This is a genomic window from Halomonas sp. DP8Y7-3, from assembly GCF_019801675.1.
GTDB classification, from domain to species: domain Bacteria; phylum Pseudomonadota; class Gammaproteobacteria; order Pseudomonadales; family Halomonadaceae; genus Halomonas; species Halomonas litopenaei_A.
This window is the reverse complement of record NZ_JAHVIO010000009.1, coordinates 57,672-519,044: the sequence shown is the minus strand read 5'-3', so window position 1 is coordinate 519,044 and position 461,373 is coordinate 57,672. Positions and strand designations below refer to the sequence as shown.

Here is a 461,373-nt window from a genome sequence, read left to right as displayed (position 1 = left end):
ACCTTGAGCATGAAAGGCCTCACCCCTGTTCTTGTACTGGTCCGGTCAAGGGGCGACCGAACAATGATTGGGGACCATCTTGCCAGGTCAGCGGGCTCGCCGGACAAGATCGCCACACGCGCCGGATCATCCTTTCTCCAGCACCAGGCTCTGGGCACGGGGTAACAGTTCCCGTAACGCCCTGCGGTAGACCTCCCTCTTGAAAGGCACTACCTGTCCTAGCGGATACCAGTAGCTGACCCAACGCCAGCCGTCGAACTCCGGCTTGGCGGTGCCATCTACACAGATGCGGTTTTCCTGACAGCGGATACGCAACAGGAACCACTTCTGCTTCTGTCCAATGCACACTGGGCGCGAGTGTGTGCGAACCATGCGTCGCGGCAGGCGGTAGCGCAGCCACCCCCTGGTGCAGGCCAGAATCTCCACGTCCTCGGCGGTCAGGCCGATCTCTTCATGAAGCTCTCTGAACAAGGCCTGCTGTGGCGTCTCATCAGACTTGATGCCTCCCTGGGGAAATTGCCACGCGTTCTGCCCTACCCGACGCGCCCAAAGCAGCTGCCCCAGGTCGTTGACGATGATGATGCCAACGTTGGGGCGAAAGCCGTCTGCGTCGATCACGGGCTTCACCTTTTTAATCGGTATTGACTGCATTCTTCCACAATGGCTTGAAGCGCATCAATACGACATCTCGAACCCCTGGCGACCTTCTGACATAATCGCCCCTTTTGCGGCCTCCCCGAACCACACGGCCATGGGTCCCTTGAGCGCTATCGTCGCGGGCGGATCCACCCACAATGCCGGGGCAGGAGGCCATGTCACGCATGCGCTGGGAGACACCGAGTGAGTCTGGCGATCTTCGATTTGGATAATACCCTGCTGTCGATCGACAGCGATCATGCCTGGGGCGAGTTTCTGCTCGAACAGGGCGCCGTGGACCCGGTGGCTTACCGCGAGGCAAATGATCGCTTCAAGGCGGACTACGATGCCGGACGCCTGGACATGATGGCGTTTCTCGAGGTGGCCCTGAAGCCACTGGCGGACAATTCCATGGAGCAGCTGGCCGCCTGGCATCAGCAGTTCATGGTCAGCAAGATCGAGCCCAACATCCTGCCCCTGGCGGAAGAGCTGATCGCCCGTCATCGCACCCGCGGTGACACTCTGTTGATCATCACCGCCACCAATCGCTTCATTACGGCTCCCATCGCCGAGCGCCTTGGCATCGACGAGCTGATCGCCGTCGAACCGGAAATCCAGGATGGCCGCTACACCGGTCGGGTCAGCGGCACGCCCAGCTTTCAGCAAGGCAAGGTCACCCGGTTGCAGCAGTGGCTCGATACCCGCGACGACACCCTGGACGGTGCCTGGTTCTACAGCGACTCCCACAATGACCTGCCGCTGCTGGAAATGATCGACCATCCTGTGGCGGTGGACCCGGACCCGGCCCTGCGCGAAGTCGCCGAGGCCCGCGGCTGGAAGATCATCAGCCTGAGAGACTGAGCCGACCGGGCCTTTATCTCAGGGGGTCTGTCTCAGGGGGTCTGTCTCAGGGGGTCTGTCTCAGGGGGTCTGTCTCAGGGGGTCTGTCTCAGGGGGGCTGTCTCAGGGGGGCTGTCTCAGGGGCCCTGTCTCCGCCCCCTGCCGCTCTGGTTTCTGGTTTCCGCCGACAGGCACGCCCTACAGGCAAAAAAAGCCCCATCGCGATGCGATGGGGCTTTTGCGTATCAGACAGTGCATCCAAGACAGTGCATGGCTGACGGGCACCGCCTGGGGCTGATCAGCCCAGCAGGTGCTCGACGGCAGCACGCTCTTCGCGCAGCTCGTCTTCGGTAGCCTTCATCTTGCCACGGCTGAACTCGTCGACTTCCAGACCCTGGACGATCTCGTACTTGCCGTCCTTGCACACCACCGGGTAGGAATACATGATGCCCGGCTCGACGCCGTAGCTGCCGTCAGCGGGGATACCCATGCTGACGATGCCGTCGCTGCCCAGCGCCCAGTCGCGCATGTGGTCGATGGCGGCAGAAGCTGCAGAGGCAGCAGAAGACGCGCCACGGGCCTTGATGATGGCCGCACCGCGCTGCTGTACGGTGGGAATGAAGTCGTTCTCGTACCAGTCACGCTCGACCAGATCGAACGCCGGCTTGCCGTCCACCTTGCAGTGGGACAGGTCGGGATACTGAGTGGCGCTGTGGTTGCCCCACACGATCATGCTGTCGACGTCGGTGACGTGCTTGCCCGCTTTCTGGGCCAGCTGGGTCTTGGCACGGTTGTGGTCAAGACGCATCATCGCGGTGAACTGACCCGGATCGAGGTCCGGTGCGTTGCAGGATGCGATCAGTGCGTTGGTGTTGGCCGGGTTGCCCACCACCAGCACGCGGATGTCACGGCTGGCGCTGTCATTGATGGCCTTGCCCTGGGCCGAGAAGATGGCCGCGTTAGCTTCGAGCAGATCCTTGCGCTCCATGCCCGGTCCGCGCGGACGAGCGCCGACCAGCAGAGCAAAATCAGCGTCCTTGAAGGCCACGTTGGCATCGTCGGTGGCAACGATGTCCTGAACCAGCGGGAAGGCACAGTCATTGAGCTCCATCACGACGCCATTCAGCGCTTCCATGGCCGGAGTGATCTCGAGCAGCTGCAGGATGACCGGCTGATCCGGGCCGAGCATGTCGCCGGCGGCAATACGGAAAGCGAGAGAGTAGCTGATCTGACCGGCGGCGCCGGTGATGGCAATACGGACGGGGTCTTTCATTTTGGCTCCTTGGGATTGTCGCCGTGGAAGGCCCGGGATCGGCAGGGACATCCTCGGCAGTCACCGGCGGCAAAGGCTGCTGACGGTCACTGCGATAGATGCCCTGACTGCCCAGGCGGCGTTCAGGACGCGGAAAATCTTATGCCTGCAGTGCACAAAACTCAATCGACCCGGTACGAATGGACCACAAACACCCCGACTTGACCGGCAGCATGACGCCGCCAATGGCAGCGGGGCGTGACCGGCGGCCACGCCATGGCCACGCTTCATGGGGTCAGGAAACACCCTCGGCAGGCGCGTGAGCGTCGTGCAGGCGCGATATCAACTGATCTTCCAGGCCAAAGCGCTCGGACAGGCCCTTCTTCAGGCGCTCGAGCCAGGCCGGCAGGCGCGGCAGGAACCGCTGACAGCGCACCGGGGTAGAGTAATCCTCGTCAAACGACAGCACCAGTTCGGTGGACATTTCGAGCCGTTCCAGCAGACGATCCGCGAGATTGAGGGCAGCGGTGTCATCGAAGGCACGGGCCTCTTCCCGCAGCTGCGGATAGACCTCGAAATGCCCCGCGCTGATGTAGTCCATCAACGTCTCGCTGAAACTGTCGATACGCTCCTTGGTGATGGTCTCGAGATCTGCATCACAGGACTGTTCGAGCTCGCTCAGCACCTCCAGCAGATGCTCGCGCTGCTCAAGCCAGCGATCGATCAGCTGATGGACTCCTCCCCAGCGTTCGCTGGCAGACTTGCAATCTTCCAACATGGCGGCCTCCCTAGCGCTGCCTCACCACGAAAATGCGCGGATCAACAGACTCACTCCAGAAGACCGCCCTGTCAACGCATGCATGCCAAGTACCTGATTGGCCGTTGCCGATTCCCCCTGCTCGGCACAGCAGCGCCGCTCAACTTGTCCGCAAGGGGACCGGGCGACGAGCGCTGTCAACCGTTCCAGCGATAGCCGGTAGAGCTTCTGCGAAGGGTCGTCAGCATGGCAATCGGCACCACCAGCAATACGACAAAGCCGATCAGCGTCCACCCGGGCAGCGACAAGCCCAGCAGCCGCCCACCCACTTCAGCGCACTCACCAGAACCGGTCAGGACCATGGACACCACCTGGGAAAGCGGCAGGATATCCACCATGTAATCGAGGCCAGGCCCACAGCTGGGCACCTGGTCAGCAGGCAACGATTGCAGCCACAGATGGCGCATGGCCAGCCCCGCCCCCGCAAGTACCGCGATGGCCGCCACGATGCTGTAGACAGCCCCAGCAAGACGCCCCTCGGGCCCATGCAGCGCAGCAATGGCAAACACGACCCCCGCCGCGATGACCGCCACTCGCTGGAACACACACAGCGGACACGGCTCGAGTCCCACCACGTGCTCCAGCACCAGCGCCACCGCCATCATCATCACGCAGAACCCCAGCCCCACAAGGCTCCACTGCCGCAGACTCCATTCGCTCATTTAAGACGTTCTCCAGTCGGTGGCGTCATGTCCATCGGGGTCAGGGCACGGGTTTCTCGAGCCCGTGCAAAGTAATCTTCCAGAAAATCGGCAAAGGCCGTGCTGTCGTCCGCCTCGATGTCACGCTGCTGTTGATGCGAGGTCTCGACCAGCTCGTCCAGCATTCCCTGGCGCGAGCGATTGAGCGGTGTGCTCGCCAGCGTCTCGGCCTGCTCTCGAGCGATCGCCAGCATGGCATCGACGAACTCCTCGCCGGTCTCTTCCAGACGGGCCAGCAGACGCGCTGACGGCGTCAGCGAAGGGTCGTCTATGCGCGGCGCGAACGCATCGACGGCATCCAGGTGAGGACTGCCCTCCTCCAGCTGGTCGAGCAGCCTGGCGACCTCACGCATGTCGGCGATGATCCCATGGCTCCACTCGGCCATTTCTCGGACCTGCCCTCGGTCATTGAGTTCAAGTCCCGGCTTGCGCCCCTGTTCCACCACCAGACGACGATTGTCATCCAGGTGATCGCACTCCTCATCCGAAATCCACGGGCTGTCCGACAGCAGGCACCAGACCAGGAAGGTATCGAGGAAGCGCGTCTGTTGCGCATCAATTCCCAGGGTCGCGAAGGGATCGATATCCAGGCAGCGCACCTCGATGTACTCGACGCCCCTGGCCTCGAGCGCCTGACTCGGGGTTTCGTCGTGGCGCGTCACCCGCTTGGGTCGAATATCGCTGTAATACTCGTTTTCGATCTGCAGGATATTGGCGTTCAGCTGGTTCCAGCGTTCCCCGTCACGAACACCAAGGGCGGCGTAGTCTGGCCAGGCGGTGGAGATCGCGTGGCGCAGCGTGTTGACGTAGTTCGACAGCGAGTTGAAGCAGATCTTCAGCTGATCCTGGACCTTGTTCTGATAGCCCAGATCCGACATCCGCAGGCTGGTGGCATAGCGCGATACCAGGGTATTCTCACCCAGTCGCTCTAGACCTTTCGGCACGCTGCCATCGGGCAGGAAACTGGTATCGAGCGCCGGCGAGGCCCCAAACAGGTACAGCAGCAACCAGCTATGGCGGCGGAAATTACGAATCAGACCGAAATAGCGCGCCGAACGGTACTCGCCCATCGACATGGCTTCCTGCTCGTCCAGCGTCTTGAGCAGAGTCCACAGGTCATCCGGCAGGGACACATTGTAATGAATCCCGGCGATCGACTGCATGATGCGTCCATAGCGGGCGTCCAGGCCACGCCGGTAGACGTGCTTCATGGTGCCGACATTGGACGTGCCGTAGTCAGCGATCGGCACGCTTTCATTGCCCTCCAGCCGGGACGGCATGCTGGCAGGCCAGATCCACTCCCCATAGAGCTGGCGATAGGTATAGCGATGGAGGTCGGCCAGAAATTCCAGGGCCTCATCCGGACGGCTATAGACCGGCGTGATGTACTCCAGCAGCGATTCGGAGTAATCCGTGGTGATATGCGGATGGGTCAGTTTCGAACCCAGCGCCCGTGGGTGGAAGGTCGCCGCGATACGACCGCGGTCATCGACCCTTAGCCCCTCTTTTTCGATGCCTCGGCGCAGACGGCCGAAGCGTCGCGCAGCCGCGGGGCCGCGCAGTCGTTCGAGGAGCGAGGAAAGCTGAGTGGACAAGGTGAACACCCCGTGTCATGGAAGGGCCCGGGGGCCTGCTTCGTGTGGCGGCGACGGCAGCGGGCGCTACTGCGCCCGCCCTTGTGGTCGCCAGATTATGGCGATCCGTCGACAGGATTCAAGAACGCCCCTGCTTGGCCTTGAGCAAGGCGGCCCCCAGTGCGCCCATCGGCGCAGCGGAAGCGTCCTCCTTGCCGCCACCGTTGCCCCGCTGGCGGCGCCCCTGTCCAGGCTGGCTCTTGCCACCGCCTTCGCGACGACGAGGTGCCTGCCTGGAGTCGCCTGCCTCGGCGTCCGGGGTGTCATCCAGGCGCATCGACAGTCCAATGCGAGCGCGCGGCAGGTCGACGTTCATCACCTTGACCTTGACGATATCCCCGGCCTTGACCACGCTGCGGGGATCTTCGACGAAGCGGTCGGACAGTGCCGAAATGTGCACAAGGCCGTCCTGGTGGACGCCGATGTCGACAAAGGCCCCGAAGTGGGTGACGTTGGTCACGGTGCCTTCCAGCACCATGCCTGGCTCCAGATCCTTCAGCGTTTCGACGCCTTCACGGAACTGCGCCGCACGAAACTCCGGACGCGGGTCGCGACCCGGCTTGTCGAGTTCCGAGATGATGTCGCTGACGGTGGGAACACCGAAGCGCTCATCGGCGTAGTCGGCGGGTTTCAACGACTTCAGCGTCGCACTGTCACCGATCAGTCCAGCCACCTCTCGACCACTGCCAGCGGCAATGCGTTCAACCAGCGGATAGGCTTCCGGGTGAACCGCGCTGGCATCCAGCGGATTGCTGCCGTTCATGATGCGCAGAAAGCCGGCACACTGCTCGAAGGTCTTGGGCCCCAGCCGGGACACCTCCAGCAGGTCGCGACGATCGCGGAAGACACCCTTGGCATTTCGCTGCAGCACGATGTTCTCGGCCAGCCCCGGATTGAGGCCCGCCACCCGTGACAGCAGCGCCGACGACGCGGTATTGAGGTCCACCCCGACCGCGTTGACACAGTCTTCGATAACCGCTTCCAGACTGCGGGACAGCTGCACCTGGGACACGTCATGCTGGTACTGGCCGACACCGATGGACTTCGGCTCAATCTTGACCAGCTCCGCCAGCGGATCCTGCAGACGACGGGCAATCGACACCGCACCACGAATGGTCACATCGAGATCCGGGAGCTCTCGGGCGGCGTATTCCGACGCGGAATAGACCGAAGCCCCGGCCTCGGACACCATCACCTTGGACAGGCCAGGATCCTTCATCGCCTTCAGCAGATCGCCGGCCAGGCGGTCGGTCTCCCGGCTGGCGGTGCCATTACCTACTGCGATCAACGCCACATCGTGCTTCTTGACCAGCTTCGCCAGTTCAGCCAGAGAGGCGTCCCACTGATTGCGCGGTGCATGGGGGAAGATGGTGGCCTGCTCGAGGAACTGCCCCGTCGCATCGACCACCGCCACCTTGCAGCCGGTACGCAGGCCCGGATCGATGGCCAGGGTCGCCTTGGGCCCCGCCGGCGCGGCCAGCAGCAGGTCCTTCAGGTTGGCGGCAAAGACATCGATGGCCTCGCCTTCGGCACGTTCGCGCAGGCGCCCCATCAGCTCTGTCTCGAGGTGGGTATACAGCTTTACTCGCCACGTCCAGCGCACGACTTCGGCAAGCCAGCGATCCGCCTTGCGGCCCTCGTCAGTGATGCTGACATGCTTGGCGATGGCCACCTGCGCCGGATGCACCGGTGCCTCGTCCTCTCCTGGCAGGCGCAAGGACAGCGCCAGCACGCCCTCGTTGCGGCCCCGGAACATGGCCAGGGCCCGGTGAGAAGGCACCTTGGCCAGGGCTTCATCATGCTCGAAGTAATCGGAGAACTTCGCGCCTTCCTGCTCCTTGCCGGCAATCACCCTGCTGGACAGCTCGCCTTCGCTCCACAGGCGCTCACGCAGGCGACCCACCAGTTCCGGGTCCTCGGCAAAGCGCTCCATCAGGATCTGCTTGGCGCCATCCAGGGCTGCCTTGGCATCCTCGATGGCGGGCGTCTCGCCTTCCGCCGGACGCAGATAGGCCTGAGCCTCGTGCTCAGGGTCCAGGGTAGGATCCGCCAGCAGGGCGTCAGCCAGTGGCTCAAGGCCAGCCTCACGGGCAATCTGGGCCTTGGTCCGACGCTTCTTGCGATAGGGAAGGTACAAATCTTCCAGGCGCTGCTTGGTGTCGGCCGAGCGAATGCTGGCGGCCAGCGCGTCGGTCAGCTTGCCCTGCTCGTCGATGGCGGCGAGCACCGCTTCCCGGCGCTCCTCGAGCTCACGCAGGTAACCTAGCCGCTCTTCCAGCGTGCGCAGCTGAGTGTCGTCCAGTCCGCCGGTGACTTCCTTGCGGTAACGTGCGATGAAAGGCACCGTCGCGCCGCCATCCAGCAGCTCGACGGTAGCAGAGATCTGAGATGCCTTGACCGCGAGCTCTTCGGCCAGGCGGGCAATGATCTTGGCGTTAGCGTCCATGAAATCCTTGGCAATACGACGTCAATGATCCCGCCAAGGTATCACAAAGCGACTGTCGACGCCGCCGCTACCCACTGCCGAGGATCAAGGACAGAAACCCTGATGAAACGGGCGCCGGGGCATGCCGCCAATGGCTATCCGGTACACCCCGGCAGCCTCCCTGGCATGCGCCCAGTCGCCTCGATGGGAGGTCAGGCGGGCACGAACTTCAGCGCGACGCCATTGTTGCACCAGCGCAGACCGGTGGGATCCGGGCCGTCCTCAAAGACGTGGCCATGGTGGCTACCACAGCGGGCACAGTGATATTCGGTGCGCGGCCAGAGAATCTTGTAGTCCACGCTGGTCAGCAAATGCCCCTGCACATGGTCAAAGAAGCTTGGCCAGCCGGTACCGGAGTCATATTTCATCGCGCTGGTGAACAGCAGCAGGTCGCAGCCAGCACAGCGGAACTCTCCCTCACGCTTCTCGTTGTCCAGAGGGCTTGAGCCTGCAGGTTCAGTGCCCTCCTCGCGCATCACGTCATATTGTGCAGGCGTCAGGCGCTCGCGCCATTCGTCCTCGCTCAGCTCCAGCGGCTCGATATCCGGGCTACGCGTCAAATCCAGCTCAGGGCGAGCGTTAGCCACGGCTGGCACCATACTGGCCAGGCCACCAAGCCCGATAAGCGCCAAGAAGTTGCGTCGTTTCATTGTGCTGTCTCCTGCGTCAGGGTCGCTGCTCAGTCGCACCGATATCACTCGACCTTACAGCCGCACGGTCATGCCGTTGTCATTATCGACTCACAAAAAAAGGAGAAGGCCTTCGCCTTCTCCTCTCTCGACCGCGCCGCTTACCCAAGGTTCCTCTCTGGCAAGGTTCCCGCTGGCTGCGCCGGTGCAGCGTCTAGACCAAGCTCGGCCCGGCCTTGACGATGGCGTCGCTGACGCCGTCGAACTTCTTGAAGTTCTCGACAAACTTGGCCGCCAGCTCATCGCGCTTGCGGTCGTAGGCCGCGAGGTCTTCCCAGGTCTGACGGGGATCCAGCAGACGCGACTCGACGCCGGGCACCGCCGTGGGTACAGACAGGTTGAGGCCGTCGATCTGGCGAGTTTCGACGTCGCGCAGTACGCCGGATTGAATGGCGTGGATGATGGCGCGTGTCGTGGGAATGGAGAAGCGCGAACCGCCTTCACCATAGGCACCACCGGTCCAGCCGGTGTTGACCAGGTAGACCTGGGCATCCTTCTCTTCGACGCGCTTGATCAGCAGGTCGGCATACTCGCGCGCAGGGCGCGGGAAGAACGGCGCACCGAAGCAGGTGGAGAACGTTGCTTCAAGGCCGCTGGAAGAACCCATTTCGGTCGACCCTACCTTGGCGGTATAGCCGGACAGGAAGTGATAGGCAGCAGCTTCCTTGGACAGCACGGACACCGGCGGCAGGACGCCGCTCATGTCGCAGGTCAGGAAGACGATGGCGCTTGGCTCGCCGGCACGGTTTTCCGCCACACGCTTTTCCACGTGCTCCAGCGGATACGCCGCCCGGGAATTCTGGGTCAGGCTGTCGTCGGCGTAGTTGGGCTCACGACGGTCGTTGAGCACCACGTTTTCCAGCACGGTGCCGAACTTGATGGCATTCCAGATGACCGGCTCATTCTTCTCGGACAGGTCGATGCACTTGGCGTAGCACCCGCCTTCAAAGTTGAACACGGTACCTACGCCCCAACCATGCTCGTCGTCACCAATCAGGAAACGACCTGGATCCGCCGACAGGGTGGTCTTGCCGGTGCCGGACAGACCGAAGAACAACGTGGTTTCACCGTCCTCGCCAACGTTGGCGCTGCAGTGCATCGGCAGCACGTCGAGCTCGGGCAGCAGGAAGTTCTGCACCGAGAACATGGCCTTCTTCATTTCACCGGCGTAACGCATGCCGGCGATCAACACCCGGCGCTTGGCGAAGTTGATGATCACGCAGCCGTCGGAGTTGGTGCCGTCACGGCTTGGGTCACACACAAAGTGCGGTGCGTTGAGAATGGCCCACTCGTCCTTGCGCGAAGGGTTATAGGCCTCGGGACGCACGAACATGGTACGGCCGAACAGGTTGTGCCATGCCGTCTCCGTGGTCACCCGCACCGGCAGGTAGTGAGTCGGGTCGCTGCCCACGTGCAGCTCGCTGACGTAGCTGTCCTGTTCACCCAGATAGCCTTCCACTCGCGTCCACAGGGCATCGAAGCGCTCGGCGTCGAAGGGACGGTTGACGTTGCCCCAGTCGATCTTGGCGCTGGTGGACGGCTCATCGACGATAAAGCGGTCCTTGGGCGAGCGACCAGTGCGTTCGCCGGTCTTGACCACGAGGGCTCCGTGGGAGGCCAGACGGCCCTCGCCATTGGCCACCGCGCGCTCGATGAGCTCGGCAGTACTGAGGTTGACGTGAACGACGGGAGACTGCTGGGTGGTGGTCATAGGATTCCTGGGCCTTCGGCTTCTCTCTCGTGGACTGGCACCGCCTGGTCAAAGGAGCGATGCGTTGGATCCGGCGCGTCGGCTACGCGGTTAAACCGTCTTCTGCGATGACGTGGCATCGTCCGAGCAACGACACGGGCAGGATCGGCGGCGATTATGACAAAAAACTTCAGCGCAGGAAATGCCCATTTTTCAAGACGTTATTGTAGTTTAACTACAACATGATGAAGGTTTTCGGGCATTTCCTGTCATTTGACTACACGCCCTGTTCCGCTACGAGCAGCCGTGCCCGGTGCCGCCCCCCAAGGCCACAGCCTCAGTGCACCGTGGCGGTATCCGCGTCGGGGTTCTCCAGCAGCGACTCCACATCGGCGGCAGTGAACACGTAGCGGGTGTGACAGAAGTGACATTGGGTCTCGATGTCGCCCTGCTCCGCGACGACGTGTCGCAACTCGTCTTCCCCCAGGGACAGCAGCCCCCCGGCAATACGTGCCCTTGAGCAGGTACAGCCGAAGCGCAACGCCTTGGCGTCGAAGACGCGCAGAGATTCCTCATGGAACAGCCGTGTCAGCAGCGTCGATGCCTCCAGGGACAGCAGTTCCTCGTCCTTGAGCGTTTCGCCCAGATGGCAGGCGCGATCCCAGGCGTCATCATCCTGATTCAATGATTCATCGGGCAACCGCTGCAGCAGCATACCGCCGGCGTTGACCCCGTCCGCTGCCAGCCACAGACGGGTAGGCAGCTGCTCCGACTGGGTGAAGTAGGCTTCCAGGCATCCCGCCAGGCTGGCGTGCTCAATGCCGACGATGCCCTGATAGCGGCGTCCCTCACGGGGGTCCAGGGTGATCACGATCTGGCCGTCGCCTACCAGCGAACGAAAGCCCTCCTGGTCTCCAGGCAGGGCCGCCCCCTCTGCCAGGCGAGCGATGGCCCGAAGCTCACCACCGGGGTTGGACTCGGCCATGAGCAGGGAAACGTCACCGCTGCCACGCACTTCGATGGTCATGGTGCCGTCGAGCTTGACGGTGTCGGTCAGCAGCGCGACGGCAGCCAGCAGCTCGCCGAGCTGACGATTGATGGCAGCGGGATACTCGTGCCGTGTCAGTACATCGGCGTAAGCCTGTTCCAGGCGAGTCACCTCGCCGCGCACATTGGTGTTATCGATGATGAATCGCTGAATCTGATCAATCATGTAAAGCGTCTCGGTAGGCGCGCCTCACAGGACGCGCTTAGAAAAAGAAGGATGGACCGTGCGTTCGGACATTTCGAGCTGACGCTCGACGGGGCAGGCTCAGGACCCGCCTTCGCGCTGAAAGCGCTTGATGTCTCTGCGGGCGCGTTTGTCCGGCCGCTTGTGGGGATGTTGAAAGACCTCGTTGGCCTGGCGGCGCTGCTCGGCCTCGCGCTCTCTGCGCTCACGGCTCTGCTCGGTCTCCTGATACAACAGCCTGGCCTCGGGGGCACCACGACGCTGCTCACTGACCTGAACCACCTCGACCTCCCAGACATCCCAGCCCTGGGGCGCACGAATGCGCATCCCGGGGCTCACCAGCTTGCTAGTCTTGGCCTTGGCCCCATCGACTTCCACCTTGCCGCCCTCGATGGCCTTCTTGGCCAGCGCGCGGGTCTTGAAGAAGCGTGCCGCCCACAGCCATTTGTCGAGTCGAACGCTATCCACGAGCAACGCCTCCCGGGACCTCAGGCATGATTTCGGCAAAACGACCAAGCGCCACGAAATCCTTGAGCGTCTTCTCGGGCCGGCGGCTGTCCGGCTGACGAATCCCCAGCAGATGACGGATGCCGTACTCACGTGCACTTTCCAACACGTGAGCGTTGTCGTCGATGAACAGCGTGCGTTGACGGTCGAAGGGTTCGATCTCGTTCAGCGCATGCCAGAAGGCTTGCTCTTCCTTGGGTTCGCCAATATCGGCCGACGACACGATGGCATCAAGATACTCGTCGAGGCCAGTCAGCGGCAGCTTGAGCGCCAGACTCTCGCGGTCTGCATTGGTGGCCAGCACCACCCGCGGGTGAGCACTCTTGAGCCAGCCAAGAAAATCCAGCGCATCGCCACGCAGGCCAATGAGATGCTGTACCTCTCGCTTGAGCGCGACGATATCCACGTCAAGCTCGCGACTCCAGTAAGACAGGCTGTACCAGTTGAGCGTGCCCTGCTCGCGGATAATGCGCTCGCGCACGACGTCCTGAGTCGCTTCGTCCAGCTTGTGCAGTTCCACATAACGACGCGGCAGGTGCTCGAGCCAGAAATGGCTGTCGAAATGCAGGTCCAGCAGGGTGCCGTCCATATCCAGCAATACGGTATCGATGGTGTCCCAATCGATCATTACGTCTCTCCAGCTCATGTGCCGCCCGGTTGCCGTGACCCGGCCGCTACCGCCAGGCAAACGGCTTCCCGGAAGACCGTCAGCGTAACGTGTTAGTGTACCTCAAAGGCATTCGGGCTCGCATGCGGTCCGGCGCAGGCCGGACCCTGTGGCCAAGGCCAGGACGATCGACTCGGCCAGCACGAGAGCCCCCGCCTTCCCATTGACACCAGGAGAAGCCATGGAAGACCGTACCCGGGAGAAACCCCACATTCTGTCGCGCAAGACCGTCGCCGAAAGCCGCCTGTTTCGCGTGGAGGAGCTCGACCTGCGCTTTTCCAATGGCGCCGAACGACGCTTCGAACGACTGCTGGGTAATGGACAGGGGATTGGCGCGGTGATGATCGTGGCCATGCCCGACCCTGAACATGTCCTGCTGATTCGCGAGTACGCCGCAGGGTTCGAGGACTACGTGCTGACCCTGCCCAAGGGCGTCGTCGATCCAGGTGAGGACATCGTCACCGCGGCCAATCGGGAGCTGATGGAGGAGTGCGGCGTCGGCGCGAGACGCATCGAACCGCTGATCGAACTGTCACTGTCACCCAACTACATGCGACAGCGCATCCAGGTCATGCTGGCCAGCGACCTCTACCCCCAGCGCCTCGAGGGAGACGAACCGGAGCCGCTGGTTGTCGAAACCCATGCCCTGGACAGTCTTCCCGCCCTGCTGGCCCGGGAAGACTTTCATGAGGCGCGTGCCATCGCCGCACTCTACATTGCCCGAGACCGGCTGCGCGGCGACCAGCCTGACAACCGGCTCTGGTGAACGCTACTGGAGGCAACCTCAGCGCCTGGCGTGCAGACGCCTCAAGTTGCTGTTGCCCTCTTTCAGACGTACCCAGCGTCCTTGACGATAGCTGTCGAGCCCCGCCTCAAGCAGCGTCATGACATCCACCGCCTGCTCTCCGGTGACGGGGGGCGGGTCGCCATGCAGCAGGGTCTGAGCAATGCCAGCGTAGAAAGCAGGATAGTTGCCGGGCACCGACGGACAGGATTCGCTGATCAACTCAGGCTCCTCGGCGCTGCCGCGGTTCAGCGTCAGCTGACCCGGAGAGTCATCGACACCCCAGTTGTCGCTTGGCGCCATCCCCTGCTTCAGCCAGCCCTCCTGGGGATCCAGCCCGTAGACCGAATAGCTGCCCTCGGTGCCGTGCACCACGAAGCGCGGGCTCGCCTCGGCCACCAGGGAGCTGGCCTGCAGCGTCACCCTCAAGCGGTCGTACTCGAGCAGCGCAAGAAAGTCATCATCGACCTCTGCTCCCTCTCGCGCCGTCGCCAGCTCCAGCAGGATCGCACGAGGCATTCCGAACAGCTCCCTGGCCTGGTCCAGCAGGTGGGGGCCAAGGTCGTACCAGATGCCGCCTCCCGGCTTGTGATGATCGCGCCAGCGGTTGGACACCGCCGGGCGATAGCGATCAAAGCGGGACGTAAACGACGTCACCCGCCCAAGCCGTCCTTCCTCCAGCAACTGACGCACCGTCAGAAAGTCACAGTCCCAGCGACGATTGTGAAAGACACTGAGCAGAAGTTCCGACCGGTCGGCCTGGGCCCGCAGCTGACGCGCTTCAGAAGCTGAAACGGTTACAGGCTTGTCCACTACCACGTGCTTGCCAGCCGCCAGCGCCGCCTTGGCCATGGCGTAATGCTGTTCATTGGGCGTCGCAATGACCACCAGGTCCACGTGGCGCACATCGAGCAACTCGCTGAGCTTGCCATGCACCGTGACATCCGGCAGGTCGTTCAACACCTTGGACGCATCGGAGCTCACCACCGCCGTCAACTCAAGTCCAGGCGCAGCCTGGATCAAGGGCGCATGGAACGTCCGTGACGCCATCCCGTACCCCACCAGCCCCACGTTAAGCGTCTGTGTCTTCATGTTCGGCCCCTGTGCCCGCGTTGCGCCCGTCTTGTCGAGGGCTTTATTGATCCGTCGATATCTATTGCTCCCAGCATGACCAAATCCTCGGAATTAATCGAGTTCCGGCACTCACGCTAGCCCCGGGCGAACGCAAGACGTCGGTCGCCACCCTCCAAGGCAGCCCACTGGGGTAGAAGGCTCAGTAACGTTGAAGGCCGGCATCAGCCGGCCTTCGATCACCTCGAATACTTGCCAGCGGCCTGGATCAGGCGTCCAGCTTCTCGAGGTCGCGAACCGCGCCCTTGTCGGCCGACGTCGCCAGCAGCGCGTAGGCCTTGAGTGCCGGTGTCACCTTGCGCAGTCGCGTGATACGAGGCGTCCAGGCCTCCTTGCCACGCTCATCCTGACGCTGGCGGCGGGCTGCAAGCTCCGCATCATCCAGCAGCACGTTGATGGTACGGCTGGGAATGTCGATGCGGATCAAATCGCCATTTTCGACCAGACCGATCGCGCCACCTGCCGCCGCTTCTGGCGATACGTGGCCGATCGACAGTCCCGAAGTGCCCCCTGAGAAGCGGCCGTCCGTCAGCAAGGCACAGGCCTTGCCCAGCCCCTTGGACTTCAGGTACGAGGTCGGATACAGCATTTCCTGCATGCCGGGACCGCCCTTGGGTCCTTCGTAGCGGATGACCACGACGTCGCCTTCCTTCACTTCACCGCCAAGGATGTGCTCGACCGCCTGATCCTGGGACTCCACGACGTGGGCCGGCCCTTCAAAGACCAGAATGCTGTCGTCGACACCGGCAGTCTTCACCACACAGCCGCTTTCGGCGATGTTTCCGTGCAGCACGGCCAGACCGCCTTCCTTGGAGAAGGCATGGGCGTAGTCACGAATACAACCGGTAGCGCGGTCACCATCGAGACTCGGCCAGCGCGCGCTCTGGGAGAATGCCGTCTGGGTCGGGATGCCGCCGGGCCCGGCCTTGAAGAAGTTGACCACTTCCGCCGAGGGATTGCGCATGATGTCCCACTCGTCCAGTGCCTCGAGCAGGCTGTCGCCATACACGGTGGGCACGGACGTATCGAGCACGCCAGCCCGGTCAAGCTCGCCGAGAATCGCCATGATACCGCCGGCACGATGGACGTCTTCGATGTGGTACTTCTGGGTGTTGGGCGCCACCTTGCACAACTGGGGCACTTCACGGCTCAGACGATCGATATCCGGCATGTTGAAGTCGACGCCTGCTTCCTGGGCCGCGGCCAGCAGGTGCAGAATGGTGTTGGTCGAGCCGCCCATGGCGATGTCCAGGGTCATGGCATTCCTGAACGCCGCCTTGGAGCCGATGGCACGGGGCAGCAGGTGCGCCTCGTCACCTTCGTAATAGCGCTTGGCCAATTCCACGATGCGCTCGCCGGCGGTCTCGAACAGACGACGGCGATCCGCGTGGGTTGCCAGCACCGTACCGTTGCCGGGCAGCGCAAGACCCAGCGCTTCTGTCAGGCAGTTCATGGAGTTGGCGGTGAACATGCCGGAGCAGCTGCCACAGGTGGGGCAGGCGCTGCGCTCGACCTCGTTCAGGGTTTCCTCGTCCACCGAGTCGTCGGCGGCCATGACCATGGCATCGACCAGGTCGAGACCGTGATCCAGCAGCTTGGTCTTGCCGGCTTCCATCGGACCGCCGGAAACAAAGATCACCGGGATGTTGAGGCGCATGGCGGCCATCAGCATTCCCGGGGTGATCTTGTCGCAGTTGGAGATGCACACCAGCGCATCGGCGCAGTGGGCATTGACCATATACTCGACACTGTCTGCGATCAGGTCACGGCTGGGCAGTGAATACAGCATGCCGTCGTGGCCCATGGCGATGCCATCATCCACGGCGATGGTGTTGAATTCCTTGGCCACGCCGCCGGCTTTCTCGATCTCGCGGGCGACCAGCTGCCCCATGTCCTTGAGGTGCACGTGGCCCGGGACGAACTGGGTGAACGAATTGGCCACAGCGATGATCGGCTTGTGAAAGTCGTCATCCTTCATGCCGGTGGCGCGCCACAGGGCGCGGGCGCCGGCCATGTTGCGACCGGCGGTAGTGGTTCGGGAGCGATACTCTGGCATGGAATCCTCGTCATTTTTTGTCCACCTGTGGGGCCCTTGGCCGCCAGGCGGTGTCTCGTGTCCAGACCATCGATTCTGTCACGCCGGGGCAGCACTGGAAAGCCTTGCGCGGATACAACGCGTCGCCCCCGGCAAGACACCGGGGGCGAGTAGACATGCTGGAAGCAGCAAAGTGATTGACGTGCCGTTGATCGTCCTCGGCACCGGACAAGCGCTGGCGACGCAAACGCTGGGGCCTGTCAGACAGGACCCAGCGTCCTCGCTCAGTCCATCAACCGAACACGACCTTGGCCACGTCCTGATAGCGGCCGGCAAAGTGTACGGTCATGCCCTCCTTCAGATAGTCGGGCAGCTCGTCATAATCACGCCGATTGGCCTCGGGCAGAATGACTTCGAAGATCTCGCTGCGTCGAGCGGCGATGACCTTCTCCCGAATACCCCCCACCGGTAGCACCTGCCCCGTCAGGGTCAGTTCACCGGTCATCGCCAGATTGCGGTCAATCGGCTGCTGGCGGGCCAGCGACAGCAGCGCAGTGGTCATGGTCACCCCAGCCGAGGGACCATCCTTCGGGGTCGCCCCCTCGGGCACGTGCATGTGCACGAAGCTGGCGTCAAAGAATCCGGCATCGGCACCATATTCGCTCAGGTGCCCCTGCACGTAGCTGTAGGCAATGTTGGCGGACTCCTTCATTACGTCCCCCAGCTGACCGGTCAGCTTGAAGCCACGATCCAGCCCATGCACCTTGCCCGCTTCGATGGATAGAGTAGCGCCGCCCATGGACGTCCAGGCCAGTCCCGTCACGACGCCCTGCCCCTTCATCACCTTTTCCTTGCGGAACAGCGGCGCACCGAGAAATTCCTCCAGGTTCTTGAGCGATACCTTGACGGTTTCCTGGTCATTCTCGAGCAGCTTTACCGCAGCCTTGCGCACAATGCGGTGAAGCTGCTTCTCCAGCTGGCGTACTCCCGCTTCACGGGCATAGCCCTCGACCACCTGGCGCAGCGCCGCCGCCGTCAGGTTGATGCGCTTCTTCGGGATATTGTCCCGCTTCAGCAGCTTGGGCCACAGATGATGGCGGGCAATCGCCTGCTTTTCCTCAGCGATATAGCCAGACAGCCGAATCTGCTCCATCCGGTCCAGCAGCGCCGGCGGAATCGAATCCAGCGTATTCGCGGTGCACACGAACAGCACTTTGGACAGATCGAGGCGCACGTCCAGATAGTGATCGAGGAAGTCGACGTTCTGCTCGGGGTCCAGCACCTCCAGCAGTGCCGAGGCAGGGTCACCCTGGAACGACTGACCCATCTTGTCGATCTCGTCGAGCATGATCACCGGGTTCTCGACCTCGACCTCCTTGAGTGCCTGTACCAGCTTGCCCGGCATGGCCCCCACGTAGGTCCGGCGATGGCCCTTGATCTCGGCCTCGTCACGCATCCCACCGACCGAGAAGCGGTAGAACTCGCGACCGAGTGCCTCGGCGATGGAGCGCCCGATAGAGGTCTTGCCGACCCCGGGTGGGCCGACCAGCAGCACGATAGAGCCCCCGACATCGCCCTTGAACGTACCTTCGGCAAGAAACTCCACGATCCGCTCTTTCACGTCGGTCAGTCCGTCATGATCGCGGTCGAGGACCTTGCGGGCATGGGCCAGATCAAGCTGATCCTGGCTCTGCTGGCCCCAGGGCATGGCGGTCAGCCAGTCCAGATAGTTGCGCGTGGTGCCGTACTCGGGGGAGCCGGTTTCCAGCACCGACAGCTTGCCCAGTTCGTCATCGATACGCTCTTGAACCCGCTCCGGCACCTCGCGCCCTTCCAGGCGAGCCCGGAAGGTATCCACATCGTTCTCGCGATCGTCCTTGGAGATGCCCAGCTCGCGCTGGATCACCTTCAACTGCTCACGCAGGAAGAACTCACGCTGACGCTCCTGCATCTGGGCGTTGACCTGCTCACTGATCTCGCTTTGCAGTTGCGCGACTTCAATCTCCTTGCGCAACAGCGGCAGCACTTTTTGCATGCGCGGAACCACTGGCAGCGTCGCCAGCACGTCCTGCAGCTCCCCCCCCTGCGCCGAGGTAATGGCCGCCGCAAAGTCCGTCAGCGGTCCAGGCTCGTGGGGGCTGAAGCGATTGAGATAGTGCTTGAGCTCTTCGCCGTAGAGGGGATTGATCGGCAGCAGCTCCTTGATGCCATTGATCAATGCCATGGCATAGGCACGGGTCTCGTCGTCCTCGGTATCCACCGGCTCGCGGGGATACGACACCTCGACCAGAAATGGCGGCTTGCGTGACAGCCAGCGCTCGATCTTGAAGCGCCGGACGCCCTGGGCGATGAACTGGATCTGCTGATCCTCACCCTGCAGCTTGTGCGCTTTCACCGCCGTGCCGATGGTAGGGAAGTCTTCGTGGGACAGCTCTTCCACGCCCGCTTCCCCGACAAACGCAAGGCCTACGGTGTCGTGGGGGGTGTTGGCCACCCTCTCGATGGTCTCGGACCAGCGCTCGCGGTTGATCACCAACGGCTGAACCTGGGCCGGAAAGAAGGGACGATTGTGGATCGGCAGCAGGTACAACCGCTCCGGCAGACTCGCACTGGCAGGAATCACCGCATGGCTTTCAAGCTGGGACTGACTGTCATCGTCATCGTTCTGACCGTCGTCAGCAGCACCGCCAAGGGGAATCCAGTCCAGCTCATCAGACCGGGAATCACGATCATCGCTCATGGTCACCTCATCCTGAAGTTGGGGCCTTGCCCATATGCTACTCAGGAATGTGGGCGATCGACGCCAAGTTCAAGGCGTGGAGTGACAACCAGGCGCGTTAGTGCGTGCCGGTGCGACAACGCGGGGAGCCATCATCTGGCGTCAGCGGCCCAGCAGCGGCGGCAGCGGGCGTCCATTGATGCGCAGCTGGCCCTTGACCACATCGATGCCCAGCATCGACGTATCCAGCGGCAATCTCAGCCACAGCGCCACTACGGCAGGAGGTTCACGCCACTCGAAATCGCCGTCCAGGCGTTCCCGAAACTTGGCGCGCATCGAGGGGTCATCCAGCGCCAGGGGACTCAACTGATCCAGCTCACGCGGATCAAACACGACAACGCCATCCCCATGCAGGCTCAGCCCGAGCATGGGGCTATCCAGATTGACGTCGACCAGGTCCAGTCGCGGGGAGTCCTTGAGCAGCTGAGCCAGCGCCCGATCCATGGCCGAATCCGCCGCGGCGTCGTCCAACGACACCGTGCCCAATGCCGTCTTGTGGCGCGCCAGCTCAACGACAGAGCGCAGCGCGTCGGCATTGATCCGGGACAGCTCGATGCTCAGCTCGCCATCTACCAGCATGTCGTTGCCGGAGCGAATTTCGCCAAGCGTCAGATTGCTCTTCAGCCTGAGTTCACTGTCATCCAACTGGGTGTCGGTCTGCAGCACGATCGAGGTGCCGTCCAGATTGACCTGCGGATGACGCAGGCTCAGCGCCTCGATGGTCAGACTGTCCTGCTGATTGAAGTGAAGCGCCCCTGGGGTGTAGGCATAGCGGCTCTGATACTGAAGCGGACCGACCTCGAGTCGGGCCTCACCATCACGCAACTGTACGGAATCGACGGTCATGCGGGTTCGCCAGTCACCGTAGATGCCATCGAAGGCGATCCGCGCACCCGAGAAATGCAGCGAGCGGGGGCCGCTGCGAGGGGGCGACTGGCTGACAATGAAGGGCGCCAGCGCCAGCTCACCCTGGAGGGTACCGCCCAGGGTGCGATAGTGGGCTTCCCAGCGCGGCGGGGCAGCGGGAATGGCATCGCCAAACAGCCGCTCGTCGGCCTCGCCGACATGCAGCTCCACAGTACCGATGACACTGGTATCGAGGACGCCGTGGCGCGCATCGTAGGGCAGCGACAGGTGCCAGGCGTGGCCGATGAGGGGGGCGATATGCAGTACGCCGGATGAGCTCAGCCAGCCTTGCCGGACATCGCTGCGCGAGATGCGCAGGTCGCCCCTGGCTTCCAGGTCGGCCAGCGCACGCGCAAGCTCACGCTCGAACAGCAGGCTGGCGAGGTACTGAGCCACGGCCCAGGCCACCGCCAGCACCACCACTACGGGTACGATCCATCGTTCCTTGCGCATGTTCCTTCCTCTCAGCCAGCGAACGTCTTCCTCTGACGCACCGCTCGCTCAGTGCAACCAGAACCACAGGTGCATGGTGCACCAGGAGTAGACCCCCGCCAAGACGTCATCGACCATGATGCCAAAGCCGCCGGCAACACGCCGATCCGCCCAGCGAATCGGCCAGGGCTTGATGACGTCGAAGACCCGGAAGACAACAAAGCCCCACAGTGCCGCCTCCCATGAGAAGGGCACCGCCGCCATGGTCAACCAGTAGCCGACGAACTCATCCCAGACGATGCCGGAGTGGTCGTGGACACCCAGATCGCGGGAGGTCTTGTCGCATAACCAGACGCCCCACACGAAGGTGATGGCGATCATCACCAGGTACCAACCGAGGGTCAGTTCTGACAATAGCCAGTAGAACGGAATGGCCGCCAGGGTGCCGAAGGTACCTGGAGCAAAGGGCGCCGCCCCACTGCCAAGCCCGAAGGCAAGAAAGTGGGTCGGCCGGTGCCAGACGCTAGCCGGTGCTTTGTTCACGATGTCCCTCCGTGGAAATGTTGCCAGCCAGCCCTGGATGGGATCTTCACGCCCTGTATGCCTGGCGTCTCGGTCAAATGACCGATCGGCGTCAGCTCGATGCCCAGAGCCAGCAGTGCAGCCTTCGCCTGGGCGACCCGTGACGGGGGCAAGGAGACCAGCAACTCATAGTCATCCCCGCCGCATAGCGCCGCCTCAATGGCGGCATCCTGGCCCAGCCTCGCGGCCAGACCGTCGGCCAGAGGCAGCGACGCGCTGTCCAGGATAGCACCGACGCCTGAGGCGCTGAGCACGTGATCCAGGTCAGCCAGCAAGCCATCGGACACGTCGATGGCCGCATTCGCCAACCCGCGCAGGGCTTCACCGGCCTGCCAGCGCGCTTCGGGCAGCAGGTAACGCTTCAGCAGGGGCTGCTCCATATCTCGCGCTCCGCCCTGCCATGCGGCAAGACCGCCGGCGCCTCCGCCGAGGGCTCCGGTCACCGCCAGCACGTCACCGGCCTTGGCCCCATCACGGCGCAGTGCCTGTCCGGTCGGCACCTCGCCCATGACGGTGACACTGATGGCGCGCTGACCGCGGGTCACATCTCCGCCGACCAGCACCATACCGGCGCTATCGCACACAGCATGGAAGCCACGAGCGAATTCTGCCACCCAGTCGTCGTTGGCGTCAGGCAGGGTCAATGCCATCAGACACCAGCGTGGTCTGGCACCCATGGCCGCCAGATCACTGAGACTGACAGCCACGGCTCGATGCCCCAGCGCAGCGGCTGGCGCACCTGGCGGAAAGTGCTGCCCCTCGACCGACGTGTCGACGCTGACCACCAGCTCATGGCCCGGGGTGGGCTGCATCAGGCTGGCATCATCACCGACGCCCAGGCTTACGCCGGACGCGTCAGCAGACCCACGTCTCGCCGGTGCCAGCCAGCGCTGGATGAGTTCGAATTCTCCGTACATCAGCAGCGACCTTCAGCGGCGACGGGCACTGACCTCGGCACTTCTCAGCTTGATCGCCAGCTTGTCGAGAATGCTGTTGATATACTTGTGCCCATCCGTCGCACCGAACGACTTGGCCAGCTCGACCCCTTCGTTGATGACCGCGCGGTACGGCACTTCTAGGCGCCGCGACAGCTCGTAGGCACCGAGACGCAAGATGGCCAGCTCGATCGGATCGATGTCCTCGAGACGACGGTCGAGCAAGGGAGCGATGTCCGCGTCGAGCTCCTTGCGATAGCGAGCGACGTTGTGCAGCAGCTCATGGAACAGCGCCAGGTCGGCGATTTCCATCACCTTGAGCCAGTTCTCATGGGTTTCCAGGTCATCATCCGGCACCTGGCTGCGGAACTCGGCTTCCACCGCGCTGATCGATTTCTCGGTCATCTGCCACTGGTAGAGTCCCTGCACCGCCAGCTCGCGGGCGGCACGACGGGATTGCTGAGCCTTGGTCGGCGCACGCTGTTCACGGCTCATGCGGAGGTCTCCTCGCCATCGTCACCAAAGTGGCGCAACAGGGAGACCATTTCCATGGCGGCCATGGCCGCTTCGGTTCCCTTGTTGCCTGCCTTGGTACCGGCACGCTCGATCGCCTGCTCGATGGAGTTCACGGTCAGCACGCCATTCGCCACCGGCGTGTCAAAGTCGAGCTGAAGACGCGACAGGGCCGAGTTGCACTCGCCGGCCACGTGCTCGAAGTGAGGCGTGCCACCGCGGATGACGGCGCCCAGGGCGATCACCGCGTCGGGCTTGGCCACCTGCAACACCCGCTTGACGGCCAGAGGCAGTTCCCAGGCGCCAGGAACATGAACGATATCGATCATCTCCATGTCCACGCCATGGCGCACCAGGCTGTCCACAGCGCCTTCCACCAGAGAGTCCACCACATGGTGGTTGAAGCGGCCCACGACGATCACGTAGCGGCCCTGAACCTCGACAAAGCTGCCTTCGACTTGGGAGATAGGTTGCATCTTGAAATTTCCTGAATTCGCCGGCACCTGGCCGGCAGTCGGGGATAATCCCCTAATGGATAGCCGAATCCCCAGGTGATGCCTTGGGGCATCGCCTGGGAATCATCATGCGTCTAGATCAGTGGGCGACACGATGTCCACCACTTCCAGGTCAAAGCCTGACAGCGCCGAAAACTTCCAGGGGGAGCTAAGCAGGCGCATCTTGCCTACTCCAAGCTCGCGCAGGACCTGGGAGCCGGTGCCGATGGTCAGGTAGTTGCCCGACCCGTCCGCCGCACTGCCGCGGGCAGTGCGGCGGCGCTCGAGAAAGACCTGTAGCAGGTCGTTGAGGTCCTGGCGGGAGCGCATGTCATCGAGTAGCACAAACACGCCGTGCTCGGCTCGCGCCACCTCTTCCAGGGCCTGATGCGCACGCCAGGATGCTTCTTCACCCTTGACCAGGCACATCAGGTCACGCATCTCGTTGGCCAGATGGACACGCACCGTGGTCACGCCATCCGGTGTCGGGTGTCCCTTGACCAGCGCCAGATGGTGCACCTTGTGGATGCGGTCGGCAAAGACGTGGGCCGTCAGCTCGCCATAGGCAGTGCTGACCGGCAACCGCTCTACCTCTTCCACCGTCTGCTCGTTATGGATGCGGTAGTGGATCAGGTCGGCGATGGTGCCCATCTTGATGCCATGGGTCTCGGCGAAGCGCTCGAGCTCCGGCCGGCGGGCCATGGTGCCATCTTCGTTCATGATTTCACAGATCACACCGCTGGGGTCACACCCGGCAAGCGCCGCCAGATCACAGGCCGCCTCGGTGTGGCCGGCACGCCGCAGCACCCCACCCGGCTCCGCCATCAGCGGAAAGATGTGGCCCGGCTGAACGATGTCCTCGGGGCGCGCATTGCGAGCGCTGGCCGCCTGCACGGTGCGTGCGCGATCCGCTGCAGAGATGCCGGTGCTGACGCCCTCGGCGGCCTCGATGGACAGGGTGAACTTGGTGCCGTAACCAGAACCGTTATCCTGCACCATCAGCGGAAGCTTGAGCTGCTCGCAACGCTCGCGGGTCATCGGCATGCAAATCAGGCCGCGGGCGTGAACCGCCATGAAATTGATATGGCTGGCCTCTACCTTCTCGGCCGCCATGATGATGTCACCTTCGTTTTCCCGGTCCTCATCATCCATCAAGATGACCATGCGGCCTTGACGGATATCCTCGACGAGTTCGGCAATAGGGGCCAGGCCCCCGCTGGAAGACTGCGACATGTGTGCTCCCTGGATCTGAAGTGGCCACACGGCGACGGCGGCCAGAAACGGCCGTCAGGGTACCGTGGGACGCGCCTGGGCGCCAGTGGCGGCGAATGAGAGGGTATGCGGAGAACCACGTATCCACGCGGGCACCTGCACCCGGCCCCGTATCAGGGCGCTAGAATAATCAGGGCTCTAGGTCATCAGGGCTCTAGGTTATCAGGGCTCTGTCATTTTCAGGGCGTTAGCTCAGCGCCCTGTGCAGGCAGGCAGTGCGGGGCGAGCCAAAATTCGCCAGTCCTGGCCCAAGGCGCGAATATCGATGATCTCGAGCGGTCGCTGATGAGCCATCTGGTCAATCCCGCTCAATGACATCAGTCCACGGGCCTCGGGTCCAAGCAGCGTCGGCGCCATGTAGAGGCGCAGCTCATCCACCAGACAGGCATCCATCATGGCACCGGCAAGGGTCGCACCGGTTTCGACCAGCAGCTCGTTGCATCCTTCTTCACGCCCCAGCCAGTCGAGCAGCGTCGGCAGATCTACGCGACCGTCCTCGCCGGCCGGCATTTCCAGTACTCGGGCCCCGCTGCGCTCCAGCGCTTCCCGGCGAGGAGACTCGACGCCTTCGACGCAGACCACCAGGGTCTGACCGGGCTCGCTCAGACAGGCAGCCGCCAACGGCATGCGCAGACGCGAATCGACCACCACGCGCAGCGGCTGGCGACGGGCAATGGTGTCAGCCTGATCGAGCCCCAGTTGCTCGGCTCGCACCGTCAGTCGCGAGTTATCGAAGATGATGGAGTCGACGCCAGTCAGAATCGCGCAGCTCTGGGCACGCAGGCGCTGCACATCGCGGCGTGCCGCAGGGCCGGTGATCCACTGGGACTCGCCGGAGGCCATGGCGGTACGCCCATCGAGGCTCATGGCCAGCTTCAGGCGCACCCGCGGGCGCCCCTTGGTCATGCGCGATACGAAGCCCGCATTCAAGGTCAGCGCATCGTCCTCAAGACAACCGACCAGCACCTCGATACCTGCCTCACGCAGCCTCTGGATGCCACGCCCAGCGACCTGTGGGTTGGGGTCCTGCATGGCCACCACGACCCGGGCGACGCCCGCCTTGATCAAGGCATCGCAGCAGGGGCCGGTGCGACCATGATGCGAGCATGGCTCCAGCGTCACATAGGCGGTTGCACCACGGGAGCGCTCACCGGCGCCGTTCAGCGCATGGATTTCCGCATGGGGCTCACCGGCACGCTCATGAAAGCCCTCGGCCAGCCACTCGCCGTCCTTGACCAGCACGCAACCGACACGCGGATTCGGCATGCTGGTGTAGCGGCCATGCTCAGCCAGGCGAAGCGCCCTCGCCATCCAGTGGGCATCATGGCCAGGGGCTGACGCCGGAGGTGCATCGTCGCGGCTCATGACGGCTCCTCATTGTCGGGGGTGAAGCTCGGCTCCTGAGCCAACCGGTCAATCTCGGCACGAAACTCGTCGATGTCCTGAAATCTGCGATACACCGAGGCGAAGCGAATGTAAGCCACCTGGTCCAGGCGCTTGAGCGCATTCATCACTTCCTCACCCACGACCCGCGCCTGGACCTCACGCTCCCCTCGGGCCCTCAGGTTCTGGCGTATGCGCTCCACCGCCGCTTCGATGGATTCCGCACTGACCGGGCGTTTTTCCAGAGCCCTCAGCATGCCCGCTCGCAGCTTGCTCTCGTCAAACACCTCACGGGAGCCATCGGCCTTGACGATCCGCGGCATCACCAGTTCGGCGGTCTCATAGGTAGTGAAGCGCTCCCCGCATCCCGCGCACTGCCGACGTCGACGCACCTGGTCGCCTTCGGCAACCAGCCGGGAATCGGTCACACGAGTCTCTTGAGCGCCACAGAAAGGGCAATGCATAGCGGGCAGTCCGGCAGGAGAAAATGTCGCCATAGTGTAACGGTTGCGGCCTTTTTCGCCCAGCGCAACCGTCCGCCAAGCCCTTTGCGCGATGCCAGTTGGCACGCCCTGTGCTTGATGTTGTGCATTATCCTGCCAATAAGACGTCGGGCACAGGCGCAACCTCCCGCCTCGCCCGCCCAAGGAGGACGCCATGGCCCCACCACTCACAGCGATGGACGCAGACCGCTTCCAGCAGCATGCCAAAGCCTTGCTGACACCTCTTTATGGAGAACGTAGCGAGGAAGTGCTGCGCCGCCTGCTGCGCCTGATCGAAGCGCAGGGCGCCCGTCTTTCGCACCGTCATGGTGCAAGAACCGAACTGTGGAGTGAAAAGGATCAATGGCTGATTCTGTACGGTGATTCGCTGATCGATGAGCACGAATCACGCTCGGACAGCGGTCAGGAGACGTCGCCCAAACCTCCCCTGGCCGTGCTCGATGACTTTCTTCACAGCCGACTGGCTGGCGTGTTCAGCGGGGTGCACGTGCTGCCCTTCTTTCCCTGGAGCAGCGACGATGGCTTCTCGGTCATTCACTACCGCGAGGTCGACCCGGCCCTGGGCGAGTGGCGAGACATCAGGCGGCTGGCCAGCCGCCACGACCTGATGGTGGATCTGGTCTTGAATCATGTCTCAAGGGAGTCGCTGTGGTTTGCCGACTACCTGGGCGGCAACCTGCCCGGTCGTGACTACTTCATCGAGATGGACCCGGAAACGGATCTCAGCGACGTCGTCCGGCCACGTAGTTCTCCACTGCTGGTGCCGGTCAGTACCCGTCGGGGGGTACGCCATCTGTGGGCCACCTTCTCGGAGGACCAGATCGACCTGAACTTTGCCAACCCCGACGTGCTGATCGAATTCATCGGCATACTGCTGTTCTATCTTCAGCAGGGCGCGCGGATCGTGCGCCTGGACGCCGTCGCCTTCCTGTGGAAACGGCCCGGCACCCGTTGCATTCACCTTCCCGAAACCCACGCCGTGGTGCGTCTGCTGCGCGCCATCGTCGATCATGTGGCTCCCGGCACCTTGATCATCACCGAGACCAACGTGCCTCACGCCGAGAACATCAGCTACTTTGGCCTGGAGCGTGAGCACACGCCACCGGATGAAGCCCATCTGGTCTATCAGTTCCCGCTGCCCCCACTGCTGCTGCATACCCTGACCAGCGGTGAGGCCGGCACCATCGCCCGCTGGCTGAACACGCTGCCCGAGCTTCCAGAGGGCTGCAGCTATCTCAACTTCACGGCCAGCCACGACGGCATCGGGGTACGACCGCTGGAAGGCTGGCTCGAGCAACACGAAATCGATGCTCTGGTTGGCTTGATGCAGCGCTTCGGTGGCTTTGTCAGCATGCGCCGCCAGAGCGACGGCAGTGACAGTCCCTACGAACTGAACATCACCTGGTTCGATGCCATGAGCGGCACCCGCCGAGGCCCCGACCCCTGGCAGGTCGAGCGCTTCTTGTTGAGTCAGCACCTGATGCTGGTCCTGAAGGGCATACCCGGGGTCTACATTCACTGTCTGACGGCTACCCAGAATGACCATGATGGCGTCGAGCGCAGCGGGCGCCTGCGCTCCATCAACCGCAAGCGCTGGCAGCGCCAGGAACTGGGGATGCTGCTGGACAGCCGGCACACGCCGACCCGTGAGGTATTCGTCGCCCTCACGCGTCGCCTTGAACTGCGCCGTCGAGAGCCTTGCTTCCACCCCGACGCCGCTCAGACGGTGGTGCCAACCGCGCCACAATTGCTGGCCATTCAGCGTGGGCCGATTGCCAGCGGCCGTCGCCTGCTGGCGATCCATAATGTTACCGACCGCCCGCAACCTCTGGTCATGGCGGAACTCGAACGTCCTGGCTGGGAGGACCTGCTGGAGGGCGGCGAATGGCGCCATTGCGATACCCTGGCGCCCTATCGCTCACTATGGCTGGTGCGTCATGATTGAGCGTTCAGGAAACACTGCATCACTGCCTGCACCAACGATTCGCTGCGTTGCGCGCCCCTCGAACGCCTCACCTGTAGCGCAAAGGCGCCTGCGCTGCGGGCGCCTGGCGCCGCTCGGCTGATGACTTCAGCGTTTCCTTTATCCGTAACCCCACCAACCGGGCCGGCCACCGAACTGACCTCTCATCCTGTTGTCCCAGCTGTTGTCACAGCACTGGCCGCCCTACCACCGGGATGATCAGGTCACCTCTGCGCGCCCCTCCGACAACGACATGCGAGCCCGAACACCGATGAGTCAGGACACCCCCCGCCGCCCCGATGCCCCATCGCGCCCGCGTTACCCGCGATCCTTCATGACCCTTGCTGCGGTGGCCTTCGGCCTGCTGCCGCTATCCAGCGTCGAAGCCAAGGATTACCCCGCGCCTATCGAGGCCCTCGAGAAAGAAGGCCTGGAAGTGCATGGAGAATTTGATGCCCCTGGAGGCCTGGAGGGCTACGCTGCCAGCCACCGAGGCCAGCCCATGACAATCTTCGTGACTGCCGATGGCGAGCACGCCATTGTCGGCAACCTGATTGACGGTGAGGCCAACAACCTGTCGGAAGAGCCGCTGGAGCGACTGGTGCAAGGACCTCAGGATGAAGCGGTGTGGCAGGAGCTGGCTGACAGCGCCTGGATCGCTGATGGCGACCCGGACGCGTCGCGCACGGTGTACGTCTTCACCGATCCCAACTGCCCATACTGCACCCGCCTGTGGCAGATGACCCGCCCCTTCGTGGAGAGCGGAGAGGTCCAGCTACGCCACGTCATGGTGGGCATACTGGATCCAGCGAGCCCACGCCAGGCGGTCACCATGCTGGCCGCGGACGACCCCTCTGCCGCCCTGGCCGCTCACGAAGGGGGTGATCCGATTACGCCGATGCGCCAGCTACCCCGCGACCTGGAACAGCGTCTACAGAGCAATCATGAGCTGTTCCGAGGCTTCGGCATGGTGGCCACCCCAGGCATGGTCTATCGCCATGATGGCAAGGTCGAAATGACTCAGGGACTGCCGGGACAGGCCCTGTTCGAGACCATCATGGGAAGCGCCAGCCCCTGAGGGGCTGGCACCACAGCGGATCAGCTCTGTCATCACCGGGGCCTTGCCATGGCGAGGCCCCGTGACAGTCACTCTCCCTCCTAGACATCTCCGGCGTTGTCGGCTTCCACCGCCTGATAAAGGCGCTGTGGAAGATCCGGCAACGCCGCTCTTACCCTGTTCCAACTGGGAATGAAGGGCTTCTCCCGGGGGTTGTCGAGGAAAGCATTTCCCGCCTCGATCAGATTCGCCGCAAACAGCTCTACGGCCTGCTCTTCGGCGTGGCGGTCGAGGCTCAGGCCATTCATGGTGGCATCGTGGTCGTAGGACTCGATCAAATCCAGAGCGAGTCGATAGTAGGTCGCCTTCAGCGTGCGAAAACCCTCGGAGGAGAACCCCACCCCCTGCGTTGCCAGCTTGCGATACAGCGCCTTGGCAATATCCAGGCTCATGCGGTTGAGCCCCGCACTGGCATCATCGGCAGAGACCGGCTGATGCTTGTGATCGTAGACATCGGCAATGTCGACCTGACACAGACGGTTGGTCGAATGGTCACGGTGCACCTCGGACAGCACCCCGATCTCCAGTCCCCAGTCGGCGGGTATGCGCAGGTTGTCGAGCACCTCCGTGCGCATGGAAAACTCGCCTGACAGCGGGTAGCGATAGCTATCGAGATAGTCCAGATAAGGCAGCGGCCCGTGCATGATCTTCAGCGCCCGCAGCAGCGGCGTGACCAGTAGCCGAGACACCCGTCCGTTCAGCTTGCCTTCGGCGATGCGCGAGTAGTAGCCCTTGCAGAACGCGTAGTTGAAGCGTGGATGCGCCACGGGGTACATCAGTCTGGCCAGCAGCGAGCGGTCGTAGGTCAGAATATCGCAATCGTGCAGTCCCACCGCTGCTGTGCGCCCCGATGCCTGGACATAGCCCGCACAGAACCAGACGTTGCGCCCCTTGCCCGGCTGCTGTGGGGCAAGCCCCTCGGCAGACAGGTCGGCGTCGAGCTCGCGCAAGCGAGGTCCATCATTCCACAGGATGCGGTGGTGCTGGGGCAGGCGGGAGAAGAATTCTCGAGCACGCAGAAACTGATCGCGGTCGGCACGATCCAGGCCGATGACAATCTCGGACAAGTAGTCGGCACTCGACAAGGTCTCGACGATCGCATCCAGTGCCGGCCCTTCCAGTTCAGAATAGAGCGACGGCAGGATCAGCCCCAGCGGCCGCTGTCTGGCGAACTGCTCAAGGTCCGCCTCAAGCTCTTCGGCAGAACGACGCGTCAGGTTGTGAAAATCGGTAATGATGCCGTTCTGATGGAAATCGCTCATGCGTCGTCCTCTTTTCCGCCAAGATGGTGATGCTGATCGTCTGTCTGCACGCCCTGGTCTCCCCTGGCCGCTGCCTCGAGGGCCTGAGGGTTCGCTCCCCAGCAATGGGCTACCCCTTCGGCCCAGCCCCGTGGCCCCATCGCTTCACTGCGGTAGAGGTTTGGCTGATCCGGCCGGACATCCAGACCATGCTGGCCGCGAATGACCACCGCGGCGTCGGTTGCCTCCAGCATGGCCACGTCATTGGGGCCGTCGCCCAGGGACAGGGTGGTCGGTCGCTTGCCCTTCAACGCTTCGTAGCGCGCACACAGCCAACGCACCGCCTGGCCCTTGTCTGTGTCCCCCAGCACATGCCAGAAGCGTCCGCCACGGGTCATGCGCAGGCCATCGCCTGCCAGACCTTCGCGAAAGCGTTGCAACAGCGCATCGTCGTCCTCCCACAGCAGCGGCTCGCTGCCTTCGCGCAGGCGCGCCAGGCGTGCCTCCTGTTCATCCAGGCCGGTGAACGCCACGACGTCCTCCAGTGCCATTTCACTCATGGTCAGAAAGCGCGCCGACAGACGCTCCCGCCAGATCGCCACGCGCCGACGAATCAGTCCGATATCGACACCCAGGGTGCGAATGACCAGGCCATCGGGGCCCACTGGACCCTCGCGCCTGGCATGGCACCAGCTGTCGGGCAGGGCGATGACCGCTCCGTTCTCGGCAATAAAGGGCTGATCAGCAAGTCCCAGCGCCTGGCGCAAGCCAAGCAGCTCACTGCGCGTCTTGCTGGTCACCGGAATCACCCCGACACCGGCCTTGCGCAGCGTCTCGAGCCACGGCTGGGCAGGCGCCCAGTCGTAGTCATGGTGGTCAAGTAGAGAGCCATCCAGGTCGGTAAACAGAAGGCGGGGTTCAGCGCTGTCGCCCAGGCAGGGCGTGGCAGTGGCGTGCATGGCAGGGCCTTCGCATCAAAAGAGTTCACCTTGACTCATAGCAAGGGGCACGCCACCGCGTTAAGGAAGATAAATAAAACAGTCACATGCAAAAACATGTGCACAACGAAGCATCCACCGAGGTCAGGACAGGTGCACACCCAGGCACCAACATGGTGCAGCAGCAGCCGGCAGGCTTGGCCGGCCGCCAGGATGAGCCTGCCGCCAGCATGAAAATGCCCCCACGAGCAGGGCTCATGGGGGCATTCCGTCGTGCAGGCTACGTCATCAGGCTACGGTTCCTGATGGTGCTTACCCTGCCGCTTTCAGGCGTAGACCGGAAGACGAGCGCAGACTGCCTCGACCTTGGCTTTCACGTCCGCTTCAACGGCCTCGCTGGACTCACCGCTGGCCATGACGTCGAGAATGTCGCAGATCCAGCCGGCCAGGTCGCCGCACTCGGCCTCGCCAAAGCCGCGAGTGGTCACCGCCGGGGTGCCGATACGCAGGCCAGAGGTCACGAACGGGCTCTGGGGATCGCCAGGCACGGCGTTCTTGTTGACCGTGATATGAGCGCGGCCCAGAGCGGCATCCGCATCCTTGCCGGTCAAACCTTGCTTGATCAGGGAGAGCAGGAACAGGTGATCTTCGGTGCCACCGGACACCACATCGTAGCCGCGCTCGATAAACACCTTGGCCATCACCTGGGCGTTCTTGACCACCTGCTGCTGGTAGGTCTTGAACTCGGGCGCCATGGCTTCCTTGAAGCAGATCGCCTTGGCCGCGATCACGTGCTCGAGCGGCCCACCCTGTCCACCAGGGAAGACGGCGGACTGCAGCTTCTTCTCGATGTCGGCATCGTTCTCGGCGGACAGGATCAGGCCACCGCGGGGTCCGCGCAGCGTCTTGTGGGTGGTCGTGGTGACCACATGGGCGTGGGGCAGCGGAGTCGGGTAGACACCCGCCGCCACCAGACCCGCCACGTGGGCCATGTCGACCAGCAGGTAGGCGCCCACTTCGTCAGCGATCTTGCGGAACTGAGCCCAGTCGATGATCTGGGAGTAGGCAGAGAAACCTGCAATGATCATCTTCGGCTGGTGCTCGCGGGCCAGACGTGCCACTTCTTCGTAGTCGATACGTCCGGACTCGTCGATGCCGTACTGGACGGCATTGTAATGCTTGCCGGAGAAGTTGGGACGTGCGCCGTGGGTCAGGTGGCCCCCAGCGTCCAGGCTCATGCCGAGGACGGTATCACCCGGCTTGACCAGCGCCTGGAAGACCGCGCCGTTGGCCTGGGAGCCAGAGTGCGGCTGAACGTTGGCGTAGCTGGCACCAAACAGCTCCTTGGCGTAGTCGATGGCCAGCTGCTCGACAATGTCGACGTACTCGCAGCCACCGTAGTAGCGCTTGCCGGGATAGCCTTCCGCGTACTTGTTGGTCAGCTGGCTACCCTGAGCCTCCATCACGCGGGGGCTGGCATAGTTCTCGGAGGCGATCAGTTCGATGTGGGCTTCCTGACGAGCCACTTCCTTTTGCATGGCATCGAACAGGGCATCATCGAAACCGGCAATCTGCATATCACGGCTGAACATCGGCGGCATAACCTCGCGGCAGGGGAAAGACGACAGAGAATCGTATAAATCGGGCCGCCATAATAGCGCAGCCCATGACCGCTTTCACATGAAAGACCGTCATGAGCTGTTCCATGATTTCTCATCTTGGGGTTAGTTTTACTGAACCACGCCTGAACAGGCCGGTTATTTGGACGCCGACGACGTGGCCGCCGTCGGCGCAGCGACTCATCCTTCCCTTGCGATGCGCCGCTTTACCGCGATTACTCCACCGTGACCTGCATCGACAGCGCGTCCGGCAGACCCATCGGGTCTTCCTTGGCCAGTTTCTGAATATGCTGGCTGGGCGGAAGCTCGGTGGTGATCTGCATGCTGCTGGCTTCCCCCGCCATCATCTTGACGATACCGCTGAGCACCGCCCCGATCTGGGGCCCCATCATGATGCCGAAGCCTTCCGCCTGGGTCCGGAACTGCTCAAGCAGCGCGTCCTCCGAGACTCCCTGGGTCGCCGCGATCACCGGGGCAATCCGTCCGAAGACGCCGAGATCGCCGATATCGAGCGACACATCGCCGCCCTGCAGATCCAGCTCGGTCCAGTCGTTCAGGCCCGCGAAATAGGTCGCGGGGTCCTGGCCCTTGGGAAGATTGACGGGCAGGTCGCTATCGAAACCGATACGCAGGGCGTCACGGGCCGTCATGGTAAAGCGACTGGCCACCTGGCCATTGGATCCCTGTGCTTCCCAGGTGCCGTCCATGTCGGCATCCAGGGTCAACTGCCCGGTGCCTCCGGTCAGCACATTGGCGACCATGCGCAGCTGGGTGCGCTCATCCGCCGGCGCCAGCTCGATCATCTTCGCCAGGTCTAGGGCCAGTCCTTCCATGCGACCGCTGTAGGCCCCATCCGTCATGTCGCCATCCGCCACCAGGCTGGCCAAGGAGGCCACCACACGATCGGAATCCAGCGAGAAGTCGGACAGCTCAAGCGCGTCGACGGTCGGCGAATCGCCTTCCATTCCCTTCAAGCCGGTCAGGCTCAGCGACGGCAGGGCAAAGGTCCCGGTGCCCAGGTCCTCGTCCCCCTGGAACGCCCCCGTCAGGCCCGACAGCACCAGACTACCGATGGCATCCTGGCTGAGCTCAGTCGCTTCCAGACTGTCGATATTGATCTGTCCGGGAAACTCGCCCCAGGGCAGGTCCGCGCCCACCGATCCTTCGCTCTGGTCCATGACCAGGCCTTCCAGACGTAGCCCCGCCAGGGGATTGTCCTGGCCCCAGGGCAGTTCACGCAGGTCCAGAACCGCCTGACCGGGCTCCTCGAAGCTTAACCGGGTGAGGGTCATGCTCGCGCCACGGTCAATCAGTTCCACCTCTTCCAGCACGACTTCGTCGGGCGACTCGTAGTCACCTTCGACCAGATAGCGAGCAACACTGAGCCGCTCTCCATCAGGGCCCGTCAACACCAGATCCTCGGCGCTGGTGGTGCTGCCGAAGAGTTCATCGGACACGTCACCGATCTCCAGCGTGCCCTCGCCTCCCAGCATCGTCTTGAGGTCCGCTTCAAGACGCTCGGCATCGGCCTGCGCCATACCGGACCCCAGCGCCAGCAGCAGCGCAAGTGGCGCCCCATGGCGCGGTTGAATCAGATACTTCATCGAGGTTCACCTCCCCTGTGAATTCGGTTATCAGCCTTTCAGCCATCTCAACGATTGGCTGTCGCAACGTCTGAGTCGTCCGACCGGTCCATCCGTCCGGTCGCCAGCGAGATGGGCCTGAGTGAATCACTGTAGCCTGTCGTCATGACCGCCGACAGCCTTGTTATGACGCCAGCCCTGACGCCACACTGCTATCACACCACTCTTACACCTCTCGACGACACCTCTCGACCGACTCAGGCACCGTCGCTGTGGTACCCGGCAGACCCGAAGGGATAATCATGCCAAGGGCAGCCTGGCGGCAAGCCGCCGACTGACTTCCTGGATCACCTCCAGCCGCGCCCTGCGCTTGTCATTGGCGTCGATCAGCGTCCACTCGGCACCGGGCACATGAGTCTGGCTGAACATCTCGTCAATCGCCTGCTGGTAATCGTCCCACCGCTCGCGGTTACGCCAGTCCTCATCGGTCAACTTGTGGCGCTTGTGGGGCGTGGCGGCGCGAGCCTCGAAGCGGGCCAGTTGCTCATCCTTGTCGATGGCAAGGAACAGCTTGACCACTACCGCCCCATGCTCCAGCAGACGCGCCTCGAACTGGCGTATTTCTTCGTAGCCTCTACGCCAGTCATCTTCCACGGCCAGGCCCTCCACCCGCTCGACCAGCACGCGGCCGTACCAGGAGCGGTCGAACACCGCGACCCTGCCATCCCTGGGGAGTCGCTGCCAGAAGCGCCATTGCCAGGGATGCAGCAACTCTTCCTCGGTCGGTGCCGCGACCTGGTGCACCTGATAGAGCCGGGCATCCAGGGCAGACGTCAGGCGGTGAATGCCACCGCCCTTGCCCGCCGCATCGTGGCCTTCAAACATGACCACCAGCGGGACTCGCTGGCGCGCGGCGCTGCGGGCCAGTTCCGCCAGGCGGGCCTGAGACTCGGACAGGCGTTCAACATAGTCGCGCTTCTTTAGCCGCGCAGGTGCTTCTCGCTGCACCAGCGCCGCCAGGGAGGGAGGCTGAACCGCCTCCAGCGCCGGTGATGGCTCCACTTCCAGGGCGGGAGGAGGCGTTGTCATGACGTTCTCGAGAAGCTTGGCCACCTGGGGCAGCAGCGAGCCGCCAGAACTGGCGTCCAGCTCAATCCAGGGGCTGTGGCGACGGTGGGTGCGCTTGCGCAGGTCCCGCGCCAATTCATCCAGCAGCCCGTGCTGAGCATGTCGCCGCCACTTGTCTTCGGTGACCTGCCAGCGAGTGGCCGGGTCTGCCGCCAGCATCTCGAGCCGTCGGCGTTGACTCTCGGCGTCGATCTGCAGCCACAGCTTGACCAGCTGCACCCCATCGGCCGCGAGCTCGGCTTCGAACTGGCGCATCTGCTCGATACGGTCACTGTAAGCGCCTTCGCCCAGCGCCCTTGAGGCCCGCGCGAGGACCGCGTCGCCAACCCAGCCGTGCACGAACACCCCCAGCCGTCCGCGCGTCGGCAGGCGATGCCAGAAGCGCCACCAGTAGGGACGACAGCGTTCCTCGTCTCCTGGCGCCAGGGCGTGCACCTCCGTCAGCCGGTTCTCCAGCCAGTGGTTGAGCTGATTGATCAGCTCGCCCTTGCCGGTCGCCGCATGTCCCGCGACCAGTACCAACACCGCCCGATCCACCTGCTGAGCCAGGGTCAATTGCGCAGACAGCAGGCCGAAGCGCAGCCGCTCTTCGGCCGACATCTTGTTGCTGGCCTGTCGTTTGTCCGGCTTGGCGCGCTTGCACTTTACGCTCGCCCCTGAAGCGCTCTGCGTACCATCGCCACTGGCTCCCTTCTCGGTCGTTCCCTGCGCAGACTTGCCCATGTTCACTCCTTCGCGGCGGTCGCGACCGCTGCGCTGATGTCGCTTGCCCAGGAACCACTGTGCGCCCTGCCCTGCTCGACAGCTACTCAGCGCTTCCCAACAGCCCAAGGCTTGCCGCAGGCGCTTGGCGCCGCAGGCCTCGAGACAACAGGTGCCCTACCGCCCCCAGGATCAACGCGCCAGACAACGGCACCACCAACCAGATCCATAGATGAAAGCGGGGAGGAAGGTCCAACCACAGCAGGTATAACGCCGCAGTGGCGACCTCGGCCAGCAGTGCGGCCATCAGTCCACTGGCCAAGCCCAGAACGGCAAACTCGGACCACTGCACGCGGTCCAGCAGCCGTCGTCCCGCGCCAAACACGCGCAGTAGTCCACTTTCGTGGGCCCTTACCGGCTGACTGGCAATCAGAGCGGCATAGAGCACGCTAACCCCCGCCAGCAGCACGAACGCCAATACCACCTCGACGGCGCGAGTCACCTGTCCCAGCACGTCGCGCACCTGGCCCAGCAGCGCATCCACATCCAGCAAGGTCACGCCGGGAAAGGACGCCACCAGCTGCCCCAGATCAGCCTTGCGATCAGCATCCAGATAGAACGCGGTGATGAAGCTGTGTCCGAAACGCTCCAGCACTCCCGGCGGGAAGATCACATAGAAGTTGGGCTTGAAGCTGTCCCAATCGAGATCACGAAGGCTGGTGATTTCTCCGACCAGGGTGTCGGCCCCGATGCTGAAGCTGAGTCGATCCCCAAGCGATAGCCCCAGGCGCTCTGCCAGCTCACGTTCCATAGAAATGGGGGCTGTCACTGTCTCGGGAGACGACGCGGCTGGCTCAGCGTCCACCTGCGACAGCCAGTCATCTGCGTTGGCTGACGCGGCGAACCACTCACCAGCCACCAGCCGATTGCCGCTCGGCAGCGACGCTCGCCAGGTCAGGTTAAGCTCCCGGCGCAGCGCATTCTCTCCCTGAGCGTCGGCGGGGACGGCCTGCCGCGGGGGCTCGCCATTGATCGCCGTGATTCTTCCTCTGACCATGGGATAAAGGTCACTGGTGGTCTGGGCAATATCACCAAGCTGTCGTTCGAAGGCATCTCGCTCGGTCGGCTGGATATTGATCGCAAAGTGGTTGGGCGTGTCGTCGGGCAGTTGGGCCTGCCAGGTGGTCAGCAGATCCCCTCGCACCAGAGCAATCATGGTCATGGCAAAGAAGGTGACCGCGAAGGCGAGCATCTGTCCAAGGCTCGCGGTACGGCGACGGGCCAGCTGGCGGGCGCCAAGACGCAGGGCATTGGCGACGCTGTCAGGTCGGCCATGTTGCCACCGGGAGACGAGCTTCAGCACTCCGTCAAGTATCAGCCCGGCCAGCCCCCACAGCAGCGCCAGTGCCAGCATTCCTCCCACCAGCAGTCCTGCCGCCAGTCCCAGGCTGCCAGAATACAGCCACAGCAATCCGCCAAAGGCCAGCGCTGCCGCCCCCAGCAGGGTCCAGCCGGAGGCCGGCAAGGGGTCAAGCTCACGCCGCAGGACCTTGAGTGCACTGACACGCTTCAATCGCAGCAGCGTCGGCCCGGCGAAGCCCGCCAGCACCGCGACGGCGGTCAAGATGCCAAGCCATAGCGGCAAGATGCCAGGAGGCGGCAGCTCCAGCGGCAGAAAGCGTTGCATCAAGGCGAGCAGCGCCGCCTGGCCTGCCAACCCTAATGCTGCTCCCAACGTACTGGCGACAACAGCCAAGCCCGCCAGCTGCAGCGCAAAGACACGGGTCAGGTCCTGCTGCGACGCGCCGAAGCAGCGCAGCAACGCGGCGGTATCCAGGTGTCGGTCCACATAGCGACGGGTGGCCATGGCAACCGCGACGCCAGCCAGCAGGACAGCAGCAAGGCCGGCCAGGCTAAGGTAGGTCTCCGCCCGCTCCAGGGCCGAGCCAAGACGCGGTCGATCCACCCGCACATCGCGCACCTCGACACCTTCGGCGCGAAGCTGCGCCAGCCAACCGGACAGGGAGGCCACTGCATCAGGCGAACCGGCCGCCAGAATTTCGTACTCGATACGTGAGCCTGGCTGAATCAGGCCGGTGGACTCGACGTCATCGACGTGCATCATCACCCGGGGATTGAAACTGCCGAACCCGGCGGACTGGTCGGCCTCGCGTTCGATCCAGCCAGATACGCGAAAGCTCCCCTGCCCCAGGTCCAGCTGGTCGCCAAGTTCGATATCGAGAAGGGTTTCAAGCCTGGGGGCCAGCCACACCTCACCCGGAGCCGGGCCTGTGGTCAGTTCCTCGGTACCCTGCCCCTGGTCGACCCGTGACGCCCCGTAGAGGGGGTAATCCTGATCAACGGCCTTGATACTGACGGGCTGAAAGGCACCGTCACGACTGGCCATGGAGACCAGGTCGACCTGGTCACTCAGCGTCATTCCTGCCGTTTCGAGGCGCTGACGCACCTCAGCGGTAAAGGGATCGGACTGCTCAAGCACCACGTCCCCGCCCATCATCTGGCTGGCCTGGCGGGTCAGGCCTCGCTCGAGACGATCGAGAAAGAAGCCCATCATGGTGGAGGCCGCCACCGCCAGGGTGAGTGCCGCCAGCAGCGCGCGCACGTCCCCGGCCCGCAGATCACGCCGCAGCGAGCGCAGTGCCATCAGACACTGCCGCATGAACACCCGGGCATGACGGCTTCCCATCCCCTCGGCGGCTGACGCCGATGCTGTGCTGCTTGGCTGGTGGGAGCCTGCGCTCATGACGACACCTCCGCGGCGGGACCCAGCTGCGACAGGGGCATGTCGACCAGCTTGCCGGAGGCCAGCTGTAGGCAGCGATCGCAGCGCCGTGCCAGGGCATGGTCATGGGTGACCAGCACCAGCGTGGTTCGCTCGGAACGGTTGAGCTCAAACAGGGTCTGAATGATGCGCTCCCCGGTCTCGGGGTCCAGATTTCCCGTGGGCTCGTCCGCAAAGACCAGCTCGGGCCCAGTCACAAAGGCGCGCGCCAGGGCGACACGCTGCTGCTCGCCACCGGACAGCTGCTTGGGCAGGTGAGCAAGCCGCTCACCCAGACCAACCCGCTCGAGCCACTGGCGGGCACGCTGCTCGGGGCGATCCAGCGGGGTAAGCTCGGTAGGCAGCAACACGTTTTCCAGCGCGGTCAGGGTTGGCAACAGCTGAAAGTTCTGGAACACGAAACCGACCCGGCCGTTGCGCAGCGCCGCTCGGCCGTCTTCATCGAGAGCGGTCAGTGACGTACCGAACATGTCGAGCTCGCCAGCACTGGGCGTATCGAGACCGGCGAGCAGCGCCAGCAGCGTCGACTTGCCGGCACCGCTTTGCCCGAGAATGGCCAGGCTTTCCCCGGGCTGTACCTCAAGCTCCAGGTCGCGCAGGATAGTCAGTTCGCGACTGCCGCTGGCGACATGCTTGGACAGGCCACGCGCCAGAAGGACCGGAGCAGCAGCAGAGTTGACGGATTCACACGTGGGAGACAGCGACATGGTGATAGCAATTCCTCGGACGATGGCAAGAATAGGAGCGTCGTTCGCCGGCTCTTGCGTGAGGGCCACCAGGCTCAGGTGGCTGCCGGTCTTGTCGGGACTTGTGCTGGCGCTGCCCCTGTCGGGGGCACTATGGGCCCAGTCTGACACAGCACCACCGACTCTGCTGGTGGTCGGCGACAGCCTTAGCGCCGCCTACGGCATAGAGCGCGAACAAGGCTGGGTGGCCTTGCTGGCACAACGCCTCGATCAGCGCGCCGATGTCATCAATGCCAGTATCAGCGGCGAGACCACCAGCGGTGGCGCCACGCGTCTGCCCGAACTTCTGCGACAGCATGACCCGGATTTGGTTCTGCTGGAGCTGGGCGGCAACGACGGCCTCCGAGGCCTGCCTCCGGCCCAGATGTCCGCCAATCTCGAGAGCATGATTGAACGTAGCCAGCAGTCTGGGGCCGAGGTCCTGCTGCTGGGTATCGACATTCCCCCCAACTACGGTGATGCCTATCGTGAGGCCTTTACCGGTGTGTTCAGGGAGCTGTCGCAGCGTCATCAGGTGCCTCTGGTCCCATTCCTGCTCGAGGGGGTAGCGCTGACACCGGAACTGATGCAGGACGACGGCATTCACCCCACCGCAGAGGCGCAGCCCATCATGCTCGACAACGTTTGGCCGGCCCTGTCACCGTTGCTGGATGGCGCCGCCACGACCAGCGAAGCGGGCGACCCGGCGTCAGCGGAGACCTCATAGGCCAGTCCGGCATCAACGCCAGCGCAGGCGAATCGCTGCCTTGCCTCACTCATTGGCAGTGGCGACCGCTGGCGCCTTCTGCCACTGCTGCAGGCCGAGCCCTCCCAGAATCAGCACCAGCCCCAACAGGGTCGACGCCTGGATAGGCTCTCCGACCACCAGGTACAGCAGCATCAGCGATACCGGCGGCGACAGAAAGATCAAGTTGGACACCTTGGCCGTGCGCGAGACCCGCTGTATGGCCGCCTGCCACAGGACGAAGGCAATCCCCATCTCGAACAGGCCCACGTAGATGCCGGCGGCGAAGGACACCGTGCCATGCCATTGCATCCCTGGCCCCAGCACCAGCAGCACGGTCAGCACCGGCACCCCAACACTGAAGTTCTGCCATTGCGCCACCAGCGGAGGACGCTGATCGCGAGCATTGAGCAGCCAGTAAAGGGCCCAGATCAGGGTTGAGGCCAGCGCCAGCGCGACCCCCAGGGGGTCGGCAAAATCCACATTGAAGACCTGGCCGCGGGTGGCAATCACCCACACGCCGGCGTAGGCCACGAGTCCGGCTACCATGTCCATGCGGGTCAGGCGCTGCTTGAGGATCGGCACCGCCAGCAGCGCCATGGCCAGCGCCCAGGTGTAGTTGAGTGCCATGGCTTCCTGGCCGGGCAGTCGGTCATAGGCGGCGAACAGCACCAAGTAATAGGCCACCGGGTTCATCAGTCCTGCCCAAAGCGCCGTCTTCCAGCCCCTCTTCAGCGCGTGGCGAAGCTGACCGCGATAGATCACCAGCCCCCCCATCAGCGCCCAGGACACCAGCGCCGCCAGCCACATCAATTCCAGCGGGCTCATGTGCGTCAGGGCCAGCTTGAAGGCAGTGGCCACGGTGGACCACAGCGCTACGGCGCCCAGCCCAAAGGCCATCGCCTGTCGATCAGAAGTCATTGCAGTTCCTTGCATCATGGCGCAGCAGTGGCAGCAACAGCGGGGCTACGCAAGACCACACGCGAGACCATGCGCGAGACCACGCTGATCGCACTGCGTCCAGAGTAGCAGGCCGGTTTCCCATGGCCTTCGGTGATTAGGCGGGGGCGCACCCGCGCCCACCTGCTAGCGGTCGATATGTCCCAGGTCGCGCCCTGGGGCGATGGCATCCCGAACACGCTGTTTCAGCGACTTGATATCCGGGAAGCCGCCGTCTTGCTTGCGCTCCCAGATTACCTCGTCATCAACATGGATCTCGAACTGCCCCCCATGAGACGGCACCAGGGTGACTTCTGCCAACTCCTCGCCAAAGGTGGACAGCAACTCCTGAGCGTACCAGCCGCTACGCAAAAGCCACTGACATTGCGTACAGTAGATAATTCGGATTCGTGCCAAGTTCAGTCTCCCTGTTCAAGCACGTGGATACCTTTAGCATCTTATCAGCCAGGAACCCTCACATGGCCATAGGCGAGACCCAGACCCGACTCTACGAATGGCTGACCGGCGACGAGGACAGCCGGCTGTGCAAGGACATCCCCGACAGCGCCTGCAACGAACAGCCCCGCAACTTCTTCCTGCACCTGTTCGCCGCTCTCGGCAACAAGCTGGCCGACGAGCTGTCCAGCGCACGTCTGGTACTGCCCTGGCTGCTGGGCGCGATTGGCGCGCCGACCTGGATGGTCGGCCTGCTGGTGCCCATCCGCGAAGCGGGCGCCCTGCTGCCCCAACTGTTTGTGGCTGGCTTCATTCGCCTCAAGCCTCAGCGCAAGTGGGTGTGGGTGGTCGGGGGCTTGCTGCAGGCGATCGCCGCCGCCGTCCTCGCGGGACTGGCACTGTGGGGGTCCGGCAGCCTGGGCGGCAGTCTGGTGCTGCTGACCCTGATCGTGCTGTCGCTGGCCAGGGGGCTCTCCTCCATCGCTACCAAGGATGTGCTGGGCAAGACCATTTCCAAGCAGCGGCGCGGCACGTTGATGGGCTGGAGCGGAAGCGTAGCGGGCGCAGTGACACTGGCAGCGGGTGGGGTGCTGGTCCTGTTCGATGACCGGCCAGGTCAGCTGGCCCTGGCCATTCTGCTCAGCGTCGCTGCACTTGGCTGGACGCTCAACGCCTTGTGCGCGGCGGCCATCGAGGAAGCCGAAGGGGCCACCGACGGCGGCGACAGCGTCTGGCACTCGATCAAGACCGGGGTAGCGCTGATGCGTGACGACGTCGCCTTCCGGCACTTCAACCTGACTCGGGCACTGTTGCTGTCCAGCGCCCTGGCACTGCCCTATGTCGCGCTCATGGCCCAGAACAATGGCAGCGCCGAGCTGGGTGGCCTGGGCCTGCTGATCCTGGTATCCGGTGTCGCCGGCATGGTCGCGAGCCCCATCTGGGGCAAGCGATCCGACGCTTCCAGCAGAACCGTGATGCGCGATGGCGCCATCGGCACCACACTCTGCTGTCTGCTGGGCGCGGGGCTGGCCTGGGCGCCGGCGGCCGTTGCCGCCAGTACCTGGCCCTATGCCCTGGTCTACGGACTGCTGGTCATCGTCCACTCCGGTATTCGGCTCGGCCGCAAGACCTACGTGGTAGACATGGCTGGCGTCGATGACCGGGCACTGTACGTGGCACTCTCCAACACCATCACCGGTGTTCTGATGCTGGCCGTCGGTGCGTTCATCGGCGGCCTGGCCCAGTGGCTCGGCACGGGGCCATTGATGCTGGTACTGGCAGCCACGGCAGGCCTTGCGGCGTTAAGTGCACGCAGGCTCCCTGAAGTCGAGGAGTGACGAGGGGTTGCTTTGCTCTTGGTGACCCGCAAGATGTCTTCGACAGACATTGATTTAAATGACATGCATCCCCATGCTAGGGACCCAACTATGCTGAAAGTGACACCACTTCCCTCGGCCTTCCGGGTGAAGCCCCCGTGCAGCCTTTAACAGGACGTCCCATGAAACGACCCAGCATGATCGACCCGGAACTGCTTGAACGCATCATCAATGCCTCTGAGGACGGGATCGTGGTGGCCGAAAAGGAAGGCGACGAACACATCCTGATCTACGTCAATCAGGGCTTTGAGCGTCTTACCGGCTACAGCGCAGACGAGATTCTCTACCGCGACTGCCGCTTCCTGCAGAATGACGATACCGACCAGCCTGGCCTCGATGCGGTCCGCGAGGCGCTGCGCGAGCTGCGCCCCTGCCGGGAAGTCCTGCGCAACTACAAGAAGGATGGCACCCTCTTCTATAACGAACTCTCATTGACCCCCGTCTTCGATGAAAGCGACGAACTGGTCTACTTCATCGGGGTCCAGAAGGACGTCTCGGAGCGCGTTGCAGATCACGAGGAGCTGGGACGCCTACGTTCAGCCGCCAGCAGCGCCTGACAGCCCATTGCTCTTCCCCTCTTGCACTTTTCTCGATTCGCGCTTATATAGCCAACAGAATCCAAGGATTCTGTTGGCGCTTTCCGGGTACCGGAAGCATGGAGTGATATGACGCGCCCCGGCGCTCTGGCCATGGGAGACTCCACATGAGCCGCGATTCCCTTCTCGATGATGCCTATCTCGACCTGTCCGATCAGGACGCGGTCAACGACGAAGACTACTCACGCAGTCGATCCTCAAGCCGCAGTGACACGCTGCGCGCCAGGCGACGAGTCGAAGCCCTGCTGGAAGAACGCCGATTGCGCCAGGCCATCGACGATGACTGGGACTACGACGAGGAAGAATAGGGCAAGTCTCTGACGCGCAAGTTGCCAAACGAGCCACCGAGGCCATAGGGATGCCGATCGGGCTTGCGCGTACTGCTCTTGCGTCTCTCTCGGTGGGGCTTGCATAAGCCCTTCCGCTGCCGGCAGGCGGTGAATCTTGGTTGGTGGCTGGCGTTCGCTGTGCTCCGGCTCTATCATCTGTGGCCAGCATTTTTTCCGCGAACCCAACTGAGGAAGCCGGACAACATGAGCGCTGACGACGTCCAGGTACGCCGACAGCCCTGCATGGCACCGCTTCCCAACTTTAGCGAGTTCCCATGGCGCAATACGTCTACACCATGAACCGGGTGGGCAAGGTCGTGCCCCCCAAGAAGCAGATCCTCAAGGACATCTCTCTGTCCTTCTTCCCGGGGGCAAAGATCGGCGTGCTCGGCCTGAACGGTGCCGGTAAATCCACCCTGCTGCGCATCATGGCCGGCGTGGATACCGAGATCGAAGGCGAGGCTCGTCCGATGCCCGGCCTCAACGTTGGCTATCTGCCGCAGGAACCCGAGCTCGACGACAGCAAGAACGTGCGCGAGACCGTCGAAGAGGCACTGGGCGAGATCAAGGACGCCCAGACTAAACTGGACGCCGTCTACGCTGCCTATGCTGAACCGGATGCCGACTTCGACGCTCTGGCCGCCGAACAGGCCAAGCTGGAAAACCTGATCGAAGCCGCCGACGCCCACAACCTCGAGCGCAAGCTGGAAGTGGCCGCCGACGCTCTCAGGCTTCCGCCCTGGGAGGCCAACGTCGGGCACCTGTCTGGAGGTGAACGCCGCCGCGTAGCGCTGTGTCGCCTGCTGCTGTCAAGCCCAGACATGCTGCTGCTGGATGAGCCGACCAACCACCTGGATGCCGAGTCCGTGGCCTGGCTGGAGCGCTTTCTCCACGACTATTCCGGCACCGTGGTGGCCATCACCCACGACCGTTACTTCCTCGACAACGTGGCCGGCTGGATCCTGGAGCTGGATCGTGGCCAGGGCATCCCCTTCGAAGGCAACTACTCCCAGTGGCTGGAAGCCAAGGAAAAGCGCCTCGAACAGGAAGCCAAGGCCGAGGCCTCTCGCCAGAAGGCGATCAAGCACGAGCTCGAGTGGGTGCGCTCCAATGCCAAAGGCCGCCAGGCCAAGAGCAAGGCGCGTCTTAACCGTTTCGAGGAAATGCAGTCTGGCGATTTCCAGAAGCGCAACGAGACCAACGAGATCTATATTCCGCCTGGCCCGCGCCTCGGCGACAAGGTCATCGAATTCCACAATGTAACCAAGCGCTTCGACGACAAGCTGCTCTACGAAGACCTGAGTTTCACCATCCCCCAGGGTGCCATCGTCGGTATCGTCGGCGGCAACGGTGCCGGCAAGTCCACCCTGTTCAAGCTGATTCAGGGCAGCGAGTCACCGGACGCTGGCGAAGTGGTCAAGGGCGACACCGTCGATATCGCCTACGTCGAGCAGATGCGTGATGCCCTCGACGACAAGCAGACCGTGTGGGAGGCAGTGTCCGACGGACAGGACATCCTCAACATCAACGGTTACGAGGTGTCTTCTCGCGCCTACGTCGGTCGCTTCAACTTCAAGGGCAACGATCAGCAGAAGTTCCTGCGTGACCTGTCCGGCGGTGAGCGTGGCCGTCTGCAGCTGGCGCAGACACTCAAGCAGGGTGCCAACGTGCTGCTGCTTGACGAACCGTCCAACGACCTGGATATCGAGACCCTTCGCGCCCTGGAAGAAGCCCTGCTGGCCTTCCCTGGCTGCGCCATGGTGATCTCGCACGATCGCTGGTTCCTGGACCGCATCGCGACGCATATCCTGGCCTTCGAGGGCGACTCGCACGTTGAATTCTTCGATGGCAACTACACCGAGTACGAGGCGGACCACAAGAAGCGTGTCGGCGACGACACCCCGCACCGCATGAAGTACAAGCGCATCGACGCTTGATCTGACAGGTTGTTGACCTGACACCTCGACGCCACCGGTAGCTCCGGTGGCGTCGCTGTTTGTGACCGGCTCACGGCCTCTGCAACGCCCCCTGCCTTTAGCGCTCACTCCCCCTGAAACAGATAGCGCTTGCCAGCTCCCCCCTTCCGGCGCCATAAACGTCAGGGTAAATGCATCATTGCCTCGTCCTGACGCCGAGGTGATACCAAGGATCCGCCGGGACGCTTCCATGTCATCTGTCAGTCTGAATCCGGTGCGCCTGTTGCGTGCCTTCTACACCAGCATCGCCTATCTGCCGACACTATCTGCCTTGATCTATGGCGCACTCGGCCTGCTGGCATTGATGCCGCCCATCAGCGATACCTCCTTGCCCGACGTCATTCAGCGCTTGAGCCTGACCGCGCCAGGAAGTGCTCAATCGCTGCTGGCTGCGCTGCTGGGGGGCATGATCTCGCTGATGGTATTCAGTTTTTCGATGGTCATGTCCGTGCTCTCCCAGGCCGGCGGAAATTTCTCCCACAAGCTGGTCTTCGGCCTGGTGACCGAGCGCGCCAATCAGTGGGTGCTTGGCCACTATCTTGGCACCATCCTGTTCATCCTGATTCTGCTGATCGTCCCGGAGGTCGATGAAGGCGAGGCCGCCTGGCGCTCACTGGCTCTGTACCTGGCCTGCGCCATGGTCCTGCATTGCCTGGCACTGTTCGTCTACTTCATCCATAACGCCTCGCAGTCGATCCAGGTCGACGCTGTGATCTCCGGCCTGCATGCCGCCACCCAGCGCAGCATGGAGCGCAAGCGTCAGACCGAAGCCTCAGACCCCTGGCGGTATCTGCCCGCCAGCGCCCCCGCTCAGGGGTCGTGGCATCCCCTCAGGGCCCAGATGACCGGCTACGTGCAGAACGCCAATCTCGAGCGCCTGGCAGCGCTGGCGGAGAGCATCGGTGGCACCCTGCACCTCGATTTTCGCTTTGGCGACTATGTGGTGGAAGGCACGCCGATCATGATTCTGGAATGCGACGATGCGCCCAACGAGGAGTGGTGCAGCGAGGTGCTTGCCACGCTGACCTACCTCGACGGCGAATCCATTGATGAGCACTTCGTGCACGGCATGACCCAGATGATGGAGGTCGCCATCAAGGCGCTGTCACCGGGTATCAATGACCCTGGGACCGCCAGGCTCTGCCTGCATAGGATGACGGATCTGCTATGCCGCTACATGTCCTGGCAACCCGCCAACACCTTGGTCGATGCCCAGGGCAGGCGCAGGGTCTGCTGGCCGGTGGAACGCTTCGATAGCCTGCTGCATCGCCTCTTCGTGCCCCTGCTGCACTACGGAGCAAACGACCAGAGCATTCTCCTGGGGCTGCTCAAGTCATTGAAGTCGCTATCGCTGTTTGCAGAACCTCATCATCTCGAGACCCTGCAACTGATGACACAAAGAGTTGGCCAGGCGCTGGCTCATGACAGCGCCCACCGCATGGACCTGACGTTCGTTCTCGAGCGGCTGGATCAAGGGGCCCACCGCCTCGACATGGCCCCGGTTCGGGACCAGTTGACGGCGCGACTGCATGAGATTGCGTGAGGCGTGGGCTGCCGGCCAGGGGCTCTGCCAGGACTAGCCTGCCTATCGAATCAGTAGATCTTGGCCTCGCCCCTGGGCCTGGTCTTGAAACGTCGATGCATCCACAGATATTGCTCCGGGTGACGGCGAATCGCCTGTTCGATCACCTGATTGATCCGGGCCGCATCGGCAACTTCATCTCCGCTGGGAAAGTTATCCAGCGGTGGCAGGTATTCCAGACTGTAGGTCCGGTCGTCGGGATTGCGATGGAAGATCAGCGGCATCACCGGCGCCCCGGTCATCTTGGCGATCTTGGCGGTCAACTTGATCGACGCCGCCTCGACGCCAAAGAAGGGAGCAAACACGCTGGCATCGCGGCCGAAATCCTGATCAGGGCTGTACCAGACGTGGTGCCCCGTCTTGATCCGACGCACCACGCCACGCAAGTCATGGCGGTCGATGGCGGTGCCAAAGATGCCGTTGCGCGCCCGGGTCATGAAGCGTTCGAATACCGGGTTGTCATGGGGACGGTAGACCACATCGGCGGGGAAAAACAGCGAGTGCAGGGCACCGCCAAGATCCAGCGTGGAAAAGTGAATGCCGATGATCAGCGCGCCCTTCCCCGCCTCCTCGACCCGAGCCATATGCTGCTGGCCCTTGAATGTCACGCGGTGTCGCAGGTGCTCGGGATCGCGACACCAGCCCGTCGCGGTCTCGAAGATGCCGATACCGTTGGCCATGAAGCTGTCCTTGACCAGGCGGGCCTGGGCCGCCTCGTCCAGCTCGGGAAAGCACAGACGAATATTGGTCTCGGTGATCTGTCGACGGCGCTTGGCAAAGCGCCAGGCGGCAAGCCCCGTCAGGCGCCCAAGCCCGAGCTTGACCCGCCAAGGCAGCCAGGCACTGACACGCATGCCGGCAATCGCCAGGTAAGTCGGCCAGTAGCGGGGCTGGGTCCAGTAGCGTGGCTTGGTCGATGTGTCCTCTGACATGCGATCCCTCGTCGGTCGGTCCAGGCGACCAACGGAGGCAGGCCGTCAGTCGATATGGCCGCCATTGTAACGCCTGGGCACCCTGGGCAGCACCCCGGTCAGCAAGGTATAGCTGATGGTATCGCAGTAGGTCGCGACCTCATCCACGGAGAGCACAGTACCCGCCTGGCTGCGCCCCCACAGCACCACCTCGCTGCCGATATCGGCCTGAGGCATGTCGGTGAGGTCCACGGTCATCATGTCCATGGATACCTTGCCCGCCAGACGACAGCGTTGACCATCGACCAGCACAGGGGTGCCATCTACCGCGTGTCGGTCGTAGCCATCACCGTAGCCGCAGGCCACCACACCGATGCGAGTCGGCGCAGAAGTGACAAAGCGGCCGCCGTAGCCAACCGGTTCACCTGCGGCAAGTTCGCGCACCGCGATGATCTCGCTGCGCAGCGTCATGACCGGAGACAGCTGCTGGCTGGCGTCATTGGCCTGTTCGAGGGGATCGGAACCATACAGCATCACCCCCGGCCGGTTGATCGCCCCGTGGGCCTCGACGTGGGCCAGAATGCTGGGAGAGTTGGCCACGCACAGCGGAGCATCAAGCTGTTCCGCGAGCGCCATGATGATCTCTCGCTGCTGCGCGAAGTAGCGGTCGTCGCGACTGTCGGCGGTGGCAAAGTGGCTCATCAGATGCAGGTCCCTCACCACTTCAGGTGCCGCCTTGAGCGCCTTCCACACGGCGGCGGCGCGGTCGGGAGAAAAGCCGAGCCGATGCATGCCGGAGTCCACCTTCAGCCAGGTCATGACCGGCCTGGCCGGCCGCCAGGCCAGCACCGCTTCGAGCTGCCAGTCACTGTGAATGGCCATACCCAGCTCCAGCGACTCCACCAGCGCCAGCTCATCGGCGCTGAAGATTCCCTCGAGCAGCACGATAGGCTCGCGAATACCGGCCTCACGCAGTGCCATGGCCTCCTCGATCGCCGCCACAGCGAACATCGGCGCCAGGCCCGCCAGCGCCTTGGCACAGGTCACCGCCCCGTGACCATAGGCATCCGCCTTGAGCACCGCCACACTCAGGCTGTCGGGAGCAAGCCCGGCCGCCAAACGGTAGTTATGACGCAAGGCGTCCAGGTCGATATGGGCGATGAGCGGGCGGGACATGGGGGCTCCGATGACAGGATTCAGGGATGGTTCGCCACCACATTATGCTCGATACTCGGAGCCATTTCATGGCATTAAACGCCATTAAATCCTGTGTACCTAGCTGTTCTTTCTCAACAAATAGAGCTCTTTAGAAAAATCCCATAAAAAACGCCGGGAGTGCATCCGGAGTGATCCAGAGCAGCGCCCGGCGCTTGAGCAAGTCGGTTGATGTTTCCACGCCGCACTGGCGTTCACTGAGCGATCTCTTCGCTCAACCGCCGTCCATCCGGCGGCGTCAAGCGACTCGGCTTACTCGAAGATGGCGTCCAGGGACAGGCCCTGCTTGTCGAGCATGCGACGCAGCTTCTTGAGTGCCTCGACCTGAATCTGGCGCACTCGCTCCCGGGTCAGGCCAATCTCTTCACCGACCTGCTCCAGGGTTGCCGCCTCGTGCCCGCGCAGGCCAAAGCGACGTACCACGACCTCGCACTGTTTCTCGGTCAGCTCGGCCAGCCAATGATCGACGTGGGCCTTGACGTCGCCATCCACCAGTGTCGACTCGGGCCCCTGATCGTTGTCATCGGTCAGGGTCTCGATCAAGGGCTTGTCGCTCTCGCCGCCCATCGGGTAGTCGACCGAGGATACGCGCTCGTTAAGCCCCATCATCTTCTTGACCGTATCCACCGGCTTGTCCAGATGCTCGGCGATCTCTTCGGCGGTCGCCTCGTGATCCAGCTTCTGGGTCAGCTCACGGGCCGCGCGCAGGTAGATATTGAGTTCCTTGACCACGTGGATGGGCAAGCGAATCGTGCGGGTCTGGTTCATCAGTGCCCGCTCGATGGTCTGGCGAATCCACCAGGTGGCATAGGTCGAGAAACGAAAGCCACGCTCGGGGTCAAACTTCTCGACAGCGCGAATCAGACCGAGGTTGCCCTCTTCGATCAGGTCGAGCAGCGTCAGCCCACGGTTGAGGTAGCGGCGCGCGATCTTGACGACCAGGCGCAGGTTGGACTCGATCATGCGAGCCCGTCCCTGGGGGTCTCCCTTGCGCGCCAATCGCCCGAAATAGACCTCTTCCTCGGGCGTCAGCAGCGGGGAGAACCCGATCTCGTTCAGATAGATCTGGGTGGCATCCAGACTCTGGCGCGCGTAGCGATCCTCACGGCCCAGAGCCTTCTCGAAGGCCTCGGAATCGTCATCGGCGTCCTCGATGTCATCGGCCTCGTCTGTCACATCCTCGACAGCGTCATCATCGGCCTCGTCTACGGTATCGAGGTTCACATCCTGAAGGTCCCGTTCAAGCATGCTCATCGTATAACTACCCCGTGGTTGCGACCCGGCGTTGTCGTGAACCTCCACGATCAACGCCAAAGATTATTATTGTGTGACGCTCATCCGGGAGAAACGTGGAGTTTCTCAACGGGAAGGAAGATATTTCGTCGGATCCTGTGGCTGGCCATCCTTGCGCACTTCAAAGTGCAGGCGAACATCCTCGGCGTCGCTGTCTCCCATGGTGGCGATCACCTGACCGGCCTCGACGACGTCATTCTCGCTGACCTTCAGGCTGTCGTTATGGGCGTAAGCACTGAGATATTCGTCGTTGTGCTTGAGCAGAATGAGCTTTCCATAGCCCCTTACACCGCTGCCCGCGTAGACCACCTTGCCTGGACCCGCCGCTCTGACAGGTTGCCCCTTTTGACCGCCGATATCAATGCCAGCGGTGATGCTGGAACTTTCGCCAAATTGGCTGACCACCTGGCCATCGGCAGGCCACTGCCAGGGCACCTCGTCCACTGGCGTGTAGGTACGCGTGGTGCTGGCTGAAGCGCTACCGGAGCCGCTGCTGGACGCTTCCTCGGAGGCGGCTTGAGCAGTGCTGGAATCCGCTTCATTGGCCGAGCCAGATTGTGCAGATTCGCTATTTTCAGACATCTCACGCGCCTCTTCATCGGCGGCGGCCACCACCGACTCCTCGGCCTCGCGTCTGGCCCGCTCGGCCTGGTCACTGTCGCTCAGGCCTTCGGCGCCGGGGCTGTCATAGTCATACACAGGACCCGGGCTGCCAGCGCTGGCACCCGCCACACCGGCAGCGCCCTGAACGGCCGCTGACGATACCTGCTCAGCGTCATTGCTGACCGTTTCCGTGCTGCCGTCCGGCAACAGCCATTCGAGATCTTCACCGGAGGGCTGGCTGGTCGGAGTGGATTGGCCCAATGGTGTGGCCACGGCGCCCTCGTTAGCGCTGGCGACAGCACCGGTGGCCGCCATGCCTCCTGCCTGGGAGCCATCGGCGGACAGGCGCAGCGTCTGGCCGACGTCGATCCGATAGGGCGGTGTGATGTTATTGAGACGTGCCAGCTCACGGAAATCCATGTCATGCCGCCAGGCGATACCGTAGAGCGTGTCGCCGGACTGCACGGTGTACTGGGCCGGCACCTGGGCCGCTCTGGCCGAGGACAGGTCCTGGACCTGAACCGGTTGACTGGCACCCTGCTGATTGGCACAGCCTGCCAGGGCCAAAGCCAGGCTGGAGATGACGAAAATCTTGTGCATCGTGTGATGTCTCCTTGTCGGCAGTCCGCTAGTGGCGGCCGGCGATAGTGTCTTTGCGAGTGGCTGAGGTGTCTCCGACCCTGGCGACGATGATCACCAGCAGCATGCCGAAGATCGCCAGCGCGGTCACCCCCACCAACTGCGCGGAGTCTCCGGTAACCGCAGAATAATCCCAGGGCGCCAGATAGCGGTAGTCCAGCGGTATGACCTGGCCATCGGATCCCAGCTGATAGCGGGTCAGCTCGCGCCACGGCCACAGAATCGGCAGTGAACCCACGATAAATCCTACCAGCAGTTGCAGCGTGGCCGTGTGATGACGTTGCAGCAGCCAGGACAGGACACGGGAAAAGGTGAACAGGCCAATCAGACAGCCCAATGCGAACAGACCCAGCAGCGGAATGTCGAATCCGCGTATCCCCTGCATCACGACATCGTAGAGGCCCATGCTCAGCAGCAGGAAGCTACCGGAAACCCCGGGTAACAGCATGGCGCTGATGGCGATGGCACCGCCCACGATCAGCACCAGCGCCGGCGTGCCCAAGGCATTGACCAGCGGCATCAGCGACGGCAGAGCCTGGGCCAACACCAGCCCGAGCGCCAGCGGCAAGATGTGCCACCAGCGCCAGTCGGCAGGGTGCTTGCCCACCACCAGCGCGGAGGCCGCGACCAAGCCAAAGAAGAAGCCATTAAGCAACAGCGGGTGCGCGTCCAGCAGCCATACCACCAGGTGGGCCACGGTGATCAGGCTGGCCAGGATGCCCGCCATCAGCGGAAGCAGGAAGCTCAGGTTGAGATGAACCACCAGCCCCTTGAGGCCACCGCTACGCAGCGCACCGAAAGCGCTCGGGCCGAAACGCTTGATGGTGTGGATCAGTTCTTCATAGATACCGGTGACGAAGGCAATCGTGCCCCCCGAGACTCCCGGTACGGCATCTGCCGCCCCCATTCCCGCCCCTCGCAGGAACAGGCCAAGCGAATGTTTCAACGAATCACTCCTTCCAATAAGGGCACGAAGCGCACCGGCTCCAACCGTTCGTATTCATAGCGTTCTCCATGGCGGCGCACCCGCGTCAGCCACTGCTGTCCGTCCTGCCCCTCCAACGGAGCGATCAGTACCCCCTGATCGACCAGCTGTGACAGCAAGGGCTCCGGCAATTCGCTGGCACAGGCGGTCAACAGGATGACATCAAAAGGGGCCGCTTCCGGCCAGCCATGCCCACCGTCGGCCAACCGCAGCCTGGCGTTGTGGGCTTTCAGCAGGCGCAGCCGGGATGCCGCCACGCGATGCAGAGCATTGATCCTCTCCACCGACCAGAGTTCCTCGACCAGGCGCGCCAGGATCAAGGTCTGGTATCCCGATCCGGTACCTACCTCGAGCACCCGCCGGGGAGACTCCTGCAGCACCAGCTCGCTCATGCGCCCGACAATCCATGGTTGGGACAGAGTCTGACCGTGACCGATGGGTAGCGCCGTGTCCTCGTAGGCGCGGTGCGACAGCGCTTCATCAAGGAAAAGATGACGCGGCTCGCTGGCCATCACTTCCAGCACCTGGGATGCACACACCCCTTGATCGCGAAGCCGCTGGACCATCCGGTCCCGCGTTCGCTGGGAGGTCATGCCGACGCCTTTGAGATCAGGTGAGCGCATCAAGCCAATCCTGCACATCGTTGCGCGCGGCGTGGCGCGTCAGGTCGGTCTGCAGCGGGGTAATGGACACGTAGCCCTGCGCCACGGCAGCAAAGTCGGTGTCATCGGCATCGTCTGCGTTGTCCCCGACAGGAGCAATCCAGTAGCGCACGCGGCCGCGGGGGTCTCGCGCCTCGATGGGACGCTCGGCGGGTCCACGATAGCCCATGCGGGTTACCCGGAAACCCTTGATCTCCTCCCATGGGAGATCAGGCACATTGACATTCAGCAAGCTGCGAGGCGGCAGAGACAGCTGCTCGAGCCCTCCCACCAGACTCGCCGCGACCCTTCCCGCAGTGGCAAAGTGGTGCTCGCCGACCAGCGACATGGCGATCGCCGTCATGCCGAGGTTTCTGCCTTCCATGGCGGCGGCCACCGTGCCCGAGTAGAGCACGTCATCGCCAAGGTTTCCGCCATGATTGATGCCGGAAATGACCAGATCCGGCGTCTCGTCCCACACCCCATTGGCGCCAAGATAGACGCAATCGGCGGGGGTCCCGTCGACGCTGTAGAACCCATCATGGGTCGGGGTCAGCGACAGCGGCCGCGACAGCGTCAGCGAGTTGCTGGCTCCACTGCGATCACGGTCAGGGGCCACGACCCTGAGCCTGGCGTAGGGCACCAGCGCGTCATGCAGCGCCTTCAGGCCCGGCGCGTGGACGCCGTCATCGTTCGATAGCAGCAGTCGCCTCATGGGGTATCTCCTTGTTCGTCAGCGATGTTCCGCCCACCTGTGGTGGCCTCTGACGCAGTGCGAAACTGCAGGCTCGGATGGGTCATCAACTCGCGCAACACGGCGGTGGCAAAGGCACCGGCGGGTAGCCGAAAGCTCAACCACACGGCCTCCCCTTCCCGAACCAGGCTGGCCTCACCAAGCATCACCCGCAAGGCCCTGCGCGATGCCTGCACACCCGCCTTCTCCAGGCCCTGACACAGTGCGGGGGCGGCGCCAAGCACGTCCTTCTCCCACGCGCCGGCATCGGCCCGGGCGCGGCTTCCGCCGCGGCCCCACAGCACTGCAGTAGGGTGAATGTCACCCTGGGCGAGCCGCAGGGACAGGTCATCATCCGACGGCCCCTCGCCTGTACCTGAGTCGGCGCTCGCGGCGTGGCTGCCTGCTGGCGCGCTGTCTGCTGACGTGGCTGAGAGCGCTTCGCTGGCGCCGACCTCGAACAGACTGCGGCTGCCTTCCAGCATCATCACGTCACCCGAGAGAACCTGACGCCACTCTCCCCGGCGCAGTCGTTCGGCGAGCTGGGCGTTGAACAGGTAGCTGCGCGCGGCGGACAGCAGCATGCCATCGCGATCATCACGCTTGCGCCAGCCTCGCGCCAGCACCGCCACGGCGCGGCTGAGGTTACGTCCCTCTGGACCAAAGCGCTGCGGGCCAAAGTAGTTGGGCACGCCATCCTTGATGACCGCGTCAAAGCGCGCCGCCAGCTGTGTATCGTGCACCACCGGCCCCGTCACCTTCAGTCGAAACCGGTTGCCGCGATGCACGCCACGCTTGAGCTTGCGCGGGTGACGGGCGCGCGCTTCCACCTGGTAGCCCTCGGCGGCCAGGCGCGCTTCCAGGTCGGCAGGAGCCTCCTTGCCGGGCAGGTGCACCGAGAACCACTGGCGTGTCACCGCCACCCGGTCCTTCATGCCGGCATACCCCACGTCACGGCGAGTGACGCCGCATAGATGGGCCAGGGACGAGGCGACCCGGGAGGTGGTGGCATCACGCTTGGCGATCCACAGCCAGAGATGTTCCCCCTGCCCTTCCGGCGCAAAGCCCAGGTCTTCCTCGACCAGGAAGTCGTCCGGCGTCTGCCGGTACTCACCCGGCTGGGGTGCACCCAGGCGATCATCCAGATAACGAGGCCACTGCGGCGGCCAGACAATGGCGTCGGTCATGGACGCTCCTGTCCCTGAGCCCGCTCCCGCTCTCCCTGCTGGTCGATACCGACCGCCTCGATCGCGGACAGCAGCACCACCGCGTCGGCGGCGATGCCCTCGCCCCGGCCGGTAAAGCCAAGGCGCTCTGTCGTGGTGGCCTTGACGTTGACGGCGGCGAGATCGACTTTCAGGTCTTCCGCCAAGTGCCCCCGCATGGCCAGGAGATGAGGCGCCATCTTGGGCGCCTGAGCCATCAAGGTGGCATCCAGGTTGGCCACCTGATATCCCGCTGCGGTCACTTCCTGCATCACGCGCCGGAGCAGGTCGCGACTGTCGGCACCCTTCCAGGCCGGATCGGTATCGGGAAACAGGTGGCCAATATCTCCCAGCGCACAGGCTCCGAGCAGCGCATCACTGACGGCATGGAGCAGCACGTCCCCATCGGAGTGAGCGACAAAGCCGTGGGCAAACGGCAGGCGCACGCCTCCGATCATCAGATGGTCGCCGTCGCCAAAGCGATGTACGTCAAATCCGTGGCCTATCCGCAAAGGCAGTAGCATAGTCGATGAGTCTCTTACGTTTCCCGCGGCGCGCCCGCGCTGGAGAGCAACAGCTCTGCCAGACGCAGGTCCTCGGGATGGGTGATCTTGATGTTGTCGCGGCGTCCTGACACCAGCCGGGGCGAGAGGCCCAGCGCTTCCACCGCCGAAGCCTCATCGGTGATGCGCGCAACGCCGATGCCATCGGCGGACAGCGCCTGCCCCAGCGCGCGTTGCAACAGCGCAAAACGAAAGGCCTGCGGCGTCTGGGCTTGCCACAGGCCGCGACGATCCTCGGTGCCGGCGATGTGTCCCTGACCATTGTCACGCTTGATGGTATCCGCCACCGGCGAGGCCAGCAGGGCACCCTCCGTAGCCTCCAGTGCCGCCTGATACAGATGCTTCAGGTCCTCGCTGCTGACACAGGGACGGGCCACGTCATGCACCATCACCAGGTCATCCGGCTGGCACTGGGTCTGGATCGCTGTCAGCGCATTGACCACGCTGTGCACCCGCTCGGCACCACCTGGGACACGCTGCCAGTGTGGAAACGGCACCAGCGCTGGGTCGAACCAGGCATCCTCCGGCGACAGGCAAAGACACAGGTGGGCATCGGGAAAGGCCTGATACAGGCGTTCAAGGGTATGCGCCATGACCGGACGCCCGGCCACCTCCCGGTATTGCTTGGGCATATCGCCCCCGACTCGGCGCCCGACGCCGGCGGCTGGCACGATCAACCACAGTCGTGGACCGGCAGCACTCATTGGCTACTCGCTCCCTGCCCGCTGCCTGGCTCAGGCTGGGGAGACGGCGCGACGTCCGTCTCGACCCCGGGCACCCAGAAGAACTGCTCGTCGGTGCGCACCATCCCGACATCGCTGCGCGCACGCTCCTCGATGGCATCCAGACCGGTCTTGAGGTCCACCACCTCGGCGCTCAGCCGCGAGTTACGGTCACGCAGCGGCTGATTCTGGGCTTCCAGTGCTTCCACACGCCCGCTGACTTCATTCATTTCCATGACACCACCCTGGCCCAGCCACAGTCGATACTGAAGCAGGGCGAGCAGTGCCAGCAGCACTATCGCCAAGGTCTTGAGCATGAGGGTACCGTCGACATTCGATTCGGCGCCTAGTATGCCATCGCCCGCCCATCCGGGGCGAGCCGCAGGGCCATCCAGAGCGTGCGGCGGCTATCCTAGGTTCGATGTCGCCACAACACACCGCGGCCACAACCGCTCGCTACCGCAGCAGACGGATATGACAGGGAGTCGATATGCCAGGGTGCCGATATGCCAGGGTGCCGATACGACAGCGGCCGCCATATCATGGCGGCCGCTGGGTCACGGGTCCGACGACTGCTGCATCCGACTACCGTTACAGCTGAAACGGCATGCGGAAGGTCAAGCTGATGTCCGAGGCATCATCGGTCATGCCGATGCCCAGGTTGGTGACCACCGAGGTGGAGTCGGTCATGGCGTAGGTACCACCAATATTGAACACACCGATGTTGGCATCACTGCCGATGACGTCGGTCTTGCGACCGCCTTCCGGGGTAATCTCGGTCTTGCGGATGTACTCATGTGAATACGACAGCGCTAGGCTCAAGCGCTCATTCAAGGCGAACGCCGTACCAAAGCCCGCGCTAATGCTGTCTCCCAGGTCCACATCGGCCTTCTGGTCTCCCTGCCCCGCCGATATGTCGTCGAACTCTTCCTCGATATTGTAGGTGTACCCCAGGTTGGCAAAGACGATGGCGGGATCCAAGGTCTTCAATACCGAGACCCCAGCCGTTACGCCCCAGACCCCGTTACCGGTAGGCAACTCCTTGGGCACCGAGAGGTTATCCGCGGCATCCACCTGCCTGATCTCGATCCCGTAGGGGTCCTTGCCGGTCGGTGCGCGCACGCCGAGACTCACTACCACGTCGGGACGCTCCGTGGTCTCGGGCAGCAGGCGATAGGACAGACTCGCCGAAATGTCACCCAATCCGGCCTCGTCGACATCGGCCTCGACATTCTGTTCGGTGGAAAACTCACCACCGATGGACTGGATGGTGGTCGTCCGATAGACGAAGGGCACGTTGATGCTGGCCTCCAGCCTGTCGGTCAAACCATAGCGGGTATTGATATCCAGCGTGGTGATATGGGTCTCGACATTATCCAGATTGAGCTCGCCGAGGAAGATCGCATCGAGGGCCAGAAAGCCGCGCAGGGCCAGGCTGTCGCGATCGGAGTAGGTATAGGTGATGCCCGGCTCGATGGTCAGTCGGTCCGAGAACAGCGCGTGTTCCTCACGGAAGATATCCTGCACGCTGCGCGAGGCTTCCTGAGACTCCAGCGCCTGCTGCTGCTCGGCACCCACGGTCTGCTGGGCGAAAACCGGTGTCGCGGCACCGGCAAGCAAAAGGCCCGCCAGGGGCGGGCAGAGCGTCCTGTTGATGACGATATTCACGTCGTTCTCCTTGTCCCCGAAATGGTCGCTTGTCGTTCTTCACTCTTTCTCGAGGGGCTACCTGCAACCGGTCGTCTGGCGCGCCCGTCAGGGGGAGGCCTGGCCCACCTGCATGCCAGTACCAGCGTGCCTCCCGTGCTCCTCTCCCGGCAGGAGTTCCCTGTCACCCCTGCTCAAGCGTAGTTAATGCGTACGTTAAAAGAGTCTGAAATACCGTGATTCGGGCATTTATTGTCAACGCAAGGCGGCAGCCGCCTTGATTCCACTCAGCATGCCGGGCACCGCACGGTCCCCCACGCCGGACTGATTGCCCATATACAGCTGCAGTCGAGTGAGGTTGCGCACCTGCTGCAGACTGCTGGACAGCTGAATTGCCTGACTGAGCCCATTGCCCGGCACGATGGCCTGGCGAATGGTGCCCATGCCCGGCATGTCGATGGACACGCTCATGTCGTTGCCCACCGCGGACACCGCGATGGTGCTGCCAGCGACCTGACGGGTTCGGGTACCTCCTGCATCTGCGCTACTGGTGCTGAAGCTGGAGGCATCCAGCACATCGATCACCAGGTCATTGGCCGCCACGTTGAAGTCACCGCCGGCCTGGATCGACTGCACGACCCCGGAGGCATTGGCGGTCCCCTGGTCGACCACCCGGGCGCCATTGCCAAGTCGCGCCAGACCCGCTCGGCTTTCCACGACGGTGATCGTGGGTTCAAAGCTGACGCGGGGCTGCTGCCGGCTAAGATCACCCAACATGCGAGCGCCCGCGGCCAGCTGGTCACCGGCGGCGGTGCGCCACTCACTGACCATCTGCACGCCAAAGAACATCAGCCTCCCCTTGTCGGCAAAGCGGCCTCGCTGCACGCCGAGCTCGTTATCCGAAAGCTGGCGTGCACTGGCGAAGCCTTCAAAGGTGGTGAAATCGGTGGTAGCGGCCTGGGCCGCCGGTATCGACAGGGACAACGCCAGCGCCAACAGCATGGCGCCCCTGCCTGCCCCTGTTCCCTTGTCCTGTCCCATCATGTTCGTGCCCCCTGATCGACGGCGCCTCACCACGCCGCAGAGCCTTGCCGCTTTGTGATCGTTGTTGTCAGAACAGCTCGGCGTGACGGAAACCGAAGTCGATCATCTGTTCGCGTGATACGGGAGAAAACACGTCCTTCATACGATGCGCCGTCAACGGCTGGCGCGGATCCAGCAAGGCGGTATAGCGGTCGAAACCGTCTCCCACCACCGCGAAAATGATGTTGTTCCAGGCGGCCAGGAAGTCGTCACGGGTCATTACCCGATTGCCCAACGCCGGATCGCCGATATAGACGCGATCCCCGCTGGCCTTCTTCATGACCACGAAGTGTCTGTATCCGTTGAGGTCCAAAAGGACGATCACCGGTATCGATACCTGGTCCAGGGTGTCGCCATCGACTTCATAGCCGCGGCCCCTGAGACCCAGCGTCTCGACATAGTTCTTGAGATCCAGCAGAGAGAAGCCCTGCTGCTGCACCAGCTCCAGATCGGCCACCTCAAGCATGCCCGCCAGGACATCGTGCTCGGTGGTATCGGACATCTGGTAGGCGTACTTGAGAAGCGTGGCCAGTGACGCGGCACCGCAGGAAAAGTCGGTGCGCTGCTCCACCAGGTTCTCGTAGCGACGTTCACGGATGGACTGGACGTCCTTGTTGATCACCGTCCCCGGCACAATGCCGCCCAGGCGGATGGTGGCGGCGTGCCCGTCGAGGGCGGGCAGTGCCAGGCCAAGGGCGATTGCCGTGGCCAGCGACCAGCGTGGCAGCGTCATGGTCGGTCTCCCTTCGTGCTGAACGTCGTGGTGAAAGAACCCCGGCCCGCAAGGGCCGGGGAGTATCATGCAAGTGGTACTGACTTACTCGGGAGTACCACCCATGCTGGAGGCAATGGACAGCGAGTTGCGCTGCATATTGCCGCCGCCTGCGGCGATGTTGACGCCGATGTTGCCGGTGGCCCCGGCCAGGGCGTTAGTGCCGAGAGAGGCGTTGTTTTCCTGGTAGACCAGGCGCTGGCGTGTATCGATGCTGAAGCCAGCGGAGACGCCACCCAGGCTGATCCGGCCGCGCTCGCGGAAGCTCAGGGAGCCGCTTTCCTCACCCTCGAACTTGCCTTCGTTCTTCAGGCCGCCAACGGTCGGACCATTGTCGTCGAAGTCGATGTGGCCCCACAGCACCTCACCACCAGAGTGTCCAGCGCCGCCCTGCCAGATTTCCGGATAGACGTCGTTGGTCTGGGCCCAGTCGCCTTCATAGGAACCGCGACCGCCACCCACATAGCCACCGCGCAGCGCGGTCTTCTCGAGATAGGCAGAGGTGTTGGTCAGGGTCACGACCTGGCCGCCTGTCATAGAAGTGTTGCCAAAGCTGGCCTGGACGCCACCGGATGTGGCATCGGCGCTGCCGCTGGCAGTGTTGACCGACGCGGCCAGACTGTTGTGCTGGGCGTTGCCGATACCGGCGGCCACGTTGACACCCACATTACCGCTGGCATTACGCAGCGCGTTGGTGCCCATGCGTGCATTGTTCGGGCTGCCGCTGATGTCGGTGGCGTTGTTGGAGGCGGACTGGAAGGAGAACGACGCAGACTGGCCGAACACGGTGGCGGCGTCAGAAGATGACAGCGCTGCATCGTTGGCCTGCTGGTTGTTGTCACCGGCCGCCACGTTGACGCCGACGTTACCCGAGGCGCCCTGGAGAGCACCGCTGCCCAGGGTGGCATTGTTCTTGGTCAGGCTCTGAGACGCTTCGTTGTCGTCGCTGAACTGCTTGCTATCCACGGTCGCGCCAGAGTAGTTGGGATCATAGAAGATCGACCCGCCCAGGGCGCCCAGGCGCTTGTAGGTGTGGGAGTCGTTCTTGATATGAACGTCGTAGCGGTTGTTGACGTCGGAATCCATGTAGGAATCGGTGTCGAAACGGTTTTCCGCCATTGCCGCGGGCGCGGCCAGAAGTGCAGAGATGGCCAGAGCGAGCGGAGCTTTTTGGAAAGTTTTCATGGTCGTTCTCCTGAATGAACCGTACTGCCTATTCACTGCTGTTATTGACGTCACCCTTTGCTTCGTATCTTGACGCTATCTGTCAAAGCGAAAGCTGAAGCTATTGCGAGTGGCGTTCCCCGTGCCGGCTGACTGGTTGACTTGAATCACCCCTCTGGCCCCCGCAAAACTGCTCTCGTCAATGTCGAGATTGCGGATCACGCCGTTGGAGTCACTGCCGTTCCCCCCGTTCAGCCCCTGCCTTGGTGCCAGCACCTGTTGCAGACTGTCGTCGCTCAGGCCGCTGACCGTGCTCCCCAGAGCCATGCCGAAGCTGTTGCTCTGAAGGTTGCCTACTCCCGCCGTCTGGTTGACGGACATCCATCCGGAAGATTGCCCAAAGGCGCCTTCTCTGATGGCCGTCCCTACCTCCATGTCGGCGAGTCGCTCGTCGATGCGCACCTGCTGCACCAGACGATTGTTGATCGTGGCAGCGTCACCGATCGCCAGTGCACCGCTGCTGGATTGAAGATTCTGACTACCGGCGGCCAGATTGGCCGACGCCACACCGCTGACACCGCTGAGCGCCTGTCCACTGATGACGCTGCTGTTTCTCAGCACCCCCAGGTCTTGTCCCCTGGCCGAATCCGGGCTGACCATCACCAGCCCCAGGGCCGTGGCGAACATCACCACCCGTGTCAGCCGCAGCGGTATGGAGGACAACGCTGACATCTCGGCTGAGGCGTCCATCGCAGGCTTTAGTTGTTGAGTCAGCATGCTCAGCGCCTCCCGCCGGTCAGGGGCGCCAGCGCCCCGGTCACGGTGTTGGCGATACCTGAGGTGGCTCCGATCACGCTGCCACCGGTGGATCCGCCGCCCACGGATGTCGCCACTCGATTGCTCGAGCCGACGCCGCCACTGCCAAGATGGGTGCCGGTGCCGAGGGCGCGGTGCATCTGGTTCATGCCTTGCCCGACGCCGGCACTGATGCTCGCGGCCCGGGTATCGTCGAGAACGATGGCGGTGACGCCTCCCATACGGCTGTGGACGCTACCGGTCGCGCTGCGCGCCATATTGCTGCTGCGCATCAGGTCAGCCCGCGCTCGGATAGGGCCGCTCTCGCGATTGACGTATCCGAAGGGTGCTGTCTCGACTTCTCGCAGCACGATGATTTCACCCGGCTGGACCCCAGGGCGTAGCTCGGCAGCCTGACTCTGACCGGTCCCCACACCGGTCAGAGCCGCCACTGCTGCAGCTGCCAGCATCAGACGCCACTGGCAGGCCACGGCCACGCCGCCCCCTTGCCCTGCTTCCATCCCCTGCCCTTCGTTGACTTTCAGGTGTCCCATGGTGATCACCAGTCCCGTTGCGTAGTGACGGTGGCGCTCTGCCGGTTGTTCAGGCCGTTGGCGACACGATGGCTGCTATCGCCGCCACCGCCCCCTGCGCCGCGCCCTGGACGCTCGTCCCAAAGAATGACGCCGTCAGCGTCTATTGCTGTGTCGGGAACAAAGCGTCCGCGAATCTGGTCCAGCGCTCCGTCATTGACGATGTGCTGTTCTATCGGAGTGGCGAATACCTGGGTCGCATCCGTCAGCGAGTTGTCGGACTGGGCCTGACCTGCCGCGGCTAGGGCAGCGGTCGCAATGATCGCGCTGGCTACGCAGCGAAACTGAATTCGGCCTTTCGCGATCATCTGGTTCATGTCGGCATCTCCTGCGGATGTTGATCCCTGCGCCCCTTTGCTCCTCGCCAAGTACAGAGCAAACGGCGTGCCAACTTTTAAGCCGTTGATATTTAATAACTTTTATTTTCCACGCTGTCGGAAACTGTTAACTGGCTGATACAACGAGCCGAGACACCACCTGAAGGACCTGCACAAAATGAGATTTAATCCATTGTTTTTAAATGGATTTAAAGGATAAGTAACAGGACTGGTACAGCCTTGGGCGCGACCGAGCTCGCCGAAGCCAAACGCCAGGAGCTGAACAGGAAGGAAGTGCACGCGAACCCGCACAAATCGTAGGTTTCAGCGCACAGGAAAAAAAATCGACACACCGGTGAACAGGCTGTTGGCATGCGTTACGCCGACGTCGCCCCCGCGTCAGCAAGGGTGTACTCATGGGCAGGCGATATGCTGGCCAATGCCTTCCGAGAACCAAAAGCCATCGACAGGTGACTGTTTTTATTGAATGAAAAAAGAATCGAAGGACATGAGGCGGGATGCAATTATGCTGTTTCACTCACGATACAGTTTCTGTTTCGAGCCCCTTCAGGCTCACTTCAGCTCACTGCATGGCTTTCACTACTTGGCTTTCACTGTCTGGTTTTCACTAGCAGGTTTTCACTACCTGGCTGCCATTGGACGGCCTTCACTTCGCGACCTCCACCTGGGGGTCAGTATCAGCAGGTCAACCTCAGGAGAAAGTGACTTGCCAGACACGCAAAGGCCCCGCCAACGCGGGGCCTTGCAGGGTATTGGCCCTGAGCCAGTGTCACCCTTGAACGCCGAGACAGTCATGTCGGCGCGGGGCATGGGAAAACGGCTAGAGAGCGCTTGTTTGGCCTCACTGTCCACCGACATGGGGGTTGAGCAGGCCTCAAGGAATCGACAGCTTCAGGCGAGAAAAGGGGCACCGCCTCCCTAAGAGAAGGCGGCCTCCTGGGGCGGGGTTCGGGAAATACCGTGCTTGTCGAGCAGGCGATAGATCGTCACTCGAGAGACTCCCAGCTCCTTGGCCGCGGCATTGACCCGGTACTTGTTGCGCCCCAGCGCCGAGAGCAGGGCATCCCGCTCGGCTTCTTCACGCACCTCTTCCAGGGTCATCTGGTGCCTGTTCAGGCCGCGACGCTCGATCCCGAGATCTTCCGGCTGAATCAGCCGGTTTTCACACATCACCATGGCCCGCCGCACCCGGTTGATCAGCTCACGCACATTGCCCGGCCAGTGGTAGCGCTGCATCACCGACAGCGCCTCGCGGGAAAAGCCTTTCAGACAGGAGGCCTTTTCGCTGGAAAAGCGTTCGAAGAAGAACCGCGCCAGGATCTCGATATCTTCGGAGTGCTCCCGCAGCGCAGGCACCTTGACCTGGAGCACGTTAAGACGGTGGTAGAGGTCCTCGCGAAAGCGCCCCTCCTTGACCGCCAGGTCCAGATTGACATGGGTCGCCGCTACGATGCGCACATCCACGGGGATATCGTCGAGTCCCCCGACACGCTGGATGCAACGCATCTCCAGAAATCTCAACAAGTTGACCTGCAGCTCCAAGGGCAAGTCGCCAATCTCATCGAGAAACAGGGTGCCCCCGTCAGCGGCCTCGATGCGTCCAATCTTGCGCTGGGTGGCCCCCGTGAAGGCGCCCTTTTCGTGACCGAACAGCTCAGACTGAATCAAATGCTCGGGCAGGGCTCCACAGTTGATCGCATGAAACGCTTCTCGTGACCTGGCCGAGCGCTCGTGGATGGCCTGGGCGGTCAGCTCCTTGCCGGTGCCGGATTCCCCGCTGATAAAGACAGGCGCATCGACCACCGCGACCTTGCGGATGGTCTTGAACAGGTTCCACATGACCGGGGTCGTGCCGACAAACTCGTATTCGGAGTCTTCTGCGCTGGTCGACATGCTCTGCTCTTCTCGATCGCGCTGCTGCAGGCGCGCCAACTCGGACGCATGCTCCAGAAGAATCGACAGACGCAAGATATCGACCTGGGGTGACACCAGCGAATGGCTGAGATGGGCCATGATACGGCGCTTGTCGGCATCGCCTATCTGTTCTTCCGAGCCCACCGCAATCCAGGGCCTTTCGCTCTTGAGAATCAGCGGTTCAAGATGCCTGAGATCATGGCTGGACAGATCCCCCAGCACCATCACCCCTACCTGGCAAGGATCATCTACCTGTAACCGGCAATCGGACAAGGGGGTGATCAGGGGATGCATCTGCCATCCACTGCTCTGCAAGCCTTTCAGCAGATGACCGGCGTCCCCCTCTGGATTGCCGATCCACCAACTGCACCGCGGCATCACATCCATCGTGTGTCCCCTGAACCCGACGCCTCGCCCAGCGGGCCATGATCACGGCAATCGCGCGATCCATGGCCCAATCGGCACAACCTTGGCACGCTGCGCCGGCACCAGCCCCATGGACATCACGCTCGTTACCTTGCGACATCACGCCTGTGCCGGTGCTGCCGTCCGGTAAGTGACGGCCAAGATGGCCACTGGGTTGCCTGGGTTCGCTTCGTCGGTATGTCGTCGTTGTCTTACATTCTTGTCGGTTGAATCATAGCACCGTATCACTCGCTGCCTCGAAACGGTAATCCACGCTCGGCAGCCTTGACGTAGCCGTCCACATGCACGGCCTCTTCTCGACAAAAGCGCTGCACCGCGTCAGCAAGGCGCGGGTCGGCGATGTGATGCAGGGAGGTCAAACGCCTAGGGGCGAAGCCGCGAGCCACCTTGTGCTCGCCCTGGGTACCGGGATCGAAACACGTCAGACCTTGCTCCAGGCAATGTTCGATCCCCTGGTAGTAGCAGGTCTCAAAGTGCAGGCAGTCTGCCATGACCTCGCTGCCCCAGTAGCGGCCATACAAGGTGTTGCCACCTTGCAGGCACAGCGCTGCGGCGACCGGGCGTTCGTCAACCAGCGCCTGAATCAACATCAAACTGTCCGGCATAGTGCGCCGCAGCTGCTGGAAGAAGGATTCACTGAGATAACCGGCGCTGCCTCGCTCCAGATAGGTGATGCGGTAGCAGCGATAGAAATGGTGCATCGCGATCTCATCGATGTCGCGACCCTGAAGCCGGCGCATGCGTATGCCCTGATCGGCGACCCGACGCCGTTCTCGCCGCACTTCCTTGCGGCGCCTTGAGGTCATGGCAGCAAGATAGCCATCGAAGTCGCCAAATCCCCGGTCGCGCCATTGAAACTGCTGTCCCTTCCTTGGGATGAGCTCAGGGCAGGCCTGTTGCCAATGAGCGATTTCATCGTCTTCGGCGAACAGCAGATGCCAGCTTGATAGGCTATCGTCGGCCTCCCACTGGCTGGCTAACAGCCTGATGGCGGCACCAGGGTCTTCGCCTTCGGCCAGGGCTAGCCTCGGCCCAGGAGCTGGGGTGAAAGGTATGGCACTGACCGCTTTCGGATAGTAGCGACCTCCTGCTCGCTCCCAGGCATCTGCCCAGGCCCAGTCGAACACATACTCGCCCCAGGAATGCTCCTTGTAATACCAGGGCAACGCCCCGACGAGACGATCTCCTCGCCACAGGGTCAGGTGCGCGGGCAGCCACCCCGTTCCCTCTCCCACCGCCGCAGTCGCCTCCAGCGCATGCAGAAACTCATGGCGCGCAAAGGGATAGTCCGGGCCGACGACGGCGTTCCAGCGGTGGGCCGGTATCTCCGCCATGGCCGTCAGTCGGCGCAGCTCCAGCGCCGGTTCCTGATCGTTGCTGTTGGCCAGAGGGGGTATTGGCATCACAACTGCCTCCTAGCGCTTTGCGATTGCGCCACAGAGTGCCAGACTTTACGGCAGGACGCCGCTGCTCACCGGTAAAGGTGAGAAACCCACCCTTCACTCCCGTAAAATAACTACATATTCGACCAAAGCATTCGGTTAAAAGGGAGGAATGCGGTCAAATGTTTGGTAAAGTTACATACCTGACCCGCATCAACACGTCTGAGGTTGACCATGGCTAGCCAGCAAGCTTCTTCGCTCGATCCCACTGTTGCCCGCGTTACCGAACGCATCCGCGAACGCTCTCGTGAGAGACGTGCGCTCTACGTGGAGCGCATGGAGGCCCAGCATCGTCGCGGAGTTCATCGTGCGGAACTGTCCTGCGGCAACCTTGCTCATGGCTTCGCGGCCTGCGGTAGCGAGGATAAGAATCAGCTGAAACTGATGAACAGCGCCAACCTGGGAATCATTTCGTCCTACAACGACATGCTGTCCGCCCACCAGCCATTCGAGACCTTTCCCGAGACCATTCGGGAGAGCGCTCGCCAGATGGGGTCCACCGCACAATTCGCCGGCGGCGTGCCCGCCATGTGCGACGGGGTCACGCAAGGCCAGCCAGGCATGGAGCTGTCACTGTTCTCCCGTGACGTGATTGCCATGGCGGCCGCCGTCGGCCTGTCCCACAACATGTTCGATGCCGCACTCTACCTCGGGGTGTGTGACAAGATCGTGCCGGGCCTGTTTATCGGCGCTGCGCGCTTCGGCCATCTGCCCACCACCTTCGTTCCCGCCGGCCCCATGCCTAGTGGCCTGCCCAACAAGGAAAAGGCTCGGGTCCGCCAGCTGTACGCCGAGGGCAAGGTGGGGCGCGACGAACTGCTGGAGGCCGAGTCCGAGAGCTATCACAGTCCGGGCACCTGCACATTCTATGGCACCGCCAACTCCAACCAGCTGATGATGGAATTCATGGGGCTGCACCTGCCCGGGGCTTCCTTCGTCAACCCCGGCACCCAGATGCGCGAGGCGCTGACGCGGTTTGCCACCGAACAGACCATCCGTAACACCGAGCCCGGCGGCAACTACCGCCCCTTCTATCGGCAGATCGATGAACGCGCCATCGTCAATGCGATGGTCGGGCTACTGGCTTCCGGTGGCTCCACCAACCACACCATGCACCTGGTCGCCATGGCGGCTGCCGCTGGCATCACGATCACCTGGGACGACTTCTCGGAGCTGTCCTCGGCGGTACCCAGCCTGACGCGGGTCTACCCCAACGGCCAGGCCGACATCAACCACTTCCAGGCCGCAGGCGGCATGAGTCTGTTGATTCGCGAGCTGCTTGGCGCGGGCCTGATCCACGGCGACATTCCCACCGTGTTCGGCGACGACCTCACCGCCTACACCCAGGAACCCTTCCTGGAAGACGGCAAGCTGGTATGGCGTGAAGGCCCATTGGAAAGCCTCGACACGGATGTGATGCGTCCGGTGGCCAATGCCTTTGCCCCGACGGGAGGTCTGAATGTGCTGCAGGGCAACCTGGGCCGCGGCGTCATCAAGGTCTCGGCAGTGGAGCCCCAGCACCGCATCGTGGAAGCCCCGGTCAAGGTCTTCGAGGAGCAGAATGACCTGAAGGCGGCCTTCGATGCGGGGGAGCTGGACCGGGACGTGATCGTGGTGGTGCGCTTCCAGGGGCCAAAGGCCAACGGCATGCCCGAGCTGCACAAGCTGACCCCCTACCTCGGCGTGCTCCAGGACCGCGGCTACAAAGTGGCACTGGTCACCGATGGCCGTATGTCGGGTGCGTCAGGTAAAGTGCCGGCAGCGATTCACATGACACCGGAAGCACTGGACGGTGGCCCCCTGGCGAAACTGCGCGATGGCGATATCGTCCGCCTTGACGCTGACAAGGGCGAACTGTCCGTGCAGCTCGATAATGCCGAGTGGCAGGATCGTCCGAAGCGCGTGGCCGAACTGGACCACTATCATGTGGGCCTGGGACGTGAACTGTTCGGCGGTTTCCGTCATCTGGCCATGGGCGCAGAAGAAGGTGCTGGCGTATTTGGCGGTTTCGAGGCCGACGACCTGGTGCGCCAGCAGCAACAGATTCACGACGAGGACGCCTGACCACGCCATGACACGTCAAGCGCTGATCGGGGATATCGGCGGCACCAACGCGCGCTTTGCGCTGGTGTCGCCGGACCACCCTGCCCCCCACCACATCATGACGCTTCCCTGCGTCGACTATCCGGGAGTGGTCGAGGCCGTTCAGGACTACCTGAGCCAGGCAGGTGCCAGCGGCCAGGATGCGCCGAAGGAAGCCTGTCTGGCCTTCGCCTGTCCGGTACACGCCGAACGGGTCAGCATGTCGAACAATCACTGGGATTTTCTCAAGAGTGATGTACGACGCGAGCTGGGGCTCGATAACTTCAAGGTCATCAATGACTTCATGGCACAGGCCCTGGGCGTCCCCCATGTCGCTGCCGATGAGCTGGTCAGCATTCAGACGGGTGACGAGGTCGAGCATGCCGCGCGCCTGGTGATCGGCCCGGGCACTGGCCTTGGCATGGCGGGTGTGTTCCCGGCGCGGCGTGCCTGGGTGCCCTTGCCCAATGAGGGCGGACACGCAAGCTTTGCCCCCACGGATGAGCTGGAGCTGGACATCTATCGCCACTTTCACCGCCGCTACGGGCGGGTCAGCGTGGAGCGCATCCTGTGCGGCCAGGGTCTGCTGGACCTGTACCGCGTGCTGGCCGACATGGACGGCCAGCCGGCACTGGCGTCATCTCCGGCGGAGGTGACCAGCGCGGCCAACAGCGGTGACCCTCTGGGGCGTGATACCATCCTGCGCTTTCTCAAGATCCTCGGTGATGTGTCAGGCGATGCCGCCCTGACCCTGGGAGCCAGAGGGGGCGTCTATCTGTGCGGAGGCATCGTGCCGAGACTGGTGGACTGGCTACCCCACAGTGGTTTTCTCAGCGCTTTCAGCAGCAAGGGCCGTATGCGCCCCTACAACGAAGCCATCTCAATACAGGTGGTCAAGGCCCCCTGGACGGGCTTGCTGGGCGCCGCCGAGGCGCTCCACAACGAGGAGGTCGAATGATTCCGGCAACGCTGCAGAGTTTGATCAATGACGTGCAAGGCCAGGGCCGTATCCACTGGGCCGGTCGTGAGGTCTGGGTGGCCAACGAGTCCTGGGGGCAGCTGGCGATCTCGCTCCAGGGGGCCCAGGTACTGCACTTTTTACCCGCGTCCGACCCCACGCGAGCCGCAGGCGCTTCTTCTTCCGCGTCCGGCCCCGCGTCAGCCGCTGACGGCGGTGTCGATAGCGGTGCGGATGACCCGCTGGTGCCCGGAGGTTGGCTGTGGGTAACGCCGACGCCCCAGCAGGTGCCGGGTGCCATCCGCGGCGGGATTCCGCTGTGCTGGCCATGGTTTGCCGACGAGAACACGGCGGACGAGTCTGCCGATCGTTCTGGGCCGATGCACGGTCCGGCGCGCAAGGCTGACTGGCAGCTGGATGCGGTGGATGAGCACGAGGACGGCGTCGAAGTGCATCTGTCGCTGCCTCAGCGACTGCACAGCCAGCTTCATCCCCGCGCCGTGGTCCAGGCCAACGCCCAGCGCCTGCATGTCGAGCTGATCACCGAGCACCTGGGGGAAACCCCGGTCAAGATGACTGCCGCGCTGCATAGCTATCTCGCCGTGGATCAGGTCTTTGCCTGCCGCGTCGAAGGACTGGCTGGCGCCCGCTACCTGGACAAGCTCAAGGGCTTTGCCGAGAGCGAGCAGATCGGCGAGCTAGGCGTGCGCGAGGGCATTGACCGGATCTACCACTCCAACGCCGAGGTGGTGCTGGATGACGGCCACCGGCGCCTGCGCATCGCTCGTCAGAACAGCGACTCCGTGGTGGTGTGGAACCCGGGCGAGTCTCCCAACCCGGACACTCCCCTCGACGCCGCACGTCGCTTCCTGTGTGTGGAATCCGCCAACACCCGCCTTGACCCGGTGTGGCTGGTACCTGGAGCCCAGCACATGCTCGGCACCACCCTATCATTGGCCAACGACTGATCGCCGAGGAGCCTCCCATGACCCCTGTGATCGCCTTCGGAGAAGCGCTCGTGGATATGCTGTCCAGCCGGCTGGGCAGCAGCACGCAAGGTCCAGAGACCTTCACGCCCTACGCCGGTGGCGCACCGGCCAACGTCTCGGTAGCCTGCGCCCGTCTGGGTCTCACCAGTCGTTTTTTGGGCATGCTGGGAGACGACCACTTCGGTGACTTCATCGCTGCCGAGCTTCAGCACCACGGAGTCGACGTCAGCGGCGTAGCGCGCACGAAAGAGGCCCGCACCGCCCTGGCCTTCGTCTCACGGGATGACCAGGGTGAGCGCACCTTCGACTTCTATCGGCCGCCTGCCGCTGACCTGCTCTACCGCACGGAACACCTGCCCCAGGGCGTCTTTGCAGAGCCCGCCATCGTGCACCTCTGCAGCAACAGCCTGACGGATGAGGACATCGCCGAGACCTCGCTGGCCATTACCGAGATGGCCGCGCGAGCAGGCTGCCTGGTCAGTGTGGACGCCAACCTGCGCCATAATCTGTGGCCAGATCATCAGATTGACATCGGCCTGGTCACCCGCCTGCTGGACCAGGCGGACCTGATCAAGCTGTCGACCGACGAACTCGACGCTCTGCGTGGCGATCACCCCCGGGAAGACTGGTTGGCCGAACGACTGGCGGCCGGAGCACGCCTGATCGTGATCACTGATGGCCCCGGCTCGGTGGCAGCCCATACGATTCGCGGCGTGACTCACATGACACCGCCAGCGGTGACGGCGGTTGACACCACCGCTGGCGGCGATGCCTTTATCGGCGGCCTGCTGGCGGCCCTTGCCGACCACGACTGGCAGCAGCCCGACTGGGCCCAGGACGGCGCCTTTCTTGAGCGCGCCCTGACCCTGGCATGTCGCTGCGGCGCCCATGCCGTGACGCGCCCCGGTGCGTACTCGGCGCTGCCCCGGCGAGAAGATGTGATCGACTGAAGCGATCCGCTACGGTGACTGCCCGACCCCGGGGCAGTCGCCTGACGTTCCATGCGCGCAGCGTAGTGTCACGTCAGCGCAGGCATGGATGCAGATGCGGTGTTTGCTCAGGCCAGATCCCTGGCCTCGACAAGGTGACGCCCAGCCGGGGCCAGGACGGCACCGTCGACCAGCGCCTGGGCAATCCTTGATACCGGACTCGGGCGCCACTGCCTGGGCAGCAGCGGCCGCAGCAGACGCGACGCGGCCAGGCCTAGGCGCTCGCCGCGACGTATCTCGAGGCGCTGGCCATCGATCAAGCCAGGCCGCACTATCGTCAGGCTATTGAAGTCGAGTCCTCCTAGCGCGTCTTCCAGCTCACCCTTGACCCGGGAATAGAAGAAGCGCGAGTGGGGGTTGGCGCCCAACGCCGAGTTCAGAGAGAAACGCTGGGCCCCGCCAGCTCGCGCCTGGCGGGCGAACCACAGCGGTAGTTCCAGATCGACCCAGCGAAAGGCGTCGCGAGATCCTGCCGCCTTGAGGGTGGTACCCAGGGCGCAGATGACGGCGTCGACGTGCCACCGTTCACCGCCTTGTTCGAGCTGGGCAAAGTCCACGACAGGACTCATCAGGCAGGAGTGCTCGCGCTGCAGCGGTCTGCGCACCGGCGCCACCACGGCACTGACCTGCGGATGATCCAGCAGCCTGCTCAGCACCTCCTGCCCCACCAGTCCCGTCGCTCCCAGTAACAGCACCTTCATGTCGCCGCCTCCGACGCGTTGAGAATGCCCTGCATCTTGCCATGCCGGGACGATATCCGAAGCCATATCCGTGGCTATAGCGACATTGTGTGGACGAGCTCACGACGAAGCAAAAAAAATCCGGCCAGAGGCCGGATCAAGGACAGCACCAGCTGTCGAGAGAGAGCACATGGATCATCATCCAGTGCAGAGAGCTCAGTGGTGGAAGCGGTCAGCGGCTTCCTTGGCCAGGGCGCGAATGGCATCCCAGTCACCGGCATCGACCAGCGACTTCGGCGTCAGCCAGGAACCGCCAACGCACATCACATTCGGCAGTGCCAGATACTCGGAGGCATTGCCCAGATTGATGCCGCCGGTAGGACAGAAGCGCGCTTCGCCGATCGGGCCACCGAAGGCCTTAAGCGCCTTGACGCCTCCGCTGGCCTCCGCCGGAAAGAACTTGAAACGACGGTAGCCATACTGCCAGCCGGTCATCAGCTCGGAGATGGTGGCGACACCGGGCAGCATGGGCACCGGGCTTTCCACGCCATAGCGATACAGTGCATCCGTGGCGCCGGGGGTGACCACAAAATCCGCACCGGCCTGCTCGACCTGACGATACTGGGCCGGGGTCAACACCGTTCCGGCGGCGATGCTGGCCTGAGGCAGTGCCTTCTTGAGGCGCGCGATGGCCTCGATGGCGCAATCCGTGCGCAGGGTGACTTCCAGCACGCTGAGACCGCCTTCCACCAACGCACGCCCCATCGGCACAGCATCCTCGATGCGGTCGATGACGATGACGGGAATGACCTCTGCCTTGAGGCAGATGCTGTCCAGTTCAGTGGTACGAGTGGAGGGAAGCTGTTTTTCAATGGTCATGAGTGACTCCAGAATTCAGGGTGCCCAGTAGACGGCCAGCGGGCAGCTCAGGAAGGCGCGGATGGGCAGTTCCCGCACGTCGTCTCCGGCCATGGCGGAGGCCAGCACCGAACGCTTGTCGTCGCCGGTAAGATGCAGCACGTGGCGACGTGCATGGTGCAGTCGCTCGGCACTGAGGGTGATGCGAGCCTGAGGCTGACTGGGGGTGCGCACCGCCACGGTCAGTGCATCGGTGCTCAGGGCCAGGTCCAGCTCGCGGCTATCGGGGAACAGCGACGCGGTGTGCCCATCACCGCCCATGCCGAGGATGACCACCGACGCCGGCCAGGACAGACCGGCCAGCCGCTCGGCCACCTCTTCAGCGCCCTGCTCCGGGGTGGCATGGTCTGTCGTCAGCGACACGAAGTTGGCGCTTTGAGCGTGATTGACCAGCAGATGTTCACGCACCAGACGGGCATTGGCGTCATCTGCATCAGCCGCGACCCAACGTTCATCAGCCAGCGTCACGTCCACTCGTTGCCACTCCAGCGACTGTCGCGACAGCGCATGAAAGAAGGGCACCGGAGTCGAGCCCCCGGAGACCACCAGCAGAGCCCGCTGCTGCACCGCCAGGTCTTCACGCAACGCCGCCGCCACACTTTCGGCCAGCTGATGGGCCAGTTGCTCGCGCGGCGACAACTCGGAACCTTGTGCACTCATATCAGTAGTCCTCGTACCAGCTGCGACCATCCTGGGTGATCATGGCGATCGAGGCCACCGGCCCCCAGGAGCCCGCAGGATAGCGACGCGGCGGTTCATTGCGGTCTTCCCAGGTGGCGATCAGCTCGTCGCACCAGCGCCAGGCATGCTCGACTTCGTCACGCCGCACGAACAGGTACTGCTGCCCCTTCATCACCTCGAGCAACAGCCGCTCGTAAGCATCCGGAATACGGGCCTTGGGGAAGGCGCTGTTGAAATCCAGATGCAGGGGCCCCCGGCGCAAGCGCATGCCCTTGTCGAGGCCGCTGTCCTTGGTCAGCACCTCCAGGCGAATGCCTTCCTCAGGCTGCAGCCGGATGATCAGCTTGTTGGCGGCGATCGCGCGCTGATCCGGGTCAAAGATGTAGTGCGGTTGCTGACGGAAGTGGATCACGATCTGCGACAGCTTCTCCGGCATGCGCTTCCCGGTGCGCAGATAGAAGGGCACGCCCGCCCAGCGCCAGTTGGCCACTTCGGTCTTCATGGCCACGAAGGTCTCGGTGTAGCTTTGGGTATTGGCGCCCTCTTCCTCGAGATACCCCGGCACACCCTGGCCGTTGCTGGTGCCCGCCGTGTACTGGCCCCGCACCACGTCGCGACCAATCATGTCATCGGTAAACGGCTTCAATGCCTTGAGTACCTTGACCTTCTCGTCACGAATGGCATCCGCGTCCAGGTTGGCTGGCGGGTCCATGGCGATCAGGCAGACCAGCTGCAGCAGGTGGTTCTGGACCATGTCGCGGAGCTGTCCGGCCTGGTCGAAATAGCCCCAGCGCCCTTCGATCCCGACCTTCTCGGCCACGGTAATCTCGACGTGAGAAATATGGTTCTGGTTCCACTGGGTACCGAACAACGGGTTGGCAAAGCGCAGTGCAATCAGGTTCTGCACGGTCTCCTTGCCGAGGTAGTGATCGATTCGGTAGATGCGCGACTCCGGGAATACCGCTCCCACCGCATCATTGACCTCACAGGAGGACTCCAGGTCGTAGCCGATGGGCTTTTCCACCACCACGCGGCTCTCGTCATCCAGACTGCCACTGGCCTCGAGATGTCGACAGATATCCCCGTACAGGCTGGCACCCACGGCAAGATAGACCACCAGCGGGCGCTGCTGGGCCTGCTGCTTGCGCCAGTCGGCAATCGCCGTGTAGCCCTCCACCGTGGTGAAGTCGACGGTCAAGAAGGACAGGCGGTCCAGGAAGCGCGACACCACCTTGTCATCCAGCTCGCTGGCCTTGACGTACTCCTTGAGCGACGCATGGATGCGCTCCCGGAAGGCGTCGAGATCGATATCCTGGCGTGCCAGTCCCAGCAGCCGGGTATCCGGATGCAGCAGACCTTCACGATCGAGCTGGTAGAGCGCGGGAAACAGCTTGCGGCGAGACAGGTCGCCCAAGGCGCCAAACAGCGCCAGATCAATGTCGGTGCGCTCGGCGTCACTGGAGCGGGAGTGTCGTGTCATAACCGTCCTCGTGTGCTGGTAGACTCCTGACGGGCGGGGCCAAGGCATCTAATGGCTGAGTGACTCGCCGCAGGGATATCTAAGTTTACAAAAAAATAGTCGAAATTCCGCGGCGAGTACACACAATATTTTGTAAACTTACACAAAATTTGAGCTCGCTGCGCTTATACATTCGGTGTACATTGCGGGGACATCGAATGTGGATTGGATGTCGTCGGCGAGACAGCTAGGATAGCTGGCATTGTGTAGTTAAATCACCACATCCCCTGAGGGAGTCGCCCTGGCTACCCCTTCACCCCACCGTCCCATTCACCCACGCCGCTACGGAGCCACTGCCGACCATGGTTCGCCACGATCTTATCGAACGCATCCGCGCCCGCCTGGACGAGCTGAATCGCTCCGAACGCAAGGTCGCCGATGTCATTCTGGCCGACCCTGCCGCCGCGACCGGCATGAGTATCGCCAGTTTGGCTCAAGCCGCATCGGTCAGCGAGCCTACCGTCAATCGCTTCTGTCGCAACTTCGACGCCAAGGGCTACCCGGACTTCAAGATTCAGCTGGCCCAGAGTCTGGCAGGGGGCACCCCCTATGTCAGCCAGGCAGTGGAACCCGATGACAGCGCCGAGGCCTACACCGGCAAGATCTTCGGTGCCACCATCGCCGCACTCGATCTCGCCAGCCGCGAGGTCTCGCCCGAACGTATCGACCGCATGGTCGACTATCTGATCCAGGCCAAGCAAATCCATTTCTTCGGCCTTGGCGCCTCCGGGGCCGTCGCCCAGGATGCTCAGCACAAGTTCTTCCGCTTCAACCTCCCGGTCAGCGCCTACGTCGATGTGCTGATGCAGCGTATGGTGGCCTCGGCCTGCCACACCGGGGACGTCGTGGTGGTACTCTCCTACACGGGACGAACGCGAGAACTGGTCGATATCGCCGCCATCGCGCGGGAACATGGTGCCGTGGTGCTGGGTATCACCGCCCCGGATTCCCCCCTGGCTCGCCAGTGCACCGAAACCCTGACGGTCAGCGCCCCGGAAGACACCGATCATTACATGCCCATGACGTCGAGGATGGTGCAGCTCGCCCTGATCGACGTCCTCGCCACCGGGGTCACACTGCGACGCGGCGAGGACTTCCTGCACCACCTCAAGAAGATCAAGGACAGTCTGCGCAACACTCGCTACAGCGTGGACGACTGAGTCGAGCTGCTGTCGCGGCATGCGGCTTGCCTCAAAGGGGTAATGGCACAACAATAGGCGCCCTGCCCCGCGGGAATGCCCTCGCGCTGGCTGACCATGCACCTCATTGCTCAAAGGCTGCCCCATGCGCTCACTTGCTTCGCTGATGTCGTTGCTGGCTATCGCCACCGCCGGCCTGATTGGCCTGCCCTCCGTCGCCGCCGCGGATACCTTCCGCTTTACCGCCATCCCCGACGAAGACGAGTCGCGCCTGGTCGAGCGTTTTTCCAAGGTAGCCGACTATCTCTCCGACACCCTTGAGGTGGACGTCGAGTATGTGCCCGTCAAGTCCTACGGCGCCGCCGTCACGGCCTTTCGCAACGATCAGGTGCAGCTGGCCTGGTTCGGCGGACTTTCCGGGGTACAGGCACGACGCTTGGTACCTGGCTCCCAGGCCCTGGCCCAGGGCGTCGAAGACGCGGCCTTCGAAACCTATTTTCTGGCCCACGCCAGCACCGGCCTGGAACCCGCTGATACGCTCCCGGACAGCATCGAAGGCAAGACCTTCACCTTCGGCGCCAAGACGTCCACGTCAGGCCGCCTGATGCCCGAGCACTACCTGCGCGAGCGCTTTGATGCGGCCCCGGAAGAGCTGTTTACCCGGGTGGGTTTCTCCGGTGACCATTCGCGCACGATTGCGCTGGTAGAAGCTGGCACCTACGACATCGGTGCGGTCAACTTCAAGGTCTGGGACGCGGCGCTGGCCAACGGCGACGTGGATACGGACAAGGTCGACGTGATCTGGTCCACACCCAGCTACCCGGACTACCAGTGGACCCTGCGTGGCGACGCCGATGAGACCTTTGGCGCAGGCTTCACCGACAGAGTGCGCCAGGCACTGCTGAGCATGGATGATCCTGATCTGCTCGAGAGTTTCCCGCGCTCAGGCTTTATTCCTGCCGACAACGACATGTACGCCCCCATCGAGAGCGTCGCCGAGAACCTCGGCCTGCTGCGCTGATGTCACAAGGCCCCAAAGACACTGCCTCGATGTCCGAGGCAGTGGACTTCACTGGCCTGAGCCTTGACGGCGAGGATCTCGGTCACGGACGGCAGATCGTGTTGAGGGATGTCCGGCTGCGATTGGAACCAGGCCAACGAGTAGCGCTGCTCGGGGAGAGCGGTGCCGGCAAGTCCACCCTGCTGGCCACCTTGCGTCAGCGTCTGGGAGCGCACGCTGCCTGGTGTCCACAACACCATGGTCTTGTGCCCCAGCTCTCGGTCTACCACAACGTCTATATGGGACGACTGGAGCACCACTCGGCGCTGGCGAACCTGTGGAACCTGGTGCGGCCACTGGCCAGCTGCTGGAAGGACATCACCGCGCTGTGCCAAGCGCTAGGCCTCGACGGACTCGCCCGACGACCGGTGGGCCGCCTTTCCGGCGGCCAGCGCCAGCGCGTGGCCATCGCCCGGGCCCTCTACCAGCAGCGGCCGGTGTTCATTGGTGACGAGCCCGTCGCCAGCGTCGACCCCCATCAAGCCATGTCCCTGCTGGACCGGATTGACGCCCAGCACACCACGACGGTCATGGCGCTGCACCAGCGGGAACTGGCCCTGAGCCACTTTGACCGAGTCTGGGGCTTGGCTGACGGACAACTCGTGCTGGATGCCCCCAGTCAGACCCTGAGCCTTGCAGACCTGGACGCCCTGTACCCTAGTGCGACGGCTGCGCCTGACGCGTCCGCCATCACCAGTGAGTCAGCGGTCCCATGATAGCAAGCGGTGACTCCCGTCCCGGTCTGCTGGCCGGCGACGGTATCGGCGCTCGGCTGGCCCGGCATAGCCTGTGGCTGATCGCGCTGGCCCTGATCGCCATTCCGCTGGCGGACCTCGAGATTCTCAGCCGTGACCCCTGGGCGGAGCTGGGACGCATGGCGCTGGGCCTGGCGCTGCCGGATCTCGGTGCCATCGAAACGCCGCTCCAGGCCATCGGCCTGACCGTCGCGGTGGCGTTCTGGGGAACCTTGAGCGGTGTCGTGCTCGGTTTGCCACTGGCATTGGTCTACTCGCGCTCGCGCTGGGTGCGCGCTGCCTCGGCGGGTGTGCGCGCGGTGCACGAGTTGTTCTGGGCCCTGCTGTTCCTGCAGGTGTTTGGCCTGTCGGCGCTGACTGCCCTGGCGGCACTGGCGATCCCCTATGCCGGCATCTTCGCCAAGGTCTACGCGGAGATTCTGGAGCAGACCCCGCGGGCCGCCCAGGAGGCCCTGCCGGAGGGCACAAGCCGGCTGGCCAGGCTGGCCTATACCGAACTGCCGCTGGCATTCGCCCAGTTGGCCGCCTATACCCGCTACCGCTTCGAGTGTGCGCTGCGTGCCAGTGTTCTACTGGGCTTCGTCGGCTTGCCGACGCTTGGCTATCAGCTCGAGAGTGCCTTTCGCGAAGGCCGGTATCACGAGGCAGGGGCCCTGCTGTGGCTGTTCTACGCCTTGATCGCCACCTTGCCCTGGTGGGCCCATCGCCGCCTGCTGCTGCCGCTGGGTATCGCCAGTGTCACCCTGCTGGGACCGTGGCCGGAGATCGATGGAGGGCTGCTGTGGCGCTTCGTCAGCCAGGATATCTGGCCTCGTGCCCTGCTGACGGGCGATATCAGCGGCCTTGTCGACTGGCTGATGGGCTTGCCTGCCCTGGTGACAGCGGTCGCCAATACCCTGCTGCTGGGCTTGCTCGGCACGGTGGGCGCTCTGCTGATCGCACTGGCGCTGTGGCCGCTGGCATCACGTCACTTCGGCAACCCGCTGACGCGGGGCGCAGGACGGGGCATTCTGATCCTGCTGCGCTCTACCCCAGAGCTGATGCTGGCCTTCATCTTTCTGCTGCTGCTGGGCCCGTCGTTGCTGCCCGCCTGGCTGGCACTGGCACTGCACAATGGCGCATTGATTGCCTTTCTGGTCAGTCGCCACGCCCATGCCATCGAGCCCGGCATGGCAGGGCTGCCGGCATCAGGACGGCTGGCCTACGAGCTACTGCCCCGGGTCTACCCAGGCATGCTGGCCCTGGTCTACTACCGGGCCGAAGTGATTCTGCGGGAGAGCGCGCTGCTGGGCATGCTCGGGGTGGCCACCCTGGGTGACATTATCGACGATGCCTTCCAGATGCTGATGTTCGACGTGGCATTCGCCCTGCTGGTGGTGACGGCACTGCTCAATATCCTGGTCGACACCCTGGCGAGGCGTCTGCGTCCCTGCGAGCCGCCCATCGACGACCCCTGCCTGCGCTGACCTCATGCTGGAAACGACGACGCCGACCCAAGGGTCGGCGTCGTGGCTCACGACCTGCTGCACAACGGGCTGAACCAGTGTCGAGCTCAGCCGTTCACCGCAGGATGGCTCACCCCTTGATGGCAGCGGTCACGGTAATCTCGACCTTCAACTCGCCCGCCGGCATCGGCGCACAGACGCAGGTGCGAGCCGGAGCGTGACCTTCCGGTACCCAGGCGTCCCAGACCGCATTCATGGCCGCGAAATCCTCGCCTTCTTTCAGGTAGATGGTCGCGGTCAGCAGGTGCTCGCGATCACTGCCGACTTCCGCCAACAGCTCGTCCACGCGCTCAAGCATGCTGGTGGTCTGGGCGGTGATATCCCCCTCACGCGCTTCGGGGCCGGCTACCTGGCCACACAGGTAGGCCACTCCCTGATGAATGACACCACGGCTCATACGGGTCTTGGTGTCATGACGCTGAATGCTCATCGCGCTCTCCAAAAAAAGTGATATCAACTGTAAATTAGCAACAAGGAAGATGTTTCATCCGAGGTCTTCCCGGTAGTCTCGCCGGCTGCCTTGGGCCGGCGTTCAATATAGCCAACTTTCGCCTGCACGAGATAGCCCGATCGGGCGTTTTTGGCGGCACAACAGTGTCAGGTCTCTCTCATGAGGACGACTGAGTGATGACAGCCCGGCTGTCACCTTGTCTAAAACATGAGGGTTTACCAATGAAGCGTTCCATCATGATGGCAGCAGTGCTGTCGACCGCCATGGCACAAGCAGGAGTGATCGCTACCGCCCAGGCCGCCGACGGCGACATGGAAAAGTGCTACGGCATCTCACTGGCAGGCGAAAACGACTGCAAGGCAGGCCCAGGAACCACCTGTGCGGGCACCTCTACCGTCGACTACCAGGGCAATGCCTGGACGCTGGTTCCCGAGGGGACCTGTACCGGCATCGAGACCCCCCACGGCAATGGCAGCCTGAGCGAAGTCGAACGCCCCTGACGTCGAGTCAGATCTTCGACCACCGCGGGGCCAGGCGGACATGACCCCGCGGACTTCTTCCGCTTGAGGCCAGAAGCCCCGTGGCTGAAGACCTCAGCTCGCCGTAAGGTGCCGACCGTCGTCGACAGCTGGCGCCATGCAGGCGGCAAACGCCGCCAACGCGGAGTTCATCATGACGACACCGTCCACGCCCCCTGCCAAGACATCCTCGCTCACAGACTCGGTGTCGTCAGCCTGGACGCCGCCAGGGTCGTCCCGGGCGACGGCACTGACCGACAAGGCGAGCGCGCCAGCAGCGATCACCGGATTGCCGCTGCCACGGGCTGCCATGGGCATCGGCCTGAAGTTTCAGCATCTACAGGAACTTGCCGCGCTGGAGAGCGGGCCTGACTTTCTCGAGCTCCACGCAGAAAACTACATGAATGCGGGAGGCCCGGTACAGGAACAGCTGGCGGTGCTGTCGCGTCGCTATCCGCTATCGGTGCATGGAGTGGGGTTATCCCTGGGAAGCGCTGAAGGCATCGACCCGGAGCACCTCAAGCGCCTGACAACGCTGGTCGACCAGCTCAAACCGGCACTGGTATCCGAGCACCTGGCCTGGAGCCGCCTGGATGGGCACAGTTACAACGATCTACTGCCCGTGCCTCTGAACCAGGAGTCTCTCAGGGTGATGTGCGACAACGTGGCACGCACCCAGGACAGCCTGGGGCGCCAGCTGCTGGTAGAGAATCCGAGCCTGTATGTCAGGCTGGATCAGACCATGAGCGAGACACAGTTTCTGCAGGCCCTGGTGGAGGCGACTGGCTGCGGGCTGTTGTTCGACGTCAACAATGCCTTTATCAGCGCCGCCAACCTGAATCGTGACCTGGACAGCTATCTGCAGGAAGTGCCCTGGCACGCGGTAGGTGAATGGCACCTGGCCGGCCATACCCAGGACAGCACCAGCGACCTCTATATCGACGACCACGGCAGCCCGGTGGCAGACCCGGTATGGCAACGTTATCGGCAGGTGGCCCGCCTGCGCCCGGAACTTCCCACCCTGGTGGAATGGGACAACAGAGTGCCACCGCTATCTCGTTGGCTGGAAGAAGTGGCCCTGGCACGACGCCATCATGCCGGCGCCCAGGATGCTCCACCCTCGCAACAGGCGACGACTTTACCCGCTAGCGGAGTCTTGCCATGAGCCGCCTACAGGACTGGCAGCGCCACTTCATCGACGCTGTGCGCCAACCCCATCGCCCTTCCTCGCCGATAGCCGATACCCCAGGCCTCGATGTCTATCGCAATAACATTCGCTCGAGTCTGATCGAGGCGCTCAAGGACACCTTTCCCCACACACTGACCCTGCTGGGAGAGCGCTGCTTCGTCGGTGAGGCCTCACGCTTCGTCGCCCATCATCCTCCCAGGGACCCTCGTCTGGCCCACTACGGCGGTGACTTCGTCACTGCGCTCAGGCAGTCACCTGACGTGTCGCGCTATCGCTTCGTTGCCGATATCGCGGGTCTTGAGCATGCCCGACTCAGGGTCAGCCATGCCGCCGACAGTATCCCACTGGAAGCCTGTGAACTGGGCGCCTGTCTCGACAGCGTCAGCTGTCTGGTACAGGCCTTGCCCGCCAGTCGGTGCGTCTCTTGCGAGCACGATGTGGAAGGGCTGTGGCAGGCCCTGGAAAGAGGAGAAGGCAGCGCTCCGCTAGGGTCACAGGGACCCGGACATTGGCTGCTGGTGCGCCACGGCCAACGCGTCCAGATGACCCCCATCGATGACGTGACCGCAAACCTCCACCGGCGGCTTGATGGGACGACGTCACTGGCTCAGGCCCTCGGCGAGATGGAGCAGGAGCTGGCCGGGGGGCTACGTGCCAGCGACTCACTGGACGACCTGCTGGGGCGTGCCCTCGGCACACTGGTGGGTCAGGGGGCGCTATGCAAGCCCGCTGAGGCGTTTCACAAAACCGCTGAGGCTCAACCACCCAAGGAAGCGTCACGCAACGCCGGTGCAACACCGCCACCCGTCTGAGCCAGCCGACGTTCAGGTGTCGCTGACAGCGTCTTTCTCGACCGCCAATGAGGATCGCCATGAGCATTCATACCACCCTGCTGACCACCTACGGACAGGCCTCGCGATGGCTGGACCAGCGTTCGCTGGATCTTGTGCTGGTCCTCATGCGACTGGTTGTCGGCACCGTCTTCTTTCAGTCCGCCCTGACCAAGGTGGACGGCGTTGGACTTGCCGACAGCACGTTCTTCCTGTTCGAGCACGAATACGCGCTGCCACTGATCTCCCCCGTGCTAGCCGCCTATCTGGCGACACTGGCAGAGTTTTCCCTGTCGCTGCTGCTATGGGCGGGACTTGCTACGCGGCTTGCGGCCACGGGACTGCTGATCATGACGCTGGTCATCCAGACCTTCGTCTACCCCGAAGCCTGGGTCACTCACGGGCTATGGGCTGCCAGTCTGGCCACCCTGGTGCTACGCGGGGCGGGACGACTCTCGCTGGATAAGCTGCTGTGCCGACAATTGTGCAAGCGGCCAGAAAGCGGGCAGCCGTAGTGTCAGGCACTGATGCCAAGAAGGCGGGTCGGCAGGAGACAGGTTGGAAGGAGACAGAACGGAGGGAGACGGCAAGACGAACGACGGGAGCCGCCTTCAACAACAAGACGGCTCCCGGCTTCCTTCTAGGAACTTCTCTAGAAACGTAGCGGCCTAGCGCAGCAATAGCACCGGCAAGCTGGTACGTCTCAGTACGCTGGTCGTGGTGCTGCCCACCAGCAGGTGCCGAATACGCGAGTGGCCGTAGGCACCCATCACCACCATGTCGATAGCATGTTGCTGCTGGTAGTCGCACAGGGCCTCTTCAACGTCGCCCGCATAGATGCCGCCTTCGGCCTCATGACCGGCCTCTCGCAAGGTCGTCAAGGCCCACTCCAACTGGCTGCGGTGGTCGCCGGTATCGGCTCCCACCATCACCACATGGCAGTCAATGCCATTGAACAGCGGGCTACGCGCCAGCAACTCAACCCCCTTGCGGGTGGTGTTGCTGCCGTCGAAGGCGATCATCACTCGCTTGGGCACGCTGAACGACTCAGGCACCATCAGGATCGGCCGGTGCAGTCCGCGAACTACCCGCTCCAGATTCGACCCAAGGTGTTCGCTGGCCTGCTGGGCGCTCTCGCCGCGCTTGCCGATCACCAGTAGACGAATGTCATTCTCGAGCTCGAGCACTGTCTCGACCAGGGTGCCATTACGCTGGCGACAGTTGGGCTCGGAGATGCCGGCCGCCATGACGCGATCCTTGGCCGCCTTAAGCATCAGCCGGCCATGCTCCTGGGCAACCTTGGCACGCCGCTCGTCCAGGCTCGCCAACTCTTCCAGCAGGTGTTCGCGGGCACCCAATCCCAGATTTCCAGACAGGTCTGCCTCTGCTGTCTGAGGGTGATTGTCCACCACATGAAGGAAGGTCAGCGGCGCACCCAGGGCCTGACTGGCCCAGGCGGCTACGTCGCACACGCTTTCGGCAAACTGCGACCCATCGATGGCAGCCATCACCTGTTCTGTCATGATTCTCATCCTGCCTGGCGTTGATGGATAAAGGGCCCCGAAAGACGGCAAGGCGCCCCGATGTCCTTGCATGATGCCGCGTGGCAGCGCGACCCGTCTCGTCACTCTCTCATGCCACACGTCCTTGTGTCTCGGTGCTCCACCTATCGTGCAGCACCTAACACCGTGATCAGTGTCCGCCCATCAGCTTTTCCACCGCTGCGGGATTATCGTGGATGGCATAGCGATCAACGATGGTCGCGCTGGCTTCATTGAGACCGATCAACTCCACCTCGGTGCCCTCACGACGGAACTTGATGACCACCATATCCAATGCCTGCACCGCCGTGATATCCCAGAAGTGAGCGCGAGATAGATCAATCACCACTTTCTCGACACTTTCCTTGAAGTCGAAGGCAGCGGAGAAGCGCTGGGAAGAGGCGAAGAAGACCTGTCCAATGACCCGGTACCGGCGCCCCTGACGCTCGTCACCTTCGAGTTCCTCACTGGCAACATAGAGAAAGTTGCCCACCTTGTTGGCGAAGTTGAGCGCAGCGATCAACACCCCTACGAAGACCCCAATGGCCAGGTTGTGGGTCCACACCACCACGGCCACTGTCGCGATCATGACAACATTGGTCGACATGGGGTGTTTCTTGAGGTCGCGCAGAGAACTCCAGCTGAAGGTACCGATGGACACCATGATCATGACAGCGACCAGGGCGGCCATGGGGATACGCGACACCCAGTCGGACAGGAACACCACCATCAGCAGCAGGAAGATGCCTGCCAGAAAGGTCGACAGGCGACCGCGACCGCCTGACTTGATGTTGATGACCGACTGGCCGATCATCGCGCAGCCTGCCATGCCACCCAACAGGCCTGTGCCGATGTTTGCCATGCCCTGGCCCTTGCACTCACGATTCTTGTCGCTGGGGGTGTCGGTCAAATCATCGACGATGGTGGCGGTCATCATCGACTCGAGCAGGCCCACCACGGTCAGCATGATCGCGTAGGGGAAGATGATGCCCAGGGTCTCCAGGTTCAGCGGTACGTCTGGCCACAGGAACACCGGCAAGGTATCCGGCAACTCGCCCATGTCGCCGACCGTGCGGATATCCATGCCGCTGAGCAGATACACGGCGGTCAGCACCAAAATGCACACCAGCGGTGACGGCAGCAGCTTGCCGATGCGCGGAACGTAGGGAAACAGGTAAATGATGCCAAGCCCCGCTGCCGTCATCGCGTAGACATGCCAGGTGACGTTGGTCAGCTCGGGCAGTTGCGCCATGAAGATGAGAATGGCCAGGGCGTTGACGAAGCCGGTGACCACAGAGCGCGACACAAAGCGCATCAAGTCAGCCAGGCGCAGGTAGCCCGCCACGATCTGCAGCACCCCGGTCAGCAGAGTGGCCGCCAGCAGATATTGCAGGCCGTGCTCTCTCACCAGGGTCACCATCAGCAGCGCCATCGCGCCGGTCGCCGCGGAAATCATGCCCGGCCGACCGCCGGCAAAGGCAATGATGACGGCCATGGAGAAGGAAGCATACAGGCCGATCTTGGGATCGACGCCAGCGATGATGGAAAAGGCGATGGCTTCGGGAATCAGCGCCAGCGCGACGACAATGCCGGACAGCACGTCGCCCCGAATATTGGAGAACCAGTCTTGTGTGATCGATCGCATCATGAGGCGGTCCAGGGGATGAGTGTGAAATGAGGCCGCGGTCAGCCTGCGCCAGCCGCTTCTCCACGAGGAAGCAGCGCTCTAGGCATGGTGCCTGGCGCTCGCTGATCGTGTCTGACGGGAAGTGGCGCAGTCTACCAGAAGCACACCCGCAAGGCGACGCCAGGCACGCTGCAAGGCCTGACCTGCACGGCATCGCCCATTGGCCAGCGGCGAAAAAAACCTGTAAGGATCGAGCAGGTGGTTCGACTTATGACAAAACGTCCAAGGAACGCGACATGGAAAAGTGCGCCCCGCCCAAGCCTAGCGAGCGTGATGGCCCTCCTCTGGCTGCGCTCAAGCAGAGCTTGTCGAGGCACGGTTGGCCCTTGCCCCAGCCTCCTGCATGCACGGACTCACTGCTGCAACCGCTAGCCGATACCGGTCTGGCACATTGGCACGTTCGATTGCCCCACAGCAGCGAAGACGGCGCCTGGCTGGCACGACTGCCCAAGCAGAGTCAGCTGGGTCTGGATGCCGCCAGCAACCTCAACTACCAGGTGGCCTGCTTCACCCGGGCGCAAGCCAGTGGCCATACCCCAAGACTCAACGACTGGCTACCCTGCGACGAGCTGTTGCCCAGGGGTGGCCTGGTAGTGGAAGCCATTGACGGCCGCTCGGCCAGGTTACCCAGCGACCTGCCCGCCATGACCACCGCCCTGGCCAGCTTGCACAGCCTGCCGCTGCCTGCCCTTGAGCAACGATCACCGTTGCTATCACCTGCCGACCCCTGGCGGGATATGCTCGATGATGTGCGGGCCCAAGCCCGGCACCTGCCCGACGCCAACCTGAGCCGACACAGCCTGCCGCTGATCGAAAAGGCCCTGTCACAGCTGCCCTCGCAACTCCCCGTCGCCAATGCCGCCGTGAGCCTCATCAGCTTCGACGCCCACCCCGGCAATTTCCTGATCACGCCAGAGGGCCGGGCAGTGCTGGTGGATCTAGAAAAATGCCGCTACTCACTGCCGGGATTCGACCTCGCGCACATGAGTCTGTATACCTCTACCACCTGGGACCTGCACAGTCGCGCGGTGCTGTTCATCGAAGATCTGGTGGCGCTCTACCAGCGCTGGCGGGCGCGCATGACCGAAAGCGGGCGCGACACGCATTGGCGCAACCTGATGGCCTGTCGCCATGCCATGTGGCTGTGGTCACTGACCTGGTGCGCCAAATGGCGCGCGCAGCAGCATCAGCAGATAGATCGTCGCCATCGCGGTGAAGACTGGTCCGCTCAGCTCAGCCAAGTCGCGCTGGTCGATCACGTGGCCGACCGCGTGGATCACTACCTGTCCGCCCCCATCATCCAACGAGTCACCGACGAGCTGGCGGAGCTGGCCGATGCGGGCTGACTCGACTCCAGCGTTTTCGCCTGCTCATTGCACAAGGATGCGATCATGACCCGCTTTGCGTCACGCACACCCCTATCCGCCGTTGTCCGTCGACTCGCCGTCACCATGCTGGCGCTGGCTCCGGTCCAGGCCACTCTTGCCCAAGAGACTCAAGCACCAGGCACTCTTGCCCAGAGCTCACCGCCACCCCACCCGCTGCTCCAGCAAGACTGGAGCGACGTCGAGCAGCAGGCTGAGGGTCAGACCGTCTACTTCAACGCCTGGGGAGGCGATCCCAACGTCAATGGCTATCTCGATTGGGTGGCAGGTCAACTCGATCAGCGATACGACGTCGAGCTAGTGCACGTCAAGCTGGAGGACACTGCCGCCGCCGTATCCCGCGTGTTGGCGGAAAAGTCCGCAGGCAACGTCGACCAGGGCGCCATTGACCTCATCTGGATCAATGGCGAGAACTTTTCTGCCATGAAGGAAAATGGGCTACTGCTGGGCCCCTTTGCCCAGCGCCTGCCCAACTTTGCGCTGACCTCCCCCGACGCGAATCCCGAAATGACCACGGATTTCACCGTGCCGACTGACGGCTACGAGTCGCCTTGGGGAAAAGCACAACTGACGTTCTACTACGACAGTGACCGTGTCGACTCCCCCCCGCAGTCTCTTGATGCACTGCTGCAATGGAGTCATCAACATCCAGGCCGCTTCACCTATCCGCTGGTCCCGGATTTCCATGGCTCCACGTTCCTCAAGCAGGCGCTTCTCGCATTGGTCGACGATCCCGCCGTGCTCTCCCGCCCAGCCAGCGAGGTTGATGCCGAGGCGTTCATGACGCCACTGTGGGACTATCTCGATGCCTTGCACCCGCAGCTGTGGCGCCAGGGGCGTGACTTCCCCGCCTCCGGGCCTGCCATGCGCAGCCTGATGGGTGATGGCGAGCTGTCACTGGCCTTCACCTTCAACCCGGCGGAACCCGCGGCGGCGGTCAGCTCCTACCAGCTGCCCCCTTCGATCCGCAGCTACGTGCTGGAAGGGGGCACCATTGGCAACGTTCATTTCGTGACGATTCCGTTCAACGCCAGCCATGTGGCCGGCGCCATGGTCACCGCCAACTTCCTGCTGTCCCCGGAAGCTCAGGCGCGCAAGCAACAGCTGGATGTGTGGGGCGACCCCACGGTCCTCGACCTCGAGCGTCTGGACAGCGACCAGCGGGATGCCCTGACGCCCATGGATGACCAGCCTGCGCGCCTGCCCGTTGCCGAGCTGCAAAACACCTTGCCTGAGCCCCATCCGAGCTGGATGGAAGCCGTCGAGGCCGGCTGGCTGGAGCGATATGGCACGCGTTGACCAGCGTATCCTGGCCGCCGACACCTGGTTTGTGAGATTGACACGCTGGGCGCCTCTGCTCACCGTGTTACTGCTTGTCGTGCCGGTCATGGTGGGCGTTGCTGGCGTCACGGCGCCAGCCTTTGGCTGGCTGCCTGCGCTGGGCGGGGAAAGCCTCAGCCTGGCGCCCTGGGTCGCGCTGTGGCACACCCCAGGCCTGGGCGAGATGATCACGATGAGCCTTTCCACGGGCTTGATCAGCACGGCGGTGGCGCTGGTCATCGTCATCCTGTTTCTCGGGGCCTTCGCCGACAGCGCGGCCTTTGTCTGGCTCAAGCGCCTGCTATCGCCTCTGCTGGCCGTGCCTCACGCGGCAGCGGCCATTGGCTTGGCCTTTCTGCTCGCCCCGTCGGGACTGGCCATGCGGCTCGTTTCGCCCGGTTTGAGCGGTCAACAGGTGCCGCCGGACTACCTGTTCCCCGGTGATCCTCACGGCATTGCCCTGATCGCTGGGCTGGTGGTCAAGGAAGTCCCCTTCCTGCTGCTGATGAGCCTGGCGGCGTTGCCTCAATGCCAGGCCCATCATCGCCGCCATCTGGCCCTGTCGCTGGGCTACTCTCCCGTCACCGCCTTTCTCAAGGGCGTCTTGCCGAGCCTGTATCCATTGATTCGGTTGCCGGTCTATGCGGTGATCGCCTTTGCTTCGTCCAACGTCGATGTCGCCATGATTCTGGGCCCTTCGACTCCGCCACCCCTGGCCGTCAGCGTTGTCCGCTGGCTAGGGGACCCAGACCTTTCCATGCGTTTCATGGCATCCGCGGCAGCGCTCACCCAGCTGGCGGTCACGCTGATGGCGCTCGGCATATGGTGGTGCATCGAGCACGCTATTCGCCTGCTGGCCACACCCTGCTTGACCGATGGTCAGCGCCACCTTGGCCAGCGTTTGGGAGTGGTGCTTGGCGGTGGACTGACCTGGCTCAGTGCGGGCCTGCTGTGTGCCAGCTTGCTGGGGCTGGTGCTGTGGTCTCTGGCCGCCTACTGGCCGTTTCCTGCCAGCTGGCCAACCCCGCTGACCCTGGCCAACTGGCGCGCTGCACTGCCGGGACTCCTGCCCGCTGCAGGTACTACGCTGGCCCTGGCAGTGGCTGCAACCCTACTGTCGACGATACTGGTCGTTGGCTGCCTCGAAAGCGAATCCCTGCATCAGCGCAGCATGGGCAAGGGCGCCACCCTGGTGCTCTACCTGCCACTGCTGGTACCGCCCGTGGCCTTTCTCTACGGCCTGGTTCAGCTCCAGGCTCAGCTGTTTCTGATGCCAGGATTTGTCCTGGTCGTGGTCGGCCACAGCCTGTTCGTATTGCCATATGTGTTTCTGTCCCTGGCCGAGAGCTACCGCCGCCTGGATCCCCGCTGGAGCCAGGTCGCTGCCAGCCTTGGCAAGAGCCACGCCAGCATCTTCCTGAGGGTACGCTTGCCCCTGCTGCTCGCGCCGATGGCGACCGCCATGGCGGTGGGTCTGGCCGTCAGCATCGGCCAGTACCTGCCGACCTTGCTGTTGGGCGCGGGCAGACTGACCACGCTGACCACGGAGGCGGTTTCTCTGGCGTCCGGCGGCGACCGCCGGCTGACCGCTATCTATGCCCTGGCTCAATTGGCACTACCCGCCATTGGCTTTGCCTTGGCCATTGGCCTGCCTCGTCTGTTGCATCGACGGCGGCGAGCCCTGTTGACCTGACTCCACACAACCCGCGAGACCGCTATGCCCGAACTACGAGACACCGCTGGTACGTCGCGCCGCCCGTTGATCTTTGACGGCGTCAGCATCAGCCTGCAGGAGACACCGCTCGTCTCTCTGTCGGCGCGCATCGACGCCGGAGAGGTCGTCAGCGTGATGGGGCCTTCTGGTGTGGGAAAGTCCACCCTGCTGGCGTTTGCCGCGGGCTTCCTCGCTCCGGCCTTTCACGCCAGCGGGGACGTTCGCCTGGGCGATCAGTCGATCACGTCACTGCCGACGTCCGCTCGTCGACTTGGCTTGCTGTTTCAGGATGCCCTGCTCTTTCCCCACCTTAGCGTTGCTGGCAATCTCGCCTTTGGCATGCCTCCGTCTCGACATCGCCGCCAGCGCCGAGAGGTCATCGATCAAGCCCTGTCGGACATCGGCCTGGAAGGTTTCGGCGAGCGCGACCCCGCCACCCTCTCGGGGGGCCAGCGTGCTCGCGTCGCCCTGATGCGTACGCTGCTGTCGCGCCCCCAGGCCATGCTACTGGACGAGCCATTCTCGAAGCTGGATGCCACCCTGCGCCAGGAGATGCGCGAACTGGTCTTTGGCCGCATACGGGAATACGGACTGCCTGCACTGCTGGTCACCCACGACCGGGCCGACGCCGAGGCCGCCGCAGGACCGATCATTGAGCTGTCGAGTGCCAGCACGGGACAGACCACCAGCACATGGCGGAGCGCACAGCATGCCCGACGCTGAGGCACTTGCCACGACGCCGCAACTCACCGTCATCATCCCCACCCTGAATGAGGCCAACATCATCACCGCTAGCCTTGACCGACTGGATGGCTGGCGCCGCGCAGGGGCCGAGATCATCGTCGTCGATGGTGGCAGCAGCGATGGCACCTGTGCGCTGGCGACATCACGTGCAGACCGGGTGATCTCCGCCGCTGCGGGGCGAGCCCGGCAGATGAACGCAGGCGCCGCCTCGGCTCGCTCGCCGGTACTTCTGTTTCTCCACGCGGACACTCAATTGCCGCCCGACGCCATGCCAGCGGTGTTGAAGGCCGTTGAAGCCCGTGTCTGGGGGCGCTTTGACGTTCGCATACGCGGCCACTCGTCGATGCTGCCGATAGTGGCCGCCTGCATGAACCTGCGCTCGCGACTGACGGGCATCGCCACCGGAGATCAGGCCCTGTTCATGCAACGCGCCACCTTTGTCGACCTGGGCGGCTTCCCGGACCAGCCCCTCATGGAAGACATCGAAATGTCCAGGCGACTCAAGCGTTCCTCTCGTCCCGCTTGCCTCAGGCTAAAAGCCACCACCGACGGGCGTCGCTGGGAAAAAAGAGGCCTCGCTGCGACGATCTGGCTGATGTGGCGGCTGCGCTTTCGCTACTGGAGTGGTGCCAGTGCTGTAGATCTCGCCAAGGAGTATCACCATGTGCGATGACAGCGCGCACTGTCAGGGGCCGGGCACCACCGATGGCGACCTGCCTGTCATCTCGATTCTGGCCAAGGCCCCACTGGCAGGACTGGCCAAGACACGCATGATCCCTGCACTAGGCCCAGAGGGGGCGGCGCGCCTCCAGCATCGATTGATCGAGCACACGTTGAAAGTGGCACTGGAGGCGACTTCTGCAAGTCGGATTACCCTATGGACAGCACTGGATCATCAACATCCCTGCTTTTTGCAGGCGCAGGATCGCTACGGTGTTCGCCTTGCCCGCCAGCCCGACGGCGACCTGGGAGCGAGGATGTATGCGGCACTGGCCGCGACTGACGCCCCAAGCCTATTAATCGGCACAGATTGCCCGTTAATGGATAAGAAATTACTGAAAACTTGTCAGAAACGACTCAAACAGGTAGACAGCGTCTTTCTTCCCGCGGAGGACGGCGGCTATGCTCTGGTTGGAGTTCGCCGACATGACCCACGGCTCTTTGAGGGAGTCGACTGGGGCACGTCCGGGGTCATGTCCCAGACGCGTGCACGTCTGGCGGAGCTTTCTTGGACATTTGAGTGTCCAAGCACGGTCTGGGATCTGGATACCCCCCAGGACCTGGCTCGACTAGCCGACATGGAAGCCCTCTCGCTGGAGATTATGCCGTGACCGAAGACACCCTCACTGACCGCCACAAGAAGCTTGCCGCGGTTCGCCCTCGCTTGCTGTCCTTTGCACGCATGCACCTGCGCGACCATGCCGCCGCCGAGGATGCGGTGCAGGAAGCGATGATTGCCGCCATCGAGAAAAACGACAGCTTTTCAGGTCGCTCCGGCTATGAGACCTGGGTCTTCGGCATCCTCAAGTACAAGCTGCTGGATCAGATGCGCCAGCAGAAACGTCACGGTCGCTGGGAACCCTTTGACGAAGAAACGACGGATGATGCCATTGATCGCATGTTCCAGCAGGACGGGCATTGGACTCACGAGGCCAAGCCCCAGGCCTGGGACACGCCAGAGCAGGCATTCGAGAACGAACATTTCTGGAAAGTATTTGACGCCTGTATGCTGGGCCTTCCTGACAACGTGGCACGGGTATTCACTCTGCGCGAATTAATGGGCCTTTCTACCGAAGATATCTGTAAGGAAGTGGGCATCAAAGAAAACAACGCATGGGTGATCCTGCACCGGGCTCGCCTCAAGCTTCGCGCTTGTATTGAAAAAGGTTGGAAGGAGGATGCGGCATGATGATGTGCAAGGCCGCTACCAAGCTGATGTCGAAGCAGCTGGATGCGCCCCTGACGACGCGAGAGAAGCTCTCGCTTCGTTTTCACCTGATGCTCTGTTCGGTCTGCCGTCGATGTGACAAGCAATTCGAGATGTTAAGAAAGGCGGGACGAGCCTATGGGGGGGCCTCAGCTGACAAGGCTGAACACCACTGCATGGCTAGCGAAGAGGACATGAAGAAGGTTCAGGAAGCGATTACCCAGGCGGAAGAACGCCGCCAGGGATAATCGCCAGCCTATCCCCCGGCGGATCGCGTAGCGCTCGAGCTTCGACGGCTACAGCGAAAGCTTCAATGAACTACAGCAGAAGCTTCGACGACTACGGTATCAGCCCCGTTTGTCACACTCTTGTGAACCCCGCCTACAGGCTATCTCTCCTACCTGCTACCGAGACAGCCTGACGGCGGTATTCCGCATCACGCTTACCGCCCGCAATCAACCGCACGGATCTGCGCGCCGGCGACTGCTGGCTAGTCACCCGCCGCTTCCTGTGCCAGCCCCGACAAGGCTTGTGCGATCTGGTCGATGGGCAGTTCACAGTCACCTAGCCCATGCCGCTTTGCCAGGTAATGCGGGTCATTCCACTCGAGCACCAGGTGGTCGTCCTGCTGGCGAACCACCATTTTCTGGGGCAGATCCAGTGCCGTGCTGCCGTGACACTGCATCAGGCGTGTCCCTACCTCGGGCTTGCCGAAGATGTAGGTGCGCGTCGGCGGCAGTTCAAGGCCTACACCCTCCGCATTAGCCTGGTGGTCTACCATCGCCATCAAGCCCATGCCACGCTTCTCCAGACCCTGCCTGAAGCGCGCATCGACATCTTCTACGCTGTCCTGTGACGTCAGGCTGGCCACACCCGACTCATCGATCTGGGACTCTGCCGCTACACTTCCTGATCCGGCCAATACCAGACCCATGATCAGGCCCCCGACCCACTTCCTGCTGTAGTGACGCTGCCTCATACGATGGTTTCCTTGTTCAACGAGTGACACTGTGAGCTTGCCCATTGCCAGCGTGGACGACGCAAGCTTGATCAACGTAAGCATGGACGAGGTAAGCATGGACAAAATAAGTGCCGCCCGACAAGTCGACATATGCCAATGACGCTGCGTGGTCGTGTAAGGATCGCGGAGTGCCAACCGACTCTGCAAAGCCTACCAACACTGCAGAGAAAGTGGGCTTTTGGCTAGCCATGTTTGCCCTACCGTCGCTATGGAGCCCGCCATCTATGCCTATATCCCACCGCCGTGCCTCTATCACGCTGCTATTGACCGCCTGTGGCGCCCTCTCGTTCGCTTCGACGCTCCAGGCGGCAAGCTTTTCGCCCCAGGTCTTGCTCTCCTGGCCAACCCGATCCTTCGAAGGCGAGACGTCGTATCGCGTAACAGCGCTAGAGGGCACCCAGGCACTTGAAGCACGTGCCAGGGGACAGGCGTCGGCCAAGTACCTGGAGCGTGAGATCGACCTGAAGGAGACACCTTATCTGCGCTGGTGCTGGCGCGTCTCGGGGGTCTATGCCAACGTCAATGAGCGCAGCAAGGCAGGCGACGACTACCCTGCCCGCGTCTATGTCGCCAGAAAGACCGGACTGCTTCCCTGGCAGGTAGAGTCGGTCAACTACGTGTGGTCATCGAACCAGCCCCGTGGTAACAGTTGGCCCAATGCCTTTACCGATAGAGCCATCCTGCTGGCCTTGCAGGGCGGTGACGAGAAGGTGGGTCAATGGGTGGCAGAAGTCCGCGACGTGGCCGCCGACTATCGCAGGCTGTTCGGCACTCAGCCCGACAGTATCGATGGGCTTGCCCTGATGAGCGATGGCGACAACGCAGGCGGTGATGCCACCGCCTGGTTTACCGGCCTTGAAATGAGCGCCTCGGCCTCACCGCCTAGCTGTCCGTAGAACAGCATTTATCATCGCTGAAACACCACCGTGCGGTTGCCGTTGAGAAACACCCGCCTCTGCAGATGCAGGTCAACCGCTCGTGCGAGCGTCAGACATTCGATGTCACGCCCTCGGGCGACCAGGTCATCCGCTGTATCGGCGTGGGTGACCGGCTCGACGCCCTGGCTGATGATCGGCCCCTCATCCAGGTCGTCATTAATGTAGTGCGCCGTGGCACCGACCAGCTTGACCCCTTTCTCGAAGGCCTGGTGATATGGCCTGGCCCCCTTGAATCCTGGCAACAGCGAGTGATGAATATTGATCGCTCGGCCGGCCAGACGCTCACTCATGTCGCTGGAGAGTACCTGCATGTAACGCGCCAGGATCACCAGCTCAGCACCGCTATCCTCGATAATCTGCCACACCTTCGCTTCCTGCTCGGACTTGGTGTCCGCGCTGATCGGGCAATGGTGGTAAGGCAGCCCGTGCCATTCGGCCAAGGGCGCGAGGTCCGGGTGATTGGATACGATGGCCTTGATCTCGACCGGCAGCTGTCCGGTGCGATAGCGATAGAGCAAGTCATTGAGACAATGATCTGCCTTCGACACCATGATGACCACCGGCGTCCGTCGATCAGGGGCCGTCAGCTCGAAAGTCATGGCAAACTCGGCGGCACGCTCGGAAAACCGTTGCTCAAAATCCGTGGCCGAAAAGCCCCCGTCAGCCGAGCCGATGCTGGATGGCCCGCCCCCACCCGGGGGGCGGAACTCGGTGCGAATGAAGAACCGGCTGGAGCTGGCATCATCAAAGGACTGCTGCTCAGTGATATAGCACCCGTGCTCGCGCAGGAAGCGGGTCACCACGTCCACGGTGCCAAGGCGGCTTGGGCACTGGGCGGTCAGAATCCAGTTGGCAAGGCCCGTCGGGCGGTCAATGCTCATGGGCGCTCCCCATCAACGGCATCCTCGACGTCACGCTCGACGCCGATGGCAAACTCCTCACCAGCATCCAGCAGCCACCGATAAACGTAGTCGACGAAGCTCGCCCGAACCACCAGCTCCCAGCCTTTATCGTCAGGCCGCCTTAGGCTCACGCTGGACTTGGCGAACACCGTCGTCACCCCCTTGCCAGGGGGAAAGTGACGCGGGTGAACGTCGTAGACGACCGATTTCATCAGTAGCTCGCGCATGGCGTCGTCATCCCCGCTCAAGGCGATCACCGTCTGTCCTGCACTAACATCGGTGAAGGCGACGCTGGCATCCCCCAGCACCGCGCGCAGGCCGAGCTCGACCCGATGGGCATCACCCGGGGGCAGTATCGCCAGCCATTCACCCGGCGACAGCCATTGCAAAGACGCCGCGTCCCCCTGCACCAGCTCGTGGGGACGTGCCGGCAGCGCCAGCCCCAGCACGCTGCGCACGGCTTCATCCAGCACGATGGCCCCACCCCGCAGAATGAGGTGGTCGTGCCGGCGTTCTCGCATCACGACGCGAGACGCTGTCGATGGTGCCGGGGCACCGACATGCTGATAGGACCAGGCCAACGGGGACGTCATGACCGATCTGCTGTGGGGATAGGCATCAAAGACATGCACAGTGGGTATCACTTCAGACATTCTGGCGCTCTCCCTTCGGATCGAGGAACACGGTAGAGACGATGCGCGCCTCGTGAGTCTTGCCATCCACACAGGGAAGATAGACGGTCTCGCCCAGGCGCTGATGACCACCCTTGACCACCGCCAGGGCGAAGCCGGTCTCGAGGGTCGGGCTGTAGTAGCTTGAGGTGACGTGGCCCACCATGGGCATCGGCACCGGATGTTGCGGGTCGAGCACAATCTGCGCGCCCTCTTCCAGCACCACCTCGGGATCGACGGGGCGCAGCCCGACCAGTTGCTTGCGATCTTGCCGCGCGGTATCAGTGCGGCTCAGGGCGCGCTGTCCGACCCAGGAGAACGGCTTGTCGTAGCCTATCGCCCACTGCATGCCGAGATCCTCCGGCGTCACCGAGCCATCGGTATCCTGACCGGCGATGATGAAGCCTTTCTCCGCCCGCAGCACGTGCATGGTTTCGGTACCGTAGGGGGTGAGGTCATACTTTTCGCCATGGGCAAACAGCGTCTTCCACACATGCAGGGCGGCGTGGGCCTGCACGTTGATCTCGAAGGCCAGTTCACCGGTGAAGGAGATTCGGAAGATGCGCGCCGGCACCCCGGCCACCCTGCCCTCTCGCCACTCCATGAACTTGAACGCCTCGCGATCCAGGTCGATATCCTCGACCACTTCGCTCATCAGCTCACGCGCCTTCGGCCCCGTCACGGTCATGGTCGCCCAGTGATCCGTGACCGAGCTGAAGGTCACGTCGAGATCCGGCCACTCGGTCTGGTGCCACAGCTCCAACCATTCGAGAACGCCAGCGGCTCCGCCGGTTGTGGTGGTCATCAGGAAATGGTTCTCGGCCAGACAGCTGGTCGTACCGTCATCCATGACCATGCCGTCGTCTTTGCACATCAGCCCGTAACGCACCTTGCCCACGCCCAGCTTGGCCCACTTGTTGGTGTAGATGCGGCCGAGGAACTCGCGGGCATCGGGGCCCTGGATGTCGATCTTACCCAGGGTCGAGGCATCGAGGATCCCGACGCCCTCGCGGACCGCCAGGCATTCACGCTTCACCGCCTCATGCATCGTTTCAGGCTGGCCATTGTGGCGCCGTGGAAAGTACCAGGGGCGCTTCCACTGCCCGACATCCTCGAACTCGGCCCCTCGCTCCACGTGCCAGGAGTGCAGAGCACTGTAGCGCTCAGGATCAAACAGTGCTCCACAGTGGCGCCCCACCACCGCGCCGAAAGTGACCGGCGTATAGCTGGGCCTGAATACCGTGGTACCGACCTCGGGAATCGAACGGCCCAGGCAGCGAGCGGCGATGGCCATGCCATTGATGTTGCCCAATTTGCCCTGATCGGTGCCGAAGCCCATGGCGGTATAGCGCTTGACGTGCTCGATGGATTCAAAGCCTTCACGGGTGGCCAGCTCGATGCCGGCAGCGGTGACATCGTTCTGCAGATCCACAAACTGCTTGGGGGCACGCAAGGTCGGTTTATTGTGGGGCACCTGGAACAGCGCCACCGCCTCGCCCTGGCGCACTTCCGTCACTCTGGGAAGCCGGCCTTGCGAGCCAGCGTGGCTGTCATTGCCGTCAGTGCCGTCGCTGTCAGAACTGTGGCTGTCAGTACCGTTACTGTCAGTATCATTAAGCGTCGTACCCTGACCGCCGACATCCAGGTTCGCCTCTGCCGCCGCCTGGCGACCCGCCTCCTGCCCCTCGGCCAGGGTGGCCGCCAGGGTAAAGGTGCCACCGGCACTGCCCGCCACCAGCATGCCCTGGGGCAAGCTGGGCACGAAGGCGATCAGGTCGTCGCGCCAGCTCGGCCGTGCCCCGGTATGCGACGCCAGGTGAATCACCGGGCTGAATCCGCCGGACGTCGCCAGCGTGTCGCAGACCAGGATCTCAGCGCTCCCGGCGAGGCCGAAGCCGTCGATATCGATAGCCGCCACCCGCACCGAGGCAACGCGCTGCTCGCCGCGTGCCTCGATCACTGCCGAGCCTGGCAGGATGCGGACACCTCGTGCTCTGGCCTGCTCGACCAGCTCTCCGTCAGGAGCAGAGCGGGCGTCCGCCACCGCGACCACCTCGCGGCCAGCGTCGAGCCAGTCAAGCACCGCACGATAGCCGTCATCGTTACTGGTGGACACCACCAGGCGCTGTCCCGGCACTACGCCATAGCGACGAATATAGGTCGACACCGCCGAGCACAGCATATTGCCTGGCACGTCATTACCGGCATACACCAGCGGTCGTTCGTGGGCTCCTGTGGCCAGCACCACCCGAGCGGCACGCACGCGATGCAGGCGTGAGCGCGCCTGGCGCCGCCCCTCGATTCGAGGAGCACAGTGCCCAAGATGTTCAGTGCGCCGTTCATGCAGCGTGACGAAATGATGGTCGTGGTAGCCATTGGCCGTGGTGCGGGGCAACAGGGTCACATCAGCACAGGCGGCGAGCTCTGCCACGGCTTCCTCGACCCAGGCGCTGGCCGGGCCATCATTGAGTCGCTCACGGCAATCCAGCAGCGAACCACCGAAGGATTCCTGCTCGTCACACAGGATGACCCGAGCCCCCGAGCGGGCAGCCTCCAGGGCGGCGGCAAGACCAGCAGGGCCCGCCCCAATCACCAGCACCTCGCAATGACGGTTGATGTGGTCATAGATATCCGGATCGGCTTCCATGGGGCTACGCCCCAGGCCAGCACTCTTGCGGATATAGCGTTCATAGGTCATCCACAGCGAGGCCGGTGCCATGAACGTCTTGTAATAGAAGCCAGGGGGCATCAGCTTGCCACCGACCTTGCCCAGCATGCCCATCAGGTCCCGCTGGACGCTTGGCCAGCCATTGGTGGAGCGAGCGTAGAGGCCATCGAACAGGGCCTGCTGGGTAGCCCGCACATTGGGCACCTGCTCGGCCTCATGCTGGCCAAGCTGGACCACGGCATTGGGCTCCTCGGCTCCGGCCGCAACGATGCCGCGGGGCCGCGCGTACTTGAAGCTACGATTGACGACATCGACCCCGTTGGCCAGCAGCGCCGACGCCAGCGTATCGCCCTGATAGCCGGTGTAGGACTTGCCGTTGAAGGTAAAACGCAGGGGCACGCTGCGATCGATCAGGCCCCCTGTCTCGAGGCGGTTGAGCTGGCTCATGCGCGCACCTCCCGGGTATAGGAAGAATCGTGGGACGCGTCGTGGGATGAGGCGTGAGACGAGAGCTGGGACGTGGCACGGCCCGCGCCGCCATGGCCGTCATCACTGGCATCAGCTGGTACCGTCTTGCCGTCAGGATTGGCCTGGGTGAATCGCGGCGCCTCGCCGATGCGGTAGGTCTCGAGAATCTCGTAGGTCTGGGTGTGGCGCGTCATGTTGAAGAACTTGCGACAGCCGACCGCATGAACCCACAGCTCGTGATGAATACCCCGCGGATTGTCACGAAAGAACAGATAGTCCCCCCAGGCTTCATCCGAGCACTGGGCAGGATCCTCGGGCCGCTGAATATGGGCCTGTCCCTTGGGGTGAAACTCTTCTTCCTCGCGCCACTCATTGCAGTGGGGGCAATGGATGTAAAACATGCAAACCTCCTGGACTCAGTGGGCGACACCCGCAGCGCCGTGCTCATCGATCAGGGCACCACTGTGGAAACGGTCGATGGAAAACGGTGCGGCCAACGGATGCATCTCGCCCTTGGCCAGGCTTGATGCAAACACATGCCCAGACCCGGGCGTGGCCTTGAAGCCGCCGGTACCCCAGCCACAGTTGAAGTAGAGCCCTTTGATGGGGGTCTTCGACAAGATCGGACAGGCATCCGGACAGGTATCGACGATGCCCCCCCACTGCCGATTCATGCGCACCCTTGAGAAGATCGGGAACATCTCGACGATGGCCTGCAGGGTGTGTTCGATGGTGGAGTAGCTGCCGCGCTGCCCATAGCCGTTGTAGCCGTCGATCCCGGCGCCGATGACCAGGTCCCCCTTGTCGGACTGGCTGATGTAGCCATGCACGTGGTTCGACATGACCACAGTGTCCAGCACCGGCTTGAGTGGCTCGGACACCAGCGCCTGCAGCGGATGGCTTTCCAGCGGCAAGCGCAGGCCGGCCAGACCGGCCAGGACACCCGAGTTGCCCGCGGTCACGCAGCCTACGGTGGTGGCCTCGATGTCACCACGGTTGGTATGCACCCCGAGGATGCGCCCATCGCGGATCTTGAAGCCGGTGACTTCGGTCTGCTGCAGAATATCCACACCCAGGGCGTCGGCACCGCGGGCATAGCCCCAGGCCACCGCATCATGACGCGCCACCCCAGCGCGGGGCTGCCATGAGGCGCCCATGACGGGATATCGCGCGTTTTTTGAACAGTCCATGATGGGCACGAGCTGTTGCACACCGCGGGCATCCAGCACCTCGCCGTCGATGCCATTCAGCCGATTGGCATTGACCCGGCGCTGGATATCGCGCATGTCCTGCAGGGTGTGCCCCAGGTTGAGCACCCCTCGCTGGGAGAACATCACGTTGTAGTTGAGGTCCTGGGAAAGGCCTTCCCACAGCCCCATCGAATGCTCATAGAGGGCCGCCGCCTCATCCCACAGGTAGTTCGAGCGCACGATGGTAGTGTTACGAGCGGTATTACCGCCCCCCAGCCAGCCCTTCTCGATCACCGCGACGTTACCTACCCCGAACTCCTTGGCCAGGTAGTAGGCGGTCGCCAGGCCGTGCCCGCCGCCGCCAACGATGATCACGTCATAGGCCGCCTTGGGAGTGGGGTTACGCCACTGTCGCTGCCAGTTCTCATGGTGGCTGATGGCATGGCGTGCCAGCGCAAATCCGGAATAGCGTTGCATGATGTCTCCTCAAGGATCTCTTTTTCCGCTCAGTGGCATCAGCCCAGTAGCGTCACCCCAGTGCCACGGCCACTGAGCCGCCAGCTAGCGCCTGTAGTTCCACTACCCGTCTAGGCGGACTGCAGCTCGGATGGGTCGGCCAACGCGTAGACCGGGTGACGCGCACACAGCTCAGCGACCCGAGCTCGTACCTCGTCTTCGATGGCGGCGCTATCGTCGCCCCGGGTCAGGGCGTCCAGAACGTCACAGATATCACCGGCAAGCTGTGCACACTCCGCCTCATCGAAGCCCCGGGTGGTAACAGCAGGGGTGCCAATCCGCAGGCCCGAGGTAACGAAGGGACTTTGTGGATCGCCTGGCACGGCGTTCTTGTTGACGGTGATGTGGGCACGGCCCAGCGCCGCGTCAGCATCCTTGCCGGTAATGCCCTGGCGGATCAAAGAGACCAGGAACAGGTGGTCATCGGTGCCACCGGACACCACGTCATAGCCACGCTCAAGGAATGTCGACGCCATGGCTCTGGCGTTGGCGATCACTCGCTCTTGATAGCGCACGAAATCCTGGCTCATGGCCTCGCGGAAGGCGATCGCCTTGGCCGCGATGACATGCATCAGCGGGCCTCCTTGCTGACCAGGAAACACAGCGCCATTGAGCTTCTTGTAAAGCACTTCATCACCGCTGGCCGACAGGATCAGGCCACCGCGAGGACCGCGCAGGGTCTTGTGGGTCGTCGTGGTCACGACATGGGCATGGGGCAAAGGACTGGGGTACAGGCCTGCCGCCACAAGACCGGCAACGTGGGCCATATCGACCAGCAGCCAGGCTCCGACACTGTCGGCGATGGTGCGAAAACGACGCCAATCCACCACCCGGGAATAGGCCGAAAAACCCGCCACGATCAACTTGGGACGATGTTCGCGTGCCAGGCGTTCGACCTCGGCGTAGTCGATGCGGCCCGTCGCTTCATCCAACCCGTACTGCACCGCCCGGTAATGCTTGCCAGAGAAGTTGGGCGCCGCACCATGGGTGAGGTGACCGCCATGGGCCAGACTCATGCCAAGTACGGTGTCACCCGGCGAGACCAGCGCCATGAAGGCGGCAGCATTGGCCTGGGCACCACTGTGGGGCTGAACATTGGCATAGTCCGCCCCAAACAGGGCACAGGCTCGCTCCATCGCCAGGCGCTCGACCACATCCACGTGCTCGCAGCCACCGTAGTAGCGCTTGCCGGGATACCCCTCGGCGTACTTGTTGGTCAGTTGGCTGCCTTGGGCCTCCATCACCGCCGCACTGGCGTAGTTTTCCGACGCGATCAGCTCTACATGCTGCTGCTGGCGAACCTCCTCCGCGGCAACGGCCTCAGCTATCTGGGAATCGAATCGTGCAAGACAGAGCGACGTCCGCGATGAATGCGCCGTGAACAGATGGGACATGGGGTGCCTCCCGCTATGGCAAGCAACGGTTAAGCGACCGCACTCGCCTGATCAGATTTATCGTTGTCATTGCAGGCACGGGCCGGCAGTCTCACTCGCGAGGTCATCCTCGACCTCCAAGGTAAGCTGCTGCCACAACGCAATCGTTCTGAAAGCGACATCGACGTCTTCAACAAGGACATCTGTCACTCCCGCATGGGTGTCGGCGTTGTCGGCAACGTCCCCGCCTGCTGCCTGGTGCTGTCATTGAAGCCGACACGCCCCGGCGTGACTTGAACAAATGCGACAGCTTTATTGGACGCGGGTGACCGAGACGGTCTGTGTTTGCGAGAGGGTCAGGCTGGGTCGAGAAGGTCAGGCTGGGTCGAGACGCTCAGCCTTGGCCGAGACGAGTGCCAATATGCAGAAAGAAGGGGTCGACGCCGGCTTCCTCGCGCCCCTTGGGATCGCGGCGCAACTGGGAGGGAGACTGGCCATAGGCGGCGCGAAAATGGCGGGAGAAGTGTGCGGTGTCGGCGAAGCCACAGCGTTCACCGATATCGGTGATGCTGTGCTCGGTGAAGTACAGTAGCCACAGGCCATAGCGCAGTCGCAGGTCACGGGCGAACTTCTGTGGCCCGATGCCAAAGCTGTCCTGAAACTTGCGCTCGAGGCCGCGACGGGAGGCGCCTACGCGGCTGGCCAGCTCATCCACGGAAATGACTTCCCCCAGATGCTGCTCCAGGATCGTCACCGCCCGGCGCACGATGCGGTCCTCGATACGCTCGAATACCACGGGCTGTGGCTGGCCATGCTCTCCGCCGCGGTGCCCATCCAGCAGCATGATGTTCAGACTCTTGCGCGCCCAGGCGCGGCCCAGATGACGCTCCACCAGGTACGCCGCCAGATCGGCCGCCGCGGCGCCACCCGCACAGGTCAGACGATCGCCATCATCCACATAGAGCCGATCGGCCACCGCATTGACCTGGGGAAAACGGCGCACCAGGTCCGCATGGTGATACCAGCTGACACAGCAGCGTCGCCCCGCCATCACGCCAGCCTGGATCAGTGACAGCACACCCGTACAGACGCCGACCAGGGGCACGCCAAGCCGAGCCGCCTGACGCAGGTACTCTGACGCCGCAGGATCGTCCGTCGGTGAGCCGTCGAGCACTCCGCCAATGACCACCAGATAGTCGAACTGACGCGGGTCACAAAAGGGCGTGGCAAAGGGTTCACAGGGTGAGATGACCGCACCGCAACTCGACGGTGCATCCTCCCCATCTGCCGTAAGAAAGCGCCAGCGGCAGCGCAATTGACGACTGCGGTCGCCCTCATCGGAGGCCAGTCTGAGGCAATCCACAAAGGCAGCAAAGGGCAACAACGTAAAACGACGCAGCAACACGAAACCTACCGACAGCGCCGGCGGTTGGGCCACCGACGTTGACGCCTCAGACTCAGCCTCAGACAGGGGGGAGGAAGAATCGGTAGGAAACATATCGCTCGTATGCCAGCGGAGGTGGCTGACCAGCGTACCCGATTCCCCCCGACCGCCTCCACTGGGCGTGGATTTTGCTACTGGCACGCCTCGCTACCAGTCGACAGTGACATTGCCTCGGGGCCGACTGCAGCACGACAGAATGTAGCCCTCGGCCACGTCTTCGTCGGTGATGCCGCCGTTGTGGTCCATCTCCACCTCGCCTGCCACCAGCGGCACTCGACAGGTGCCACAGATCCCCATGCCGCAGGCCTTGGGAATGTGCAGCCCCAACTTGGCGGCCGCTGCGTGCACGGTCTCACCTGGCTGGATACGCACACTTTTCCCTGCAGCCGCGAACTCCACGCAGTGCATGTCCGCGACATCCAGCTCCTCGGCGAGCGCTTCGGCCTGCTCGGCCAGCTCGTGCACGTCCTCCTGAACATCCACCGGCGTCGCGCCAAAGGACTCCTCATGGTAGCGGCTCATATCGAAGCCGCGCTGAACCAGCAGCCGTCGCACCGCCGCCATGAAGGGGGTCGGCCCACAGCAAAAGACCTCGCGATCCATGAAATCCGGCGCCATCAACTCCAGCATGGCCTCTGACAGGAAACCGCGGTACCCGGCCCAGGACTGGTTCAGCTCACTGTCACGCTCGCACACGATGTGCAGCCGAAATTCAGGAAGTCGAGAGAAGATATGGTCGAGCTCTCGGCGAAAGATGATATCCCTGGGAGTTCTGGCACAGTGGACAAAGTCCAGATCCACCGCCGCATTGGTGTCGAAAAACCAGCGCGTCATCGACATCAGCGGTGTGATGCCCACCCCACCGGACAGCATCAGCACCTTGTCGGCCGCATGATCGATACAGTTGAACTCGCCCACGGGGCCGTGCACCGCCAGCTCGTCGCCGACCTTGAGCGACTCATGCAGCCAGTTCGAGACACGCCCTCCCGGCACCCTCTTCACCGTGATCGAGAAGCTGTAGGGAACCGAGGGGGCACTGGCGATGGTGTAGGAGCGAAACACGCACTCGTCGTCGATCTCGAGCTCCAGGGTGACAAACTGCCCCGGCTTGAAAAAGAACATGACCGGCTGCTCCGCCATGAAACAGAAGGTGCGCACGTCCCAGGTTTCCTGAATCACCTTGACGCAGCGCACCACGTGGCGTCCGTTGGACCAGGTCTGGGTCGTCACCGGGCTGAGAAAATTCGTCACCATGGCGTCGTCGCTCGCAGCTAGTGGTGGCTCTGATGACCGGGCAACGGCTACCGGCCAGGCTAATGAGGGAATTCTGCCCCTCGTCCTCCCGCCCTCACTTGTCTAATCACGACATCAGCATGCTCGATTCCCCCGGCCATGCTCGTCACGGCAGCGATAGCGTCGCAACGGCATCATCTGGTGTCGTCGCCAGACAGCCCTGCTTCGAGCCCTTGTTCCAGACTGCCAGCACGCCACGCCCCACATGCCAGCCACCAGAGGCGTCCATCGCCCGTGACCTGCACGCGCACTGGGCCGTCACCCAGTACCCATTCAATGAGCAAGGACGACGTTCACCGCGAGCGTCTGCCGCATGACCTGGAGAGCAACATGGACCCCATTGCATCACCCCGTCTGGGGGACCCTCTGGAAGAGGCCCGCCACTTCGCCCTGGAAACGGCCATGCATCATCCGCACGGATTTTCGCTGCCCCAGGCGTTCTACAACGATGACCGCCTGTTCAGACTGGACATGCGAACCATCTTTGAAAGGGAGTGGATCTTTGCCGGGATGAGCTGCGAAATTCCAGCGAAGGGGCAGTTCATGACCCTGGATATCGGCGACAATCCGATCATTATCGTGCGCGGAGACGGCGACAGCCTGCATGCCTTCCACAACACCTGCCGCCATCGGGGCTCACGGCTGTGCGCCACTCAAAGCGGCAAGGTGGCCAAGCTCGTGTGTCCCTACCATCAGTGGACCTATGAACTCGATGGCCGCCTTCTGTTTGCCGGCACGGAGATGGGCGCAGACTTTCGCCTGGAAGACCATGGTCTGGCCCCTGTAGCCCTCACCGAAGCCGGTGGCTATCTGTTCGTCAGCCTGGCCAGCGAGCCACCGGATGCCAGCGATCTCAAGGCCGCCTTTGACAGCTACCTGAGCTTCTACGACATGGAAAATCTCAAGGTGGCGGTTACCACCACCATCGAGGAACAGGCCAACTGGAAGCTGGTGCTGGAAAACAATCGTGAGTGCTACCACTGCAACGGCTCACATCCTGAGCTGATCAAGACGCTCTACGAATTCGACGATACCGAGGACCCACGAGCGACCCCGGAATACCGTGCCCTGGTGGAGCGCAAGCAGCAGGAATGGGACGCGCTCGGCATCCCCTGGAAAATGCGCTGGGCAGGCGGCAAGCGCAATCGGCTGACCCGCACGCCACTGGTCGAGGGCACAGTGTCGATGACCATGGATGGACGTCCCGCCTGTTCAACGCCGCTGACCCACCAGGGAATCGAGGACATGGGGTCACTGCGTCTGCTACATCTGCCCAACAGCTGGAATCACTTTGTCGGCGACCATGCGGCGGTGTTTCGTGTGTTGCCGCTGGGCCCCCAGCGCACCCAGGTCACGACCAAATGGCTCGTCCACAAGGACGCGGTGGAAGGCGTCGACTACGACCCCGAGAATCTGCGGCGGGTGTGGGATGCGACCAACGCCCAGGACCGTCGCCTTGCCGAGGAAAACCAGCGTGGCATCAACTCACTCGCCTATCGGCCGGGACCTTACTCCCCCACCTACGAATACGGCGTGATCGACTTCATCGACTGGTATCGCAGCACCTTGACCACCAACCTCTCGGACACCCCGGAACTGAGCCTGGTACGCGCATGATCGAGGTATCCAGGACCTGACCAGCAGGCGGCCTGGCTAAGGCGGCCTGACTAGGGCCGCCTGACTAGGGCCGCCTGCTGTCCGTCGCCACCAGCGGGATAACCTCGCCACTCTCGGCGGCCGTTGGTGGCGTCAGATGTTCACGGCGCAACAGTGCATCAAGCTCACGAAACGGCACCGGTCGCGAGAACAGATAGCCTTGGAATGTGGCGCAGCCCAACTGCTTCAAGGTGTAGCAGTGTCGCGCGGTCTCCACGCCCTCGGCCAACACTTCCAGGTCCAGCTCTCGGGCCAGTGAGATAACGCTCCTGCACACGGCAAGGTCTGGCTCGCTATCGAGACAGTGAGCGACGAACCCACGGTCAATCTTGATCTTGTCGATGGGCAGCGACTTCAAGTAGTCAAAGCTGGAATAGCCGGTACCAAAGTCATCGATCGCAGCCGTCACGCCGCGGCGGGACAATTTTTCCAGGGTCTTGGCCACACCCGGCTTGTCTTCCAGCAGCATGCCTTCGGTGATTTCCAGCTCCAGCCAGTCCGATGGCAGCTGAATGTCATCCAACGCCTGGCACACACTGGACAGGAAGTCCTCACGGTGGAATTCCAGTGGCGACAGATTGACCGCCACCCTGCCTGGCGATAAACCCAGCTGTAACAATCGCTTGGCGTCCTGACAGGCTCTACGCAGAATCCAGCGGCCCAGCTCGATGATCTGGCCCGTTTCTTCCGCCAGAGGAATGAACTCGGCAGGCGATACCCAGCCCAGGTCCGGATGGCACCAGCGCGCCAGTGCCTCAAGTCCCGTGACACGCCCAGCACCATCCACCTGGGGCTGGTAAAAGACCTGCAACCGCTGCTGGTCCAGCGCCACCCGCAGTGCATTGCGCAGCATGACATGTCGACCGGAAGCTCCCTCCAGCGTACGCGAGAACAGCTGGCACTGGTTTCGTCCTCGCTGCTTGGCCTGGTACATGGCCAGGTCCGCCTGCTGGATCAACCGCTGAGAGCTCACCGCCGACTCACTGTCCAGCATCGCAATCCCGATACTCGCGGAGATATGCAGCTGGTGGCCATCCACGCGGAAAGGCTCATGCAACTGCTCAAGCAGCCGTTCGGCCACCACCACCGCTTCCTCTCGCCCACCAATGTCCACCAGCACCATGACGAATTCATCGCCACCGAGTCGTGCCAGGGTGTCCGAGCGGCGCTGTCCTCGCCCCAACCGCTTGGCGACCTGCACCAGCACGCGATCACCGGTTTCATGGCCAAGGCTATCGTTGATCGGCTTGAAGGCATCCAGATCCAGGAACAGCACGGCCAGCCCCTTCTCATGCCTCTGCGCAAGCGCCACATCATGCTCCAGACGGTCTGACAGCAGCAGTCGGTTGGGCAGACCGGTCAAGGCATCGTGGGTGGCCTGATGGGCCAGCATCTCCTCCTGGGCCTTGCGCTGAGTGACATCGTCGACAATGCCGATGAAGTGGCTGACACCCTCACGACTGGCGTGTACCGGAGACAGGGTCATGTCATACCAGCGGCAAGCCCCCACGTCCTGCGTTGCCAGCACGGTAACGGAGCCGGCCTGCCGAGTCTTCATCCAATGACAGATTTCGCCTTCCGTTACCGGGTCAAGTCCCATACGCCGGGCCAGTTCACTGGCCTTGAGGCCGATCAAGTCAGCGTTGCGCACACCCAGCATGCGACACACCGCGGCATTGACGTAGATGACCGGCCCGCCCCTGGCGATGGCATCGAAAATGACCACGCCATTGGTGCTTTCGGTCAGGCAGCGCTCCATGATCGAGAGCCTGGCCTGCTCCACCTGACGCTGGGTCACGTCGGTAAAGCTTGCAAACAGGCCTGCACAGGCCCCCTCGACCCGAATCTGCTGCAGCCTCACCAGGAAGCAGGAGTGCTGCGTATAGCACTCGAACTTTACCGACTGCTGGCGCCCGGACATGACCTCGTCGAAATGCTCATGCAGCTCAGACGGTGGCGTGTCGCAGCCCATCAACCGGCAGGCGATGTCACCAAAAGGCTGACCGATGGCAGTGGTTTCCGATGAGCCTGCCGACACCGAGACGGCGCCTACCGATGCATGCTGATTCAGGGCACGCTCTGCCGATGCATTCAACTCGGTGACCAGTCCCGAGCGACGTACCTGCAACATGGGATCAGCGCTCAGCCCGAACAGGGAGCGGAACTCCTGCTCTCTTGCCGCCAGGGACATGGCCTGACGACTGCGGATCTTGGCCAGGGAGATCCACACCATCAATTGGTAAGTCGCGAACAGCCCCAATGCCGCCAGCATCGCCGGCAGCAGGACGCCCACCAGCTTTAACGGCAGCGATGCCTGAATACGCAAGGTGCCGCCACCAGACATGGCGATGTCCTCCCGCATCAGCCCAGCAAGACGACCGTGCTCTACCCAGACCTCGCCGGGCCTATGCTCCACCAGCATGCTTTCATTCCAGCCGATCAGCGTCATTCTGGCTTCCAGCCCCTCACTCATGCGATCGAGCCATGGCCCCATACTCACCAACGTCACCAGCCTGGGGCCGAAGCTGCCAAAGCTATTGACCTCCAGCAGGGCGTCTCCCTCGGCGAGTATCCACCAGCGCATGGGTTCATCACGCCGGCGAGCGAGCCAATCGCGAACCTGAGGCATGTCGAGCAGCTCCGCCAGTCGGCTGTCGGCCGAGCCTGAGTCAGGACCAAGACGACGCAACACCTTGCCATCCTGCCACCAGACATAGTCAACGATCTCTTCGTGGCCTGAAGACCCTGTCGGTTCAGGCGACCCTCCGGCCTGGGTCAGCGGCATACTCCATTCGCTCCAGCCTTCGCTGTAGCGTTCCTGCCATTGCGCAATACGACTACCGAGGATGTCCAACTGGGAGGCGAGATTGTCACTGAGACTGCGTGAATAAAGGTGGTATCCCCCAAACGCCACCAGCAGACTGAGGCTGGTACCTATCAGTCCAGCCCACACAGCACGGGGAGCAAGAACACGGAAGTTGATCACATCAGGGCGTGGCAGCAGCAGCAAGATCACCCCGAAAATGATGATCATCAGGGTCCCCAGGGGGCGCGTCTCGAACAATAGCTGCCGCCAGCGCGGCACCTCCTCGGCATCGCTGATCATCAACAGGGTCAAGCTGCCGCAAGCAATACTCATCCCGCCGAGGCACTGCAGCAACCATCGCTTCCAGCGATCCGAAGACTCAGTCTCCCGACTGTCCTGCCACACCGATACGGACAACAGCACCAGCAGCAACGAGGACATGCCCGGCTGGGCGGTCACTCGCCCCTGGTGTTCCCAGGCCTGGTCCAGCAGCCATAGCGCCTGGAACAGGCCATAGCCAAGCAGCAGCAACGCTGCTCCACGCTTGATGACGCGCCGCTGCTGGATCAGCGCAATGATGCCAGCCGTCGCCAGCAGCGACGCCAGGGCCCCCGAGCGACTGAAGGTCAACAACTCGAACAGGAACAAGGCTGGGGATGGAGGCGTAATCAGCGCATGCAGAGCCACCAGCCCACCAAACGTCAGCAGCACCACCACCAGCAGCGTGGTCGCCAATCCCGCCCCTTCTTCCTTATGCCGATCCATCATTCGTCAACCTCGCTCGCGGCTGACTTTCCCGGCGATCCTGTCTGCTGGCTTCCTGCAAACGCCAGCATTTCCTGCCACGGCGCCCATGCTTCAGCGGATACGTAGCTTGCGCGTCGGAAAGTCCATCGTTATTTCTGCCTTTGCTAACTATCCTGCACAAGTTGGTGACGTCGCTCTTGGTAACAATATCGTAAACTCATGTAAGAATAATGCTACAAACTTTACAGTCACATCCTACTTGAGGGGAACAACGCCTGACGGCAGTGAGGCCCTATCACTGCCGTCATGGAGCGTTTCTGTGAGCCGGCAGTCATGTGGCCAGGAGCATCGAGCGCCTTGCAAGAGGCCATATGCAGGCGAAAAAGGCAGGTAAAAACAGCAGAGACAAACAGTAGGTACTCACCATCGGTACAAACAACAGATAAAAAAGAGGGCAGGCCATTGGCCTGCCCCGTATCGGATCATCGTGACGTGCAGTTAGAGCATCACCAGTGACAGCAGATAGACCAAGGCCATCGCCGTCACCCCCTGCACCAGGGTCGCCAGGGTCTGGGCGCGATAGGCCAAGCCCACGCTCATCCGACTGAACTGAGACACTACCCAGAAGAAACTGTCATTGGCATGGGATACTGTCATCGCCCCTGCGCCGATGGCCATGACGGTCAGCACCCGTCCCATGTCACTCTCGAGACCGAGATCTCCCAGCATCGGGGCCACCAGGGCAGACGTTGTCACCAGCGCCACGGTAGAAGACCCTTGGGCAGACTTGAGCGCCGCAGACACGATAAAGGGCATGAAGATGCCAACCCCCAGTGCGGAAAGCGTCTGCCCAAGGTATTCGCCCAGTGCGGTCGCCTTGAGCACCGCACCGAAGGCACCGCCGGCACCGGTGATCAGCAGGATTGGCGCGGCAGCGACAATACCTTCACCGATACGCTGGCTAAACTCTTCGATCTTGCTCTCACTCTTGAGCAGCATCGTGGACAGCAGCAAACCGATGACCAGGGCGGTCAACGGCTGTCCCAGGAAGCTGAGCACGTTCAGCACATCACCTTCACCAAAGGGAGCCGCTGGCAAGCGCGCCACCGAACCGATGCAGATCAGCAGGATCGGGATAAAAATCGGAGCAAACGCCGTCATCGGGCTGGGCAGACGGCCGTAGCTGGCACGCAGCGCCTCCCAATCCTGATGGTGGTCGCCGTCCTCGAGGGCCGGATTGGCCACGTCCGGCTCGGTATGACGGAAGCGACGCGCCCACAAGGTGCCAGCCAAGGCGGCAACCGCGGCGACGAAGACCCCCACACCAATCACCAGGCCCAAATTGGCCTCGAGCCCAAGGTTGCCCGCGGCAGCAATCGGACCAGGAGTCGGCGGCACGAAGGTATGCGTGGCATAAAGCCCTGTTGCCAAAGCGACACTCATGGCAATGGGCGATGTCGTCAACTTGCGGGCCAGGGACTCTTTCAGCGAGTTCAGAATCACGAATCCGGAGTCACAGAACACCGGAACCGAGACGATATAGCCGATAATCGACATGGTCAGCGTCGGAAAACGATCCCCGAGCTTGGCGATGATCACATCCGCCATGGTGATCGCGGCCCCACTCTTTTCCAGAATGATGCCGATGATGGTGCCCAACACAATGACCAGGCCGATATAGCCAAGGATGCCGCCAAAGCCCGATGTGATCGTGCTGACCACCGAATCGAGTGGCAGCCCGTAGGCAAAGGCCGCGATAAAGGCCGACGCCAACAGCGCCAGAAAAGGGTGAACCTTTAACTTGCTGGTCGCGATCACGATGAACGCAATCACCAGCAGCAGGATGACAACCAGACTCATGGCGTCTTTGTCTCTCTATGTAGATGAATGGAAGACACCGCCAGCGGACGTGGCAAACGCTCACATCCCGCGACTCACGAGGTGTCCTGCTCCCTGAGGGCCCGGGACCTGCGGAGCTGAGGGGCCTGAGGCCTGACAACGGAAGATCTGATCCCAGTGGGCCAGCATTTCCCCGTGGGAGTATGCCTGATCCGGCCGCGGATAACGCCGTCATCTTGCACAAAATCCGCTGAAAATTGACCGCCCAGGTTGTGCGGATCACCAACTATCCATCATCGATGGACAGCTGAAGTCCCAGGTACAGCTCCACCAGGCCGGTGAAGCGGTGAGGAGAGATGCCGGTGATGTCGTGGATCCGATCGAGACGATAACGCAAGGTATTGCGGTGTATATGCAGCGCGTCGGCACAGCGACTCAGATTGCCCTGGTGCTTGATCAGGCTGTTCAGCGTCTTGAGCAAGCGCCCGCCGCTGTCGTTCTGGTGAATCAGGTCAATCGCAGAGCGAAGCTCATGCCCTTGCCACCCATCCGCCAAGGGCGACAGCAGCACCGGCAGGTGAAGGTCATCGTAGTAGTAGGTCGTTCGCTGCGGGTAGTGCTGCTTGCCGACCTGCAACACCTGCTGGGCACTTTCCACCGACAGGTGCAGGTCCTTGGGGGCATCGAAGGCCCGCCCTACGGCGACCCTGACATCGTCGATGCCATGCCCCCGCAGTCGTTCCAGCAGGTCATTGATCCGCCGCTGTTCATCTGCCATGCCCTCCGCGCCGCCGGACGCCCTGCCGCGCCCCCGATTCATCATCGGCCGTGGCTGCTCTGTCGAGCTCTCACCCCTCGAGCACTGACCCGTCGAGGACCGGTCTGACACAGGCTTGGAGCTAAGCGGCTTGAGGACGAGGATACGGTGCGACGACACCAGCGACACCAGGTTATCCCGCTGAGGTGTAGCCAGCAGCTCCATCAAGCGCTGCATATCGGTCAGGCGCGACGTGGGACTAGCGCGATCCAGCTCAATCAAAACCGCCACCCGAGGCACTCTTACATCAATGCCTAGGCGCTCGGCCCAATCCAGCAACTGGTCGGGAGCAAGCTCATTGTTGATCCAGGAAAGGATGAACCCTTCGCGGTGGCGCTTGGCCCATTCCAGTCGCGCCAGCATATCGGCTTGCTCCACCAGCATTTCAGCCGCGACCTTGACCAGTCGCGCAGACTGGCGGACCCGTTCCGGCTGGCCCGTGATGCCCAGCACACCGACCGTTTTGCCGGCACACTCCAGCAACAGGTTGATGCCAGGGCGCGCGCCCTTGAAGGCCGCCACGTCGGCATCACCGATTTCGAGCGCATTGCGACGTTTCAACGCCAGCACCGCTCCATCATGCAGCGTCCCCAGCCGAGCGGCATCGCCACTGGCGATGATGACCCCGCGTGCATCCATCACATTGATGTTGGCATCGAGGATATCCTGGGTCTTGTCGATGATCTGCTGTGCGAGCTCAGCGCTCAGAATCATGGGGCCACCTGCCACCGTTGGCGAATAGCCTCCATCTTCTCCGGCGCTTTAGCGGGCTGCAAGCCAGGTGTGAACGCTCAATGGGGGGCAACCAGTCCCCCTTCGTCGTTCAAGCCCATCAGGTGGGCATGGATGGCCTGATACACGGATGGCAGTACGATCTCACGCTGGCCCAGCAGCTCCGTGACCAGGGAAGCCAGTCCGGGCAGGCCGCCTTCACGGGCCTTGAGCCGCGCCATACGGGCGCAGGTCTCGGGACAGGCGTCTTCCGGCAATCTCAGCCCAAGAGCCACCAGGCGATCTCGAAAATCACGGCCATCCACCAGCTCGGCAATCATCATGTTCGCGCCCTCTTCTTCATCAGCTCGGCCACGGAAGCGAGGCATCTGGAGCGGATTGCAACAGCACAAGGCCCGCTCTCGCCGTCCAGACCCAGTACGAGCCCTCAGCCCTCAGCCCCAACAGGACCCTAGGACTCTACGGTATCAGCGACAGGCTCGGCGCGGGTCAGACGACACGCTGCATACTTGAACTCCGGAATCTTGCCGTAAGGGTCGAGCGCCGGGTTGGTCAACAGGTTCACCGCTGCTTCAACATAGCAGAAAGGCACGAAGACCATGCCGTCCGGCATACCGTCATCGAGCCGGGCCACCAAGGTGATGGCGCCCCGCCGGGTGGAGATCGTCAGCCGCTCACCTGGTTGCATGCCCAGGCGCGCAAGCTCTCCCGCCGACAGGCTGGCCACCGCTTCGGGCTCGAGCTCATCAAGGACACTGGCTCGTCGGGTCATGGACCCCGTATGCCAGTGTTCGAGCTGACGCCCGGTGGACAGCACCGTCGGGTAGTCATGATCGACAGGCTCGTCGGGGGGCATGGGTAGCGCCGGAGAGAACGTTGCCTTGCCAGTGGCCGTAGGGAAGGCGTCAGAGAACACCACATCGGCACCTTCGGCGTCCGGTGCCGAGCAGGGATAGGTGACCGCCCCTTGCTGTTCGAGGCGCTCCCAGCTGATGTTATCGAACGAGGCCATGCCCTTCTGCATCTCGGCGAAGACGTCACGGGGGTGCTGATACTGCCAGTCGAGCCCGAAACGTCGCGCCATTTCCTGAATGATCCACCAGTCCGGTCGGGCATCCCCTGGCAAAGGCAGTGCCTGACGCCCCAACTGCACCTGGCGATTGGTGTTGGTCACGCTGCCGTCCTTTTCCGGCCAGCTCGAGGCCGGCAGGATGACGTCGGCGAACTGAGCGGTCTCGGTCACGAACAGGTCCTGCACGACCAGGTGCTCCAGGCGGGCCAGCGCTCCCCTGGCATGAGCCAGATCCGGGTCGGACATGGCCGGGTTCTCGCCCAGGATGTACATGCCACGAATAGTACCGGCGTGAATGGCATCCATGATCTCGACCACGGTGAGGCCCGGCTCGGGATCAAGGCCGTTGCTGTCCAGGCCCCACAATTCCTCGAAGGATGCCCGCACCTGGGCATCGGAGACCGGCTGATAGTCGGGAAGGACCATGGGAATCATGCCCGCATCAGAAGCACCCTGGACATTGTTCTGGCCGCGCAAGGGGTGCAGACCGGTGCCAGGCCGCCCGGTGTGGCCACACGCCAGCGCCAGGGAAATCAGGCAGCGCGCATTGTCGGTGCCGTGGGTATGCTGGGAGATCCCCATGCCCCAGAAGATCATGGCCCGCTCGGCGCTGGCATACTCCCTTGCCGCCGCCCGTATCTCCTCGGCGGGAACCCCGCACAGGTCCGCTACCGACTCTGGTGTCTGGCCTCGCACGGCATTGGCCAGCCGCTCGAAGCCCTCGGTATGGTCGCGAATATAGTCCTCGTCGAACAGCGCTTCCTCGATGATGACCTGCAGCATGGCATTGAACAGGGAAACGTCGGCACCGGGGGTAAACCGCAGCACCCGGTGGGCATGCGCTCCCATGGCCTGACCACGGGGGTCGATAATGATAAACCGGGTACCGCGCAGGGCGGCCTGCTTGAAGAAGGTGGCCGCCACCGGATGATTGACCGCTGGATTGCAGCCGGTAAGGATCACCACATCCGCCTGCAGCGCCTGCATGAAGGAGGCCGTTACCGCACCAGAACCGATACATTCCATCAGGGCCGCAACGGAGCTTGCATGACACAGGCGCGTGCAGTGATCGACATTGTTGCTGCCGAAACCAAGACGCACCAGCTTCTGGAACAGCCAGGCCTCTTCATTGGAGCACTTGGCGCTCCCGAAGCCCGCCAGCGCCCGCGGACCGTGGCTTGCCTTCAATTGCGTCAGGCCACCCGCCGCCAGGGCCAGCGCCTCTTCCCAGGACGCTTCGCGGAAATGGGTCAGCGGATTGGCGGGATCAAACGCCGGGTCCAGCCCCTTGGGCACGCCCTCACGGCGTATCAAGGGGCGCGTCAGGCGCGATGGGTGACGCGGATAATCAAAGCCGAAGCGCCCCTTCACGCATAGCCGCCCCTGATTGGCCGGCCCGTCACGCCCCTCGACAAAGGCGATGGCATCGTCCTTGATGTGGTAGGTCAGCTGACAGCCAACGCCACAGTAAGGGCAGACCGAGTCGACCTGGCGATCGACATTGGCACGACTGCCCCTGCCGTGGTCGTCGACCATGGTCGCGGGCATCAGGGCACCGGTAGGGCACGCCTGGACACACTCACCGCACCCCACGCAGCTGCTGTCGCCCATGGCGTCGTCAAGGTCGAACACGACCTTGCTGGCAGCCCCACGATGGGCCATGCCAATGACATCGTTGACCTGTACTTCTCGACACGCCCGAACACACAGGTTGCAGGTGATACAGGCATCCAGATTGACGGTCATGGCCGGATGACTGGCATCGTGACCCGCCGCCCCTTTAGCTGGCGTCATCGGTGATGTGGGAGGTGAGACAAGGTGCCGCCCTTCGGCCCCATCGCATCGGCCAGGCGGGGTCGGTAAGTGCTCACCGGGGAGGCGATAGTCAGGGGCGTGTCGCACCACATCGCGGCGCCTGCGCGGATAGCGCGCCCGCGCCTGGGTGGCATCCACCGCCAGCCGCTCGGCCATTATCCACAGCTGACTCGAGCGATCAGGGCTGTCTTCCTGGGCGGGCTGATCGCTGAGCAGCAGCTCCAGCACCCCTTCCCGCGCCAGGCGGGAACGCTCCGAGGTGAGGCTCTTTACCACCATGCCTGGGCGTGCCTCGCGCAGGCAGCTGGCAGCGAGTACTCGCTCACCTTCAATTTCCACCATGCAGGCACGGCAGTTGCCATCAGCGCGGTAGCCGGGGGCCTCCTTGAAACACAGATGGGGGATCGTCTCACCGGCGCGCTTGGCCACCTGCCAGACAGTCTCGCCTGGGTAGGCGCTCACTTCGGCGCCGTCCAGCGTCAGCAGAAAGGCCTCTGGCAGGGCCTCGTCCGCGGCGGTGGAAGCGCCCGCGGTCTTGGTGACCTTGGTCATGATGTGGCTCCTTCCGCAGCGTCGCTGACAATGATGTCATGGCGGGCGAGGTCATCGCGGAAATGCCGCAGCAAGCTCAGCACGGGATTGGGGGCAGCCTGCCCGAGCCCGCAGATGGAGGCGTCCTGCATGATGCGCGAAAGACGTTGCAGGTCTTCCACCACCCAATGCTTGCGCTCCAGCAGGCTCAGCATCTTCTCGCTGCCTACCCGACAGGGCGTGCACTGGCCGCAGGACTCATCGGCGAAAAACGCCAGCAGGTTCACGGCGACGGCGCGCAGGTCATCCTGATCGGACAGCACGATGATCGCCGCAGAGCCGATAAAGCAGCCTTCTGCCTGAAGAGTATCGAAGTCCAGGGGAAGATCCGCCTTGGACGCGGGCAGGATGCCGCCTGAAGCGCCCCCTGGCAGGTAGCCGGCCAGCCGATGACCGTCAGCCATGCCGCCGCCGAATTCCTCGATCAGTTCGTTCAGGCTGATCCCGGCGGGAGCCAGATAGACGCCGGGACGACGCACCCGTCCTGACAGCGAGAAGCTCCTCAGTCCGCTGCGCTGGCGTCGTCCTTCCCGCGCGTACAGCGCCGCCCCTTCACGCCACAGCACCGGTATCCAGTAGAGCGTCTCGACGTTGTTGACCAGGGTAGGTCGACCGAACAAGCCCTGCTGGGCGACCAGCGGCGGACGGTGGCGCGGCTTGCCGGGCTTGCCTTCCAGGGATTCGATCATGGCCGACTCTTCGCCACAGATGTAGGCACCGGCCCCTCGGCGCAGTATCACCTGCCCAGGGGTGATCAACCCCTGGTCCTCGAGCTCAGCGATGGCCTCGCGCAGCACCCGATGCGCCCCCGGGTACTCGTCGCGTAGATAGATATAGACACCTTCCGCCTGAACCGCCCAGCAGGCTACCAGGGCGCCTTCCAGCATCTGGTGCGGGGCTCGCTCCAGGTAGTAGCGATCCTTGAAAGTGCCGGGCTCGCCTTCATCGGCATTGACGGCACACCAGCGAGGTCCGGGCTGTTCGCGCACGGTGCGCCACTTGCGGTGAGTCGGGAAACCGGCACCCCCCAGTCCGCGCAGGCCTGAGCGCTCAAGCAGCGTGGCCAGGTCCTCGAAATCGACCTGCCCCGCCCGGCATCCCTTGAGCAGCTCGTAGCCCCCTTCCTGCTGGTAGCTGGCCAGGGTCTGCCACACCACCGCCTCTGGGTGGGTACGCCCGGTATCCAGCAACACTTCCACCGCTTCCACGCTGGCATGCCCCAGATGATGATGCCCTACTTCCACTACCGGGGACTGATCGCAGCGACCCATGCAGGGAGCGCGGGTCACACGCACCTGTGCGGGATCCAGGCCGTCCGCCAGTGCATCAGCGAGCCGCTGTGAGCCCGCCAACTGACAGGAAAGCGAGTCGCACACTCGAACGGTCAAGGCAGCAGGCGCTGGCTCATCGTCGTGCACCACGTCGAAGTGGGCATAGAAGGTGGCTGTTTCATACACGGCCGCCATGGGCAGCGACATGTAGCTGGCCAGCGCTCTCAGCCACTCCAGCGCAAGATAGCCGTTGGCATCCTGAATCGCGTGGAGGTGCTCGATCAACAGCTGTCGCTGGCGCAGCAGGGGTTGCTGACGCTCGTCCCCAAGCAGATGGCGCAGTGCTTCCAGCACCGAGGGAGTGGTCTGGCGCCCCTTGAGCGTCTTGCGGGTTCGCCTGGCAGGACTGGCGGTCACGGTTTCTGCGGTCATTGTTTGACTCTATTTATGTGGCGTTAAGGTCACCTGGTGACATGCTGGCACCAGCGGCTCTCAGCGTCCATCACCTTGTCGCGCATTAGTGACAGCTGCGCGACTAACCACACCTTCGGCATCAAGAAAGTCAAGAATCGCCATCGCGCCCTCTGTGGCGGACACCTGTTCGAGTACCCGCCCGCTGCCCGACTCTGCCTTTGCCGCTGCTGCCTTGAACCGTTCGCGCGCATTGGCCGAGGTGACGATCTTCAGCCGCTTCGGCCTTGGCGTGGCAGGCATGAAGGGCCAGGTCGCGCCGGCGGGGTCTATCGGCGGCTCTGCACCGCTGTCGAGCTGCAGCAGCTGCCCTCGCCGGGCCGGGCCGAAAGCGCTCTGGCGAGGCGCTGGTGCCGCTGCCTCGACCCCGAGAATGGCCGGGAGCCTGACCGCGATGCGCCGACGCTGCCCCCTTGGCAGGGCCTGCAGCACGACGGCCTGGGCCACGCCGGACGATATGGGCTCGATGGTCTCGATCGCGACCACCCCTGGCACCCAGCGCCAGTCCAGACGCTCGGCCAGGGCGATCGGCAACAGACCACTGCCCTCCCCCTGCTCGGCGTGCATGCCACACAGCACCAGTCGTGCGTCGGCATCGACGGGTGCCCGCAACGCCTCATGCAATGGTGCAAGGGCATCCCCTGCTGCCGCCATATGCATCCAGCGAATGGAAGGTAGCCCCATGCCCAGATAGGCACGCAGTGCTGTTTCGGTATCCTGTTCCGCCGGGCCAGCGTGCCAACAGGACAGGGTGGTATTGCCAGGCTTGCCCTTGTGCTGGAAGGTCAGCGCCATCTCCAGCGCACGCGCGTCCAGATCGGCCCGTCGAGGGCGCTGGGTCAGACCATGACGGCCCAGCGACAGCAGCACGTCCAGGCATATCGACGCCGGCTCTACAGCTGCCGGGGCTCGCGGTTCAAGCGACATGGCGGCTCTCCTTGATACGGTCGGAAAGAAGCGAAAGCATGTCGGGGCTCTCGGTAGGGTCTGTCGGCGACGATGCCTCTGGACCAACCCCCAGCTGCTGCCGGCTGTCCCTTTGTTCGACCAAGGAGGGTTCGACCAGGGAGGCCAACTCGGCCAGGATCGCATCGCCGTCACCGATCACCGAGAGGTCCGCACGCTTGACCATGTCGCAACCGCCATCAGAGTTGATGGCGATCACCTTCTCGCAGCGCTGAATTCCCTGCAGATGTTGAATCGCACCGCTGATGCCGACGGCCAGATAGACGCGGGCACTGACGAAGGTACCCGTGGCGCCCACCTGACGCTCTCGCGGCATATGCCCTTCATCCACCGCGACCCGCGAGGCGCCTTCGCTGGCCCCTAGCACCCTGGCCGCATGATGGAAGCCGTCCCAGTCACCGACGCCGTTTCCGCCCGCAAGAATAAAGGGTGCCTCGGCCAGGGCAATCGCCGCCGGATCCACCGCCACGGCACCGAGATCTTGCATCGGCAGCGGTGCCTCCGGGTGATCGCAGGACGTTCGCGACAGCGGCCATTCACGGGCTTCGTGCCGGGTCGCCGTCACCGGCTCCGCGCATTGTGCGGCAGCCACCACCACACGCGGCAGCGGACGCGCCAGGTCCTGGCGGCCCGAGCCCGAGCGGCATAGGCAGGACCAGCCGCTGTCACTGGCGTCATCCGGCTCCACCCGCCACAGCCCGCAGGCAGGCCGCTCGCCCAGACGTACCGCCAGGCGGCGGCCCAGGTCTCCGCCCTCCAGGGTAGCGTCCGGGAACAGCCAGTGCCGCGGTGTCAGCGCCCGGTCCGCCGCCAGACAGGCCGCAAGGCGATCCTCAGGGGCATATCCCGGCGCTACTGGCAGCACGATGACCCGATCTGCTCCGGCCTCGGCCAGCGCGTCTTGCAGGGCGCTTTCGAGGGTTGCCGACGGCGATGGCAGCAACAACAGCGCCGTCACGGCAAGCGAGCTGCCGTCGATGTCAGCCCTGTCATCGGCCCTGTCATCGGCCCTGTCATCAGCCCTCTCATCAGCCAGTCGTCGGGCCAGGCCAAACACGTCGCGGTCGTGTTCGCTCAACCGACCTGAGGCGAGATCCGGCACCACGGCAATGACCCCCGCGGGATCGGCCACCACCACGTCGCGACGCTGATCTCGCTGCGTTGCTGTTCGACCCTGTTGTGGTCCGGCGGCGCCGACCAGAGCACCACTGCGATCAATCCGCCGCCGTCCGTTGGGCCCCATGACGCCGACAAGGTGGGGATCGCGGCGCATGCGTCCGTTGGGCCCCATCCAGGATGCCTGGCCCTCACCGCCTTGACCGAGGGCCGCCAGCACGGCGAGATGCTCCGGGTGACGTCGATTGCGAGCAATCCCTTCCAGCCTGGGATCTCGGCGGCGGCGAACATCGTGTTGCTGATGCTGGGACGTCGAATGAACATCACTCATTGGCTTGCCTCCTCGACGAGTCGACCAGGATGCCCCGTCTGGCGCGGCCGCCGCCGAGCACCTGTGGCAGTCGACGATGCCTCGGAAACCGATTCCTCGAAAACCGATTCCTCTAACACCAAGGCCTCAGCCACCAGTTCGGCGATGTCCCGAACCTCCGCCTGGCGATCCACCACCCCCTCCAGCATCGCCGTACACTGGGGGCAGCCCACCGCTACCACATCGGCCTCTACCTCGGCCACGTCGGCCATGCGCATGTCGGGAATCCGCCGTTCACCAGGGATATCGGTGACCGGGGCACCCCCTCCTCCTCCGCAACAGCGCGAGCGAAAGCCAGAACGCGCCATCTCGGTCAGCTCGATGCCCAGGGCAGCCAGCACCCGCCTCGGCGCATCAAACTCACCGTTGTAGCGCCCCAGGTAGCAGGGATCATGGTAGGTCACACGGGACCGCGGGCGTGGCGCTATCTTGAGCCTTCCCTGCTGCAACAGCTCATCCAGGAAGGTGCTGTGATGACGCACGCAATAGTGGCCGCCAAAGGCAGCGTATTCATTGCCAAGAACGTGAAAGCTGTGAGGGTCACAGGTGACGATGGTCTGGAAGCCATAGCGCGACAGCGTTGCCACATTGTCCCTGGCCAGGCGTTGAAAGGTGGCCTCATCGCCGAGCCGTCGCGCCACATCGCCGCTGTCACGTTCTTCATCCCCCAGCACCGCAAAGTCCACCTGGGACGCCCGCAGGATCTTCACCAAGGCTCGCAAGGTACGCTGGTTACGCATATCGAAGGCTCCATCACCGAGCCACAGCAGAACGTCCACCTGGCCCAGTTCACGCATCAGCGGCAAGTTCAGGTCTGCCGCCCAGTGCATCCGCGAGTCCGGCGCGAAGCCCCCGGGATTGTCCGTCGCGATCAGGTTGTCGAGCACCGCCGCCCCCTTGCCCGGCGTGGCGCCATGTTCCAGGGTCAAATGGCGGCGCATGTCGACGATGGCATCGACGTGCTCGATCATCATTGGGCACTCCTCCACGCAGGCCCGGCAGGTCGTACAGGACCAAAGCGTGTCCGCATCGACCAGCGCCCCGCCTGAGGTCACGACCATCGGGCCGCCAGGCTGGCCACGGTGCTCACCAAGTGGCTTGCCCGGATAGGGCGAGCCATGAAAGCCTGCGTCGCTGCCGCCGGTCATGCCAAGCACCATGTCCTGGATCAGTTTCTTGGGGTTGAGTGGCTGTCCCGCCGCGAACGCCGGACACACTGCCTCGCAGCGACCGCATTGCACGCAGGCATCGAAGCCCAGACGCTGATTCCAGGTGAAGTCCTCCGACGTTTCCACCCCGAGCGGAGCATCAGGGTCGTCAAGATCAAGCGGCTTTAGCCCCGTCGACCGCGGCGATACACCGTCGCGATCGCTCTGCCGGGTCGAGAAGCGTTCGGCACGCCGATGCCACGCCAGGTGCAGTGCGCCGGCAAAGGCATGTTTCATCGGACCGCCCCAGGTCATGCCGAGAAACATCTCGCCAAGCCCCAGCGCCAGCCCAGCCAGCAGCACCAGCGTCAGCGTCCCGCCGAGCACCCCCGTGAGCCACGCCGCAGGCAGCCAAGTGACCATCAGCATGATCAGAGACAGGCCTGCCACGCTGGCGGCAAATACCGTCAGACTCCTTGGCAGTCGCTGCCAGGGGCCGCGGGATAGCCGCGACGGCGGACGTCGACGGCGCCTGGCCACCCGCCGGGCACCGCCCAGCATGACCAGACTCATCACCAGCATCAGCCCTGTCAGTAACGTCTCTCCACCCTCGGGCAGGGGCGCCAGGGTCACCAGCAGCAATAAGCCTGCAGCAGCGACAAACCCGCCTGCGGTAGCCACATGGGTATGAGCAAACGCCTTGTCTCGCGCCACCACATGATGCAGGTCCACCAGGTAGCGACGGGGCATGGCAGCAAGTCCCCCGAGCCATGCCACTGGCGACGGACGACCACGGCGCCACAGCAAAAAGCGCCTGGCAGCCCCCACCAGCGCCAGCAGCAGAGCAGCAAGCACCAGCCCCGTCAGGGAACCGTAAAAAAGCGTCGCGGACATGGGTGGCCTCCTGAACAATGTGGTGAAGAAAAGCGGTGGTGAAGAAAGGCGGTGATGAAGGGCGGCGAAGAAAGACGCTGAGGAAGAGAAGCGCCAGAGAGGCAGCGACATAGCGACATAGCGACAGAGACAGGGGCGAGGACCCGCCGACGGCCTCTGCCGAGGTGCCGCCTACACGTCCTTGCACAGGCGGAGCGCATCATAGATGGCGGCATGCACGTTGCGCGGGGCGACCCCATCCCCCAGCCGGAACAGCACGTATCCACCCTTGTGCTCATCGGCCTCCAACTCCGCCAGACACGGCTGGGGCTGGGCGGCATACAGCGCCTCCAGATCCACCTGTCCACGGTTCAAGGAAGCGGCCTTCATCGCCAGGTACAGGGTTTCGTCGGGGCGTACCCCGTTTTCCACCACGATCTGATCGACTACCCGCTCTTCCTGCACACCGCTGTACTCGTTCTCCAGCACCGCGATCAGGTTGCTGCCCTCTCGGTACACCTCATGGAGCATCATGTCCGACGTCATGATGACCTCCTTTTCATAGAGACTGCGGTAATAGGTAGGAAAGGTGGTTCCCCCAACGGCGGCCCCCGGCTTGATGTCATCGGTGACGATCTCGACCTTGGCGCCCTTGTCGGCCAGGAAGTCTGCCGCGGACACCCCGGCGAATTCGCAGATACTGTCGAACACCAGCACGTTCTTGCCCGGGGTCACCTTGCCAGACAGAACGTCCCAGGTGCTGACGATCAGGCTTTCCTCGGCATCCGCGGAAAATCCCCAGGCCGGATACTGGTCGAGGAACGGTCTTCCCCCGGTCGCCAGCACCACCAGGTCCGGGCGCAGATCCTCGATGGTGGCCACGTCGGCCCGGGTTCCCAGACGCAGGTCGACCTTGAGGCGTGCCAGCTCGAGCTGATACCAGCGAGTGATGCCAGCGATCTGATCCCGCGCAGGTGCCTTGGCCGCAAGGGTGATCTGGCCACCGAGGCTGTCGGAGGCTTCAAACAGGGTCACCTGATGGCCGCGCTCGGCCAGTACCCTGGCGGACTCCATGCCTCCGGGGCCTCCTCCCACCACGACCGCGCGCCGTGTCGGTCCCTCGCTCGGCGTGATGATGTGCGGCAATCCCATGTATTCCCGCGAGGTCGCGGCGTTCTGGATGCACAGCACATCGAGCCCCTGGTACTGACGATCGATGCAGTAGTTGGCCCCGACGCACTGGCGTATCTGGTCCACCGCTCCCATCTTGATCTTGGCGATCAGGTGGGGGTCGGCAATGTGTGCTCGGGTCATGCCCACCATGTCCACATACCCACCCTCGAGAATGCGATTGGCCTGGGTCGGGTCCTTGATGTTCTGGGCGTGTATGACGGGCACGCTTACCACTTCCTTGATGCCCGCCGCCAGGTGCAGGAACGGCTCCGGTGGATAGGACATGTTGGGGATGACGTTGGCCAAGGAGTTGTGGGTATCACAGCCAGACCCCACCACGCCAAAGAAGTCCACCTGGCCCGTGGCGTCATAGAAGGCGGCGATGGCCTTCATGTCATCGTGGGTAAGACCGTCGGGATGAAACTCGTCGCCGCAGATGCGCATGCCCACCACGAAGTCGTCGCCGACCTCGGCGCGCACGGCCTTCAGCACCTCGAGACCGAACCGCATGCGCCCTTCAAAGCTCCCCCCCCATTCGTCCTCACGCTTATTGACCCTGGGACTCCAGAACTGATCGATCAGGTGCTGGTGCACGGCGGACAGTTCGACACCATCGAGGCCGCCCTGCTTGGCGCGACGAGCCGCCTGAGCAAAGTCACCGATGATGCGCCAGATTTCCTCCTCCTCAATGGTCTTGCAGGTGGAACGATGGACCGGTTCGCGGATACCCGAGGGGGACACCAAGGTGGACCAGTGATGGCCATCCCAGCGGGAGCGGCGCCCCATGTGCGTGATCTGGATCATGATCTTGCCGCCGTGGCGATGGACCGCCTCGGCCAGGTTCTGGAAGTGCGGAATGATCCGGTCGGTGGACAGGTTGACCGAGCTCCACCAGGCCTGTGGGCTATCGATCGAAACGACAGAAGATCCGCCGCAGATACACAGGCCGCAGCCCCCTTTCGCCTTCTCTTCGTAGTAGCGCACATAGCGCTCGGTGGTCATCCCACCCTCGGTCGCATATACCTCGGCGTGGGCGGTGCTGACCACCCGATTGCGAATGGTCTGGCGGCCGATGGTGATCGGCTGAAAGATCGCGTCGAAGGCCATGAGAAGGCTCCTCTGCCTGAACGAGGACGACAGGAGTGGCGTATCCGATGGACACCTTGCCTGTGCGTTCTGTGGGAGATGTGGCGTGATGCCCAATCAGCGGGATTCGCGGCGGGAGCGGGCCCGCCGTGCGCCCCGCTCGGTCAGTCTCGACGAGGCTCTGGCCTCACCTCGAAACGACCGACGTCGCAACCCGGTTCGGCGGCGCTCTGGGTCTGTTCGGCACGGGTGCGCAGGGGGGATCCCGACGCTGCCAGAATCAGGTCCATGGCGCCGGCAAACCAGCCGGTGAACATGTAGTCGACCCGAGTTCCGGTCTTGCCCAGCTGCAACACAAAGGCACTGTGCTCCAGTCGCACCGTGGCGCTGCCTTCGGTCAGCGCTATGGCTTCAGTGACAAAGCGTCCCCAGCCACGCTGGGACAGGCGGCTCATGTAATGCTGAAAGACCGCCTCACCGCTCAACCCATGCAGCTCGGCTTCCTTCTCGCACCAGTGCCAGGCGCTCTTGTAGCCGGCGTGGTACAGGATGTCGGCGTAGACCTCGACCCCAAGGGCCTGTTCCACCGCGATGTGGTTGTTGATAAAAAAGTGGCGCGGCACGTAGAGCATCGGCAGGGCGTCGGTGGTCCAGACCCCGGTATCGGCGTCTACCTCGATAGGCAGCTCGGGAGCGATGGTCGTCACGGTAAAGTCCTCGGCAGCGGTCAGTGGTGTGGTCTTGTAGCTGTCGTTGTGGTTTTCGTTGTGGTGTTAGCTGTGGTGTTAGTTGTCGTTATCGTCCGCAGTGACGATGGGACGGGGAGGTCTACTCTCCCCAGACATCTGCCAGTACCCGCACCCAGTTCTCGCCCATGACCTTGCGCACCTGGGTCTCGCTCAACCCATGGCGCAGCAGCGCCTCGGTAAGGTTGCCGAACTCGCCGATGGTGCGAATCCCCTTGGGATTGATGATCTCGCCGAAGGAGGTCAGACGACGGGCGTACCCCTTGTCGTGGGTCAGCCACTCGAAGAAGGCCTGATCCTGCCCCTGGGTAAAGTCGGTGCCGATGCCGATGGCATCTTCACCCACGATGTTCATGACGTAGAGAATGGCTTCGACGTAGTCATCGACGGTGGCATTCACCCCCGCCCGCAGAAACGGCGTGAACATGGTGACACCGACAAAGCCGCCGTGATCGGCGATGAAACGCAGCTCTTCATCGGACTTGTTGCGCGGGTGCTCTTTGAGGCCCGACGGCAGACAGTGGGAATAACACACCGGCTTGTTCGAGGCTTCGATGACTTCACGGGAGGTGTTGGCCCCGACGTGGGACAGGTCGCACATGATCCCGACGCGATTCATCTCGGCGACGATTTCGTGCCCAAAGCCGGACAGTCCGCCGTCCCGCTCGTAGCAGCCGGTTCCGACCAGGTTCTGGGTGTTGTAGCAAAGCTGGACGATACCGACGCCGAGCTGCTTGAAGACCTCGACGTAGCCGATCTGGTCCTCGAAGGCGTGGGCATTCTGAAAACCGAAGATGATGCCCGTGCGGTCCTCCTGCTTGGCTTTGCGAATATCGGCGGTGGTACGTACCGGGCGCACCAGATCGCTGCATTGCTCCATCAAGGTCCGGGTCGCCACGATATTGTCCACGGTCGCCTGGAATCCTTCCCACACCGAGACCGTACAGTTGGCCGCCGTCAGGCCGCCTCGTCGCATGTCCTCGAGCAGCTCTCGCTGCCACTTGGCAATGATCAGGCCATCGATGACTGTGGCTTCGCGGTGCAGCGAACGAGCGTCGATGGAACGAGTGTCGGATTGCGTCAGGGGGGAGTTCATCACGATAGCCCTTGCCCGGTGGACGAATGGACCGGACTCGAGCCGGCGTCATGGAGGCAGGATAGCGCTGCCGGAAGCGGCCACGACGCCTGATTGCGACGGCAAGAATTCCAAAAGCGTCACGTCATTCCGATAACGACAACAGCCCCCGACGCATGGCGCCAGGGGCTGTGCAGGAAGGATTATCTGGCGGGTTCAGCATGGCGGTCGGAAAGGACGCAAGGAGAGGGATTGAGAAGAGGTCTTGAGGAGGAAGCTTGAGGAGAGCGCTGACGCCATTCGGCCAGGCACTCCGTGCTTCCCTTACGCCAGAGATTCCCTAGCGCCAGAGATTCCCTAACGCCAGTGATGCCCTCACGCCAGTGATTCCCTAGCGCCAGAGATTCCCTAACGCCAGTGATGCCCTAAAGCTTGTCGAGATACCTGAGCCCCAGGTTATTCATCTGGCGCTGAATCCAGGCGGCGCGGTTGGCGGTACGAGGCCCGGGACGAGAGGCGCTGCGTTCGAGGGGATTAGGCAGCACAGCCGCCAGACGGGCAGCTTGCACAGCACTCAGTTGGTCGGCACCGACCCCAAAGTAGTGCTGGCTGGCGGCCTCCAGCCCGAACACGCCGCGATCGAACTCGACGATATTGAGGTAGACCTCAAGGATACGTTCCTTGGGCCACAACAACTCCATCAAGGTGGCGAACCAGGCCTCAAACCCCTTGCGCACCCAGTCACGCCCCGTCCACAGGAACAGGTTCTTGGCGGTCTGTTGGGTAATGGTGCTGGCACCACGCAGCGATCCCCCGTTTCTGGCGGATTCCACGGCACGTTTCAGCTCCACCAGGTCGAATCCGTTATGCTCTGGGAAACGCTGGTCCTCGGCCGCAATCACCGCCAGCTTGGCGTTGTCCGACAGTTCGTCCCAAGGCCGCCACTGCTGCTGAATGTCCAGCGGTTCCCCCGAAAACCAGGAAGACACCTCTCGCTCCAGCATGACCATGGAGCCAAAGACCGGCACCACACGAAAGAACAGCACCAGCACAACGGACCCCAGCACAAAGGCAAGAGTGGCGCGAAGCAGAAGTCGTAGGATGGGGCGCCACCGGATATGCATGCCTTGAGCTCTGTTGAAGGACGTGCCCGCAGTATATCAAGGCATTGGGCTAGCGCGACAAATGCGGCGCAGGCTGCGGCGACAGCCTGGCCAAGGGGAGCGACAGACCAGCGAGACGAGCCTAGATGACACCCCGCTGGCATGCATCAAGCGTTTTCGGACTCAGGCTCTCTCGTGTTCAGGCTCGCCTGGACTCACCTCTCTTGGTCTCACCTCTCTGGGCCTCAACCTATCTTGGACGTGACCCGGAAGCTGCCATAGGTTGGCTCTCCCCGGGCTTCTTCCAGCGCCGACAGGGCGCGGGATACCGGTTCCTGCACCGCTCCCGACACCAGCGGGGGTGCCAGGGTGCCCGCCACGACAGGAGAAAAAGCGCTCCATCCCAGGCGCTCTTCGCGGGGAGGCAGCCCGAAGCACTCGCGGTAGCACTTCGAAAAGTGGGGCGTCGAGACAAACCCGCAGGCGGCGGCGATATCGATGATCGACATTGAGGTCTGCTTGAGCAGTTGCCGAGCCCGGTTGAGGCGCAGCCGCATGTAATAGCGTGAGGGTGAGCAGTGCAGGTTACGCTGGAACAGGCGTTCGAGCTGGCGCCGGGACAGGCTGACATAGCAAGCCAGTTCGTCCAGGTCGATGGGTTCCTCCAGGTTGTTTTCCATCAGGGCCACGATTTCCTGGAGCCTTGGCTGGGCGGTCCCCAGCATATGCTTGAGAGGCACCCGCTGCTGGTCCTGCTCACCACGCACCCGGTCGCACACAAACATGTCGGAAATCCCGGCCGCCAGCTCGCGCCCGTGGTCCCTCCCGATCAGCGTCAGCATCATGTCCAGCGGCGCGGTCCCGCCGGAGGCGGTACAGCGATCCCGGTCCATGGAAAACAGCTTGGACGTCAGGCCGATACAGGGGTACGCCTCTTGCAGGGCCGCCTGACATTCCCAGTGGGTGCTGACCTCATAGCCGTCAAGCAGCCCGGCACGTGCCAGCGCCCAGGCACCGGTACAGATGGAACCAAAACGCTTGAGATGTCGCGCCTGGGACTTCAACCAGCTGACATGGCCCTGGTGCACGTGACGGGTGGGTGCCACCCCACCGCACACCACGACCATATCCAACGACAGGGGAACACTGAGCGACGAATCCGGGGTGACGGTCAGCCCGTCGCTGGCTTCCAGCGGCGCACCGTCGAGACTCAGTGTGAACCAGCGATAGAGCTCCTGGCCGGACAGCTGATTGGCCATGCGCAATGGCTCGATCGCCGACGCCAGCGAGATCAGGGTGAAGTGTTCCAGCAACAGGAAGCCGATGGTCTGGGGTCCTTCGTGGCCCCCCTGGGATACAGCCCGTCCGGGCTTGTTGGGCAAGCTCATGGTCACCTCCTCGACACGGTCGGTCTGCCCCTCGTCTGATCTGCTCCGCAGAAAGAGGCACCGCCGCGATCCATTATTGTTATGGCGGCATCATCTAGATGTCAGCACCGGCACTGAGCCCCGACATCGAACCCGGTTTTACATGACTTTAGGTCGTACCGACGTGTCATGACATCACAATAATCGCTATCGACATGCCCTTGACCAGTCGTCTGCGACAATGATGTCGCGAATAGCTACGTCAATGTCGCCATGGCGCCTAAAAGCGACGATCTCTTCGTCGCATGACGATTTTCACGACATACCTGGTCCCCAACGCGACCACCTCGACCAATGGCGACTTTGCAAGGGGCGCCAATTGCGCCACGCCGTTCTCCGGCCAGATACGACGCGGCCCTCGTCACAGGACGAGGGCCGCGTTGTCCGCGCTCTTTCGCGTGTAGCTTGTCGCTGCTGTCAGCGCTTGGCGTAGAGCTTCTCCGCGTGGTAGCGCAGGTGGTCTTCGATGAAGGTCGCGATGAAGAAGTAGCTGTGATCGTAGCCGGGCTGACGACGCAGGGTCAGCGGATGATCGCGCTCAGCGCAGACGGCCTCCAGACGCTCCGGGCACAGCTGCTCGTCCAGGAAGTCATCGGCATCCCCCTGATCGATGAACAGGGGCTGGCGGGACGCCCCGCGCGCTACCAGTTCACAGGCGTCGTACTGGGTCCACTTGCTGGTGTCCTCCCCCAGGTAAGCCGTAAATGCCTTGCGGCCCCAGGGGCACTGGGTCGGATTGACGATAGGCGAGAACGCCGAGACCGAGCGATAGTGGCCAGGCTTGCGTAGCGCCAGAATCAAGGCCCCATGACCACCCATGGAGTGACCGCTGATGGACTCACGCCCATTCAATGGGAAGTGCTGGCGTACCACCGACGGCAGCTCCTCGGTCACGTAGTCGTACATCCGATAGTGGGCCTTCCAGGGCTCCTGGGTCGCATTGACGTAGAAGCCGGCACCGGAACCCAGGTCATAGCTGTCGTGCTCGCCAGGCAGGTCCGTCCCTCTCGGGCTGGTGTCCGGGCACAGAATGGCGATACCCAGTTCGGCGGCCAGACGATGCGCACCCGCCTTCTGCATGAAGTTCTCGTCGGTGCAGGTCAGCCCGGACAGCCACCACAGCAGCGGAACCTTCTCGGTCTCGGCCTGGGGTGGCAGGTAGATGGCGAAGGTCATCTCGCAGTCCAGCGCCCGCGAGTGATGACGATAGCGCTTGTGCCAACCGCCGAAGCTGCGGTTGGCGCTGACCAGTTCCAGATGCTCGCTCATGGACATGGCGAATCTCCTTCGACAATGATGCCCCGCCAGGCGGGGCCGTGAATCGACAAGGGCTCGCGCGAACCACAGCATCGCCATGGTGGCTCGAGCGCCTGTGGCAAAGCGCCGCTAGCCCGGCATCGACCGAGCCAGCAGGCGTGGGCGTCAGTAATGCAGCACGGTACGGATACTCTCGCCCGCATGCAGCAGGTCGAAGGCCTCGTTGATCTTGTCGAAGGCCATGTTATGGGTGATGAAGTCGTCGATGTTGAGCTCACCGTTCATGTACTGCTCGACGTAGCCAGGCAGCTGGCTGCGCCCCTTGACCCCGCCAAAGGCCGAACCTTTCCAGACACGACCGGTGACCAGCTGGAACGGACGGGTGGAAATTTCCTGACCGGCTCCGGCCACACCAATGATGATCGACTCGCCCCACCCCTTGTGGCAGCACTCAAGCGCGGAGCGCATGACATTGACGTTGCCGATACATTCAAACGAGTAGTCGACGCCGCCATCGGTCAAGTCAACGATGACCTGCTGGATGGAGTCGCTGTAGTCCTTGGGATTGACGAAGTCGGTCGCCCCGAACTGCTTGGCCAGCTCGAACTTCTCGGGGTTCACATCGATGGCGATGATACGGCCGGCCTTGGCCATCACCGCGCCCTGGATGACGGCCAGGCCGATGGCGCCCAGACCGAACACGGCAACGGTCGCGCCCGGCTCCACCTTGGCGGTGTTCAGCACTGCACCAATGCCGGTGGTCACACCGCAACCCAGCAGACAGATCTTGTCCAGCGGTGCCTCCTGGGAGACCTTGGCCAGAGACACTTCCGGCACCACGGTGTACTCGCTGAAGGTCGACGTGCCCATGTAGTGGTAGAGCGGCTTGCCCTCGAAGGAGAAGCGAGTAGTGCCGTCAGGCATCAGGCCCTGGCCCTGTGTGGCACGCACGGAGCTACACAGGTTGGTCTTGCCAGAGCGACAGAACTTGCACTCGCCGCACTCAGCGGTGTATAGCGGAATCACGTGATCACCCGGCTTCAGGCTGGTCACGCCCTCGCCCACCTCTTCGACGATACCGGCGCCTTCATGGCCCAGTACCGAGGGGAAGATGCCTTCAGGATCCGCCCCGGACAGGGTGAACGAATCGGTGTGGCAGACACTGGTGGCAACGATACGAACCAGCACTTCCCCCGCCTTGGGACCTTCCACGTCGATCTCTGTCAGCGTAAGCGGCTTGCCGGATTCCAAAGCAATGGCGGCACGTGATTTCATGGCAACATCCTCGAATAACGTCGATTAACGCAATAGGGCGCGTGTCCCCGAGCAGCGATGGTGGCACCAAGTGGCAGTGCCGACACGATATGGCCGGCCGCCACCGCTGACGGTAGTGGCATCAGTCTAGACCTCGCCACGGGCTGGGATAAAGCACGCAGACGACATAACATTGTTGCCATATAGCAATAATGGAGACGACCATGCACCCATGGGCCGGTATCGAAGCGTTCATTGAAGTCGTGCGGCTCTCGTCGTTCGCTGCCGCGGCAAGGCGCCTGGGCGTGTCCAGCTCCCACATCAGCCGCCAGGTCGCAGCGCTCGAAAGTCGCCTCGACACTCCCCTGCTCTACCGCACCACGCGTCAGATCAGCCTGACCGAGGCCGGGCGTCTCTACTACCAGCAATGCGAGGCGCTGGTAGACGGTTTTCGCGAGGCCGATGCGGTCGTAAAAGACTTTGAGGCCCAGCCCCGAGGGGAACTCGCCCTGACCTGCGCGACCACCTTTGGCGAGCGCTACGTGGCGCCGTTGATCAATGACCTGTTGATACAGTACCCGCAGCTGGGGGTGCGCCTGCACTTTACCAACCGGCAGGTGGACCTGATCGAGGAAGGCTTTGACATCGGCATACGCATGGGCACCCTGGAAGACAGCACCATGCTGGCGCGCCGACTGGCTGACCGACGCGAATACGTGGTCGGCTCTCCGGCCTACTTCCAGCGCTTTCCCCAGCCCCATGCCCTATCGGAATTGAAGCACCACCGCTGCCTGCATGGCTCACGTGATCGCTGGCGTTTCGCCGTCGACGGCATACCCCGGGAAGTGTCCATCAAGGGGCCGTGGCAGGGCAATTCAGGTCCGGCCCTGCTGGACGCCGTGCTCAAGGGCGTCGGCCTGGGGCAATTGCCGGACTATTATGTCGAGCACCATCTGGCCAAGGGTGAGCTGGTCTCGGTGCTCGACACCTACCGACACAGTGATACCGGCGTCTGGGCCGTCACCCCGCACCATCGCCAGCGCTCGCCCAAGGTGCGCGTCGTCATCGACTACCTGGCAGAGCACCTGGCCAATCAACTGCCACCCCGCTATCACAACCGTCGGGAAGTCGACGAGCCGCTTGGCGCCTCCTATCAATGAATTAACGCCTCAGACAGCAAAAGGCCCTCGCACCGGAGTGTCACGAGGTCCTCAACTCAACATCGATACGCTGGCACACCGCAATATCACTGAAAGGTCCCATCCTCCTGGTACTCAAGGCCATAGTAGCTGGGAACAAAGATATTGTGTTCCTCCTGCCACTGACGAGACAGGCTGATCGCTTCGTGGATTTGCTCGGGGGTCATCTGTTCCGCGATACGGGCTTTGTCGGGTGCACTTCCAGGGGAAAGGAGGTCGTAGTATTTGTAGGCTTGGACGAGGTCGACGTCGGTGCCGATGCCTTCTTCGTAGTACCTGGCTAAGCCACGAAAAACAGTGAATGGATCACCATAAGGCATAGTCTCAGCTCTAAAAAGCCAGTCAAATGAAGTTTTATCATCAATTTTAACACCTTCACCTTTTCCATAGATGGTTGCAAGATTTCCAGCAGATACGAGATCCCCTTGATCGGCCGCCAAACGAGACCACTTAATGGCTTCTCCGTGGTCAGGACTCATTTTTATATCAATACTTCGTCCCGCATATGCAAGTCCTAGGGTCTGTTGTGACAGTATATATCCTAGTTCCGCGGATGTAATAAGATAATTTTTTGCCACATCTTCATTTCGACGGACACCCATTCCATTAGTAAATGCTAAAAATAAATCATAACCAGCATCGACGACCCCTTCACGCCAAACGGACTCCATCATTTCGACACCCTTTTCACGCGAGACGTCTTCAACCATTCCTCTTACCAGCATACGCGCATAAAGATAGCGTTGAGTTGCATCTCCATTCTCTGCGACGGAAATAAGCTCTTCATCAGAGTATCGATCGTAGAGTTTTCCTATTGAAAGAGGAGTAGGGTCGTTATTTAAAATAACAGGAGCTCCCTGCATTTCAACAAATGTAGCACGAGCCACATCATCGTCAACATCTACGGAAGAGCCCTCGCACGAAGACAGCATAATTATACTTACAAGCGATAGAATTATAAAAATAGTCTTTTTCACACTCTTCCCGGCATGCAAGAATAAGGTAAAAATGTAGAACACTCCTAACCAAGAACTGCTCATGAAAGACCTGAATGCTCCTGACGACAAATCACAAAAGACCCTCGCACCGGAGTGACACGAGGGCCTCGACTCAACATCGATACGCTGGCACACCGCAATATCACTGAAAGGTCCCATCCTCCTGATACTCAAGGCCGTAGTAGCTAGGAACAAAGATATTGTGTTCCTCCTGCCACTGACGAGACAGGCTGATCGCTTCGCGGATTTGCTCAGGGGTCATCTGTTCTGCAAGGCGGGCTTTGTCGGGTGCGCTTCCAGGGGAAAGGAGGTCATAGTATTTGTAGGCTTGGACGAGGTCGACGTCGGTGCCAATGCCGTTTTCATAGTAAAATGCTAAGCCATAAAAACCATCGTCTGCACTACCGTATGGCATACTCTCGACCCCAGAGATCAATTCAAATGCTCTTCGATAGTTTTTAACTACTCCCTGACCTCTATAATATAGTCCTGAAAGATGAATTGCTGAAACTTTATCGCCTTGCTCAGCGGCAGCGGAAAACCACGCTACTGCCTTGTCGAAGTCGACATTTACCAATCTATCAGGTAGTTTTCCACTATATGCCATACCAAGAACTTGCTGTGACTTAGGGTAACCATAGTTCGCAGATGCACTTAAATAATTTATCGCAACATCCGTATTTCTCTGTACTCCGCTTCCTTGGTTATAAATTAAATATAAATAATATCCCGCATCAACAATTCCACTACCCCATAAATCTTTAAGGGACGACACTCCCTCGTTTAAATCAGGTTCAACTCCATAGCCAGGCATATCAGCTAAAAGTAGAATGGCTTTTAAAAAACTAGCTTTTAGGTCTCCCGCCGATGACTCTCGGAGAATTTCATCGTAACTAGTTTTATCATAAAAAGAAAGAAGCGAATATTTATCAGTATCCAAGTTAATAATAATTGGTCTACCCGACATTTCATGAAATACATCATGCACCACCTCTCTCTCACCACAAGAGGCCAGGAAGAATAAGACAAGAAACAACAAAATCCTGATAGCAAGCATTTCACCATCTCACAATAAAATTTGCTGAAGCCCGCCCGCTCATTGTATCACTACTAAATAAGGAAACCCTAAGGGTAGCCATGCGCTGAAGCCGATGGTCATCACAAAAGGTAGTCAAAGCAACGTTATAATAATCACCAATATTCCTTGTTTCTTCATCTTCTAGTAGATTATTTTCAACGGTTTGAATCTTTTTAAACTCATTATCACCATCAGACTTAATGTACTGCAAATCAAACAAACTAGTTTGATCGGGAACCCCTCCGCCCATTAATTCGAGCCTCACCCTCATAAATTGCACATTAGGAATTATCACGTTTATGTTAAATCTCATTCCATTTGGCACCACCATCCACTATAAGGATTACCACCAGATTTCGAAACAACAGACCGTCCATTGTCCTGATAATGAATATTTACCCTCTCGTGATGAATGTTGACCGTCACCCCCCTAAACACCAACTCAAGAGATGCTAGCTCCTCCTCCGCACTCCTGAAAGGTTCCACCAGTCCAACATGGTTGCCTATCAAACTACGATCAATCCACATATATACCGCTTGTGCCACCAGCTTCACAAACATATAGGCCAGAACCACTACAACGAAGCTAACGAGAAGCGCTGCAATCGTAAGCAGACCGCCAGCAATGAAGAGGCTGGCCAGCCCGAGGCCGCCCCCTCCCCACTACCACAACCGTCGGGAAGCCGATGTGCCGCTAGGCACCTCCTAGCGATGAATTAACGCCTCAGACAGCAAAAGGCCCTCGCACCGAAGTGTCACGAGGGCCTCAACTCAACATCGATACGCTGGCACACCACAATATCACTGAAAGGTCCCATCATCCTGATACTCAAGGCCGTAGTAGCTGGGAACAAAGATATTGTGTTCCTCCTGCCACTGACGGGACAGATTGATCGCTTCGTGGATTTGCTCCGGGGTCATCTGCCCGGCAAGGCGGGCTTTGTCATCATCGCCAGCAGGAGAAAGGAGGTCGTAGTATTTGTAGGCTTGGACGAGATCGACGTCGGTGCCGATGCCATTCTCATAATATAGTGCCAGACCATCAAAAGCGTAAGATGGATCTCCATAAGGCATATGTTCCGCCTTAATTAACCAACTAAATGCTTTGCCCTCATCAAGCTCACCGCCTAATCCCTTTCTATACAAACCGGCAAGATTTACGGCAGAAAGAACATCTCCTTGCTGCGCAGCGAGGAGATACCACCCCCTAGCGAGCGCATAGTCAACTTCCATCTTGATTTTTATACTCCTTCCGCTTAAAGCGAGACCGAGAGTCTGCTGAGAGACTATATAACCCAACTCAGCGGAAGCAACAAGATACTCTTTTGCAACATCTAAATTTCTATCTACTATAGGGCTTCCAGTGTAAAGCTCAAATAAATCGTAGCCTGCATCGACTAAGCCCTCCTGCCATACAGCCTCCAAGATTTTAACAGCATCGTCATGCGGTAGTTCGTACCTATAATCACGCATCAGGATCCGAGCATATAGATATCTCTGCACCGCATCGCCTTCACCGGCTGTAGCAAGTAATTGCTCAATAGAAATACGGTTATAAAACTTAAGTATTGATGTAGGACTAGAGTCAATATTTAATATATATGGTTCCCCTTCCATTACCACAGCCCTAGGATCTGGATGACCGCGACCTAGCTCAGAATCCTCACATGATGTAACATTAATAAAAATAACAGTTATAAAAAAACAAGTTAGAATTTTGCTATGTTTGAAAAACATCGACCTAACAAGTATGCCAAGATTATTCATCACTGCACCAAGAAATCAAAGAAACTTCTAACCGTTTTTCGGTCGAAATCATCGCTCGACAATGTTACATAGAGTCTAACACTATCCTTCAAATATAAAAATTCATAACTCTCACTAAATTCTATAGAATATAGATCATTAGACGATCTCTCAATACTGACCGGGCTAATATCTCTTATCTGAAAGGTTGGAACACTTTCTTTCAAGACATCTTCGCTATCAACCTTTTCTAGATGGCGGAGAGATAATGGCGTCCTCTCACCTTCACCGATAGACGCTAACTCAAGATCAAGAAGCATATTACTCAATACAGGGACGGATAGTTTTATCGTTATCATAGTTCCATTGGCCACCACCATCCCACTATAGGGATTGCCACCAGCTTTCGAAACAACAGATTGCCCATCCTCCTGATAATGAATATTTACCCTCTCGTGATGAATATTGACCGTCACCCCTCTAAACACCAACTCAAGAGATGCTAGTTCCTCCTCTGCACTCCTGAAAGGTTCCACCAGTCCAACATGGTTGCCTATCAAACTACGATCAATCCACATATATACCGCTTGTGCCACCAGCTTTATGAACAGCACACCTAATACGAGAAGCGCGACAGTAATCAGCCCACCGATCAAGGTAAGGAGGCCACTAAACACAAACACACCGACAATCGCGAGAATCCCTCCCAGCGATGTCAGGGTCCCCACCAGAACACCTTTCACCACCATTCCTGTTGATTGCCCCGAGTCTCGCTCCAACCATGCGTCATTTATCATATTGATACCGAGAACTACAGAGACGACACTTGATGGTAGACCTATAATCCCAAGTCTCTTTATTTTCTGCATTCGGGCTTTCCAAAAGCTATCGATTGGACTGCCCCCTCCCGCTACGGGAAGCTTCCGTACATCAGCATAACTCGTCGCAGCATCGCCCAGCGTCTTGAATAGACCAACTACGGACGATGTTAGCTTAGCTCTATCAACATCTGCTCCATTCCCCGATAGAATTTTATTAATGTCTCTCACTATTACCCTAACCGTCTCTATCGCTGTCACGCATGATACGATGAGCTTCCCCACGTGCCCGGCTCGCTCACTGCGTGACACTTCCTTCATGGTGATCAAGCTGATCAGTGTGGTCCCGGCCTTCACTGATGAGCCGAATACGCCAGATTCATAATCGTCTATAACCTGGCGATCTACCTCGTCAATATTTGAGTCTTTGAAATTAACAATAGGCAGGTGGAAGTTCACCACCAGCGGGCTATCGTCTGGTGAGTGCGGAACTCGTACATTCCCTCCTTGCTGATCGTGAAACGGCATTGTGCTATCGATGATAGGAGCCCTGGAAATTTGCCCACTTGCCTGCAGTGTTCTGACTGAAATTTCATCAATCAACTGATGAAGTGCTGCTGAATTTGTTTCAATCGGCATTAGCAATAATGGAGACAATGTTCGATTTCGGACTTCCAATTGAGAACAATAAAATATTTGAACATACCGACGCCAGTCGTCGATACCAGTATCCATCATACTCTGACTTTGCAAAGCGAGAGTAGAAAGAGAAATGCTGGCCGTTTTTATGAGAGGTGGAAATACTGTCGTATAATGCTGTTCGATTTCATCTCTGATCTGAGGATCATACTCCTCAAATACTTCTCTAAATCGCTCGACCCAGCCCTCTAGAGCCTCAGGCATTAGATAGTCGTCTGCTTCCGGATTAGAGACTTCGTCAATTGCCATACTTAGGAGATCTTTATTGTTGGCAAACAATGCTCTTGGCACAATTCCCGAGGGTTCCCTCATCTCCTTTGCCAAATCCATCCAGAGGCTGTAAGACGATGGGGAGAGCACTCCGCCCACCAAGACGGAACCTGCTATCCCCGATATCCCAGAACCTTCAAGGTAATCTTTTTCACTATAACGATCAAACGCCTTCTTTAAGTGATCGCGCACCCAAAAAGCGTAGTCCGCGTCAAAGTACATTGTCATCCATTCTGCGATGGCAGTCTTGCGAGCGTAAGTAGCTCTAAATCGATCCAAAGCCTCCTTATTGTTTGTGTAGTAGTCTTCTACTTGTTCTCTTCGTTCCTCGATAAGGCCCCCGAGATCTTCTAAGTCTTCTCTACTTCTATCTCTTCTCCTTGCTTCTTCCCGCCTAATCTTCTCCTCAAGCATGAGGATCACCCGCTCAATATACTCTCTGTTTTCTTCAGTGGGTGCCTTATCTTTAAGCGCTTTCATCCTTTCAAGGTCACGCCTTAACTTTCTCTCGTAGGCGCTTTGCGCGTTATCACCATGTCTTTCTGCTATGGCGGCTCTCTGAACATTTTTGAAGTTTTCCTCAAATGCGTCCAGCGCCTGCAGAATCCCCAGCATGCGCTTATTATCGCCGGTGTCAATAAACTCCTTTAACTCGGCCAGTGGCTCCAATCGGTGCGCATTGAGTTCATCAATGACCCCTACTTCATCGTTAACGGCAATAACCAATTCTTGCCCCTGCAGCCATTCCGCATACCCACTCAAGCGGTCTTGCATACTTGCTTTCATTTCTACATGGCTGTACAGCTTTCTTCTTCCACCCGCCGGCCAGACGAAGTCCTTACGCTCGACTGAGCTAATGCTGAGCTCCGCTACCAAATTAAGTTCATCCAGCGAGAAGGTATGAACAGGGACTTTGTTGTCCACTTCCGGCGGACTCCCTTCTCCCTCTGACGAGGGTCGGGGCTCACCTGTAATAGTAAACTCCTGCATGTTCTTCTTGCGCCACTCGGCATTGCCTTCAATCATCGACAGGTGCTCACGGGACCAAGGGTGCTCTGTATAGGCGCAATAAAAAACGTTTCCTTTATCTACACGTGGCAGGGTCACAATGGAGGCACTTAGTGCCTTACGGCAGCGCTCTTCTTCGGGAGCGTGCATGCAAGAAAAAGCGGCTTCTTGTGAGGAGGGTGGCGTTTCCCTCACGCTGTATTGGTGGAACATGCCCTCCCCGTTCACCACGTAGGCGTACCAGAAGAAAGGAGGGTTATTTTTGTCTGCCATATGCTGGTCGTAGGCATACTGGTCGAAGACATAAAAATAGCCCGGCCGAAGCTGGCGCAAGATGTACTTGCAGACCTTGCCCCTAGGATGGCTTCCCACATGATTGAGGACTTGGCTATTGACCTTCTTCTCGACCTTCTCACCATTTTCCAGCGCGTCGAGCAGCGTTACCTCGGTGAAGTCTCTTACCCGGCTGGGAGGCAGCTCAGGGATGTCCCGATTGGCGTCAATGTTCTTACACACCGCATAACGCACCGGCAGGATGGGGAAGCCTTGCCGCTCACACTGGGGGCAGCGCCCGGTACGGCCTTCGCATTCACGCTGTTGCTCTTGTTGTTCCACATCGTAGATGAGGTCTTCCATGCCTTCTCTCATGACGAGCGATGCTCCCTATCGTGTTGAATTCGGTACCAGTCGTGTGCGCTAAGCCGCTTCATGGCCTGGCAAAAGGACACGTCGTCGCCAGCAGGCATCTGTCTTCCTGGAAGAGCGCCCTGGATGGCGGGATGCCGATAGAAGCCGGGGACCAGCAGCGCATGCTGGGCAAAGGCGAGCTGGTCCATCTCGTCCGTCAGGCCCTGTCGCTCGGCTTCTGCCAGGGCCTCGTCCATCTCCTGTGGCGTCACGTCCCACAGGTCGTTGCGTTTCAGTCCACGCCATCGCTGCATGCCGCGATTGACCATCCCCACCCGCTTGAGCGCTTGCCACTGGTGCGTGCCCAGTGCGGTGCGAGGCAAGGGGTGTGGCTGCGGGGTCATCTCGATTCCGCATAGCTGACGTCGGTGGTCGATGTACCACCAGGCCTCGATGGGGCCGAGCAGATGGTTCAGCTGCTCAGGCGAGAGAATCTCCGCCAGCCGTTCGAACACCCGCGGATCCTGGTAGCGCAGCAGCGCGGGCTTCGGGCTGCCGCTGCGTCGAATCACCCGCTGTCCTTGCAGGTGGGCCATGATCCTGGGCAGAGGGGCACGACTGATGACCCAGGCGCAAAATGGATAGGCGTCGAGGCGTGAATCGAGGGTACGCTCGATCTCCGCCTGAACCTCCTGCGCCAGGGTCTGCGGTGTGAGCGTGGCGGCGTCGACAGGCTGTAGATAGAGGCGCTTTGCTGGCTCAGGAACCAGAAAGGGATGCTTGATAAGGCCGCAGGCGTCAGGCGCTATCGGTTGAGAGGGGTTTAATTGAGAAGACTTTGATTTAAAAGGGCTTGGGGCATCCGTCGTGATCGCCCCCGCCAGGGCGTCCCTTGGCAGCGCCCTGGACTTGTCCACGGAGGGATCGATCAGTCGGTACAGACGTGCCGGGGCAGTGCTGGGCTGATGGATGTCTGCCTGACCCGGTTGATCCTGCCCTTTCACGGCCTCCAGCATGCGCTGGAGACTGTCGTCCCTGTTGTCTTCCTTTCGGTCGGCAGAGGAAACACGCTCGGTCATGGTAGTCTCCTCAGCCTTCCACGATGCCGTCACCGGCGCGCGAGCCTTCTCCATCGGCTTGCTCGCAGATCACGTCCTGAAACTCCGGCAGCTCCGGCAGCGTGGCGTTAAGACTCGCGGGTCCGGCAAAGTTGTGCTGGGCACCCTTGATGTCAATCTTGCCGGGGGCGTGCACCTCGATATTGCCGCCCTTGAGGCGCACGTATGCACCGGCGCAGGTCAGCAGAATCTCTTTCTTGGCGCTGATCTCGACGCTGTCCTCGGTGGAGGCCATGGTCAGGGTCTTCTCGGCGGTCAAGGCCATCTCATCCGACTGCGCCTCGATGTTGACCTTGCCCTGGGCGGCGAACAGCTTGATGCCGGCGTTCTGCACAAACAGCGAAAGCTTCTGGGCGATGACCGCCACTAGACTCCTGCCCGCCGCCAGATTGATGTCCTCGCCGCTGGTGACGCTGAGCGACTTGTCCTGGGCCAAGTGGGTCGACTGGGGCGTGCTCACGGCGATGCCGGCGGGTGAGGCCAGATGCAGCCAGGGGCTTTCCAGGCGACCGGCTTCGCCCCCACCCGCGTGGCTGGCACCGGCAGCGGTGGATTGGTCCTGGGTATCTGCCGCGCCACCATCGCCATAGGTGCCCTTGGCCTCTTCGCTGGCACGTTTGATATCGCCTCGCACGTCCAGTGACTCGGCGTCATGCTCGACGGCGCTCTGGCTCAGGGTATCGGCCAGCTGCCAGGCGCTCTCCAGCTCGCTGAAGACGGGCCTGAGCTCCAGTTGCTCACCGTTGGCGCCCAGCTGCCCCCAACTGGTCAACAGCAGCCCGGCATTGGCCCGCACCGCACCGTATGCGTCGGTCCTCAGCTCGAAGCCGGTACCGCGGAAATTGCCCCGGGTATTGCCGTGCTGATGGACCAGATACCCCAGGTTGAGCTGGGTCTTGGCGTACTCGGAGTTGAGCCTGACGCGCTCCTGGTCGGTGGCGTCATCGAACACCAGCTCGTTGTACTTGCTGCCGCGATAGGTCTTTGACTTGATGCCGGACAGCAGCCCGTTGGAATGCCACTCCGGGCGTTCATCGCCGTTATAGACCCGCCCGGAGATAAACGGGCGATCGGGGTCTCCCTCGAGGAAGTCGACGATCACCTCCTGGCCGATACGCGGCACAAACACGCCGCCCCACCCCGCACTGGCGTTGGGCTGAGAGACCCTGAGCCAGCAGCTGGAGTGATTGTCCCTGCGACCCAAGCGGTCCCAGTGGAACTGCACCTTGACCCGATTGAGCCGGTCGGTGTGGATCTCCTCGCCCTCGGGGCCCACCACGATCGCGGTCTGAGGACCGCCCACCGTGGGCCGGGGGTGATCCAGCATTGAGCGATAGGCCTGACTCAGGCGCTGGGCCTCGAAGTCGATCTGGTAATGGCCGGTACCGGCGCGCTGATAGTCGTCCTGATGAAGGCTTTGGTCTTCCAGTCCATGGGCCTTGCGCGCGTGATCCAGTTCCTCCTGAAGGCTGCCGGGTAGCGTCGAGAGATGGGCGGATACCGGCAGAGCGTTCTCGGCATGGATCGTCGCCGCCAGCACCAGGAACTCCCGTTCGACGCTGTCACCGCGCTCGTGCCTGGCGTGCTGAGTCAACTCGAAGTGGCGGCCTACCTGCAGCTGACGGGCACCGCCCGCCCCCTGGAATCGCTTGGCTAGAGACTCCCGGGCTTCGAGACGGTTGATGGTCAGGCGCTCTCCGCGGAAATAGTCACCGAAGTAGTACTCGCCGGGGGTGTCGTAAAACTCCTGCTCGGTCAGGTTGCCCTGGTCTGGCCGGGTATCGAGCCCGGTACGCTTGATCAGACGCGGCTGCTTGTAGTCGAAGGTGCCCAGACTGACCCGCGTTGGCTGTTGGGTGCGCCGTCCCCCCCACTGGGTGATGGCATCCTCGGTTTCGGTGGCATCTTGGCGATGAAAGCGAATCTGGCGTGGCTCCGCGGCGGGACAGGTCCCCACGTCATCGGTAATCACCAGGCGGTGGCTGGTATTGACGTCTGTCGCGCTACCCGTATCCGTCGCCGTCATCCTGCCAGCAGCGGCCTCTTCGCTGGCACCGCTGTCGCCGTGCTCGAAGTAGTAAAACAGCCCTTCCTGCTCCATCAGCCGGTTGACGAAGTGAAAGTCGCTCTCCCGATACTGAACGCAGTAGCTGCGCGATGGATAGTCGCGGCGAAGATCGAAGCGCCAGCCGCCCTTGGCCACATCGTGGCCGTTGAACACCTGTTCGATGATTTCGACCACACTGACATCCTGAAAGATGCGGCTGTCGCGACCCAGCGTCAGCATGGTGAACCAGGGCACCAGGCTTAACTGGTAGTAGTAGACCCCACCGTCTTCACCGAGCAGTGCCGCTGATTCGACCAGGGCAGACAGCGGCCGATAGCTGCCATCGGCCTGGCGAATGGCAAGGCTGGCGGGCTGGGCGATAAGCGTCTTCAGCTCGATATCACCGCGCTGGGAGATTACGTCCAGCCGATAGCAGAAGGGTCGGGAAATACGCTCTTCTCCGACCAAGCGATGGGGAATCAGCTCCGCGCCCTCGATGGTCAGGGTAAGGAGCCTCTGGTGCTGCGACAGGCTGACATCAAAAGAAGCCAGCATCCTGTCCAGCCATGATGTGTCATTCATTGTCATCGTCCTTTGCGTGATCGGTCGCGCGGTGAAAATCAGCGCCCAGTGCTATCAGCGTTCAGCGATTTAGGTTGCCAATAACGGAGCCGGTAGCGGGGCCAGTAGCGAGAAGCCGTCTGTCACGAGAAATGCCCAAGCACAGTGGGATACCCGCAACGCGGCCTCAGCCCATGAACTCATCCGAGGCCATGGACACCGCCATGGGAAGAGATCAGCGTGGCGCCGCAGGCGGTGTGACAGCCGTGAAAAGCGACGCTCTTGCCGTTCAGGGTGATCGTCGGGTGGCCCTCGACGATGGGGCAGACGCCATGTCCCTTCTGGGGGCAGGCCACCATGTCGCCGACCACCGCGACCGGTGTGCCATTCAGGAGATAGTTGGCCTGGGCCGTCACCACAGTGCCGCCATGGCTGGTGGAGTCGCCCAGCACGATAATTCCATCACCAGAATTGAACATATGCAGATCTCATCAGTGGTTGCGGGCCTTCGCCGGTGAATTGAGCAGCCTCGCCAGGCGATCAGGCGGTTGCCAAGGAGGACGTCGCGGCGACATCGATGGGTTCGGCGACGGCTCGCAGTGCCAGTGTCCGACGCCGGTTGTCATCCATAAGAGTCAGCAGGAGTGCCCCTGTCGTTTGAGCGCCACGCCGCTGCAGCTCGACGGTCGCCACCACCAGAGACAGCGCGATCGCCGACTGGCCTGGCCAGCCAAAGTGGGCATCGATGGACAGGCAGTCCTCGCCAAGCTCGAATTCGGGCCAGCGCTCCATCAGCACGCTGCCCAGAACCGCCCTATCACCGGAGACATCAAGGTGGTCGACGACAACAAAGGGAGCACCGGCGCGACCTGTATCGAGGTCCCGCTGCTCGCCTCCCCCGCTCTCGTCCTTGCCCCCTTTGCCAGGTGTATCCTCGCGGCCGTTCAGGCTTTCTGTGCTGCCGCCTTGCCACCCCTGAGCCACCAGCTCGCGCAGGTGCTGACGCCGCTGTTGGCGAGTCGAGAGCTCATGCCGGTGATACGTCAGCGTCTTGCCCCGGGTCAGCCAGATGCCAGCGGGCAGTTGTTCTGCGTCCTCTTGAACTCGTTCGAACAACAGGGCGACGCTGGCCTCGGAGGGCTTGAGCCCCTGTAGGTCAGACAGACTAGCGAGAGCGCCACGGTCACGCAGTGAGGCGATACCCTGGGCATGGAGCAGGGTATCGATGCTCAGCCACAGCACGTGGCTGGCTCCCCCGGACTCAGGTGCCGCAAGCAGATCATGGATATCTTCATGGATAGCTTCATGGCTATCGTCATGGATATCTTCATGGGCAGGGGCTTGCCTGACGGCGGAGATGCGCGGCGATGTCCGCAGGACGCTAGCCAGCGACTGGCAAAGCGCCTGCGCCTGTTCCCGAATGTCCAACGCGGTGCTGACGTAGACATCCACATTGGCCTCGGCGGGTAATGGCTCGACCAGATTCAATGCCTCGCAGAGAAGAGCATGTCCCAGCTCATGGACGCGTCTGGCGGGCTCACCGATCAGCGCCGGAATAGACCCTGCAACGGCCTCAGGCAGCGCCACCGGATGGGTCAGCAGCACCTCGGTAGACGACAACGTGCGGTCGACGACGGGGGATGAGGCGGCCGGTACGTTCCCCCACCCGACCAGCCCCGCGGCGGTCAGGGCGACCCCATCAATGACCCGAAGACGCTCGGGGTCGTAGCGCGTCGGTGCGGGTTCCGCAGCCTTCTGCGCCTGGGCATACTTGCGCAAGGTCGACTGCCGTAACGGCATCCGGTCGTAGATCGATGATTCACTCATGATGTGTGTCCCTGCTCAGGAGGACGGCGTGTCACTGGGATTCACCGGCATCGCGGCCCTGGGTGCCCAAGGTCTCGCGAATGCTGTCGATGACGTTGTCCTCGCGGATCACATCCCGCAGCCACTCTTCCAGCGGCATACGCCCCCAACGCACGGCCCTCTCCACCAGGTAGGGCACCGGGCTCTGGGGCTCCGCGGTCTTGAAGTACTGGGCGACCGCACCCAGCATGGCGAAGGCTTCTTCGCGGTTCTGGGGCGTCGTGCGCAGCGCGCCACTTGGCCGAGTGACTGTTGGCGCTGTAGACACGGGATCGGGCGCCACCGCGTCAACGTCAGCCTGCTGCTCTGGCGCTGCCTTGCCCGCCTCGAGATCAACGCCCTTTTCCATCAACAGCCGCTCGAGCAAGCGTGCGCAGCTTTCGAGCACAGCCGTCAGCCGGCTAAACGGAGGCGCCTGGTCGCCCAGATGGGTCACCAACACGGCTTCAAGGCTGGCCAGCGCGCTGTGGCAATCCTTCAACTGGCCATGGCGCTCCAGCAGTTGCTCCGGTGAGGTCAACGTCACCGCCCGTTGGAAGATCTCGGCGTTGATCTTGCCGTCACTCAGCGCCTCTCCCATCGCCTCGGCATCATTGCGCGCCAGGTTCTCGACCTGGCGCGACTCTTCATAGCGATCCAGCCCGTAGCCCGCTTCCCCCTCCAGCAACGGGATGCTGCCGACCATGGCCGCCAACGTGTCATCCAGCCAGGTAAAGCGTCCTAGACGCTCTTCCTCGCCGTCATCGAGCTGAGGATAGAGACGCTCCCAGTAGGTCTCGCACAAGGCACTGATGACCCCAAGGCCAAACGCCATACCGCGAAACGCATCACGATGGGACAGTCCCTCGCACAGCCAGCCGGCGATCATCACGTCTTTGCTCTGTTCCGCCAGCGCCTTTGCCGACAGCGCGATAACCGCATTCCAATCCGCGCGCTTCAGATCCGATTGCCACTCGCCCTGGTTGAGGTACACGGGGTCAGCGCGGCGCGCTTCCCGAATCTCGTCCACTACCAGCGAAAAGCTGAGATCTTCACCCGTCTGCTGTTCGCCGATGGGCGCCAGCAGAGCATCACGGTTCCATTCATCGACCATGCCCGACTCCCTTTGCACTGAAACCCTGCAGTGCCGCTGTCGCCGCAATCTCTTGTGCGCTTGTCATGACACTTGCCATCGTCCTAGCCCCCACCCATATTCCCTATCCGCCACCCCACCGGTGTACTGCCAGGTTGAGTACCGCGATGCCCCTTGCTGCCTCGTTCCTGACTACCAAGGTGCACTTGCCGTTTCGGCTTCTGGTTCGGTTTCTGCTCCGCTTCCTGGTGAACGCCCTTGCAACTGCCTGCTCCCCCACGCCGGCAGTCGACGGGCCTGCACCAAAGACGCTCACCGGGAAGTGCGACCATGGGAGGCCCCATGGTCGCGATGCGCCCGACATCGGGTTGATGCCCTCACCCCATCAAGGAGTGAGGCAACGTCAGGCGCGTCTTCCTGCGATCAGGCCAGACTGGGTCAGGCCATTCACGCAGACACCACCGTCGATCAGGAGTACACGCGGTTGCGGGTACGATCCCAGCCGCCGGTGATGTTGCCGCCACCCTGGCCGTCTTGACGCTTCTGCTGGGTGTAGGTGACCTTGATCCGCGAGTAGTTGAACTTGATCTCCTCGGTGGGCAGGTCGTGACGCGAGTCATGCACGGAGTCGGTACCGCCACCGTTACCGGTGTCAGAGAAGCTCGCCATGCCTTGCATCTCGGTGGAGGAGATGATGACTTCCTCCAGCTTGACTTCGGCGTAACGGACTTGCTCACCGCCGGCGCGATGCACCTGCAGCACCACTTCCTTGATGTGCTGGCCACGGCAGCACGCTTCGAACAGCTTCGGAGACGCCTTGTCGATAAACTTCGAGATGGCGAACTCGCTCAAGTTGACACGCTCGGCAGAGGCACCGCCGGCAGAACTGGCGGTGGCGGAGGTTGCCTGACTGGCGCCGAACTCGAAGCTCAGCAGCTCAATCCAGTCAGTGTGGTTGGCGTCCAGGCTCTCACCGGGGATGCCGTCGATCTTCAGGTACGCATCAAATGCCATGTGGTCATTCCTTTTGATTGCGATGGTTAACACCAGGCGCTCAGGGCAAGAACCATTGAAGGCCCCTCCCGCCTATGAATGGGCACGCTACCGCCAGAAGCCGTCCTGGCTCCCGATGCTGCCCGCTCGACCCGGCTTCCTCCCGACACGCGAAGAGGCCGATGTCGTCTTGTCGACGAAGGAACGCCCGTGACGTGCTCAGCTAGAGGCACGCACAGTGATTTCCACTCGACGGTTCGGGGCCAGGCAGCGAATCTGTTCGCTGCGGCCAAGTTGTGCTTCACACTGCACCAGTGGACGCTCGCTTCCGGCGCCCACGGCATCCACCATTTCAGGGGTCACGCCTTTGCCGATCAGGTAGGTACGCACGGTCTCGGCGCGCTCAAGCGACAGACGCTTGTTGGTGTCGGCTCTGCCGATCTGGTCGGCGTGACCGGTGATGGTGATGCGCCCAACGCCGGGCGTGTTGACGAGGCGCTCGGCGATACGGTTCAGCTGCTGCTGGCCCGCCGCCTGCAACCCGGCAAAATCGGCACGGCCAAAGGCAAACAGGGTGTCGGACTCAAGCGTGATGGTTTCCAGCGTGCGCAAAGAGTGATCCAGCAAGCCGTCGATATAGTTGCGGCTCGACGAGATCAAAAAGGAGTTGTCATCGATGCGCGGCACGTCCGGCGCCTTGATTTGCTCGGCATAGAACGCAATCTGGCGGCTGGCGAATTCCAGGTCGCGAGGGTCCCTCAGGCCGCCCCGGTGTGCGCTGATATCCGGATACCAGTAGTCCGGCAGCCGCTGACGCAACAGCTCCGCCGAGACCTTCTCCCTGGGGGTACGCGACAACTCGATATAGGTTCCAAGCGCCGCATTGCCGAAGTCGGCCAGCTGCTGAGGTGAGTTGTCTCCTGGCCTGGCGTGGGGCTCCACCGTTTCGAGGTCAATCGCTGCCATGAGTGGCGTTTCGCCGGCGCGATAGACAGGTATCGTGGGCAAGGTATAGAGCGCTTGGCCGAGGCTCTCGGCCACCGGCTCCAGCATGCGGTGTGCCAACTCACCGAAGTAGGCCGCTCGTAGCGCGGGCTCGACGGCATTGCCGTGATAGAGCCCCATTCCCAGCGTCCAGGGGACACCTTCCTGGCCCCGCTCCACATAGTGTTTGACGGCCACCCTCAGGGCATCCAGCGTTTCCCACCGGGCATAGCTGCGGAGTGACTGATCATCCACCTGCCTTGCTTCCACCAGGCTGGCGTCGATGGCGGCAAGCTCGTCGGCATTACGCGAGTACGAGATGCCCCAGCCGCCCAGCATCAACACGGCAATGGCCAGCGCTCCCCAGCACCAACGCAGCTGACGCTGGCGTTCGCGATTGGGCCCACTGTAAAGCCCCACCAGATGCTGATCTGGCAGGATCACCTGGGAGAACAGACCGGTGACGAACAGGCTGTTGCCGTCAGGGGCTGCGGCGACACCATTCCCGGCGACCAGCCCGAACCGCTGTTCCACGGCCCGGGCATGCTCCCCCTTGGCAGGCTGACCATCGGCCAGTGCGCTGGTGAAGTAGAAGCCACGCAGCAGGGGTGCGCTCTGGTAGGGATTCGCCTTCAACAGCGCCCCAGCGAAGTTCGAAAGCACGGGCGCCAGTGCACGCAGTTCCAGCGGAAACTCCAGCGCTGCTGGATCACTGCGTGTCTGGAGCATGTCGCCTTCGACCAGGCGCTGCTCGCCGATGGCGCGGCAACGGATCACCAGTCCATCCAGGGCCTCGCCAAAACGAGCCGTCCAGTTGGCGGTCGCAAAATCCTGGTGTGGAAAGGTCCAGCCGAGTACCTCGCTGAGCTCTCCTGGCGGCAGCTGCTGGTGAAACTGGCGGAAACCGGGGATCAGGTCGCTCTTGGTGAACACCAGATAGACGGGGACCACCGTTCCCAGCTGGTCGTAGGTTTCCTGCAGCCGTTCACGCAGGCGCAAGACCAGTGCCTCGCGCTCGGCGTCTGAACGATCGATCAACTCATCAATACTGACGGCGACAATCAAACCGTTGAGCGGTCGGCGTGGCCGGTGCTGACGCAATAGTCCGAGAAACGCGCGCCAGCGCGACGCATCTTCCTCTGACGCCGTATAGCGTCCGGCCGAATCCAGCAGCACGGCCTCACTGCTGAAGAACCAGTCACAGTGACGCGTCCCCCCCACCCCCGCGATACGCGCATGCTCGCGGTCGGCAAACGGAAAGTTCAGTCCCGAGCGGTAGACCAGCGTGCTCTTGCCCACGGCGGGCTGGCCAATGACCAGGTACCAGGGCAGGCGATAGAGCAGATCGCGCTTACGCCCGTTGCCGGCATCGCCTTTCTTCATCCGCTCCAGCGCTTCCAGCAGGCGCTCACGCAGCAGGCTGACCTCTTCACGGTCTTCAGGAGTCGCGCCAAGCACGGCATCGTCAGCGCTCTGGATCAATGCTGATTCGACGTCATCCTGGCGCTGTGAACGGCGATACAGCCACAGCGGATAACCCGCCGAGATCAACAGGAAGACCACGATGCCGGTCACCACACTACCAAGGGACGACAAGCCTGCGGCAACTCCCAATCCCCAGATGATGAAGATCATCAAGAACGCCGCCAGCACCACGGCATAGGTTCGATACTGACGAAACACGCGCGATAGTCGCTTGATCACCATGAGGTAACATCCCGTTCATCACCGCCCTCCTGACCGGGAAAACCGGCCAGGAAGGTCTTCATATCCAGGGTTGCACTCGGCACCTTGTCCGCCGACTGCACGGGGTAGAACGCCTCGAAGGGTTCCAGCACATCCAGACGCGACATCCGGGGAGCCACGTTCATCACCATCCGCAGGGCATCACGGTCTGCGCTGGCAAACCGCCAGAGCACCGGCCGCAGGAAGTCGTCCACCAGCACACTGGCCTTGGCTCGCCGGCGGCTTTCTCGTTCCAGCCAGTGAAGCCACAGGTCCGCGGCCGGTCGCTTGAGGGCATGTTCTGCCGGTAGCGGCAGCACGGACTGCAGTGAATCCCCCTGTAACAACCCCTCGCGCAGCGCCTGCATACGCAGCGCAAAGGCGCTGCCGACAAACTCGGGAAAGGTGGGAGACAGGGCGCCACACAGGTCGCAGAAGCGCACGTCGTGCAGGTGGCGCTCGAGCAGGCGCTGGTGAAGCTTCAAGTCCGCATCACGCAATTCACGCCATTCACCGAGCTGCTCGTGGAGCAGTCGGACGTCGGCATCGCCGCTGGCGACCCTTTCCAGCAACCCGCGGACCTGGTTGCAGAACACTTCACTCAAGGTGTGGACGCCGAGGGTGCCTTCCACGGCGGGTACCACGGCCAGACGCTGGAAGATCAGCAGCGGATAACGCCTGCCACTGGCATCGCAGGACATGCGAATGCCGCCCACCAGCCAGTAGCCGTTGCTGGCGCGGAAGTGGAAGAAACAGGTCGGCAAGGCATCGCAGAAGGCTTCCCATTCGGGTTCGCACTCTGCCAGGCGATACAGGGCACCCTGGACCCACTCATCCAGCTCGCGAACGTCCTTGTGGGAGGCATTGCTGGACACAAAATCAGCGCTGCTGGGCAGCTTGCCAAAGAACCCGATCACGGCCACACCTCCCTGCCTATGGCGCTGAGCACTGTCATCCTCGCGCCCCCAGGGTGGTCACCCTCAGCTGTCGCACTTTCTTCAGATCGGTAAGCTTCACCCCGCCGAAATTGCGAGCCTCGAAGCTCACCGGGCCGGCGCCGGTGTACCAGGTGAAACGCTGGCGCGCGCCATCCAGGTTGGTGACATCGGCGGATTCGATCATCCGCAGCAGGCCCCAGCGGGAGGGGAAGTCGAACACGTTGAGGTGCATGCCGCTGTAGGTCACGACATCCAGCCGGACCCCAGCCTGGCGGGGCTCTCCCGGCCAGGTAAACCGTTTCCAGCTCTGTTGCCCGTTGCGATAGACCTGCTCCTGACCGTCCACGGTGAGGGTGATGGACGTCAGGTTCGGAGCCGGCTGGATCATGATCTCGAAGCCGTTCTCGATATCACCAAGGCTTTCCAGCACATCCCCGACCTGGGTGCCTACGCTGATCATCTCGGTGATTCGCGGGTCGACCAGGGGCTCATCTCCCTGCATGGCGTCCGCCAGGCTACCTACCTCGGCCTGCTCGAACTGGGCCAGCAGCCCGGTATTCGGCTCGACAAAGGTCAGCAGGTCATGCAGAGAAGTTTCATTGGCGGAATCCGTTACCGGGAAGCGCCCCTCGACCATGCTCCGCCAAGGCGTGGCGACCTGTTCTCCCCAGGCAGCGGCGAGGTAGGTGGCCATGGGGCCATTCAGGCTATCGACCGAGAACGTCACCGGGTCGCGGAATAATCTGAGCAGCGCCTGAACCAGCTCGTCTTCCGAGGTATCGATGTTGGCGGACACGAAGTTGCGAAGCGCACTGACCTCGTTGGGACGGTCATCGATGACCTCCTCTACCAGCTGCTTGGTGCGCTTGCCGGCATCCCCTCGCTCGATACTGTCCAGGCGCACCTTCAGCTGCCGCAACAGCAGCAGGTAGCGGTCCATCTGCGAGGTATCGCCGCCATCGACAGGCGTATCGTCGAACAGCTGTCCTACCGGACTGAAGTAGCTTGCCAGCAGGCCATCGTGGACAGTCGGTAGCTCAGACAGGCCCTCAAGCCTTGCGCCCGGATCACTGCCATCCTGGCTGATCCAATCCACCGTGCGCTTCCAAACGCCGGGTGAGTCCGCAGACTGCCCCGGATCAGCGCCCGAGCTATCGCCATCGAGCGCCGGGGCGGTGGTCGGGTCCACCGCCGCAAGACGTTGTGCGGGAAGCTTGCTATCCCAACGGGTATTGGCGTCGACGGTCTGCAGCAACAGCTTGAGCGGGGAGCGCTGATAGTCGCTGAATCGGGTTAGCTGCTGGCGCGATACGTCCATTCCCTCGAACTTGCGCACCCCGACACTGGCCAGGAAGCGCTCCCAGGCGAACAGGTAGTCCTGCTTGTAGCGGTGAAGGAATATCTCGGCGAAACGTGCTCGGGCCTCGTCCTCGTCAAGCTCCGCCGAGCTGTCCAGCACCCAGTCGCGATCCTGCTGCAGCTCAGACGACAGCGTTTCCCGGAGCTGAGGCTGCACGAACTCTCGCCACACCCGCTGCGTGAAGAAGGCCGGCACCGACTCTGTGGCATACATCAGTGCCTCGGCATCCTCTGGCAAGATCGCCGACAGGGTCAGCGGCGGAAACTGCATTTGCGCAGCCAGACGCAGCCGCAGGTACTCACGGTCCGCTGGTGTGTTATCGATCAAGAAGGCCTTGAGGTTGGCCCGGGCCTGGGCGACCAGCCTGTCGTCCCGTGGCAGCGCCGGGGCCCGCCTCTGCTCCAGGTAGGACGCGTACAGCTCGACGTTGTCACGGATCACCGCAGGAGAATAGGCGATGCCACCGACCCGCTTCGACAGGTCTCGCCACGCCGAGTACAGCGCCACCCGCACAAAGTCCGCCTCCGGATGCTGCTCCGGCGCGGTCAGCACCAGATAGAGCTTCAAGGCGTCGTAGCCCTCGATCAGCTGAGCCACCTGGTCCGGCGTCAGTCGACTGACAGCCACCTGGGAGATGGCAGAGCCACCGGCCCCCAGCGCAGGGCCGCTGTTGACCAGATCGTTAAGCCCGTTGAGCCCATCCCGCCAGGCGTTGCGTGCTCCTTCTCGCAGGGCATCACGTCCCTGCTGGCGCACGCCCCAATAGGCATCAGAGACACTGCCACGCACACGGTAATCGACTTCTCCTCGCAGGCGACTGGCCAGCTCACCAGGGGAATGCGGCATGCTGCCGAAGGACGGCTGCGAGGTCAGCCGATCACGAATGCTGTCCCGGCGATCGGCCATGGCCTCACGCCCTTCATCCAGGACAGAGCCATCGTCAGCGTCTGGCGCCGAGGTGCCCACCGACGGTAGCTGACCGAAGGCCCCCTCGGGTCCGATCCGGGTATCAAGACCCACGGCGCGAGCCATCTCGCCGATCGCGTCCAGCTGCTCTTCGAGGCTGTCAGCGACACGCTCCAGTGCCTGTCGCTGAAGCAGGGTGAAGTAGGTTTGCTCAATGCTCGGTTCGAGCGCTCGATGCACGGCAAAGACATCAGCTTCCCACCAGGCTGGCGCGGCGCTCCCCGCCGACGAGTCCTTGGTCAACTCGTCGTGCATCAGGCTCAGGCGCGCACTGGCGCCCTGCTCGATGGCGCCGTCGATCTTGCGGTTAAGATCGAGCAGGCCTTGTTGCTGGCCCCAATAGTCATAGCCGAGCCATCCCAACAGTCCGACGCCCGCCAGCATGGCCAGACGCGTCACCCAGGCGGAGGCGTAGCGTCGACGCCCCTTGCGCGAATAGTGCTCTACCAGGTTGTGGTCGGCGATAACCACATCCTTGAGCAGCCCTTTGATGAAATAGCTGCGCGGACGCAGGCGGGCAAAAGGCGTGTCGCTGGCGGCTGTAACGTCGGCGGATTGAGCGGAATCCCCCGCCACCAGGGCAAAGGAGTCGCGGACCTTAGCGTCCAGGATGGGATACAGCACCTCACCTTGATGCTGCAGTGCACTGGTGAAGTAGATGCCGCGGGTCAGCGGTGCAGAGGCCCCCGCCACGGTCAGGTCGAAGGGCTCGAGAAAATCGGCCAGTAGACTCTCCAACCCCGCCAGGTAATCGGGGAAGCGCCGCTGCGCTTCGTCGATGTCTGCCCCAGCATCGACGCGTAGCTGACGCTCCAGGCGGTGACGCAGCGTGCTGACCATCGCCCCTAGATGCCGGCGGAACAGGGCCTTGACCCCTTTGCCACGGATATCCGCCACGGAGAAGGTCATGCCCCACGGCTGGCGGCGTTCTTCCTCGGTCAGCCGGTGAAAGGTCTCGTTGAACCCGGGTACCAGGTCGAACTTGCTGAAGCACAGATAGACCGGCGGCGTGGCCCCCAGCGCCGCATAGTAGGTGTTGATGCGCTCGATCAGCTGCTCCGCCAGGGCATGATTATGCTCTGCTGGCAGCTCCAGAATTTCGGGCAGGTCGACCACGACCAGCAGCCCGTTGATAGGACGGCGCCGGCGTCGCCTGGCGAGCAGACGCAGAAAGTCGGCGAATTCACGGGCGGGTTGCTCATCCGCGATGTAGCGACCGGCCGTATCGATCATGACCGCGTCGCTGCCGAAGTACCAATCGCAGTACTGGGTGCCCGCCTCACCGGCGACGGCAGCCACTGACGCGTCGATTCCCGAACGTGTGAGCAGTGACGTCTTGCCCGACGCCGACAGCCCGACCACCAGGTACCAGGGCAACTCGGACAGATGATGCCGGCGCCCTCCGCGAGCCTTGACCACACCCAGCGCCGTCTTCAAGCGCTCTCTGAGAATATCGAAGTCCGCCGACGACTCGACGCTGGCGGACTCGCGGTCCACCTCCAGCTGCACCAGGGTCTCCAGGCCACGCTCGTTCCGCAGCTTGCGGTAGGTTCTCAGCACCACCGCCAACAGCCACACCGCGGTCAGGATGGCCACCGCAATGCCCAACTGCTCGGGGCTCCCCCCGGTGCGTCGGATCCACCACACACTGGCCGCTAAGCCCACTGCCCACAGCAACAGGGAGACCAACCAGAAACTCTTGAGTGCACGCAACATTCGCCGCATCTCGCTACTCCCCCTAGGTGGCCGTGAACAGCGACGGCAGCCGCTCGATCAGCGTCTCGACTCGGGCATCCAGCACGCCGTCAAGCACCAGAAAGGTCACCACACAGACCAGTGCAATCAGCAGCAGATACACCCAGACAGGGATTTCGTAGCGCAACAGCTGTCCGACCTGGTCCGGCAGTTTCCACGCCGGCGACACGTCACTGGGTAACGGGCGGTAGCGGGCCAGGTCCTGGCCCAGGGTGTTGGCGATGTAACGCAGCTGATCGCGGTGCTCCAGGCGATACTTGCCCTCGAACCCCAGCGCCAGACACAGGTGATAGACCTCGAGCACGTCGATGTTGGACTTGAGGTTGCTGCGCAGCCCATCAAGGCGCTCGAAGAATCCTTCCCCCGCCAGGTGCACGCCGAAAAACTTGTACTGCAGCGGGTGCAACTCCAGGTACTCGCGCATCTTGCTTTCGCCCGCCGCCAAGACGCTTTCATCAAGAAAGGCACACAGCGCGTACTGCGCATCGCGAAACTGCTCGAGGGTATAGCCGATGGCCAGGGCACGGCGTTCCATATCGCTGAAGAAGGCTTCGACCCGTTCCAGAAAGGCCTCGACGTCCGGCGCCTCGCTGCCACGCCGGACCATCAGCACCATCGAGAAGAAATCCTGGGCCAGGTCCTTCAGGCGCAGTGCCTTGTTGGGGGCATCTCCGCCCTGAGATGAGCTGGAAGCGCTGGGGCTCCAGCGGGAGCTACCCGGCTGTGCAGGGTGGTCTTGGCCCAAGTGACCCTGCGATGCGCTATGTCCCTGCGATGCCACGGAGGTCTGATTCATTTCAATACCGCCATCAGTTCAATCTTGAGGTTGGTAAAACCGCTGGGGACGTAGAAGGCGATGGCCTGGGCCGACATCATGCGGTCGTACATCCGGCCCTTGGGCTCCAGCGCGAAGTAGTGGTTGTCCAGGCGCACGGGGATGGCCACGGGCAGCCGCGCAGCATGTGCCAAGGTGCCGCCGGGCATGGCGCTGTTGACCACCACTTCGATGTCTTCCGGCGAGCCGACCTTGAAGGCTCGAGGGACCAGCTCGATCAACTTGGCGCCCGGCATGTCGGCGTGCACGCAGACGTAAAAATCCGCATCGGCGAGACGCGGGTCCTTGAGGCGACCGACGAAGTAGGAGGGCTTGGTCTGCTCCAGCGCGATCGGGATGTACTGGTTGGGTACGACGGTATCGAGCAGTTCGCGCGCGCGCGTTTCCAGCAAGGTCAAGGAGGCCGCCGCATCGAGATGGTCGTAGTCGGGCAGCTCGGCCAGTCCATGCTGGGTCGAGAAGGTCATCAAGCTGGCCACCAGGTCCGACAGAAAGCGAAACAGCTCCACCGGTGGCAGTCGGGGATGGGCCAGGAGATGGGCCAAATGGGGATAGGCACGATTGACGGTATACAGCAGCCAGAACAGGGTCACATCGCTTGAGCCAAACTCAGCGACCTTGTCCGCACGCTCGCGACGACGGCTCGACAGCGCCTCGTTCTTTGCCTGCAGCACGCCGATCAACCGCTGGCCCAAGGTCAACAGAGCGGGACTGGCGCTAAGATGCAGGCTCGGTGGGATGAACGCCGGATCCACGCTGAATTCGCCGGCGGCATTGCGCTTGAGGCGAAGCAGCGGGCAATGGCTGGTGCCATCCAGGCCGTCATCTTCCAGCAGCAGGGTCACGTTCAACTCAAGCAGCGCCAGCTCGTTCTCGAGCTCGCCTTCCAGCAGATCGGGCAGGGACTCGAAGCGTTGGCGGAAGCGGCGGTCCTGGCCGCGCCGATGCTCATCATCGACCACGTTGGGGGAGAACGGCGTCAGCTGACGCAACGCCGCAAAGACCTTGCACTCGGCCACGCCGGTCAGCTCACCCAGGTCTCTTACCGGTGGCAAGGGGTCATGTTGAGGGGCATCGAACAGCGTGCCATCGGCAAACACCATCTTTAGCCGCGATAGCTTCAAGCGACCATGGGCAAGTGCATCCAGATCGATCTCCAACACTTGCACGCCCCAGCTGAAGGGCCCGGAGCGCACGCTGGCCTCGCCCAACTGGTGGTGATGAAACTCGTCCTGGTACTGAAAGTGCTGGGGCTGCAGAAACATGCCCTCGGACCACATGACGCGATTGTGTTTGCTCACGGCTGTCTTCCTTGTCGCTTCAGGGCGCAAACGCCCGGGCCAGGCTGCTGGCCTGGGCCACCAGCTCGGCGCTGTCTTCGTCCATGGGAGCCACACGGTTGTCGCTAAGGCTCAGCACCACCCCGTCAGGTGACGTCAGGATGCCGTCCTTGCGCATGGCCTGGGCATCAAACACCAGACGCCAGTCCTCGCCCTCGGCCTGGCGAAAGAAGGCCGCCACGGCGACATAGCGAGTCCGCGGATCCATGGGGGCGGTCTCCACCAGGGTATGGCTGGGCAGCAGCACGACCTCGCGCTCGCTGATCAGGCTGTCGCCCAGAAGGTCCTTGGCCCCAGCCTCCAGGCCTTCGCTATTGGTGGCATTGAAGGCATTGAGTGAATCCAGCTGATACAGATGCACCACCACGGATAGCGGGTTGCCTTCGGTGTCCGGGTTGAGTGAGTCGTCGGCGTGAAGCGCCACCACCATCTGCTCCTGCTGGTCGAACAGGATGTCCCCCATGGTGCCGTCCATACGCTTGCCCAGCCGGTCGGTGACCCCGCAACCGGACAGCAGCAGTGCCGCCAGACAGCACATCGCTGCCTGCCTCCCTAGGTACCGGGCCGTCCTACCCTGCCTTGCATCTGTCATGAAGCACTCCTTGCCTCGCTGCAGGCCCTGTGCGTTGCGCTCACTTGATTTACCCGACGGACTCAACGTCGACCTCCTCTTGGCAGGCCGCCGATGACGATGCCTTGCGGTAGGTAAAGCGCTGCTGGTCGTCGACACCCACCACCAGGTCATCGATGGGCTGATCGTCGACCATGGCGCCAAGCACTTCCTCGGCCAGTGCCGGCATCAGGCTGCTGGTCAACAGGTGATCGATGCTGCGGGCACCGCTGTCGGTCTGGGTACAGCGCTCGGCAATCTTGAGCGCCAGGTCATCATCGAAGGCCAGGCGGGCGTCGTGGTGTTGCTGGAAACGCTGGGCCAGGCGTGACAGCTTGAGGTCGACGATGCGGGTGAGAATGTCGCCCTGCACCGGGTAGTACGGCACGATCTTGAGGCGCCCGAGGAAGGCTGGCTTGAACACCTGGTTGAGGGAGTCGGTCATCTCCGACACCAACTGGTCGGGTTCGGGACGCTCTGCCACATCGAGGCAGCGTTGCATGATCCACTCGGTCCCCACATTGGAGGTCAGCAGGATCACGCTGTGACGAAAGTCGATCTCACGCCCCTCACCGTCTTCCATGACCCCCTTGTCGAACACCTGGAAGAACAGCTCGAGCACATCGGGATGGGCCTTTTCGACCTCATCGAGCAGTACCACGCTGTAGGGCTTGCGACGCACCGCTTCGGTCAGCACGCCGCCTTCGCCATAGCCGACATACCCAGGGGGCGAGCCCTTGAGCGATGACACGGTATGCGCTTCCTGGTACTCCGACATGTTGATGGTGATGAGATTGCGCTCACCGCCGTAGAGGGTGTCCGCCAGCGCCAGCGCGGTCTCTGTCTTGCCGACACCGCTGGGGCCGAGCAACAGAAAGACGCCGACAGGCTTGCTCGGGTCTTCGAGCTTGGCCCGCGACAAACTGATGCGCTTGCCGATTTCTTCCAGGGCATGGTCCTGGCCGATCACCCGCTCGGCCAGCAGCTGCGGCAGCATGCGCACCGTATCGATCTCGTCGCGCTGCATCTTGGTCAGCGGAATCCCCGTCCAGGCGGCAACCACCGCGCCGATGGCGTTGCCATCGACACAGGGGTGCACCAGCACCTCGCCATCGACGGTCTGCTCGAACTCACGACGGCGTGCCCTGATGCTCTCTAGAGCGGAATCTCTGGCCTCATCGGTTGGCGCATCGGCGAGCTCCCGCTCGGCCGCCTGCAGCGCCTCCAACGCCGACCGCTGCGTCTGCCAGGAACGCTCGAGCGCCTCGATCTGGGCCTTGAGCGCGTCACGCTGATCGTCAATCTCGGCCAGCCGAGCCGCATGATCACTGCCCTTGTCCTGCTCCTGGGTCAGCACCCGATACTCGCCGTCCAGGTCCGCCACCTGCTGACGGGCGTCCTCCAGTGCGGGTGGGGCAACCGCCTGACCCAGGGCCACCCTGGCACAAGCGGTATCGAGCACGCTGACCGCCTTGTCGGGCAGCTGGCGGCCGCTGATGTAGCGGTGAGACAGGCGCACCGCCTGCACCACCGCATCGTCGAGCACCTCGACCTTGTGATGCTCGCGCATGCGTTCGGCCAGGCCGCGCAGCATATCGATGGCCACGTCTTCAGTGGGCTCATCGACCTTGATCACCTGGAACCGGCGCGCCAGGGCAGCGTCTTTCTCGAAGTACTTCTTGTACTCTGCCCAGGTTGTTGCGGCGATAGTGCGCAACTCCCCGCGCGCCAGCGCGGGCTTCAGCAGGTTGGCAGCATCCCCCTGCCCGGCCTGACCGCCACTGCCGATCAGCGTATGCGCTTCATCGATAAACAGGATGATCGGGTGCAGGCTACGCTTGACCTCTTCGATGACATCTTTCAGCCGTTGCTCGAATTCCCCCTTGACCCCGGCCCCCGCCTGCAGCAGGCCCAGATCCAGGGTGCGTAGCTCGACGTTGACCAGCGCCTGGGGGACCCGGCCTTCCACAATCTTCAGCGCCAACCCCTCGACCACCGCAGTCTTGCCAACGCCCGCCTCCCCGGTAAGGATCGGGTTGTTCTGTCGCCTGCGCGTGAGGATGTCGATCATCTGTCGTATCTCGCCATCCCGTCCCAGCACCGGGTCGATACGCTTGGCGCGCGCATTGGCGGTGAGATCGATGGTGTAGCGATCCAGCGCAGGAGTCTTGCCGTCACGCATGCCCTGGGCGGGCACGCCCGGACTGTCGCCTTCTGCTGCGCCACGCTGCGCCTCGGGGCTCGCGGACAGCAGGTCATCGAAATGCAGTTTCAGCTCATCGATATCGATTCGCTCGAGCTCCGGCGCGCTGTCGGTCACCACCCGGCGAAGCCCCTGGTCGTCCAGTAGGGCCTGCAGCAAATGACCGCTGCGTATCCTGGCGCCACCGTGCTCGATGGAGGCCACCATCCAGGCACGCTCGATCAGACGAGAGATGTGCGGTGACAGTGCCGGTGTTCGCGTACAGCCGGTCTTGAATCGCTCGGTAGCACGGTCCAACTGATCGGCCAGCCGGTCCAGGGCAACGTCGCCATGGCGACACACCCGCACAACATCGTTGTCGTCGATTTCCAGCAGTTTCAGCAGCAGGTGCTCGATCTCCACTTCGTACTGCCGCTTGCCCAGACAGAGCCCTGCGGCCTCTTCCATGGCCTGGCGACTTGGGTCATTCAACTTGGCGAATAGCGTCCTCAGACTCATGGTCTGGCCCCCTCATAAGGAATGCGAAAAATGACCTGGCCGTCCTGGTATCGACGTTGCTGGCCCACCCAGCCCAGGCGTCCGAGAGCCACCCCGTTGTCGGCTCCCAGCCTGCCGGGCGGAACATCCTCGGCCCTGAGGCCGAGCTCTATTTCGAAGTCGAGCTCGGCGCCCAGGTAGAAACGAATGACGGAGATCAGCCGCTGGTAATCGGCCTTGCCCGGTAAAAAACGCAGAAAGTCGTCGAGGCCAAGCGGCGCCAGCACCACCCGGACACAGGACTGGTAGTCCCAGACGCGAGCCCCGGTCACGGCCGAACGGCCAAGGGCGGCGTTACGGCGACCAAGACGTGTTTGTTCGGCTACCGGGAGGTGCAGCCAACGGCCCGAGAAAGGCTTGACGGCGCATGGCACACCGAAAGAAAAGCCAAGCAGTGCCTCAAGGTTCAGGCGATTACGCGGCTTCTGGGTCAACAGCCCAGCGAAGTAGCTGAACATGTGGCCAGGCAGGCGCTCACCGTCGCTCTCCGGCGCGTCGACATCGTCCACGTATCGACGTGTGTGCTCGGTCAGCCCGACCAGAGCCAGCAACTGACGTTGAAAATCGGCCTGGCCCTTGCGCTCATGCTCGATATGAAAACGATACTTCTGCCACGCCTCATAGAAGAGCCCGGTAATCCGATGAGAAAACAGATCGAGGAAGGCATGAGCCGCGTCATCGCGCAGCGCGATATGACGGTCGATCAGGGTTTCGGTGTAGGGCCTGGGCAACACTCCAGACGGCCCTACCAGGCCAAGAAAGGTGACCTGAATGTCGGTCAGCGGCTGCCCATGAGGAGACAACCGCTTGGGGCTCTCGAACCACAGGTCACTCACCTCACTGGCGGGAAAGTCCAGTGACAGCTTGGTCCTGAAGCGCAACGGGTCCTCGTGGGGACGAGACTCCGGGTCAAGGCGCCCTTGGTGGCTGTAGTGAAGCCTGAGCAGCCTCACCAGCTGAAAGAAGCTGAACCGGTACGGCTCAGCCCGTGCCCGGTCGATCAGACCAGAGACTGAGTGCCGGTTCTGGGCGGCCATGTGACCACCTCCCTTTCGCGTTGCTGACTGATGAGGGTGAGCTGGGTAAAGCTGTTGATGGAGCAGTACTGGCCAAAGAAATGGTCCAGCACCATGCCGAACAGAAAGATGCCACTGCCGATGAACTGACTTTCATCAAGCTGCAGCCGGACGCCAAGCCCGCGCACGAAGGCCGGACGCGGGTGGCCAATGCGGGTCATTGCCACCTCGGTCTCGATAGCACTGATACCGTTGATCTGACGCCGTGCCGCATCCCGATCTCGGTAGTTGTAGAGCGACAGTATTTCCAACAGCGCTTCCCTTCCCTGGGAAGCCAACGACAAGTGATTGAGCGACAGATGCGACACCAGCCGCCAGATGGCGCCCTTGCCAAGCGGCGGGCGCACCGCAGCGGTGGGTTTACGCAGGCAGCGAATGCTCTTGACCACCTGTTCCTTGGGCAGAAAGAAGTCGCCCTGTGGGTTACCGATGGTCAGCTGCTGGGGCAGGTCGCGGTTGCTGCAGGTAATGTTCAAACTGAGCGCATCGCTTGCGCTGTCCACCTGTGTCAGTTCCCGGTCCACCAGGCGCAGCATCAGGTTGGTGCCCTGGTCACGCTCCCTGGCAGAGGGAATGCGTTTGGCAAGCCAGTAGCTGTCACCCTTCTTCAGCCGATGGCCTCTCGGCTCGAAGAACGGATGACAGGGCCGTACCTGGTCCTTCTCGGCGGTCTTGCGCACCCGCTTCACCTGGGTGATGGACAGGATTTCCACCGCGGCGGGATAGCGTACATCCGCCGTCACGGGATACTCGTGGCGGGTATGCGTGAGCTGGATGGGCTCCGCCATTCTCTCGAACAGGTTGATGATCGGCGTGCAGCCGAGCCGGAACTGATTGCGCCCGACCGTCTGCGCCAGCCGCGCCAACCGCTCGGGCTGGTCGTAGTCACTGAAGAGGAAGTGCAGACGAACACGAGAGCCTTGATACGTCGCCAGCGCCCGGTCCAGGCCCATCAGGTCGACGAACATGAACTTCTCGGGAAAGATGAAGTACTCGTGCAACAGGCGATAGCCCAGGAAGGACCGTTCGGAGTAGTCGAGCAGCCCCTCCTGAGCGTCGAAACCCACCGGTTGTACGGTCTCCAGGGGCAGGCTGATCTCGCGCCAGCGTCCACCTTCCTCCACGCTGATGCTCAAGCGACACAGGTTGTTGAACAACAGCTCGTACAACGGATGCATCAGCGGGCCTTCCCCGTCGAGGAAGAAGCGCAGCCGATCAATACCCAGCTTGCCCAGTGGCTGCTGCCCGGTGCCCGTCATCTCGATGTCCAGGCGCGCCACCGCATCCCCGTCACGCCCATTGAAGGCAGAGCGTTCCAGCAGCGCAAAACGGGCCTCGTCGACTCGAACAGGCCAGACCGTCACGTCATAGCAGGTGCGGAAATGCAGCGCTCCCTCAGCCAAGGGGGCCGACATCAGCTCGGTATGTCTGGCGATGGGATAGGCGCTGTCCAGTGCCGACTGCTGGCCAAGATCGAACTGCACCACGGACAGCGACGGCGTCGGTGTCAGATAGTGGGGATACAGCACGTTGAGAAATGACTCGACGATTTCCGGCAGGTCATCATCCAGCTTCTTGTGCACCCTGGCCGCGAGGAAGGCGAAGGCCTCTATCAGGCGCTCGGTATGCGGGTCAGAGCAGTCGTCTTCCTCGAGCTGAAGTCTCGACGCCACCTTGGGATACTCGCGAGCGAACTCCCGCCCCAGAAAACGCAGGTGGGACAGTTCTCTCTCGTAGTAAGGCAAGAGTTCGTCGAGCATCAGTTCAGGTTCCGCACTTTGTAGCGTTGAGTTTCTGCCTGCAGCACTGCCTCGCAGGACACTTGGTGGTGGCTGTCGACCAGCACCAGCAACGCGTCCACCCGAAAGCACAACAAGCGCTCGCGAGAGTCTTGCTCGCGCAGCTGTACCTCCACATTGCGAAAGCGGCAGTCATTGCTTTCTATGGCAAAGGCCAGCTGCCGCTGGATGTACTGACGATCGTCACTGCTGTTGAGCCCCCGCCCGAGAAAATCCGGCAGTCCGTACTCGAGCACCGACCCCTGGACGTTGGGAAAGCCATCAAGATGCTCGGCCAGCAACTCACGGCGGGTGTTGACCAGACGCTCCAGGTCAGCCACGACGCTGGCCTTGTACTCTTCCAGAGAACACCAGCACCCTCCGGGAGCTTCCTCAGCGCGATGAGGCTCGTCATCGAGCAGCCGACTCCACAGTGTCGGCACCACCAGCCGTGTGCTTCGTGGCTGCATATCGGGCCTCCTCCACGCTCAGGCGAATGGCGCAGCGTCCATCAGTTACGAGAGGACTGGGGCAGCTCCGCCACCAGGCGCAGTGACGCGGTCAGCTCATCGAGCTGATAGTGCGGACGCAGGAAGGTCACGGCCTTGTAGACTCCCGGCTTGCCCGGCACCTCGGCGACTTCGACGTGGGCCTCACGCAGCGGATACTGGGCCTTGGCCTCCTGACTGGCGTTGTCATCCAGCAACACGTACTGGGACAGCCACTCGTTGAGGTAGCGCTCGACGCTGGTGCGTGAAGCGAAGCTGCCGACCTTGTCGCGCATGATCGCCTTCATGTAGTGAGCGATCCGGGAGGTGGCGAAGATGTACTGGAGCTGGGCCGACAGACGCGCGTTGGCATTCGCGATATCGGTGTTGTAATGCTTCTGCTTCTGCGCCGACTGCACGCCGAAAAACGCGGCGTAGTCAGTCCCCTTGCAGTGCACGAGGGGAATGAATCCGAGATCCGCCAATTCCTTTTCACGACGGTCGGTGATGGCGATCTCCGTCGGACACTTGAGCGCGACTTCACCATCATCTGTCTGGAAGGTGTGGGTAGGCAGATCCTCCACCAGACCACCGCCTTCGACACCGCGAATGGCCACACACCAACCGTACTTCGAGAAGGCATCGGTCACCCTGGCAGCCATGGCGTAGGCGGCGTTCATCCACAGGTACTGGTTATGCTCCCGACCGTCGACACTCTCGACAAAATTGAACTCTTCCACCGGCGCCGTCTCTGGCCCATAGGGCAGCCTGCCCAGGACGTGCGGCAGCGTCAGGCCGACGTAGCGAGCGTCTTCCGAGTTTCTGAACGACTTCCATTTGGCATACTCGACAGTGTCGAACACCTTGGACAGGTCCCGTGGCCCCGTCATCTCGGTGAAGGAGTCCCAGCCGAAGAGCTCGGGCGATGCCGCGGAAATGAAGGGCGCATGGGCCGCTGCGGCCACGTGGGATACCTGCTCCAGCAGGTAGATGTCTTCGGGACTGCGTGAAAACTCGTAGTCACCGATCAGCATGCCGAAAGGCGCGCCACCAAAGGTGCCGTACTCGTCTTCGTAGACCTTCTTGAACAGCGCACTCTGATCAAATTCAGGCGATGACTTCATGTCACGCACCAGGTCCTTCTTGGTGGCGTTGAGCACCTGAATCTTCATGTTGCTACCGGTCTCGCTCTGATCAACCAGGTACTTCAAGCCCCGCCACGAGGACTCGAGCTGCTGGAACTCACCGGCATGCATGATTTCGTTCATCTGCTCGGAGAGCATGGCGTCGATTTCTGCAATACGAGCATCGAGAACCGCGATCAGGTCCTTGCTGGGCAGCACCTCGCCCTCAAGTACCTGAGCTACCAGCTCTTCGATCAGGTCTCGCGCACGGGAACGCTCGTTCTCGGAACGCGCCACGCGACTCTCGGAAATAATGCTTTCAAGAAGGGAGGATTCCGGTGCAAATACGGTGCCCTGATCGGTCTGCGCCTGCATTTCCTTGTCTGACATGTGCTGACTCCGGCTCTACTGTTTGCTGTCGTCGCTGACAGACTGTTCACGACCAAACTCATCACCCAACGCCTTGAGCTTTTCGCTGTTCTGAAGGACATCCATCAACAGCTCCTCGAGCTTGTCGTTGCCCCCCATCTTGTTGCGAAGATCCGCCAGCTTGTTGCGCACTTCGAGCAACTTGCGAAGTGGCTCAACCTGCTTGACCACATTCTGCGGCTCAAAGTCCTCGAGGGCGTTGAAGTTGAGCTCTACCGGTAGCTGGGAGCCATCCTTAGACAGGGTGTTATCCACGCGATAGGCCAATCGCGGCTTGAAGCCTTTCAACACGCTGTCAAAGTTATCTCTATCGATCGCGACAAACTTCCGGTCCTTCAGCTTCGGCGGAGGACTCAGTGGGTTACCGCTGTAGTCACCCACCACACCGGCAACAAAAGGCAGCTCCTTCTGCTCTTGGCTATCCCCAATTTCCACGTCGTAGGTAATGTGGACACGCGGGGCGCGAATACGACCTAATTTGTGCTGTGTGCTGTCTTTTTCCGCCATCTGTCGATTTCCTCAATGGGCTGGGAGGTACAAGAAACAGGATCAGATATTCGATACCGCCCTCATCAATCGATCCTTGATGCCATCTTCAATGACTTCGATATCCGCCAACTCGACCAATTCTTCAAAACTATTGTTGCCCGCAACCTCAGTACTTCTCAGAATCAGGCTTTGATCGGGAAGATGTGAGGCCACCGGAGCACCGATCACGCAAAATGGCATATCGCCGAAGTCCGCCAGACGTTCAAAGCTGACGGGATAACGAAGTCCCAGGAGAAGCCGTCCCAGACCTGGCTCACGGTTGATGCAGAAGAACAACATCAGATAGTGGGCGACAAAGCGAAAAAGCTCTGCGGTACTACGATTTGGGTCCTTGATAATCTGCCGAAAACGCTGGAGCTCGAAGCCCTTGTACCCCACCACCCAGCGCACAGGGCTCGTCACCCGCACAGGACGCGAGCGACCATCAAGTACCATGTCGTATTCGTAGGGGTAGAGCTGGGGAGTGGAACTCAGGATATCCAGCGGGACTTCAAGCTCCTGCATAAGACGAAAAGGCTGCGCCCCCGCCGTCGCTTCAAACAGTCCCTTGAAGTCCTTGAAGGCATGCTGGGCGTCCCGCCCATTGCCTCTTGGAGCGCCTTGCAGGTACTCCCCAAAGATGCGTTGAGGGCGAATCAGCAGAGCCAGCGTGGCCAGATAGTCCGTCGCCTGCTCTTGCAGCAGGTCACCGACCACTCGGGTCTGTTTTCTCAGCCTGATAAAGGCCTCAAGATCAAAAGATGCATCCGACACCAGACTTCCCCTGCGTAAAAGACTCACCTGACTGGCGCGTCTTGACAGACTGTGCTCTACGGCACTTACTTCCCCGGAGCTTGCCCTGACCGCAAGAGCATGCCTCTCAGGAACATCAGCCTCTTCCTTAACTGAAGCCTCAGCCACTCATCTGAAGCCCGATCCACTCACCTGATCCCCCACCCCATTCGCCACGTCATCTCAACTGCCGCCCTACCCGACCAGCACGGTGATAATCGCTAACGTATGGGATCAGCCGGACGAAGAATAAAGCTCACGTTCTGATGACCCAGCGGTCTCTTCCCGGCCCATAGCAGGCGGGTCCCATCACCACTCAAGCGCAGGACTATATCCTGTGGCTGGTGATCCATGACGTAGTAGATATCTTTATCTTTCTGCTCAATCCGCCACTGGCCCCAGGACGTCGATGAGACGTTTCCTGCTACCGCATCCACTTCGGTTTGATGCAGCACAAAACCATCTGGCGTACCGTCATTAACATCTCGCTTAAGCGTCAAATCGGTTCTTAACATGCTGCATTCATCGCATGGCAAGACGCCCACAAACCTCTCCACATCGGCAAAACCAGAGACATTACTGTCCGACGTCTTTGATGTTGAACAACCCGACATGCATGTCACCAACATGCATGCGACAAGTAGCTCCCGCGCTCCCATCAAGCCACGTACCATTCGCAAGAACGTCAGATGCTTATGAAATATTAAATAGGCCAACGAATGAGCTACCGACGTTCCACTTAACACCGATGAAGCATTAGAAGTTTTGTTCGGCATAATCTGACCATTGTCGCGACATGAGTTCTGCAGAAGCGGAAGCTTTGTAGAGAACGTTGCAATACCTAAGATTGTGTTAATACAAGCCAGGCAGAGCAATATTGACGCCTGATCGGACAAAACAAGATGCACGAACAATGAAACATGTTGACGGACGTCATTCGCTAAACCCGACATCGGCAAAAGCTAAGTATCGGCGTCAAAATTCGTTTGATACACTTTGTTACGTTTGGATAAATGCTATCACCGATTCGCTCAAGATACTCGGTCAATTCGATATTCACGTCGTAGGAAATTGTCATTTTATTGATAAGAAATATCTTACAAACAGGACTTTATTATGCCGATTAACAACAGCATAGATTGACAAAATGACTATCGCTTTCCAGGCACATGTTTAGAAATAGCATTTACATACAATGACTTACATGGATTAAAAAACATCCGACGAAGATCACCAGCGTGATGAGTCGGCATTTTCGTGCTGTAGCAATCACCCAGCGAGGAAGATCTCTTACAACTCATCTTCCTTCGAGGACTATGCCCAAGCGGCTAGTGGCAATGACTGTCCCCTGACGTAGCAGGTATCGGATTAGTCCCTATCGATCTTCCACGCAGGTTGATGTACGAACACTGATCTCACGCTAGAGAAATCCTGACCCCAGCATCACCACGTCGCCGTCTGTTGCGGCCACCGAGCGACATAGATCAGTGAACAAAGTGCTATTTCGATGAGGGATGTGGGATATGGGGTCTGAGACGTGGGACGTGGGACGTGGGATGTGGGATATGGGGTCTGAGACGTAGGATGTGGGGTCTGAGATGCGGGAAAAGGCGTAAAGCGACGACGTGAGGATAGACAGCAGCACGAGCGTGTAGGCCAAGGAAACACTGCATAAATGCCTGCGCGAACGGTTCGCTGCGTTACGCGCTGCTCGAACTCCTCGCCGATACCGCATCAGGCTAGGATGCTGCGCTGCGGGCGCATGGCGCCGTTCGGCTGATGAACTCAGCGCTTGCCTGAGGGCATGACGTTTCCCCCTGTACCCGGTGGTTTCCACTGTCGGACAGTCTGCCCCCCGTCATGACACGCTCCTTCGACAGACGCGTGACATGAGGGGGGGGCAACGTGGTCTTGAATGGACGGGGTGCGGAATGGACCGCTTATCGCTGGGCCCTTGGCGTTGGATGGACTACTTGAAGTTCTTGCGCACCATACGCTGAATCTCACCTACGATCCCGCTTCTAAAACTCAGCACGCACAGTACAAAGATGGCGCCCAGGATGACGCTGACCCAATTCCCCAGCGGTGACTGCGCCAGCTGAGTCTGTAGGCTGACCACCAGGCCAGCGCCCACCAGCGGGCCAAACAGCGTCCCGACACCGCCGACCAGGGTCATCAGAATCACCTCCCCCGACATGTGCCAATGGGCGTCGGTCAGCGATGCCAGCTGAAACACCACTGTCTTGGTCGCGCCAGCAAGCCCGGCAAGTCCTGCCGACAGCACGAAGGCCACCAGCTTGTAGGCGTCCACGTTGTAGCCCAGGGACACCGCCCGCGGTTCGTTCTCGCGAATGGCCTTGAGCACCTGCCCGAAGGGTGAATGCACCGTTCGCTGAATGATGGCGAAGCCGATCACGAAAATCGCCAGCACCACGTAGTACATCGCCAGGTTGTTCGACAGGTCGATCAGTCCGAACAGCTTACCCCGGGGCACACCGTGAAGGCCGTCCTCGCCGCCGGTAAATGGCGCCTGAATGTAGAAAAAGAACATCATCTGCGCCAGCGCCAGCGTCACCATGGCGAAATAGATCCCCTGGCGGCGAATCGCCAAGGCACCAAACAGGGTGCCGAGAATCACCGCAGCGACAGTGCCAACAATGATGCCGAGCTCCGGCGTCAGGCCCGGATAGCTCGACAGCAGGAAGCCCGTCACGTAGCCCCCTGTAGCGAGAAAGGCGGCATGACCGAAGGACAGCAGCCCCGCGAAGCCAAGCAGCAGATTGAAGGCACAGGCGAACAGTGCGAAGCACAGGACCTTCATCAGGAACACCGGATAGGCGAACAGGGGAGCCACCAGCGCCAGTGTCAGCAGCGCCACCAGCAGCATGCCCCTGCGGCGGCGGGCGGCGCGCGCCCTGGCCTTCCCCGCCACCGGGGAAGCCGTTGTCGTCGTTGTGGTCATGTCACGCCTCCTTACCAAACAGGCCAGCAGGCCTGAGCATCAACACCATGATCATCACCAGGAAGATCACGGTATTGGCCGCTTCCGGGTAATACACCTTGGTCAGTCCCTCGATCAGCCCCATGGCGAGACCGGTGAGGATAGCCCCGAGGATGGAGCCCATGCCGCCGATCACCACCACCGCAAAGACCACGATCAGAAGACTCGACCCCATGGTTGGCGACACCGGGTACAGCGGCGCCGCGAGCACGCCGGCAAAGGCCGCCAGCGCAACGCCAAACCCGTAGGTCAGGGTGACCAGCAGCGGCACATTGACGCCGAACGCCTGCATCAGCGCCGGGTTTTCCGTGCCCGCACGCAGGTACGCCCCCAGCCGAGTGCGTTCGATGATGAACCAGGTTCCCAGGCATACCACCAGTGCCGCCACCAGCACCCAGCCACGATAGGTGGGCAGGAACATGAATGGCAGCTTGATGCCACCCGCAAGGGCCTCGGGAACCGGATAGCTGGCCCCAGAAACGCCGAACAGGTTGATCAGGCTACCCTCGAAGATCAGCGCCAGACCGAAGGTCAGCAACAGCCCGTACAGATGATCGAGGTGAGCGATGCGCCGCAGCACGAGTCGTTCCAGCAGAGCGCCGAAGGCACCGACGACCAGTGGTACCAGCAGCAGCGCCAGCCAGTAATTGATGCCCAGATACTGGGCTCCCAGTAGAGCGGCGAAGGCCCCCAGCATGTACTGGGCCCCGTGAGCAAAGTTGACGATTTTCAGAAGGCCGAAGATCACCGCCAAACCAAGGCTCAAAAGTGCGTAGAAGGCGCCGTTGATCAGCCCCAGCATCAGCTGGCCCATGAATACCGCCAACGGTACGCCAAAGATCATGGTCATGAGGACATCCCTCGAGAAGGGGCGATAGCGAGACCGCCCCGGAATGATTCAGCGCTTCCTGGAAACACCGTGGCATCGTGCCAACTGACACGGTTTAGTTGCTGACCAGCTTGCAGGAGCTTTCCGACAAGGGGCGATAGGCGTCTTCGGCAGGGATGGTTGCCTTGATCTCGTAGAGATCCCACTCACTCTCGGAATCGGCAGGCGCCTTGACCTCAGCCAGATACATGTCATGGACCATGCGTCCGTCTTCGCGAATGCGTCCATTGCGGGCAAAGAAGTCATTGATGGGTGTCTCACCCAGCTTGGCGCGCACCGTGGCAGGGTCATCGGTACCCGCCGCCTCGACCGCCTCGAGATACTGTGTGGTGCTGGAATAGATGCCCGCCTGAACCATGGTTGGCATCTTGCCGACCCGCTCGAAGTAACGCTCAGCCCATTCGCGGGAGGCGTCGTCCATATCCCAGTACCAGCCGGTCGTCAGCAGCAGTCCCTGGGTGGTTTCCAGACCCATGGCATGTACGTCATTGAGGAAGATCAACAGGCCCGCCAGCTGTTGCCCGGTCTGCGTCAGGCCAAACTGGCTGGCCGTCTTGATCGCGTTGACGGTATCGGAACCGGCATTGGCCAGGCCGACAATCTTGGCCCCAGAGCCCTGGGCCTGAAGGATGTAGGAGGAGAAGTCGCTGGTCGGGAAGGGGTGACGGACGCGATCAACGATGGTGCCACCATTGTCCGTGACGACCTTCTCGACATCGCTTTCCAGCGCATGACCGAAGGCATAGTCCGCCGTCAGCATGAACCAGCTGTCACCGCCCTGCTCTACCACCGCCTTGGCCGTTCCGTTGGCCAGGGGATAGGTATCGTACACATAGTGAATATGGTTGGGAGTGCAGTGCTCGTTGGTGATGCTGGAAGCCGCAGAGCCTGAAATGATCGCCAGTCCGCCGGCTTCTTCCAGTACCTTGGTCACGGCGATGGAAACCGATGAGGCCACCATGCCGGCGACCAGGTCCACGTTTTCCTGATCGACCCAGCCACGCACGGTGTTGGCGCCCACATCGGCGCTGTTGCGGTCATCGGCATTGAAGATCTCGATAGGTGCATCACCGACGCTTCCACCGAAATCTTCCACCGCCATCTTCATGGCTTCAAGACCACCCGGGCCAGCCAGGTCGCGATAGGTGCCTGACATGTCCGCGAGATAGCCGATACGGATCTCGCCATCGCTGATTCCGTCCTGGGCCAGCGAGGGTGCGGCCATTCCCAGCATACCGGCGACCAGCAAGGTGTTGGCGGCAACGGCGCGAGCCAGCGGCAAACGGCGGAAAGAACGGGTCTGTGACATCATGGAAGGCTCCTGGGCCCATGGCCCTTGTTGTTGTTGAATATGTCGTTGTTGGATATGTTGCTGAACGTGTTGTAGAGCAGGTGCTGAGGCGTCGGTACTGGCCGTCCACACAGCGCCGTCCGCGCTGGCGGCAACGGCCAGTGGGAACGGCTTCGCGAAGGGATGGGTGCCGCGCCTGGCGAATAGCACGCTAGACCCCCAGCAGTGCATTGAGGTCGTCGCGCCGGGCGTCGAGATCGGCGGCTTCGATGGTATCGATGATGCGGCCGTGCTCCATGACGAAGTGGCGATCGGCTAGGGGGGCCGCGAAGCGGAAGTTCTGCTCCACCAGCACGATGGTCATCCCGCGGGATTTCAACGTCACCAGCACCTCGGCAAGCGCCTGATTGATGACAGGAGCCAGCCCCTCGGTAATTTCATCGAGCAACAGAATGTCGGCACCGGTGCGCAGGATGCGCGCCATGGCCAGCATCTGCTGCTCGCCACCGGACAGGCGGGTCCCCTGACTGCGCCGGCGCTCGTAGAGATTCGGAAACATCCCGTAGATGTCGTCAAGGCTCATGCCACCGGAGCGTACCGTCGGCGGAAGCAGCAGGTTCTCCTCGACGTCCAGGCTGGCAAAGATACCCCGCTCTTCGGGGCAGTACCCCACGCCAAGGCGCGGTATGTGGTGGGGCTTCATGCCCAGCGTTTCCTGACCATTGATGACAATGGAACCGCTGCGCGAGCCGACCATGTTCATGATCGTCTTCAGCGTGGTACTGCGGCCTGCGCCATTGCGTCCCAGCAGCGTCACCAGTTCACCCCGCTTCACCCGCAGGTCCACGCCGTGCAGGATATGTGATTCACCGTAGAAGGCGTTGACGCCCGCCAGGCAGATCGCTTCATCGCTGCTGGTGCTGATCCCATGGGGGGAGCGGGTAGCGTTCATCACAGAGGTCATGTGGTGGCCTCCTCGGCAACGCTGGCTTCGCTGCCCATGTAGGCCTCGCGCACTGCTGGGTCCGCCGAGACGCTGGCATAGTCACCCTCGGCCAGCACAGCGCCCCTGGCCAATACCGTGATGCGATCGCATAACCGGCTGACAACGCTCAGGTTATGCTCCACCATCAGCACCGTTCTGCCCGCCGAGACCCGGCGAATCAGCGCAACGATGCGATCCACATCCTCCGCTCCCATGCCTTGGGTGGGCTCATCCAGCAGCATGACAGTGGGCTCAAGGGCCAGGGTGGTGGCGACCTCCAGCGCTCGCTTGCGGCCGTAGGGCAGTTCCACCGTCAACACATCTGCGACGTCCGCCAGACCGACCTCCTCCAGCAGCTCCATGGCGCGCTGATTCAGCGGCTCCAGCGAACGCTCCGACTTCCAGAAATGAAAAGAGGTACCGAGCTTACGCTGCAAGGCGACTCGCACGTTCTCCAGCGCCGTCATATGACCAAACACGGCAGAAATCTGAAAGGAACGCACCAGCCCCAGGCGTGCGATTTCATTGGCACGCATGCGGGTGATGGGCTTGCCGCGGTAGAGGATATCGCCCCTGGTAGGCGGCAGAAATTTCGTCAACAGGTTAAAGACCGTGGTCTTGCCCGCTCCATTGGGGCCGATCAGAGCATGAATATGCCCCTCCGTGATCTTCAGATCCACGCCGTCCACGGCGGTAAAGCCTCGAAACGACTTGGTCAGGCCACGGGTCTCTAGCACGTACTGCTGGCTCATGTGGCGTCCTCGCCGGGACCGTAGCCCCTGTCTTGAGGTTGTTGTGGTTGTTCGACTCAGTACTGGAGACGCTTAACTTTACGTTTACGTAAGCTAGAAGAGACGTGCGTCCGACGCAATTCACCATGCGTTGAACTCGACCAAAGATGTATCCCACCGAATTTCAATAGGTTGCTTACTTAAAGCCCACAAGGTTTCCGCCCTGGCCCTCTGCGGCAGGACACAAAGCTTCGGTACGTCGCTGACACTAGGGCAAAAAAGCGCGGCCCGGGGAGCCGATCCCCGGGCCGCTGCTGGCATACGAATGGTCAGGTGGACGTCAGCACTCGATGACGTTGACGGCCAATCCTCCCTTGGAGGTTTCCTTGTACTTCTCCTGCATGTCGGCACCGGTATCACGCATCGTGCGAATCGCCTTATCCAGAGACACGAAATGTTCGCCATCCCCACGGCATGCCATCAAGGCGGCATTGATGGCCTTCACCGCCGCAATCGCATTGCGTTCGATACACGGCACCTGAACCAGCCCGCCTACGGGGTCACAGGTCAGCCCCAGGTTATGCTCAAGGCCAATTTCAGCGGCGTTCTCGACCTGGGGAACGTTGGCCCCCATCACCTCAGCCAGACCGGCGGCCGCCATCGCGCAGGCAGACCCCACCTCCCCCTGGCAGCCCACTTCGGCCCCGGAAATGGAGGCATTCTTCTTGCACAGGATGCCAACGGCACCCGCCGTCAGCAGAAAATTGACGACGTCCTTCTCCGATGCGCCAGGCTGAAACTTCATGTAGTAGTGCAACACGGCAGGGATGATGCCAGCAGCGCCATTGGTAGGCGCGGTCACCATGCGCCCGCCGGCGGCATTTTCCTCGTTGACGGCCAACGCATACACATTGACCCAGTCCATCGCGGAAAAGGTCGAGGCGATCAGACCCACATCGTCAGACATGGCTTCCAGGCGACGATACAGCGAGGCGGCGCGGCGCTTGACGTTCAGCCCGCCAGGCAGCACGCCCTCTGCCTGGATGCCCTGATTCACGCAGGCCTGCATCGCCTGCCAGATGTCCCACAGGCCCGCGCGCACCTCGGCCTCGCTGCGCCAGGCCTTTTCGTTCTCCAGCATCAGCTCACTGATGCTCAGACCATGCAGACGGCACAACGCCATCAACTCAGCGCCGCTGTTGAAGTCATAGGGCAGCGCCGTGTTATCGGCGTCCAGCGCGCCATCTTGTGCCTGGGCCTCGTCCACCACAAACCCCCCGCCGACCGAATAGTAGGTCTCGCGCCGGATGTCACCTGCATGCCCCTTGGCGACCAGGGTCATGGCGTTGGGGTGATAGGGAAGACTCTCCTCATGCCAGACAAGATCACGAGCCCACAAGAAGGGCACGGCGACCTGCCCTCCCAGCATCAGGGTCTGGCTCTCCAGTAGCTCCTCGATGCATGGCCCGATCACCGCGGGATCAATGCGGTCAGGGCGCTCCCCCATCAGCCCCATGACACAGGCACGATCCGTGGCGTGCCCCTTGCCCGTGGCAGAAAGTGACCCATAAAGGTGAATCTCGACCGCTGCGACCCGCTCCAGAGCGTCATCGCGTCGTAGCGCCTCGACGAAATCATGGGCTGCCTTCATCGGGCCAACGGTATGCGAGCTCGATGGGCCGATGCCAATCTTGAAAAGGTCGAAAACGCTGATGGCCATGAGGTGCCTCTTGAAAGTAGATTCGCGTCTTGAAGGGATGCTGGTAGCCGACGATAGAACACTGCGCTGTCAGACGCTCCAATCAGTCTCGCTAAAGCGACAGGATGTCGTCGCATGCCATTATGGGTATGCTGGCTGCCAAAAAGCCCTGGGACAAGGCAGAATATCTTGTCTTCAATATAGCTCAGCTAAATCATAAGCCCACAAGAGCGCATCCATGAGCCGACTTCTCAATGCCCAGACCCATGCCTGGCTCAAGGGCTTTGCGGTCAGTGCAAGACACCTCTCGTTTACCCGCGCAGCAGAAGAGCTGCACGTCACCACTGGGGCTGTCAGCCAGCAGATCAAGCAACTGGAGGACAGGCTGGGATTCAAGCTGTTCCGGAGGTTGCCACGCCGGCTGGAGCTGACCGAGGAAGGCAAACGCCTGGCTGCCGTGGTCGATGACGCCTATCAGGCGGTCGGGCTCGAAGTCAGCCGGCTGCGCAGCGGTGTCATGAGCGGCGTGATCCGGCTACGCTCGATCCCCTCGTTCCTGAACAAGTGGCTGATGCCGAGACTGCCGCGGCTGCAGGCACGTTTTCCGGATATCGAGCTGCACATCAGCTCGGAAGACAGCAACATTTCCCTGCGCGACGGGGATTTCGACCTGGCCCTGGACCTCAACGACGGCCACTATCCGGGGCTATCGATCACCCCCTTGATGGAGGAGCGCATCTTTCCGGTATGCTCGCCCAGCCTGCTCAAGGGACGTCCTGCCCTGCGTCGTCCAGAGGATCTGTCCTGGTATCCGTTGCTGCACGACATCACCGCCTGGCGCGGCAGCCAGGAGTACGGTGAATGGCGCCACTACCTGTCTGCCATCGGTGCGCCCTCGATCAATCTTGAAAGAGGCTATACCTTCAACCGAAATCACCTCACCATGGAGGCGGCTATCGCCGGCATGGGCGTCGCCATTGCCAGGGAAACCCTGATGACCAGCGAGCTCAAGAGTGGTGCCTTGATCGCGCCTTTCAAGTCACGGGTCGATACCGGCAAGCACTACGGCATTGTCCACGCACCGGGGGCGACCGATGATCGCCGGATCAAGGCCGTGCACGACTGGCTGGTGGAGGAAGCGCGGCGATAACGTGCAACGAGCGACAGCGCAAACGAGTCAAGAATACCTCGGGGAATTTCACACACACATGCAAAGCTGTAGGTATAATCCCCGCCTGATACACGCCTTACCTGGAGATTGAGAGGGATGCTAGATACCCCCCCATCCGCCGCGCCCACGATCAGTTTCCGCGCGACCTGCGCCAGAGCCCTGCTCTACCTCCTGGTCATCGGCGCCATGATGCAGGGCGTGCTGTGGGAAACCGGCCTGCCGGAACAGATTCGTTTCAGCGAGACGGGCTTTACGGAAAGCATGCAGACGCTTTGGCTGACGATCAGCTGTCTACTGCTGGTGTATGCCCGGCAAGTGCTGGGCGGGCTACCGCGGGTGACGCTACTGATGTTTGGCCTGCTGGCCGCCGCCCTGATTCGTGAGCAGGATGCCTTTCTCGACGCCTATGTGTTCGACGGCGCCTGGCAGACCTTGGTCACGCTGCTGCTACTGCCGATCCTGTATATCGTCCTGCGCGAGCGCCACGCGTTTGTGCGCGAGTTCGAGGGCTACGTCGAGAGTTTTTCCTTTGGCCTGTTCGCCGCAGGCTTTCTCGGCACCTTTGCCTTCTCGCGGCTCTACGGTCGCAGCGAGATGTGGGAGTCGCTGCTGGCGGAGCGCTATATCCGGGTGTTCAAGGACGCCGCGGAGGAAGTGACCGAACTCTTCGGCTATACCCTGCTGCTGTTCGCCATGATCGAACTGGTGCTGTGGATTCGGCGTCGCCAGGCCAAGCAGGCCTGAGCCGCCGCAAGTTCCTACCCTGCACTACAGCCGCTACAGCCCCAGACGTCATGACAACGCCCGCTCATCACGGGCGTTGTCATGTTGGTGGTACCCACATGAAGAGCGAGGGCAGGCGCTGACATCCGCCTGACGCGAAACCCCCAGCAGATTGGCGAAGGGACACACCACAAAAACGCCCGCGGCATGTGCCGCGGGCGTCTTGTATGACGACTTTCTGACCAAGGGCGTCGTCAACGCCCTCGGCCGACAAGGCGTGCGCTGAGCTTACTCGTCGAGGAAGGAGCGCAGCGGCTCCGAACGCGTCGGGTGGCGCAGCTTGCGCAGTGCCTTGGCCTCGATCTGACGGATCCGCTCACGGGTGACATCAAACTGCTTGCCCACTTCCTCGAGGGTGTGGTCAGTGTTCATGTCGATCCCGAAGCGCATGCGCAGCACCTTGGCTTCGCGAGCCGTCAGGCCGCCCAGCACGTTACGCGTGGCTTCCACGAGACCTTCCCCGGTGGCCGAGTCGATCGGCAGCACCATGGTGGAGTCCTCGATGAAGTCGCCCAGATGCGAGTCGTCATCATCACCGATGGGCGTCTCCATGGAGATCGGCTCCTTGGCGATCTTGAGCACCTTGCGGACCTTGTCCTCCGGCATCTCGAGACGTTCGCCCAGCTCTTCCGGGGTCGGCTCACGCCCCATTTCCTGCAGCATCTGACGCGATACGCGGTTGAGCTTGTTGATGGTCTCGATCATGTGCACCGGGATGCGGATGGTGCGTGCCTGGTCCGCAATCGAGCGCGTGATCGCCTGACGAATCCACCAGGTCGCATAGGTCGAGAACTTGTAACCGCGACGGTACTCAAACTTGTCCACCGCCTTCATCAGGCCGATGTTGCCTTCCTGAATCAGGTCCAGGAACTGCAGGCCACGGTTGGTGTACTTCTTGGCGATCGAGATGACCAGGCGCAGGTTGGCCTCGACCATTTCCTTCTTGGCACGGCGCGCCTTGGCTTCACCGATGGACAGGCGACGGTTGACTTCCTTCACCTCGCTCACCGGCAGCTGGATCATCTCTTCCTCGAAGGCGATCTTGCGCTGAGCGCGCTGCACGTCGGCCTTCAGCGGCTCGAGGCGGTCGGCATAGCGAGCGTTCTCGGCAATGAAGTCGTCCAGCCAGTCCAGGCGCGACTCATTGCTGGGAAATGCCTTGATGAAGGCCTTGCGCGGCACCTTGGCCTGCTTGACCAGGAGCTGCATCACGGTCTTTTCCTGAGCCCGCACCTGCTCGACGCTGATGCGGACCTGCCCCACCAGACGCTCAAAGTGCTTCGGCACCAGCTTGATCGGCGAGAACAGCTCAGCCAGACGCGCCAGCTCTTCCTTCGCCTCGGGTGATTGGCGCCCACCGCGTTCGATGGCGGCATTGGCAATGCCGCTCTGCTCGCGGATCTGCTCGAAACGGGCACGCGCTTCCTCGGGATCCGGACCGCCGCCAGAGTCGTCCTCTTCGCCCGCGTCCTCGTCGTCATCCTCGTCGGAGCTGCTTTCCTGCTCCTCCACTTCCGGGACTTCCGCCTCGGCAACGCCGGGGATTCCCTCATCAGGGTCGATGAAGCCGGAAAACAGGTCTGACAGGCGTCCAGGAGCCTCTTCGTCCTGAGTGGCGTCGTAGGCGTCAAGAATGGACTCGACCGCGCCCGGCACGTAGGCCAGCGCCGACATCACCTCGCGAGTCCCTTCTTCGATGCGCTTGGCGATCTCGATCTCGCCTTCGCGGGTCAGCAGCTCGACCGTCCCCATCTCGCGCATGTACATGCGCACCGGGTCGGTGGTCCGACCGACGTCGCTTTCCACCGCTGCCAGCGCCGCTACCGCCTCTTCGGCAGCGGACTCATCGGTTGAGTGATCCGACATCATCAGGGTATCTTCGTCGGGAGCTTCCTCGACGACGTTAATACCCATGTCATTGATCATGCCGATGATATCTTCCACCTGGTCGGGGTCGGCGATATCTTCGGGAAGGTGGTCGTTGACCTCGGCATAGGTCAGGAAGCCCTGCTCCTTGCCGCGCGCGATCAACTCCTTCAGACGTGACTGCTGCTGCGCATTTCCAGCCATAGAAACCCTATCTCGACGAAGAAGAATGAAGCACCTGAAGCGCTAAGGTGGAGAAAACTCGGTAAGCCGGACAGTATAGCGGTTTTGGGGCCACTTCTGCCAGTCTGGAGTGTTTGCGCGATGTCTCAGGTGTGTTAGCTTATCTGGTTGCGCCCAATATCAGCGCCTAGTCCCTTAGATGGTGATAGTAGTTGAGAATTCAACCCTGACACCTTCTATACCTCCTATTCGTCGCCAGCAAAGCGTGAAGGCTTACCTCAGAAGGTAGACCAGTGACGCTGAGGGATCGTTCGCTGCGACGTCTTCAATCACGTGCGGCCAGCAGACTCATCAGTCGCGAACGCTCCTCACTCGAGAGACGCTCCCCTGATTGCTGCTTTGCCAGCAACGTATCAATCTCCTGCTGTCGCGACGGGGTCTTGCAGGCCCGTTGAAAATAGCTCACCAGACCGTCCAGCTCCGCCGCCCTTGCCGGCCCGGGGATCAACAGCTCCTTGCGCGCCAGTGCGGCCAGACGCTCGCCGTCCTCACTGCCATGGAAGTGCATCAACAGCACCTGAGCACTTGAATACCCCCCAGCCCGCAACAGCTCGATCACGTCGCGACAGAGTCGCGCATCGTCGCCCTGACCGTCACACCACTCAAGCGACTCGGGGAGACGCTCCACCAGGCGCGGCTCGTGCACCAGCAGCTGCAGGGTACGGCCCATCAGGCCCAGCGCCGCGGAGGACTTTCTGCGCCGCTGCGGCAACTGGCCCTCTGCAACAGCGGGCTCCATGGCGTCGTCGAAGGGCATCAGCTCGGGCTCTTCGGCAACCACGGGCGCCAGAAGCGCTTCAAAACGCGACTGTTCGACCCCGGTGCGTCGCGACAGCTCCGTCAGCATCAACGACTTGAGCACTCCCTGGGGCATCTTCTCGATGGCCGACAGCACTTGGCTGGCGTAGCGTTCGCGCGACTCCAGCTGCGCCAGGTCACGCCCCTGGGCGGCGTGCTCGAACAAAAACTCCGACAGCGGACTGGCACACACCACGCGGTCTTCGAACGCACTGGCACCCTCACGCCGCACCAGACTGTCCGGATCCTCGCCCTCGGGCAGGAACAGGAAGCGCGCCTGACGCCCGTCGATCATCTCGGGCAACACGGTTTCCAGCGCCCTGGCCGCCGCCTGACGTCCGGCCTTGTCACCGTCGAAGCAGAACACGACCTCACTGACCAGGCGAAACAGGCGCCGCAGATGATCTGCCGTGGTGGCCGTACCCAGGGTAGCCACCGCATTATGGATGCCGTACTGCGCCAGCGCGACCACATCCATATAGCCTTCGACGATCAACAACCGTTCCAGTTTCGGGCTGGCCTGGCGGGCTTCGTACAAGCCATACAGCTCGCGCCCCTTGTGGAACACGGGGGTCTCGGGGGAGTTCAGGTACTTGGGCTTGGCATCCCCCATGACCCGACCGCCAAACCCCAAGGTCCGCCCGCGAATATCACGGATCGGGAACACCACTCGATCGCGAAAACGGTCGTAGCTGCGACCACTGTCTTCGTGGTGAACCAGCAGGCCATACTCGATCTGCACCGACTCATCGACGCCCTGCCCGCCGAGGTGCCGCTTCAGCGCCTCCCATTGGGCCGGCGCATAGCCAATGCCGAATAGCTCGCGGATCTCGTCTGACACCCCGCGCTGCTCCAGATACTCTCGGGCAACCTGGCCCTCCGGCATCTTGAGCCGCTCGCGAAAGTAGCTGGCAGACATTTCCAGCAGGTTGACGCCTTCCTTGCGCTTTTTTTCTCGCGCCTGGGCTCTGGGATCGTCGGCACCCTCTCTGGGCACCTCCATCCCCAACCTGGAAGCAAGCTGCTCGACCGCTTCCGGGAAGCGTAGCTTGTCGTACTCCATCAAGAAGCGCAGCGCGTTGCCGTGGGCACCACAGCCAAAGCAGTGATAGAACTGCTTGTCCGCGCTGACCGTGAACGATGGGCTCTTTTCCTGATGAAACGGACACAGACCAGAGTGGTTGCGCCCGGCCTTTTTCAGCTTGACGCGCTCACCCACCACCTCGACCACGTCCACGCGCGCGAGGAGGTCATCAATGAAGCGCTGGGGAATCTGGCCGGCCATAGTCTCCTCGACAGGAGCGGTATCCTGAGAAGAACAAGAATCGTCCAGAGGTCTGGACGGGACACCCTCATCGGATGTCAGAAAAACAAGCGGCCACCTCAATGGCGGCCGCTTGGCGTCCTCCTGAATCGAGAGCGGCGAACCACGCTCGACTCAAGTACGGATCAATAGAGCCGTTCGAAACGCTTGCGCTCACGCTGGAGCTTCTTGGCGTGACGCTTTACAGCGGCAGCGGCCTTGCGCTTGCGCTCGGCAGTCGGCTTCTCGTACTGCTCACGACGACGGACTTCAGACAGAACGCCGGCTTTTTCACAGGAACGCTTGAAGCGACGCAGAGCGACGTCAAACGGCTCGTTATCACGTACTTTGACAGAAGGCATTAAGCACTCACCTACCTTAGGTAACTTGAGTTCGGTTTGTACGCACACCTTCAAGGCCAATACCCCACGACACTTCGTTCGACTGCCTTAACTCATACAGGAAGGCAACGCTATCGCGAATGCCATAATCAGCAAGGAAACGAAACAGTGACGGGGGACAGCGAGCCCTGGATGCACGACCCAGTCTTGCAGCGGACAGTATTTTAGTGAGCGAAGCCGAGCCTTGCAAATTCTTTTTGGAAAGATAGCGCCTACCGGCCACCCAGCACGCACCACGATGTGGACGCCACTCTGTCCGTAGGATCAGGCGAAAACAGCTAGTTGCAGGACACAGGTTCGCCCGCGAGACGGCATCACGCTGGCCGCCGCCACACTTCCCCTCGCGCGCCCACTGTCGCAGCCACTCTCAAAACGGCGTAGAATCACGCCCCTTCCCGCTTTTGCTTTCCGAGTCGACCCATGCGAGTACTAGGCATCGAAACCTCCTGCGACGAGACCGGCGTCGCGCTCTACGACACCGAGTGCGGTCTGGTGGCCGACGCCCTGCACAGCCAGGTTGCCATGCACGCCGACTATGGCGGCGTGGTGCCGGAGCTGGCTTCCCGCGACCATACTCGACGCCTGCTGCCATTGATCGACCAGGTTCTGGAGCAAGCCGCTATCGGGCGCGAACAGCTGGATGCTATCGCCTACACGGCAGGCCCGGGGCTGGTAGGCGCCCTGATGGTGGGTGCCAGCACCGCACACGGCATGGCCCGAGCGCTCGATATCCCGGTTCTTGGTGTCCATCACATGGAAGGCCACCTGTTGGCCCCCATGCTCGAGGATGAGCCTCCGGCCTTCCCCTTTGTGGCGCTGCTGGTCTCCGGGGGCCACACGCAGTTGGTGGAGGTCGCCGGTATTGGCCAGTACCGCTTGCTGGGCGAGTCCGTGGATGATGCAGCGGGTGAAGCCTTCGACAAGGCAGCCAAGATGCTCGACCTCGACTATCCGGGCGGCCCCCGGGTCGCCGCATTGGCGGAAACCGGTGATCCGGGGCGCTTCCAGTTCCCGCGCCCCATGACCGACAGGCCGGGACTCGACTTCAGCTTTTCGGGATTGAAGACCCACACCCTCACCACCATCCGCCAGCTGGAGAGCGCGGGACAGCTGGATGCACAGGCCCGTGCGGACGTGGCGCGTGCGTTCGAGGAAGCCGTGGCGGACACCCTGGCCATCAAATGTCGCCGTGCGCTCAAGCAGACTGGACTGAAGCGTCTGGTGGTCGCTGGAGGCGTCAGCGCCAATGTCCGCCTGCGCGCTCGGCTTGAAGACGCCACCGCCAAGCAGGGAGCCAAGGTGTACTACCCCCGCGGCCGTTTCTGTACCGATAACGGCGCCATGATCGCCTATGCCGGTGCGCAGCGCTTGCTGGCGGGCGAGCGGGACGTGGTAGGTCAGATGCAGGCCGTGCCGCGCTGGCCGATGGACCAGCTGAGCGCCCCTGCCTGATCGGGCCGGGCTTGGCCGGTCCAAGCCAGGTCAGGCCAGGTCAGGTCAGGTCAGGCTAGAACAGGTCAGGCCGGATCATGCCCAGGCCAGCGCGCTAGCTGCCTCGGCGCCCTAACATGTCAAAGCCGCGTCAAAGCCGAATCACAGCCGTGGCTCCTTGCCACGGCGCAGTCGATCTATATTGAGCGCATGGCGGGCCAGCACCAGCGCGGCAAACACCAGCACCACCCAGGCAAAGTCGGGGGACAGCCACAGGCTCAGCAACGGTGCCAGGGTGGCACTGGTCAGTGAGGCGACCGCCGCGGTATGCACCCGCCAGGCCAGCAGCCCCCAAATCACGGCACATGACAGCGCGACACCGGGGGTCAGCAGCAGCATCACGCCAAAGGCACTGGCAACAGCCTTGCCGCCGCGAAAGCGATACCAGGCGGGATAGCAGTGCCCCAGCAGCACCCCCAGGCCCACCAGTCCGAGCCCCCAAGGCGTCAACCCCTGGTGCATGCCCAACAGCAGCACGGGCCAGCCCTTGAGCGCATCGATGGTCAGGGTTGCCAGCGCCAGCACGGGCCCATGCAGCCGCAGCACATTGGAAAACCCCGGATTACATGACCCGCTCAGGCGCGGGTCAGCAAGCCCCGCCACCCGGCATACGGTGATCGCCCCCAACCAGGTTCCACTGAGATAGCCCAGCGCCGTCAGCGGCAGTAATACTTCTATGGTCGGACCCACAACGACTCCTGCGCCATGAGGACGCCTCGGTGCGCACATGGCAGCCCCATGCGCGCGATCATGCTGGCAGCGCCGCTGCACCAGCGACGCCGGGAACCGCGACAGTCTTCTGGTGGTGCCAGACGATTGGCGTCCGGCCAAACCTCCAGGGAAGTACCACGCCGGCCGCCCCCTTTGAAGGACCAGTTTGCCAGCCCGGGCTCGCTGTCGCCATCTGCGGCCTGTTTCGCGACCGCCTGGTCAAGTACAATTGGCCGCCTTGTTCATTCTGCGTTCCCGGCCACGACCGGGACACCACGACCGGGAAACATCATCGATGGATCAGGTGCTGATCGAAGGCCTTGAGCTGGACACCGTCATTGGCGTCTACGACTGGGAGCGCTCCATTACCCAGCGTCTGATAGTGGATCTCACGCTGGCGACGGATATCCGGGCAGCGGCCGCGGATGACGACCTGAGCAAGACGCTCGACTACGACGCCATCAGTCGTCGCATTGGTGTCTTCGCCTCGGAGCATGACTTCCAGCTGGTAGAAACCTTTGCCGAGCGCCTGGCGTCGCTGCTGATGCAGGAATACGGGATCAGCTGGCTGAGAATGACCTTGCGCAAGCCCGGCGCTGTGGCCAATGCCGCCTCGGTAGGCGTGCGCATCGAGCGTGGTACACCAGCGGGAGGACATTGATGCGACTGGTCACCCTGAGCCTGGGCAGCAACATCGAACGGGAGCACCACATCACGGTGTGCCTGGATGCCTTGGCCGACACCTTTGGCCAGTTGGCCGTTTCCCGCGTATTCGAGAGCACACCGGTGGGCTTCGAGGACGGCCGCAATTTCTTCAACCTGGTGGTCGCCCTTCACTGCGACTGGAGCGTCGGCGAGCTGCAAGCCTGGTGCAAGCGATTGGAGAGCGCCAACGGCCGCAGCAAGGACAGTCCAAAGTTCAGCCCCCGCACCCTTGATGTCGATATTCTTACCGTCGACTCGCTGACCGGGGAGGTCGACGGCGTGAGCCTGCCACGCGGCGAGATCCTGCACCACGCCTTCGTCCTGTGGCCGATGGCAGAGCTTCTTCCCGACCATCGCCATCCCGTCGTGGGGCGCCGGTATCAGGAGCTCTGGCAAGCGTTCGGCGACGGCAGCCAACAGCTGTGGCCCGTCGAGTTTCACTGGCGCGGAGAAACGCTACCGCTGCCCTCCCGTTGAAGGATCAGCGCCCGCCCTGGTGAAAGCACGCCAGGCGACGTCGCCTCAGCTCCTGCCCCAGCTCCGCCCCTTTGAAGCCCTGATCAAGCAGCTCTCGCGGGGCAAGCGAGCGCGCCTGATCGACCCCACGCGCCAACCAGGCTGCCTGCTCGGGCATCTCCATGGCCAGCAACGACAGCAGGGGCGCGACTCGCTCGCTGCGCCGCCAGGCATCGATGCCGTCACACCAGGTCATGGCTATCCTGCTGGCCTCTTCTGAGCCTGCACCGTCGGCCAGCTGCGCCTTGAGCTCACGGGTCAGCGCCAGCTGGTGTCCCAGATCACGATACGGATTGGGCACCTTCAAGGCCTGTTCAAGCTGGCGACGCTGCTCGGCCGGCAGGGCCTCCACCAAACGACCCCAACGCCATACGGGCTGGCCCGCAAGGGCCGAGGGCAATGCGCTCATTCTCTCGCAGGCGCGCTTGAACTCGGCCGCTCCTGGCTGCACCAAGCCAGGCATCAGCCGTGACAGTGCACCGCATGAGTCCAGCGCTTCGAAGTAGCGCCGGGGCTCTGGCTCGCCCAGCGACTTCTCGGTTTCCACCCAGACTCGCTCAGCCACCAGGTGATCCAGCTCGCCGCTGTCAGCCAGCTGTTTCATCAGCGCTTGCGTACTCTCGGCAATGGTAAACCCGAGGCCGGCGTAGCGAGCGAGAAAGCGCGCTGTGCGCAACACCCTCAGCGGATCTTCGACGAAGGCCTGACTGACATGACGCAAGCGCCGCTGCTGCAGGTCGCAACGCCCGTTGAAAGGGTCCACCAGGTGCCCATCGAGCGACTCGGCCATGGCATTGATCGTCAGGTCGCGCCGCCCAAGGTCCTCCTCCAGGGTGACATCAGGACTTGCATGCACCTCAAAGCCGGTATATCCGTGCCCGGACTTTCGCTCGGTACGGGCAAGGGCATACTCCTCATGGGTACGGGGATGCAGGAACACCGGAAAATCCCGGCCTACCGGCGTGAAACCACGCTCCCGCATCGACGCTGGGGTCTCGCCAACGACCACCCAGTCCGTGTCCTTGACTGGCCATCCCAGCAGCGCGTCACGCACCGCACCCCCCACCCGGTAACGTTCAAGACCGGCACAAGGGTCTGTGCTGCCGTGGTGCTTTCCCGGCATCTCAGGGGCCATGTTCAGCCCTTGCTGACGCGTTCAGGCAGAACGTGCTGCCACTGGGTGAAACCGCCGTCGAGGCTATAGACCTGGGTAAACCCCTGAGCGGCCAGCCAACTCGCCGCCTGCTGGCTGGAATGGCCGTGATAGCACACCACCACCAGCGGAGTATCCTTGGCGGTTTCCGCGACAAGCGGGCCCACGCTGTCATTGTCCAGGTGGCGGCTACCGGGGATGTGCCCTTGGGCAAAGCTGCCCGGATCGCGAATATCGACAAGGCAAAGCTCACCGCCCTGATCCAGCCATTGTTGCAGGCGTTCGATATCGAGGTGCTCGAAGGTCGCCGGTGTCATGCAAAACTCCAGAAGGCAAAAGCAAGAGGCCCATGGGCAACGCCGCACATGAGCGTGGCGGATGCCGCACAACGGGCTTGGTACCGGTTATCGCGTGATCTGCTGGCGGCTCGGAACGCTGATTCGCTCTCCGCTTGCCATATCCAGCGCGGTCAGGCTGCCGCCCCAGACGCAGCCGGTATCCAGGGCCTCTGCCCTCACCCTGCGATCTGGCGCAGTGCCATTGAGCGCCGCCCAATGGCCGAACAGCAGCCACGGATCGTCGTCACGGGGATACTGAAACCAGGGGGAAAATCCCTCAGGGGCACTATCCAGGCCTTCCTTGGCGTCAAAATCGAGACGCCCCTCGGCGTCGATGAAACGCATCCTGGTGAGGGTGTTCACGATGGCCCGGTAGCGATCTACGCCCTCCTGATGGGGCTTGAAGCGTCGCGGCCGGTTGCCATACATCCGCGACAGGAAGTCGCCGGACTGCTCTCCCGTCAGCACCCAGGACACCTCTCCGGCGAGCCCCTCGGCCTGCTCCACCGACCACTGGGGCGGTAGCCCGGCATGGGTCATCACGGCCTCTCCGTCACGCAGCAGCAGCGGCCTGGCCTGGAGCCAGTCGAGCAGCGTATCGCGATCGGGCACTGCCAGAATGTCGTCAAGGGTGTCCTTGCGCTTGAGCGAAGCCCCACCTCGTGCCACCGCCAGCAGATGCAGGTCATGGTTGCCCAGCACCACCTTGGCAGCAGAACCGAGGGCCATGACGTCCCGCAGGCAATCCAGGGATCCGGGCCCGCGATTGACCAGGTCCCCCGCAAGCCACAGTTCATCACGACGCGGATCGAAGCTGAGCGCCTCCAGCAGCTCGACAAACTCCTGATGGCAGCCCTGCAGGTCTCCAATGGCGTATCGGCTCATGCGTCTCCCGCTGTCGTCAGACATTCAATGAATCTGGTTGGGCGTGGCCAGGCGGAACACCGAGATCGGCACCTCGAACGGTCGCTGGCTGGCCGTATCGACGCAGGTGTAGGCGCCTTCCATAAAGCCTACCGGCCCATCGAGTATCGCCCTGCTGGTGTACTGAAATGTCTGGCCAGGACCAATCATCGGCTGCTTGCCGACCACGCCCTTGCCACGCACTTCCTGCACCTGCCCGCTCGTCTGGGTGATCTTCCAGAACCGGGCCATGAGCTGGATATTACCGCTTGAGTGATTGTGAACCGTGACCGTATAGCTGAACACAAAGCGATCTTCCAGCGGCGCAGACTCGTCCTCACGAAAGGCCGGTGTCACGTCAACGCGCACGTCGGGGTGCTCGTTCATGCGGGTGTCTCCTCCCCAGTGTCCTGATCCCCCTGTGTGTCATGATCCGCTGAAGCATTACCTTGCTGCTGGTACACCGCATTGGCGATCGCGACAAACTCTGCCACCTCCAGGGTCTGCGGACGGCGACCAGGATCAATCCCAAGTTCGGCCAGGGCATCGCCATCAATGCGCCCCTTGAGGTTGTTGCGCAGGGTCTTGCGGCGCTGGCCAAAGGCCTCTCGCACGATATCGAACAGCAGCGTCTCATCCTGGGCCGGCGCGACCTTCTGCTGACGCGGGGTCATGCGCACAATGGCAGAGTCTACCTTGGGCCGCGGGACAAACGCCTCAGGGGGAACCACAAACAGTGACTCGACCTCGCAGAAATACTGCGCCAGCACCGACAGTCGGCCACGATCTCCGCCACCGGCGGGAGCGGCCAGACGATCCACCACTTCCTTCTGCAGCATGAAGTGCATGTCCTGGACCGCAGAGCCAGCGCGCAGCAGGTGTGAAATCAGCGGAGTCGATATGTTGTAGGGCAGGTTACCGACAACACGCAGCGGCTGTCCGTCGCCACGCAGCGCCTGGAAATCCATCTTGAGGGCATCGCCCTCATGGATCACGAACGCCGGGTGATTGAAGAACTGCACACGCAGGCCCGGGATCAGGTCGCGGTCCAGCTCGATAACCTCCAGGTGCCCTTCGGTCGCCTCCAGCAATGGCTCGGTCAGCGCTCCCTGACCGGGGCCGATCTCGACCACGCGCTCACCAGGGCGCGCGCCGATGGAGCGAACGATGCGGGAAATGACGCCATGGTCACGCAAGAAGTTTTGACCGAAGCGCTTGCGAGCCCGGTGCGCCGTAGGGCGGGATGACATGCTTGAATCCTTTATGAAACCAAGGGGAGCGCCAAATCAATATAGCGAGCGATGATAGGGCGCTGATGGCCAGAGCGCAAAGGCTGGCCAAGGTCGGGCTGGGGAAAACGGCCAGTTCAGCCCGCCTGGGCCAGGGCCCCCATCTGTTCGGCCAGGCTAATCGCCACTGCCAGGCTCTGCGGGCTGGCCTGCCCGGTCCCTGCCAGGTCAAGAGCCGTGCCGTGATCGACCGAGGTGCGCGCCAGCGGCAACCCTAGCGTGATGTTGGCGGCCTGACCGAACCCTGAATACTTCAGGACAGGTAGACCCTGGTCGTGGTACATCGCGAGCACGGCATCGACGCCGGCAAGGTGTCGAGGCGTAAACAGCGTATCCGCGGGCAGCGGACCATCGAGGCAGAACCCTTCGGCCCGCAGCCGCTCCAGCGTCGGGGTGATCACCTCTATTTCCTCACGCCCAAGGTGGCCACCCTCTCCCGCGTGGGGGTTCAAGCCACATACGGCGATGCGCGGAGCCTTCACCGCGAAGTAACGGGTCAAGTCCTGCGCCAGGATCCGCAAGACCCGCTCGAGGCTTGCCTGGGACAAGGCGTCGGCCACTTCTCGCAGCGGCAAGTGAGTCGTGGCCAAGGCGACCCTGAGGGGCGTCGGGAGCGTGTCACTGGCTGCCTCCACACGTCCATGCAAGGCGTGGTCGGTCGCCAGCATCATGACCACCTCCTCTACCCCGCATGCATCGCGCAGGTATTCGGTGTGGCCGGTAAAACCATCATGACCGCCGTCGCAGATCACGCCCTTGTGCAGGGGCGCGGTGACCATTGCGGCAGCGTTACCCGCCAGACACTGCATCACCGCAAGGTCCAGGGTCGCCAGCACATAGTCAGCGTTGGCGGGATCGAGCACCCCGGGAATGCAGCGGGCTTTCATGTCCACCGGCCACACCGCCAGGCGCCCGACCCTTGGGCCCGGATGCGGCTGACCCGGCGCCGTGACGGCCACCTCGATGTCCAGCGCCAGCGCCTCGGCCCGCTCCCTCAACAGCACTGGGTCGCCAATGGCGACCCAGTCAGTGGCATCTGCCGCCGCCAGCATCAACGCGAGCTCCGGGCCAATGCCCGCAGGCTCTCCGGTGGTGACTACGATAGGCGCTTTCACTTGCCGCTCACCTGTTGCGCTTTCACATCCACCTCATTGGCCTCTTCACGACAATGACACCCGCCTGCTGACGCGCCTTCACCCCTGGTTCAGGCGCTTCTCGACGAAGGCTTCGCCGCGAATTTCCTGCATCCACTTCTCCAGCTCATCACCCACCTTACGCTGGAAAATCGCCTGACGTGCCTGGTCGCGGGTAGCACCCACGCCTTCCTGCTGCAGGAAGCGCTCGACTTCAGCCTCGGAAATATTGACGCGACTGGATACCTGAGCCTGCTGGACCTTCATGATCAGCATCTCGCGACGGATCTGATCACGCACCTGGGCAAGGCTGGTGCCCTGTGACTCGAGACGATCCGCAAACTGCTCCAGTGTGGCGCCATTCTGGTTGGCCACGGAGCGTACCTGGCGATTGAGCTCGGTCTCGTCGACACTCAGGTTCATGCGCTCGGCCAGCTGCACCTCGATTTCCTCGACAATCATGCGATCGAGAATCTGCTCACGCAGCGCTTGCTCCGGGGGCAGCGCCATGTCGCTGGTGCGCAGGCGTGCCATGGCCTGGTCGACACGTTCGTCCAGGTCCGATGCCATGATGGCGTCTTCATTGACCACAGCAACAATGCGATCCAGCGACTGACGGTAACCGTCCTGGGCATTGGCAGCCACGGTGGTCAGCGCCAGACAGGCGGCCAGCGCCACGGCGGCAAGGGGTCGGCTACGCATAATCTTGCTTCCTCGTTCACTCAGAAATTCGATGCGGCAGGCGTGTTAGAACCCGCCTGCCGCAGGATAGTTCGCAGGAGATACTCAGTTCAGGCCAGGACGATAGCCGGGCACCGCTGACTGAAAGTAGGTGTCGGCCTCGCCACCGAAGCCACCCAGGCCCTTGAGCACGAAGCGCAGGAACAGGCCGCGATCCGTGGTGTCATCCTCGATATTGTTGGCCGTGTCCTCGTCCTCGATCCACTCGCGCCAGACGACCTGCACACCATAGCAGCAGTCGTTCCACTGCACACCCGCCATCTGGTCGAGGGCGCGATCATTGGTGTTGTCGTAGAGGACTCGCCCAATGATGTCGAAACGATCCGTGGCCTTGTAGGCAAACGACAGGTCGTATTCTTCCCTGTTGTAGTTACGGATGTCGTCGGCATCGTCCGCGTTGTCGAAGCCTTCCAGCTGCCAGCGGTAGCCAAGGTTGAGCACGTGGCCTGCATCGGCGCGATAGTGCACCCCGAGACCGGTGCTCTCGGTACGGCTCTTTTCATCGTCGTACAGCCACTGCCAGCGGGTGCTCCAGTTGTCGTTGATCGACCAGTTGATCCGTGTCACCCAGGGGGAACGGTCCCGCGTGGCATCGTAATAGTCGAACGACTCTTCGTCTCTGGGCAAGGTATCCGGGTCGCCAGCCATATCGATGTTGCGGTCCTCGAAGTAGGCTGCCTGGCCCACACCGATGGAGAGGCGCTCACGGCCGCTCTGATCTTCCAGGAAGCGACTTTCCACGCCGTAGGACAGTCGGTTCAGGTCACCGAGCCGGTCACCCCCAGAGAAGCGGTAAGGCGACCACAGCTGCCCCCATGAAAACGACAGCTCTTCAGTGTCGAAGTCGGGGAAGTCGCTCTGGTCCCTTTCCGGCACGTAAGCGTAGTTCAGGCGTGGCTCCAGGGTCTGGCGCCAGTCATCACCACCGAAGGCGAAATCACGTTCGAAGATCAGGCCAGCGTCGATGGTGGTGACCGGCGCCGTCAGCGACGGACTCTCGGTGTTATCGGTGATGCGGTCATCGTAGTCGAGGTCATAGCTGGTGTGCTGCAAGGCCACGCGCGGCTCGAAGAAGCCCCAGCTCGGGTCAAAGCGATAGCCCACCGCAGGCGTCAGGTCGAGGCGTGCCCCCTTGACGTCCTCGCGCAGGGGAATGCGCCGAACCGTGTCCTCGTAGTCGTAGAAGCCGTTCTCATCGCCTTCGATATCACGCCAGAAGTAGGTCGCGTTGGAATTCCACTCCTGGTAGAAGCCAAGGTCCTGGGACCAGCGACCGTTGGCCGTGAGGCTAGGCAGACGGTAGAACGGCTTGTCACCTTCGTCGACCGGATCATCAAGCAACTGATAGCCCTGGGCCTTGGCCTGGAGCGACCAGGTGTCACCCAGATAGTCGATCTGGGCCAGGCGAGGCATGTTGCTGGTATCGGCTTCGCCGAAGGTGCGCCCAAAGTCATCGAAATAGCGGCCATCACTGGCGGCCCCATAGCGCAAGCGATACGGAATCCGCGAACTGAACCGACCGTAATGGCTGTAGTCGAAGTACCAGCGCTCGTCCCCGTTCTCGAGCTCGGTGGTCGAATCGTCATCCCCGGCGGACTTGTCGTCGCCGATGTAGGCGCCCTCGACGGTACCCTGGTCCGAGGGAAACAGGTAACGGAACTCACCGCCCAGCAGCAAGCCGCTGTCCTGAATCCAGCGAGGGGTGATGGTGGCGTCATAGTTGGGCGCCAAGTTCAGATAGTAGGGCTGGGCGTAGTCCACGCCGCCGTCGGACACCCCGATGGTGGGCCAGAGAAAACCGCTCTGTCGGCGTTCATCGATCGGGAAGCGTACCCATGGCCAGTAGAACACCGGCACATCGCCGACTTCCAGGCGGGCATGCTTGGCCGTACCAAAGCCCTGATTGCGGTCCAGCAGAATGTCGTTACCGACCAGCCGCCAGGTGCTGTCACCGGGTTCACAGGTGGTAAAGCTGGCTTCTCGCAAGCGGAACACGTTGTCGCTGACGCGCTCCAGCTGAATGGCATCGCCGCGCAGGCGCGCCTCGTGGGCCACATAATGGGCTGAGTCGATGGTCGCCTGATCGCTGTCCAGCGACACCTGGGCGCTGTCTCCACGTACCAGCAGGCCCTTGTCACGCAGGGTCAGGGGACCACTGGCATTGGCCAGGTCGCGCTCCGGTGGCACCTGGACGCGGGTGGCCTCCAGCTGGGTGTCGCCCTTGCGCAGGATAACCTCGCCATCCAGCACGGTATCGCCATCCGTGCCGTAATTGGCGGTGTTGGATTCGCTGTTGACCTGACCATCAATGGCCGGCGCAGGCAGTCGGTAGTCTGGCTCGACATAGTAGCCTCGACACACGGTCCCCGCGGGACGATCATCGCCCCAGGGCTGCCAATCCAGTTGGCCTGCCGGCAGGGAATCAGGGGGAGCCGCCCACAGGGGCGACGACACCAGACTAGTGGTGGCGAGGCCCGCCAGGGCCGTCCATGCGTATCGCTTGGCCATGTTGCACGCTGTCCTCGACGGGGTGAATCGGTATTATACAGGCCGCGGCCGGCCTGTAACGCCGATCTGCTCCAGCAGGAGTTGCGCCACAGCCGCCCATGATCCATGCACAGCATGCGGTGAGGCCAACGGAGCGTCAACCGACTTTGCCAACCGTCGCCCTTCCGCTATCAGGAGTTCTCTCAGCAATGTCCCAGGCCGAATGCCCCAGCCGACTCGAGCAACTGCGCCATTGGGCACACTCCCAGCACCCGCACGACCCTGGCGCAGGCCAACTGGTCCTGGCGGCCGGTGACGCCAGCTTTCGCCGCTACTATCGTCTGACCTTGAACGATGGCCAGACGCGCATACTGATGGACGCGCCCCCGCCTCAGGAAGACGTCGCCCCCTTTGTCGATATCGCCCGTCGCTGGCGCTCCGCGGGACTGCCTGCCCCAGCCATCCATGCTGTCGACCCCCAGCAAGGATTCGTCGAGCTGGAAGATCTCGGCGACGAGCCGCTGCAGCTCGCTCTCGAACACGCCGATTCAGCCGCCACGCGCAGCCACTTCGACGCTGCCATCACCCTGCTCGAGCGACTGCAACAGCTGGCGCCTGACGGGCTACCGCCTTATGACGAGGCGACCCTGGCACGAGAACTGGACCTGTTTCCCGAATGGTGTACCGGTCGATGGCTTGAGCAGGACACCGACATCCCTGGCTGGCAGGCGCTGCGCCATGCCCTGATCCGCGAAGCGCTGGTGCAACCCGTGGTCACGGTGCACCGAGACTTCGATGCCATGAATCTGATGCGCCACGCGGATGCGCTCTGGCTGATCGACTTTCAGGATGCACTCGCGGGCCCCATCACCTATGACCTGATCTCACTTCTGCATGGCCGCTATCGACGCTTCGATGCAGCACAACGCCGACAGTGGTGCGACGGCTTTTGCGACAGGGCCATCGCCGATGGCCGCCTCACTGACAAGGTCGACCACGACACCTTCTGGCGCTGGACCAATGCCATGGCCGCCCAACGCTCGCTCAAGGTGCTGGGTATTTTCTGTCGGCTTACCCTGAGGGACGGGCGTGACGGCTATCTACAGCGTCTGCCGCACTTCCTTGATCACCTTCAGGACAGCTTGGTGGAACTCGAAGGCCTGGAAGGCCAGGCCGACTTCCTGGCATGGACCCAGCAAAGGCTGCGCTCGCAGCTGTCAGACCGGCTGCAAGGAAGCGCATCATGAAAGCCATGATCCTGGCCGCGGGCTTGGGCAAGCGCATGCGTCCGCTGACCGACCACTGCCCCAAACCGCTGCTTCCCGTGGCGGGCGAACCGTTGATCGGCCATCACCTCAAGCGGCTTGCCGCCGTGGGCATTCGCGATGTGGTGATCAATGTCAGCTACCGGGCTGACCAGATCGTGGAGGCGCTCGGCGATGGTGTCGATTACGGCGTATCGATTGCCTTCAGCCATGAGTCACAGCCATTGGAAACCGCCGGAGGCATCGCCAAGGCGCGCCCGCTGCTGGGTGAGGCGCCCTTTCTGCTGATCAGTGCGGATGCCTTCTGCGATATCGACCCCGCCACCCTGTCCTTGGCAGAGGGTGATCTCGCCCATCTGGTGATGGTCGATAATCCGCCGCATCACCCGCAGGGGGATTTTCACCTGACAGCCGCCGGCAGAGTGCAGGCAACGGGAGCGCCACGCCTGACCTATTCGGGCATCGCGCTCATCGATCCGCGACTGGTGAACGAGCTACCCGAGCCCTGTTATCCTGTGGCACCACTGCTTCGTCAGGCCATGGCAAGTGACCGGGTAGCCGGCACCCATCACCATGGCGAATGGGTCGATGTGGGCACACCGGAACGCCTCGAGGCGCTCAATCAGCGCTTGAGCTCCGGCCACCGCTCCAGCCGACCCTAAGATTGTCAATCAGAGGGTTGTCACTCATAGGGTTGTCAACCACAGGGTCGGCCGCAACCGACGACACATGATGTTCCCTGCGCACCTTGACGGTGCGCACCGACAGCAAAACAGAAGGAAGCCCCATGAAAGCCAGCGTCAAATGGACCAGCGGTCGCCAGTTCGTGGCCGAATCCGGTAGCGGCCACAGCGTGGTCATCGACGGTCCGCCCGATCACGGTGGTCGCAACACCGGCCCGCGCCCGATGGAGATGCTGTTGATGGGCATGGGAGCCTGCACCTCATTCGACGTGCTGGAAATCCTCGAGAAATCTCGCGCACCGGTGGAAGACTGCGTGGCCGAGATCGACGCAGAACGTGCCGACAGCGTGCCCTCGGTGTTCACCAAGATTCACGTCCATTTCACCGTGACAGGCAAGGGACTGAAAGAAAAGCAGGTGCAGCGCGCCGTCGAACTGTCCGCCGACAAGTACTGCAGCGCCTCCATCATGCTGGCCAAGGGAGGCGTCGAAGTCACCCACTCGTACAGCATTGTGGAGTCGTGATCCGGCCTACTTTCTCTATCGCGAAAGCGCCCAACGGGCCTTGGTGAGAAGCGATAGAGAAGGGTGCTAGAGCACCAAAGCGCCAACGCATCAGAGCGCAGCAAGAAAACGGCCGCCGAACACGACAATGCCCCGCCTCAAGCGGGGCATTCCGACCACGGCATACAGCCTGATACAGCCTGATAGCACCCCACGACACGCTGCGGAAAACAATGCCCCAGCGAGTGCTGGTGGGAGTTAGAAGCGATAGACGCTCTTGGTCATGACCTTGGACATCAAGGTCATACCGGCCTTTACCGGCCCAGGAAAGCGCGCACCGCCTGCCTCAAGCGCCTGCTGGGCATGATGCGCTTCATCGATTGCCATCTGCCGCAGGACAGCGCGGGAGCGACGATCCCCCTCCGGCAACGTTTCCAGATGCTCGTCCAGATGCTTGCCCACCTGCTCCTCGGTCGCGGCCACGAAACCGAGACTGACACGATCACCAATGGCACCCGCCAATGCTCCCATGCCGAAAGATGCCGCGTAGAACAGCGGGTTGAGCCGACTGGTATCGGCATTCAGCTCGCGCAGGCGATCCTCGCACCAGGCAAGATGGTCGATTTCTTCCTGGGCCGCCTCTTCCATCTGGCCACGCACTTCCGGCAGCTTGGCCGTGAGACCCTGGCCCTGATAGAGAGCCTGAGCACACACTTCACCGGTGTGATTGATCCGCATCAGACCGGCCGCATGGTGGCGATCTTCGTGGCTCATCTCGCCGTCATCAACGCTGCTGTCTGCAGGCGTCGGACGTGAGGCTCGGGCCGCACCCGGCACCAGCGTGCGCAGCACATTATCGAACTGATGAATGGCGCGATCAGCGGGGGAAAGAGAGCGTGGCATACCTGCATCCTTGGGCGGCGGTAGGAAAGTCGAGTCGCTGAGGCACTATTCTACGCCAGCCCGAGCTCTACGCCAGCCCGAGCTCTACGCCAGCCTGAGCTCGACTTAAACCACTGCGCTATCCGCCCAGACATTGGCGGCGCCCCGCGCACGAAGGCGAGCGGCGCAACGAGCGGCGCCGTCCGGGTCATACCCACCGGACGGCGCCATGGAATGCACGGATGCGTCGATCGCTTGAGATGCCGGAAGAGTCTCCGTCAAGCGCCAGCTAGCCAGCCGGCCAAGTGAAGCGTCGACCGCCCATCACGTGCATATGAATATGATAGACCGTCTGTCCGCCGTCTTCATTGCAATTCATGACCACTCTGAAGCCGTCTTCGGCGAAGCCCTGCTCCTTGGCCAGGCGCGAGGCGATGAACGGCAATCTTCCCACTAGCGCAAGGTCATCCTCGCTGATGTCGTTCAAGGTGGCGATATGCTTTTTGGGAATGACCAGCATATGGGTCGGCGCCTTCGGATCGATATCGTTAAAGGCCAGAACCTGGTCATCCTCGTAGACGATATCAGCGGGAATCTCGCGATTGATGATCTTGCAGAACAGGCAATCCATGGCGGGCTCCGTGGGTGCTCATGACAACAGAGATAGAGTGCCGAGGTTACCGGGCATTATCCTCGCTGTCAGTCTTCCTGTGATCGACGGCTGACCCACGCCGTATGGGGATCGTTCCCAGCCCGCTTGCTGTGCAACGTTGAGCTTTGCGCCCAGGGCTCGCACGCGCCTCGCCCATCGTGGTTGCTGCTGTGATACAACCTACACATTCGATACTTCTTTGGAGTACCGCCGCACATGCATCATGCCGCCTTGCTGCTGATACTGCTGGTCCTCGTGACATTCGCGCTGCTGTCACGGCGCATTTCCGCGTCGCTGATCAGCCTGCCCATGGTGTTCATGACCACCGGCATGGTGCTCGGAATGATGACGCCCGACTTGGTCCCGGTGCACATCCAGCAGGAGCTGACCCAGGTGATCGCCGAGATCACGCTGATCATTGTGCTGTTTGCCGACGCATCGGTGGTCAAGCTGAAGTCGCTGCGCAAGGATCTGTCGATTCCCCTGCGCATGCTGTTGATCGGCATGCCTCTGACCGTGCTGCTGGGTACCCTGATGGCAAAGTGGGTATCCCCCGAGGCCGCCTGGGCCACCGCCATGCTGGTCGCTGCCATCCTCACTCCCACTGACGCCGCGCTGGGCCAGGCGGTCGTGTCGAGCCCCAGCGTGCCTGAGCGCATTCGGCAATCGATCAATGTCGAAAGCGGACTCAACGATGGCCTGGCGGTGCCGGTCATTCTGGCATCTGCCCTGATGGCAGCAGCGGCCACCGGGACAGACGTCGCCCATGCGCCAGACAACCTGCTGACCTTTGCCCTGCTGCAGCTGACGCTGGGCCCCCTGGTCGGCGTCCTCTTCGGCTGGGGGTTCGCGCGCCTGCTCGACGCGGCCATTGATCGGGGAACCGTCACCGTGGTCTACCAGGGCATTCTGTTTCTGGCGGTGGCGTTCCTGACCTACCTGACCGCTGAATCCGTGGGAGGCAACGGGTTTATCGCCGTGTTCCTGGGTGGACTGACCTTCGGCAACCTGCTGCGCCACGAGACCACCTTCATCGAAGAGTTCATGGAAAGTGAGGGGCAACTGCTGACCATCGCCACCTTCCTGATCTTTGGTGCGGTGATGGTACCGCTGGCGTTCTCTCACGCCTCGTGGAAGACCGTGACACTGGCCCTGATGTACCTGACGGTCATCCGCATGCTGCCCATCTGGGTGTCGTTGACGGGTCTGGGGCTGTCGACCTATGAGAAGACCTTCCTCGGCTGGTTCGGCCCCAGGGGACTCGCCAGCATTCTGTTCGCCTTGCACGTCTACACCGAGTACCCAATTCCCGGCAGCAACGAAATCCTGGCCTGCGTGGTGTTGACGGTGATGATCTCGGTGGTGCTGCATGGCGTCAGCGCACAACCCATGGCGAAACGCTTTGCCAGGGGACGTGCTGCGAGCTCTCCAACGTCGGAGAAACCACATTGAGAGCGGCGGTGAGAGCGGCGGCCGTCAACGCATCCCCTCTCCCCCCCCAGAGGGTGCCCTGACACATCTCGCCTGCTGGCGACGGAGGTCATGACAGCCGGTCTGACTCACTGCTGTCCGGCGACGCGCTCAAGGGTGCTATCGAGCAGGTCGAACACCTCGGGGCTGGTACACTGGGCGACGTTGAAGCGAAGATAGCGACTGGCCTTGCCATCAGCACTGAAGACCTCTCCAGGCGCCAGCACCAGGCCCACGTTCAGGGCTTCCCGCGCGACCTCCTTGGCCAACAGTCCGCTGGGCAGGCTCGCCCAGACAAACATCCCACCCGCTGGCTCGATCCACGGCTCAAGGCCTGACGACCTGAGCCGCAGGTTGACTCGCCCCATGGCGTCGCCCAGGCGCGCCCTGAGCAGGTTGAGGTGGCGTCGGTACGCCCCTTCTCTGACCAACTGCAGCACCAACTCCGCAGACAGAGCGCTGGCACCAAAGGAGGTGGCAAGCTTGAGGTCCACGAGTTCTTCGATCCACTCGCCGCGTGCCGCGATGTAACCGCAGCGCACCGAGGCCGACAGGGTCTTGGAAAAACTGCCCACCTGAAGCACCCGGTCCAGTCCATCCAGCGCCGCCAGCCGAGGCGCCTGCTGAATGTCGAAGTCGGCAAAGATATCGTCTTCGATGATCAACAGATCATGCTGTTCGGCCAGGCGCAGGACGCGATGGGCCACCGCCAGCGTAAGGCCGGCGCCAGTGGGGTTATGCAGCCCGGAGTTGGTGATATAAAGACGTGGTCGGTGCTGCTCGAGGGCGTGGCCAAGGTGGACCAGATCTGGCCCCGACGGGGTGAAGGGAACTCCGATCACGGTGACGCGATGGGCCCGCAGCATGGCATGAAAGTTGAAGTAGCAGGGATCATCCACCACCACACAGTCACCCGGCTCCAGCAAGAAACGACAGAGCAGGTCAATCGCTTGAGTGCCCGACTCCGCCAGCATGATCTGCTGTGGTGACGCCTCCACCCCGCGTTCCGCCAGGCGGCGCGATAGCACCTGCCGCAACGCCCCCAGGCCTTGCGGCGGCGCATAGTCGGTCAGCGTCTGCAGGGCGCAGGAGCGGCGAGCCAGCTGCCTCAAGCCTCGCCGTATATCGTCATGCGGCATCCATTCTGCCGGCAGCCAGCCACAGCCTGGCCGCCAGCGGGCTTGATCGCTTTCGAGCGCTTGTCGGGTCAGCCACAGCGGGTCGACTTCACGGGCACGGGGAGGACCGAGCTCGGCCAGGGAGAGAGGTGGAAGACGATCCCCCACGAAGAATCCCGCCCCGGGACGAGAGTGAATGGCGCCCTCGCTGACCAGTCGGTCGTAGGCGTCGACCACGGTAGAACGCGAAATCGACAGCGACTCAGCCAACGCTCTGATCGATGGCAGTCGAGCTCCTGGAGCCAGCTGACGCTGCGCCATCCGCCGATGCACCAGGGCCACCACTTGCTCTACCAGAGGAACGGCCGACCGGCGGTCAATATCGGACAGGTGCATCCTTCCCCCTCGACATAGCAAGATGAGTAGTGCAGACCAACGCCATCGGATCGATCCTCTGGGCGATCATTTCAGTCGACACGGCGGCGCACTGTATTGGTCACCGCACCATAACAGTTTTCCCAAACTGTACTGAACTGTATCTCGATACCGCCGACGCTCCAGCCCAACCTAAGCAGATCATTTCGGCACGGAGCCTCACGCATGTCTTCCCCCCACCTTGGATGGGCCTACGGCTTTCTTGGAATGGCCATCTTCAGCGGCTCGCTGCCGGCAACGCGCATCGCCGTCGGAGCCTTCGATCCCCTGTTCCTGACCTTCGCCAGGGCTAGCATCGCCGGTGCGGTAGCGCTGATGCTGCTGCTCTGCTTCGGCGGACGTCGCCCAGCACTTGGCGAGCTGGCCTCGCTCGCGCTGATCTCGGGCTGCGTGGTGGTCGGGTTTCCGCTGTTGACCGCGCTGGCTCTCGAACAGGTCAACGCCGCCCACTCTCTGGTCTTCATCGGCCTGCTGCCGATGGCCACTGCCCTGTTCGGTGTGCTGCGCGCAGGCGATAGGCCACGCCCGGTGTTCTGGCTGTTTTCCCTCTGCGGCGGCGGCGTCATTACCCTGTTTGCCCTGAGCCAGCATGGCTATGGCAACGGGACGGGAGATCTGCTCATGGTAGGCGCTGTACTGGTCTGCGGGCTTGGCTATGCAGAAGGCGCACGTCTATCGAGACGTCTGTCTGGCTGGCGCGTCATTTGCTGGGCGCTGGTTCTCGCACTTCCCGTCATGCTGGCGCTGACAGGACTGTCTCGCCCGTCATCCTTTGCGAATATCGACATCGCTGCCTGGGGGGCCATGGGCTATGTGTCGCTGTTCAGCATGCTGATTGGCTTTGTCTTCTGGTACCAGGGGCTGGCCCAGGGTGGCGTCGCCGCCGTCGGACAGTTGCAGCTGCTGCAACCCTTTCTGGGACTGGGGCTAGCCGCCTGGTGGCTGCACGAAAGCATCAGCCTGATGATGCTGGTCACCTGTGCCATCGTGGTGCTGTGTGTCGCGGGGGCCAAGCGCTACGCGGCCCCCGTGGCGGCACGATGAGCGCCGTGGTGAGGTGATTCAGCGAAAGCGACGCTGCGCCAGCAAATGGCGTACCAGTGGCCCCAGGATCAACTCCATCGCCAGAGACAAGCGCGAACCGGGCACGACCAGGGTATGGGGGCGACTCATGAAGGCATCTTGAATCATCGCCAACAGATAGGGAAAGTCCACCGTGGCGGGATCACGAAAGCGGATCACCACGAAGGACTCGGCATCGGTAGGAATGTCCTGCACCTCGAAGGGGTTCGAGGTATCCACCGTGGGCACCCGCTGAAAGTTGATATGGGTGCGCGAGAACTGGGGCAGAATATAGCGAACGTAGTCGTCCATGCGCCCAAGAATGGTGTCGATGACCGCTTCCTGGGTGTATCCCCGAGCATGCATGTCCCGATCAATCTTCTGAATCCACTCAAGGTTCATGGTCGGGGCAACGCCTACCAGCAGGTCGACATGCCGAGCGATATCCACCTCACTGGTCACCAGACCACCATGCAGGCCTTCATAGAACAGCAGGTCGGTGCCCGTCGGTAGCGGCTGCCACTCGGTAAAGGTGCCGACCTGATAGCCAGCCTCGATCATCTTCTTGTCTTCGGCATGGATGTAATGGCGGAATGTACCCGAGCCACTATCCCCGTACTCCTGAAACAGCGTTTCCAGACGATCGAGCAAGTTGGCTTCGACGGCAAAGTGGGACAGCTCATCCTTGCGCTCGGGCTCCTCGCGGAAGATTCGCGCCAGCTCCTGCCGGGTATAGCGATGAAAGGCATCACCGTCGACGAAGGCCGCATGCACGTCTTCGCGCGCAAACATGCGTTCAAAGGTCCTCTTGACGGTCGTGGTACCCGCCCCGGATGAACCGGTGACCGCGATGACCGGATACTCCCTCGACATCAGCGCACCCTCTCCAGCGCAGCATGCACAGCATCGGGCACCGCCACCGGACGAGCCCCCTGGGGATCCACCACCATCAAGTTGATGCGGGCGGTCGCCACAATGCGCTCGTCACGCTCTCGGCGAATCCGGTGGTAGACCGTGATGGCCTTGCGTCCCGGCACCGGAATCGCCGTGTCGATAACCAGGGCATCCGGCCAATGGGCTTCCGCCTGATACTGGATGGCCAAGTCCGCCGCCACGCTGGGGTAGCCCCCCAGGTCGCCCTCGTGCAGACCAAGTTCGGCCAGGGCGGCTGCCCTGGCCTCGTGCATCAGCGAAATCACCGCATCATGGCCAAGATGTTGGCCGTAGTTCATGTCGGTGATGCGCACCGTCAGCGGGTGGCGATGCACGATCGACTGCTCGGGGAAGTCGAGTTTCACACGTTCCATGCTCGCTCCTTGGAAATTGTTATTGGCCTGGCCACGGGGCGAGTCGGGCATGTTGCCCCATCAGCCCTGGCGAGCCATGGCGCGGTGGGCAATATCGGTTCGCCAGAACGCCCCATCGAATCCGACGCGATCCACGCCGCGGTAGGCAAGCTCGCGCGCAGCCGCAAGGTCATCACCCAGCGCCGTCACGCACAGCACCCGCCCGCCAGACGTTACCACCTGACCGTCGCTGTCTGCGGTACCCGCGTGGAAAACCTTGAGCCCCAGCGCCTCGGCCTCATCACAGCCAGTAATCGCATCGCCCTTGCGGTAGCCTGCCGGATAGCCCTCGGCGGCCATGACCACACCAATGGCAGGACGCGGGTCCCACTGACACTCATGACCGTCAAGGCGTCCCGTGGCACCCGCCAGGCACAGCTCGGCCAGGTCACTGTTGAGGCGCATCATGATCGGCTGTGTCTCAGGATCACCGAAACGGCAGTTGTATTCGATGACCTTGGGTTCACCGGCTTCGCTGATCATCAGACCTGCATACAAGAACCCGGTGTAAGGGTGCCCTTCTGCGGCCATGCCTTGCACCGTAGGACGAATGACCTCATCCATGATGCGCGCATAGACCTCATCGGTGACCACCGGTGCGGGGGAGTAAGCCCCCATGCCGCCAGTGTTGGGGCCAGTATCCCCATTGCCAACCCGCTTGTGGTCCTGACTGGTGGCCATGGGCACGATGGCGTCGCCATCCACCATCACGATAAAGCTGGCTTCCTCGCCTTCGAGAAACTCCTCGATCACCACCCGTGCACCAGCGTCGCCAAAGGCGTTGGCTTCCAGCATATCGCGGATGGCGGCCTCGGCTTCTGCCTCGCTCATGGCCACGATGACGCCCTTGCCGGCCGCCAGCCCGTCGGCCTTGATCACGATAGGAGCGCCCTGCTCTCGCAGATAGGTCAGGGCCGGCTCGACCTCGGTAAAGGTACTGTAGGCGGCGGTGGGAATGGCGTGGCGTGCCAGAAAGTCCTTGGTGAAGGACTTCGACCCCTCGAGCTGGGCAGCGCCCTGGGTCGGGCCAAAAATCGCCAGCCCTGCCGCGCGGAAGCGATCGACGACGCCCTCCACCAGCGGTGCTTCGGGGCCTACGATGGTGAGATCAATGCCTTCGCCTTGGGCAAAGGCAACCAGGCCATCAAGATCAGCCACGCCGATATCGACGTTGGTCAGGCCTGCCTCGCGGGCGGTACCCGCATTACCTGGCGCGACGAATACCGCAGAAACGCTGGCCGACTGAGCCACTTTCCAGGCCAGCGCGTGTTCGCGGCCACCGCCGCCGATGATCAGGACCTTCATCCGCTCAACCACCTATCATGTACCAAATGAGGCGGCATTATGGCAGAAAAAGGCCCGGCCCGCGCGATAACGTGCGGCACTGCCGCCCCCCCCGCTGGACGACTCAGGACGATCGTTCGTCGTCATCCGAACGGGTGGTACCTCCTTGACTGATGGTGTTCTGCCAGAAGCGCATATTCTCTTCCGCCAACTCCCGCATCAGCTCCATCGGGGAATGGCGCATGGCCTGCTGCCACTGATCCTGCATCTTCTTCTGCTGTTCCATCATCAGCCGCGTGCCCTGTTCCAGATAGCGCGCCAGCGGCAGCGGCTGGGACATGGCGTACACCCGAATCAGCTGCTGCAGCAGGTCATTGGAGAAGACCTCGGCGTCGCTGTCAGCCTGTTCCTGTTCGATGATGATCGACAACAGAATGGTACGTGTCAGGTCTTCGCCACTCTTGGCGTCCTCGACACGGAAGGGCACTTCTTCGAGAATCAGACTGCGCAGATCCTCGAGGGTCACATAGCGGCTCTGTTCGGTATCATAGAGCCGGCGATTGGCATACTTGCGAATCACACGCACGGCGCTGCTCCTTACATTCTGTGGGAAGCCACCTGACCGCCATCACGGTCATTCGGCTTCGTTCGCATCCATTTTGCACCGCGACACCGCCCTTGCAAGACAAACCGGCATTCGAGGCTCCATGAACCTGATTCTTCTCACCCAGGACGACGTCAATGACTCACGGCTAGCCAGGGTCCGCGACCCCAGACGCCTGGCACACCTGCGTCAGGTTCACCGCGCCCAGCAAGGTGACGTCATGACCCTCGGGATAGAGAATGGCCCGCTTGGTCGTGGAACGCTGCTTTCGTTGGACGAAGATGAAGCTTGCTTCGACGTATCAGGCCTGGACCAGGCACCTCCCGAGGCGCTGCCGGTGCATCTGGTGCTGGCCCTGCCTCGCCCACGCATGCTGGCAAGAAGCATAGAGCATGCCACTGCGCTGGGGGTGAAGCACATCACGCTGCTGCATAGCCGGCGCGTGGAAAAAAGCTACTGGCAGTCGCCGGAACTCGATCCGGCTAAGATTCACCAGCACCTGGTGCTGGGATTGGAGCAAGCGCGTGATACTCGCATGCCCACGGTGGATACGGCGCGCGGCTTCCGTCCGTTTGTCGAGGACCGGCTACCGACTCTGCTGGAGGGGCGGCGCGGCCTGTTGGCTCATCCAGGCATGCCGCAGGCATGCCCTCGAGGCATCGATGATTCGGTGGTGCTGTTGATTGGCCCCGAAGGAGGTTTCATCGACTGGGAGGTGGAGCAAATGCTGGCCGCCGGATGTGAGGGCATTCACCTGGGACAACGCATCCTCAGGGTGGAAACCGCCGTGACTGCCCTGCTGGCGCGACTGTTCTAGTGGGCCGGCCCAGGTGTGAGCACACCCTGAGCCACCACCACTGACGCCGGAATGACGGACCCTGGCAAAGCACACAGGCATGGCAGCGGCAGCCGCCATGCCGTGACGTACTGACCAGCAGACGGCGATCATTCAGCGTCCTGGTCCTCTGCGCCCTGGTCGTCGGTCTCTTCGGCCCTGCGATTGGTGCCGAACTCCCCTTCCCCATCGTGCTCGATCACCGGTGAATTCTCGTCACAGGTCGGCGCGATCAGGAAGGTTTCTCGCACATCGAGAAGGCCGAGCTCACCGATGGTGCGACGTCCCAGCAGCATCGGATAGTTCATTTCCTCGCGATTGCGCAGGCTGAACTGCTCTTCGTGAATGGTATCGCCCATGCACACCTTCATCAGCACGACCAGACGTTCGTCCCGGCCGCCGGCCCCACGTACCGTCATGTCACGATACAAAGGCCGCTCGAGCTCCTTCTTGAAGGTCTCGCCTGTCTCTTCATCTTCCAGCTCGAGCGCAAACCGTACCCAAGGCTCACCGTCCTTGTCGAAACGCTCGATATCTCGCGCATCCAGCGAGGATGTCAGCGCACCGCTGTCCAGCTTGGCCTTGACCTCCACGTCCCAGGGCTCCAGCGTCGCCTTCTCCACCCAACCAAAGACATCGGGTCCGTCATCAGCCAGGGCGGCGTTCATCGGCATCAAGGTCAACGGTAGCGCTGCCAGCGCCACGGCACGTATCCGGCTGACACACCAGCGTTCAAGCGGTTCCTTCATCCTGCAATTCTCCCTGTGATGCGGCGCTGTCAGCCAGCGCCAATGTGCCGGGTGCCCAAACCGTCGCTTGGGCACGTCTGAAGAGGATCAGCGATTCAGCTGTTCGAGCAGGCGCAGGGTGGCAAAGCCATCCGGAACCAGCCCCTGATCACGCTGCCAGGCTCGCAGACCCGCGCGAGTATTGGGACCCATGATGCCGTCAGGGGTTCCCACCCCGTACCCCAGAGCCTGCAGCCGTGCCTGCAGCTGGCGCACTTGGGTGCGACTCAGGGGCTGCTCGTCCCTCGGCCATCCTCCCTGAATGCCAGGCCGGCCTGCGATGCGCTCGCTGAGTGAGGCAACCGCAAGGGCATAGCTGGTGGCATTGTTGTAGCGAAGGATGGCACGGAAATTGGGACCCACCAGGAAGGCCGGGCCGCGGGCACCCGCGGGGGTAATCACCGAGGCCTCGGCAAAGGCAGGCAACTCGCCACCACCGAACCGGCGCACCCCTTGCTGGCCCCACTCAGCGGCACTCTTGCGGGTGTCGAGCTCAGTCTGGGCGTAGTCGAAGCCAGCAGGCAGCTCGACCTCCACGCCCCAGGGCTGGCCGGGCTGCCATCCGGCACGATTCAGATAGTTGGCGGTAGACGCCATGACGTCTGGAATGCTGGCCCAGATATCCCGGCGACCGTCCCCATCGCCGTCCTTGGCATAGGACACAAAGCTCGACGGGATAAACTGCGTATGTCCCATGGCTCCCGCCCAGGACCCTTTCATGCGCTGGGGCGTGATATCCCCGGCCTGGATGATCTTCAGCGCGGCCAGCAGCTCCCCGCGGGCAAAGTCTCGACGGCGACCGTCGTAAGCCAGTGTGGCCAACGCTTCCAGAGTGGAGAAATCACCAAAATTCTGGCCGTAGTTGCTTTCTATGCCCCAGATAGCCGTCAGCACTTCCACCGGCACGCCATAGCTTGACTGGGCACGATCCGCTGCACTGCGGTTGGCTGCCAACTTGTCACGCCCTTGGGTCACCCGCGCGTTTGACACGGCGGTATCAAGATATTGCCAGACCGGACGCACGAACTCGGGCTGCGAGCCGTCGAGCTCAATCACCCTGGGACGGTAACGCACGCCATCCAGGGCGCGCGCCAGGGTGTCTTCGCTGATACCTTCACTACGAGCCTGGCGACGGAAGTCGGCGAGCCACTGGTCGAAGGTACGACCGTCATGATCGTCAGCACTGGCGTCCTTGGCGGCGGGCGTTGCCGCGTCGCTGTCAGAGCTGGCACTCTCTGTCTCGGAGGCAGCAGGGCTGGCAGGTCCACTCTCTGGGGCGGCAGACGTCGTCTGGCAGCCGACCAAGGCGATAAGAAGAAAGGCGGGAAGCAGTCGCGTCGACATGTTGAAGGCAATCCTTGGCAATCAATGTGCAGGCATGATGACCCACTCCCCGCTGCGGCGCTAGATGCAAACGGAGGGAATCGGCGTCGACCACAGGAGGGGGCTGGGGCTGTCCTTCGATACCACCATGTCACCGCACTTCCCACCCTTTCGTCCTGCCAGCGCAGGGCTCTGATCGCTGCGGGCTATAACGCCGATGGACCTTTTGCAGGACCTCATGACACCCCCTGTCGCCGTTCAGGCTCGTCCTTCTCGAGCCAGTGTTGGACGTATCGCAACTCGGGGTCGTAACGCCGGACCTGATCATCCATGTCGAAGACCTTGGGCCGAGTGTCACGCCCCACGCCCGCGATGTACTTCCAGTTACCCCAATTACTGGCCACGTCATAATCCATCAGACAGTGCTCGAACCAGGCGGCTCCATGACGCCAATCTCCGCACAGATCGTGCACCAGATAGCTGGCCGCCCACTGACGCGCACGGTTGGATATCCAGCCACAATCGCGCAGTTCCTTCATGGCCGCATCCACCGCCGGCTGCCCCGTCTCTCCCTGCTGCCAGCGTGTGAACGCCTGTCCTGGCGCTGGCGCCCGCTTGCCAAACAGTGCGCTCCCCTCCTGCCACGCCGCCCAGTGGAAGTATTCACGCCATAGCAGCTCGCGATAGAAGTGCTTCGTCGAGGCATTGGCCCCGTGCTCCTGCTCCCAACGCGTCAGCGCGCCCAGCACCTGAGTGGCAGAGATACATCCCGTGGCCAACCAAGCCGACAGGCGTGACGAGAAGTCCGGCCCGATCAACCCGTTACGGGTGTCTTGATAGACACCGATCGCTTGCTGCTTCCAGAAATACTCATCAAGACGGTCAAGCCCACTCGCTGCGCCGCCCACATAGCCAAGGCCCAACGGGTCAGGGTGATCATCGAGCGCCGCAGCAGCCGGCGAAAGACGCTGCAGCGACGGCAGCCCGCGAGGCGCCCGATCGGGCCAGGCGGGCTGAGTGGCTGCCGCTGGCAGTGCCTTTGCCGATGGCTTGGCCTTGCCCAGCTTGCGCTTGAACGCGGACCAGCTGCCCGGAACCTCCTCCACTGCAATAGGCAAGGTTGCATGCGCCCAGAGCGTGGCCGTACTGAACGTGTCGAGCCGACAACCAGGATGCAATAGCTGTGACAGGCGCTGCACCTGTTGCTGCTCTTCGCTACCGGGATGCTCACCCACACGCACTGCCGAGGCGCCGATACGCTCGGCCAGGTTTGCCACCAACGTCACCGGCTCGCCCACGGTGACCAGCAGATCGCTGCCACACTTGAGCAACTCGCCTCTCAGCTCCCGTAGGCTCTGCCACAGGAATCGCAGCCTGCGCGCCCCCATTCTGGGGATGTCCAGCGGCGCCTGAGGCTCAAGGAGGGCAGCGTCGATCACGTACACCACGAGCCGCTCGCTGATCCCTCCCGGCGATGCCAGCAGCGGGTTATCCGCCAACCTGAGCTCCCCGCGCAGCCAGACCAGATCTGTCTCCATGCCAACTCCACTCACCATCCATCATGTCGGCCGATAGCGGCCCCTTCCGCCTTCTGGCGCCAGGTATTCGATGGTCCAGCGCCATGAGGATCTCTAAAATATAGGACTTGTACACTTATCGTACAAGCCTGTAAGAGAAGACCGAGGTCGTTGAATCCGAACAGGGCAGCGGGGCGTCCATCTTTCGGGTAAAGTGGGGCGGCGCTTCAGGGTAAGGTGACCGCCACTCCAGGGGTACTCATAACACCTTGTAGTCGAACGGCTTTTACAGGCGCGTCAGGGCTTACCACGTTCAAGGACAGGCAGGATGACCAACAGATGACTTTGCTATGGATTCCCTTGCTACCGCTTCTCGGTGTGCTGGTACCCGCATTGACCGGATCTCGAGGCCGCTTACTCTGCACCCTGGCCACCGCTTGCCTTCCGGCAGTGGCGCTGGCCCTTACCCTCAGTTATCTGCCCGCCATCGAGGCAGGCAACATTCCCCGTGCAGGCCTCGAGTGGGTGCCGCAGATCGGCCTTGACCTGGCCTTCCGCCTGGACGGTCTGTCGCTGCTGTTCAATCTGCTGATACTGGGTATCGGCCTGCTGATCATCCTGTATGCCCACTACTACCTGGACGCCAGCGAGAACTACGCCAAGTTCTACGCCTACCTGATCCTGTTCATGGCCTCCATGGTCGGCATTGCCATGGCCGACAATCTGCTGGTCCTGTGGATGTTCTGGGAGCTCACCAGCCTGTCGTCGTTTCTGTTGATCGGTTTCTGGTCACACCGCTCCGAGGCCCGCAAGGGTGCGCGCATGGCCATGACGGTCACCGGTGCGGGCGGTCTGGCCCTGCTCGCTGGCCTGCTGCTGCTCGGCGACATCGTCGGCAGCCTGGATATGCAGGTCGTGCTGGACAGCGGCGCCACCATTCTGGCGGACCCGCGCTACCCCATCATGCTGGTGCTCGTGCTGCTGGGCGCCTTCGCCAAGTCGGCGCAGTTCCCCTTCCACTTCTGGCTGCCCCACGCCATGGCAGCGCCAACGCCGGTCTCCGCCTACCTGCACTCGGCCACTATGGTCAAAGCCGGCATTTTCCTGATGGCTCGCCTGCACCCGGCCATTGCCGGCAGTGAGCTGTGGTCGGCCATCGTGACCGTGGTCGGGATCGTCACCATGGTCTACGCGGCATGGTTCGCGCTGATCAAGGCAGACCTCAAGGGCATCCTGGCATTCTCGACTGTCAGCCATCTTGGCTTGATCACGGTACTGTTGGGGATCGGCAGCCCCATGGCGGTGCTCGCCGCGCTATTTCATATTCTCAACCATGCGACCTTCAAGGCCGCGCTTTTCATGTGCTCGGGCATCATCGACCACGAAGCGGGAACGCGGGACCTGGCCAGGCTGGGCAGGCTTGCCAAGGCCATGCCGATCACCTGCGTCGTGATGAGTATCACAGGCGCTGCCATGGCAGGCTTCCCGCTGCTCAATGGCTTTATCTCCAAGGAGATGTTCTTCACGGAAACCCTGGACTCCCAGGCCTTTGGCGGTCTGAGCCTGGTCCTGCCGGTACTCGCCACCATCGGCGGTGTGCTGTCGGTGGCCTACTCGATCCGTCTGGTCCATGCGGTGTTTTTCGCCGAGCCTCGTCACGCTCCCCCCAAGGCTCCTCACGAGCCTCCTCACCTGATGCGCGCTCCGTCGGAGTTGCTGGCAACACTGTGCATCCTGGTCGGCCTGTTTCCCGCGGTGATGGCCACCTGGCTGCTGGCACCGGCGGTGGCCGCCGTTTTGCTTGAGCCCCTGGATTTTCACCTGGCCATCTGGCACGGCTTCAACCTACCGCTGGCGATGAGCATCATCGCCACGCTGGCCGGCCTGACAACCTATCTGCTGCACCGCAAGATCCGCCAGTTTGTGCGTGACTTTCCGCCCCGCGATGCCAGCCGCATCTTCGAGGGCGTGGTCCAGACGATCGGCGATCGCGCAGAACGCATCACCGAGTGGTTCGACAATGCGTCGCTGCAGCGCTTCATGACGCTGCTGTTAGGCGCCTCTCTGATCGCCGGCGCCGTGGGTCTGGCGCGAATGGATGCGCTCACGGGAGCCAAGGGCAATCAACCGGTCGACGGTGTCCTGCTGGTCGGTGCCCTGCTGCTGATCTTTACCGGCATCGGCACCGCCATCACCCACCGACACCGCCTGATCTCACTGCTGATGCTGTCGGTGGTCGGTCTGCTGGTATCCCTGACCTTTGCCCGCTTCTCTGCGCCTGACCTGGCCCTGACCCAGCTGTCGGTAGAGGTGGTGACCATGATTCTGCTGATGCTGGCGCTGTTCTTTTTGCCACAAAAGACGCCAAGAGAGTCGACTCCGGCACGAGCCTTGCGCGACCTGCTGCTGTGCATGGGGCTTGGGGGCGTGATTGCGGGTCTCAACTACACCGTTCTGACCCGCGATACGGAGAGTATTTCTCAATTCTTCCTCGACAACAGCGTGCCAGGAGGAGGCGGCCACAACGTGGTCAATGTGATTCTGGTCGACTTCCGTGGCTTCGATACCCTGGGCGAGATCACCGTCCTGGCCATCGCGGGACTGGCCATCTTCAAGCTGCTCAATCGCCTGCGCCTGTTCATGCCGCACAGCGACAGCGAAGGCCGGATCTGGGCACCCGATCGCTATCCGATGATCCTGACAACCATCTCGCAGACGGTGTTGCCGCTGGCGCTGCTGGTGTCGGTCTTCATCTTCCTGCGCGGTCACAATCAGCCCGGCGGCGGTTTCATCGCTGGCCTGATCACTGCCGTCGGGCTGCTGCTGGTGTATATGGCCAGGGGGGTTGCCTGGACCCAGCAGCGACTCGACTTCCCCTATCAGCCCGTCGCCATCCTTGGCGTCGGCGTGGCGGCATTGACGGGCTTCGGCAGCTGGCTGTTCGGCGCGCCCTTCCTGACATCGTCCTTTGGCCACTTCCACATCCCCTTGATCGGTGACATCGAGCTGGCCACCGCCATGCTGTTCGACCTTGGCGTCTATCTCGCGGTAGTGGGCGCCACTCTGATGATCCTGGCCAACCTGGGCAAGGTCACCACGCCTCACCGACCGGCCAAGGAAGACCATGACCAAGGTTCGGTAGAGCAGGGATTGCACCGAACCGCTGCCCCCTCCGACGGCAAGGAGACCGTGTGATATGGAAATGCTCTATGCCATTACCACCGGCGTGCTCGCCGCCAGTGGCCTGTACCTGATGCTTCGCGGGAGAACCTTCCCGGTGGTGGTCGGCCTTACGTTGCTGTCCTATGCGACCAACCTGTTTCTGTTCTCCATGGGCGGGCTCACGGCGGGAGGCTCCGCCATCATCGACGGCAAGAGCCACTACAGTGATCCGCTGCCCCAGGCGCTGGTACTCACCGCCATCGTCATCGGCTTTGCCATGACGGCCTTCGCGGTCATTCTCGCCATGCGCGCCCGGGGCGACATGGGCAATGACCATGTCGATGGGCGCAAGGCCGAGGACAAGGAGGAGCGACGTTGATGTCCCACCTGATCGTGATGCCCATCGTCCTGCCCCTGGCAGCCGCGGTGGCACTGTTGATGACGCGCTTCGGCAACCCGTCCTATAAGCGTGTTCTGGGCCTGGTGACCACCTTTGCCTTGTTGTTGGTCAGCCTGCTGCTGTTGCGTCAGGCCGCCGCTGGCGACATTCACTACTATGCGCTCGGTGACTGGCAGCCTCCCTTTGGCATTGTCATGGTGCTTGATCGCCTGTCTGCGCTGATGATTTTCGTGACGTCTCTCCTGGCCGTTGGCGCCGTGCTGTTTGCCTGCGGCGGCGACGACGAGAAGGGCAGCAACTTTCATGGCCTCTTCCAGCTGCAGTTGATGGGGATCAACGGCGCCTTCCTGACCGGCGACCTGTTCAACCTGTTCGTCTTCTTCGAGGTGCTGCTGCTCGCCTCCTACGCCCTGCTGGTGCATGGCGGAGGCAAGGGTCGCATCCAGTCCGCCGTGCATTATGCGGTCCTCAACCTTGCCGGATCGGCGCTGTTTCTGTTCGCGGTTGGGCTGCTCTACGGTGCCACGGGCACCCTCAACATGGCCGACATGGCCCAGGCGGTGAGCCAGCTACCCAGCGAACGCCAGGGCATGGTGGTGGCCGGCGCGCTGCTGCTGCTGGTGGTCTTTGGCCTCAAGGCGGCCATTCTGCCGCTGTACTTCTGGCTGCCACGGGCCTATGCCAGTGCTCCGCCTCCGGTCGCCGCCCTGTTTGCGGTAATGACCAAGATCGGGGTCTACGCGATATTGCGGGTCTACTGGCTGATCTTCGGCGACCAGGCCGGCCCCCTCGAGGCATTGGAGCAGAGCTGGGTATGGTGGCTTGCCCTTGGCACCCTGGCGATTTCCGGCATCGGCGTGCTGGCGGCGCGTGACCTGCGCCTGCTGGTGGCCTATCTGGTACTGGTGTCGGTGGGTACCCTGCTGGCCGGCGTCGGCATGCGCTCCCCTGCTGCGGTATCGGGACTGTTGTTCTATCTGGTCCATACCACCCTGGTCACCGGCGGTCTGTTCCTGCTGGCCGACATGATCGGCACCCAGCGTGGCAAGGCAGGCACGCGCCTGGTGCGGGGACGTGTCCCCCACAATGCCACGGCCCTCGGGCTGATGTTCGTCATCGGTGGTATGGCCGTGGCAGGCTTGCCGCCGCTGTCAGGCGCCTTTGGCAAGGTCATGCTGATGAGTGCTGGCGATAGCGACCAACGCCTGTGGTTCTGGCCTTTACTGCTGGGCACCGGGCTGTGTGCAATCGTGGCGCTGTCCCGGGCCGGCTCCACCCTGTTCTGGCGCAGTCAGGCCAGCGATGACGGCGAGCCGTTGTCGGCCTGGCAGTGGGCCGGCACTGGCTGGTTGCTGGCCGCCTCCCCCCTGCTGGTAGTGCTGGCCGGGCCCCTGGCAGGCTATACCGAAGCCACCGCCGAACAGCTGACCAATCCTGAACCCATGCTCCGCGCCGTGCTGATGCAACAGGGAGACGCTCCATGACCACCCGCTCTCGTTCGTTGTTGCCCACCCCGCTACTGAGCCTGCTGTTGCTGGTTGTCTGGCTGCTGCTGGTCAATGATGTCTCTGTGGGCCATCTGCTGCTGGGCAGCGTCCTGGCGGTGCTGATCCCCTGGCTGACCTACCCCTTCTGGGACTTGCAGCCCGGCGTCAAGAAACCCTGGAAACTGCTGCGCTTCTTCTTGAGGGTCATCGGTGACATTGTGGTGGCCAACCTGCAGGTTGCCTGGATCATCATCAATCCCTGGCGCCGCACTCGGCCGCATTTCGTCGAGTATCCGTTGATGCTCGAAGAACGCTTTACCATCACGCTTTTGGCCAGCACGATCACGCTGACACCGGGTACGGTCTCGGCGAACCTGCGCATGGATGGGAAGACGCTGCTGATACACGCGCTGGACGTGCGCGATGAGCAAACCCTCATCGACACCATTCGGGAACGCTATGAGCGGCCGCTGAAGGAGATCTTCGAATGATCGATATCGCGTTGACCATCAGCCTGACGCTGGTCTCCCTGGCGCTGTTGCTGAACCTGTACCGGTTGACGGTGGGACCTGACATGCCCGACCGGATTCTCGCGCTGGACACGATGTATGTGAACTCCATCGCGCTGATTATCCTGATGGGCATCTGGCTCAACACCAAGACCTATTTCGAGGCGGCGCTGTTGATTGCACTGCTGGGCTTCATCAGCACCATCGCAGTCTGCAAGTACTTGCTGCGCGGCGACATCATCGAGTAATTCAGGAGAGTCTTCATGCTATACGTGTTTCTCGAGGGCCTGATCTCGGTACTGCTGATCGCTGGCGGGCTGTTTGCCTTCATCGGCTCGCTGGGCATGGCCCACCTCAGGGACTTCTATATGCGCCTGCATGGTCCGACCAAGGCCACCACCCTGGGCATGGGCTGCATACTCGCAGGCTCGATGGTGTACTTCAGCGTCACCCAGGGCGGTCTGCACCTGCAGGAAATGCTGATTACCCTGTTCCTGTTCATCACAGCACCTGTCAGTGCCCACATGCTGGCCAAGACCGGTCTGCATCAGCGTCTGAACTACCTGGACAAGACCCGGGGCAAGCCCCTCGAGTTTCGGGAAGAGGAAGTCGGTGCAAAGCCGGTCCCCCACCCCGATCCGGAGTAGGCCAGAGCGCTCTGCTAAACGACAATGGGCAGCCAGATGGCTGCCCATTTTGCGATGGCGTCTAGGCTCTCACAGCCATCCGGCCAACTCTCGCCTGACGATGCCGGCCAGCGCGTCGATGTGATCGTCGCGATCATTCAAGCAGGGAATATAGACAAACGTCTCTCCGCCGGCCTCGATGAAGGCATCCCGAATTTCCTGCTGGATTTCTTCCAGGGTTTCCACGCAATCGGCACTGAAGGCAGGCGACAGCACTGCAATGCGCTTATGGCCCTGGCGTGCCAGTTCGGCCACCTTGTCGACCGTTGCGGGCCCGACCCACTCCTCTGGACCAAATTTCGACTGGAAGGCGGTAACGACGTCCTCTTCCGGCATGCCGAGCCGCTCTCGCAACAGCCGGGTCGTCTTCACGCATTGGCAGTAGTACGGGTCGCCTTCTGTCAAAAAGCGCTTGGGTACCCCGTGATAGGAGGCCACGATCCTGGTGGGCGGCTGGGTCTCCTGCGCCAGGCGCTCCCTCACCGAGGCCGCCAGGGCGTCGATATAGGCCGGCTCATCGAAGTAGGCCGACGCGGTCCTGATGGCCGGCTGCCACTTCCGTTTCATCAACTGGCGAAAGAACTGGTCGCACGCCGTCGCGGTGGTCGGTGAGCCATACTGCGGGTAAAGAGGGAAGAACAGGATACGCCGACAGCCCTTGTCCTCCAGCTCCTTGAGCGCCTTTTCTGTCGAGGGATTGCCGTAGCGCATGCCGAAACTGACCTCGATGTTCTCCCCCACAGCGTCACCCAAGCGCAGCGCCAGCTTGTCCGCCTGGTTGCGGGTGATCGTCAGCAACGGACTTTCGTCCTTCTCGGTGTTCCAGATGCTGCGGTATGCCTCCCCTGAGGCAAACGGCCGACGGCTGAGGATCACCAGCTGCAACAGCGGCTGCCACAGCCAACGAGGGTAATCGACGACCCGCTGATCCGAGAGAAACTCGCTTAAGTAGCGGCGCATGGACCAGTAGTCCGTATCATCCGGCGTCCCCAGATTGGCGACCAGCACCCCGATCTTGTCACGAGGAATGACAGGGTGGTCCGCTGGGGCATGTGGCGGACGGCGTACCTGCTCGGATGACGGGGAATCAGACTGATCCATGAAAATGGCTTCCTCTTGGCGGTCTCGGTAAGCAAAAAGACTAACACCAGCAGGTGTCAGGCTCGAATCAAGTGTTACTATAAAGAAGATTTGTACAACTTTTGGAAAACTTATGTCCAGATCGTTGATTCTGCTTGCCGGTGATCAGCTTAGCCACGAGCTGGCAGCACTGGAACACGCCTCGGATGACGACGTGATCGCCCTCTGCGAGGTCGCCGAGGAAGGTCGCTATGTTCCCCATCATCCGCAAAAGATTGCGATGATGCTGTCGGCCATGCGCCACTTTGCTGCCAGCCTGCGTGACAAGGGATATCGGGTCCATTACAGCGCGCTCGATGACCCGGATAACGCCCACTCGCTGCTGCAAGAGGCCGAGCGGCTCGCAAAGCTCTATGACTGTCAGCGCATCGTGACCACTCGCCCGGGGGAATGGCGCCTGCTGCAGGCGATCGAGGAGCGTCGCAGCGACGTGCCCTGGGAATGGACTGAAGACACTCGGTTCTACTGCACACCCGAGGCATTCGCGCAGTGGCTGTCAGGGCGTAAGCAACCCCGCATGGAGGCCTTCTATCGCGAGATGCGGCGCCATACTGGGCTACTGATGGAAGGCGACGAGCCGATGGGCGGTCAGTGGAACTTCGACAAGGACAACCGCAAGCCACTCGACCAGCGCCTCGATGTGCCATCACCGCCTGAGCATGGTATCGACGACACCACCCAGGCAGTGCTCGACCTGGTGGCAGAGCACTTTGGCGATCACTTTGGCGATCTTGACGGCTTCCACTGGCCGGTGACGCGGCGGCAGGCGCTGGTCGACCTGCGCCATTTCATCGATGCGCTGCTGCCCGACTTTGGCGACTATCAGGACGCCATCAGCGATGACGACCCCTACCTCTTCCACTCGCGCCTCTCGGCGCCGATGAACCTGGGGCTGATAAGCCCGAGAGAGGTCTGTGAGGCAGCCCAGAATGCGTATCTTGAAGGCAAGGCCCCGATCAACGCGGTCGAGGGCTTCGTGCGACAGATACTCGGCTGGCGCGAGTACGTGCGCGGCGTCTACTGGTCTCAGATGCCAGACTACAAGCGCGGCAACGCCCTCAAGGCGACTCGTGGCCTGCCTCGCTTCTACTGGACCGGAGAGACGGACATGCGCTGCCTGCAGCGCGCTATCGGCATGACTCGCGAGAATGCCTACGCCCACCATATTCAGCGTCTGATGGTCACCGGTAACTTTGCCCTGCTATGCGGCGTCAGTCCGGAGGCACTATGCGACTGGTATCTCGCCGTCTATGCCGATGCCTGCGAGTGGGTCGAGCTGCCCAATACGCTGGGCATGGTGCTGCATGCTGACGGAGGCATCATGGGGTCCAAGCCCTACTGTGCATCTGGCAAGTACATCGACCGCATGTCGGATCACTGTCGCGACTGCCGCTACGATGTAAAGAAGACCACAGGCGAGACCGCCTGTCCTTTCAACAGTCTCTACTGGCACTTCCTTGAGCGCCACGCCGACACCCTGAGCAACAACCACCGAATGAAGTTGATCTACGGCTCCTTGAGCCGCATGAGCGATGACAAGCGCACCGCCATGCGTGAGCAGGCGGAGTCCTTTCTCGCCACGCTGGAGCTCGAGCCGAGCTACGGCCAAGGCGAACATGTGGCAGGCTATCGCGCCCGGGGGTCATCATCTTGAAGCGCTTCGACGACATCATCCCACCGGTCACCCTGTTCCACGACGGCGGCTGCCCGCTGTGTCGCCGGGAAGTCGCCTGGCTGCGCGGCCATCCCAGACGGGACCGTATTCGCTTCGTGGATATTCGCCATCCCGACTTTGATGCGGCGCAGTGGGGCAAGCGCATCGAGGACATGATGGGCAAGCTGCACCTTCTCGACGCAAGGGGCCACTGGATCGTCGGGATGGATGCCAGCAGAGCCCTGTACGCGACCTTGGGCTACCGGCGCTGGCTCTCGTTCAGCATGCTACCGGGAATGCGGCAGGCGCTGGACCTGGGCTATCGCCTGTTTGCCAAGCTACGTCCTTGGCTGGGGCGACACAGGTCTGGCTAAGACCAGACTGGCAACCTACAGACTGGCCAAGTGCGGTCTGGTGAATAGAGTCGAACTGGAGGGGTTCGGCCTGAAGAGGCTCGAACGCGACCTTCACGGGCCCTGGCTATCAGCGCCAGGGACTTGTATCGGTCAGAGGAAGGCAGGAACACCCAGGGGTGTCAGAACGTCAATGGTGGGGATGTATTCCCCATCGGGCGGGCAGCGTCAGAAGACCAGTGGCATGCGCGATGCCAGTGGCTGCGCATAGTGGGTCTCGCGGCCAATCACCTCGTCGTGAGCGACGTGCTGCACCAGGTAGGCTCGATGAATGCCTGCTCGCTTCAGCTCAAGGTAGACATCGTCCAATGAACGGAACAGCACAGGCTTGCCGCGTCGGCAGAGCATATGACGCGCCCCTTCGACGTCTTCCAGCTCGACTTGATAGAAACGGCTACCCGCGTGGCTGATGACGCGGATCTCGAAGTTGTCGTGTCGGCCCACAAAGGCCTTCAGCTCCTGAAATTCCATAGTATCTCTCGCCTCTTTTCATCCTGTAGTGGCGGCCAGCGTCTTGCCACCGCCTTGCTGATTAGCGCTATCTGTCACACCAGTCCATTCTCACCACCGTCTGGCGCGGGTCATCGTCTCACAGACTGCTCGACACTAGCGCGATGGACGGTGCGACGGTTTGATCATGGCACAGCCTGACGATGGAGAGTGACATTCTGGTTACGCTAACAATAATTTCTCTGACCTGGATACACACCTGCCGTTCCCTGCGCGATGCAATCAAGCACGCTCCCGCAGAAGACAGCTCCATGCCGTCAAGACACTCAGTAAAAAGAGAGGGCTAGAGCGAAAAGTGAAGCAGCAAGGGATGTGCGCACAGCGACGAGCGGACAGAGGGAAGACGGAACAGAAGGAAGAAAGAGAAAACAAAAGACACCAAACCCAGAGATGCGAGAGGCGAGAGGCAAGAGGCGAAGGAACGAGAACACACCAGGCAAAGGCCACCCCTTCGGTGGCCTCGCGGGCTACCAGACGCCCAACAGGCCAGCCTATCATGCGCTACAGCATCACCCTACTGCTGTCCCGACGCCTACTGATACTCGGAAGGATCGATCGCCTTGCCCAGGGAATTTCTGTCGACCCAGTTCCCTGCCTTGGTTTCCTTGTAACGAAAGACCACCTTATCCCCTACAGCCACCGGAAGTTCGGCATCTTCTGTCTGATAACTGTAGTCGACGCCGTCCACCACCAGGTGGTAACGGTAAAGATCGGGCATGCCCAGCCATTCCTTGAAAGGACCTTCACGTTCCACCGAAGTCAGCTCACCTCGGGCTTCCAGCTTGGGCGCGCGGCGCCGATTGCCGCGTCGAAATCCACCTGCCATGTCAGGGTCCTCCAGAGTCGGGTTACAGAGTGCAAGGGGCGGCATTATACGAGTCCACCGGTTCAGCTCAAGCCGCACCTCTTGCGCAGGGCCTATTCACCGAAGGTGTCGCCGTAGCTATCTGGTGCAAGATCCTCGAAACGGGTGTATTTGCCGATAAAGGCCATGTGAACCGCGCCGATCGGACCGTTACGCTGCTTGCCGATGATAAATTCGGCCAGCCCCTTGTTATCGGGGTTATCAGGATTGTAGACCTCATCACGATAGACGAAACCGATGAGGTCGGCGTCCTGCTCGATGGCCCCGGACTCACGCAGATCCGACATCACCGGGCGCTTGTTGGGTCGCTGCTCCAATGAACGGTTGAGCTGCGACAGGGCAATGACCGGGCACCCGAATTCCTTGGCCAGCCCCTTGAGAGACCGTGATATCTCGGAGATCTCACCGGTACGGTTGTCACCGAACCCTGGCACCTGCATCAGCTGCAGATAGTCGATCATGATCATCGCCAGGTTGCCGTGTTCGCGCACGACTCGACGAACTCGCGAGCGCATTTCGTTGGGGGACAAGGCTGCGGTGTCATCGATAAACAGCTGCTTGTCCTTCAGCAGGTTGACCGCGGAGGTGAGCCGCGGCCAGTCCTCGTCTTCCAGCTGACCGGAACGCACGCGAGTCTGATCGATACGACCCAGTGACGACAGCATACGCAGCATGATCGAGTCTGCCGGCATCTCCATGGAAAACACCATGACCGGCTTGTCGCTGGAGACTACCGCATGCTCCACCAGATTCATGGCAAAGGTGGTCTTACCCATGGAGGGTCGACCGGCCACAATGACCAGGTCAGAAGGTTGAAGGCCCGACGTCATGTCATCCAGGTCACGAAAACCCGTCGACAGACCGGTCATCTCGCCCTTCATATTGAACAGTTCGTCGATTCGATCGACGGCCTTGGTCAGCAGTTCGCTCATACCGATGGGACCACCGGCCTTGGGGCGATCTTCGCTGATCTGGAACACCAGACGCTCGGCCTCGTTGACCAGCTCGTCAGCGGGACGACCGTTGGGGCTGAACGCGCCATCGGCGATCTGGTTGGCTGCCTGAATCAGTTTGCGCAGGGTGGCCCTTTCGCGAACGATATCACCGTAGGCGCGGATATTACTGGCGGAAGGCGTATTGCGGGCGAGCTCTGCCAGGTACGCCAGTCCACCCACGGTATCGAGTTGATCGCGAGCCTCCAGCGCCTCGGACAGGGTCACCACGTCCAGCGGGCGACTGGACTCCGCCAGCGCCACCATGGCGTTGAACACCAGACGGTGTTCATAGCGATAGAAGTCATCGGCGACCAGGCGGTCGGCGATGCTGTCCCAGGCCTGATTGTCCAACATCAGACCACCCAGCACCGATTGCTCGGCCTCGACCGAGTGGGGCGGAACCTTGAGCGCTGCGGCTTCCTGATCGATGGTCTGGACGTCACTCATCTGCTTGTCTCTCGCAACACATGTACTGCCGGTCGGTAAAGGGCTTCCAGTCTAGCCGATCTCCACCCTCTCGCAAGACCGTAGCTCCGCGGATCGCGGGCATAAAAAAAGGCGCGGGATATCACTCCCGCGCCCTTGCTGTTGCCGTGGGAGATGACCTTATTCGGCCACCACCACCACGCGCACAGCGGCGTCGACGTCAGCGTGCAGGTGCAGCACGATGTCGTACTCACCGGTCTGACGGATCGGGCCTTCCGGCATACGCACTTCGCTCTTGGCGACATCGATTCCAGCGCTGGAGATCGCTTCCGCCAGGTCACGCGGACCGATGGAACCGAACAGCTTGCCTTCGTCACCGGCCTTGGCGACCAGAGACAGCTCGATATCGTTGAGCTGCTCGGCGCGGGCTTCCGCCTCGGCCTTGCGCTCAGCGGCCTGGGCTTCAAGCTCGGCGCGCTGTGCTTCGAAAGCAGCGATGTTGTCCTTGGTGGCCGGCACGGCAAGGCCGTAAGGCACCAGGTAGTTACGGCCGTAGCCAGGCTTGACGGTGACCTTGTCACCAAGACCGCCCAGCTTGCCAATGTTGTCGAGCAGAATGACTTCCATCTCGTAAACCTCTATGTCAGTTGCTGTGACCTAGACGACCGCGGAAATCCGCGAAGGTGTCGATCAAGGCCACAACCAGCACGATGAGAATCATGGGCCAGGTGGTGATCAGCAGCAGATAGAACGCGACCAGCCACAACCCGTTCATTCCCTTACGTCCAACTACACCATGTGTCAGGCCGATGCCCGCCATCAGTAGCGGTATCCAGGCCAGCATGCCGATGCCAGGCAGTCCAAGCAGCGAGCCGGCAATCACCAGCACCACCAGCAGAATCAGCTCCCGAGGGCTGAGCCGCATGGCGTGGAACTCTTCCCGAAAACCACCGGGGTTGTAGAGTCCCGCCTGCCAGCTACGGGCCAGTGCCAGGCAAGCCACGGAGGCCAGCATGACAACCAGGCCGGTGACCCCGCTGATGACCAGCTCGGCCAGCTGTGTGGGGTCGACGCCCTGGGCCGCCAGCTCGTCGAGCATGGCCGCTACCTCGGACGAGCTCTGACGCAGCTGATCCAGCATCAGGGCGGTGTCCGCCCGGGGCAGAAACACCCCGATCTGGATCATCGCCGCGCCCGCCAGAGACCCCAGGATCAGTGCTTCGCTCCAGCGCATGCGAGAGCGCAGCACGACCGCCATCAACAGCGCCAGCAAGGTCGTCGCCAGAGGAATCGGATCCCCTTGCGTCCACCACCAGCCCGCAGGAACCGCTGCGGCAGCAATCACCGGCAACGCCGGCGCCATGCCCTTGCGCAGCGTCACCAGAGCGGCGATAGCGGCCCCGAACCAGAACAGCCAGGGCACCGCAGACGCCACCAGGGCGACCAGCGCCGCCTGGGGCGTCCCTTTCATCGACCATCGGGCGACAGGCAGCATCGGTTGATGACTTACTGGTGGCTGTCGGTGTAGGGCAGCAGAGCCAGGTAGCGTGCGCGCTTGATCGCGGTAGACAGCTGGCGCTGGTAACGGGCCTTGGTACCGGTGATACGGCTGGGAACGATCTTGCCAGTCTCGGTGATGTAGGCCTTCAGGGTGTCCAGATCTTTGTAGTCGATCTGCTTCACGCCTTCAGCGGTGAAACGGCAGAACTTGCGGCGACGGAAAAAACGTGCCATGGAAAGACTCCTTATACGTGCGTTGCAGAACTAGCGATGCGCGGCTTAGGCGGATTCAGCGGTGCGCGGCTTTTCTTCGCGACGGGCACGCTTCTCTTCCACCGGCTTCATCATCGGAGACGCTTCGGTGATGGCTTCCTTGCAGCGCACCACCAGGCTGCGGATGATGGCGTCGTTGAAACGGAAGATGTTCTCGATTTCCTCGAGAGTCTCGCCGCTGCACTCAACGTTCATCAGCACGTAGTGGGCCTTGTGGATCTTGTTGATCGGGTAGGCCAGGTGACGGCGACCCCAATCTTCGAGACGGTGAACGGTACCGGAGTTCTCGGTGACGATGCTGGTGTAGCGCTCGACCATGGCCGGAACCTGCTCACTCTGGTCCGGGTGGACCATGAAGACGATCTCGTAGTGACGCATGGATTCTCCTTTCGGTTTGGCAGCTTCCGCAGGGGCCTGAGCGGGTGTCAAGAACATCGCTCGACGCCGGGGGAAGCAAGGAGTGAATAACAAATAACCTGTCCCGCGCAGAACGCACGGGCGCATGGATTCTACGGAGTCAAGCGGCGTGATGCAACCCGAACATCACTTTCCTCTCTTTTAGCCAGGTGGCGAGGACAGGCGGTCTTGCTACCGCTTCTTTCTATCACCTCTGTCTATCACCTCTTTCTACCACCACTCTCCACCATCCCTCTCTACCACTATCAGGACGATGAACGCTGTCGCACTGCCTCAAACAGGCAGATACCGGTAGCAACGGAGACGTTGAGGCTGGAGACCGCCCCGGCCATCGGCAGCTTGACCAGCGTGTCACAGGCTTCGCGGGTCAAGCGGCGCATGCCCTTGCCTTCAGCCCCCATGACCAGCGCCGTCGGGCCGCGCAGATCCGCCTCGAAGACGCTGCCTTCGGCTTCGCCTGCCGTTCCGGTGATCCACACGCCCTCTTCCTTCAGCCGCGCCATGGCCCGCGCCAGGTTGGTCACCTGATACACCGGCACACTTTCAGCAGCACCACAGGCCACCTTGCGCACCGTGGCATTCAGCGGCGCCGACTTGTCCTTGGGCACCAGCACCCCATGCACGCCAGCGGCGTCGGCGCTGCGCAGGCACGCTCCCAGGTTGTGGACGTCAGTGACCCCATCAAGAATCAGCAGCAGCGGCGGTGTTTCCAGCGGCCATGCCTTCAGCTTATGCCAGAGCGACTCCTCGCTCTCCGGTGCCAACGGCGGACAGAAAGCGACGACTCCCTGATGGGAAGCCCCCTGGGAGAGGCGGTCCAGCTCGTCTCGGGGCACCGCTTTCACACGTGCCCCGCGCTGACGCGCCAGCTCGACCAGGTCGTGCAAGCGTCGGCCCGCTTCACCTTCCTGCAGCCACAGTTCGCGAGGGGATTCGCCGCGATCCAACATGGCCCGGACGGCATGCACGCCGAAGACGCCATCGAGACCTGCGGGCGCCGCGGCGCCAGAACCACCCCGTGGCTGACGCTGACGTTGACGCTTGGATTCATGCTTGGCCACGCAGGCCCTCCTGTAAACAGATCACGCTGGCGTTACCCCTTATTGCCATTGCCACGCGCATTACGCCGAGGGCCACGACGACGACGCCCACCCTTCTTCTTCGGCGCCTCGGCCTCGGACGAGGCGCCATCCTTGCCACGCTTGCCGGCCTTGGCGTGACCGGTCTCGCTGGCCTTGCTCGCAGGCTCGCCACGACGCTTGCGCGGCGCGCGCCGAGGACGTGGCTTGTCATCGGCCATCTCGAAATCGATCTTGCGCTCATCCAGGTCGACCCGCGCCACCTGAACGGTCACCCCGTCGCCGAGACGGTAGCTGGTTCCCGTGCGCTCGCCCTTGAGGCGATGCTTTTCCGGCTCGTAGTGGTAATAGTCGGAAGGTAATGAGGTGACGTGCACCAACCCCTCGACGTAGACATCATCCAGCCGCACAAAGATACCGAACTGAGTGACGGAGGCGATGGTTCCGTCGTAGACCTCACCGAGCTTGTCGGACATGAACTCACACTTGAGCCAGTCCTCCACGTCGCGAGTGGCGTCATCGGCCCGACGCTCTGTCATCGAGCAATGTTCCCCCAGCTCCAGCATCTGCTCGAAGGTGTAGGGGCACCACTTGGTCGGCGGCTCCACCGGCGCACCCTCGGCCCGCAACACGGTATTGGTCTGGCGCGGACCGCGGATGACCGAGCGAATGGCGCGATGCACCAGCAGGTCGGGGTAGCGGCGAATCGGCGAAGTAAAGTGGGCATAGGCCGGATATGCCAGGCCAAAGTGCCCTTCGTTGTGCGGTGAGTAGACCGCCTGGCTCATGGAGCGCAACATCACTGTCTGAATGATGTCCGCATCGTCACGGCCCTTGATGGCCTCGGCCAGGTCGCGATAGTCCTGAGGCGTGGGCTCATCACCGCCACCTAGCGACATGCCGATCTCGTTCAGGAACAGCCTCAGCTTGTCCAGGCGTTCCGGCGATGGCCGCTCGTGAATCCGGTAAAGCGCTGGCAGGTCGTGCTTGTCCAGGAAGCGCGCGGTGGCCACGTTGGCGGCCAGCATGCATTCCTCGATGATCTTGTGAGCATCGTTGCGCGAGCGCGGCACAATCTTCTCGATCTTGCGTTCGTCGTTGAAGACGATCGCGGTCTCGGTGGTCTCGAAGTCGATGGCGCCCCGCTCGGTGCGCGCTTCTCGCAACAGCTGATACAGGCTGTACAGGTTCTTCAGCGACGGTACCAGCGCCTTGTACTGCTGTCGCAGCGCATCGCCCTCTTCTCCGTCATCCTGGAGAATGGCTGCCACCTTGTTGTAGGTCAGCCTGGCGTGGGAGCGGAAAACGGCCTCATAGAATCGATAGCGACTGATCGCGCCGGTCTTGGAAATGTTCAGCTCGCAGACCAGCGCCAGTCGATCCACGTCAGGGTTCAGCGAGCAGAGCCCATTGGACAGCAGCTCTGGCAGCATCGGCACCACCTGCCCCGGGAAGTACACCGAGTTGCCCCGAGCAATGGCCTCCTGGTCCAGCGGGCTGCCGGGACGCACGTAGTGCGAGACATCGGCAATCGCCACCAGCAGCTTCCAGCTTCCGGAACGCGTCTTGTAGGCACAGACAGCGTCGTCGAAGTCCTTGGCGCTTTCATCGTCGATGGTCACCAGCGGCTTGTCGCGCAGGTCGATGCGATGAAGCTTGTCGTCCTCCGCTACCTCAGCGGACATGCTGGCGATCTGATCGATGACATCCGGCGGAAACTCAGAGGGGATCTCGTAGCTTCGCAGCGCAATATCAATTTCCATCCCGGGGTCCATGCGCTCACCCAGCACCTCGATCACTTCCCCGACAGGCTGGACCCGGGTCTCCGGCTGCTTGACGATACGCGCCGAGATGACCTGCCCGTCCTGCGCTCCAGCGCAAGCACTGTGGGGAATGATGACTTCCTGGGTAATGCGGTTGTTCTCGGGAATCAGCACGCCGAACTCAGGCGTGTTCTCCCGATAGACGCCAACGATCGTCTGGGTGTTGCGCGCGATGACTTCCACCACCGTCGCCTCGTCGCGACCACGACGGTCACGCCCGCTGACCCGCACCAGCACATGGTCACCGTGAAACACTCGGCGCATCTGCCGAGGAGGCATGACCAGGTCAGGCTTCTTGCCATCATCGCGGACCAGAAATCCAAAGCCGTCGCGATGACCCAGCACCTTACCCTTGATCAGGTCCAGCTTATCGATCAGCGCATAGGCGCCCCGACGATTGCGCAATACCTGGCCGTCTCGCTCCATGGCGGAGAGGCGCCGGCGTACCGCTTCTCGAAGGTCTTCATCATCCAGGCCAAGCTGATCGCTCATCGCCTCGTGGGTCGTCGGCGTACCGATTTCCTCGAGTCGATTCAACAGATATTCACGGGAGGGAGCAGGCTTGTCGTACTTATGGGCTTCGCGGCTGGCGTGTTCGTCGGCGTCGAGCGTCCAATGGTTCATGCGGAAGGCATCCTTGACAGGGGCGAGGACGGCAGGAGTGCGCCGCCACCCGGGCGCGAGCGTGCGGTCTTTTCGAAATTGTCTCTTAACATGCGCGCAGTATAGCGCCAGCAGCGCCGTCACCCAACCATAAGCGCCTCCGGATACAGAGCTTGCGCCATCAGTACGACGTTTTTTTCTCCCAGCAGCGACGCAAAAGGCTTGCAATATGCCAAAGTTTCGGTAACATACGCGCCACTTGCCCAGATGGCGGAATTGGTAGACGCGCTAGCTTCAGGTGCTAGTGTCCTTACGGACGTGGAGGTTCAAGTCCTCTTCTGGGCACCAAGATCCTTCGGGATCACGACGATGGAGATCGTCACGCTCTTTGATACATCGTTATCGGCAAAGCGCACGTGTTCGCCCAGGTGGCGGAATTGGTAGACGCGCTAGCTTCAGGTGCTAGTGTCCTTACGGACGTGGAGGTTCAAGTCCTCTCCTGGGCACCAACGATACATGCTGTGGCATGCATCGATGAACACAGGCCGAGCAGATAACGTAGATCACGAGCACACAACATGACATGCCCAGGTGGCGGAATTGGTAGACGCGCTAGCTTCAGGTGCTAGTGTCCTTACGGACGTGGAGGTTCAAGTCCTCTCCTGGGCACCAATGTCATGCAGCAACAGGATCAGACAGATCCAACAAGAATCCGCGCCCCGTCGCGGTTTTTTTGTGCCTGCCGTTCCAGCATCCAGCGTGTTAGCACCCGGTCTTTAGTCCCTAGCCCGTCGCTCAATCGAAACGCGACGGCAACTCAGCCACCTGAGACAGCGCCCAGTCGCCCACCCCCGCACGAGCCTCCCAGGCCGCCTCTTCCTGCGGGCCCAGCCGCGGAAAGAAATTCAGGCCCGTGATCGCTTCCACCTCGTCGATGCTGACAAGATAGCGAGACAGCGATTCATCTCCACGCACGTTCTGGGGCATCACAAAAGCGACTGCCAGAGGAGTCTCTCCGGGCACCACCACCACCTTGTAGAAGCCGATTGGCACCTCCACAAAGCTGACGCGATCCAGCAGTCGATCCAGGGAGAGATCGCTGACTCTGGTTTCTGCATAGACAGGCCCGGTGATGACCTGCAGGCGACCGAAGCGCGGCAGAAAATGGTCCATCACGACTTCTTCCAGGCGCTGCCATAGCTGACGGTTGAGGGCAGGCTTCTGCGGCATCATATTGCTCATCAGGAAGCTGTCATGCTGAGCCTGCTCCCCCCAGACCTTGGCCATGGCATAGTTGGGAGCCAGGTGCCCACGGTCATATCCACTGCCAGCGTAGCTGGTCGTGCTGACGGGCCACAGCGTTCGCCAATCCTGTTTGAAGCCGGGGCGAGGCCCCACCCGGTGATCCGCCGACTGCCGCAGTTCATAGCTCGCCCACAGCGCACCAACGCGCAGATCAGACCATCCCAGCAGGTACCCTTCATTACGCAGCACACGGGTGAACGCCAGCGCGGACGGTTCCGCCCACTCGGTCACCCCCATCCAGCTCATGCGGTCGCGATAGCCCTGCTCGGTGGAGTACCACAGGACAACCCCAAGCACGGCGATGGCCAGCGAGGCCAGGAAATGCCGCGGCCGAGGTATCAGACGATCAAGCGAGAGATCCACATACTTCCTTGTTGGCAATGGTCAGGACGAACAATAGTCAGGACGAACAATGGTCAGCAGGGCCTGCCCTTACCAACCCAACGAAAACATGGTTTCCAGATCGTGGCGCGAGTGCACCTGAAGCGCATTGAGCGTTTCCGTGTCGGCAATGCCTTCTACTGCATTCAGGCGCCCGGTGACCAGCTCCGCCAGACTCTCGAAATCCCGTGTACGGGCAATGGCCACCAGATCATAGCGACCGCAGGTCGAATAGACCTCGCTGATCCCTTCCACCTCGGCCAGACGCTCGGCCACCGCCTTGACCTGCCCTTTCTCGGCATTGATCAGAATCACAGCATTCTGCATGATCACGCTCCTTTCCCATCGCTCCACGCCAACGACTCAGGGCGCGGATGTTAAACATGGTGGTTTGGCAACGCAGTATATCAGCGCCTCCTCACCACCTGCACCGCCGACTGCGCGGACCGCTTTTTTCGCGGCGGATTGCCGCACTCACAACGAGACGATTCGCCAAGGCTCAACGGCTTAGCTAATCTTGCAAGACAGCGCCATCAAGAGCGCAGGAGCAGGCTGCCAAGGCATCCTGACTCACCAAGACCGGCCCATCGCGGGCCTGACCATGACCGTATGACGCTCATCTTCCGACAATGAGGAGTCCCCATGACCAAGCACAGCCGTCGTGCCTTCCTGCGCACCAGTCTGCTGGGCATCGCCGCTCTGCCGCTGGGTGCTGGTGTCCTGTCTCGCACTGCGCTGGCGCAGAGCCTGCCTCGCCTGAGTACCGACAATGCCCAGGCCAAGGCTCTGGGATACGTCGAAAAGGCCAGCGATGCCAGCGGCAATGCCGCCTACGAAGACGGAGAGCTCTGCTCGAACTGCATGTTCTTCAATGCCGAAACCGAGGGCTGCCAGCTATTCCCGCAGAATAGCGTCGCCCCAGGCGGATGGTGCCAATCCTGGACGGCCAAGCCATAAGGCTGCGTGCCGAGGTCCGGTACTAAGTAAGAAGAAAGAAGGCAGGCAAGAAAACACGCCGCCGCAAAGCATCGCTTTGCGGCGGCGTGTCGGTTATCTGCTGTCGGCGTCAGGCGGATTCTTCGCTGTCCGGCAGCGGCCACTGGTAACGCCGCACCACTTCATCACCATCGAAGGACTCCAGCTTGACCGGAAAGCCCCATAGCTGGTGAAGGTGTCGGATCACAGGGTAGACGCTACGCGCCAACGGACGCCGCTGATCCTGCACGTGCCTGAGTGTCAGCGAACGATCTCCTCGAATATCGGCCTCGAACACCTGAATATTCGGCTCCCTGAGTGACAAGGCGTACTGCGCGGACAGCGCCTCACGGACCCGCCGGTAGCCCCGCTCGTCATGAATCGCTGCCACCTCGAGCATGTCCTCCTGATCATCATCGACCACCTGGAACAGCTTGAGCTGACGAATCACCTTGGGTGATAGAAACTGCTGAATAAAGGACTCGTCCTTGAAGTTGCGCATGGCGAAATTCAGCGTTTCGCGCCAGTCGCTTCCCGCAATGTCCGGAAACCACTCCCGGTCCTCGTCATCAGGAGACTCGCAGAGGCGCTTGAGGTCGGTGAAGATGGCGAAGCCCAGCGCATAGGGATTGATTCCGTTGTAGTAAGGGCTGTCAAAGGCGGGCTGACTGACGACGGCGGTATGGGACTGCAGAAACTCCAGAATCAGGCCTTCGTCCACGGCCCCTTCGTCGAACAGGCGATTCATCAGCGTGTAGTGCCAAAACGTCGCCCACCCTTCATTCATGACCTGGGTCTGCCGCTGAGGATAGAAGTACTGGGCCAGCTTACGCACAATTCGCACGACCTCCCGCTGCCAAGGCGCCAGCAAGGGTGCATTCTTCTCGATGAAGTACAGCAGATTTTCCTGTGGCTCGGGGGGATAACGCCCGCCACCGTGCAGCCCCAGCGGGTCATCGTCGGAAGACACAGGCGGCACCTCGATGCCGGCGTCACCCATGGGAATTGTCCGCCACAGGGTATTCACCTGAGCCTGGAGATAGTCTTCACGCTCTTTCTGCCGTCGAGCCTCCTCCTCCGGCGATACCGGAGACGGCCGCTTGTAGCGATCCACCCCATAGTTCTGCAGCGCGTGACAGGCGTCGAGCAACTGCTCGACGGCCTGCACACCGTGACGCTCCTCGCACTGACTGATGTACTTGCGGGCAAACACCAGGTAGTCGACGATCGAAGAGGCGTCGGTCCAGGTCCGAAACAGATAGTTGCCCTTGAAGAAGGAATTATGGCCGTAGCAGGCATGTGCCATGACCAGTACCTGCATCATCAGGGTGTTCTCTTCCATCAGATAGGCGATGCAGGGGTCGGAGTTGATCACCAGCTCATAGGCCAGCCCCATCTGCCCACGACGATAGGCCTGCTCGACGGCCAGGAACTGCTTACCGAACGACCAGTGATGGTAGCCCACAGGCATGCCCACGCTGGCGTAGGCGTCCATCATCTGCTCCGTGGTGATGATCTCGATCTGATTGGGGTAGGTGTCCAGTCGATACTCGTCCGCAAGCCGAGCGATCTCGGCCTCGAACTCGGTCAGGTCGTCGAAGCTCCAGTCCGAGCCGGTCGCAATGGGCTTGGCGTGACGTTTGGTCAAGGCGGTCATGGCAATTCCTCTTCGTCCAAGGCGCTGCTCGTCCAACATGCTTCGCTTGCAAGGGAGTCCGCTTGCAAGACACGGCTGTGGCTAGGGGCTTACCTGGCGAGGTGCTTCAACACACGGCACGCCCTTCACCGTGCTCCCCTTTGCCAGTCCCGCTGCCGCCGTAGGGCAGACCTGTGCCTGCCTACCCCCTTGCCGCACTGTCCGCACGGCGCTTGAACAAGGCCCGGAACACCGGATAGATGTCCCCGGGTTCAACAATCTGACGCATGGCAAAGCGGTCGGGATAGGCGGCCTCGACCCGCTCGTATTCTTCCCATAGTGCCTGGTGAGCGTGAGGCGTGATTTCCACATAGGTGAAGTACTGCAGGCGCCCCATCAGCGATTTAGTCAGCAGCTCCCGACAGTTGACCGAGTCATCGTCCCAGTTATCGCCATCCGATGCCTGGGCCACGTACAGGTTCCACTGGCCGGGGGGATAGCGCTTGTCGATGATCTCGTCGACCAGGGTGAGCGCACTGGAAACGATGGTGCCGCCCGTCTCCCGTGAGTAGAAGAATTCCTCCTCATCGACTTCCTTGGCGGCAGTGTGGTGACGCACAAAGACCAGCTCGACCCGCTCGTAGCTGCGCTCGAGAAACAGGTAGAGCAGCAGGAAAAAGCGCTTGGCGATATCCTTGTGGGCCTGGGTCATCGAGCCCGATACATCCATGACGCAGAACATCACGGCCTTGCTGGACGGCTGAGGCTGGTTGATCAGATGGTTGTAGCGAAGGTCGTAGGTATCGATGAAGGGAACCGCCTCCAGACGCCGCTCTAGACGCTCGATCTCGGCCTTCAACTCCTGGATGCGAGCGGGATTCTTGAGCACGGGATCCTTGCGCTCCTCGACTTCCAGCGCTTCCTGAGCTTCCCGCAGCGCGCGACGAATCGGTGCACGCATGGCAATTCGACGGGCCTGAGCTTCTCGCATCGAACGCACAATGTTGATCCGAGCCGGCACGCCATCTCTCGAGACCCCGGCACGCACGGGGCGCACTTCTTCCACATCCACCAGCGGCTTGCGCTCCAGATGGGGCAACTCGAGGCCATCGAAGACAAACTCGAGGAACTCCTCCCGGGTCAGGGTGAAGGCGAACTCATCCATGCCCTCCCCCTGGTTGGAGGCGCCACCCTCTCCACTGCCATCGCCACCACCGCCCCCGCCGTCTGGGCGACGCAGGCGATCACCTTCCTGAAACTCGCGATTACCGGGTGCGACAATCGAACGTCGCCCACCGCTGCCGTGCTGGAACACTGGCTCGGAGATATCGCGACTGGGGATGGAAACCTTCTCGCCTCGCTCCATATCGGTGATGGAGCGACGGTTGACGGCCTCCTCGACGGAGCGCTTGATATGGGTGCGATAGCGGTCAAGAAAGCGCTGGCGATTGACCGCGCTCTTGTTCTTGGCGTTCGCTCGTCGATCGATGAAGTAGGTCATGGGACCTCCTGGGCGCAGTCGACAAGGGTGTCCGGCGCCGGGCCTGGCCCGGCGCCTTCACGGCTACTGCGACTTGCGCACTCTCAGGTACCACTCCGACAGCAGGCGCACCTGCTTCTCGGTGTAGCCTCGATCCTTCATCCGTGCCACGAAATCCTCGTGCTTCTTGATATCCGCAGAGGACGCCTTGGCATTGAAGGAAATGACGGGCAGCAACTCCTCGGTGTTGGCAAACATCTTGTGCTCGATGACACCACGCAGCTTCTCGTAGGACTGCCACCCCGGGTTCATGCCGTTGTTCTGGGCACGCGCCCGCAGCACGAAGTTGACCACCTCGTGACGGAAGTCCTTGGGATTGGAGATGCCTGCCGGCTTCTCGATCTTTTCCAGCTCATCGTTAAGCGACTGGCGGTCGAACAGCTCGCCGGTCTCGGGATCCCTGTACTCCTGGTCCTGAATCCAGAAATCCGCATAGGTGACATAGCGATCAAAGATGTTCTGACCGTACTCGGAGTAGGACTCCAGGTAGGCGGTCTGAATTTCCTTGCCTATGAAGTCCACATAGCGTGGCGCCAGGTACTCCTTGATATAGCGCAGATAGCGCTCGAAGGTCTCCTTGGGCAGCTGCTCCTGCTCAAGGCGCTGCTCGAGCACGTACAGCAGGTGCACCGGGTTGGCCGCCACCTCGTGATTGTCGAAGTTGAAGACCTTGGACAGGATCTTGAAGGCAAAGCGTGTGGACAGACCATCCATGCCTTCATCGACGCCGGCGCTGTCGCGATATTCCTGAATCGACTTGGCCTTGGGATCGGTGTCCTTGAGGTTTTCACCGTCATAGACCCGCATCTTCGAGTAGACGCTGGAGTTTTCCGGCTCCTTGAGACGCGACAGCACCGAGAACTGGGCGAGCATGCGCAAGGTATCCGGTGCACAGGGCGCCTCATTGAGCGACGAATGCTCCAGCAGCTTCTTGTAGATGTTGATTTCCTCGGACACCCGCAGGCAATAGGGCACCTTGACGATATAGACGCGGTCGAGGAACGCCTCGTTGTTGCGGTTGTTGCGGAACGCCTGCCACTCGCTCTCGTTGGAGTGCGCCAGCACGATGCCATCGAAGGGAATCGCGCCCATGCCCTCGGTGGGGTTGTAGTTCCCTTCCTGGGTCGCCGTCAGCAGGGGGTGCAGCACCTTGATGGGCGCCTTGAACATCTCGACGAATTCCATCAAGCCCTGGTTGGCCCGGCACAATCCTCCGGAAAAGCTGTAGGCGTCGGGATCATCCTGGGAATACATCTCCAGCTGGCGGATATCGACCTTGCCCACCAGGGACGAGATATCCTGGTTGTTCTCGTCACCCGGCTCGGTCTTGGCGATGGCGATCTGGTTGAGGCGCGAGGGGTACAGCCTGACCACCCGGAACTGCGAGATATCACCGCCGGACTCCTTCAGCCGCTTGGCGGCCCAGGGCGACATCACGCTGCGCAGGTAGCGAGCAGGGATACCATACTCTTTCTCGAGCAGCTCACCGTCTTCCTCGGGCGAGAACAGCCCGAGCGGAGACTCGTGCACCGGCGACCCCTTGATGGCGTAGAACGGCACACGCTCCATCAGCAGCTTGAGGCGCTCGGCCAGGGATGACTTGCCGCCCCCCACGGGGCCAAGCAGGTAGAGAATCTGCTTTTTCTCCTCCAGCCCTTGGGCGGCGTGACGGAAGTAGGCCACGATCTGCTCGATGGCCTCCTCCATGCCGTGAAACTCACTGAACGCCGGATACCGACGTATCACCTTGTTGGAGAAGATTCGCGCCAGTCTCGGGTCCTTGGCGGTGTCAATCACCTCTGGCTCACCGATGGCCTCCAGCATTCTCTCAGCCGCACTGGCGTAGGCGGAAGGGTCTTGACGGCAGAGTTCCAGATATTCCTGCAGGGACATTTCTTCCTGCTGGACGCGAGCGAAGCGGTTCTGCACGTGGTCGAAGATGCTCATCGATGCCTCCTGTGATGCCCGGGACTCGCTCTTGGCTCTCAGGCCTTTCCCGTCAGCCAGCGCCAGTCACGAGTGGGTACTCTCAGCGTAGAACAGCATTAGCCAAAAACGATGTGCAGGTCTTCAACGCTGAGCGTCCTTACCTATAAGAACTCTTGCCAGCAGAAGCGTTTCGTTGTCCAGACGAAATTCGGCGTAAGAGGGACCATGAACATGATAAGCGAGGTATTCACTAGCCGTGAAAGCGACGCCCGCCGCTTGATCACGGGGCTCATCACCGTCTACCGCGCCATCTTGCCGCAGCCACCAAAATTGCACACAACGGCACACTTCTTAAGTAATTCTCATCACGCTTGCCTGGGGCGCGAGCCAGATCCTGATGGGCTGGCCCGACGCCACCAGAATGACGGCTCTAGAAGGACGCCGCCAACCTCACCCCCTGGTCAATGGCACGCTTGGCGTCGAGTTCGGCCGCCTCATCGGCACCGCCGATGATGGAGACAGCGACACCCGCCGCCTCGAGGGGCGCCACGAGTTCGCGCACCGATTCTTGACCGGCACACACCACGACCGTATCCACCTCCAACACACGCGGCTCGCCCTCGACGCTCAGGTGCAGCCCTTGATCATCAATATGCCGATACTCGCAGCCAGCCATCGCGGTCACACCTCGATGACGAAGGGATGCCCGGTGCACCCAACCTGAGGTGGTGCCCAACCCCTTGCCCGGCTTGGACGTCTTGCGCTGAAGCAAGTAGACCTGTCGTGGCGACTGCGGCCGGCGGGCCGGCTTCAGCCCCCCTGGCGTGCTGACCTCAAGATCCACCCCCCACTCGTCGCACCAATCCTGCAACGGGTCATCACCAGGAGCCGTATGGGTCAGCAACTCCGCCACATCGAAACCGATACCGCCAGCGCCGATGATGGCCACCCGGCGCCCGACACGCTGAGGAGCATCGATGGCCTCGGCGTAACTCATCACACTGGGGTGATCACTGCCGGGCAACGCCAACGGTCTGGGTCTGACGCCGCTGGCCAGCACAACACGATCGAAGGCCAGGAGATCGTTGACACCCGCCTCGCAGGAGAGCCTGACGTCGACTTCCAGCTTGTCCAGCATCACCTGGAAGTAACGCAGCGTTTCGTCAAACTCTTCCTTGCCGGGAATGCGGCGCGCAAAATTGAACTGCCCACCCAGGATCGGCTGACGTTCGAACAGGGTAACCCTGTGCCCACGCTGCGCGGCACTGACTGCCGTGGCGAGCCCTGCAGGACCACCACCCACCACCGCCACGGACACTGGCTGGTCAGCGGGCTCAAGCGTCAGCTCCGTTTCATGACAGGCGCGGGGATTGACCAGACAGGACGTCAGCTTGCCCTGGAACGTATGGTCGAGACAGGCCTGGTTACAGGCGATACAGGTATTGATCTCGGCAGCACGCCCCTCCCTCGCCTTGCTCACCCATGCCGAATCCGCCAGCAGCGGACGCGCCATGGACACCATGTCAGCATGTCCTTCGCGCAGCACCCGCTCGGCCACATCCGGCATGTTGATGCGATTGGTGGTGATCAACGGGATCGAGACGGCGTCTTTCATGCGTCGCGACACATCGGTGAAAGCGGCTCGCGGGACGCTGGTCACGATGGTCGGGACTCGCGCTTCATGCCAACCGATGCCGGTGTTGATCACGTTGGCACCGGCCGCCTCAACCGCCTGGCCCAGCGCAATGACCTCGTCATAGGTACTTCCGTCCTCCACAAGGTCGATCATCGACAGCCGGTAGATCAACAGGAAACGCTCTCCCACCGCCGCACGGACGCGGCGAAGAATCTCCAGCGGGAAGCGACAGCGATTGTCGAAGCTGCCCCCCCAGCGATCCTCGCGCACATTGGTTCGGCGGCAAATGAACTGATTGATCAGGTAGCCCTCGGAGCCCATGATCTCGACGCCGTCATAGCCTGCCTGCTGCGCCAGACGCGCGCAGCGCACGTAGTCCTCGATCTGCTGTTCGACCTCATCGTCACTGAGCGCTCGCGGCTGGAAGGGGTTGATGGGGGCCTGCAGCGCCGAAGGGGCTACCAACTCCGGTGAATACGCGTAGCGCCCCGCATGCAGAATCTGCATGCAGATGCGCCCCCCCTGTGCATGTACCGCCTCGACAACACCGCGGTGGTCATCGAGCTGCTCAGCCGAGGTCAACTGCGACGCCCCCTGAAAAACGGCGCCCTCCGCATTCGGTGCAATGCCACCGGTCACGATCAGCGCCACGCCTTCGCGAGCACGTTCGGCGTAAAAGGCGGCCAGACGGGAAAACCCCTGCGGCGCCTCTTCCAGATTGGTATGCATGGAGCCCATCAACACGCGATTGGGCAATTCCAGGTGCCCCAGTCTCAGTGGGGCCAACAGGTGGGGATAGGCGGTCACGGCGCGGTCCTTGGCAGCCTTGGCTGCAATCTTGTTGTCGTGAGGTCCGGAGCTGGCACTGCATCAGGGCAACCAGTCTACGGCTATTTTCAAACAACTGTATGATAGCGAGTCAATCCTCGCCACCCCAGAAAGGCAAAAAGCAGCGACACGATGCGAACCCCGCCAGCGCCATGGGCTAGCCCATAGCGTCAGTGTGGTGTAAACGCCTTGAGGGGACCCAAAACGAGAAAAGCCCCGCTGCAGAAGCAGCGGGGCTTTTCGGAATAACTGCCGGCAACGTGACCGGACTTTTTTCCAGCGTGTGCTGGGTCGAGCGAAATGGCGGACCGGACGGGACTCGAACCCGCGACCTCCGGCGTGACAGGCCGGCATTCTAACCAACTGAACTACCGGTCCGCGTGGTGGGTGATACCGGATTCGAACCAGTGACCCCCAGCATGTGAGGCTGGTGCTCTAACCAACTGAGCTAATCACCCACATCATTTCACACGGTGCGATGCCTCAAGTTTCCTGGAGCTCATCGACTTTGGCGTGTCATCGTGGCGGACCGGACGGGACTCGAACCCGCGACCTCCGGCGTGACAGGCCGGCATTCTAACCAACTGAACTACCGGTCCACATTGATGACGATTCGAGAAGTGACGTTGGCGGACCGGACGGGACTCGAACCCGCGACCTCCGGCGTGACAGGCCGGCATTCTAACCAACTGAACTACCGGTCCAACGTCTACAACTCTACGTGTCCAGCCATCACCAAGGTGGTGGTGGGTGGTACAGGGTTCGAACCTGTGACCCCCAGCTTGTAAGGCTGGTGCTCTCCCAACTGAGCTAACCACCCCTGGTCACGTGGCGCTGCATTCTACAGAACATCGGGGGGATGTCAACGCGGCCAAACCATCTTTCTCGTTTTTTTTGTCGCCTATTTTGCCCGTGCATTCATCGACTTGGGCGGAAACGCAGGCGGCACAAGGGCTCACGAGATTCAGCGGCCCTCCGCAACGAGCCAAAACAGCCGTAAAAAAAATGGCGAGACCCATCCCCCTGACCGTAGCGGCATCAATTCACCTGCATCAACGTTGCTGCGCATTTTGCCGCGCGCTGCATCAGTTCGTCTCGTGTCACGCCGCTGGCACGCCGGGTCAGCCAGTCGTGATCACCGTCCTCCAGCCATTCGACGGTGGCCACCTCGGGCAAATCATAGCCTTGCACTTGCTCGAGGGTGCCAAACGGATCTCGGGTGCCCTGCAGCACCAGCGTTGGACACTTGAGGCGAGGCCAGTGCGCCAGGCGAAGTCGTTCGGGCTTGCCCTGGGGGTGAAAGGGATAACCCGCTACCACCACTCCAGGTGCCGTCTCCTCGGCCGCCAGCAGGGTCGCCACACGCCCACCCATGGACTTGCCCCCCAGCCATAGGCGGCCAGGCACGCTATGCGACAAAACGTCACGCCAGGTGCGCAGCTCATCGACCAGAACATCGACCTTGGGCGGCGGGCGCCGGCGCCCAAGCGCCTTCATCTGGCGCATGTAGGCGAATTCCACTGACAAGGTCGCCACTCCGGCGTCGGCCAGCGCCTTGCGCCAGGCGACCAGAAAGGGTGAATCGTGCCCAGCGCCTGCACCATGCGTCAAAAGAAGTAGGTCGTCACTGGCAGGGCCCGCCAGGATGCAGGGTCCAATGCCCTCCCATTGCCCGTGCTGTTCTCCGTGAAACGGGCTTTGCCGGCGCAATTCCTGACCAAAAATGTCGGATAAAAGATTTTCAGACATGGACAAATTTCCAAAGTTCACTGCCACCAGTGGCTAAGTGCCAGCCCTAGCCGTGCTGGTCTAGAATTCTGAATGGTTGTTGATCTGCATCATTCTGAGACTGCCGCTGGGTAGGCACTATGGCCGGGGGATCGTCCCCTTTACGCGATCGATGGGAACCTGATCATGAGCACAGCATTTGAACATCCGACCTACAACTACAAGGTGGTCCGGCAGTTCTCGATCATGACGGTGGTATGGGGCATCGTGGGCATGGCCCTCGGTGTCATACTTGCTGCCCAACTGGTCTGGCCGGAACTCAACCTTGGCTTGCCCTGGACAAGCTTTGGTCGGCTTCGCCCCCTGCACACCAACGCAGTCATCTTTGCCTTCGGCGGATCCGCGCTGTTCGCGACCTCCTATTATGTGGTCCAACGCACGTGTCAGGTAAGGCTGATCAGCGACAAGCTGGCTGCCTTTACGTTCTGGGGCTACCAGGCCGTCATCCTCTGCGCCGTCGCCACCCTGCCCCTGGGCCTCACCGAGGTCAAGGAATACGCCGAGCTGGAATGGCCCATCGACATTCTGCTCGCCGTCGTCTGGGTATCCTATGCCATCGTGTTCCTCGGCACGGTCAAGATTCGCAAGACCTCGCACATCTACGTGGCCAACTGGTTCTTCGCCGCCTTCATCCTGACGGTGGCGGTGCTGCACATCGTCAACAGCGCGGCCATTCCCGTCACCGCCACCTACTCCATCTCCCTCTACTCCGGGGCCATCGATGCCATGGTGCAGTGGTGGTATGGACACAACGCGGTGGGCTTCTTCCTGACCGCCGGCTTCCTGGGAATGATGTATTACTTCGTGCCCAAGCAAGCCGAGCGCCCGGTCTATTCCTACCGTCTGTCCATCGTCCATTTCTGGGCATTGATCATGGTGTACATGTGGGCCGGCCCGCACCACCTGCACTACACCGCGCTGCCTAACTGGGCCCAATCCCTGGGCATGGTCATGTCCATCATCCTGCTGGCCCCCTCCTGGGGCGGCATGATCAACGGCATGATGACCCTGTCGGGCGCCTGGCATAAGTTGCGTACCGATCCGACGCTGCGCTTTCTGGTGGTCGCCCTGTCCTTCTACGGCATGTCGACCTTCGAAGGGCCGATGATGGCGGTGAAGACCGTCAATGCCCTGTCTCACTACACCGACTGGACCATTGGCCACGTCCACGCGGGAGCGCTGGGCTGGGTGGCAATGATCACCATCGGCTCGATGTATCACCTGATCCCCCGCCTGTTCGGTCAGAACGAGATGTACTCGGTCAAGCTGGTGGCAGTGCACTTCTGGCTGGCCACCATCGGCACCGTGCTGTACATCGCCGCCATGTGGGTCAACGGCATCCTGCAGGGCCTGATGTGGCGCGCCATCAATGCCGACGGCACGCTGATGTACACCTTCGTCGAGACCGTGGAGGCCAGCGGCCCCGGCTACATCGTGCGCCTGATCGGCGGTCTGTTCTGGGTGACCGGCATGCTGATCATGGCCGTCAATGTCGCGATGACCGTCAAGGGTTCCGCCAAGAGCGGTGCTCCCCTGCCACAGACCGCCTGAGTCAATGAAGGACCGAGACTGACATGAGACACGAGATCATAGAAAAGAACGTCGGCCTGATGGCGGTGCTGGTGCTGGTGGTGATCAGCTTTGGCGGCCTGGCCGAGATCGTGCCGCTGTTCTTCCAGAAGCAGACGACCGAGCCGGTGGATGGCCTCAAGCCACTGACCGCGCTGCAACTCGAGGGCCGTGACATCTATCGCCGGGAAGGCTGCGTCGGCTGCCACTCGCAGATGATTCGTCCCTTCCGGGCGGAAACCGAACGCTACGGCCACTACAGCGTGGCAGGCGAATCCGTCTACGAGCACAACTTCATGTGGGGCTCCAAGCGAACCGGTCCGGACCTTGCCCGCGTCGGCGGTCGCTACAGCGACGACTGGCACCGCGCGCACCTGTACAACCCGCGTGACGTGGTGCCTGAGTCGATCATGCCGGCGTATCCCTGGCTGTTCGAGAACACCCTGGATGGCGAACACACCCCAGCCAAGATGCGCACCCTCCAGACCCTGGGCGTGCCCTATACAGACGAACAGATCGCCAGCGCGACCAGCGATGTTCGCGGCGAACGGGAGATCACCGCGCTGGTGGCCTACCTGCAGCAGCTTGGCACCGTACTGCCCAACTCGGCAAAGAGCCCGTAACCATGGATATCGGAACCTTTCGCGGCATTCTCACCGGCATTCTGCTGGTCGCCTTTCTGGGCCTTGTGGCCTGGGCGTATTCCAGCCGTCGCAAGCGCGAGTTCGAACAGGCAGCCAACCTGCCGTTCGCGGATGACGACGAGCAACCGAACCGTGACCGCATGGCCGAGCAACAGGCCGATTCCCGAAAGGACAGGGGAGAAAAGAACACATGAATACACTCTGGGGTGATGCCCTCTCAGGCTTCTGGAGCGCCTGGATCATCGTCATCACGCTCGGCACGATTGGCTTCGCCTTCTGGCTGCTATGGGCCAATCGCAAGACCGACAAGCGCCCTGATGCAGACGGTACTGTCGAGACCACCGGCCATACCGCCGACGGCATTGCGGAATACGATAACCCGCTGCCACGTTGGTGGTTCCAGCTCTACGTTGCCACCGTGATCTTTTCACTTGGCTACCTGGTGCTGTATCCGGGCCTGGGCAATTTCGCCGGCGTGCTGGGCTGGAGTCAGGAAGGCCAGTGGGAGGAAGAAGTGGCCCAGGCCGAACAGCGCTTCACACCGATCTTCGAGAAGTATCAGGAAATCCCGGTGCCGGAGTTGATCAAGGATGCCGAGGCCATGCAGATTGCCGAGCGTATCTTCCTCAACAACTGCGCGATCTGCCACGGCTCCAATGCCAAGGGCGGCTACGGATTCCCCAACCTGACTGACACGGACTGGCTGTACGGGGGCGAGCCCGAGCACATTGTCGCCACCATCGAGAACGGTCGGAACGGACTGATGCCCTCGTGGCAGCAACTCGGCGCCGACAACATCGAGAACCTGACTCAGCATGTGCTGTCGCTGTCCGGTCAGGCCGAAGATGCCGAGCGCGCAGACAAGGGGGGCGCGGTGTTCGGATCGGTGTGTGCGGCGTGTCACTCGCCTGACGGTACCGGCAACCAGGCGCTGGGAGCTCCCAACCTGACCGACGAGACCTGGTTGTACCAGGCACCGGGACAGAGCCTGGCCGACTCGATTCGCCAGACGCTGCGTAACGGCCGCAATGGCCATATGCCTGCCCAGGCCGCTTACATCGGCGAGGAGCGCGTGCATCTGGTGGCGGCCTACGTCTACAGCCTGAGCCAGCCTGCGCAGTAATCCACAAGAGGGGGCCACCCCCGTATCCAGTGCGGCCAAGCGCCGCACTGGCCTCTCACCTACCTGACGATCGCTAGACTGACCGTCGTCACAACGACGAATGATCGGTCAGCGATGCGAGCCTGCCATGAGCGACAAGATACCCACCCACGATGTGACCGACAGCGCGGTATCCCACCACACACCCGAAGACCCCTCGTCACACAGCATGTACGAGAGCCGCCGTCATATTTACGTACGCGAGATGAAGGGCGTCTTTCAACGGGCCCGGCGTGCTGCCAACTGGGCGCTGATGCTGGGATTTCTGCTGTTGCCTTGGGTGCCATGGGGAGACCGTCCTGCGGTCTGGTTTGACCTGCCGGGTCGCGAATTCCACATCTTTGCGGCGACCTTCTACCCCCAGGAGTTCGTGCTGCTGTCCTGGCTCTTGATCATCTGCGCCTTTGGCCTGTTCTTCATCACGGTGTTTGCCGGCCGGGTATGGTGTGGCTACACCTGCCCCCAGAGCGTCTGGACGTTTCTGTTCATCTGGGTCGAGCATCGTATCGAGGGGCCACGCAACCGCCGCATCAAGCTGGACAAGCGCGCCCTTGATGCCGATAAGCTCCTGCGCAAGAGCGCCAAACACGCGATCTGGCTGATCATCGCCGCCGCCACCGGCATCACCTTTGTCGGCTACTTTACGCCCATCAAGGGCCTGGTCGTCGACCTGGCCACCCTGTCAGCCAACGGCTGGTCCTACTTCTGGGTCGGCTTCTTCGTTGTCTTCACCTACCTCAACGCTGGCTGGCTACGGGAGCAAGTGTGTCTGTACATGTGTCCTTATGCCCGCTTCCAGTCGGTGATGTTCGATCGCGATACGCTGATCGTCTCCTACGATTATCATCGAGGCGAGCCCCGTGGCCCCCGCAAGCGCAGTGCCGACCCCACCGAGCAGGGACTCGGCCACTGCATTGACTGCGAACTCTGCGTCCAGGTCTGCCCTACCGGCATCGACATTCGCGATGGCTTGCAGTATCAGTGCATCACCTGCGCCGCCTGCATTGATGCCTGCGACAGCGTCATGGACAAGATGGGGTACCCTCGGGGTCTGGTTCGCTACACCACCGAGCATGCCCTTGACGGCAACAAGACCCATTTGCTCAGGCCACGCCTGATCGGCTACCTGGTGGCGTTGCTGGTGATGATCGGGCTGTTTATCTGGACCCTGGCCGACCGCACCCCGCTGGACGTCGACGTCGAGCGCGATCGGGCGCGGCTGTTTCAGACGCTGAGCGATGGGCGTATCGCCAACTCGTACGCCATCACCGTGCGCAATCTCGACAATCAGGCACACCGCTATCTGATCGAAGTCACCGGCATCGAGGGCCTGCAGAGCGATACCGAGTCACTCGAGGTACCCGCCAACGCGTCCCGGCAGCTGGTGATGACGCTAAGCGTAAATCCTGCTTTGATGGAACAGCGTAGCGCCGACATCAGCGTCCGCCTGCACGCTGAAGACGATCCCTCGGTCGCGGTGGAACGCGAAAGTCGATTCATAGGAGTCACCCCCTGATGTCTTCGTCCGATCCCCAGGTGCCACCCTGGTACAAGCAGTTCTGGCCCTGGTTTCTGATTGCTTTGCTGCTGTCCTCGGTCACTTTCAGCATGGTCTACCTGGCGCTGTCGATCCGCTATTTCGATGGCTCGGTACCGGACGACTATTACAAGGAGGGGCTGGCGATCAATGTTCAGCTGGAAAAGCAGCAGCGCGCCGAAGCCCTTGGGCTGGCAGCCGATCTACGGATCGATGCCACCACCGGGGACGTGGTCGTCCAGCTGCTCGGCGACGAGCGCCCCGAGCGCCTCCAGCTGGAGCTGAAGTTTCCCACCGATGGCGATCGCGACCGCCTGCTGACCCTGAGCCACACCCGTAGTGGGCAATATGTTGGCACCCTGGAGCGCAACCTTCGCTACCGCTGGTATCTGCAGCTCCAGCCATGGATCGAGGACGGCAGCGGCGATGATGCTGCATGGCGCTTGACCGGCGAGGCGGAATTCCCGCAAGACGGCACCATTCACCTGACGCCAGGTCTGTGATGCCGGCTACCGATACTCCGCGGTCCTGCTACCACTGCGGCGCCACGGTGGAAGCAGGAGCCCACTGGTCGATCACCATCGATCAGCAAGCGCACCCTCTGTGCTGTCCCGGATGCGAAGCCGTGGCTCACGCCATTGTCGACGGTGGCCTCGATAGCTATTACCGCTTTCGCACCGCCATGCCTGAGCGCCCCTCGGCCACGCCCGCGGACGCCGAACGCTACCAGGTCTTCGATGACCCCGGCCTGCAAGCCCGATTCGTGCGCCAGCGCGACGGGCATCAGGTCGCCACCCTGGCGGTGGACGGTATCACCTGCGCCGCCTGCGCCTGGCTCATCGAGCATCGCCTGAACGCTCTCGATGGTCTGGCCAGCAGCGCCGTCAATCTGTCGCAACATCGCCTGCAGGTGAGCTGGGACCCGAGTCAGCTGACGCTGTCACGCATTCTTGCCGAGATGGCGGCCATCGGTTACCCCTCGCAACCCTACGAACCCGACCAGGCTCAACTGCGCCTCAAGCACCAGTCGCGCCAGATGGTTCGCCGCTTGATAGTGGCAGCGGTAGGCATGATGCAGGTGCTGATGTTCTCGATCCCCCATTACGTCGACAGCGGGGACCTCAGCGCTGATTTCGACCAGCTGTTTGCCTGGCTATCACTGGCGCTGACGACGCCTGTCGTGCTGTATGCCGCTCAACCGTTCTTCCTGGGCGCCTTGCGGGACGTACGCTCGCGCATACTCGGCATGGATGTTCCCGTCTCCCTGGCCATCGGTGGCGCCTACCTGGCGAGCTGCTGGTCGGTGGTCAGCCAATCGGGAGATCGCTACTTCGATTCGGTCAGCATGTTCACCTTCTTCCTGCTGTTCGGTCGCTATCTGGAATCCCGCGCCCGCGCCCACTACGGGCGCCAGGGCAACGTTCTGGCCAGCGCCTTGCCCAGCGCTGCAGTGCGCGTCGAGGCCAATGGCGACGAACGGGTCATTCCCGCCAGCAAGCTCGAACCGGGTGATCGCGTGCGCGTCAGTCCTGGCTCACTGATTCCGGCTGACGGCGTCCTGACATCAGGCGTGGCACAGATCGACGAATCGCTGCTGACCGGTGAGTCGCTGCCCTCACTACGACGACAGGGCGATATCGTTCACGCTGGCACGCTGTGCATCGACAGCCCGGTGGAGCTCGACGTCCTGCGTGTCGGTGACGCGACCCGCGCAGCGGGCATCCTTGACCTTACCGACCGAGCCTTTGCCCATCGCCCGCGTATCGCCAAGGTGGCAGAGCAGGTGTCTCACCGCTTTGTCCTGAATCTGCTGATCATCACCACGCTGGTCGCCATGGCCTGGTGGTGGATCGACCCCAGTCGTAGCCTGTGGGTCACCCTGTCGGTGCTTGTCGTCACCTGTCCCTGCGCCTTGGCACTGGCCACGCCTACCGCCTTGACCGTCGCCCACGGGCGTCTGCGTCGCGCCGGCGTGCTGGTCGCTCGCGCCGATGCGCTGGAAACCCTGGCCCGCCTCGACCGCATCATCTTTGACAAGACCGGCACCCTGACTCGAGGCCAGCTGCGCCTGGCCGAGCACCGACGCCTCACGGCAGACTGCCTTGCAGGCATCGACCCTCGTCAGCTGGCCGCAGCGCTGGAAGTCGGCTCGGAGCACCCGGTCGCTCATGCCTTCCGGCCCTGGCGCGACGCCCGAGTCACGGCCAGCGACATTCGCAACGTCCCCGGTCAGGGTGTCGAAGGTTACCTGGCTGGGCAGTGTTGGCGCCTTGGACGCCCGGACTTTGCCCTGACCAGCCAGCCCCCCCTCGACGTACCAGGCGACGGCCTGTGGCTGCTGCTGGCATGCGAGGGGCAGGCTGTCGCCTGGTTCCAGCTACACGACCAGCCCCGCACAGACGCCGCCATGACCCTTGCGGCTATCCGCGAAGCGGGTATCGAGATCGAGATCCTGTCCGGCGATCGCCCCGGCAACGTTCAGCCACTGGCCGATCAGCTGGGGGTAGCGCAGTGGCACGGCAACGCCAGTCCCGAGGACAAGCTCACATTGGTCCGCAAGCGTCAGCAAGCGGGAGAGGTCGTTGCCATGGTGGGAGATGGCATCAACGATGTGCCCGTTCTGGCCGGGGCGGACCTCGCCATTGCCGTTGCTGGCGCCAGTGACCTGACCCGCACTCGCGCCGACCTGATCTTGCTCGGCGAGCCGCTGGAGCGTATCGTCCAGGCTATCCATAGCGCACGCCAGACGCGCCGCATCATTCGCCAGAACCTCGCCTGGTCAGTGCTCTACAACGTCGTCGCGCTGCCCGCCGCCGCGCTGGGCTTCGTGCCTCCGTGGCTCGCCGCCATCGGCATGTCGATCAGCTCGCTGCTGGTCATAGGCAATGCCCTTCGCCTGCGACGCGCGGCGCCGCCATCATCCTCACGTCTTGCCGTAGCGGCACATGCTCAATGAACATTCTCTATCTGTTGATACCGCTGTCGCTGATCCTGTTGAGTCTGGCGGTATGGGCGTTTTTCTGGGCGGTTCGCAACGATCAATTCGACGATCTGGAGGGGCCTGCCTATCGCATCCTGTTCGAGGACGAAGACCCGCCGACACCGAACCCATCCAGAAAGCCGGCAAGAGAGACGCCGGTCGATGACGCAGCAGCCGACGAGCATGATTCCACGCCACCCCCTGGATCCTGAGCAGAACGCATGAACCCAGTAGGTCTAGACCTGCCGCCCGCGATGGCGGCGTTTGTCTTCGGGCTGCTTGGCGGAGCACATTGCATCGGCATGTGCGGCGGTATAATGAGTGCCCTGACCTTTGCCATTCCCCCGAGCATGCGCCACCCTATTCGTGTAGGAATTTTACTACTCGGCTACAACTCGGGGCGTCTGTTCAGCTACTGCCTGGCAGGCGCTATGGTCGCAAGCCTAGGCTCTGTGGTGGCGCTGGCACCGGGCATGCGGGACCTGCTGCAGGTGGTTGCCAGCCTGATGCTGATCACGATGGCGCTTTACATTGCCAACCTGTGGAAAGGGCTACGCTGGCTGGAGGCATTGGGCCAGCGCCTGTGGAGGTACCTGGAGCCAGCAGGACGTCGCCTGTTGCCAGTGGTCAAGCTACCTCAGGCGATTGCACTCGGGGCCATCTGGGGCTGGCTGCCCTGTGGCCTGGTGTATTCCATGCTGGCATGGAGCATGGCCATCGCAGACCCTGCCCGTGGAGCACTACTCATGCTCTGCTTTGGCCTGGGAACGCTACCGGCACTAGTGACAACAGGGATTGCTGCACGCCAACTGCAGAGTTTGCTGGCACACCCTGCCACTCGATTTATGGCAGCGGGCATGATTGTCGGTTTAGCTGTATGGAATATCCTACAAATTGTAGGAAATTGACGACCATCATATCGCCGCCAGATTATTGAGGCAAAAGAGGTATATGCACCTTTGGCCCAATATCTGCGTGTAGAATAGCGACAATAGCATGCAGCTAGGGCAAGCCAGTTTCCTACATGCCCTGCTCATCATGAACCCCAGACCCACAGGAGCTGCGAATGAGTCCATCGGCCCAAGATCGACGGCGCCCCATGCTACATGAGACTCGTTGCGAGTCCTGCAGCTTGAGTTCCCTGTGCCTTCCGTTGTCGCTGGAGACCGCTGACCTCGAGCGCTTCGATTCCATTATCCGTCGTCACCCTCCGATCAAGAAGGGCACTCGGCTGGTCGAGCAGGGAGATCGCTTCACGAGCGTCTTCGCGGTTCGCTCCGGTAGTCTCAAGCAGATCACCACCGAGGGTAGTGGCGAAGCGCAGCTGACCAACTTCTTCTTGCCCAGTGAACTGGTCGGCCTGGATGGCATCGACGACGGCAGATACCCCGGCAGCGTGGTGGCACTCGAGACCACGACCGTATGTGAGATTCCCTTCGATCGCCTTGACGCCCTGACCCAGACGCTGCCGGAACTACGCGCGCAACTGTTCCGCACCCTCAGCAAGGAGCTGCGCGAAGATCGCCGCATGATGCAGCTGCTGTCGCGCAAGACCGCTGACCAACGACTGGCCTGCTTCTTCCTCGGTCTGTCCGACCGTTTCCGACGTCGCGGCTACTCGCCGTTCAGCTTCCGCCTGTCCATGTCCCGGGCAGATATCGGCAACCACCTGGGACTTGCCGTCGAAACGGTCAGCCGCATTCTGGGGCGCTTTCAACAGCAGGACCTGGTGGCGGTCTCTGGACGGGAGGTCAATATCCTGGACCTCGCCTCACTGTCGAACCTGGCTGACACCGACGCCAGCTGATCCCGCGGCGCTGACAGGGCCTGCGGCCGACAGCGACCGATAGACGTCGTGCCACGCCCCAAGCCCAGCCCCCCTAGGTAGGGCGACGATATACCGGCTCCATCAACAAAAGAGGCCGCATCCCAGGATGCGGCCTCTTGCTATCTTATCGGGACGAGCGTTCAGACATTGAAGAGGGCCACTGCGTGATGTGGCCCTAGCTCGCTTCACGCTTCAGCAGTGCCTTTTCAGCAAGGCATGTTCAGCAGAGGCTCTTCAGCAGGGCGTGTTCAGGCGAGCTTAGTCGGCATCAACGATATCAATACGCCGAGCCTGGCGATGCGCCTGCTCGGCCTCCAGCCCTTCAAAGTCGAACAGCTCGCGGTCCGCCAGCTGCGAGGGTGCCACGTTGGTCACGGCCTTGAACATGCTCTCCAGGCGCCCAGGGTGCTTGGCCTCCCACTCTGCCAGCATTTCCTTCACCACCTGGCGCTGCAGGTTGGGCTGCGAACCGCAGAGATTGCAGGGAATGATCGGAAAGGCCATGGCATCGCTGTAGGCCTGGATGTCCGCCTCGCGGCAGTACGCCAGCGGCCGGATGACAATGTTCTTGCCATCATCGGACAGCAGCTTGGGCGGCATGGCCTTGAGACTTCCTCCGAAGAACATGTTGAGGAACAGCGTCTCGAGAATATCCTCGCGGTGGTGTCCCAGGGCAATCTTGGTCGCACCGATCTCTTCCGCAAAACCGTACAGCGACCCTCGGCGCAGTCGCGAGCACAGCGCGCAGGTGGTCTTGCCCTCGGGGGTCTTTTCCTTCACCACCGAGTAGGTGTCACGCTCGAGGATGTGGTAGTCCACGCCAATGCTGTCCAGGTAGTCCGGTAGCACGTGCTCGGGAAAGCCGGGCTGCTTCTGGTCGAGGTTGACCGCCACCAGGGAGAAGTTCACCGGCGCATTGCGCTGCAGGCTGCGAAGAATCTCGAGCATGGTGTAGCTGTCCTTGCCGCCGGACAGGCATACCATGACCTTGTCGCCTTCCTGAATCATGCCGTAATCGATGATGGCGTTGCCGGTCTGACGCCGCAGACGCTTCTGCAGCTTGTTGAACTCGCGCTTGGCCTTGGCCTGGGCGCGCTCGTCGTCAGCTGCCGGGGACGCGGCATCACGACGGTCGAGGACACGGGGATCAAACAGGGAGGCGGAAGCGGGCTGAGCAGACATGGGCTGGGCACATCACGGCTGAAAATGAAGACCCGCTAGTCTATCACTCACGTCCGCTACAGGCGAAGAAGTCAGCAACCACTCACCCCTGCGATTACGCTGGTTCACAACCGCGTATCCTGGGCCAAGGTGCTTTTGACTAGCCGCCCTGTGACTAGCCGCCCTGTGAAGAGAGGACCTGTGACAAGACGACCTGTGGCTAGACGACTTGTAGTGCCAGCAGATAGCGCGCCACCACACCAAGCAACAGCAGCAAGATGCCGAAGCGTTGCCAGGCGTGCTCACTCACCGTCAGCGTCAGACGCTTCTCCCAGAACTTGACCATCCCCCACAGGTCACGGGTGCGGCGATAGTACTGGCAGTAAGCCACCATCACAGCCAACAGGCCAAGCGATAGCAAGGTCGGCTCAAGCAACATCATCAGACCATGAAGGCTCATGCAAAGATCTCCCCATTACGGTGACTACGGCACCTGACACGCCGCTCGTCCCAGGTCACGCGTCGTGACAGCGGCGTGGATGGCATCATCGGGACGACTCGGCCAGCGCGTCGGCGTCCAGCCGCAAATGCATCAGTGCCGTAGTGACGGCATCACCCAATGCGGTATGCCGTCCCATGATCGGCACTCCCAGGCGCTCTGCCAATTGTTCGAAAGTCGGCTGCAGCTCAAGTTCGGGATGGCTGCGCCGCATCCGCTTGCGGTACTGCTGCGCCACATCGATGGTGGCGTTAGGCAACGAGAAGCCAAACTCCGCCTTGAGATAGCGATCGAGCATGGCCAGGTCAAAGTCGATGCACCACCCCACCAGCGGACGGTTGCCGATGAATTCCAGCAGCGTCTCGAGGGCATCACGCACCGGCATTCCCCCCTCAAGATCGACCCCACGCAGGCGGTGAATCTTGATGGAATCACCATCCAGGCTGGCCGGGGGCTCCAGGCGCAGATCAAGCGACTCGCTGGTCAACACGCGCCCATCGTGGATCCGCACTGCCGCAATCGACACCAGTTCGGCGCGACGCGTATCCAGGCCGGTGGTCTCACAGTCGATGGACACCAACTCATCACCGGTGTAGGGATTGAACAGCCAGGCAAAATCGCCATCGGCTTGACGACGGCGGTCGGCCGCACGTCTGATCGCTCGCAGCATGGGGTACTCTCCTAAACGAAACCACTGACGCCAGGTCAGTTTTCCCTGAGGCGATGCCTCGACGCTCATGCATACTCCAGGTGATAACGATGGGACAGACTGCCCTTGAACTCCTTCACCAGATGAAGTGCCTCCCGCAACAGGTCACGCTCCAGGGAGTTGAGGGACTGCACCACCACGTTGTCGCTGGCCAGGAGATCATCGCGCTGGCACCTGAGCTGGGCCTTGAGCCTCAGCTCACTGAACAGTGACAGCGCCTCACCGAGGTCTTCCGCCACCTCTGCATCGAGGCGACCGAGCCTAGCCAGAGCGGACAGGCGATCGTGGGTCGAGGTCTCGCGCAGACCAGCATCCAGCGCCATGGTGCGAACCCCATGAACGATCGGGAAGATGCCCCCTTTCTTGATGTCGATGCCGTGTGCGGGCTTCTTGAGCGAGCCGAACAGCGTCAATGGCGTAGAGAACCGCAGTACCGCGCGGGCCAGATGGGTCAGCAATAGCGCGTTGCCCCTGGTCTCCTCGATCAACACATCACGCAGGCGGTCCACCAACGCCATGTCACCTGCCACGCCAGCGACATCCACCAGAATCGCCAGGCTCATCAAGCTATTGCCATCCAGTTCCGCGACCCATCGCCGAATACGCCCGCGCCACTGCTCCAGCGTTCCTGTCCATTGGGGATTGGACACCATGATATTGCCTGGGCAGCGCGGATAGCCCAGGTCCATCAGCACCTCGGTAAAACGACGACTGTCCGCGGCCAGGTCCGGCCACTCGAGGTCGTCCGGGAGAATCAGCGCGTTGTCCTGATCCGTCTTGAGGATCTGTTCGCCCCTTCCCTCACTTCCCAGCACGACAAGACAGACCCGGTCGCGCTGAGGGGCGGGCATCGAAAACTGCCATGCCTTACCAATAATGCGGCCGTTAAGCGCTGACAGCATGCCCATGGCAAAGCGCATGCGAATCCCCTGCGCCATCAGCGCATCGATCAGCTCAGGCGTGCGCTGGCTGGCCTCGTTCAGTTCCGCCAGGCTGTCGGCCTGCTCCACCTGAAGACTGACCACATAGCTGCGACTGGAGAAATAGCTCAGCACATCGGTCAACTCGACCACGCCTTCCAGCGCGCCTTCGTGATAGACCACCACCCTGGCCACCTTGTGGCGGGTCATCTCGATCAGCGCTTCGAACAGGTACTGGTCCCTGTTGACGCTCACCAGTGCCAGGCCAGCGATACCTTCCAGGGCATCGCCCCCTCCCCGCTCCTGCATCACCAGCGCATCGAGCAGGTCGGTCTTGGTCAGCATTCCGGGGCCTTCCGGGGTATCCACCAACAGGCTGTCGGCGCCCTTCTCCTTCAGCGTGAGCACCGCCTGACGAATACTGATGGACGGATCCACCAGCAGGGGTGACCGCATGCATTCATGCACCTTGGCCAGCATGAAACCGGCCAGCGTCACGCCGCCATCGGAACGCCGCTCCGCCAGCAGCCGCGTCTTGCTGACCAGACGCTGGTGAAAGTAATCGGAGAAGTCCTCGGACTGTTCGCAGAGCGAGAGGAACAACGCCCTGGGCATCAGGTAGCACAGGGTTTCCTGTTCGGCGACAAAACGATAGCGGCTCTGGCCGTTGATGACGCTGATCGCGCCAAACAGATCGCCACTGGTGTAGTGGCCGATGCGTCCGCCGGTGGAGGACTCGTTCATGTCCAGTTCGGCGACTTCGCCCTTGTGAATCACAAAGACGAACTCGCCGGCCTGTCCAGCCTCGAGAATCACTTCATCCCGCGCGTAGTACGCCAGATCAAGCCCTGCGCGAATACGCTCGCGTCCGGCATCATCCAGCAGCGCAAAGGGAGGTTCTGTGACGTTGATGTCGATCATCGTTCGCTCCGTGCTCAACCCCGGCTGTCCCGGGGCTGAGCAGGTTGGCGAAGAGGAGCCCACGGCGCTGGGCCCCTCGTCCCGTTCTAGTGTGCGTGGGCCACACCAGCGCCTCTTGGCACCCGCACGTTCTCGACCAGTTCCTGGATGTGTTCCGGCGGAGCGGCAGTTGCCCGCGATACCACGAACGCCACCACAAAGTGCAGGATCATGCCGAGCGTACCGATACCTTCCGGCGAAATACCAAACCACCAGATCGACGGATCCGTGTTGATGAACTTGGTATAGACGATATAGGTAAAGGTGAAGCTGAGACCCAGCACCATGCCGACGATGGCCCCCTCGCGGTTCATGCGCTTGTCGAAGATGCCAAGCAGAATGGCCGGGAAGAAGGACGACGCCGCCAAGCCGAAGGCAAAGGCCACCACCTGGGCCACAAAGCCCGGAGGATTGATGCCAAAGTAACCGGCCACCACGACTGCCACCGCCGCAGCGCCACGAGCAGCCAGCAGCTCTCCCTTCTCGCTGAGGTTCGGGTTGATCTGCTTCTTGATCAGGTCATGGGACACAGCCGCCGAGATGACCAGCAACAGCCCGGCCGCGGTCGACAGTGCTGCCGCTACACCACCGGCCGCCATCAGCGCGATCACCCAGGCTGGCAAGCCACCGATCTCGGGGTTGGCCAGCACGATGATATCGCGATCGATATACACCTCGTTGGCGCTGTCGGTGGGTGCATTGGTGACCACCCGCTGACCGTAGCTACCCGTGGAGGCTTCTTCCAGGGGACCGCTCTCGAAGGTGGGCTTGCCCTCGAACGGCGCGCCTGGCCCCATCTGCACCCTGCCATCGTCGTTCTTGTCGAGCCAGCCGATCAGGCCAACCGTCTCCCAGCTCTTGAACCAGCCAGGAACCTCCTCGTAGCTTGTCTCGTTCACGGTCTCGATGATGTTGGTGCGAGCGAATACCCCCACCGCCGGTGCAGTGGTATACAGCAAGGCGATGAACACCAGGGCCCAACCGGCGCTGACCCGCGCATCACGAACCCGCGGCACGGTGAAGAACCGCACGATGACGTGAGGCAGACCCGCCGTACCACACATCAGCGCAGCGGTGATGAAGAACACGTTGATCATCGGCTGACTACCGTCGGTATAGGGCGTGATACCGAGATCTGTCAGCAGGCCATCGAGACGATCAAGGATGTATTGACCGCTATCGTTACCTGCTGCATCAACGAAGGTCGCACCGAGGCCGGTCTGGGGCAGCACGTGACCGGTCATCATGATCGACAGAAACACTGCCGGTACGATGAAGGCGGTGATCAGCACGCAATACTGAGCCACCTGGGTATAGGTAATGCCCTTCATTCCCCCTAGTACCGCATAGAAGAAGACGATGACCATGCCGATGACAACGCCGAGGTTCACATCCACTTCGAGGAAGCGCGCGAAAACGATGCCGACACCTCGCATCTGTCCGGCCACGTAGGTGAACGAGACGAAGATGACGCAGATGACCGCTACGGTCCTCGCGATATTCGAGTAGTAACGGTCGCCGATGAAATCTGGCACCGTGAACTTTCCGAACTTGCGCAGGTAGGGCGCCAGCAGCATTGCCAGCATGACGTAGCCACCGGTCCAGCCCATCAGATAGACGGAGGCGTCGTAGCCCAGGTAGGCGATCAACCCTGCCATCGAAATGAACGACGCCGCGGACATCCAGTCAGCTGCGGTCGCCATGCCATTGGCTGCGGGGTGAACACCTCCCCCCGCGACATAGAAGTCCTTGGTGGAGCCGGCCCGCGACCAGATCGCGATACCGATGTAGAGAGCGAATGACGCCCCTACAAAGAGATAGGTAAGCAGTTGTACATCCATGGAATCAATTCCCGTTCATTGACGTTATTTTGCGGGTTTCACTGTTCGTGGACGTCGTACTCTTCATCGAGTCGATTCATCTTCCAGGCGTAGAAAATAATCAGCACGATGAAGGTGTAGATGGATCCCTGCTGTGCAAACCAGAAGCCTAACTTGAAGCCAAAGAAGCGGATGTTATTGAGCACATCCACCAGGAGAATGCCGAAGCCATAGGAGACGACAAACCAGACGGCAAGACAGCCAAGAATGGTTCTAATATTTCGTTTCCAGTAGGCCTGTGCGCTCTTGTCTAGCATAAGGCTACCCTCAAGAAGTGGTTTGTTCGCCAAATGCCCTGTCAGGCAGAGCTAAAAGGCTCGAACAAAAGACTAGTCAAAAGGGCTTTTAGAGGAACGATAACTTTAGTCGAAAATCATAAATGCAGTGCACCATGTTATGAGAAACTTCTTTTAATTCAATAAAATAAAAACATTCAACAAATATTAGCCGTTGGTCTATCACTACAAAGGTGCATTCCACCTTAGTCGCGATTCTCTGCCTTATTTTCCGGTAATCGACGTTGGTCGATACCACAGAAATCCATCGAGTCTGTGATATTCGCCTCAAGAGACACCCTGCGCCCCCTGCCTGGCGGCCTTCCGATACCCTAGAATGGCAGCTGACATCGAGGAGGTGCCCATGTTTGCCGGTTGGCTGTTGATCGTCGTTTCACTTCTCTACATTGCCGTGCTGTTCGCCATTGCCTGGCGCGGCGACCGGCGTGCCCGGCATCAGGGCGCAAGCCAGCGGCGCCCGCTGGTCTACAGCCTGGCTCTGGCGATCTACTGCACGTCGTGGACGTTCCACGGCGCCGTCGGACAGGCCGCCACCTCAGGCTGGTCGTTTGCCAGCATCTTTGTCGGTCCGGTGCTGACCTTGCTGCTGTTCTGGCCTGTCCTGGCCAAGATGGTGCGCGTGGCCAAGCATCAGAACATCACCTCGATTGCCGACTTTATCGCCTCACGCTATGGCAAGACCCAGTCCCTGGCTGCTTTCGCGAGTCTGGTCGCATTGATCGGCACGCTGCCCTATATCGCTCTTCAGCTGAAAGCGGTGTCGACCTCCTTCGCGGTGCTGACCGACGCATCCGATATCACACGGGCCCCGCTATTCGGAGACACGGCGTTTTATGTGGCGGTGGTCATGGCGATCTTTGCCATCCTCTTCGGCACTCGCCATACCGATGCCACCGAGCATCATGAGGGCCTGATTCATGCGGTGGCCTTCGAGTCACTGGTCAAGCTGGTAGCCTTTCTGGTACTCGGCGCCTATGTGACCTGGGGGATGTTCGACGGCCTGCAGGACCTGCTGACCCGCGCCGATATACACTTGCAACTCCAGCGCCAGCTGGCCCAGCAGGACTTCGGCCAGAGTTTCTGGGCCCAGACCTTGCTGGCGATGCTGGCCATTCTATGCCTGCCTCGACAATTCCATGTCACCGTGGTGGAGAACACCCACCGCGACGACGCCGCCCGCGCTCGCTGGCTGTTCCCGCTGTACCTGGTACTGTTCGCGTTCTTTGTACTGCCGCTGGCGGCGGCTGGCCTGACCACCTTTGCCGGCACTGACGTCGCGCCCGATACCTACGTCCTGTCGCTGCCGATGGCAGCGGACCAGGGCTGGCTCACACTGCTGACCTTCATCGGTGGATTCTCGGCCGCCACCGGCATGGTGATCGTCGCGGCGGTCGCCGTCTCCATCATGATATCCAACGAAATCGTGATTCCCGCCCTGTTCCGCATGCGCTGGTTTGACACCAAGCCGCGGGACTACGGACGTCTGGTGCTCAGGGCTCGCCGGATCACCATCGCGGTGATCCTGGCGATGGCCTACGGCTTCTATCAGCTGATCGGTGAGTTCACCTCGCTGGCCTCGATCGGCATGCTCTCCTTTGCTGCTGCGGCGCAGTTCGCGCCGGCACTGATCGGGGGACTCTACTGGAAGCGTGGCAACCGTCTTGGCGTCATCGTCGGCATGAATGCCGGCTTCGCCATCTGGGCTTACACGCTGCTGCTGCCCGCCATGATCAACGCCGGCGTGCTCCCGGCTGACTGGCTCAGTGGCGGGCCGCTGGGGATTGCCTGGCTGTCGCCCACCTCGTTGTTCGGGCTGCATGTGGGCGATAACTTCACCCATGGCGTCATGCTGTCGCTGGGAATCAACCTGGTGGCCTACATCTTCGTCTCCCAGGTCACGCCCCAACGCGTGGTGGAGCGCATTCAGGCCTCGCTGTTCGTGGACAGCGTCGAAACCCGTCAGACCTCGGTCAATCGTCCCTGGACCGGTGCCACCACGGTGGGCGACCTCAAGGTGCTGTGCCAGCGATTCCTCAGCGCCGGCCAGGTTGACCGTGCCTTCAGCGACTACGCCCGTCGCAACGGCAAGGCACTGGAAGACAGCGCACGAGCGTCCATTGACGTGATCCAGTTCACCGAACGTTTTCTGGCATCCGTACTGGGTGCGTCCTCCGCCCGTATCGTGGTCAATTCCGCCCTGCAGGGACGCGGCATCGGTATTTCCGACGTGATATCCATCGTCGATGAAGCGTCCCAGGTGCTGGAATTCAACCGCGCCCTGCTTCAGGCCACCATCGAGAACATCAACCAGGGCATCAGCGTGGTCGATCAGAACCTGCGCCTGGTGGTCTGGAATCAGCGTTACCTGGAACTGTTTCGCTTCCCGGACCATCTGATTCGTGTCGGCGCGCCCATCGACCGCATCTTTCGCTACAACGCCCATAATGGCGAATACGGCCCAGGTGACCCCGAAGAGCATGTCGAGCTATTGCTCGACAACATTCGCGAGGGACAACCACATCGCTACGTGCGCTACCGCCAGGACGGCAGCGTGCTGGAGGTCCAGGGCAATCCCATGCCCGGCGGAGGCTTCGTCTACACCTATCAGGACATCACCCAGCAGAAACGCACGGAAGAGGCGCTGATCCGTTCCGAGAACAACATCCGTATCTACACGGACAACGTGCCGGCATTGATCGCCTACTTCGACCGTGAGTGCCGCTACCTGTTTACCAACCGGGCCTACGAGCAAGCCTTCAGCATCAACCGCAACGAGGTGATCGGCAAGAAGGTCACCGACGTGATCCCGACCGACATGGCAGAGGAGCGCACGCCCTGGTTCAAGCGCACGCTGGCCGGAGAACGGGTCAGTTTCGAGGTCTCGCTGGACATCAGCGGTGAAGGGCTTCGCTACATGCTGGTGACCTACACCCCCCACTTCGGCGACAGTGGCGCCATCCTTGGTTTCTTCGCCCTGTACCAGGACATCACTGAACGCCGCCGAGCCGAGATTGCCCTTAAGGAAACCAACGAGACGCTGGAAGAGCGCGTGCGCTCCCGTACTCTGGCGCTGTCCGAGGCCAACTCGGCACTGCGCCAGGAAAACCGGGTCAGGGCCGAGGCGGAGCAGGCGCTGCGCCAGGCCAAGCAGGTGGCCGAAGATGCCAATGCCTCCAAGACCCGCTTCCTGGCGGCGGCAAGCCACGACCTGCTGCAGCCGCTCAATGCGGCGCGGCTGTTCACGTCGGCCCTGTCTCAGGACATGGGGGGCGAGGACATGAAGCGCACCATCGGCCACATCGACAGCTCGCTGCAGTCTGCCGAGGAGCTCCTCGGCACCCTGCTGGACATCTCGAAGCTGGATGCCGGGGCGCTGACGCCGCGTCGCAGCCACTTCGCCCTGACCGATATCCTGCGGCCCCTGCAGGCCCAGTTTGCGGTAATGGCCGAGGACCGCGGTCTTGACCTGAAGGTGGTGGGCTCACGCCTGTGGGTCGACAGTGACAGCCAGATGCTCAGGCGCATCATCCAGAATTTTCTGTCGAACGCGATTCGCTACACCCAGGAGGGCCGAGTGCTGCTGGGTATCCGGCGACGGGGCGAACGTCTGTTGATCGAGGTGTGGGACAGCGGCCCTGGTATTCCTGAGGCCAAGCAAGCGGAGATCTTCCAGGAGTTCCGCCGGCTGGACCAGGCTTCCCGACACAAGGAAAGCGAAAAGGGACTGGGACTGGGGCTGTCGATTGCCGACCGCATGAGCCGGGTGCTCGATCATCCCATCCGCGTGCGCTCCTGGGTCGGTATCGGCACCGTGTTCTCGGTCAGCGTGCCGCGGGTCGAGGCCAAGGCCGAGGTCGCCGAGTCGGACAGCAAGCCCTCACGCAAGGTCGCCAGCAAGCTCGATGGCAAGCGCATTCTGTGTATCGACAACGAGTCGCTGATTCTCGAGGGCATGAAGGCGATGCTGTCGGGCTGGGGCTGCGAGGTCTTCACCGCCACCTCCATCGGCGGCGCCAAGTCGGTACTGCGACACCTGGATGGCGATCCTGACGCCATCCTGGCCGACTACCATCTGGACAATGAAGTCACTGGACTGATGGCACTGGATGCCCTGAGCGAGCGCCTCGAAGGAGAAGTACCCGGCATCGTGATTACTGCAGACCGTACCGAAGAGGTGGCAGAGGAGGTCCGTCGCGGTGGCTTCCAGCTGCTGCTCAAGCCGGTGCGGCCCGCGGCCCTGCGTGCGCTGTTGACGCGGACCCTGCAGGCCAGCCAGGCCCCTTCATGAGGTGCAGCAACGTGCAGGCAGCCTTGCCGCCGACATCCTTTGCGGCGTTTGCCTGGACGCACAGCCCCCGCCCATGCGGCGCGGGGGCTGGTTTCACCTACAGATATTACCTACAGCGCCCAGGCACAGATCGCAGGGGCGAGTAGCAGCAAAATGTCAGGTACCACAGAATGTTCTGAGCACGCGCTCGTCTCGCGTCGGGGGTGCCATCAGCCAGGCCTCGCTCGGCGCCTCATGGGGGCGCGTCACGGCGGCCAGCAATGACTCAAAGACGCTCAAGTCATCGTCGTCCACCGCGGCCCGGATGGCCTTCTCGACCAGGTGGTTGCGAGGGATCACCAGGGGATTGGCAGCGCTCAATCGCTGCCTCAGGGTTGGCGCGTCCACACCCTGTTGCTGCAGCCGCTGGCGCCAACGCGGCAGCCAGTCGTCAAGGCGATGACGTCGCTCGAATCCTTCGGCCAGGGTCTCGTCACCATCTTCCAGAGCGGCCGACAGACGGGCGAAGCCAAGGGTAAAGTCGGCATTGCCCTCCTCCATCGCCTTGAGCAGATCCTCGCCCAGGGCAAGATCATGGTCATCTGACTGGTCGTCTTGGCTATCGAGCCCCAGCTTGGCGCGTAGCACGGCGGTCCAGGCAGCATCATGCTGTTCGGCAAAGTTCTCGATCGACGCCGTGGCCAGCTCAACCGCGCGCTCCTGGTCGTCATCGATCAACGGCAGTAGCGTCTCGGCCAGGCGCGCCAGATTCCACTGGGCGATGGCGGGCTGATTGTCCCAGGCATAACGGCCTCGCTCGTCGATGGAACTGAACACCCGGTGGGGATGAAAGGCGTCCATGAAGGCGCAGGGCCCGTAGTCGATGGTCTCACCGGAGATCGCGCAGTTGTCGGTGTTCATCACGCCATGGATGAAGCCAAGCCCCTTCCATTGGGCGATCAGACTGGCTTGACGCTCCACTACCGCGTCCAGCAGCGCCAGCGCCCTTTCCCCTTTCTCGCACTCGGCTAGATGTGGATAGTGACGCTCAATGCAGAAGTCCACCAACAGAGACAGGGCCTCGGTATCCCGCCGCGCGGCAAAATACTGGAAAGTGCCCACGCGGATGTGGCTGGTTGCCACCCGCGTCAGTACCGCTCCCGGCTCCACCATCTGGCGCACCACGGAATCGCCGCTGACCACCGCTGCCAGTGCCCGTGTGGTAGGAACCCCCAGGGCGGCCATGGCCTCGGATACCAGGTATTCCCGTAGAACCGGCCCCAACGGGGCGCGGCCATCGCCTCCACGGGAGAACGGCGTGCGCCCGGCTCCCTTGAGTTGCACCTCCCGCAGCGTGCCATCCCGGTGCGTGAGCTCACCCAGCAGCAGGGCACGGCCGTCTCCGAGTTGAGGCACGAAGTTACCGAACTGATGGCCAGCATAGGCAGTCGCCACAGGGCGGGCCCCCTCCGGCACCAGGTTGCCTCCCAGCACCTCGGCAAGATGGTGATCATCCAAGGCATCCAGGTTCAGCCCCAACGCCTCGGCCAGGGGGCGATTGAACGCCAGCAAGCGTGGTGACGACACCGGCGTCGGTGACATCTCGGCTCGCATGCGATCCGGCAAGGACGCATAGTGCGCGGAAAAAGCGGGAAACATGACATACCCTCAGGCTAGCAATGACGCTGGGACCACCCTCGACCCCAGACGCGCTGTCGTCAAGCCCAGGACAGACGCTTCGTGTTGGAGAGGATCAGCAAGACAGGTCGCATTGTGCTTGATCACTGGCCAGGCTCACCAGCAGGATCAGCGATCCGCGGTGGCTTCCAGCTTGCGCACACTGGATACGAAGTCGCTGAAACGCTCGCCCTGAATCAGCACGTGATCGCGCAAGATGCGCTCAGCGGCCTCCGCATCGCCAGCGGTAAGAGCGTCCAGCACAGCGCGATGCTCCTCCAGCGAACTCTGCATTCTGGAGCGCACCTGCAGCTGCAGCCGACGATAGGGTTTCAGCCTCTGCTTGAGCGACTGAGCCTCCTCGGCCAGGAAGGCGTTGTGACTGGCGGCATAGATAATGCTGTGAAAGGACTCGTTCTCATAATAGTAGGCGTCGCTGTCGCCGGTCTCGCTGGCTCTTTGGCAGCCCTCCAAGGCGGCCTGCAGCGCCTCAAGTTCCTCCGGGGTCATGCGCCGGGCGGCAAGACGGCCACACATGCCTTCCAGCTCTGCCATCACCTCGAACATCTCGATCAATCGCTCAAGCCCGAGCCGTGCCACAAAGGTGCCCTTCTTGGGATAGACGGTCACCAGACCACTGGCTACCAGCTGCTGGATGGCTTCTCGCACCGGCGTGCGCGATACCTTGTAGGCCTCGCACAGGGCCTCGGGGTCCAGGCGCTCACCCGGCGCGCGTCGACCGTTGATGATGTCGTCCTCTAGAGAGTCTCTCAAGCGCTGAGCGTTGGAGGTCTTGTTGCTCATGTCAGCATCCTCGCCGGCAAGCCTAACTCTGCCAGTTCATCGATTCATCGGCCCAACCGCCACCTTGGTCTAAGCCTGCCGCATTGACAGGAATATACCTGAGGGCTATTGATGTATACATCATAGCAAATGAAACATTTTTTACACCCTTTATCACCCGCCGTCCGCGGCACCCATCGCCACAATAACAACTCCTCAAGGAGACACCATGACACGCCACGCCTCCCCCGCTCATCCCGCTCGCTCGGCTGATTGCGATTGCACGACTCAGGACGCTCCCTCACTCCAGCAGGCTCGACCACGCTCAGGTACCAAAGCGCTGACGGTCGCCGCTTGCGTTGCGCTGTCGTCACTGGCCGTCAGCGCCTCGGCCAGCGCGGAAACCACGCTGCGGGTCTCTCACCAGTTTCCTGGCGGCCAGGGAGATGTCCGCGATGAAATGGTGCAACTGATGGCCAAGGAAGTGGAAGCTGCCGACGTGGACCTGGCCCTGCAGGTCTACCCCGGCCAGTCCCTGTTCAAGGCCAAGGAACAGTGGGGCGCCCTGGTGCGCGGTCGCCTCGACATGACCTCACTGCCGCTGGACTATGCCAGCGGGCGCCATCCTGAATTCTCCGCCACGCTGATGCCTGGCCTGGTGCGCAATCATGAACGCGCCCAGCGACTCAATGACTCGGCGTTCATGGACATGATCAAGCAGGTCATCCAGGACGCCGGTGCGCGGGTGCTGGCCGATGCCTGGCTGGCCGGTGGATTCGCCTCCAACAAGCAGTGCATCACCTCACCTGACACGGTGGCGGGGCAGACCATGCGCGCAGCAGGCCCGGCCTTCGATGAAATGCTGGCAACCGCGGGTGCTTCCATCGCCTCGATGCCATCGTCAGAGATTTACACCGCCATGCAGACCGGTGTTCTGGACGGTGCCAACACCTCGTCAGGCTCCTTCGTGTCCTACCGCATCTACGAGCAGGTCAACTGCCTGACAGCACCGGGGGAAAACGCCCTGTGGTTCATGTACGAGCCGATCCTGATCTCGGAGCAAAGCTGGAGTCGACTCGATGAGGCCCAGCAGCAGGCGTTGCTCGAGGCCGGTGAAAAGGCCGAGGCCTACTTTGCGGAACAGGCCGCCCAGCTGGATCAGACCATGGTGGACGTGTTCGAGGAAAATGGCGTGGAAGTCGTGCAGATGTCCCAGGCGGACTACGACGCCTGGCTCGAGGTGGCCAAGGAGAGCGCCTACAAGAGCTTTGCCGAGAACGTGGACAACGGTCAGGCGCTGATCGACGCCGCCCTGGCCGTGGAATGAGCCGAGCAAGGCGCGGCGTGATGCCGCGCCTTGCTGCTCGTTATCGTCATGTCACCTCGGAGGCTCCATGTCCCATACTCACTCTCCACCCCACGTCGAGGCCGCGACCGATGCCTTGTCACGCCGCCACAGCGCCGGCCCCATCGGCGCGTTCTGTCGTGGCATGGACAGGCTTTCCATCGCCTTCGCCGTTGTCGCGGCGGCTGCACTGCTGCTGGGCGTGCTGGCCGTCTGTCATATGATCTTCGTGCGCTATCTGCTTGGCGAAAGCACCACCTGGCAGACCGAATTCGCCATCTTTTCGATCACCGGCGCCATGCTGCTGGGTTCCCCCTATGTGCTGCTCACCGGTGGCCAGGTGGCAGTCACCGTGCTGCCCGACGCCCTCAAGGGAGGCCTGAAGAGTGCCATGAACCTGGTCGCTGCGCTGTGCGGCCTGGGGTTCTGTATCGCCCTGGCCTACGGCTCGTGGCTGTATCTGCTTGAGGCGTTCCACGGCGGCTGGACCACCGGCACGGTATGGAACCCTCCGCTGTGGCCAGCGCTCGTTCCGCTGGCCCTCGGCTCGACCCTGCTGGCGATCCAGTATCTGGCAGACATTCTGGGAGGAGCGCGCTGATGGACCCCGTCACCAGCGGTATCCTTATTGTCACCGCACTATTCGTGCTGATGGCCATCGGCACCCCCATCGCCTTCGCCCTGGGCGGGGTCTCATTGGCCGCCCTGGTGCTTGATCAAGGCATGGGCGAGCTGACCTACTTCGGCGAGACCTTCTTCGGCAGCCTGGCCTCATTCGGCTTCGTCGCGATACCCATGTTCATCCTGATGGGGGCGGCCGTGGCATCGTCCCCCACCGGACGAGACCTCTACCGTTCACTGGATCTGTGGCTCGGCAAGGTGCCCGGTGGACTGGCCATCTCCAATATCGGCGCCTGCTCGATCTTCGCAGCGCTATCAGGTTCGTCTCCGGCCACCAGCGCAGCCATCGGCAAGCTGGGCATTCCCGAGATGCGCAAGCGCGGCTATCCGGATGGTGTCGCCGCGGGGTGTGTCGCAGCAGGGGGTACCCTGGGCATTCTGATTCCGCCTTCGGTCACCATGATCGTCTACGGGATTTCCACCGAGACGTCGATCGGCCGCCTGTTCATCGCCGGCGCCTTGCCCGGTGTCATGCTGGCGCTGCTGTTCATGGCCTGGACCCTTATCGCCTGCAAGCTGGCCGGTGGCTATCACGCCCCCAACCCAGTAGCGGAAGCCGCTCGCGAGCTCAAGGACAAGGTCGCCAGCAACGTCGAGCACAACCTCAAGGCACTGGTACGGGTGCTACCCTTCCTGGTCGTGGTCAGCGGCATCCTGTTCGCCCTCTACGGTGGTGTCGCCACGCCCTCAGAGGCCGCCGGAGCGGGTGCCTTCCTGTGCCTGGCACTGGCCATCGTGGTCTACCGCATGTGGCAGGTGAAGCCGCTCACCACCATCATGCGTGACGCGCTGCGGGAAAGCGTGATGATCATGCTGATCATTGCCTGCGCCGAGATCTTTGCCTATGCGCTGTCGTCGCTGTTCATCACCCAGACCGTGGCCGAGGCCATCGCCAGTCTTGAGGTCAATCGCTGGGTGCTGATGGGCATCATCAACGTCTTTTTGCTGGTGGCCGGCTTCTTTCTGCCTCCGGTGGCAGTCATCGTCATGACGGCGCCGATTCTGCTGCCCATCATTCTGGCGGCCAACTTTGATCCCTACTGGTTCGCGGTCATTCTGACCATCAACCTGGAGATTGGCCTGATCACCCCGCCGGTGGGCCTCAACCTGTTCATCATCAAGGGGATAGCCCCAGATATCGCGCTCAAGGACATTCTGCTCGGTAGCCTGCCCTACGCTCTGTGCATGGTGCTGGGCATCATCCTTCTATGCATCTTTCCGGGCATTGCCACCTGGCTGCCTGACCTGATCATGGAAACCGCCGGCTGATCGGCTCCGCCCCAACGAGGTGTTTCTGATGAACTTCAGCTTTCTGCAGGAACTGTTGTCCAACATCACCCAGCGCGACGCCCTGCTGCGCAGGCGTAGCGATGGCCCACCGCTGGACCACTCCCAGGTGATCGACGCCTGTCATCGACTGCTGGCAAGCGACGGCGAAGCATCGAGCATTACCCTCGCCTGCCAGGCCCTGGATGCCTATGGGCGCCTGGGCGACGCCGAGAAGACCCGCTTCTTCCTGACCCTGACAGAGGAGTTCACCGCAGACCCCGACGCCGTGGATCGCGCCTACCAAGACTACCGTGTCGAGCGCGGCAACATGGCACTTCAGCGTTTGTTCGAGGCCTGCGAGCCCAGACGGCAGGAGCTGCTGCGTCGCCTCAACCTCACCACCGGCGGAACCCATGATCTGGTGCGCATGCGCGAGGATCTGCTGCCCAGGCTCAAGGACAACCCGGATCTCAGGGCGCTCGATGATGACTTTGCCCACCTGTTTGCCTCCTGGTTCAACCGGGGTTTTCTGGTCCTCAAGCGCATCGACTGGAACACCCCGGCGGCAGTGCTGGAGAAGATCATTCGCTACGAAGCGGTACACGAGATCTGCGACTGGAATGATCTGCGCCGCCGCCTGGATGCTCGTGACCGACGCTGTTTTGCCTTCTTTCACCCGGCCATCGGCGACGAGCCGCTGATCTTCGTCGAGGTCGCCTTGACCAAGGGAATGCCAGACCGCATCCAGCCGATTCTCGATGCCAACCACGAGGCCATCGAGGCGGAAGATGCCGACAGTGCCGCCTTCTTTGGCATCAGCAACTGTCAGGTGGGACTGCGCGGTATCTCCTTCGGCAACTTCTTGATCAAGCAGGTGGTGCAGGAGCTGAAGGCCGAGCTGCCAAGGCTCAAGCATTTCGTCACCCTCTCTCCCGTACCTGGATTTCGCGCCTGGCTGGACGCCGAGCGCCAGCGGGAAGATGGCCGGCTGGACGATGACACCCAGACGCTGCTCAAGGAGCTCGATAGCGAAGGGTGGGAGGCAGACCCGGAGCGCGCCAAGACCCTGGGCGAGGCCATCCGCCCCCTGGCGGCCCACTACCTCACGAAAGAGCGCAACCCCAAGGGTCTGCCCCTCAACTCGGTCGCTCGCTTTCATCTCGGCAATGGCGCCGAGCTTCACCGCATCAACTGGCTAGGCGACACCTCTCGCCGCGGCCTGGCCCAGTTCGGCGGCCTGATGGTCAATTACCTTTACGTCCTCGATGACATCGAGGGCAATCACGAACGCTACTCCAGCGAAGGCAAGGTCGCCTGCTCTTCCCAGGTCAAGGACCTGCGTCGGCGAGCACGCAAGCATCTCAAGGGAGATCCCGTCACATGAACCACAACCTCTTTGCCACCTTTGAAAAACGCATGCACGAGCGTGGCGATGCCCCCTTCATCACCACCCGGGAAGGTCGGGATTACCGTTACTCGGACGCCCTCGACATGGTGGCACGGCTGGCTGGCGCGCTGGTCGAGCTTGGCGTCGGCCCGGGGGACAGAGTCGCCGTACAGGTCGACAAGAGCCCCGAGGCCATTTTGCTCTACCTGGCTAGCCTCAAGGTCGGCGCCGTCTACCTGCCGCTCAACACCGGCTATACCAGCGAGGAAATACGCTATTTTCTCGGCGACGCCGAGCCCGCGCTGTTCGTGTGCCGTCCGGCCTCACTCGACGCCGCCACTCAGGTTGCGTCATCCTGCGGCGACGTGCGTGTGGTGTCGCTGGGCACTGCCGCCGACGGCGGACTGATGGACGTGGTCGCGGCGGCCTCCCCCGTCACCGACTGCCTTGAGCGCGACGCCAACGATCTGGCCGCCATCCTGTATACCTCCGGCACCACGGGTCGTTCAAAGGGTGCCATGCTCAGCCACGGCAACCTTGGGTCGAATGCCGAGGCGCTGGTGTCTGCCTGGCGCTTTAGCGCAGACGACCGCCTCATCCATGCCCTGCCGATCTTCCACACCCATGGCCTGTTCGTGGCCTGCAACGTGATCCTGATGGCCGGCGCCAGCATGCGCTTCCTGCCCAAGTTCGATGCGGATGTGGTGTTCGAGGAAATCGCACAGGGCACCACCATGATGGGGGTGCCGACCTTCTATACGCGCCTGCTGAAGGACCCTCGACTCACCCGTGAATCCACCGCCAATATGCGCCTGTTCACCTCTGGCTCGGCGCCGCTGACCGCCGACACCCATGAGGCCTTCGAGGCGGCCACGGGCCATGCCATTCTCGAACGCTACGGCATGACCGAAACCAACATGAATACCTCGAACCCTTATGACGGCCAACGCATCGCCGGCACCGTCGGGATGCCCTTGCCTGGGGTTGAGGTACGCATTACCGATCGCGAAGGCAAGCATCATGACGCGCTGCCCCAGGGCGAGATTGGCATGCTCGAGGTGCGTGGCCCCAACGTGTTTCAGGGATACTGGCGGATGCCGGAGAAGACCGCGGAGGAGCTGTTGGAGGATGGCTTCTTCATCACCGGCGACCTGGCGTTGATCGACGAGCGAGGCTATGTGCAGATCGTCGGACGGGACAAGGACCTGGTGATCTCCGGGGGCTACAACGTCTACCCCAAGGAGGTCGAGGGCCATATCGACGAGCTCGGCGGCGTGCTCGAATCAGCGGTCATCGGGCTACCCCACCCGGATCTGGGCGAGGGCGTCACCGCCGTGGTCGTCCCGGCAGAAGGCGCCACACCGCAGGAAACCGAGATCATTGCCGCGCTGGCCGACAAGCTTGCGCGCTACAAGCAGCCGAAGCGGGTGTTCTTTGTCGACAGCCTGCCACGCAACACCATGGGTAAGGTGCAGAAGAACCAACTCAGAGAGCGCTTCAAGGATACCTACGCGGCCAGCTCATAGGCGCCATCTGTCCCCCTATGCTCGTTCATTCATAACACCCCGCAACGGCGCCCCATTGGGCGCCGTTGAGCGTTCGCGGGAGTCTCGGCGCCCATATATACTCACACCCACCAACGTTGTGGAGACCCTCCATGCAGCCTATGGTGCGTGCTGCTGCTCTGACCGGCTATCCGACCCTGCTCAGCGAGTTGGGAGGCAGTGCCCATCAGGCGCTGGCTCGCCTGTCCTTGCCTGGCGACTACCTTGACCGCCCCGACCGCCTTATTCCGGTGGCGACCAAGATCGACTTGCTCGAGCTGGGCGCTCAGCTCAGCGGCTGTCGCCATTTCGGCCTGCTGCTGGGACGCCACCAGAACATTTCCATGCTGGGCATGGTGGGTCTGCTGATTCAGCAGTGCGACACCCTGCGTGAGGCCATGGTCACCATTGCCGATCAGATCGGTCGGCATGTACAGGGCCTTGAGGTCAGACTGGAAGAGCGCGACGACCAGGCCCACTATCACTTCACCTATCGGGTTCCCGGCTACATCAGGCCATCACGCCAGCATAACGACAACACCCTGATGGGGGCCTACAACATCCTCACCTTCCTGTATGGCGAGCCGATCAAGCTGCGCGCCGTATACCTGTGTGGCGAAGAGCCCAAGGACCTGGAACCCTACACCCAGCAATTCCATGCCGCCCTGCGCTTCAACCATCCGGAGAACACCCTGGTCTTCGACCGGCATTGCCTTGACCACGCGATTGCCGGGGGCAGCCCCGCGCTGCGCAGACTGATCAACTCCTTGCTGCATCGTCACCGCTGGGACGATATCGAAAGCAAGGTGGAGTGGATCATCACCAACCTGCTGCCGCTGGACCAGGTCAGCCTGGAGGCGGTAGCCACGGCGCTGGATGTCCCACCGCGCACGCTGCAGGACCGGCTGCTCAAGCGGGGCCTCAGCTTTCAGCACTTGCTGGACCGGGTACGCATGCGCAGCGCTCAGGTGTATATGCTGGACACTCACCTTAGCCTCACCGAGATCGCCGACCTGCTGGGCTATAGCCAGCTCAGCGCATTGACTCGCAGTTTCAAGCGCGTCATGGGCGAGAGTCCTGCCCAATGGCGACGAAAGCATAAGGCTGAAACGGTCAACATTGCGTCATTTGTCAAGTAACACGCGCCTTCGGTCAATCTGTGGCCTCCCGCCTTCACTATGCTCGGGCATGACAATAACGAGACGAGCAGGGGGACCCGGCCATGTCTGCCAGCGAGCAAGCGCACTTCGACTTCGACCAGATCATCATCGGCACCGGCTTCGGTGGTTCCGTCAGCGCCCTGCGCCTGTCGGAGCAGGGACATCGGGTCTTGATGCTGGAAAAAGGACGGCGCTGGAAGGACCAGGAGTTCTCGGATAACTCCTGGAATCTCAAGAAGTTTCTATGGGCTCCCAAGCTTGGGCTGACAGGCAACCTGCAGATCAGCCTGACCCGCAAGATCACCGCCCTGCACGGCGTCGGGGTGGGCGGCGGCTCACTGGTCTACGCCAATGTCCATCTGATTCCCAAGGATGAAGTCTTTGCCGCCGAATCCTGGACCCGGGTGCATCACGACTGGAAAGATCGCCTGATGCCCTACTACGGGCTGGCCCAGCGCATGCTCGGGGTCACCAAGAGCCACTACGAGAATGCCGCGGATCACGCCCTCAAGGAAACCGCCAGGCGCATGGGCCGTGAGGCCACCTACCAGACCGTCAACACGGGTGTGTTGTTCCCTGAAGACCCCGCCGATGGCAGCGGTGCCGGACGTGGCGATCCCTACTTTTCCGGGGACGGCCCCACACGCAACAGCTGTCGCTATTGCGGCGGCTGCACCATGGGCTGTCGCCACAACGCCAAGAACACGCTGGTCAAGAACTACCTGTGGTTTGCCGAGCGTAACGGCGTCGAGATTCGTGCCGAGAGCGAAGTCACCCGTATCGAGCCGCTGGCCAACGATCGCGGAGAGCGTGATGGCAGTGCCGGCTACGAGATCACCGTGCAATCCTCGACCGCCCGCTTCGCCAAGAAGCCCTATCGACTGAGGTGCCGAGGGCTGGTGCTATCCGCCGGGGTGTTCGGCACCATCCCCCTGCTGCTCAAGGCCAGGGATCAGGACAAGACACTCCCCCGGCTATCGTCGCGGCTGGGACGGGAGGTGCGCACCAATTCCGAGACTCTTATCGTCAACACTGCCCGGTTTGCCGATGGGCAGGGCCAGCCCCAGGAAATCTGCCATGGCCCGACCATCACCTCGATGTTCGACCCTGACGACGAGACCCGCATCGAGATCAACCGCTTTCCTCGCTACGGCGACGCGACCTTTGCCCTGCAGAGCGCCGTGCCGCTGACCGACGCCCAAGGCCAGGTACCACGCTCTGTCAGCATGTTGATCAACATCCTGCGCCAGCCGCTCAAGACGCTGCGCATGCTCAACCCGGTGGGCAAGTCCCGCCACTCGATCATCTTTCTGGTGATGCAGACGCGGGATACCTACGTCCACCTGAAAAGCCATCGTCCCTGGTATAGCGCCTTTGCCCCAGGCTGGTCGGTCTACCAGGACAAGGGTGACCGGGCCCTGACCAACTACTTTCCCATCGCCCACGAGGCCGCTCGACACTATGTCGCCGCCGCTGGCGGCGGCGATGCCGGCAATGTGGCTACCGAGGTCCTGTCCGGTGCTCCCAGCACGGCTCACCTGATGGGCGGCGTCGCCATCGGTACCGATGCCGACAACGGGGTGGTCGATGACCGTGGCCACGTCTTTGGCTATCACAACCTGCGCGTCATCGACGGCTCGCTGATTCCCGGCAACCTGGGGGTCAACCCGTCGCTGACCATCCTCGCCCTGGCCGAGTACGCCTGGGCCAACGCGCCTGTGTTTGATCAGGCGCGGGCCGCCAGCGTTCGGCGCGTCCATTTTTCAGCTCCCCTGCCGGGTTCCAGCTCATCCCTGGACGGTAGCGGGGACCTGCACGACCTCATCGCCAGCGACGGCGCCAGCCCTTCCCCTACGACGAGCGAACACGCCGGAGCTGACCTATGAACGCGCCACTCGCCTCCCACGACGATGCGACCCAGGATGACCTGAACGCGGCCTTCACCCTGCAGCGCCAGGCCTATCTGGCAGACCCTGTGCCCGACTATCAGGCACGCCTGCAGCACCTGCGCGCCCTGGCCAGGATGATCCAGGACCACCAGGAGGCCATTGTCCAGGCGATCAGCGACGATTTCGGCAATCGCGCCCGGGAAGAAACCCTGTTCTGCGAATTTGTGGTGGTACTCAGCGACATCAAGGATGCCATCAAGCATCTCAAGTCATGGATGCGGCCCCAGCGTCGACGGGTCGATCACAGCCTCTACTTTGGCGCCCGCAACAGGGTCATCCCTCAGCCGCTGGGGGTGGTCGGCGTGCTGGTACCCTGGAACTTCCCGCTCAACCTGAGCCTGGCCCCGCTGATCGGCATCTTTGCCGCCGGCAATCGCGCGCTGGTCAAGATGTCGGATCGCTCGCCTCGCCTGACCCAGCTGCTGATCGATATCTGCCCAAGCTACTTTGCTGCGGACAAGCTCAGATTCTTCGCCGATGATGGCATGCTTGGGCCACATTTTAGCCGACTGCCCTTCGATCACCTGGTCTTCACCGGCTCCACCGCCACCGGACGCAAGGTGATGGCCAACGCCGCCGAGAACCTGACACCTGTCACCCTGGAGCTGGGGGGCAAGGCTCCGGCGATACTCGCCCCGGATTTTCCATTGGAAGAGGCCGCCAGACGGCTGCTGTTCGTCAAACTGCTCAACGCAGGTCAAATCTGCACCACGGTGGACTACCTGTTTGTGCCTGAAGGGACGCTGGATGCCCTGGTGGATGCTGCCAAGGCCATCGTTCAGCAGCGTTACCCCGACCTGGCAAGCCCGGACTACACCTCGATCATCGACGAGACCTCCTATCAGCGTCTTCAGGCCACCCTGGACGATGCCGAGGCCAAGGGCGCGCGAGTCATTCGACTGTCACAACAGGGCAGTGATCCGGCCACGCGCAAGTTCGCCCCCCACCTGGTGCTGGACGTAGCCAATGACATGCAGATCATGCAGCGCGAGATCTTCGGCCCGCTGCTGCCCGTGATGACCTACCGCGAGCCACAGGAGGTCATCGACTACATCAATGCTCGGCCTCGCCCTCTTGCGCTCTATCCCTTCTCCCGGGACACGGCGCTGGTGGATCGCTACATCGAGCGTATCCAGTCGGGAGGGGTCTCGGTCAATCATGCCTTGCTGCACGTCGGCCAGCATGACCTTCCCTTTGGCGGCATCGGCGACAGCGGCATGGGCCACTATCACGGGCGCGATGGCTTCATCACCTTTTCGAAACTGCGCCCGGTGTATCGCCAGGGGCCCTTCGACAGCATGAAACCGCTGATACCGCCCTACACCAGGACCACCCACAAGGTCCTCAAGCTGATGCAATGGCTGGCGCGCTAGGGATGACCCCATGCAGCGCAGGCTTGTGATGACGGTATTACCTGCCCCGTCGAAACGATCTGGAGCCCCGACATGACCACCGCTGGCATCCCTGAGCTGCCCTCCTACCTCGCTCACATCCAGGGCTTCCCGTTGATCCGGGACCGAGGCGACATCGAGGTCATCGAGCAGACGCCCTGGGAATCCCTGGGCCTGCCCGAGAGCACGCTGGATGTGATTGCCGACAGCGCTCGCCGAATGCCCGACGCTGTCGCCCTTCGCTTCGTCATGCAGCCCGATGACGACAGCAGCCACTGCTATCGCTACCGAGACTTTCTCGCCCGCACCCTGCAGGCGGCCAATGCCTTTCATGCCCTTGGCATCGACCGGGACGCGGTCGTCTCGTTCCTGCTGCCAAGCCTGCCGCAGACCCACTTCACCCTGTGGGGGGCGGAAGCCGCAGGAGTGGTCAATCCGATCAACCCGATGCTCGAGCCCGAGCACATTGCCGGCATCATGAAGGCCGCGGGCACCCGCGTTCTGGTTGCCCTGGCCCCCTTTCCCGGCAGCGACATCTGGGCCAAGGTCGAGGCCATCAGGGACCAGGTTCCCACCCTCACCAAGGTCCTGTATGTGGACGCCGCACAGTTTCTGCCCGAGGCAGAGGCCGTCGCCTTGCGTCAGACGCTGCCACTCCCCGATGAGGACTGGTGTGCCGACTTCGACGCCTGCCTCGAGCGTGCCCCTGATGACCACCTGGTCAGCGGACGCCGGATTCGTGCCAGCGACCGTGCCTCGTTGTTCCATACCGGGGGCACCACCGGGCTGCCCAAGCTGGCGCCTCACAGCCACGCCAACGAGGTGGCCAACGCCGCCATGATGCAGATGCTGTTCCGCCATGCCGATGATGCGGTGATCCTGTGCGGGCTGCCGCTGTTTCATGTCAACGCGGTGCTGATCACCGGGCTAGGCCCGCTGATGATCGGCGCTGAGGTGCTGTTGGCAACGCCGGCAGGCTTCCGCACGCCAGGGCTGGTCGAGGGCTTCTGGTCACTGGTGGAGCGTTACCAGGTCACCTTCTTCAGCGCGGTCCCGGCGATCTACTCACGGCTGCTTGAGGTCCCCTTTGGTGACGCCGATGTGTCCAGTCTCACCAGCGCACTCAGCGGTGGTGCGCCCTTGCCTCGAGCGGTTCACGGCCACTTCGAGGAGTTGACGGGGATCGTCCTGATCGAGGGCTTCGGCATGACCGAGGGCACCTGCGGCAGCATGGCCAATCCCCTGGCTGGCGAACGCCGCACCGGGTCCGTCGGCCTGGCCCTGCCCTACACCGGCGCCAGGGTGGTCACGCTGGACGACCACGGCCGCTACCTGCGTGACTGCGAGGTCGATGAAATCGGCACCCTGGTGATCCGAGGCCCCAACGTCTTCGCTGGCTATAGCCAGCCTGAACAGAACCGTGGCATCTGGGTCGAGGAGGGCTGGTTCAACACCGGTGACCTGGCCCGCCAGGACCGGGATGGCTACATCTGGATCACCGGCCGCGCCAAGGACTTGATCATCCGAGGCGGCCACAACATCGACCCACAGCTGATCGAAGATGTCCTCTACCGTCACCCCTCGGTACAGATGGCTGCCGCAGTGGGCAAGCCCTGCGACCGGGTCGGTGAACTCCCGGTGGCCTATGTCAGCCTGCAGCCAGGCCGAGAGGTCGGCGAAGAGGCCTTGCTCAGTCACTGCCAGGCGCACCTGGCAGAGAAGGCCGCGATCCCCAAGAACATCTGGTTCATGGACACGATCCCGCTGACCGCCGTGGGCAAGGTGTTCAAGCCTGCGCTGCGCCAGGATGCGGTCGCACGGGTCTACCAGTCGGTCGCCGATACTCTGCTCGGCGCGGGGGTGGCCCGGATCAGCGCTCGCCAGGACGCCGCCCTTGGGCTGGTCGCTGATGTCCAGCTGCCCGACAACGTTGACGCCAGCGAGCTTGAACAGCGACTGGTAGCCTACCCGATTCCCTGCCTGTGGCGTCGCTATCCTGCCCGGGAATAGCCACGACATGACGGTATCGCAGCTCCCATAACGATAACGACAAGACCAAGAGGCGAACCATGCCACTCACTTCTGCAGCGCATGCCAGCGGCATGCGCCGGACGGCCCTGTGCCTGTCCTTGGCCACCCTGCCGGGCCTCCTGTGCGTCCCTGACGCTGACGCCCTGGAGGACGACATCGGCGAGATTCACGCCAAGCTTTCCGGCTCGCTCAGTGTCGGCGCCATCTGGCGTGCCGAATCTTCCGACCAGGACTTTCTGTTCCAGGGTAACGCCGAGGCGGCCGACCCTGGCGCCAGTGGCTACAACCCCACGGGGGCACGCAACATCGATGATGGTCGTGCCAACTATGCCGATCGCGAGCTGGCCTCCACGCCGGTGATCCTGGCGACCCAGCTGGATCTCGACTATCGCAACGTCGGTGCTCGGATTGCCGGCAAGGCCTGGTATGACATCCATCAGGAGCACCACAGCGTCCCGTTCGGCAGTCTGGCCAATGGCTACGAGCGCAACGAACCCCTCGATGACCACCGCTTTCATCGCTTGTCACGCTTCAAGGGCACGACGTTCACCGAAGCCTACGTCTACGGGGACTTCGCCCCTGCGGGCCACGATCTCCACCTGACCCTCGGCGATCAGTACCTGCCCTGGGGAGAGAGCAAGTTCTTCATCAACGGGGTCAATACCATCAATCCCTACCGCCCGGCGGCGCTGCGCATGCCGGGCGACAACCTGCGCCTGGCGACCACCCTGCTATCGGCAGAGCTGGCCCTGACACCACGCTGGGAGCTGGGGGCCTTCTACCAGCTCGACTGGGACAAGTCGGTGCTCGATGGCTGCGGCACCGCCTTCAGTTCTTACGACTACATCGCCGATGGCTGTGGTGGTGCGGTCCCCCGGGGGCCCAATGACCGGGCAGGCTACCAGGGAGATTTGTATGTCGACCGAGGACCGGACGATACGCCGGAGGATGAAGGCCAGTTCGGCCTGCGCCTGAGCTACTCGCCCAGCGCGGATACCACCTTCTCCGGCTACGCCATGAATATCCACTCCCGCCGCCCCTACGCCAGCGTCATCTCTGATAGCTACACCGGCCCCGATGACAATGGCCTGTCGCCGGGCTGGCGCCCGCCGACCGACTCAAGCTATGACCGCTCACGCAACATGCAGTACTTCGCTGACTACCCGGAGGATATCCAGGTCTTCGGGTTGGGCTTTCACACCAAGTTCGGTCAAGCCACGCGAGTGTTCGGCGAGTACAGCTTTCGTCATGACCAGCCGTTGCAGCTGGCCACCGCAGACCTGATCGCGGCCTTCATCGCCGATCCTGAATTCCTGTCCGGCGCCATTGGCCAGGACATCACCCTGGCTCAGGCCGCCCGCGACACCGCAGCAGGCGATGTCTTTCGGGGTTTTGACCGCTACGACGTGTCCCAACTGACCCTGGGCGCTATCCAGCCGGTACCGGACGTATTGGGTGCCAAGGCGCTGGTGCTGGTGGGCGAAGCCGGCATGAAGTATGTCCACGACCTGCCAAGCCTGGACGAGCGTCGCTATGCCAAGGGCGATTTGTTTGGCACCGACCTGGCCCAGGGCAGCGAAGCGGGTTGCACCATCGCGACCGCCAACCCTGCCTACAAGGGGCGCGGCTGCTCCGGGGACGGCTACGCCAGCGATTTTTCGTGGGGCTATCGCCTGCGCGGTCAGCTGATTTACCCCAATGTGCTGCCGGGGCTGACACTGACGCCCTACGCCCTGTTTGGCCATGACGTTTCCGGCTGGTCCTATGACCTCAACTTCGTCGAAGACCGGCTGTTCGGCAGCCTTGGCCTGCAAGCGGACTTCCAGGAGCGCTACCACGCCGAGGTGAGCTGGAGTGGCAGCGGCAACACCCCCTATGCAGATACCGACTTCGACTATCTGACGGCGAGCCTCAGGGTCGACTTCTGACCGTTGGCGCCAGCACTCAGGACCACGACAACCATCACCCTACACAAGACCAAAAGAGGATATCGTCATGATGTCTCGCTCCCTGCGCCGCACCCTGCTGGCCTCAGCCGTTGCCTTCGCCAGCTACATGCCCTGCGTTTACGCGGCGGACGCCATTGCCCCCAAGCCCGCCAGTGATGCCACCATCGCCGCCCATCAGGCCGTGCTGGACTCTCTCGATTTCGCTGACCGGGCCGACTTCGACGATGCCGGACGCGGACTGATCAAGGCCACCCCGGATCTCAAGATCCAGGCTGACGACGGTCACGTGGTCTGGGACGTCGCGGTCTACCAGGAATTCCTCAACGGCGAGGCGCCCCACAGCGTCAACCCGAGCCTGTGGCGCCAGGCGCAGCTCAACAATACCCCCGGTCTCTACGAAGTGGTCGATGGCATCTACCAGGTGCGCGGCTTCGATCTCACCACCATGAGCGTGATTCGTGGCGACACCGGCTGGATCGTGATCGATCCGATGACCATGACAGAGCCCGCAGAGGCCGCCATGGCACTGGTCAATCAGGAGCTTGGCCAACGACCTGTCACTGCCGTGATCTACACCCACTCTCATCCCGACCACTTCGGCGGGGTCAAGGGGGTGATCAGCCAGCAGCAGGTGGATGCGGGGGAAGTAAGGGTCATCGCCCCCGAACATTTCACCGAACACGTCGCCAGTGAGATGGTGCTGCTGGGCAACACCATGAGCCGACGTTCCCAGTACATGCACGCCATGGGCCTGCCGAGAGGGCCTCGTCAGCAGGTCGACAACGGCCTTGGCAAGGGCGTCGCCAGGGGCACCTTCACCCTGATCGAGCCCACCGAAGAGATTACCGTCAGCGGCCAGACGCTGACCGTCGATGGTGTCGAGATCGAGTTCCAGCTGACGCCCTCCACCGAAGCCGATGCCGAGATGATGTTCTACTTTCCCCAGCACCGCGCGCTGATGGCGGCAGAGAACCTCAACGCCTCGATGCACAACATGCTGACGCCACGCGGCGCCAAGGTGCGCGATGCCCTGGCCTGGGCCGGCGCCCTGGATGACACCCTCAGCCTGTTCGGGAATCGCTCGGATGTGGTGTTCACCTCTCACTACTGGCCGCGCTGGGGCCAGGACAATGTTCGCAACTACATCGAGAAGCAGCGCGATGCGATCAAGTACCTGCACGACCAGACCCTTCGGCTGGCCAACCTGGGCTACAAACGCGATGAAATTGCCGAGGCCATCCAGCTGCCGGATAGCCTGGCGCAGGAGTGGTTCAATCGCGGCTACTACGGCACCGTCACCCATAACGTGAAGGGCATCTACCAACGTTACCTGGGCTTCTGGAGCGGCAATCCCGCCACACTGAACCCGCTGCCTCCGGTGCCGGCGGGACAGCGCTATGTCGAGGCATTGGGTGGCGCCGACGCCGTGCTGGCCCTTGGCCAGTCCGCCGTTGAGCAAGGCGACTACCGCTGGGCGGCGATGCTGCTGGACCATCTGGTGCAGGCCCAACCGCAACTTGCCGAGGCCCGTGAGCTGCAGGCCGACGTCTTCGAACAGCTCGGCTACCAGACCGAGTCGGGCCCCTGGCGCAACATCTACCTGACCGGAGCCCGCGAACTGCGCAACGGCATCGATACCGCCAATGCGGTCACCACCGCCTCCCCGGACATGATCGCTGCGCTGCCGATCGAGCAGGTCTTCGACCTGCTGGCGGTTCGCCTCAATGGTCCCCGCGCAGCCGCCACGCGGCTCGCTATCGACTGGCACTTCAGTGACAGCGATCGCCACTACCGCTTGAGCCTGGCCAACGGCGTCCTGCGTCACCGTCGCGACGCCACCGGTGATGACGCCGATCTGAGCCTCACCCTGTCACGAGATGTGCTGAACCGTGTACTACTGCAGCAGACGTCCCTGGGCGATGAAATCGCCGCAGGGCGTGTGACCCCACAGGGTGACCTGCAAACACTGCAGACCCTCTTTGCCCTGATGGATACCTTCAGCCCCACCTTCCCGATTGCCACTTCCGCCATCCCCGCCAACGCCTCGGAGGCTGCTTCTGCCAGCCACTAGCAGCGTAATGACAACGCAATAACAGTCACGAGGTGCGAACGCCCGGGCAGTCACCCGGGCCTTCATTTGGCAAGCAGGAGAGAAAGCATGTTCAAGCAACGTCATATCGTCATCACCGGAGGCTCCTCCGGGCTTGGGCTGGCACTGGCCGGCAGACTGCTGGATAAAGGCGCCCGCGTCACTCTGGTGGCGCGCCAACGGGCGCGTCTGGAAAGCGCCCAGCGTTCACTCATCGCCGCACAGCCCTCCGCCGTGGTCGAGATTGAGGCTCTGGACGTGACCGATGCGGCCGCTACACGCAGCGGCATGGACGCCATTGCCGCCAGAACAGAGGGCATCGATGGCCTGATCAACTGCGCCGGCATCCTGCGCGAGGGCTACTTCGAGACGTTGACCGACAACGACTTTCGCGAGGTCATGGAGGTCAACTACTTCGGACCGCTCAACGCCACCCGGGCGGCATTGCCCCATCTGGTCGCCGGCAGCGACAACGCCACCAGCACAGGCGCGCCAACGGCCTGGCTGATCAATATCGCCTCGGTGGCTGGCCTCACGGGCGTCTTTGGCTATACCCCCTACTGCGCCAGCAAACACGCCCTGGTAGGTTTGACCGAATCGCTCTACTACGAACTCGCGCCGCGTGGCATTCGCGTCCAACTGGCCTGCCCCGGCGAATTCGACTCCCCGATGGTGGATCAGCTCGAACAGGGCCGCACCCCGGAAAACCGCGCCCAGACGCTGTCCATTCCCAAGGCCAGCGTCGACGCCATCGCCGACGACATCATGGCTGGGCTGGCCCAGGGCGACTTCCTGATCGTGCCGACCCGCAAGGCGCGCCTGGCGACCCTGGGCATGCGACTGCTGCCGAGCCTGTCGCGCAGACTGATGAGGCGCACCGTCGAACGGGTCTATCAGGGCCCCGACGACACCCTGCAGCGACAGATCGGTTAGGTCGTGCGCCTCAACGCTGGCCAGGGTCAGGTGGCTGCGGCCTGTGCTTCCACAAAGGTCTGATGGTCCTGAGCCACGCAGCGGGCATAGCTCAGGGACAGGGTACTCACCATTTCCACGACGCTGTCCAGCTGGCCGTCAACCTGGCGACCGACCGCACGGGCAAAGCGCCCAGGGTCGTCAGGCGCCAGCGCCGCTGCTCCGCGCAGATGCTCCCGCGCCAGAATCGCTCCCCACTGTTTCACCAGCTGCCGATACGCCTTGCCGCTGTCGAGCTTGTGGGTCGGAAAGTCCTCTTTGTAGGGAGACCGCTCACGCACCGAGAACACCTTGTCGCCCAGGTGCAGCCACCCCAGATAGATGTCGGGGTGTTCGGCAATGGCTCGAAAGGCGGCGGCGTGACGGGCGCCTTCGTGGGGAAAGGTGGCTTTCCAGGCTCGCTTGCCGGCGCTGCTCATGAGTACCAGCCCCGCTGGCCCCGGCTGCTCCTTGACGTCGAGAATGACATCGTCGTGCTCGTGATCCTTGCCTCCCTCGATCAAGACGTAGAAGCGCTCGAGGCCCAGCGACCCGGTACCGGCATCGATCCGCCTGGCGGTATCCTTGACGGAAAAGTGCGCGTCCCCCGCGTCACTCAGCTCACCTTTCAGGGTACTGCGGTACTCTTCATTGATGGCCTTGCGCAGCTGACTATCCAGATGGGCAGGCAAGTTGATCAGCTTGCCTTCACGCTGCAGCCTGCGCCCGGTTTCCTCCTGCACGGTCCACTTGTCGAGCATCTTGGCCCGACTTTTCTTGCGTTCCACCTTCTGCATGAAGGGCTTGAGCGGCCCCTTGGCGGTATCGACACTGACATGCCCCGGCGACTCTCCCGCGCGATACCTCGCCAGGGTCTTGTGGTAGCTGAGCACCAGATGCTTGAGACCACGCCTCAATGTCTTGCGCGAGACGCCATTCTCCTCGGCATCCAGCACCAGGCTGATGGACAGGCGCCACAGGTCATACTGATAGTCCCCGATCAGCGCATCGTCGAAGTCGTCCATGCCATATCGCACGCGATCGTCATGGTGGCCATAGGCGCCGAAGTTGTAGGCGTGGGCATCGCCCTGCAACCATGTCTGCGTGTCCACCTGGCCACCGAAGAGGGAGAAGCGCCAGTCGTGCCAGACATCCGCCCAGTAAAGATGATTGGTGCCCCGAAAGAAGGCGTAGGGAGACGCCGAGATCTTGGCGTACTTGGTGCGCTGGTCATCCGCATCAAGGTGCGCGTTGGCCGTGTGGATGGCCTCCATGACCTGGCGCGGTCGATGGTGGCGAGTCAGGGGAAGTGACATGCCAGTCTCCTCGGCAGCTGACAGACGTCATCGGCAGACGATGCCGTCCAGAGAGTTTTCAGAGAGTGCCGCTTTTGGCCAGTCCTGGCCTCAAGGCGCGAATAGACGCGTCATCAAGCATACCTTTCGGAAGCCGGACATGCCGTCTCACCAGCCAACGCCGACCAGGCGCCGGGGCGACACGCTCGACAACCCCGTCGTCAGTGGTGGGCGCCCCCTGCCCTCAGAGGACAGAGGCACAACGCACCGCGCTCGCCCATGGCTGGCGTTACGTGGTAATGATGGGCAGACGGCGGACGTCGAGGGGCAGGCGGTCTTCGTAGAAAGCGCGATCCCGAGGTATGGCGGGCCAGTAACGGTCATACCGGGCGACCTGGGCATTTCCTCAATAGGGATGACACCCGCCCCTGACACCGTCATCTTTTACGGCCACTGTGGAGACTCGATCATGCCAAGGCGCGCAACGCCCATCCAGGCTGACCCGCAAACCCGTTACGCCGGCTTTGCTGGCATCGACGTCTATCATCCTCCCGCCAGCAGCGCTCTGGGCGCTGTCGTCATCGCGGCAAGCGCCCGGGGCATCGCCAGAATTGACTTTATGGAGAGCGCCGCGGCAGCGACGATCACGCCCCGCGCCACGCCCTTGACGGAGGTCTGCCGTGAACAGCTGACAGAGTTCTTTGCCGGACAGCGTCAGCAGTTTGATCTACCGCTCGAGCCGCAGGGCACCGAGTTTCAGCGCCAGGTGTGGCAGGCACTGGCCGCCATTCCCTTCGGCGAAACGCGAAGCTACGGACAACTTGCCGAAGGCCTGGGACGCAAGGGTGCCCAGCGAGCGGTGGGGGCGGCCAACGGGCGCAATCCGATTTCGATCGTGATTCCCTGCCATCGGGTCATTGGCAGCGACGGCAGCCTGACCGGCTATGCTGGTGGGATGGGGCGCAAGCAGTGGCTGCTCGCCTTCGAAGCGCAGGAAGTGCCGCTGACGCTGTGCTGAGGGCAGCTAGCATAGACTCCGCCAGCCCGCCGCTCAGCGGACAGATATCACCTTGCCGGACGGAGAAAGGTCTCAGGACTCGACATTGGCAGACGCGATTCGCGGATCGAAGACCAGGTGCGCACGAATGGCCTGGACGTCATCCAGCGGGTGCTCGTAGCTCCACACAGCATCCTCATAGCGTTGCCCATCGACATCGACATGGAAGTAGCTGGCATCCCCCTTGAAGGGACAGTGCGTGCGCGTCTCGCTGGGCGTCAATCGTGTCATGTCCACATCAGCCCGAGGAAGATAAAGCCTCGTTGGATAGCCAGGTTCGTTCAACTCGAGCGCGTGCAGGGTGTCGGCGACCACCTCGCCATCAATATCCACTCGCACGCGAGTAGTCAGGGGATAGATCGCAATACGCTGTCGTGGTGCATCCATCGGCATTCTCCTGTGATTGATTAACCCGCAATCCCGCTGGCCAAGTGACGCCTCGCCGTCTTCCACTGGTAACTCACCGGGTGCCCTTCATCGACCGTGCCGATACCCGTATACGTGTGTTATCTCGGCGGTGCCACGCCTTTCGTTCTGACTATCACTAGAGCCTAGTACTGAGGATCATTAGAGCTTAGTGCTGACGGTGATTAGAGCCTAGTTCTGCCCGTCATGAGACCGTGTCCACGATGACTGCCATGGTCGCGGGCTCTGTAGGGACTATCTCGCTGCTATTGGTTGCTTTCTCAAGGAAAAAACTTACGTTCTCACGCAGCTATCCTACTGCGAGCGGCCCTGTTGACGTCTTTTTCTTGAGCTTCCCTCACCCCAGAATGAGAGGGGGCCGCTAGTGTCAGCCGCCCTTTTCATCACACCATCGCATCACACAATTGCATCACCCTATCGCTTCACACTATCCCGCTCTTTTCGGCAGATTATCATGCTGTGAGAATTCAACTCGGTCCGCGTTATGCTGCCTCGGTCGTGGTTCCCATGACGTTTCCCTATTGACCAAAAATCAACGAAGACTCATTTAGTGGAATCCAATGTCAGGGTTTTCTATCCTAGGCCCTCGTGGCGCCATTTTCGGGCCACGAATCTGGCACTACCTGACGCGCTCAGGCGCTTTCATGACGATAACATCTGGCGCATTTCAGCCGGTCTGACCCACCGGTGCGCCGCCCAAGGAAACTTCCATGCCCCCGTTCGCCCGCACATCGCTTGCCCTGGCCCTGCCTCTGCTGACCGCCGCCTGCGCCAGCATGTCCACCAGCAAACCCGCTGTCGCTCAATCCCTCGACTGGACCGAGCCCCCCGTCTACAGCACCCTGACGCTGTCTGCCGGCTTCCAGCCGGATCCCCAGACGGTCAGCGTCATGGCTGGCGGCGATACACGTGCAAGCGTTGTCAGTGCCGACTGTGCGGGCTTCGTCAATCCCGCTGCTCCGGACGTGGACATCAATTACACCGCCGGCAGCTATCCGCTGAAGATCGCCGCCAGTGCCTCCAGCGATACGACGCTGGTGGTCTATGATCCTGCCGGTATCTGGCACTGCAACGATGACGCCAGCGGCACCAATCCCGCCATTGTGTTGCCCAATCCGGCAAGCGGTAACTACAACGTGTGGATCGGCACCTATGAGTCGGGCGGCCGACTGGTGCCGGCGGAACTGCAAATTTCCGAGTCCGTGAGTTCAAACACCGCGGCTGCCAGCCCTTCTGCCAGTGCCTCCAACGATTACATTGGTGGCGATATCGAGTGGGGGGATGATGGAAGCCAGTGGAGCAATGACGGTGAGTGCGATGATCCGCGCTTCCTGGGCCCGGGCGCTGCCGCCGGCAACATCGACGCCGACCGCTTCCACGACGCCAGCGACTGCCGCAGCCTGTACGAACAGGGCCAGCTCTACTTGCGTTAAGAGACTTGTGCCAAGCAACTTGTGCTAAGAGAGTTCAGACGCGCGGATGACGCCTGCCGCCCTTCGCGTTCAGGACTCACCGCGTACGGCCCTTTGCCCGCGGGGTGCATGCGAAGTGCTACATGCCTTCACATGCACCTCATTTCGCGGCGGGTCCTGCGGTGGTGCCATGGTGATCCATCGCGGCCAACGAGACTCTGCGTGTGTTTACCACATGGGCCTTCATCGCATGGTCATGGGAAGACGATACGCTGAACCGACCTTTTTCCTTCGGTGAACCCATGCACCACGATCGCCCCTCTTCACGCCGCCGTTCTTCACACGGTCGCGGTCCGGATCACTCCTGTCCGGACAACCCGTGGCAAGATCATCCTGCTCCAGGATATCGGGAGATTTTCCTGACGTTTCTTGGCCTGGGGCTGACATCCTTTGGCGGGCCTGTCGCTCACCTGGGCTACTTTCGGCAGGTCTTTGTCAAACAGCGTGGATGGCTTTCTGATACCGCTTACGCGGAGCTGGTCGCGCTGTGTCAGTTCTTGCCGGGCCCTGCCAGTAGCCAGGTGGGGCTGGCCATCGGGCTGATGCGCGGAGGACTGACCGGGGCGCTGCTGGCCTGGCTCGCCTTCACACTGCCTTCTGCGCTGGCGATGATGGCATTTGCACTGGGTGCTGGCAGCATGGACGGCGCCATCGGCGAGGTGCTGATTCATTCGCTCAAGCTGGTGGCCGTCGTCATTGTCGCTCACGCGATCCACGGCATGGCGCGTCAACTGTGTCCCGACCTGCCCCGTGCAGGCATTGCGCTGGCTGCCCTGGCGGTCATGCTCGCCATGGGTGGCATCAGTGCACAGGTGGCCGTCATCCTGTTCGGGGGCCTGTGTGGCATCTGGTGGCTAAGCGCCGACGTTCCCTCAGCCTCTACCACTTCCCTGGCGGCGCCCCTTGCTGGCTGGGTCAGTGCGCTGGCACTTTTGCTTGGCGCCGTGATGCTGGTGGCCTTGCCGATCCTGGCGGCAGGCACCGACGCCCTATGGGCCGACCTTGCCGACAGCTTCTACCGGGCGGGGGCTTTGGTCTTTGGCGGCGGCCACGTCGTGTTGCCGCTACTCGACGCCGAAATGGTGGGCAAGGGGCTGGTGTCAGAAGCGGACTTTGTGGCGGGGTACGGCGCTGCCCAGGCAGTCCCGGGGCCTCTGTTCACCTTTGCGGCCTATCTGGGCACCGTGGCGGGAGGCATGAGCCTATGGGCCGGTGCTCTTGCGCTGGTCGCCATCTTCCTTCCTGGCGCCCTGCTGGTGGTGGGCCTACTGCCACTGTGGCAGCGCTTGGGCCAGCACGCTCGTTTGAGAGCGGCGATGAAGGGAGCCAATGCCGCCGTCGTCGGACTGCTCTGTGCGGCCTTCATCGACCCTATCTGGCGAAGTGCGATCGATTCGCTGGTCGACATCGCCATCGTGGTGGCAGGTTTTGTTATGCTGAAGCGCATCCCGGTGTGGGCGCTGGTGCTTCTGTTTCTGGCCCTTGGGCTGGTTCGGGGATCATGGAGCATGCTGCTGCAGGGGTAGTCCAGCAGCACGCTGGCTCTGACTCTGGCTCTGACTCTGGCTCTGGCTCTGGCTCTGGCTCCGCCCCTGGCGTCACTCGGATCACACCACCCTGTCCCCGCGCATTTTCTCCCAGCGCTGAGGGCAACCGCCCTCAGCAGGTCACGCCCGAGTGCTCCTGCTTGAGGCGATAGAAGTCCTCGACGATCTCCTCCATGGCGCCAGCGTCGTAGGGGCAGAGCCCGCTCACCACCAGCTTCTTGCCACCACGCCCAATCACCTCACCCGCCGCCTCAATGGCAAAATCGAGATGCACATCGCCACGCTTGCCAATCACTTCCAGCCGCGAGTCAAGCAGCCGCAATGCAGGCATCTGGGCATCCAGTCGATCCAGCGAGAAGCCCATGCTGTCGTAGATCACCAGCGGACGCTTGGGATTGAACATGACGCCGCAGTCTTCCATCAGCGGCTTCAGGTAGTGAGGGAAATTCTTGCCCGAAAAGGCGACATAGCAGCGCGTGAAGGCTTCAACCACCTGCTCGTCGAAGGTCACCTCACCACGCCGTTCGACCTCGAGGTAACACTTGCCATCACCGTCCTGCACCCGGATGACGCGATCACCATGCTCGATGAAACTGAGCGGGCGGTCGGCGCCCACCATGGCCAGGAACCGGAAATTCATGTGCTGTGACAGACCAAATCGCTTCAATACCAGGGCGAACAGCAGATCTCCGGGGACACAGAACCGACGGGCGCCCGGCGTGTGGATCGGATTGAAGTCACCGGCGATACACTTGGCAAAACGGCTGGCCTGTTCGGCGGACACCAAGATGCAATCGTCGATACAGGAATGATACTCATCAAGAAACATGGGACGGACGCCTGGCTAAAACTGGAGTGGGAAAGGCCGGCTCAGCCCTTCTGGCCCGCATGATGCCATAGATCCCCATCAAATGAGCAGGTCCGCGAATGCTTCAACCGATCCACGTCAGTTGCGCCAGCGTCGCGTTTCTTGTCCTGCCCGCCACTTCATGACACTCCTTTGCCGACATGTGACCCCTTATGGCTTCGTCAGCTACCTCCAGGTCACGGCACCAACGCCCCCTACCAAAGGTGCAGCACAGCGCGCCTTTGGCAGCATATTGCGGTGCAAAACGCTGTGATAGGCTCGATGGCGATTTCTCCATCTTTCATTCATTTTCAGGATGCCATCGTCATGTACACGACTGATATTGGCTTACGACGACCACGTCGCTGGCCGCTGCTGATCGCCATGCTCCTGGCGGGCCTCACACTGGCAGGCAACAGCCTCGCTGTTACCGGAGAGCTTGATCTCACCAGCTCCACCACTGGCTTCATTGCGGTAGCCATCTTCGTACTGGCCTATGCACTGGTCATGGCCGAAGAAAAGCTGCACATGCGCAAGTCCAAGCCAGTATTGGTCGCTGCGGGCTTGATCTGGGCGCTGATTGGCTGGACCTACGTTCAGTCCGGTATGCCTGACGCGGCAGAGCATGCCTTCCACGTCACCCTGCTGGAATTTTCCGAGCTGATGCTGTTCCTGCTGGTGGCGATGACCTACATCAACGCCATGGATGAACGCAGGGTATTCGACGGGCTGCGCTCGTGGATGGTGCAGAAGGGGTTCAGCTATCGCACCCTGTTCTGGCTGACCGGCGGCCTGGCGTTCGTGATTTCCCCCATCGCCGACAACCTAACCACCGCGCTGCTGATGTGTGCAGTAGTGACGAAGGTGGCGGAAGGCGACAAGAAGTTCATCAATCTGTGCTGCATCAATATCGTGGTGGCGGCCAACGCGGGAGGGGCCTTCAGCCCGTTCGGCGACATCACCACGCTGATGGTCTGGCAGGCCGGACTGATCGAGTTTCAGGAGTTCTTCGACCTGCTGCTTCCCTCGCTGGTCAACTTCCTGGTGCCGGCGGTGGTCATGAGCTTTTTCATCCACAACCGTACCCCGGACAGCCTGGAAGAGACGGTCGAACTCAAGCGTGGCGCCAGACGTATCATCGTGCTGTTCCTGCTGACGGTAGCGACTGCCGTGGCCTGCCATACCCTACTGCACCTGCCGCCGGTGCTGGGCATGATGACCGGGCTCGGCTACCTCCAGTTCTTCGGCTTCTACCTGCGCAAGAGTCTGCCGAAGTCGTTGGACCGCAAGCGCACTGCCTATACCCAGAAAGGTGACTGGAAGAAGCTCGAACAGCTCGGCAGCGTGGTGCCCTTTGACGTCTTCAACCGCGTGGCGAGGGCCGAGTGGGATACGCTGCTGTTCTTCTACGGCGTCGTCATGTGCGTCGGTGGACTGGGCTTCATGGGCTATCTCGGTCTGCTCTCCGACGTGATGTACCAGCAGTGGGATGCGACCTGGGCCAATATCGCGCTGGGCATCATCTCGGCGGTGGTCGACAACATTCCCGTGATGTTCGCGGTGCTGACGATGGAGCCGGACATGTCCCACGGCCACTGGCTGCTGATCACGCTGACCGCAGGCGTCGGCGGCAGCTTGCTGTCGATCGGCTCTGCTGCAGGGGTCGCACTGATGGGCCAGGCTCGCGGCTACTACACCTTCATGGGCCACCTGCGCTGGGCGCCGGTGATTGCCCTCGGCTACGCCGCCAGCGTTGCCGTGCACCTGTGGCTCAACCAGGCTAGCTTCGCCGTTTCAGGCTGAACCCGCTATCCGAGGCGAGGACCAACGCAGGTGCTGGGAGCGCTTGCGTTGGTGGCATAAACTCTTTGCTACCTCTCTTTTGCCGCACATTGGCTCTCCTTAGGATAAGCTTGTTAAAGCACAATACAGACGCATGACATGCGTAAAGACATAAGGCTATCCGCTCTTGCATGACGCTGCTGTCGCCCATACCGCGCAGGCGCCATGACGCAAGGAAGCCAAGCAGGGAACTCAGACCTTTATGACACCGTGGATGCCACTCTCCAGGCGACATCTGCCCGCTAGCGGGGCGATCGAGAGGCTGCATTGATGCGCAAGGCTGCTCTTCGCCTCCTGTTCTGCGTATGTACGGCTCTGCTGACAGGAGGGCTCGTCGGCACGACCGCGTGGGGAAAGCCCCCGACTGATGTCGCCGTCATCGCACACCCTGGCGTCGCCCTGCAGGAGCTGGACCGAGACACGCTCAGGGCGATCTTTGCCATGCGTCTTCGCACCTGGCCCGACGGCCATGCGGCGGAAGTTTACGTACTGGCCAACGACGACCCGGTTCACGGGGCCTTCGTCAAACAATGGCTCTCCGTCTATCCCCACCAACTGCAGTTGGCATGGGACCGCATTGTATTTTCCGGCACTGGCCAGGCACCCCACCGCGTGCGCAGCCAGCGGGACATGATTGACACGGTGGCGTCCACCCCAGGTGCCATCGGCTACATCGAAAGGGAGTACCTGGATGAGCGCGTCCAAGCCATCAGCAGGGATTAGCGAAGCGCTATCAGCTTGCCGCGAGCCATTTTCGCCTGGCATCCACGGCGGCCACTATCATGCCACGGGGCGAGAGCCTCAACGCCATGGCCTACTCCGCGTATCGCCGGCCCGGCTAGGCCTGTTGGCGACGCTGGTGCTGGCCTGCCAGGCCAAGGCACATGCCAGCCCGTTGGATACGGTTCAGGTTCATGGTTTCCTCAGCCAGGCGCTGGTCATCACCGACGACAACAACATGTTTGGTGACAGCAGCGACAGCGGCGGCAGCTGGGACTATACAGAGCTGGGCATCAACGCATCGATTCGGCCCACGGAGAACCTGCTGCTCGCAGCACAGGCATTGAGTCGTCGCGCCGGAGGGATCGACAATGGCTCCATCGAGCTCGACTACGGAATCGCCGACTGGCAGCTGCTGTCCAACACAGAGCGCACTTTCGGCGTGCAACTTGGGCGCTTCAAGAACCCTTTCGGCTTCTACAACCAGACCCGTGACGTTGCCTTCACTCGCCCCAGTATCCTGCTTCCCCAGTCGATCTACTTCGATCGCACGCGTTCGCTGGGACTTTCCGCCGACGGCCTGAAGCTCTATCACGAAGAGCGCATCAATGATGGCGTGATTCATACCCAGCTCGGGGTCGGCCAGGCTCAGGTCGACGATGATGTCGAAGAGGTCCTCGGCCTGGATGTCCTGCCGGGCTCCTTCGATGCCGATACCTCGCTGGTGGGGCAGGTCCGCTATGAACATGATGGTGGACGCATGGTGTTCGCCTTGAGTGCCGCGTCCGTCAAGGCCGACTATGACTCTCCCGGAGCCTTTCCCGGAGACGGCAAGCTGGACTTCCAACCCTGGATATTTTCCGCGCAATACAATGCCGAGCAATGGAGTCTGACGGCGGAGTATGCCCTGCGCGATGTCGAGCTGGCCGGGTTCAATGCGTTCGAGGACAACAAGAACCAGGGCGAAAGCTGGTACGTGCAGTACCGTCGCCGTTTTCTCGACGACTGGCGCTGGCTGATTCGCTACGACAGCCTGGTCAACGACCGCGATGACCGTAACGGCAACGACTACGAACGCGAGGGCCGTGGGCCGAGCTATTCCCAGTACGCCAACGACTGGACCTTCGGGTTGCAGTGGCAGCCCCATAGCCGCGTCATGCTGGCGGGGGAGTACCACCACGTGGACGGCACTGCCTGGCTGCCGGTGCAGGACAATCCGGACCCGCGTGATACAGAGCGCAGCTGGGACATGTGGCTCTTTCAGCTGTCGTTGAGGTTCTGATGTCACGTGCTTCCGATAGCCGATCCCAGCGCTTGCGCCTGGGCTTGACCTGGCGTGTGGTGACGCTGACCAGCCTATTGCTGGTCGCCCTGGCGGTGCTCTTCACGTACCTCTCCTACACCAACCTCACGCGGCAGTTCACGGCCTCTCGCCAGGAACAGATCGAGCGCCAGCAACGAGAGCTCGAATTTGCCATCCGCCGCTCGGAGAACGGCTTGCAGCAGCTGGCGGGACTCATTGCCGCGTCTCCTGACCTGGGTCCCGCACTACGCCGCCCCACTCTGCCCTCGTCGGCTGCCGAGCTGTCACCGGATCTGGCATCGCTGTGGCCCTCACTGCAGCTGGAAGCCGGCGTTGAACGCATGCTGGTGTACGACGACCAGGCTGGCCAGGTCATGGCGCTGGGAGGCGAACCGGACCAGCAGGCGCCCTCTCGCTACACGCGCTGGATGGCCACCGTCATGCGTGAGGAGCGCCCCTTATCCCCTCTTGAGTGTGCCCCCCAGTGCCGCCAGTATGCCGTGGTCCCCATTCTGGCCGATGGCGGCAGTTCCGGAGCTTTGCTGCTATCGCGTTCCCTGGCCGACGTGACCCGCCAGACCCGCGATATCTCGACCAGCGAGGTGGCGCTGATCAGCCTTGTGGCCAGCGACGACCAAGGGCCAGGCACCCAGGCCGAGCGACAGCTGCCTGACTGGCAAGGGCGCGTGCAGGCCGTGACCAATGCGCCCCACAGCCTGGCGCTGCTCAGGCAGGCAAGTCGCAAGGGCTCGCTCGAGGACCTGGCGCGAACGCCACTGCGCATACAGCAGGACGGTCGCCATCTCGAGCTGTCGGCTGTGCCGCTGACCTCATCCTCCGGAACACGTGCGCCCGCCTACTTTGTGCTGATGTCCGACATCACCACGCAGATTCATGCCATCCAGCTGGACACCCGCACCCAGATGATCGCGAGCCTGTTTGGCTGGCTATCGGCTGAACTGCTGCTGCTGGCGATTCTGCTGCGGCCCATGGCCCGCCTGCGCCGCGTGGCCTCGGTGCTGCCATTACTGGCTCGAGGCGGCTTCTCCCAGGCGCGTGATGCACTGCCGCTGGCGCCACGCCGCCTACCGGACGAGATCGATGTGCTGGAAGCCAGCACACTGACCCTCGCTGACCATCTCGAGCGCCTGCAACAGCAGGTCAGCCAGCGTGGCGAAGAGCTAGCTCGCCGGATCGAGGAGCTGGCCCGGGAGCGAGACTTCATCAGCAGCCTGATCGATACCGCCCAGGTCTATATCCTGACCCAGGACGAGGAAGGACGTATCGACATGATCAACGCCTACCTCGAACAGCAGCTGAGCTGTCCGTCTCGCGAACTGCTGGGACGCCGTTTCGACGACATCTTCGATGCTGCGCTGGAGGCCACCACGCCAGGCTCGTCCCGACTGCAGGAGGAGCGGACCCTGACCCTGCCCGATGGTGAGCTACGCACCATCATCTGGTACCACAGCCCCCTACTGGGCCGCGACAGCACGTCTCTGGCACGGATTTCGGTCGGCCTTGATATCACTGAACGCAAGGCGGCCGAGTCTCGCCTGACCTGGCTCGCCGAGCGCGATCCGCTCACAGAGCTCTACAATCGACGCTTCTTCCTCGAATCCCTGCGGCGTGCACTGAGCCGTGGCGAACACGGTGCAGTGATGCTGCTGGATCTGGACCAGTTCAAGGAGGTCAATGAACTCAGCGGTCATCACGCAGGCGACCGCATGCTGCACACCGTGGCCCGGTTGCTGCAGCAGGAGTATGCCCACCGCGGGGTGATCGCACGTCTCGGGGGAGATGAGTTTGCGTTGCTGCTGAATGGCGTGGACGAGGATCATGCCATACGCATTGCCCAGCACCTGAACCAGCTGTTCGAAAGCCTCGGCTTTGTTGCCGAAGGCCGCCGCCACAGGATCACTGCCAGCATAGGCATCGTCCCCTTCCCCAGTGAAGGGGCCACACCTGCAGACCTGATGGCCAGCGCCGACGTAGCCATGTACAAGGCCAAGGCCAGCAACCTCCAACGCTGGCACCTGCTGGCCACGCTGGAGAACGCTCGTGACGAGTTGAATGAGCGCGTCTACTGGGTAGACCGTATCCGCCGTGCGCTGGTCGACGGCGACTTTGTGTTGATGGTGCAACCCATCGTCAAGCTTGAAGACCGCTCCATCCGTCACTACGAGGTGCTGCTGCGGTTGCGTGATGACGATGGCAGCCTGATCTCTCCCGCTCGCTTTATCCCGGTGGCAGAGCACTCCGGTCAGATCGTGGCCATCGATCGCTGGGTGCTGCACCACTGCGTGCACGCCCTGGCGCGCCTTGACGGCATCAGCCTGGCGGTGAACCTGTCTGGCCAGTCACTGCATGACGAGGGTCTCAAGCAATTCCTGGCGGACTTGCTTGAGACCAGCCAGGCGGATCCCCACCACCTGGTGCTGGAAGTCACCGAAACCGCTGCCGTGACCGACTTTTCGACGGCACGAGGCGTACTGCAGAGCGTTCGCGACCTGGGCTGCCGTACGGCGCTGGATGACTTCGGGGTGGGCTTCTCGAGCTTCCACTACCTGGGTCAGCTGCCCGTCGACTACATCAAGATCGATGGCTCCTTCATCCGTAGCCTGGCCACCAGCCCCGATAGTCGTGTGATCGTCAAGGCGGTTTCCGACATTGCCACCGGCTTCGGCAAGCAGGCCGTCGCCGAGTTTGTGGATCAGGAGGCCCTGATCCCTCTGCTGTCGTCTTACAACATTGCCTACGGCCAGGGCTATCACCTGGGCCGCCCGGTGCCGTTCGAAGAGGTCTTCGACTTCAATCCAGTGAACAATACGCACCACGGGAAATAGTGCATATTAAAGGGACCTTAATAACAAGGGGAGGAGCGCATCTTGAGCGGGTATGCCACCTCCCCGCGACAGGCAGGAACCGACAACAGGGAGGTCACCGTCCATGCCAGCAGATGAGGCACACAGTTCGACGCAGCGGCAACGCTTGCTAGAGCAATTTGCCGATCAATTTCGCGTCATTCTTGTACGTACCGCCGAGGACCGTGAGCGGGTCTATTCTCTGCGCCACGATGTGTTTCTACGCGAGCTGAACTACGCGTTGCCTGGCAGCCATGACGCCAATCAGGAGCACGATGACTTCGACGACCAGGCCTTGCACTGCCTGGTCGAGCACCGGGCCAGCGGACTCGCTGCCGGGTGCGTGAGACTGGTATTTCCGCCGTCGGATCGCCCTGACCACCTTCCCGTCATCGATGCCACTCGACACGTGTTCAGCAGCCGAGAGCTTCACCCCCAGCAACATCAAGGCCGCGACGTCGCAGAAATCTCGCGCCTGGCCATATCACGGCTCTTCCGAGCCCAGGCAGCAGACGAAGACATCCAGCTCGCCCAGTTCCCGCCCGAGGAGCGTCGCGCGTTTCCGCTGATCGTCACCGGCCTGTTTCTCAGTGCCCACGCGCTGGCGGGACTGACCTCTCGTCGCCATCTGTATGCCTTGATGGAACCGCCGCTGGCAAGGCTTTTGACCTTATCCGGGTTTCGCTTCCAATCCGCCAGCGACACCATTCAATACTGCGGCGTCAGGCGCGCCTACTATATCGACAATGATCTCGCCGAGCGCGAACGCAACCCCCTGCTCGACCCTCTCTACTACCGCCTGCGTGACTCACTGAGCCGCCAGCTGCCCGCCGCTGCGGAGCCATCCCACGGCCCCGGAGGCTTATGGTACCGATCCTTCGACTGCCTCTCGTGAGCCTGTCTCGCGTAAGCCTAGCTCACCTGCCCCACAAGCCACTGCGGCATCTCCTTCTTCCGGCGTCAGTGAAGGTCCCGGGTAAAGACTACCGGTCCAGCCCAGGGTCATGATGGCCAGCACATTGCGATGCTCTCCACTGGCCAGATCGAGGCTGCCGTCGGTGCCTGGCAGGATTCCCGTGGAGGGATCACGACGCTCCAGCAGGATGGCATGCAGCGTATCCACCAGTGGGTGATCCGCACGTCCCCCGAGCTGCAGCGAGAGCGCGACCTCGGCCACGATATCCGTCTTGACCTGGGCCAGTGCAGAGGACTGGGACACCAGTGCTTCCACCGCCCAGTCGACCGACCGATGTTGGGCAGTGCGCTGATAGTAGCGACTGGCGGCGATGACAAAATGCGTCAGGCCGTAGAGCCAATTGTGATAGTCGGCGGAAGACAGCTCGGCGATCCGCTCCGCCGGGTACAGCGAGCGAAAGGCCGACGCCACGTCGTCACGTAGATCGACGATACCCAGCTCAGCGAGAAACGTCGCCTGATTGGCGACCTGGGCCGCATAGACAGAGATAACCTCGGGGTCGGTCAGGAAGGCGTGCCAGTCGACCTCGTCAAGCGCCCGCGTGAGTGACGCGTACTGGCCGGGAGGCAGACGCTCCAGTAGACCGTGATACTGAGCCTGGGTCAGCCGAAACAGGATTCCCATTGGCAACATCATCTGTGGATAGTCCGCCAGCATCGCCTTGCGCCGCCGCTGCTTGGCCCGAGTCTCGGGATAGCCCTCGAGCAGCTGGCGATTACGTGCGCGCAGCGCCGCAGGATCCTCCACCGTGGCGGCGTCACGCGCCAGCTGTTGCAGCAGGCGCTGGGCGTACTGACGATTCCAGCAAAGATAGGCGGGATCGCCGGTCAGTCGCCACAGTCGCTGTGCATAGTGACGCTGCTCGTCATTGGGCAGGGATTCCAAGGCCCCGTCGTAGGTGGCACGAATCTCGATCGCCGCCTGGCGCGAGCGGGCCTCCAGTACACCTGCCTCATGGACAGGGGCCAAGGCGTCGGCAGGTGCGTGGCTAGCAGGTGAATCATCAGCTACGCGTGTGGATACATCGCCAGCGTCATATGCCGACGCAGGGGCCGCCCAGGATAACCCTACCAGCACCACATACAGCAGCCTGCGCTGCAGTCGCCGACACCTCTGCCACTGTCCCATTGCGCGCCCCCTTGCCCCGGTAACGTCGGCACACCCCCTGTGCACGCCATACGGCGCTTTTCAGACAGGCGGTGCGTTTCTGGCAAGATAGTTGATCACGCCGTCAACGACACTTGCCTAGGGTTTGTACGAAAAGTCGACGAGCGAAGGTTAGACAAGGCAAAAATCGGTGAGAAAGCGCAGTTTACAGGGGGTAAATGAGCATTTTGACCGGGCTGGCGTACCAGCTGATTTTTAACGCCGTATTACCGAGCGCAGGCACTTTTCAGACAAGCCCTAGTGGCCGTCGTCCTCATCAGGCCACAGCCGTGCCGCCTTGCGACGGGACACCAGGCGAACGCGCATCTTGGGGCGTGCCGGTGCAGGACTCAAAGGCGCTTGAGGGGCAGCCGTAGAGGCATCGCGCCGTTGCTCGTGCGCTAACGAAGCTTCAGCCGCTGAGGACGTGTCATCTGGGGGGGAGGCTGACGCAGACGGCTCGATCACGACCCACGCCACCAAGGGCAGCGCCAGCTGCCAGCGGATGGCGGCAAGCCTCAAGCCTAGGGTGGTGGCCAGGGACAGCACGATCCCCAGCATTGGCAGCTCGAGTCGGGTCAACACCACATATACGACCCCACCGGCAATGGCGGCGGTGGCGTACACCTCGCGACACAGCACCATGGGCACGCGACGCGCCAGCACGTCTCTGACCATGCCGCCCGCGACACCGGTAAACAGCCCCATCAGAACAGCGACCAGCCCCGAGGTGTCCAGCAGCAACGCCTTGTTGGCGCCGATGATGACAAACAGCGCGAGGCCGAAGGCGTCGGCTACCGGCAGGACCACCCGGTGGAGACGGTGGATGTAGTGAAAGCCCACCAGGGCGCCCATGACGGTGGCCAGAATGACCCAGAGATAGACAGGATCACGCACCCAGAAAACCGGAGCCACACCGAGCACCAGATCGCGCAGCGTGCCTCCGCCCACGGCGGTGACTGCGGCCAGCACCAGCATGCCGATGGGATCCATGCGCGAACGGCATGCCAGCAAGATACCCGAAAGCGCGAACACGACAGTGCCCGCCAGATCAAGCGCATAGACCAGCTGTGTATCCACTCCTTAGATCCCCTGACACGATTGCCCAACCATCAACTCGGAGCGTACACCGAGCGCGCCCGCTCCAGATGCGCCTGCATCTCGCGAATGGCGGCCCCTTCATCGGCCTTCTTGAGTGCCGCCAGGATGCGCTCGTGCTCTTCCAGCGTCACGTGCTCGCTGCCCTTCCAGTGAATCAGCGAGGTGTGAAACCGGGCCAACCATTCGAACATGGCGCGACTGACGGCGACGAAGATGGGGTTCCCGGTAGACTCGGCGATGGCGACGTGAAAGTCCATATCCGCCGCGATGAAGGCCTTGATGTCTCGGTTGAGCGCGCGCCTCTGCTGGGCAACCAGCGCTTCGAGGCGCGCCAGGTCCTTCGGTGCCAGCTTGCGCGCCGCCCTCGCCACCATGCCGACCTCAAAGAACTTCCTGGCCTCTTTCAGGTGATCCAGCGTTGCCGGCTCAGTCGCCAGCAGGTGCATGGCGGTCAGTTCGATCTGCGCCAGCATGCCGTCGGCGCTGGGGGTCAGTACCTTGGGCCGCTGCCCATGGTGAATCGCTACCAGGCCGAGACGTTCCAGAGCCTGCACGGCCTCCCGAATAGCCGGTCGCCCTACCCCAAAGGACTCCATCAGCTCACGCTCGGAGGGCAGGCTGTCGCCTGGCGCATACGCCCCCTCCAGCAGCTGTTGATACAGCCGGTCAAACACCTCGTCGGACAACTTGCGGCGAGAAATCTTCAACGAGTCGCTCATGGCTCATTTCCTGCACTGTCTGGGCTCGTGGATCGCCTCCATGACGGGGCGCGAGCGTGACACTCGACCAAGGTCGTGTTTGACACTATCGGTCACTTATATTGTCATCATACCAGTTGCACGACGACTTGCCTCCTTCCTCATTCGAACAGGTTACCTGACCATGACCAGCATTGCCTTGATCGGCGCCGGCGGCAAGATGGGCGCCCGCCTCTCCCGCAACCTCTCGTCCTCGGACTTTGAAGTGCGTCATGTGGAAGTCAGCGAGCAGGGGCGCCAGCGCCTTCGCGATGAGCTGGGGATCGAGTGCGTCGACAGCGCCGAGCAGGCGGTGAAGGGGGCAGATGTGGTCATCCTGGCCGTGCCCGATACATTGATTCAGAAGATTGCCGCCGACCTTTCGCCGTCCATCGCTCCTGGCACCATGGTGATCTGCCTTGACGCCGCTGCACCGTTTGCCGGTCACCTGCCGGATCGTGACGACCTGGTCTACTTCGTGACCCATCCCTGCCATCCGCCGATCTTTAACGACGAGACCACGCTGGAGGCCAAGCGCGACTATTTTGGCGGCAGCCATGCCACTCAGCACATCGTCAGTGCCTTGATGCAGGGTGACGAACAGCATTTTTCCCTCGGCGAGTCCGTGGCCCGCACCATCTACGCTCCAGTCGGACGCAGCCATCGGGTCAGCGTTGAACAGATGGCCCTGCTTGAGCCAGGTCTGTCCGAGACCGTCTGTGCCACACTGCTATCGGTGATGCGGGAAGCCATGGATGAAGTGGTCGCCCGAGGCGTCAGCCACGAGTGCGCGCGAGACTTCTTGCTCGGCCACCTCAATATCCTGGGCGCGGTGATCTTCGACGAGCAGCCAGGTGCCTTCTCCGATGCCTGCAACAAGGCCATCGAGAACGGCAAGCCGATGCTGATGCGGGACGACTGGAAGCGTGTCTTCGAGCCTGACGCCATCGCCGACAGCATTCAGCGCATCACCTAACGCCCACTCCCGCGTCCCGCTGATCAAGGAGCCCCTGGCATGAGCCGTATCGAAGCCCGCTATCTGATCGAGACTCCGTTCGACGTGGCCCATGCCTGCGACGTCATGGCCGGGGAGCAATCCTGCGGCACCTTTACCCGGCTGGCCGCGGAGACCGACGAGTTGCGCGAGCGCCATGCCGCCAGGGTGGAATCCATCGAGCTGCTCGACAGCGTCACGACGCCGTCCTTGCCCATGCCGACACGCCCCCAACCCGACGGCACGCGCTATCAACGGGCTCGAGTGACGCTGTCCTGGCCGCTGGAGAATCTGGGGCCTTCGCTGACCACGCTGATGGCCACCCTGGCCGGCAACCTGTATGAGTTGAAGGAATTCTCGGGTCTCAGGCTCGAGAGCGTCCAGCTGCCGGATGCCTTTGCCGGAGCGTATCCTGGCCCTCAATTCGGCATCGCCGGCACTCGACAGCTGACCGGCATTGGCCAGGGCCCGCTGATCGGCACCATCATCAAGCCCAGCGTGGGGCTGGACCCACAGGCCACTGCCAGCGTCGTCCAGCAGCTGCTGGATGGCGGGATCGACTTCATCAAGGACGACGAGCTTCAGGCCAATGGTCCCCACAACCCATTGGAGGCTCGCGTCGATGCCATCATGCCGCTGGTCCATGCCCATCAGCAGAAGACCGGTCGCAAGGTCATGGTGGCGTTCAATATCACCGGCGAGATCGACGACATGCGTCGCCACCACGACCACGTGCTGGCCGCTGGCGGCAGCTGTGTCATGGTGGCGCTCAACGCGGTGGGCCTGGCCGGCGTCAGCCACCTGCGCCGTCACTGTCAGCTGCCGATTCATGGCCATCGTGCCGGCTGGGGCATGTTCAGTCGCGATCCCCTGCTGGGGATGGACTTCGCCGCCTGGCAAACGTTCTGGCGCCTGGCGGGGGCCGACCACCTTCATGTCAATGGCCTGGCCAACAAGTTCTCGGAGTCTGACGCAAGCGTTGCCGCCAGTGCCAGGGCCTGCCTGACCCCACTGTTTCCCGCTGCTGGCCCTGCCCATACGGTGATGCCGGTGTTCTCCTCCAATCAGACGGCCTGCCAGGCGATCGATACCTGGCGTGCCATGGGCGGCTCCAGCGACATGATCGTCACCGCTGGGGGCGGCATCATGGCACATCCCGGCGGTATTGCCGCCGGCGTCAGGAGCCTGCGTCAGGCCTATGATGCAGCCGCCCAGGGGGTTTCCCTTGCCGAGCATGCGCGCGAGCACCGCGAACTGGCCCAGGCCCTGGAGACCTTCTGCCCATGAGCGAGCTGCTGCTGAGCTACTACGGTGACGATCTGACCGGCTCCACCGATGCACTGGAAGCCCTCGCCAGCCACGGCGTGCCCAGCGTGCTGTTCACCCGCCGCCCCAGTGACGAGCAGCGAGCGCGCTTCGCCCACTGCCAAGCCCTGGGGCTCGCCGGCACAAGCCGCAGCGAATCCAATGACTGGATGCGCCGCGAGCTCAAGCAGGCCTTCCACTGGCTGGCCCAGCAAGGCGCCGAGCTGACCCACTACAAGACCTGCTCGACCTTCGACAGCAGTCCCGAGGTGGGCAGCATCGGCTGTGCCATGGAAGTGGGCCGCAGCGTCTTCGGCGACAACCCGATTCCGCTGGTGGTCGGCGTGCCACAGATGCGCCGCTACACCGTCTTCGGCGAACTCTTTGCCGCCTACCAGGATCAGGTCTATCGGATTGACCGGCACCCCGTCATGGCGCGTCATCCGGTGACCCCCATGCGAGAAGCCGACCTGCGCCGCCACCTGGCGGAGCAGACGGCGCTGTCGATTGGACTGATCGCCGCGCCAAGCCTGACTCGCCCAGATATCGACGATCATGTGGATGAAGTGATGGCGACGTCATCCGCGGTGCTCTTCGACGTGCTCGAGCCACACCACCAGCAGGCGGTGGGCTACCAGCTGTGGCGGACGCGCCCTGGTGTCACAGGGACCTCTGGTGGCGGCCTCGTGGTGGGCTCTTCGGGGGTGGAGTACGCTCTGCTGCGCGAATGGCAACGCCAGGGCACGCTAGCGGGGCCAGCAGCATTTGCACCGCTACCCTCGGTGGATCGGATTGCGGTGGTCTCTGGCAGTGTCTCGAGTACCACGGCTCGGCAGATTGACTGGGCCCGACAGCACGCCAACTTTCACACCATTGAAGTGGATGCCAGGCGCCTGGCCGATCCAGTCTCCTGCCAGCAGGTCATGGCCAGCGCGGTGAGCGAGGCCCTTGAGGCATTGAACAAGGGGCGCAGCATCATTGTGCATACCGCCATGGGCCCCGACAGCCACGACGACAGCCTGACGGCGGAATCCAGCCGCCACCGCCTCGGCAAGTCATTGGGCGAGATGCTCAGGCGACTGGTCGATGACCAGGGACTGAGCCGCGTCTGTGTGGCGGGTGGCGATACATCGAGCCACGCCATCGCCGCGCTGGACATCCACGCCCTGACCGTTCGGCTGCCGCTGCCGGACACCCCTGGCTCGCCGCTATGCCAGGCTCACAGCGACGATCCTCGCTACCACGCCCTGGAGGTGGCCTTCAAAGGCGGCCAGATCGGGGGCGACGACTACTTCGAACGCCTGCGGCGGGGCAGCCACATCGCCGACCACGAGCATTAGTCCGGTCGTGCCAGCGCACGGCCACCAAGCGTCATCCCGCAAAGAGGAAACAACAATGACGATGTCCCAACGCCACGCTCTCTCGCTTCATCCTGCTCAACAGCGCTCTCGCCCGGCACTTCTGGGCACCACGGCGCTCAGGCCATGTCTGCTGGCGGTGGCCACCGCTCTGTTCTCGCTACCGGCACTGGCCGCCCAGACCATCACCGTGGGCCACACCACGTCGGACAGCTCGCACTACTCAGAGGGCATCGATGCCTTCAAGGCCACCCTGGAGGAGCTGTCCGGGGGAGAGTTCACCGTCAATGAGCAATCCTCCGGCGCGCTTGGCGGCGAACGCGCCATGATCGAGGGGCTGCAGATCGGCACCATCGATGCCGTCGTCACCTCCACCGGCCCCCTCGGCAACTTTGTGCCGGAGACCTATGTGCTCGACCTGCCGTTCCTGTTCAAGGACTACGCCCATGCCCGCTGCGTGCTGGATGGTGAGGTGGGCCAGGACCTGCTGGACAAGATCGGCGAACATGACCTCGTGGGACTCGCCTGGACCGAAAACGGCTTCCGCCACATGACCAACAGTCAGCGTGATATCAACACTCCGGAAGACGCCCAGGGGCTGAAGATTCGCACCATGGAAAACGAGATGCACATGGCCGCGTTTAACGAGATGGGCGTCCACCCCACGCCGATGGCCTTCCCGGAGCTGTTTACCGCACTGCAACAGGGCACCGTCGACGGCCAGGAAAACCCCATTTCGGTGATTCTCACCGGCAACCTGTGGGAAGTGCAGGACCGTCTGTCGCTGACCGGCCATGTCTATTCGCCGGCCATCATGCTGGCCTCGCCAATCCTGTGGGACGGCCTCACCGACGAACAGAAGGGCTGGTTCATGGAAGCCGCCCACGCCGGTGCCGAAGCGACCCGCGCCATGGTCTCCCGACTCGAGACCGAGGGCGTGGAAGAGCTCAAGGCCAAGGGCATGACCGTGGTCGAGGACATCGACAAGGCACAGTTCCAGGCAGCCGTCGAGCCGTCTTACTCGGTCTATACCGATGAGTACGGCTCCGAGATGCTCGATCGCATTCGCGCCAGCGACTGCGGCAACTGATCTCGCGGGGTCGTCCGGGGTGACTCGGACGCGCCTTGCCAGCTCGCGCCTGTCGCGGGCTGGCCAGGCGCTCCCCGTGGCCGACTCCCTGTCACTCGAGATGAGGAACGTCTCATGCTGGATCTGTTCTTCCGCTTCGAGCGCGCCGTTTCCCAGGTCGCCCTGTACGCAGCGGTGCTGATGCTGGTGGCCTCGGTCAGTCTTGGCTTCTACCAGGTGCTGACGCGCTTTGTTTTCGATGCGCCCTCCACCTGGTCCGAGGTGATGGCCCGCTCCACCATGATCTGGTGCGTCTTTCTGGGTGCTGCTGCCACCTTCCGCGGCGGCTACATGATGGCCGTCGAGGTGATCTACAAGCTGGTGCCGGCCCCTGCGCTGAAGGTGCTGGAAAGCGTGATTGCCCTGTGCTGCATGATCGTGCTGGCGATCCTGGTGATCTATGGCTATCAAATGACCCTGCGGGTACAGAACCAGATGCTCTCTGGGGTTGGCATTTCGATCGCCTGGATCTATGCCGCCATCCCGATCGGCGCGGCCTTCTCGCTGCTGTCGGTGATCACTCGCCTGGTCGCCCAGTTGACCGGGCGCGAGACGATCGGCGTGACCGACGCCGAAGCCCCCCTGGCACCGCCGACGACGCCTCCCTCTGCATCCACCAGCACTGCATCCACTACCTCGACCGCCAGCGCTGCCGACGAGGGGAGGAAGACACCATGAATGCTGCCATTGGCCTGTCGCTGATCATCCTGTTTGCCCTTGGCGTACCGATTGCCGTCTCGATTCTGCTGGCGTCGGTCATCGGCATCGAATTCTTTACCCGCTTCCCGCTGCTGATGGTGCCCCAGCAGATGTTTGTCGGCATCGACAACTTCCCGCTGATGGCGATTCCCTTCTTTATCCTGGCTGGCAACCTGATGGCCGCCGGTGGCATTTCCCAGCGCCTGGTCGACCTTGCCAAGTCCATCGTGGGGGGCCTGCAAGGCGGCCTGGCCATGACCTGCGTGCTGACCTGCATGCTGTTCGCTGCGGTATCGGGCTCAAGCGTGGCCACCACCTTTGCCATTGGTTCGATCCTGATCCCGGCGATGGTCGCCCATGACTATCCGCGCCCCCTGGCCGCCTCCATTCAGGCGTCCTCGGCGGAGCTGGGGGTACTGATCCCTCCGTCCATTCCGCTGATTCTCTACGGCGTCAGCACCGACACCTCGATTGGGCGGCTGTTTATCGCGGGGATCGGGCCGGGGCTGCTGATCGGGTCGGCGCTGCTGCTGTTTCTCTACGTCTTCTGCAAGCTCAGAGGCTATGGCCTGCGTGACCGCGAAGATCGTGCCTCCTTTGGTTCCTCGCTGCGGCGCGCCTGGGCGGCCTTGCTGATGCCGGTAGTCGTGATCGGCGGTATCTACGGCGGGGTCTTTACCCCCACCGAGGCCTCTGCAGTGGCGGTGTTCTATGCACTGATCGTCGGCGGGCTGGTCTACCGTGAACTTCCCCTGCGCGAACTGCTGCCGATTCTGCGCCAGAGCGTCATCTCTACCGCCACCGTGATGCTGATCATCTCTGCCGCCGCTCTGTTCAGCTTCCTGATCAGCCGCTCGGGACTGCCTGGGGAGGTCGCCGCCTGGGTCACCCAGGTGTTCGAGAGCCCGGTAAACTTCCTGCTGGCGGTCAACGTGATGCTGCTGGTGATCGGCATGTTTGTCGAAACCTCGGCAGCCATTCTGGTGCTGGCTCCTATCTTCACGCCTATCGCCGTGCAGTACGGCATCGACCCGGTGCACTTCGGGCTGATCGTGGTGGTCAACCTGGCGCTCGGCATGTTCACCCCGCCGCTAGGCGTCAATCTGTTCGCCGCCTGCGCCGTCGCCAAGCTGTCCATCGACCAGCTGATTCCGTGGCTCGCGCGCTTTGTTCTGGTCGTGCTGGCCTGCCTGATGGCCATCACCTACCTGCCCTGGATCTCGTTGGGCCTGGTGGACCTGCTGTACTGACACCCTGTACCTCGCGTTAGCCCGCGTCGCCCGGCGCGGGTCCTCTCATCCCTGCGGAGACCTTCATGAACACACTTCCCGTCCAGCCACCGTCCGGCGCTCTGATTGGCGGTCAATGGCATGCCACCAGCGAGACACTCGAGGTCTTGCGTCCCGCCAGCGGCGACCCGATTGCCCGTATCGCCGCCAGCACTGCCGACGATGTCGATGCCGCGGTGGCGGCCGCCCGAGCGGCATTCGCCGGGGAGCTGGGTAGCTGGGCAAGCTGGTCTGCCCGGGCACGCAGCGAATGGCTGTACCGCTTCAGCCAGGCCATCGACGCCGATGCCGACCATCTCGCGGCACTTGAATGCGCCGATACCGGCAAGCCCATCAGTCAGGCACGGGGCGACATCGCCGCCTGCGCGCGCTACTTCCGCTTCTATGCAGGCGCGGCGGACAAGCTTCACGGCGAGACGATTCCCTTCGACCCTGACTACGCGGTGATGACGCTGCGGGAACCCTACGGCGTCTGCGCCCAGATCATCCCCTGGAACTATCCCGCCCAGATCTTCGGACGCTGCGTGGCGGCAGCCCTGGCGGCGGGCAATACCTGCGTGTTGAAACCCGCCGAGGATGCCTGCCTCAGTGTGCTGCGACTCGCCGAGCTGGCCGTGGACACGGGCCTGCCAGACGGCGCCCTCAACGTGGTCCCGGGTCTCGGTCGCGTCGCCGGCGCTGCCCTGGCGGAGCATCCCGATATCGATCACCTGTCCTTCACCGGCTCCCCCGACACCGGCACGCTGGTCACCCAGGCGGCGGCGGTCCACCACGTCCCGGTCACCCTGGAGCTCGGTGGCAAGTCGCCCCAGCTGCTGTTCGCCGACGCGGATCGCCAGAGCGCCCTGGACGCCGTGGTGCGAGGCATCATTCAGAATGCCGGTCAGACCTGTTCAGCCGGCAGTCGACTGCTGGTCGAAGCCAGCATCCATGACGAGGTGGTCGACGCCCTGGCCCGCCGCTTCGAGGCGCTGGTATGCGATGCCGGCGAGCAGGACCCGGACTGCGGCGCGCTGATCAATGCCCGTCAGCGAGACAAGGTGATGACCTTGATCGAGGCAGCGACAGAGGACGGTATCCAGATCGCTGCCCGTGGCCGCCTTGCCGACGATGCCCCTGCTGGCGGCCACTTTGTCGTGCCTCACCTGCTGACACAGGTCCCCGAAGGCCACAGCGTCAGCTGCGAAGAGCTGTTCGGGCCGGTACTGGTGGTACAGCCGTTCGCGGATGAAGCCGAGGCGGTACGTCTTGCCAATGCCACCGACTTCGGCCTGTGCGCTGGCGTATGGACCCGTGACGGCGGCCGCCAGCTGCGTTTGGCCAAGGCCATTCGCTCCGGCCAGGTGTTCGTCAACAACTACGGCGCTGCAGGGGGCATCGAACTGCCGTTCGGCGGCGTCGGCAAGTCCGGGCACGGCAGGGAAAAGGGCTTCGAAGGCCTCAAGAGCTACACTCGACTGAAGACCGTGGCCATTCGCCACGGATGAGCCACGGAGGCGTCGCCTCTGTGCCGCCTCATGACAGCTTCATCTACCATAAGGAACCGGGAATGACCTCTTCTGTTCATGTAGGCCTGATCGGCGTGGGCCTGATGGGCCATGGCATCGCTCAGAGCCTGCTGCGCCAGGGACATCGGCTGAGCTATCTGGATCACCCAGGCAACCAGCCCTGCGATGACCTTCAGGCGGCAGGCGCCACGCCACTGGAAACACCGCGAGACGTGGCGTCTGCTGCAGAGCTGGTCATCCTCTGCGTCACCGGCACCCCCCAGGTGGAAAGCGTACTGTTCGACCCCCAGGGGGTTCTGGAAGGACTCAAGCCCGAGCAGATCGTCGTCGACTGCTCCACCGCCATTCCCAGCTCCACGCAGGCGATTGAAGCTCGCGTGCGGGAGGCAGGGGGACGCTTCGTCGACGCCGCCATGACACGAACGCCCAAAGAGGCCGCAGAGGGGCGACTCAACCTGATCGTGGGCGCGGACAAGGCGCTGTTCGACGAGTTGACGCCGCTGTTTTCGGCGTTTGCCGAGCACATCACCCACGGCGGCCCCGTCGGGGCAGGCCATACCCTTAAACTGCTGCACAACTTTGTCTCCTTGGGATTCACTGCAGTGCTGGCCGAGGCCAGCGCCGCCTCGCAGCGGGCGGGCATCAACAACAGCGTGCTGCTGGAGGTACTGGGCAACGGTGGCGGCGGCGGTGTGGTGCTGGAGCGGCTGCGGCCGTATCTGGTGGACGCCGATCCCTCGGGCTTTCGTTTCAGCCTGTCCAACTCGCTCAAGGATGTGGGCTACTACCACAGCATGAGCAAGGACCTGGGAGCCTCACGCCAGATGGGCCAGGCCGTCCATCAGCTGTATGCCGATATCGTGGCCGAGGGCAACGGCGAACGACTGCTGCCTGAGCTGATCAGCCTGCTGGCCGACGCCTCGACTCAGCGAAGGGACTGAGGGGCCACCAGCGCGGCCAGCGCTTTCGACGCCCGCTTTCCACACCACTGACAATCGCCAGGAGCCTCCATGAAGATCCAGCGCATTGATACCTTGCGTCCGAAGGCTCGGCCCTCGCTGATCTGGGTGCGGCTGCACACCGAGGAGGGGCTGATCGGCCTGGGAGAAAGCTGGTTTGGCTGCGACGCCATCGAAGCCGACATTCATGGCCGCCTGGCGCCATTGCTTCTCGGCGAGGATGCCCGTCGCATCGAAGCCCTGCACCGCAAGATGCAGCCCTACGTGGGCTTCACCGGCACCAGCGCCGAAACCCGCGCGCTGTCTGCGGTCGACGTGGCACTGTGGGACCTGGCGGGACAGCGGGCGGGCTTGCCACTGCACGACCTTCTGGGGGGCAAGAGCCGTGACCGGGTGCCGCTCTACAACACCTGTGCGGGTCCCGACTACGTGTCCCAGTCTGCCGACGTACGGCCGGGAAATTTCGGTCTGGGCAGCGGGGCCGCAGCGGCATCCGTCCAGGCCCGACCTCGTTACGAGGATCTACAGGGATTTCTCGAACGCCCGGCTGAGCTCGCCTCGGAGCTGCTCGACATGGGCATTTCGGCGATGAAGATCTGGCCCTTCGATTTCGCCGAAGGCGCCCACGATGGCATGACCATCTCGCCCCAGGATCTCAACCGGGCCCTGTGGCCGTTCGAGGAAATCCGCCGAGTCCATGGCGATCGCATGCGTCTCAAGGCCGAGCTGCATGGACTCTGGAGCGTGAACGCCGCTGGTCGGATTTGCCGTGCGCTGGCGCCTATCGATCCCGACTGGGTTGAAGACCCGCTGTGGATGGATCGCTTCGATCCGTTAAGCGAACTGGCCGACATCGGAATACCGCTGGCAGGAGGAGAAACGCTGGGCGGGCTCGGCCAGATACGTGACCTGCTGCAGCGCGGCCATATCCACACGCCGATCATCGATGTCACCTGGGGCGGAGGCATCACCTTTGCCCGCAAGGCCGCCGCCCTGGCGGAGGCAGAAGCGCGACCGATCGCCTTCCATGACTGTTCAGGCCCGATCACCCTGGCCGTTTCCACCCACCTGGCCATGGCCCTGCCCAACGTGGCCGAACAGGAGTTCACCCGCGCCTTCTACTATGGCTGGTACGGCGACTGCATCGACGGGCTCCCCCCCATCGAAAACGGCATGATCCGCGTCAGCGGCGAAGCGGGACTGGGGGTGAAGTTGAAGGTAGATACCGAAGGCGCGGATAACGCTGTCAGCTGTACCACCAGCCAAGGCTGACGCGACATTTCAGACTCGCCGGACACTCGAGCGCCCTCCATGTCACGTTACCAGTCGGCCAACCATTTCAACGGCCTGTCCAGCACGCCTCATTCTGCTAAAGCACACTCTCGCATTTTCAACGTTGCCCTCTAGTCGACTGGTCTATAGTATCGCCGCAACGCTTTTAAAATGTCTTTCATGTGCTGCTGAACGCGCCAGGACAGGCGGTCACGCCCTGACCAAGGTAAAACGCGGTACACGACGGCGCCTATAACAACAACGTATCCAAGACCGCTCGACAGACCAGCAACGAGACTGCGAGGAACCCCTACCCATGACCAGCTTCACCCTTAACGGCGAGGCGGTAAGTGTCGAGGTGGATCCACAGACCCCACTGCTGTGGGTGCTGCGCGATACCCTTGGCCTGACCGGCACCAAGTTCGGCTGCGGCATTGCCCAGTGTGGCGCCTGTACGATCCACTTCAACGGCTCTGCCACGCGCAGCTGCGTGCTGCCGCTGGCCGCCGCGGAAGGTGCCGAGATCACTACCATTGAAGGCCTGGATGCCGACGGCAACCATCCGCTGCAGCAGGCCTGGCGGGAAGAGCAGGTGCCCCAATGCGGCTACTGCCAGTCAGGCCAGATCATGCAGGCAGCCGACCTGCTCGCACGCAAGCCCTCCCCCAGCGACGACGAGATAACTCAGGGCATGAGTGGCAACCTGTGTCGTTGCATGGCCTATGTGCGTATTCACCGAGCGGTCAAGCGTGCAGCGAACATGGCGCAGGCCGGTGTACAGCGCTGGGAGCCCCCCACGGGTGAAGCCAGCGATAGCGTGGAGGGCAACCAGCATGCCAAGGCCTAACGATCCACAGGTTGGCGATGTCCACGGCCGTGACCCGCAGCAGCGTTCATCCATCAGTGCCTCAGGCATCAGCCGTCGGGGCTTTTTGATCGGCACCCTTAGCTCGACAGCGGTGCTGGCGTTTGGCCTTCCCGGCATTGCCCTGGCCCAGGACGCAACCGATACCGCCCTCAAGGAAGGCCAGTACGAGCCAACCTTGTGGTACGCCATCGATAGCAACGGCCAGGTCACACTGCACTGCACCAAGGCCGAGATGGGCCAGCACGTGGGAACCAGCCTGGCACGTCTGGTCGCCGAGGAGCTTGAAGTCGACCCGGCGACCATGCGTATCGAGTACGTCGACAGCGATCCCAAGTGGGGATACATGATCACCGGTGGCAGCTGGTCGGTGAATCACAGTTTTCTGCCACTCTCCCGCGCGGGTGCCGCTGGCCGCGAAGCGCTGATCGACGCCGGCGCTCGTCTGCTGGATGTGGACCCCACACGCTGCCACGCCCGCAATGGTCAGGTCATCTGCGACAATCAGCGGATCAGCTACGGTGAGATCGTTGCCAGCGGCACCCTGTCGCGTAGCTACAGCGCCGAAGAGCTGGAAGCGATTGCCCTGAAACCCGCCAGTGAGCGACGCGTACTGGGCAGCCCCGGTAACGCCCAGGACATCCCCGACAAGACCACCGGAGCCGCCCTCTTCGGGATCGATGCCAAGATCGATGGCATGGTCTACGCGCGCCCGGTGCTGCCACCTGCCCGTTTTGGTTGCCAGGCCGTCTCGATCGATGACAGTGCTGCAGCAACGATCCCGGGCTATCAGCAGACGCTGCGCCTGGAGGATCCCTCAGGCCTATGCCAGGGCTGGCTTGCGGTAATTGCCGACAGCTTTTCGGCGGCCATGCGTGCGACCGATGCGCTCAAGGTCGAGTGGGACGTCGGTCCCGCTGCCGCCATCAGTGAAGCGGACATACAGCAGGAAGGACGCCGTCTGACCGAAGCGCCGAACCGTGACAATGGTGCTCTGTTTGTGGACAGCGGCGACCTGGCATCCGCCTTTGAGCGTGCCGACGCCGACAGCGCGACCCTGGTCGATGCCACCTACACCACCGCAAGCGTTCTGCATTTCCAGCTGGAGCCAGTGAATGCCACGGTGGTCGAGCGCGACGGGCATTGGCACATCCATTGCGGCAACCAGCAGCAGTCCGCCTCAGTGCCGCTGGTGGCCAAGGCGCTGGAGGTCGACGACAGCCAGGTGACCTTCCATCAGTATTACCTCGGCGGTGGTTTCGGGCGACGCCTCTATGGCGACTATGCTGTTCCGGCGGCGCTTGCCGCCAAGGCTCTGGGCAAACCGGTCAAGATGGTGTTTACCCGCCCCGATGATAGCCGTCTCGATTGCGTTCGCTCGCCGTCGGTGCAGCGCCTGCGCTCAGCCGTCACGGCAAGCGGTGAGATCCTGGCCAGTGAGCATGCTGCTGCGGCGGGATGGCCCACCGCGGCGATCGCGCCCGGCTTTCTGGGCGAGTTCGTCGATGGTGGCGGCAAGCTAGATTCCTTCGCCATCAGCGGAGCGGACCACTGGTACCAGGTCGCTGCCCAGCGGGTGTGGGCTCAGCAGAATCACAAGGCCCACGAGGCCTTTGTCCCTGGCTACCTGCGTTCGGTGGGGCCGGGCTGGACCACCTGGGCAGTCGAGAGCCATATGGATGAACTGGCCCAGGCGGCAGGGCTCGACCCGGCCCGCTTCCGCCTGGCACTGCTCCAGGCGGAAGGGCGCAACGCCGGGGAAGCGCCGAACAGCGTGGGTGGCGCCGAACGCCTGAAAGCGGTGTTGCAGCGCGCGCTGGAGAAGTCGGGCTGGAGCGAACGCGATAGCTTACCGGAGGACACAGGGCTCGGCGTGGCACTCAGCTTCGGTCAGGAACGCCATATGCCAACCTGGGTGGCCTGTGTCGCCCGCGTCAAGGTGGATCGGAGCAGCGGCGACGTCACGGTCGAAAAGCTGACCTCGGTCGTCGACGCCGGCACCCTGGCCCACCCGGATGGCGCCATGGCCCAGCTGGAAGGGTCACTACTGTGGGGCCTGTCCATGGCGCTGCACGAAGGCACCGAGTATGCAGAGGGGCAGCCCAGCGATCTCAATCTCAACAGCTACACCCCGCTGCGTATGCATCAGGTGCCAGAGCTGGATCTTGAGTTCATGATCAACGACCACACGCCGGTCGGGCTCGGTGAGCCCGGCACCTGCGTGGTGGCGCCCGCCATCGGCAATGCTGTCGCGCATGCCTGCGGTGTGCGTTTACGCGATCTTCCGATGCGGGCACAAACCCTCAAGACACGGCTCGGCAACCGCGCCGATGACAAGATGACGAGCTGACAGCCGCAAGGGTGCCCTCCGGCCAACAACGGAGGGCTCCCCCCGAACAGGACACGCAACCCATGCAACATCTGGATCTGACGGTGGTGCGTCGTGCCCTTGAGTGGCTGCACGACGGACGCGAACTGTGGCTGGCCACGGTGCTGTCCACCTATGGCTCTTCCCCTCGTGAGCCCGGTGCCTGGCTGATTGCCACCCAGGACGGCGAGCATGTCGGCTCGCTATCTGGCGGCTGTGTCGAAGACGACTTTCTTGAACGCCTGAGTCGTGGTGAGTTCCAGCAGCCAGTGACCCGCGTGCGCTACGGCGCAGGAGACGACGTCGACTATCCCGCACCGACATTACCCTGTGGAGGCGTGCTGGAGGTGTTGATCGAGCGCTTTGCGCCTGACGAGGCAGCCGTGACCCACTTCACTGCACTGGCAGCAGCACTGGAGGGCAAGGGTCCGCTGCGACGACGGGTCTCGTGGTCGACGGCAGAGCGGCAACTGCTCGATGACGATGGCATCGGCGACCGCGTGCAGCTGCAGGAGATCGAGCAGCAAGCCTTACTGCGAGTAGGCCCCAGCGCCCGCCTGGTGCTGGCAGGCGTCTCACCGGTTGCGGTGTTCTGCGCCCAGTTCGCCCTGGGTCTGGGCTTCGAGGTCATCGTCTGCGACCCGCGGGAGGGCAAGCTGGAAGAGCTTGTCGAGGCTCTGGGCGAATCCGCAGCACGAATCGACACCATCGCCCGGCTTCCCTCGCGCTTCATCGCCGAAGGCGGATGCCACGCGGCGACCGCCGTCGTAGCGCTGACCCACGACCCGCGCATTGATGACCTGGCGATGATGGAAGCCGTGCACTCCCAGGCGTTCTATATCGGCGTGATGGGATCGAGGCAGACCTCCAGCGCACGCGCAGCGAGGCTCGCCCGCAGCGGTGGTCTCAGCGAGGCCGACATCGCGCGGATCCATATGCCGATCGGTCTGCACCTGGGCAGCAAGACCCCTGCAGAAATTGCGCTGGCGGTGATGGCAGACGTGATCAGGGTACGTCGTGGCAAACCACGTGATGGGCTTTAAACCGATGTCACAACCGATAAACCGGAGGAGCCTCAGACGATGACAACCCTGTGGTGCGTGATGGCAGCTGCCGGCAGTTCGCGCCGGTTTGGCAGCGCCGACAAGCGCCTTGCCCGCCTGAGCGACAGCCGCACACTGCTGGCCGCAAGCCTGTCCGCCAGCGCCGCCCTGTCGGCCAGACGACTGCTGGTGATCGGTCCACATGACACCCTGGCTGGCTTGTCCGTCCCCGCGTCCTCCGGACTCGAGGTGCTGACCCTGACACAGACCAGCTGCAGCCTAGGGGATAGCCTGGCCCAGGCGTTCAACTGGCTGGAACACCATGCATCAACGGCCGAGGCGGCGGCGGTGTGGCTCGCCGACATGGCCTGGGTGACACCGGCCAGCTGCCATCGTCTGGCGGCGCAATCCCGGCGGGATCGCCTGGTCAGGCCGACGTATCAGGGCCAGCCGGGACATCCAGTCATCATTGGCCGCGACTTCTGGGGCGAGATGGGAAGCCTGCATGGCCAGGAGGGGGCCAGATCCGTACTCGCACGCCACCCACAGGCGCGGGTGGACATTGCGGTGGACGACCCGGGCGTGGTGCGTGACCTGGACCGTCCGCAGGACCCTCGCTAGCGCCTTCGACCTGATCCGCGCTAGCGCGCCCTGGTGTGTTCCGCCATAAAGGCATCGACAATGGCGTCAAAGTCGCTATCGCCTACAAAGCCAAGGGCATCTGCCTTGGCCGTGCGGAAGCGACCCGGCCAGCTGGAGACGATGGCATTCACCCGCTCGTCCGGGCGAAAGCTCACCCGAGCCCGCGCTTCGGCGCCGCCCTTGCGTTCGAGGGCGTCCAGCATCTCGGCCACGCTGACGGTGATACCCGGCAGCATAAAGGCGCGGAAATCCCCCAGGGAGTCAGCAGCCACCGCCGCCCCATGCATCAACGCCTCCACTACCTTGCCCGGCGACATCACGAAGAGCTCGAGCTCTGGGGACACGGGACACACGGCGTCTTCACCATTGAGAGGTTCACGCAGGATACTCGACGCGAAGCTCGACGCCGCCGCGTTGGGCCGCCCCGGGCGAATCACGATCGTCGGCAGACGCAGGACCAAGCCATCGACCAGGCCTCGGCGGCTGTAATCCTGGATCAACAGCTCGCACATCGCCTTCTGGGATCCATAGGAGCTTTGCGGCCGTAGCGCGGTCATGTCATCGAGCACGTCGGGCAGCTCGCCTCCATACACCGCCACGGAGCTTGCCATGATCACCCGGGTATCGCTCATCCCGCGCTGATGGCAGCCTTCGAGCAGGCGACGGGTGGCATCAAAGTTGACCGCTTGACCGAGGGCAAGGTCCGCCTCGGCAGCGGAGCTGACAACCGCCGCCAGGTGATAGATCACCTGTGGCCGGCCTTCCAGCAAGGCATCCCAGGCACCGTCCTCGGTCAGGTCTCTGGCGGTCGTGGTGATCGCCACTGCCCCTTGCGCGGTCGGGTGGGGCGGCGTGCTCTGGTCGACCAGGGTCAAGCGGGTCAGTGGCTCGCCACGACACTGCCCGGCCGCCAGCAGCGCCTGGGTCAGGCGCTGGCCAAGAAAACCTGCCGCACCAGTGATCAGAATATGCATCAGGGCGTCTCCTCAGCGTGTCCAGCGATGATCCCATAGGGGCGCGCCCAGCCTAGTCCTGCGACAGTGCCCTCTCTGGGGCGGTATTCGCAGCCGACCCAGCCGTCGTACCCTTGGGCGTCGAGGTGCTCGAGCAACGCGCCGATATTCAACTCACCCTGGTCAGGTTCGTGACGTTCCGGCACCCCGGCAATCTGCACATGCCCCACCTGAGCGAACTGCTGCTCCAGGGTACGCATCAGATCACCCTGCATGATCTGGCAGTGATAGAGGTCGAACTGCAGGCGCAGGTGCGGCGATCCTACGCGTCGAATCACCTCCCGCGCCAACGCCTGGTGCTGCAACAGGTAGCCCGGCATGTCGCGCCCATTGATGGGTTCGATCAGCAGCGTGCGCCCGTCCTGGCCACAGCGCTCAGCGGCGTGGCTCAGGTTATCGACGTAGGTCTTCAGGTAGGCATCGCGGGTGGCGGGGTCGGCGTTGTCGGGCAACAGCCCGGCCATGGCGTGCACCCGCGGGCAGTCCAGCGCCTGCGCATATTCGAGAGCACGTTCCAGTCCGTCGCGAAACGCCTGCTCCCGACCCGGTAGGCCAGCCAAGCCGCGCTCGCCGGCCTCCCAGTCGCCTGGGGGCAGATTGAACAGCACCTGGGTGAGTCCCTGGTCATCCAGTCGAGCGCGCAGCTCGCTTGCTGGGAAGTCATAGGGAAACAGATACTCGACACCGCGAAAGCCGGCCTTGGCGGCGGCGGCAAAACGGTCGAGAAAGTCGTGCTCCGTAAACATCATGCTGAGATTGGCGGCCAAGCGAATCATCGGGCGCTCCTGCTGCTGTCGTTGTCGTTATCGCTGTCATCGCCCCGGCACCCTGCAACTGGCACCTCACATCTGAGCTGGCGTCCCATAACGGGCACCGGGGCGGCAGACTCAGTCCCGCGGGAAGCGCGCCTCCAGCTCGGCGACCTGCTCCGGGGTCAGGCCTCGGGGATTCTGCCCGCGCAACAGCAAGAATAGCTTGGCGGTCTCCTCGAGCTCTTCGGTGGCGTACACCGCCGCCTCCAAGGACTTGCCGGCCACCACCGGCCCGTGGTTGGCCAGCAGTACCGCGCTATGCTTGCCCGCCAGTCCCCTGACAGCATCTCCCAGCGCCGGATCTCCCGGTACATGGTAGGGCACCAGCGGCAAGCGACCGACACGCATCACATAGTAGGCGGTCAGCGGTGGAATGCAGTCGCAGTGATCGACGTCCGGCAGGCAGGATACCGCCACCGAATGGGTCGAGTGCAGGTGCACGATGGCCTCGGACTGGGGCCGCTCGGCGTACATCGCCATGTGCAGAAAGCTTTCCTTGGTCGGCTTGTCGCCGCCGAGCCACTCGCCGCTTGCCGACAGCGTCGAAATGGTCGCTGGGTCCAGGCGTCCAAGACAGGCGTTGGTTGGCGTCATCAGCCAGCCCCCATCGTCCAGGCGCACGCTGATGTTGCCACTGGAGCCCATGGTCAGTCCGCGGTCGAACAGTGACTTGCCGTAGGTGGCGATCTGTTCACGCAGGCGGTTGACGTCGCGAATGCTCATCGGGTCGCCTCCTCGAGCACGGCAAAGCCGCGGGTAAAGATATCGATACCCCCAAAGTTGCCCGACTTCAGCGCCAGCGACAGCGTTCCTGCTGCCACACTGGCCTGGGTCCAGGGCACCCCAGCATCGATCTGTGGGCCAATCCGCAGCCGATCCAGCGACAGCGCCGACACCACCGCGCCGGAGGTCTCGCCCCCCGCGACCAGCAGACGGCCAACGCCTTCCGCCACCAGGGTGGTCGCCAGTGAGGCCAGGGCCCGCTCGACCAGTTCACCGGCCCGGGCCACCCCTAGCTGCTGCTGAGCCGCCTTGACGCGCTCAGGCGCCGCGGAGGCGTAGACCAGCACGGGCTCGTCGGGGGACTCCGCATGCTGTCGGCGCACAAAGTCGAGCGCCTCGGCGATGGGCTGGTCACCCTGCGCCAGGGACAGTGGGTCCAGGGCAAATCCTGGGCGATGCTCGAGAAAGTGCTCAACCTGAGCGAGGGTTGCCCGCGAACAGCTACCCGACAGCACCAGTGAACGCCCCTGGGCCGGCGCCAGTCGCGCCGCATCCTCAACCGGTGCCAACCAGCCCTTGCGCCGATACTCTGCCGGCAACGCCTGACCAAGGCCGGACCCGCCGGTCACCAGGGGCAGCTCGACGGTCGCTGCGGCCAGCACGTCCAGATCATCGTCATCCAGCGTATCGCAGATGACGTGGCGCACTCCGCTGGCATCGAGCTCACTCAGGCGACGGCGGCATGCCTCGGCGCCAGCGCGAATGACCGCGTGGGAAACGAGCCCTACCGGATGCGAGGTCTGGGCCCCCAGCACCCTGACCAGGTCGGCATCGGTCATGGGATTGAGCGGATGATCCTGCATCCCGCTGTCGTTGAGCAGGCGATCTCCGACGAACAGATGTCCTTGGTAGACGGTGCGCCCCGTGGTGGGAAAGGCCGGCACCATCACCGTCTGCCGCCCGCCAAGACGCTCCAGCAGGGCATCGGCGACAGGCCCGATATTGCCCTCGGCGGTGGAATCGAAGGTCGAGCAGTACTTGAAGAAGACTTGCCGCACGCCCTGCCCGCGCAGCCAGTCCAGTGCCGCCAGGCTGTCCTTGAGGGCCTCATCGAGTGCACAGCTGCGTGACTTGAGCGCCACGACAACGGCGTCGACGCCCTCGGGCAGGGGCTTGCCGGTGGGGTCCCCCAGTATCTGGACGGTGCGCATGCCCGAGCGCACCAGGTTATTGGCCAGATCGGTGGCTCCCGTGAAATCGTCGGCAATAGCGCCGAGTACCAGGCTCATGCGAGATCCTCTTTAACACCATCAAAGTGACAAACGCGAGGGGCAGAGACAGCGGGAACAAGCGCGCTGCTCACAGGGACGGTACCGACCGTCACTGCACCGACTCGTCATTGGCGGCAGGCAGCGCCACGCCCCCCGTTGCAGCATAGACCTTGACCACCGCTGAATCGTCCTCGCGCCCCAGTCCCATGCCGCTGGCAGCGGTAAACTGCTGCAGCGCGCTGGAGGCCACAGGCATCGCCAGACGCAGCTCACGTCCGGTGTCATGCACGATGTTCAGGTCCTTGACGAAGATGTCGACCGCCGACAGCGGCCGGTAATCCCCGTCGAGGATGTGGGGCACGCGATTTTCGAACATCCAGGAATTGCCCGCCGACTGCGTGATCACCCGGTAAAGCGCGCGGCCGTCGATGCCCATCCTGAGCCCCAACGCCATGGCCTCGGCGGCGGCGGCGATATGTACGCCGGCCAGGTGCTGGTTGACCAGCTTCACGCTTGAGCCCGGGCCGGGAACATCACCCAGGTGATGCACGGTAGCGGCCATCGCATCGAGTACCGGTGCGGCCTTGGCGAAGGCCTGGGGCGTCCCGGATGCCATCACCGACAGCTCCCCCGTGGCCGCCTTGGCCGCACCACCGCTGATCGGCGCATCCAGCATCAAAAGCCCCGCCTGATCCAGCCGCTGACCCAGTGTCTCGGCCACGCTGGGCGCTACCGTCGCGCACTGGATCACCAGACTTCCCGCGGCTAGCTGGGTCGCCAGCCCGTCGTCTTTGTCTTTGCCATCGCCAAACAGCACCGACATCACCTGGTCTGCATTGACCACGACCAGCAGTATCACGTCGCAACGCGCGGCCAGCGCGGAGGCTTCCGCCACACATTGGCCCCCTTCGTCCTCGAAGGTCTTGCGCGACGCGGCAGACACATCACAGCCGACGACCTCGAGACCTGCGCGCTTGAGGCTTCTGGCGATGCCCATCCCCATGGCACCGAGTCCAACCACACCGCACACAGGCAATCCTGAAGACGCGTCGCTCATGTTGCACTCCCGAGAAGTTGTCGTGGCGAATGACGTTGAGATTTGAATGTTAGCGCTAACATTTGTAGTCGAGAGCCCTCTCAAGCACAAGTGTCAGACGCATCACATCGACCATGGTCTAATCCAAGGAGCGGCGTCTTAACCGCCATCCTCAACGGCCTTCAGGGGCAGGCCGACCTTCCCGAACCGCACAGCCAAGCCCGACCCTCTCGGCGTGAGGAACAGCACTCAAGGTCCTCAAGACGACCGGTTCGGCATAAAATAGACATAGGTGGCCATAAGGCGGGCATAGCCATAAGCAGCGCCCAACAGGGAGAGCATGATGAGTGAGCCACAAGGCGGCGACCGGCGACGGCGCAAGGGACTTGATAACCCCACCCTGGACGACGTCGCGCGGGAAGCGGGGGTATCGGCCATCACCGTCTCCCGCGCCATCCATCGTCCCGACAGCGTGCGCGAGGCCACCCGCGAGAAAGTGGAAGCGGCTATCGCCAAGGTCGGCTACGTCCCCAACATGGTCGCCGGCACCCTGGCCTCGGCCAGCTCACGATTTATTCCTGTCATCGTGCCGTCGCTGTCCAACGTGGTGTTCGTCGAAGTCATCCAGGGACTTCAGGCCGTCTTCGACCAGCACGGATATCAGATGCTGCTGGGCAATACCGACTACAGCATGGAGCGCGAAGAGGAGCTGATCCGCACCTTCCTCGGCTGGTCCCCCACCGCCCTGGTGACCACGGGCCTGCGTCACCGGGAGGGCCTGAGTGAGCTGCTCAAGCGCTTCCCCCGCCCGTTGGTGGAGATCATGGAACTGGGCCAGGCAGTGGACATGAACGTGGGCATGGACCATCAACGGGCCGGCGCCACCATGGCCGACCACTTGCTGGCCCAGGGCTACCGCCACATCGTGTTTGCCGGCACTCGACTCGCGCATAACTATCGCGCCGCCCAGCGCTACGAAGGCCATCGCTCACGCCTGGTCAGCGAAGGCCTGGATGCCCCCCTGATGGAATGGCAGCAGGACAGTCACTACGACCTCGGCGGTGCAGCGCTGGACGACATACGCCGGCAATATCCGCAGGTCGAGGCCATCCACTTCATCGATGACGTGATGGCATCCGGTGCCTTGCTCGAAGCACAGCGCCAGGGCTTGCGCGTGCCCGACGACATCGCTATCGCAGGTTTTACCGGACTGCCCTTCGCACGCGCGCTGATTCCCCGCCTGACGACCATTGTCTCCCCCCGCGAAGCCATCGGACGCCTGGCCGCCCATCAGATCATCGATCGCCTGGAGGGTCGCCAGCCAGAGGCCTGCATCGACGTCGGCTTTACGCTGCAAAGAGGCGAAAGCACATAAACAAATGGGTGATAAAAAACACATGAAACACTGAGCCGACTCGCTAGTTGGCCCCCCGAGCTCACCGTATGACGCACGGGAGGAGATCGGCAGGCTGTTCATCGGTCGCAGTGCCTGGCGCGCCGAAGGCCTGGTCCAGATCGCCGAGAAGGCGCTACGCTCCCGCTTCGGCGAAGCCGGACCCGACAGACCGTCTAGCCCAGGTCGCGGCGCATGATGGTCACACGCTCCCCCAGGTAGTCGACATCCTCGACGGCTTCCCATCCGCCCCGCCGATACAGCGACTGCTGGTCGGGTGTGTAGAGGTGCAGCCGTGCGATGCCGTGCTCACGGGCTTCCTGCTCGACGCGTCGAACCAGGGCCGAGGCGATGCCCTGACCACGCTGCTCTGGCGGCACGAACACCGATGCGAGCCAGGGGCCCAGTTCCCGCCGAATACTCATGTCATCCGGCGACAGGCTGGCGGTGCCCAGTGGCTGGCCGCCCGCCATCGCCACGAATACCGAGGGGACCCCGTCGGGGCCGCACAGCTCGGCGGTAGCTTCGCGCCAGCTCTGCAGAGTGGCGTCCTGATGCTGGTGCCCCCAAGCGCCGAAGGTCCAGCCAGCGACCTGATCGAGATGTGGCGAGTCGGCCCGCAGCCGCTCGATGACGTAATCGCTCACCTGCTCACTCCCTGTGTGTCATGCCCCTGGCCCACCGTGGGCGCCGGGTCCTGTGACGAAAAACATGATACGTGCCGCCCTGGGGATTCACTCAGCCCCGGCGCCTCGCCCATTATTGATGAGCAAAGCGCTCAAGCTGCATTTCCCCAAGCCGGCTTAGCGTACGCTGAAACGCAAAGGACAGGTAACCGTGGGAGTACAGTGATGGCATCGGCACGGCTGCCTCGATGACCAGCGGCACACGTCGGTCATAGCACTCGTCCACCAGCGCAATGAAGCGCCGCACGCTGTCGTCCTTGATGCTCAAGGGTGGCAGCTCACGCTCCCCTGCCGATACCTGCTCGCTGGCATCTTCGGTGCCGCGAGCCAGGGCACGCGGCCGGGTAGACGGGGAACCCGCGGATGGCGCTTGCTCAGGCTCTTGCTCGGTAGCCAGACAGGGCACGGCGCCCAGCAGCAGTACATCGAAGCGGTCGCATAGTTCGATAAAGTCCAGTGCCGATAATGGCGCCTCACACAGCTGTGCGAAATCCCCATACAACACCCGCTGGGCGGCCCCACGAAGGCACAGCGCTCGTCCGCGCAGCTCCAGCGAGCAGGAACGTGCGTGCTCGCCGGAAAGTGCCACAAACTGCTGCGGCAACACGCTGCTTTCTCCCGGCTGACGCACAAAATAGCGTTGATGGGGCGCCCCAGGGTGGTGGCGATGGTCCTGGCCACCATCGAGCTCCATCACCTCGAGATGCGTCTCCATGGTCGCGATGGCTGGCAGCAGTCGCTCCCGATTGAAACCGCCGGGGTAGAGTCCCGACGGCGGCTGATTGGACGTTGCCACCATCACCAGTCGCCGCGCCAACAGGCGCTCGATCACGCCTCCCAATAGAATCGCATCCGCAATGTCGTCGACGTATACCTCATCGAGGCACAGCACCCGCACCTGTGCCGCCAGTTCATCGGCCAGCAGTGTCAACGGGTCTGGCTGGCCCCTCAGTTGAAACTGGCGCTGGTGCACCCAGCGCATGAAGTGATGAAAATGCCAGCGTCTGGCGGGCACCGGACAGCGCCCGACAAACTGATCCATCAGCCAGGTCTTGCCGCGGCCCACCGGCCCCCACAGATAGCAGCCCCGTGCAGGTTGTTCGTCCCGCAACGCCTTGAGCAGTTGATCGAGGGAGGCGATCGCCCGAGTCTGAGCGGCATCGGCAACGATCTGACCGGTATCGACCCATCTCGCGTAGTCTTCAGCCAGTGGCGATACGCCTTCTGCATCAGACGAGGCCCCCGCCAGCGCCTTCTGGCAGGAGGGTGCGACCCTCTCCATGTCCTGTCCTCCCTTGCCGTGGACCTGGCGCCACGTGGTGGCTTCAGCCGGGTATTGGCTATCTCGATTCCTGCCGCGTACCGCTACTCCCAAAGGGCGAGGGTTGCCGATGGGAATGAGAGCCCAGCTGGACTATAGTGGCGCGTCACTGTTCCCGCGTCGATCTTCAGGCTAGCGACCATGTCATCCACACCTCACAGGCTCCGATTATCGCCACGCTTCCAGCGTCGGATCTGCCTGTTGGCCGTGGCCGCCATGCTGATGCTGTTCGTCGGCCCCTTGGCCAGTCAGCTGCAGCGACTGCTGGAGCCTCCCGCGGCCTCTTTGCACCATCACCACCATGCCCATGGTGGCGCACTGACGTCGGACGAAACCGCGGTCCAGACCGAGAGCACATCACTGGATGCGGGCCATCACCATCTCGCCGCTTGCGGTTATTGCGTGCTGTTCGCTCAGGTGCCAGCGCTGTCGATGATAGCGGTGACGGCACTCGCCGGCGCCGCCCCCCGCGCCCCACCTGGCCCGTCAACGGTCAGGGTATTCCTGCCGCTGCTGCAGCGATACACACTACCGACACCACGCGCCCCTCCCGGTCGTTCCGTCCGCTGAACGAGGCATCGCCCTCTCCTGGCCATGGCTGCCTGTCACGGCCTCCACCGGATTTCACGAGAACGACCATGACAACGCGAACCACCCATGCTGGACCGGCGCTCAAGACGCTGGTCATTCGGCTGCACTTCTATATCGGCCTGCTGGTCGGCCCCTTCATCTTCTTTGCGGCGCTGACGGGCACGCTTTATGCGCTCACTCCGGCCCTGGAGCAGGTGCTCTACAAGGAAGCACTGACCACCTCATCGTCCTCTGGCACATCTACCCTGCTGTCCCGCCAGGTTGCCGCGGCTCAGGACTATCTGGGGGTCGATACGACTCCCAGTGCGGTTCGCCCCGCACCGGAGCCGGGTACCACGACGCGGGTGATGTTTGCCGACCCGCTGCTCGGTGCCAGTGAACACCGCGCTATCTTTATCGACCCGCATAGTCTCGAGGTGCGTGGCGACATGACGGTCTACGGCACCAGCGGTGTCCTGCCCCTGCGCCGGATCATCGATCAGATCCACCGTAGCCTGATGCAGGGAGATCCCGGCCGCCTGTACAGCGAACTGGCCGCCTCTTGGATGTGGCTGGCCGCCCTCGCTGGCCTCGCCATCTGGGCGCTGACCCCATCGCCCAAGGTGGATCCAGGCAAACAGTCCGCGACCGCCCGTCGCTTGCGCACCCGTCGTCGCCATAGCGTGCTGGGCCTGTTTCTGCTGATCGGCCTGCTGGCACTGTCGGCGACCGGCATGACCTGGTCGAAGCACGCCGGTGACAACTTCTTCACGGTCCTCAAGGCGGCCGGTTGGGGCACCCCAAGGGTGTCACAGTCCTTGGACGGGCACGCGTTACACCAAGCCGACGCCCACGCGGATCATGGCATGGCACAGGCCGGCGCTGCCGAGCGCTTGGCAGACTTCGACATCGTCGAAGCCACCGCCAGAGAGGCAGGGCTGGACGCCGGCAAGATCGAACTGCTGGTGCCGGGCCCGAATCAGGCCTGGAAGGTGCGGGAGATTGATCGCAGCTGGCCTTCACAGGTCGATGAGGTGGCGGTGCATCCGTCACGCTTCACGGTGCTGGATCAGGTCAGCTTCAGTGACTACCCGCTCGCCGCCAAGCTGACCCGCTGGGGCATTGATGGCCATATGGGCATCCTTTTCGGGCTGCCGAACCAGCTGCTGCTGGCGGCCCTGGGCATCGGCATCATGACCATGGTGGCCTGGGGATACGCCATGTGGTGGCGGCGTCCCTCGGCCAGCAACGGCCAGACCTTGTGGCCGGCGCTGCTGGCGCTGCCCCTGCCCGCCATGGCCCTGGTGATCGTCACCGGCGTGCTGCTCGGTCTGGCGCTGCCCGTCATGGGAGCGAGTCTGGTGCTGTTTCTCGCCGTAGACGCCGTGCGCTCACTGCGCTTCGCCCGACAACGCGCCAACGCCTGAAGCAAGCACAAGGGCGACCCGCGGGTCGCCCTTTTTCATGGTTTACCATGTCACCACTCAGGCAAGCGCTGGATACGTCAGCCCAGCGTCATTCGGCGCAGGCATTGATGCCGTGTTTCCTCAGTGGGTCTGCTGCTTGCCGCGCAATCGCTGCAACCCCGTCCACACGGCGACCAGCACGGCGCCCACCGCCAGCCCGAACAGCCCATTGCCCAGCATGGGTACCAGCCCGTGGAGAATCGCATCGACTCCCGGCAGGGCAACGTCGGTCTCGGCCAGGCCCTCGATCCAGTGGCCCACCATCGGTACACCGTGAGCCAGAATACCGCCACCGACCAGGAACATGGCCAGGGTTCCGAAGATCGATAGCCCCTTCATCAGCAGGGGAGCACCGCGCAATAGTCCCTTGCCGAGCGTCTGAGCCAGACCACTGTCACTCTTGGTGAGGTGCAGGCCCAGGTCATCGAGCTTGACCAGACCTGCCACCAGGCCATAGACCCCTACGGTAATCAGCAGCCCGATGGCGATCAGCACGGCTATCTGCTGAGTGAGAGGAGCCGCCGTCACCGTCCCCAGGGCGATCACGATGATCTCCGCCGACAAGATGAAGTCCGTGCGAATCGCTCCTTTTATCTTGTCTCGCTCGAACGCCTGCATGTCCACATCATTGTCGGCCAGGGCGGCAAGGCGAGCGTCGTGCTCATGCTGGTCATCCTTCTTGTGAAGAAACTTGTGCGCCAGCTTCTCTGCGCCTTCAAAGCACAGAAAGGCGCCACCCAGCATCAGCAACACCGTCACCAGCCAAGGGACAAAGGCGCTGATCAACAGCGCCCCCGGTATCAGAAAACACTTGTTGAGCAACGAGCCCTTGGCGACCGCCCAGACCACCGGCAACTCGCGCTTGGCGGCGACACCGGTCACCTGCTGAGCGTTAAGGGCGAGATCATCCCCCAGCACTCCGGCGGTCTTCTTGGCCGCCACCTTGGTCATCACCGAGACGTCGTCGAGCAGGGTGGCGATATCATCGATCAGGGTTAACAGACTGCTTCCTGCCACTGGGGCTCCCTCCTTGGCGTGGGGTATGGTGAATAGCCTCAGCATAACCGTTGATCTTCTCTTGCGCTGCAGCAATCGCCTGGGAGCCCTGTGCCATGTCAGCAACCACTGCCGATCTCGCCACGCTGCTAGGGCGCCTGCCCGTGGGCTACAGCGACGCACTGTTTCGCGGCCAGCGCTATGGCGTGACGCTCAAGATCTACAACGCGGGGCGCTCGCTCAAGCTGCTGGCTCAGCAACTCGGCGGTACTGACATGGTCAGCTTGAACGCCTACCTGACCGGATCGGAGTGGCGCCTGAAACCCTGCGAGATGAGCGAGCGCAAGGTGCTCGACTTTCTTGCCGAAGCACAGCCGCTTCCTCGCATCGAGCCTTGAGTCGCCGCGTCCCCTAACCTGCCGGCGCCAGCCATCACCAAACCTTGAACCACCTCGAATGACCCCACCCATCCTGCCCACATGAGGTAGGGACCCGCCGCCTTGCACGGGAAAAAATGAACGTTCGTTGACGTGAGCCAGCTCTCACGCCCGGACCCTTCATTGTGGGTACCCCCTCATGGTGGGTATCACCGGCTGGACAGCCCCATGCCCGTAGTCATGCTCGTTGTCGGTACTCGCCCCGAGGCCATCAAGATGGCCCCGGTCGCCCTGGCGATCCACTCTTCCGCCATCCTCTCCCTGCATCTTTGCGCCAGCGGTCAGCACGACGAAATGCTCGACCAGGCACTGTCGCTGTTTGACCTTGTGCCAGACAGCAACCTGGCGGTCATGACCCCCTCTCAGACGCTCAATGGCCTGATGCAGGCCTTGCTGGGACGGCTGGACAGCGTCATGGCCGAGGTGATGCCCGATCTGGTGATGGTGCATGGCGACACCGCCACCTGCTTCGCGGCCAGTCTGGCTGCCTTTCAGCGCAAAGTGCCGGTGGCTCACGTCGAGGCCGGGCTGCGCACCGGCAACATCGACTCACCCTGGCCAGAAGAGGCCTATCGCAGCATGGTGGCGCGTATCGCCCGCCGCCATTACGCGCCAACCCCGTCCGCCAGGGACAACCTGCTGCGCGAACAGGTGGCGCCAGGCAGCATTCTGGTCACCGGCAATACCGTGATCGATGCCCTGATGTGGATGAAAGACAGCCTCGATGCCCACGGCTATCGGCCGTGGCCGGACAGTCCCTTGGCACGACTACGCCCCGGCGCCCGGCGGGTGCTGATTACCGGGCATCGCCGAGAAAATCATGGTGAAGGCATTCGCACCATCTGCCAGGCCATCGCTGAGCTGGCCGGCCGCTATCCCGATACCGACTTCGTCTATCCGGTGCACCTGAACCCCGCCATCAAGGACGTGGCCGAGCGTGAATTGGCCAATCTCCCCAACGTGCACCTGACTCCCCCCCAGGACTATCGCGACTTCGTCTGGTTGATGGGGGGCGCCACCCTGATCCTGACCGACTCTGGCGGACTTCAGGAGGAAGCTCCCGCCCTGGGAGTACCGGTACTGGTCATGCGCGAACATACCGAGCGCATCGACGCCCTTGATGCCGGGACCGTCATGCTGACCGGCAGTGCCAGCGACGCCATTGTGGCCGTTGCCTCGCGCCTGCTCGACACTCCTGAGGAGCGCCAGCGGATCGCCCAGATCCCCAATCCCTATGGACAAGGCGACGCCGCCGACAAGATCGTCCGCGACATGGAATCCTGGCTGCTGTCGCGTCGGGCAGATGTCGAGGCCAGGCATGGCTGAACTACCGCCCGACCTGACGCTGTGGTTGCTCGACGCCTCGCTGCACGCCCTGTTCGCGCTGAAATACGTTGCCATCACCCTGTGCCTGATGATGCTGGCGCTGGGGATCGATGACCTGTTTCTCGACATCGTCTACTGGACGCGGCGCAGCTGGCGCTACTGGTCCATCTATCGCAACGTGCCCTACGCCGATGAGGAGCGGCTGTATCAGGCCAGCGAGAAGCCGCTGGCGGTGATGGTCCCCGCCTGGCAGGAAGTCGGCGTGGTCGGCCAGATGGCTCAGCTGATGGCCAGCACGATGGACTACGAAAACTACCAGATCTTCGTCGGCACCTATCCCAACGATCCGGACACCCAGGCCGAAGTCGACGTGGTCTGCCAGACCTTCTCGAACGTCCACAAGGTGGTCACGGTGCGCCCGGGCCCCACCAGCAAGGCAGATTGTCTCAACAACGTGATCGAGGCCATCGCACGCTTCGAGCAGGCGGCCGGTATCGAGTTTGCCGGCTGCATCCTGCACGATGCCGAGGATGTGATCTCGCCGATGGAACTCAGGCTGTTCAACTATCTGCTGCCGGCCAAGGACTTGATCCAGGTGCCGGTCTACCCGTTCAGGCCCCGCTGGTATCAGCTGTCCGGGGGCCACTACATCGACGAATTCTCCGAGTATCACGGCAAGGATGTACTGATCAGGGAGGCCATGTGCGGTCAGGTCCCCAGCGCTGGCGTCGGCACCTGCTTCAGTCGCCGCGCCTTGGCACGCTTGAGACAGCTCAACGATGGCATCACCTTCGACATCTGGAGCCTGACCGAAGACTACGACATCGGCTTTCGCCTGCACGAGAGCGGCCTTTCCTGCATCTTCGTTCGCTACAGCATCGAGCGCGACGACCTGTCACCCCGGCGCGAGCATGCGCCGGGGCAGTCGCTGCGAGAAAGCAAGGTGATCTGTGTGCGCGAGCACTTTCCCACCGCCCTGTCGGCGGTGGTTCGCCAGAAGTCCCGCTGGATCACCGGCATCGTCTTCCAGGGCTATCAGCATCTGGGCTGGAGCCGTTCCAACTGGCGCCTCAACTACTTCCTCTGGCGCGACCGTCGCGGCCTGATCGCCTACCCGCTGGCGTTGGTGGCGACGCTGTTGCTGCTGATCATGTTCGGTCTATGGCTCTACGCCGCCCTGGTGGAGGACGCATGGCGCTTTCAGTCCATCGTCGGCGGCTCCCTGCTGGAGGTACTGCTGTCCATCAACGGTGTGTTGCTGGCCAACCGTGCCTTCCAGCGGTTCTACTTCGTCAAGATCTACTACGGCTGGCGCCAAGGCCTGCTGTCCTTTCCCCGCATGCTGTGGAGCAACGTGGTCAACTTCCTGGCCAACGTTCGGGCCTGGAAGCTGTTCTTCACCCGCGCACGTCACCGCACCTTTGCCTGGGACAAGACCACCCACGACTTTCCCCATATCGATGGCGCCCAGCAGGTGTCGCTGCAGACGCTTTTGCTGGAAGCGGAGCTGATCGCTGACGCTACGCTGGCGGCTACCCTGGAGGAGGTCGGACCACGCCGACTGGCGCGTGAACTGGTCATCCGCGGACAGCTGCCGGGAATGGCCCTGGCCGAGGTCCAGGCCCGCTATCGCGGCCTGGAAACGACCGCGTTGCATCCGCTCAAGGTACCCGCTGCACTGGTCGAGGTGCTGCCTTCCCATGTCGCCATCCGCTACGCCGTGCTGGCCATCGGCGAGCAGGACCAGCAGCTGATCCTGGCCACCGAAACGATATTGAGCCCGGTCGCCCTTGGCGCCATCAGCCGACGACTGCAGCGCCCGGTAGTCCAGCGTCTGGCCGCGGTGGGAAGAGTCTCGCTGGGCCTGCGCCACTGGTACCTGGGAGGTCTCGATGAGGACACCCAGGCCAGTCTCCAGCAATGGGACGAGGCGACTCCCGACGGTAACGCGCGGCTGGATGCCTTCTGTTGCCACCAGCCCATGCTCGGCGAGCTGCTGCTGGAACACGAGCTGATTGCGCCGACACTGTTCGGCCAGGCCATGATCGACTTCGACCCTGAGCAGAGCCGCCTCGGCGACTTCCTGATCGCTCGCAAGATGATCGATGACACCACCCTGGCACGCGCGCTGGCCCTGCAGCAGCAGCATCGTCGCGCTGCCATGGCGGCCGTCGTGGAGGCCCCCGCGTGAAGCCCCAGATAAAGCGGTCAAGCAACCGACTGAGCCGATGTCTGAGGCGCCCTTGGTGGCTTGGCATAGTGTTGATCGTCTGCCACCAGGCCCAGGCACTCAGCGAGTTTGACGAGTTTCGCAGCTACCCCTACCTCGACCGGGCCTACCGCGCCGCAGAAGCCAGGGACTGGGCCGAAGTACAGCGACTGATGGAGCATCTGATCGGACAGGTGCCTGGCAATATCGAGGCATATCGCCTGCTGTCTCAGGCGCTGGAAAAACAAGGCAACCTGGACGGCGCCGTGGCGGCGCTGGGGGCGCTGGACGCAAACCTGGCCGCGGTGCAGATCAATGCGCTGCGCCGCGACTGGATCGCCGACGGCCATGCCAGCGCCGACCAGGTCGACCAGTGGCTGGCCGAGACTTCTGGGGCGGCACGCAGCGAGCTATGGCGTACCCGGGGGGACTACCTGCGCGCCACCCGCGGGGCCCCGGAGGCGCTTGCCTGGCTGCGCTCCGTTCAGGCCAAGGACGACGGCCTGGCGCTGGACCGCTATCGCGCCACCCTGGCAGAGCGGGTCCAGGACTGGGATCAGGTGATCGATGCCCTGGTGCCCCACGCGCTGGAAAACGTGCTGGAAGAAGACGACTGGCGACGCCTGGCGATTGCCATGGTCCAGTCCGACAACGAGAAGGGCGTCAACGCCATGGTGGCAGCCCTGCCCGATGGTGATATTCGGCGCTTCGTGCTCAAGGCGGGAGCGGATCGTGCCATTGCCCTGGGCTATCCGGAGCCAGCCCAACGCTGGCTCAAGACCCTCGAGGACAGCGGCCAGCTACTGCCCAGCGACGAGGACAAGCTGCTGCAAACGTCCTTGGCACTGGGCGACACCGCCAAGGTCAGGGAGCTGGCACCTCGTCACGACATGGATTGTCTGACGCTGGTCGACTGGCTTTCCCATCAAGGCGACCCCGACGCCCTGGCGACCTTCGCCGAGTGCGATCCCGCCGACAATCCCGAAAGCTGGCTGGTACTGGCCGATCGGCTAGATGCCATCGCCCTGCTGGAGACCATAACACTCCCCCGGCAGTGGCAGGCGCGGCAGGACGCGGTGTTACTGGATCGCTATCGTGCCGACGGCCATCTGACCAAGGCACTGGCGCTACTGCAGCGACAACCCCAGACCGCTGCCACCCTTCGCGAGCGCGCCGAACTGACCCAGCGCTTGTCGCGCCCACTCGCCGCCGCCGAGCTGTGGGAACGCCACTATCTGCTGAGCGGCGAAACCCGCTCGCTGGACCAGGCAAGCTACCTGTACCTGTCCTCGGATCACCCCCTGGCGGCCAGGCAGATCCTTCAGCAGGCCCTGCTCACCGCCCCTGACCGGCTTTCACCCCAAGCCCTCGATCGCCTGGCCTTCCTGTACCGCGAAGACACCGCCAAGGTACCCGACGGCACCCTGGCCATCCTGATCCAGCAGCCACGTCTTGGCAGCATGGTGCGGGAGGGGCTGCTCGAACAGCTTGCGCGCCAGGATCGTTGCGCGCTGGTCAGAGAGTTCGCCGACTCACAGCCCCCTCCCTGGGGGCCGCTGGGCATCTGCTCGCGAGATAGACCTGGCCAGGCCGCCCGCTATTTTCAGCGCGCGCTGGCGCAGCGCCTGGAGCAGCAGGCCCCCATCGGCGACGTCAGCCAGGCGCGCAAGCGGCTTGCCTATGCCCTGTTTGCCGCTGGCGACCCCTCCGCCGCCTGGCGCGAATGGCAGGCGGTCGAGGTCAACCTGCTGGAACAGCAAGATCGCCTTGCCGGCGCTCGCAGCGCGCTGGCCAGCGGTGACACCGAGGAGGCCTGGCGCTGGTGGAATGCCAGCAGCGCCAGCGCCGAGCATAGCCTGCTCGGGGCGCGCATCGCCCTGGCCAACGGCGAGCCATCGACAGCACTGGCGCTGGCCACAGATGCCACCAGCCAGGCAGCGCCCGCGGATTCAGCCACTTTCGAGGGTGCCAGCCAGCTCGCCCAACAGGCCGGCGACGGTGTCCTCGCCCGCCGCTGGCTTGAGCAGGCCCAGGCCGCAGCGTCGGATTCACCGAGACTTGCACGGGAACTGGGGCTGACATTGGCATCCAGCGACACCCAGATATCGCGCCAACAGGCGATACCTCTGCTGGAACGTGCACGCCACGCCTATCCCGAGGATGTCGTCAGCGCGAGCACCCTGGGGGATCTGTACGCTGCCGTCGGCGACAACGCTCGCGCGCTAACCCGTCTTGAGCAGGCCATCGATCTGCAGCCCCTGGACCTTCGGGTGGGAGACGACAGCGCCGAGCGCATGGCTGAACGCCGCTATCGCCAGCGACGCCAGCACGAGAGCCTGACCCGGCGCGACCGCATCACCCTGTCCTCAAGCTGGTCTCCGGCGAGCCCGACACCCGGTATCCGCAGCGATAGCGAGGATGACAGCGCCAGCGGCCACGATATCAACACCCAGATCCTGCAGTGGGATCATGCCCTTGGCCACGATCCGCTCAGTCAGGGGCGCCAGCTGGCGGGCTACGTGCGCACTATCTTCGGCGGCGATGACCGGGATGACTATGGGCGAGGCCGCTCTCTGGGCATGGGCCTGCGGGCCAAGCCGCTAGCCCGTCACAACATCAATCTCTACGCCGAGGTGTTTGCCGAGTCCCAGAAAAACGATGACCAGCATACGGACATCGACCTGCTGCTGCGCGCCAGCGGCTCCTTTCTCGACCAGGGTGGCTACAGCAATGAATGGCGGCCTACCGAGGATCGTTGGCACGAACGCTCGCTCTATCTGGACGGCGCCTGGTGGACCCAGCGCGGCGACGTGCAACTGTTCAGTCGTTACCGCCAGGGCTACACCCTCAAGCTGCCGACCGACAGTGCTCAGACCCTGATGCCCTACGCCAGCCTCCAGGCCACCAGCCATGACACCGATGGCTGGGACGAGGATGTGCGGGTCGCAGCGGGCCTGCGCTGGGAGCTGTGGTACGACGAGGATCACTACAACGCCTTTCGCCGGAAACTCAGCGTCTCGACGGAGTATCAGCAGTCCCTGGGCGGCAACCTCTACGATGGCCGGGACGGCTGGATGATTCACCTGGAATGGAGCCTGTAACACGAGGCCTCGCCCTTGATCATGGGAGTACCTGCCATGCCCTTTGTTGCCACAGTCGCTGAGCCGCTAGCGTCGATCGCCCACCCTGCACGCCCACGCGCCAAGGCGCGAGCCGGGCACTCTGTGGTGATCGCCGCCGTGCTGCTGACAAGCCCGCTAAGCGGTGTCGCCAGCGCTCCCGCAGACGATTTGGTCGGCTATGCCACAAACCATGCCGCAGCCCATGCCAGTGCCTATTCCAGCGCCTATTCCAGTGCCTACTCTACCCCTATCCTGTTCTATCAGCCCCAGAATCGCGATGAGCTGCTGACCCGCGAGCGCTGGCAAACGTTATGGCAACAGGCCGCCGATCATGGCGTCGATACGCTGATCGTGCAGTGGACCCGCTATGGCGACGATACCTTCGGCGGTGCCGAAGGTTGGCTGGCCGACGCCTTGGTGGAAGCAGAGCGCCAGGGGCTCGAGCTGATCCTCGGCTTGCACCAGGACCCGGCCTACTACGATACGCTGCCGGACAACGCTCGCTTTGCCCACTACTGGTATCAGCTGCTGGCAAGGTCCGCCGCACAGCAGCAAGCGATTCTGCAGCAGTGGCCGCTGACCCCGGTGGGCTGGTATCTGCCGCAAGAGCTCGACGATTGGCTGTTTCGTGACCCTGGCGTGCGCGATGAGCTGGTGTCACAGCTGGCCAGCGCCAGCACGGCCCTGGCAGGCCCACTTCACTTGAGCATGTTCAGCGGCGGCTTTGTCACCCCACAGGTCTATACCGCCTGGGCCGAAGCGATCAGTGACAGTGGATGGCAGGTCTGGTGGCAGGATGATGAAGGCACGCGCAATCTCGACCCCCTTGTGCGCAGCGACTACCGCCATGCCTTGAGCTGTCGTGTCGGTATCGTGCGTGAAGCCTTTTCACGCACCAGTGGAGCTACCGAACCCTTCCACGCGATTCCCACGCCGCCCCGTCGTCCGGCACGGGACTGCCACCCTGACGCCGTGTTTTCGCTGCGCTATATGCCCTGGGCCCAGGATCTTCTTTAAGGCCTTGAAGAAAGCCTTCGATGCTTCGTGTGGTCGCTCGTGGGCGGGCCCCTGACACACGATAGCGGCTCAGCCAGTAGCGATATTAAAGAAGACCCTACCGGAAGGTAGGGTCGAAACATGCGATCGATCTAGAGCAGCCAACAGTACACGCACGCTCATTTAAGCCGATCGCGCCTTAGCCGGCTGCTCCCTGGAAGGGATACACCGGCCCCAGCTCAAGGAGGGAGGTCAGTTCGTCCAGAGCTGCCAACGTCTCTTCGGCAAGCCGTGGATCGGCCAGATCCTCCGGGGCCAGCCGCTCGCGGTAGTGGCGCTTGACCCAGGCCACCAGGTCTTCGTACAACGCATCGTCGAGCAGCACGCGACCGGTCAGCGCTGCACGCTCGGCTTGGCTCAGCACAACGCGCAACCTCAAGCACGCAGGACCTCCGCCATTGCGCATGCTCTGCTTGACGTCCTTGACCACCACTTCACTGATGGGGTTGTTGCCCGCCAGCAGATGATCCTGGATGCAGCGCCATACCGCTTCCCGCTCCTGGCATTCGCCTGGCACGACCAGGGTCATGCTGCCATCGTCGTTGGACAGCAGCTGGGAATTGAACAGATACGACGCGACGGCATCTTCCAGGCTAACCGCCTCCAGCGGTACACGCACGGGAATCAAGGGCGTCGACATCTTGTCACGCAGCGCGTCCAGGGTGCCCTGTTCGTCACGGAACGCCAGCTCGTGGTACAGCAGCACCGGGCCATTGCCCACGGCAATCACATCATTGTGAAAGACCCCTGCATCGATGGCATCAGGATGCTGCTGGGCATAGACCACCTGATGGTCGCCCAGCCCGTGCTGGCGGGCGATGGCCTGGCTAGCCTCCAGGGTCTGGCGGGCAGGGAAGCGGCTGGGTTCGACCCCATCACCGCCAAAAGCCTGGCGCCCATACACGAACAGATGCACGCCCGGCTCGCCGTGTTCGCCACACAGCCTGGTGTGATTGGCCGCCCCTTCATCGGAAAACGCCGGGGTCGCCGGCAGTACCGGGTGATGGGCAAAGCGGGTCGGGTCGGCGAAGATCGCGGCCAGCACCCGTGCGGTGGTTTCCGGCTCCAGAAAGCGATGGAAGCTGGACTGCAGATTGGCCGGGGTAAAGTGCACGCGCCCATCCGCAGCGTCACCGCTGGGGGTCACCGTACCGGCGTTGGCCGTCCACATGCTGGAGGCAGAGCAGACCGCGCGCAGCAATTGCGGGGCCTGTTCCGCCGCCTGGGCCAGCACCTCGGCGTTGTCACCGGTGAACCCCAGCGAGCGCAGCGCGCCCAGGTCCGGGCGCTGCTGCGGCGGCAATACGCCCTGAGCGTAGCCAGCGTCTTTCAGAGCCTTCATCTTGGCCAGGCCCTGCAGCGCTGCCTCACGGGGGTTGGACACCAGGCCCCCGTGGGACATGGACGCCACATTGCCGTGGGCCAGGCCGGAATAGTTATGGGTCGGGCCGACGAGGCCGTCAAAGTTGACCTCGACCACGTCTTGTTGACTCATATCCTTCACAGGCTCACCCCCGGCGGCAGCTTATCGGGCAGGTTCAGCGCTTCACTTTCCACTGAAGCGACCGGGTAGGCGCAGGAGTCGGCGGCGTCAGATAAAGAGCGCGCTGGGCGCATTGTCGCGTCGACCAGCGTCACTGCTGATAGCGTCATCACAGGCTCACCCCCGGCGGCAGCTTATCGGGCAGGTTCAGCGCTTCACTCTCCACTGAAGCGACCGGGTAGGCGCAGTAGTCGGCAGCGTAGAACGCACTGGGACGATGGTTACCGCTGTCGCCGACCCCGCCAAACGGTGCATCCCCGGACGCTCCCGTCGTCTGGCGGTTCCAGTTGACGATGCCAGCGCGGATGCGCAGCAGGAAGTCGTCCCAGTCGCTGCGCTCGCCGCCGATCAGGCCGGCAGAAAGCCCGTAGCGCGTGTCATTGGCCAGGGCGATGGCCTCATCCCAGTCGCGGTAGCGATAGACCTTGAGCAGCGGCCCGAAGTGCTCTTCATCGGGCACCTCGACGCCGGTCACGTCCACCAGCCCCGGAGACAGCAAACTGGTGCCCTCCTCGAGCTGACGCATCCGTGCCAGCACCTTGCCACCTCGTGCTTCCAGATCCGCCTGGGCCGCCAGCAGTCCCTCGGCGGCCGCTACGCTGACCAGACCGCCGTAGAAAGGCGCGTCTTCAGCGAAGGGCTGTGCCACCCGCAACCGTCCCATGGCCTCCGTCAATGCCGCCAGCAAGCTGTCCCCAGCACTTCCTTCGGGCACGATCAGGCGACGGGCACAGGTACACCGCTGACCGCCGGACAGAAACGCGGACTGCAAGATGGTCAGCACGGCGGCGTCTTCATCCGGTACATCCTTCACCACCAGCGGGTTGTTGCCGCCCAGCTCCAGCGCCAGCACCTTGCCCATCTGGCCGGCAAACTGCTGATGCAGCAGCCCGCCGACCTTGGCACTCCCCGTAAACAGCAGGCCGTCGATGCCGGCGTTCGCCGACAACGCCTGCCCCACCGGGGCAGCGCCCTGCACGAGATTGATGACGCCTGCAGGCAAGCCCGCTTCAAGCCAGCATTTCAAGGTCAGATCGGCGGTCAGCGGCGTCTGCTCGCTGGGCTTGAAGACCACCGTGTTGCCTGCCAGCAAGGCGGGCACGATATGGCCATTGGGCAGGTGGCCTGGAAAGTTGTAGGGACCAAACACCGCCATCACACCATGGGGACGATGGCGCAGCACGGCGCGTGCATCTCCCAGGTCACGCTCGCGCTCACCGGTGCGCTCCTCACGGGCGCGGATGGACAGCGCCACCTTGCCGATCATAGCGCCAACTTCGGTGCGTGCCTCCCAGATCGGCTTGCCGGTCTCGTGGGCAATGCTGGCGGCCAGATCCTCGCGATGATTTTCCAGCACGCCACGGAAACGCTCGACCAGCGCCTCACGCTCGGCCAGTGGCGTTCTGGCCCAGGCAGCGAAGGCGCGCCTGGCGCTGGCCACCGCTTGCTCCACCTGTTCGGCGCTGGCCGCGGCACCCTGCCAAAGCGTCGCTCCGCTGATGGGATCACGCTTGCTGAAGGTCTCTGCATCACCAGACACCCACTGACCGTCGATGAGCAATTGTTGGGTGGGTTGCATCACGCCTCCTCGTCGGAATTCAGCACACGCAAGGTATCGCCGGAGCTGACCTCCAGCCTGCGTGCTTCGTTGTCATTGAGTACCAGGATGCCGGCGTCGTCGGGCCCTCGTCCGACCCAGGCGGCGCGGAAGTCGGCCATGGACGTGGTGGCCGCCAGCCACTGGGGACGTTCGCTGCTGACAGCGTCAGGATCGACTTCCACCCGCACATGGCGGGATAGCCGAACGCCCTTGACGTCGTCGATATAGGCCTCGACGGTGGGCCCCCCGTCGAAGATGTCGATATAGCCTTCCCAGCGCAGTCCCTGCTTCTTGAGCATCGCCAGCGCTGGTCGCGTATGTTCGTGGACCTGACCGATGCAGGCACGCGCCTGTTCGGACAGGAAGGGGGTGTAGATCGGAAACTTGGGCATCAGTTCGCCGATAAAGCTCTTCTGACCCAGACCGGTCAAGCGATCCGCTTCATCGAAGTCCATCGGGAAAAAGTTGGCGCCCAGGCACTCCCAGAAAGCACTGCGACCGTTGTCGTCGAAGCGTCCACGCATCTCGGCCAGGACCTTTTCCGGAAAACGGTCGCGAAACTCCGCCATGAACAGCCAGCGCATCATCGACAGCAGCGCACCGTTGCGCTGATGGCGGCGGTCCGCGCCCCTGAACTCGGGGCGCAGAAACAGTGACGCCACCTCGGCGTCGCCGGTATGATCAGAGCTCAGGAACAGCGTATCGACGGTGCGATGCAGGTCGAGCTGCTTGGAGGAATGCGCCAGGGTGCCGACGCGATAGTGATAGAACGGTACCTCGCGTCCCACCTGGCCCTCGATGGCACAGCAACCGGCCAGGCGACCGCTCTCTTCATCTTCCAGAACAAAGAAGTAGAGCCGCTGATCCACTGGGGTCTGCTCATTGAAGGCGCTGCTGGCAGAGGCGATCTTGGCGGCCAGGAACTCGCGATTATCGGGCAGGGAGGTGAAGCCGACGCCGGTCTCCCGGGCCAGCGCCTGGAGCTCGTCCAGGTCCCCTTCCTTGATCGGACGCATGCGCATTACAGCTCTCCCTCGTCATATCCCGGATCGAGGCCATCAGCCGACAACGCCAGGGGCGCGGCCAGTACCGCACGACCTTCTTCGACACCCAGCAGCTCGGCATGGGCCGGTGACAGCATCAGCTGACCTGTGGGGGACAGCGCGTAGCGGGCCACCGTGCAGCAGAAGCCATCCAGGCGCTGATTGGCCACCATGGCCGGCTCGGCGTCGGGAAGGGTGTGCTCGGGACGAATGCGCACCGGGTGCCAGGCCGCGCGCCGAAAACTCTCCAGCCGAGCACGATCGCCCTTGATCACGGGACCTGCATCGAACAGGTCCACATGGCGGGAGCGCAGGAAACCTTCAGCCAGCATTTCCTCGAGCGCGTCTTCATGGGCAGGATGCTCGCGACCGATGGCCGCGCGAGCCTTGGGCGTCAGCATGGCCAGGTAAAGCGGGAACTGGGGCATCACCTCAGCGATGAAGCTCTTGGAGCGCACGCCGGCGATGTAGTTGATTTCGTGATAGTCACGCACGAAAAAATGACGGCCCACGCTGTTCCAGAACGGCGACGCACCGTCCTCGTCCAGATAGCCGGGGAAGGCCATCGCCAGCACGTCGGCGAACCGCTCCGGGTACTGGGCAATGAACATCAGCCTGGCACGCCGGAGCAGGCTCTCCGCACTGGTGCCCTTGTAGCGCGGGTCCAGCGACAGGGCACACAGCAGGCTGGCATCGGACACTTCGTGGGACAGCGCCAAGGTCTGCACCTCACGCCTCACATTGAGCTGCTGCGAGGCATGAATCAGCGTCTCCTGGCGATAGGTGTAATAGGCCTCGTTAGCGCCGGCCAGGGCACGAATGGTGGCCGTGCCCACGACGTCGCCACGTTCCTGGTCTTCGAGTACGAAGGTGTAGTGCTCGTCTCCCGGCACTTCGACCTCCGACGCGAAGGCCCGCTGGGAGCGCGCAATGCGCTCCTCGAGACGATCGCGGTGGGCCGGCAGATTGGTCAGGCGCGGCTGGGCACTGCCTGCCAGACGCTCCAGCGCCGGCAGGTCACCAGGCCGCACAGGGCGAACAGCCAACATGGGATGCCCTCCTGTCGCAGCTTGCTCAAAATCCGATGACATAGTCTGTGGCAGGGGCCTGCTCACGATGCGCTCACCAGACGAGCGATGGCACGCTCCAGGCGCTCGAGGCCCTCGACGATATCTGCCTCGGGGATCACCAGTGACGGCGCCATGCGCAGCACATTAGGTCCGGCGATCAAGGCCATCAGGCCCTCTTCAATGGCCAGCGGCAGGATGTCCTTGGCACGGCCTTCGTACTCCGGCGCCATCTCGGCACCGATCAGCAGCCCCATGCCGCGCACTTCCTTGAACACGCCGTGCTTGCGGTTGATGGCTTCGAGGTGCTCGCGGAACAGCTCATGACGCTTGGCGACGCCACCCAGCACCTCCGGCGTATCGATGTGACGGATCGCGGCCAGGGCCACGGCAGACGCCAACGCGTTGCCGCCATAGGTCGAGCCGTGGGTGCCCAGCACCAGCACCGGGGCCACGCGATCGGTCGTCAGCATGGCGCCCACGGGGAAACCACCGCCCAGGCTCTTGGCGCTGGTCAGGATATCGGGGGTGATACCGTAATCCATGTAGGCATAGAGAGAGCCCGAGCGACCCACGCCAGTCTGCACTTCATCAAACACCAGCAGCGCATCATGCTGGTCACACAGATCGCGGAGTCCCTGCAGGAATTCCTGAGTGGCCGGAACGACACCGCCTTCACCCTGCATCGGCTCGACCACGATGGCACAGGTGTCATCCCCTACCAGCTCGCGGACGCTGTCCAGGTTGTTGAACTCCGCATGCAGGATGCCGCCCGGGACCGGACCGAACCCCTGCGAGTACTTGGGCTGGCCACCTACGCTGACGGTGAACAGGGTGCGTCCATGGAAGGACTGGCGGAAGGAAATGATCTTGTCCTTGTGCTCGCCGTGGGTGTCATGGGCCCAGCGACGTGCCAGCTTGAAGGCCGCTTCGTTGGCCTCGCCACCGGACGAACACAGGTATACCTTGTCGGCAAAGGTGCGCTCGACCAGCTCCCGGGACAGCTCGAGGGCCGGTTCGTTGGTATAGACGTTGGACAGATGCCACAGCTTGTCAGCCTGGGCCTTGAGCGCATCCACCAGCACCGGGTGGCAGTGACCGAGAGAGTTGACCGCGATGCCGCCGGCAAAGTCGATGTACTCACGCCCCTCCTGGTCCCACAGGCGGCTGCCCTCGCCGCGCACCGGGATGACCTTCTGGGGCGCGTAGTTGGGCACCATGTACTGATCAAAGTCGGCACGGCTCGGGGTGTGGCTCATCGGTGATCTCCGCTGTCATGGGTGGTTGCCGTCGCGAGACGGCTGAGCATGTAATGCGCGAAATCGCAAAACATGCAATCAATCGATCACTCGAGTATAGGGACGCCATCGCAGGAAGGCTTTCAGCAATGGGACCGGCTTTTTCACAAAGCACAGCCACGTCCGCGCAGCATCGTCACCCTCGACAACCCACAGCCACGTTTCTTCTGCATGCTTCGGCCCAGCGCCTCGTCTAGTCTGTAGACAGCCAGTCTTCCACTACTCAGTGAATCCTCATGATAAACACCACTCGCTGGAATCGTTGGCGCTACTCGCTGTATGCGCCTGTGTATGACGTGGTCGCCGAAAGAGCCTTTCGCCGGCCGCGCCGTCAGGCACTGGCCCAGGTGCGCTGGCAATCCGGCATGCGGGTATTGCTGGTGGGTGCGGGCACCGGGCTCGACCTGCCGTGGCTACCACGAGATATCGAGGTGCACGCCAGTGACCTGTGCCCCGCCATGGTCAAGCGACTCAAGGTCAGGGCCAATCACCTTGGGGTGGATGTGGAAGCACGAGCAATGGACGCCGAGCAGCTGGATTACCCGGATGGCTATTTCGATGTGGTGGTGATGCATCTGATTCTGGCGGTCATGCCGCAACCGGACAGGGGGCTGGCCGAGGCCTATCGCGTGCTGGGCGGCGATGGACAGCTGTGCATCATGGACAAGTTCCAGGACGACGAGCGGCCTTCCGGGATGCTGCGACGCAGCCTCAACCTGGCGACCACGACCATCGCCACCGATATTACCCGCCAGGCCGCACCTCTGCTGACAAAGGCAGGCTTCGTCATTGAACAGGACACTGCGGTCCTGATGGGCAAGGTGTTTCGCGCCCTGCTGGCCTGCAAGGCGCCACCCACATCATCAACAGACCCGGCAGGCATCCTGCGCTGAGCTGTCACGCTGCCGTTGACGGCGCCACTGCGCCGGCGTACCCGCTTCGAAGCGCTGCCATAGGCGCCTGAGCTGGTGTTCGTCCGACACGCCCACCTTTTCGGCAATGGCTGCGAGGCTAAGCGATGATTCCTGCATCAGCTGGCGGGCCAGCTGAAGGCGAATTCTGGCCAGATAGTCCAGTGCGCTCATGCCGGTCAGCTCGACGAAGCGGCGCCGCAGGTGGCGCTCTCCCATGGCGGACTCCCTGGCCATAAGCGACATGGACCATGTATCAGCCGGGGCAGCAGCGATGCGATCCTGAAGCCGGTGGATACGCTGATCGACATGATTTCTCCCCGTCAGCCACACACCCAGCTGGGGTTCCTGGCCGCTACGACGAAGATACAGCACCATATCCCTCGCCACCGTTACCACGATGTCGTGTCCGACGACGCGCGTCAGCCAATGCAACATCGTATCGATCCCGGTGGAAATGCCAGCGCTGGTAAACAGCCCACGGTCCTCGGTGAATATGCAGTCCTGCTGAACGAGAGCCCTGGGTGCCAGACACCGCAGTCTGTCGAGGAGTTGATGATGGGTGGTACAACGGCGGCCATCCAGCAAGCCTGCCTGGGCCAACAGTAGCGTACCCGAACACACGCTCATCACGGCACGAGCCTGGGGCGCCACTGACCGCAGCCACCGCACCACCTCATCCTGAGCATCGGCTTCCATGGCGGCGCGATACTGGCCAGGCACCAACAGCAGGTGGCAATCCCCCAGGGAGTCGGGCAACGGCGCTATACCCGACAACGATAGCGGCCCCATCCAGTCAAACTGAGAACGGGGCCCAATGAAGTCGATCTCAAAGGGCTGCCTGATCGATGCACTGCGTAACACCTGCCATGGCCCCACGAGGTCGAGGGGCACCATCCCGGGTACCAAGACGATACTCACTCGAAGGGAGCCATCACCGGCGGCACGAGTTTCCATCATTCTCCCTGGCACCCCACCCCTCTTGTCATATGGCTCGTTCACAGATGGCCGCTGGTCAGGCCAGCTCACAGCGCTCATTGCGCAAGGCACTTACCGGCACCACACGGGCAAAGCGCCCATCCAGTACCAGTTCCGTGCGCTCACGGATCTCTGCTGCGGAGAACACTCGTCCTGCTCGAGACATCGAGAACGTCAGCGTCGCCTCGGCGATGAACACCACATCATACCCGAGATCAGACCCCACTCGAGCCGTCGTCTCGCAGCACTGCTCGGTACGGATGCCACTGATCCAGAGCGTCTTGATTCCCCGCCCACGAAGCCAGCGGTCCAGTCCGGTATCGGTAAACGCGTTGTGCGCGGTCTTGTAAAACGTGGCGTCCGCAGGATCATCAAAGCCCGGCAAAGGTTTGACGAACCCCTGATCTGGATCGAAGGCTCCACCGCTCCCAGGTGCGAGATGGAAGATTCTTACGAGGGGTATGCCTGATGCCTTGGCCAGGTCGATCAATTCGCGCTGGGCGTCAGGCCAGCGCCCCAGTTCTTGCGGGTTCCAGTAAGGACGCTGGGGAAAAGACGCTTGAACATCAATAAGCAGTAGTGCAGATGACACGGACAGACTCCTGGTCCGCAGAATGGGAGAGAGCAATGGGTGTACAGCTACGATAAGTCGCCCCATCCACGGACCGAAGTGCCAAAGCGGTCACACCGGTGGCAAATTCGGACATGATCATCATCGTCCACCAGCGCTTCGGCCACCCGCCCCTGCGCACCAACTATAAAGCGTCAATCTATACAGCACTCACCAACAAAAAAGGCCCACCCAAAAAGGTGAGCCTTTGTCATCACGTCATGCCACCAACCGCTGGCACTGCGACGATGTTACATATTGGCTTCCTGGAAAGCCTCGACGGTCTCTTGCAGCAGTGCCTTCAGATCGGCGACTTCCTGCTCCAAGGCAGCAATTTTTTGCTCCTGCTGCGTGGCTTCCGATTGCTGCTGAATCGCCTGCATGCGCTGCTGCAGCGTATCGGAATCCATCGCCTGCGCTGAACCCACTGCCATCATGGAGGCCAGGAGTGCAGCTGCCATCATTTTGATCTTCATGTCTTTCTCCTCGTCTTTGTCGAACGTCCTTCGACCTGGTTCCCTGTCCATTACCCATGAAGGCCGGTGGGCACTGCTGCAAGGCAATGGTAGGACATCGTCTTGATGATTAGCGGAGCAACGTGACCTGCAGGGCGTATCCTTAGGGCGAGACAGGAAGGGAATGCCAACCACCCCGTCACGTCCAAGACACTCACCCTTCACGAAGCCCAATGAAAAACAGTGTTCAAAAACTCGTTGGATCAATCTAATAGGGGGGTATTACAGTTAGCAACCTGTGTTTATTCGAAAGACTAAACAAGCACAATTTTTAAACTTTATAGGACATTTCCACGTCGACACTATCCCGTCCTACGTATGAAAACATCTAATACGCTTCTGACGTATGATGCTGGCCGGTGCCGGCAAACCAATGGCTTACCAGCGCCGTAGGCCGCAGCTGATCTCGTGCTGCAAGCCTGCGGCGCTGACCATCATGCAGGATTACTGGGACTCATTGAGACTGTCTACGGTCATCTGAAGAAGGTCCTTCAGCTCTGCCACTTCCTGTTCGAGGGCTTCGACCTTCTGCTCGTCAGAGGCCGCCTCACTGCGCTGTTCAATTTCCTGCATGCGCTTCTGCAGGGTCGCTGAGTCCATGGCAAAGGCGCTACCCGCGGCCAGCACAGACACCATCATGACAGCAAAGATCATCTTGGTTTTCATGTCACTCTCCTCGACTTTCCTATTGTGGCCGACCGCAGAAGTCTGGCCTATTGAGGGATCCACCTCTGTGGGGGATCCTATGCTTGCCTATCGTTGACTTGTCTTCCCCTGCAAATTCAGCAAAGAAGAGACAAGCTACTGGTGCAATATGCTGCTTCAGCGCATTTGCCAACTGGGTGTCTACATCCATCCGCGCCCACCTCAGTTCACTTGTCGCTCATATCCTTTCATCCCGATCCGCTTTCGCCCCGGTTCGCTTTCATCCCGGTCCACTTTCATCCAGGTCCACTTTCACCCCAGTCGGCGGATGCTCGATATACGTTCTTATGATTCTCTAGCGAACAGAGCGCGAATCTACGGCCCAATAAAACAAGCAAAAACATTATGTTATGAGAATAAAGATCAAAAAAACTGACCGCTTCTAAACGTAACTTTTTGTTAACTGGCAACAGAAAATCTAATTCGCATCTCACATATTGGCAATTGCAGATATGTTCATAAAATCATTTCGGCACAATTATTCTGTAAGATATTGAACATAGCGGCGTAAAAATATCTCGCATTACGTCGGCAGCTATGGTCTTTCCTTTCACGCATGGTGGACCCGTATGAAAGTCATGCGCCAGCAGCACTGCTCGTTGCTGCTGGCGCATCATCAGCCTTTATGCTGATTCAGCAATCAAGTGATCGTGTTTGGCACTCGCCTCTTCACTTACCGCCTTCCAGGCAGCCCCGGTGATGGCAAGGGAAGCCCCGAGAAGAACCAGGTCCTTCGCCAGAAATCCACCGAACAGCGATGGGAAGGCCAAGGTATCGCCCGACAGACTGCTGACATGCAAGACACCAGGGGTGGTCAGCAAGAACGTGCTGGTCGTCAGGAAGATGACGCTTGCAAGCGCTCCCCCCACCAAGCCAGCTTTCTTGGAGATGGGGTATGCCGCAACAAGCAAGCCAACGACAATTTCTGCCGTACCAATAGCCGCCGACACCTGATTGACACTCGCAATGCTGTACAACCAGGACATCAACGGAGAGCTGGCAACGATGCCCTGGATAGCAGCCGCTTCATCTGGGTGATACTTGAAGAAACCGATCCATAGAAGGATCGCGACCACACCGTACAACGCAATATAGAAGCCAGCACGAGAAAGGGTATTGTGATTCATGTCTCACTCTCCATCTTTACTTTTTTCGTCATTTTTTATGAATAGATGGCAGACGCATCCTCATCTTTCCTCTATTCATCTTCCGATCTACTGCTACCACCTTCTGCCGAAACAGCCACCATCGCTTTCCATACACCGCATGATGTCCGGAGACACTCTCTGATCGAACGTCATCCTTTTGCTCAGCTTCTACTCAGCTATGGCTCCGGCACCTTGCTGTCTTTTTTCTCTGTGTACGATACATGCGATTTACTTACACTACTGTTGATAACTACGCTCATTCGATTTTTCTGATCTGCATGAAGACGTGGTATGTCGCTCTGTGTCTCCATCACCTGACACCTTCTCTGCGTACTCTACGCACTCTCTGTAGCCATACCATCACGCCTCATGGTGAGGTCGCTTCTGTCGACTACATCACCGTTTCCTTACGTCACTTCACCCAAAGAATTTTGCCAAAACGAGCATGTAACATGTCTTCACCGTCCTTTCACACCGTTGCTGAACCTCAAGCAGCCAACACAAACAACGAGGACATGAGGACCTAAACCTCAACGTTGAGCTGACATGCTGTGGAAGCTGATGGTGGGGAAAAGGCAATGACACGACAGGCAGGGAGGAAGGGAAAAACGAAGAGAGGAAGCGCAGGTGCGCCTCGAGACGTAGACTGTCGCGCCCGGCTCACGTGAGCAGCCGGGGTCAACCGTGCTACCGAAACATGCCACCGCACATCGATTCCGCTCGATGTCGGCAACGGATTCATGTCGAACCCATACAGGTCGAACCCATGCAGGTCGAACCCAGCAACGGTGAGCGATGCGGGACAAAAGGGGGGGATGTTCAGGGGACGTTCAGGGAGCTATGCAGGTCCCGGGAAGGTGCGGTTACCCGATAAACCGTATCGGGCCAGTGGCTAGCCCAGTCGCTCTTCCCTGGGGGTCATACCGAAGTGATTGCGATACGCCGTCGAGAAATGCGCCGCCGATGAGAAGCCGGTCTGAAGCGCGATTTCACCGGCAGGCTGATCACTCTCGCGCAGCATGCGGCGAGCCTTCTGCAGACGCAGATCGAGGTAATAGCGACTCGGCACCGACTTCAGGTACTTCTTGAAGAGTCGCTCCAGCTGACGCCTGGAGATGCCCAGATGTTCGGCAAGTTCGTGAGTCGACAGCGGCTCTTCGATGTTGGCTTCCATCAGCTGCACGGCCTCGACCAGGCTGGCCGGCGCATGGGCGAGACGCGAGCGCAGGGGAATCTGCTGGGGTTCATCACCCATGCGGATCCGCTCCATCACGAAATATTCCGAAATTCGTGATGCTAGAGCGGCACCATGATGACTTTCGACCAGGGTGATCATCATGTCCATGGCCGCCGTGCCGCCACCACAGGTCATCCGGTCACGATCAATCTCGAACAGCTGTTGTGACAGCCGCACCCGGGGGTGAGCCGCCGCGAAGGCCTCGAACCGTTGCCACGGCAGCGTGGCCTGGTAGCCATCCAGAAGCCCCAGCCGCGCCAGCGCTTCGGTGCCCCCGCCGATGCCGCCGAGTAACACGCCAGAAGCCGCCAGGCGTTTGAGCCAGGCCGCCAGATCATCGGGGATCCCCCCAGGCAGCTTGGCAGGCCCGCACACCAACACCATGTCGGGGTGAGTCTCCACCTCTGCTAGCGCTTCCCGGGGCAGCACGGTCTGCTGCGACGCACTCGTCACCGCATCGCCGCCGCTGGAGTAACTGGTCAGTCGATAGAGGGTTCGGCCGTGAAGCAGGTTCGCCACATGCAGCGGCTCGGTGGCACAGGCATGCGCCAGCAGAGAAAATCCAGGCATCACCACGATCCCTACTTGGCGCAGCAATTCGGATGAGCGTGATGGGTGGGAAGACGGCGGCATGAACCTTCTCGACGAGAATATGCGAGCCATAGTCTACGCCACTCACGCCATGGATTCAGCGCCCATGTCCGTTGTGCATGGGCCACGCCTGCAGCGAAGACGCATCAGTGACACGACGACAACGGGCCGCGACCTCTCGGTCACGGCCCGTCGGCAAAGGCGAGTCTGTCAGCCGCCGGCTCGCTCAGCGCTGGAGCGACAGGACCGACATTCAGGGCCTTTTGGGCGGATTAGAGCTGAACGACGTCGAAGCTGACGTCCGGATTGACGTCGGCGTCGTAGTCCACATCGCTACGCTCGAAGCCGAACAGCTTGAGGAACTCGTGCTTGTAGCCAGCGTAGTCCGTGATATCGAACAGATTGTCACTGGTCACCTGCGGCCACAGATCCTTGCATGCCTGCTGGACGTCATCACGCAGTTCCCAGTCATCCAGACGCAGGCGGCCGACGTCATCCGTGGTGGCTTCACCCCCGTAGAGGCGCTCCCCGAACAGGCGGTTGAGCTGGTCGATGGTGCCTTCGTGTAGGCCCTGCCCCTTCATCACCCGATAGACCATCGCAATGTACAACGGCATGACCGGGATGGCGGCACTCGCCTGGGTCACTACCGACTTGAGCACAGCGACGTTGGCACCACCTCCAGACTGTTTCAGTTCGCCATCGATGGCGGCGGCTGCACGATCCAGGTCTTCCTTGGCCTTGCCCAACGCACCATGCCAGTAGATCGGCCAGGTGATCTCGGTACCGATATAACTGAAGGCAACACTGCGGGCACCAGGAGCCAGTACATCGGCCTCGCTCAATGCCTGCATCCACAGCTCCCAGTCCTGACCGCCCATGACATCGATGGTATCGGCGATTTCCTGCTCGCTGGCAGGCTCGACCTCGGCTTCGATGATGGTGTCCTTGTTGGTGTCGATAGCGGTGGCGCGGTAGGTCTCGCCAATGGGCTTGAGGCTGGAACGCTTCAGCTCACCGGAGTCCGGCATCTTGCGCACGGGAGACGCCAGCGAGTAGACCACCAGGTCCACCTGCCCCATGTCCTGCTTGATCAATTCGATCGCCTTGGCGCGGGCTTCGTGGGAGAAGGCATCACCATTGATCGACTTGCTGTAGAGGCCTTCCTGCTTGGCGAACTTGTCGAAGGCCGCAGCATTGTACCAACCCGCCGTACCGGGCTTCTTCTCGGTGCCGGGCTTCTCGAAGAACACACCGAGGGTATCGGCGCCATAACCAAAGGCAGCAGTGACACGTGCCGCCAGGCCGTAACCGCTGGAGGCACCGATCACCAGCACTTTCTTGGGCCCCTTGGATGACGCCAGGCCACGTGCGCGGGTTGCCTCGATCTGCTCGAGTACGTTTTTCTCGCAACCGACAGGATGGGTGGTGGTGCAGATGAATCCGCGTACCTTGGGCTTGATGATCACGACAGACCTCTTTATTGCTCGTGGCTCCCGTAGGAGAGCCATCCAATGTGTAATGCGTGGTGGCGATATTCTAGCGGCACACGGCGATCCTGTCCGCCTTTGCAGACAAAGGGCCTCACGGGCGGGGCTACTGAGCGATACTTGCTCGACGGCGGCGGCTCGGGCAGGATGCAGTCCATCGCTTGAGGAGACCACCGATGGATGCCCAGACTCTGGTCGATGAACGCGGCGAGCTATGGCTCGCATTGGCCCCGATGTGGCTGGAACGGGAACCGCGAGAATCCGACTACGCGAGAATGGTAGAGGTGATAGAACGTGACGGCATCGCGCTCAAGGACCTGGAGTGGGTCTTTCGCCTCGAACTCGCCCCCGTACTTTCTCGACAGCAAATGTCGGTCGCTGGTGAGTGGCGCAAGTTCGACGACTACCAGTTGATGCGCCGCCTGGTCGCCCACAACCTCCGACTGACCGGCTGGCGCCGTAAGTTCTGGGCCCTGTTCTCAGGCTTGACCACCATGATGGTGCGTCACCGCTACAACGCCCTGGTGGAGCATCTGGTGGTCAGCCGAGGAGAAGCGCGCTAGGGCCAGCGGCCGGTCTCAGGCCACAAAGCCTAACCCTCACGTCTCGTCGAGGGCCCGTTCCAGATCCGTCAGCATCGCCGCGGCACCATCCCGCGGCCCGAACCTCTTCAGCACGCGCCCGTCTCGCGCCACCAGAAACTTGGTGAAATTCCATTTGATGGCGCGCGTTCCCAGCCAGCCCGGAGCTTCGGCTTTCAGGCGCTGAAACAGAGGATGGGCACCGCGTCCATTCACCTCCACCTTTTCCATCAGGGGAAAGGTGACACCAAACTGACGCTCACCAAAGGCACAGAATTGCTCGGCAGACTCTGGCGACTGCTTGGCAAACTGGTTGCAAGGAAACCCCAGCACCGTGAAGCCCCGTTCGCGATGCTCGCGATACAGCGCCTCCAGTTCGCCCAACTGAGAGGTAAAACCGCACTGGCTTGCCACATTGACGACAAGCAGCACCTGGCCCCTCAATGCACGCAGATTGAAAGGCTCACCTTGATGGGTATGACACTCGACGTCATGCAGGCTCATGGGCTGAACTCGCGCTCCTTGTCTTCACGATGACACGCCTTCACGGCTCTCGCCAGAGACGCAGCCTCACCGGCGAAGTCGCCTTCATCCTTGCGCTTCCTGCTTCAACAGCAGGGCCAGCGCGAGGTGCGTGTCCGGTGTGGCCTCAGCCAGTTCGATGGCCTCTCCAGGCGGCATCCAGGTGACGCTGGCGACCTCTTCCGGCTGCAGCGCCAGAGGACCGTCCCAGGTCACGCAAAAGACACTGCCAAAGATGCGATATCCCTGGTCATCGTAGCGAAAGCTCAGGCAGGGCGTCAGCGGGGCATGACAGATACCAAGCTCCTCTGCCAGTTCACGACGGGCAGACACGTGGACCGCCTCACCAGCCGCCACCACGCCACCTGCAGCGAGGTCAAGACCACCGGGAAAGGCTTCCTTGGTCAGTGTCCGTCGCTGGACGCACAGCTCTCCCGCGCCATTGCGCACCACAATGTAGGTCGCGCGATGCCAGAAGCGATAGCGGCGCATGTCGGATCGCCAGGCGCTTCCGCAGGGGCGATCGCGGGCATCCACGATCTGCACTCTCTCGCGCGCGATGACCGGCGCCGGCACGTCACCCGCCGGAGCCTTCAGCGATGACGCCACCGGCAGCGACAGCTCAGGTGAGGCAACCTCACTCATCACAGGACTCCGCCATTAAAGCGTCAAGCCTAACGATCCGCGCCCGCGACGTCACCCTTCGCCCAGTCTTCGATACCTGCCAAGGCGCTTGATATCTGGCTGTGCGCTTGATACCTGGCAGGGCCTTAGCCCAGCAGCACACGAACCGCTAGTCCCAGCAAGAGCACGCCCGTCACCCGATTGATCCAGTGAGACCGAGCCTGCAGCCAAGGCAGCACACTGGAGTGAGACAGGCCAAGCGCTACCAGCACGTACCAGCCGCCGTCGATCACCATGGCCGTGACAACGACGATACTTCGCTCAAGCACGGACATGTCAGGACTGACGAACTGACTGAGCAAGGCAACAAAGAACAGGATCAGCTTGGGATTACCCAGGGCGACCAGCAAGCCTTCCCGGGCGGCGGTCAGGTGACTGGCAGCGGCGGGCTGCGGCCGCAGTGCCCCCGCCTGGCCCGCGCGCAGCGCCTTGATGCCAAGCCAGGCCAGATATACGGCCCCTGCCAGCATCACCACGCGGAACCCCTGAGGATGTCGTTCGATGACTTCGCCCAGGCCCCAGACGGTCAGCAGTGCGTAGAGGCCTACACCCAGAGCGTGTGTGATCGCCGCCACGACACCGGCGGCCCTGCCACTGCCCAGGGTATGGCGGAGTACAAGTGCCAGGCTGGGGCCGGGGGACATGGCTCCCATGGCACAGATGGCTGCCAAAGAGAGCCAAAGCGATAACGGCATAATTTCTCCTCAATTACTTCGACGCCTGGCTCACACAATCTATGCAGACTTACGCATTCAAATGCTTTTTCTTACAAAACCAAGCATACAATCACGAAAAACCTCACTCTAGGGATGGTGAAGTTCAGGATATATCGTTATTTACAAACGTATGAGCTTCGATAACGATATTCATGCACGTCCTACAAAAAAAATGATCATCATCCATCATTGCAAGGGAACAGGGAGGGGACGATGTCTGCCTCGCAACAAGCCTCAATCGTCAGATTGATCACGCACCCCAACGTGCAGTCCCAGCTATTTACCCACCACCTGAGTCAGGTGCTGGATTGCGAGGTCAGCACATTGGCACCCGAAGCGGTGCCCTCTCTGCAGGCCGAGCTCGCCCGCACACCTGATCAAGCACAACTCTGGCTGCTGGATGCCGACCAGCTATCGCTCAGCGATATGCACCACTGTCACGAACTAAAGGCACAGTACCCAGAGATCCTGCTGGCTGCGTTCAACCTGGCCGACCAGGAACAGGCCGCTGAACTGCTGGCGTCACTGCATTTGCAAGGTATCTTCTATCGTCGTGACGAACTCGACAACATCTGCAAAGGCATCATCCAACTACTGGATGGCGCGCTGTGGATGTCTCGCCCGCTGCTCCAGCAGATGTTCGAATACTTCCGTCGCCAACAGTTCAACACCTACCGCCCGGTCGCTGGCCTGACGCAACGGGAGCTGGAAATCCTTGGCTTCATTGGCAATGGCGCGTCCAACCAGGATATCGCCAGCCAGCTGTTTCTCAGCGAACATACCGTCAAGTCGCATCTTTACAATATCTTCAAGAAGATCAAGGTGCACCACAGAACCGAGGCCGCCCAGTGGGCACGCAAGCACCTCGGTATTCCACCGCCTATGAGCAAGGGCAACCAACGCGATCGCCAGGCCCAGCCTTGATGCCCTTCCCTAGCCCTTCCCTGTCACGCCTGGGCTAGCGGAAAAAGGGCGCCGGGAAAAGGGCAACCGGTGACAGATAGCGGGCAAAGGTGCAGCACTCCCCCGCGGGGAAGCCGCGGCACCGGATCGGCATCATCGATGAAACTGACGCTCACGCTCTGGCTGCCACAGAATCTTCTCCAGTTGCCAGCGCTTGGTACGCCCCGTTAGTGGGGTGACCTGCCATTGCTCTCCCACTCGGCGGGTCAGCAGTTCAGCTCCCAGCGGCGCCATCACGGACAGTCCGTCGGCGGTTGCCGACAAGGCATGGGGATATACCAGGGTCCGCACCAGCTGACGGTCTTCATCGAGATCGCGCAGTACCACTTGGCTATTCATGCTGACGACATCATCGGGCATCTCGTCAGGGTCGAGAATCTCGGCGCGCTCCAGCAGCGCCTCAAGCAGATCGGCTACCGCACGATCCTTGTCATCTGCATCATCGATCAGACGCTGAAGTCGCTCTGCGTCAAGACGATTGGCTAGCCTCAACGACATCCTTGTCACCTCACTGGTCTCTTACAGGCCTTTAGGGGCGTCACCCCGTCGAGGTGACCGCCACGCAACAAAAAAGCCCTCCCCGATAGTGGGAAGGACTCGATCACCTGAAGCATACGACACTGGCAGTAAACAAGAAACTGCTTATATGAAAAAGACAGGCCAGTTGGACATCCCCCTTGCAGGGTCCGCATACTGCTGGCCTCGACGCCTTTTCTTCATTCCTACATCAGAGCCACGATGCCCTCCACGCCTGACGCCTTCGACACGCCTCCAGAAAACTTGAACCAACTGCTCGACCAACTCAGCCAAGCCAGTGCCGAACGCGATCAGCTGTCCCTCGCCGAAGTGATGGACGCCGTCGGTCGCCGCAGCTTTGCTCCCTTCCTGCTGGTCGCAGGCCTGGTCACCCTCACCCCGTTGATCGGCGATATCCCCGGTGTGCCGACGCTGATGTCGCTGCTCGTGGTGCTGGCGGCGGTACAACTGTTGGCAGGCAAGCAGAGCGTGTGGCTCCCAGCGTGGCTCGCCAGGCGCAAGGTAGCCACCACCAAGGTCGAGCGCACCATCACCCTTCTGCGCAAACCTGCTCGCTGGGTTGACCGGCTGATCAAGCCCAGACTGAGGCTGCTGACAGGCCGCGTGGCGCGCTATCCCATCGGTCTGGCCTGTCTGGCCATCGCCCTGGTGACGCCCCCGATGGAGCTGATTCCCTTCAGCGCGACCTTGGCTGGCGCTGCCCAAAGCATGTTCGGCCTGGCGCTGCTCGCCCGGGATGGGCTAATGGCGCTGGCAGGCTACGCCTTTACCCTATCCACCGCCTGGGTCATTGTGCTGGCCATCTAGCCCGCTGGACGTGCCGGTAGTGGGACGCCGACGGTGATCGAGCGGGTCCTGCGAGGCTTCCTACTTCGCGTTGCCGCCCTTCCTGTGCCGAGCTTCCTGTGCTGACCTTCCCTGCGCTGACCGCGCTGCGGACAGGGCTGAGCTGACCAGGATCAACTCCGCCATCAGCAGGGTGCGATACGCTGGCGAAGCCGGCCAGGGACGTGCGGCATTGTGCTTAGCGATGGCAGGGATGCCATCCACCCATCTCTTGACGCTTCCTCCTCCTGCCCCAGGTTCATCTGCAAGCAGGTCTATGCTTCATGGCTCTGATGCAAGGCTCTGATGCGAGGCTCTGGTGCATGTATCCGCTGCACGGTTGGCTACCGCGCTGCTGCTACGAGTTTCCAACAGGCGTGATCATCCTGCCCTTATTGCGTTCCTAGTAAAGCCTGCGTCCTGCCATTAGGCCGCGCGGCTGCCGTTATTGCGGCCCAGCAGCGGTCCCTGATTCACTGCGCACCAGAGCGCCGAGTCAGCACATGTGAGGATTGATATACTTGGCCATCATCACAAGGCGGCGCCATGGATATCCCACATCAGCGGCTGGTCTACTTTCAGGTCACGATCGAAGCAGGGTCGGTGCGACAGGCCGCTGCGCGCCTGGATATTGCCCCGTCGGCGGTCAGCCGCCAGCTGTCACTGATCGAGGATGCGTTGGGCGCTCCGCTGCTGGAGCGCTCGCGCCAAGGAGTGGTGCCGACAGCGGTCGGCGAAATGCTGCTGGATTACTGTCGCCGGCGCTCAGCCCTGGACGACACCTTCAGCGAACAGCTCGACGCCTATCAGCGTCTCGAGACCGGCCACCTGTCGTTGACCGTGGGCGAGGGGTTTGTCGGCGACCTGCTCGACACGCCCCTGCGAACCTTTACCGAGCGCTACCGTGGCGTGCGCCTGGACGTGAATACGGGTAGCACCAGCGAGATCATCGAGGCGGTGATTCAGGACGAGGCCCACCTTGGGCTGATGTACCACGAGCGCGTTCATCCACAGCTGCGCTTCTGGCACTCCAGCCAGCAGCCCCTGGTGGCGCTGGTGTCGCCGTCCCACCCGCTCGCTGGCGCTCGTGAGGCGCTGACCATTGCCACCCTCAGTGATCACCCCATGGCCCTGTGGCGTACCGGCCACGGGGTACGCCAACTGGTGGATGAAGGCTTCAGAGAAGCCGGGCTGCGGCCTCAGGTCAACATGCAGACCAACTCGCTTTCGGTGCTGTTGCACGCCGCACGCTCAGACCTGACGCTGACCCTGCTCCCCGCCTTTGCCGCTGCGCGAGAGCTGGAGGACGGCAGGCTGGTGGCGCTGGAGGTGGATAGTGAACGCTTTCGCCAGGCCCGAGCCCATATCGTCACACGAGTAGGACGACGGATGCCTCGGGCCGGACTTCAGCTACTTCGCCATCTGGAGCGCTGGATGCGGGCCTTTTCCTCACGCGTCCCGTAGCGCTAGTACCAGCAGGGCCTCGGCATCAGCCAACCCCATTGCCATACCCCATGGCAACACTGGCGGCATCGGCTGTTTCCACCCAGACGCTTTGAGCGACTGTGTATTCCTTGAGACCTTCGACGCCGCTGGAACGCCCGAAGCCGCTGTCATCGAAACCGCCAAACGGCGACATGACATTGATCGCCTTGTAGCTATTGATCCAGACCGTACCCGCACGCAGGCGGCCCGCCACCCGATGAGCGCGGGCGGGGTCCTGGGTCCACACAGCTCCAGCCAGGCCGAAGCGAGTGGCATTGGCCAGACGCACCGCCTGCTCCTCGTCATCGAAGGGCATGACCACCACCACGGGGCCGAACACCTCCTCCTGGGCAATCGTCATGTCATCGCTGACATCGGCCAATACGGTAGGTGCCAGGAAATAGCCCTGAGCCTCCTCCGGAAGTCCCGCCGGTCGCGTGCCACCACACAGGACTCTGGCCCCCTGACGACAGGCATCGTCAATCATGCTGGTGACGTGACGGTATTGCCTGGCATTCTGGACCGGGCCCATCTGAGTCGACGGCTCAACCGGCAACCCGACCGTTATCTGCGCTGCGGCTCGCGCCAGCCGGGTGCAGACGGCATCGAACACCTCGCGTTGCACCAGCAGCCGAGAACCCGCCACGCAGCTCTGCCCCGCCGCGGCAAAGATGGCCGCCTGAGCGCCAGCCACCGCATCATCGAGCCTGGCATCGGCGAAGACGATATTGGCAGACTTGCCGCCCAGCTCCAGCACGCTGGGCACCAGGCGCTCGGCACCGGCCTGGGCGATCCGACGACCGCTGTCAGGAGAGCCCACGAACACCAGCTTGCTGATGCCACGATGCCCGGTCAGTGCTGCCCCGGTCGTCGGGCCGATGCCGTTGACGATATTGATCAGTCCCTTGGGCAGTCCGCTGCTCTCCAGCAGCTTGGCAATCACCACTGAGGTGAACGGCGTCATCTCGGACGGTTTCAAGACAACGCCATTACCCGCCGCGATGGCCGGCGCCACCTGCCAGGCGCAGGTGAACATGGGCGCATTCCAGGGCGTAATCTGGCCCACCACCCCGTACGGCACGTGCCGAACATAGTTGAGATGGGAGGTCGGCACGGGAATCACTTCCCCATGCTGCTTGTCACACCAGCCTGCGTAGTACTCGAACATCTCGCGGACCTTGACCACCTCTCCGCGACAGTCCCGGATGGGTTTGCCCGCCACCACGCTTTCGAGCTGTGCCAGCGTCTCGTCGTAGCCTCGTAGCGCCCAGGCAGCCTCGGTCATTCTGCGGCCTCGCTCACTGGCACTCAGCGACATCCACTGCTGTTGGCCACGTGCCGCCGCTGTCACGGCCTGTGACACCAGCTCGCTGCCGGCATCCCGGTAAGACAGCAGCGCTTGCCCCGTTACCGGGTCGATCAATTCGATGGCCTCGCCCTGCCCCGCCACCAGATCGCCGCCCACCCAGTTGCTCAGCGGCGTATCAGCTTGCATGTCGAAGGCCTTGAGCAGGGAGTTCAGGCGCTCGATCGCCTCCATGGTCAAACGATTCATTGCGCGTCCTCCTGGGAACCGTCAGCGTCCTGAGCCGAGGCAAGCCCCAGCACGCTATCGGTAATGCGGTTGAAATCAGCGTGGTCGGGTAGCCCGTCCGGGTCGGCATGCCAGCGCGCGACAACCTGCTCCAGCAGGGTAAGCGGCAGCCCGAGATCAGCGGCCGCATCGCGGGCCAAGCGCAGGTCCTTGCGCATCAGCCCAGTGGTGAAGCCTGAATCGAACGAATCGGACTGGATCCACTTAGGAAAATTGACCTCGCTGACGGCACTGCGTCCTGACCCGCTATTGAGCCCTGCCAGGCAGGCAGCCGGGTCGACACCCGCCTTGGCCGCCAGGGCGACCGCCTCGGCGGTGGTCAGCAGGTGTGCGGCACACAGATAGTTGTTGGCCAGTTTGACCACATGGCCGCTGGCTGCCGGGCCAACGTGGGTATAGCGGGCCGCCATGGCATCCAGCATTGGCGCTAGCCGCTCGATGGTCGATGACTCTCCCCCCAGCAGCATGCCCAGACTGCCCGATGCCGCTCCCGCTGGCCCACCGCTGACCGGAGCATCAAGCCACTCCAGTCCCGCCTCGACCACCCGTGGTGCCAGCTCCCGCGTCACCGCCGGGTCGCTGGTAGAGGTGTCGACGATGACGCTGCCCTTGGGCGCCAGCGACAGCAGTCCCGGCGACGCCATGAGCACCTGACGTACGTGGTCTGACGTGGGCAGCGACAGCAGATAGACGTCTGCCGCTGGCAGGCTGTCCGGAGCAGCCACCGACAGCCCGCGGGATTCCAGACGTGCCCGTGCGTCGTCGCTGACATCAGTACCTGTCACATGAAAGCCCGCGGCATGCAGGGTCATGGCCATATTGCCACCCATCTGGCCGAGGCCGATCACGATAATGTTCATGCGTTCTCCTTGTTATGTTGTCGAACAAAGCCCTTGCGCCAGATCTCGGGCACGCCGGGGGTGGGCCATGCCGTAAACGGCATGGCAACATCACGCTATTGCAGGGAGACGAGCGCAGTAATTTATCCAGTATTGCCTTAAGACTGGCCCAGCAGGGTGCGTACCAGCGCACACCAGTAGGCCACCCCCAAGGGGGATAGCTCGTCGTTGAAATCGTAGTGAGGGTTATGCAGTGCCGCGCTGTTCTCGCCATTGCCGAGCCAGATGTATGCCCCGGGGCGCTGCTGCAGCATGAAGGCGAAGTCTTCCGACGCCATCGAGGGCGGCAGGTCCCGATGCACCTGGCGAATGTCCGGCAAGGCAGTCAGCACGTCGGCACAGCGCTGCGCATGGTCGGGGCTGTTGAAGGTGGCGGGATAGCGCGACTGGTAGTCGATGTCTGCGCTGAGACCGTGAAAGGTCGCGGTGGCCTCGATGGCCTGCTTGAAGCGGGCCTCGAGCCGCTGGCGCAGTTCAGGATCAAAGCAGCGCACGGTACCGCACAGCTCCACCGCCTCAGGCATGACGTTGTAGGCATCTCCCGCGTGGAACTGGGTCACGCTCATCACCGCCGTCTGATGCGCCGGCGTCTCGCGACTGACAATACCCTGCAGCTGGTTGACCAGCTGACAGGCAGCCAGCACGACATCCTTGCCCAGGTGCGGCATGGCGGCGTGACAGCCGTGCCCTGTCAGGGTAAGGCGAAACACATCGAAGGCGGCCATGACCGCCGTGTCGTGCACCGCGGCTTCGCCGACCGGCAATCCTGGCCAATTGTGCACGCCGTAGACGGCCTGCATCGGGAAACGCTCGAACAGCCCTTCCTCTACCATGACGCGCCCACCGCCCTCATTCTCTTCCGCGGGCTGGAAGATGAAGTAGACCCGGCCTGCAAAATCGGGAGACTGTGCCAGGCAACAGGCCGCCCCCAGCAGCATGGTGGTGTGGCCATCATGACCGCAGGCATGCATCTTGCCGGGAATACGTGAGGCATGGGGGGCATCACTGGCCTCGTTGACATCCAGAGCATCGATGTCAGCCCGCAGGCCAATCGCGCCATCACCGTCATGACGGCCGTCTACCCAGGCCACTACCCCGGTCCCGCCCCCCAGCCCCGTCACCATCTCGATACCTGCTTCTGACAGGATCTGGATGATGCGAGCGCTGGTGCGATGCTCCTCGAAGGCGGTTTCCGGTTGGCGATGGAAGGCATGACGCCATTCACGCAACAGGTCTGGGGTCACTGTGGTCATGCTGGGTCTCCTCGTTTGCGTTACAGAAGCGCCTGGGCCACCAGCGCAGAGCCGACAAAGGTGCCGGTAAATACCAGCAGCGACACGATGATCAGCTTCCACCCCACCTGACGGAACATGGTGAATTCACGGGGGGACAGCGCCAGACCGGCATATGCCAGCACCGGCGTCACGATCGCCAGAAAGCTGACCGCGGAAAGCTGCTCGACGATCCAGCCGCTGCCGGGGAACCAGGGCAGCGTCATGGCAATACTGACCAGCGAAACCCAGGCCACACCGGGCAGGTAGAACGGCGCAAACCTCGTGATGAGCAGTCCCAGCATGGTCATGGCGTACAAGATCAGCATGCCCGGCAGCGCCTCGAGCAGTGGCGCACCATTGATGGTGTTGCTGATCCAGCCCACCGCGCAGACCACCGCCATGACGATCGCTGTCTGGCCCAGGCGGCGTTCGGGACGTTCATCGTCGCTGACGCTGGGTGCCGGCTCGGCTTCCACGGTGGCCCTTGCGCCAACCGAGGTCGCCGCCCGAGAGCCCGAGCACCACTTGAAGATGCGCTCGGCCATGGGCAGGGCGATGAACAGTGAGATATACAGGCCGGTGGCATAGGTCAGCAGATTGCTGGCGCCAGCGAAGGCCAGCAGTTCATCCTTGAGCTCAGGCAAGGCACCGGCAATCGCCCCGGAACAGGCGGCGACCATACTGCCACTGCCGACGCCGCAGGCCATGGCCAGTGCACGGGGGTCGAAAATGTCGAGAGTGGTCAGATAGCCGGCCATCAACGCAAACCACAGGGTGCCGAACATGGTGCCAACGACGTAGACCCCCATGACGCCGATGCCCTCAGGGCCTTTCAGACCGTACTTGTCCGAGATGATGGCGATGTTGGGCTCGCGCGCGATGGAATAGGTCGCGCCAATGGCCTCGCGGCCCATCTTCAGCACCAGCACCGCAAACGGCATGGCGATCAGCATGGTGCCGAGGTTGCCAAGCTCTTGAAGGATCAAGGCTGGTCCCGCGCTGAGAATCTGCTCGATAGCCGGCCCGATGGTGGAACCAAAGCGCGCAATGAACGGCATGATCGAGAGCAGAATGATCGGCGCGGCGGCCTCGCTCAGCGTGACCGGAACCAGGCGGGACGTGGCAGAAAACAGATGAGGGTTCAGCAGCAGACCGATGATGAACGCGTAGAACAGAGGCAGCAGCAGCAGGGTACCGGGCCCAAGCGGGATCTTGATGATACCGACCACTTCTGAAATCAGCGCGGCAACCGCCACGATGGCATGCAGACGCCAATCGACAAGGAGCGAAAGCTTCATGGAGATGTCCTGTTGTTGTAATTACCGTTGTCATTGCTGATGTCAGCGCTATCGCCACGCACAACGATCACGAGAGCACTGAACCGGGCCGGCAGCCGGCAGCCGCCAACCCCAGTCAATCCGAGTATTGAAGCAGGTCACGATCTAATAAAAGGAGATTTGTGTGCTGTTTTTTAGCTCACGTGAGAGCACCCCACTGTCACAACACTCGCACAGCACTCCCACGGCACTCGCACAGTACTCTCACAGCACCCTGCTGGCGCCACTAAATAGCTTTTAATGATCCAAAAGACAAAATAACTATATTTTCGCTATTCACTCGCAGCTCTTAGGGTAAATGCCATCGGATGGCAAACCGCGGCAGCTCACGTGGCTCCCTCGATACCTGACCGCAATGACTGACAAGGGCTCGAACGATGACAACAAGAACGAGTGACAATACCGACACCCTGGTAGTGGGTGGTGGACAAGCTGGTATCGCGATGAGCGAGCACCTCAGCCAGCTTGGTGTACCGCACCTGGTGCTCGAGCGCTCGCGGATCGCCGAAGCCTGGCGAACCCGACGCTGGGACTCCCTGGTCGCCAATGGCCCTGCCTGGCATGACCGTTTTCCTGGCAAAGCCTTTGATGGCATCGGGCCAGATGACTTCGCCAGCAAGGACGACGTGGCCGCCTACTTTGAAGCCTACGCGCGCATGATCAACGCACCTCTGCGGACTGGCGTCGAGGTTCAGCGGGTCACTCGCCACCAGGGACGCCCCGGCTTCAGCGTCGAAACCTCCCAGGGCACCATCGACGCCAAGCGCGTTGTCGCCGCCACGGGCCCCTTCCAGTGCCCGGTCATTCCGTCCATTGCACCGGATGACGAGGACCTTTATCAGATTCACTCTGCCGACTATCGACGTCCAGAGCAGTTGCCTGCCGGCGCTGTGCTGGTCGTGGGCGCCGGATCCTCCGGCGTCCAGATCGCCGAAGAGCTTCACCAGCAAGGAAGGCGGGTGTATCTCTCGGTGGGCCCCCATGATCGCCCTCCTCGGCGCTATCGCGGACGCGATTTCTGCTGGTGGCTGGGGGTACTGGGGGAGTGGGATGCCGAGGCCATGAAGCCAGGCACCGAACACGTCACCATCGCCGTGAGTGGCGCCGGCGGCGGCAAGACCATCGACTTTCGCTCGCTGGCCCACCAGGGCATCACCCTGGTGGGGCGAACGCGAGACATCACCCATGGCGTTGTCAGCTTCGAACAGGACCTGGCCGATAACCTGGCCCGCGGCGATGCCAATTACCTGGCCATGCTGGATGCCGCAGATGCCTATCTGGCACGCAACGGCATGGACCTGCCGGAAGACCCGGACGCCAGGCAGATACCGGCCACGCCAGCATGCGTCAGCACTCCACTGGCATCGCTCGATCTGGGCGCTGAAGGGGTCACCTCGATCATCTGGGCGACAGGCTTTAGCGTCGACTATCGCTGGCTTGAGGTGGACACCTTCGATGCCCAGGGGCGCCCCCTGCATCAGCGCGGCGTCTCCCGCGAGCCCGGCGTCTATTTTGTGGGACTGCCGTGGCAATCTCGGCGCGGCTCAAGCTTTATCTGGGGCGTATGGCACGACGCCAGACACATCGCCGAGCATATCGCCACGCAACGCAAGTACCTGGCCTACGACGAAGACCGCCGTCAGCATGAACAGGCGTCGTCAGCGCTCCCGGCATCTCCCTGCGCCTCCCGTGACCTGAGGATCAGCTGATGCCGACACACACGCGTATTCGCATGTTCAATACCAAGGACACCTATCCCAACCAGACGCTGGACAACGATCTGTGTCAGGCAGTGAAGGCGGGAAACACGGTCTATGTGCGCGGACAGGTAGGCACCGATTTCGAGGGCCAGCTGGTGGGGCTCGGGGACCCCGGCGCCCAGGCACAGCAGGCCATGCGCAACGTCAAGCAGCTGCTGGAAGAAGCCGGCTCCAGTCTTGACCATATCGTCAAGACCACCACCTATATTACCGACCCTCGCTATCGCGAGCCGGTGTATCGCGAGGTGGGCCGCTGGTTGAAGGGGGTGTTTCCCATTTCCACCGGACTGGTCGTGGCCGGTCTCGCCCAACCGGAATGGTTGATGGAAATCGACGTGATTGCGGTCATCCCTGACACGCAGGAGTCTCAGCCATGACGTTTTCCATTGCCGGCTATTGCAGCGACACCGGCCAGTTCGGCACCGCGATCAGCTCATCCAGTATCTGTGTCGCCAGCCGCTGCCCCTTTGTCGCGCCAGGCAAGGGCGCGGTCCTGTCGCAGAATGTCACCAATCCTGCCCTGGGCCAGCTCGGCGTGGCGTTGCTGGAAGAGCGCCTGGACGCTCAGGCTGTGCTGCAGCGACTGCTCGAACAGGAAGCGTTTTCCGAGTGGCGCCAGCTGCTGGTCCTTGATGCCAACGGCCATAGCGCCGTGCACAGCGGGGCCGAAACCCTGGGCATTCATGCCACGCGGCAAGGACACCACTGCGTTGCCGGTGGCAATATGCTGGCAACCACTGAGGTCGTGAGCGCCATGGTGGAGGCCTTTGAAGCGCACCGCGGCGAGCTGGCCGAGCGTTTGCTGGCGGCGATGGAGGCCGGGCAGGCCTCTGGGGGAGAGATGGGGCCAGTGCACTCTGCAGGACTGACCGTGACCGACAAGGCTAGCTGGCCTAGCGTGGACCTTCGCGTGGATTGGCACATTGCCCCGCTCACCGAACTACGCATGATCTGGGAGAACTACCGCCCACAGCGCGATGCCTATCTGCAGAGAGCGGCAGCGCCACAGGAGTCTCCGTCTTACGGTGTACCCGGTGACCAACGCTGATAACACGGGCCATGGCGGACCGGCGGGCGCATCGGGACGCCCCCGTTCTTCCACTCACCTGTCTTTTTATGAGCCGCCTTTTCGATCCATCAACCGCCTTTCTGGCAATGAACCCAACCTGCTGTTGGCGAACCTGCGAGGTCTAGCATGGCTCAAGATGCTGTTGTCGAGTTGCTCGCCGAGCTGGTGGCCATCGATACCACCAGCCACCGTTCCAACCTGTCCTTGATCACCTTTGTCGAGGACTACCTCTCTCGGCACGGGGTAGACGCGAAGCGGATCACCGATCACAGCGGTCACAAGGCCAACCTGTACGCCACCATCGGACCGCCGGATCTGCCGGGATTGATGCTGTCCGGGCATACCGATACGGTCCCTGTCACCGGTCAGGCATGGACCCTTGACCCCTTCGCGCTGACCGAGCAGGACGGGCGCCTGTACGGCCGCGGGACCACCGACATGAAGGGCTTTCTCGCCGCCGTGTTGGCGGCGGTCCCTGCCATGGTCAAGGCCGACCTGGCGATGCCCTTTCACCTGGCATTTTCCCACGACGAAGAGGTCGGCTGCCTGGGCGTGCGAACCCTGCTCGCCGACCTCGCCCACCAGCCGATACGGCCTGCTGCATGCCTGGTGGGCGAACCCACTTCCATGCGCCTGGCCACCGCGCACAAGGGCAAGCTGGCGGTGCGCGTGCACCTGCACGGCAAGGCATGCCACTCGGGGCTCGCTCCACAAGGGGTCAACGCCATCCACGCCGCCGCCCACCTGGTCACCTGGCTGGAGGCGAAGGCCGCCACCAAGGCCTCAGAGGGAACTTTCGACGCACGCTTTGCGATTCCCTACACCACTCTTCAGGTAGGCACCATACAAGGGGGAACGGCCCTGAACATCGTGCCCCAGGACTGCCAGCTGGATCTCGAATTTCGCAACGTACCGGCGGACTCCACAGAAACGCTGCTCGGGGAACTCATGGAGGTGGTCACCTCGCTGGAAGCCAGAATGCAGCAGGGCCACCCCCAGGCCAGCATCCGCGTGGAGCCACTGAGTGACTATCCGGGCCTGTCCATGACCGATGACGACGCCCTGGTCGGCTTCATTCTCGATGTACTGGAAGACCGCCGCCTGGAGCCCATTGGCTACGGCACTGAGGGTGGCCTGTTTCAGCAGGAGCTGGGCATCCCGACCATCGTGTGCGGCCCCGGCAGCATGGCCCAGGGCCACCAACCCGATGAGTTTGTCACCCGTGAGCAGCTGGCTCACTGTGAAGCCTTCCTGGCGCGACTGATCCGCGCGATGCAAGACCCCCAGGTCCACGCCCGGCTGGCAACCTCCGGCTGAGCTGGCTCTTCTCTTCACACTGCCCCAGTCACACAGCCCCAGTCACACTGCCCCAGTCACACTGCCCCAGCACCCGCGCGAACGCAGGCGTCGATCCCGAGGCCAGCGCTGTGGGAAGATGGGGTTTTCTCAGCCATGACAACAGACCATGCGCCCCTTCACCCTCAAGCAATTGCGCTACTTCGTGGTGGCCGGCGAGCTATCGAGCGTCACCCAGGCGGCCAGGAAACTGCATGTATCCCAGCCGTCCATCTCCGCTGCCATCCATCAGATCGAAGAAGCCACCGGACTGCAGCTATTTGTTCGGCACCACGCCCAGGGGCTGTCGTTGACCCCCACCGGCAGACAACTGCTGACTCGGGCGCGCCAACTCCTGCGTGACGCCGAGGGACTGGAAAAATTCGCCGCATCGCTAGGGGAAGAGGTCGGTGGCGAGCTTCGCCTGGTCGCATTTCCCACCTTTGCCCCGCTGTTCTTGCCACAGCTGCTGCGCCAGTTTGCGGACAGGCACCCTGCCGTCAGTCTCTATTGTGACGAGATGACTCAGGTCGACATCGTCAATGGTCTACAGCAAGGCGACTATGAGTTGGCGTTCACCTACGACCTGGAGATTCCCGACGACATCGCCTTCATTCCCCTCTACCGCTTCCCTGCCTACGCGGTAGTGGCTGAGGATCACCCCTTGAGCGAGAAGGACCGCATTGGGCTGGCCGAATTGGCTACCTACCCGATGGTGCTGCTGGACTGGCCGCTGAGTCGCGAGTACTTCCTGTCGATATTTTCCCACCACCAGCTGCTGCCCCATGTCGCTCACCGTGCCAAATCCATGGACATGCTTCGTGGCCTGCTCGCCAATGGCTTCGGCTTTTCCCTGTTCAACACCCCCATGAGTGCCTTCAGCGCTGCCGACAACGCTCGCCTCAAGGCGTTGGCGCTGGAGGACGATGCCCAACCTCTGACCATGGGCCTGGCCTGTCTGCGTGGCCTGAGACTCTCTCCCGCGGCAGACGCCATGCGGCAACTGGCGCAGGAGATCGACACTATCACTGATGTGTTCGGAGCAAGCAGCGCGGTCACGTCGCGCACCTGAAGTCATCAAGGGGTAGCGCCTACGTCCGCTGCCTGCGTTCGCTCCCTGGCCCCTTTCTCTAACGCTCTTTTGGATAGGAAAAACTGAAGCTGTCGTTAATTTAATAGTATTTTAATTGATCAACAGCCTGGGGATATGGTGCTTGTACAGCCGGGTAGCGGAGTTGCACGGCCAAGATAACAACACTCCGACCGAGGTACCTTCCCCATGACGGAACATGATCTTTCCTATTGGCGTGACCTGAGCGCAAAGCTTGTCCTGCCCCACGATGCGTTCATCGACGGCGCGGCCACCGCTGCCAGTGATGGCGCGACGCTGGTCACCTCCAACCCTGCCACCGGCCAACCCCTGACGGCGGTTGCGGCCTGCAGCGTCGACGATGTGGATCGGGCGGTCGCAGCCGCTCGCACAAGTTTCGAGTCAGGGGTCTGGTCACGCCTCGCCCCGGCACAGCGCAAGGCCACGCTGCAACGCCTGGCGGCGCTGATTCGGCAACACCGAGAGGAGTTGGCGCTGCTCGAAACGCTGGATACCGGCAAGCCCATCCGTGACGCCTATGAACTGGATATTCCAGGCGCAGCCGGGTGTTTCGAGTGGTACGCCGAAGCGACCGACAAGCTCTACGGTGAAGTCGCACCGACCGACGGCGACAACCTGGCGACCATTACTCGAGAGCCCATCGGTGTGGTTGCGGCGGTAATTCCCTGGAATTTTCCCCTCGATATCACCGCCTGGAAGCTGGCCCCAGCGCTGGCGGCGGGGAATAGCGTGATTCTCAAGCCAGCGGAGCAGTCTCCGTTGAGCGCACTGCGCCTGGCGCAACTGGCCAAGGAGGCAGGCTTTCCTGACGGCGTCATCAACGTGCTGCCCGGTCATGGTCATGTCACTGGACAGGCCCTTGGACTTCACCCTGACGTGGACTGCCTGACCTTTACCGGATCCACCGCTACCGGCAAACGCTTTCTCGACTACTCCTCCCGCTCCAACATGAAGCAGGTCTGGCTGGAGTGTGGCGGCAAGAGCCCCAACCTGATCTTTGCCGACAGCGATATCGACGCTGCGGCGAGAGCCGCCGTGCAAGGCATCTACTTCAATCAAGGGGAAGTCTGCTCTGCCAATTCGAGGATTCTCGTCCAACGTGATATCAGGCCAGCCTTCGTCGACGCCTTCGTGGCCGCCGCCTCACGGTTGGTGGTGGGGGATCCCCTGGACCCTGCGACAGATGTAGGAGCGCTGATCGACAGCGAGCACGCCGCCAAGGTCCGTGGCTACATTGCTCGCGGTATCGAAGAAGGTGCATCCCTCGCCATGGGCACCGCGCCCAGCGGAGACGAACAAGGCGCCTTCGTCGCCCCTACGCTGTTCGTCGATGTGGCGCCCAAGATGACCATCGCCCATGAGGAGATCTTCGGGCCCGTGGCTGCGCTGATCGACTTCACTGATGAAGACGAGGCCGTGGCCATCGCCAACGACTCCATCTACGGTCTGGCCGCCTCCGTCTGGACGACCGATCTATCCCGCGCCCACCGCGTCTCGCGCCGCCTGCGAGCAGGCACCGTCTCGGTCAACACCGTGGATGCCATCGACTTCACCACGCCCTTCGGCGGCTACAAGCAATCAGGGTTCGGGCGAGACCTGTCGCTGCATGCCCTGGACAAGTTCACCCAGCTGAAAACGACCTGGATTCGCCTGTAGCGGGTGTCTTGAGCAAAGGTCTAAAGCAGAGGCCTTGAGCCAGGGTCTTCGCTCCTTCCCATCCACCGCGGGAGGGCCCTGCGGCTTGCTGGGTGCTCGTCACGGGCGAGCGCCTGCCGAACCATCCATGCTGCGCTCGCCAGCACTCAAATATCTATTCCGAACAAAGGCTTGAAGAACCCTTCTGAAAAACAGCTCCGAATCACAATGTCGAACAACAACAAGAGGATGTAGTGATGCAAACACACTCCCCCACCTCCCACCAGGCAGCGCCATCTGCCTCGGGCTCCTGCCGCAAGGCGCTGGGCCTGAAGTCGTTGATGGCGATCGCGGTGGGCCTGGTCGTCTCCCAGGGCGTCATGGTGATCATGCTCCAGGGCGTCGGCATTGCCGGGGCAGCGTTCCTGCTCCCCCTGGCCATCGCCTGGATACTGGCCATGTGCTACGCCGCCTCGTTCTCGGAACTGTCGCTGATGATTCCCCGAGCCGGTAGCCTCAGTACCTATACCGAGGTCGCGCTCGGTCACTTTCCCGCCATTCTGTCGGTGTTCTCGGGCTACGTGGTCGTCGCCATGTTCGCTCTATCTGCAGAGCTATTACTGGTCGACTACCTGCTCGGTGTGCTCTACCCCGCCCTGGACAGCACTCACTTCATTGCCTTCGGCATTCTTGGCGCCTTTACCCTGCTCAACCTGATGGGTATCGATGTCTTTGCCAAGCTGCAGAACGTACTCGCCTTCGCCATGGTGGTGGCACTCACGCTGCTGGGCATCAGTGCGCTGTCCGGCGGCGTCGCACCCCATGCCTTCAGTGCCAGCCACATCTTCGCCGATCTTGACCTGGGCAGTGGCGCCTTCAGCCTCATGGCACTGGCGATCTGGGGCTACGTTGGGGTCGAGTTTGTCTGTCCGCTCGTATCTGAAACGCGTGATCCGGTTCGTCATATCCCCCGCTCCATGTACCTGGGATTGACGGTTATCTTTGTGGTCTTCTCCCTCTACTGTCTCGGCGTCCTGTTCTACTTGCCGCAGGAAGCCCTGCTGGCGGCCGAACTTCCCCATCTGGAATACGCACGCGCTGTTTTCGGTGACGCCGGGCATCTTGTTCTTGCCGTCGCTGCTGTCACCGCCACCTGCAGCACCGTCAACACGTCCTTGGCGTCCATACCCCGTATGCTGCAAGGCATGGCGGAGCAGGGCCAGGCCTTTCCCGCCCTTGGCTGGCTGACGAGCTCCACCAGGGTTCCCTGGGTCGCGGTCCTGTTCATTGCAGCCGTCACGGGGCTACCTCTGCTGGTCTGGGGAAGTGACCCTGGCACCGTTGGGCTACTGCTGACGGCGGCGGCGATTGCCTGGCTGATCGCCTACATCATCGCCCACGTCAATGTCATCGCCCTGCGCCGTCGCCATCCCGATGCACAGCGCCCCTACCGTACGCCCTTCTACCCCTTGCCTCAGCTCGTCGGCATTGCGGGCATGGTCTACGCGATCGTCTATGCATCCCCTTCCCCCGACATGACCCAGCAGATCTTCACCAGCGCAGGGGTGGTACTCGGACTGGTCAGCCTTGTGGCCTTGGTCTGGATCAAGGTCGTGATGAAAAAACCCCTCTTCACGCCGGAACCGCTTGACCGAGTCATCAGCCGCTAGAAATAACACCAGAACAGGCCAGGAATGGGGCCAATGCCCTGCCCGGATAGCATCATAAAGGAGAACGACAATGAACAGTTTTCAAGGCTCACCCTCCCTCGACAAGCAGGACATCTGGGAGAAGGATCGTGCTCATTTCACCCACCCATGGACCGACTTTTCCACCTTCAAGGAAAACGGCTCCATGGTCTTTACCAAGGCCGATGGCGTCAGCATCGAAGATGCCGATGGGCGGCGCTATCTGGATGGCATTGGAGGACTCTGGTGCGTCAACATTGGCTACGGCCGGGATGAGATCGCCGACGCGGTGGCGGACCAGATCCGCGCCATTCCTTACTTCTCGACCTTTGGCCACCACACCACGGCACCCGCCGCTCAGCTGGCGGCCAAGCTTGCCGAGCTCGCCCCCGGGGACCTCAACCACGTCTTCTATGGCTGCGGCGGATCGGTGGCCAACGATACCGCGGTAAGGATGATCCACTTCTATTTCAATCAGCTTGGCAAGACCAGCAAGAAGCAGATCATCTCTCGAATCGATGGCTACCATGGCAGCACCTACATGGCGATGTCGATTACCGGCGTCAAGTTCGACCATATCGGCTTTGATATCGACGACACCCTGGTACAGCACATCAGCTGTCCGAATCCTTACCGGCGCCCGGCGGGCCAAAGTCTGGAGGACTTTTGCGACGACAAGGTCGCGGAACTGGAAAGCAAGATTCTCGAATTAGGGCCGGACAATGTCGCCGCCTTCTTCGCCGAACCCATCATGGGCGCGGGCGGTGTCATTGTTCCCCCTGAGGGCTATCACCGCAGAACCCTGGAGGTGTGCCGCAAGTATGACGTCCTGTACGTCTCGGACGAAGTGGTCACCGCCTTCGGCCGTCTTGGCCACATGTTCGCCTCGGAGGACGAATTCGGTATCGTCCCGGACATCATTACCTGCGCCAAAGGACTGACCTCGGGCTACCTGCCGCTAGGGGCCACGATCTTCTCCGACCGCATCTATGAGGTGATCAGCAAGCCCCAGGCGGACGGCGCCCTGTTCACCCACGGTTTCACCTACTCAGGCCACCCGGTGAGCTGTGCAGCAGGCCTCAAGAACCTGGAGATCATGGAGCGCGAAGGGCTGTGCGAGCACGTACAGGACGTGGGGGCCTACTTTGAACGCCGTATCCGCGAACTGTCAGACCTCCAGATTGTTGGCGATATCAGAGGCCGCAAGTTCATGATGTGTCTGGAAAACGTCGCGGACAAACAAACCAAGGCACTGATCGACCCTGCAGCCAAGATCGGTAATCGCATCGCCGATGAATGTCAGCAGCGAGGTCTGATCGTTCGGCCCTTGGCGCATATGAATATCCTGTCACCGACGTTGATCCTGACCCGAGAGCACGTCGACTTTGTCGCCACCACCCTGCGCGACAGCATCGAAGCCGCCACCGAGTCCCTCAAGGCCGACGGCTACCTGCCCCGCTAGTCCCGGCATCAACCGATAGGCCCAGCATCGCCCCTCTCCGACGTTGATAGCGGCGCCGTCAATGGCAGCGCTATCGATAACCGAGAGGGGCGATGCCGTTGGACCGGTTTAGGGGGAAGTCATCTTGGGTAAACGTCCTGGGTAAGAGTCCTAGGTAAGACTCACGGCGAATAGCGCTGGGGACAAGTGCTGAAGAAAAGTGCTGGGCGTTACAGTTGCACTGGCCCGACGCACTTCCATCAGCAGACGACAAGCACTCGGGACGAAGGTTTTCCCTGCCATCAACCCTTCAGACAGCCCCCCTTGCCAGCCAACACAGCCAATGCAACTTGGCCAACGCGGGGCGTCAATCGCATGAGCAGCGCGCCGTAAACGGGCAAAAAAGCACAAGGAAAGCGACGACTACCCCTGGCGGCAGGTAATGATCATCACGGGGACAAACGAAGGGGGGAAACAACGAGCATCGTACAAGAAAGGAATGGTGCCGGTGGTCGGACTCGAACCGACACACTGTTTCCAGCGGCGGATTTTGAATCCGCTGCGTCTACCAATTCCGCCACACCGGCAACGGGCGCTGATTATACGTGGGTGACAGCGAACGTCAATTGCTTCAGCTACCTATGCACGATTCAAGCGCGCATTTGTTGCCCTCTGCGGGTGGTCCAGGTCCCTTGCAGCGCGTCCTGGCCTGTTTTTTCGCCCGTGCCGCCTGCTGGGCAGCAAGTCCACCGGGCCGCGCATAGGGGTGGTGGGTGCACGCGTACAGGCTCAACGGCTTCGCCCAGGGTGACCATCCACGTGAACGGCTGCAACGAAGCCGCCTTGCTTTTGGACAAGCCCTGAGTGGACAAGCCCTAAGTGGACAAGCCCTGAGCTTGTCCAACAGCGACGTCTTGGCCAAAGATGGCTCGCCCCGGCGGCTTCGACCTTGGTAGACTGCCGCCGCCCTGCGTCAGGTTAACAATGCGTAAGTCTCCATCAACAACAGAACCGGCGCCGCTTGACCGCGCTGCTGATCCGTACCCCTGATCAGCCCCCTAGGCAGCGCTTCGCGAAGCACCTGTCGCGTCCTGCCGAGCGTATTTGAGGAGAAAGGAATCTGCCATGGCCGATACCCGCAACGATGCTGTTCCCCATCCGTCCGTCGCCAGCCGTATAGGCCTGGTGCTGGGCCCGCTGCTTCTGCTGCTCACGTTGATTCTGCCGCCTCCGGGCGATATGTCCCACGCCGCCTGGGGCTGTGTCGGCATGGCATTGCTCATGGCCAGCTGGTGGTCGACCGAGGCGATCCCCATTCCGGTGACATCACTGATTCCGCTGGTACTGGCACCAGCGCTGGGCATTGGTGGCATCAAGGATATCGCGGCTAGCTATGCCAATCCGATCATCTACCTCTTCTTGGGCGGCTTCCTGCTGGGCATCGCAATGCAGACCTGGAATCTGCACAAGCGCATCGCCCTGCATGTGCTCAAGGTGGTCGGCAGCGAGCCACGCCGCCAGATTGCCGGCTTCATGATCGCCACCGGCTTTCTCAGCATGTGGGTCTCCAATACCGCTACGGCCATCATGATGCTGCCGATCGGCATCTCGGTGCTCAGCCTGATGGAAGATTCCGATCCCAAGGAACTGCGGCGCTTTGCTACTGCGCTGCTGCTGGGCATCGCCTACTCCGCCAGCATCGGTGGCGTTGCAACGCTCATCGGAACGCCGCCCAACGCCCTGCTGGCCGGCTATCTGGCAGAAGACCGCGGCATCGATCTGGGCTTTGCACAGTGGATGCTGGTCGGCGTGCCGATCAGTGTGGTGATGATGGCTCTGGCCTGGTGGTGGCTGTCCCGCAAGGGCTTCGCGCTGAACATCGGCCAGGGAGACAGCGACAGTCTGATTCGTGATCAGCTCGCCGACATGGGCCCCATGAGCTCGGCCGAGCGCCGGGTGGGACTGCTGTTTCTGGCCGCTGCCGCGCTGTGGATCGTTCGCCCGCTGCTCAATGACATGGGTGCGGACTGGCTGTCGGACACCACCATCGCCATCGTCGCCGGCATGGCCCTGTTCCTGATCCCGTCCAAGCGCCAGCCCGGCGAAACGCTGATGGTATGGGAAGATGCGGTGAAGCTCCCCTGGGGCATTCTGCTGCTGTTCGGCGGCGGCCTGGCGCTGGCCGGTGCCATCAGCAAGTCAGGACTTGCGGAGTGGATCGCCAACCAGCTTGCCATCCTCGGCGCCCTGCCTACGCTGGCGATCATCGGTGGCGTCGTACTGGTCATCATCTTCCTGACCGAGGTCACCTCCAATACCGCCACCGCAGCGGCGTTCCTGCCGCTTCTGGGCGCATTGGCCATGTCGCTGGACATTCCCGTCATGCTGATCACCGTGCCGGCCGCCATCGCCGCCAGCTGTGCCTTCATGATGCCTGTGGCGACGCCTCCCAATGCCATCGTGTTCGGTACCGGCCACATGCAGATTCAGTCAATGATTCGCGCCGGTTTTGCACTGAACCTGATCAGCACCGTACTGGTGACGCTGATGGCCTACGGCTTGATTCTGCTGCTCTGGTAACACAGAGATGATCACCGTTTCCTGACGTGGCGGTCAGGAAACGGTATCCTTGTGCGCCTTTGGCATTCGATCTTCCTGCCTGACGACTTGCGAACCTCCATCTTGTGAATCCCCATGCAGCGCGCTGACTTTCACTTCGAGCTCCCCGAGGAGCTGATCGCCCGTTACCCCTCCGACATCCGCAGCGACTGTCGGCTGCTTTGCGTCGATGGCGCCAGTGGCCAGCTTGACCATCGTCGCTTCCCCGACCTTGAGCAGTTGCTCGAGCCAGGGGACCTGCTGGTGTTCAACGATACCCGCGTTATCCCCGCGCGGCTGCACGGCCACAAGGCCAGCGGCGGCAAGGTCGAGATGCTGCTCGAACGCCCGCTGGATGCCCATCGCGGGCTGGTGCACCTGCGCTCCAGCAAGTCGCCGAAGCCGGGCACGGAATTGATCTTCGAAGGTGACATCAAGGCCGTGGTAGAGGGACGCCACGACGCTCTGTTTGAGCTGCGCTTCCTCGGTGATACGCCGATGATCGCGCTGCTGGAGCAGCATGGACACATGCCGCTGCCACCCTACATCACTCGCGAGGATGAGCTGTCCGACCGGGAGCGCTATCAGACCGTCTACGCACGTCGCGACGGCGCTGTCGCGGCGCCGACCGCAGGCCTGCACTTCGACGAGCCACTGCTCGAGCGTCTCGCAAGCCGTGGCATCGAATCGGCCTACGTGACCTTGCACGTCGGTGCCGGCACCTTCCAGCCGGTGCGCGTCGACAATATTCACGAACACCACATGCACAGCGAGTGGATCGACGTCAGTGACGAGACCTGTGCCAAGGTGCGCGCAGCCAAGGCAAGAGGCAACAAGGTGGTGGCGGTGGGTACCACCAGCGTTCGTTGCCTGGAAACCGCCAGCGCCTCGGGCGAGATCGCGCCGCTGTCAGGCGACACGGATATCTTCATCTACCCGGGTTATCAATGGCGTTGCGTCGATGCCCTGATCACCAACTTCCACCTGCCTGAATCGACCCTGCTGATGCTGGTGTCTTCCTTCGCTGGCTACGATACCGTCATGGCGGCCTATCGAGAGGCGGTCAAGCAAGGCTACGCCTTTTTCAGCTACGGCGACGCCATGCTGCTGACGCCGACACCCGCGGCACTGAAAGCGCAAGACTGATACAGCACAACGGATACGGCAGAACCGCGTTACGCCCCACAGGGGCACGGAGAGACCCATGCGAGAGCAATGTTTCATGCACTTCGACCACCTGGCCAGCGATGGCCGGGCACGCCGAGGCCGCATCACCTTTCCCCGTGGCACCATCGAGACACCGGCCTTCATGCCGGTAGGCACGTATGGCACGGTCAAAGGCATGACCCCCTCTTCGGTGGAAGAGATCGGCGCCGAGATCATCCTTGGCAATACCTTCCACCTGTGGCTGCGCCCGGGTACCGAGGTCATCGAAGCCCACGGCGACCTGCATGACTTTGCCCAGTGGGACAAGCCGATCCTGACGGACTCCGGCGGCTTTCAGGTCTTCTCCCTGGGAGAAATGCGCAAGATCACCGAGCAAGGCGTGCACTTTCGCTCGCCGGTAGACGGTGCCAAGGTCTTCATGGGACCGGAAGAGTCGATGGCAGTGCAGCGCTCGCTAGGCTCTGACATCGTGATGATCTTCGATGAGTGCACGCCCTACCCGGCCACCCATGCCGAAGCCAAGGCCTCCATGGAGATGTCGCTGCGCTGGGCCCAGCGCTCCAAGGATGCTCACGGCGAGTCACCGTCGGCGCTGTTCGGCATCATCCAGGGCGGCATGTACCCGGACCTGCGCGAGGCGTCACTGAAAGGCCTCAACGACATTGGTTTCGACGGCTATGCCATCGGCGGCCTGTCAGTGGGTGAGCCCAAGGAAGAGATGATCGAGGTCCTCGATTATCTGCCCGACTGGATGCCGGCAGACAAGCCGCGCTATCTGATGGGCGTCGGCAAGCCCGAAGACCTTGTCGAAGGCGTTCGCCGCGGGGTCGACATGTTCGACTGCGTGATGCCAACCCGCAATGCGCGCAATGGTCACCTGTTCACCAGCGAAGGCACGGTGAAGATCCGCAACGCCAAGCATCGCCATGACACTCGTCCGCTGGAAGACGACTGCGACTGCTACACCTGCCAGAACTTCTCACGGGCCTACCTGCATCACCTGGACCGTTGTGGAGAGATGCTCGGTTCGATGCTCAACACCATCCATAATCTGCGTCACTATCAGCGCCTCATGGCTGGTTTGCGCGGTGCTATCGAAGCGGGTACATTGGCTGACTTCGTGGAAGGGTTCTACGCCAGGCGTGGCCTGCCGGTTCCCCCCGCCCCGAATTGATACATCGGTCGGCAGTTGCCGGCCGCTTGCTCCTGCTTTTCCCACGACTTACGGAGACCGTCGTACATGTTGGACTTCTTCATCTCCCCGGCCCAGGCCCAGGATGCCGGCGCCGCTGCCGGTGGCGGCATCGCCCAGATTGTGATGCTGGTCGGCTTCGTGCTGATCTTCTACTTCCTGCTGTGGCGCCCCCAGGCCAAGCGGGCAAAGCAGCACAAGCAGCTGATCGGCGGCCTCTCCAAGGGTGACGAGATCGTCATCGGCGGCGGCCTGATGGGCCGCATCACCCGGGTCAGCGAAGACAGCGAATTCCTGGCCATGGAAATCAGCGAAGGCACCGAGGTCAGCGTTCAGAAGAATGCCGTGGCCGCCGTGCTGCCCAAGGGCACGCTCAAGTCCATCTGATTGGTGCTCGTCCCCACCCCGGATACCATCCGGTCGGTGGGGATGCCCCATGCTGACGCGGGGCGAGCCGATCGGTCGGCTGTCGCGCGTTGGCGAGGCAGCCGCACCCGTCGCCTCGGAACCTTGCAGTCCCATCTTGTTTGATCCTGCGATGTTCCCTCATTTGTCAGCAACCTGAGGGCAGAGCCCCGATGCTCAATCGTTACCCTTTGTGGAAGTACCTGCTGATTCTAGTGGTGCTTCTCGTCGGCCTGGTCTACTCCCTTCCCAATCTGTTTCCTGAAGATCCCGCGGTACAGATCAGCAGTGATCGCGGTGACCTGAGCCTTTCCGAGTCTCAGCAGCGAAGCCTGGAGCAGGCGCTTGCCGACGCCGATATCGAGATCAAGCAGGTCGAGCAGGAGCCCAACAGCCTGCTGATTCGCCTGCGTGATGCCGAAGACCAGATTCCCGCCCGCGACCTGATCAGCCAAGAGCTCGGCGAAGATTTTGTGGTCGCCCTGAACCTGGCAGAGTCCACCCCGGATTGGCTCGCCTCGCTGGCAGCCTCCCCGATGACCCTGGGCCTCGACCTGCGAGGCGGCGTGCACTTCCTGCTCGAAGTCGACATGGATGCCGCGGTCAGCCAGCGGCTGGAAGTGAATGCCAGTGCGATGCGCGAAACCCTGCGTGACGAGCGCATTCGCTATCGCAATACCGAGATCGACGGTCGCACCATTTCGCTGGACTTCATGAACGCCGAAGACCGCGATGCTGCCGAGACGCTGATTCGTCAGGAATTCCCCAACCTGCAGTATCAGGATGTCGATCGCGAGCGCGGCGCCGCCCTGGCCATGACCCTGACCGATGCCGCCGTCGATGAAATCCAGGACTATGCGATCAATCAGAACCTGACCACGCTGCGCAACCGCGTCAATGAGCTGGGCGTGGCGGAGCCCCTGGTCCAGCGCCAGGGCCCGGATCGCATCGTGGTTGAGCTGCCCGGCGTCCAGGATACCGCCGCGGCCAAGCGCATCGTCGGCGCCACCGCCAACCTCGAGTTCCGTCTGGAGGCACGTACCGACACCCCCTCCAACGAAACCGAAGCACTGCCCTTCCGCAACGAACCGGCCCGCAGTGCAGACCTGATGCGTGACGTCATCATCACCGGCGACAGCGTCTCCAGCGCCAGCCGTGGTTTTGATGAAAACGGTCGCCCCCAGGTCAATATCAACCTGGACGGCACCGGCGGCACACTGATGAACCGCGCCACTCGCACCAATATCGGGCGCAACATGGCGGTGGTGTTCATCGAGCACAAGACCCGCGACCGCACGGTGATGGAAGATGGCGAGCGGGTCACCGTCCGCGACCCGTACACCGAGCGCGGTATCATCAGCCTGGCCACCATCCAGAGTGCCCTGGGCAACAGCTTCCGCATCACCGGGCTGGACAGCCCCACGGAAGCCGGGGAACTGGCCCTGCTGCTGCGCTCCGGCTCGCTGGCCGCCCCGATCTACTTCGCTCAGGAACGCACCATCGGGCCGAGCCTAGGCGCCGACAACATCGAACGCGGCATGCTGTCGGTCCAGATCGGTCTGTTGCTGGTCGTGCTGTTCATGCTGATTCGCTACAAGGTGTTCGGCATCATTGCCAACATCGCCCTGGCGCTCAACCTGACCATGCTGGTGGCCGCCATGTCGATGCTCGGCGCCACTCTGACGCTGCCGGGTATCGCCGGTATCGTGTTGACCCTGGGTATGGCCGTCGATGCCAACGTGCTGATCTTCGAACGTATTCGCGAGGAATTGCGTAACGGACTGTCGGTCCAGCAAGCCATCCACGCCGGCTACGAGCGCGCGTTCAGCTCCATCGTCGACGCCAACATCACGACGCTGCTGGTGGCACTGATCCTGTTCTCCATTGGCACCGGGCCGGTCAAGGGCTTTGCCGTGACCCTGTCACTCGGCATCCTGACCTCGATGTTCACCGCACTGCTGGTCACCCGCGCCATGGTCAACCTGATCTACGGCGGCAAGGCGGTGAAGAAGCTATGGATCTAAGCCCATGTCCACTCGCACACAACGGGGAGAGGGTATGAATCGCCTCACCAACCTCCAACTCGACTTCATGGGTCAGCGCAAGATCGCCTTCAGCCTGTCGGCGATCCTGATCCTGGTGTCACTGGTATCACTGGTGGTTCAGGGCCTTGCCCTGGGCCTCGACTTTACCGGCGGCACCCTGGTCGAAGTCCGCTATGCCAGCGCCCCGGCCCTGGACAGCGTGCGCGCAGCGCTGGAAGGCGCTGGTTTCAACGACGTCTCGGTGCAGACCTTCGGCGCCGCCAATGAAGTGCTGATCCGTCTGCAGCAGACCTTTGAAGCCAATGTGGGTGAGCAGGTCGTTGGCCTGCTCGCCCAGGGCGGTACCCAGGTGGATCTGGTGCGCGCGGAATTTGTCGGCGCCCAGGTGGGCGACCAGCTGCGTGACCAGAGCGGCCTTGGCATGCTCGTCGCTCTTGGCGTGGTCATGCTCTACGTGGCCTTTCGCTTCCAGTACAAGTTTGCGATCGGCGCACTGCTGGCTCTGGTCCACGATGTCATCATCGTGATTGGCGCCTTCTCGCTGTTCCAGCTGGAATTTGACCTGACCGTGCTGGCCGCCGTGCTGGCCGTCATCGGCTACTCGCTGAACGACACCATCGTGGTCTACGACCGCATTCGCGAAAACATTCGCAAATCGCGGATCGACGACATGCCGGCGATCTTCAACGAAGCCATCAACCAGACCCTGGCGCGCACCCTGGCCACGTCCGGCACGACCCTGCTGGTGCTGATTGCCCTGGCCTGGCTGGGCGGCGACATGATCCACAACTTCTCCGTTGCCCTGCTGATCGGCATCGGTGTCGGTACCTTCTCATCGATCTACGTGGCAGCAGCGCTGTTGCTCAAGCTGAAGCTCCAGCGTCGCGATCTGATCCCCGAGAAGAAAGAAGACGCCGAGGAAGAGCAACTGCCCTGACAGTGGCTTCCTGGCAGCCTCTTTCAGGCAACTCTGCCAGGCAGCTCTTTCACGCAGCTCTTTCACGCAGTTCTTTCACGCAGTTCTTTCATGCGGTTCTGGCTGGCCCCGCCGTGTTTCACGGCGGGGCTTTTTCATGTCTGCGGTGATTCCGCAACAGCTCCACTACAGGGCTGCGATACGTCAGGAAACATGAAAATATGCGGTATCGCTTGCCCTGCAGACGACCACCTTTCATGCTTAGCCCCTACCCTTTCGCCTTGATGAGGCCGCATGTTCCTGCTGATCGCCTTTGCCGTACTCTCCATTGGTGCGTCCTTCCTGTGCTCCGTGCTGGAGGCAGCACTGCTGTCACTGACACCGAGCTACATTGCACGGGTGCAGGAAACCAATGAACGGCTGCACCTGAAGCTGAATGCCCTGAAGCGCGACATTGACCGCCCCTTGGCTGCCATCCTGACCCTCAACACCATCGCTCACACCGTCGGCGCTACCGGCGTCGGCGCTCAGGTGACCGTGGTCTTCGGTGAAGCCTGGCTGGGTATCGCCTCGGCCCTGATGACGCTGGCCATCCTGATCCTCTCGGAAATTATTCCGAAGACGATTGGCGCCAACTACTGGCGCCAGCTGTCCCCCTGGCTGCCTCCTATCCTCAACACCATGATCCTGGTGCTGAAGCCCTTCATCTGGCTATCCGAGCAGATTACCCAACGCATTGGCGGCAACGCTGCCGATACCGATATGCGCGGTGAAATCAAGGCGCTGGCCCGCATCGGCCTGGATGAAAAGGCCCTCGATCCGGATGAAGCCCGCACCATCACCAACATCCTTAACCTGCACGAAATTGCGGTCAGCAAGGTCATGACGCCACGCACCGTGTGCGTGACGGTTCGTCCAGGGCTTACTGTGGCGGAGTTCGAGGAAGAGCTGGTGCGCTCTCCGTTCACTCGCTTCCCGGTGATGGATGGCGGCGAACAGGCCATCGGCTATGTGCACAAGGCTGACGCCTACCGCGCAGACGAAGACCACAGCATGAAGGACATCATGCAGGATGCCCCTTCGGTACAGGCAGATGACAGTGTCGAAACCGTCTTCACGATGATGCTGAAAGACCGTCAGCACCTGGCGGTGGTCTACGATGACCATGGTACCTGGGTGGGACTGATCACCATGGAAGACGTGCTCGAGACAGTGCTTGGACAGGACATCGTCGATGAAACCGATGATGTCACCAATATGCGCAAGTACGCCAAGCAGCGCTGGACCCAACGACGTCAGGCAGACTCTGAGAGACACCGGCAGGTCGACCCCAACCCCTCCTGATGCCACCAGGGGTGTTCATCGTTGCGCAACATGCCGTGCCATCGATGCCACCCCACTTCGGCCACTATTTGCGATAACATCTCCATTGAAAATAATTATCAATGGAGACTTCATGTACAAGCCCCTCGCCATCGCCGCCCTGCTCAGCGTGACCGCCCAAGCCTGGGCGCACGACGCCCCGGAACGGGTCGCCGCGCTGGACTACGCTACTCTCGATATTCTCGACAACCTCGACCAGGACGAGCACATCGCCGGTGTCGCACAGTCGACCCTGCCTGAACACCTGTCTGCCTTTGCCAGTGAGGAATATGCCGACGTCGGGACCCTCAAGGAGGCCGACATGGTAGCCCTTGGCGCGATTGAGCCGGACGAGATTCTGATCAGCGGCCGCCTGGAAGCACAGCGCGATGCCCTTGAGCAAATCGCTCCGGTCTACAGCTCGGCCACTGCCGGCGACACCACCTGGGACCAGCTGGAAACTCGCGTCGACCAGCTGGCTGAACGTTTTCATATCAGTGATGAGGGCGACCAGGCGCTGGAGGATCTGCGCCACTTCCTGGATCAGCGCCTGGCCACTATCGACGGCTCCCCCAGCGTGCTGGTAGTGACCCATAACGACGGCCACTTCTCAGCGCAGAACAATGCCATCGTGCACGACCTCATGGGACTTGCTGCCCCCAGCCTGCCAGACGATGTCATCCCGGTCACTCGCGGTGAGCGCACCTTTCTGCCCATGACACCGGCCCAGATACAGGCCACTGGCGCCGACCTGGTATGGATCGTGGATCGCAGCGCCGCCATTGGGGAAGCGGGTCTCGACCTCGCCACGCTGCAGCAGGACATCGGCGCTGACACGCGTCTGGCAGTGGGCTCACCGCGACTGTGGTACCTCGCCGGCCAAGGCCTGGCCAGCACTCGCCTGCAAGTCGAGGAAGTAATGACCGCCCTGGCGCGCTGATCCTCCGCGGCGGGTTCGTCCCCCCCCCGGTGATCTTCGCCGTATCGGCTTCACGTCACTGACATATCGGCAACCCGCCCTATAGCGACAATGCCCCCGCAGCATGGCTGCGGGGGCATTGCGTTACAGGCCCTGAGGCAGAGACGTCAAACGCCGTTGACGCTGACTCTTACTGCCGTCCAGACGACTCAGTCTTGATCTTCCAAGCTCGGCGCCGTCTGCACATGGGGGGCCAGCTGCTTGATCAGCGCCTTGAACAGGCGAGGATTGGCGGCCATCAGTGCGCCTTCCACCGCTACCGAAGGCTTACCGTCAGGGGTTCCGATCAGCGCACCAGACTCCTTGAGCAACAGCGAGCCGATATCGAGATCCTGCTCTTCAACGCCAAGCACAAAGGCTGCGTCGGCGCGACCAGCCGCCAGCCGGGCCATGTCCAGAAGGCCACAGGCGCTGGACTGAAGCTGCTCAGCCTGCGGGCCAAGCTGCTGTACCAGAGTCAGGTAGGTCGGCAGGAAACGCGACCGCAGGTAGGTGTCCGGAAGACTCAGGGACAGACGTGCACCACCGGCTCCCTTGATCTTGGAGACACGCAGGCGCTTGCCGTTCAGCTGGGCGCCACGCCCACGGCTTGCCAGGTACTCATCATCGCTGAACGGACAGATCACCACCGCATGCTCCGCTCGGCCCTTGATCAGGCAGACCACGGACAGCGCAAACTCGGGAGAAGCGACGCTCAGGTTGGAATACCCGTGGAAAGGCTCGATGCGCCACAGTACATCAGCGCCTTCGCCCTCACCCGCGCGATGCGGAGTGTAGCGACCCACCACGCCGTGCTGCGGGTAGCCGCGGGTCAGCTGACGAGTGATCAGGGATTCGGCGTTGCGTGCCGTGTCCTCGAGCAAGCGATCGAGGTTGTGCTCTTCGTGGGCATTCTCGATACGTTCGCGAATGCGCAAAAACTGTTCGCCGGCGCTGCGGGCAGCGCGCAGGGCGTACTGGACCATCGGATGCATGATCAGGCCTTGGGAGTCGGTGGTGTTAAAGAACGGAGTCGACGAAGGGAACGGACTCGGCGCGAATCCTAGCAGAAGGCACGCATGAATGCCACGGACTTTGCCGTGTCTAGCATGCTAAACTGGTCGACCGGCTGGTCTCCAGCGGCACGTCGGCAGCGTCAACGTGCACCCTCGGTGGCTTGCTCGACCAGTACACCGCACCCGCCCACTCTCGAACCCACTCGCCGCGTCGCAACAGGATCTTTCATGCTCGAGCGTATTCGCATCGTTCTCATCGGCACCAGCCATCCCGGCAATATTGGCGCTACCGCCCGCGCCATGCACAACATGGGGCTGGCCGATCTGGCCTTGGTAGCACCTCGCTGCGAGGTCATCACCGCCGACAGTGTGTCTCGGGCATCCGGCGCTGACCGTCTGATCCAACAGGCCCAGGTGGTCGATACCATCGAACAGGCGGTGGCAGATTGCAGCCTGGTGGTTGGCGCCAGCGCTCGTTCACGCACCTTGCCCTGGCCGATGATCACGCCTCGGGAGCTTGGCGAGCGCCTGCCGACAGAGCTCGCCAGCGGCGACGCCCGCGTGGCACTGGTGTTCGGCCGTGAGGACAGCGGCCTGTCCAATGCTGAGCTACAGCGTTGCCATGCCCACGTGCATATCCCGACCAATCCCGATTTCAGCTCGCTCAACCTTGCGGCGGCCGTTCAGGTACTGGCCTACGAGTGCCGGCTCAGCTGGCTGGCCCAGGACGCTACCCCCGCACAGCCCGACGAGGACCTTCAGCCCCTCGCCACCCACGACGAGCTGGAGCACTACTTCGCGCACCTCGAGCGCACCCTGATTGCCATCGGCTTCCACGATCCAGCCAAGCCAAGACAGCTGATGGCTCGACTGCGTCGCGTCACCCTGCGTTCGCGCCCAGAGCGTATGGAGCTCAATATCCTGCGGGGCATTCTTAGTGCCACCGAGAAAGCCGCAGGAGCGCCGGCGCTAGGCGGTAGAATGACGATGAGTGAGGCAGACAGAGCGACGACTGAAACGGCTGCACGTCATGCAGACATGGTAGCGGACGCCAGCACTGACCAGGACACCCAAGAGGCCGGACCAGAGGATCACCAGACGCCCTCCCGTTAACCCCGGGTACGCCTCTGCCACAGCCTGGCACCCAGCTGCGTTGCCTGGGCTTGAATGGCGTCACGTCTGTCCCCACTATGACCTTCTTAGCCGACCAAGGACCGCCGCATGTTTCAACGCCTACGCGAAGATATCAACAGCGTATTTGCCAGGGATCCGGCGGCGCGCAACTTTCTTGAGGTCCTGACCAACTACCCTGGACTTCATGCGCTGCTGCTCCACCGTATCTCCCACGCACTATGGAAGCGCAACCTGAAGTGGATCGCGCGTACGCTGTCGACGCTAGGACGCTGGTTCACAGGCATCGAGATTCATCCCGGTGCCACCATCGGTCGTCGCTTTTTCATCGACCATGGCATGGGCGTGGTGATCGGCGAAACCACGGTGGTGGGCGATGATGTCACGCTGTATCAGGGGGTCACCCTGGGTGGCACCAGCTGGAACAAGGGTAAGCGCCACCCGACGCTGGAGGATGGCGTCATCGTCGGGGCGGGGGCCAAGATTCTCGGACCCTTCACCGTCGGGGCCGGTGCCAAGGTGGGCTCCAACGCGGTCGTGACCAAGGCCGTCCCCGCAGGGGCCACGGTGGTCGGTATCCCCGGCAAGATCGTTCAGCGTGCCGACCCGGACAGCGACCCTGCACTGGAGGTCGACCCCGCTCGGCGCGAGGCGATGTGCCAGAAGTTTGGCTTCGATGCCTACGGCATGAGCCAGGACATGCCGGACCCCGTGGCCAAGTCGATGCAAGCCATGCTCGACCACATGCACGCGGTGGATGAGCGTATCGGCAACATGTGCCAGACGCTACGTCGCCTCGACCACAGCTATCGTGCTGGGCAGATGCCTGGCATCAAGGACGAGGACTTCGCCGGGATTCTGGAGGACGTCGACAAGGCCTGCGAGCCGGTGGTCGGCAGCCGCCACACTGCCACTCCCCCGCGCGATACCGCTGCAGACGATTCCGGCAGCCCAGACTCCGAAGAACACTCTGCTGACAGTCAGCTGTCGACGACCGCCCCCGATGACGCCAGCGCTCACCGTGAGAGCTCCCGCCACCGGCAGGAAGGTTGATGTACCGCAACAGCCAAACGTTCGAGCGTTGGCACACTGGCCCGGACACGCAAGCGCAGCACGCGCCAAATAGTTGACCGTGATGGTCGGTCTTTCTCATAATGACGGATTGCCAGTGGCGTCACCCTCAGTGGTGGCGCCATAACGTCAAGATTGCCGGCACCACTTGGCATCGAGGGTCCACCCCATGCGCCTGACCACCAAGGGACGCTACGCCGTCACCGCCATGCTCGACATGGCCGTCAATGCCGAACGAGGCCCCATTTGCCTCGCCGACATCGCCCAGCGTCAACAAATATCACTGTCCTACCTTGAGCAGCTCTTCGCGCGACTGCGGCGCGCCGGGCTGGTGGAGAGTGTGCGTGGCCCGGGGGGCGGTTACCTGCTGGCAGCGCCAGCTGAGGCGATTACGGTGGCCCGAGTGATCGACGCGGTCAAAGAGTCCGTGGACACCACTCGCTGTGGCGGCCTGTCGGATTGCCAGAAGGGCGATACGTGCCTGACCCATCACCTGTGGTTCGAACTGTCCGAGCAGATCCAGACGTTTCTCGACGGCGTGACGCTCGGGGAACTGGCCCAACGCCAGGAAGTGGCAGAAATCGCCGGTCGCCAACGCCGCCGCCAGCACAGCGACAGCATTGTGACGTCAGCCCCCTAAACTAGACTGTCGCCCTCGACGCTCGCCAACGATGACATTGCCCATGACTGCTCCCGTCTACCTTGATTACGCCGCCACCACCCCCGTCGACCCCCGTGTCGCCGAGGTCATGAGTCGGCACCTGACGCTGGAAGGCACCTACGCCAACCCCGCGTCGCGCAGCCACATGCCCGGCTGGCTGGCCGAGCAGGCCGTGGAGAACGCCCGCCGCCAGGTCGCTGACCTGATCAAGGCCGACCCTCGCGAGATCGTCTGGACCAGCGGCGCCACCGAGGCCGACAACCTGGCCATTACCGGCTATCTGCGGGCCAATCGCGACAAGGGCCGCCACCTGGTGACCTCGATCATCGAGCACAAGGCGGTCATCGACACCGCCAAGGCGGCGGAGCGTGAAGGCTTCGACGTGACCTGGCTGACGCCAACCCCCGATGGCCGCATCACCCCGGAACAACTGGCCGATGCCATGCGTCCAGATACCGTGCTGGTGTCACTGATGGCGGTCAACAACGAGCTGGGCAGCATCAATGACGTTGCGGCGCTCGCCGAGGTGGCCCACGCACACGGCGCCATGCTGCACGTCGATGCCGCCCAGGCCGTCGGGCGCATCGATCTGGACGTGACCGCCAGTACCGTGGACATGATGTCTCTGTCTGCCCACAAGGCCTACGGCCCCAAGGGGATTGGCGCCCTCTTCGTGCGCCGCAGCCCAGATCTCAAGGTGGAAGCGCTGATTCACGGCGGCGGCCACGAAAGAGGCATGCGCTCAGGCACCCTGGCAACCCACCAGATTGCCGGCATGGGTGAAGCCTTCGCCCTGGCAGCAGCACAAGGTGACAGCGACCAAGCGCGTATCACCTCGCTTCGTGATCGACTGTTGGCAGGAATCGACGACCTGGATGGGGTTCATCTGAACACCCAGCTGGAAACCGCAGTCCCCAATATTCTCAATCTCGGTTTCGACGGCGTCGATGGCGAGTCCCTGTTGATGGCGCTGCGTGACATCGCCTTGTCCACGGGCTCCGCCTGTAATTCGGCCAGCGTCGAGCCCTCCTATGTGCTGAAAGGGATCGGCGTGCCGAGACGCCTGGCGCTGTCTTCCCTGCGCCTGAGCATTGGACGCTTCACCAGTAACGACGACATCGACCGCGCTGGCCAGGCACTGCGCACTGCGCTAATTGCTCTGCGCCAGCGCGCCATGACCTGACCGCCGCCACGCGAGTTCGCGGCATGGTCATCAAGACCACGCAGGCTGCTGCCTCTTCAGGCGGCGCCCGACCCAGGAGTAAACAGATGGCACACCTGACGATCACCCCTGCTGCAGCCAACCAGATCCGGCGCGTTCTGGAGGAGCGAGGCCAAGGCCTCGGACTGCGGGTAGCGGTCAAGCCAAGTGGCTGTTCCGGCTACAGCTACGTGCTGGACTTCGCCGACGAAGCCCAGGCCGAGGACGCCCTGTTCGAGGAGCATGACGCACGGGTCTACGTCGCCCCCGACGCTCTCGAGATGCTGGACGGCAGCGAAGTCGACTACGTCAACGAAGGCTTGAACCGGTTCTTCCGCTTCAACAATCCGAACGTCAAGGACCAGTGTGGCTGCGGCGAAAGCTTTACTGTCTAGCCGCCGGGCCGATCCCTCCAAGGGCTCGCGTACCCGCTGACGAACACTGTGTTCAAGACGCCATGAGAACGCTATAATCGGCGCTCTTCGGCGCAAGGCGCCACATCGCTTCGTTTTCCGCGTCGCGCCGCCCCGGTCTCCGGGGCGGCGCGACGCCATCTACCTGGCACCATGCCCATGTCCTGGGCTCAACCACTGGAGAGTTTCATGGCTACAGAGCGCACTCTGTCTATCATCAAGCCCGACGCCGTCGCCAAGAATGTCATCGGCGAGATCATCACGCGTTTTGAAAAGGCTGACCTGAAGGTCGTTGCCGCCAAGATGATCCACCTGTCCCAGGAACAGGCGGAAGGCTTCTACGCCGAGCACAAGGAACGCCCCTTCTTCGGCGACCTGGTGTCCTTCATGACCTCTGGCCCGGTCGTGGTTCAAGTACTGGAAGGTGATAACGCCATCCTGAAGAACCGTGAACTGATGGGTGCCACCAACCCGAAGGAAGCAGACGCTGGCACCATCCGTGCCGACTTCGCTTCTTCCATCGACGCCAACGCCGTCCACGGCTCTGACTCTGCCGAGTCTGCCGAGCGCGAAGTGACCTACTTCTTCAGCGCTGACGAGATCTGCCCGCGCTAAGGGCGTCGGGGGCTGTCACTATCGACGCCCCACCGGCGAGCGGATGCCCCGGGCATCCGCTCCCTCATATTCTGCCCACCGACTCGCTGATCCGATCATGACCACCACCGCCTCCCCCGAACGCACCAATCTCCTTGGCATGGCCCGAGAGGACATGGAAGCCTTCTTTCTCTCCATTGGTGAGAAGAAGTTTCGTGCCGCCCAGGTAATGAAGTGGATCCACCACGAAGGTGTCAGCAACTTTGCCGACATGACCAACCTGTCCAAGTCGCTGCGCGCTCGCCTCGAGGAAACCGCAGAAATACGCGGACCCAAGGTCGTCTACGAAGGCACCTCCAATGACGGAACGCGTAAGTGGGTGGTCGAGGTCGAAGACGGCAGCTATGTCGAGACCGTCTTGATTCCCGCTGACAACGGCAAGCGTCGCACCCTGTGCGTCTCTTCCCAGGTCGGCTGCTCACTGGACTGCAGCTTTTGCTCCACCGGCAAGCAAGGCTTCCAGCGCAATCTGACCAGCGCCGAGATCATCGGTCAGGTCTGGGTAGCCGCCAACAGCGACGGCGCCCGCAAGGACAGCAGCCAACGCCCTGTCACCAATGTGGTGATGATGGGCATGGGCGAACCGCTACTGAATTACGATAACGTCGTGCCGGCGATGAAGCTGATGCTCGACGATCAAGGCTATGGCCTGTCGAAGCGCAGGGTCACCCTGTCCACCTCTGGCGTGGTGCCCATGCTCGATCGTCTCGGCGATGAGCTCGACGTCAGCCTGGCCATCTCGCTGCACGCCGCCAACGATGAGCTGCGCAACGAGCTGGTACCGCTTAACCGCAAGTACAACATCCGCACCCTGCTGGATGCCTGTCACCGCTATCTGGCCAAGTGCGACGATACGCGTCAGGTGACCATCGAATACACGGTCATCAAGGATATCAACGATCAGCAGGAGCACGCTCGGGAACTGGCCGAGCTGTTGAAGGAGCTGCCCTGCAAGATCAACCTAATCCCGTTCAATCCGTTCCCGCACTCCGGGTACGAGAAGCCCTCGCGCAATCAGGTCGTTCGTTTCCAGCGTTGGTTATATGAACTGGGCCATACCGCTCCGATTCGCTCGACCCGCGGCGATGACATTGACGCTGCCTGTGGTCAGCTGGTGGGCCGGGTCAAGGACCGTACACGCCGTCACGAACGTTATATCCAGTCGATCCAGATCGACGCCGACTGATCCCGTCATCTTGACTTCGTTGAGGCACGGCGCTTTGATATTCGGGCCTTTTCCAGCCCTCCAGAGGGTGTCGACGACACCCCTCTGGCGGGGCCATGCAGCGGGAGAACGATAACGCCATGATGAGCCATGCAGACCGCCTGCCCCACTGCCTGCGCATTGTCGTCATGAGCCTGGCCATCGTGCTACCCGCCGCCTCCCTGTCAGGATGTGCCGTACCAGTCACTGATACCGAACACACTCCCGCCACCGCCTATCGCGACCTGGGAGAGGCCTATCTGCGCCAGGACAACCTGCCTCGGGCCCTGGCGGCGCTGGACAAGGCCTATCAGCTCGACGCCGCGGATCCGGTGACCCTGCAGGCCCTTGCCCTGGCTCATCAACGCCAGGGGGAGACCCACCTCGCCGCACAGTTTTTCCAAGATGCCCTTGAAAAGGACCCCAACTTTACCCGGGCACGCAACAATTACGCTGCCTTCCTGTATGATCGGGGGCAAACACGTGAGGCTTGCGATCAACTCGACCAAGCCAGTCACGACATACACTACGCTCACCGGGCCCAGCTGTTTGCTAACCTGGGACGCTGCCGGTGGGATCTCGGCCAGATCGAGGAGGCAAGAGCAGCACTACAGCGGTCACAGCAGATCGATGACCAGCTGGCTGCCAGCCACCTGATTCTGGCCGACCTGGAATACGCACAGGGCAACCTTATGCGCGCCCGTTCACAGCTGGATCGCTTCGTCAGTCTGGCGGGATGGAACTCCGCCGCCCGACGGCTTGCCGCGGACCTGGGGAACACCGAGGGCTATCGTTCTCCGGCAGTCCAGGGCGAAGCCCTCCAGCCTTCACGCGCGCTTTGACCACTGTTTTCACGATGAAGGATGCTCAGCCATGAGCGACAGTCAGTACACCGACTCAGAGGTTTTCTCGTCTCAACCGTCTGCCGGAGATGACTCACCCGGCGCCCTGCTGTTGCGTGAGCGGGAGCGCCAGGGCCTGACCCGAGAGGAAGTCGGGGCAGCCCTGAACCTCCGACCCGCCGTCATCGAAGGGTTGGAGAACGACAATTACGACGAAGTCCCGGTCGTTACCTATCGACGCGGCTATCTGCGCAGCTATGCCCAGCTGCTGGGCGTCGACGTAGGCCGTGTGATGACGCTGTACAGCACGCGCATGGGCAACGAAGAAGTCGAACGCAAGGTGACCCCGGTCTACATCAACAAGCCCCCTTCGCGCCTTGGGGCCTGGCTGTTCCGCCTGATGACGCTGATCGTCATCGCCGGCTTGATCGGTCTGACCCTGATGTGGTGGCAGAGCCGTGGCGGCAGCCAACCGCCGGAAGTCAGCGACAATGGCCCGGTATCGGTGGATACCATCGACGGCAACGCTGCGGTCAGCGAAGACAGTGCCAGTAGTGACGAAAACCTGCCGCCGCTGCCTTCGGAAGACAGCGAGATGGGGCTGGTCGACGAGCAGGCGGAAGAAGCCAGCGCCGAAGTGGCCGAGAGCAGTGCCGACGCCACTCCGAGCACCGTGGCCGCCACCGAGGCAGCTGCCGCCAACGACGCAGCAAGCTCCGACAGTGACGACGCCGCACAGGACCTGGCCAGCGCGGATGACGCCTCCGAGCAAGACGCCGAGACTGACAGTGCCAGCGCTGCCGACGAGCAGAGCGCCAGCGAGGCAACGACCAGTCGGCGTATCCTCAAGCTGACCTTCAACGAGCAGTCCTGGACGGAAATCTTCGACAGCACCAACACCCGTGTCTTCGTCGGCCTGCAGTCACCGGGCACCGAAGCCACCGTGGAGGGCGAGCCGCCCTTCCGCATGACTGTCGGCAACGCCACCGGTGTCGAGCTCACGTGGGGCGGCGAACCCGTCGACCTGCAGCAACGCGCCGGCAGAAACAATGTCGCCCGCTTTACCCTGGGAGAGTGATTGATCGCCATGCATTCGCACTCACCGATCATCAGACGCAAGTCACGCCAGATTCATGTCGGCTCCGTGCCGGTTGGGGGCGATGCCCCCATCTCGGTCCAGAGCATGACCAACACCGATACGCTGGACGTCGAGGCCACCCTCGCGCAGATTCGCGCGCTGGAGCAGGCCGGTGCCGATATCGTGCGCGTATCCGTGCCGACCATGGAGGCCGCAGAGGCCTTCGGTCGCATCAAGAAAGGCACCCAGGTACCCCTGGTCGCAGACATCCACTTCGACTATCGCATCGCGCTGAGGGTGGCTGAGCTTGGGGTCGATTGCCTGCGTATCAACCCAGGCAATATCGGCCGCGAGGATCGCGTCCAGGCGGTGGTATCGGCAGCTCGTGACAACGGCATCCCGATTCGCATCGGCGTCAACGCCGGCTCGCTGGAAAAGGATCTGCAGAAGAAGTACGGGGAACCGACACCAGCCGCTCTGGTCGAATCGGCGATGCGTCACATTGACCACCTGGACCGTCTCGACTTCCCTGACTTCAAGGTCAGCGTGAAGGCGTCCGACGTATTCATGGCGGTGGCGGCCTATCGCGATCTGGCCGCTCGCATCGAGCAGCCGCTGCACCTGGGCATCACCGAAGCGGGCGGTTTGAGGTCTGGCACCGTCAAGTCGTCGATCGGCCTTGGCATGCTCCTGATGGACGGCATCGGCGATACGATCAGGGTCTCCCTGGCCGCCGACCCGGTCGAGGAAATCAAGGTCGGCTTCGACATGCTGAAGAGCCTGCGGCTGCGCGCCAAGGGCATCAACTTCATCGCCTGTCCCAGCTGCTCGCGCCAGAACTTCGACGTCATCAGTACCATGAACGCCCTCGAGGAACGCCTTGAAGACGTCATGACACCGCTGGATGTGGCGGTCATCGGGTGTGTGGTCAATGGCCCCGGCGAAGCCAAGGAAGTCGACCTGGGCCTGACTGGCGGCTCCCCCGCCAACCTGGTCTACATCGATGGCAAGCCTGCCAGCAAGCTGCGCAACGACCACCTGGTCGACGATCTCGAGGCGCTGATTCGCCAGAAGGTCGCCGAGAAGGAAGCTACCGAACAGAACGTCATCGCTCGCCAGCTGTGACCCCGTCCCGGCGAACAGGCGCCGGCTAAACGTCACAGTCAGCCTACGAGAAGCAAGAGCGGCGAGACCAAGGAGCAAGTTTTGAGCAAGAAGATCCAGGCCATCCGTGGCATGAACGACCTGCTGCCGGATGCATCGCCCGTGTGGCAGTACTTCGAGGCCCAGGTACAGGCGCTGATGAAGCGCTACGGCTACAACGAGATTCGTACCCCGATCGTCGAGCAGACCGCGCTGTTTGCCCGCTCCATCGGCGAGGTCACCGACATCGTCGAGAAGGAGATGTACACCTTCGACGATCGCAATGGGGACAGCCTGACCTTGCGTCCAGAGGGCACCGCCAGTGCCGTTCGCGCGGCCATGGAGCACGGTCTGCTCTACAACCAGACGCAGCGCCTCTGGTACACCGGCCCGATGTTTCGCCACGAGCGCCCTCAGAAGGGCCGCTATCGCCAGTTCCATCAGGTCGGCGTCGAGACCTATGGGCTGGAAGGTCCTGATATCGACGCAGAAGTCATCCTGCTGTCGGCGCGGCTGTGGAAGCAGCTCGGACTGTTCGAGCACGTCACCCTGGAGCTCAACTCGCTTGGTTCCAATGAAGCCCGCGCCGCCTATCGTGACACGCTGGTGGCCTACTTCGAGGCTCACCGAGAGGTGCTGGACGAGGACTCTGTCCGCCGCCTGCCCAGCAACCCGCTGCGGATTCTCGATTCGAAGAATCCGGCCATGGCCGAGATGCTCAGCGGTGCGCCGCAGCTGATGGATCATCTCGACCAGGAGTCTCGCGATCACTTCAACGCGCTCACCGCGCGTCTTGATGCCGCAGGTATCGACTACGTGATCAACCCGCGCCTGGTGCGTGGGCTCGACTACTACTGTCGCACCGTGTTCGAGTGGACGACCGATGCACTGGGCAGCCAGGGCACCGTGTGCGCTGGAGGCCGCTATGATGGCCTGGTCGAGCAGCTTGGTGGCAAGCCGACCCCGGCGGTCGGCTTCGCCATGGGAATCGAGCGCCTGATCCTGCTGCTGGAGACGCTGGATATTGTCCCTGAAGAGGCCCGCGCGCCGCTGGACGTCTACGTCCTCGGCATGGACAGCGCCACCGATGGCGATGCCATGGCGCTCGCTGAAACACTGCGCGACCAGCTGCCGGAGCTTGGCGTTCAGCTGCATTGTGGCGGCGGCAGCTTCAAGAGCCGGATCAAGAAAGCGGATCGCAGCGGCGCCAGACTGGCCCTGCTGATCGGCGAAAACGAACGTGACACGGGCCAGGTGGCCATCAAGTTCCTGCGCGACGACCGCGAGCAGCAGCTGGTCGAGCAGGCCTCGCTCGAGACGACGCTAGAGCGCCTGCTGTCCGAGTGATAGCCCCATTTCAGAAGGAGACCGCCCGTGGCGGAGCTGAGAACGGAAGAAGAGCAGCTTGAGGCGATCAAGCGCTGGTGGAAAGAAAACGGCACCTCGCTGATCGCGGGCGCCGTGCTGGCTGCCGCCGGCGTGTTCGGCTGGAATGCCTGGCAGGACTATCAGGAAGGCCAGTCCGTGGCCGCTTCCAGCAGCTATCAGCAGCTGCTGGACCTGGCCAGCCGTGATGAGCTGAGCGACAACGCTCTGACCCAGGCCGAGTCGCTGGTCGCATCGCTGCGGGAAGACCACGGTGACACGCTCTACAGCGAGCTTGCACTGCTGATGGAGGCGCGCCTGGAGGTCGACGGCGGCGATCTGGAAGCGGCCAGGGAAGCGCTCGAGTCGCTGATCGAAAGCAGTGACGACGGTTATCTGGTCGGTATCGCGCGTCTGCGCCTGGCTCGCCTGCAGAGTGCCGAGGGCCAGCACGACACGGCGCTGGCTACGCTGGATGGCGATATTCCTGCTGCGCTTGCAGCACAGCGCGACAACATCCGCGGCGACATCTACCACGCGACAGGTCAACGCGACCAGGCCGCCAAGGCCTGGCAAAGCGCCCAGACCCTGGCCGACGAGAACGGCCAACCGCTCCACGGCATTTCGCTCAAGCTCGATGACCTTGGCGACCAGGAGGCCACACTATGAAGCAGCGCACCAACAAGACCCGGATCGCCATCGCCACCGCCGTGACCATGGCCGCTTTGCTGGCGGGTTGCGCGAGCAAATCCGAGCCACAATATCCGCCGAAGGAACTCAAGGACTTCGCTGAATCGACCCAGGTGGACACGCGCTGGAGCGAAGGCGTTGGCGCCGGCCTGGGCGAGGCGACCTATCCCATCGAGCCCGCGCTGTCCGGGTCGACGCTGTTCGCCGCCGATGAGGAAGGCCTGGTCGAGGCGTTCAACACCGCCAATGGCGACACCCGCTGGGAAGTGGAGCTGGAATCTCCGATTTCCAGCGGCATCACCGCTGTAGACGGCGACGTCTTCCTGGCTACCCGCAATGGTGAAGTGGTGGCACTCGACCAGGACAATGGACGCGTCAAGTGGCGCACCAAGGTCCCCAGCGAAGTGCTGGCAGCACCGCAACCGACGTCGCAACTGCTGATCGTCCAGGCGGTGGATGGCACGGTGACGGCTCTGGACCGCCTGTCAGGTGACCGTCAGTGGGTCTTCACCGCCAATATGCCGTCCTTGACCCTGCGCAGTACCGGCACTCCGACCGCCATTGACCAGGTCACCTTTGCTGGCTTCGCCAATGGCCGCCTGTCGATCATCGACAATCGCTCCGGCCAGCAGATCTCAGAACGGACCATCGCCGTCGCGACCGGCATGAACGACATCGACCGCCTGGTAGACCTGGCCGGTCAACCGGTGCTGACGCCGGACGGTCGACTGTATGTCACCAGCTTCAACGGCCGCGTGGTAGCGCTCAACGCCCAGAGCGGTGAGACCCTGTGGTCAACGCCACTGTCCAGTTACCACACCCCGGTGCTGGTGGGCGACACCCTGTACGTCGTCGATGAAGCCAGCCGCCTGGTGGCCTTCGACGCCAACAACGGCAATGAGCTGTGGCGCCAGGAAGACCTCTACGGTCGCTCTGTCACTGCCCCGGCCTTCGCCGATGGCCGCATCGTGCTCGGTGATGCCGAGGGCTATGTGCACTTTATCGACGCCAGCAGTGGCCGCATGGTTGGCCGCACCCACATCGACGGCTCCGGCGTCAGCGTGCGCCCGCTCACCGATGGCAAGCGCGTCTACGCCCTGGCCAATGACGGAAGCCTGGAGGCTCTGGACATCCGCCCATGACCCCCGTTATCGCTCTAGTCGGCCGCCCCAACGTGGGCAAGTCGACCCTGTTCAATCGCCTCACCCGCTCGCGTGATGCGCTGGTCGCCGACTTCCCGGGACTGACCCGGGATCGCAAGTACGGCAACGGCATGCTCGGCAACAAGGCCTACACCGTCATCGACACCGGTGGTATCAGCGGTGACGAGGAAGGTATCGATGCCGCGATGGCCGAGCAGTCGCTGCAAGCCATCGACGAAGCCGATATCGTACTGTTCCTGGTGGACGCACGGGCCGGCCTCAACGTCGCTGACGAGGCCATTGCCAACCACCTGCGGGTCAACCAGAAGAAGACCTGGCTGGTGGTCAACAAGACCGACGGCCTGGAAGAGCATTCGGCCATGGCCGACTTCTGGCAGCTCGGTCTGGGCGATCCACGCCCGATCGCGGCTGCCCATGGTCGCAATGTCACGGCCCTGATCGACGAGGTGCTGTCGCCGTTCCCTGAGCGCGACATGGACATTCCCGCCGACACCGGCAGCAAGGGCATTCGTATCGGCGTCATCGGTCGTCCCAACGTCGGCAAGTCGACGCTGGTCAATCGCCTGCTCGGCGAGGATCGTGTCGTCGTCTTCGATGAAGCGGGCACCACCCGAGACGCGATCGAGATCCCCTTCGAGCGCCGGGGCAAGCCCTACGTGCTGGTCGACACCGCCGGTGTACGCCGGCGCAAGAACGTGACCGAAATCGCCGAGAAGTTCTCGATCATCAAGACCCTCGACGCGATCAAGGAATGTCACGTCGCGATCATGGTGCTGGATGCCCGTAGCGGCCTGGTGGAGCAGGACCTGCACCTTCTCGACTATGTGCTGACCTCGGGTCGCGCCCTGGTGCTGGCGGTCAACAAGTGGGATGGCCTGGAAAGTGAAGCCAAGGACAAGATGCGCGCCGAAATCAAGCGTCGCCTGGGCTTTGCCGATTATGCAGAGCTGCATTTCATTTCGGCGTTGCATGGCACCGCGGTGGGTGACCTCTATCCTTCGTTGGAGCGCGCCTTCGCTTCGGCCAATAGCCACTGGTCGACCAACCGCTTGACGACCCTGCTGCAGGACGCGGTGGAGCAGCACCAACCGCCGATGATCCACGGCCGCCGCATCAAGCTGCGGATGGCCCACCAGGGTGGCAGCAATCCGCCCATCATCGTGGTGCACGGCAATCAGACCGACAAGTTGCCCGACGCCTACAAGCGCTACCTGACCAACACCTTCCGCAAGGTGCTCAAGGTCCGGGGCACCCCCATGCGTTTCGAGTTCCGCTCCGGCAAGAACCCGTACGACCGCATGGCCGACGCCTCGGATAAGGTCAAGGCCAAGCAGCGCGAGCTGGGACGTACCAAGGAAGCGCGCAAGAACCGCAGGTAATCCAGCTCAAGCCGCACGCCAACGCCCGGCCACCGTGAGGTGGCCGGGCGTTTTGCTTCTATGGCTGTTCCGCCAGGCGGTGTCGACCCACCCAGTCCACCGCAAACTGATAGGCACAGCGTCCACTGCGCCCGCCGCGAAGTGTCGCGAAGCGAACTGCTGCCGTGTCGGCCTCATCGGTCCAGTCGCCCGCATGCCCTAGCCGCGAGACCCAGTGGCGGCAGGTCTCCAGGTAGGTGTCGCGGTTGAAGGGATGAAAGGCCAGCCACAGGCCGAAGCGGTCGGACAGCGAGATCTTTTCCTCCACCGCATCACCGTGATGCAGCTCCTCTCCGTCCGCGGTCAGCCGACTCTCCAGATTGTCGCTCATATGCTCGGGCATCAGATGCCTGCGGTTGGAGGTCGCATAAATCAGCACGTTGTCGGGAGGCCCTGTCAGAGTGCCATCCAGCACGCTCTTCAGCGCCTTGTAGGCGTCATCCGAACCTTCGAAGGACAGATCATCGCAGTACACCACAAAGCGCTCGGGCTGGTGCCGTAGCTGCTCCACCAGGATCGGCAGCCCGGACAGATCGTGCCGGTCTACCTGGATCAAGCGCAGTCCCTCGTCGGACAAGGTATTCAGCAAGGCGCGGACCATGGAAGACTTGCCGCTGCCACGGGAACCCCACAGCAACGCGTGATTGGCCGGGAGTCCCTGCAGAAACGCTCGTGTGTTGGCCACCAGTTCGCGTTTCTGGCGCTCGACGCCCACCAGGTCATCGAGCCCGAGGGCGTCCCTGGGGGGCACTGGCACCAGCTGGCCGCCGAGGGCATGACGCTGCCATAGCGCCGCCACATCACGGCGCCAGTCAACAGGCGTAGGTGGCTCAGGCAGCCAGGGGTCGACACGGTCGAGAAGGTTGAGCAAGCGCTGCGCTAGTTGGGTATCCATGGGGTGAGTGTCCTTGTCGCGTGTTAAAGCCGCCGGTCAGGGTCAGTGTCGCCTCGCGGAGACCCAGGTTGCACCACCTTTGCGGTTGACCCTTCCAGCAGTCCGGGTATCTTTGGCCAAACGCTTCTGATTCTACACGGGCAAGCGATGCCCGCTGTACCACGACAAGGAGACTCACCATGCGCTGGATGAAGGCTGTTGGCGCCTGCGCCATCATGGCGACCGTAGCTGCCTGTGCGACCTCACCGACGGGCCGCTCCCAGATGCTGTTGCTGGACGAGCAGCAGCTTAATCAGATGGGAGCCCAGGCCTTTGCCCAGTACCAGCAGCAGCTGCCTACCGTAGGCGGCAGCACCCTGGAGTACGTGCAGTGCGTGACGCGCAATGTGGTGCAGGCGCTGCCGGATGATCAGCGCAACCAGAACTGGCAGGTCAAGGTGTTCGAGTCGGAAGACGCCAATGCCTTCGCCTTGCCGGGTGGCTATGTAGGGGTCAACACCGGCCTGCTCGACGTCGCCACCAACCAGGACCAGCTGGCCACCGTGATCGGCCATGAAATTGGCCATGTGCTGGCTCATCATGCCAACGAGCGCGCCTCCACCGAGAGCGCGACGCAGCTGGGACTATCCGTGGTCGGCTCGGCGCTGGGCACCCAGGGAGTCACCGGCAGCGATCAGCTGATGGCCGCCATGGGCATGGGCGCCCAGTACGGCATCCTGCTGCCGTTCTCGCGCAGCCACGAAAGTGAGGCCGATACCATTGGCCTCGAGCTGATGGCCCAGGCCGGGTTCGACCCACGCGCCAGCGTCCAGCTGTGGCAGAACATGAGCGCTGCAGGGGGTGGCCAGCCGCCGGAATGGATGTCGACTCACCCGGCACATGGCAACCGCATCGCGGGTCTGGAAGCCGCCATGGGTGATGCCATGGCCCGCTACGAGCAGGCCCAGGCGAATGGCCTCAGGCCTAACTGCAAGGCACCCTGAGCCGTTCATCAAGGAGCGCCGTCGTCATGACCCTCAATCGCCTCGGACTGCTGTTGCTGGTCCTGCCCATCCTGCTACTGCTGGGGTTCTACTTCGCGGAATGGGGCGATATTCGCCAATGTGAGATGATCGACCAAGGACATTGGAACTATCTGACGGGTCAATGCAGCGAGAGCCCTTCACCCTTTGTACCGTGGATCGTCCGCAGCCCGTGGTTGGTCAACGGGGGTCTGTTGGTGTCGGTCATCGGCCTGGGCTGCTGCATGGTGGGGCTCTATCGGCGACGCCGCTAAGGCGCCAGTGCTGGTCTCTCATTACCGGGGCTCTATATCGGACGCGAATGCCGGGCGCCATGCCAGCCCCGTTGCCGGACCCGCTGCCCTGACCCTCTCCCTGTACCCCCCCCCGTACACCGCCCCAGTCCAACACACAGCAGGCGCCCTAGTGGCGCCTGCTGTGTGTTGTGGATAGCGGCCATGACCACGATGGTCAGGCACCCGCCGATAACGCCTGTCGCAACGTCGACAGCACCGGCGCCGTCTCCGGAACGACGCCTCGCCAACGGGCGAAGGACGCGGCGGCCTGCTCGACCAGCATGCCCAATCCATCGACACTGCGTGCACCACGCTCTGCTGCCCACGCCATGAACACGGTCGGCTCGGCGCCATACATCATGTCGTAGGCCAGCGCGCCCTCGGCGAAGAGATCGTCCGGCAGGGGTGGTAGCTCTCCCGAGAGGCTTGCGCTGGTGCCATTGATGACCAGATCGAAGGGTCCCGCCACACTGTCGAAGCCGCCCCCCCGGATAGTGCCAAGATCGGCAAAATCCTGCGCCAGGGCGCTCGCCTTGGCCGCGGTGCGGTTGGCTACGGTCAAGCCAGCAGGGTCATGGGCCAGCAACGGCGCCAATACCCCACGTACCGCGCCTCCAGCCCCCAGGACTAGGATATTGGCGCCCTGCAAGCGTGCGCCCTGACGCTTCAGATCCGCGACCAGGCCCACACCGTCCGTGGTATCCCCTTCCAGATTGCCGTCAGGCAGCAGACGAAGGGTGTTGACGGCTCCTGCGCGACGGGCCTGCTCGGTCAGCTGAGTGCACAGTCGATACGCTTCCTCCTTGAAGGGGACAGTGACATTGGCCCCCTGTCCCCCGGATGCCACGAACGTCTGCCAAGCGCCGGCAAAGTCATCCAGCGGCGCCTCGATGGCCACGTATTCGATGTTCTCACCTGTCTGGGCTGCAAAGGCCGCATGGATGGCCGGTGATTTGGAGTGACCGATGGGATGGCCGAACACACAATAGCGAGTCATTTCTGCTCCTGAGCAAACACTGCATCAATATCGCGACGGGAGGATCACCGCTCCGCCCACGGCGGGCGCCGGAAGCCGCTCACGGGGAAGCGCTGGTGGCCTGCTCTTGCTCTTCGGCCAGCCAGTCACGAGGGCGCAGGTAATCCTGCAAGGCCGCCTCGGCGCTTCCCTCTGCGGGTCGATAGTCGTATTCCCAGCGCGCCAGCGGCGGCATCGACATCAGAATCGACTCGGTGCGACCTCCGCTTTGCAAGCCAAACAGCGTGCCCCGATCCCATACCAGATTGAACTCGACATAGCGTCCGCGCCGATACAGCTGAAAGTCTCGCTGTTGCTGGCCCCAGGGCGTGTCGCGACGGCGTTCGACAATCGGCAGATAGGCCTCGAGAAAGCCATCTCCCACGGCTTGCTGAAATGCAAAACAGCGATCAAAGCCACCTTCATTGAGGTCATCGAAAAACAGCCCGCCCACCCCTCGCGTCTCATCCCGATGCTTGAGGAAGAAGTAGTCGTCACACCAGCGCTTGTAGCGCGGATAGACGTCCTCACCGAAAGGCTCGCAAAGGTCTCTGGCAACGCGGTGCCAATGGCAGGCGTCTTCGTGATGGGGGTAGAACGGGGTCAGGTCGAAGCCACCACCGAACCACCACACCGGCGCTTCGCCCTCGGCAGTGGCAATGAAGAAGCGCACGTTACCGTGGCTGGTCGGCACATGGGGGTTATGCGGATGCAACACCCAGGATACGCCGATGGCCTGAAAGCCCCTACCCGCAAGTTCCGGCCTGGCGGCGGTGGCTGAGGGAGGCAGGGTTGTGCCGTGCACATGGGAAAAGTTGACGCCGCCCTTCTCGAATAGCGCACCGTCTTCGATGACCCTCGAGCGACCGCCGCCTCCTGCCTCGCGAACCCAGTCGTCCTCACGAAAGTGCGCTTGCCCATCGGCATGCTCCAGCGCCTCGCACAGGCGATCCTGAAGCTCCAGCAGATAGCGTTTGACCACGTCGAGATTTGGCTGTGTCACATCGACTCCGTCGTTGCTTGTCGAATGGGCGTTGTCGCGTCACGCCCCACCCCGGTCTTGTGCAAATACAAGGCTGCCGCGCCATCGTCAGTGGCGCAGCACCTCACCACTGACCAGGTCGCGAATGATACTGGGGCGCGGATTTCCCCCCAGGTCACCGGGCACCACTGCGTCGAGTTCATCGCCGAAGATCCGATGGATATCGGCTTCGCTCATGGCCGGAGGCTCTCCAGCGCGATTGGCAGAGGTCGATACCAGCGGCCCCCCGAAGGCGCGACACAGAGCCTGAACCCCAGGATGATCGCTGACCCGTAGCGCCACCTTGTCATGGCTTCCGCGCACCAGCGCCGGGGTGCGCCCGTTGTCGGGCACGAGCCAGGTGTTGGGCCCAGGCCAGGTGCCCAGTAACAGGGCTCGCTGTTCTGCTGATACGGCGGTCAGCCAGGCATCGAACTGAGCAATATCTGCCGCTACCAGGATGACCCCCTTGGCGGGGTCCCGCTGCTTGAGCGCGAGCAAACGCTTCAGCGCCTCGTCGTTGTCAGGATCGCAGCCCAGCCCCCACACGGCCTCGGTGGGGTAGGCAATCACACCACCACGGCGAAGCACGGCGGTGGCTGAGGTCAGAATGGAATCAGGGTCACTCATGGCATCGAAGTCCGAATCGGCACATCGTGATAAACGGGTTGGAGCCGCATACTAGCATGAGGCACCGGACGCGTCGCACTGCGCCCTGCTTCGCGAGCGGGCGATACTTGGCCTCTAGCTGCCTCCGCCCAGCCTGACCCACCCACCGGCCACCAAGCCGGCGTGTCCCTCTATCTCGAGCAAGGTCAACTCGCGCTGACAGGTGGCGACATCACAACCCGCCAGCCCCATCAGCACATCCACCGGCAATGGCCTGGCACTCAGCAGATCGAGCAGCGAGCGGGCAGCGGCGCCGGATGGCGCCTCACTCCCAGTCGAGGACACTGCCCCCTGACGCGGCCCCCAACTGGCCAGCTCCTCGAACAAGTCATCGGGGTGACGTATCAGGGCGGCTCCCTCACGAATCAGTCGCAGGCAGCCTCTTGCCTGAGGGGAGTGGATAGAGCCAGGTACCGCCAGCACTTCCCGCCCCTGCTCCCCGGCCAGGCGGGCACTGACCAAAGAGCCACTGTGCTCTGCGGCCTCGACCACCAGCACGCCACAGGACACCCCCGTCACAATCCGATTGCGCCGGGGGAAATCCCCGGAATGAGGCCTGCGTCCAGGGGCAGACTCGGCCAGCAACAGGCCACCGTCATCCCGCAGGCGCCGGTACAGTGAGCCATGTTGGCCGGGATAGACGACATCGACACCACCGGCCAGCACGGCAACGCTGCGCCCGCCCACATCCAGAGCTGCGGCCTGAGCCGCGCCATCAATTCCCAGCGCCATGCCACTGACCAGGCACCACCCCGCTTCCGCCAGGCTGATGGCGAAACTGCGTGCATTGACCAGGCCTTCCCGGGTAGGACGCCGCGACCCCACCAGGGCCAGCCGCGGTGGGGTCAGCGCATCCAGATCCCCCAGCGCCCAGAGCACCACAGGGGGATCGGCAATCTGATCGAGCAAGGCCGGCCAGCGTGGATGCCCCGGATGCAGTAAATGACGCTGTTGCCCATGTACCACCCCCTGGGCCTGCCATTCCAGGGCCTCTTCGACAGGCGCCGTCAGCGGGCTGCGGCGTGGGTGCTCCAGCCACAGTCGCAGTGCCGCAGCAGCCATGGGGGGCAAGCCGGGCAACCAGCCTTCCGGCCAGGCAGGATTCAGGGAGCGTAACCGTGCCAGGCGCTTCGGTCCTACCTGGGGAAGCGCTTGCAATACCATCCAACGCTCGAAGTCGGAGTCCATGTCTACCCTCCCTGGGAAACATCGACGCATAGTCAGTGACGCTGTCGCGCCGGTTATTGTTATCGCTGTCGTTCTTGTTGATGTGCTTGCTGATGTTCTTGCTTTGCCGTTGTCGCCCACGCCGCCACTTCCGTCATGGCCGAAGGTGTGGCTGTCAGCGTGGACGTCGCTGGCGCTAACGGCGCTACTTTCGTCGTTGCTTATATTTAGCCAGTGTAGAAGGCCCGCCACGCCGCAAAGCGATGGGCTTCGCCGCAACGCCACGCGGTATCAGGCGATGACGTTTTGAGCATGGTATAGTGGTCGCCTATCAAGCCCATAGACGACAGCGGCTACTGCAACTTGCAGCGCCCCCCTAAAATGGGCATCACGAACTGTACGAACAACGGTGGAACCACAGCATGGCCAGACTCCCCATTCTCGAGTTTCCAGACGAGCGGCTGCGCACCAAGGCGGTTGTCGTGGAGCACGTCGATGACGAAGTCCGCCAGCTGGTCGATGACATGCTGGAAACCATGTACGCAGCCCCTGGCATTGGTCTTGCCGCCACGCAGGTGGATGTGCACCGCAGGGTCATCGTGATCGATGTCAGCGAAGACCAGTCAACGCCGGTCGTGCTGATCAATCCCGAGGTCACGCCGCTGGGCGACGAGCGCGAGCCGATGCAGGAAGGTTGCCTGTCCATTCCTGAGTACTACGCTGAAGTCCCGCGCGCCCTGCGCGTGCACCTGAAGGCGCTGGACCGTGATGGCAATCCCTACGAGCTCGAAGCCGACGGACTGCTGGCCCACTGCATCCAGCACGAACTCGACCATCTCGAGGGCGTACTCTTCGTCGATTACCTGTCGCCGCTCAAGCGCGACCGCGTGATGAAGAAGATGCAGAAGCGCCACCGTCAAATGCAAGGCGCCTGACCCCTACCTCTCCATCGCCATCAAGATGCAAGGCCGATAGCACTCCAAGTGCTATCGGCCTTCGTCGTTGCTCGCGTCTCCGTTACTATTGACTCCGCATTCTTCGGCCAAGGCCCTGAACATGACCCAAGCGCTGCGCGTGATCTTCGCTGGCACGCCTGACTTCGCTGCCGAGAGCCTCTCGGCGGTACTCGACAGTCACCATCAGGTGATTGCCGTCTACACTCAACCAGATCGACCTGCAGGACGCGGTCGCAAACTGACACCTAGCCCGGTGAAGTCACTGGCGTTGTCTCATGACATACCGGTATACCAGCCGGAGCGGCTCAAGGATGCTGAGGAGCAGCAAGCGCTGGCAGCCTTGGAGGCAGATGTCATGGTGGTGGTGGCCTACGGCTTGATCCTGCCGCTTCCCGTGCTCGAAGCCCCCCGCCTTGGATGCCTCAACGTGCATGCCTCACTACTGCCACGTTGGCGCGGCGCTGCACCGATCCAGCGAGCCATTGAAGCCGGCGACAGCGAAAGCGGTGTGACCATCATGCAGATGGACGAAGGCCTGGATACCGGCGACATGCTGATGATCCGCCGCACCGAGATCAGCAATACCACGACGGGTGGCGAGCTTCACGACCGCCTGGCCAGCCTGGGGGGCAAAGCCATTGTCGATGCCCTTGATCAGCTTGCCGCAGGCGAGCTGACGCCGACGCCCCAGCCGGATAGCGGCGTGACCTACGCCGCCAAGCTGAGCAAGGCCGAGGCGGAACTGGACTTTCGCCAGGATGCACAAACGCTCGCCGCGCGAGTGCGGGCGTTCAATCCGTGGCCTGTCACCTGGTGTGCCCTGGGCGATGACCGCCTGCGCATTCATCTGGCAGACGCCGTGGACAGCGCTGACGCGGCTACACCAGGCACCATCGTCAAGGCGGAAGGAGAGCTGCTGGTCGCCTGTGGTCAAGATGGCCGCGAGCGCCTGCGCATCACCCATGCCCAGCTGCCCGGTGGCAAGGCTCTGCCGATCAATGAGCTGCTACGTGCCCGAGCCGAGCGTTTCGCCGTAGGCGCCTGCCTGGGCCAGCCGCAAACGGAGGCCAGCGAATGAGCGATTCCCGCCCACGCCAGCACGGCCAGCGCAACGCTCGCCAGCGCAAGCCCGATCAGCAAAGCCGTGCCCACACCAATGCACGCAGAGACATGGGTGACTGTGTTCGAGCTGCAGCAGCGAAGGCGCTGGTTCCGGTCATTACCGGCAAGGGCTCGCTGTCTTCTCTGGATGATCATCAGGTCGTGGCTCGCGACAGGGCGTTGTTCAAGGCGATGTGCTTTGGTGTCTGCCGGACGCTGCCCAGACTGGAAGCGCTGGCGGACCAGTTACTGGAAAAGCCCTTCAAGACTCGCGACGCCGACATTCAGGCGCTGCTGCTGCTCGGCATCTTCCAACTGCTGTACCTGCGCATTCCCGCCCATGCGGCGGTAGGCGAGACCGCAGGGGCCGCTCGCCTGCAGGGCAAGGCCTGGGCAACCCGCGTTCTTAACGGCTGCCTGCGCCGTCTGCAGCGCGAATCCTCAACACTGGAAGCAGAAGTCGACCGTGACCCTGCAGTGGCCTTGCTGCATCCGCGCTGGTGGCTCAAGGCGCTGCGCCAGGCGTGGCCTGACGACTGGCGCGATATCTGTGAGGCCAATAACCAGCCAGGCCCAATGACCCTGCGCGTCAACCGTCGCCACAACGACCGAGAGCAGTATCTGGACATCCTCGACGGTGCCGGGATCAGCGCACGTCTGTGTTCACACGCGCCTGACGGCTTGATCCTGGATGCCCCTCGCGATGTGGACAGCCTGCCAGGCTTCGCCGAGGGCCATGTCAGCGTCCAGGATGAAGCCGCCCAGCTGGCCGCTGTGCTGCTGGGCCCTGTCATCGCCCCTCGCCCCGGCGCGAGAGTCCTGGATGCCTGCTGTGCACCTGGCGGCAAGACCGCTCACCTGCTTGAGCTGTTCGACATTGATCTGCATGCCATCGACTCCGACGCTGCACGTCTTGCCCGTGTGGAAGACACCCTGACTCGCCTCGGACTCTCGGCCACCCTGGCCCAGGGTGATGGTACCCAGCGGGACTGGTGGGATGGCACGCTGTTCGATGCCATCTTGCTTGACGCTCCCTGCTCGGGCAGCGGAGTCATCCGCCGTCATCCCGACATCAAGCGCTTGCGCCGTGCCAGCGACATCCGCCAGCTGGCCGAGTTGCAGCAGGCCTTGCTCGATAACCTGTGGCCGCTGCTCAAGCCCGGCGGCACCTTGTTGTACGCCACCTGCTCGGTCCTGCCGGAAGAGAATCGCGACCAGATTCGCGCCTTTCTTGAGCGGACTGAGGATGCCAGCGCCAACATGCCTTCCGACATTGCCTGGGGCCAGACATCAGGAGCCGGACGCCAACTGTTACCGAAGATCGACAGTCACGACGGTTTCTTCTATGCCAGACTGGTCAAGGCAACCCACTGAGCCACACGGCAGCAGGGTTGCTTGCCCGCCCCAGGCCGCTGTTGTCCGGGTGGGCGGTCCCACGACGTCTACCGCTACAGGGAGTATGTATGAGCCAACACGTGTACAAGCAGATCGAGTTGACCGGTTCGTCCGAGACAAGCATCGAAGACGCGGTCCAGCGCGCCATCACCAAGGCGTCTGAGACGGTGCATGACCTGCGCTGGTTCGAGGTGACCGAAACACGCGGGCACATCGAAAACGGCCGGGTCGCCCACTGGCAGGTGACGTTGAAGGTCGGCTTTACCCTGGACTGATCCAGCGATCAGCTCTCCCCGGAGATACCTGGGCTTGCATACTGACGGGCCTTCGGTGTTTCCTTTCGGCACAGGGCGGGAGACATCCCGCCCTGTTGGTCTGTTCAGGGCTCAGGTATGCTGGCCCTATGTTGCAGCGCACCATGCGCTCTCGACCTCTCTTCGGACACGACGATGAAGATCATCATTCTCGGCGCCGGCCAGGTTGGCGGCACCCTGGCGGAGCATCTGGCCCGCGAGGAGAACGACATCACGGTGGTAGACACCGACGGTGAGCGTCTGCGCGAGCTGCATACGCGGCTGGATATTCGCACGGTTTCCGGGGCGGCCTCCTACCCCATGGTGCTGCGTCAGGCAGGCTGTGAAGATGCCGACATGCTGATCGCCGTGACCAACTCCGATGAAGTCAACATGATCGCCTGTCAGGTGGCCCATACCCTGTTTCGCACACCGACCAAGATCGCCCGTGTGCGCGCCACGGCCTACCTCGCCCGCAAGGGCCTGTTTGCCCATGAGGCCGTCCCTATCGACGTGCTGATCAGTCCCGAGCAAGTCGTCACTGATCACATCCGGCGCCTGATCGAGCATCCTGGTGCCTTGCAGGTGCTGGAATTCGCCGGGGGCCTGGTCCAGCTGGTGGCGGTCAAGGCCTTCTACGGTGGCCCGCTGGTCGGCCAGGAGCTTGGCTTCCTGCGCCGTCACATGCCCAGCGTCGACACACGCGTTGCCGCCATCTATCGCCGCAATCGCCCGATCATTCCCCGCGGCGACACGGTCATCGAAGCCGACGACGAGGTCTTCTTTATCGCCGCACGCCGTGATATCCGTGCCGTGATGAGTGAGTTGCGACGGCTCGACCGGGATTTCCGCCGCGTCGTGATCGCCGGTGGCGGCAACATCGGCGAGCGCCTGGCCGAACATCTCGAGCACAGCCACCAGGTCAAGATGATTGAACACAGCCTGGACCGCTGCACCCAGCTGTCAGAACGCCTTGACCGCACCGTGGTGCTGCACGGCAGTGCCACCAGCAAGCGGCTGCTGGAAGAAGAGAACATCGAAGACTGCGATATCTTCTGTGCGCTGACCAACGACGACGAGGTCAACATCATGTCGTCGATGCTGGCCAAGCGGATGGGGGCCAAGAAGGTTCTCACCCTGATCAACAACGCGGCCTACGTCGACCTGGTCCAGGGTGGCGAAATCGATATCGCCATCTCGCCTCAGCAGGCCACGATTGGCAGCCTCCTCACCCACGTTCGCCGCGGCGACATCGTCAACGTGCACTCGCTGCGCCGGGGTGCCGCGGAGGCCATCGAGGCGATTGCCCATGGCGACAGCCAGTCATCGCGAGTGGTGGGACGCGCCATCGGCGACATCGATCTCCCCGGGGGCTCGACCATCGGCGCCATCGTGCGCGGCAAGGAGGTCTTGATCGCCCATGACGACGTGGTAGTGGAAAGCGGCGACCATGTCATCCTGTTCGTGGTCGATAAACGCAAGATTCGTGACGTCGAGCGCCTGTTCCAGGTCGGGCTGACGTTCTTCTGATGCGCATGGCGTTACCTCGAGAGACGACCATCGAATTACCACAAGGAGAGCCGCCGCATGAGTCCGTTCCCGACCGGGCTTGAGACGACGACCCGTTCACTGACATCTTCCCCTTGCGCTACTTTGCACAGGAGCCGGATGGCATGAGCCTGAGAATGATTCTGCGTATTCTCGGGCTGCTGCTGATGATGTTCAGCCTGACCATGGTGCCGCCCATCGCCATTTCGCTGCTGTTCGGCGATGGCACCTGGGACGCCTTTCTGATCGCCATTGCCATCACCGTGTTCACCGGTGCTGCGATGTTTCTGCCGAATCGACATGCTCGGCGGGAGCTGCGGACCCGTGACGGCTTCCTGATCGCCGCCATGTTCTGGACGGTACTGGGGCTGTTCGGTTCCCTGCCACTGATGCTGACGGGAAGCACGGCGCTGTCTTTTACTGATGCCGTTTTCGAATCCTTCTCTGGGCTGACGACCACGGGTGCGACGGTCATTACCGGCATCGACTTCCTGCCGGAGGCCATCCTCTACTATCGTCAGCAGCTGCAGTGGCTAGGCGGCATGGGCATCGTGGTCCTGGCGGTCGCCATTCTGCCGACCCTCGGCGTCGGCGGCATGGCGCTGTATCGCACGGAGATTCCGGGACCGCTCAAGGACTCCAAGCTGACCCCTCGGATCACCGAGACCGCCAAGGCACTGTGGTACATCTATGCCACCCTGACGCTAGCCTGCATGCTCGCCTACATGGCGGCGGGCATGGATTGGTTCGATGCGCTGGGCCATAGTTTTTCCACGGTCGCCATCGGTGGCTTCTCGACCCATGACGCCAGCATTGGCTACTTCGACAGCGCCTTGATCGAAGCGATCTGTGTGGTATTCATGCTGATCTCGGCGCTCAGCTTCAGCCTGCACTTCCTGGCCTGGCGCGAGCGCCGCATCAGCCACTACTGGGAAGACTCCGAGGCACGGTTTTTGCTGCTGTACCTGACCGGCCTGGCGGCTATCACCGTCATCGTGCTGTGGCTGACCGGCACCGAGGAGACCACGGTCGGCCTGCGCCACGGCATCTTTGAGGTGGTCTCGGTCGCGACCACGGCCGGATTCTCGGTGGCCGACTTTTCTGCCTGGCCAGGCGCCTTGCCGCTACTCCTGTTCATCGCCGCCTTTGTCGGCGCAAGCTCAGGCTCTACCGGTGGCGGCATGAAGGTCATTCGCATCATCCTGATCATCAAGCAGGGAATGCGCGAGATCATGCGCTTGATTCACCCCAACGCCGTGATCGCCGTCAAGATTGGCAAGGTCAGCGTGCCTGACGGCATTGCACAGGCGGTCTGGGGGTTCTTCTCGGCCTACGTCCTGCTGTTCTTCCTGATGCTGGTCGGGGTCATGGCCACCGGCGTTGACCAGGTCACGGCCTGGTCCACCGTAGGCTCCGCGCTCAACAACCTGGGCCCGGCGCTGGGTGAAGCCAGCCTGCACTACGGCGATATGCCGGCGATGGCCAAATGGATCCTGGTGATGGCCATGCTGATGGGACGCCTGGAGATCTTTACCGTACTGGTACTGTTCACACCCGCTTTCTGGCGCAAATAGTGCGGACTCCTGGGCCGCGTCGACGCTCAAGCGTGTCCGCCTGCCGACCTGCCCGCTTCAGCGTCGGCAGCCGTCCCCATCACCAGCAGGGCACGCTCGGCTCTGGACGATAGCGGCCATTCAGCCCGATGTATCAGGTAGAGGGTATCCGCCACCTCGGGCTGCCCCGTCACCACCCGAAGGGAGGCCTGCTGCTCAAACGCCTGACGGGCGAAGCGTGGCAGCACGGTAAAGCCCAGCCCCTCCGCTACCGGCGCCAGAATCAAGCCGATCTGATTGGTGAAGCCGCTGATTGGCCAGTGGGCATAGCCGGGGGAGCCCGGAAAGCGTCGGCTCAACAGTCGAGACGCCAGCGCCTTGCCATCCGGATGGTCGATGAACCCCAGCGACATCAGGTCATCCCAGCGCTCTACCTTTGCGGCGGCAGGCACGATCAGCTCCAGCGGTTCCGTCGCAAACTCGCTGACGGTCAGCCTCGGGTCATCGGGACACTCGATGACCAGCCCCATCTCTACCCGCGCCGCCAACACCGCGTCGATGATGTCCTGGGTCGGCCCGAAGCGATGTCGAATGCACAGGCCAGGCGAGCGCTTCTGCAGCTCCAGCAGCCGGGGATACAGCGCCAGGCCGATGCTCCCCGGCGTCATCAGACTTATCTCGCCATGATCATCGCGATCCCCGGCCAGACGCAGCTTAAGCCGCTGGTCCACCTCCGCACGCTCCCCCAGATAGTCGACCAGGGCGTGCCCCGCCGGGGTCAGTTCGAGCTGCCGCGGCCGTCGGATGAACAGCGCCCCTAGCTCGGCTTCAAGTTTCTGTACATGCTGACTGACGGCCGCCTGGGTGAGCTCCAGTTGATCGGCAGCCCTGGTGAAGCTTCCCTGTTCGACCAGGGCATGAAAAGAACGTAGCCAGAGCGGATTAAGCATAAGCATCTATTATCACTACCATAAGCGGCACACTATTTTCATTATAGCCATCACCGCCCAGACTGTGTGCATTCACTCCACAGCAAGAGGCAACGAGACATGAGCTCATCCCATCAGGACCGCCCCAACTATCCACGCAGCTTCTCCCATATCGGCATCTCGGTACCGGACGTCGAGGCGGCCGTGGCGTTCTACACCGAGGTCCTGGGCTGGTACCAGATCATGGCCCCGACCACCATCGAGGAAGACGACTCTGCCATTGGCGAGATGTGCACCGATGTCTTCGGGCCTGGCTGGGGCAGCTTCCGTATCGCGCACCTGTCCACGGGGGATCGCGTCGGTGTCGAACTCTTCGAGTTTGCCAACCATGAAGATCCCGAGAACAATTTCGAATACTGGAAAACCGGCGTCTTCCATTTCTGCGTGCAAGATCCGGACGTGGAAGGACTGGCGGAGCGCATCGTCGCCGCCGGCGGCAAGAAGCGCATGCCCAAGGTTCGTGAATACTATCCTGGGGAAAAGCCCTACCGGATGATCTACATGGAAGACCCCTTCGGCAACATCCTCGAGATCTACTCCCACAGCTATGAATTGACCTACTCGGCCGGCGCCTATCAGGACGAGAGCAACGCGTGACATCGTGATCGACAGGCCTGGGTTGGGCACCCTCAAGCCCCTCCACGCGTCACGAATCATGACAATAGCGTGATTTGCCGACGGACAGGGCAGGCCATGTTTGGCCTGCCCTGCTGGTTCATGGATAATCGATCCTTCACATTCTTCAGGCCTCGAGGCCCATGAGCGAGATCGACGACACCGTACTGGCCGAGCGGCCGGAGACCCAAGGCGGCCCACGCCGCGATATCACCGTTGGCGAGACCACCTTCACCTTGCTCGGTACCGCCCACGTCAGCGCCGAAAGCGCCGATGAGGTTCGCTCGCTGATCGATTCAGGCGACTTCGATGCCGTGGCTATCGAACTCTGCGATGCCAGACACAGCAACCTGGCCAACCCTGACGCCCTGGCGGAACAGGATCTGTTCCAGATCTTTCGCCAGGGCAAGGCCGGCATGGTAGCGGCGAACCTGGCCCTCGGGGCATTCCAGCAACGTATCGCAGAACAGTCAGGCATCGAGCCGGGGGCCGAGATGCGTGCCGCCCTGGAGGCCAGCCAGCGCCACCAGCTCCCGCTGTTGCTGATCGATCGCGACGTAGGCCTGACCCTGAAAAGGATCTACCAGAATGTTCCCTGGTGGCAGCGTTTTAGCTTGATGTCTGGGCTACTGGGCAGCGTGCTGTCCCGCCAGGAAGTGTCGGCAGAGGAAGTGGAGCGCCTCAAGCAGGGTGACGTGCTGGAGTCGACCTTCAGTGAGTTTGCCGCTGAATCTGAAACCCTGTTCACCCCGCTGATCAGCGAGCGTGATCGTTACATGGTCATGCGCCTGGCCCAGCAATGCCCGCCCGGCAAGTTCCGGCGAGTGCTGGTGGTGATAGGCGCGGGCCACCTCAAGGGCATGGCGGAGCACCTCGAGGGCCCTCCCTCTCAGGCTCCGGACGAGGAAATCGCCGCGCTGGAGGCCACGCGTCCCGCCTCCAAGGTGTGGAAGATGGTGCCCTGGATCATCACCGCACTGGTCCTCACGGGCTTCGCCATCGGCTTCTCACGCAACACCGAGCTTGGCTGGCAGCTGGTGGCAGAGTGGTTCATCATCAACGGTGCGCTGTCGGGCATCGCCACCCTGTTCGCCCTGGCGCATCCCGTCACGGTCATCGCCACCGTCTTTGCCGCGCCGCTGACCTCGCTTAACCCGACCATCGGCGCAGGCTTCGTCGCTGCAGGCGTGGAGCTGGCCATGCGCAAGCCCAAGGTGCGTGATTTCTCCACGCTGCGCCACGATGTGACCGAGGTGAAGGGCTGGTGGAGGAACCGTGTGTCCCGCACGCTACTGGTCTTCCTGACCGCCACGCTCGGGTCCGCTGCGGGCACCTGGATCGCCGGTTTCCGGATCGCCGGCAGCCTGTTCGGCTAAGCGGACCATCAATCGCATCCACCTCGCCGTCACTGACGCGGCGGGGTGGAAGGCGCCTGTCACCCGCTAAGCGTTGCTCTGGACCATCCTGCGTTCGCGCCCCCTCCACTGTCCCACCGGGGCAAACTTCAGCTCTGCTGCCGCCCGCTCACTCGTAATCTCATGTTTTCCTCCAGCGCCGATGTCTCGGTGTGGCTGCAGATCCAGTCATGCACCAAGCGTCCTCGATAGTAGGTTTCCTGTACCGCGCCACTCATGCCTTCTGCAGGAGCCGAGATCGCCTGGCGATAGGCTCTGACGACGCCTGCAGGCAAGCCAGCCGCCCATGCGCCAAGTACTGGCGACGACGCCTCCTGGCGATCCAGCAACTGATGAAACTCCTGCATGGGCAGACGCAATGCCGGCAGGGCAGCGTCCAGCAGGCCGCATATCGTCCGAAAGCCATCTAGCTCCTGGCGCTCCCTGTCGGGGTCAAGGTATTCCAGCCGAGTCGCCAGATCCTCGAGAGACTCCATCAAGATGCGACACCCGGGGTCCACGGCCAGCAAATTGACCCGGGGCGCCCCCTCTCTGACCTCCGCCAACCGCTGCAAGAACGCATCGGCGCCGTGGTTGACCAGGATCCTGCCCAGGGCCAGGCGCAGGTAGTGGAAGAACTGGCCCGGCCCCTCAGAGCGGTCCCGCTGATAGCGCGCCAGAGCCCAGTCCAGCATGCCGCCTAGACTCCAGCGTCGCACTACCCCGTGGCGGCAGAAGCAGCGCTCGTTGAGCGCAGTGGGTCGCTGGCCTTGGCGCCGCTGAAAGGTATCTTTCAATTGGGTCATCAAACCTGCGGGATCTATCAAACCCCGTTCCACGATGGCCTCGAGCCGGGCCAGGGTCTGCGCGATGGCATCGGCGGCATCGACCAGGTAGGCGGCCGGGTGACGGCTTCGATGGGTCAGTCCCAGCGCCCCACGCATGGCCGTTTCGATAGCGGCCTCACTACGGTAGCTGTTGCCCGTAAAAGGCCCAGACAGGGCCTGCTCGGGCCATGGTTCATGCCGTCCTAGCAATGTTGCGCTCTGCGCATGGGTCAGGCTGATACCTTCCAGGGTCACAATGCTGCGCAAGGCCTGGGCACGTGCATCAAAGCGGCATAGCTCCGCCAGCACCGCGTGCCCCTCCTTCTTGTCGACGGACAGCCCCCCTGCCGTCATTCCTCCAAACTCCGGCAGGTGGCTGTCGAACCAGCCACACACGGCAAGCTCTCCCGCCTGACCGAAGGGAGGACGACCGACATCGCAAAGCAGGCAGCCAACGTCGACCAGACAGCCGAGCGCAGTGTCGAGTCCTGTCAGTTCGTGCCTGGCGGGCTCCTGCTCAGTCAGCTCTTTTTCTGCCAGTTCGTGCCTGGCCAGTTCGTGCTTAGCCAGGTTGCCGTGGAGCTTGCGATAAATCAGGTGGACGATACGGCGACCCACTTGCTGACGTTCAAGCGCCAGCGACAGCAACCGTCGATCGCTGTCCTGGGCCAGGATTCCCCCCTGCTGCGGGAGCAACTGCAGTCGACGAACGCTGGCGCTATGAATGACCCGAGAACGATCCTTGTCGAGACGACGCTCGAGCAAAGGAAGCGACAGATCGACCTCCTGTGCATCATACGGCCAGCCACCTAGCCGTTGATCCTCGGGCTGTGGCCGACAGGAAAGAAAACGCTGGTGTAGGTGCATGGGGCTCCCCGCGCGTCATCGCGCTCATTATCGTAGTTGTGTCAAAAAGAGAGCCTGTCGCAGAAAAAGTGCAGGCGAACTAAGACATTTACGACAATGAGTGCCCGATTTGCGGGAATAATGATGTAGCTGATCAGCGATTCATCTGCCTAAAACTTCGCATCAGCACATAACGACCGAGTGCTAGCGCCCCTCAGTTGATGAGGATAGTGCCTGCTGAGCTCTCCTCAGCGCTGCCAGCCTTGTCATCGAGGGGGTGGGCGTCTCGATCTTGGTGTAGTGGCGACTGGCCGCATAGCTGTCATTGAACACATCAAAGTAGTCGTCGAGCACCTGAGCCGCCGCCACTTCACCGCTTTGCCGCAGCAACTCGGCTGCCACTTCTGCCGTGCACAGGTGTGCCTGGGAGGCCGGCTTGCGCAGCTGATAGCGGGTCAGGCGATCGGTGCGAAGGGGTAACACGGGAAGGTGTTCCAGGTAGGGGCTCTTGCGAAAGATCCGACGTGCCTGGCGCCAGGTGCCGTCCAGTAGAATCAGCACGGGAATGCGTGCGTCTTCCACCTGGGTGACGGCCTCTACTTCTACCACGCGATCCGCGTAGTCAGGCTGGTCGTCAGGAAAGACCACGAAGGGCGCGTAGCGCGGATCAGCGAGCAGGGCCAGCAGGGTGTCATCTGGCGCCGTGCGATACCAGGTAAAGACGCGAGTCGTGGCCAGCACGTCTGCGATCAGCCGTCCGGTGTTGGTGGGCTTGTGATGTTCCAGCGGATGCGTCATCAACCACACCTGCACCCGACTGTCGGCCTTGGCTTGATAGGGACAGAGGCAGTTGAGTTCCGGCAGATTGCAGCCGTCACAGCGGGTCACGAAGCTGCCGCGCGCCTTGAACTCTCGACGCGGAGGGCGGGGGTGGCCAGTGGCAGGATCGACCGCGGCAGACTCGGTGCCATCGCTCATGGGCGCAGCATCACGTTCGGCGTCGAGCGAGGCGGCAGGGAAAGCATCACAACGGGAATCACACATGGCAAGGAGGGTGCTGAGGCAAAGGGCGCCCAATCTACCACGCCAGACGGAACACGTCAGTCACGCTGCCAGCACCGCGTACCCGCCACGACCGTCGACGTCGCTGTCAGGCGTTACCTGACGGCGGCACGAACAGGCGCCCCTCACGCTGCCAGTGGCGAGTAAGCGCCGGCACCCCTTCCCCGGCAGGCATCACCCAGCGGGTCACCCCGGCGGGCACCTGCAGTCCAGGGTCTGGGTCCACCAGCACGCACTGTGCGTCCAGCGGCAGCTCATGGATCAGGGCAGCGGCAGGCATCACCGCCAACGAGGTCCCTACCACCAGCATCAGATCCGCGTCGGCCACTAGCTCGCAAGCCTCCTGATAGGCGGGAACCGCCTCACCAAACCAGACCACGTCAGGTCGCAGCTGGCTGCCTCGATCGCAGACGTCCCCCATGGCGATGTTGCGCCGTCCAAGGGGGTAGCGCATGCGCTCATCGACGGAGGAACGTGCGACCATGATCTCACCGTGCAAGTGCAGCACCTGGCGCGAACCGGCCCGCTCATGCAGATCATCGATGTTCTGGGTCACGATGCTGACATCGAACCCCAGGGCCTCAAGATTGGCCAACGCACGATGGGCCGCGTTGGGGCGCGCATCCCGCACCTGCTCACGCCGAGCATCGTAGAAACTGAGCACTCGCTGAGGATTTTTCGCCCATCCTTCAGGCGTCGCCACGTCCTCGATCGGATGATTGGCCCACAGGCCATCTGCTGCCCGAAAGGTCTCGATGCCGCTCTCGGCACTGATGCCAGCGCCGGTCAGCACTACCAGGTGAGGAGATTTGGCCATGCAGGCGCTCCGTGACAGATTGCAGTGATCTTCGCGCCGCCGTTCGCGATCAGTAGGTCAAGCCCCCGGGGTCCGAGGCGAAGCGCTGCTTGTTGCGATAGGGATAGACATCGATCACGTGTCCATCGGTGATCGCACGCTGCAGGCTTTTCCAGTAATCGGCGTCGAACAACTCCGGGTGCAGCTCGTAGAACAGCTTGCGCAAGTGAACGTTGGCGAACAGGAAGGGCCCGAATTCCTCGGGGAAAATATCATTGGGGCCAACCGAGTACCAGGGTTCGTCAGCCAGCTCCTGCTCGGGGTACAAGGGCTCTGGAATATGCCGGAAGTTGCACTCGGTGAGGTAGCTCACCTCATCGTAGTCATAGAAGATGACCCGACCATGCCGGGTGACGCCGAAGTTCTTGAGCAGCATATCGCCTGGAAAGATGTTGGCCGCCGCCATCTGCTTGATGGCATTGCCGTAATCTTTCAGTACCGCGCGGGTTTCCGCCTCATCACACTGTTCCAGATAGAGATTGAGCGGGGTCATCATGCGCTCGGTGTAACAGTGCTTGATGATGACCTTGTCATCCTTGAGATACACCGTGGAGGGCGCCACTTCCAGCAGGTGTTCCAGGCACTCCGGGTCAAAGTGATCCTTGCGCGACACCAGATAGGAAAATTCCTGGGTATCGGCCATGCGCCCTACCCGATCATGGCGTTTGACCAGCCCATACTTGTCGCGCACGTTGTCCCGACTCATCGCCTTGGACGGATCGAAGCGGTCCTTGATGATCTTGAACACGGTGCGATGGGACGGCAGCACGAACACCGCCATGACCATGCCACGCACCCCTGGCGCGATGATGAACTTGTCCTCGCGACGAGCAATCTGCTGATTCAGCGCGCGGAAGAACTCCGTCTTGCCATGCTTGAAGAAGCCAATCGCAGCGTACAGTTCACTGATGGGCTTGTCCGGCATCAGCATGTGCAAATAGGCGACGAACTCTCTGGGTACCGTCGCATCGACCTGAAAATAGACGCGGGTGAAGGAAAAGATGATCGAGACCTCGTCGGGCTCGATCAACACCGTGTCCAGATGCAGCCCCTTGCCCTCTTCATGCAACACGGGCAACACCAGCGGCACCTGCTGATCTCCGCGATGCAGGCGTCCAACCAGGTACGCCCCCTTGTTGCGGTAGAACACGCTCTTGAGCAGTTCGATCTCGACTCCGTGGCCGTCACGCAACCCCTCGGGCAGGTGATCGACCAGGAAATCCCGGGCCAGATGCCCGCAATGATCGAGGTCGATAAACGGAAGTCCCAGCTGCGCGCCCTCCAACGCCTGGTGGATGGCCTGCGCCCAGTTCCCGTCGACGGCGATGCGTCGACACAGATCGATGCCTGAGTGATGACTGGCGGCGTCCCGGGAGGAATTCACGAACATCCAGTCGTCGCGAATATGACGATGATGGAAGATCGAGCAGAACTGGGAATTGAAGTAGGTTTCCGCCAGCTCGTAGTCGAGGCGCTGGCTGATCAGCTCGATGTAGTGCCCCTTGGCTTCTCGCCAGCACTCGCAGTGGCTCAGGGTATCCTCATCAAAGGTCCGCCTCAGACGCTCCAGGGTCTCGTCGACCTTGGCCTGATACAGGTTGATCCGCTCGGCGGAGGCTTGCTGCGCCTCGCGCCAGGCAGCGTCGCAAAAGCGCCGATTGGCGTCCAGGGTGATCTGCTTGAAGCGCGAACGGTACTCATCGAAGCCATGCAGGATGGTGGCAGCGATGCGATAGGCAGGGGACAGTTTCATCTCGGCACTCCCGGCGGACGTCGACTCAGAATGACGGTCCCCGCCGGTCTCGGCGAGACGACCAATGTCGACTGTCATGTTGCCCCGCAACATGACCAGCGCCAACCCCACTGTCCTAACCAGCACATTGATGACGTCAACGCTTGGCGCGGGCGTCCCACATCGCCTATTTGCGCCAGAACATCGGAGTCAACAACACCAGCACCGTCAGAATTTCCAGGCGCCCCATCAGCATGCCCACACATAACAGCCACTTGGCCGCATCGGGCAGGGTCGAGAAATTTCCGGCAGGGCCAATGATGTCTCCAAGCCCCGGCCCCACATTGGTGACCGCCGTGGCTGCCCCGGTCAGCGCCGTCACCAGGTCCAGCCCCAAAAGGCCCAGCGCCAGTGCCAGACCGGCAATGGTCAGGAAGAAGAAGAACGAGAAGGCGACGACGCCTCGACTGATCTCGTCCGATAGCGGGACGCCGTTATAGCGCGATACGAACACGCCATGGGTATGGATCAGAAAACGCAGCTGGCTCAGCAACATCTTGATAGCCACCTGAAAGCGGAAGATCTTCATGCCACCGCTGGTAGACCCACTGCAGCCGCCCACGAAGGTCAGATAGAAGAACGCCATCGCCGCAAAGGGGCCCCACTGACTGTAGTCATCGCTGGCATAGCCCGTGGTGGTCACCACTGACACCACATTGAAAGCAGTGTGCGTCAGCGCCATGAATCCCGGCTCGCCACGCCATACCCGGTAGAGGGTGAGCGCCACAATGACGACCACTAACAGCCACAGCAGACCGCGTACCTGCTCGTCACGCCACAGCGCCAACGGTGCGCCTCTCAGGCAGCGGATGTACAGCACGAACGGCAAGGCGCCGAGCAGCATGAACAGCGTACCCAGCCACAATAGATGAGGCTGATCGGCATAGGCCCCGAAAGAAGCATCCGAGTTGGCAAAACCGCCGGTCGACGCTGAGGTCATGGCATGGACCACCGCGTCCAGTGGGGTCATGCCACCGAGGGCATAGGCCAGCGTTGCCGCCAGGGTACCGAACACGTAGATGCCAAGGGTGGCCTTGGCGATTCCGCCGGTACGCGGCATCACCTTGTCCGACCAGTCAGACGACTCCGTCTGGAACAGGCGCATCCCCCCGACCTTGAGGAATGGAAGGATGGCGATACCCATGACGATGATGCCGATGCCCCCGAGCCACTGCATCAGGCCACGCCATAGCTTGAGGCCATCGGATAGCCCATCGATATCCGTGAGGATGGTCGAGCCGGTGGTCGTGATCGCGGACACCGACTCGAACACCGCATTGGTCAGCGTCAGGTGGGGCGCCCCCAGCACCAGTGGAAGGCTGGCGAAGCCACTGATACTGAGCCAGCTCAGGGTGGTCAGCACGAACATCTGCCGGGTCTTGAGCTCCACCGGGATGCGCCAGGTCAACCACCAGCACACCAGCACCGTTGCCAGTACCGTCAACAGCGAGCGGGCGAAGGCAGGAGCATCACTGTCGCCCTCCCATAGCAGTACCCCCCATGGCAGCAGCATGAACAGCGCCAATACCAGCCACAGCACCGACAGCACCTTGAGCACAGGAGCCCAATCCAGCCACCAGCGCAGCATCCCAGTCCCTCGGGCCATAGTGGTTCTCTCACTGATTGTCGGCGCTCATCATAGACCAACGGCGCACCCGGAAAAGCCCCTTCTGCTCACACCCTGATGTGATCACGGATGACAGAACGGCACGACATGGCGACAATAGCGCGCCTTGAGTTCGCATTCACGCCATAGGTACCCCCACGATGTCTCTGCCCCTGCCCATTCTTTACCAGGACAACGACCTTGTGGCGGTGCACAAGCCTTCAGGGCTGCTGGTTCATCGCAGCCCCCTGGCCCGAGGAGAAACCGAGTTCCTGCTGCAACGGCTGCGCGATCAGCTGGGGCAACGGGTCTACCCGGTGCATCGACTCGACAGACCGACCTCAGGGGTGATGGTGTTTGCCCTGTCACCTGAGATGGCCGCGCCGTTGAGCCAAGCCTTCAGCGAGCGCCACGTCGACAAGCGTTATCTGGCAGTGGTGAGGGGCATCGGGCCCGATCATGAGCGCATTGATCGAGCGCTGCGGGAAGAAGATGGAACACGCCCCAAGGCCGACATGCCGGCCATGCCCGCCATCACCGAGGTGCGACGGCTCGACAGCGTGGAGCTGCCGGTGCGAATCGATCGCTACCCCCAGGCCCGCTATTCACTGATGGAAGCCACACCAATGAGCGGCCGACGCCACCAGATCCGCCGACACCTCTCTGGCATCGGCTACCCCATCATTGGCGACGCCAAGCACGGCAAGGGCAACCATAACCGCTTCTTTCGTGACCAACTGGACTGCGATCGCCTGCTGCTGGCCGCCGTGAGCCTGGCATTCGAGCACCCCCGTGAACGCCACCGGCTTCACCTCTGCTGCCCACTGGATGACACCATGACTCGTCTGTTCGATCGCTTTGGCTGGCGCGCTCACCTTCCTCGGCCCGGCGCTGACCTGACGCCGCCAACGACCCACCGAGATCGCCCATGAGTAACGATATATCCCACCAGGACAACGACTACGACTTGCGCTTCGGGGGCATCCGCCGCCTGTATGGAGCGACCGCCGTCCAACGCCTCGCCCACGCCCACGTGGTGGTGGTCGGAGTGGGAGGCGTCGGCAGCTGGGCGGTGGAGGCGCTGGCGCGAAGTGGTATCGGCAAGTTGACCTTGATCGACCTCGATGACGTCTGCGTGTCCAACATCAATCGTCAACTGCACGCACTGGACGGCACCATCGGTCGTCCCAAGGTGGAGGTACTGGCCGAGCGCTGCCGAGCCATTCACCCCGGTATCGAGGTAGTGACCGATGTGGCCTTCGCCACGCCCACCAATCTCGCCGAGCGCATTCCTGCCGATGCCGATCACCTGATCGACGCCATCGACAGCGTGGTGGCCAAGGCCGCGTTGATCGCATGGTGCAAGCGCCGCAAGCTGCCCCTGACGGTGACCGGCGCCGCCGGTGGCCAGACCGACCCTACGCGAATCAAGGTCGCCGACCTGACCCGCACGGAACACGACCCGCTGCTGGCCAAGGTTCGCTCACGCTTGCGCCGAGACCATGGGTTCTCGCGCAACCCCAAGCGACGCTTCAGCGTCGAGTGCGTCTACTCCGACGAACAGCTGGTCTATCCCGGACAGGACGGCGAGGTCTGTCACACCAAACCTGGTGCCGGTGAGGCCACTCGACTGGATTGTGAAGGCGGTTTCGGCGCCGCCACCTTTGTCACCGGCAGCTTCGGCTTTGTCGCCGCTTCCCGTGCGCTGGCCAGACTCACCCGGGTCAACTGAGCAAGCGCCTTGCCACACCGCTAGACACCTTACGGGCCAGCCACGCCACGGGCCTCACGAAAAAGCCCAGCCCGAAGGGAGTCCGGCGTCCATCATGTCAGGAGACGACCATGACACCCCTTTCCCATCCTCCGGTACCCGGCATCTATCGCCACTACAAGGGCGCGCTTTACGAGGTCTGCGGCGTCGCCCAGCACAGCGAGAACGAGGAGGCGCTGGTGGTCTACCGCGCGCTGTATGGCGACTACGGCCTGTGGGTACGTCCGCTGGAGATGTTCTGCGAAACCGTCCAGGTCGACGGGGAGAACCGACCGCGATTTGCCCTCGAGAAGGCATTTTGAACGGCGGCAAGGCGTTTTTTAACGCCGTATCACCAAGCGCAGGCACTTTTCGTGCAAGCCCTAGGCGGTAAAGCCGCCATCGACGGTATATTGCGATCCCGTCACAAAGGCGGCCTCATCGGAAAGCAGGAACGCCACGACATTGGCCACTTCCTCCGACGTTCCGATACGCCCGATGGGATGCAGCGCAGCGAGCGAGTGATATTCTTCACGGCTCAACGCATCAAGCAGCGGCGTGTCGATGTAGCCGGGATGCACGGAGTTGATGCGAACGCCCTGGGCGGAATACTGAAGTGCTGCACTTTTGGTCAACCCCGATACCGCGTGCTTTGCCGCGGCATACGGCACATAGTTAGGCGTACCCAAGAGGCCCAGGACGGACGCTGTATTCACAATGGCCCCACCGCCACCCGCAACAATGGCGGGAATCTGGAATTTCAGGCCATAGAAAACCGCATCAAGGTTGATATCGATGAGCTGCTTGTACGCCTCGATATCGACGTCGTGCAATGGCCCTTGCGGGCCGATGATGCCGGCATTGTTGAACGCTAGCTGCAAAGCCCCGAATTCTTCGACGGCAAACGCCACCGCGGCCTCATTCACGGCGGGTAACGTGAAGTCTCCGCCGAATGCGACCGCCTTGCCACCCGCTGCAGCAATCTCGTCCACTACCGCCAGAGCAGCTTGCTCGTGCAGATCTGCGACGATCACCGCCGCGCCTTCGGCGGCTAACTTGACGGCTGTCGCCTTCCCGATCCCGGAGGCCGCGCCAGTGAGCAGTGCTGTCTTTCCCTCGAACCGAATCGACATGAGTCTTCTCCCTTCTGCACGGGACATGCGTGCGTACGCAGCAGGCGTACATCGCACAGCGTCGTAGCCTCTCAGTGCTCGGGTTGCTGCGCATCAAGCAGATTAGCAGACGGCCAGCCGCGCGCTGGCCTCAAGGTATCGCTCAGGCAGGCCGATAACCGGCTTGATCATGGCCAAACGCTGGACGCGGCTCGCTGCATGGGCCCTCGCGCAGTGGCAACGCGCTTCACCGCCACCATGGCGACCTCCCGATAGAGCACAGTTATCTCCATCAGGCGCACGTGTGCGGCAGTGCCTTCGAAGAGTAGGACTGAGAGTTCCCGCGTCCACTGGCTCACCAGAAAAGGCCGATCCCAGTGCGCGCCAAGCGCGACCTAGGTGCTAATCCCTGGACTCACCGCTGTGTGGGTGACCTGTCCTACTCGTGATCAGGGATCTTCTGATCAGCCTGATCGAGGGGGAGCGACTGCTCCCATTTCCGGGTCGACGTCACAAGCAAAAGGGGAGGCCAATGGCCTCCCCTTTTTTGGCATTCTGCATTTAGACATTCTGCGCTTAGACATCCAATGCCTGGCCATCCAACGCCTGGACATTCAGCACCGCATCAGGCGCTGGACAATGTCACAGGTTACTCTTCGCCGCCGGCTTCCTGCATTTGCTTGTGCAAGTAGTTCTGCAGGCCGACCTTGTCGATCAGGCCAAGCTCGGTCTCGATGATGTCGATGTGCTCTTCCTCGTCGTCGAGGATCTTCTGGAACAGATCACGGCTGACGTAGTCCCTGACCTGCTCGCAGTAGGTGATGGCTTCGATCAGATCATTGCGACCCGTGTGCTCTGCCGCCAGGTCAGCCTCGAGCATTTCGCGAGTATCTTCGCCAATGTGCAGCTTGCCCAGGTCCTGCAGGTTGGGAATCCCTTCGAGGAACAAAATGCGCTCGATCAGGGTATCAGCGTGGCGCATTTCCTCGATGGACTCGTCGTACTCCCACTTCGCCAGGCGCGCCAAGCCCCAGTCCTTGTACATCTTGGCATGGAGAAAGTACTGGTTGATGGCCACCAGCTCGTTGCCCAGCACGGTGTTCAAATGCTGAATGACCTTGGGATCGCCTTTCATGGGAAGCTCCTCATTGCTTGTCGGTGGTGACCGACCATGCGTTGCCAGTCGACTTGCTATCAATAGACGAGGCTCTGCTACCGCCCCGTTTGCGTATCGTTATTGGACTGCTATCCGCAGGGGGCATCGCCTCCCGCCTCAAGCATGACCAACACACTGGCACGACAAAAGTAGCCCTACCAGCTCCTGTTAAGAAGCAGTATAGGCTACGAATGAGAAAATTCAATCAAATCAATAACTTGATAAAAAGAACTACAACGATATTGATTGCCAATTCAGGCGAGAGAGGCCCTCGACAAGACTGCTGGCGGCTGCCATAACCGTCTCAGGATCAACCGCTTACACCGCCACTTACACCGCATAGGCGAGCGATTCCAGCTCGACGCTCGTGGCTTCCTGGATGGCATCACGGGTGATTTGTTTGCCTACACAGGCACACTTGCCGCACTGAGTGCCACAACCAGTCTCGCGTTGCACCTGGCGCCAGCTGCGCGCACCGTCGTCGACGCTCTGACGAATCTGGCGGTCACTGACCCCTTTGCACAGGCATACGTACATTGCCATCTCTCCTGAATCACTATAGGCAATGTAAATGATTCCCATAGCGGTACGCAACCTTTTCGAGAGTTATTCGTATTCGCTTTCGCTAAAGATATGAATTTCCATGATTCCGCTCAACTTCTGACGCCGCCGTTCAGGCAAGACGTCAGCGTGCGAGGCCCATAACGGACGTAAAAAGAAGAAAGGCCAGACAGGAGAAAGCAGGTGAAGGACTCACCAGGAAGAGGATGGGCCGTGCACAAGGCAGACCTAGACCGCGAACGCTGCGACGCCCGCGCGAGCCATCACGCGTCCATCAAGACCGTTTAGGCAGCACCACGACTTGGGTACCGGAGGCCAGGTCCGCCCAGCTGCGTCGCTCGCCGTCAAACACTACCCAGAGGTGCCCAAGCCCCAAAGGCAGAAAGGACACGGCCCCTACCGCAAATCGCACCATGGTCTGGCGCAAGCTGATAGGCGCCCCGTCAAGCGTCTGCACCCGCAAGCGCCACGCCTGCATGCCCAGAGTCATGCCGCCGCGGCGCCAGAAGAAAGCGAAGAAGGCAAACGCCGCGGCCACCAGCAGCAACCTGAGACTGAACACTTGCCACACACCAGCGCCGACCTCTGCCGGTGCCAGCCCCAGTACCTTGCGCACCACCAGCACGTGCAGTGTGGTAATGGCGATCCAGATGGCGAGCAGCAGAAAACCGTCGTAGAGCATGGCACCGAGGCGGCGCCCGAGCCCCGCCGGCCAGACATCATCAAGATCGGTAAAGCGTCGATTCATGGCAATTGCTCGACCACATCAGCGCACGCCGGCAGAGTGCCCGCGCGCATAGCCTAACCACAGACACCGGCCCAGCCGGTATCCCCCACGCATCAACCGGATCGTCTCAGCAGGTGCAGGCCCAGCAGGGCGCACACCAATGTAGGTGCAAGCACCGCCCAGGCAGGAGAGAATCCGAACACGGTAGACGCAGGCGCCAGCAGGTCCTGCAGGTACTTGAACACCAGTCCGGTAATCACGCCGTAGAACACCCGTGTGCCAGCGGCTACTGTCCGCAATGGACCAAACACAAAGGACGCTGCCACCAGGACCAGCGACGCCATGGTCAAGGGCATCAGCATCTTCTGCCAGAAGTACAAAAGCGGCTGGGTAGCATCCAGGCCCTGGTCATCCAGGTAACTGGCATACGCCCACAGCTCACTGGGCGCCTGGGTTTCCACATCCCGCAGCAGCCGCGAAAGCTGGGTCGGCGACAGACTGGTTTCCCAACGCTGGTCCGGCACCTTGATGACCTCGGTGCGATCATCAGTGAAGTGAGTGACTTCTACCTGTTGCAGCTGCCAGTGCTGCCCCTGCCAGACCGCTCGATGGGCCGTCGTCACCGACTCCAGGCGATGGCCATCAAACTCATAGCGAGTCAGATCCAGCACGGTATCGTCGGCGCGTATGGCACCAAATCGATAGAAATCGTCGCCTTCGCGCTGCCAGCCGCCACGCTCGGTGACCACGGCGCCCTCGCCTTGCATCTGCTGTACCTTCCAGGCGTGGGCAAACTGCTCCGTGCGTGGGCTGACGAACTCGGCCACCGTCAATACGATCACCACCACCAAAATGATGGGCTTCATGACGCCCCAGACGATCCGCGCCAACGAACGGCCCGCTGCGCGCATGACGGTCAGCTCGTTGTTGGAGGCCATGCTGCCAAGTCCGATCAACGCACCGATCAATACGCCTACCGGCGCATATTGGTAGAAGCGCCAGGGCAGCCTCAAACACAGAAACAGGAACACTTCGAAGGCGCCATAGCCTCCCTCGATGTCTCCCAGATCGTCGATGTAGGTGATGATGAGGTCGAGACCCAGCAACACCACCTGTACCACCAGAATGGCACCCAGCACATTGCGGGCGATGTAGCCGTCCAGCCGATCGAGAATCATCCGCTCATTCCCTTGCGTTGGGCGTTGAATGCCAGGCCCAGGCCAAGCAACAGAAAGCCTGCGTGAATCGGCCACATGCCGATGATGGCCGGCAGCGTCCCACCACCGATGGCATCCATGGCGGCCAGCAGCATGCTGAGATAGGCCACATAGAGAAAGATCGCCGGCAACAGCTTGGCGAAGCGCCCCTGACGTGGATTGACCCGCGACAGGGGTTGGGCAAGTAACGTCAGCACAAACACCATCAACGGCGCCCCCAGGCGCCACTGCAGCTGCGCCTTGGCTTCCGGGGTGGGGTCCGCGAGCAGCGCTGGGGTAGTGGCAAACTCGGCCGAGTCCGTTTCTACGGCCTCGACCGCCCGGGCCAGGCGGACGGCATAGGTGCCGAATTCCAGCCGCTCGGCATCGGCACGCCCTGCTTCCGCGCTGTAGCGCTCACCATCTTCCAGCACCAGATAGCGGCTACCGGTATCCGGGTCCACCGTCTGGTATCCCTGGGTCGCCCGGGTCACCACGCTTTCGGGAGACCCGTCGCTGCGTTTCTGGCGCTCGCTGATAAACACCTCCTGCATGCGCTCGCCGTCTGCAGAGACGTCGCTGGCATAGGCAATGCGGCCACTGCCGAACTCCTGGAAGCGTCCGGGCGCCAGCGCCGAGAAATCAAGCTTGCTGCGCTGCTCTTCCAGTACCAGCTCGTTGTGCAGCGCACCGGCCGGTGTCAACCACAGACTGAACATCCCCACCAGCACTGCCACCAGAGTGGCCGGGACCAGGCTGACCGTCAGCAGCCGATTGGGACTGGTGCCGCAGGCCACCAGTACCGTGATTTCGCTGTTCAAGTAGAGCTGGCCATAGGCCAACAGGATGCCCAGGAAAAATGCCAGTGGAAGAATCAGCTCAAGAAAGCCGGGCATGTGGTAGAGCATCAGAGAGCCAAGAATGCTCGCGGGTATCTCGCCCTCAGCCGCATTGGCAAAGTAACGGATGAAACGGCTACCCATGATGACCAGCAACAGCACGCCAGCCACTGCCGACATGGTCAGCAGGATTTCACGGGTAAGATAACGAAAAATGATCAATGCACACTCCTGGCCATGGGCATTCCCAGCTGTCTTCCTTGCTCCAGTGTAACCCCGGGGCGAGTCGCCTTGCCTGAGGCGTTGTCTGATCCCGCCAACGCTAACGGCGGCCATGCAATCCACAGGGTGCTTGGGTACACTGGGTGGACTCGGCATCGTGCCGGCATTATCCAGAATCCCCCTACGCTTGTCTTGTGGAGTCAGCATGGAATTCCCTGTAAAGACGGCCAATCCGGTCAAGATCGAGACTGCCTGCCTGGTTATCCCGGTGTTCAAGGACGGCCAGCTCACCCCTGCCGCAGCCAAGCTCGATGACGCCAGCGAGCGCCTGATTGGACAGCTGATCGAGCGCGGCGACTTCAACGCCAAGCTGGGCAACGTTCAGCTGGTGCCCTTCGCACCGGGTCTGTCTGCCGACCGCCTGCTGCTGGTCGGCTTCGGCGATCGCGCAAAGTGTCAGGAAGGTGCCTTCTGCAAGGCCGTCGATGCCGCCTTCGCGGCGCTGTCCCAGCTCACCATCGATGAAGTCTCGGTCGCTCTCACCGATGTGCCGGTCGATGACCGCGACGTCGACTGGAAGGCCCACAAGATTGCCGAAAGCGCACTCCGTGCCAGCTACCGCTTCACCGACTTCAAGAAGGACGCCGGTCCTGCCCCGAGCCTCAAGAGCGTGTCGATTCTGCTCAGCGAGGGCGATGACCGCGCCTCTGCCGAGGAAGGCGCTCGTCAAGGCGCCGCTGTCGGCACCGGCATCAACCTGGCGCGTCAACTCGGCAATCTGCCCGGCAATGTGTGCACGCCGCGTTATCTGGCCAGCGAGGCCGAGCGCCTGGCGGCAGAGTCCGCGGGTGCCCTGACCACCGAGATCCTCGATGAAGAGGCATTGGAAGCGCTTGGCGCTCACTCGCTGTTGTCGGTTGGCCATGGCAGCGACGAACCCTCGCGGTTGATCGTAATGCGCTACCAGGGGGCTGACGACGAGAACGAAGCCCCCCACGTCCTGGTCGGCAAGGGCATCACTTTCGACACTGGTGGTATCTCGTTGAAGCCTGGCGCGGGCATGGACGAGATGAAGTTCGACATGTGCGGTGCCGCAAGCGTGTTCGGCACCGTGGCCTCCGTGCTGGCCATCAAGCCCAGGATCAACTTGGTGGCCATCGTCGCAGCGGCAGAAAACATGCCCAGCGGACGCGCGACCAAGCCCGGCGATATCATCAAGACGCTGAAGGGCCTGTCGGTGGAGGTGCTCAACACCGACGCCGAAGGCCGCCTGGTCCTGTGCGACGCCCTGACCTATGCCGAGCGCTTTGAACCCGCCAGTGTCGTCGATATTGCCACCCTGACAGGCGCCGCCATCATCGCCCTGGGTCATCACGCCACCGGCCTGATGTCCAACGATGACGATCTGGCCCTGGACCTGCTCGATGCCGGCGAGACCGCCTGGGATCGCGCCTGGCACCTGCCGCTGTGGGACGAGTACCAGGAGCAGCTGGACTCCAACTTCGCCGACCTCGCCAACATTGGCGGGCGTCCGGCGGGGACCATCACCGCCGGCTGCTTCCTGTCACGCTTTGCCACCGACTTCCCCTGGGCACACCTGGATATCGCCGGCACCGCCTGGAACAGCGGCGCCGCCAAGGGTGCCACCGGTCGTCCGGTAGGCCTGTTGACCCGCTACCTGCTCGACCGCGAGTCAGAGGTCGTCGCCAGCGACGACTGAAACAGCGTCTGTCAGGCCAGGCGGTCTGCACTGACAACCCAGCAGCGCCAGCCCCACGACAGTGATGCTGCCTTGTGACCATGACCAGGCTTCCCCGACAGGGGGAGCCTGTGTCATTCTGGCTCTATCGGCAGGAGCGCATTCTGCCCGCCCCATCCTGGTCGAGCCCCTGACTCGACCCCGATCCGCTGTCGCCGCTTGCCATTGCGGCGCGATACGATTCTGGAGAACGACCCGTGTCCATCCAAGGCTTCTCGCTCGAGCCCAACGCCAACGCTACCGATGCGAGCATCCGCAACACTATTCTCGAGAACCCGGGCTTCGGTCGTCACTTTACCGACCACATGGCTCACATCCGTTGGACCGAAGACGCCGGCTTCCACGGTCATCAGGTACGCCCTTACGGCCCGCTATCGCTGGATCCGGCGGCATCCGTGCTGCATTACGCCCAGGAAATCTTCGAGGGCATGAAGGCCTACCGCCATGCCGATGGCAGCGTCTGGACCTTCCGCCCCGAGAAAAATGCCGCACGCTTCCGTGCCAGCGCTCGTCGCCTGGCCTTGCCGGAACTCTCCGACGAGGACTTTATCGGAGCCATCAAGGCGCTGGTTGCCCAGGACGTCGAGTGGGTACCGACGCCGGCAAGCGAGGCTGAAGAGTCCAGCCTTTATCTGCGTCCCTTCATGATTGCCTCCGAGGCCTTCCTGGGTGTGCGTCCCTCCAAGGAAGTGGATTTCTACGTTATCGCTGCACCGGCCTCGGCCTACTTCAAGGGCGGCATCAAGCCGGTGTCCATCTGGCTGTCCTCCAACTACAACCGTGCGGCCCCCGGCGGCACCGGTTCTGCCAAGTGCGGCGGCAACTACGCGGCGTCACTGCTGGCTCAAAAAGAAGCCTTCGACCACGGCTGCGACCAGGTTGCCTTCCTCGACGCCGTCGAGAACACCTGGGTCGAGGAACTCGGTGGCATGAACCTGTTCTTTGTCACCCGTGATGGGCGCCTGGTCACGCCCCGCCTGACGGGCACCATTCTCGAGGGCGTCACCCGAGACTCCATGCTGCAGCTGGCCCGTGACGAAGGCCTGACCCCGGAAGAGCGTCCCATCAGCATTGATGAATGGCGCGACGGCGTCGCGTCCGGCGAAATCACCGAGGTGTTCGCCTGCGGTACCGCCGCGGTGATCACGTCCATTGGTCGACTGGTCAGTGAAGACGGCGTCATCGAGCACTCAGGCAGCAATGAAGTGGCCAGTCGTCTGCGCAAACGCCTGCTGGACATCCAGTATGGTCGCGTCGAGGACACCCACGGCTGGTTGACGCGACTGGTCTAGTACCCGCCGTTCCCCCAACCGCCTCAAGCCACTTCAGACAACAGGCCGCCTGCGGGCGGCCTTTGCCGAGTTTTCAGGTCAGATTGCATGACCAAGATCGACTTCTACATCCTTCCCGACACCACGCTGGAGGCGCGTATCGCCTTCGCCTGCCGGCTGACCGAAACCATCGCACGCAAGGGCTACCGTCTTTACCTTTACGCCGAGGACGAAGCCATGGCCCACGAGCTGGATGAACGTCTGTGGGACTTCCGCCCAGACGCCTTCGTCCCGCACGTCCTTGAAGGCAGCGACGACGCCAGCATCGAAGCGGCCAAGCGTGTGGCAGTGACCATCGGCTGGGAAGGCCCGCCGGCAAGCCTGGACCCGCCTCCCCAGGCCATGCTCAACCTGTCGCCGGAGATTCCCGAGTGGTTCTCCCGCTTCGAGCGGGTGGCAGAAATCATCAACCAGCATCAGGACGTGCTGACGGCCAAGCGCGAGTGCTGGAAGACCTACAAGCAGCGCGGCTATCCCGTCACCCCGCACCAGCTAAAGGGTCAGGGGTAATCGATCAACGCTTGGTTGGCATCTCATCGTCATCCGCGCCGTCAGCGCGGATGACACGGCAGCATATATCTTGTGAGACGACGAGGTTGGTGCTGCCTTGAACGGTGGTGCCCCAAGCCGGATCTACTATGCTAGGAACGAACGTCAGCATCCCTCCCTTGTGTTAGCGACGTCTCATGGCAGCGCCCCTCTGACACGTTGGCGTACTGGAGTCATGTAGTGGACAAGCAATCACTGTTGACACTACTCCGAGAGCATCTACCCACCCTGACTGCCACATTTGGGGTCAAGCATCTTGCCGTGTTTGGCTCGGTAGCGAGGGGGCAAGAGACCTCAAGCAGTGACATAGACGTACTGGTCAGCTTTGACGGCCCTGCTACGTCTCAACGCTACTTTGGCCTTCTCTTCTATCTCGAGGACCTGACCGGAGCACCTGTGGATCTGGTCACCGATACGGCCCTGCGGGACGAGTTGCGCCCTTTCATCGAGAGCGAGGCTGTCCATGTCTAAGGGAGCGCGCCCTCGTGAATGGCGCTTCTACCTTGAGGATATGGCGGCTTTCACACGCAAGGTGCTGAAGTACACCGCTGGCGTGAGCGAAGCGGAGTTCGTCAATGACGAACTTCTGTTTGACGCCACCCTCAGAAACCTGGAATTGATTGGCGAAGCCGCCACTCATGTCCCTCCAGATATCCGTCTGCGCTTTCCTGATATCCCATGGCGCATGGTCATTGCCACGCGCAATCGCCTGATTCATGCCTATCTAGGGATTGATACACACACCGTCTGGAGCATCATCTGCACCGACCTGCCAGCACTCTTGCGCGCTATTGAGGCCATGCAGCGCCACTTGGACGAAAAGAAGCCCTGAATGAACTCCATCTCAAGTGTGCTTACCACCGGTTGCCCCTGACGCCCTGCTTCAGTTCAGGGTATAATCGACGCCATTTTTCGCAGGCCTCGCTCTCGCCAGCGCTCCGTCGGGACGCGTCACGCACGCTCTTGTCAGGCGCGCTGACTCGAGCCGAAGGCCAGCCATCGAACGTCCCGCCCACCCTCGCCATGGCAAGGCCATGATGTCGTCAGGGCGCCGCCAGCAAGAGCATTCCATGGAAAAGACCTACCAACCCGAAAGCATCGAAACCCGCTGGTACCAACGCTGGGAAGAAGACGGCCGTTTTACCCCGTCGGGTGAGGGTGATCCCTTCGCCATCATGATTCCGCCGCCCAACGTGACCGGCAGCCTGCACATGGGCCACGCTTTCCAGGACACCATCATGGATACCCTGATCCGCTGGCGGCGGATGCAGGGCCGCAACACCCTGTGGCAGGTGGGTACCGACCATGCAGGCATCGCCACGCAGATGCTGGTAGAGCGCAAGATCGCCGCAGAGGAAGGCAAGACCCGCCATGACCTGGGCCGCGACGCCTTCATCGACAAGGTGTGGGAGTGGAAACACGAATCCGGCGGGCATATCACTCGTCAGCTCCGCCGCATGGGCGCCAGCCTCGACTGGAGCCGCGAGCGCTTCACCATGGACGACGGCTTCTACAAGGCCGTACAGGAAGTCTTCGTGCGCCTCTACGAAGAGGACCTGGTCTACCGTGGCAAGCGCCTGGTCAACTGGGACCCGACCCTGAACACCGCGATCTCGGACCTTGAGGTAGAGAACCGCGACCAGCAGGGCCAGTTCTGGCACTTCCGTTACCCTCTGGCCGATGGCGTCACCACCGATGCGGGCCTCGACCATCTGGTGGTCGCCACCACTCGTCCCGAGACGCTGCTCGGCGATAGCGCCGTCGCCGTCAATCCAAAGGATGAGCGCTACGCCTCGCTGGTCGGCAAGTTTGTCGAACTGCCGCTGGTCGGTCGCCGCATTCCCATCGTCGCCGATGAACATGCCGACATGGACAAGGGCTCTGGCTGCGTCAAGATCACCCCGGCCCACGACTTCAATGACTATGAGGTCGGCAAGCGTGCTGGCCTGCCACTGATCAACGTCTTCTCCAAGACCGCCCATATTCTCGAGTCTGCCGAAGCCTTTGATATTCAGGGCCGCCCCCTTGGCGATATCGACACCGCGCTGCCCGCGGCCTACGCCGGACTCGACCGCTTCGCCGCACGCAAGGCGGTTGTGGCCGACATGGACGCCCAGGGCCTGCTGGAGAAGACCGAAACCGTCAACAATACCCTGCCCTACGGCGATCGTTCCGGTGACGTGATCGAACCGCTGTTGACCGACCAATGGTTCGTGGCGGTGGAGACCCTGGCCAAGCCCGCCATCGAGGCGGTCGAGAACGGCGACATCCAGTTCGTGCCCAAGAACTACGAGAACATGTACTTCTCGTGGATGCGCGACCTGCAGGACTGGTGCATCTCACGCCAGCTGTGGTGGGGCCACCGCATTCCCGCCTGGTACGACGACGAAGGCAACGTCTATGTAGCGCGCACCGAGGCCGAGGCCCGCGACAAGCATGGCATCGCAGGCGACGTCGCCCTGACCCAGGACGAGGACGTGCTCGACACCTGGTTCAGCTCCGGCTTGTGGACCTTCGGCACCCTCGGCTGGCCCGAACAGACCGACGAGCTCAAGACCTTCCATCCCAGCAGCGTGCTGGTGACCGGCTTCGACATCATCTTCTTCTGGGTCGCGCGGATGATCATGCTGACCCTCAAGTTCACTGACGAAGTGCCGTTCAAGACGGTCTATGTCCATGGTCTGGTGCGTGATGGCCAGGGCCAGAAGATGTCCAAGTCCAAGGGCAATGTGCTCGACCCGATCGACCTGATCGACGGCATCGACCTGGAAGCGCTGGTGGAAAAGCGCACCGGCAACATGATGCAACCGCAGAAGGCCAAGGCCATCGCCAAGGCGACCCGCTCGGAATTCCCCGATGGCATTGAAGCCCATGGCACCGATGCCTTGCGCTACACCTTCCTGTCCCAGGCCACCACCGGCCGCGATATCAAGTTCGACATGGGGCGGCTGGACGGTTATCGCAACTTCTGCAACAAGTTGTGGAACGCCTCACGCTACGTGTTGATGAATACCGAAGGCGAAGACTGTGGCCGCCATGGGGAAGACGTCGAACTGTCCCTGGCCGACCGCTGGATCGAGGCCCGACTGACCCAGACCATCACCCAGGTGACCCGGGCGATGGAAGAGTTTCGCTTTGACCATGCGTCGCAGGCGCTCTACGACTTCGTCTGGAACGAGTACTGCGACTGGTACGTCGAGCTCTCCAAGCCGGTGCTGTGGGACGAAAGTGCCAGCGAAGCCGCCAAGCGCGGCACTCGCCGCACCCTGGTGCGGGTGCTGGAGTCCATCCTGCGTCTGGCGCATCCCATGATGCCGTACATCTCCGAGGAGATCTGGCAGCGCGTGGCGCCGTTGGCCGGTACTCTCGAGGGCGACAACGACTCGCTGATGGCCAAGGCCTGGCCGCTGGCCGACGACGCCCTGATCGACCAGGACGCCATTCGCGATATCGAATGGCTGAAGGGCGTGATCGTGGCGGTACGTAACATTCGCGCCGAGATGAACATCGCCCCAGGCAAACCGCTTGATGCGGTACTGACCAAGGGCAGCGAGGCCGATCGTACACGCTTGTCCGACAACCGTCTGTTCCTGTCGAAGCTGGCCAAGCTCGCGTCCATCGAATGGCTGGAGGACGCAAGCCAAGCCCCGCTGTCCGCCACTCAGCTGGTGGGTGAGATGGAAGTGCTGGTGCCGATGGCCGACCTGATCGACAAGGATGCCGAACTGGCACGTCTGGGCAAGGAGATCGACAAACAGGACAAGCTGATCATGGGCGTCGAGAAGAAACTCGCCAACGAAGGCTTCGTGGCCAAGGCGCCGGCGGCGGTCATCGACAAGGAGCGCGGCAAGCTCGAGGAGTATCAGGCGGCTCGTCGTGTGCTGGTCGAGCAGCGCGAGAAAATCGCCGCGCTTTAATAAGCGCCCGCCCTCGCGCCTTCATCAGCGCCCGCCCAAGCGCCGTAAGCAACACCCGCCCATCGGCCTGACATCGACCCCGCCCCTCGCACTGGCGGGGTCGATGTGTTGGGGCCAGCGATCAGCCGGCAGCCTGGCTGGCCAGCGAGCGTCGTGCCAACTCCACGGCCGACGCCACCGCCGTCCTGGCCTGGGGGCTGTTCTTCCAACAGGTACTGCCAAGCATCGACGCCACCTGTTCAACGATGTCTGGCATCTCGTACTCGGCCAACGCCTCGAAAGAGTCGATGCCGATCTCCTCGAAGCGCTGCACGACGCTGGGTCCTACCCCGCGTAGCTCAAGCAGCGCCGCCCGTTCCTGGTCAGTGAATGCCATGCTGTCTCTCCGTGTGTTGTCGGCTTCCCCGTCGACACCATCAGCATAGGCATTGCGCGCTAGGGAAACGCTGCCGCATGCCACTGACGCACAGGCGCGGCGTCTTGCCCCTCATGCATCAGCTGGCGTCGCGGAACCCACCCAGCACCAGCGAGTTGGGGCCAAAGAACACCAGGCGGTCATGGTCGATCAGATAGCGGTAGGCGTTGTCGAGCATATCGCGAACCTGCTGGGCCCCCTGGGGGTTGGCACAGGCCATGCGGGTAGCCGTCAGCTCGCTGAAGTCGATCCGCTGACTGTCGCCAAAGCGCACGCTACCGGTAAATCGATTGCAGCCGTCACTGCCACTGACGCTGCCGTCACGGGCGACTTCAAAATAGGGCTTGGTGGGCATGCTGAGCCGATCACTGGTACCGACCAGCAGCAGGTTCCAGCGCTTGCCGACCACCGGGCTGGATACGCTGCCTGGTGCTGCGGTGCCGCCGCTGTCGACAGTGGACGAAGGCTGACTGGAACAGGCTCCCAGTGCCAGGGCGCAAACGCTGAGAGCGGTGATACGACGAAGTCGTGGCAGAACCATTCGTAGCAGAACCATGCTATCTTCCTTGCAGCTTTATCATCAGGATGCCGCCTAATATGCCAGAAAACCGCGCCATCTCGCCCGGTTTTGTCCAAATCTCTTGGGCACTGCGCTATCGGCACGGTGTTCTGTCATGGCCACTCAAGCCCATCGTGAAAAGGACCTCACCATGCTCAAAGCCCTCGACAACGACGACCTGGGAAAGCTGATCCTGCGCCTGGCGCTGGGCATCATGATCCTGCTCCACGGCATCAACAAACTGATCAATCCCGGCAGCCTTTCCTGGATCGGCGACACTCTGGCCTCCCATGGATTACCGACGGTGCTGGCCTACGGCGTTCTGCTGGGCGAGGTCGTCGCTCCGTTGATGGCGATTCTGGGCTGGAACACCCGCATCGCGGGCCTTTTGATCGCAGGCAACATGGTCGTGGCCATCTACCTGGCTCACATGGGCGAATTGTTCAGTCTGGCCAGCAGCGGCGGCTGGGCCCTGGAGTTGCAGGGCATGTTCCTGTTTGGCGCCTTGGCCATGATGTTCCTCGGTAGCGGCCGCACCGCGCTCAAGCCCGACTGAGCGCTGCAGCGCCTTCTCGCTGTCAAGCAACGCCACATCCTCGCCAACCCGCGTTCCCCGACACCGCCCACCTCCCAGGCGGTGTCCTGTTGCCGTCGCCCGTCCAGCACCAGCACGTCCGGGCCGAGCTCAACTAACGTCGAACGTCTCCTTGATGAGTGTCATCTAGCCCTTGGCTTAACTGTGCGTAAATAAGCAGGACACGTTCAGGTTTGCTCTCTCGCGAGAGAAGACGTTTTGCCCTAGCCGACACACGGAGCCCATCATGCTCGCGTTCAAGCCCATCCCCGCCCTGGTCGCCATTGCCCTGGGCCTGGCGATCTGGTTTGCCGTCCCTATTCCAGACGGCGTCACCCCCGAAGCCTGGCACCTGCTGGCGATCTTTGTCGCCACCATCGCTGCCATCATTGGCAAGACCATGCGCATCGGCGCCCTGGCCATCATCGCCATCACCTTGGTCGCTCTGACCGGTGTCACCAACCCGGACAACTCCAAGGCCGCGGTAGCGGATGCCCTGTCGGGGTTTTCCAACCCGCTGATCTGGCTGATCGGCCTGGCCATCATGATCTCGCGGGGGCTGGCCAAGACAGGGCTTGGCAACCGCATTGGCTACGCCTTTATTGCCGCCTTCGGCAAGCGCACCCTGGGCATCGGCTACGCCCTTTCCCTGGCCGAGCTGACCATCGCGCCGATTACCCCCAGCAACACGGCGCGGGGCGGGGGCATCATGCACCCGATCATGCGCTCCATTGCTGACAGCTTCGGCTCGTCACCTGACGCCGGTACCAGCAAGAAGATCGGTGAGTATCTGGCGCTGGTGAACTATCACGCCAACCCAATCACCTCGGCCATGTTCATCACCGCCACTGCCCCCAACCCCTTGATCGTCGACCTGATCGCCAAGGCCACGGGCTCCGCCATCTCGATCACCTGGACCCAATGGGCGCTGGCGGCACTCCTTCCTGGCCTGGTCGCCATCGCCCTGATGCCAGCGGTGCTCTACGTACTGTATCCACCGGAACTCAAGCGCACTCCCGACGCTACCTCCTTCGCCCGCAAGCAGCTGGATGACATGGGCGCCCTGACTCGCGCCGAGAAAATCATGATCGGTGTGTTCGGTCTGCTGCTGACGCTTTGGGCAGGCATCCCGGCCATGCTGTTTGGCCCCGAGTTCAAGGTCAACTCGACCACCGTGGCGCTGCTCGGTCTGTCCATCCTGCTGGTGACGGACGTGCTGACCTGGGATGACATCCTTGGCGAAAAATCCGCCTGGGACACCATCGTGTGGTTCGCCGCCCTGGTCATGATGGCAAGCTTTCTGGGCAAGCTGGGACTGATTGGATGGTTCTCAGGCGTCATCGAAGAAGGCATCGGTAGCCTCCACATGGGCTGGTTCGGCATGGCGCTGGCGCTGACCGCTGTATACTTCTATGCCCACTACTTCTTTGCCAGTACCACCGCCCATATCACCGCCATGTACGCCGCCTTCCTGGCTGCCGGCATGGCGCTCGGCATCCCTACCCTTTACATCGCCCTGCTGCTGGCCGGCGCATCATCCTTGATGATGTCGCTGACCCACTACGCCACCGGCACCGCGCCGATCATCTTCGGCTCAGGCTATGTGGAACTCGGCACCTGGTGGAAGGCCGGCTTCATCATGAGCATCGTCAACCTCACCATCTGGATCGGGGTCGGCAGCCTGTGGTGGAAGGTGCTCGGCTACTGGTAAGCCCATCTAGCGATCCGTGGCCCCACCTCGAGACGCCACCGCCTTGCGGTGGCGTTGTCGTCTGGCCTGTCGGTTGGCTTGCCTGACGTCCCTTCCCGGCGCAGAATCGACAGCGACAGGATGTCGTTTCTGTATCGTCTGGAGGTTGGCCATGGATTTCCTCTCCCCCGCGCTATGGTGGCTGCTCGCAGGGCTCGCGGCCCTGATCCTCGAGCTGCTCAGTGGCTCCTACGTATTGCTTGCCTTGGCGGCGGCATTGATCGTGGGATCCCTGGTCGCCTGGTCGGGTGGCGACATCATCATGCAGCTGATCGCCTTTGCGGTGGCCTGCGGTGTGCTCGTTCCCCTGGCTATCTGGCGCCTGCGCAAGCGTCGCTACGGCCCCCACCCAACGTTTGGCGTGGCCGGTGGCGGCACCCGCCAGGGTGAGCGCTTCGTGCTGGTCAGCCGGGATTTTGACGACGCTCCTTGCATCAAGCTGGACGGAGACCTGTTTCGTGCCTGTTTGGCACAAACCGATGCCGAGGCCCCTGCCCTGCGTCCAGGTGACGAGGTCATCCTGTTACGGTTTGAAGGTACTCAGGCCATCGTGCGCCCAGCCGGAGAAGGCTCCTGAGAGATCCGCTTGCCGTGACTCCTGTTCACGCATCCGGTCAGCGCTGTCGTCTCCTTCTATCGCATGCCCTGGCGCCAGCTCTAGCGCTTACCTATACGCTTCCCTATCCATTTCCCTATCCGCTTCCCTATCCCGTGCAACCAACGAGCACGGATTCCCACGGCGGCACATCGCCGCTCCCGACGGGCAGCCAGGCCGGCTTGACGGATGATGCCCTTGCTACCAAGGAGGTGTTTGCATGTTGTTGAATGTCGTTAGCCCAGGCCTGTTGCTGGCCATCGTGGTGGTCGTCATTGCTCTGATCATGCTGATCAAGGGACTGGTGATCGTGCAGGAGTCCGAAGTGATCGTGATCGAACGCCTCGGGGCTTACAACCGCACGTTGCAGAAAGGGGTGAATTTCATCATTCCCTTCTTCGACAAGCCCAGGCCCATGAAGATGGTGCGCTACATTCGTCAGGGCCAGGAATTCACCCCGGTACTGAGTCAGGAAACCCGCATCGATCTGCGCGAATCGGTCATGGACTTTCCGTCCCAGCCGGTGGTGACAACCGATAACGTGACGGTACGTATCGATGGCGCCATCTACTTCCAGATCATCGATCCCGCCAATGCGGTCTACAAGATCGAGAACATGAGTCAGGCGGTCGAGGTGCTGGCCAAGACCACCTTGCGTTCCGTGGTAGGCCAGATGGAGCTGGACAAGATCTTCGAGTCCCGTGCCGAGGTCAACGCCAAGATCAAGGAACAGATGGAAGAACCGGCCTCCAAGTGGGGGGTGGCGATCAACCGTATAGAGGTGCAGGACATCGAGATGCCAGCGGAAGTGAAGGAGGCCATGCATCTGCAGATGTCAGCCGAACGTCGCCGCCGGGCCACCGTGACCGAGGCCGAAGGCGACAAGGCAGCGGCGATTGCCAAGGCTCAGGGCCAGAAGGAATCCGCCATCCTCAATGCCCAGGGCGACAAGGAGTCCGCCATTCTTCGTGCCCAGGGGGAAAGTCGCTCGATCGAGCTGGTACTGAATGCCATGGGCGAGGGCGAAAAAAGCTCCAAGGCCGTCATCGGCTATCTGCTGGGTCAGTCTTACATCGCCATGCTGCCAGAGATGGCCAAGCAGGGTGAGCGGGTCTTCGTTCCCTACGAAAGCTCGGCCCTGCTAGGCGCCATGGGGGCCTTCCGTGACCTCAACGCCACCGACGAGGCACTGGGCGACATCGCGCGCCGGGCAGCATCTGCCGGCGGACTGACCGGCGCGGCCAGCGCCCACGGCTGATGCCTTTCCCTCGCCGATAGCCCTTGCCGACAGCAACCGCTGAGCATCGCCAACCCTATCGCCACGCGGCAGGGTTGGCGGCAGGGTTGGCGGCAAGGATGAGCGCTGCGCAGACAGCAGGGTCTGTCCATGGGAAGCACGCCCGAAAACTGACGGCAGCGCAGTTGGCACGCCCTGCCGCCACGCTTTGCCCCTACCAGCTCCCCGTGTTCTCCATGGATGCCCACGGCTCCTGGGGCGCAAGGGCATCGCCTTTTTGCAGCAGTTCCACCGAAATACCATCGGGGCTTCGCACAAAGGCCATATGACCGTCACGGGGAGGACGATTGATGGTCACACCGTTGTCCTGGAGCTTCTGGCAAAGCCCATAGATATCATCGACACGGTAGGCCAGGTGGCCAAAATTCCGTCCGCCCTGATACTCCTCCGGATCCCAGTTCCAGGTCAGCTCAAGCTCAGGTGCCTGCAGCTCGCTGGAGCGCGACTCATCTTCTGGCGCCGCCAGAAAGACCAGGGTAAAGCGCCCCTTGTCGTTCTCCTTGCGCCGGACCTCCTTGAGGCCCAGCAGGTCGCAGTAGAAATGCAGCGACGCGTCGAGGTCGCTGACACGCACCATGGTGTGTAGAAATTGCATGGCCTGTATCTCCAAGTCAGGGGCTCTTCCTCACCGGCAGCGCAGACACCACTGCCGTTACGGATAGCGGGCCACTACCTTGGCGCGATCCTCCCCCGCTGTAAAGCTCAGCACGGCATAGTCATCCACGCGTCCGGTTTCCATGCCTGGGGAACCATGGGGCATACCGGGAACCGCCAACCCATCGATGTCTGGCGACGCTTGCTGAAGCCAAGTGAGCTGTTCGGCAGGTACGTGCCCTTCGATCAGGTAGTGTTGACCGGCGTCCGTGGTCAGCACGGCGGTATGGCAGGATGCCAGGGCCATGGGAACGCCAAGTTCGCGTTTCACGGCGCCCATGTCGGCTTCTTCGAGCACTGACACCTCAAACCCCGCCGCTCTGACATGGTCGGCCCAGGCGCTACAGCAGCCGCAGTGGGGATCCTTGTGCATGTCCAGTCCCGCCGCCATGACCAGTGGACTGACAACGCCGAGCAACCCCGCGCCCAGGGCGCGCAAAGAGTGAGCCATCGCGTATGATCTCCTGAACAACGTAAGTCTGTGAGTCGACACAGCATCGCAGAAGGTCGTCAGAAGGGAAATGCCAGAACTCAGCCATGAGGCACAGGCCCACCACGCCTCCGTCAAGACGATACCGGCCAGAACGACAGGAAAAGACGGCATATACCGGGCCCCTTTACATCGCCTCCTTTAAGACGAACTCTTTGACGGTGGCTGCTTACCGAGGAATCCAGCGAATGAGTGAGTACTGCAACGTAGCACCGGGGCACCCCCTGCATGGGCCCTACCACGATACGGAATACGGGTTCCCCATCACCAGCGAGGCCGACTTGTTCGAACGACTGGTGCTGGAGATCAACCAGGCTGGGCTCTCCTGGCTGACGGTACTGAAGAAACGCGACGCCTTCCGCCATGCCTTCGACCACTTCGAGGTTGACCGGGTGGCCGCCTATGGCGATGAGGAGCGGGCGCGACTGCTCAATGATGCGGGCATCATCCGACATCGGCAGAAGATCGACGCGGTGATTCACAACGCCCAGGTGATCCAGCAACTACGCGTGTCTCACGGCGGTTTCGAGGCCTGGCTGAATGCCCATCACCCTCTTCCCCACGCACAGTGGGTCAAACTCTTCAGGCGACACTTCCGCTTCACCGGCCCCGAGATCGTCAAGGAATTTCTGATGAGTACCGGCTATCTCCCCGGGGCCCATCATGATCAGTGCCCTGTGCAGCAGCAGGTCTTGGCCGCCTCCCCGGCATGGACGCAAACCGCCTCCGACACCAACCCGCCCGGCTAAGCGGCGCCAGGAAGAGATAGTGGATTCACTGACACAAGCGGCACTGGGCGCAGCCCTCGGCGGCGCGACACTAGGACGTCAACTCGGGCGAAAATCGCTGTTGGCCGGTGCCGTGGTCGGCAGCCTGCCGGACCTGGATGTGCTGATCGACTATGGCGACGCGGTCGCCAACGTCACCTATCATCGCGGCTTCAGCCACTCGCTGTTTGTGCTTACCGCTGTGTCACTGGCGCTCGCTTTTGCCGCCACGCGGCTTGGCAAGCGATGGGCGGTCACCGCGACGATACCCGCGTTGCGCTGGTGGCTGTTCTTCTGGCTATGTCTCGTCACCCACCCCTTGCTGGATTCGCTGACGACCTATGGCACCCAGCTATGGTGGCCGCTTGAGGTGGTGGCACCCAGCGCCACGCCGCTAGTGTTCATCATTGATCCCGTGTACACCCTGGTACTGCTGGGTGCGCTCGGCGTGGCCCTGTGGCCGAGCACCACGCGCTCTGCACTCCAGCGTGCCGCCAGCGCGGGGCTGATCATCTCGAGCCTGTATCTGCTGGCTGCGATGGGCGCCAAGAGTTGGGTAGAGCTGCGGGCACAAGCCGCGCTGGAGCGAATCGACATGGCCTCGGCGCAGGTGCTGGTCCAGCCGGCACCGTTCTCGACCCTGCTATGGCGAGTAACGGCCATCAAAGGTGATCGTCATGCCGAGATGCTGATCGGCCTGCTGGATGGTGACACCCAGCCTCAGGTAGAGCTGTTCCAGCGCGGTGCAGCCCTGGAGAAAGCCGCCACATCACTGGCCAGCGGCCAACGCCTGGAATGGTTTGCCGGGCCCTTTCTCCGCTACGAGACGCTGACCACCGAGGATGACACCCTGCTGATCGCCACTGACTTGCGTCTAGGCTTTCCCGGATTTCACCCTTTTCGCTTTGCGCTCGCCCGATGGCAGGGGGATCGCTGGGTCGCCCTGTCGCCCAGCCAGCAGTTGCCGATGTCTGCTCAGCAGCGTCCTCTCGGGCGTTTACTGGCACGCATCATCTCGCCACAGCCCAGACTTTGTATGGGTGACTACGTGGCACCACGTTGGCACCTGGCGACCGATACGGCTGTCTGTGCGGTCCATCACTCAGGGCAATGACGCAACAATGCCGCGACGAAAGCATCCGTCGCGGCATGGCCTCTAGCCTGGGGGAATGGCTGGAGGGGTATAGCTAAAGGGATGTTGCTAGGGGGACATTGCCAAGCAACCGGGCGGGTTATTGCCAGCCGGCCTGGCATCGGCCGGCGTTACAGCGCCTCGACCAGCGTCGCGATCTCTGCGTGGGCCTGGGTGAGCGCGGCTTCCTTGATCTCATCGCCCATGTTCAGGCCCTCGGCATAGACCGCCTCGAACTCGCTGATGCCGATCAGCCCCAACAGGTGACGAATATGCGGCGTCTGGGTGTCCAGCTCGCTACCTGCATACTGCCCGCCACGGGCTCCCAGCAGTATCGCACGCTTGCCTTCGATCAAGCCCACCGGACCATTTTCCGTGTACTTGAAGCTCTTGCCGGCGCGCAAGATGCGGTCAAACCAGGCCTTCAGCTGGGACGGCATGCCCAGGTTGTACATTGGCACCGCAAGCACCACCACGTCATGGGCCAGCAGTTCGTCGAGCCGCTCGTCGGAGCGCAATGCCAGCTCACGCTGCTGCTCGCTGCGCTCCTCTGGTGCGACCTGCCAACTGGACAGCTCTGGCAGAGTCAAGTGCGGCAGATCGTCGGCAACGACATCGCGGTGTGTCAGCTGAATATCGCTGCGCTGACGCACCTGGCGCTCAAACTGTCGGGCCAGGTCGTTGGACTGACCATGCTCACCCAGAATCGAAGACGTCACTAGCAATACGCGGGTCATGGCAAACTCCCTAAGAAGAGGTATCTGCCGATCAGTTTACCGCCTAAAAAGTTGACGAAAAGCGAAAAAATACGGGCCTATCTTTCTATAAAAACGAAAGAAAACGCCTGCTACATCACGACAGGAGCGCCCTGTCGGGCGCTCCTGACATCGTCCTCGACGCCGGGTAACGACTGGTTCAGGGCGCGATGCCCTGGCCACATCCCTGCAACTGCTGGCCATTGACCGTCAGCGTCACCTGAGCAGGCCAGGGCGTGCCGGCCATGTCGTCGAAACAGGCACCAGATTCGATACGCAGCTCAAAGGGGGCGTCCGCACGCCCACTCTGCAAGATTACTCGGCCCGCCTCATTATCCAGCGTGGTGACCCGATACGGCAGGCTCGCCTCACGCTCGCCGTAGTCCAGCGACATGTCGATGCGCGGCACGTCGTTGGCCAAGGAAAGATGCCACCCGGGCTCATTGCCACGGGCATAGAACATGACACCCGGTTTATCCGTGCGCCGAAGCGAATCGCGCCGGGCAGTCGCCTCACACTGCAGCCGTCCACGGCCGCTCTTGATCACCGCACGATCACCGATCACGTGGGCACTGAGCTCGCCCTGCTGATAGCGCTCGCCCTGGTCCACTACCGCCTGGGGCAGCTGCTCGGCGCCATGGGTCGTCCAGAGCCGCAGGGAGTCTCCCTGAGTGGCGGTGACCACATCCTGGCGTGGTGTGCAGTGCCAGCCCACAAAGGTAGTGCCGTCGCCAACGAAGTACGCCGATGGCAATAGCGGTGCCTGCTGCTCGACAGGAGCGTCAGTGAAGGATCCGCGCCTCTCCACCGCGGGAGCCTGATCCGATCCGGCGTCCTGACCTGACTGGGAGGCACATCCCGCCAGGCCAGCCAGCGCGGCGGTTAAAAGAGTCGAAGCGATAACGGATCGGCGCATGGAAAGCTCCTTCGATAACAGCGGCAAAACGGTCCTTTGACGCCACACGATACCACCGCCAGGCCCATCGTGACCCATTTTCCCCGGACAATCCCTCCCGATTCAGCACGCTATGTAAGCAAGGTGTTGTCACCCAAGCCCTCGCCACGGTCGGTGATCGACGCAGGCAGAGAGCTATCCACGTTCCACCGCCAAGCGTCAGTCCTGAATGCCCCTATCAAGACCCCGAACCGCGCCTTTTATCACGCCATCAGAATGAACCAGGCTCATGCTCTATCTCACGGAACATGAGCGATTCCACAGATTTGGACTAGCCCCGCAAGGGTGAGTCAAACTAAACTTCTTAATCTTTATTATGAACAAAGCTCACGATAATGCTTGAACTCCGTCATCTGCGTACATTGATCGCCCTGCGCGACGCTGGTTCTCTGGTGGAAGCCGCCGAGCGAGTGCACCTGACACAATCGGCCCTTTCTCATCAGCTCAAGGACCTGGAGGAGCGACTGGGGAGTCCGCTGTTCCTGCGCAAGACGCGACCGGTCGAGTTCACCCGCGCGGGGCTTCGTCTGCTCGGGCTGGCTGAGCAGATTCTGCCCCAGGTGCGCATGGCGGAGCGGGACCTGGCGAGACTGGCCGGCAACGAGCACGGCCGCCTGCACATGGCCATCGAGTGCCACAGCTGCTTCCAGTGGCTGATGCCCACCGTGGACCATTTCCGCGACCATTGGCCCGAGGTCGAGATCGACATCCCCGGGGGACATCATTTCGATCCCTTGCCCGCGCTGGCCCGGGAACAGCTCGACCTGGTCATCACCGCCGACCCCCAACCTCTCCCGGGGGTGCACTACGAGCCGCTGTTCCGCTACGAAGGCCTGCTGGCCGTCGCTCGTCAGCACGCCCTGGCAGGCAACAGCCACGTCACCCCGGCAGATCTCGCCGACCAGGTGCTGATCACCTATCCGGTAGAGCGCTCGCGCCTGGATATCTTCACGCAGTTCCTTGACCCAGCGGGAGTCACGCCGCGTGAGGTACGCACCGCCGAGCTGACCATCATGATGATGCAGCTGGTCGCCAGCGGCCGTGGGGTCTGCTCACTGCCTAACTGGGCCATGACAGAGTATCTGGAGCGGGACTATGTGAAGGCCGTGACGCTGGGCGAGACCGGCGTCTGGAGCACGCTCTTTGCGGCAATTCGTGAAGACACCAGGGAGGCCCCCTGGATGGTGGACTTTCTGCGCACGGCTCGTGAAACCTCGTTCGCGGTGCTCGAAGGTATCAAGCCTGCCTGACGCAGCGCGACGTTCAAGGGTCAGAAACGCCGGGGAATGATCAGGGTAAAGCGGGCGCCCTGCAGGGTCGGGCTTTCATCGACGGTGACACTGCCCCCGTGCCAGGCCATGACCTTCTGCACGATGGACAGACCCAGGCCATATCCCCCCGAACGGCGGGTGCGGCTATCGTCGAGACGCGCAAAGGGCTTGAAGATATCCTGGCGGGCCTCGGGGGGCACCCCCTCGCCGTCATCTTCCACGTCGACACGCACCAGACGGCTTTCATCGTACAGGCTGACCTTGACGCGGGAGCGGGCATGGCGACAGGCGTTGGCCACCAGGTTCTGGATGGCACGCTGCAGATAGCGCAAGTCCGCGTGTATCTCCACTTCCGGTCCCGCCGCCAGCTGCACGTCGAGATTGCCGTGCAACGGCATCAAGGCATCGATCACTCGCTCGCAGGTATCGCGCAGTTCCACCGGTTCCGGTGTGGCATCCACCCCGTGGATGGTCTCGCTGTCCAGGCGAGCGTAGGTCAGAATCTCGTCGATCAGATCATCAAGCTCATCGATATCACTATCGACCCCCTGCAGCTGACGCCGAACCAGGGCGTCCTCGGACATGTCCTCGACCATCTGCACCGCAAAACGTATCCGCGCCACCGGCGTCCTGAGCTCATGCGACACCGCACGAATCATGTCCTGCTGGGCGCGTAACAGCGATTGCACCTGGGACGCCATACCGTTGAAGGCCATGCCGACACGTCCAAGGAAGTCGCCACTCTCGACCTTAACTCGGGTATCGAGACGACCACTGGCGAGTCGTGTCGCAGCCATTTCCAGACGCGCCATGCGCGCCTCGATGCCGCGTACGATCAAGTAGATAACGATGGCCAGAGCGCCCATCAGCAAGACCAGCATGGAAGCCAGCAGCGCAGGCGGCAGCGCCTCGTAACTTGCCATGGGGCCGACGGTCAGCCAGAACGGCGCCTCTCCCGGTGGCGAGACCTGCATGAACAGCACCACTGACCAGTGCTCGGGCAGCAGCTGCATCATCACTTCGCCCCCGGCCAGACGCGACAGGTGACGCTCATCCAGCATGGTCGGCGGCGACTGACTGATCGACACCGCCAGATCCCCTGAACTCAAACCATCGAGGCTGGACTGACGATCCTTGGCCGGGAGACTCGCCAGCCACTCACCGCTGAGCTGGGTCAGGCCCCGCAGCTGGCGTTCCGACAGCCCTGACAGCGCCACCTGCAGCACCGCCCCGCCTCCCGGCATCAACCGCCAGAAGCGCCAGTCATGGGGACTGTCGCGATCCACCAATACGCCGCCGCGCTGTAACCGCAGGCGAGTAAAGTAGCTCGGCGACAAGGACGAAAGGGACACGATCGACATCGATATATCGAGCGCCTCGGAGCGCTCTTCCATCCACTGGCGACGCTCCGATCGAGGCAAACGATCGATCATCGTCGCCATCAGATTCATCGGAGCCTCAGCCAGCGTCTCGCGATAGTGCTCGATACGGATCTTGTCGATCAACGTCATGCCCGACATCGCCACGCCAAGCGCCAGCACCAGAGTCGCCGCCAGCATGACGTAGACCCGCAGGAAGGTACTGTCGGCAAGGGCGCGACGCATGCGCTCAGCTATCCTTCACAAACAGATAGCCCTTGCTTCTGACGGTCTTGATGCGATGCGGATGGTGGGGGTCATCACCGATCTTGGGGCGGATCCGCGATACCCGCACATCGATAGACCGATCCTGTCCGTCGTAGCGAATACCGCGAAGCTGAGAAAAGATCTCTTCCCGGGTCAACACGCGTCCGGCATGGCTCGCCAACAGCCACAGCAGATCGAATTCTGCACTGGTCAGGTCGATACGCTCACCCTTCAACCAGGCTTCCCGGGTCGCATTGTCGATGTCCAGATCCTGGAACGACAGCCGGCTTTCGCCCCCGGCCTCTGCGCCGTCGAGTCGGCGCAGCAACGCGCGCATGCGTGCCAGCAGCACACGCGGCTGCACCGGCTTGGGCACGTAGTCGTCGGCGCCCATCTCGAGTCCCAGCACCTGATCCATGTCATCCGTGCGAGCGGTGAGCATCAGGATCGGGCCTGAGTAGTCGCTGCGTACACGGCGACAGATGGACAGGCCATCTTCCCCCGGCAGCATCAGGTCAAGGATCACCAGATCCGGCTGCAGCGACAGGATGCGATCGACTCCCTTACCGCCGTCCTCTTCCAGGCTCACGCGAAAGCCGTTGGCTTCCAGGTAGTCCCGTGTCAGACCAGCGAGACGCTCATCATCCTCGATGATGAGTACGTGATCCTGTTCTCGTTGCTCTGAGCGATCTTCCATAGGGTTTCTCATTCCTTGTGGCGAGTACCGGGCATGAAGCATGCCGGACAGACGACTGATACTAAGCAATGTCACACGCGATAACACAAGGATACCCGAAATTTTCGCCGTCGCCTGCCCTCTCTTCGGTCCCGTCCTGACGCTGCCTTACGCCTGCCAGCGGCACCAACACTGGCCTGGCTGGACGCCCCGGGATGCCCCTCTCCCAAGCGCTGCGACCGGCGTGACATTACCCACTTGATGAAGGCAAAAATGCACACTATCTTGTGTTCGTGGCCCGCCAAGGCACTACATAGTGTGCCTCTAGCAAGTCCACCGAAGGCTGTCAATCAGCACGGAACGACGCCTTCTCATGCCCTTTTCCACGACTCTTCTCGCCTTACAGGGAGCCTCGGCGCCATGGAAACCATCGCAAGCCCGGATCGACCGTCTGTCTCTGTCACTGCGCCCAACACATTGCGCGTGATCAAGCGCACCGGTGATGTGGTGCCCTTCGATGCCGGCAAGATCGCGGTGGCCATCAGCAAGGCCTTCATCGCCGTCGAGGGAGACAACGCCGCCACCTCGAGTCGGGTACGCGACTTCGTCAAGCACTCCGCAGAGGCCATCGAACACACCTTCGCCCGGCGCCTGGCGGATGGAGGCACCGTACATATCGAGGATATTCAGGATCAGGTCGAGCTAGTGCTGATGCGCAGTGGCGAGCAAAAGGTCGCCCGCGCCTACGTGCTCTATCGTGAAGAGCATGCCCGAGCCCGCCAGGACAGCGGCATCGCCAAGCCTCACCCCACGCTCAACGTTACCGCCGCCGACGGCAGCCGCCGCCCCCTCGACCTGGGACGCATAGAAACCCTGGTCTTCGACGCCTGCGAAGGGCTCGAGAACGTCGACCCGAACAAGATTGTTCAAGACTCCCTGAAGAACCTTTACGACGGCGTGACCATCGACGGCGTGTCGCAAGCGCTGATGATGACCGCCCGCACCCTGGTCGAGAAAGACCCCAACTACACCTACGTCACCGCTCGCCTGCTGCAGGACAACCTGCGCCGCGAGGCACTGTCGTTCCTCGAGGTGGCAGAAGACGCCACCTACGGTGACATGGCCAGGCTCTACACGCCGGCCTTCGTGCGCTATGTCGAGCGCGGGATCGAGTTCGAACAGCTCGACCCGGAGCTTGCCAACTTCGATCTGGAGCGTCTCGGCGAAGCCCTGGATCACCGCCGCGACAATCAGTTCACCTACCTCGGCCTGCAGACCCTCTACGATCGCTACTTCCTGCATCGTGACAACGTGCGCTACGAGCTGCCCCAGGTGATGTTCATGCGTGTCGCCATGGGCCTGGCATTGAAGGAAACTGAGCGTGAGGCCCGCGCCATTGAGTTCTACGAGCTGCTGTCGAGCTTTGACTACATGGCGTCGACGCCCACCCTGTTCAATGCAGGCACCGTGCGCAGCCAACTCTCCAGCTGCTACCTGACTACCGTGTCCGACGACCTCGAGAGCATCTACGGCGCTATCCGTGACAACGCCATGCTGTCCAAGTGGGCCGGTGGTCTCGGCAATGACTGGACTCCTGTGCGCGCCCTGGGCTCCTACATCAAGGGCACCAACGGCAAGTCCCAGGGAGTAGTGCCGTTTCTCAAGGTCGTCAACGACACCGCCGTGGCGGTCAATCAGGGCGGCAAGCGCAAGGGCGCGGTCTGCGCCTACCTGGAGACCTGGCATCTGGATGTCGAGGAGTTTCTCGAACTGCGCAAGAACACCGGCGACGACCGGCGTCGCACCCACGACATGAATACCGCCAACTGGGTGCCGGACCTGTTCATGAAGCGGGTGTTCGACGACGAGCAGTGGACCCTGTTCTCGCCGTCCAGCTGCCCGGACCTGCATGACCTGTACGGTGTTGCCTTCGAGAAGCGCTACACCGAGTACGAGGAAATGACCCGCAACGGTCAGATCACCCTGTACAAGCGGGTCAAGGCCAAGGACCTGTGGCGCAAGATGCTGTCGATGCTGTTCGAGACCGGCCATCCCTGGATCACCTTCAAGGATGCCTGCAATCTTCGCAGCCCGCAGAGTCATGCTGGCGTTGTGCACAGCTCCAACCTATGTACCGAGATCACCCTCAATACCTCCGCTGACGAAATTGCGGTGTGCAACCTGGGGTCCATCAACCTGGCCAATCACATCGTCGAGGGCCAGCTGGAGGCCAGCAAGCTGAGAAAGACCGTGCGTACCGCCGTGCGCATGCTCGACAACGTTATCGACATCAACTACTACGCGGTGCCCCAGGCGCGACAGTCAAACCTCAAGCACCGTCCCGTGGGTCTTGGCCTGATGGGCTTCCAGGATGCGCTGTATGCCCAGGGCATCGCCTACGCCAGCGAGCAGGCAATCACCTTTGCTGATCGCTCCATGGAGCTGATCAGCTATCACGCCATCGAAGCGTCCAGTGACCTGGCTGCCGAGCGCGGGCGCTATGCCAGCTTCGAGGGGTCGCTGTGGAGTCAGGGGATTCTGCCGATCGACTCGATCGACAGGCTCAAGGCCGAGCGAGGCGAGCGCTTCATTGAGGTCGACACCAGCCAGACCCAGGACTGGGAACGCCTGCGCAGCAAGGTGCAGCAGCAGGGCATGCGCAACTCCAACGTCATGGCCATCGCTCCCACCGCCACCATCTCGAACATCTGCGGCGTCACCCAGTCCATCGAGCCGACTTACCAGAACCTGTTCGTCAAATCGAACCTGTCCGGCGAATTCACCGTGGTCAACGCCTACATGGTCAGCGACCTCAAGCAGCGCGGCCTGTGGGACGAGGTGATGATCAATGACCTCAAGTACTACGACGGCAGCGTCCAGCCTATCGATCGTGTCCCGGACGACCTCAAGGCCAAGTACGCCACTGCCTTCGAAGTCGAGCCAAAGTGGCTGGTCGAGGCGGCCGCGCGACGTCAGAAATGGATCGATCAGGCCCAGTCGCTGAACCTCTACATCCAAGGGGTATCCGGCAAGAAACTGGACGTGACCTATCGCATGGCCTGGTTTCGAGGACTCAAGACCACCTACTACCTGCGGGCGCTGGGCGCCACCTCGGTGGAGAAATCCACGGTCAACCGCGGCAAGTTGAATGCCGTCGCCAACGGCGCTTCCACTGACGCGCCCACCGCAGCTCCCTCGCCCAGTATCGACACCGCAGTCGAGGGAGAGCCCCGGGGCATCGATGATTTCCTCAAGGGCAAGGGCGGCCAACGTCCTCCCTCCGCCGGCGATATCGATGAACTAGGCTGCGAGGCCTGCCAGTAATCCGGACCACCACGCTCGGTCCTGTGGGCAAGCCCCCGCAGGCCAGGCCGAGGCGACCAGACACCCCTGCCGACGCCCTGCGCGTCGGCCGATCAGACGATCGGGAGAGAGCCACAATGCTGAACTGGGACGAGTTTCACGAGGACGACACCGCCACCGCCGAAGTTCCGGAACCGCGAAAGGTACCGGAGCCGCAAAAGGCACCACAGCCGGCAACGGCTCCGGTCACCGAACCGGCGGTCGAGGCGAAGGAGGCGGTGCGCGAAAGCACTGGCCACTATGGCGTCGCCGACCACAACCGCCTGGCCCGCGCACGCCAGGCCCTTGAGGAGCTCGACGTGGCGGCAGGTCTCGAAGAGCTCGAGATGGGCGCGGCGCGTATCCAGGTCGATGACAAGCAGATGATCAACGCCCGCGCCGACCTCAATCAGCTGGTGCCGTTCAAGTACGAGTGGGCCTGGCAGAAGTACCTGGACGGCAGCGCCAACCACTGGATGCCCCAGGAAGTGAACATGAACGCGGACATCGCGCTATGGAAGAGCAACGACGGCTTGACCGCCGACGAGCGCCGTATTGTCGAACGTTCGCTGGGCTACTTCTCCACCGCCGACTCCCTGGTCGCCAACAATCTGGTGCTGGCCCTGTATCGCCTGATCACCAACCCGGAATGCCGCCAGTACCTGCTGCGTCAGGCTTTCGAGGAAGCGATCCACACCCACGCCTACCAGTACTGCGTGGAGTCGCTGGGCATGGACGAAGGCGAAGTCTTCAACATGTATCGCGAAGTGCCTTCCGTGGCCGCCAAGTCCGCCTGGAGCCTGAAACATACCCAGTCCCTGGCGCGCCCGGACTTCCACACCGGCACCGTAGAGACCGATCAGGAACTGCTGCGCAACCTGATCGCCTTCTACTGCGTCACCGAAGGGATCTTCTTCTACTGCGGCTTCAGCCAGATCCTGTCCATGGGCCGTCGCAACAAGATGACCGGCGTGGCCGAGCAGTTTCAGTACATCCTGCGTGACGAGTCGATGCACCTGAACTTCGGCGTCGACATGATCAACCAGATCAAGATCGAAAACCCGCATCTGTGGACGCCCGAGTTTCAGGATGAGGTCACGCAGATGATCCTCGAGGGCACCGAGCTCGAGATCAGCTACGCGCGTGACACCATGCCTCGAGGGGTGCTGGGCATGAACGCGGCCATCATGGAAGAGTACCTGCACTTCATCTGCAACCGCCGCCTGGCCCAGATTGGCCTGAAAGAGCAGTTCCCCGGCGCCCAGAACCCCTTCCCGTGGATGAGCGAGATCATCGACCTGCGCAAGGAAAAGAACTTCTTCGAGACCCGCGTCACCGAGTATCAGGTCGGCGGCGCACTGAGCTGGGATTAAAAAGAGGATATGCAGAATGGTTAGGAAGGTTCGTAGTGACTGTACCGTGGGCTCTTTTGAAAAGTCTCGTGGGCTGCCACCAGGATCAATCAGAAACCCTGATGGTAGAGATACGAGGTCAGACAAAAAGATCGGTACGATTCGAAAGCAGCAGGAAAAGGCTAAGTAATCTCTTCAACGGGGGAGCGCACAGGCCGCTCCCCCACTACCAGTCCATTGTTTAGAAAAAGTGAGCACTGGTACGGAAAGCAAAAGCAGGTCGATTGAGATAGAAAATTACTGGCCCAGAAAGTGTATGGCGAGACCCCAAGATCTAGCCACCTAGTGAGAGGGCAATACCATGACAGTGTCCAACGCAACACCACAGCAGCACCAGCACGACACTCGCGCCTGGCAGACCGCACTGGACCAGGCCCTGGCCGCCCATGGCGGCGAGCGCGCCCTGGCTCGCTACGACCACCTGGCCCACGCCTTCCCCGCCCCTGAATATGACCCCCACGATGATCACCACCCCCACCTGAACCTGGACGCCTTGAAGCGCTGGGCGCTGTATCGTGGCTGGCGCGCTCAGCCGGACACCGATCGCATGGGGCTGGCCAGCACGCCACCGATTCGCTTTACCCGGCTGTCACGACATCGCATTACCAGCCATTAAGGCCTCGAGAGAAGTGACAGCGCTCACTGACGGTCATCACCGCGAGGGAGCGCTGTCGCATGGCGTTTCATCCAGCCTGTGACACGCCCAACCTCAGCGGCTGCGCCGACGCCCGATCCAGCCGCTACCGACCAGCATGCCCAGGGTAATCAGCCCCGCGGCACCGGCCAGCCACAGACTGGGGGCGGCATAGCCAGTGACCACCAGCACCAGCGTCGACAGCAGCGGCGTAAAGTAGGCGAGGAAGCCCAGCAGGCGTAGATCGCCCTGCTTGACCCCGATATCCCAGGTAAAGAACGCGCTGCCTACCGGGCCCAGACCCAGGGCAATGACACCGAGCCAAGCGCTGCCCTCGGGCCAACGAGTCGTCTCGAAGGCCAGGTGACAGATCGCTGCGAGTATCGCCGTGGCCAGACAGAAGCCGCCCACGGCGGCGGTCGGCACCTTGCTGGTGGCCCGGGACAGTACCGAGTAACCGCTCCACACAAAGGCACTGGCAAAGGCGGCAACGTAGCCAAGCAGGCTGCCACCGGCATTGACATCACCGCCGATCAGTAACACCGCACCACAGAAGCCCAGCACACTGCCGATGACGTGATAGCCGCGCAGGCGCTCGCCGGGTAACAACGCTACCATCAGCACGATCAGCAGCGGCCACAGGTAGCTGATCAAGCCAGCGTTGGCAGGCGGAGCATTCTGCTGAGCGACGAAATACAGGGCGTGATAGCCAAACAACCCACCGACACCCAGCGCCCAGATCAGTGGCGGCTGGCGCATCGGCGCGATGACCGCCTCTCCCCGCACGCGCTGATAGACCACGAAGCAGACGAAGGCCACCGCAAACGCCAAGGCGGTCAATAGAAATGGCGGCACCGGACCGGCCAGCTGGGTGAACAGCGACAGCATGGCCCAATTGAGCACGGTGGTAGCGCCAATCAAGGTGGCCCGGCGCCGCAGATCAGGTCGCACTGCGATGTCACTGCTGGATGAGGATGAAGAAACAGACATGAGGACCTCCACACAGACGAGGACTCGAGTGTGTGCGGCGCACGCCATCATGTCTTGTACGATTCTGACCTTTGCAAGACCTGCTGGGCGGTCTGTTGTCGCCAGCGCCCTGGCGGCATCCCGTGGGCCTCACCAAAGACCCGGGTAAAATGTGCTGCATCGTGAAAACCACAGGCCAGGGCAATCTCGCTGAGGGAAACGGGCATGGCCCTCCCCTGGGCGCCAGGGCCCATCAGCAGCTGACGGGCCAGGATCAGACGCTCACGACGTAGCCAGGCCGCCGGTGCCATGCCCATCAGGACGCGAAATTGACGCGCAAAGACGGCCTCGGACAGGTGACAGAGGCTGGCCATGTCGCTGACCCGCCATGGCTGCTCCAGACGACGACGGACCTCTGGCAACAGTCTGAGCAGACTTAGCCGCTGGGACGGCAACGGCTTGCCCCCCCCTGCGTCAAGCGCTGTCGCCAAGGTCAGCAGCCACTGAGCCAGCCGAGGTACATCCGCAGGGCCCGTAGGCGCGGCGGTCGCCAGTGCTGTGGGGACCTTGATCCCCGACAGGCGGCGGCTCGCCCCTCGACCGGATTCAAACAAGGATTCGATACCCAGGGCATGGCACCACTCCACCGGGAGATCGAGCACCAGGACGTCGTTGTCCGCGGGGGCGAGATAATGATGCAGGTCACCGCTGGGGACTGGTGCCAGCACGCCTTCGCTTACCCGCAGACACCGACCGGCCACCTCCAGCTCGACCATGCCACCTTGCCCCAGCAGCAGTTGCTGGTAGTCATGCCGGTCACTGAGCACCCTATCCGGGTAGCTACGCCGTTCGATTACTGGAGCGTCAAGCATCATTGCAAGGTCATGTCCCAAAGCCACACCTTCAGTCTAGCCCTCGCGCCGTCGCCCTGGAAACCTGGGCGCCAGCTGATCCAGGTCAAACGTACTTCCTTGGCAGAAGCGATACCCTCTCATTTACAACCCCGCCAGGCTCTGATAGAGATGTCTGTCGGAGGTCCTCTCCATGGAACATGCAGGAGGTCCGTCATGGCGACATCCAAGAGTGTCATCAAGCGCGTTTACGTTCCCACCCACGTCAAGACCCTGCCCAACGGTGAACGGGTAAAGGTCCCGGGCCACTACAAGAAGGTCCCGACGGCACACTAGTTCGCGTTTGCCACGCCCTGGAGCCGTCGATCGCTGACCGCTGTCACGCGTTGCTGATTCTGTCACTCTGGATCCAGCCACCCTTGACCCCGTCACACTGATCCAGTCACCCAGACTCCGTCATCCAAGGATCAGGCGGAAGACGGCTCCCGACACACCCGCCACCAGCCAAGTCCTGCCGGCACGCCGAAGAGTAGCGCATGCACCAGCAGCTCCTCCCCCAAGGCATAGCCGTGTGACAACCCGACGCTTAAGTTCCAGGCACAGACTCCCAGCCATGCCAGGCTAAAGACCCACATCGCAGTATGCTGACGAGGCTTTGGACAGGTCCAGAGCAACAGCAAGACCAGTGCCACGCCAATGATGATCATGATCAGCAGACGCATCTCCCCCTCCTCCTGCCAGTCGAGCAAAGCGCACCGACGGCGCTTTGCCATGGATGTTGACGCAGCCAGTCATCGCCATGACTGCGCGTGACACGGCGACTCGCTACTCAGGCATCGCATCCGGCGCCATCACGATCAGCCGTGACGCCTCTTGCCGATGCTTCAGCGCCACGACGAGATACGACGTCCCGGGCGCTTCGGTGAACGTCCAGAGCCCCTCTACGGCACCGCCAGCAAGGGACTGTGTGCCCAAGGCTTGGCCAGTGTCGGGCTGCAGGAAAAACAGCCTCGAGGCACTGCTGGCACCGACGACAACGGTGTTGTCGATCGTGACAGGCGCGGTCAAGCCACTCGCCCCCATCAAACGTCGCGGTGAGAACCGCGACGGCTTCAGGTGGTGAACGTCCAGGCCCGCCACCGTGGACACCCACTCCCCCGTTGTCGAAGGCCCGAGGCTGACACGCGCCACCGCCCCCCAAGGGGGCGTTTGGCACCATGGCCACGCAAGCCTGCCCCCGTCGCGGCTGACCAGGCCAGTGCTGGCAAGCAGGTAAGATCCTTCGTCCGGCGAGCCGAAGATCGTTTGTCGTGACCAGGGCGGTGCCATGGGCGGATGCACGAGCAGGTCCGCGAGCAGGTCTGTCAGCGGAGCCGGCAGCGCACTGGGAAGGCCGTGATCCCGAGTGCGCTGGCGCAGTCGACACCAGAGTTGATCAACGGGGGTGAGCCCCCAGGCATCTCGCTCAGCCGCGCCAGCCGTTGTCAGCGCTGTGTTGCGCCAAGGCTCCTCGGCCAAGGGCGGTGAAGCGGCCAGCACCTCGTGGGACAGTATCTCCCCGGTCAACCGGTCGAATAGCGTCAACCCGGCGGCGGTGTCAGCCACCATCACCAGCGCTGTCGCGTCAGGCTGTTCCTCTCTGCCGCCGGCATCTTCCCCAGCGTCGGCGAGACCTGCCTCTTCTGCCGTCAGTGTCATCAAGGCAGCCGTGCCAGACGCGGTGATACCGCCCAGCATCTCGGTCTGCCACAGGACGGTGCCATCGCTGATATCCACTGCCTGTATCAGGCTTCCTGCGTCGCCAGTAGGCACCCTGGCGGCGGACGACACGATCAGGCGATTCAGTGCCTGATCGACCGCCAGCAGTCTGTCGCCACCTGCCGCGTCTCCCCAGCTCCACAGGCTCTCTCCCGAGCCGCTGTCGAGCAGTTGGAGGGCGGGGCCATCCTCCATGGCAGATGCCACTATCGCGCCATCGGTCACCTGCAATGCCGCCAGCGACGTCGCTTCGACGGTGGTCATCCCGGCCGCGGCAAAGCTCTCGCAAGGCCTGCCGGTGTCGGCGTCCAGCGCCAGCAAAGTGCCGGATGAGGAGGCGACAAACAGCCGCTGCGGACACATCAAGTCGGTCTCGCTGATACCGCTCTCACCGGCGCCTTCATGGGTGGATGCCAATTCCAGGGGATCCCCTTCTTGCTCTCCTGGGATGGGTACAAACACCCCCGCCGCGCCCTCGACGGGGCCTTGCCAGGCATCATGAAAGGCCAGATACGCGCAGCGTTCCCCGGCGACATCGCCTTGCCACTGGTAGGCCCATAGCGGCTCTCCCGTGGTGGCTCGGCGTGCCATCACTCCCTGCTGGGTGCAGACAAACAGCTGCTGCTGATCATCCGACAGTGCCAGGGACGACACCCCTGCCGTCAGCTCGGTGTGCCAGACGTCGGTCAGTGCGAACGGCGCATGAGCACGATCACCTTGCTGCCACGCCTCGACGATATGCGGTGCCGCCGCCAGCAGCGGTAGCGCCAGACCAACGATCGACGTCAGCCCGGTTCCCTGACGACCGAGGCCAGTGGCGCCGCGAGACCACCATGGCAGGAGCAACACCAGTCCCAGCAAGGCCGGGGCCCAGAGCCGAGGTATCAAGCGCCAGGCATCCAGCCCCACCTCCCACAGCGCCCAACCAAGCGTGCCGGCGAGCAACGCCGCATACACCGTCAAGGTGCCGCGCCAGCGCCCCATCAACCCTGCGGCCACTGCCACCAGCCCCGCGGCAGATACCACGTAATAGACACTGCCGCCCTGAGCCAGCAGCAGCGCTCCCGCCAGTAGCTGCACCAATGCCACTACAGCCAGCACCAGTCCCAGCATGATGGAAGGCCCCTTGGCAGCCCGACGGTTATCCATTGAGTGCATCTCCTTTCGTCCCTGACGGCCACGAGGCAAGTCGTCGCCTCAGCTCTCGCGACGTGCAGCTTCAGAATAGAAGCTGCCGGTGATCACTGCGACCTACGTCCACCCTCGTGGCGTACCGTGCAGAGGCACGCCAAATGCCTGGCGTGAGGCGACGAACATGGCATGATGTGCCATCCATCCGTTGCTCCAGAGGAACACGCCGATGAATCTGTACGGCGATACCCGTTCGGGAAACTGCTACAAGATCAAGCTGCTGGCCTCACTGCTCGACATCCGAATGGTGTGGATCGGCATCGATATCCTGGCCGGTGACACCCGTGAAGAGGATTTTCTCGGGCGTAATCCCAACGGCAAGATTCCCCTTCTTGAGCTGGATGACGGACGCTTTCTGGCAGAGTCCAACGCGATTCTCCACTACCTGGCCGGCGGCAGTGATTGGCTACCGCAGGACCGCTTTGAGCATGCCAAGGTGCTGCAGTGGCAATACTTCGAACAGTACAGCCATGAACCCTATATCGCCGTTGCCCGCTTCATCTCGCTGTATCTCGGCCTGCCTGATGAACGCAAGGCCGAGTACGAAGCCAAGAAAGAGGGCGGCTACAAGGCGCTGAAGGTCATGGAGCGTCAGCTGGAAGCGACGCCTTATTTGGTCGGCGACCGCCCGACCATTGCGGATATTTCGCTGTATGCCTATACCCACGTTGCCCATGAAGGCGGCTTCTCGCTGTCGACGTTTCCCGGCATACGGGCCTGGCTCGAGCGCATTCAAGCGCTGCCAGGCTATGTCTCCCTCGGTGACGAAGCGCTCCCTGCCTGAGCCGTTGAGGTGGCCATGGTCAATGACCGACCGGCCCGGTCGGTCATCTCTCATTGTCGGATATCAGGTATGCTGGTGGCTTCTTGCAACGCCGTAACGGAGTCACGACTTGGCCACCGCCCTCCTTTTCAACGTCTTGATTTTTCTTGCTGCAGCCGTGGTGGTGGTACCCGTCATCAAGCGCCTGGGACTGGGAGAGGTGCTGGGCTACCTGATCGCTGGGGTACTGATTGGCCCGTCTGCCCTCGGCCTGGTGCCTGACGCGGAAGGCGTGCTGCAGTTTTCCCAGGTCGGCATCGTCTTCCTGCTGTTTGTCATCGGCCTGGAACTCAAGCCGGCGCGTCTCAAGCTGATGCGTAAACCGGTCTTCGGCTTCGGATCGCTACAGGTCGCCATCACCACCCTCGTGCTCGGCGTCACGGCTCTCGCGCTAGGCCTGTCTCCGGTCGCGGCGGCCGTCGTCGGCTTCAGCCTCGGACTGTGCTCCACCCCGCTGGTCCTGCATCTGCTCGGTGAGCGCCAGGAGCTCAACAGTCGCCACGGGCGCAAGGCGTTCTCCCTGTTGCTGTTTCAGGACATGGCCGCCATCCCGGTGCTGGCCGTGATCCCGATCCTCGGCGCGGATAGCCTGGCCGCCGGAGGAGTGATGTCAGCGCTCAAGGAGGTGGCGATTGCGGTCGCCGCCTTCGCCGGCCTTATCTTCGGGGGACGCAAGCTATTGCCGCCGCTGTTTCGCAGAGCGGCCGCCACCGAAAGCCGCGAGGTGTTTGCCGGCATGTCGCTGCTGGTCTTGATTGGTGCCGCCTTGCTGATGGAGCTGGCAGGCCTGTCGATGGCCCTGGGGGCATTTATTGCCGGCATTCTGCTGGCCGACTCTGAATACCGCCACAGTATCGAGGCAGATATCGAGCCCTTCAGAGGCCTCTTGCTAGGTCTGTTTTTCATGGCCGTGGGCATGACCGCCCAGATCGGGCTGCTGGCCGAGACCCCGGGGCTGGTCCTGGGGCTGACCGCACTGCTGCTGGTGGCCAAGGGCGCCAGTCTGATGCTGGCGGCACGCGCCTATGGCTGTGGCTGGCGCGAGACCACCACCCTGGGGGTGCTGCTATCTCAAGGTGGCGAGTTTGCTTTCGTGGTACTGACCGCGGCCGGCAGCGCAGCGCTGCTGGAGACCAGTCTCGTCAGCCTGCTGGTGCTGGTCGTGTCGCTGTCCATGGCCACCACGCCGGTACTGTTTCTCGGCTATGAGCGGTGGATCCGCCCGCTCTTCAAGAAACCTCGTCCGAAGCGCCAGTTCGACGCCATGGACGACGACTCACCCAGGATCATCCTGGCGGGATTCGGTCGCTTTGGTCAGGTGATGGGACGCGCGCTCCAGGGACTCGAGATTCCCTACAC

General features: G+C 62.3%; 399 protein-coding genes, 9 tRNA genes and 1 pseudogene (2 of these 409 running past the window's edge). 175 read left to right on the top strand and 234 right to left on the bottom strand.

Going from position 1 to position 461,373, the window contains the following annotated elements; genetic code table 11:
* Together ptsP and KUV86_RS12020 are read right to left on the bottom strand one after the other, a co-directional pair.
* Positions 1 to 11 carry the beginning of a phosphoenolpyruvate--protein phosphotransferase gene (gene ptsP / locus KUV86_RS12025; protein WP_206941114.1) on the bottom strand. 2,251 nt of this gene lie to the left of the window's left edge, so the window shows 11 of its 2,262 coding nt (coding positions 1-11); it begins with the start codon at positions 9 to 11; the stop codon falls past the left edge of the window.
* 115 nt (positions 12 to 126) lie between these two features.
* Positions 127 to 618 (bottom strand): RNA pyrophosphohydrolase, encoded by a 492-nt coding sequence (locus KUV86_RS12020; RefSeq protein WP_206941116.1) that lies wholly within the window; start codon positions 616 to 618, stop codon positions 127 to 129.
* A gap of 222 nt (positions 619 to 840) precedes the next feature.
* Here KUV86_RS12020 and KUV86_RS12015 point away from each other — a divergent pair, with 222 nt between their 5' ends.
* Positions 841 to 1,497 (top strand): HAD family hydrolase, encoded by a 657-nt coding sequence (locus tag KUV86_RS12015; protein ID WP_206941118.1) that lies wholly within the window; start codon positions 841 to 843, stop codon positions 1,495 to 1,497.
* 277 nt (positions 1,498 to 1,774) lie between these two features.
* On the opposite strand, the gene KUV86_RS12010 is transcribed toward KUV86_RS12015, so the two are convergent.
* From KUV86_RS12010 to yrfG, 10 genes are all read right to left on the bottom strand, one after another.
* A complete protein-coding gene (locus tag KUV86_RS12010; protein ID WP_206941120.1) occupies positions 1,775 to 2,749 on the bottom strand; it encodes a malate dehydrogenase in 975 nt (324 codons plus the stop codon).
* A 274-nt stretch (positions 2,750 to 3,023) separates the two neighbouring features.
* Positions 3,024 to 3,506 carry a sigma D regulator gene (rsd, locus tag KUV86_RS12005; RefSeq protein WP_206941122.1) on the bottom strand — a complete coding sequence of 161 codons (483 nt, stop codon included), beginning with the start codon at positions 3,504 to 3,506 and terminating at the stop codon, positions 3,024 to 3,026.
* A gap of 176 nt (positions 3,507 to 3,682) precedes the next feature.
* The gene (locus KUV86_RS12000) at positions 3,683 to 4,207 is read right to left on the bottom strand and encodes a disulfide bond formation protein B (protein ID WP_222484017.1); all 525 of its coding nucleotides are present in this window, start codon (positions 4,205 to 4,207) and stop codon (positions 3,683 to 3,685) included.
* A complete protein-coding gene (gshA, locus tag KUV86_RS11995; RefSeq protein ID WP_409996347.1) occupies positions 4,204 to 5,850 on the bottom strand; it encodes a glutamate--cysteine ligase in 1,647 nt (548 codons plus the stop codon). The genes KUV86_RS12000 and gshA overlap by 4 nt, the downstream gene beginning before the upstream one ends.
* A gap of 109 nt (positions 5,851 to 5,959) precedes the next feature.
* Positions 5,960 to 8,326, bottom strand: coding sequence for a Tex family protein (locus KUV86_RS11990; RefSeq protein ID WP_222484915.1), 2,367 nt, complete (start codon positions 8,324 to 8,326; stop codon positions 5,960 to 5,962).
* Positions 8,327 to 8,517: 191 nt separating this feature from the next.
* Positions 8,518 to 9,015, bottom strand: a complete 498-nt coding sequence (gene msrB, locus KUV86_RS11985; protein ID WP_222237555.1) for a peptide-methionine (R)-S-oxide reductase MsrB — start codon at positions 9,013 to 9,015, stop codon at positions 8,518 to 8,520.
* A gap of 193 nt (positions 9,016 to 9,208) precedes the next feature.
* The gene (locus tag KUV86_RS11980) at positions 9,209 to 10,765 is read right to left on the bottom strand and encodes a phosphoenolpyruvate carboxykinase (protein ID WP_206941133.1); all 1,557 of its coding nucleotides are present in this window, start codon (positions 10,763 to 10,765) and stop codon (positions 9,209 to 9,211) included.
* Between the two features lie 316 nt (positions 10,766 to 11,081).
* Complete coding sequence (hslO, locus tag KUV86_RS11975) at positions 11,082 to 11,957, bottom strand: Hsp33 family molecular chaperone HslO (RefSeq protein ID WP_222484021.1); 876 nt, start codon at positions 11,955 to 11,957, stop codon at positions 11,082 to 11,084.
* A 99-nt stretch (positions 11,958 to 12,056) separates the two neighbouring features.
* Positions 12,057 to 12,443, bottom strand: a complete 387-nt coding sequence (locus KUV86_RS11970; RefSeq protein WP_206941138.1) for an RNA-binding S4 domain-containing protein — start codon at positions 12,441 to 12,443, stop codon at positions 12,057 to 12,059.
* Positions 12,436 to 13,110 carry a GMP/IMP nucleotidase gene (gene yrfG, locus KUV86_RS11965; protein ID WP_222484914.1) on the bottom strand — a complete coding sequence of 225 codons (675 nt, stop codon included), beginning with the start codon at positions 13,108 to 13,110 and terminating at the stop codon, positions 12,436 to 12,438. The genes KUV86_RS11970 and yrfG overlap by 8 nt, the downstream gene beginning before the upstream one ends.
* Positions 13,111 to 13,330: 220 nt before the next feature.
* On the opposite strand from yrfG, the gene nudE reads away from it, so the two are divergent.
* Positions 13,331 to 13,915, top strand: coding sequence for an ADP compounds hydrolase NudE (gene nudE, locus KUV86_RS11960; protein WP_222237558.1), 585 nt, complete (start codon positions 13,331 to 13,333; stop codon positions 13,913 to 13,915).
* Between the two features lie 18 nt (positions 13,916 to 13,933).
* On the opposite strand, the gene KUV86_RS11955 is transcribed toward nudE, so the two are convergent.
* From KUV86_RS11955 to nrdR, 11 genes are all read right to left on the bottom strand, one after another.
* Positions 13,934 to 15,025, bottom strand: coding sequence for an oxidoreductase (locus KUV86_RS11955; protein WP_206941144.1), 1,092 nt, complete (start codon positions 15,023 to 15,025; stop codon positions 13,934 to 13,936).
* 247 nt (positions 15,026 to 15,272) lie between these two features.
* A complete protein-coding gene (gene ilvD, locus KUV86_RS11950; RefSeq protein WP_222484913.1) occupies positions 15,273 to 17,120 on the bottom strand; it encodes a dihydroxy-acid dehydratase in 1,848 nt (615 codons plus the stop codon).
* 271 nt (positions 17,121 to 17,391) lie between these two features.
* Positions 17,392 to 19,839: an endopeptidase La gene (gene lon / locus KUV86_RS11945; protein ID WP_222484912.1), complete on the bottom strand. Its 2,448-nt coding sequence runs from the start codon at positions 19,837 to 19,839 to the stop codon at positions 17,392 to 17,394.
* Positions 19,840 to 19,980: 141 nt separating this feature from the next.
* The gene (locus KUV86_RS11940; protein WP_206941150.1) at positions 19,981 to 21,237 is read right to left on the bottom strand and encodes a DUF945 family protein; all 1,257 of its coding nucleotides are present in this window, start codon (positions 21,235 to 21,237) and stop codon (positions 19,981 to 19,983) included.
* 48 nt (positions 21,238 to 21,285) lie between these two features.
* Entirely contained in the window at positions 21,286 to 21,759 is a 474-nt protein-coding gene (locus KUV86_RS11935; RefSeq protein ID WP_206941153.1) for a phosphatidylglycerophosphatase A, read from the bottom strand.
* The gene (thiL, locus tag KUV86_RS11930) at positions 21,756 to 22,715 is read right to left on the bottom strand and encodes a thiamine-phosphate kinase (RefSeq protein ID WP_222484910.1); all 960 of its coding nucleotides are present in this window, start codon (positions 22,713 to 22,715) and stop codon (positions 21,756 to 21,758) included. Before thiL ends, KUV86_RS11935 begins: the two co-directional genes overlap by 4 nt.
* A 12-nt stretch (positions 22,716 to 22,727) precedes the next feature.
* Positions 22,728 to 23,228: a transcription antitermination factor NusB gene (gene nusB, locus KUV86_RS11925; RefSeq protein WP_206941158.1), complete on the bottom strand. Its 501-nt coding sequence runs from the start codon at positions 23,226 to 23,228 to the stop codon at positions 22,728 to 22,730.
* Complete coding sequence (ribE, locus tag KUV86_RS11920) at positions 23,225 to 23,722, bottom strand: 6,7-dimethyl-8-ribityllumazine synthase (protein ID WP_206941160.1); 498 nt, start codon at positions 23,720 to 23,722, stop codon at positions 23,225 to 23,227. Before ribE ends, nusB begins: the two co-directional genes overlap by 4 nt.
* Before the next feature lie 105 nt (positions 23,723 to 23,827).
* Complete coding sequence (ribBA, locus tag KUV86_RS11915) at positions 23,828 to 24,973, bottom strand: bifunctional 3,4-dihydroxy-2-butanone-4-phosphate synthase/GTP cyclohydrolase II (RefSeq protein ID WP_222484908.1); 1,146 nt, start codon at positions 24,971 to 24,973, stop codon at positions 23,828 to 23,830.
* 231 nt (positions 24,974 to 25,204) lie between these two features.
* Positions 25,205 to 26,377, bottom strand: a complete 1,173-nt coding sequence (ribD, locus tag KUV86_RS11910) for a bifunctional diaminohydroxyphosphoribosylaminopyrimidine deaminase/5-amino-6-(5-phosphoribosylamino)uracil reductase RibD (protein ID WP_222484906.1) — start codon at positions 26,375 to 26,377, stop codon at positions 25,205 to 25,207.
* On the bottom strand, positions 26,374 to 26,859 hold the full coding sequence (gene nrdR, locus KUV86_RS11905) for a transcriptional regulator NrdR (RefSeq protein WP_222237561.1): 486 nt from the start codon (positions 26,857 to 26,859) through the stop codon (positions 26,374 to 26,376). Before nrdR ends, ribD begins: the two co-directional genes overlap by 4 nt.
* A gap of 193 nt (positions 26,860 to 27,052) precedes the next feature.
* Between nrdR and KUV86_RS11900 the strand changes: the two genes are divergently transcribed.
* Entirely contained in the window at positions 27,053 to 28,843 is a 1,791-nt protein-coding gene (locus KUV86_RS11900; RefSeq protein WP_261395887.1) for a sugar phosphorylase, read from the top strand.
* 190 nt (positions 28,844 to 29,033) lie between these two features.
* Positions 29,034 to 29,939, top strand: a complete 906-nt coding sequence (dsbG, locus tag KUV86_RS11895; RefSeq protein ID WP_261397621.1) for a thiol:disulfide interchange protein DsbG — start codon at positions 29,034 to 29,036, stop codon at positions 29,937 to 29,939.
* A gap of 80 nt (positions 29,940 to 30,019) precedes the next feature.
* On the opposite strand, the gene KUV86_RS11890 is transcribed toward dsbG, so the two are convergent.
* The 8 genes from KUV86_RS11890 to KUV86_RS11860 all read right to left on the bottom strand — a co-directional run bounded on the left by KUV86_RS11890 (position 30,020) and on the right by KUV86_RS11860 (position 40,699).
* On the bottom strand, positions 30,020 to 31,240 hold the full coding sequence (locus tag KUV86_RS11890) for a glycosyl transferase (protein WP_222162790.1): 1,221 nt from the start codon (positions 31,238 to 31,240) through the stop codon (positions 30,020 to 30,022).
* Positions 31,237 to 32,178, bottom strand: coding sequence for an HAD-IIB family hydrolase (locus KUV86_RS11885; RefSeq protein WP_222237562.1), 942 nt, complete (start codon positions 32,176 to 32,178; stop codon positions 31,237 to 31,239). Before KUV86_RS11885 ends, KUV86_RS11890 begins: the two co-directional genes overlap by 4 nt.
* A gap of 305 nt (positions 32,179 to 32,483) precedes the next feature.
* Positions 32,484 to 33,749 carry a serine hydroxymethyltransferase gene (gene glyA / locus KUV86_RS11880; RefSeq protein ID WP_206941179.1) on the bottom strand — a complete coding sequence of 422 codons (1,266 nt, stop codon included), beginning with the start codon at positions 33,747 to 33,749 and terminating at the stop codon, positions 32,484 to 32,486.
* Positions 33,736 to 33,864 carry a hypothetical protein gene (locus tag KUV86_RS19995; RefSeq protein WP_261315895.1) on the bottom strand — a complete coding sequence of 43 codons (129 nt, stop codon included), beginning with the start codon at positions 33,862 to 33,864 and terminating at the stop codon, positions 33,736 to 33,738. Before KUV86_RS19995 ends, glyA (KUV86_RS11880) begins: the two co-directional genes overlap by 14 nt.
* Positions 33,865 to 33,991: 127 nt before the next feature.
* Positions 33,992 to 35,380 carry a hypothetical protein gene (locus KUV86_RS11875; RefSeq protein WP_206941181.1) on the bottom strand — a complete coding sequence of 463 codons (1,389 nt, stop codon included), beginning with the start codon at positions 35,378 to 35,380 and terminating at the stop codon, positions 33,992 to 33,994.
* A gap of 279 nt (positions 35,381 to 35,659) precedes the next feature.
* A complete protein-coding gene (locus tag KUV86_RS11870) occupies positions 35,660 to 37,210 on the bottom strand; it encodes a polyphosphate kinase (protein ID WP_222484905.1) in 1,551 nt (516 codons plus the stop codon).
* Positions 37,211 to 37,292: 82 nt separating this feature from the next.
* Complete coding sequence (locus KUV86_RS11865) at positions 37,293 to 39,869, bottom strand: ABC transporter permease (RefSeq protein ID WP_222485048.1); 2,577 nt, start codon at positions 39,867 to 39,869, stop codon at positions 37,293 to 37,295.
* 80 nt (positions 39,870 to 39,949) lie between these two features.
* Positions 39,950 to 40,699: an ABC transporter ATP-binding protein gene (locus KUV86_RS11860; protein ID WP_222237564.1), complete on the bottom strand. Its 750-nt coding sequence runs from the start codon at positions 40,697 to 40,699 to the stop codon at positions 39,950 to 39,952.
* A gap of 91 nt (positions 40,700 to 40,790) precedes the next feature.
* On the opposite strand from KUV86_RS11860, the gene KUV86_RS11855 reads away from it, so the two are divergent.
* Positions 40,791 to 41,444, top strand: coding sequence for an arylesterase (locus KUV86_RS11855; RefSeq protein WP_315900985.1), 654 nt, complete (start codon positions 40,791 to 40,793; stop codon positions 41,442 to 41,444).
* 45 nt (positions 41,445 to 41,489) lie between these two features.
* Here KUV86_RS11855 and KUV86_RS11850 read toward each other — a convergent pair whose 3' ends face one another.
* Both KUV86_RS11850 and KUV86_RS11845 read right to left on the bottom strand, forming a co-directional pair.
* Positions 41,490 to 42,383, bottom strand: a complete 894-nt coding sequence (locus KUV86_RS11850) for a DMT family transporter (RefSeq protein WP_222237565.1) — start codon at positions 42,381 to 42,383, stop codon at positions 41,490 to 41,492.
* Positions 42,384 to 42,548: 165 nt separating this feature from the next.
* Complete coding sequence (locus KUV86_RS11845) at positions 42,549 to 42,818, bottom strand: SelT/SelW/SelH family protein (RefSeq protein ID WP_206941189.1); 270 nt, start codon at positions 42,816 to 42,818, stop codon at positions 42,549 to 42,551.
* A 62-nt stretch (positions 42,819 to 42,880) separates the two neighbouring features.
* Between KUV86_RS11845 and KUV86_RS11840 the strand changes: the two genes are divergently transcribed.
* From KUV86_RS11840 to KUV86_RS11820, 5 genes are all read left to right on the top strand, one after another.
* Complete coding sequence (locus KUV86_RS11840; RefSeq protein WP_222484904.1) at positions 42,881 to 44,194, top strand: MFS transporter; 1,314 nt, start codon at positions 42,881 to 42,883, stop codon at positions 44,192 to 44,194.
* A gap of 161 nt (positions 44,195 to 44,355) precedes the next feature.
* Positions 44,356 to 44,790 (top strand): PAS domain-containing protein, encoded by a 435-nt coding sequence (locus KUV86_RS11835; protein ID WP_222162783.1) that lies wholly within the window; start codon positions 44,356 to 44,358, stop codon positions 44,788 to 44,790.
* A 146-nt stretch (positions 44,791 to 44,936) separates the two neighbouring features.
* The gene (locus tag KUV86_RS11830) at positions 44,937 to 45,137 is read left to right on the top strand and encodes a PA3496 family putative envelope integrity protein (RefSeq protein ID WP_206941195.1); all 201 of its coding nucleotides are present in this window, start codon (positions 44,937 to 44,939) and stop codon (positions 45,135 to 45,137) included.
* Between the two features lie 296 nt (positions 45,138 to 45,433).
* Entirely contained in the window at positions 45,434 to 47,095 is a 1,662-nt protein-coding gene (gene ettA, locus KUV86_RS11825; protein WP_206941197.1) for an energy-dependent translational throttle protein EttA, read from the top strand.
* A 229-nt stretch (positions 47,096 to 47,324) separates the two neighbouring features.
* The gene (locus KUV86_RS11820; RefSeq protein WP_206941199.1) at positions 47,325 to 48,677 is read left to right on the top strand and encodes a DUF2254 domain-containing protein; all 1,353 of its coding nucleotides are present in this window, start codon (positions 47,325 to 47,327) and stop codon (positions 48,675 to 48,677) included.
* A 50-nt stretch (positions 48,678 to 48,727) separates the two neighbouring features.
* On the opposite strand, the gene lpxL is transcribed toward KUV86_RS11820, so the two are convergent.
* The 20 genes from lpxL to KUV86_RS11720 all read right to left on the bottom strand — a co-directional run bounded on the left by lpxL (position 48,728) and on the right by KUV86_RS11720 (position 68,361).
* Positions 48,728 to 49,648 carry an LpxL/LpxP family Kdo(2)-lipid IV(A) lauroyl/palmitoleoyl acyltransferase gene (gene lpxL / locus KUV86_RS11815; RefSeq protein ID WP_206941201.1) on the bottom strand — a complete coding sequence of 307 codons (921 nt, stop codon included), beginning with the start codon at positions 49,646 to 49,648 and terminating at the stop codon, positions 48,728 to 48,730.
* A 45-nt stretch (positions 49,649 to 49,693) separates the two neighbouring features.
* Positions 49,694 to 50,803 carry an alanine racemase gene (alr, locus tag KUV86_RS11810; protein ID WP_222484903.1) on the bottom strand — a complete coding sequence of 370 codons (1,110 nt, stop codon included), beginning with the start codon at positions 50,801 to 50,803 and terminating at the stop codon, positions 49,694 to 49,696.
* Between the two features lie 291 nt (positions 50,804 to 51,094).
* Positions 51,095 to 52,090 (bottom strand): RNA polymerase sigma factor RpoS, encoded by a 996-nt coding sequence (gene rpoS / locus KUV86_RS11805; protein WP_206941780.1) that lies wholly within the window; start codon positions 52,088 to 52,090, stop codon positions 51,095 to 51,097.
* Positions 52,091 to 52,201: 111 nt separating this feature from the next.
* Entirely contained in the window at positions 52,202 to 53,338 is a 1,137-nt protein-coding gene (locus tag KUV86_RS11800; protein WP_222484902.1) for a peptidoglycan DD-metalloendopeptidase family protein, read from the bottom strand.
* A 28-nt stretch (positions 53,339 to 53,366) separates the two neighbouring features.
* Complete coding sequence (locus tag KUV86_RS11795; protein WP_222162909.1) at positions 53,367 to 54,284, bottom strand: DUF368 domain-containing protein; 918 nt, start codon at positions 54,282 to 54,284, stop codon at positions 53,367 to 53,369.
* A 35-nt stretch (positions 54,285 to 54,319) separates the two neighbouring features.
* Positions 54,320 to 54,985 (bottom strand): protein-L-isoaspartate(D-aspartate) O-methyltransferase, encoded by a 666-nt coding sequence (locus KUV86_RS11790; protein WP_206941207.1) that lies wholly within the window; start codon positions 54,983 to 54,985, stop codon positions 54,320 to 54,322.
* A complete protein-coding gene (surE, locus tag KUV86_RS11785; RefSeq protein ID WP_206941209.1) occupies positions 54,972 to 55,718 on the bottom strand; it encodes a 5'/3'-nucleotidase SurE in 747 nt (248 codons plus the stop codon). The genes KUV86_RS11790 and surE overlap by 14 nt, the downstream gene beginning before the upstream one ends.
* Entirely contained in the window at positions 55,715 to 56,923 is a 1,209-nt protein-coding gene (gene truD / locus KUV86_RS11780) for a tRNA pseudouridine(13) synthase TruD (protein ID WP_222484901.1), read from the bottom strand. Before truD ends, surE begins: the two co-directional genes overlap by 4 nt.
* The gene (gene ispF, locus KUV86_RS11775) at positions 56,920 to 57,453 is read right to left on the bottom strand and encodes a 2-C-methyl-D-erythritol 2,4-cyclodiphosphate synthase (RefSeq protein WP_315900987.1); all 534 of its coding nucleotides are present in this window, start codon (positions 57,451 to 57,453) and stop codon (positions 56,920 to 56,922) included. Before ispF ends, truD begins: the two co-directional genes overlap by 4 nt.
* Before the next feature lie 26 nt (positions 57,454 to 57,479).
* Entirely contained in the window at positions 57,480 to 58,208 is a 729-nt protein-coding gene (ispD, locus tag KUV86_RS11770; RefSeq protein ID WP_222484898.1) for a 2-C-methyl-D-erythritol 4-phosphate cytidylyltransferase, read from the bottom strand.
* Positions 58,205 to 58,543, bottom strand: a complete 339-nt coding sequence (gene ftsB, locus KUV86_RS11765) for a cell division protein FtsB (protein ID WP_206941219.1) — start codon at positions 58,541 to 58,543, stop codon at positions 58,205 to 58,207. The genes ispD and ftsB overlap by 4 nt, the downstream gene beginning before the upstream one ends.
* A gap of 274 nt (positions 58,544 to 58,817) precedes the next feature.
* The gene (locus tag KUV86_RS11760) at positions 58,818 to 59,894 is read right to left on the bottom strand and encodes a transporter (protein ID WP_315900984.1); all 1,077 of its coding nucleotides are present in this window, start codon (positions 59,892 to 59,894) and stop codon (positions 58,818 to 58,820) included.
* Between the two features lie 234 nt (positions 59,895 to 60,128).
* Positions 60,129 to 60,917 (bottom strand): hypothetical protein, encoded by a 789-nt coding sequence (locus KUV86_RS11755; RefSeq protein WP_222484896.1) that lies wholly within the window; start codon positions 60,915 to 60,917, stop codon positions 60,129 to 60,131.
* Between the two features lie 67 nt (positions 60,918 to 60,984).
* The gene (locus tag KUV86_RS11750; RefSeq protein ID WP_206941223.1) at positions 60,985 to 61,689 is read right to left on the bottom strand and encodes a C39 family peptidase; all 705 of its coding nucleotides are present in this window, start codon (positions 61,687 to 61,689) and stop codon (positions 60,985 to 60,987) included.
* Between the two features lie 84 nt (positions 61,690 to 61,773).
* The gene (locus KUV86_RS11745) at positions 61,774 to 62,913 is read right to left on the bottom strand and encodes a hypothetical protein (protein WP_222484895.1); all 1,140 of its coding nucleotides are present in this window, start codon (positions 62,911 to 62,913) and stop codon (positions 61,774 to 61,776) included.
* A gap of 75 nt (positions 62,914 to 62,988) precedes the next feature.
* Positions 62,989 to 63,669, bottom strand: coding sequence for a hypothetical protein (locus tag KUV86_RS11740; RefSeq protein ID WP_222484893.1), 681 nt, complete (start codon positions 63,667 to 63,669; stop codon positions 62,989 to 62,991).
* Positions 63,670 to 63,671: 2 nt separating this feature from the next.
* Positions 63,672 to 64,241: a hypothetical protein gene (locus KUV86_RS11735; RefSeq protein ID WP_222237575.1), complete on the bottom strand. Its 570-nt coding sequence runs from the start codon at positions 64,239 to 64,241 to the stop codon at positions 63,672 to 63,674.
* A 5-nt stretch (positions 64,242 to 64,246) separates the two neighbouring features.
* Positions 64,247 to 64,597: a hypothetical protein gene (locus KUV86_RS11730; RefSeq protein WP_206941231.1), complete on the bottom strand. Its 351-nt coding sequence runs from the start codon at positions 64,595 to 64,597 to the stop codon at positions 64,247 to 64,249.
* Between the two features lie 939 nt (positions 64,598 to 65,536).
* A complete protein-coding gene (locus KUV86_RS11725; protein ID WP_224908422.1) occupies positions 65,537 to 66,910 on the bottom strand; it encodes a sigma-54 interaction domain-containing protein in 1,374 nt (457 codons plus the stop codon).
* A 272-nt stretch (positions 66,911 to 67,182) separates the two neighbouring features.
* Entirely contained in the window at positions 67,183 to 68,361 is a 1,179-nt protein-coding gene (locus tag KUV86_RS11720) for a GNAT family N-acetyltransferase (protein ID WP_222484892.1), read from the bottom strand.
* A 213-nt stretch (positions 68,362 to 68,574) separates the two neighbouring features.
* On the opposite strand from KUV86_RS11720, the gene edd reads away from it, so the two are divergent.
* From edd to KUV86_RS11700, 4 genes are read left to right on the top strand one after another with little or no spacing between them, the layout of a single operon-like run.
* Positions 68,575 to 70,464, top strand: coding sequence for a phosphogluconate dehydratase (gene edd / locus KUV86_RS11715; protein WP_222484891.1), 1,890 nt, complete (start codon positions 68,575 to 68,577; stop codon positions 70,462 to 70,464).
* A 7-nt stretch (positions 70,465 to 70,471) separates the two neighbouring features.
* Complete coding sequence (glk, locus tag KUV86_RS11710) at positions 70,472 to 71,440, top strand: glucokinase (RefSeq protein WP_222484890.1); 969 nt, start codon at positions 70,472 to 70,474, stop codon at positions 71,438 to 71,440.
* Positions 71,437 to 72,408 (top strand): D-hexose-6-phosphate mutarotase, encoded by a 972-nt coding sequence (locus KUV86_RS11705; protein WP_222484889.1) that lies wholly within the window; start codon positions 71,437 to 71,439, stop codon positions 72,406 to 72,408. Before glk ends, KUV86_RS11705 begins: the two co-directional genes overlap by 4 nt.
* Before the next feature lie 17 nt (positions 72,409 to 72,425).
* A complete protein-coding gene (locus tag KUV86_RS11700; protein WP_222484888.1) occupies positions 72,426 to 73,379 on the top strand; it encodes a carbohydrate kinase family protein in 954 nt (317 codons plus the stop codon).
* A 107-nt stretch (positions 73,380 to 73,486) separates the two neighbouring features.
* Here the strand turns inward: KUV86_RS11700 and KUV86_RS11695 are convergent, their stop codons facing one another.
* The 4 genes from KUV86_RS11695 to zwf all read right to left on the bottom strand — a co-directional run bounded on the left by KUV86_RS11695 (position 73,487) and on the right by zwf (position 77,177).
* Positions 73,487 to 74,119 (bottom strand): hypothetical protein, encoded by a 633-nt coding sequence (locus KUV86_RS11695; protein WP_222484887.1) that lies wholly within the window; start codon positions 74,117 to 74,119, stop codon positions 73,487 to 73,489.
* Between the two features lie 195 nt (positions 74,120 to 74,314).
* The gene (locus KUV86_RS11690; protein WP_206941245.1) at positions 74,315 to 74,977 is read right to left on the bottom strand and encodes a bifunctional 4-hydroxy-2-oxoglutarate aldolase/2-dehydro-3-deoxy-phosphogluconate aldolase; all 663 of its coding nucleotides are present in this window, start codon (positions 74,975 to 74,977) and stop codon (positions 74,315 to 74,317) included.
* Positions 74,978 to 74,992: 15 nt separating this feature from the next.
* Complete coding sequence (gene pgl, locus KUV86_RS11685; RefSeq protein ID WP_222162768.1) at positions 74,993 to 75,676, bottom strand: 6-phosphogluconolactonase; 684 nt, start codon at positions 75,674 to 75,676, stop codon at positions 74,993 to 74,995.
* A gap of 1 nt (position 75,677) precedes the next feature.
* The gene (gene zwf / locus KUV86_RS11680; protein ID WP_206941249.1) at positions 75,678 to 77,177 is read right to left on the bottom strand and encodes a glucose-6-phosphate dehydrogenase; all 1,500 of its coding nucleotides are present in this window, start codon (positions 77,175 to 77,177) and stop codon (positions 75,678 to 75,680) included.
* Between the two features lie 341 nt (positions 77,178 to 77,518).
* Here zwf and KUV86_RS11675 point away from each other — a divergent pair, with 341 nt between their 5' ends.
* The 4 genes from KUV86_RS11675 (at position 77,519) to KUV86_RS11660 (ending at position 81,636) form a co-directional block, all read left to right on the top strand.
* Positions 77,519 to 78,376, top strand: a complete 858-nt coding sequence (locus KUV86_RS11675; RefSeq protein WP_222484079.1) for a MurR/RpiR family transcriptional regulator — start codon at positions 77,519 to 77,521, stop codon at positions 78,374 to 78,376.
* A gap of 124 nt (positions 78,377 to 78,500) precedes the next feature.
* Positions 78,501 to 79,376 (top strand): putative selenate ABC transporter substrate-binding protein, encoded by an 876-nt coding sequence (locus tag KUV86_RS11670; protein ID WP_222484886.1) that lies wholly within the window; start codon positions 78,501 to 78,503, stop codon positions 79,374 to 79,376.
* 29 nt (positions 79,377 to 79,405) lie between these two features.
* Positions 79,406 to 80,131, top strand: a complete 726-nt coding sequence (locus KUV86_RS11665) for an ATP-binding cassette domain-containing protein (RefSeq protein WP_222484885.1) — start codon at positions 79,406 to 79,408, stop codon at positions 80,129 to 80,131.
* Complete coding sequence (locus KUV86_RS11660) at positions 80,128 to 81,636, top strand: PhnE/PtxC family ABC transporter permease (RefSeq protein ID WP_222484883.1); 1,509 nt, start codon at positions 80,128 to 80,130, stop codon at positions 81,634 to 81,636. The genes KUV86_RS11665 and KUV86_RS11660 overlap by 4 nt, the downstream gene beginning before the upstream one ends.
* Before the next feature lie 109 nt (positions 81,637 to 81,745).
* Here the strand turns inward: KUV86_RS11660 and KUV86_RS11655 are convergent, their stop codons facing one another.
* Positions 81,746 to 82,105, bottom strand: coding sequence for a RidA family protein (locus KUV86_RS11655; protein WP_222162764.1), 360 nt, complete (start codon positions 82,103 to 82,105; stop codon positions 81,746 to 81,748).
* Between the two features lie 242 nt (positions 82,106 to 82,347).
* On the opposite strand from KUV86_RS11655, the gene KUV86_RS11650 reads away from it, so the two are divergent.
* The 4 genes from KUV86_RS11650 (at position 82,348) to KUV86_RS11635 (ending at position 85,178) form a co-directional block, all read left to right on the top strand.
* Positions 82,348 to 82,626, top strand: coding sequence for a DUF2282 domain-containing protein (locus KUV86_RS11650; protein WP_206941259.1), 279 nt, complete (start codon positions 82,348 to 82,350; stop codon positions 82,624 to 82,626).
* A 172-nt stretch (positions 82,627 to 82,798) separates the two neighbouring features.
* Complete coding sequence (locus KUV86_RS11645) at positions 82,799 to 83,809, top strand: DUF692 domain-containing protein (protein WP_222484881.1); 1,011 nt, start codon at positions 82,799 to 82,801, stop codon at positions 83,807 to 83,809.
* Positions 83,806 to 84,645 carry a putative DNA-binding domain-containing protein gene (locus KUV86_RS11640; RefSeq protein ID WP_222484879.1) on the top strand — a complete coding sequence of 280 codons (840 nt, stop codon included), beginning with the start codon at positions 83,806 to 83,808 and terminating at the stop codon, positions 84,643 to 84,645. Before KUV86_RS11645 ends, KUV86_RS11640 begins: the two co-directional genes overlap by 4 nt.
* A gap of 59 nt (positions 84,646 to 84,704) precedes the next feature.
* Complete coding sequence (locus KUV86_RS11635) at positions 84,705 to 85,178, top strand: DoxX family protein (RefSeq protein ID WP_222484086.1); 474 nt, start codon at positions 84,705 to 84,707, stop codon at positions 85,176 to 85,178.
* A gap of 153 nt (positions 85,179 to 85,331) precedes the next feature.
* Here KUV86_RS11635 and KUV86_RS11630 read toward each other — a convergent pair whose 3' ends face one another.
* Together KUV86_RS11630 and KUV86_RS11625 are read right to left on the bottom strand one after the other, a co-directional pair.
* Positions 85,332 to 86,186, bottom strand: coding sequence for a universal stress protein (locus KUV86_RS11630; protein ID WP_222484876.1), 855 nt, complete (start codon positions 86,184 to 86,186; stop codon positions 85,332 to 85,334).
* Positions 86,187 to 86,355: 169 nt separating this feature from the next.
* A complete protein-coding gene (locus KUV86_RS11625; RefSeq protein WP_222484874.1) occupies positions 86,356 to 87,852 on the bottom strand; it encodes a SulP family inorganic anion transporter in 1,497 nt (498 codons plus the stop codon).
* Between the two features lie 275 nt (positions 87,853 to 88,127).
* Between KUV86_RS11625 and KUV86_RS11620 the strand changes: the two genes are divergently transcribed.
* The 8 genes from KUV86_RS11620 to KUV86_RS11585 are packed head-to-tail and all read left to right on the top strand — an operon-like array spanning position 88,128 to position 95,229.
* Complete coding sequence (locus KUV86_RS11620) at positions 88,128 to 89,237, top strand: aminoglycoside phosphotransferase family protein (protein ID WP_222484872.1); 1,110 nt, start codon at positions 88,128 to 88,130, stop codon at positions 89,235 to 89,237.
* Positions 89,238 to 89,282: 45 nt separating this feature from the next.
* Positions 89,283 to 90,575 (top strand): ABC transporter substrate-binding protein, encoded by a 1,293-nt coding sequence (locus KUV86_RS11615; protein ID WP_261397619.1) that lies wholly within the window; start codon positions 89,283 to 89,285, stop codon positions 90,573 to 90,575.
* Entirely contained in the window at positions 90,562 to 92,289 is a 1,728-nt protein-coding gene (locus tag KUV86_RS11610; protein ID WP_222484871.1) for an ABC transporter permease, read from the top strand. Before KUV86_RS11615 ends, KUV86_RS11610 begins: the two co-directional genes overlap by 14 nt.
* 24 nt (positions 92,290 to 92,313) lie before the next feature.
* The gene (locus tag KUV86_RS11605) at positions 92,314 to 93,033 is read left to right on the top strand and encodes an ATP-binding cassette domain-containing protein (RefSeq protein WP_206941269.1); all 720 of its coding nucleotides are present in this window, start codon (positions 92,314 to 92,316) and stop codon (positions 93,031 to 93,033) included.
* Entirely contained in the window at positions 93,020 to 93,727 is a 708-nt protein-coding gene (locus KUV86_RS11600; RefSeq protein ID WP_222484870.1) for a TIGR04283 family arsenosugar biosynthesis glycosyltransferase, read from the top strand. The genes KUV86_RS11605 and KUV86_RS11600 overlap by 14 nt, the downstream gene beginning before the upstream one ends.
* On the top strand, positions 93,717 to 94,385 hold the full coding sequence (locus KUV86_RS11595) for a TIGR04282 family arsenosugar biosynthesis glycosyltransferase (RefSeq protein ID WP_206941271.1): 669 nt from the start codon (positions 93,717 to 93,719) through the stop codon (positions 94,383 to 94,385). Before KUV86_RS11600 ends, KUV86_RS11595 begins: the two co-directional genes overlap by 11 nt.
* The gene (locus tag KUV86_RS11590; RefSeq protein ID WP_206941272.1) at positions 94,382 to 94,963 is read left to right on the top strand and encodes a sigma-70 family RNA polymerase sigma factor; all 582 of its coding nucleotides are present in this window, start codon (positions 94,382 to 94,384) and stop codon (positions 94,961 to 94,963) included. Before KUV86_RS11595 ends, KUV86_RS11590 begins: the two co-directional genes overlap by 4 nt.
* Positions 94,960 to 95,229, top strand: coding sequence for a zf-HC2 domain-containing protein (locus KUV86_RS11585; protein ID WP_222484868.1), 270 nt, complete (start codon positions 94,960 to 94,962; stop codon positions 95,227 to 95,229). The genes KUV86_RS11590 and KUV86_RS11585 overlap by 4 nt, the downstream gene beginning before the upstream one ends.
* Before the next feature lie 242 nt (positions 95,230 to 95,471).
* On the opposite strand, the gene KUV86_RS11580 is transcribed toward KUV86_RS11585, so the two are convergent.
* The gene (locus tag KUV86_RS11580) at positions 95,472 to 95,960 is read right to left on the bottom strand and encodes a DUF302 domain-containing protein (protein ID WP_222484866.1); all 489 of its coding nucleotides are present in this window, start codon (positions 95,958 to 95,960) and stop codon (positions 95,472 to 95,474) included.
* Between the two features lie 266 nt (positions 95,961 to 96,226).
* Here KUV86_RS11580 and KUV86_RS11575 point away from each other — a divergent pair, with 266 nt between their 5' ends.
* Positions 96,227 to 96,898 carry a DUF3047 domain-containing protein gene (locus KUV86_RS11575; protein WP_222237596.1) on the top strand — a complete coding sequence of 224 codons (672 nt, stop codon included), beginning with the start codon at positions 96,227 to 96,229 and terminating at the stop codon, positions 96,896 to 96,898.
* Between the two features lie 11 nt (positions 96,899 to 96,909).
* Here the strand turns inward: KUV86_RS11575 and purU are convergent, their stop codons facing one another.
* From purU to glyA (KUV86_RS11545), 6 genes are all read right to left on the bottom strand, one after another.
* On the bottom strand, positions 96,910 to 97,821 hold the full coding sequence (purU, locus tag KUV86_RS11570; RefSeq protein WP_222484865.1) for a formyltetrahydrofolate deformylase: 912 nt from the start codon (positions 97,819 to 97,821) through the stop codon (positions 96,910 to 96,912).
* A complete protein-coding gene (locus tag KUV86_RS11565) occupies positions 97,818 to 98,435 on the bottom strand; it encodes a sarcosine oxidase subunit gamma (RefSeq protein ID WP_261397618.1) in 618 nt (205 codons plus the stop codon). Before KUV86_RS11565 ends, purU begins: the two co-directional genes overlap by 4 nt.
* 52 nt (positions 98,436 to 98,487) lie before the next feature.
* Complete coding sequence (locus tag KUV86_RS11560; protein ID WP_222484861.1) at positions 98,488 to 101,628, bottom strand: sarcosine oxidase subunit alpha family protein; 3,141 nt, start codon at positions 101,626 to 101,628, stop codon at positions 98,488 to 98,490.
* Entirely contained in the window at positions 101,625 to 102,050 is a 426-nt protein-coding gene (locus tag KUV86_RS11555; protein ID WP_222484860.1) for a sarcosine oxidase subunit delta, read from the bottom strand. Before KUV86_RS11555 ends, KUV86_RS11560 begins: the two co-directional genes overlap by 4 nt.
* 15 nt (positions 102,051 to 102,065) lie before the next feature.
* Positions 102,066 to 103,316: a sarcosine oxidase subunit beta family protein gene (locus KUV86_RS11550; protein ID WP_222484859.1), complete on the bottom strand. Its 1,251-nt coding sequence runs from the start codon at positions 103,314 to 103,316 to the stop codon at positions 102,066 to 102,068.
* 110 nt (positions 103,317 to 103,426) lie between these two features.
* A complete protein-coding gene (glyA, locus tag KUV86_RS11545; protein ID WP_222484858.1) occupies positions 103,427 to 104,749 on the bottom strand; it encodes a serine hydroxymethyltransferase in 1,323 nt (440 codons plus the stop codon).
* A 63-nt stretch (positions 104,750 to 104,812) separates the two neighbouring features.
* Between glyA (KUV86_RS11545) and KUV86_RS11540 the strand changes: the two genes are divergently transcribed.
* Positions 104,813 to 105,025, top strand: coding sequence for a hypothetical protein (locus tag KUV86_RS11540; RefSeq protein WP_206941287.1), 213 nt, complete (start codon positions 104,813 to 104,815; stop codon positions 105,023 to 105,025).
* 97 nt (positions 105,026 to 105,122) lie between these two features.
* On the opposite strand, the gene KUV86_RS11535 is transcribed toward KUV86_RS11540, so the two are convergent.
* The 3 genes from KUV86_RS11535 to KUV86_RS19990 form a co-directional block, all read right to left on the bottom strand.
* Positions 105,123 to 106,226: a GlxA family transcriptional regulator gene (locus KUV86_RS11535; protein ID WP_206941288.1), complete on the bottom strand. Its 1,104-nt coding sequence runs from the start codon at positions 106,224 to 106,226 to the stop codon at positions 105,123 to 105,125.
* Between the two features lie 93 nt (positions 106,227 to 106,319).
* A complete protein-coding gene (locus tag KUV86_RS11530; protein ID WP_206941290.1) occupies positions 106,320 to 107,426 on the bottom strand; it encodes a hybrid-cluster NAD(P)-dependent oxidoreductase in 1,107 nt (368 codons plus the stop codon).
* A gap of 145 nt (positions 107,427 to 107,571) precedes the next feature.
* A complete protein-coding gene (locus KUV86_RS19990; protein ID WP_261315894.1) occupies positions 107,572 to 107,694 on the bottom strand; it encodes a hypothetical protein in 123 nt (40 codons plus the stop codon).
* Between the two features lie 101 nt (positions 107,695 to 107,795).
* Between KUV86_RS19990 and KUV86_RS11525 the strand changes: the two genes are divergently transcribed.
* On the top strand, positions 107,796 to 109,082 hold the full coding sequence (locus tag KUV86_RS11525) for an aromatic ring-hydroxylating oxygenase subunit alpha (protein WP_222485040.1): 1,287 nt from the start codon (positions 107,796 to 107,798) through the stop codon (positions 109,080 to 109,082).
* Between the two features lie 64 nt (positions 109,083 to 109,146).
* On the opposite strand, the gene KUV86_RS11520 is transcribed toward KUV86_RS11525, so the two are convergent.
* The 16 genes from KUV86_RS11520 to KUV86_RS11445 form a co-directional block, all read right to left on the bottom strand.
* Positions 109,147 to 112,695 carry an EAL domain-containing protein gene (locus KUV86_RS11520; protein ID WP_222484857.1) on the bottom strand — a complete coding sequence of 1,183 codons (3,549 nt, stop codon included), beginning with the start codon at positions 112,693 to 112,695 and terminating at the stop codon, positions 109,147 to 109,149.
* A 477-nt stretch (positions 112,696 to 113,172) separates the two neighbouring features.
* Positions 113,173 to 114,534 (bottom strand): GntP family permease, encoded by a 1,362-nt coding sequence (locus KUV86_RS11515; protein ID WP_222484856.1) that lies wholly within the window; start codon positions 114,532 to 114,534, stop codon positions 113,173 to 113,175.
* A 265-nt stretch (positions 114,535 to 114,799) separates the two neighbouring features.
* Positions 114,800 to 116,044: a sugar diacid recognition domain-containing protein gene (locus KUV86_RS11510; protein WP_222484855.1), complete on the bottom strand. Its 1,245-nt coding sequence runs from the start codon at positions 116,042 to 116,044 to the stop codon at positions 114,800 to 114,802.
* A 77-nt stretch (positions 116,045 to 116,121) separates the two neighbouring features.
* Positions 116,122 to 116,385 carry a hypothetical protein gene (locus tag KUV86_RS11505; RefSeq protein ID WP_206941298.1) on the bottom strand — a complete coding sequence of 88 codons (264 nt, stop codon included), beginning with the start codon at positions 116,383 to 116,385 and terminating at the stop codon, positions 116,122 to 116,124.
* 128 nt (positions 116,386 to 116,513) lie between these two features.
* Positions 116,514 to 119,501, bottom strand: a complete 2,988-nt coding sequence (fdhF, locus tag KUV86_RS11500; RefSeq protein ID WP_222484853.1) for a formate dehydrogenase subunit alpha — start codon at positions 119,499 to 119,501, stop codon at positions 116,514 to 116,516.
* Positions 119,498 to 121,243 carry an NADH-ubiquinone oxidoreductase-F iron-sulfur binding region domain-containing protein gene (locus KUV86_RS11495; protein WP_222484851.1) on the bottom strand — a complete coding sequence of 582 codons (1,746 nt, stop codon included), beginning with the start codon at positions 121,241 to 121,243 and terminating at the stop codon, positions 119,498 to 119,500. Before KUV86_RS11495 ends, fdhF begins: the two co-directional genes overlap by 4 nt.
* Before the next feature lie 60 nt (positions 121,244 to 121,303).
* A complete protein-coding gene (locus KUV86_RS11490) occupies positions 121,304 to 122,209 on the bottom strand; it encodes an electron transfer flavoprotein subunit beta (RefSeq protein ID WP_222484849.1) in 906 nt (301 codons plus the stop codon).
* Positions 122,199 to 123,695, bottom strand: a complete 1,497-nt coding sequence (locus tag KUV86_RS11485; RefSeq protein ID WP_222484848.1) for an electron transfer flavoprotein subunit alpha/FixB family protein — start codon at positions 123,693 to 123,695, stop codon at positions 122,199 to 122,201. Before KUV86_RS11485 ends, KUV86_RS11490 begins: the two co-directional genes overlap by 11 nt.
* Positions 123,692 to 125,776, bottom strand: coding sequence for a DUF3483 domain-containing protein (locus KUV86_RS11480; protein ID WP_222484847.1), 2,085 nt, complete (start codon positions 125,774 to 125,776; stop codon positions 123,692 to 123,694). Before KUV86_RS11480 ends, KUV86_RS11485 begins: the two co-directional genes overlap by 4 nt.
* Before the next feature lie 171 nt (positions 125,777 to 125,947).
* A complete protein-coding gene (gene dgcA / locus KUV86_RS11475) occupies positions 125,948 to 128,035 on the bottom strand; it encodes an NADH:flavin oxidoreductase (RefSeq protein ID WP_222162737.1) in 2,088 nt (695 codons plus the stop codon).
* Positions 128,036 to 128,178: 143 nt separating this feature from the next.
* Positions 128,179 to 128,721 carry a 4-vinyl reductase gene (locus KUV86_RS11470; RefSeq protein WP_222484846.1) on the bottom strand — a complete coding sequence of 181 codons (543 nt, stop codon included), beginning with the start codon at positions 128,719 to 128,721 and terminating at the stop codon, positions 128,179 to 128,181.
* A gap of 121 nt (positions 128,722 to 128,842) precedes the next feature.
* Complete coding sequence (locus tag KUV86_RS11465; RefSeq protein WP_206941307.1) at positions 128,843 to 129,856, bottom strand: dipeptidase; 1,014 nt, start codon at positions 129,854 to 129,856, stop codon at positions 128,843 to 128,845.
* A 404-nt stretch (positions 129,857 to 130,260) separates the two neighbouring features.
* Positions 130,261 to 130,959: a monofunctional biosynthetic peptidoglycan transglycosylase gene (gene mtgA, locus KUV86_RS11460; protein WP_222237612.1), complete on the bottom strand. Its 699-nt coding sequence runs from the start codon at positions 130,957 to 130,959 to the stop codon at positions 130,261 to 130,263.
* A 224-nt stretch (positions 130,960 to 131,183) separates the two neighbouring features.
* Positions 131,184 to 132,326 (bottom strand): GlxA family transcriptional regulator, encoded by a 1,143-nt coding sequence (locus tag KUV86_RS11455; RefSeq protein ID WP_222162734.1) that lies wholly within the window; start codon positions 132,324 to 132,326, stop codon positions 131,184 to 131,186.
* A 456-nt stretch (positions 132,327 to 132,782) separates the two neighbouring features.
* Positions 132,783 to 133,640: an S-formylglutathione hydrolase gene (fghA, locus tag KUV86_RS11450; RefSeq protein WP_222162733.1), complete on the bottom strand. Its 858-nt coding sequence runs from the start codon at positions 133,638 to 133,640 to the stop codon at positions 132,783 to 132,785.
* Positions 133,641 to 133,787: 147 nt separating this feature from the next.
* A complete protein-coding gene (locus KUV86_RS11445; RefSeq protein ID WP_222162732.1) occupies positions 133,788 to 134,897 on the bottom strand; it encodes an S-(hydroxymethyl)glutathione dehydrogenase/class III alcohol dehydrogenase in 1,110 nt (369 codons plus the stop codon).
* 203 nt (positions 134,898 to 135,100) lie between these two features.
* Between KUV86_RS11445 and KUV86_RS11440 the strand changes: the two genes are divergently transcribed.
* Positions 135,101 to 136,036 carry a LysR family transcriptional regulator gene (locus tag KUV86_RS11440; protein ID WP_222484845.1) on the top strand — a complete coding sequence of 312 codons (936 nt, stop codon included), beginning with the start codon at positions 135,101 to 135,103 and terminating at the stop codon, positions 136,034 to 136,036.
* Positions 136,037 to 136,122: 86 nt separating this feature from the next.
* Here KUV86_RS11440 and KUV86_RS11435 read toward each other — a convergent pair whose 3' ends face one another.
* From KUV86_RS11435 to KUV86_RS11285, 31 genes are all read right to left on the bottom strand, one after another.
* The gene (locus tag KUV86_RS11435; RefSeq protein WP_222484844.1) at positions 136,123 to 137,115 is read right to left on the bottom strand and encodes a tetratricopeptide repeat protein; all 993 of its coding nucleotides are present in this window, start codon (positions 137,113 to 137,115) and stop codon (positions 136,123 to 136,125) included.
* A gap of 100 nt (positions 137,116 to 137,215) precedes the next feature.
* On the bottom strand, positions 137,216 to 138,109 hold the full coding sequence (locus KUV86_RS11430; protein WP_222484843.1) for a tetratricopeptide repeat protein: 894 nt from the start codon (positions 138,107 to 138,109) through the stop codon (positions 137,216 to 137,218).
* A 22-nt stretch (positions 138,110 to 138,131) separates the two neighbouring features.
* Entirely contained in the window at positions 138,132 to 138,446 is a 315-nt protein-coding gene (locus KUV86_RS11425) for a hypothetical protein (protein ID WP_222484842.1), read from the bottom strand.
* Positions 138,447 to 138,952: 506 nt separating this feature from the next.
* Positions 138,953 to 139,918 (bottom strand): tetratricopeptide repeat protein, encoded by a 966-nt coding sequence (locus KUV86_RS11420; RefSeq protein ID WP_222484840.1) that lies wholly within the window; start codon positions 139,916 to 139,918, stop codon positions 138,953 to 138,955.
* The gene (locus KUV86_RS11415; RefSeq protein ID WP_222484838.1) at positions 139,918 to 143,328 is read right to left on the bottom strand and encodes a T6SS effector BTH_I2691 family protein; all 3,411 of its coding nucleotides are present in this window, start codon (positions 143,326 to 143,328) and stop codon (positions 139,918 to 139,920) included. The genes KUV86_RS11420 and KUV86_RS11415 overlap by 1 nt, the downstream gene beginning before the upstream one ends.
* An 8-nt stretch (positions 143,329 to 143,336) precedes the next feature.
* A complete protein-coding gene (locus tag KUV86_RS11410) occupies positions 143,337 to 144,398 on the bottom strand; it encodes a DUF4123 domain-containing protein (RefSeq protein WP_222484836.1) in 1,062 nt (353 codons plus the stop codon).
* Positions 144,399 to 144,408: 10 nt separating this feature from the next.
* The gene (locus tag KUV86_RS11405) at positions 144,409 to 147,066 is read right to left on the bottom strand and encodes a type VI secretion system Vgr family protein (RefSeq protein WP_222484834.1); all 2,658 of its coding nucleotides are present in this window, start codon (positions 147,064 to 147,066) and stop codon (positions 144,409 to 144,411) included.
* A 179-nt stretch (positions 147,067 to 147,245) separates the two neighbouring features.
* On the bottom strand, positions 147,246 to 147,524 hold the full coding sequence (locus KUV86_RS11400) for a PAAR domain-containing protein (RefSeq protein ID WP_222484832.1): 279 nt from the start codon (positions 147,522 to 147,524) through the stop codon (positions 147,246 to 147,248).
* Positions 147,525 to 147,585: 61 nt separating this feature from the next.
* Entirely contained in the window at positions 147,586 to 148,872 is a 1,287-nt protein-coding gene (locus KUV86_RS11395) for a hypothetical protein (protein ID WP_222484830.1), read from the bottom strand.
* 31 nt (positions 148,873 to 148,903) lie between these two features.
* Positions 148,904 to 150,004 carry a type VI secretion system protein TssA gene (gene tssA, locus KUV86_RS11390; RefSeq protein ID WP_222484828.1) on the bottom strand — a complete coding sequence of 367 codons (1,101 nt, stop codon included), beginning with the start codon at positions 150,002 to 150,004 and terminating at the stop codon, positions 148,904 to 148,906.
* Between the two features lie 447 nt (positions 150,005 to 150,451).
* A complete protein-coding gene (locus tag KUV86_RS11385; RefSeq protein ID WP_222484826.1) occupies positions 150,452 to 150,997 on the bottom strand; it encodes an Hcp family type VI secretion system effector in 546 nt (181 codons plus the stop codon).
* A 198-nt stretch (positions 150,998 to 151,195) separates the two neighbouring features.
* Positions 151,196 to 153,667 carry a type VI secretion system membrane subunit TssM gene (gene tssM / locus KUV86_RS11380; protein WP_222484824.1) on the bottom strand — a complete coding sequence of 824 codons (2,472 nt, stop codon included), beginning with the start codon at positions 153,665 to 153,667 and terminating at the stop codon, positions 151,196 to 151,198.
* The gene (gene tagF, locus KUV86_RS11375; protein ID WP_222484822.1) at positions 153,661 to 154,602 is read right to left on the bottom strand and encodes a type VI secretion system-associated protein TagF; all 942 of its coding nucleotides are present in this window, start codon (positions 154,600 to 154,602) and stop codon (positions 153,661 to 153,663) included. Before tagF ends, tssM begins: the two co-directional genes overlap by 7 nt.
* Before the next feature lie 34 nt (positions 154,603 to 154,636).
* Positions 154,637 to 158,674 (bottom strand): type VI secretion protein IcmF/TssM N-terminal domain-containing protein, encoded by a 4,038-nt coding sequence (locus KUV86_RS11370; RefSeq protein WP_222484820.1) that lies wholly within the window; start codon positions 158,672 to 158,674, stop codon positions 154,637 to 154,639.
* A gap of 13 nt (positions 158,675 to 158,687) precedes the next feature.
* Positions 158,688 to 159,500, bottom strand: a complete 813-nt coding sequence (gene icmH, locus KUV86_RS11365) for a type IVB secretion system protein IcmH/DotU (RefSeq protein ID WP_222484818.1) — start codon at positions 159,498 to 159,500, stop codon at positions 158,688 to 158,690.
* A complete protein-coding gene (tssK, locus tag KUV86_RS11360; protein WP_222484816.1) occupies positions 159,497 to 160,840 on the bottom strand; it encodes a type VI secretion system baseplate subunit TssK in 1,344 nt (447 codons plus the stop codon). Before tssK ends, icmH begins: the two co-directional genes overlap by 4 nt.
* A 19-nt stretch (positions 160,841 to 160,859) precedes the next feature.
* Positions 160,860 to 161,471, bottom strand: coding sequence for a type VI secretion system lipoprotein TssJ (gene tssJ, locus KUV86_RS11355; protein WP_222484814.1), 612 nt, complete (start codon positions 161,469 to 161,471; stop codon positions 160,860 to 160,862).
* 49 nt (positions 161,472 to 161,520) lie between these two features.
* Complete coding sequence (gene tssH / locus KUV86_RS11350; protein WP_222484813.1) at positions 161,521 to 164,190, bottom strand: type VI secretion system ATPase TssH; 2,670 nt, start codon at positions 164,188 to 164,190, stop codon at positions 161,521 to 161,523.
* The gene (gene tssG / locus KUV86_RS11345) at positions 164,187 to 165,266 is read right to left on the bottom strand and encodes a type VI secretion system baseplate subunit TssG (RefSeq protein WP_222484812.1); all 1,080 of its coding nucleotides are present in this window, start codon (positions 165,264 to 165,266) and stop codon (positions 164,187 to 164,189) included. Before tssG ends, tssH begins: the two co-directional genes overlap by 4 nt.
* Positions 165,230 to 167,065, bottom strand: a complete 1,836-nt coding sequence (gene tssF, locus KUV86_RS11340; protein WP_222484811.1) for a type VI secretion system baseplate subunit TssF — start codon at positions 167,063 to 167,065, stop codon at positions 165,230 to 165,232. The genes tssG and tssF overlap by 37 nt, the downstream gene beginning before the upstream one ends.
* Positions 167,065 to 167,553, bottom strand: coding sequence for a type VI secretion system baseplate subunit TssE (tssE, locus tag KUV86_RS11335; RefSeq protein WP_222484810.1), 489 nt, complete (start codon positions 167,551 to 167,553; stop codon positions 167,065 to 167,067). The genes tssF and tssE overlap by 1 nt, the downstream gene beginning before the upstream one ends.
* Before the next feature lie 41 nt (positions 167,554 to 167,594).
* Complete coding sequence (gene tssC, locus KUV86_RS11330; protein ID WP_222484809.1) at positions 167,595 to 169,085, bottom strand: type VI secretion system contractile sheath large subunit; 1,491 nt, start codon at positions 169,083 to 169,085, stop codon at positions 167,595 to 167,597.
* Between the two features lie 15 nt (positions 169,086 to 169,100).
* Positions 169,101 to 169,631: a type VI secretion system contractile sheath small subunit gene (gene tssB, locus KUV86_RS11325; RefSeq protein ID WP_222484808.1), complete on the bottom strand. Its 531-nt coding sequence runs from the start codon at positions 169,629 to 169,631 to the stop codon at positions 169,101 to 169,103.
* Positions 169,632 to 169,673: 42 nt separating this feature from the next.
* Entirely contained in the window at positions 169,674 to 170,426 is a 753-nt protein-coding gene (locus tag KUV86_RS11320; protein WP_222484806.1) for a hypothetical protein, read from the bottom strand.
* Positions 170,427 to 170,665: 239 nt separating this feature from the next.
* Entirely contained in the window at positions 170,666 to 171,058 is a 393-nt protein-coding gene (locus KUV86_RS11315) for a copper resistance protein NlpE (protein ID WP_261397617.1), read from the bottom strand.
* A gap of 1,355 nt (positions 171,059 to 172,413) precedes the next feature.
* Positions 172,414 to 173,406, bottom strand: a complete 993-nt coding sequence (locus tag KUV86_RS11310) for a branched-chain amino acid ABC transporter permease (RefSeq protein ID WP_206941313.1) — start codon at positions 173,404 to 173,406, stop codon at positions 172,414 to 172,416.
* 1 nt (position 173,407) lies between these two features.
* Positions 173,408 to 174,295, bottom strand: a complete 888-nt coding sequence (locus KUV86_RS11305) for a branched-chain amino acid ABC transporter permease (RefSeq protein WP_206941315.1) — start codon at positions 174,293 to 174,295, stop codon at positions 173,408 to 173,410.
* 94 nt (positions 174,296 to 174,389) lie between these two features.
* Positions 174,390 to 175,568 (bottom strand): ABC transporter substrate-binding protein, encoded by a 1,179-nt coding sequence (locus KUV86_RS11300; protein ID WP_206941793.1) that lies wholly within the window; start codon positions 175,566 to 175,568, stop codon positions 174,390 to 174,392.
* Between the two features lie 268 nt (positions 175,569 to 175,836).
* A complete protein-coding gene (locus KUV86_RS11295; protein WP_374107025.1) occupies positions 175,837 to 176,589 on the bottom strand; it encodes an ABC transporter ATP-binding protein in 753 nt (250 codons plus the stop codon).
* Entirely contained in the window at positions 176,586 to 177,362 is a 777-nt protein-coding gene (locus KUV86_RS11290; RefSeq protein ID WP_206941317.1) for an ABC transporter ATP-binding protein, read from the bottom strand. The genes KUV86_RS11295 and KUV86_RS11290 overlap by 4 nt, the downstream gene beginning before the upstream one ends.
* A 319-nt stretch (positions 177,363 to 177,681) precedes the next feature.
* The gene (locus tag KUV86_RS11285) at positions 177,682 to 179,061 is read right to left on the bottom strand and encodes an L-serine ammonia-lyase (RefSeq protein WP_222162730.1); all 1,380 of its coding nucleotides are present in this window, start codon (positions 179,059 to 179,061) and stop codon (positions 177,682 to 177,684) included.
* Positions 179,062 to 179,278: 217 nt separating this feature from the next.
* On the opposite strand from KUV86_RS11285, the gene KUV86_RS11280 reads away from it, so the two are divergent.
* Entirely contained in the window at positions 179,279 to 180,190 is a 912-nt protein-coding gene (locus KUV86_RS11280; RefSeq protein ID WP_206941321.1) for a LysR substrate-binding domain-containing protein, read from the top strand.
* A gap of 117 nt (positions 180,191 to 180,307) precedes the next feature.
* Complete coding sequence (locus KUV86_RS11275; RefSeq protein ID WP_222484170.1) at positions 180,308 to 180,955, top strand: hypothetical protein; 648 nt, start codon at positions 180,308 to 180,310, stop codon at positions 180,953 to 180,955.
* 267 nt (positions 180,956 to 181,222) lie between these two features.
* Here the strand turns inward: KUV86_RS11275 and rpoD are convergent, their stop codons facing one another.
* From rpoD to rpsU, 3 genes are all read right to left on the bottom strand, one after another.
* Positions 181,223 to 183,064 (bottom strand): RNA polymerase sigma factor RpoD, encoded by a 1,842-nt coding sequence (rpoD, locus tag KUV86_RS11270; protein ID WP_222237615.1) that lies wholly within the window; start codon positions 183,062 to 183,064, stop codon positions 181,223 to 181,225.
* A 304-nt stretch (positions 183,065 to 183,368) separates the two neighbouring features.
* Entirely contained in the window at positions 183,369 to 185,186 is a 1,818-nt protein-coding gene (gene dnaG, locus KUV86_RS11265) for a DNA primase (RefSeq protein ID WP_222484802.1), read from the bottom strand.
* A 164-nt stretch (positions 185,187 to 185,350) separates the two neighbouring features.
* Positions 185,351 to 185,566: a 30S ribosomal protein S21 gene (rpsU, locus tag KUV86_RS11260; RefSeq protein WP_013333229.1), complete on the bottom strand. Its 216-nt coding sequence runs from the start codon at positions 185,564 to 185,566 to the stop codon at positions 185,351 to 185,353.
* A 459-nt stretch (positions 185,567 to 186,025) separates the two neighbouring features.
* Between rpsU and tsaD the strand changes: the two genes are divergently transcribed.
* A complete protein-coding gene (tsaD, locus tag KUV86_RS11255; RefSeq protein ID WP_206941325.1) occupies positions 186,026 to 187,057 on the top strand; it encodes a tRNA (adenosine(37)-N6)-threonylcarbamoyltransferase complex transferase subunit TsaD in 1,032 nt (343 codons plus the stop codon).
* Positions 187,058 to 187,198: 141 nt separating this feature from the next.
* Here tsaD and plsY read toward each other — a convergent pair whose 3' ends face one another.
* A complete protein-coding gene (plsY, locus tag KUV86_RS11250) occupies positions 187,199 to 187,786 on the bottom strand; it encodes a glycerol-3-phosphate 1-O-acyltransferase PlsY (RefSeq protein WP_224908452.1) in 588 nt (195 codons plus the stop codon).
* Positions 187,787 to 188,102: 316 nt separating this feature from the next.
* Between plsY and folB the strand changes: the two genes are divergently transcribed.
* Positions 188,103 to 188,468, top strand: a complete 366-nt coding sequence (gene folB / locus KUV86_RS11245) for a dihydroneopterin aldolase (RefSeq protein ID WP_206941327.1) — start codon at positions 188,103 to 188,105, stop codon at positions 188,466 to 188,468.
* Positions 188,468 to 188,989: a 2-amino-4-hydroxy-6-hydroxymethyldihydropteridine diphosphokinase gene (folK, locus tag KUV86_RS11240; RefSeq protein ID WP_222484799.1), complete on the top strand. Its 522-nt coding sequence runs from the start codon at positions 188,468 to 188,470 to the stop codon at positions 188,987 to 188,989. The genes folB and folK overlap by 1 nt, the downstream gene beginning before the upstream one ends.
* Before the next feature lie 4 nt (positions 188,990 to 188,993).
* Here the strand turns inward: folK and KUV86_RS11235 are convergent, their stop codons facing one another.
* From KUV86_RS11235 to KUV86_RS11200, 8 genes are all read right to left on the bottom strand, one after another.
* The gene (locus KUV86_RS11235; RefSeq protein ID WP_261397616.1) at positions 188,994 to 190,163 is read right to left on the bottom strand and encodes a polynucleotide adenylyltransferase; all 1,170 of its coding nucleotides are present in this window, start codon (positions 190,161 to 190,163) and stop codon (positions 188,994 to 188,996) included.
* A 2-nt stretch (positions 190,164 to 190,165) separates the two neighbouring features.
* Positions 190,166 to 190,498, bottom strand: coding sequence for a thiosulfate sulfurtransferase GlpE (gene glpE, locus KUV86_RS11230; protein WP_222484798.1), 333 nt, complete (start codon positions 190,496 to 190,498; stop codon positions 190,166 to 190,168).
* Between the two features lie 87 nt (positions 190,499 to 190,585).
* A complete protein-coding gene (locus KUV86_RS11225) occupies positions 190,586 to 191,404 on the bottom strand; it encodes a symmetrical bis(5'-nucleosyl)-tetraphosphatase (RefSeq protein WP_222162725.1) in 819 nt (272 codons plus the stop codon).
* Positions 191,405 to 191,428: 24 nt separating this feature from the next.
* On the bottom strand, positions 191,429 to 191,809 hold the full coding sequence (gene apaG / locus KUV86_RS11220; protein WP_206941334.1) for a Co2+/Mg2+ efflux protein ApaG: 381 nt from the start codon (positions 191,807 to 191,809) through the stop codon (positions 191,429 to 191,431).
* Positions 191,806 to 192,672, bottom strand: a complete 867-nt coding sequence (gene rsmA / locus KUV86_RS11215) for a 16S rRNA (adenine(1518)-N(6)/adenine(1519)-N(6))-dimethyltransferase RsmA (protein WP_206941336.1) — start codon at positions 192,670 to 192,672, stop codon at positions 191,806 to 191,808. The genes apaG and rsmA overlap by 4 nt, the downstream gene beginning before the upstream one ends.
* A 116-nt stretch (positions 192,673 to 192,788) precedes the next feature.
* Positions 192,789 to 193,826: a 4-hydroxythreonine-4-phosphate dehydrogenase PdxA gene (gene pdxA / locus KUV86_RS11210; RefSeq protein WP_222484797.1), complete on the bottom strand. Its 1,038-nt coding sequence runs from the start codon at positions 193,824 to 193,826 to the stop codon at positions 192,789 to 192,791.
* Between the two features lie 78 nt (positions 193,827 to 193,904).
* Positions 193,905 to 194,546, bottom strand: coding sequence for a SurA N-terminal domain-containing protein (locus KUV86_RS11205; RefSeq protein WP_206941340.1), 642 nt, complete (start codon positions 194,544 to 194,546; stop codon positions 193,905 to 193,907).
* Positions 194,547 to 194,630: 84 nt separating this feature from the next.
* Positions 194,631 to 197,093, bottom strand: a complete 2,463-nt coding sequence (locus KUV86_RS11200; RefSeq protein WP_206941341.1) for an LPS-assembly protein LptD — start codon at positions 197,091 to 197,093, stop codon at positions 194,631 to 194,633.
* A 188-nt stretch (positions 197,094 to 197,281) separates the two neighbouring features.
* On the opposite strand from KUV86_RS11200, the gene KUV86_RS11195 reads away from it, so the two are divergent.
* From KUV86_RS11195 to KUV86_RS11185, 3 genes are all read left to right on the top strand, one after another.
* Positions 197,282 to 198,319, top strand: coding sequence for an aminoglycoside phosphotransferase family protein (locus KUV86_RS11195; protein ID WP_222484178.1), 1,038 nt, complete (start codon positions 197,282 to 197,284; stop codon positions 198,317 to 198,319).
* Positions 198,316 to 198,999, top strand: a complete 684-nt coding sequence (gene murU / locus KUV86_RS11190) for an N-acetylmuramate alpha-1-phosphate uridylyltransferase MurU (RefSeq protein WP_206941345.1) — start codon at positions 198,316 to 198,318, stop codon at positions 198,997 to 198,999. The genes KUV86_RS11195 and murU overlap by 4 nt, the downstream gene beginning before the upstream one ends.
* Positions 199,000 to 199,124: 125 nt before the next feature.
* Positions 199,125 to 199,544, top strand: coding sequence for an OsmC family protein (locus KUV86_RS11185; protein ID WP_206941347.1), 420 nt, complete (start codon positions 199,125 to 199,127; stop codon positions 199,542 to 199,544).
* A gap of 237 nt (positions 199,545 to 199,781) precedes the next feature.
* Here the strand turns inward: KUV86_RS11185 and coq7 are convergent, their stop codons facing one another.
* Together coq7 and KUV86_RS11175 are read right to left on the bottom strand one after the other, a co-directional pair.
* Complete coding sequence (gene coq7 / locus KUV86_RS11180; RefSeq protein ID WP_206941349.1) at positions 199,782 to 200,426, bottom strand: 2-polyprenyl-3-methyl-6-methoxy-1,4-benzoquinone monooxygenase; 645 nt, start codon at positions 200,424 to 200,426, stop codon at positions 199,782 to 199,784.
* Between the two features lie 268 nt (positions 200,427 to 200,694).
* Positions 200,695 to 201,036 carry a histidine triad nucleotide-binding protein gene (locus KUV86_RS11175; protein WP_206941351.1) on the bottom strand — a complete coding sequence of 114 codons (342 nt, stop codon included), beginning with the start codon at positions 201,034 to 201,036 and terminating at the stop codon, positions 200,695 to 200,697.
* A 237-nt stretch (positions 201,037 to 201,273) separates the two neighbouring features.
* Between KUV86_RS11175 and KUV86_RS11170 the strand changes: the two genes are divergently transcribed.
* The gene (locus tag KUV86_RS11170; RefSeq protein ID WP_222484796.1) at positions 201,274 to 202,509 is read left to right on the top strand and encodes a cation:proton antiporter; all 1,236 of its coding nucleotides are present in this window, start codon (positions 201,274 to 201,276) and stop codon (positions 202,507 to 202,509) included.
* A 107-nt stretch (positions 202,510 to 202,616) separates the two neighbouring features.
* Here the strand turns inward: KUV86_RS11170 and KUV86_RS11165 are convergent, their stop codons facing one another.
* Positions 202,617 to 204,041: a PLP-dependent aminotransferase family protein gene (locus KUV86_RS11165; protein WP_222484795.1), complete on the bottom strand. Its 1,425-nt coding sequence runs from the start codon at positions 204,039 to 204,041 to the stop codon at positions 202,617 to 202,619.
* A gap of 204 nt (positions 204,042 to 204,245) precedes the next feature.
* On the opposite strand from KUV86_RS11165, the gene KUV86_RS11160 reads away from it, so the two are divergent.
* Complete coding sequence (locus KUV86_RS11160; RefSeq protein WP_222484794.1) at positions 204,246 to 205,124, top strand: DMT family transporter; 879 nt, start codon at positions 204,246 to 204,248, stop codon at positions 205,122 to 205,124.
* An 18-nt stretch (positions 205,125 to 205,142) separates the two neighbouring features.
* Here KUV86_RS11160 and KUV86_RS11155 read toward each other — a convergent pair whose 3' ends face one another.
* The 4 genes from KUV86_RS11155 to phaR form a co-directional block, all read right to left on the bottom strand.
* Complete coding sequence (locus tag KUV86_RS11155; RefSeq protein WP_206941357.1) at positions 205,143 to 206,015, bottom strand: phosphoribulokinase; 873 nt, start codon at positions 206,013 to 206,015, stop codon at positions 205,143 to 205,145.
* On the bottom strand, positions 206,015 to 206,449 hold the full coding sequence (locus tag KUV86_RS11150) for an acyl-CoA thioesterase (RefSeq protein ID WP_222484793.1): 435 nt from the start codon (positions 206,447 to 206,449) through the stop codon (positions 206,015 to 206,017). Before KUV86_RS11150 ends, KUV86_RS11155 begins: the two co-directional genes overlap by 1 nt.
* A gap of 60 nt (positions 206,450 to 206,509) precedes the next feature.
* Positions 206,510 to 207,793, bottom strand: coding sequence for a phosphoribosylamine--glycine ligase (gene purD, locus KUV86_RS11145; RefSeq protein ID WP_222484194.1), 1,284 nt, complete (start codon positions 207,791 to 207,793; stop codon positions 206,510 to 206,512).
* A gap of 103 nt (positions 207,794 to 207,896) precedes the next feature.
* Positions 207,897 to 208,358, bottom strand: a complete 462-nt coding sequence (gene phaR / locus KUV86_RS11140; RefSeq protein WP_206941360.1) for a polyhydroxyalkanoate synthesis repressor PhaR — start codon at positions 208,356 to 208,358, stop codon at positions 207,897 to 207,899.
* A 121-nt stretch (positions 208,359 to 208,479) separates the two neighbouring features.
* On the opposite strand from phaR, the gene KUV86_RS11135 reads away from it, so the two are divergent.
* Positions 208,480 to 209,193, top strand: coding sequence for a 16S rRNA (uracil(1498)-N(3))-methyltransferase (locus KUV86_RS11135; protein WP_222484792.1), 714 nt, complete (start codon positions 208,480 to 208,482; stop codon positions 209,191 to 209,193).
* A gap of 128 nt (positions 209,194 to 209,321) precedes the next feature.
* Here the strand turns inward: KUV86_RS11135 and KUV86_RS11130 are convergent, their stop codons facing one another.
* The 3 genes from KUV86_RS11130 to KUV86_RS11120 all read right to left on the bottom strand — a co-directional run bounded on the left by KUV86_RS11130 (position 209,322) and on the right by KUV86_RS11120 (position 212,860).
* On the bottom strand, positions 209,322 to 209,960 hold the full coding sequence (locus KUV86_RS11130; protein ID WP_409996346.1) for an ATP-dependent zinc protease: 639 nt from the start codon (positions 209,958 to 209,960) through the stop codon (positions 209,322 to 209,324).
* 87 nt (positions 209,961 to 210,047) lie between these two features.
* Entirely contained in the window at positions 210,048 to 211,343 is a 1,296-nt protein-coding gene (locus KUV86_RS11125) for a lytic murein transglycosylase (RefSeq protein WP_222484197.1), read from the bottom strand.
* Positions 211,344 to 211,558: 215 nt separating this feature from the next.
* A complete protein-coding gene (locus tag KUV86_RS11120; protein WP_222484789.1) occupies positions 211,559 to 212,860 on the bottom strand; it encodes a DASH family cryptochrome in 1,302 nt (433 codons plus the stop codon).
* A 318-nt stretch (positions 212,861 to 213,178) separates the two neighbouring features.
* Here KUV86_RS11120 and KUV86_RS11115 point away from each other — a divergent pair, with 318 nt between their 5' ends.
* From KUV86_RS11115 to KUV86_RS11090, 6 genes are read left to right on the top strand one after another with little or no spacing between them, the layout of a single operon-like run.
* A complete protein-coding gene (locus KUV86_RS11115) occupies positions 213,179 to 216,034 on the top strand; it encodes a monovalent cation/H+ antiporter subunit A (RefSeq protein WP_222484787.1) in 2,856 nt (951 codons plus the stop codon).
* Between the two features lies 1 nt (position 216,035).
* Positions 216,036 to 216,380, top strand: coding sequence for a Na+/H+ antiporter subunit C (locus KUV86_RS11110; RefSeq protein WP_206941365.1), 345 nt, complete (start codon positions 216,036 to 216,038; stop codon positions 216,378 to 216,380).
* Entirely contained in the window at positions 216,377 to 217,885 is a 1,509-nt protein-coding gene (locus KUV86_RS11105) for a monovalent cation/H+ antiporter subunit D (protein WP_222484203.1), read from the top strand. The genes KUV86_RS11110 and KUV86_RS11105 overlap by 4 nt, the downstream gene beginning before the upstream one ends.
* Positions 217,882 to 218,379 carry a Na+/H+ antiporter subunit E gene (locus tag KUV86_RS11100; RefSeq protein ID WP_206941367.1) on the top strand — a complete coding sequence of 166 codons (498 nt, stop codon included), beginning with the start codon at positions 217,882 to 217,884 and terminating at the stop codon, positions 218,377 to 218,379. The genes KUV86_RS11105 and KUV86_RS11100 overlap by 4 nt, the downstream gene beginning before the upstream one ends.
* Positions 218,376 to 218,645 (top strand): K+/H+ antiporter subunit F, encoded by a 270-nt coding sequence (locus KUV86_RS11095; RefSeq protein WP_206941368.1) that lies wholly within the window; start codon positions 218,376 to 218,378, stop codon positions 218,643 to 218,645. The genes KUV86_RS11100 and KUV86_RS11095 overlap by 4 nt, the downstream gene beginning before the upstream one ends.
* A gap of 15 nt (positions 218,646 to 218,660) precedes the next feature.
* Complete coding sequence (locus KUV86_RS11090) at positions 218,661 to 219,044, top strand: Na+/H+ antiporter subunit G (protein ID WP_206941369.1); 384 nt, start codon at positions 218,661 to 218,663, stop codon at positions 219,042 to 219,044.
* A gap of 69 nt (positions 219,045 to 219,113) precedes the next feature.
* Here KUV86_RS11090 and hemH read toward each other — a convergent pair whose 3' ends face one another.
* Positions 219,114 to 220,184, bottom strand: a complete 1,071-nt coding sequence (gene hemH, locus KUV86_RS11085; protein ID WP_222484785.1) for a ferrochelatase — start codon at positions 220,182 to 220,184, stop codon at positions 219,114 to 219,116.
* A gap of 112 nt (positions 220,185 to 220,296) precedes the next feature.
* Between hemH and KUV86_RS11080 the strand changes: the two genes are divergently transcribed.
* Positions 220,297 to 221,877, top strand: a complete 1,581-nt coding sequence (locus KUV86_RS11080; RefSeq protein WP_222484784.1) for a cryptochrome/photolyase family protein — start codon at positions 220,297 to 220,299, stop codon at positions 221,875 to 221,877.
* A complete protein-coding gene (locus tag KUV86_RS11075) occupies positions 221,874 to 222,251 on the top strand; it encodes a thiol-disulfide oxidoreductase DCC family protein (RefSeq protein ID WP_261397615.1) in 378 nt (125 codons plus the stop codon). Before KUV86_RS11080 ends, KUV86_RS11075 begins: the two co-directional genes overlap by 4 nt.
* Positions 222,252 to 222,458: 207 nt before the next feature.
* Here the strand turns inward: KUV86_RS11075 and KUV86_RS11070 are convergent, their stop codons facing one another.
* From KUV86_RS11070 to rnr, 9 genes are all read right to left on the bottom strand, one after another.
* Positions 222,459 to 222,761: a DUF6482 family protein gene (locus tag KUV86_RS11070; RefSeq protein ID WP_206941373.1), complete on the bottom strand. Its 303-nt coding sequence runs from the start codon at positions 222,759 to 222,761 to the stop codon at positions 222,459 to 222,461.
* A 571-nt stretch (positions 222,762 to 223,332) separates the two neighbouring features.
* Complete coding sequence (locus KUV86_RS11065; protein ID WP_206941374.1) at positions 223,333 to 223,626, bottom strand: hypothetical protein; 294 nt, start codon at positions 223,624 to 223,626, stop codon at positions 223,333 to 223,335.
* 92 nt (positions 223,627 to 223,718) lie between these two features.
* Positions 223,719 to 225,107: a replicative DNA helicase gene (gene dnaB / locus KUV86_RS11060; RefSeq protein ID WP_206941375.1), complete on the bottom strand. Its 1,389-nt coding sequence runs from the start codon at positions 225,105 to 225,107 to the stop codon at positions 223,719 to 223,721.
* A 159-nt stretch (positions 225,108 to 225,266) separates the two neighbouring features.
* A complete protein-coding gene (gene rplI / locus KUV86_RS11055; RefSeq protein ID WP_206941376.1) occupies positions 225,267 to 225,713 on the bottom strand; it encodes a 50S ribosomal protein L9 in 447 nt (148 codons plus the stop codon).
* A 16-nt stretch (positions 225,714 to 225,729) separates the two neighbouring features.
* Positions 225,730 to 226,581, bottom strand: coding sequence for a hypothetical protein (locus KUV86_RS11050; protein WP_222162707.1), 852 nt, complete (start codon positions 226,579 to 226,581; stop codon positions 225,730 to 225,732).
* 11 nt (positions 226,582 to 226,592) lie between these two features.
* Positions 226,593 to 226,820 carry a 30S ribosomal protein S18 gene (gene rpsR / locus KUV86_RS11045; RefSeq protein ID WP_016853668.1) on the bottom strand — a complete coding sequence of 76 codons (228 nt, stop codon included), beginning with the start codon at positions 226,818 to 226,820 and terminating at the stop codon, positions 226,593 to 226,595.
* Between the two features lie 45 nt (positions 226,821 to 226,865).
* Positions 226,866 to 227,237 (bottom strand): 30S ribosomal protein S6, encoded by a 372-nt coding sequence (gene rpsF, locus KUV86_RS11040; RefSeq protein WP_206941380.1) that lies wholly within the window; start codon positions 227,235 to 227,237, stop codon positions 226,866 to 226,868.
* A gap of 284 nt (positions 227,238 to 227,521) precedes the next feature.
* Positions 227,522 to 228,244 (bottom strand): 23S rRNA (guanosine(2251)-2'-O)-methyltransferase RlmB, encoded by a 723-nt coding sequence (gene rlmB, locus KUV86_RS11035; protein WP_222162899.1) that lies wholly within the window; start codon positions 228,242 to 228,244, stop codon positions 227,522 to 227,524.
* A 125-nt stretch (positions 228,245 to 228,369) separates the two neighbouring features.
* Positions 228,370 to 230,802, bottom strand: a complete 2,433-nt coding sequence (gene rnr / locus KUV86_RS11030; protein ID WP_222484783.1) for a ribonuclease R — start codon at positions 230,800 to 230,802, stop codon at positions 228,370 to 228,372.
* Between the two features lie 240 nt (positions 230,803 to 231,042).
* On the opposite strand from rnr, the gene KUV86_RS11025 reads away from it, so the two are divergent.
* The 3 genes from KUV86_RS11025 (at position 231,043) to KUV86_RS11015 (ending at position 231,453) form a co-directional block, all read left to right on the top strand.
* A tRNA-Leu gene (locus KUV86_RS11025) sits at positions 231,043 to 231,129 on the top strand.
* Between the two features lie 74 nt (positions 231,130 to 231,203).
* A tRNA-Leu gene (locus tag KUV86_RS11020) sits at positions 231,204 to 231,290 on the top strand.
* A gap of 76 nt (positions 231,291 to 231,366) precedes the next feature.
* Positions 231,367 to 231,453, top strand: a tRNA-Leu gene (locus tag KUV86_RS11015).
* Positions 231,454 to 231,576: 123 nt separating this feature from the next.
* Here the strand turns inward: KUV86_RS11015 and KUV86_RS11010 are convergent.
* Both KUV86_RS11010 and KUV86_RS11005 read right to left on the bottom strand, forming a co-directional pair.
* On the bottom strand, positions 231,577 to 232,449 hold the full coding sequence (locus KUV86_RS11010) for a DNA/RNA non-specific endonuclease (protein ID WP_315900983.1): 873 nt from the start codon (positions 232,447 to 232,449) through the stop codon (positions 231,577 to 231,579).
* Between the two features lie 69 nt (positions 232,450 to 232,518).
* Complete coding sequence (locus KUV86_RS11005) at positions 232,519 to 232,794, bottom strand: Lrp/AsnC family transcriptional regulator (RefSeq protein WP_206941383.1); 276 nt, start codon at positions 232,792 to 232,794, stop codon at positions 232,519 to 232,521.
* Between the two features lie 315 nt (positions 232,795 to 233,109).
* Between KUV86_RS11005 and KUV86_RS11000 the strand changes: the two genes are divergently transcribed.
* Complete coding sequence (locus KUV86_RS11000) at positions 233,110 to 233,424, top strand: high-potential iron-sulfur protein (RefSeq protein WP_206941385.1); 315 nt, start codon at positions 233,110 to 233,112, stop codon at positions 233,422 to 233,424.
* A gap of 109 nt (positions 233,425 to 233,533) precedes the next feature.
* On the opposite strand, the gene KUV86_RS10995 is transcribed toward KUV86_RS11000, so the two are convergent.
* The 10 genes from KUV86_RS10995 to KUV86_RS10950 all read right to left on the bottom strand — a co-directional run bounded on the left by KUV86_RS10995 (position 233,534) and on the right by KUV86_RS10950 (position 242,760).
* Positions 233,534 to 235,099, bottom strand: coding sequence for a SpoVR family protein (locus KUV86_RS10995; RefSeq protein WP_206941386.1), 1,566 nt, complete (start codon positions 235,097 to 235,099; stop codon positions 233,534 to 233,536).
* A gap of 181 nt (positions 235,100 to 235,280) precedes the next feature.
* A complete protein-coding gene (locus KUV86_RS10990; protein WP_222162705.1) occupies positions 235,281 to 236,579 on the bottom strand; it encodes a YeaH/YhbH family protein in 1,299 nt (432 codons plus the stop codon).
* A gap of 63 nt (positions 236,580 to 236,642) precedes the next feature.
* A complete protein-coding gene (locus tag KUV86_RS10985; RefSeq protein ID WP_206941388.1) occupies positions 236,643 to 238,565 on the bottom strand; it encodes a PrkA family serine protein kinase in 1,923 nt (640 codons plus the stop codon).
* Between the two features lie 412 nt (positions 238,566 to 238,977).
* The gene (locus KUV86_RS10980; protein WP_222484782.1) at positions 238,978 to 240,990 is read right to left on the bottom strand and encodes an NADPH-dependent 2,4-dienoyl-CoA reductase; all 2,013 of its coding nucleotides are present in this window, start codon (positions 240,988 to 240,990) and stop codon (positions 238,978 to 238,980) included.
* 322 nt (positions 240,991 to 241,312) lie between these two features.
* Positions 241,313 to 241,389, bottom strand: a tRNA-Asp gene (locus KUV86_RS10975).
* Positions 241,390 to 241,392: 3 nt separating this feature from the next.
* Positions 241,393 to 241,469: transfer RNA gene (locus KUV86_RS10970), tRNA-Val, on the bottom strand.
* 64 nt (positions 241,470 to 241,533) lie between these two features.
* Positions 241,534 to 241,610: transfer RNA gene (locus tag KUV86_RS10965), tRNA-Asp, on the bottom strand.
* A 28-nt stretch (positions 241,611 to 241,638) separates the two neighbouring features.
* Positions 241,639 to 241,715 (bottom strand) — tRNA-Asp (locus KUV86_RS10960).
* Positions 241,716 to 241,755: 40 nt separating this feature from the next.
* Positions 241,756 to 241,831: transfer RNA gene (locus KUV86_RS10955), tRNA-Val, on the bottom strand.
* Between the two features lie 218 nt (positions 241,832 to 242,049).
* A complete protein-coding gene (locus KUV86_RS10950) occupies positions 242,050 to 242,760 on the bottom strand; it encodes an alpha/beta family hydrolase (RefSeq protein WP_222162703.1) in 711 nt (236 codons plus the stop codon).
* 165 nt (positions 242,761 to 242,925) lie between these two features.
* Here KUV86_RS10950 and ccoN point away from each other — a divergent pair, with 165 nt between their 5' ends.
* The 10 genes from ccoN to fnr all read left to right on the top strand — a co-directional run bounded on the left by ccoN (position 242,926) and on the right by fnr (position 252,498).
* On the top strand, positions 242,926 to 244,350 hold the full coding sequence (gene ccoN / locus KUV86_RS10945; RefSeq protein WP_222162702.1) for a cytochrome-c oxidase, cbb3-type subunit I: 1,425 nt from the start codon (positions 242,926 to 242,928) through the stop codon (positions 244,348 to 244,350).
* A gap of 23 nt (positions 244,351 to 244,373) precedes the next feature.
* Positions 244,374 to 244,991, top strand: coding sequence for a cytochrome-c oxidase, cbb3-type subunit II (gene ccoO / locus KUV86_RS10940; protein WP_222162701.1), 618 nt, complete (start codon positions 244,374 to 244,376; stop codon positions 244,989 to 244,991).
* Between the two features lie 2 nt (positions 244,992 to 244,993).
* Positions 244,994 to 245,206, top strand: a complete 213-nt coding sequence (locus KUV86_RS10935; RefSeq protein WP_206941393.1) for a cbb3-type cytochrome oxidase subunit 3 — start codon at positions 244,994 to 244,996, stop codon at positions 245,204 to 245,206.
* Positions 245,203 to 246,135 (top strand): cytochrome-c oxidase, cbb3-type subunit III, encoded by a 933-nt coding sequence (gene ccoP / locus KUV86_RS10930; protein ID WP_222162700.1) that lies wholly within the window; start codon positions 245,203 to 245,205, stop codon positions 246,133 to 246,135. Before KUV86_RS10935 ends, ccoP begins: the two co-directional genes overlap by 4 nt.
* Before the next feature lie 127 nt (positions 246,136 to 246,262).
* On the top strand, positions 246,263 to 247,690 hold the full coding sequence (ccoG, locus tag KUV86_RS10925) for a cytochrome c oxidase accessory protein CcoG (protein ID WP_224908466.1): 1,428 nt from the start codon (positions 246,263 to 246,265) through the stop codon (positions 247,688 to 247,690).
* Positions 247,690 to 248,214 (top strand): FixH family protein, encoded by a 525-nt coding sequence (locus KUV86_RS10920; protein WP_222484781.1) that lies wholly within the window; start codon positions 247,690 to 247,692, stop codon positions 248,212 to 248,214. Before ccoG ends, KUV86_RS10920 begins: the two co-directional genes overlap by 1 nt.
* Entirely contained in the window at positions 248,214 to 250,667 is a 2,454-nt protein-coding gene (locus KUV86_RS10915) for a heavy metal translocating P-type ATPase (RefSeq protein WP_222484780.1), read from the top strand. The genes KUV86_RS10920 and KUV86_RS10915 overlap by 1 nt, the downstream gene beginning before the upstream one ends.
* Positions 250,664 to 250,903, top strand: coding sequence for a cbb3-type cytochrome oxidase assembly protein CcoS (gene ccoS, locus KUV86_RS10910; RefSeq protein ID WP_222484779.1), 240 nt, complete (start codon positions 250,664 to 250,666; stop codon positions 250,901 to 250,903). Before KUV86_RS10915 ends, ccoS begins: the two co-directional genes overlap by 4 nt.
* Positions 250,904 to 250,912: 9 nt before the next feature.
* Entirely contained in the window at positions 250,913 to 251,599 is a 687-nt protein-coding gene (locus tag KUV86_RS10905; RefSeq protein WP_222484777.1) for a sulfite exporter TauE/SafE family protein, read from the top strand.
* 158 nt (positions 251,600 to 251,757) lie between these two features.
* Positions 251,758 to 252,498, top strand: a complete 741-nt coding sequence (gene fnr / locus KUV86_RS10900; RefSeq protein WP_206941404.1) for a fumarate/nitrate reduction transcriptional regulator Fnr — start codon at positions 251,758 to 251,760, stop codon at positions 252,496 to 252,498.
* 279 nt (positions 252,499 to 252,777) lie between these two features.
* Here fnr and ttcA read toward each other — a convergent pair whose 3' ends face one another.
* From ttcA to KUV86_RS10870, 6 genes are all read right to left on the bottom strand, one after another.
* Complete coding sequence (ttcA, locus tag KUV86_RS10895; protein ID WP_261397614.1) at positions 252,778 to 253,701, bottom strand: tRNA 2-thiocytidine(32) synthetase TtcA; 924 nt, start codon at positions 253,699 to 253,701, stop codon at positions 252,778 to 252,780.
* Positions 253,702 to 253,900: 199 nt separating this feature from the next.
* Positions 253,901 to 254,140, bottom strand: a complete 240-nt coding sequence (locus tag KUV86_RS10890) for a hypothetical protein (RefSeq protein WP_224851978.1) — start codon at positions 254,138 to 254,140, stop codon at positions 253,901 to 253,903.
* 85 nt (positions 254,141 to 254,225) lie between these two features.
* Positions 254,226 to 254,849 (bottom strand): 3'-5' exonuclease, encoded by a 624-nt coding sequence (locus KUV86_RS10885; RefSeq protein WP_206941407.1) that lies wholly within the window; start codon positions 254,847 to 254,849, stop codon positions 254,226 to 254,228.
* A 65-nt stretch (positions 254,850 to 254,914) separates the two neighbouring features.
* Positions 254,915 to 256,729, bottom strand: a complete 1,815-nt coding sequence (locus KUV86_RS10880) for a putative nucleotidyltransferase substrate binding domain-containing protein (RefSeq protein WP_222484775.1) — start codon at positions 256,727 to 256,729, stop codon at positions 254,915 to 254,917.
* 86 nt (positions 256,730 to 256,815) lie between these two features.
* Positions 256,816 to 258,609, bottom strand: coding sequence for a sodium:solute symporter family protein (locus KUV86_RS10875; protein ID WP_206941409.1), 1,794 nt, complete (start codon positions 258,607 to 258,609; stop codon positions 256,816 to 256,818).
* Positions 258,610 to 258,647: 38 nt separating this feature from the next.
* Positions 258,648 to 258,905 carry a DUF4212 domain-containing protein gene (locus tag KUV86_RS10870; RefSeq protein WP_206941410.1) on the bottom strand — a complete coding sequence of 86 codons (258 nt, stop codon included), beginning with the start codon at positions 258,903 to 258,905 and terminating at the stop codon, positions 258,648 to 258,650.
* 382 nt (positions 258,906 to 259,287) lie between these two features.
* Between KUV86_RS10870 and KUV86_RS10865 the strand changes: the two genes are divergently transcribed.
* Positions 259,288 to 263,232, top strand: a complete 3,945-nt coding sequence (locus KUV86_RS10865; RefSeq protein ID WP_222484773.1) for a NahK/ErcS family hybrid sensor histidine kinase/response regulator — start codon at positions 259,288 to 259,290, stop codon at positions 263,230 to 263,232.
* A 156-nt stretch (positions 263,233 to 263,388) separates the two neighbouring features.
* On the opposite strand, the gene KUV86_RS10860 is transcribed toward KUV86_RS10865, so the two are convergent.
* Positions 263,389 to 264,870 (bottom strand): protein adenylyltransferase SelO, encoded by a 1,482-nt coding sequence (locus KUV86_RS10860; protein ID WP_222484772.1) that lies wholly within the window; start codon positions 264,868 to 264,870, stop codon positions 263,389 to 263,391.
* Positions 264,871 to 265,017: 147 nt separating this feature from the next.
* Positions 265,018 to 265,692, bottom strand: coding sequence for a GntR family transcriptional regulator (locus KUV86_RS10855; protein WP_222484244.1), 675 nt, complete (start codon positions 265,690 to 265,692; stop codon positions 265,018 to 265,020).
* Positions 265,693 to 265,900: 208 nt separating this feature from the next.
* On the opposite strand from KUV86_RS10855, the gene dctP reads away from it, so the two are divergent.
* The 12 genes from dctP (at position 265,901) to KUV86_RS10795 (ending at position 283,399) form a co-directional block, all read left to right on the top strand.
* Positions 265,901 to 266,998, top strand: coding sequence for a TRAP transporter substrate-binding protein DctP (gene dctP / locus KUV86_RS10850; protein ID WP_222484771.1), 1,098 nt, complete (start codon positions 265,901 to 265,903; stop codon positions 266,996 to 266,998).
* 67 nt (positions 266,999 to 267,065) lie between these two features.
* Complete coding sequence (locus KUV86_RS10845) at positions 267,066 to 267,617, top strand: TRAP transporter small permease (protein WP_222484770.1); 552 nt, start codon at positions 267,066 to 267,068, stop codon at positions 267,615 to 267,617.
* Complete coding sequence (locus KUV86_RS10840; protein ID WP_206941417.1) at positions 267,617 to 268,966, top strand: TRAP transporter large permease; 1,350 nt, start codon at positions 267,617 to 267,619, stop codon at positions 268,964 to 268,966. The genes KUV86_RS10845 and KUV86_RS10840 overlap by 1 nt, the downstream gene beginning before the upstream one ends.
* 28 nt (positions 268,967 to 268,994) lie before the next feature.
* The gene (locus KUV86_RS10835) at positions 268,995 to 270,350 is read left to right on the top strand and encodes a malonyl-CoA decarboxylase (RefSeq protein ID WP_222484769.1); all 1,356 of its coding nucleotides are present in this window, start codon (positions 268,995 to 268,997) and stop codon (positions 270,348 to 270,350) included.
* Positions 270,347 to 271,879, top strand: coding sequence for a malonate--CoA ligase (locus KUV86_RS10830; protein WP_222484768.1), 1,533 nt, complete (start codon positions 270,347 to 270,349; stop codon positions 271,877 to 271,879). The genes KUV86_RS10835 and KUV86_RS10830 overlap by 4 nt, the downstream gene beginning before the upstream one ends.
* Positions 271,880 to 272,010: 131 nt before the next feature.
* Positions 272,011 to 273,036 carry an AraC family transcriptional regulator gene (locus KUV86_RS10825; RefSeq protein WP_222484767.1) on the top strand — a complete coding sequence of 342 codons (1,026 nt, stop codon included), beginning with the start codon at positions 272,011 to 272,013 and terminating at the stop codon, positions 273,034 to 273,036.
* An 83-nt stretch (positions 273,037 to 273,119) separates the two neighbouring features.
* Positions 273,120 to 274,943: a GMC oxidoreductase gene (locus KUV86_RS10820; protein WP_261317353.1), complete on the top strand. Its 1,824-nt coding sequence runs from the start codon at positions 273,120 to 273,122 to the stop codon at positions 274,941 to 274,943.
* Complete coding sequence (locus KUV86_RS10815; RefSeq protein ID WP_222484765.1) at positions 274,940 to 276,379, top strand: coniferyl aldehyde dehydrogenase; 1,440 nt, start codon at positions 274,940 to 274,942, stop codon at positions 276,377 to 276,379. Before KUV86_RS10820 ends, KUV86_RS10815 begins: the two co-directional genes overlap by 4 nt.
* 72 nt (positions 276,380 to 276,451) lie before the next feature.
* Positions 276,452 to 278,407 carry an acyl-CoA synthetase gene (locus tag KUV86_RS10810; protein WP_222484763.1) on the top strand — a complete coding sequence of 652 codons (1,956 nt, stop codon included), beginning with the start codon at positions 276,452 to 276,454 and terminating at the stop codon, positions 278,405 to 278,407.
* A 59-nt stretch (positions 278,408 to 278,466) separates the two neighbouring features.
* On the top strand, positions 278,467 to 280,356 hold the full coding sequence (locus KUV86_RS10805) for a DUF1302 domain-containing protein (protein ID WP_222484761.1): 1,890 nt from the start codon (positions 278,467 to 278,469) through the stop codon (positions 280,354 to 280,356).
* A 67-nt stretch (positions 280,357 to 280,423) separates the two neighbouring features.
* Complete coding sequence (locus tag KUV86_RS10800) at positions 280,424 to 282,448, top strand: alkyl/aryl-sulfatase (RefSeq protein ID WP_261397613.1); 2,025 nt, start codon at positions 280,424 to 280,426, stop codon at positions 282,446 to 282,448.
* Positions 282,449 to 282,535: 87 nt separating this feature from the next.
* Positions 282,536 to 283,399, top strand: coding sequence for an SDR family NAD(P)-dependent oxidoreductase (locus KUV86_RS10795; protein ID WP_222484760.1), 864 nt, complete (start codon positions 282,536 to 282,538; stop codon positions 283,397 to 283,399).
* Positions 283,400 to 283,425: 26 nt separating this feature from the next.
* Here KUV86_RS10795 and KUV86_RS10790 read toward each other — a convergent pair whose 3' ends face one another.
* The gene (locus tag KUV86_RS10790) at positions 283,426 to 284,733 is read right to left on the bottom strand and encodes a DUF2252 domain-containing protein (protein ID WP_222484758.1); all 1,308 of its coding nucleotides are present in this window, start codon (positions 284,731 to 284,733) and stop codon (positions 283,426 to 283,428) included.
* Positions 284,734 to 285,181: 448 nt separating this feature from the next.
* Here KUV86_RS10790 and KUV86_RS10785 point away from each other — a divergent pair, with 448 nt between their 5' ends.
* Positions 285,182 to 285,730 carry a methylated-DNA--[protein]-cysteine S-methyltransferase gene (locus KUV86_RS10785; protein ID WP_224851970.1) on the top strand — a complete coding sequence of 183 codons (549 nt, stop codon included), beginning with the start codon at positions 285,182 to 285,184 and terminating at the stop codon, positions 285,728 to 285,730.
* Positions 285,731 to 285,802: 72 nt separating this feature from the next.
* Here KUV86_RS10785 and KUV86_RS10780 read toward each other — a convergent pair whose 3' ends face one another.
* A complete protein-coding gene (locus tag KUV86_RS10780) occupies positions 285,803 to 286,156 on the bottom strand; it encodes a DUF427 domain-containing protein (RefSeq protein ID WP_206941431.1) in 354 nt (117 codons plus the stop codon).
* Positions 286,157 to 286,905: 749 nt separating this feature from the next.
* On the opposite strand from KUV86_RS10780, the gene KUV86_RS10775 reads away from it, so the two are divergent.
* Both KUV86_RS10775 and chrA read left to right on the top strand, forming a co-directional pair.
* Entirely contained in the window at positions 286,906 to 287,628 is a 723-nt protein-coding gene (locus KUV86_RS10775; RefSeq protein WP_222484756.1) for a hypothetical protein, read from the top strand.
* Between the two features lie 281 nt (positions 287,629 to 287,909).
* A complete protein-coding gene (gene chrA, locus KUV86_RS10770) occupies positions 287,910 to 289,193 on the top strand; it encodes a chromate efflux transporter (RefSeq protein ID WP_222484755.1) in 1,284 nt (427 codons plus the stop codon).
* 133 nt (positions 289,194 to 289,326) lie between these two features.
* Here the strand turns inward: chrA and KUV86_RS10765 are convergent, their stop codons facing one another.
* Entirely contained in the window at positions 289,327 to 290,043 is a 717-nt protein-coding gene (locus tag KUV86_RS10765) for a DUF3581 family protein (protein ID WP_222484754.1), read from the bottom strand.
* Positions 290,044 to 290,388: 345 nt separating this feature from the next.
* Here KUV86_RS10765 and nhaD point away from each other — a divergent pair, with 345 nt between their 5' ends.
* From nhaD to KUV86_RS10740, 5 genes are all read left to right on the top strand, one after another.
* Entirely contained in the window at positions 290,389 to 291,864 is a 1,476-nt protein-coding gene (nhaD, locus tag KUV86_RS10760; RefSeq protein ID WP_206941438.1) for a sodium:proton antiporter NhaD, read from the top strand.
* Positions 291,865 to 292,173: 309 nt separating this feature from the next.
* Positions 292,174 to 292,626 carry a hypothetical protein gene (locus tag KUV86_RS10755; RefSeq protein WP_224851969.1) on the top strand — a complete coding sequence of 151 codons (453 nt, stop codon included), beginning with the start codon at positions 292,174 to 292,176 and terminating at the stop codon, positions 292,624 to 292,626.
* The gene (locus KUV86_RS10750; protein WP_261396466.1) at positions 292,595 to 293,905 is read left to right on the top strand and encodes a hypothetical protein; all 1,311 of its coding nucleotides are present in this window, start codon (positions 292,595 to 292,597) and stop codon (positions 293,903 to 293,905) included. The genes KUV86_RS10755 and KUV86_RS10750 overlap by 32 nt, the downstream gene beginning before the upstream one ends.
* The gene (locus KUV86_RS10745; protein WP_222484753.1) at positions 293,905 to 296,772 is read left to right on the top strand and encodes an EAL domain-containing protein; all 2,868 of its coding nucleotides are present in this window, start codon (positions 293,905 to 293,907) and stop codon (positions 296,770 to 296,772) included. The genes KUV86_RS10750 and KUV86_RS10745 overlap by 1 nt, the downstream gene beginning before the upstream one ends.
* A 103-nt stretch (positions 296,773 to 296,875) precedes the next feature.
* Positions 296,876 to 297,685 (top strand): PEP-CTERM/exosortase system-associated acyltransferase, encoded by an 810-nt coding sequence (locus KUV86_RS10740; protein WP_222484289.1) that lies wholly within the window; start codon positions 296,876 to 296,878, stop codon positions 297,683 to 297,685.
* Here the strand turns inward: KUV86_RS10740 and KUV86_RS10735 are convergent.
* The 3 genes from KUV86_RS10735 to nanR form a co-directional block, all read right to left on the bottom strand.
* Positions 297,653 to 298,735: a DUF3541 domain-containing protein gene (locus KUV86_RS10735; protein WP_222484752.1), complete on the bottom strand. Its 1,083-nt coding sequence runs from the start codon at positions 298,733 to 298,735 to the stop codon at positions 297,653 to 297,655. The two genes, KUV86_RS10740 and KUV86_RS10735, sit on opposite strands and share 33 nt — an antisense overlap.
* 435 nt (positions 298,736 to 299,170) lie before the next feature.
* Positions 299,171 to 299,992: a trimeric intracellular cation channel family protein gene (locus KUV86_RS10730; protein WP_224908485.1), complete on the bottom strand. Its 822-nt coding sequence runs from the start codon at positions 299,990 to 299,992 to the stop codon at positions 299,171 to 299,173.
* Between the two features lie 32 nt (positions 299,993 to 300,024).
* Positions 300,025 to 300,732 carry a transcriptional regulator NanR gene (gene nanR, locus KUV86_RS10725; RefSeq protein ID WP_206941446.1) on the bottom strand — a complete coding sequence of 236 codons (708 nt, stop codon included), beginning with the start codon at positions 300,730 to 300,732 and terminating at the stop codon, positions 300,025 to 300,027.
* 163 nt (positions 300,733 to 300,895) lie between these two features.
* Between nanR and KUV86_RS10720 the strand changes: the two genes are divergently transcribed.
* From KUV86_RS10720 to KUV86_RS10660, 13 genes are all read left to right on the top strand, one after another.
* The gene (locus KUV86_RS10720; protein WP_222484751.1) at positions 300,896 to 301,726 is read left to right on the top strand and encodes a phosphogluconate dehydrogenase C-terminal domain-containing protein; all 831 of its coding nucleotides are present in this window, start codon (positions 300,896 to 300,898) and stop codon (positions 301,724 to 301,726) included.
* 39 nt (positions 301,727 to 301,765) lie between these two features.
* Positions 301,766 to 303,031, top strand: coding sequence for a ribulose-bisphosphate carboxylase large subunit family protein (locus KUV86_RS10715; protein ID WP_222484750.1), 1,266 nt, complete (start codon positions 301,766 to 301,768; stop codon positions 303,029 to 303,031).
* On the top strand, positions 303,028 to 304,389 hold the full coding sequence (locus KUV86_RS10710) for a four-carbon acid sugar kinase family protein (RefSeq protein ID WP_222484749.1): 1,362 nt from the start codon (positions 303,028 to 303,030) through the stop codon (positions 304,387 to 304,389). The genes KUV86_RS10715 and KUV86_RS10710 overlap by 4 nt, the downstream gene beginning before the upstream one ends.
* Before the next feature lie 55 nt (positions 304,390 to 304,444).
* Positions 304,445 to 305,497, top strand: a complete 1,053-nt coding sequence (locus KUV86_RS10705; protein WP_206941454.1) for a TRAP transporter substrate-binding protein — start codon at positions 304,445 to 304,447, stop codon at positions 305,495 to 305,497.
* 114 nt (positions 305,498 to 305,611) lie between these two features.
* On the top strand, positions 305,612 to 306,214 hold the full coding sequence (locus tag KUV86_RS10700) for a TRAP transporter small permease (protein WP_222484748.1): 603 nt from the start codon (positions 305,612 to 305,614) through the stop codon (positions 306,212 to 306,214).
* Positions 306,211 to 307,485 carry a TRAP transporter large permease gene (locus KUV86_RS10695; RefSeq protein WP_222484747.1) on the top strand — a complete coding sequence of 425 codons (1,275 nt, stop codon included), beginning with the start codon at positions 306,211 to 306,213 and terminating at the stop codon, positions 307,483 to 307,485. The genes KUV86_RS10700 and KUV86_RS10695 overlap by 4 nt, the downstream gene beginning before the upstream one ends.
* Before the next feature lie 65 nt (positions 307,486 to 307,550).
* Complete coding sequence (locus KUV86_RS10690) at positions 307,551 to 309,011, top strand: aldehyde dehydrogenase family protein (RefSeq protein ID WP_222484746.1); 1,461 nt, start codon at positions 307,551 to 307,553, stop codon at positions 309,009 to 309,011.
* A 62-nt stretch (positions 309,012 to 309,073) separates the two neighbouring features.
* Entirely contained in the window at positions 309,074 to 309,973 is a 900-nt protein-coding gene (locus KUV86_RS10685; protein WP_222484745.1) for an NAD(P)-dependent oxidoreductase, read from the top strand.
* A gap of 69 nt (positions 309,974 to 310,042) precedes the next feature.
* The gene (locus KUV86_RS10680) at positions 310,043 to 311,263 is read left to right on the top strand and encodes a mandelate racemase/muconate lactonizing enzyme family protein (RefSeq protein WP_222484744.1); all 1,221 of its coding nucleotides are present in this window, start codon (positions 310,043 to 310,045) and stop codon (positions 311,261 to 311,263) included.
* A gap of 316 nt (positions 311,264 to 311,579) precedes the next feature.
* Positions 311,580 to 312,110 (top strand): (2Fe-2S)-binding protein, encoded by a 531-nt coding sequence (locus KUV86_RS10675; RefSeq protein WP_222162673.1) that lies wholly within the window; start codon positions 311,580 to 311,582, stop codon positions 312,108 to 312,110.
* Complete coding sequence (locus KUV86_RS10670) at positions 312,097 to 314,478, top strand: xanthine dehydrogenase family protein molybdopterin-binding subunit (protein ID WP_222484741.1); 2,382 nt, start codon at positions 312,097 to 312,099, stop codon at positions 314,476 to 314,478. The genes KUV86_RS10675 and KUV86_RS10670 overlap by 14 nt, the downstream gene beginning before the upstream one ends.
* Positions 314,479 to 314,540: 62 nt before the next feature.
* Positions 314,541 to 315,539, top strand: coding sequence for an XdhC family protein (locus tag KUV86_RS10665; protein ID WP_206941463.1), 999 nt, complete (start codon positions 314,541 to 314,543; stop codon positions 315,537 to 315,539).
* 39 nt (positions 315,540 to 315,578) lie between these two features.
* Positions 315,579 to 316,160, top strand: coding sequence for an NTP transferase domain-containing protein (locus KUV86_RS10660; protein ID WP_206941465.1), 582 nt, complete (start codon positions 315,579 to 315,581; stop codon positions 316,158 to 316,160).
* 20 nt (positions 316,161 to 316,180) lie between these two features.
* Here the strand turns inward: KUV86_RS10660 and denD are convergent, their stop codons facing one another.
* The 5 genes from denD to ltnD form a co-directional block, all read right to left on the bottom strand.
* Positions 316,181 to 317,155, bottom strand: a complete 975-nt coding sequence (gene denD / locus KUV86_RS10655; RefSeq protein WP_206941467.1) for a D-erythronate dehydrogenase — start codon at positions 317,153 to 317,155, stop codon at positions 316,181 to 316,183.
* Positions 317,155 to 317,970, bottom strand: coding sequence for a 2-oxo-tetronate isomerase (otnI, locus tag KUV86_RS10650; RefSeq protein WP_222162668.1), 816 nt, complete (start codon positions 317,968 to 317,970; stop codon positions 317,155 to 317,157). The genes denD and otnI overlap by 1 nt, the downstream gene beginning before the upstream one ends.
* A 111-nt stretch (positions 317,971 to 318,081) precedes the next feature.
* Positions 318,082 to 318,729 carry a 3-oxo-tetronate 4-phosphate decarboxylase gene (gene otnC, locus KUV86_RS10645; protein ID WP_222484736.1) on the bottom strand — a complete coding sequence of 216 codons (648 nt, stop codon included), beginning with the start codon at positions 318,727 to 318,729 and terminating at the stop codon, positions 318,082 to 318,084.
* Positions 318,726 to 320,018 carry a 3-oxo-tetronate kinase gene (gene otnK, locus KUV86_RS10640; protein ID WP_222484735.1) on the bottom strand — a complete coding sequence of 431 codons (1,293 nt, stop codon included), beginning with the start codon at positions 320,016 to 320,018 and terminating at the stop codon, positions 318,726 to 318,728. Before otnK ends, otnC begins: the two co-directional genes overlap by 4 nt.
* A 91-nt stretch (positions 320,019 to 320,109) precedes the next feature.
* Positions 320,110 to 321,057 carry an L-threonate dehydrogenase gene (ltnD, locus tag KUV86_RS10635; RefSeq protein ID WP_222484734.1) on the bottom strand — a complete coding sequence of 316 codons (948 nt, stop codon included), beginning with the start codon at positions 321,055 to 321,057 and terminating at the stop codon, positions 320,110 to 320,112.
* Between the two features lie 322 nt (positions 321,058 to 321,379).
* Between ltnD and KUV86_RS10630 the strand changes: the two genes are divergently transcribed.
* Complete coding sequence (locus KUV86_RS10630; RefSeq protein ID WP_222484733.1) at positions 321,380 to 322,411, top strand: LacI family DNA-binding transcriptional regulator; 1,032 nt, start codon at positions 321,380 to 321,382, stop codon at positions 322,409 to 322,411.
* A gap of 194 nt (positions 322,412 to 322,605) precedes the next feature.
* On the opposite strand, the gene KUV86_RS10625 is transcribed toward KUV86_RS10630, so the two are convergent.
* Both KUV86_RS10625 and zapE read right to left on the bottom strand, forming a co-directional pair.
* Positions 322,606 to 323,076, bottom strand: a complete 471-nt coding sequence (locus tag KUV86_RS10625; RefSeq protein WP_222484333.1) for a GNAT family N-acetyltransferase — start codon at positions 323,074 to 323,076, stop codon at positions 322,606 to 322,608.
* Positions 323,077 to 323,188: 112 nt separating this feature from the next.
* Entirely contained in the window at positions 323,189 to 324,397 is a 1,209-nt protein-coding gene (gene zapE / locus KUV86_RS10620; protein ID WP_222484732.1) for a cell division protein ZapE, read from the bottom strand.
* Positions 324,398 to 324,577: 180 nt separating this feature from the next.
* Between zapE and KUV86_RS10615 the strand changes: the two genes are divergently transcribed.
* Together KUV86_RS10615 and KUV86_RS10610 are read left to right on the top strand one after the other, a co-directional pair.
* Positions 324,578 to 325,006: a DUF2946 domain-containing protein gene (locus KUV86_RS10615; protein WP_222162652.1), complete on the top strand. Its 429-nt coding sequence runs from the start codon at positions 324,578 to 324,580 to the stop codon at positions 325,004 to 325,006.
* 68 nt (positions 325,007 to 325,074) lie between these two features.
* On the top strand, positions 325,075 to 326,433 hold the full coding sequence (locus KUV86_RS10610; protein WP_222484731.1) for a PepSY-associated TM helix domain-containing protein: 1,359 nt from the start codon (positions 325,075 to 325,077) through the stop codon (positions 326,431 to 326,433).
* Between the two features lie 120 nt (positions 326,434 to 326,553).
* On the opposite strand, the gene KUV86_RS10605 is transcribed toward KUV86_RS10610, so the two are convergent.
* Complete coding sequence (locus KUV86_RS10605; RefSeq protein ID WP_222237695.1) at positions 326,554 to 327,489, bottom strand: DUF808 domain-containing protein; 936 nt, start codon at positions 327,487 to 327,489, stop codon at positions 326,554 to 326,556.
* A 95-nt stretch (positions 327,490 to 327,584) separates the two neighbouring features.
* Between KUV86_RS10605 and KUV86_RS10600 the strand changes: the two genes are divergently transcribed.
* The 5 genes from KUV86_RS10600 to KUV86_RS10580 all read left to right on the top strand — a co-directional run bounded on the left by KUV86_RS10600 (position 327,585) and on the right by KUV86_RS10580 (position 335,579).
* On the top strand, positions 327,585 to 327,866 hold the full coding sequence (locus KUV86_RS10600) for a hypothetical protein (RefSeq protein WP_222162649.1): 282 nt from the start codon (positions 327,585 to 327,587) through the stop codon (positions 327,864 to 327,866).
* Positions 327,867 to 328,073: 207 nt separating this feature from the next.
* Positions 328,074 to 329,231 (top strand): non-hydrolyzing UDP-N-acetylglucosamine 2-epimerase, encoded by a 1,158-nt coding sequence (gene wecB / locus KUV86_RS10595; RefSeq protein ID WP_206941486.1) that lies wholly within the window; start codon positions 328,074 to 328,076, stop codon positions 329,229 to 329,231.
* Positions 329,224 to 331,422 (top strand): glycosyl transferase family protein, encoded by a 2,199-nt coding sequence (locus KUV86_RS10590; protein ID WP_222484730.1) that lies wholly within the window; start codon positions 329,224 to 329,226, stop codon positions 331,420 to 331,422. The genes wecB and KUV86_RS10590 overlap by 8 nt, the downstream gene beginning before the upstream one ends.
* A gap of 68 nt (positions 331,423 to 331,490) precedes the next feature.
* A complete protein-coding gene (locus KUV86_RS10585; RefSeq protein ID WP_222484729.1) occupies positions 331,491 to 334,541 on the top strand; it encodes an NfrA family protein in 3,051 nt (1,016 codons plus the stop codon).
* 36 nt (positions 334,542 to 334,577) lie between these two features.
* Positions 334,578 to 335,579: a DUF4434 domain-containing protein gene (locus KUV86_RS10580; RefSeq protein WP_222484727.1), complete on the top strand. Its 1,002-nt coding sequence runs from the start codon at positions 334,578 to 334,580 to the stop codon at positions 335,577 to 335,579.
* Positions 335,580 to 335,757: 178 nt separating this feature from the next.
* On the opposite strand, the gene astB is transcribed toward KUV86_RS10580, so the two are convergent.
* The 5 genes from astB to KUV86_RS10555 all read right to left on the bottom strand — a co-directional run bounded on the left by astB (position 335,758) and on the right by KUV86_RS10555 (position 342,130).
* A complete protein-coding gene (astB, locus tag KUV86_RS10575) occupies positions 335,758 to 337,113 on the bottom strand; it encodes an N-succinylarginine dihydrolase (protein ID WP_206941492.1) in 1,356 nt (451 codons plus the stop codon).
* A 157-nt stretch (positions 337,114 to 337,270) separates the two neighbouring features.
* On the bottom strand, positions 337,271 to 338,740 hold the full coding sequence (gene astD / locus KUV86_RS10570) for a succinylglutamate-semialdehyde dehydrogenase (RefSeq protein WP_222484725.1): 1,470 nt from the start codon (positions 338,738 to 338,740) through the stop codon (positions 337,271 to 337,273).
* Entirely contained in the window at positions 338,740 to 339,783 is a 1,044-nt protein-coding gene (astA, locus tag KUV86_RS10565) for an arginine N-succinyltransferase (RefSeq protein WP_206941494.1), read from the bottom strand. Before astA ends, astD begins: the two co-directional genes overlap by 1 nt.
* Positions 339,783 to 340,853, bottom strand: coding sequence for an arginine N-succinyltransferase (locus tag KUV86_RS10560; protein ID WP_206941495.1), 1,071 nt, complete (start codon positions 340,851 to 340,853; stop codon positions 339,783 to 339,785). Before KUV86_RS10560 ends, astA begins: the two co-directional genes overlap by 1 nt.
* A 62-nt stretch (positions 340,854 to 340,915) precedes the next feature.
* A complete protein-coding gene (locus KUV86_RS10555) occupies positions 340,916 to 342,130 on the bottom strand; it encodes an aspartate aminotransferase family protein (protein WP_206941496.1) in 1,215 nt (404 codons plus the stop codon).
* Positions 342,131 to 342,405: 275 nt separating this feature from the next.
* Between KUV86_RS10555 and KUV86_RS10550 the strand changes: the two genes are divergently transcribed.
* A complete protein-coding gene (locus tag KUV86_RS10550) occupies positions 342,406 to 343,062 on the top strand; it encodes a class I SAM-dependent methyltransferase (protein ID WP_222162643.1) in 657 nt (218 codons plus the stop codon).
* On the opposite strand, the gene KUV86_RS10545 is transcribed toward KUV86_RS10550, so the two are convergent.
* The 7 genes from KUV86_RS10545 to fabV all read right to left on the bottom strand — a co-directional run bounded on the left by KUV86_RS10545 (position 343,033) and on the right by fabV (position 350,333).
* Complete coding sequence (locus KUV86_RS10545; RefSeq protein WP_261397611.1) at positions 343,033 to 344,037, bottom strand: GlxA family transcriptional regulator; 1,005 nt, start codon at positions 344,035 to 344,037, stop codon at positions 343,033 to 343,035. The two genes, KUV86_RS10550 and KUV86_RS10545, sit on opposite strands and share 30 nt — an antisense overlap.
* A 58-nt stretch (positions 344,038 to 344,095) precedes the next feature.
* Positions 344,096 to 344,650, bottom strand: coding sequence for an isochorismatase family protein (locus KUV86_RS10540; protein ID WP_315900982.1), 555 nt, complete (start codon positions 344,648 to 344,650; stop codon positions 344,096 to 344,098).
* Between the two features lie 269 nt (positions 344,651 to 344,919).
* Positions 344,920 to 345,144 (bottom strand): hypothetical protein, encoded by a 225-nt coding sequence (locus tag KUV86_RS10535; RefSeq protein WP_206941501.1) that lies wholly within the window; start codon positions 345,142 to 345,144, stop codon positions 344,920 to 344,922.
* 483 nt (positions 345,145 to 345,627) lie between these two features.
* The gene (locus KUV86_RS10530; RefSeq protein ID WP_206941503.1) at positions 345,628 to 345,849 is read right to left on the bottom strand and encodes a hypothetical protein; all 222 of its coding nucleotides are present in this window, start codon (positions 345,847 to 345,849) and stop codon (positions 345,628 to 345,630) included.
* A gap of 662 nt (positions 345,850 to 346,511) precedes the next feature.
* Entirely contained in the window at positions 346,512 to 347,015 is a 504-nt protein-coding gene (locus KUV86_RS10525; protein WP_222484720.1) for a DUF417 family protein, read from the bottom strand.
* A gap of 913 nt (positions 347,016 to 347,928) precedes the next feature.
* Positions 347,929 to 348,843 (bottom strand): GlxA family transcriptional regulator, encoded by a 915-nt coding sequence (locus KUV86_RS10520; protein ID WP_224908507.1) that lies wholly within the window; start codon positions 348,841 to 348,843, stop codon positions 347,929 to 347,931.
* A gap of 293 nt (positions 348,844 to 349,136) precedes the next feature.
* Positions 349,137 to 350,333, bottom strand: coding sequence for an enoyl-ACP reductase FabV (gene fabV / locus KUV86_RS10515; protein WP_222484719.1), 1,197 nt, complete (start codon positions 350,331 to 350,333; stop codon positions 349,137 to 349,139).
* Between the two features lie 197 nt (positions 350,334 to 350,530).
* Between fabV and KUV86_RS10510 the strand changes: the two genes are divergently transcribed.
* The gene (locus KUV86_RS10510; protein WP_206941511.1) at positions 350,531 to 350,917 is read left to right on the top strand and encodes a hypothetical protein; all 387 of its coding nucleotides are present in this window, start codon (positions 350,531 to 350,533) and stop codon (positions 350,915 to 350,917) included.
* Between the two features lie 36 nt (positions 350,918 to 350,953).
* Here the strand turns inward: KUV86_RS10510 and KUV86_RS10505 are convergent, their stop codons facing one another.
* From KUV86_RS10505 to KUV86_RS10495, 3 genes are all read right to left on the bottom strand, one after another.
* Complete coding sequence (locus tag KUV86_RS10505) at positions 350,954 to 351,439, bottom strand: glutathione peroxidase (protein WP_206941513.1); 486 nt, start codon at positions 351,437 to 351,439, stop codon at positions 350,954 to 350,956.
* Positions 351,440 to 351,523: 84 nt separating this feature from the next.
* The gene (yfcD, locus tag KUV86_RS10500) at positions 351,524 to 352,102 is read right to left on the bottom strand and encodes an NUDIX hydrolase YfcD (protein ID WP_206941516.1); all 579 of its coding nucleotides are present in this window, start codon (positions 352,100 to 352,102) and stop codon (positions 351,524 to 351,526) included.
* Between the two features lie 125 nt (positions 352,103 to 352,227).
* Positions 352,228 to 352,836: a LysE family translocator gene (locus KUV86_RS10495; protein ID WP_222484718.1), complete on the bottom strand. Its 609-nt coding sequence runs from the start codon at positions 352,834 to 352,836 to the stop codon at positions 352,228 to 352,230.
* 234 nt (positions 352,837 to 353,070) lie between these two features.
* On the opposite strand from KUV86_RS10495, the gene KUV86_RS10490 reads away from it, so the two are divergent.
* Complete coding sequence (locus KUV86_RS10490) at positions 353,071 to 353,781, top strand: response regulator transcription factor (RefSeq protein ID WP_206941520.1); 711 nt, start codon at positions 353,071 to 353,073, stop codon at positions 353,779 to 353,781.
* 132 nt (positions 353,782 to 353,913) lie between these two features.
* Here KUV86_RS10490 and KUV86_RS10485 read toward each other — a convergent pair whose 3' ends face one another.
* On the bottom strand, positions 353,914 to 354,318 hold the full coding sequence (locus KUV86_RS10485; RefSeq protein ID WP_206941522.1) for a GreA/GreB family elongation factor: 405 nt from the start codon (positions 354,316 to 354,318) through the stop codon (positions 353,914 to 353,916).
* Positions 354,319 to 354,558: 240 nt separating this feature from the next.
* Between KUV86_RS10485 and KUV86_RS10480 the strand changes: the two genes are divergently transcribed.
* Positions 354,559 to 355,164, top strand: a complete 606-nt coding sequence (locus KUV86_RS10480; RefSeq protein ID WP_206941523.1) for an exopolysaccharide biosynthesis protein — start codon at positions 354,559 to 354,561, stop codon at positions 355,162 to 355,164.
* Positions 355,165 to 355,728: 564 nt separating this feature from the next.
* Complete coding sequence (locus KUV86_RS10475) at positions 355,729 to 356,646, top strand: LysR family transcriptional regulator (protein ID WP_206941524.1); 918 nt, start codon at positions 355,729 to 355,731, stop codon at positions 356,644 to 356,646.
* Between the two features lie 25 nt (positions 356,647 to 356,671).
* Here the strand turns inward: KUV86_RS10475 and KUV86_RS10470 are convergent, their stop codons facing one another.
* From KUV86_RS10470 to KUV86_RS10455, 4 genes are all read right to left on the bottom strand, one after another.
* The gene (locus tag KUV86_RS10470; protein ID WP_206941525.1) at positions 356,672 to 358,222 is read right to left on the bottom strand and encodes an aldehyde dehydrogenase family protein; all 1,551 of its coding nucleotides are present in this window, start codon (positions 358,220 to 358,222) and stop codon (positions 356,672 to 356,674) included.
* A complete protein-coding gene (locus KUV86_RS10465) occupies positions 358,219 to 359,121 on the bottom strand; it encodes an NAD(P)-dependent oxidoreductase (protein ID WP_222484717.1) in 903 nt (300 codons plus the stop codon). Before KUV86_RS10465 ends, KUV86_RS10470 begins: the two co-directional genes overlap by 4 nt.
* 137 nt (positions 359,122 to 359,258) lie before the next feature.
* Complete coding sequence (locus KUV86_RS10460; protein WP_206941527.1) at positions 359,259 to 360,413, bottom strand: M20 aminoacylase family protein; 1,155 nt, start codon at positions 360,411 to 360,413, stop codon at positions 359,259 to 359,261.
* 20 nt (positions 360,414 to 360,433) lie between these two features.
* Positions 360,434 to 361,732: a DUF3100 domain-containing protein gene (locus KUV86_RS10455; RefSeq protein ID WP_206941528.1), complete on the bottom strand. Its 1,299-nt coding sequence runs from the start codon at positions 361,730 to 361,732 to the stop codon at positions 360,434 to 360,436.
* A gap of 416 nt (positions 361,733 to 362,148) precedes the next feature.
* Here KUV86_RS10455 and KUV86_RS10450 point away from each other — a divergent pair, with 416 nt between their 5' ends.
* From KUV86_RS10450 to KUV86_RS10415, 8 genes are all read left to right on the top strand, one after another.
* Positions 362,149 to 363,480 carry a flavin-containing monooxygenase gene (locus tag KUV86_RS10450; RefSeq protein ID WP_206941529.1) on the top strand — a complete coding sequence of 444 codons (1,332 nt, stop codon included), beginning with the start codon at positions 362,149 to 362,151 and terminating at the stop codon, positions 363,478 to 363,480.
* Positions 363,480 to 363,908 carry a RidA family protein gene (locus tag KUV86_RS10445; RefSeq protein WP_206941530.1) on the top strand — a complete coding sequence of 143 codons (429 nt, stop codon included), beginning with the start codon at positions 363,480 to 363,482 and terminating at the stop codon, positions 363,906 to 363,908. Before KUV86_RS10450 ends, KUV86_RS10445 begins: the two co-directional genes overlap by 1 nt.
* Positions 363,905 to 364,579, top strand: a complete 675-nt coding sequence (locus tag KUV86_RS10440; RefSeq protein WP_222484716.1) for a DUF1028 domain-containing protein — start codon at positions 363,905 to 363,907, stop codon at positions 364,577 to 364,579. The genes KUV86_RS10445 and KUV86_RS10440 overlap by 4 nt, the downstream gene beginning before the upstream one ends.
* Positions 364,580 to 364,726: 147 nt before the next feature.
* The gene (gene argE / locus KUV86_RS10435; RefSeq protein WP_222484715.1) at positions 364,727 to 365,917 is read left to right on the top strand and encodes an acetylornithine deacetylase; all 1,191 of its coding nucleotides are present in this window, start codon (positions 364,727 to 364,729) and stop codon (positions 365,915 to 365,917) included.
* A gap of 148 nt (positions 365,918 to 366,065) precedes the next feature.
* Positions 366,066 to 367,007 carry a LysR family transcriptional regulator gene (locus KUV86_RS10430; protein ID WP_222237723.1) on the top strand — a complete coding sequence of 314 codons (942 nt, stop codon included), beginning with the start codon at positions 366,066 to 366,068 and terminating at the stop codon, positions 367,005 to 367,007.
* A gap of 207 nt (positions 367,008 to 367,214) precedes the next feature.
* On the top strand, positions 367,215 to 368,702 hold the full coding sequence (locus KUV86_RS10425; RefSeq protein WP_222484714.1) for an aldehyde dehydrogenase: 1,488 nt from the start codon (positions 367,215 to 367,217) through the stop codon (positions 368,700 to 368,702).
* A 236-nt stretch (positions 368,703 to 368,938) separates the two neighbouring features.
* Entirely contained in the window at positions 368,939 to 370,351 is a 1,413-nt protein-coding gene (locus KUV86_RS10420) for an APC family permease (protein WP_222484712.1), read from the top strand.
* 70 nt (positions 370,352 to 370,421) lie between these two features.
* Positions 370,422 to 371,831, top strand: coding sequence for an aminotransferase (locus tag KUV86_RS10415; RefSeq protein WP_222484710.1), 1,410 nt, complete (start codon positions 370,422 to 370,424; stop codon positions 371,829 to 371,831).
* A gap of 479 nt (positions 371,832 to 372,310) precedes the next feature.
* Here KUV86_RS10415 and KUV86_RS10410 read toward each other — a convergent pair.
* A tRNA-Leu gene (locus KUV86_RS10410) sits at positions 372,311 to 372,397 on the bottom strand.
* A gap of 538 nt (positions 372,398 to 372,935) precedes the next feature.
* On the opposite strand from KUV86_RS10410, the gene KUV86_RS10405 reads away from it, so the two are divergent.
* The 8 genes from KUV86_RS10405 to KUV86_RS10370 all read left to right on the top strand — a co-directional run bounded on the left by KUV86_RS10405 (position 372,936) and on the right by KUV86_RS10370 (position 382,435).
* Positions 372,936 to 374,390, top strand: coding sequence for an SLC13 family permease (locus KUV86_RS10405; RefSeq protein WP_222162600.1), 1,455 nt, complete (start codon positions 372,936 to 372,938; stop codon positions 374,388 to 374,390).
* Between the two features lie 114 nt (positions 374,391 to 374,504).
* Positions 374,505 to 375,554, top strand: coding sequence for a tRNA preQ1(34) S-adenosylmethionine ribosyltransferase-isomerase QueA (queA, locus tag KUV86_RS10400; protein WP_222484709.1), 1,050 nt, complete (start codon positions 374,505 to 374,507; stop codon positions 375,552 to 375,554).
* 58 nt (positions 375,555 to 375,612) lie between these two features.
* Complete coding sequence (tgt, locus tag KUV86_RS10395) at positions 375,613 to 376,749, top strand: tRNA guanosine(34) transglycosylase Tgt (RefSeq protein ID WP_374107023.1); 1,137 nt, start codon at positions 375,613 to 375,615, stop codon at positions 376,747 to 376,749.
* Between the two features lie 66 nt (positions 376,750 to 376,815).
* Complete coding sequence (gene yajC / locus KUV86_RS10390; protein WP_206941545.1) at positions 376,816 to 377,154, top strand: preprotein translocase subunit YajC; 339 nt, start codon at positions 376,816 to 376,818, stop codon at positions 377,152 to 377,154.
* A 191-nt stretch (positions 377,155 to 377,345) separates the two neighbouring features.
* Positions 377,346 to 379,196 (top strand): protein translocase subunit SecD, encoded by a 1,851-nt coding sequence (gene secD / locus KUV86_RS10385; RefSeq protein ID WP_222162598.1) that lies wholly within the window; start codon positions 377,346 to 377,348, stop codon positions 379,194 to 379,196.
* Between the two features lie 34 nt (positions 379,197 to 379,230).
* Positions 379,231 to 380,154, top strand: a complete 924-nt coding sequence (gene secF, locus KUV86_RS10380; protein ID WP_206941549.1) for a protein translocase subunit SecF — start codon at positions 379,231 to 379,233, stop codon at positions 380,152 to 380,154.
* 273 nt (positions 380,155 to 380,427) lie between these two features.
* Positions 380,428 to 381,477: a CNNM domain-containing protein gene (locus tag KUV86_RS10375; RefSeq protein ID WP_222162597.1), complete on the top strand. Its 1,050-nt coding sequence runs from the start codon at positions 380,428 to 380,430 to the stop codon at positions 381,475 to 381,477.
* A gap of 112 nt (positions 381,478 to 381,589) precedes the next feature.
* A complete protein-coding gene (locus KUV86_RS10370; protein ID WP_222484708.1) occupies positions 381,590 to 382,435 on the top strand; it encodes an ABC transporter substrate-binding protein in 846 nt (281 codons plus the stop codon).
* 188 nt (positions 382,436 to 382,623) lie between these two features.
* Here the strand turns inward: KUV86_RS10370 and KUV86_RS10365 are convergent, their stop codons facing one another.
* The gene (locus KUV86_RS10365) at positions 382,624 to 383,448 is read right to left on the bottom strand and encodes an inositol monophosphatase family protein (RefSeq protein ID WP_206941561.1); all 825 of its coding nucleotides are present in this window, start codon (positions 383,446 to 383,448) and stop codon (positions 382,624 to 382,626) included.
* Between the two features lie 249 nt (positions 383,449 to 383,697).
* Between KUV86_RS10365 and trmJ the strand changes: the two are divergent.
* From trmJ to der, 14 genes and pseudogenes are all read left to right on the top strand, one after another.
* A pseudogene (gene trmJ, locus KUV86_RS10360) lies at positions 383,698 to 384,426 on the top strand (tRNA (cytosine(32)/uridine(32)-2'-O)-methyltransferase TrmJ); the annotation flags it as partial.
* A 264-nt stretch (positions 384,427 to 384,690) separates the two neighbouring features.
* Entirely contained in the window at positions 384,691 to 385,653 is a 963-nt protein-coding gene (cysE, locus tag KUV86_RS10355) for a serine O-acetyltransferase (RefSeq protein WP_222484707.1), read from the top strand.
* Positions 385,654 to 385,840: 187 nt separating this feature from the next.
* Complete coding sequence (locus KUV86_RS10350; RefSeq protein ID WP_206941566.1) at positions 385,841 to 386,311, top strand: Fe-S cluster assembly transcription factor; 471 nt, start codon at positions 385,841 to 385,843, stop codon at positions 386,309 to 386,311.
* A 43-nt stretch (positions 386,312 to 386,354) separates the two neighbouring features.
* Positions 386,355 to 387,515 carry an aminotransferase class V-fold PLP-dependent enzyme gene (locus KUV86_RS10345; protein WP_222484706.1) on the top strand — a complete coding sequence of 387 codons (1,161 nt, stop codon included), beginning with the start codon at positions 386,355 to 386,357 and terminating at the stop codon, positions 387,513 to 387,515.
* Between the two features lie 86 nt (positions 387,516 to 387,601).
* Positions 387,602 to 387,928, top strand: a complete 327-nt coding sequence (locus tag KUV86_RS10340) for a HesB/IscA family protein (protein ID WP_206941571.1) — start codon at positions 387,602 to 387,604, stop codon at positions 387,926 to 387,928.
* Positions 387,929 to 388,135: 207 nt separating this feature from the next.
* Positions 388,136 to 388,561, top strand: a complete 426-nt coding sequence (gene ndk / locus KUV86_RS10335; RefSeq protein ID WP_206941573.1) for a nucleoside-diphosphate kinase — start codon at positions 388,136 to 388,138, stop codon at positions 388,559 to 388,561.
* Positions 388,562 to 388,658: 97 nt separating this feature from the next.
* Positions 388,659 to 389,786 carry a 23S rRNA (adenine(2503)-C(2))-methyltransferase RlmN gene (rlmN, locus tag KUV86_RS10330; protein WP_206941575.1) on the top strand — a complete coding sequence of 376 codons (1,128 nt, stop codon included), beginning with the start codon at positions 388,659 to 388,661 and terminating at the stop codon, positions 389,784 to 389,786.
* Positions 389,787 to 389,905: 119 nt separating this feature from the next.
* The gene (locus tag KUV86_RS10325) at positions 389,906 to 390,646 is read left to right on the top strand and encodes a tetratricopeptide repeat protein (RefSeq protein ID WP_261397609.1); all 741 of its coding nucleotides are present in this window, start codon (positions 389,906 to 389,908) and stop codon (positions 390,644 to 390,646) included.
* 31 nt (positions 390,647 to 390,677) lie between these two features.
* Positions 390,678 to 391,724: a RodZ domain-containing protein gene (locus KUV86_RS10320; RefSeq protein ID WP_206941577.1), complete on the top strand. Its 1,047-nt coding sequence runs from the start codon at positions 390,678 to 390,680 to the stop codon at positions 391,722 to 391,724.
* Between the two features lie 9 nt (positions 391,725 to 391,733).
* On the top strand, positions 391,734 to 392,849 hold the full coding sequence (gene ispG, locus KUV86_RS10315; RefSeq protein ID WP_206941579.1) for a flavodoxin-dependent (E)-4-hydroxy-3-methylbut-2-enyl-diphosphate synthase: 1,116 nt from the start codon (positions 391,734 to 391,736) through the stop codon (positions 392,847 to 392,849).
* 81 nt (positions 392,850 to 392,930) lie between these two features.
* Positions 392,931 to 394,214 carry a histidine--tRNA ligase gene (gene hisS / locus KUV86_RS10310; protein WP_261397608.1) on the top strand — a complete coding sequence of 428 codons (1,284 nt, stop codon included), beginning with the start codon at positions 392,931 to 392,933 and terminating at the stop codon, positions 394,212 to 394,214.
* Positions 394,215 to 394,241: 27 nt separating this feature from the next.
* Positions 394,242 to 394,901, top strand: a complete 660-nt coding sequence (locus tag KUV86_RS10305) for a YfgM family protein (RefSeq protein ID WP_222484705.1) — start codon at positions 394,242 to 394,244, stop codon at positions 394,899 to 394,901.
* Entirely contained in the window at positions 394,898 to 396,064 is a 1,167-nt protein-coding gene (gene bamB / locus KUV86_RS10300; protein ID WP_206941585.1) for an outer membrane protein assembly factor BamB, read from the top strand. The genes KUV86_RS10305 and bamB overlap by 4 nt, the downstream gene beginning before the upstream one ends.
* Positions 396,061 to 397,464: a ribosome biogenesis GTPase Der gene (gene der, locus KUV86_RS10295; RefSeq protein ID WP_206941587.1), complete on the top strand. Its 1,404-nt coding sequence runs from the start codon at positions 396,061 to 396,063 to the stop codon at positions 397,462 to 397,464. The genes bamB and der overlap by 4 nt, the downstream gene beginning before the upstream one ends.
* 58 nt (positions 397,465 to 397,522) lie before the next feature.
* On the opposite strand, the gene KUV86_RS10290 is transcribed toward der, so the two are convergent.
* Positions 397,523 to 398,398, bottom strand: coding sequence for an ATP-binding protein (locus KUV86_RS10290; RefSeq protein ID WP_222484429.1), 876 nt, complete (start codon positions 398,396 to 398,398; stop codon positions 397,523 to 397,525).
* Positions 398,399 to 398,577: 179 nt separating this feature from the next.
* Here KUV86_RS10290 and KUV86_RS10285 point away from each other — a divergent pair, with 179 nt between their 5' ends.
* Positions 398,578 to 399,381, top strand: a complete 804-nt coding sequence (locus tag KUV86_RS10285; RefSeq protein ID WP_206941590.1) for a M48 family metallopeptidase — start codon at positions 398,578 to 398,580, stop codon at positions 399,379 to 399,381.
* A gap of 26 nt (positions 399,382 to 399,407) precedes the next feature.
* On the top strand, positions 399,408 to 399,674 hold the full coding sequence (locus KUV86_RS10280) for a hypothetical protein (protein WP_206941592.1): 267 nt from the start codon (positions 399,408 to 399,410) through the stop codon (positions 399,672 to 399,674).
* 196 nt (positions 399,675 to 399,870) lie between these two features.
* On the opposite strand, the gene aroE is transcribed toward KUV86_RS10280, so the two are convergent.
* From aroE to dprA, 4 genes are all read right to left on the bottom strand, one after another.
* The gene (aroE, locus tag KUV86_RS10275; RefSeq protein WP_222162589.1) at positions 399,871 to 400,692 is read right to left on the bottom strand and encodes a shikimate dehydrogenase; all 822 of its coding nucleotides are present in this window, start codon (positions 400,690 to 400,692) and stop codon (positions 399,871 to 399,873) included.
* A gap of 79 nt (positions 400,693 to 400,771) precedes the next feature.
* Positions 400,772 to 401,713, bottom strand: coding sequence for an oxygen-dependent coproporphyrinogen oxidase (hemF, locus tag KUV86_RS10270; RefSeq protein WP_222484704.1), 942 nt, complete (start codon positions 401,711 to 401,713; stop codon positions 400,772 to 400,774).
* An 87-nt stretch (positions 401,714 to 401,800) separates the two neighbouring features.
* Positions 401,801 to 402,361, bottom strand: a complete 561-nt coding sequence (locus tag KUV86_RS10265) for an L-threonylcarbamoyladenylate synthase (RefSeq protein ID WP_206941601.1) — start codon at positions 402,359 to 402,361, stop codon at positions 401,801 to 401,803.
* A gap of 114 nt (positions 402,362 to 402,475) precedes the next feature.
* Positions 402,476 to 403,588: a DNA-processing protein DprA gene (gene dprA / locus KUV86_RS10260; protein ID WP_222484434.1), complete on the bottom strand. Its 1,113-nt coding sequence runs from the start codon at positions 403,586 to 403,588 to the stop codon at positions 402,476 to 402,478.
* A 401-nt stretch (positions 403,589 to 403,989) separates the two neighbouring features.
* Between dprA and def the strand changes: the two genes are divergently transcribed.
* The 6 genes from def (at position 403,990) to KUV86_RS10230 (ending at position 410,434) form a co-directional block, all read left to right on the top strand.
* Positions 403,990 to 404,502, top strand: coding sequence for a peptide deformylase (gene def, locus KUV86_RS10255; RefSeq protein ID WP_206941611.1), 513 nt, complete (start codon positions 403,990 to 403,992; stop codon positions 404,500 to 404,502).
* 121 nt (positions 404,503 to 404,623) lie between these two features.
* Positions 404,624 to 405,601, top strand: coding sequence for a methionyl-tRNA formyltransferase (fmt, locus tag KUV86_RS10250; protein ID WP_222484436.1), 978 nt, complete (start codon positions 404,624 to 404,626; stop codon positions 405,599 to 405,601).
* A 92-nt stretch (positions 405,602 to 405,693) separates the two neighbouring features.
* Positions 405,694 to 406,998 (top strand): 16S rRNA (cytosine(967)-C(5))-methyltransferase RsmB, encoded by a 1,305-nt coding sequence (rsmB, locus tag KUV86_RS10245; RefSeq protein ID WP_222162890.1) that lies wholly within the window; start codon positions 405,694 to 405,696, stop codon positions 406,996 to 406,998.
* Between the two features lie 89 nt (positions 406,999 to 407,087).
* Positions 407,088 to 407,294 (top strand): dodecin, encoded by a 207-nt coding sequence (locus tag KUV86_RS10240; protein WP_206941615.1) that lies wholly within the window; start codon positions 407,088 to 407,090, stop codon positions 407,292 to 407,294.
* Between the two features lie 174 nt (positions 407,295 to 407,468).
* A complete protein-coding gene (trkA, locus tag KUV86_RS10235) occupies positions 407,469 to 408,842 on the top strand; it encodes a Trk system potassium transporter TrkA (RefSeq protein ID WP_206941617.1) in 1,374 nt (457 codons plus the stop codon).
* A gap of 143 nt (positions 408,843 to 408,985) precedes the next feature.
* A complete protein-coding gene (locus KUV86_RS10230; protein WP_206941618.1) occupies positions 408,986 to 410,434 on the top strand; it encodes a TrkH family potassium uptake protein in 1,449 nt (482 codons plus the stop codon).
* A 26-nt stretch (positions 410,435 to 410,460) separates the two neighbouring features.
* Here the strand turns inward: KUV86_RS10230 and KUV86_RS10225 are convergent, their stop codons facing one another.
* Entirely contained in the window at positions 410,461 to 411,369 is a 909-nt protein-coding gene (locus KUV86_RS10225) for a LysR family transcriptional regulator (protein ID WP_277987376.1), read from the bottom strand.
* A gap of 93 nt (positions 411,370 to 411,462) precedes the next feature.
* Between KUV86_RS10225 and KUV86_RS10220 the strand changes: the two genes are divergently transcribed.
* Together KUV86_RS10220 and KUV86_RS10215 are read left to right on the top strand one after the other, a co-directional pair.
* Positions 411,463 to 411,999, top strand: a complete 537-nt coding sequence (locus KUV86_RS10220) for a lactoylglutathione lyase family protein (protein WP_206941620.1) — start codon at positions 411,463 to 411,465, stop codon at positions 411,997 to 411,999.
* Positions 412,000 to 412,160: 161 nt separating this feature from the next.
* Positions 412,161 to 413,393, top strand: coding sequence for a TraB/GumN family protein (locus tag KUV86_RS10215; RefSeq protein WP_206941622.1), 1,233 nt, complete (start codon positions 412,161 to 412,163; stop codon positions 413,391 to 413,393).
* A 128-nt stretch (positions 413,394 to 413,521) separates the two neighbouring features.
* On the opposite strand, the gene KUV86_RS10210 is transcribed toward KUV86_RS10215, so the two are convergent.
* The 5 genes from KUV86_RS10210 to KUV86_RS10190 form a co-directional block, all read right to left on the bottom strand.
* The gene (locus tag KUV86_RS10210; RefSeq protein ID WP_222484701.1) at positions 413,522 to 415,105 is read right to left on the bottom strand and encodes a hypothetical protein; all 1,584 of its coding nucleotides are present in this window, start codon (positions 415,103 to 415,105) and stop codon (positions 413,522 to 413,524) included.
* Between the two features lie 183 nt (positions 415,106 to 415,288).
* Entirely contained in the window at positions 415,289 to 416,062 is a 774-nt protein-coding gene (locus KUV86_RS10205; protein ID WP_222485024.1) for a tRNA-uridine aminocarboxypropyltransferase, read from the bottom strand.
* A gap of 172 nt (positions 416,063 to 416,234) precedes the next feature.
* Entirely contained in the window at positions 416,235 to 416,963 is a 729-nt protein-coding gene (locus KUV86_RS10200; protein ID WP_222484699.1) for an SIR2 family NAD-dependent protein deacylase, read from the bottom strand.
* 49 nt (positions 416,964 to 417,012) lie between these two features.
* Positions 417,013 to 418,755 carry a bifunctional isocitrate dehydrogenase kinase/phosphatase gene (gene aceK / locus KUV86_RS10195; protein ID WP_206941627.1) on the bottom strand — a complete coding sequence of 581 codons (1,743 nt, stop codon included), beginning with the start codon at positions 418,753 to 418,755 and terminating at the stop codon, positions 417,013 to 417,015.
* Positions 418,756 to 418,921: 166 nt separating this feature from the next.
* Positions 418,922 to 420,400, bottom strand: coding sequence for a TrkH family potassium uptake protein (locus KUV86_RS10190; RefSeq protein WP_222484697.1), 1,479 nt, complete (start codon positions 420,398 to 420,400; stop codon positions 418,922 to 418,924).
* Positions 420,401 to 420,561: 161 nt separating this feature from the next.
* Between KUV86_RS10190 and KUV86_RS10185 the strand changes: the two genes are divergently transcribed.
* The 3 genes from KUV86_RS10185 to KUV86_RS10175 all read left to right on the top strand — a co-directional run bounded on the left by KUV86_RS10185 (position 420,562) and on the right by KUV86_RS10175 (position 422,473).
* Positions 420,562 to 421,332: a pseudouridine synthase gene (locus tag KUV86_RS10185; protein ID WP_222484695.1), complete on the top strand. Its 771-nt coding sequence runs from the start codon at positions 420,562 to 420,564 to the stop codon at positions 421,330 to 421,332.
* Positions 421,329 to 422,132, top strand: coding sequence for a tRNA cyclic N6-threonylcarbamoyladenosine(37) synthase TcdA (gene tcdA / locus KUV86_RS10180; protein WP_206941632.1), 804 nt, complete (start codon positions 421,329 to 421,331; stop codon positions 422,130 to 422,132). The genes KUV86_RS10185 and tcdA overlap by 4 nt, the downstream gene beginning before the upstream one ends.
* Before the next feature lie 110 nt (positions 422,133 to 422,242).
* On the top strand, positions 422,243 to 422,473 hold the full coding sequence (locus tag KUV86_RS10175) for a DUF1653 domain-containing protein (protein ID WP_206941634.1): 231 nt from the start codon (positions 422,243 to 422,245) through the stop codon (positions 422,471 to 422,473).
* A 60-nt stretch (positions 422,474 to 422,533) separates the two neighbouring features.
* Here the strand turns inward: KUV86_RS10175 and KUV86_RS10170 are convergent, their stop codons facing one another.
* The 6 genes from KUV86_RS10170 to lptF all read right to left on the bottom strand — a co-directional run bounded on the left by KUV86_RS10170 (position 422,534) and on the right by lptF (position 427,963).
* Positions 422,534 to 423,283 (bottom strand): SDR family NAD(P)-dependent oxidoreductase, encoded by a 750-nt coding sequence (locus KUV86_RS10170; protein WP_206941636.1) that lies wholly within the window; start codon positions 423,281 to 423,283, stop codon positions 422,534 to 422,536.
* A 628-nt stretch (positions 423,284 to 423,911) separates the two neighbouring features.
* Positions 423,912 to 424,397: a bacterioferritin gene (bfr, locus tag KUV86_RS10165; protein WP_206941638.1), complete on the bottom strand. Its 486-nt coding sequence runs from the start codon at positions 424,395 to 424,397 to the stop codon at positions 423,912 to 423,914.
* A gap of 351 nt (positions 424,398 to 424,748) precedes the next feature.
* Positions 424,749 to 424,955, bottom strand: coding sequence for a bacterioferritin-associated ferredoxin (locus tag KUV86_RS10160; RefSeq protein ID WP_206941640.1), 207 nt, complete (start codon positions 424,953 to 424,955; stop codon positions 424,749 to 424,751).
* Positions 424,956 to 425,253: 298 nt separating this feature from the next.
* The gene (locus tag KUV86_RS10155; protein ID WP_206941642.1) at positions 425,254 to 425,727 is read right to left on the bottom strand and encodes an RDD family protein; all 474 of its coding nucleotides are present in this window, start codon (positions 425,725 to 425,727) and stop codon (positions 425,254 to 425,256) included.
* A gap of 92 nt (positions 425,728 to 425,819) precedes the next feature.
* Complete coding sequence (gene lptG, locus KUV86_RS10150; protein WP_222484693.1) at positions 425,820 to 426,884, bottom strand: LPS export ABC transporter permease LptG; 1,065 nt, start codon at positions 426,882 to 426,884, stop codon at positions 425,820 to 425,822.
* Positions 426,881 to 427,963 carry an LPS export ABC transporter permease LptF gene (gene lptF, locus KUV86_RS10145; protein WP_206941647.1) on the bottom strand — a complete coding sequence of 361 codons (1,083 nt, stop codon included), beginning with the start codon at positions 427,961 to 427,963 and terminating at the stop codon, positions 426,881 to 426,883. Before lptF ends, lptG begins: the two co-directional genes overlap by 4 nt.
* Before the next feature lie 205 nt (positions 427,964 to 428,168).
* On the opposite strand from lptF, the gene KUV86_RS10140 reads away from it, so the two are divergent.
* From KUV86_RS10140 to KUV86_RS10115, 6 genes are all read left to right on the top strand, one after another.
* Complete coding sequence (locus tag KUV86_RS10140) at positions 428,169 to 429,683, top strand: leucyl aminopeptidase (protein WP_222484691.1); 1,515 nt, start codon at positions 428,169 to 428,171, stop codon at positions 429,681 to 429,683.
* Between the two features lie 236 nt (positions 429,684 to 429,919).
* Positions 429,920 to 431,014 (top strand): branched-chain amino acid aminotransferase, encoded by a 1,095-nt coding sequence (locus KUV86_RS10135; protein WP_206941651.1) that lies wholly within the window; start codon positions 429,920 to 429,922, stop codon positions 431,012 to 431,014.
* 87 nt (positions 431,015 to 431,101) lie between these two features.
* On the top strand, positions 431,102 to 431,563 hold the full coding sequence (locus tag KUV86_RS10130) for a DNA polymerase III subunit chi (RefSeq protein ID WP_222484689.1): 462 nt from the start codon (positions 431,102 to 431,104) through the stop codon (positions 431,561 to 431,563).
* A gap of 219 nt (positions 431,564 to 431,782) precedes the next feature.
* Positions 431,783 to 432,073: a nucleotidyltransferase family protein gene (locus tag KUV86_RS10125; protein WP_222484440.1), complete on the top strand. Its 291-nt coding sequence runs from the start codon at positions 431,783 to 431,785 to the stop codon at positions 432,071 to 432,073.
* Complete coding sequence (locus KUV86_RS10120) at positions 432,066 to 432,434, top strand: DUF86 domain-containing protein (protein ID WP_222484443.1); 369 nt, start codon at positions 432,066 to 432,068, stop codon at positions 432,432 to 432,434. The genes KUV86_RS10125 and KUV86_RS10120 overlap by 8 nt, the downstream gene beginning before the upstream one ends.
* Positions 432,435 to 432,672: 238 nt before the next feature.
* The gene (locus tag KUV86_RS10115; protein ID WP_222484687.1) at positions 432,673 to 435,519 is read left to right on the top strand and encodes a valine--tRNA ligase; all 2,847 of its coding nucleotides are present in this window, start codon (positions 432,673 to 432,675) and stop codon (positions 435,517 to 435,519) included.
* Positions 435,520 to 435,640: 121 nt separating this feature from the next.
* Here the strand turns inward: KUV86_RS10115 and KUV86_RS10110 are convergent, their stop codons facing one another.
* A complete protein-coding gene (locus tag KUV86_RS10110; protein WP_206941664.1) occupies positions 435,641 to 435,895 on the bottom strand; it encodes a helix-hairpin-helix domain-containing protein in 255 nt (84 codons plus the stop codon).
* Between the two features lie 118 nt (positions 435,896 to 436,013).
* Entirely contained in the window at positions 436,014 to 436,490 is a 477-nt protein-coding gene (locus KUV86_RS10105) for an META domain-containing protein (RefSeq protein ID WP_261397607.1), read from the bottom strand.
* Between the two features lie 154 nt (positions 436,491 to 436,644).
* Here KUV86_RS10105 and KUV86_RS10100 point away from each other — a divergent pair, with 154 nt between their 5' ends.
* The 4 genes from KUV86_RS10100 to KUV86_RS10085 all read left to right on the top strand — a co-directional run bounded on the left by KUV86_RS10100 (position 436,645) and on the right by KUV86_RS10085 (position 440,670).
* Entirely contained in the window at positions 436,645 to 437,049 is a 405-nt protein-coding gene (locus tag KUV86_RS10100) for a DoxX family protein (protein ID WP_206941666.1), read from the top strand.
* Between the two features lie 265 nt (positions 437,050 to 437,314).
* Positions 437,315 to 438,778, top strand: a complete 1,464-nt coding sequence (locus KUV86_RS10095) for a DASS family sodium-coupled anion symporter (RefSeq protein WP_222484685.1) — start codon at positions 437,315 to 437,317, stop codon at positions 438,776 to 438,778.
* A gap of 151 nt (positions 438,779 to 438,929) precedes the next feature.
* Entirely contained in the window at positions 438,930 to 439,394 is a 465-nt protein-coding gene (locus KUV86_RS10090) for an NfeD family protein (protein ID WP_206941670.1), read from the top strand.
* Positions 439,395 to 439,632: 238 nt separating this feature from the next.
* Positions 439,633 to 440,670 carry an SPFH domain-containing protein gene (locus KUV86_RS10085; protein WP_374107022.1) on the top strand — a complete coding sequence of 346 codons (1,038 nt, stop codon included), beginning with the start codon at positions 439,633 to 439,635 and terminating at the stop codon, positions 440,668 to 440,670.
* A 193-nt stretch (positions 440,671 to 440,863) separates the two neighbouring features.
* On the opposite strand, the gene KUV86_RS10080 is transcribed toward KUV86_RS10085, so the two are convergent.
* Together KUV86_RS10080 and KUV86_RS10075 are read right to left on the bottom strand one after the other, a co-directional pair.
* Positions 440,864 to 441,304 carry a VOC family protein gene (locus tag KUV86_RS10080; protein WP_206941671.1) on the bottom strand — a complete coding sequence of 147 codons (441 nt, stop codon included), beginning with the start codon at positions 441,302 to 441,304 and terminating at the stop codon, positions 440,864 to 440,866.
* A 57-nt stretch (positions 441,305 to 441,361) separates the two neighbouring features.
* Complete coding sequence (locus KUV86_RS10075) at positions 441,362 to 441,814, bottom strand: DUF411 domain-containing protein (RefSeq protein WP_222484684.1); 453 nt, start codon at positions 441,812 to 441,814, stop codon at positions 441,362 to 441,364.
* A 227-nt stretch (positions 441,815 to 442,041) separates the two neighbouring features.
* On the opposite strand from KUV86_RS10075, the gene KUV86_RS10070 reads away from it, so the two are divergent.
* Complete coding sequence (locus KUV86_RS10070) at positions 442,042 to 442,602, top strand: DNA-3-methyladenine glycosylase I (RefSeq protein WP_222162569.1); 561 nt, start codon at positions 442,042 to 442,044, stop codon at positions 442,600 to 442,602.
* 19 nt (positions 442,603 to 442,621) lie between these two features.
* Complete coding sequence (locus KUV86_RS10065; RefSeq protein ID WP_222484683.1) at positions 442,622 to 443,734, top strand: metal-dependent hydrolase; 1,113 nt, start codon at positions 442,622 to 442,624, stop codon at positions 443,732 to 443,734.
* A gap of 149 nt (positions 443,735 to 443,883) precedes the next feature.
* On the opposite strand, the gene KUV86_RS10060 is transcribed toward KUV86_RS10065, so the two are convergent.
* Both KUV86_RS10060 and KUV86_RS10055 read right to left on the bottom strand, forming a co-directional pair.
* Positions 443,884 to 444,489 (bottom strand): FMN-dependent NADH-azoreductase, encoded by a 606-nt coding sequence (locus tag KUV86_RS10060; protein WP_206941675.1) that lies wholly within the window; start codon positions 444,487 to 444,489, stop codon positions 443,884 to 443,886.
* Between the two features lie 178 nt (positions 444,490 to 444,667).
* Complete coding sequence (locus tag KUV86_RS10055) at positions 444,668 to 445,423, bottom strand: C-type lysozyme, inhibitor (RefSeq protein ID WP_222484459.1); 756 nt, start codon at positions 445,421 to 445,423, stop codon at positions 444,668 to 444,670.
* Positions 445,424 to 445,797: 374 nt separating this feature from the next.
* On the opposite strand from KUV86_RS10055, the gene KUV86_RS10050 reads away from it, so the two are divergent.
* Positions 445,798 to 446,712: a LysR family transcriptional regulator gene (locus KUV86_RS10050; protein ID WP_206941678.1), complete on the top strand. Its 915-nt coding sequence runs from the start codon at positions 445,798 to 445,800 to the stop codon at positions 446,710 to 446,712.
* Between the two features lie 20 nt (positions 446,713 to 446,732).
* Here the strand turns inward: KUV86_RS10050 and KUV86_RS10045 are convergent, their stop codons facing one another.
* Entirely contained in the window at positions 446,733 to 448,337 is a 1,605-nt protein-coding gene (locus KUV86_RS10045; RefSeq protein ID WP_206941679.1) for an ATP-binding protein, read from the bottom strand.
* A 4-nt stretch (positions 448,338 to 448,341) separates the two neighbouring features.
* The gene (locus tag KUV86_RS10040) at positions 448,342 to 449,055 is read right to left on the bottom strand and encodes a winged helix-turn-helix domain-containing protein (RefSeq protein ID WP_206941680.1); all 714 of its coding nucleotides are present in this window, start codon (positions 449,053 to 449,055) and stop codon (positions 448,342 to 448,344) included.
* A gap of 399 nt (positions 449,056 to 449,454) precedes the next feature.
* Here KUV86_RS10040 and KUV86_RS10035 point away from each other — a divergent pair, with 399 nt between their 5' ends.
* The 3 genes from KUV86_RS10035 (at position 449,455) to KUV86_RS10025 (ending at position 454,404) form a co-directional block, all read left to right on the top strand.
* Positions 449,455 to 452,358 carry a ribonucleoside-diphosphate reductase subunit alpha gene (locus KUV86_RS10035; RefSeq protein ID WP_222484682.1) on the top strand — a complete coding sequence of 968 codons (2,904 nt, stop codon included), beginning with the start codon at positions 449,455 to 449,457 and terminating at the stop codon, positions 452,356 to 452,358.
* 116 nt (positions 452,359 to 452,474) lie between these two features.
* On the top strand, positions 452,475 to 453,749 hold the full coding sequence (locus KUV86_RS10030; protein ID WP_206941682.1) for a ribonucleotide-diphosphate reductase subunit beta: 1,275 nt from the start codon (positions 452,475 to 452,477) through the stop codon (positions 453,747 to 453,749).
* 340 nt (positions 453,750 to 454,089) lie between these two features.
* Positions 454,090 to 454,404, top strand: coding sequence for a hypothetical protein (locus KUV86_RS10025; protein ID WP_222484681.1), 315 nt, complete (start codon positions 454,090 to 454,092; stop codon positions 454,402 to 454,404).
* A 93-nt stretch (positions 454,405 to 454,497) separates the two neighbouring features.
* Here KUV86_RS10025 and KUV86_RS10020 read toward each other — a convergent pair whose 3' ends face one another.
* The 4 genes from KUV86_RS10020 to KUV86_RS10005 all read right to left on the bottom strand — a co-directional run bounded on the left by KUV86_RS10020 (position 454,498) and on the right by KUV86_RS10005 (position 459,149).
* The gene (locus KUV86_RS10020) at positions 454,498 to 455,412 is read right to left on the bottom strand and encodes a DMT family transporter (protein WP_222484680.1); all 915 of its coding nucleotides are present in this window, start codon (positions 455,410 to 455,412) and stop codon (positions 454,498 to 454,500) included.
* A 47-nt stretch (positions 455,413 to 455,459) separates the two neighbouring features.
* Positions 455,460 to 456,266: a helix-turn-helix transcriptional regulator gene (locus KUV86_RS10015; protein ID WP_224908551.1), complete on the bottom strand. Its 807-nt coding sequence runs from the start codon at positions 456,264 to 456,266 to the stop codon at positions 455,460 to 455,462.
* A gap of 443 nt (positions 456,267 to 456,709) precedes the next feature.
* A complete protein-coding gene (locus KUV86_RS10010; RefSeq protein WP_222162561.1) occupies positions 456,710 to 456,964 on the bottom strand; it encodes a hypothetical protein in 255 nt (84 codons plus the stop codon).
* A gap of 103 nt (positions 456,965 to 457,067) precedes the next feature.
* Positions 457,068 to 459,149 (bottom strand): PQQ-binding-like beta-propeller repeat protein, encoded by a 2,082-nt coding sequence (locus KUV86_RS10005; protein WP_222484679.1) that lies wholly within the window; start codon positions 459,147 to 459,149, stop codon positions 457,068 to 457,070.
* Between the two features lie 211 nt (positions 459,150 to 459,360).
* Between KUV86_RS10005 and KUV86_RS10000 the strand changes: the two genes are divergently transcribed.
* Together KUV86_RS10000 and KUV86_RS09995 are read left to right on the top strand one after the other, a co-directional pair.
* Positions 459,361 to 459,975 (top strand): glutathione S-transferase family protein, encoded by a 615-nt coding sequence (locus KUV86_RS10000; protein ID WP_206941687.1) that lies wholly within the window; start codon positions 459,361 to 459,363, stop codon positions 459,973 to 459,975.
* A gap of 109 nt (positions 459,976 to 460,084) precedes the next feature.
* Positions 460,085 to 461,373 carry the 5' portion of a monovalent cation:proton antiporter-2 (CPA2) family protein gene (locus KUV86_RS09995; protein ID WP_206941689.1) on the top strand. The gene runs 562 nt beyond the window's last position, so only the first 1,289 of its 1,851 coding nucleotides appear in the window; it begins with the start codon at positions 460,085 to 460,087; its stop codon lies off the right edge, out of view.

Coding starts and splice junctions, on each gene's coding strand:
- KUV86_RS12010 (WP_206941120.1), bottom strand. CDS start 2,749: ATGAAAGACCCCGTCCGTATTGCCATCACCGGCGCCGCCGGTCAGATC.
- rsd (WP_206941122.1), bottom strand. CDS start 3,506: ATGTTGGAAGATTGCAAGTCTGCCAGCGAACGCTGGGGAGGAGTCCAT.
- KUV86_RS12000 (WP_222484017.1), bottom strand. CDS start 4,207: ATGAGCGAATGGAGTCTGCGGCAGTGGAGCCTTGTGGGGCTGGGGTTC.
- KUV86_RS11990 (WP_222484915.1), bottom strand. CDS start 8,326: ATGGACGCTAACGCCAAGATCATTGCCCGCCTGGCCGAAGAGCTCGCG.
- msrB (WP_222237555.1), bottom strand. CDS start 9,015: ATGAAACGACGCAACTTCTTGGCGCTTATCGGGCTTGGTGGCCTGGCC.
- KUV86_RS11980 (WP_206941133.1), bottom strand. CDS start 10,765: ATGACCACCACCCAGCAGTCTCCCGTCGTTCACGTCAACCTCAGTACT.
- hslO (WP_222484021.1), bottom strand. CDS start 11,957: ATGATTGATCAGATTCAGCGATTCATCATCGATAACACCAATGTGCGC.
- yrfG (WP_222484914.1), bottom strand. CDS start 13,110: ATGATCGATTGGGACACCATCGATACCGTATTGCTGGATATGGACGGC.
- nudE (WP_222237558.1), top strand. CDS start 13,331: ATGGAAGACCGTACCCGGGAGAAACCCCACATTCTGTCGCGCAAGACC.
- KUV86_RS11955 (WP_206941144.1), bottom strand. CDS start 15,025: ATGAAGACACAGACGCTTAACGTGGGGCTGGTGGGGTACGGGATGGCG.
- ilvD (WP_222484913.1), bottom strand. CDS start 17,120: ATGCCAGAGTATCGCTCCCGAACCACTACCGCCGGTCGCAACATGGCC.
- lon (WP_222484912.1), bottom strand. CDS start 19,839: ATGAGCGATGATCGTGATTCCCGGTCTGATGAGCTGGACTGGATTCCC.
- KUV86_RS11940 (WP_206941150.1), bottom strand. CDS start 21,237: ATGCGCAAGGAACGATGGATCGTACCCGTAGTGGTGGTGCTGGCGGTG.
- thiL (WP_222484910.1), bottom strand. CDS start 22,715: ATGTACGGAGAATTCGAACTCATCCAGCGCTGGCTGGCACCGGCGAGA.
- nusB (WP_206941158.1), bottom strand. CDS start 23,228: ATGAGCCGTGAACAGCGTGCGCCGACCAAGGCTCAGCAATCCCGTCGT.
- ribE (WP_206941160.1), bottom strand. CDS start 23,722: ATGCAACCTATCTCCCAAGTCGAAGGCAGCTTTGTCGAGGTTCAGGGC.
- ribBA (WP_222484908.1), bottom strand. CDS start 24,973: ATGTCGCAGTCTTCCAGCGGGGGCCTGGCCCCTATTGCCGAACTCGTC.
- ribD (WP_222484906.1), bottom strand. CDS start 26,377: ATGAGCCGCGACGATGCACCTCCGGCGTCAGCCCCTGGCCATGATGCC.
- nrdR (WP_222237561.1), bottom strand. CDS start 26,859: ATGCATTGCCCTTTCTGTGGCGCTCAAGAGACTCGTGTGACCGATTCC.
- KUV86_RS11900 (WP_261395887.1), top strand. CDS start 27,053: ATGGCCCCACCACTCACAGCGATGGACGCAGACCGCTTCCAGCAGCAT.
- KUV86_RS11890 (WP_222162790.1), bottom strand. CDS start 31,240: ATGAGCGATTTCCATCAGAACGGCATCATTACCGATTTTCACAACCTG.
- KUV86_RS11885 (WP_222237562.1), bottom strand. CDS start 32,178: ATGCACGCCACTGCCACGCCCTGCCTGGGCGACAGCGCTGAACCCCGC.
- glyA (WP_206941179.1), bottom strand. CDS start 33,749: ATGTTCAGCCGTGATATGCAGATTGCCGGTTTCGATGATGCCCTGTTC.
- KUV86_RS19995 (WP_261315895.1), bottom strand. CDS start 33,864: ATGGAACAGCTCATGACGGTCTTTCATGTGAAAGCGGTCATGGGCTGC.
- KUV86_RS11875 (WP_206941181.1), bottom strand. CDS start 35,380: ATGAAGTATCTGATTCAACCGCGCCATGGGGCGCCACTTGCGCTGCTG.
- KUV86_RS11870 (WP_222484905.1), bottom strand. CDS start 37,210: ATGGGCAAGTCTGCGCAGGGAACGACCGAGAAGGGAGCCAGTGGCGAT.
- KUV86_RS11865 (WP_222485048.1), bottom strand. CDS start 39,869: ATGCGGCAGTGTCTGATGGCACTGCGCTCGCTGCGGCGTGATCTGCGG.
- KUV86_RS11860 (WP_222237564.1), bottom strand. CDS start 40,699: ATGTCGCTGTCTCCCACGTGTGAATCCGTCAACTCTGCTGCTGCTCCG.
- KUV86_RS11850 (WP_222237565.1), bottom strand. CDS start 42,383: ATGACTTCTGATCGACAGGCGATGGCCTTTGGGCTGGGCGCCGTAGCG.
- KUV86_RS11840 (WP_222484904.1), top strand. CDS start 42,881: ATGGCCATAGGCGAGACCCAGACCCGACTCTACGAATGGCTGACCGGC.
- KUV86_RS11835 (WP_222162783.1), top strand. CDS start 44,356: ATGAAACGACCCAGCATGATCGACCCGGAACTGCTTGAACGCATCATC.
- KUV86_RS11830 (WP_206941195.1), top strand. CDS start 44,937: ATGAGCCGCGATTCCCTTCTCGATGATGCCTATCTCGACCTGTCCGAT.
- ettA (WP_206941197.1), top strand. CDS start 45,434: ATGGCGCAATACGTCTACACCATGAACCGGGTGGGCAAGGTCGTGCCC.
- KUV86_RS11820 (WP_206941199.1), top strand. CDS start 47,325: ATGTCATCTGTCAGTCTGAATCCGGTGCGCCTGTTGCGTGCCTTCTAC.
- lpxL (WP_206941201.1), bottom strand. CDS start 49,648: ATGTCAGAGGACACATCGACCAAGCCACGCTACTGGACCCAGCCCCGC.
- alr (WP_222484903.1), bottom strand. CDS start 50,803: ATGTCCCGCCCGCTCATCGCCCATATCGACCTGGACGCCTTGCGTCAT.
- rpoS (WP_206941780.1), bottom strand. CDS start 52,090: ATGCTTGAACGGGACCTTCAGGATGTGAACCTCGATACCGTAGACGAG.
- KUV86_RS11800 (WP_222484902.1), bottom strand. CDS start 53,338: ATGCACAAGATTTTCGTCATCTCCAGCCTGGCTTTGGCCCTGGCAGGC.
- KUV86_RS11795 (WP_222162909.1), bottom strand. CDS start 54,284: ATGGGGGCGGCAGATGCCGTACCGGGAGTCTCGGGGGGCACGATTGCC.
- KUV86_RS11790 (WP_206941207.1), bottom strand. CDS start 54,985: ATGCGCTCACCTGATCTCAAAGGCGTCGGCATGACCTCCCAGCGAACG.
- surE (WP_206941209.1), bottom strand. CDS start 55,718: ATGAGGCGACTGCTGCTATCGAACGATGACGGCGTCCACGCGCCGGGC.
- truD (WP_222484901.1), bottom strand. CDS start 56,923: ATGACCGACGCCATTGTCTGGCCGCCGCAGTGGCCTCGTTATCTGGAT.
- ispD (WP_222484898.1), bottom strand. CDS start 58,208: ATGAGTGCTGCCGGTCCACGACTGTGGTTGATCGTGCCAGCCGCCGGC.
- ftsB (WP_206941219.1), bottom strand. CDS start 58,543: ATGCTCAAGACCTTGGCGATAGTGCTGCTGGCACTGCTCGCCCTGCTT.
- KUV86_RS11755 (WP_222484896.1), bottom strand. CDS start 60,917: ATGATGGGACAGGACAAGGGAACAGGGGCAGGCAGGGGCGCCATGCTG.
- KUV86_RS11750 (WP_206941223.1), bottom strand. CDS start 61,689: ATGACGCTGCCACGCTGGTCGCTGGCCACGGCAATCGCCCTTGGCCTG.
- KUV86_RS11745 (WP_222484895.1), bottom strand. CDS start 62,913: ATGAAAACTTTCCAAAAAGCTCCGCTCGCTCTGGCCATCTCTGCACTT.
- KUV86_RS11740 (WP_222484893.1), bottom strand. CDS start 63,669: ATGCTGACTCAACAACTAAAGCCTGCGATGGACGCCTCAGCCGAGATG.
- KUV86_RS11735 (WP_222237575.1), bottom strand. CDS start 64,241: ATGGGACACCTGAAAGTCAACGAAGGGCAGGGGATGGAAGCAGGGCAA.
- KUV86_RS11730 (WP_206941231.1), bottom strand. CDS start 64,597: ATGAACCAGATGATCGCGAAAGGCCGAATTCAGTTTCGCTGCGTAGCC.
- KUV86_RS11725 (WP_224908422.1), bottom strand. CDS start 66,910: ATGCCGCGGTGCAGTTGGTGGATCGGCAATCCAGAGGGGGACGCCGGT.
- KUV86_RS11720 (WP_222484892.1), bottom strand. CDS start 68,361: ATGCCAATACCCCCTCTGGCCAACAGCAACGATCAGGAACCGGCGCTG.
- edd (WP_222484891.1), top strand. CDS start 68,575: ATGGCTAGCCAGCAAGCTTCTTCGCTCGATCCCACTGTTGCCCGCGTT.
- glk (WP_222484890.1), top strand. CDS start 70,472: ATGACACGTCAAGCGCTGATCGGGGATATCGGCGGCACCAACGCGCGC.
- KUV86_RS11705 (WP_222484889.1), top strand. CDS start 71,437: ATGATTCCGGCAACGCTGCAGAGTTTGATCAATGACGTGCAAGGCCAG.
- KUV86_RS11700 (WP_222484888.1), top strand. CDS start 72,426: ATGACCCCTGTGATCGCCTTCGGAGAAGCGCTCGTGGATATGCTGTCC.
- KUV86_RS11695 (WP_222484887.1), bottom strand. CDS start 74,119: ATGAAGGTGCTGTTACTGGGAGCGACGGGACTGGTGGGGCAGGAGGTG.
- KUV86_RS11690 (WP_206941245.1), bottom strand. CDS start 74,977: ATGACCATTGAAAAACAGCTTCCCTCCACTCGTACCACTGAACTGGAC.
- pgl (WP_222162768.1), bottom strand. CDS start 75,676: ATGAGTGCACAAGGTTCCGAGTTGTCGCCGCGCGAGCAACTGGCCCAT.
- zwf (WP_206941249.1), bottom strand. CDS start 77,177: ATGACACGACACTCCCGCTCCAGTGACGCCGAGCGCACCGACATTGAT.
- KUV86_RS11675 (WP_222484079.1), top strand. CDS start 77,519: ATGGTTCGCCACGATCTTATCGAACGCATCCGCGCCCGCCTGGACGAG.
- KUV86_RS11670 (WP_222484886.1), top strand. CDS start 78,501: ATGCGCTCACTTGCTTCGCTGATGTCGTTGCTGGCTATCGCCACCGCC.
- KUV86_RS11665 (WP_222484885.1), top strand. CDS start 79,406: ATGTCCGAGGCAGTGGACTTCACTGGCCTGAGCCTTGACGGCGAGGAT.
- KUV86_RS11660 (WP_222484883.1), top strand. CDS start 80,128: ATGATAGCAAGCGGTGACTCCCGTCCCGGTCTGCTGGCCGGCGACGGT.
- KUV86_RS11655 (WP_222162764.1), bottom strand. CDS start 82,105: ATGAGCATTCAGCGTCATGACACCAAGACCCGTATGAGCCGTGGTGTC.
- KUV86_RS11650 (WP_206941259.1), top strand. CDS start 82,348: ATGAAGCGTTCCATCATGATGGCAGCAGTGCTGTCGACCGCCATGGCA.
- KUV86_RS11645 (WP_222484881.1), top strand. CDS start 82,799: ATGACGACACCGTCCACGCCCCCTGCCAAGACATCCTCGCTCACAGAC.
- KUV86_RS11640 (WP_222484879.1), top strand. CDS start 83,806: ATGAGCCGCCTACAGGACTGGCAGCGCCACTTCATCGACGCTGTGCGC.
- KUV86_RS11635 (WP_222484086.1), top strand. CDS start 84,705: ATGAGCATTCATACCACCCTGCTGACCACCTACGGACAGGCCTCGCGA.
- KUV86_RS11630 (WP_222484876.1), bottom strand. CDS start 86,186: ATGACAGAACAGGTGATGGCTGCCATCGATGGGTCGCAGTTTGCCGAA.
- KUV86_RS11625 (WP_222484874.1), bottom strand. CDS start 87,852: ATGATGCGATCGATCACACAAGACTGGTTCTCCAATATTCGGGGCGAC.
- KUV86_RS11620 (WP_222484872.1), top strand. CDS start 88,128: ATGGAAAAGTGCGCCCCGCCCAAGCCTAGCGAGCGTGATGGCCCTCCT.
- KUV86_RS11615 (WP_261397619.1), top strand. CDS start 89,283: ATGACCCGCTTTGCGTCACGCACACCCCTATCCGCCGTTGTCCGTCGA.
- KUV86_RS11610 (WP_222484871.1), top strand. CDS start 90,562: ATGGCACGCGTTGACCAGCGTATCCTGGCCGCCGACACCTGGTTTGTG.
- KUV86_RS11605 (WP_206941269.1), top strand. CDS start 92,314: ATGCCCGAACTACGAGACACCGCTGGTACGTCGCGCCGCCCGTTGATC.
- KUV86_RS11600 (WP_222484870.1), top strand. CDS start 93,020: ATGCCCGACGCTGAGGCACTTGCCACGACGCCGCAACTCACCGTCATC.
- KUV86_RS11595 (WP_206941271.1), top strand. CDS start 93,717: ATGTGCGATGACAGCGCGCACTGTCAGGGGCCGGGCACCACCGATGGC.
- KUV86_RS11585 (WP_222484868.1), top strand. CDS start 94,960: ATGATGATGTGCAAGGCCGCTACCAAGCTGATGTCGAAGCAGCTGGAT.
- KUV86_RS11580 (WP_222484866.1), bottom strand. CDS start 95,960: ATGAGGCAGCGTCACTACAGCAGGAAGTGGGTCGGGGGCCTGATCATG.
- KUV86_RS11575 (WP_222237596.1), top strand. CDS start 96,227: ATGCCTATATCCCACCGCCGTGCCTCTATCACGCTGCTATTGACCGCC.
- purU (WP_222484865.1), bottom strand. CDS start 97,821: ATGAGCATTGACCGCCCGACGGGCCTTGCCAACTGGATTCTGACCGCC.
- KUV86_RS11565 (WP_261397618.1), bottom strand. CDS start 98,435: ATGACGTCCCCGTTGGCCTGGTCCTATCAGCATGTCGGTGCCCCGGCA.
- KUV86_RS11560 (WP_222484861.1), bottom strand. CDS start 101,628: ATGAGCCAGCTCAACCGCCTCGAGACAGGGGGCCTGATCGATCGCAGC.
- KUV86_RS11555 (WP_222484860.1), bottom strand. CDS start 102,050: ATGTTTTACATCCATTGCCCCCACTGCAATGAGTGGCGCGAGGAAGAA.
- KUV86_RS11550 (WP_222484859.1), bottom strand. CDS start 103,316: ATGCAACGCTATTCCGGATTTGCGCTGGCACGCCATGCCATCAGCCAC.
- glyA (WP_222484858.1), bottom strand. CDS start 104,749: ATGTCCCATCTGTTCACGGCGCATTCATCGCGGACGTCGCTCTGTCTT.
- KUV86_RS11535 (WP_206941288.1), bottom strand. CDS start 106,226: ATGTTTCCTACCGATTCTTCCTCCCCCCTGTCTGAGGCTGAGTCTGAG.
- KUV86_RS11530 (WP_206941290.1), bottom strand. CDS start 107,426: ATGGTGACGAATTTTCTCAGCCCGGTGACGACCCAGACCTGGTCCAAC.
- KUV86_RS19990 (WP_261315894.1), bottom strand. CDS start 107,694: ATGGACGCCTCTGGTGGCTGGCATGTGGGGCGTGGCGTGCTGGCAGTC.
- KUV86_RS11525 (WP_222485040.1), top strand. CDS start 107,796: ATGGACCCCATTGCATCACCCCGTCTGGGGGACCCTCTGGAAGAGGCC.
- KUV86_RS11520 (WP_222484857.1), bottom strand. CDS start 112,695: ATGATGGATCGGCATAAGGAAGAAGGGGCGGGATTGGCGACCACGCTG.
- KUV86_RS11515 (WP_222484856.1), bottom strand. CDS start 114,534: ATGAGTCTGGTTGTCATCCTGCTGCTGGTGATTGCGTTCATCGTGATC.
- KUV86_RS11510 (WP_222484855.1), bottom strand. CDS start 116,044: ATGATTCTGAGCGCTGAGCTCGCACAGCAGATCATCGACAAGACCCAG.
- KUV86_RS11505 (WP_206941298.1), bottom strand. CDS start 116,385: ATGATGATTGCCGAGCTGGTGGATGGCCGTGATTTTCGAGATCGCCTG.
- fdhF (WP_222484853.1), bottom strand. CDS start 119,501: ATGACCAAGGTCACCAAGACCGCGGGCGCTTCCACCGCCGCGGACGAG.
- KUV86_RS11495 (WP_222484851.1), bottom strand. CDS start 121,243: ATGACCGCAGAAACCGTGACCGCCAGTCCTGCCAGGCGAACCCGCAAG.
- KUV86_RS11490 (WP_222484849.1), bottom strand. CDS start 122,209: ATGTCGCTTGAACCGCGAGCCCCGGCAGCTGTAGAGCCGGCGTCGATA.
- KUV86_RS11485 (WP_222484848.1), bottom strand. CDS start 123,695: ATGAGTGATGTTCATTCGACGTCCCAGCATCAGCAACACGATGTTCGC.
- KUV86_RS11480 (WP_222484847.1), bottom strand. CDS start 125,776: ATGTCCGCGACGCTTTTTTACGGTTCCCTGACGGGGCTGGTGCTTGCT.
- dgcA (WP_222162737.1), bottom strand. CDS start 128,035: ATGGCCTTCGACGCGATCTTTCAGCCGATCACCATCGGCCGCCAGACC.
- KUV86_RS11465 (WP_206941307.1), bottom strand. CDS start 129,856: ATGAACTCCCCCCTGACGCAATCCGACACTCGTTCCATCGACGCTCGT.
- mtgA (WP_222237612.1), bottom strand. CDS start 130,959: ATGCATATCCGGTGGCGCCCCATCCTACGACTTCTGCTTCGCGCCACT.
- KUV86_RS11455 (WP_222162734.1), bottom strand. CDS start 132,326: ATGAGCTTGCCCAACAAGCCCGGACGGGCTGTATCCCAGGGGGGCCAC.
- fghA (WP_222162733.1), bottom strand. CDS start 133,640: ATGTCCATGAGCGAGCATCTGGAACTGGTCAGCGCCAACCGCAGCTTC.
- KUV86_RS11445 (WP_222162732.1), bottom strand. CDS start 134,897: ATGAAATCACGTGCCGCCATTGCTTTGGAATCCGGCAAGCCGCTTACG.
- KUV86_RS11440 (WP_222484845.1), top strand. CDS start 135,101: ATGCACCCATGGGCCGGTATCGAAGCGTTCATTGAAGTCGTGCGGCTC.
- KUV86_RS11435 (WP_222484844.1), bottom strand. CDS start 137,115: ATGAGCAGTTCTTGGTTAGGAGTGTTCTACATTTTTACCTTATTCTTG.
- KUV86_RS11420 (WP_222484840.1), bottom strand. CDS start 139,918: ATGAATAATCTTGGCATACTTGTTAGGTCGATGTTTTTCAAACATAGC.
- KUV86_RS11415 (WP_222484838.1), bottom strand. CDS start 143,328: ATGGAAGACCTCATCTACGATGTGGAACAACAAGAGCAACAGCGTGAA.
- KUV86_RS11410 (WP_222484836.1), bottom strand. CDS start 144,398: ATGACCGAGCGTGTTTCCTCTGCCGACCGAAAGGAAGACAACAGGGAC.
- KUV86_RS11405 (WP_222484834.1), bottom strand. CDS start 147,066: ATGAATGACACATCATGGCTGGACAGGATGCTGGCTTCTTTTGATGTC.
- KUV86_RS11400 (WP_222484832.1), bottom strand. CDS start 147,524: ATGTTCAATTCTGGTGATGGAATTATCGTGCTGGGCGACTCCACCAGC.
- KUV86_RS11395 (WP_222484830.1), bottom strand. CDS start 148,872: ATGAGTGAATCATCGATCTACGACCGGATGCCGTTACGGCAGTCGACC.
- tssA (WP_222484828.1), bottom strand. CDS start 150,004: ATGGTCGATGAATGGAACCGTGATGCTCTGCTGGCGCCCATCGGCGAA.
- KUV86_RS11385 (WP_222484826.1), bottom strand. CDS start 150,997: ATGGCATTTGATGCGTACCTGAAGATCGACGGCATCCCCGGTGAGAGC.
- tssM (WP_222484824.1), bottom strand. CDS start 153,667: ATGGTGATCAAGCGACTATCGCGCGTGTTTCGTCAGTATCGAACCTAT.
- KUV86_RS11370 (WP_222484820.1), bottom strand. CDS start 158,674: ATGCGGCGAATGTTGCGTGCACTCAAGAGTTTCTGGTTGGTCTCCCTG.
- icmH (WP_222484818.1), bottom strand. CDS start 159,500: ATGAATCAGACCTCCGTGGCATCGCAGGGACATAGCGCATCGCAGGGT.
- tssJ (WP_222484814.1), bottom strand. CDS start 161,471: ATGACAGATGCAAGGCAGGGTAGGACGGCCCGGTACCTAGGGAGGCAG.
- tssH (WP_222484813.1), bottom strand. CDS start 164,190: ATGAGTCTGAGGACGCTATTCGCCAAGTTGAATGACCCAAGTCGCCAG.
- tssG (WP_222484812.1), bottom strand. CDS start 165,266: ATGGCCGCCCAGAACCGGCACTCAGTCTCTGGTCTGATCGACCGGGCA.
- tssF (WP_222484811.1), bottom strand. CDS start 167,065: ATGCTCGACGAACTCTTGCCTTACTACGAGAGAGAACTGTCCCACCTG.
- tssE (WP_222484810.1), bottom strand. CDS start 167,553: ATGCAGCCACGAAGCACACGGCTGGTGGTGCCGACACTGTGGAGTCGG.
- tssC (WP_222484809.1), bottom strand. CDS start 169,085: ATGTCAGACAAGGAAATGCAGGCGCAGACCGATCAGGGCACCGTATTT.
- tssB (WP_222484808.1), bottom strand. CDS start 169,631: ATGGCGGAAAAAGACAGCACACAGCACAAATTAGGTCGTATTCGCGCC.
- KUV86_RS11315 (WP_261397617.1), bottom strand. CDS start 171,058: ATGTCGGGTTGTTCAACATCAAAGACGTCGGACAGTAATGTCTCTGGT.
- KUV86_RS11310 (WP_206941313.1), bottom strand. CDS start 173,406: ATGACCACAACGACGACAACGGCTTCCCCGGTGGCGGGGAAGGCCAGG.
- KUV86_RS11305 (WP_206941315.1), bottom strand. CDS start 174,295: ATGACCATGATCTTTGGCGTACCGTTGGCGGTATTCATGGGCCAGCTG.
- KUV86_RS11300 (WP_206941793.1), bottom strand. CDS start 175,568: ATGCTGGGAATGGCCGCACCCTCGCTGGCCCAGGACGGAATCAGCGAT.
- KUV86_RS11295 (WP_374107025.1), bottom strand. CDS start 176,589: ATGACCTCTGTGATGAACGCTACCCGCTCCCCCCATGGGATCAGCACC.
- KUV86_RS11290 (WP_206941317.1), bottom strand. CDS start 177,362: ATGAGCCAGCAGTACGTGCTAGAGACCCGTGGCCTGACCAAGTCGTTT.
- KUV86_RS11285 (WP_222162730.1), bottom strand. CDS start 179,061: ATGGCCATCAGCGTTTTCGACCTTTTCAAGATTGGCATCGGCCCATCG.
- KUV86_RS11280 (WP_206941321.1), top strand. CDS start 179,279: ATGAGCCGACTTCTCAATGCCCAGACCCATGCCTGGCTCAAGGGCTTT.
- KUV86_RS11275 (WP_222484170.1), top strand. CDS start 180,308: ATGCTAGATACCCCCCCATCCGCCGCGCCCACGATCAGTTTCCGCGCG.
- rpoD (WP_222237615.1), bottom strand. CDS start 183,064: ATGGCTGGAAATGCGCAGCAGCAGTCACGTCTGAAGGAGTTGATCGCG.
- dnaG (WP_222484802.1), bottom strand. CDS start 185,186: ATGGCCGGCCAGATTCCCCAGCGCTTCATTGATGACCTCCTCGCGCGC.
- rpsU (WP_013333229.1), bottom strand. CDS start 185,566: ATGCCTTCTGTCAAAGTACGTGATAACGAGCCGTTTGACGTCGCTCTG.
- tsaD (WP_206941325.1), top strand. CDS start 186,026: ATGCGAGTACTAGGCATCGAAACCTCCTGCGACGAGACCGGCGTCGCG.
- folB (WP_206941327.1), top strand. CDS start 188,103: ATGGATCAGGTGCTGATCGAAGGCCTTGAGCTGGACACCGTCATTGGC.
- folK (WP_222484799.1), top strand. CDS start 188,468: ATGCGACTGGTCACCCTGAGCCTGGGCAGCAACATCGAACGGGAGCAC.
- KUV86_RS11235 (WP_261397616.1), bottom strand. CDS start 190,163: ATGGCCCCTGAGATGCCGGGAAAGCACCACGGCAGCACAGACCCTTGT.
- glpE (WP_222484798.1), bottom strand. CDS start 190,498: ATGACACCGGCGACCTTCGAGCACCTCGATATCGAACGCCTGCAACAA.
- KUV86_RS11225 (WP_222162725.1), bottom strand. CDS start 191,404: ATGAGCCGATACGCCATTGGAGACCTGCAGGGCTGCCATCAGGAGTTT.
- apaG (WP_206941334.1), bottom strand. CDS start 191,809: ATGAACGAGCACCCCGACGTGCGCGTTGACGTGACACCGGCCTTTCGT.
- rsmA (WP_206941336.1), bottom strand. CDS start 192,672: ATGTCATCCCGCCCTACGGCGCACCGGGCTCGCAAGCGCTTCGGTCAA.
- KUV86_RS11205 (WP_206941340.1), bottom strand. CDS start 194,546: ATGCGTAGCCGACCCCTTGCCGCCGTGGCGCTGGCCGCCTGTCTGGCG.
- KUV86_RS11200 (WP_206941341.1), bottom strand. CDS start 197,093: ATGGCCAAGCGATACGCATGGACGGCCCTGGCGGGCCTCGCCACCACT.
- KUV86_RS11195 (WP_222484178.1), top strand. CDS start 197,282: ATGTCCCAGGCCGAATGCCCCAGCCGACTCGAGCAACTGCGCCATTGG.
- murU (WP_206941345.1), top strand. CDS start 198,316: ATGAAAGCCATGATCCTGGCCGCGGGCTTGGGCAAGCGCATGCGTCCG.
- KUV86_RS11185 (WP_206941347.1), top strand. CDS start 199,125: ATGAAAGCCAGCGTCAAATGGACCAGCGGTCGCCAGTTCGTGGCCGAA.
- coq7 (WP_206941349.1), bottom strand. CDS start 200,426: ATGCCACGCTCTCTTTCCCCCGCTGATCGCGCCATTCATCAGTTCGAT.
- KUV86_RS11175 (WP_206941351.1), bottom strand. CDS start 201,036: ATGGATTGCCTGTTCTGCAAGATCATCAATCGCGAGATTCCCGCTGAT.
- KUV86_RS11170 (WP_222484796.1), top strand. CDS start 201,274: ATGCATCATGCCGCCTTGCTGCTGATACTGCTGGTCCTCGTGACATTC.
- KUV86_RS11165 (WP_222484795.1), bottom strand. CDS start 204,041: ATGCACCTGTCCGATATTGACCGCCGGTCGGCCGTTCCTCTGGTAGAG.
- KUV86_RS11160 (WP_222484794.1), top strand. CDS start 204,246: ATGTCTTCCCCCCACCTTGGATGGGCCTACGGCTTTCTTGGAATGGCC.
- KUV86_RS11155 (WP_206941357.1), bottom strand. CDS start 206,015: ATGTCGAGGGAGTATCCGGTCATCGCGGTCACCGGTTCATCCGGGGCG.
- KUV86_RS11150 (WP_222484793.1), bottom strand. CDS start 206,449: ATGGAACGTGTGAAACTCGACTTCCCCGAGCAGTCGATCGTGCATCGC.
- purD (WP_222484194.1), bottom strand. CDS start 207,793: ATGAAGGTCCTGATCATCGGCGGCGGTGGCCGCGAACACGCGCTGGCC.
- KUV86_RS11135 (WP_222484792.1), top strand. CDS start 208,480: ATGAACCTGATTCTTCTCACCCAGGACGACGTCAATGACTCACGGCTA.
- KUV86_RS11130 (WP_409996346.1), bottom strand. CDS start 209,960: ATGAAGGAACCGCTTGAACGCTGGTGTGTCAGCCGGATACGTGCCGTG.
- KUV86_RS11125 (WP_222484197.1), bottom strand. CDS start 211,343: ATGTCGACGCGACTGCTTCCCGCCTTTCTTCTTATCGCCTTGGTCGGC.
- KUV86_RS11120 (WP_222484789.1), bottom strand. CDS start 212,860: ATGGAGACAGATCTGGTCTGGCTGCGCGGGGAGCTCAGGTTGGCGGAT.
- KUV86_RS11115 (WP_222484787.1), top strand. CDS start 213,179: ATGACTTTGCTATGGATTCCCTTGCTACCGCTTCTCGGTGTGCTGGTA.
- KUV86_RS11110 (WP_206941365.1), top strand. CDS start 216,036: ATGGAAATGCTCTATGCCATTACCACCGGCGTGCTCGCCGCCAGTGGC.
- KUV86_RS11100 (WP_206941367.1), top strand. CDS start 217,882: ATGACCACCCGCTCTCGTTCGTTGTTGCCCACCCCGCTACTGAGCCTG.
- KUV86_RS11095 (WP_206941368.1), top strand. CDS start 218,376: ATGATCGATATCGCGTTGACCATCAGCCTGACGCTGGTCTCCCTGGCG.
- KUV86_RS11090 (WP_206941369.1), top strand. CDS start 218,661: ATGCTATACGTGTTTCTCGAGGGCCTGATCTCGGTACTGCTGATCGCT.
- hemH (WP_222484785.1), bottom strand. CDS start 220,184: ATGGATCAGTCTGATTCCCCGTCATCCGAGCAGGTACGCCGTCCGCCA.
- KUV86_RS11080 (WP_222484784.1), top strand. CDS start 220,297: ATGTCCAGATCGTTGATTCTGCTTGCCGGTGATCAGCTTAGCCACGAG.
- KUV86_RS11070 (WP_206941373.1), bottom strand. CDS start 222,761: ATGGAATTTCAGGAGCTGAAGGCCTTTGTGGGCCGACACGACAACTTC.
- KUV86_RS11065 (WP_206941374.1), bottom strand. CDS start 223,626: ATGGCAGGTGGATTTCGACGCGGCAATCGGCGCCGCGCGCCCAAGCTG.
- dnaB (WP_206941375.1), bottom strand. CDS start 225,107: ATGAGTGACGTCCAGACCATCGATCAGGAAGCCGCAGCGCTCAAGGTT.
- rplI (WP_206941376.1), bottom strand. CDS start 225,713: ATGGAAGTCATTCTGCTCGACAACATTGGCAAGCTGGGCGGTCTTGGT.
- KUV86_RS11050 (WP_222162707.1), bottom strand. CDS start 226,581: ATGCTGCCTGTCGCCCGATGGTCGATGAAAGGGACGCCCCAGGCGGCG.
- rpsR (WP_016853668.1), bottom strand. CDS start 226,820: ATGGCACGTTTTTTCCGTCGCCGCAAGTTCTGCCGTTTCACCGCTGAA.
- rpsF (WP_206941380.1), bottom strand. CDS start 227,237: ATGCGTCACTACGAGATCGTCTTCATGGTCCACCCGGACCAGAGTGAG.
- rnr (WP_222484783.1), bottom strand. CDS start 230,802: ATGAACCATTGGACGCTCGACGCCGACGAACACGCCAGCCGCGAAGCC.
- KUV86_RS11005 (WP_206941383.1), bottom strand. CDS start 232,794: ATGCAGAATGCTGTGATTCTGATCAATGCCGAGAAAGGGCAGGTCAAG.
- KUV86_RS11000 (WP_206941385.1), top strand. CDS start 233,110: ATGACCAAGCACAGCCGTCGTGCCTTCCTGCGCACCAGTCTGCTGGGC.
- KUV86_RS10995 (WP_206941386.1), bottom strand. CDS start 235,099: ATGACCGCCTTGACCAAACGTCACGCCAAGCCCATTGCGACCGGCTCG.
- KUV86_RS10990 (WP_222162705.1), bottom strand. CDS start 236,579: ATGACCTACTTCATCGATCGACGAGCGAACGCCAAGAACAAGAGCGCG.
- KUV86_RS10985 (WP_206941388.1), bottom strand. CDS start 238,565: ATGAGCATCTTCGACCACGTGCAGAACCGCTTCGCTCGCGTCCAGCAG.
- KUV86_RS10950 (WP_222162703.1), bottom strand. CDS start 242,760: ATGTCTGAAAATCTTTTATCCGACATTTTTGGTCAGGAATTGCGCCGG.
- ccoN (WP_222162702.1), top strand. CDS start 242,926: ATGAGCACAGCATTTGAACATCCGACCTACAACTACAAGGTGGTCCGG.
- ccoO (WP_222162701.1), top strand. CDS start 244,374: ATGAGACACGAGATCATAGAAAAGAACGTCGGCCTGATGGCGGTGCTG.
- KUV86_RS10935 (WP_206941393.1), top strand. CDS start 244,994: ATGGATATCGGAACCTTTCGCGGCATTCTCACCGGCATTCTGCTGGTC.
- ccoP (WP_222162700.1), top strand. CDS start 245,203: ATGAATACACTCTGGGGTGATGCCCTCTCAGGCTTCTGGAGCGCCTGG.
- ccoG (WP_224908466.1), top strand. CDS start 246,263: ATGAGCGACAAGATACCCACCCACGATGTGACCGACAGCGCGGTATCC.
- KUV86_RS10920 (WP_222484781.1), top strand. CDS start 247,690: ATGTCTTCGTCCGATCCCCAGGTGCCACCCTGGTACAAGCAGTTCTGG.
- KUV86_RS10915 (WP_222484780.1), top strand. CDS start 248,214: ATGCCGGCTACCGATACTCCGCGGTCCTGCTACCACTGCGGCGCCACG.
- ccoS (WP_222484779.1), top strand. CDS start 250,664: ATGAACATTCTCTATCTGTTGATACCGCTGTCGCTGATCCTGTTGAGT.
- KUV86_RS10905 (WP_222484777.1), top strand. CDS start 250,913: ATGAACCCAGTAGGTCTAGACCTGCCGCCCGCGATGGCGGCGTTTGTC.
- fnr (WP_206941404.1), top strand. CDS start 251,758: ATGAGTCCATCGGCCCAAGATCGACGGCGCCCCATGCTACATGAGACT.
- ttcA (WP_261397614.1), bottom strand. CDS start 253,701: ATGTCTGCTCAGCCCGCTTCCGCCTCCCTGTTTGATCCCCGTGTCCTC.
- KUV86_RS10890 (WP_224851978.1), bottom strand. CDS start 254,140: ATGAGCCTTCATGGTCTGATGATGTTGCTTGAGCCGACCTTGCTATCG.
- KUV86_RS10885 (WP_206941407.1), bottom strand. CDS start 254,849: ATGCTGCGAGCGATCAGACGTGCGGCCGACCGCCGTCGTCAAGCCGAT.
- KUV86_RS10880 (WP_222484775.1), bottom strand. CDS start 256,729: ATGATCGACATCAACGTCACAGAACCTCCCTTTGCGCTGCTGGATGAT.
- KUV86_RS10875 (WP_206941409.1), bottom strand. CDS start 258,609: ATGGATGTACAACTGCTTACCTATCTCTTTGTAGGGGCGTCATTCGCT.
- KUV86_RS10870 (WP_206941410.1), bottom strand. CDS start 258,905: ATGCTAGACAAGAGCGCACAGGCCTACTGGAAACGAAATATTAGAACC.
- KUV86_RS10865 (WP_222484773.1), top strand. CDS start 259,288: ATGTTTGCCGGTTGGCTGTTGATCGTCGTTTCACTTCTCTACATTGCC.
- KUV86_RS10860 (WP_222484772.1), bottom strand. CDS start 264,870: ATGTTTCCCGCTTTTTCCGCGCACTATGCGTCCTTGCCGGATCGCATG.
- KUV86_RS10855 (WP_222484244.1), bottom strand. CDS start 265,692: ATGAGCAACAAGACCTCCAACGCTCAGCGCTTGAGAGACTCTCTAGAG.
- dctP (WP_222484771.1), top strand. CDS start 265,901: ATGACACGCCACGCCTCCCCCGCTCATCCCGCTCGCTCGGCTGATTGC.
- KUV86_RS10845 (WP_222484770.1), top strand. CDS start 267,066: ATGTCCCATACTCACTCTCCACCCCACGTCGAGGCCGCGACCGATGCC.
- KUV86_RS10840 (WP_206941417.1), top strand. CDS start 267,617: ATGGACCCCGTCACCAGCGGTATCCTTATTGTCACCGCACTATTCGTG.
- KUV86_RS10835 (WP_222484769.1), top strand. CDS start 268,995: ATGAACTTCAGCTTTCTGCAGGAACTGTTGTCCAACATCACCCAGCGC.
- KUV86_RS10830 (WP_222484768.1), top strand. CDS start 270,347: ATGAACCACAACCTCTTTGCCACCTTTGAAAAACGCATGCACGAGCGT.
- KUV86_RS10825 (WP_222484767.1), top strand. CDS start 272,011: ATGCAGCCTATGGTGCGTGCTGCTGCTCTGACCGGCTATCCGACCCTG.
- KUV86_RS10820 (WP_261317353.1), top strand. CDS start 273,120: ATGTCTGCCAGCGAGCAAGCGCACTTCGACTTCGACCAGATCATCATC.
- KUV86_RS10815 (WP_222484765.1), top strand. CDS start 274,940: ATGAACGCGCCACTCGCCTCCCACGACGATGCGACCCAGGATGACCTG.
- KUV86_RS10810 (WP_222484763.1), top strand. CDS start 276,452: ATGACCACCGCTGGCATCCCTGAGCTGCCCTCCTACCTCGCTCACATC.
- KUV86_RS10805 (WP_222484761.1), top strand. CDS start 278,467: ATGCCACTCACTTCTGCAGCGCATGCCAGCGGCATGCGCCGGACGGCC.
- KUV86_RS10800 (WP_261397613.1), top strand. CDS start 280,424: ATGATGTCTCGCTCCCTGCGCCGCACCCTGCTGGCCTCAGCCGTTGCC.
- KUV86_RS10795 (WP_222484760.1), top strand. CDS start 282,536: ATGTTCAAGCAACGTCATATCGTCATCACCGGAGGCTCCTCCGGGCTT.
- KUV86_RS10790 (WP_222484758.1), bottom strand. CDS start 284,733: ATGTCACTTCCCCTGACTCGCCACCATCGACCGCGCCAGGTCATGGAG.
- KUV86_RS10785 (WP_224851970.1), top strand. CDS start 285,182: ATGCCAAGGCGCGCAACGCCCATCCAGGCTGACCCGCAAACCCGTTAC.
- KUV86_RS10780 (WP_206941431.1), bottom strand. CDS start 286,156: ATGGATGCACCACGACAGCGTATTGCGATCTATCCCCTGACTACTCGC.
- KUV86_RS10775 (WP_222484756.1), top strand. CDS start 286,906: ATGCCCCCGTTCGCCCGCACATCGCTTGCCCTGGCCCTGCCTCTGCTG.
- chrA (WP_222484755.1), top strand. CDS start 287,910: ATGCACCACGATCGCCCCTCTTCACGCCGCCGTTCTTCACACGGTCGC.
- KUV86_RS10765 (WP_222484754.1), bottom strand. CDS start 290,043: ATGTTTCTTGATGAGTATCATTCCTGTATCGACGATTGCATCTTGGTG.
- nhaD (WP_206941438.1), top strand. CDS start 290,389: ATGTACACGACTGATATTGGCTTACGACGACCACGTCGCTGGCCGCTG.
- KUV86_RS10755 (WP_224851969.1), top strand. CDS start 292,174: ATGCGCAAGGCTGCTCTTCGCCTCCTGTTCTGCGTATGTACGGCTCTG.
- KUV86_RS10750 (WP_261396466.1), top strand. CDS start 292,595: ATGAGCGCGTCCAAGCCATCAGCAGGGATTAGCGAAGCGCTATCAGCT.
- KUV86_RS10745 (WP_222484753.1), top strand. CDS start 293,905: ATGTCACGTGCTTCCGATAGCCGATCCCAGCGCTTGCGCCTGGGCTTG.
- KUV86_RS10740 (WP_222484289.1), top strand. CDS start 296,876: ATGCCAGCAGATGAGGCACACAGTTCGACGCAGCGGCAACGCTTGCTA.
- nanR (WP_206941446.1), bottom strand. CDS start 300,732: ATGAGCGACTCGTTGAAGATTTCTCGCCGCAAGTTGTCCGACGAGGTG.
- KUV86_RS10720 (WP_222484751.1), top strand. CDS start 300,896: ATGACCAGCATTGCCTTGATCGGCGCCGGCGGCAAGATGGGCGCCCGC.
- KUV86_RS10715 (WP_222484750.1), top strand. CDS start 301,766: ATGAGCCGTATCGAAGCCCGCTATCTGATCGAGACTCCGTTCGACGTG.
- KUV86_RS10710 (WP_222484749.1), top strand. CDS start 303,028: ATGAGCGAGCTGCTGCTGAGCTACTACGGTGACGATCTGACCGGCTCC.
- KUV86_RS10705 (WP_206941454.1), top strand. CDS start 304,445: ATGACGATGTCCCAACGCCACGCTCTCTCGCTTCATCCTGCTCAACAG.
- KUV86_RS10700 (WP_222484748.1), top strand. CDS start 305,612: ATGCTGGATCTGTTCTTCCGCTTCGAGCGCGCCGTTTCCCAGGTCGCC.
- KUV86_RS10695 (WP_222484747.1), top strand. CDS start 306,211: ATGAATGCTGCCATTGGCCTGTCGCTGATCATCCTGTTTGCCCTTGGC.
- KUV86_RS10690 (WP_222484746.1), top strand. CDS start 307,551: ATGAACACACTTCCCGTCCAGCCACCGTCCGGCGCTCTGATTGGCGGT.
- KUV86_RS10685 (WP_222484745.1), top strand. CDS start 309,074: ATGACCTCTTCTGTTCATGTAGGCCTGATCGGCGTGGGCCTGATGGGC.
- KUV86_RS10680 (WP_222484744.1), top strand. CDS start 310,043: ATGAAGATCCAGCGCATTGATACCTTGCGTCCGAAGGCTCGGCCCTCG.
- KUV86_RS10675 (WP_222162673.1), top strand. CDS start 311,580: ATGACCAGCTTCACCCTTAACGGCGAGGCGGTAAGTGTCGAGGTGGAT.
- KUV86_RS10670 (WP_222484741.1), top strand. CDS start 312,097: ATGCCAAGGCCTAACGATCCACAGGTTGGCGATGTCCACGGCCGTGAC.
- KUV86_RS10665 (WP_206941463.1), top strand. CDS start 314,541: ATGCAACATCTGGATCTGACGGTGGTGCGTCGTGCCCTTGAGTGGCTG.
- KUV86_RS10660 (WP_206941465.1), top strand. CDS start 315,579: ATGACAACCCTGTGGTGCGTGATGGCAGCTGCCGGCAGTTCGCGCCGG.
- denD (WP_206941467.1), bottom strand. CDS start 317,155: ATGCATATTCTGATCACTGGTGCGGCAGGTTTTCTTGGCCAGCGCCTG.
- otnI (WP_222162668.1), bottom strand. CDS start 317,970: ATGATTCGCTTGGCCGCCAATCTCAGCATGATGTTTACGGAGCACGAC.
- otnC (WP_222484736.1), bottom strand. CDS start 318,729: ATGAGCATTCGCGACGTCAACCGCCTGCGTGAACAGATCGCCACCTAC.
- otnK (WP_222484735.1), bottom strand. CDS start 320,018: ATGAGCCTGGTACTCGGCGCTATTGCCGACGATTTCACGGGAGCCACC.
- ltnD (WP_222484734.1), bottom strand. CDS start 321,057: ATGAGCGACGCGTCTTCAGGATTGCCTGTGTGCGGTGTGGTTGGACTC.
- KUV86_RS10630 (WP_222484733.1), top strand. CDS start 321,380: ATGAGTGAGCCACAAGGCGGCGACCGGCGACGGCGCAAGGGACTTGAT.
- zapE (WP_222484732.1), bottom strand. CDS start 324,397: ATGGAGAGGGTCGCACCCTCCTGCCAGAAGGCGCTGGCGGGGGCCTCG.
- KUV86_RS10615 (WP_222162652.1), top strand. CDS start 324,578: ATGTCATCCACACCTCACAGGCTCCGATTATCGCCACGCTTCCAGCGT.
- KUV86_RS10610 (WP_222484731.1), top strand. CDS start 325,075: ATGACAACGCGAACCACCCATGCTGGACCGGCGCTCAAGACGCTGGTC.
- KUV86_RS10600 (WP_222162649.1), top strand. CDS start 327,585: ATGTCAGCAACCACTGCCGATCTCGCCACGCTGCTAGGGCGCCTGCCC.
- wecB (WP_206941486.1), top strand. CDS start 328,074: ATGCCCGTAGTCATGCTCGTTGTCGGTACTCGCCCCGAGGCCATCAAG.
- KUV86_RS10590 (WP_222484730.1), top strand. CDS start 329,224: ATGGCTGAACTACCGCCCGACCTGACGCTGTGGTTGCTCGACGCCTCG.
- KUV86_RS10580 (WP_222484727.1), top strand. CDS start 334,578: ATGCCCTTTGTTGCCACAGTCGCTGAGCCGCTAGCGTCGATCGCCCAC.
- astB (WP_206941492.1), bottom strand. CDS start 337,113: ATGAGTCAACAAGACGTGGTCGAGGTCAACTTTGACGGCCTCGTCGGC.
- astD (WP_222484725.1), bottom strand. CDS start 338,740: ATGCAACCCACCCAACAATTGCTCATCGACGGTCAGTGGGTGTCTGGT.
- astA (WP_206941494.1), bottom strand. CDS start 339,783: ATGCGCATGCGTCCGATCAAGGAAGGGGACCTGGACGAGCTCCAGGCG.
- KUV86_RS10560 (WP_206941495.1), bottom strand. CDS start 340,853: ATGTTGGCTGTTCGCCCTGTGCGGCCTGGTGACCTGCCGGCGCTGGAG.
- KUV86_RS10555 (WP_206941496.1), bottom strand. CDS start 342,130: ATGAGCCACACCCCGAGCCGTGCCGACTTTGATCAGTACATGGTGCCC.
- KUV86_RS10550 (WP_222162643.1), top strand. CDS start 342,406: ATGATAAACACCACTCGCTGGAATCGTTGGCGCTACTCGCTGTATGCG.
- KUV86_RS10545 (WP_261397611.1), bottom strand. CDS start 344,037: ATGGAAACTCGTGCCGCCGGTGATGGCTCCCTTCGAGTGAGTATCGTC.
- KUV86_RS10535 (WP_206941501.1), bottom strand. CDS start 345,144: ATGAAGATCAAAATGATGGCAGCTGCACTCCTGGCCTCCATGATGGCA.
- KUV86_RS10530 (WP_206941503.1), bottom strand. CDS start 345,849: ATGAAAACCAAGATGATCTTTGCTGTCATGATGGTGTCTGTGCTGGCC.
- KUV86_RS10525 (WP_222484720.1), bottom strand. CDS start 347,015: ATGAATCACAATACCCTTTCTCGTGCTGGCTTCTATATTGCGTTGTAC.
- KUV86_RS10520 (WP_224908507.1), bottom strand. CDS start 348,843: ATGCCTGGATTTTCTCTGCTGGCGCATGCCTGTGCCACCGAGCCGCTG.
- KUV86_RS10510 (WP_206941511.1), top strand. CDS start 350,531: ATGGATGCCCAGACTCTGGTCGATGAACGCGGCGAGCTATGGCTCGCA.
- KUV86_RS10505 (WP_206941513.1), bottom strand. CDS start 351,439: ATGAGCCTGCATGACGTCGAGTGTCATACCCATCAAGGTGAGCCTTTC.
- yfcD (WP_206941516.1), bottom strand. CDS start 352,102: ATGAGTGAGGTTGCCTCACCTGAGCTGTCGCTGCCGGTGGCGTCATCG.
- KUV86_RS10495 (WP_222484718.1), bottom strand. CDS start 352,836: ATGCCGTTATCGCTTTGGCTCTCTTTGGCAGCCATCTGTGCCATGGGA.
- KUV86_RS10490 (WP_206941520.1), top strand. CDS start 353,071: ATGTCTGCCTCGCAACAAGCCTCAATCGTCAGATTGATCACGCACCCC.
- KUV86_RS10485 (WP_206941522.1), bottom strand. CDS start 354,318: ATGTCGTTGAGGCTAGCCAATCGTCTTGACGCAGAGCGACTTCAGCGT.
- KUV86_RS10480 (WP_206941523.1), top strand. CDS start 354,559: ATGCCCTCCACGCCTGACGCCTTCGACACGCCTCCAGAAAACTTGAAC.
- KUV86_RS10475 (WP_206941524.1), top strand. CDS start 355,729: ATGGATATCCCACATCAGCGGCTGGTCTACTTTCAGGTCACGATCGAA.
- KUV86_RS10470 (WP_206941525.1), bottom strand. CDS start 358,222: ATGAATCGTTTGACCATGGAGGCGATCGAGCGCCTGAACTCCCTGCTC.
- KUV86_RS10465 (WP_222484717.1), bottom strand. CDS start 359,121: ATGAACATTATCGTGATCGGCCTCGGCCAGATGGGTGGCAATATGGCC.
- KUV86_RS10460 (WP_206941527.1), bottom strand. CDS start 360,413: ATGACCACAGTGACCCCAGACCTGTTGCGTGAATGGCGTCATGCCTTC.
- KUV86_RS10455 (WP_206941528.1), bottom strand. CDS start 361,732: ATGAAGCTTTCGCTCCTTGTCGATTGGCGTCTGCATGCCATCGTGGCG.
- KUV86_RS10450 (WP_206941529.1), top strand. CDS start 362,149: ATGACAACAAGAACGAGTGACAATACCGACACCCTGGTAGTGGGTGGT.
- KUV86_RS10445 (WP_206941530.1), top strand. CDS start 363,480: ATGCCGACACACACGCGTATTCGCATGTTCAATACCAAGGACACCTAT.
- KUV86_RS10440 (WP_222484716.1), top strand. CDS start 363,905: ATGACGTTTTCCATTGCCGGCTATTGCAGCGACACCGGCCAGTTCGGC.
- argE (WP_222484715.1), top strand. CDS start 364,727: ATGGCTCAAGATGCTGTTGTCGAGTTGCTCGCCGAGCTGGTGGCCATC.
- KUV86_RS10430 (WP_222237723.1), top strand. CDS start 366,066: ATGCGCCCCTTCACCCTCAAGCAATTGCGCTACTTCGTGGTGGCCGGC.
- KUV86_RS10425 (WP_222484714.1), top strand. CDS start 367,215: ATGACGGAACATGATCTTTCCTATTGGCGTGACCTGAGCGCAAAGCTT.
- KUV86_RS10420 (WP_222484712.1), top strand. CDS start 368,939: ATGCAAACACACTCCCCCACCTCCCACCAGGCAGCGCCATCTGCCTCG.
- KUV86_RS10415 (WP_222484710.1), top strand. CDS start 370,422: ATGAACAGTTTTCAAGGCTCACCCTCCCTCGACAAGCAGGACATCTGG.
- KUV86_RS10405 (WP_222162600.1), top strand. CDS start 372,936: ATGGCCGATACCCGCAACGATGCTGTTCCCCATCCGTCCGTCGCCAGC.
- queA (WP_222484709.1), top strand. CDS start 374,505: ATGCAGCGCGCTGACTTTCACTTCGAGCTCCCCGAGGAGCTGATCGCC.
- tgt (WP_374107023.1), top strand. CDS start 375,613: ATGCGAGAGCAATGTTTCATGCACTTCGACCACCTGGCCAGCGATGGC.
- yajC (WP_206941545.1), top strand. CDS start 376,816: ATGTTGGACTTCTTCATCTCCCCGGCCCAGGCCCAGGATGCCGGCGCC.
- secD (WP_222162598.1), top strand. CDS start 377,346: ATGCTCAATCGTTACCCTTTGTGGAAGTACCTGCTGATTCTAGTGGTG.
- secF (WP_206941549.1), top strand. CDS start 379,231: ATGAATCGCCTCACCAACCTCCAACTCGACTTCATGGGTCAGCGCAAG.
- KUV86_RS10375 (WP_222162597.1), top strand. CDS start 380,428: ATGTTCCTGCTGATCGCCTTTGCCGTACTCTCCATTGGTGCGTCCTTC.
- KUV86_RS10370 (WP_222484708.1), top strand. CDS start 381,590: ATGTACAAGCCCCTCGCCATCGCCGCCCTGCTCAGCGTGACCGCCCAA.
- KUV86_RS10365 (WP_206941561.1), bottom strand. CDS start 383,448: ATGCATCCGATGGTCCAGTACGCCCTGCGCGCTGCCCGCAGCGCCGGC.
- cysE (WP_222484707.1), top strand. CDS start 384,691: ATGTTTCAACGCCTACGCGAAGATATCAACAGCGTATTTGCCAGGGAT.
- KUV86_RS10350 (WP_206941566.1), top strand. CDS start 385,841: ATGCGCCTGACCACCAAGGGACGCTACGCCGTCACCGCCATGCTCGAC.
- KUV86_RS10345 (WP_222484706.1), top strand. CDS start 386,355: ATGACTGCTCCCGTCTACCTTGATTACGCCGCCACCACCCCCGTCGAC.
- KUV86_RS10340 (WP_206941571.1), top strand. CDS start 387,602: ATGGCACACCTGACGATCACCCCTGCTGCAGCCAACCAGATCCGGCGC.
- ndk (WP_206941573.1), top strand. CDS start 388,136: ATGGCTACAGAGCGCACTCTGTCTATCATCAAGCCCGACGCCGTCGCC.
- rlmN (WP_206941575.1), top strand. CDS start 388,659: ATGACCACCACCGCCTCCCCCGAACGCACCAATCTCCTTGGCATGGCC.
- KUV86_RS10325 (WP_261397609.1), top strand. CDS start 389,906: ATGATGAGCCATGCAGACCGCCTGCCCCACTGCCTGCGCATTGTCGTC.
- KUV86_RS10320 (WP_206941577.1), top strand. CDS start 390,678: ATGAGCGACAGTCAGTACACCGACTCAGAGGTTTTCTCGTCTCAACCG.
- ispG (WP_206941579.1), top strand. CDS start 391,734: ATGCATTCGCACTCACCGATCATCAGACGCAAGTCACGCCAGATTCAT.
- bamB (WP_206941585.1), top strand. CDS start 394,898: ATGAAGCAGCGCACCAACAAGACCCGGATCGCCATCGCCACCGCCGTG.
- der (WP_206941587.1), top strand. CDS start 396,061: ATGACCCCCGTTATCGCTCTAGTCGGCCGCCCCAACGTGGGCAAGTCG.
- KUV86_RS10290 (WP_222484429.1), bottom strand. CDS start 398,398: ATGGATACCCAACTAGCGCAGCGCTTGCTCAACCTTCTCGACCGTGTC.
- KUV86_RS10285 (WP_206941590.1), top strand. CDS start 398,578: ATGCGCTGGATGAAGGCTGTTGGCGCCTGCGCCATCATGGCGACCGTA.
- KUV86_RS10280 (WP_206941592.1), top strand. CDS start 399,408: ATGACCCTCAATCGCCTCGGACTGCTGTTGCTGGTCCTGCCCATCCTG.
- aroE (WP_222162589.1), bottom strand. CDS start 400,692: ATGACTCGCTATTGTGTGTTCGGCCATCCCATCGGTCACTCCAAATCA.
- KUV86_RS10265 (WP_206941601.1), bottom strand. CDS start 402,361: ATGAGTGACCCTGATTCCATTCTGACCTCAGCCACCGCCGTGCTTCGC.
- dprA (WP_222484434.1), bottom strand. CDS start 403,588: ATGGACTCCGACTTCGAGCGTTGGATGGTATTGCAAGCGCTTCCCCAG.
- def (WP_206941611.1), top strand. CDS start 403,990: ATGGCCAGACTCCCCATTCTCGAGTTTCCAGACGAGCGGCTGCGCACC.
- fmt (WP_222484436.1), top strand. CDS start 404,624: ATGACCCAAGCGCTGCGCGTGATCTTCGCTGGCACGCCTGACTTCGCT.
- rsmB (WP_222162890.1), top strand. CDS start 405,694: ATGGGTGACTGTGTTCGAGCTGCAGCAGCGAAGGCGCTGGTTCCGGTC.
- KUV86_RS10240 (WP_206941615.1), top strand. CDS start 407,088: ATGAGCCAACACGTGTACAAGCAGATCGAGTTGACCGGTTCGTCCGAG.
- trkA (WP_206941617.1), top strand. CDS start 407,469: ATGAAGATCATCATTCTCGGCGCCGGCCAGGTTGGCGGCACCCTGGCG.
- KUV86_RS10230 (WP_206941618.1), top strand. CDS start 408,986: ATGAGCCTGAGAATGATTCTGCGTATTCTCGGGCTGCTGCTGATGATG.
- KUV86_RS10225 (WP_277987376.1), bottom strand. CDS start 411,369: ATGCTTATGCTTAATCCGCTCTGGCTACGTTCTTTTCATGCCCTGGTC.
- KUV86_RS10220 (WP_206941620.1), top strand. CDS start 411,463: ATGAGCTCATCCCATCAGGACCGCCCCAACTATCCACGCAGCTTCTCC.
- KUV86_RS10215 (WP_206941622.1), top strand. CDS start 412,161: ATGAGCGAGATCGACGACACCGTACTGGCCGAGCGGCCGGAGACCCAA.
- KUV86_RS10210 (WP_222484701.1), bottom strand. CDS start 415,105: ATGCACCTACACCAGCGTTTTCTTTCCTGTCGGCCACAGCCCGAGGAT.
- KUV86_RS10205 (WP_222485024.1), bottom strand. CDS start 416,062: ATGAGCGATGGCACCGAGTCTGCCGCGGTCGATCCTGCCACTGGCCAC.
- KUV86_RS10200 (WP_222484699.1), bottom strand. CDS start 416,963: ATGGCCAAATCTCCTCACCTGGTAGTGCTGACCGGCGCTGGCATCAGT.
- aceK (WP_206941627.1), bottom strand. CDS start 418,755: ATGAAACTGTCCCCTGCCTATCGCATCGCTGCCACCATCCTGCATGGC.
- KUV86_RS10190 (WP_222484697.1), bottom strand. CDS start 420,400: ATGGCCCGAGGGACTGGGATGCTGCGCTGGTGGCTGGATTGGGCTCCT.
- KUV86_RS10185 (WP_222484695.1), top strand. CDS start 420,562: ATGTCTCTGCCCCTGCCCATTCTTTACCAGGACAACGACCTTGTGGCG.
- tcdA (WP_206941632.1), top strand. CDS start 421,329: ATGAGTAACGATATATCCCACCAGGACAACGACTACGACTTGCGCTTC.
- KUV86_RS10175 (WP_206941634.1), top strand. CDS start 422,243: ATGACACCCCTTTCCCATCCTCCGGTACCCGGCATCTATCGCCACTAC.
- KUV86_RS10170 (WP_206941636.1), bottom strand. CDS start 423,283: ATGTCGATTCGGTTCGAGGGAAAGACAGCACTGCTCACTGGCGCGGCC.
- bfr (WP_206941638.1), bottom strand. CDS start 424,397: ATGAAAGGCGATCCCAAGGTCATTCAGCATTTGAACACCGTGCTGGGC.
- KUV86_RS10160 (WP_206941640.1), bottom strand. CDS start 424,955: ATGTACGTATGCCTGTGCAAAGGGGTCAGTGACCGCCAGATTCGTCAG.
- KUV86_RS10155 (WP_206941642.1), bottom strand. CDS start 425,727: ATGAATCGACGCTTTACCGATCTTGATGATGTCTGGCCGGCGGGGCTC.
- lptG (WP_222484693.1), bottom strand. CDS start 426,884: ATGATTCTCGATCGGCTGGACGGCTACATCGCCCGCAATGTGCTGGGT.
- KUV86_RS10140 (WP_222484691.1), top strand. CDS start 428,169: ATGGAATTCCCTGTAAAGACGGCCAATCCGGTCAAGATCGAGACTGCC.
- KUV86_RS10130 (WP_222484689.1), top strand. CDS start 431,102: ATGACCAAGATCGACTTCTACATCCTTCCCGACACCACGCTGGAGGCG.
- KUV86_RS10120 (WP_222484443.1), top strand. CDS start 432,066: ATGTCTAAGGGAGCGCGCCCTCGTGAATGGCGCTTCTACCTTGAGGAT.
- KUV86_RS10115 (WP_222484687.1), top strand. CDS start 432,673: ATGGAAAAGACCTACCAACCCGAAAGCATCGAAACCCGCTGGTACCAA.
- KUV86_RS10110 (WP_206941664.1), bottom strand. CDS start 435,895: ATGGCATTCACTGACCAGGAACGGGCGGCGCTGCTTGAGCTACGCGGG.
- KUV86_RS10105 (WP_261397607.1), bottom strand. CDS start 436,490: ATGGTTCTGCTACGAATGGTTCTGCCACGACTTCGTCGTATCACCGCT.
- KUV86_RS10100 (WP_206941666.1), top strand. CDS start 436,645: ATGCTCAAAGCCCTCGACAACGACGACCTGGGAAAGCTGATCCTGCGC.
- KUV86_RS10095 (WP_222484685.1), top strand. CDS start 437,315: ATGCTCGCGTTCAAGCCCATCCCCGCCCTGGTCGCCATTGCCCTGGGC.
- KUV86_RS10090 (WP_206941670.1), top strand. CDS start 438,930: ATGGATTTCCTCTCCCCCGCGCTATGGTGGCTGCTCGCAGGGCTCGCG.
- KUV86_RS10085 (WP_374107022.1), top strand. CDS start 439,633: ATGTTGTTGAATGTCGTTAGCCCAGGCCTGTTGCTGGCCATCGTGGTG.
- KUV86_RS10080 (WP_206941671.1), bottom strand. CDS start 441,304: ATGCAATTTCTACACACCATGGTGCGTGTCAGCGACCTCGACGCGTCG.
- KUV86_RS10075 (WP_222484684.1), bottom strand. CDS start 441,814: ATGGCTCACTCTTTGCGCGCCCTGGGCGCGGGGTTGCTCGGCGTTGTC.
- KUV86_RS10070 (WP_222162569.1), top strand. CDS start 442,042: ATGAGTGAGTACTGCAACGTAGCACCGGGGCACCCCCTGCATGGGCCC.
- KUV86_RS10060 (WP_206941675.1), bottom strand. CDS start 444,489: ATGACCCGCGTATTGCTAGTGACGTCTTCGATTCTGGGTGAGCATGGT.
- KUV86_RS10055 (WP_222484459.1), bottom strand. CDS start 445,423: ATGCGCCGATCCGTTATCGCTTCGACTCTTTTAACCGCCGCGCTGGCT.
- KUV86_RS10050 (WP_206941678.1), top strand. CDS start 445,798: ATGCTTGAACTCCGTCATCTGCGTACATTGATCGCCCTGCGCGACGCT.
- KUV86_RS10045 (WP_206941679.1), bottom strand. CDS start 448,337: ATGCGTCGCGCCCTTGCCGACAGTACCTTCCTGCGGGTCTACGTCATG.
- KUV86_RS10040 (WP_206941680.1), bottom strand. CDS start 449,055: ATGGAAGATCGCTCAGAGCAACGAGAACAGGATCACGTACTCATCATC.
- KUV86_RS10035 (WP_222484682.1), top strand. CDS start 449,455: ATGGAAACCATCGCAAGCCCGGATCGACCGTCTGTCTCTGTCACTGCG.
- KUV86_RS10030 (WP_206941682.1), top strand. CDS start 452,475: ATGCTGAACTGGGACGAGTTTCACGAGGACGACACCGCCACCGCCGAA.
- KUV86_RS10025 (WP_222484681.1), top strand. CDS start 454,090: ATGACAGTGTCCAACGCAACACCACAGCAGCACCAGCACGACACTCGC.
- KUV86_RS10020 (WP_222484680.1), bottom strand. CDS start 455,412: ATGTCTGTTTCTTCATCCTCATCCAGCAGTGACATCGCAGTGCGACCT.
- KUV86_RS10015 (WP_224908551.1), bottom strand. CDS start 456,266: ATGATGCTTGACGCTCCAGTAATCGAACGGCGTAGCTACCCGGATAGG.
- KUV86_RS10010 (WP_222162561.1), bottom strand. CDS start 456,964: ATGCGTCTGCTGATCATGATCATCATTGGCGTGGCACTGGTCTTGCTG.
- KUV86_RS10005 (WP_222484679.1), bottom strand. CDS start 459,149: ATGGATAACCGTCGGGCTGCCAAGGGGCCTTCCATCATGCTGGGACTG.
- KUV86_RS10000 (WP_206941687.1), top strand. CDS start 459,361: ATGAATCTGTACGGCGATACCCGTTCGGGAAACTGCTACAAGATCAAG.